The organism is Pseudoduganella albidiflava (genome assembly GCF_004322755.1).
GTDB classification, from domain to species: domain Bacteria; phylum Pseudomonadota; class Gammaproteobacteria; order Burkholderiales; family Burkholderiaceae_D; genus Rugamonas; species Rugamonas albidiflava.
In genome coordinates this window covers 2,861,891-3,323,263 of sequence record NZ_CP036401.1, presented here as the reverse complement: position 1 = coordinate 3,323,263, position 461,373 = coordinate 2,861,891, and the positions used below count along the sequence as shown (strand labels likewise).

Sequence of the window (461,373 nt, the reverse complement as noted above, 5' to 3'; positions counted from 1 at the left end):
ACCTTCGGCGGCAGCCACAACGTGGGCATCGCGCTGTATAACGGCGGCACGCTGTACCTCGACGACGGCCGCCCCACGCCCGCCGAGATCGGGCGCACGCTGGCCAACCTGAAGGAGATCGCGCCCACGGTGTACTTCAACATCCCGAAGGGCTGGGAGATGCTGACGGATGCGCTGGAAGCCGACGCCGGCCTGCGCGACACCTTCTTCTCGCGGGTAAAACTGTTCTTTTGCGCGGGGGCCGGGCTGTCGCAGGCGGCCTGGGACCGGCTCGACGCGATCGCGGTGCGCCACTGCGGCGAATCGATCCGCATCATGACCGGGCTGGGCATGACGGAAACGTCGCCATCGTGCACCTTCGGCACCGGGCCGATCGTGCGCGCCGGCTACGTGGGCGTGCCGGCGCCGGGCTGCCGGGTAAAGCTCGTGCCGGTCGGCGGCAAGCTGGAAGCGCGCTTCAAGGGGCCGCACGTGATGCCGGGCTACTGGCGCATGCCCGCGCTCACGGCCGAAGCGTTCGACGACGAAGGCTACTACTGCACGGGCGACGCGCTGCGCTTCGCCGATCCGGCGCAGCCCGACCTGGGTTTCATGTTCGACGGGCGCATCGCCGAGGATTTCAAGCTGGCCACCGGCACTTTTGTCAGCGTGGGGCCGCTGCGCGCTAAGGTGATCAGCATGGGCGCGCCGTACGTGCTCGACGTGGTGGTCACCGGCATCGACCGAAACGCCATCGGCCTGCTGGTCTTCCCGCGCATGGAACACTGCCAGGCGCTTTCCGGGCTGGGGGCCGCGGCGACGCCGGCCGAGGTGCTGGCCAGCGCGCCGGTGCGGGAGTTCTTCGGCGGGTTGCTGCGGCAGCTGAACGCCGGGTCGACGGGCTCGTCGAACGCCGTGGCGATGCTGCGGCTGCAGGAAGAGCCGCCGTCGATCGATCACCGTGAACTGACGGACAAGGGCACCGTGAACCAGGCGGCAGTCCTGGCGCGGCGTGCCGCGCAGGTGGAGGGGATGTACGAGGGTGGCGATCGAGCGACCATCCGGGCCGGACAACAAGGCAATTAAAAACATCATTGGAGGAGACACCATGAAACTTCGCATAGCATCCCGCAAGACAGCCCGCACCATCGCAGGCGCCATCGCCATCGCCTGCCTGTCGCTGGCCGGCCAGGCCCAGGCCCAGGACACCATCAAGATCGGCGTGATCGCCGCGCTGACCGGCCCGTTCGCCAACATCGGCAAGCCGTTCGAGGACGGTATCCGCACCTACCTGCACCAGTATGGAGACCAGGTGGCCGGCAAGAAGATCGAAGTGATCTACCGCGACGACGGCGGTTCCAATGCCGACCATTCGAAGCGGGCGGCGCAGGAACTGATCGCCCGCGAGAAGGTCGACTTCCTGATCGGCTTTTCGCTGACGCCCAGCGCGCTGGCTGTCGCGCCGCTGGCCACCCGCGCGAAGACCCCGATGATCGTGATGAATGCCGTCACCACCGGCATCACCGACAAGTCGCCGTACATGGTGCGCACGTCGATGACGATGCACCAGATGACGGAACCGTTCGGCACCTGGTCCGGCAAGAACCGGATCGGCAAGGCCATCGGCACGGTGTACACGCTGGTCAGCGACTACAGCACGGGCGCCGATGCCGAGGCCAAGTTCATCAAGGGCTTCAGCGAGGCGGGCGGCAAGGTGGTGGGCTCGGCGCGCGTGCCGCTGGCGAACCCCGACTATTCGCCATTCGTGCAGCGCGCCAAGGACCAGAAGCCCGATGCGCTGTTCTTCTTCGCCCCGGGCGCCGAGGATGGCACCGCGCTGCTGAAGGCCTTCACCGACAAGGGCCTGGACAAGGCCGGCATCCGGTTCCTGGGCGTGGGCGACATGACCAGCGATTCGCCGACGCTGGAAGCGCTGGGCGAGCGGGCGCTGGGCGCGGTGACGGTGCTGAACTACTCGACGGCGCTGGACAACGATGCCAACAAGGCGTTCCTGAAGGCCTACGCGGCGGCCAATCCGAAGCGGCCGGCGGCCACCTTCGTCACCGTGGCGGCCTACGACACGATGGGCATGATCGCCGAGACCGTGCGCAAGCTCAATGGCAAGGTCACCGGCGAGACGGCGATCAAGACCCTGGCCGGCATGAAATGGAACAGCCCGCGCGGGCCGATCAGCATCGATCCCGCCACCCGCGACATCGTGCAGAACATGTACATCCGCGAGGTGAAGAAGATCGACGGCAAGCTGGTCAACGCGCCCATCGGCGTGCTGGAGAACGTGCCGCCGCGCTGAACCGGCCAGCCGCTCATGGGCTGTCGCCGCGCCGGGCATGGCGATATACTGGCATGCCCGACTGACAAGGAGAATCCATGAGCGCTTACCTGGTGGTGGTCGATACGCTGGCCGATTGGGAGATCGGCTACCTGGCGGCGGAGCTGCACAGCCGCCGCTTCTTCGCCAACCCGCTGGCGGAATTCAAGTTCCACAAGGTGGGTGTGACGATGGACGAGGTGACCAGCATGGGCGGCGCGGCGCACACGCCCGACCTGGCGCTGGCCGACCTCGTGCTGGAAGAGGGCGACGTGCTGATCCTGCCGGGCGGCGAGCGCTGGGACCAGCCGGAATTGCGTCCCGTGCTGGAATTCGCCCGCGACGCGCTGGACGCGGGCCGCAACGTGGCGGCCATCTGCGGCGCCGTCGATGGCCTGGCCAGCGTCGGCGCGCTCGATGCGCGGCGCCATACCAGCAACGACCTGGGCTTCCTCAAGCAGGCGTGCCCCGACTATCGTGGCGAGAAGCTGTACCGGCAGGAGCCGGCGGTGCGCGGCGATAACCTCGTCACGGCGTCCGGCCTGGCCCCGCTGGAATTTTCCGCCGAAGTGCTCAAGATGCTGAAGGTGTGGCGGCCGGAAACCATCCGCGCCTGGTACCAGCTGCACAAGACGCGCAAGGAGCGGTGGTATCACGCGCTGGTGGCGTCGATGGGCCCGGCCCAGGCGTGATCCGGCGCGGCGGCGGCCGCAAAATTCGCAGGTGCCTTTGGCGATTTTCATAGTTGCCCCGGCGCGGCGATGGCTGGAGAATCCAGGCGGTGCGCCATGCCGGCGCGCCGCCATTTCCAGGATCGCCATGAAGCCATTGCGTGCCGCTGCCATCATCCCCGTTCTCCTCCTTGTCGCGTTTCCGCTCGTTTCGACCCCACTGTCCGCACAGGCAAGCCGCTCCGGCGCGGAGGTCGCGGCATATGCCGTCAACGGCACCACCGGGGCGCCGCTGGGCGGCTTCGGCGCCGGCGCCGTCAAGTTCGACGCGAACACCGGCACGTTCGCGGCGATGCTGCGCCCGCCCGCCGATGCCTACGATTTCGAGCGCCTGAAGCATGCCGGGTTCGCGCTGTTCACGCAGCGCGACGGCAAGGTGGCCACCGTGGGCACCTTGAAGGCCAGGCAGGTGGACGGCAAGCCGGACGACGATGCGATCTGGCCGCTGCACCGGGTGAATTTCGGGTCGACGGCCGGTATCGCCGTCCGGATGACGGCATTCGCGCCGTTCGACCGGCGCGATCCGGGCCGCATGAGCCTTCCCTACGCCTTCTATGAATTCACGCTGGTCAACGAAGGGGCGACGGCGGCGGAAGCCGCGCTGGCGCTGCGGCTCGATGTCGGCAATGCTGCCGTCCATGCCGTGCCCGGCAAGGGTTTCCGTTCCAGGGCCTGGTCCGTCTACGCCGCGGCCGAAGGCAAGCCGGCCGTCATCAGCGCCGGTGGCGAGGCGGGCTTCCTGGCGCGCGGACTGGCCAGCGACGAGGGAGCCGGCGGCGTGACCGGTACAGCGGTCAAGGTGCGGCTGGCGTCGGGGGAAACCCGGCGCGTCCGCTTCGTGCTGGCGTGGTACGAGGATTCCGATCCCGAACGGTCGTGGTACCTCGGGCAGCACCGCGATTCCTCCACCGTCGCCGATGCCGGCCTGGCGCACTTCGGCGCGCTGCGGGCGAACGCCGGGGAGCTGGTGGACCGGATGCGCGCCTCGAACCTGCCGGACTGGCTGAAGAACCAGACGCTGAACACGCTGGCCAACCTGTCCACCAATTCGATGTACAAGAAGGATGGCCGAGTCGCGTTCGCCGAAGGCCAGTGGACCTGCTTCGGCACGATGGACCAGATGTGGCACGCGCGCCAGATCATGGGCCAGCTGCTGCCGTTCTTCGCCTGGGAAGAACTGAAGTACTGGGCGCGCACGCAGATGAAGAATGGCCAGATCCACCACGACACCAACAAGATGGACGTGGGTGCCGACCGCGCGCTGCGCTCCGTGATGGTGGACTGGGACGATACCGAGCATGCCGACTACCGCGATATCGCCAGGTGGGTGGACCTGAATGCGGGGTTCATCGTTTCCGCCTACGAAACCTATGAAGCGACGGGCGACCGCGCGCAGTTCGAGGCGATCTGGCCGAACGTGAAGCGCGCGGCGCAGCGCATCCTCGACCAGGTCGAGCAGTATGGCAGCAAGCAGTACCCGTACACGTTCGACCACTCCGAGAATTCGTATGACGCCGGCGGCGATCCGAATCCGTTCAACGCCAGCCTGTCGGCCGTCGCGTACAAGCTGATGACGCGGCTGGCCACGGAGCAGGGCGAGGCCGCGCTGGCGGCGCGCTACCAGACAGCCTACGACACGGTGGTGGCATCGTTCCGCGCGCGCTACCTGAACGAGGCGGGTTTCCGGCTGGGCAAGCACAGCGAAGGATACTTCGGCGGCCAGTGGCTGGCGCTGACCATGAAGCTGGGCGAGATCTGGCCGGCCGCGGACCACGACTTCGTGCTCGCCAGGCTGAACGACTACTACCAGCCGTACTACCGGGGCCTGGGCTACGCGGACGGCACGTATGACGAATGGACGCCGTACATCGTCACCCATTACGGCGGCCTGCTGCTCAATTCACGCCGGGCCGGCGAGTGGGCGGCGCTGCAGAAGGATGCGTACCAGCGCCAGTACCTGGACCGCAACCATGTGTTCAACCACCCGCTGAACATCCTGCCGCTGGTGAAGACGCCGGTGCCGGTGGCGACGGAAATCCGCAGCAAGAAGCAGTACATCAGCCTGCCGGCCCTGTGGCGCAACTACTACGACATCGTCGGCTACCACCGCGATGCGCGCAGCAAGGCGCTGTGGCTCAAGCCGATCGTGCTGCCGGAGATGAATGGGCGGATGACGGAGGCGCTGTACGCGTCGCCGGACGGCTACGGCACCGTCAGCGTCACCACGGGCGGGCAGCATGGCCAGGACAAGGAACTGCTGTTCAAGCCCGATGCGCCGGTGGAGGTACGCACGCTGCACCTTGCCGACGACTTTGGCGACGATGTGTCGGTGACCGTGAATGGCCGCAAGCTGCCGGTCAGGCGCACCGGCAGCGGATATGCGAAGGAACTGGCGGTCGACTGGCATGGCACGGTCGACGCATCCGGCTTGAAGGTCACCGTCTCCGGCTCGCCGGGCGCGGCGCCGCCACCGCCGCCGGCGAAGTCCACCCGGCCGGCGCCGGTCGACTCGAAGAGCCTCGCCAGGATCGATCCCTACAAGCCGGTGCAGGCGTCGAAAGCCGGCAAGTCGGCGGGAACCTCCGTGGAAGTCGATACCACCGGGCGTTCCTACGTGTCGTCGATCAACAACTTCGACTGGCTGCAGTTCTCGCGGGTCGACTTCGGCGCGGGCGGTGCGACCAGCTTCACGGCGACGGTGATGGGCGCGGTGCCCGGCGCCGGCATCGAGGTCGTGCTGGACGACGTGGCCGGCGATGCGATCGGCTCGCTGGTGGTGCCGGCCGGCGCCGAAGGCAAGGCCTGGACCACGGTCTCCACGCCGGTGAAGCGCGTGACGGGCGTGCACAATGTCTTCCTGCGCTTCCACGGCAGCTCGCAGGACAGCCTGATGAACCTCGACCGGGTGAGTTTCGGCGCCGCGCCGGCCGCCGCGGGTGGTGGCGCGACAGGGCGGTAGCGCATTCCGATACCGCCGGTCGCGCCTTGCGCGGCCGTATCGCTTGCCTGTTTGTTCTCCCACAAGCCGATGTGACAATTCCCGACCGGCCGGCCTTCGGCCCATTACGGAAGGGAAGACATGAACCTCAACAGAATCATCTGGTGCGCGCTTGCCGTGCTGGCCCTGGCCGGCTGCGGCTCGATGACGGGCGAGCGCGGCATCCGCCAGGCGGGCAGCATCGTCGACTACCTGTACCCGGACGCCAAAGAGGCGCCGAGTTTGGCGCCCACCGTAACGCGGCTGCGCCTGCCGCTGCGCGTCGGCATCGCCTTCGTGCCGGGCGGTGGCCGTAACGGCGGGTTGAATGAAACGGCGCAGCGCCAGCTGCTCGATCGCGTCAAAGGCGCGTTCGCGCAGCACGATGCCATCAGCGGCATCGAGGTCATCCCGGGCACCTACCTGCGCGCGCGGGGCGGCTTCGACAATCTCGACCAGGTGGCCCGCATGTTCAATGTCGACGTGATCGCGCTGGTGTCGTACGACCAGGTGCGCTTCAACGATACCAGCCGCCTGGCCGTGCTGTACTGGACCGTGGTGGGAGCCTACGTGATCAAGGGCGACCGGTACGACGTGCAGACGATGGTGGACGCCGCCGTCTTCGACGTGCGCAGCCGCAAGCTGCTGTTCCGCGCGCCCGGGACCAGCCAGGTGAAGGGATCGTCGACGATGATGGGCTACAGCGAGAAGATCCGGGTCGCGCAGACCGATGGCTATGCGCAGGCCGTCGACCAGCTGATCCCGAACGTGCAGGCCGAGCTGGCGAACTTCAAGGAACGCGTGAAATCCGATCCGGGCATCCAGGTCGAGCACAAGCCCGGCTCGCGCGGCGCGGGCGGCACCGGATGGCCGGTGGCGCTGGTGCTGGCCGGCGTGGCGGCTTGGGCGGTGCGGCGCCGTGGCTGAACGCGTGCGGGTGACGCCGGTGCTGGCGGCATTGTGCGTGGCGGCGCATGGCCTGGGCGACCGGCTGGCCGCCGCCCTTGCCTGGGAGCGCGCCGCGATCCTGCACGGCGAGGTGTGGCGGCTGTGGACCGGTCATCTGGTGCATTACTCGCTGTCCCATGCGGCAGCGGATGCGCTGGCGCTGCTGGCGGCGGGGCTGCTGGCGGAGTCGATGCTCGGCGCGCGCCGCTTCGGCATCATCCTGGCAGCCGGCGCAGCAGGGATTTCCGCCGGCTTGCTGGCATGCGCGCCCGACTTGGCAGAGTACCGCGGGGTTTCGGGGCTGTCGATGCTGGTTGCCGCGCTGGCCGGTGTGCTGGCATGGCGCGATCGGCCGGCGCTGCGCTGGCCGGTTGCCTGCGCGGCGGCGGTGCTGGTGGCGAAAATCGCCTGGGAAGCAAGCGCGCCGGCTGCGACGGTGGCCGGCCTGCCGGCCGGGGTGGCGGTGGCGTGGCAGGCACACTGGCTGGGATTGCTGGCCGGCGCGTGCGCCGCGGCGATCGTTCCCGGCCGGACGACCGCGAACCGGATGACCGTAGGCTGAACTACACCCTGCCGAACACCAGGCTGGCGTTGACGCCGCCGAAACCGAAGCCGTTCGAGATGGCGTAGTCGGTCGACAGCGCGCGCGGCGCGCCGCTGACGATGTCGATGCCCTGCGTCGCCGGATCGGCCTGTCCCAGGTTCAGCGTGGGCGGTGCCAGCTGGTCGCGCAGGGCCAGTACGGTGAAGATGGCTTCCACGCCGCCCGCGGCGCCCAGCAGGTGGCCCGTCGCCGACTTGGTGGCCGATACGGCCGGCCCCTTGCCCGTGCCGAAGATGGCCCGGATGGCGGCCAGCTCGCTGGTGTCGCCGACCGGCGTGGACGTGGCGTGCGCATTCAGGTGCCCGATCTGCGCGGGTGCCAGGTTTGCCTGGCGGATGGCCAGTTCCATGGCCCGCCGCCCGCCGGCGCCGTCTTCTGGCGGGGAAGTCATGTGGTACGCGTCGGCGCTGGTGCCATAGCCCAGCACTTCGGCGATCGGCGTGGCGCCGCGCGCCAGCGCGTGCTCCAGTTCCTCGATGACGAGCATGCCGGCGCCTTCGCCCATGACGAAGCCATCGCGCCCGGCATCGAACGGGCGGGATGCGCGGGTGGGTTCGCCGTTGAATCCGGTCGACATGGTCCTGGCGGCGGCGAAGGCGCCGAAGCTGACGCGGTCGATGCAGGCCTCGGCGCCGCCGCACACGGCGACATCGGCTTCGCCGGCACGGATCAGGCGCAGCGCGTCGCCGATGGCCTGGGCGCTGGCGGCGCAGGCGGTGACGGGCGCGCCCAGCGGGCCGCGGAAGCCGTGGCGGATGGAGATGTGGCCGGCCGCCATGTTGGCCAGGAAGCTCGGCACGGTGAAGGGCGACAGCCGGCGCGGTCCGCGGCCATCGGTGGTGCGCACGGCATCGACGATGGCGCCGAAGCCGCCGACCCCCGAGCCGACGATGGTGGCCGTGCGTTCGCGGGCCTCGTCGCTCTCCGGGTGCCAGCCGGCCTGCGCCAGCGCTTCCTGGGCGGCGGCCAGCGCGAACACGCTGAAGCGGTCCATCTTCTTGAGGTCCTTCGCTTCCACGGCAAGGGCCGGGTCGAAACCCCATGGGCAGTCCGGCGTCAAGGCGGGCACCACGCCTGCCACGCCGGAGGCGATGCCCTCGGTGATCTCGCCGGGCAATGTCACCAGCCCTGACCGGCCATCCAGGAGCCGGCGCCATACGGCCTCGACGCCACTGCCCAATGGCGACACCAGGCCCATGCCCGTCACGACGATGCGTCTCGTATTCACATGCACTCCCTTCAACCGACGGATCGGCAACGATAAAACTCAGGAATAGACAAAAGACGCCACGCGCAGGCTGGCGCACACGCGGATTGGCATCGAATCCAGGCGTCAGTATAGGGAGGCATAGCAGGGAAGGTTGCCGTATCGCGCCAACGAATATGCAAAATGCGCCATAATCGCCGTATGCAGCACTCTCCGCCCGGCACCCTGACCGTTTCCGCGCATTTCCTGCACGGGATGCTGCACTTCGTCCGTACCCGGCACGGAGAAGACGTGGTGGCGCAGGTATTGGCCAGCGCCGCCATCCCGCATTCGCTGCTCGACCAGCCGGACGCGCGCCTGACGCGCCAGCAGTATGCGGCGCTGTATCGCACCGTGGCGGCGACGCTCGATGACGAAATGCTGGGCCTGTGGTCGCGCCCGATCCGCACCGGCACGCTGAAGTACCTGATGCTCAGCTTGCTGGATGCACCCACCGTGCTGGTTGCCCAGAACCGTTTCGTGCGCTTCTGGAACCTGCTGCTGGACGACTACCGCCTGCAGATCTCGACCAGGAACAACCTGGTGCGGCTGGCGCTCGTGCCACGAACGGCCGGGACGCCGGTGGCACCGCTGGGGCATGAGCTGATGATGAAGCTGGCGCATGGCATCGCCAGCTGGCTGCTCGGCCGGGAGATCGGCCTGCACCGGGTGGAATTCGGCTTCGCGAGGACCAGGCATGCGGAGGACTACGCCTTCCTGTATCCGGGCGAAGTGCATTGCGATGCGGACCAGACGAGCATCTACTTTGCCTACGCGGATTGCACGGAGCCGTTCCGGCGCGAGAAGCATGAGCTGTGGGCGTTCCTGAAACGCGCACCGGAAGACTGGACGTTTACGGCAATGCACCGTGCCTCCATCTCGGCCAGGACACGCGAGTATCTCGAACAGAACCTGGCACGGCCGGTGACGATCCAGGAACTGGCGCAGGCGTTGCATGTTTCCGTCCGCACGCTGAACCGCCGGTTCGCGGAGGAGGGAACCCACTTCCAGGCCGTGAAGGACGGGCTGCGGCGCGATATCGCGGTGCACCGGCTGGCCAGCTCCAACACGGGCATGGCCGCGCTGGCCTTCGACCTGGGATTTTCCGATGCGACGGGTTTTTGCCGCGCCTTCCGGCACTGGACCGGCAGCAGCCCGTCGGATTACCGAAAGGGGACGCGGCAGGGAGAGTGAGCCGATTTTTGTTACGCGACACTGCCCTTGCTGGAACGCGCGGTGAGTTTTCTCATCAATAATTCTATTGGCCCATGCTCCCGGACAGTTGCCCACGCGACTGTGAAGAAAGTTGCCGCGATCAGGAATATCGATGCAGACCACACTGTAGTAATCAATCCGGCAGATCCGTCGAGTAGACCAAAGTATTCCAATATGCTCATTCCTATCAAAATGTGAGCTATGTACAAGGTCAATGTCATCTTGCCTGCCTTTGCCATCCACCCCAAACAAGACATTCTTGCAGCAAGCCAAAGGCACCCTCCGATCAGGAAACTTGCAGTACCGACTCCCATCAGGAAATATAGTGGCCCAGGCGGCATTGGCGTTGTTGTGAACAGCCATCGGAAGGAATAGGACTCGAAATAGGGCGCGACCCGGCTGGTACCCGCCATGATGATGAGGCCAGATATTGCGAGGAAGACCTGCACATGATTTTTCTCGAGCTGCAAGCGAGCCAGGAGTAGCCCGAATATCAGGAAGGCAAACCATGGAAGTACCGGGTGGAATCCATTGAAGAGCAAATTGCGCAGGAAGCCCGACCATGTCCAAAGGTCTTCATATTCAAGTGTTGTCCAGTTCCAGGCTGTGCTGTAGTCAAATGTGAGCTGCGCCCAGAGTGAAATCACTGTGACGACAAAAATCAATACCACCAGAATCAGCGAACGTGCGTGCATGAGAGGCAGTGCCAGCAAGAAGTACACACCGTAATAGTGGAGGATATCCGCAGGAAAGATGCATAGATTCCCGCAGCCTGCGACAAACAGGAAAAGCGCACGCGGTGCAATCGATACACGCGCCTTGGCAGAGTCCATTGAACGTGTTGCCAGTGCCAGGCTAATGCCAGCCAAAACGACAAACGTTGCAGACGCTTTCCCTTCGAGGACCTTGAACAGCGTATCCAGCCAATCCTGACGGGCTGGTTGCGCATGCATTGCTAAATGAAAATTAACGAATACCATGCCGGCGAGGGCAATATAGCGGGCGACATCGATGCCGGCTAGCCGGTTGGGGTGTCGTATTGGATCATTCATGCCAATAATAAACAGCGCAGGAGTGGGCTGGAAATAACTGCAGAGCTGCTGTTTTTCTCGTTCGCTATTGCGTGACGCAATGCTTCGGCCTCTACCCCATCAAGCAGCAACTGCGCAATGGCGAGCGGCTCGGCAGCTGGCCTCAAGCTGCCAGTATCCGCTGCCCGCTCAATGGCGGAAGCGAATGTATTTAACAGGAGAACCCGATTTTCGCTGAAGGCCGAGCGTAGTACCGAAGTTCGTGCCAGTTCTGCAAGACATTCCGCGGAAAGTATCGCCCATTCAGGTTGAAGATTCAGGGCGCGATACTCCATCAAGATGCGTACGACATCTTCAATCCGCGGTGAAACGATTTCATCGAGACTCTGGAGAATCGGTGCCAGTCCCTGTCGCTCCAATTCTGCGACCTCAGCGATCAATTGCTGCTTACCCGGAAAATAGGTATATAAATTGCCTAAGCTCACACTGGCTTCTTTGGCTATATCGCGCATGCTGGTTGCATGAAATCCCTTGCGAATAAAGCAGGCGATTGCTGCTTCGATAATTTTGTCCTGTCGGGCTGGAGTCTGGGTTCTCATACGTCGATCATGAACGAACGTTCGTTCATCCGTCAACCTTCCTTCGTATCGTTAAGGTTGTTCGACGTGTTTCTACAACAACGAGTGGCTTCCGCGTATCGCCGGACACTTTCGATAGGACCATTAAGGTTCCTGCGCGCGACGGCCAAAGCAGCCCGGATCGGCCGTCGATCCTTGCCGTCGAGCTGATCATGAGGAAAATATCGACCCGGTGCTTGCGCAGGTCTCGCTCTGCCCTGGCGCGGCCCAGCAGTGCGAGCGCAACTGGGAGCCCTGCATTTTCGCCAGGCAACCGGCAGCGTGTCCTTGTCGTCCCATACGTTTGCGCCAGGATCCTGGACCAGAAAGCGCAAGGCACCGGAGTGTCCGGTTCAAGGCCGCCTAGCGGCTGCTGCGCCCGATCGACACCAATTCGACGTGGAAGGAACCGGTGCCGGGCTTTTGCCGGAATCGGAAAAGTGCGTGCGCACGTCCCCATTTTCCCGACAGCGGCAAAGGGTGCTTCAGCAGGTACTCCCCGAAGGCCACCTCTTCGAGGCTGGGGCTGGCCGACTGCGTGAGCCCGTGCGGGGACGTAACCGGCGCATCGCCACACGCGTCGCGCAATGCACGCTGCAAACCGTCCTTGCTCCACCGTTGCGAAGTCGTATCCAGCTTGCCGAGTGCCTGGCCGTATTCGCCGCTGGCAAGGTGCTCGATGAACTGGCGGGCAAACGCGAGGAATGCCTTCCCGGGACTGTACGGGGTGCCGGCGATCATGGCGATGCCGGCTTGCGGACGTTGCGCTGGCCGCTCGACGTGGTCATGGCTGACGATACGCGAGATCCGCGACAGCGATGTTCAAGCGGTACCTGCTGCGTGAAGCTTGCGCGCTTCTCACACCGCCATCGGCGCGGTGAGCGGCGGATGGTGCCGGTAGCCTTCCAGGCTGAAGTCGGACGGTTCGATCTTTTCCAGCCACTCGGGTTCGTATTTGCCGGTGCGGGCGAATTCCGGCACGCGGTCGGCGATCACGAGGCGCGGCGCGTCGTACGGTTCGCGCTTGAGCTGTTCCTGCACCATCTCCATGTGGTTCTCGTAGATGTGCGCGTCGCCGATGAAGTAGGTGAACCAGCGCGGCGTGTAGCCGGTGAGGCGCCCGACCAGGTGCAGCAGCGCGGCGCCTTCGGCGATGTTGAACGGCGTGCCCAGGCCGATGTCGTTGCTGCGCACGTACAGGCACAGCGAGATTTCCCTGGTCGTCGCGTTCGGGATGAACTGGTACAGCAGGTGGCAGGCGGGCAGGGCGACCTGGTCCAGCACGGCCGGGTTCCAGCCGTGGAACAGGATGCGGCGGCTGCCCGGGTTGTCGACGATGGTGTCCAGGCACTCGCGCAGCTGGTCGATCGCCTTGTACAGCAGGACTTTCTCGACACCGTTTTCCACCAGCGGCGCCACTTCGCTGAACCCGTTGCGGTACGCGTCTTCCCGCTGCGCCGTGTTGGCGGCATCGACCAGCTTGTAGCCGGGCCACTGGCGCCACTGCACGCCGTAGACCGGACCCAGGTCGTCGACACCCTCGCGATAGGGATTGGCCAGCCATTGCGCATTCTCGTTGGCGTTCTGGTCCCACACCTTGCAGCCCAGCGCGCGGAAGTCCGCCGCGCTGCGCGATGCACGCAGGAAGGCGCACAGTTCGCCGACCACGGACTTGAAGGCCAGCCGCTTGGTCGTCACCGCCGGGAAGCCCTGCGCCAGATCGAAGCGCATCATCGCACCCGGCACGGACAGCGTGCGGATGCCCGTGCGGTTGTCTTGCCAGGAACCCTGGGCAAGGACGGTCTCGATCAGTTGCTGGTACTGCTGCATGCGGTTCTCCGGCTGAAAACGGGCGATTCTATCAGGTCAGGGCAAGGTGAGCGGCTGATCAACGTTTTTTGCGGCCACGTTCCGGCCCTCTATTGGGGGGCTGCGCTGGCGGGTTCGCGGCTGACTTTGCGGCTGACTTTGCGGCCGACTTCGCGGCCGACTTCGCGCCGCGGCCGGCCGCCACGACGACGGCGCCTTGCGGCACGCGCTTCGGGGCCTTCGGCCGCTCCGGCGCGGCCGATCCGAAGCCGCCGGCAGGACGCGGCGTGACGGGTGCCGCGGCTGCCGGAGCGTGTTTCGTTGCCGGGTTCGAGACTGGCCTGGAGGCCGGTTTCTTCGCCGGCGTGGATGCCGGCTTCCCGGCAGCCTTGCGCCCGCCCACCGGGGTTGGCGTGCCGGTCGATGGCACGCGGTGGTCGGCCTCGAAGCCCGCGATTTCCTCGCGCGGCAGGACCTGCCGGATCACCGTTTCGATGGCGCGCAGCAGCTCGACTTCATCGGCCGCCACCAGCGAGATCGCTTCGCCGGAGGCACCGGCCCGGCCGGTGCGGCCGATGCGGTGCACGTAATCCTCCGCCACGGTGGGCAGGTCGTGGTTGACGACCAGCGGCAGGCCGAGGATGTCGAGGCCGCGGGCGGCGACGTCGGTGGCCACCAGCACCTGCACGTCGCCGGCCTTGAAGCGGGCCAGCGCCCGCAGGCGCGCGGGCTGCGGCTTGTCGCCATGGATCGCATCGGCGCGGATGCCTTCCTGCTGCAGCACGCCGACCAGCTGGTCGACGCCCTTGCGGGTCTTCGCGAACACCAGTACCTGGCCCCAGCCGCGTTCGCGCAGCAGGTGCAGGAACAGGTCCGGCTTGGATTTCTTGTCGGTGGTGATGACGAGCTGGCGCACCGTCTTCGCCGCCGCGTTGGCGGGACTGGCCTGCACGGACAGCGGATCGCGCAGCAGGCGGCCGGCCAGCGCGCGGATCGCGTCGGGGAAGGTGGCCGAGAACAGCAGGGTCTGGCGCTCGGCCGGCAGGGCCGCGAACACCGCGTCCAGGTCGGCGGCGAAACCCAGGTCCAGCATGCGGTCGGCTTCGTCCAGCACCAGCGTCTGCAACCGGGCCAGGCTCAGGGCGCCCTGGCGCTGCAGGTCGAGCAGCCGGCCCGGCGTCGCGACCAGCACATCCAGGCCCTTCCTCAGCTTGTTGACCTGCGGTTCGATCGGCACGCCGCCATAGGCCACGCCGTAGCGCAGCGGCACGTGCGCGCCATACTTGCGGAAGCTGTTGAAGACCTGTTCGGCCAGCTCGCGGGTCGGCGCCAGCACCAGGCAGCGCACGCCCAGCGGTTCCACCGCGCCTTCCAGCGTGAGGCGGTGCAGCAGCGGCAGCGCGAAGCCGGCCGTCTTGCCGGTGCCGGTCTGCGCGGCGGCCATCAGGTCGCGGCCCGCCAGCACGGCCGGAATCGCCTGCTTCTGCACCGGCGTAGGTTCGTCGTAGCCCAGTTCATCGAGGGTGCGCAGCAGCGGATCGATCAGCTTGAGGGAACGGAACGTCACAGTGCCGCCTCCAGTGCCGCGTTCCAGAGCGCCAGCGCGACGTGGACTTCCTCGTCGGGCAGGTCCAGCAGGTGGTCGCCCACGTACCACTCCGTGTAGCAGGTGCCGTCGAGCTGCCCGTGGTGCACGGCATTGTGGAGCCAGATGCCGTGTTCGCGGGCGATGTCGTTGCGGATCTCCAGCGCGCGCTCGCGCTCCACCGGCATGTGCAGGTGGAACAGGTTGGCGTGCGGCTGCAACGGATTCATGCGCAGCATCGGATAGGCGGGCAGCGCCTCGAACAGCCATTGGGTGCGGCGGAACAGCGCCGGCATCGCCGCCAGCCGCTCGTCGATCTGCATGGCCGCGGCCACCACGTACGGGGTGCGGTGGATGATGCTGCCGCCCTGGCGGCGGTACCACTCCTGCGCCCGGGCAACGAAGGCGGCGCTGCCGGCGAGCAGCGCGCCGCCGATCCCGCCGATGCCCTTGTACAGCGACACGTAGACGGTATCGAAGCCGGCCGCGACTTCCGCAGGGCTGCGGCCGAAGCCGGCGGCGGCTTCCCACAGCCGCGCGCCATCCATGTGCAGGTGCGTGTTCCGTTCCCGGCACCAGGCCTTGATGGCTTCCAGCTCTTCCCAGGCCGGCGATATCCCGCCGATCTCGCGTGCCGGCAGCTCCAGCGACACCGCGCCCAGGTGGTCGGGAATGGCGTCCAGGTCGGCCATGGTGAATGGCCGGTGCGGGCTGCCGGCCTGCAGCGCGTGGAAATGATCGAGCAGCTGGTGGTTGCCGCGCTCGTGCTTCAGGATGTGCGCGGTGGCATGCAGGGCCACCAGGCGGCTGCCGCGGTCGGCGCAGGCCAGCCGCAAGGCGGTGGCCTGGGCCATCGTGCCCGTGATGCAGAACGTGGCGGCTTCCTTGCCCAGCAGGGCGGCCACCTTGCGTTCCAGCGACTGGATCAATTCACCTTCCCCGTACACGTCGTGCGCGATGCCGTGCCGTTCGCACCATGCGGCCATCGCCGCGAAGACCTGCGCGGGTGTCTGCTGCCGGTGGCCCGGCAGGACGGTGGCGCACTGCTGGCGCAGGTCGGCCTCGCCGGCTGGCGGGTGCGCGGGTTTATTCATGATGGTGCTCGACGTGGACGTTGTGGAACTGCAGCGCCGCCAGGTTGGCATAGATGCCGCCCAGCGCCACCAGCGACTTGTGGGTGCCGGTTTCGACGATGCGGCCGTCTTCCATCACGATGATGCGGTCGGCGCGCTGCACGGTGGCCAGGCGGTGGGCGATGATGACGGTGGTGCGGCCGACCATGGCCGCCTCCAGTGCCGATTGCACCAGGCGCTCGGATTCGGCATCGAGCGCGCTGGTCGCTTCGTCGAGCAGCAGCAGCGGGGGATTCTTGAGGAGAGCGCGGGCGATGGCGATGCGTTGGCGCTGGCCGCCGGAGAGGCGCACGCCGCGCTCGCCCAGGAAGGACTTGTAGCCGTTCGGCAGCCGCTCGATGAATTCATGGGCGGCCGCCAGTTTCGCGGCATGGATCACTTCCTCGTCGCTGGCGCCGGCGCGGCCGTAGCGGATGTTTTCCATCGCGTCGGCCGAGAAGATCACGGTATCCTGCGGCACGATGCCGATCGCGCCGCGCAGGTCGTGCAGGGCCAGGTGGCGGATGTCCACGCCATCGAGGCGGATGGTGCCCTGCTGCGGATCGAAGAAGCGCAGGAACAGCTGGAACAGCGTGGTCTTGCCGGCGCCGGACGGGCCGACGATGGCCACCGTTTCGCCGGGCCGGATGTCCAGGTCCAGGTGGGCCAGCGCCGCGGACTCGGGGCGCGACGGATAGGAGAACGTGACGTCGGCCAGCGTCAGGGCCGCGCCGTTGGCCGCGCGCGGCGGCAGCGCCAGCGGCTGCGCGGGTTCGCGGATGTCGGACTGGGTCGCCAGCAGTTCGAGCAGGCGCTCGGTGGCGCCGGCCGCGCGCTGCGCCTCGCCCATCACTTCGGACAGCGCGCCGACCGCGCCGGCCACGATCGAGGCATACAGGATGAACTGGCCCAGCTCGCCGCCGGACATGGTGCCCGACAGCACCGCGTGGGCGCCCAGCCACAGCACGAACACGATGGTGCCGAACACCAGCACGATGGCCAGCATGGTCAGCAGCGCGCGGGCGCGGATGCGGCGCATCGCCGTGCCGAACGCGCCTTCCACCGCGCCGCCGAAGCGCCGCGTCTCGATGTCCTCGTGGGTGAAGGCTTGCACGGTCGGCATCGCGTTCAGGATCTCGCCGGCCACCGCCGACGCATCGGCGATGCGGTCCTGCGAATCGCGCGACAGCTTGCGCACGCGCCGGCCGAACATCACGATCGGCAGGATGGTCAGCACCAGCAGGGCGATGATGATGCCGGTCAGTTTCGGGCTGGTCACGAACAGCATGACCAGTCCGCCGATGAACAGCAGCGCGTTGCGCAGCGCCATCGAGATGCTGGTGCCGACGACTGCCTGGATCAGCGTGGTGTCCGTCGTGATGCGTGACAGGACCTCACCGGTCTGGGTGGTTTCGAAAAATGCGGGGCTCTGCCGCACCACGTGGCGATAGACGGCGCTGCGGATATCGGCCACTACCCGTTCGCCCAGCCACGACACCGTGTAGAAGCGTGCCGCCGTGGCCAGGGCCAGCACCGTGGCCACGGCGAACAGCGCGAGGAACACGGCATTCACGTGCTCGGCGCTGTGCACGCCGGCCTTGGCGCCGAAGCCCAGGTCGATCATCTGCTTGAACGCGTACGGGATCGCCAGCGTGGCGCCGGCCGCGACGACCAGCGCCACGCCGGCCATGGCGAAGCGCGCCCGGTAGGGTTTCAGGAATGGCGCCAGGCCCCGTAACGCGGCCAGGCTGCCTTTTTTCAGTTCGCGGGCTTCAGTGGGAGACACGGATTCGCGGGCGCTGCTGGTGGTGCTGTTGCTCATTCTATGACGTCGTTCTTATAGTTTCATCGGCCGGACATAGCCGGTCAGCTCGAGGTAGCCGCGGCCGGCCGGCTTGCCGGCGCGCTTCACGGTGACCGCCCCCTCCCAGTACACCGCGCCGGTCGAGCGGCGCGAATCGAGTTCCTGGTCGGGCTGCAGCGGGTCCAGCTGCCAGCGGGTGCCGCCCGTGTCGATCGTGACGGCCACCGGGTAGTCGGCGCCCGTGCGGGGCGAGCGCCAGCGGGTGCGCGGCGTAAACTTCACGTCGCCCGGGCCGAAATGCGTGATCTTACCGGATGCGTCGCGCCACGTCGCGTGGGCCCACAGTGTAGCATCGCCGCTCTCGCCAGTCCCGGCGCCCTTGCCATTGCCGGATCCTGCGCCGCCTTTGCGGCGGATGCGGAAGGCCATCAGCGAACCGCCGTCGTCCAGGTTGGCGCCGACCCAGTCCCAGCCGGCCGCCTCGGGATCGAGCACCTGGCTGGACCATTCATGGTCGAGCCAGGTCACGCCCGTCACGGCGCTGCGCTTGCCGTCCGCGCCCACGATGGTGCCGGAGGTCTTCAGGTGCGGCTTGCTGTAGTAGTAGCTGGCCTGCTCGGGGCGCGGGCCCTTCTGCGAATAGCCGCCACGGCCCTGCAGCAGCACCGGCTGGGTCGCCTCCAGTACCAGCTCCAGCGTGAAGCCTGCGGCGGGAATGCTCATCCGGTAGCGCCCGTCGGCGCCGCGCACCATGCGCCAGTCGTCCAGCCTGACGTCGGTATCGCCCTCGCTGGCGTAGGCCAGGCCGAAGCCGGCGCGGGCGCTGCGCTCGTCGTGCAGCAGCTTGCCCTGCGCCGGGTCGGACAGCGCGGCATGGCCGATGATCAGCTGTTTCGGCGCGAACTTGCTGGGGTTGGCGTCGTCGGTCTCGGTGCGGCTCCGGAAGAACGTGACCTGATAGCCGACCGATTTGCCGGCGGCCGTGGTCAGCCAGCCGGTGGCGTACCACCACTCGGTGCGGAACGACGGGTGCGCGCCGAAGTCGCGCGGGAAGGCCAGTTGCCGGCCGTCTTCCAGCGGGACCACGGCGGAGAATTGCGGGGGCTGCGCGGCGGGTGCCGCCAGCAGCGGCGCGCACAGCAGCATGACCAGGGCCCACAGGATACGCATCTACCAGTCCTCCCGCACGGCGCGGATCGGGTCGCCGGACAGCGCCTGCCGGCCGGACGCCAGCGCCGTCAGCATGCTGGCCACCAGCAGCGCGGCGGCCACGGTGCCCAGCAGCGGCCACGGGTAGTGCATTTCCATGGTCCAGTGGAACGATTGCGGATTGACGACGTGCACCAGGATCAGGCTGATCGCCCAGCCCAGCGCGAAGCCGGTGGCGATGCCCAGGCCGGTGAGCGCGCCGCCTTCGAACGCCAGGATGCCCAGGATCTGCCGGCGCGTGACGCCGATGTGGCGCAGCATGCCGAATTCGCGGGCGCGCGCCAGCGTCTGCGCCGAGAACGTAGCGGCCACGCCGAACAGGCCGATGACGATGGCGATCGCTTCCAGCAGGTAGGTGACGGCGAAGCTGCGGTCGAAGATGCGCAGCGACAGCGCGCGGATGGCCGACGGTTCCTCGATGCCCAGCGTGGCGCCGAACGGCAGCCGCTTCAGCGCCACGGTCGCGTCGGCGGCGCTGGCGCCCCGGTCGAGCCACAGCGCGGCATCGCTGGCATCGTTGTCGCCCGTGAGCCGTACGTAGTCGGCGCGTTCGATCATCACCGCCCCGGAAACGCGGGCGTAGTCGCGCCAGATCCCGGCCACGAAGAACGGCACGGCGGAACCGGCCAGCGGCAACGGCAGCGTGTCGCCCGGACGGATGCGGTACAGGTCCGCCATCGCCTCGGAGACCCACGCGCGCGGCAGGCTGCCGCCGGGCTGAGCGACTTGTTCGCCGACCAGCACCATGGCTTTCTCAGGCTGCGCCGGGTCGATGTCGCGCGCCAGCAGCGCCACGTTGGGCCGGTCCGCCGCCAGCGACACGGAGCGCAGCCGGAGGAATTCGGCGCGGGCGATGCCGGGCGCGGCGCGGATCGCTTCCTGTTCGCGCGGCGTCAGGCCCGCCGTACCGCCCGCGCTGGCGATGCGCGCATACAGGTCGGCCGGCAGCACCTGCAGGATCCAGTTGTCGACGGAGACGCGGAAGCTGGCCACCATGATCGCCATCGCCACCATCAGCGAGAAGCTGGAGAGCACGCCGCCCAGCGCGATGCCGGCCTGGCCGGAGGCGTTGGCCAAGCGCGCCAGCGTCAGCGTGGGCACGGCCGGGATGGCCCGCTGTCCCGTCGCGGCGCGGCTGGCCATGGCGGCTGTCCAGCGCTCATGCGCGAAGCGGAACGCCGCGGCGGCAATGCGCGGCATCAGCGCGATGCCACCCAGCAGCAGCAGGGCGATCGACAGGTAGCCGAACACCGGCAGGCCGGCCACCGGCGGCAGGCGGGACATCACGGCGGCCACGGCCAGGCAGGCCAGCGCGGGCCAGGGGCGGGCCAGCCGGGCCAGCGCTACTTCATCGGCACCCGATTTCAGCGCGATGGCCGGCGCGGCGCGGGCCGCTTCCCATGCCGGCGCCGCGCAGCCGAGCAGGGCGACGCCGACGCCGAGCGCGAAGTAAACCATGGCCGCCACCGGGGTGAATTGCGCTTGCGGCTGGACGCCCGCGAAGTAGCCGGCCCCCAGGTCGCCGCCGAAGAAGCGCAGCGCGGCCGCGGCGATCGCATAGCCGCCGGCGATGCCGAGCAGGGAACCGATGACGCCGAGCGTGGCGCCTTCGACCAGCACCTGCCGCAGTAACTGGCGCCGCTCGAAGCCCAGCACGCGCAGCAGCGCGAACTGGCTGCGGCGGCGCATCACCGACAGCGCCTGGGTGGAGAACACCAGGAATGCCCCCGTGAACAGCGCGACCAGTGCCAGCACGCTCAGGTTCACGCGGTAGGCGCGGCTCATGTTGCTGGTGCGGCTTTCCTGGTCGGCATCGTTCGGCTGGGCCACGCGGAAGCGGCCCGGATAGTCGCGCGCCAGTTCGCGCGCCAGCTTAACCTGGAAGGCGTTGCGGTCGATGCCGTCACGCAGTTTCAGGTCCACGCGGGACAGCTTGCCGAGGCGATCGAAACGCCACTGCGCCGCGCCGATGTCCATTACCCCCAGCCGCTGGCCCACGCGGGCGCGTTGCAGCGAGCCGGCAACGCGCAGCGTGACGGTTTCGGTGCCGGTCATGAAGGCGATACTGGTGCCGTCCCGTGCATTGAGCCATTGCTGCGCGGCGGGCGACAGGAACAGCGCGTCGCTGCCCAGCGTGTCGCCGGCCACGCCACTGGCCGGCGCGCCGACCAGGTCCGGCGTGATGAAGCCGGCACGGAACACGTCCAGCCCGAGGAGCTTCAACGGTTCCTCGCCGCCCGGCAGCGAGGCATTGATTTCCAGCACGGGCGAGGCGACCGCCACTTCCGGGCGCCCGGCCAGCCGTGGGTAGATGTCTTCGTCGAACAGCGCTTCCGTGCCGGAGACCTGCACGTCGGCCTGGCCGGACAGGCTTTGCACGGCGGCCGAGAATTCGTTGAACGCGGCGGCGTTGATCAGGTGGATGGCGAAACCCAGGGCGACACCGACCGTGATGGCGGCGATCGCCGTCAGCGCCCGCACCGGGTGCGCGCGCCATTCGCCCAGCAGCAGCCAGCGCATCAGGGTGCCCGTGGTGCCTGCCAACGCTGCCTGCCTCGCTTGCTCATTCACTTGCTCATTCACTTGCTTGTTCACTTGCTTGTTCACTTGCATGCAGCGGCGTGGCGCTCGGCGGCGCGGCGCGCGGCGATGCGGGCCGTGTCGATGGTGCGGTGGCTGGCGCGGCGCACGTCGTCCTCCGCCCATTTGCGGGCCAGCTGCAATTGCGTGCAATGCTCGCGGCGCCGCGCGGCGCGCTGGTCGTGCAGGGCATCGGCGTAGTCTTCCCGTGCTTCACGCGCGTGGCGTGCCGCTTCGAGCTGGGCCGATTGCTGTTGCAGGCGCGCCAGTTCCGCGGGTTCGGGCCGGCTCACCGGGGGATCGGGCGGCGCCATCAACGTTTGCGCGCCGCGTGCGCACGGCGCTTCGCTGTACGTGACTTTCTCGCCATGCGTGCACTTGTACATCTGCGCATGGGCGGGCAGGGCGATGGCCGACGCGAGGGCCAGTGCGCGTAACAGGAGCCTCACAGGATCTTCCCGGGATTCATGATGTTCAGCGGATCGAGCGCCGCCTTGATCGCCCGCATCAGGTTCAGCTCCACCGGCGACTTGTAGCGCGCCAGTTCGTCGCGCTTGAGGGCGCCGATGCCGTGTTCGGCCGAGATCGAACCGCCGAAGGCGGCGACCGCGTCGTGTACCACGCGGTTCACCGCGGCCTGGTTGACCAGGAAGGCTTCGTTGTCGATGCCCGGCGGCGGCGCCACGTTGAAGTGCAGGTTGCCGTCGCCCAGGTGGCCGAAGCAGACCAGCTGGCAGCCGGGAAATGCCTGCTGCAGCAGCGGTTCGGTGTGCGCGATGAAACGGGCAATGGACGATACCGGCAGCGAGATGTCGTGCTTGATGTTCTTGCCGTCCGCCGCCTGGGCCAGCGGGATGTGCTCGCGCAGGTGCCACAGGCCGCGCGACTGGGCGACCGAGGTGGCGACGACGGCGTCGAGCGCGATGCCGGCCTCGAAGGCCGCGCCCATGGCCCCTTCCAGCAGCGCCACCGCATGCGCCTCCGACTCGTTCGAGGAAATCTCCAGCAGCGCGTACTGCGGTGAGGGCGCCGCGAACGGGCGTGGCAGGGCCGGGAAATGCTTCGCCACGAGCGCCAGGCAGAACGCCGACATCAGTTCGAAACCGGTGAGGCTGGCGCCGGCACGGTCCTGCGCCAGCGACAACAGCCGCAGCGCGTGCTCCGGCGATGGCAGCGCGGCCAGCGCGGTGACCGATGCCTTCGGCGCCGGATACAGTTTCATCACGGCGCCGGTGATGATGCCGAGCGTGCCTTCGGCGCCGATGTACAGGTCGCGCAGGTCGTAGCCGGTGTTGTCCTTGCGCAGGCCGCGCAGGCCGGACCAGATCTCGCCCTGCGGCGTGACCACTTCCAGGCCCAGGCACAGTTCGCGCGTGTTCCCGTAGCGCAGCACGCCGGTGCCGCCGGCGTTGGTGGACAGGTTGCCGCCGATCGTGCAGCTGCCTTCGGCCGCCAGCGACAGGGGAAACAGGCAATCCGCGGCGGCCGCCGCTTCCTGCACGTGCTGGAGGATGACGCCGGCATCGACGGTGACGGTGCGGTTGACCGGGTCGAGGCTGCGGATCCGGTCGAGACGCGCCAGCGACAGCACGACGGCGGTGCCGCTGGCATCGGGCACGCTGCCCAGCACGAGGCCCGTGTTGCCGCCCTGCGGCACGATGGGCACGCGTTCCTCGGCGCACAGGCGCACCAGCTGGGCCACTTCGTCGACGCTGCCGGGGCGCAGCACGGCCAGCGCATTGCCCGTGAAGCGGCCGCGCCAGTCGCGCAGGTACGGCGCCATGGCGGCCGGCGTATCGAGCACGTAGTCGACGGAATCAGCGGCGCCGGCGATCGCGCGGCAGCGGTCGAGGAATGCCGTCATGGCGCTTACTTGTGGCCGTTCCGGCTGCGGGCAACCTTGTCCAGCAGTTCGCGCGCGGCCTTCTTCGCGGCCCGCTTGTACGGGTGGACATAGAGCAGCGCGCAGCAGAAGAACACGAAGACCAGCGCCGCCTCGGCCCAGCCCAGCCAGGGCATGGCCTTGTCGCTGTAGCCGCGCACCACGCCTTCGGCCAGGTAGGCCAGGATCATCATCGACGACCATTGCAGCGTGTACAGGTCGCGCTTCAATACCCCGATCAGCGGGAACAGCAGCGGCACGGCCTTCAGCGCCAGCCAGGAACCGCCGGGCTTGAGCGGCGCCAGCACGGTTTCCCACAACAGGCACAAGGCGATCAGCGCGGCCACGCTGACCAGCGCCCCCCACCACAATACCTGCTGGCGCGCGCCGTACATTACCGGCCCCGCAGCTTGACGGCCGTTTCGGCCAGCCGCTTGCCGAGCGCCACGGCGATGCGCTTTTCCTCGTCCGTGACGGGCTTGCGGCCATCCACGCCGGCCCAGTGGCTGGCGCCGTACGGCGTGCCGCCGGACGAGGTGGTCATCAGGTCCGGATGCGTGTAGGGCAGGCCGATGACCATCAGGCCGTGGTGCAGCAGCGGGATCATCATCGACAGCAGGGTGGATTCCTGGCCGCCATGCAGGCTGCCGGTGGAGGTGAACACGCAGGCCGGCTTGCCCGCCAGGCTGCCGGACAGCCATTGGCTCGAGGTGCCGTCCCAGAAGTATTTCATGGCGGAAGCCATGTTGCCGAAGCGGGTGGGCGAACCCACGGCGATGCCGGCGCATTCATCGAGGTCGGCCAGTTCCACGTAGGGCGCCCCGTCGACCGGCACCTCCGGCTCGGTGGCCTCGGTGACGGTGGACACCGCGGGCACCGTGCGCAGCCGCGCATCGCAGCCGGGCACGCTTTCGATGCCCTGCGCGATCAGCTCGGCCAGCCTGCGGGTGGCCCCATGCCGGGAATAGAACAAAACGAGGATAATCAGATTGGGCGCGTTCATCGTTGGTATTATAGAACGCTTTATCGCGTCGACAGGGACAGGAACCATTTGAAGCAACGTATCAACACCCTCTACCGTTTCGTCGTCAACCGCTGCGGCGACGGGGTGGCCGAGCTGCGCTCGCTGTCCTGGGCCGAAGTGCGCGACCTGGGCCTGTTCGCGCGGCGCCGGCTGCGCGAGGAAAGCCTGCCCCAGGTGGCCGGCGGCCTCACCTTCACCACCGTGTTCGCGCTGGTGCCGGTGCTGACGATCGCGCTGGCCATCTTCACCACCTTCCCCATGTTCATGGCGTTCCGCACGGCGCTGGAAGCGTATTTCATCCAGAGCGTGATGCCGAAGGCGATCTCGGAAACCATCCTGTCCTATCTCACCACGTTCGCGGCGCAGGCCACCGGGCTGTCGGCCATCGGGGCGGTGACGCTGGTGGCCACGTCGGCGGCGATGATGGGCATGATCGAGCGCGTGTTCAACCGCATCTGGGGCGTGAAGGCGGAGCGGCGCTGGACGCGCCGGCTGCTGGTCTACTGGGCCCTGATCACGCTGGGGCCGCTGCTGGTGGGCGTGTCGATCTCGCTGTCGACGGATGTGTTCTCGGCCACTTCCAGCCTGGTCGGCAATGTTGCCGGCGCGCTGGCGTATTCGGTACTGTCCCTGGTGCTGGCGACGGCCGGCTTCACGTTCCTGTACATGGTGGTGCCGAACAAGGCGGTGGACTGGCGCGATGCGCTGGCCGGCGGCGTGCTGGCCGGGCTGGCCTTCGAGCTGGCCAAGCGGGGCTTTGCCGTGTTCATCACGGAATTTCCCACCTATTCGAAGATCTATGGCGCGCTGGCGGCGCTGCCGCTGTTCCTGCTGTGGGTGTACCTGTCGTGGCTGATCACGCTGCTGGGCGCTCTGCTGACGGCGGCGCTGCCGGTGATCAAGTACGAGCGCTGGTGGTACGAACCGGTGCCGGGCGGCGCCTTCGTCGATGCGCTGGCCGTGCTGAAGGTGCTGCACGGCGCCAGCCGCTACGGCGATACGGCGCTGGTCTCGTCGGGCGCGATCCGGGCCCGCACGCGGCTGGGCTTCGACGAGCTGGATACCTTGCTGGACCAGATGCAGGACAAGGGCTGGGTGGGCCGCGTGCGCGTGGAACCGGCGCCGCGCGTGCAGTTCGGCAAGCGTGTCGACGATACGGGTGATCATTGGGTGTTGCTGGCCAATCCCGAGGTGCTGACGCTGGCCGAGGTCTACCGGCTGTTCGTGTTCGGCGGCATGCCCGTCAATGCCGGCGTGGCGCAGGAATCGAGCGACCCGCGCGACGTGGCGGCCCGGCGCGACGCGGCCCGGCTGGCACGCCATGTCGAGGATGCCGTGGAAGCGGGCCTCGGCCTGTCGCTGGCCGACCATTTCGGCCCGGCCGTGGACCGTGCCGCGGTGCCGCTCGTGCAGGATGGGCATGGATGACCGCCGATTGCCACGAATAGCCCGCAATGACGACTATTACGGTGCCACGCTGGATTTTTTCACGGGCATACGCTACATTGCGCCAGAAGGCATAGAATGAAAATCACCCATCACGGACAGGACGGCCACCATGAAAGTCTCAGAAATCCTTCAAGTCAAGGGTAACATCCTCTACACGATCACGCCGGACCAGCCGCTGGTGGAAGCTGCCACCACGATGGCCGAGAAGGACATCGGCTCGCTCGTCGTGATGGAGTATGGCGACCTGGTGGGCATGCTGACCTTCCGCGAAGTGCTCAAGGCGCTGCACGCGAACGAAGGGTCGGTGGGCGGCGGCACCGTGCGCAAGCACATGGACGACCATCCGATCACCGTGACGCCCGATACCGAAGTCAACGAAGTGCGCCGCATCATGCTGGAAAAGCACGCGCGCTACCTGCCGGTGATGAATGCCAAGACCTTGCTGGGCGTGATCTCGTTCTATGACGTGGCACGCGCCGTGCTGGAAGCGCAGAGCTTCGAGAACCGCATGCTGAAGGCTTACATCCGCGACTGGCCGGCCGAGCAGGACGAGACGACGAACTGAGCCGTTTGATCGCGCCCATAAAAAACGCTGCCTCGGCAGCGTTTTTTATTGCCTGCAAATTGAGTACGTCCCTATGGCCGCTCAGTTAAGCGTTGCCCGACACATTGAAAGCACATGCATTCACCCCAACAGCGAAGGACTGGGGTCAGACCCGGCGGGTCTGACCCCGGAATTTGCACTTGGGTGGACTCAACTTGATCGACCAGGGTCTGTCCCTATTTTTCGGGAATTTTTCCCGGTGCTAGGCGTTCTGCGCGGGCTGGCTGGCCAGCCAGCCGTACAGGTCCCCGGCGGCCATCGGCCGGGCGAACAGGAAGCCCTGGGCCAGCGGGCAGCCCAGCTGTTGCAGCACGCGCGCCTGCAGTTCGTCCTCGACGCCTTCCGCCACCACCGACAGGCCCAGGTTGCGGCCCAGCTGGATCACCATCTCGGCGATGCTGCTGCCGCGCGAGGCGCCGCTGATCTCGGTCACGAACGCGCGGTCGATCTTCAGCCGGTCGAGCCGCAGGCGCTGCAGGTGCGACAGCGACGAGAAGCCGGTACCGAAGTCGTCGATCGCGATGTGCACGCCGGTTTCCTTGACCTGCGCCAGCATCTCGATGAACGTGTCCGGCTCTTCCATTGCCATGGATTCGGTGATTTCCAGTTCCACATGGCGGGGCGGGGCGCCCGTGTCGGCCAGCGCATTGCGCAGCACCTGCAGGAATTGCGGATGGCGGAACTGCACCTGCGACACGTTGATCGACATCGTGAATTCGTGGTGGCCCGCCGCGCGCAGGCGGACCAGTTCGGCGCAGGCGGTGCGCAGCACCCATTCGCCGATGTCGATGATCAGCCCGGAATACTCGGCGATCGGGATGAAACGGTCGGGCGGCACGAAGCGTCCATCGGCGGCGCGCCAGCGCAGCAGCGCTTCGGCGCCCACGGCCCGGCGCGTGGCCAGGTCGATCTGCGGCTGGTAAGCCAGGAACAGCTCGTGCTTGCTGAACGCGGTGCGCAGCGCGTGCATCATGCGCACCCGTTCGCGGATCTCGACGCCCATGTTGCGCGTGAAATAGAAATGGCCGGCGCGCTGCTGCGTCTTGGCGCGCTTGAGGGCGATATCGGCATCCTTCAGCGCATCGGTGCCGCTGCCATCGTGCTCGGCCAGCCGTACCAGGCCCAGCGTGGCCGAGACTTGCACGGTCTGGCCCTCGATCTCGAACGGCTGCTGGAACAGCGCGAGGATGGCGGCCGGGTTCACCTGCGCGGCATCGCCCAGCACGCAGAAGATGTCGCCGCCGATGCGCGCGACGGTAAGCTGGCGGTCCAGGCTGTCGCGCAGGCGCGCCGCCACGGCGGCCAGCAGGCCGTCGCCGAAGGCGTGGCCCAGCGCATCGTTGGTCTCGGCGAAATGGTCCAGGTCGACCAGGCACAGCGTGGCGGCCACGCGGGCCGGACTGGCCAGCGTGGCATCGAGGATCTCGATCACGCGCGTGCGGTTCGGCAGCTTCGACAGGGTGTCGTAGAACGCCGCGTCATGCAGGTGCGACACCAGCTCGACGTTGTCGAGGCCGACGGCGACATTGGCGGCGAAGACGTCGAGCAGCTTCCGGTCCAGTTCCGGCGGAAGGCACGGCACGTCGAGCAGCGCGGCAAAGGTGCGGCATGCCTTGCCGACCAGGTGCAGCGCGACGGCGTCGTCGCCGAACACGTTGCACCGCCCGGCCAGTGCGCGGGCCAGTGCCGGCGGCATGGGCGGATCGGTATCGGGTCCCAGCACGCGGCCCTCGGTGGCCTGCCAGGCCCCGCAGGCGGCGACGACCTGGGCGGTGCCGCCTTCGCCACCCACGCACAGCAGTCCGCTGGCGGGCTGGCCCAGCAGCGCGGCGGCCTGGACCAGGGCCCCGGCGGCGAAGTCGCGCATGCCGTGCAGCGCCATCAGCGCGCTGCCGGCTTCGACAATGCGGTTCAGGCCGCGGCGGTGGTCGTCCAGGCGGCGGATCTGCTCGTACGAACGGATCGCCGCCGTCACCGTCGTGTACAGCTTGATGCGGGTGAGCTCGGACTTGGTCTTGTAGTCGTTGATGTCGAAATCGCGGATCGCGTCGATTTCCGGCGCGTAGCCGGGCTGGCCGGTACGCAGGATGATCCGCACGTCGGCCAGCTTCAGCGTTTCGCGGATGTGGCGCACCAGGTGCAGGCCGGCGTGTTCCTGCTCCATCACCACGTCGAGCAGGATGACGGCGATGTCGCGCTCGCGCGCCAGCAGTTCGCGCGCCTCGGCGGCCGAGTAGGCATGCACGAACTCGAGCGGGCGGCCGCCCATGTCGAGGTTGCCCAGCGCGAAGGTGGTGGTGGAATGCACATCCGCGTCGTCGTCGACGATCATCACCCGCCAGGCGCTGCGCGGCGCCGCGGCCGGTTGCCGGGGCGCCTCGTCCAGGAACACCAGTTCATCCTGTCCAGTGCCGATGGGTGTGCTCGTTGGGGGCATGCATCCTTCTCCAGAGGGTGTCGACCGGACCCTTTATAGCGGATTGGGCGGGATCCCGGCGCAGCGTCTACACGCAGCTTCCTGATTATAATGCCGGCCTGTAATTGCTGTGCAGAAATTGTTACATTTGTGGCGCGACGGCCGCGCTTCCCGTATGTCTGGCTCGCGGCATGCTAAAGCGGTAAAATTGCCAGTTCCTTCCGCTCTTTCAGATTGATCTCATGTCCGGCAATTCCTTTGGCAAGCTGTTCACGGTAACGACTTTTGGCGAATCACACGGACCGGCGATCGGTTGCGTCATCGATGGCTGCCCGCCGGGCCTGGCGCTCAGCGAAGCCGATATCCAGCCCGAGCTGGACCGCCGCAAGCCCGGTACCTCGCGCCACGTCACGCAGCGGCAGGAACCGGATGCGGTGCAGATCCTGTCCGGCGTGTATGAAGGCGTCACCACCGGCACCCCGATCGCACTGCTGATCCGCAACGAGGACCAGCGCAGCAAGGACTACGGCAACATCGTCGAGAGTTTCCGCCCCGGCCATGCCGACTACACGTACTGGCACAAGTATGGCGTGCGCGATCCGCGCGGTGGCGGCCGCTCGTCGGCGCGGCTGACCGCTCCCGTGGTGGGCGCGGCGGCGATCGCCAAGAAATGGCTGAAGGAGCAGTACGGTACCGAGTTCGCCGGCTGCATGCGCACGCTGGGCGAGATCGACGTGCCTTTCCAGGATTTCGCGCACGTGCCCACCAATCCGTTTTTCGCGGCCACGGCCGACGCGGCGCTGATCGCGCGGATGGAAAGCTACATGGATGAGTTGCGCAAGTCCGGCGATTCGATCGGTGCGCGCATCGACGTGGTGGCGCGCAACGTGCCGGTGGGCCTGGGCCAGCCGATCTACGACAAGCTCGATGCCGACATCGCCTATGCGATGATGGGCATCAACGCCGTGAAGGGCGTGGAAATCGGCGCCGGCTTCGCGTCGGTCGCGCAGCGCGGCTCGGAGCATGGCGACGAACTGACCCCGCAGGGCTTCGTGGGCAACCACGCCGGCGGCGTGCTGGGCGGCATTTCGACGGGCCAGGACATCACGGTATCGATCGCCATCAAGCCGACCTCGTCGATCCGCACGCCGCGCCGCTCGATCGACAAGGCCGGCAATCCGGTGATGGTGGAAACGTTCGGCCGCCACGATCCGTGCGTGGGCATCCGTGCCACGCCGATCGCCGAAGCCATGCTGGCGCTGGTGCTGATCGACCACGCGCTGATGCACCGCGCGCAGTGCGGCGACGTGCGCGTGACCACGCCGGATATCGGCCGCCAGGGCTGAGCCGCAGGGAACAATTGTCAGGACGGGCCGCCGGCAGGGCGCCGGCGCTTCCGCCAAGCCGGCGGCGCCTCAGGCGGCGCGGCTGCTCACCAGTTCGAGCTGGTGGCGGCGTTCGATGGCCTTCACCACCAGCCCCCGCAAATCGTTCAGCAGGGCGAATTCGGTGGGCGACAGCTGGATCTCCGGGAACGTCTCATCCCAGTCGCCATACAGGAAGCCGGTCGGCTGGCCATTCGCCGACAGCGGCAGGATCACGAAGCTGCGCGCTTCGGCCAGGCCGGTCTTCCACCATTGCGGCAGCTTGGCCGCGAACTTCGGGTCGCGCGCGTTCTCGATGAAGATCACGCGGTCGCTGTTCAGCGCCGCGTGGAACACGTTGGGTTCATACGCATCCTCGAACGACATCGCCGCCAGCTGTTCCTTCGGCAGCGAGCCGAAGCACATCCGCGCCGCATAGCGGTTCTCGCGGCGATTGCGCACGAACGCCACCGCACGCGAGAAATCGAGTCCCTTGTACACGGTTTCCAGCGCCGCCGAGACCATCTGGCCGGGGCTGGCGCTGTCGACCATGTCGCGCATGTCGGCCAGGCCGCTTTGCAGGATGCGGTTGCCGGCGGCGCGCTGGCGCGTCTGGGCCATGGCGCGGGCGCGGCGTTCGAGCGGTTTCGACAGCGGCGCGATCGCCAGCTCTTCGGCCGCGGTTTCGCGGGCCTGGGCGATGGCGCCGCGCACCTGCTCCAGCTCCAGCCCCAGCAGCGGTGAAAACACGGCACTGATGCGGGCCACCTCGGCGGCGCCCGCTTCGTCGTCGTTCCACAGCGAGGCGGCGCAGTGCCGCGACAGCGTGGCGATGCCGGCTACCCAGTCCGACGCCGGCAACGCGGCCGGCGTGTCATCGGCCGGCGTATCATCGGCCGGCGCATCATCGCCCGGTATTGCCACGCTGCGCATGCCAGTCACCAGGTTGCGCGGCAGGTTCCAGCGCTGGGCGGCGGCCATGCCGATTTCCTCCAGCGTGATGCCCAGCAGTTCGCGCGCCGCCGCGTCTTCGTTGCCGCTACCGCCGCGCTGCTGCAGCTTTTGCCAATGCTCGGGCAGGTAGAAGGTGACCATCATGCGGCCCAGCGTGTGCAGCATCGAGCAGACGACGGCCAGTTCCGTCTGCGGGCTGCGTACGGTGGCGGCGATCTCGCGCGCCACCAGCCCGGCCAGCACGGCCTTCTCCATTTCCACATGGGCCTGCGTGGAATCGCTGGCCCCGGACGACAGTTCCTCGACCAGTTTCAGGCCCAGCGCCAGGTGGCCGATGGCTTCCGTGCCCAGCACCAGCACGGCCTTGCTGACGGTGTTGACGTGCTGGCCGAATGCCGAATACATGCTGCTGTTGGCCAGGCGCAGCACCTTGTTGGTGAGCACGGGATCGGACAGCACCGTTTCGGTCATGGAAAACTCGCCATCTTCCTCGCCGCGCATGGCGCCGAGCACGGCACCGATGGCCTTCGCGAATGCGGGCATGTCGCCCTGGCGGCGCGTGCGTTCCCACAGCAGGGCCAGGGTCTGCTCGCCGAGGTGGCTGTTGGTTGTGCCGCCGGTCATTGCACCACCCGCGCCACGTCACCGCGCCGGATTTCCTCGAAGTGCCGTTCGGTCAGCGCCGCGAGCGCCGCGTTGGCGGCCATCGGCTTGCCGGTCAGGTAGCCCTGCACGTAGCGGCAGCCCCGTTCGCGCATGTAGGCCATCTGCTCTTCGGTTTCCACGCCTTCGGCGACCACGGAGAGCGACAGGTGGCGCGCCAGGTCCAGTACGGCGTTGCAGATCGCGCCATCCTTTTGCGAGCCGGGCAGGTCGCGGATGAAGGCGCGGTCGATCTTCAGCACCGAGATCGGGAAGCGCTTCAGGTAGGCCAGCGACGAGTAGCCGGTACCGAAATCGTCGATCGCGATCCGGGCGCGGCGTTCGGCCATCTTGCCGAGGATGGCTTCGGCGTGGCTTGGGTCGATCATCAGCGTGCCCTCGGTGATCTCGAGCACGAGCTGGTCGCCGGACAGGCCGGAATAGGAAATGGCGTCGTCTAGCACGTCTAAAAACTTGTCACTGCGAAATTGGCGGGGGCTGATATTAACAGAGATGTATAGCGGCCGTTTCGCTGCTTCCTGGAATTGCCTGAGCTGTACGCAGGCCGCCTTCAGCGCCCACGCCCCCAGCAGGTTGATCAGTCCGTTGGTCTCGGCAATGGGGATGAAGCGCGCCGGCGACACCATGCCGAGGGTGGGGTGCTTCCAGCGCATCAGCGTTTCAAAGCCTTCGATCTCGCGCGTGCCGGCATCGACGATGGGCTGGTAATGCAGCACGAATTCGCCTTCGCGCACGGCCTGGAACATGGCCGCTTCGAGCGAGATGTCTTCTTCGGTCGGGCTCGAGTGGCGCGGGCTGTACACCACGCAGCGCGCCTTGCCCGTTTCCTTGGCGCGCGACAGCGCGGCATCGGCCAGCGCGACCAGCCGCACCTCGTCCTCGGCATGCTGCGGATACACCGCCACGCCGACCGATGCGCCGATATAGATGGTGTGCGCGTCGATCTCGAACGGCGCCTGCAGCGTGGCCAGCAGGCGGCCTGTGACCAGGCGGATCTGCTGCTCGTTGAAGGTGCCGGGCAGCACGGCCACGAATTCGTCGCCGCCCACGCGCGCCAGCGTATCGCTGTCGCGCAGCGTCTTGCTCAGCCGTGCGGCGGCCATCTTGAGCACCGCGTCGCCGACCGGGTGGCCCAGCCCGTCGTTGACCTTTTTAAAACTGTCCAGCCCGATGGCAGCGACGGAGAAACCCTGGCCCGAACGGCGCGCCTGGGCAATCGTCATGCGGATGCGGTCCGACAGCAGCAGGCGGTTCGGCAAGCCGGTGAGAAGGTCGTGCGTCGCCATGTGCCGCAGGCGTTCCTCGGCGGCTTGCTGTTCCGACAGGTCGCGGCCCACCACCAGCAGCTGCGCCGATCCATCCGCGCCGGCAAAGGTGGAAAAGCGCAGGTCGAACCAGACGTCGCTGTCGGCCGGCTGCAAGCGCAGTTCAAGGCGCGCCACGCCGCTGTTCGCCAGCCCCGCCAGCGCGCCCTGCAGGGCGGCCCGATCCAGTTCGGACACGAACACCGCCAGGGCGCGGCCCACCACGGTGCGTTGCGGGCCCAGCACCGTCATGGCGCGGCGGCTGGCGAACAGCACGTTTCCCGCTGGATCGAGCCGGAACACGATATCGCCGGCTTCTTCGAGCATGGCGTCGAAAGCAAGCCGTGCGGAGTCGGGCGGTGGCGTCGTGGAACTGGAAAGCATGGCGATGCTGCGGTCTTTTCTGGTATCTCGTGCTGCGGCGGGCGATTGAACCCTGTTGGTACGCGATCCGGGCGAGACGGGCGGTCACGTTGCGTGAATGTATCACTTTACCGCAAGAATTACATGAAAGAGAGCAACATTTACCCTGCTTGAGAGAAAAACTGTTGCTCCATGGACTGAAAGAGGGGATTCGCGGGGATGGCGGTGCGGCTACCTGTGCAGCAGCTTCGTCGTGCGACTGACGTGTGACCCGCGATCGCCGGCTCGGATGAATTTTGTGCGCGCGGGCTGGCCGAGCGGATCGTGCTCGCCGTGCAGGCCGGACTGCTGCTGCGGCATGCGCTGGCATTCGTGGCGGACGCCTTCGTGGCGTCGCGGCTAGCGCGGGAGCCGGGCGGGGCGCATGGCCGGCTGCCCGCCGGCACCGATCGCGCCGCGATCGTGGAGCGCGCCCTGGCCATCGCCTGACTTGCCCTAACTGTTTTTTCGGCCGCGGCATGGACAGCGCGCATCGCGGGCTGTGATAATGCGGGACACAAACCGTCTGCACTTTAGTCAACATGAAACAAGATCCGCGCTTCCCGAACCTTTTCATTACCGATCATCCGCTGATCCAGCACAAGCTGAGCCACATGCGCGACAAGGCAACGTCGACCCGCACGTTCCGCGAGCTGCTGAAGGAAATCACGCTGCTGATGGGCTATGAAATCACTCGTGACCTGCCGCTGACGACGCGCGAGATCGAAACCCCGCTGATGACGGTCGACGCCCCCGTGATCGCCGGCAAGAAGCTGGCCGTGGTGCCGATCCTGCGTGCCGGCATCGGCATGAGCGATGGCTTGCTGAACCTGGTGCCATCGGCCCGCGTCGGGCATATCGGCGTGTTCCGCGATCCGGCAACGCACCAGCCGGTCGAGTACCTGGTGCGGTTGCCCGACCTGGTCGACCGCACGTTCATCCTGTGCGATCCGATGGTCGCCACCGGCAATTCGGCCGTCCACGCCATCGAAGTGCTGAAGAACCGCGGCGTGACGGACGACCAGATCATTTTCCTGGCGCTGGTGGCCGCGCCCGAAGGCATCACGGTGGTGCAGAAGGCGCACCCGGGCGTGAAGATCTACTGCGCGTCGCTGGACTCGCACCTGAACGACCACGCCTACATCGTGCCCGGCCTGGGCGATGCGGGCGACCGCATTTTCGGCACCAAGTAAGCGGCGCACCGACACACGTGGCCGCGCCGCTCGATCCCCAGTACCGGCAGCGCCTTCAGGCGCTGTCCGACATGTTCGCCGCCACCATTCCGGCACGCATGGGCGAGATCGCCGATGCCCTGGCCGCCGCCGGCACGGCGCCCGGCCCCCGGGAACTGGAACGGCTGCACCAGGCACTGCACACGGTAGCGGGCTCGGCCGGTTCATTCGGCTTTGCCGCGCTGGGCGAGGAAGCCCGGCGGCTGGAGCAGGCGGTGCGCGGCCAGCTGGCCGGCGAAGCGGGCTGGGCCGCACTCATCCCGCAAATCCACACCTATCTCGACCGGGTCAGCCGGGATCCCAAGTCCCCCTCTTTTCCCGCGCACGATTGATATTAATCAAACAGCCACTGCCGATATTGTCTATAGTTACACATATGCCGAACGACGCGAGGGCACTCTTGCGAGGCGGGCATTTCGAGGGTGGCTTGAAGTTGGCTTGAAGTTGGCTTGAAGTTGGCTTGAAGTTGGCTTGAAGTTGGCTTGAAGTTGGCTTGAAGTTGGCTTGAAGTTGGCTTGAAGTTGGCTTGAAGTTGGCTTGAAGTTGGCTTGAAGTTGGCTTGAAGTTGGCTTGAAGTTGGCTTGAAGTTGGCTTGAAGTTGGGCTGGAGTGGAAGGCAGCTTTGGTTCCGATCCGGTTCCCAAATCAATTGCATCCATCGATTTGTCGTCTCCCGAGCTTCAAAAGTGCAAGAATCATTGTTAGAGAGCATTTTCCATGGGCTTTTCCAGGATTTTTCCTCTCGTTCATGTGATTCTCATCACTTTTCACTCGACAATAGCGAATATTTTCGCAAAATCGTGCCTCACGACGTGCTTTTGGCGCTGTATTCGGTATAATGCGGGATCGTTTAGATTCAAGGGTAGTGCAGTTTGTCTGCCATTGCATACTTGCTTCAAACGATATCACGGGCGCAAGCTCATTTAACTGTAATAGGAATTGTAATGGCAACTGGTATCGTAAAATGGTTCAATGATTCGAAGGGTTTTGGCTTCATCACCCCTGACGAAGGCGGCGAAGATCTGTTCGCTCACTTCTCGGCGATCCAAAGCAATGGCTTCAAATCGCTGCAAGAGAACCAGCGCGTATCTTTCGATGTAACCGCTGGCCCGAAAGGCAAGCAAGCATCGAACATTCAGCCTCTGTAATACGCTGGATCTAACGACACAAAAAATCCTCGGTTTCCGGGGATTTTTTTCGCCTGTCGCTGTTGAATCGATGTCTGGAGAGTGGGCTGCTTTACGCTCCCAGGACCGGGCCGCGGCCGGATCACCTGCAATTGCCAGCCATCCGCGTTGCGCTCTCCCGTCTGCGTTCGCCAGCCGATCGGACGGCGAATTCTTCCGCTTCCCAGGCTTTAGCCCGCTGATCTGCCGAGTGCCGACGTTTGAGCGCTGGTTTTTGGCCGCGTACCTTTGGCCGAGTGCCTTGGCCGCATGCCTTTGACCGGGCACCGGTGAACGCTGGCCTTTGGCGGGCTAGCCTTTGGCCCAATATCCCGGCTGCGCGTAGGTGCGCCGCAGGAAATCGACAAACGCGCGAATCCGCAGCGGCAGGTGGCGCCGCTGGGCGAATACCGCATAGATGTTGTCGTTGCCGGGCGCCGCATATTCATCGAGGACGGTGACCAGCCGCCCCGCTTCGATGTCGACCCCCACTTCCCACATCGACCGCCAGCCCAGCCCTTTGCCCGCCAGCACCCAGTCGTGCAGCACGGCGCCGTCATTGCAGCTCATGTTGCCCGCCGTGCGAAGCGTGACGTTCTTGCTGCCGTCGCGGAACGTCCAGCCGCGCTGGCTGCCGGCGCTGCTGATCGCCATGCAGTTATGGCGCGACAGGTCTTCCAGCGTTTTCGGCACGCCATGGCGCTGCAGGTAGGAAGGGGCGCCGACGACCACCCGGCGGTTGTCCGCCAGTTTCAGGCTGACGAGGTTGGAATCCTCCAGCGTGGCGATGCGGATCGCGACATCCACGCCTTCGCCGATCAGGTCGACCACGCGGTCGTTCAGGTTCAGTGTGACGGTCACGTCGCGGTGCTCGGCCACGAACGACGGAATCAGCGGCGCTACATGGTGGCGGCCGAAACCCGCCGGTGCCGAAATGAGCAGGTGGCCGGTCGCCCGGGCACTGCGTTCCGCCGCGGCCGCTTCCGCACTCTCCAGGTCCGCCAGGATACGCTGGCAATCTTCGAGGAACGCGGCGCCTTCGTCGGTCAACGCCAGCTTGCGCGTGGTACGCTGTAGCAGCTTCACGCCGAGGCGCTGCTCCAGTGCATCGAGGCGGCGGCCGATCACGGCTGGTGCGATACCTTCGGCGCGCGCGGCGGCAGACAGACTGCCCCGCGCCACCACTTCCACGAACGTGGAGATCTGCTTGAACTGATCCATAACCTCGATTTATGACAAATTTGCACAGATGAAGTGATTATTTGTCTTGTTTAGATAAGTTTGCAGTCAATATACTTCAAGGCATCCAATTTCACCAGAGCACAAAGGAGATCGACATGAGCATCACGTTACCGGCAGGAATGGAAATCACGGGCGAGATCAAGCCCGGCTATGAAAGCGTTCTGACGCCGGAAGCGCTGGAGCTGGTGGCAAAACTGTCGCGTGCGTTCGAGCCGCGCCGCCAGGAATTGCTGGCTGCCCGCGTGGAGCGTGCGAAACGCCTCGATGCAGGCGAGCGTCCCGACTTCCTGGCTGAAACGGCACACATCCGCGCCGGTGACTGGACGATCGCGCCGATCCCGCAAGCCTTGCAGTGCCGCCGCGTGGAAATCACCGGCCCGGTCGAGCGCAAGATGGTCATCAATGCGCTCAATTCCGGCGCCGACAGCTACATGACGGACTTCGAGGATTCGAACACGCCGAACTGGGACAACCAGCTCACCGGCCAGCTGAACATGATCGATGCCGTGCGCAAGACGATCTCGCTCGAGCAGAACGGCAAGTCCTACAAGCTTAACGAAAAGACGGCAACCCTGGTCGTGCGGCCGCGCGGCTGGCACCTCGATGAAAAGCATGTGCTGGTCGACGGCAAGCGCGTCTCCGGCGGCGTGTTCGATTTCGCGCTGTTCATGTTCCATAACGCCCGCGAACAGCTGGCGCGCGGCGCCGGCCCGTATTTCTACCTGCCGAAGATGGAATCGCACCTGGAAGCGCGCCTGTGGAACGACATCTTCGTCATGACGCAGGACGAACTGGGCCTGCCGCAAGGCACGATCAAGGCCACCGTGCTGATCGAAACGATCCTGGCCGCGTTCGAGATGGACGAGATCCTGTATGAGCTGCGCGAGCACAGCGCCGGCCTCAACGCGGGCCGCTGGGACTACATCTTCAGCTGCATCAAGAAATTCAAGGTCGACAAGGACTTCTGCCTGGCCGACCGCCCGAAAGTGACGATGACGGCGCCGTTCATGCGCGCCTACGCGCTGCTGTTGCTGAAGACCTGCCACAAGCGCAATGCGCCGGCGATCGGCGGCATGTCGGCCCTGATCCCGATCAAGAACGATGCGGAGAAAAACGAAACGGCGATGGCCGGTGTGCGCAACGACAAGGCGCGGGATGCCACCGATGGCTACGACGGCGGCTGGGTCGCCCACCCGGGCCTGGTTGGCCTGGCCATGACGGAATTCACCAAGGTGCTGGGCGACGCGCCGAACCAGATCGGCAAGCAGCGCCCGGACGTCGAGGTGACGGCGGCGGACCTGCTGAACTTCCAGCCGGAGGCGCCGATCACCGAAGCGGGCCTGCGCTACAACATCAACGTGGGCATCCACTACCTGGGCAGCTGGCTGGGCGGCAATGGCTGCGTGCCGATCCATAACCTGATGGAAGATGCCGCCACGGCCGAGATCAGCCGTTCGCAGGTGTGGCAATGGATCCGTTCGCCGAAGGGCGTGCTCGACGATGGCCGCAAGGTCACGGCCGATATCGTGCGCTCGATGATCGCCGAGGAATTGCCGAAGGTGAAGGAGTCCGCACCGGACGGCACCAGCCCGAACTACGATCGTGCCGCGCAGATCTTCGAGCAGATGTCGACCTCCGAATCGTTCGCGGAGTTCCTCACGCTGCCGCTGTACGAGGAAATCTGACCGGAGACATTTGACGGCGGGGCCGGTTCAAGGCCCGCATCCGCTGGTATCGGGGCCTTTGATTCGCATCAGAGGCCCCTTTCGCATCAGGGGCCCTTTTGCATCACAGGCCCGTCTCGCATCAAAGGCTTCAATTCGCATCAGAGGCTTCCATTCGCATCAAAGGCTTCAATTCGTATCAGAAGCCTCTTTTCCTGCCACAGGGAGAGGCCTCTTTCGTGCCTAGGCCTTGCGCTCCGCCAGCGCGGGGCGGGCCAGGAATTCCTTCAGCCGCGCCTCGTCGATCCGGTGCCCGGCAATGCGCCGCAACAGCAGGTCGATGCGGTCGCCTCCCCAGAACAGCTCGCCCATGTAGCTGAACGTGGGCACGCCGAATACGCCGGCCGCCGCGGCGCGCTCCGTCGCATCGATCAGTGCCTGCTTGATCGCGGGCTCGCTCGCGGCCGCCTGCAGCGCTTCGCCGTTCAGGTCGCACTCCGCGGCCAGCGCCTTCAGCACGGCAGGGCTGGAAAGATCCAGGCCGCGCTCCCAGCATGCCTGGGACAGCATGAACGTGAAGCGGCGCCGGCTCGTCAGCGAGGTGATCGCCAGGCACATGCGCAATGCCAGCAAGGGATTGAAGGGATGGCCCGGCGGTCCGCGGAACGGCAAGCCGTGCGAATCGGCGATGCGCATCACGTCACGAAACAGGAATTCCCGCTTGGCCGGCACTTCGGCCGGGCCTTTCGTGCCATGCGCCTTCAGCAAGCCCGCGAGCAGCACGGGCTCCATCTCGAGGTGCACGCCCGCCGCTTCGATGCGGGCGATCTGTTTCGTGGCCAGCCATGCATAAGGGCTGATCGGGTCGTAGTAGAAACGGACTTTTTCCATATCTGTTCCTGTCAAAAATGGTTCTTCCATTCGCGCAGCGCCGCGAAAACGGCGAGCGGGGCGGCATTGGCCGCCACCTTTCCCGCCGCGGCGAGGCGCTGTGCGATCCGTTCGTCGCGGTAGCGCAGGAAGGGATTCGTTGCGCGCTCGACGGCAATCGTGCTCGGCACGGTGGGTACACCATGTTGCCGCTTCTTCGTCTCCGCTTCCATGCGCGCCCGCAGTGCTTCGTTACCGGGTTCGATCTCCAATGCGAACCGCAAGTTCGACAAGGTGTACTCGTGCGCGCAAAAAACCTCGGTATCCGGCGGCAGCGCCGCCAGCTTGTCCAGCGACGCCGCCATCTGCGCCGGCGTTCCCTCGAACAGGCGGCCGCATCCGCCCGCGAACAGCGTGTCGCCACAGAACAGCCAGTGCGGTCCCATGCCGGGCGCGCCATCCGCGGCGCCGGCGTAATACGCGATATGGCCATGGGTGTGCCCCGGCACATCCAGCACGGCCAGTCCCAGGCCGATACCCGGCACCGTGATCCTGTCGCCTTCGCCCAGCGGCTGCGTGACGGCGGCGATGCCGTCGTTCCGCGGACCGAACACGGGCACGTCGAACCGCTGCAATAACGCCGGCACGCCACCGATATGGTCACGATGGTGGTGGGTGAGTAGAATGGCGGTAAGCGTCAGCCCGCGATCGCGCAGCGCAGCCAGGATGGGTTCGGCATCGCCGGGATCGACGACCGCCGCGCGGCTGCCGTCATGGACCAGCCACAGGTAATTGTCGTTGAAGGCCGGCACGGGCAACACTTGCAGCGCAGCTCCCGCGGGAACTGCTGAAGCCGGCACCGAAGCTGACACTGAAGCTGACACTGAGGCCGGTGCGGAAATCGCGGCGGAAATGCGGTCGATCGAAGTCATCGGCAAGACGGCGTCATGGAACACGGCATCATGGAACACGGCATCACAGGGAACACGGGGTCATCCTCACTGGGGTACTACCAAGGGAACGCATGGATAGCGCAGCATCCGAAAAATCCATTATAGCGCTGGACAGCTGGCTTCAAACGCCGGCCGGCCGCTATGTGCGCGCCTGGGAGCAGAACCGCCTGGATGTGCTGACAGCCGATATCTTCGGCTATAACGCGCTGCAGATCGGCATGCCGCAGATCGATGCGCTGGCGGCCAGCCGCATGCCGCACAAATGGCTCGCCGACACGCTGCCCGGCCGCACCGTCGACACCGGCGGCCGGCCGGTCTCGCTGACGCTGGATCCGATCGAGCTGCCATTCCCGTCGCAGAGCCTGGACCTCGTCGTCATGCCGCACGTGCTGGAATTCGCGGCCGAGCCACACCAGGTGTTGCGCGAAGTGGAACGCGTGCTGATCCCGGAGGGCCAGCTGATCATTTGCGGCTTCAACCCGGCCAGCCTGTGGGGATTGCGGCAGATGCGGGGCAGGGTGACGGGCACCCGCTACCTGCCGCGCGGCGAGCAGATTTCCATGCCGCGCATGAAAGACTGGTTAAAATTGCTCAACATGGGCGTCAGCCACAGCCACTTCGGCTGCTATGCTCCTGCCTGCCGCACGGAACACTGGCTGGCCAGGTATGCATTCATGGACCGCGCCGGCGAGCGCTGGTGGCCGTACTTCGGCGCCGTGTATCTTGTCCAGGCGATCAAGCGGGTCAAGGGCATGCGGCTGATCGGGCCGGCGTGGAGCAAGAAGAAGGCGAAGTCGCCCGTGGCGGTACCTGCAACGAACAAACACAAGGATCATGGATAAAGTCGAGATTTTTACGGACGGCGCGTGCAAGGGTAATCCCGGCACCGGCGGCTGGGGCGCGCTGATGGTGGCGGGCGAAGCGCAAAAGGAACTGTTCGGCGGTGCGCTGAATACCACCAACAACCGGATGGAGCTGCAAGCCGTCATCGAATCGCTGAACGCATTGAAGCGGCCCTGCGAAGTCGTGCTGCATACGGACAGCCAGTATGTGCAGAAGGGCATCAGCGAGTGGATCCATGGCTGGAAGGCGCGCGGCTGGAAGACCTCGACGAAGGAACCGGTGAAAAACGCGGACCTGTGGCAGGCGCTCGATATCGCACAATCCGTCCACAAGGTCGACTGGCGCTGGGTGCGCGGCCACAACGGCCATCCGGGCAATGAACGGGCCGACATGCTGGCCAACCGCGGCGTGGACGCGGTGCGCGCAAGGTAGATGAGGAAAGAGCCCAAGGCGTTGAAAGGCGCCTGAGGCTGGGAATGGGCCGAGGGGAAAAGCCGAGGCGAGGGAAAGAGCCGATGGGGCAAGCCGGCTTCTTCGCTGTCTTTCTTGCTATACTGCACGGCTCATCCAGAACAGCACTTCGCACCATGCGCCAGATCGTCCTCGATACCGAAACCACCGGTATCAACCCCAAGCTGGGCAACCGCGTCATCGAGATCGGTTGCGTCGAGCTGGTCAACCGCAAGCTGACCGGCAATAACTTCCACCGCTACATCAATCCGGACCGCGACTCGGAAGAGGGCGCGCTCGCCGTCCACGGGCTGACAACGGAATTCCTGTCCGACAAGCCGCGGTTCCGCGAGATCGCCGAGGAGTTGCGCGAGTATATCCGCGGTGCCGAGGTGATCATCCACAATGCGCCATTCGACCTGGGGTTCCTGAACCACGAATTCCGCATGCTGAACCTGCCAGCCTTCGACGAGCATATCGGCGGCGTCATCGATACGCTGGTGCAGGCGAAGGAACTGCGGCCCGGCAAGCGCAACTCGCTCGACGCGCTGTGCGATCACTACGGCATCTCGAACGCCCACCGCAAGCTGCACGGCGCACTGCTCGATGCCGAACTGCTGGCGGACGTCTACCTGGCGATGACGCGTGGCCAGAACAGCCTGGGCATGGATATCGAAGTGGAAGAGGTGGCCACCGGCCTGCACCTCGAACAGGTGGCGCTGGCCGAGATCCTCGTCGTCCGTGCCTCGGCCGAGGAAGTGGTCGCGCACGAAGACCTGCTCAACGGGCTGGACAAGGCCGTGAAGGGGACCAGCGTGTGGCGTACCGCCGCCTGACGCGACGGGGGCAACGTGCCAGCCTTGCTCAGCAGGTGCTTGACCTGGCGCAAGGCGGCACCTATAATACTGCTTCTTCGGGAGGTTAGCTCAGGGGTAGAGCACTGCATTCACACTGCAGGGGTCGCAAGTTCGAAACTTGCACTTCCCACCAGGATTCGTTTGACCAGCTTGGATTGGTCAGCCAAGGCTTGCAACGTTGCGTTGCAGGCCTTTTTTGTTTGCGCGAATCGGGTGCGAACGTCGCTGTGTGGCCCGGTCCGCGCTCTCACGGTCGAGGCATTCGAACCTGTACAGCGCTCATGCATATTGCGTCGAGGCTGCCAGTGCGAAGGAAGCCCCGCCAACGGCGCACGGAAAGACATACCACAGCGACGCCGCGAGAACTGCGGCGAGAGCCGGCACCAGGCCTCACCATCCGGCACCGACACAAGCTTTTATCGAACAGACGGAGCGTCATCATGAACGACTTTGTTTTGCGCGGCGCAACCAGTGCCGATGCGGGTGCAATGCTGGCGCTCCTTCGTTCGGTAGCATCCGAGGGTGATAGTCTGCCATTCATGAACGATGTGGAGAGCGGCTTCATCGACAGCCAGTGGTTGGGCGCTCGGGGATGTGTGGTCGCCTGTCGGGGCGACCTGTTACTCGGTATGTACCGCTATGGCGCCAATATGCCGGGGCGCGGTTCGCATATCGCGACAGCGACGTTCCTGGTTTCCCGACATTCCAGGGGACAGGGGCTCGGACGTGCGCTGGTGAGGCACTGTATCGACTCGGCGCGAGCTTCCGGATTTCGCGCCATGCAGTTCAACCAGGTGTTGGCCACCAATACCGCCGCGCTCTCGCTCTATCGTTCACTGGGCTTTAAAAGGGTGGGCAGGATACCCGAAGCATTCGCCCACCCCAGGGACGGTTATGTCACGGCGTACGTGATGTACCTGGACTTGCGCCAGCCTCGGTGCGGGGATTGAGGCAGCTTTCAATCGTGCTGTCGCTGGCCGTACGCGCCCGCGCCGGCTCGCATCCAATGCGGCGTCATGCCGTCACAAGGTAACGACGATCTTGCCGAACTGGGCATTCGACGCCATGTACCGGTGTGCCTCCACCATTTCATCGAATGAAAATGTCCTGGCGATCACGGGGCGGAAAACGCCTGCGCTGACTCCGTCCAGGATAAACCGCTGCGCCGCCGCCAGCCGATGCGGATCCGTCAGGAGTTCATGAACTAGATAGCCGCGCAGCGTGAGACGCTTGCTGAGTACTGAAGACAGCGGAAATGGCGTTGGCTCCTTGCTGAGCCCACCGTATTCGACCAGGATACCGCCTGGCCGCATCGCCTCGGTCAGGGGAATGAAAAGCGGGCCGCCCACCGGATCGAATACGACACGCACACCGGCCGCTCCGGTGTGGGCAACGAGGGCCGCAGCCATGTCTTCATCGTCCATGGCGACTACATGCGCAGCCCCAGCCTCCAGCAGCTCTTGCTTCTTCTGCGCCGTTCGTGTGACCGCGATCGGTGTGGCACCGACATGACGAGCGATCTGGATCGCAGCGAGTCCCACGCTGCTGGATGCTGCCGTGATGACGACCTGGTCATCGGGCGTCAATTGCGCGATGTCGACCAATGCGCCATAGGCTGTCAGATACGCCATCCAGAGCGCCGCTGCGCTCGCCCATCCCAACCCGGGCGGATGCTTGATGATACGGTCGGCAGGAACATTCACGATCTCGGCGTACGTTGGCCACCGGCTCATCGATACAGGCGGCACCACGCTGACAGCGTCCCCGAGCGCAATCGATGTTACGCCGGCACCGAGCGTCGTGACGATACCCGCAGCTTCCAGGCCGAGCCCGGAGGGCAGGGCAGGCGTCTCGATGTACGTACCTTCCCGCATCAGCGCTTCGGCGCGATTGAGTCCCAGCGCCATGACGGTGATCTGTACCTCCCCTGGTGCTGGCGGGGCTACTTCTGCCTGTTCGATCCGCAATACTTCCGGGCCGCCATGCTGATGAAACTGGATAACGCGTGCCATCGTCAACTCCCAATCGTTAGTGTGGAAATCAGTCTAGAGCTGCGAGGCGTTGCGATAAACTGTCAGGTAATTTCTTCAGCAATAACCAGGAGTGGGGAATCGACCGACTAACCAGCATGGCCGTCTTTGTGCGCGTGGCCGATCTGGGCTCGTTCGCGGCCGCCGCGGACGAGCTGGCGCTGTCCGCCACGATGGTCGGCAAGCATGTGCGCTTTCTTGAAGAGCGCCTGCGCGTCCAGCTGATCCATCGAACGACGCGCCGGCACTCGCTGACCGAATTCGGCCGCGCCTACTACGAGCGTTGCAGGGCGATCCTGGCGGAGGCTGACGCCGCGGACGCGATGGCGACGGATCAAACGCATGCGCTGCATGGTCGCTTGCGGGTCACCGCGCCCGTCCATTTTGGCCGGCACTGCGTTTTGCCCGTCCTGCTCGACCTTGCGCGCCACTATCCCGGGCTAGAGCTCGATCTGTCGTTCAGCGACCGCCTGGCCGACCTGGCCGAGGACGGCTATGATCTCGCAGTCCGGACGGGAACGCTGGAACCGATCCCCGGACTTGTCTCGCGCCGTGTGGCCAGCCAGGCAATGATCGTCTGCGCGGCCCCCGGCTACCTGGAGCGCCATGGTGGTCCAGCGACGCTGAACGAACTCGATCATCACCATGTCCTGGCTTACCGGCGCAGTGGGCCAGTGCCGCCCTGGATATTTCCTGCCGGCGGCCGTGCAGTATTCGAGATCCGGCCGCCGAGCCGGATTCGCCTGGATGACCTCGATGCCATTGCGGATGCGGCGGTCGCCGAAGCAGGGCTCGCATGGCTGCCGCGCTGGCTCGTGCGGGACCGGTTGCGCGGGGGAGAGCTCGTCAACGTGTTTCCCGACGAGCCGGGCTACATGTATGACGTTCATCTGGCCTGGCAGCAGACGCCACATCTGGCACGCCGTATCCGGGTCGCTGTCGAAGCACTGGCAGCCGCTCTTCCAGAAACGATGGCGTAGCCGGGTATGGATAACGCCAAAGGAAGCCGGACTAACCAGTACGCAGTCAACAGGGACAGGACACGGAAGCCTGGTTCGACAAGCACACTACGATAAACATCGGGCAGCGGAAACAAATCTTACCCGGAAAATTGCAACTAACCGAATGACAAACGAACCGCCCACATCACAAGTCCACGACTCCCCAAGCACCAGGTCTACAAGCAAAACCTCGCATCGGCTCACGCGACATGAACCCTGCACAACGGCAGGGCAATGGTAAGATCGCCGCACCATGAACATCTCCGCCTGGGACCGCAATCCCGTCATCGCATTCGATGAATTCCTCCACAGCGCCGCGTTTGCCCAGACGGCCAAGCGCGCGGCGCCGCCGCTGTCGACCGCGTCGGCCGAGGTGTACACCTTCATGTTCGGCCGCTTCGCCAAATGGCTGCGCGCGCACGGCCGCACGATGTCCGGGTTGCAGCCGGGGGACTTGCTGGAGTTCCTGGCCACGCGCGACGCGCGCGGGCGCCCGCTGCACAGCAAGATCGCCTACCGCTACCTGCGCCTGCTCGAACGGTGCTACGAACATATCGGGCGGCTGCCCAATCCGGCCAGCGCCGCCATCGCGATGATGGCGGCCGACCGGCCGGTGCGCGATCGCGAGATGGTGGCGCTGTCGCCGGTCCAGGCGGGGCAGGTGGTGGCCACGAAACCCGAGCTGAAGTCGTGGAAGCGGCAGCGCGACCGGGCCATGCAGCTGGTGATGCTGTGCGCGGGCTTGCGCGTGGCCGAGGCGATCGGCCTGCTGACCGGGGAGGTCGCCAGTGCGCCGGAAGAAGACGGCACCCTGCGCATCACGCTGACGCCGACAGCCAAGCAGCCGACCAGCTATCCGCATGAAACGTTCCTGCAGCCGCATGCCGTGGCGGAGGTGCTCGATTGGCTGGCGACCCGCGAACGGCTTGGCATTCCGGGCAACCTGGCGTTTCCGGCCGATCCGGAAGGCGGGCGGCTGCATAAAAGCACGGTGTATCGCCAGGCGCGCAGTGCGTTGACGGAAGCGGGCGTGGCGATCCCGCACGTGGGCGGCCGCACGCTGCGCAATGGCTTTGCCGTGGTGGAGCTGAATGCCGGAACACCGGAAGAGGCGATGCGCAAGCGCCTCGGGCTGGCGCGCGCGCCGGCGCTGGATGCCTACCTCAGCGCCGCGCGCAGGCAGCGCGAAGGCAAGGGGTCGTCGTGAACGGGCATTCGCGTCGTGCACGCTTGTACCGGCAGGTCCCGCGCGACGCGTGAATCGTGCGCACCCTGCCGCGGTGTAGCATGAGCCCGCGGCGAATCGCCGCGCCTCCATCAACGCGAAGAAGGGATGCACCGTGAACCAGCGTTATCGACCGCAGCGTTATCAACCGATTACGCGCCTCGGCCTGGGCGGCACCGGGTTGGGCGACATGTACCATGCCACTACCGACGCAGCCGGCGAAGCGACCGTCGATGCCGCCTGGGATGCCGGCATCCGCTATTTCGACACCGCGCCGCATTACGGCACCGGCCTGTCGGAACTGCGCTTCGGCCAGGCATTGCGCCGGCGCGCGCGGGACGAATACACCTTGTCGACCAAGGTCGGCCGCCTGCTGGTGCCGGACGTGGCCGGCGACATCGCCAGCCCGTTCGTCTCCTCGCTGCCATTCCGGCGCGTGCTCGACTACACGGCAGACGGCGCCCGCCGTTCGGTCGAGGACAGCCTGCAGCGCCTGGCGATCGGCAGCATCGACATCGTGTACGTGCATGACCTGTCGATCGATGCCCTGGGAAACGAGTTCGAGCATTACTTCCGCATCGCCGCGGGCCCGGGCGGTGCCTTCGAGGGGCTCGTCAAGCTGCGCGAAGAAGGCCTGATCAAGGGCTGGGGGCTCGGCGTGAACACCATCGAACCATGCCTGCGGGCGCTGCGGCAATCCGATCCGGACATCTTCCTGCTGGCCGGCCGCTACACGCTGATGGAACAGACACCGCTGGAAGAGCTGTTCCCGCTGTGCGCCGAGCGGGGCGCGCACGTGGTGCAGGGCGGTCCATTCAACTCGGGTTTCCTGGCCGGCGGCGGCAACTACGACTACGGCCCGGCCAGTCCGGCGCAGCACGAGCATCGCGACCGCTTGCGCAAGGTGGCGGCCCGCCACGGCGTCGACCTCGCGGCGGCCGCGCTGCAGTTCGGCCTGGGGCATCCGGTCGTGGTGGCCACGATACCGGGGGCCAGCAGCCCGGAACACCTCCGGCGCAATGCCAGCTTGCTGGGCATTGAAATTCCCGAACAGTTTTGGCAGGAACTGCTGGCCGAAGGCCTGTTGCCGCCGGATGCGCCGGTGCCGCCCCGCACGGCACCGCAAGACACCTGACGGAACGCCGCCCGCCGGCCCGGCCGAGCGCAACCGCGCCAGGCGATGCCAATCGACGCCGACTGGTATCGCATGGCGGGGGCCACACAACCAGCGCTGCTGGTTTTTCCGATGCGGCGCGCCACCGTACAGCGTCCCGGCGCCGCGTTTCGCGCAAAAGTCGTACGCTACAGTATGCGCGAACATTCCTCCATTCCACCAGGACCACAAGAACCACCAGAACCGGCCGAACCGGCCGCGCCGCCGGCAACGTCCGCGACGCGAGCGGATGCCCCGGCTGCGCCGCGCGGTCCGGCGGACCTTCCGCCATCCGGCTTCGCCACCGGTGCCGGCCAACCTGATTTTGCCCTGCCCGATACGGCGGCATCGGCCGAAGACGCGCCGGCGGCCCGTTGGCGGCAGCGCTTGCCATGGATTTTGCTCGGCATGCTGTTTCTGGCGATCGCCGCGGCCACGCCCTCGCTGGTGCGCAAATGGCAGGCCGACCAGGCGCTGTACAAGCTTGCGCGCATGGCGCCGCTTCCAGTGCCCGCGGTGCCGCCCCCCGCGACAGGGCCGGTGCCAGCGCAGTCTGGCTTGCAGGCCGCGGGCGCCCCGCCTGCGCTGCCGGCCGGTAATCCGAACGCGGCGGGCGCGCCGGCAAACGCCGTTGCACCATCGACGGATGTTTTTCCTGTTTCAACTCCCGGCGCGCCCACCCAGGCGGTGGGAACCGGTGTAGCAACAGCAGGCCCGCCCGCCGGCGCTTCGGCTGACGTACCAGTGGCGGGGGCGAGCGCAGGCCTGCCCGGCAAGCCGGGCCAGGAACAGGCCGCGTCCATCGCTGCCGCCCAGCCCATCGTGCCCGCGCCACCGGTGCCGCCGAATGCCGACGGCAAGGCGGTCAGCCTTGCATCGGCGGGACCAGCGGCCGGCAGCGCGAGCGTCGCGGAAGCACAAGGCAAGGCAGACACGGCGAAAGACGCTGCCCCGGAACCGCGAAAGCGCAACCGGGCCTCGCGGGCGGCAAAACGCAAGGCCACACCGGAGCGCCGCGCCGTGGCGAAGAACACGGCGCGAAGTACCGGCACGTTCAGGCGCTGCCCGCCGCTCGGCACGAAAGGGGCCGTGATGTGCCGCTGGCATATCTGCAATGGCGGTGCCGGCAAGGAAGCCGCTTGCCGGCCCTACCTGGAGCGCCGGCCTTGAGTCCCGCGTCGCGACACGTCGAAGATCCACGCGAAGGAGTACGGCAGGAGGAGTACGGCCGGACTTGCCGCAGTGAGCCGGGGCACGTGGTTACCGCGGTGGCGAAGCTGCGAAGTATCGCCAGGGAGCTGCACCATCGAAAGTGCGCTTCGAGCCACCGCATCAAGCCACCGCAACGCGCCCCCGCTTCGAGGCACACTCAGCGCCGCCGCCGCGCCAGCATGGCCAGCACACCGAAGCCGCCGATCAGCATGCCATACGTCGCGGGCTCGGGCACTGCCGGGGTGAACGACAGCGAGATGTCGAGCGATGCGTCGCGCACCGCGTTGCCGGTCGCAACCAGCGTATAGATTCCCGGGCCCAGGCTGCCCAGGAAGCTCGAGTGCGCGAAGCCGCCGAGCACACCGGTGAACTCATCGCTGGCCACCACGGTCGATTGGGAATCGAGGATGTCGATGTTGACGCCCACCAGGCGGGGGCCTTGCCCGTCGGCGGTATCGATGATCCAGCCGGCCAGGCCGTTGAAGTCGGCAGCGCTATCCAGCGTAAACGTGGTGATCTGGCTCAGGGCGCCGTGTTCGCTGGTGAAAGTGTCGACAAACAGGTTATCGCCGGGTGAGAGGGGCGTGGCAACCACGGCATTCGCAGTGAGGTTGCCGTAATGGACCGATTCGGTATCGGCAAACGCGGGGCTGGCGGCGAGCGCGGCAAACGCGGTGGCTCCGGCCCATCTGGTCAGGACAGATGCGGGCATGATTCCTCCATCGAGGTAGCAGGGTTTGATAGCAGGTTTTCGGGTCCAACTGGTGCGCGCTGACTTCAGCCTAGCCCCCGTGGACCCTTTGTCAACCTTGCGACCCTTTTATTTTTTAAGGAACCTCAACCGCCCCGAGCTGTCTGGTACGACCCGGTCAATGCAGGCTGGCGCGGCGCACCAGCACGTCGATGGATTTCGCCGCCGGCACCTTGCTGTCGATCGCATGGTGCCACAGCGGAATCAGCGGATTGCATTCCGGGTAGTAGCCGGCCACGCTGCCTTCCGGGATATCGTACGGGACCACGCTCAAGCCGCGGACCAGGCGTGGCGCATCGTCGCTGACGGCGGTGACCAGGTCGACCAGGTCGCCCGCGGCCAGACCCAGCCGCGCCATGTCGGCCCCCGCCATGAACAGCACCATGCGGCTGCCGCTCACGCCGCGGAAGCGGTCTTCATTGCTGTAGATCGTCGTGTTGAACTGGCCGTCGCTGCGCACCGTGAACAGCCGCAGCGCCGCCGGGTCCCGGCTGTCGCTGTCGGGATCGACTTGAAGCGATTGCGGCACGGTGAATTCGGCCCGCTTGCTGGGGGTGTCCCACACCCGCTCGGCGGCGCCCAGCGGCTTGCGGAAGCCGCCGGGCGTCCACATCCGCGCATTGAAATCCTTGAAGATGGCGGGGTAGGTGGTCTCGATCGCATCGCGGATACGGCCGTAGTCGGCCACCCAGGCGTCCCAGTCCACCTTGGGGTTGAGCGGCAGGATCGCCTTGGCCAGGCCCGCCACGATGGCCGGCTCCGACAGCAGCGTTGCCGCGGCCGGTTCGGCCATGCCGCGCGAGCCGTGCATGCACGCGGTACTGTCTTCCACCGATACGGACTGCGGAATGCCGTGCTGGCGGTCGATTTCGATCCTGCCCAGGCAGGGCAGGATGTAGGAGGCCTTGCCGTGGATGACGTGATTGCGGTTCAGCTTGGTTGAAACCTGCACCGTCAGCGGCAGCTCGCGCCAGGCCGCTTCCATCCGCACGGTATCCGGCACGGCACGCACGAAGTTTCCGCCCAGCGCGATGAAGGCCGGTACCTTGCCCGCCAGGATCGCCTCGCAGGCTTCCACCGTGTTCATGCCCGGCTTGCGGGGCGGTTCGAAACCGTATTGCTCCTTCAGCTTGTCGAGCGGCGCCAATTCCGGCTTTTCCGTGATGCCCACCGTGCGCTGGCCCTGCACGTTCGAATGCCCGCGCACCGGGCAGATGCCGGCGCCGGGCTTGCCGATATTGCCGCGCATGAGCAGGAAGTTCACCAGCATCGTCACGTTTTGCACGCCGTGCCGGTGCTGCGTCAGCCCCATGCCATACACGCCCATCACCGCGGCGGACTTGCAGTAGACATCCGCCGCCGCTTCGAGCGCGGCGCGCGGCAGCCCGGATTCCGCCTCGATGGCGTCCCAAGCGCAGGCGCGCACGGATTGTTCGAACGCCTCGAAGCCATGCGTGTGCTCCTGCAGGAACGCCATGTCCAGCACGCGCTGGTCGCCGGCGGCATGGGCCGCGTCGTCCCGTGCCAGCACGGCCTTGCACAGGCCCATCAGCGCTGCCGTATCGCCGCCGGGCAGGAGCTGGTGGTACTGCGTGCTGATCGGCGTTTCCTGCCCTGTCAGCATCTCGAGCGGGGATTGCGGGTTCGTGAAGCTGACCAGGCCACGCTCGCGCAGCGGGTTGAAGGTGATGATTTGCACGCCACGCTTGCGGGCTTCCTGCAGCTGGTGCAGCATGCGCGGGCTGTTGACACCCACGTTCTGGCCGAAGAAGAAGATGCAGTCGGTGTGCTCGAAGTCGTTCAGTCCGACAGTGCCGACCGCCACGCCGATGGTCTTCTTCAGGCCGACGGAAGTGCTTTCGTGGCACATGTTCGAACTGTCCGGCAGGTTGTTGTTGCCGTACATGCGGGCCATCAGCTGGTACATGTACGACGCTTCCAGCGAGGCCCGTCCGGAAGAGTAGAACACCACGTGCTCGCGGTCGCACGCGCGCAGCGCCGTGCCGATCTCGGAGAACGCCGTGTCCCAGTCGATCGGGCGATACTTGTCGCTGGCGGCATCCCAGCGCAGCGGTACCGTGAGGCGGCCCTGGTCTTCCAGCGCATGGTCGCTCCAGCTCTCCAGCTCGGTGACCGTGTGGCGCTCGAAGAAATCGGCGCCGATCGCCTTGCTGGTGGTTTCCCACGCGGTGGCTTTCGCGCCGCTCTCGCAGAACTCGAACGGGTGCGGATTGGCCGGCTTGGCCCAGGCACAGCTGACGCAGGCATAGCCATCCGGCTTGTTCTGCTTGAGCAGCAGCCGGCTGTCCTTCAGCGGCACGTGCTCGTGGAACAGGATGTTGGTGACTTCCTTCAACGACCCCCAGCCGCCGGCCGGCATGTCCGCCGACTCGACCTTCAACTTTTCGCTCATGGTATCTCCTCGATGACGACCCACGGTAGCGCGGCACTGCGGGGCGGTCGGTGCGCAACCGCACAGTGATACCCGGCGTTGTATTTCCTATCACGCGCTCCTCGTGTATCCTCTCGGGATGGAACCCGACACCCAACCATCCGGAGCGGAAACGCACGACCCGGCCTCTGCCGAAGGGGCGCCCGCATCGACCAACGCCCGCAAGATCGCCTGGGCCGGTGCCGCCGTGCTGGCGGCCCTCACCGTCGCCGCGGCGGTCTGGGGCGTTCAGGCATGGCAGACCAACCGCGCCATGGAGAGTGTCGAGAATTCGCTCTCCGGCCGGGCGCTGGCGGCGCCAGGCGCACCGGCTGCGGCCGCGGCGGGGGCCACAACCGTGCCAGCGCAGGCCGAGCCGGCAGGGGAAGTGGCGGCCGTGCCGGTTGCGCCGTCGGCCGATCGCCTGCCGCCACTGGTCTTGCCTGGCCAGCCCGTGCCCGACGCCGTGCTGCGCGACCTGCCCGACTGGGTGGCCGCCGAAGTGGCACCCGGCCAGACCCCGGCGCGGACTGCGGTGCAGACGTCCGGCGCGTCCGGGGATGAATCGGCGGCGCCCGCAGTGGTGCCGGCACCAGCCAGGCCACAGCGCGAGCGCGCCGAGGCGGCACCCCGCAAGGACCGCTACGGCACCGTGTTCGCGCGTTGCCCCGGGCCCGGCGAATCGGGTGCCGTGGAATGCCGCCGTGCCGTGTGCGATGGCGCCGCGAAAAAGACGGCCGCCTGCGCGCCGTACCTGAAGTAGGGCGGTAGCCGGCCACATGGGCCGCGGCCAGGCCGCGGCTCAGCGCTTCACAGGAAGCGCTTCACAGCAAGCGCATCACAGGAAGCGGTCGAGGATTTTCTTGCTGTGCTTGTCCAGCGCGTACTGGTTCCGCACCAGGAACTGGATGCCGTGGGTGTCCGAGATGAGCAGGGCTTCGGTGCCGATGCGGCGGATGTCCTCTTCGCCGCGCAGCACGAAATCGGCCGTGCCGCGGTCGGTGTCCACGGTCCACGTGCATGGCGTGGCGAAGCTCGTCACATCGACGATGCGCCGGATCTCCGGCATGAACTCGCGCCCCGACAGTTCCTCGCGGATCAGCGCCGCGATCTCCGCCGGCAGGTCGTCCAGCGTATCGATCCACACCACTTCCTTGCCATCCGTATTCACCAGGGCCAGCCCTTCGTCGGGCGCCTGGATCGGGAAGGCGCGCACCGGCGCCACGCCTTCGTGCACGGTGCCGCCGGCGTCGATCAGGGAAAGGCGGCCGAACGGGTCGCGCCGCAGCTGGAAATCAATTGTCGTCATCGCGTTGCGCATCCTTGTCATCCAGGTCGGTATCGACGTTGCGGGCCTGTGCCTGGTACAGGCGGTAATAGGCACCTTCGTTGGCCATCAGTTCCTCGTGCGGGCCTTCCTCGACGACCTTGCCGCGGTCCATCACCACCAGCCGGTTGGCGCGCTGCAGCGTCGACAGGCGGTGCGCGATGGCGATCGTGGTGCGGCCCGCCACCAGGTTGTCCAGCGCCTTCTGGATTTCCTTTTCCGTCTCGGAGTCCACCGACGCCGTCGCCTCGTCCAGGATCAGGATGCGCGGGTCGATCAGCAGCGCGCGGGCAATCGAGATGCGCTGGCGTTCGCCGCCGGACAGGCCCTGGCCCCGTTCACCCACCATCGAGTCGTAGCCCTGCGGCAGGCGCAGGATGAAGTCGTGGGCGTGCGCGGCACGCGCGGCGGCCATGATCTCGGCGCGGCTCGCGTCCGGCTTGCCGTAGGCGATGTTCTCCGCGATCGTGCCGAAGAACAGGAACGGCTCCTGCAGCACCAGCCCGATATTGCGTCGATAGTCGGACACGGCCAGCGAGCGGATATCGACCCCGTCGAGCAGGATAGCGCCCTCGGCCACGTCGTAGAAACGGCAGATCAGGTTGACCAGCGTGGACTTGCCCGAACCGGAATGGCCCACCAGGCCGATCATCTCGCCGGCCTTGATCTCCAGGTTCACGCCCCGGTTGACGGCGCGGTTGCCATAGCGGAAGCCGACTTCGCGCAGCGTGATGTTGCCCTCCACCTTGTCCAGCTTGACCGGGTTGGCCGGTTCCGGCACGGAAGACACGTGGTCCAGGATGTCGAAGATGCGCTTGGCGGCGGACGCCGACTTCTGCGTGACCGAGACGATCCGGCTCATCGAATCGAGCCGGCTGTAGAAGCGTGTCGAATACGTGAGGAAGGCGGTCAGCACGCCCACCGTGACATGCGACTGGGAGACCTGGAAGATGCCGAACACGTAGATCACCAGCAGGCCCACCTCGGTCAGGAACGACACGGTGGGCGAGAACAGCGACCACACCTTGTTCAGCTTGTCGTTGACGGCCAGGTTGTGCTTGTTGGCGATGCGGAAGCGCTGCGCCTCGCGGGCTTCCTGGGCGAAGGCCTTCACCACGCGGATGCCGGGGATCGTATCTGCCAGCACGTTGGTCACTTCGCCCCACACGCGGTCGATCTTCTCGAAGCCCGTGCGCAGGCGGTCGCGCACCAGGTGGATCAGCCAGGCGATGAATGGCAGCGGTACCAGCGTCACCAGGGCCAGCCACGGGTCGATCGTGAACAGGATCACGCCCGTCATGATGATCATCAGGCAGTCGGAGGCGAAATCGAGCAGGTGCAGCGACAGGAACACGCAGATGCGGTCGCTCTCGCTGCCGATGCGCGCCATCAGGTCGCCGGTGCGCTTGCCGCCGAAGTACTCGAGCGACAGCCGCAGCAGGTGTTCGTAGGTGGACGTGCGCAGGTCCGCACCGATCCGCTCCGACACGAGCGCCAGCACGTAGGTCTTGCCCCAGCCGAGGATCCACGCCAGGATCGCCGAACCCAGCAACGCCGACATGTACATCGTCACCAGGCTGGTATCGACCGGCTGGCCGTTCTGGTAGGGGATCAGCACATTGTCCATCAGCGGCATGCTGATGTAGGGCGGGATCATGTGCGCCGCGGTGGACAGCAGCATCAGAGTGAAGCCGCCCGCCAGCGGCCAGCGGTACGGGTGCGCGAAGCGCCACAGCCGCAGCAGCGTCCAGGTGGACGGCGGCGTGTGCACCACCTTCGTGCAGATCGGGCATTCGTCCTGGTCCGGGTCCAGCGGTGCCTTGCAGGTGGGGCAGGCATGCTCCTCCGGGCGCGCCACGGGCTGGCCCGTCAGCGCCGCTTCCATCAGCGGGGTAAAGGCTTCGGCCAGCTTGATCGCATACAGGTTCTGGCCCAGCGTGAAGCGCCAGGCGGCCAGGCGGCCGTGTTCGTCGAACAGTTCCAGGTGGCCCACGCCGGCGTGGTCGTGGAGCTTGAGCAGCATGCCCTGGCGATAGGGCCAGGCCTGCCAGCCCTGGCCCGGCGCGCGGGACAAGATACGGCGATCCGTCAGCAGTACGATGCCCTTGGCGAAATGCAGTTTGTCATCGAGGTCAACCTCCAGCGCACTTTGCACGTTTTCCCCAGGAGCAAGCTGCATCTGCGTGTCCGAACGCCAGTGTTCCGGCAGTTCGATGCGGGCCAGCCCAGGGGGAAGATCGGTTCTTGTCATTGTCTGGATTGCTCCGAATAGCTTGCTGGGCGGCTTTGCCGTTTGGCAAGAATGTAAAATAGATGGGAAAATACCAGGATGTAACGGCTCAGGTTATCAATGCGCTGACACGATTAGCGCACCGGAGAGTGGGCCCGGTTTTTATTTATTGTATTCTTCAGGCACGATTCGGAAGAGGAAGCCGCTACCTGTGAGCACCATGGTGGCGCAGTGGGCGCAGTATACAGCAAGAGGTACTAGAGCAAAAACATGACAAAGAAGAAAGATATCGACGTTCTCCGCGTGACGCACCTGCGTGGCCCGAACATCTGGACCTACCGCCCCGTCATCGAAGCCTGGCTCGATATCGGCGAGCTTGAAAACTTCCCCTCGAACACGATTCCCGGCCTGTACGAACGACTGACCGCGCTGCTGCCGGGCATGGTGGAGCACCGCTGCGGCGTGGGCGAGCGCGGCGGCTTCTTCGAACGCCTGCGCGAAGGTACCTACGCCGGCCACATCCTCGAACACGTGGTGCTGGAACTGCAGAACCTGGCAGGCATGCGTACCGGCTTCGGCCAGACGCGCCAGACCGCCGAGGGCAGCGGCATCTACAAGATGGCGTTCCGCACCCGGCAGGAAAATGTCGGCCGCGCCGCGCTGGCCGCCGGCCGCGACCTGCTGATGGCCTGCATCGAAGACCGGCCGTATGACCTGCAGGGCGCCGTCGAGAAGCTGACCGACATGGTCGAGCGCCTGTGCCTCGGCCCGTCCACCAACAGCATCGTCGAAGCCGCGACCGACCGCGCCGTGCCGCACATCCGCCTGACCGACGGCAACCTGGTGCAACTGGGCCACGGTGCCCGCCAGCGCCGCATCTGGACCGCGGAAACCGACAATACCAGCGCCATCGCCGAAGGCATCGCCAGCGACAAGGACATGACCAAGGGCATCCTGGCTTCCTGCGGCGTGCCGGTGCCCGAAGGCGCCCTGGTCGACAGCGAGGACGAAGCCTGGGAAGAAGCCCAGGACATCGGCCTGCCCGTCGTCGTCAAGCCGTCGGACGCCAACCACGGCCGCGGCGTCACGCTGAACCTCACCAGCGAAGCGGAAGTCCGCAAGGCCTTCCACATCGCCATCGAACGGGGCGACAGCTCGTCGGTGATCGTCGAGCGCTATGTCGTCGGCGACGAGCACCGCCTGCTGGTGGTCGGCCGCAAGGTGGTGGCCGCATCGCGCGGCGAATCCGTGTGGATCACGGCCGATGGCCAGTCCACGGTCACCCAGCTGGTGAATGCGCAGATCAATTCCGACCCGCGCCGCGGGCCGAACGAGGAACATCCGCTGAATCCGGTCGAACCGGAAACCTCGCCGGAGGTGCAGCTGGTCCTGAAAGGCCAGGGCCTGGCGCACGATTCGGTGCCGGAAGCGGGCCGCAAGGTGCTCATCGCCATCAACGGCAATGTCGCCAACGACGTGACCGACCTGGTGCATCCCGCCGTCGCCGAGATGGCCGCGCTGGCCGCCCGCGCCGTGGGGCTGGACATCGCCGGCATCGACCTGGTGGCGCAGGACATCTCCCGCCCGCTGGAAGAGCAGGGCGGCGCCATCATCGAAGTCAATGCCAGCCCGGGCCTGCTGGCGCACCTGAAGCCGGCGCCGGGCGGCACCCCGCGGCCGGTGGGCGCGGCGATCGTCGAGGAGCTGTTTGCGCAGGGCGAAAATGGCCGCATCCCGATCGTCGGCGTCGCCGGCACCTGTCATACCGCGTTGATCGCCCGCCTCACGGCGTGGCAGCTGCAGGTTTCCGGCCGCTATGTCGGCGTGGCCTGCGAGGAAGGCGTGTACCTGAACGGGCGCAAGATCGCGCGCGGCCCGCTCACCGAATGGGAATCCGGCCAGCGCCTGCTGCTGAACAAGAACGTCGAATCGGCCGTGTTCGCCAACGGCAACCGCATGATCCTGACCGAAGGCCTGGCATACGACCGCTGCACGGTCGGCGTCGTGACCGACACGCGCGGCCACGACCGGCTGGGCGAATTCTATATCGACGAGCCGGAGCAGATGTACCGCGTGCTGCGCACGCAGGTCGACGTGATCCTGTCCGATGGCGTGGCGGTGCTCAATGCCGGCGACGAGCAGGTCGCGGACATGGCCCGCCTGTGCGATGGCGACGTGCTGTTCTACGCCGTCCACGAAGATGCCGCGCCGCTGGCGGCGCACCGGGCCGAAGGCGGCCGTGCCGTGTTCGGCCGCGGTGGTTCGTTCGTGATGGCGATCGGCGCCGACGAGGTGGCCGAATTGCCGGCCAGCTGCCTGCCGAACGACGCCGACGAATGCCGCGAAGCCGTGCTGGCTGCGATCGGCACCGGCTGGGCGCTCGACCTGTCGCCGGACCTGATCGCCGCCGCGCTGCGCACGTTCGAATGGAAGAACCGGGCAGCATGATCGCACCGACCGCCGCCCGCAAAGAAGAACACCACACAGGAATCAGTACATGGAAGTGATCCGCACCCGCGCGCTGCGCGGCCCGAACCTCTGGAGCCACCATACCGCCATCGAGGCGATCGTTTCGTGCACGCCGGAAGAACTGGCGGCCGACCGGCTGCCCGGCTTCGAAGTCAGGCTGCGCGCGCGCTTTCCCCGCATCGGCCAGTTCCAGCCGCACGGCCACTCCGAGGCGGTGCCGCTGGCGCACGTGCTCGAGCTGACGGCGCTGGCATTGCAGGCGGAAGCCGGGTGCCCCGTCACGTTCAGCCGCACCACCGCGACGGTCGAGGAAGGCATCTTCCAGATGGTGGTCGAGTACACCGAGGAAGAAGTGGGCCGCCTGGCCGTGGAGCTGGCCGAGAAACTGGTCAATTCCGCGCTGCAGGACACCCCGTTCGACCTGACCGCCGCACTGACCGAACTGCGCGACCTGGACGAGGACGTGCGCCTGGGCCCCAGCACGGGCGCGATCGTGTACGCCGCCGTGGCCCGCAAGATTCCCTATCGCCGCATGACGTCCGGCTCGATGGTGGCCTTCGGCTGGGGCAGCAAGCAGCGCCGCATCCAGGCCGCCGAGATCGATTCGACCAGCGCGATCGCCGAGAACATCGCGCAGGACAAGGAACTGACGAAGAAACTGCTGGACGCGGCCGGCGTGCCGGTGCCGGTCGGCCGCACCGTCGACAGCGCCGAGGAAGCGTGGACCGTGGCGCAGCAGATCGGCCTGCCCGTGGTGATCAAGCCGAAGGACGGCAACCAGGGCAAGGGCGTGACCGTCAACATCACCACCGAGGAACAGACGCATGCCGCGTTCAACACGGCACGCGAATTCCGCGACGACATCATGGTCGAGCGCTTCCTGCCCGGCCATGACTACCGGCTGCTCGTCATCGGCAACAAGCTGGTGGCGGCGGCGCGGCGCGATCCGCCGCACGTGGTCGGCGATGGCGTGCACTCGGTGCGCGAACTGGTCGACATCGTCAATGCCGACCCGCGCCGCGGCAGCGGCCATGCCACCTCGCTGACCAAGATCCGTTTCGACGACATCGCCCTGGCGCGCCTGGAACAGCAGGGCCTGGCCGCGGACTCGGTGCCGCCGCAGGGCCAGCGAGTCATCCTGCGCAACAACGCCAACCTGTCGACCGGCGGCAGCGCCACCGACGTGACGGACGACGTGCATCCGGAAGTGGCGGCACGCGCCGTGGAAGCGGCGCAGATGATCGGCCTGGATATCTGCGGCGTGGATGTCGTCGTCGATTCCGTGCTGCGCCCGATCGAGGAACAGAACGGCGGCGTGGTCGAAGTCAACGCGGCGCCCGGCCTGCGCATGCACCTGTCGCCGTCGTACGGCAAGGGCCGCCCGATCGGCGAGGCCATCGTCGGCACGCTGTTCGGCGAGGGCGAGGATGGCCGCATTCCCGTGGTGGCGGTGACCGGCACCAACGGCAAGACCACCACCGTGCGCCTGATCGCCCACCTGATCGCCTCGTCCGGCCTGCGCGTGGGCATGACCAACACGGACGGCGTGTACGTCAACGGCCGCCAGATCGACAGCGGCGACTGCTCCGGCCCGCGCAGCGCGCGCAACGTGCTGCAGCATCCGGACGTGGATGCCGCCGTGTTCGAGACGGCGCGCGGCGGCATCCTGCGCGAAGGCCTGGCCTTCGATCGCTGCAAGGTGGCCGTGGTAACCAATATCGGCGCCGGCGATCACCTCGGCCTGAACTACATCACCACCGTCGAAGACCTGGCGGTCCTGAAACGCGTGATCGTGCAGAACGTCGATGAAAACGGCTGGGCCGTGCTGAACGCCACCGATCCCATCGTGGCGGCCATGGCCAGCGCCTCGAAGGGCAAGGTCATGTTCTTCGGCGCCGACCGCTATCATCCGGTGGTGGCTACGCACGTGGCGCAGGGCCGCCGCACCGTGTTCGTCGACCGGGGCGACCTGGTGGCCAAGGAAGGCAAGTTCGAGCAGCGCATCGCGCTTGCCGACATCCCGCTCACCCGCAACGGCACCATCGGCTTCCAGGTCGAGAACGCGATGGCGGCGGTGGCGGCGGCCTGGGGCGCCGGCATCGACTGGCAATCGATCCGCCTGGGCCTGAAGACCTTCAACACCGACAGCCACAACGCGCCGGGCCGCTTCAACGTGTTCGACTACCGCGGCGCCACCGTGATCGCCGACTATGGCCACAACCCGGATGCGATGCTCGCGCTGGTGCAAGCCGTCGAATCCATCCCGGCCAGGCGCCGCTCGGTGGTGATCTCCGGCGCCGGCGACCGCCGCGACGAGGACATCAGCCAGCAGACGGAAATCCTCGGCAAGGCGTTCGACGAGGTGGTGCTGTACCAGGACCAGTGCCAGCGCGGCCGCGCCGACGGCGAAGTGATCGCGCTGCTGCGCCAGGGCCTGGCCGGCGCCACCCGCACCTCGCATGTCGACGAGATCGATGGCGAATTCGTCGCGATCGACACGGCCATGGACCGGCTGGGCGAGGGCGACCTGTGCCTGATCCTGATCGACCAGGTGGAAGACGCGCTGGCGCATATCGCCAAGCGCGTCGCCGCGGGCTGACCGCCCAGCGCGGCGGCCGGTAGCGCCTCTCAGAGAAGCTCCCCCGGTGCAAATTCAGAGGTCAGACCCGGTGGGTCTGACCCCGGCAGTTCGTCCTTGGGGTGAATGCCTGCGCTACAGACATATTAAGGTCCCACCACCCCGCCTCGCAGCCGGCTGACTATTTGCACGCCCGGCATTGACCACGCACCGCGACGCCTCTAGGATTCCGGCATCCCGACTACCAAGGTGATCCATGATCCGTCGTCCCCTGCGCCTCCTGGCGATTGCCGCGCTGCTCGCCGCGAGCCAGCCTCATTTCGTCGCGAACGCGGCACCCTCCGAAGTCCGCCTGCTGAAAGCGGCACCCGCCGCCAGTCCACTTTCCGTCACGCTGGACCGCCCCGACTGGACCTACAAGACCGGCGAGCGCGCCACCGTGCGCATCCGCCTCGATGTGACGCCGTATCCGGCCGAAGGCATCCCGGTCCGCTACCGCCTGGGGCCCGACATGCTGGAAGGCCAGGAGCGCACCATCGTGGTACCGAAGGAAGGCGTATCGCTGCCCATGCCGGCCCAGGAGCAACCCGGCTTCGTGCGCGCGCTGGTCGAGGCGAGCATAGACGGCAAGGCCGTGAAGGCCATCGCCACCGCGGCATTCAGCCCGCTCGACATCCGCCCCGTGCAAACGGAACCGGCCGACTTCGACGCGTTCTGGGTGGCGCAGAAGGAACAGCTCGCGAAGGTGGACCTGCAATGGACACTGGCGCCCGCGCCGGAGCTCTCCACCGCGGCGGTGGAAGTGTCCTATCTCCATTACCAGAACGTGGGGCAGGGTGGCCGGCCGACGCGCATCTATGGCGTGCTGGCCGTGCCCCGCGCCGAAGGCCGGTACCCGGCGGTGCTGCACGTGCCCGGCGCCGGCGTGCGCGGCTACAAGGGCGCCGTGGACCAGGCGGCAAAGGGCGCCATCACGCTGCAGATCGGCATCCACGGCATTCCCGTCAACCTGCCGGACGAACTGTATGAGCAGCTGCGCTACGGCGCGCTGGAAAGCTACAACCGCTACAACCTGGACGACCGCGATGCCTACTACTACCGCCGTGTGTACCTGGGCGCGGTGCGCGGCCTGGACTACCTGGTCCAGCACGGCAAATGGGACGGCAAGACGCTCGTCACGCAAGGCGGCAGCCAGGGTGGCCAGCTGGCCATCGTCACCGCCGCGCTCGACCCGCGGGTGACCGCCACCGTGGCCTCGTATCCCGCTTACGCCGATGTGACGGGGTACCTGAAGGGCCGCGCGGGCGGCTGGCCCGGCCTGTTCCGCAAGGACGATGCCGGCAACGTGAAAGACCAGCCCCTCGCGCCCAAGGTGATGACGACCGGCTACTATGACACCGTGAACTTCGCGAAGCGGCTGCGCGCGCCCGTGCTGTTCTACGCCGGCTACAACGACATGGTGACGCCGCCGACCTCCACGTTTGCGGTCTACAACGTGATCCCGTCGCCGCGCGAGATCGTGATCGAACCAGAGCAGGTGCACCATACGTCGGCGGCACACCAGGCCACCCAGCAGGCGTGGATCCTGGATCAGGCCGGCAAGCGGTAAGGCGAAACGGCCTGCAAACTTGGCCGCATGACTGGAGAGATTCGATGACTGCACCGTACCGTGCCATCAGCCTGCTTATCCTGGCGGTACTGGGCGGCTGCATGGAGGATGCCGGGCAGGTCGTCGAGCGGTACATGGAACAGTCCAGGCACCCGCTCGACCGCTACCTGTCGCAACTTGGCGCGGATACGGTATCACCGCTGCCGCGCTTCGACTGGCCGGCAGGCACGCTGCTGTGCCCCACGACGCCCTATCAGAGTTCGCTGCACTCCCGCACGCCTGTTGCCACGCGGGTCAATGCATTCCTGAAACGCAAGGAATTCCGCGGCGACGAAGGGCATTGGTCGGTCGTGGTCGTCGCGCCTTTGTCCAGTGGCGATGGCGCGATCGAACACCTGATCTTCAAACGGGGAAACTACGCCGTATTCACGAGCCCAGAGATGCTCGGACGGGACGGGCCGACGCTGCCGGCCGGTTTCGTGCAGCAGGAGTGCGTACCGGTGGAAACCGGCCGCGTGCTGGCCGCGCGTGGGCGCTTGTATCCGAAAATCGTTGCCTTCGGGGTAGCGGGACAGTGATCCTGCTTCCGCCAGGGCAAGTCGTCGCATTTGGACGGGAAGTGCGGTAGCCTCACGCTGAGGCTCCAGGACTGCATCAGCCCGCGAGCCTCTACTGTCCGTCGAAGGTAACGCACCGTGTTCTACGCACTTGCCGCCACCGCCGTACTGGCGATCCACTTCGCCTTCATCGCCTTCGTGCTGTTCGGCGGCCTGTTCGCCCTGCGGCGCCGCTGGATGGCGGCCGTCCACCTGCCGGCGGCGGCATGGGGATTCCTGGTCGAAGCCCTCGGTGCGGCCTGCCCGCTGACGTCGTGGGAAAACGCACTGCGCGAACGCGCCGGCATGGCCCGCTATGCGGGTGACTTCGTCGAACGCTGGCTGCTGTCCGTGATCTATCCGGATGGGCTGACCCGCAACGTGCAGTTCGTCCTGGCCGGCACGGTCATCCTGCTCAACCTGCTCATCTACGCATGGGTCTTCCTTCGGCGAAGGCCGGAACACCCCTGAAAACACTGTATGGAATACTGTACAATACTGTTCATTTACACAGTATTTCGTGATGAGCAAATTCGCGCCAATCGACCTGCAACCGTTCGACCCGCATTCGCGCGCTGCACGCGGCCATGGTGGGCTGGCCCTGCGCGATATCGACCCGGAAGCGTGGCGCGACATCCCCGAAGACGTGCTGACCGATGCCCGCACGGACAGTGAAATCGCCCGCGAGTACATCAGCCACGGCGAGCTGCGCCCGAAGTCGGTGGCCAACACGCAGAAAGAGCTGTACCGCTTTCTTACGTGGTGCCGCGAGGAAGCCGGCAAGTCGCTGCGCCAGCTGGGCGTGGCGGACCTGAACGCCTACAAGGAGTTCCTCAAGGCGCCGCCGGCGGACTGGATCTCCACGACCAAGTGGCCGCGCAGCGACGAGCGCTATCGCCCGTTCTCGGGCCCGCTGTCCGATGCCAGCCGGCGCCAGGCGATGATCGCCGTGAAAGGCTTGCTGGCATTCGCCGAGCAGACCGGCTACCTGCGCCGCGATCCGGGCGCGCTGGTAAAGAACGTGCGGACCGCAAGCGCCAGCCGCATCACGCGCTACCTCACGCAGGAAGCGATCGGCCTGGCGCTCGCCACCGTGGAAACGCGGCCGGCCGAAACGCCGGCGGCGCTGCGCCGGCGCGAGCGCGACCGCTTCCTGCTGATCGCCTACGCGCATACGGGGGCGCGCCTGAACGAGATCGTCGGCGCCGGCATGGGAGCGATCTACAGCGAAGGCAATGGCCGCTGGTGGATGGACGTGGTCGGGAAGGGCCGCAAGCCGCGCCGGCTGCCCGTGCCGGCGGACATGCTCGATGCCTTCCGGCGCTACCGCACCGCCTTCGGCCTGTTGCCGCAGACCGGGCGCACCGATACCACGCCGCTGGTGCTGTCCAGCCGCGGCAAGGGCTTGCAGCGCATTACCGACGAAGCGGCTTCCGAAGCATTGAAAGCCGTATTCACTGCGGCGGCCAGCGCGGCCGCCGCGCGCGGCGATAGCGACTCGGCGGCCCAACTGCGGCAAGCCTCCACGCACTGGCTGCGCCACAGCATGCTCACCAATCACGCCAACAATGGCGTGCAGCTGAAGACGCTGCAGGAGACGGCAGGGCATGCGAGCATCTCCACCACCGCTGCCTACCTGCACAAGACCGACAACGAGCGGCATGACGAGATCATGGCGTCCGTCGCCGGGAAGAATGTTCTTTGAATCCTGCCGATGGTCGGGCCGGGAGTTGATCATTAGTCCCGGCTAACGTGTGCCTGGCAAAAAGGTCCAAACCCTATCGGGAGGAAGTGCCTGGGCCGTGGCATCGGTCCAATTGCGAATGCAGCCGTCATCTTGCTGCCCGGACCGCGGCCATTCTCCTTGCAGAGTTTCAATTGATCACGGTACGTAGACCATATGTACAGTGACGGAACAGCCACCGTCCCCTTCACGAACGCGGACCTGAAGCACAAGGTCACTACGACCTTCTTCCTCGGTCCAGAGATCGACCAGCGTCCCAGTGATCCTTCATCCGGATACAAACCGAGGACGCCCATGATTCTTCTGGCAAAGGGATCAGCGTTGCTCCGTACTCTTCGATGTATTCGCGAATCTGCCTGGCTGTCTGTTCGGGCAATGGAGCGACGCCAGGGATCCCGGTCAAAAGGCCGTAGTCCTGGCGAACGAATGCATCGACGATGCTCTTCAGGATTGGACGCCATGCTGACGGTATCGGCCCTTCGCGCTCGGAATCTTTGATGACCTGGCCAGTCATGTCTTCGTCTTGCGGATGCGTTGGCATGGCTGGGAATCCTGTTGTGTACTTGCCGCAGTCCTGCTTCGGGTTGGTTGCTGCCGTAAAGTGCGTGTCGGCTGTCGCCCCAAAGCGGTCGTTACTGATCGTAGCTTGCTAACCAGCCATCAGTTTCTCGATGCTTCCCAAGCCCAACTGTATCGAATCGGTCTTTACCATCGCGCGGCCGCACACCAAGCCAGGCAAGAGCATCATTGATAGCGTTGTCTGAGATGTTGACACCAGCGCCTGCACCGTTTTTTGAAATCAGAACATGAGCTTGCGCGCCACTTCCGCCGAAGAATTCCGCCTCGATATAGGCACTGGGCCATTGAGAACCCAGCGTCGAGTGCAGTTTCAATATGGCCGCTGGCAACTCCTCGCTACCTTCATCCGTGAGTGGCAAAAATGGGATGCCGTAGAGCTTACGTGCCGTGCTTCCGATCGGGATGATCTCCACTCCAGCATCGAGCCGGATCACTGCCAGTCCATTGGACGGATCGGCGTTAAAAGTGCCCTGCAGAGCGACGAAGGCCTGGATTGAATAACTCATAAGAAAAAATAGAGCCTTGATATCGCAACAGAAACGCCACGACTGCTGTTGGCTGGTTGCTGCCGTCCAGGTGTACGACGGCTATCGCCCCGAAGCGGACCTTTAACTCGACTATTCCCCGCATTGTTCAATGAGGTCCTCTAGCAGTTCTTCATACTCATCGATACCTACCGTCTGGTCGTCTTCTGGTAATAAAAACATTGCGAGACCGTCAAGGTGGGCAATCAATGCTTCCGAAACTCCCTCATTTAATTTCCTCTTCGACCATTCCATGTAGCCCGGTAACTGCATGAGTGGCACATCCCTTCCACTGTCCTGTAAACGTTGAACTTGAAGGGCAATTTCTCTGTCTGTCGCCACAGTTCATCCTTCTGTATTTGAGGTGTTCGGACCAACGTCAGGTCTGCTTCTGGGCGGTTGTGGTCGGTCGATCCGCCGCCGAGCAGTCTTAGCCGATTGTACTGCAGGTTCCCCAAACCGCTGCAAGCCTAGCGGTTGCGTTCCAACGCTACGGCTGCATCCGGTTGCATAGTTCAGTTCCTATATTGTGGACGTGAACATGGAGGTGAAGAGAGACGTGTTACTCCAGGCGCAGCCGCGCCCTGGAGCAAGGGGAAGCTGGTCGGACAGAAGGCACCATTGCGCCTGGGGGAGATCTGGGCAATTCGAGTGAGGCTTGAACTGCTCGGATGCGTCCGAGATCTTGCACTGTTCAACCTAGCTATCGACAGCAAGCTTCGCGGCTGTGACTTGGTACAGCTTAAAGTTCAAGACGTCGCGCAAGGAGGTCGAGTCGGCGGATGTGCAATCGTCATGGAGCAGAAAACGAAGCAACCGGTCCAGTTCGAACTGAGCAAGGGCACTCGCCTAAGCTTGTCAAATTGGCTCCGCGAACGCGGCTTACGGGCCGGAGATTATCTGTTCCCGAGTCGCGTCCGGGACTCGCCACATCTCTCGACACGACAGTACGCGCGGATTGTCCACCGATGGATCGAGGCCATCGGCCTCGACTCAGCAGCATACGGTACGCATACGATGCGCAGGACAAAGCCAACGCTAATCTATCGGCGAACAAAAAATCTCAGGGCCGTCCAGCTGCTACTTGGCCATACGAAACTGGACAGCACCGTCCGATACTTGGGCATCGAGATGACAAATCAGCCGGTCGTAATGTCTCGCGACTGGCTGAAAGCGCCCCGAAACGGACGTTGCTTTGACTTGCTAACCTAACTAAGGAGAGATTCCTGGGTTACCAAGTACCCTACGTCTGCCAGCCTTGTAGCGTAGCTGCCAGTCTTGTGTTCGATGATTACGCCTAATTCAAACGGACGACCGCTCGTTATCATTTTCGCAAGTTCAGCGAGAGGCATGTTTTTAGCTGCCGGTGAAATCTCGCGTAAAACCTTCAAAGCGCTTGGCGCCATTCTCTCGGCTTCCCATCGAACGCTGACACGCGTAATCGAAGAGTGTGGCATGTCTTCGGTTGTAGGCGAGCAAGCACCACTGGACTCCCAGCCGCAGTCAATACACCGGTCCACAAACAGACCGCCGCGTATCGAGCGTTCGATTAAACATGAGCAAACAGGGCAACTAGTCGAGGTAGCCAATGCAGTAACCGTAGCGATGAGAATCATTGATGAACTTCCGCTTCTGGCCGAAACCAGCCCGTCGCAGCAGGATAACAGCTTGCCAGACGGAAAAATCCTCCGATTGTCACGACAGGCCGGTACCGACCCGAAGCAGACGTTCGCTGCCAGAAGGACTGGCATGCTTGCATGACGGTGTCGATTAATGTGTTAAATCATTTACACAGTATGCATACCAAGGTTTACTAACTTTAACCACATAGATCTTGAACAGCTTCAGTTGCCGGAAAGACGAGGATACTTTCGCCCGCTGAGAAACACACCCATAAAGGTTGTACGTACCAGGTAGTGATAGCTTGTGAGTAGCAGAACACTGGTAATCGCAAGAATCATCGAAAGCTTTACTGACCAGTGCAACGGCCAATGTAACATCCACGTCTGCAGCAGAAAGATGATGGGTGCGTGCATAAGATACATCCAATACGATGCATCTGCGAGATAGCGCCAACGTCCGCTAGCGACTCGAAGGTAGCGCACAGCTAATCCAATAACAGCAAACATTACGCACCATTGGGCAAACAAGTACGCACCGGCATAAACGGCGCGGTCTACGTTATTGAGTTCGACAATTCCGAGCGTTGGCTTAATACCGATAACATAAAGCGCGACGGCGGTGCCTGCCACTGCGCCTACCGCGTACAAATGCCAATCTAACGCAAGAACGCGTAAATTTTCCTGTTCCCGGTGTAGGAACCACCCAACGAGAAATGCCGCGCCGTACGCCAGCAATCCAGGGAAATTAGGCACGAGCCCGATAATTGGTGAGGGTATTCCTTGCCACTGTACCCACCAAGGAGAGAGGTATAGCGATAAGGCAATTGGCGCACCCAGCAGCAAAGGTGCAATTCGAAGCCTGAATGCGGAGTCCAGCAGGCGGCTAACAGTGGAGCGAAGCGTACCCTCCGAATCGAAACTTACTACCGTTGCTCGCGCCGCTAACACCAATACGTAGATTACCAGTAGCAGGTAAAGGAACCATAAATGCCCCCAAGGCACAAACGGGCCAATGACGGGTGGAAGCTCCATCTTCGCCGTTCCTCCCGTTCCGCTTGTGCCGAGTTTCTGAGTTACCCAGATAAAAGAAAGGAAACCGAGCGGCATGACCACAAAATAAAAGGCAATCAGTGGCAAACCAATGCGTCTCAAGCGGTTTTTTATCAGGCCTTTCGTACCCAGGCGTTGGTGAAGAAGCCGCGCAAAGAATCCAGCGATAAGAAAAAACGATGACATCCGAAAGAGATGGATGACGAAGTACAAGATTCCCAAGCCGGCATTCGTGGAGTTGTCGGACCATGGCCAATTGTATTCCCGATAACCTGGCATATAATTCATGATCGCATGCAGCAGAATGCCCCCAAGGAGTGCACAAGCACGGACTGCATCAAGGGAATGAAAGCGATTTTCGTCTATGGAATAGGTCATTTTTTCGATGAATGAAAGTTTTGTTTTTATGCCGCCTCTGACAAACCAGAGACGATTTTTTGTCGTTATGCATGCTTCAATGTCGCATCACATGATCGGGTGCCGCGAACCGGAAAGACCATAGCGATCGTTTCAACTTTAACAGGAAATGTGGCGAAGGGCTATAAGGGGATTCTATGTAGTCAATTTCCATGCGTGTTACAGAGGCATCTTTGAAACGGCATGTCTGCTTAGGGCTTGCAGAGCAGCATAGGTGCTTTTCTCTGGCCTGTTAGTTATCTGTTGATAATGACAAACGGGAAGAATGTCGGACCCGGCCCGTCAACGAAAAACCCGCACTTAGTACCGGTCAACGACGATTGGCCTTCAGCAATGCAAGCAATACAATGATCTATCTCCATTGCCGAAAATTGCTGCCAGAACTACTTTGAGCTTACTTAATACGCGACTATCTTCATTTTTATTAACGTATATGTCTGTCGGCTTCTGGCCGAAACCAGCCTGTTGCAGCAGCATAGCAGCTTGCCGATCAGCAAAATCCGCAGATTGTCACGAAGGGCAGAAAACGACCCTGAGCAGACGTTGCCGCGCTTTCTGCTGAAGCCGCTCGACGGCCCAGATTCGACCAGCCACATAAATCGCATTACCGCTTGACGTTGACGTTACGTCAGGCAATACAATGAATTTATGGCTGATCTACTTGACATCACTGAAGTCACCCGAATGACGGGGCTGACAGCTCGGGCGCTCCGATTCTATGAAGCCCGAGGGCTTTTGCAAGCCGTGCGAGATTCCTCCGGACGCCGACAGTACGGGACAGCGCAGCTCGAAGCGCTACACCGCATCATGGCAATGAAACGTGCCGGGTTAACGCTGGCGCAAATTCAATCCATGACTGCAGGCCCGCGCCCCGACCTGCATTCGATCGTGGCTGCCCAAATCCAGGTACTCGAGGCGCGCGAGCGCGAAGTTGCCGCCGCAAGAGAGTTGCTTGCATCCATTTTGTCCCGCATCGAGCGCAGCGAGCCAATCGATGTCGCGACATTCTGCTCGCTGATACGACAAGGAGAAAACGCGATGTCTCAAGTAAAACTCGATGCATTGGCTTCCCAATACATGAGCCCCGAGCAAAACCTGGCGTTCAGGGAAGCAGTGCAAGCGCTGCCGGCCGACTTCGATGCCGAAGCCCATGACAAGAAGTGGCAGGCGCTCAGTGCGCGGATCAAGGCAGCGCTTCCACTCGATCCAGCGAGCCCCGCTGCCCAGGCCTTCCTTGATGAATGGGATGAATTGGCTGCGCCCTACATCGCCGCGTGTTCGGCGGAGGCATTGAAGGGCGTCAGCAACATGCATGAGCACATCGAGGAATGGGACCGCGAAGTCGACGCGCCATTCGATGCGGAAGTGTTCAGGTTTCATCAGGCGGCGCAGAGGGCACGTGACGCCATGCACGGACCAGCGGATCGATAGGGGCGCGAAATGCGAAATACATTAAGCAGCCTTGCAGTGGGCCTGATAGCCTGGATGGCCCTCGCGGCTCTTGGTAACCTGGCACTACGCATCGGTGTGCCGGGTTACGCGCTGGTCGAACCGGCCATGCAGTTCTCGTCAATGATGCTCTGCATGCGCTTGTTGGTGGGCGTGGCCGTAACGCTGACGGCGGGAATGCTCGCGGGATACCTCGACCGATCAGGAAATGCTGGCCTTCTGCTGGGTGCATTGTTCGTGCTGTTGTTCGGCGCGAATCATGTCTACCTTTGGACCAAATTCCCTGTCTGGTTCCACCTGACTTTCCTCGCTTACCTGCTGCCCGCTACGGTAGCCGGAGCCAACGTGGGCAAGCAAATGCGCAGACAGCGACAGGCATGTCAGCAGCCTTCGCAACAAGCATAGGTCATTGTCGATCGGATAAGCTGCCTGCTCATCGAGAGCAGGTAGCAATCGTCCAATAGCAATTTCCTCAGCGGCGAACGCCGCATGCAGATCATTGGTCCGCTCTTGGCGGTTTGCTGACGTCCAGCGGAGCGCAGCTGCCGCCCCATCGCATATGCACTCACGAAGCCGTGCGGTATGCTTCCAGTCTATTTGCCCGTGCGCGGAGCCGGCACAGCGTATTCCCCGCATATCCTGGAGACAATCGCAATGTACTCGGCCATCGTTGGCAGGCCGACCTCGGCGCGACGTTCGTCCACGTCGCGCTCGTTCTCGATCGGACGTGGCACCCATCGGGTAGAGTCCAGGCAGGTGCCCTGGGTGCCATACCGCTGCGGTTCATGGACACGGTCATACAGGTAAGCATATTCTTTGCGGGTGGCTTCGCCGGAGTCGAGCAGTTTCTCGATCCGCGCCAGTACGTCGACCTGGAACGCCCGGTCCTGGTCTGCATGCTGGGCCAGCAACCAGGCAGCTCCCGCTGCGTCGCCACCGACCAGCGAGATGGTTGGCCAGCCAACCTGTGCGACGATCTCCTTGAGCCGGGCCGTATTTGCCGCATCCACGCGTCCCATTGCCTGCGGATCCATGACGCCACCCACGCCGCGTGCGCGCTGGTCTTCTGCGCGCATGCGCAGTAGTTCCTCTCGCAGGTCGGGCCGGGCCGGCGTCTCGGCACCATGAAGAGGTGCGGCCACTAACAGGAGACAAAACAATCCCGAAGCTTTCGTCATGAAAGTATCCTTCTGGCAACTAATTAGTGTAAGTCTGCCACAAGTCTCTTAAACACGACAGAAGTCGCCACGCTTTGCCAGCGGCAATACCGCTCAGCACACACGGTTGCTTCGTTGAAGACGCGGCCTGAAACCGGGCCCGGAAAGGTGCTGGGATAGTGGAGAAAAAGACACTGACGACCATGCGGATGATCGCGTTGATTCAGCGCAGTTCGGCGTAGCCGTGGTGGGCAGCGTCCCGTTCCAGTCCGGCGATCCTGGCGTAATCGCTCACGCCGCGATGGGCAAAGCCCCGTATGCGCAGGGCGCTCATCGCCTCTCGCAAGCGCGGACCCGGGTCCAGCAGCGCGCCGCGCAATTGCCGTACCAAGGAATGTGGCACGGCACTGCCGGCGATCAGCGGCAAGCCGGGCGAAGCAGCCGTAGAACCTAGCGCTGCCACGCCGGCCAGGGCGGCAGGATATTCCTGCTGAAGGTAGGCATGCGTGACGCAGTCGATCGCGGCTACGTCCGCCACACCCTCGCGCACCAGGCGCACGCTGGCGGCATGGCTGCCGGACCATTCGATGGCGCCGAAGAAGCGCCCGTCCCGGGCCAGCGGCGCCACCGCATGCCGCAGTGCGTTCATCCCGCTGTTCGAATGCCGCTCGTTCACGGCGGCGACCTTGCCGCGCGCATCCTCCAGCGTACGGATGCCGCTGCCGGCGCGTGCCACCAGCACGCTGGAATAGTCGCTGCCGGTGCAGCCGGGGACGTCGAAGCAGGGCGTGGCGAGCAGCGTGGCATGGCCGCGCAATGCCACCAGGTACGGGTAGCCACAGGCTTGCGATACCAGCAGGTCGGGCCGGCGCCAGAAGTCCAGCAGCGTGCCGGGGTCGTCGACCAGCTCGACCGCGGCGGTTACGTCGGCCTCCACCAACAGGGCTTCCAGCAGGGCATTGTATCCCTCCCGAAGCCGGGGCGAGACGTTGTACATCGGCAGGGCGGCACGCCAAGTCATGTCGGCACTCCCGGGTGGACCGGCGCGTCGACAGGGCGCAAGCCGTAACGGCGCATCAGGCCGGCGTATCCCCGCACGTGGAACCCGCCGCTGCGGGCCTGGTAGGCGGCGCGCCGCGCCCGGTACACGCGGGGCAGCAGATACCAGGGCAGCGACGGCAGGTCGTGGTGCACCAGGTGCAGGTTATTGTTCAGGAACAGCAGCCGCAGTACGGGCCCCGCTTCGTTCAGCACGATGCGCTGCTTGTGCTGCGCGGCGGGCCGGTGCTCGTAGTACGAGCGGATCATCGACAACGATTGCGCCGGATAGGCGATCGCCAGCAGGTAATACACTGGTGTCACGCCGAAGCTGCGGTCGATCCACCACAGCAGCGCGGCCAGCATGGCGGTGTGTCCGAGCCACATCGGCACGTAGCGCCAGTCGCCGCGCAGCGGCTGGCGCACCGCCTCAGCCAGCATGGTCGCGATCGAGATCGCCGGCCCGATCAGCAGGCGCCCGGCGAACGTCTTGTTGAACCAGTACAGCCGGCGCAGCGGCGCGCTCATGCTGGCCCATTCGGCCGGCGCCACGTAATAGCTTTCGGTATCGAGGGCCGGCAGCGTCAGGTGGGCATCGACGTGATGCTGCAGGTGGCTGTCCCGGTACAGGCGGTACGGATACCAGACTGCCAGCGGCGCCAGCCCGAACAGGCGGTTCACGGCGGGCCAGCGGGTCGGGTGGCCGTGGATCAGCTCGTGCTGCAGCGACAGGTACCACGCGCACCACCAGATCATCAGCACCGTGCCGAGCGGTGCACCGAGCGATTGCCAGCCCGCGAGCGTGAGCAGCCAGCCGCCGTGGATGACCGCGATCAGCAGCCAGGTCGGCCACTCGGCCAGCCACAGAGGCCGTGCGCGCTCGGCGGCAACCTGGTGCCGGTGGGCGTCATCGAGGTACTCTGCACGATTCGGACCGGCGCTCACACTGGCCTCGCGGGGCAATTGCGGATGTGCGGCGGGCGAGAACCGGGCAGGTGCTGCTTCATCATTTTTCCTTATGCGAGTTTCACATATGGCGACCTTCGCCACGAGTGGAAAAAGTATAAGGAACAGTCAAGCCAGTTGAACACGAAGATTAACGTGCGTGCTTATGCGTGTTTCGGCATTAGGGCAGCGCCAGCATCCCGCCCACGATCGCCGTGCCGGCCAGTGCGCCCGCCGCGCCGGACACCAGCGCGGCCGTGCACGGCGGCATAGCGAACAAGCGGCCGATGCCGAGTCCCGCATGCAGGCAGAAGGCCGCCACCGCCAGGAAATAGTAGGGCAAGAAGAAAGCGATGGAGGGCCATGCCTGCAAGCCCGCCGCGGCGAAGCTGATATCGGTATCGAGCCCCAGGCCCAGCCGGCCCCACAGGACGGCAGCCACATGCACGAGCAGGAAAAACAACAGATAATAGCCACTGGCCGCGGCGAGCAGTCCGGCACGGCCGGCGCTCGTGGTGCGACGCCGGGCCAGCATGGGCCCCGTCGCCAGCTGCGCCAGCACCGCAGCCAGCAGCAGCGCTTCCACCAGCGGCTGGCGGTAGATGCGCCGAAAGACGTCCATGAAGGCAAACGCGCTGGCCGCATCGATGGCCAGCAAGGCATGGTTGACGAGATGAATGCACACGAACGCGGCCAGCAAGAGGCCGGAACAGCGGTGGAGTGCCTGGAGGGCGGGGCGGTCGGGCATGGGATGGTTTCCGGTCATGGGGATGGAGGCATCGTATGACGGCGCCAGGCCCCGGTCTTGAACGATTCCGACATGCGGAGACCGGCGTGCTGCTGCCGCCTCCCGGGCACGGCACCGCGGTACGCGCGTACATCCGGCGCGACACCGGCATCGGCTCGGCCGCGCACCTGAACCGCTTCCCGGCGCAGCCGTTCTGCACCGTCACGTGGTTCCTGTCGGGCACGGTCCATAACGGCGTGTCGTCGGAGGCGCCCGCGCTCGACGCCATTGTCGTCGGTGGCCCGTTCACCCGGCCGGCGAGCACCTTCAGTGCCGGGCGCATTCACGCGTTTACCGTGGTCTTCTTCCCCGACGCCTTCGCGCGCCTGGCCGGGCTTGCACCGGCCAGCCTTGCCGACCGCCTGCTGCCCGCGCGTGACCTGCTGCCGGCGGCGTGGCACACACTCCTGGACGACATTGCCGCGGCCGGCGATGACAGCGTCCGGGTGGCCTGTATGTCGGCATTCCTCGCCGCCAACGGCGAAACCGCTTTGGCACCCCAGGTCAACTGGCTGCACCGGTTACGGGAAGCGGCAGGATTCGACCGGCTGTGCGAACGCCAGGTGGAACGCAAGGTCCGGCAAGCCACCGGCCAGTCGTTGCGGGCGCTGCGCCGCGCCGAGCGCCTGGAAACGGCACTGCTCGACGCCCGCGAAGCCGCCGCACATGGCGCGCTGCACTGGGCCACCCTGGCCGGTGCCAGTGGCTTTTCCGACCAGCCCCACCTCGGCCGCGAATGCCGCAAGCTGGCCGGAACCGCCCCGGCCGAGCTGATCGACCGGCAGGCGCGCGACGAAAGCTACTGGCTGTTCCGCTGCTGGCGGTGAGGGCCTGCCGGCAATGCCGCTGAGATAAGCCCACCCCAAGTGCAAATTCCGGGGTCAGGAGGGAGTCCTGGCATGCATGCCAGGACCGTTATGCAGGCGCGAAGCATGCTTCGCGAAACCCCTGCTTCACCCCGGCGGGGTCTGACCCCAGCCTTTCGACGTTGGGGTGAAGGCATGCACTTCAAACGTACTGCATAGCGCTTAATTTAACGGCATTAGTACCTGCCGGGCGATCCAGCCGAGTTCCGCCTGCATTGCCACCTGCAGGGCGCTTCAGCCTAATATCCGCCGCGCCAGCGCCGTCAGCTGTTCCGCCGCGTCCACGCCGCCGGCCAGTTCGGCCAGCACGTCCTTGTCGGTTTCCAGGATTTCCTCCACGTCGTCGATTCCTCCCTTGCGCAGCTGCTGTTCCAGGGCGGCGTCGAGCTTCAGCTTGGACAGCGGCGTGCGCCCGGGCTGCCGTGGCAGCACGAGCGTGATGCGCACATCCGCGCCAGGGGACAGCGTCACGGCATCCTGGCTCGTCAACACGACCTTGCCAGTGGCGTCCAGCACGCGCGGCAGCAGCTTGCCGAGTTGCTCCAGGCGGGCGGTTTCTTCGCCATCGAAGGTGGTGGCGAAGTTGCCGTTGCCGTCGGTGGCGCCGACGCTTGCCGCCTTCGCGCCGTTGGCGTCCGCCAGTTCGATGACATGGCCGGGCTGGCCATGGTTCGCGGCATCCACCAGCTGGCCGCCCAGCGACGAGCCCTTGCCGTCCGGCGGTGCCTGTGGCGACACGGCGGCGGACGAGACGGCCAGCACCTGCAGCGTGGCCATGGCACCCTCGGTCTGCGCCTTGAGCTCCAGCACCTTCGGGTGGTCGGCGCCCAGCTTGGCCTCCAGGTGCAGCGTCTCGGCCTGGTAGGCGCGTGTCAGCGCCGCCTGCGTGGTGGCGACATGGGTGACTGAGGCCACCGTATAGCGCCTGGCCAGCGGCGCCAGTTCGCGTTCGGGCAAGGCATCGGCCTCGATCGTGCCGCCCAGTTGACCGGCATGCGCCGCCAGCGCCGGCGCGGCGAACGTGCCCACGGTGGTCTGCCCCCCGGTGGCATTGCGGCAGAAGGACGGATCGAAAATGTGATTGGGCGCGTCGACGGTCTGCGGCACGTGCGGGCCGGTCCTGGGCGGGAAAGCGAAGATGCAATGGTCGGCCTGGTTCAACGCCGTCATATTGCCCCGCAACCCCAGGCTCAGCATCGACAGCGTGCGCACGGCCTCTTCGCGCAGGCGGCCGCCGGTGGCCCGCACGGTATCGCCGATCAGCACCGTATTGCAGAAGAAGGGTTCGCGCCGCATCACGGAACTGGTGTTGCTGGCATAGCTCACGTCGTCCATGCACAGGATGGCTTGCGACATCAGCGAGCGGTTGACGGTATCGAGCCGGGCGAAGTTGTCGTCATAGAGTGTTTCTCCGCCCGGCAGCGAACGTTCGGCCTGCACGCTGTAGTTGCCCGGGTTCTCCAGCTGGTCGCCCAGCAGCCGGGCGATCAGCCGGTGGATGCCGCCCAGGTTGACGATCAGCACGCAGCCGAACGCCGCGTCGATGAAGCCGAAGCGCCCCGTGAACTCGCTGCTGAAGTGGTTGTTGGCGACCGACACGGGACCGAACGCGAACGCCGTGAGGGCCCGCCCGGCCGGCTGGTCGACACGGTTGTCATGCACGCGCAATGCCGGCTTGCGGCCGCTGGAGGCGGACAGTTTTTCGCTGAGCGCGCCCGCAAAGCGCAGGTAGATGCCGCCACGCAGCCCGGCGCGGCGGTTGTCCTCGAAGCCGGCGGTGGTGGCGCCGTTGGCGGTCAGCGTATTGTCGGTGATTTCCACGTCGTTGCCCCAGCCGATGAACACGCCGCACGCCGGATCGGCCGCGCTGGCGCCATTCTCGGTGACATGATTGCCCGCGATGAACAGCGAATCGACGATCGCCAGCGAAATGCCGCCGCGGCCGATTTCCTGGGCCTGCTCCAGCATCGCATCCGTGAAGGGATTGCGCAGGTTGCGATAGAGCCGGTTATTCAGGATCACCAGGTCGCGCACCGGATGGGTGGCGCGCAGCAGCGGCGCCAGCGCGAGATTGAACAGCGCCGCATCCACCTGGGCCAGCAGGTTTTCCTTCGGCGTTCCCGCCGGCGCTGCTTCGCCGCGGGTCGCCAGCCTGGCCCCTGCGCGCAGCGCGAAGCCGATGCCGGACAATCCCATCAGCGTGACCTTGTTGGCTTCGATGGTGATCTCGTGCAGGAAGCGGGCCGGTGCCGCGCGGTCCTGCTGGCGCGGCGCGACGACGATCACGTGCAGGATGCCGTTCCGTTCTGTCACCGGGGTCACCCTGACGATGCGGAAGGATGGCGCGACGGCCAGCAGGTTCGGGCCCGGCTTCGTCGCGATGCCGAGCCGGCCGTCCGTGCCGCTCGGCGCCAGGCGGGCTTCGTCGACGGTCGGCCCCACATACACGGGGACGCCGGCCAGCGCCGTTCCGGCTTCGTCCTGCACGATGCCGCGGAACTGGCCGCGCTCGACCACATTCACTGCGACTGGGGGATCGTCGTCCGGCACCGGTTCCGGATTTGGCGGCGGCGGCGGATCGAGGTCGCCGCCCAGCACGATGCCGTCGCCGGCCCCGCCGGTGATCTCGTTTTCCAGCAGGCGCACCCGCTCGCAGCCGACCCGCAGGTGGATGCCGCCCAGCGCCCGGTAAGGCTGGCGCAGCACAAGCAGCGCGAGCACGTAGGTCCATGCCGCCTGGGCATACGCCAGCACCAGGTGCGGGTGGCGGTACAGCACCTCCGGCCTGGCGCATGGGTCGGCGGGGTCGCGCGTGGGATCGTCGTCGGGTCCGTCCGGACGATCCGGCCTGTCCGTAAACGGCAGCAGCACGAGCGTGTTGCGCTCGACGAGGCTGTCGTCCGCTTCCAGCGAGATCGTCGTCAGCCCCTCGGCGGTATCGAGCAGGTGCAGGCGGTTGTTGTCGATGTGGAGTCCGGCCGAGGCATTGGCGCGGATGCAGTGCAGCCGGCCCAGCATGCGCGTGGCGTCGATCCGCACATCGCGGCTGGCGTCGATCAGGATGTCGATACCGTCGAGGGTGAGCAGGTCGACGGTGTGCACGCGGATGCCGCTGCAGTCGACGAAATGGAAAATCGGCTGGAAGCGTGTTTCCGTGCGCGGCAGGATCGCCGTGCGGCGCGAGCAGCCGTGGATCGTGATGTCGCGGCGACCCTCCAGGCGCAGGTTGGCGCGGTGCAGGCCGGGCAGCAGGCACAGTTCGCCGCCGGCCGCGGGCAGGTGCATGGCCGCCACCTCCAGCGAATTGAAGTCGCCGAAGGTGCGCACACCGTCGCCGATCAGGAAAGTGCAGCAGGTCTTGCGGGTCAGCGCGCCGAAGCGGTGGCGGCAGTCCTCGATGACGGGCACGAAGTTGTTGCGCGGGCCGGTCCAGTTCAATTCGGCCAGCGGCACGCGGTGGTACACGATGCCGGTGGGCGGGGCGTCGTCGACCAGCACCTGCGGGTTGGCGATTTCGCCGGCGCGCACCGTGAATGTCCAGTAGTCGCCGGGCCGGTAGTTGCCGGCCGCCGGCGCGTCGAAGGCGAGACGGATACCGTCGCGCAGCTCGGCCGGGTTGGCCACGTCGGGGAAATCGGCGATATTGGCGATGCCGTTCCACAGCCGGATGAACACCGGTTCCGTGGTGGCCGGCAGGGTACCGAAGGTGGCTGGCGCGGCCAGCTCCAGGTCGTGGTCCGTGTTCAGCGTGGCCAGCGTGCCATAGACGACCTGCCAGGCGCCGATCAGTTCATCGTATTCGAGCGCTTCCAGGTAGAACTCGGTCAGCCCGGAATGCACGATCGGGGCGCGGCCCGCATCGAGGATGATGCGATCGGGATTGGTGCCCGTCTCGAACCTGCCGCGGCCCACCAGGCCGCCATTCCACTGGCTCCACTTGAAGCGGGGCGGCGTGGCGGGCGGCACGTCGGCCACTTCGATGCGATACAGGTTGTGCTCGAAGCCCGTGTAGCCGCCGCCACCCACCACCGGGCAGTCGCCGGCGATGGCGACCACCGGGGCCAGCGAAGCCGTCAGCCGGCCCTTCGATGCCGGGTCGTCCGCCAGCCGGCCGCGGATCGACAGGCAATCCTCGCCGGGTTCCAGGCGCAGCAGCCGGATGCGGAAATTCACGAACGAGCGTTCCGACGTGTCCGGCCCGCCCAGCGCCGGCTCGATCAGCCGCTGCGGATACTGGAAGCCGTGGATGGATTCTTCCGACACCTCCAGGATCACCGCATCGCGCACGCCGTCCTCGATCGACGCGGGCGTGGGCAGCGGCGTGGTCAGCGGCGGGCCGAAATAGCTGGCCAGGCGCTGCACCGGTGCCGCCGGATCGGCCGCGTCGCCGGCCAGCCGGGTCAGGATGCCGTCGGCCCACGCGTGGCCCGGCAAAAGCGATACCAGCACGTTGCCGCCGCTGACCACGGCCGACACCACGCTGAAGCCTTCCGGCTGCGTGGCCGGCACCGCGCAGATGCCGGCGCCGATGATGTCGCGTCCGGCCTGGCCGTTCCAGCCCAGTTCCAGCAGTTCACCCTCCGTCAGGTCTGCGTCGGACATCACGCGGCCTTGCTGGTGCAGCACGCCGCTGAGATTGCGCAGCACGCCATCGGCCGGTTCGTCCACGCCGCGCTCGTGCTGGTGGGGATCGAAGTTCAATACCGAGAAATCGCCTTGCATAGCATCCCCCTGTTCTGGCGCCGCTGATGTCGCCGCGCATGTGACCGCTCATGTCGTCCGGTCTTGTTACTGCCCATGTCACCGGCAATTCACGTCACCGGCAATTCATGTCACGGGCAATACCAGCGGGCGCACGCCCACCGGCATGAATTCACGCAACCTGATCTGCAGGTTGGCCCATTTGTGCGCCTCCAGCAGGAAGCCGAAGGCCCCCATCGCGTCGTCGCCCGGCCCCAGTTCGCGCACCCGCCGGTCCGTGGCGCGCGCCAGCTGGCCGTAGCCGGGATCGTTGAACCGTTCGGAAGTGAAAACGATGCGCGCGTCCGGCGCATGCACGCAGTAGTGATGCGGCGGCAGGCGGTCGGCATCGCCGGAAAACGCCGTCCACTTGATGCAGCCGTGCTGGTTGTCCAGCACTTCGAAGCGCTGGCTGAAGATGCCGCCAAGCCCGCCCACCGCCGCCACCCGCACGGCACCAAAGCACGTCAGCCCGTCGAAGTCGAGACGCGCTCCCCAGCCTGTAGTCGGGTCGGTCGCCGCGCCGATTGCCAGCACACCCGCCGGCGCATCGCCGAAGCCCAGGCCCGCGTCGACGATGCTGTCGGCAATGGTGAGCCGGTAGCGTTCGTCCACGGCGATGCTGCCGGTGCCCGAGCGCTGGATCACGATGTCGGGCGTCGGCACGAAATCGTCCTCGTCGCCCGGGTCGGTGAACCCGTAGCCATTTTCCAGCCGCAGCGCGGGCTGCATGGCGGCGCGGGTCCCATCGCGCAGTCCATGCCCGCCGGGTGCCAGAGTGCAGCCGAGGATCTCCAGCCGCGCCACGGCGGCGCGGTCGAACAGCGCGGCGCCGGCCGGGAAAGCGGCGCCCGGCGCCAGGTAGAGTCCCTCCAGGCGCACGGCCGGCGTATCGGGCGTGGCGTCGCCTGCCGCTACGGGCCGCAGCGACAGCGGCTGCGCCAGCCTCAGGATGGGGCGCTGCCCGCCAGCGGCGCGGATCGTCAGGTCGTTCGCCAGGCGCAGCGACACGGTGCCGTCGATCGCGGTGCCGGGCACCAGCGCCAAGTCGATGTCGTGCACCAGGCTGTCCGCGATCTCGATGATCACCGGCGCTGTGGCGATGTCGAGATTGTCCAGCGCCGCCTGCAGCGTGATCCCGCCGGGCACGGCGCCGACGGTGCGCAGGTCGGCCAGGACCGGCGAAGGGGCGGCGCGCCGCGGCAGCGGGTGGGCTCCCACCGGCCCCGCCGCGCCATACGTAAAACTGACGAACATGCGCGACACGGCCTGGCCGCCATCCAGCACGATCAGTTCATCGGCCTGCGTGGCGGTGTCCAACCCGACCAGCACGCGGCCGATGCGCGGGTCGACGACGATCTCGCCGCCCCGCAGCGGGCGCCGCAAGCCCGTCTCCCACGCGCACAGGTTGTCGCCCCGCACCAGCCAGCGCCATTCGGTGGCCGGCGGCACGGGCACCAGCAGCGCTTCCAGTGTCTCCGGCATGAACAGGTGCAGGCCCACGTCGGCCAGGTCGAAGCCGTCGGGTGGCGTGCCGGCGGCGTTGAAGAAATCGACGGCAACGTAGGCTTCCGGATGACCGGCCGGGGTGCCGCTGTCGAGCCGCGCCGCCAGGATCGGGCCCGGCACCGCATCGGGCGCGGTCAGCGGTGCCGCTACGCCACCCGACAGCGCCGGCCCCGGACGCGCCGTATTGAACAGCTGCACGGGCATGTCGAGCGGGTGCAGGTCGAAGCGCAGCGCGAAGCTCGCGCCGCCGGGCGGCGCCGGCGTCAGGTCGACGACCGGCTGGGCCAGCGGCCGGACCGGCGCCAGGCGGTAGGCGGCGAGGCGCCACAGGAAAATGGCGAGATTGGGCAGGTTGACGTGGCGGACATCGGCTTGCGCGGCCTTCACGTCCGCGGTGTAGGCAAAGGTGTCGAACGGCGTGCCCAGCAGGGACAGCGCGGCCGGATCGCGCAACGGCGCCGTGCCGCCACGGGGGATGTGGAAGCGGGTCAGGGCCAGGTCGGCATACGGCGGCCGGCCGCCCGCATCGGGACGCTGGTGGTTCAGGTGCTGCGACCAGCCCAGGTTTTCCCGCAACTCCACGCACCGGCAGGCCCAGCCCGTGAGGTTGGCCGCCAGCCGCTCGATGGCGCCCAGCGTGCCCTTGCGCCGGCGCAGCGCGATGGTATCGGCCACGTCCGCGCGCAGCGTGCGCGGGTCGCCCTGCAGGTGGGAAGTGCCCAGCAGGTCGGCCAGGTACGGGATCACCCAGTCGTCGCAGGTATCGATGAACAGGTCTTCGTACAGCTGCGCGATGTCGGCGTGCAGGGCGCCGAACGGGCCTTCGACGGCGGCCAGGTAGGCGCGCAGCTGGTTGGCGGGTTCCTGTTCCGCGTCGCGCGTGCGATAGATTTCCGGCAGGCGCTCATACAGGGGAACGCGCGGGTTCGAGGTGGTGCTCATGCGCATTCTCCCGCCGAAGGTTCGGCCAGCGCCGTCAAGGTCAGGTGCGATGGCGCCAGTTGCAGCAGCTCGCGCGCGCCGCACGGCAGCACCAGCCCGGCCGGGCGCGGTGCGGGCGGCAGCGGCAAGGCTTCCGGCCCGGTCGCATTGGGCGGGAAGCGGCCGAGAGCCGTCACCCTGCACCACAGCACACCTGGCACGTTCTGCAGCCTGCCCTCGATGCGGCTGGCATACTCCCGTTCGCCCAGGCGCCGCGCGCGCAAGCCGAACAGCCCCGTGCGCTCGGCCGCCGGATCGCCCGCCAGGCCCAGCGCCGCGCGCAGGGCCGCTTCGACGTCTTCCTGGCGCCAGGAAGGGTCGCGCGCATAGCCGACGTCGACGAATACGTAGCGCAGCAGCGCCTGCTGCACGACCAGCGGGAAACGGTCCGGGCCGCGGCAGCGCTGGGCGCGGGCCAGCGTCGCCCGCACGGCCGCGAACTCGCCTTCGCGGCCCGCTTCCAGCAGCACGCGCAAGATCAGCGCCGGCACGCCCACGTGCAAGTCCCAGGCCGCCGCCGCGGTGACCACGCCCGGCACGCCCAGCGTCTCCGTCTCGTAGTCGCGGATGCTGACCAGGCGCCCCAGGCTCTGCACCTTGCCCGGCGCCGCCTCGCGGGCCTTGCCGGCATCCTCTGCATCGGCGCCGCCCGAGACGATGCCGGCCAGGGTCACCTTGTCGAAGCCGGGTGGCCGTTCCGCCGTGGTGGGCTTGGTGTCCGGCTTGAGCGGGCCGCGCGCGCCGGCGCCGCTGCGGTAGCGCGCCATCACGTTGCCCAGGCCCGACGGCAGGCGAGCCCCGGCCTGGCCGTCGCCGAACTGCACAAAGCTGCGCCCTTCGGCATCCTCGCGCACGATGTAGGCCTGCTCTTGCGGGCCATGGCCGAAGAAGGCATCCACGCGGCGCCACAGCCGGCCGTCGACGTAGATCTGCAGCGCTGGCGCCCACGGCGGCACGCCGTCGGACGACAGGAAGTAGCTCAGCGGCGCCTTGGGAATCGCGAACGTCTGCCAGCTCTGGCGGCCGTCGCCATTCCCCAGCACCACATCGCCTTCCGCCTTGCCCTGCGAGGCGTCGACGAGGTTGCCGAACACGGTGACGGCGGGCGCCGTTTCGTCGAAATCGGCGTGGCGGAACGGCGCGGGCAGGCGGTCGAAGACCAGCGGCCACATCGCCGGCGGGTCGACAGCCAGCGTCGGGAACTCGCTAGCCGCGCTGGTGCAGGCCAGTTCGACGCTGCGGCCATCGCCGTGCGCCAGGAACAGCCTGCGGCCGGCCAGCAGGCGGGCCTGCGCGGCGGTTCCGTAGAAGTGCAGGGTATCGTGGGTGGGCGTGAAGCCGCCGTTTCGTCCATGCGTTACCGGTTGCAGGCGCAACGCGGGGCTGGTGACTTCATGCAGGCGGAAATCGCGCACGTCGCTGGTATAGGAATACGCGATCGTTTCGTCGACGAGCGGACGGTCCAGCGTCAGCAGCGTGCCAGGGCCGTTGACGTTGCCGAAGCCGATCGTGCGGAATTCCACCGCCGTCACACCGCGCAGCAGGCTCACGGTCACCGGCGTGCCGTCATCCCGGCTGATTCGCGTCTGGATCACCAGGCTGCCGCCGGGATGCAGGTCCGCCACTTCCACGTCGAGGGGGAACAGCTCGGGCGGCAGGTCCAGCGACGCCTCGGTATCCGTGCACTCCCACGTCAGGTGGCGCTGGTACCGGGTGTCGTATTGCGTCGCCCCGGTAATGGTGCCGCTGGCCGGCGTGGTGCCGACCGTTTTCAGCGGTGCGTTGTGGCCCAGGTGGCGGAACGTGCGGTTGATCCGGTAGGCCGCCACCGGTGCGGTCCATTGCCGCAGGATGGGCGTCTCCGCCTCGACCAGCAGGCGGCCCAGCAGCCGCGTGACCGTTTTCACCTTCACGACCTGCGCGCTGGCCTGGTTCACGGGAACGCCGCTGTTCGATGTCCATGGCGGCTCGGGCGGCAGCAACATCAACCGGTCGCCCGGCTTCAATTCGAAGGCCGCCAGGCTGGCGGAATCGGCGGCGCCGGCAACGCTGGACACTTCGAAAGCGAACGTGCCGGCGGCCAGCGTGGCCGCGTAGGCGCGCGGCCGGTACAGGTGGAAGCGGCCCAGGTGCGGCCAGGCCTCCAGCGGCGTATCGGTCTGAAAGTCGGCGGGCAGCGGCAGGTCTTCCAGCTCGACCTTGACGGGAAAGCCCGCGGCGATCGGCACGGGCTTGTCACCGCGCGCCTCGAAGGCCAGCGTGGCACGGCCACGGATGGCGGGCGACAGCCGGTAACCGGTCAGGCGCACCAGTTCGGCCACGCTGTCGCGCCATGCCGCCGTGCGCAGGTAGGCTTCGTTCGCGTAATGCTCCTGGTAGAACGTCAGGATATCGCCCAGGATCGCCGCGCCTTCCAGCAGCGCGATGGCGGGATCGTCCGCTTCGCGATGGGTCCACGCGGCCAGTTCGGGTGCCGCGTCGATGCCCCGGATCATCGCGGCCAGGAAATCGGGATAGCGGCCGATGCGGTAGTCGATGCGCGGCAGGCCGGGCCGGTTGAACGCGCGGCGCGGGAACAGCACGGGATCGAAGATCAGCGGATTGCAGGCCATCATTGCCTCCCGCCCTGGAGCTCGAAGCGGATGCTGCCCCGCTCCAGGTGGGCCGGATCGTTGGCCAGCAGCAGCACTTCGTCGAAGGCCATGTCGAGTACCTCCCGTCCCGGCAGGCCGGGCTGCGGCGCCGAGAAACGCTTCATGGTGATGCGCACGACATGGCGGATGCCGGCGATGCTCCCGATGCGGCCCTCGATGGCGCTGCGGTGCAGGGCCTGGCCGAAGGTCCACTGGTCCGGGTGGAAGAAGCCGCGGCGGCCATCCGGCGTCCAGGTGTCCGAGAATTCCTGCTCCAGCACGTCGCGGATATCCTCGCGCCAGTAGGTATCGGCCACGCACACGACCACCAGGATTTCCAGCGGCACGTAGCGGGGCGGCCGCAGTTCCAGGTCTTCGCCGATCAGCCGCACCGCCTCCAGGTGGCTGGCGATGCGCGGCGAGAGTTCGGCCCACAGCATGTCCGACACGGCGTCGCCTGCCACGGCGAAGCCGGCCGGATCGATCGCGATGCGCACCGTGCGCCAGCTCCCCGTCCACGCATAGCGGGCCACGGCCCGGGCCACGCCCGGCACTTCCTCGGCTCGGCGCACATAGTCCGCCAGGGTCACGGCGCGCAACTGGCGGGCCCGGAACGCTTCCGGCGCGTTGCGGCGAACCTGTTCCGCCGGCTCGGGATCGCTGCCATCCGTGACATCGAATGGATTCGTGACGGCCACCACCGCGCCGGTCAGTGCCCCGGTCAGCGCCCGGCTGTTGAGCAGCTGGTCCGCGCCGATATTGCCGGCATGGCCGCCGCCCACCTGCAATTCGGCGTGGACGATGGCGCCGGACGGCAGGCCACGGCCGTTGGTGCCGTTGCCGAAGCGCAGCACGCTGCGGCGCAGTTCGTCCGTTTCCACCATGTAGTGGTCGCCGTTCTCGGCCGAGTCGTCGCTGTGCACCAGGCTTTCCACTTCATCCCAGCGGTCGCGCACGCCGCCTGGGGGCTCGACTTCCACGTACAGCGTGGAACGGGCCGCCAGCTCGCCAGCCGCGCGGATCCCCGGCGGCGGCGCCAGGTACGCCAGCGGCACGTCGTCCGGCAGGCTGGCGAACGCCCAGTCCGCGCCATTGCCGAAGCGGTCCAGCCGGGAGTAGTGGCGATGCAGCACGGTGGCGCTGCCGGTGGGCAGCGTGCTGCCCGGTTCCTGGAAATGCACCTCCAGCAGGCGTCCTTCATGCGCCATCACGAGGTTGCCGTAGAAGACCGATACGTGTTCGACTGTCGTCGGCGGCGGCCCGGGGCAGAAGGTGGTGAAGCTGAAATCGAAGCGCAGCGCGTCTTCCGGGCGCCAGTGCACGCGCACCAGCCAGGTGCCCGTGACCGGATCGAACACGGATTGCGCGGCGCCGCGCGCGGCATCGGTACCCGGCAGCAGCCGCAGCAACTGGCGCCGGCCGCGCCGGTAGCCGGCCAGGTTGCCGGTCCACGGGTTCAGCACCTCGGCGACCAGCATCTCGCGCCACAGGCCGTCGCGCACCAGGTCGCGCAGCGCATCGGCGTCCGCCTGCGAGCCCAGTCCGCCCTGTGGCACGAGGTCGGCGCTGGTACTGCCGGCCGCCAGCGCCGGCTGCGCGTTGCGCCACGTGTGCAGGTGCAGCCGGTTCAGCAGAGGATCGAAGCGCTGGCGTTGCGCGGGCGGCAGGCGGCGCTGGCGCGTGGCGAAGAACACCGCGTCTTCCCGCGCCGGCTCGCTGCCGGTCCACGCCAGCAATTCCTGGTTGGCCAGCGTGAAGGGCGCCTGGCCGGCCAGGATGTCCAGCGCAAGCCAGGTGCTGGCCTGGTTCCCTTCGTGGAGGTGGTAGTCCATCAGCCGGGCATGGCGCGCCAGCGACACGCGCTTGCGCGTGGTGCCCAGGTATGCTTCGGCCATCACGCGGTCCTGGAAGTCGCTCAGTTCGTCGGCCGCCGCGGCGAACAGGCCGATCAGCACCTGGTCGTGGTCCGCCTCGCTCGTGCTGGCCCAGCCGGGTACTCGTTCCGCCATCGCCACCATCAGCGCGTGGCGGAACGAGTCGTAGTCCTTGGCCAGGTAGTCGATCGCGGGACTGGCCGCCGCCGGCCGGCCCCCCGGCAGGGGAGCGCAGTCGTTCGTAAAACAGCCGGGCCGGAACTTGAAGCCGATCGCGCTGAAGAATGAGTCGATCGCGCTGGCGTCCCACACCAGTTCCAGCGTGTAGGTGGAATAGTCGCCGACGGGCGCTACCCGTATCGCCAGCCGGGCGGCATCGATGGCGGAGGCGGCGATGACCTGTACCTGCCCGGTCGCGCTGCCGGCCACGATGCGCGTGCCGCCGCGAATCCGGAAGATTTGCCGGGCCGCCACGGGGTCGCCGCCGATGTCGGCCAGGATCGCCGCCAGGTGCAGGTCGTTGAAGAAATGCAGTTCCAGGTCCGCATGGGGCGGATCGGCGCCGGGCGGCAGCGCCACCAGGACCAGCTTCAGCCCGTTCAAGCCGCGGCTTTCCAGCACGTCGGCACGGTCGTCGACGTAATCGGGATAGAGGATGGCGGCCATGGCGCTTACCTCGAATTGCGCTGGAAGCGCACGATGCGCGCGTCGGCGCTGCCGGCCGGCAGGTAGCTCACCGTGACTTCCAGCGTGGCGCCCGCGTCGTCCCACGTGACGTCGACCAGTTGCACGGTAAGGCGGTGGCCCAGCCAGCGCGTGAGCGCGTTCGTGATGCGCGCCTTGACGACGCCGCGCAGCGTTTCGGAAGCCGGCTCGAACACCAGCCGGCGCACGCCGCCGCCGAACTCGGGCAGGAACAGCCGTTCGGCGGGACTGGTCAGCAGCAGCTGCAGCACTTCGTCGCGCACGTGGGTATCGTCGCTGGCCGGCGCCACCGTGCGCCCGTCGGTGCCGATCCGGAAAGGGAATGCCAGGTGGCGGCCATTCGACAGGGTGTGCTGTGCCATCGTCATATCCCTTTCGCCTGTTGCTGCACCTGGACCACGACGGCCGTGCCTTGCGGCGCCTGCGCGGCGTTCAGGCACAGTCCCACGCTGTTCTGCAACAGCATCGGCACGCCGCGCACGCTGGTCTGCGTGGCGCCCGTGACCCACTGGATCGTCAGGCATGGCGAATATGCCACCGGCGTGAACGGGCAGCCGACGATCGGGTGCACGTCGGTCTGCAGCAGGGCCGGCGCACCGGCGATCACCGCATCCGTGTTGCTGGTGATGAGCTGAGCCTGGCCGCCGTGCGGGCACATCACGGTGCTGGCCGTGGTGAGAATGGGGATCACGGCGGCACCCCGAACGCCATCGCGCCGTTGACCAGGCTCACGCCGGCCAGCCCCACCTTGATCAGGCCGTTGTTCAGCGAGATCTCCTTGTTCGTGATCTTCACTTCGCAGGCGCCACAGGTGATGGTCACTTCCGTGCCCGTCATCTTGATCTCGGGGCCGGAGCCGTGCGTCAGCAACAGCTCGTCGCTCTCGTCGTCCATCACCAGTTTGTGCCCGTTCTTCGACACGAAGACCCGCTTGCCGGGGCCCTGCGGGTTCGGCCGCTGGCCTTCCGCCCACCACGCGCCCGACCACAGCGGCCGGTCCAGCTGGCCCGCCTCGAACTCGATCCACACGCCGGCGCCCACTTCCGGCAGCAGCACCACGCCGTGTCCGTCGCCGGCGAAGGCGGCCACCGGCAAGGCCCAGCCGCACGGCTGGTCGCCCAGCACGGCCGGCACCGTGGCGCGGATGCAGCACTGGTTGGCGGGATCGTCGACGTCCGTGACGATGCCCCGGTATTTGCCGAAGTAGCTGCCGCCGACCCGGTCGACCAGCCGCTCGACCAGTGTTTCGGTTGGATTGCCCATCAGAAGATCCCTCCGCTCAAGGACACCGACAATTTCAGCCCTCCGCCCAGCGCCTCGGCCACCGCGGCGCCGGAAATCTCGGTCACGGAGTCCGTCTTCGCTTCCAGCTCCTGCACATACAGCGAGGGCGTGATGCGGTGGACCACCTGGGTGATCAGGTAGTCGCCGCTGTACGCCGTGGCGCCGGCATCCACGCGCACCTTGTTGTAAGGGGCCAGCACCGCCCCGTAGCAGCCGGGCACCACGTGGCTGCTCAGGCGGTACACGTAGCCGCTGCGGCGTGCCTGGGCGGTGGCGGCCGCCGCGGGATCCTCGCGCGTGTTGTCCGCCGGGTGCAGCAGGCGGCGCGGCGTGAGGTCGGCGGGCCGGGCCGGCAAGGCGCGCATCAGCCCCAGGTCGGCCGCGCTGGTCTCCAGCGTCGTGACGCCCTGGTCGCTCACCCGCAGTACCTGCGCCTGCGTGCGCTCGCCCCCCAGCGGGTCCTGCGTGATCTCCGCGTTCGACAGGTTGCGCCCCGCGCCGATCAGCACCAGCGGCGGCAGGCCGGCCGGACCGTCCGGATCGGCGCGGAAGCAGCCGATGCTGGCGCCCGGCAGCTCGCCCGGCAACACGTAGGCATGGCGGTCGTTGACCCGGCCCAGCTCCCTCAGGAACTGCAGGGCGGTGCCGCGCCGCGTGGTGGTCTGCGGCTTGCCCGTGGTGGCCTCGATGTCGACGGAACGGATGACATCGGTGAACTGGTCGAAGATGGCGGCGGCAATCTCGCTGGCGCCCTGGTTCTCGTAAGTGGGGTCGATCTTTTCATCGCGGTCGAGAAAGGCGCTGTCGTCGCGCACCACCATGGTGGCCGTGCTGCGGCCCGGCTGCGAATCGAGGTCGGCGTCCACGCTGACGAGGGGACCGTCGATCAGCGGGGCGAAACGGCCATCGCCAATGTCGATTTCCACCCGCACCCGCGAGAACGGCGTCGCGGTATCGCCCGGCCAGTGCTGCCACGTGCCTTGCGCATCGAGGCACAGGATCATGCGCAGCCGCGCTTCCCAGAAGGCGTCCATTTCCTGCGTCACCTCGATTTCCTCGATGCGCCGCAGCTGTTCCGCCGTGGCCGGCTCCTTGCCGAACCAAACCTGGAAGCGTTGCCCTGGCACGTCAGGTCTCCGGCAGGGTGATGGTGGCGCCGGGCCGCTCGACGAGCGTGCGGCTGTCGAGGGCCGTGTTGGCATCGGCCATGTGCCAGAACTGCGTGGCGTCGCCGCTGCGGGCCTGCGCGTACAGGTCCAGCCGGTCGCCGGCGTGCACCGTGTGCGGCTGGCCGCCGGCAGGCGTGAGGTGGCGCAGCTTCAGGGCCACCACCGTGGTGCCGGTCGATGTCGTCGTAGTGACCGTGCCGACCTTGGCGTAGCGTGAGTTGGGCAGGAACATGGGCTCTCCGGGCAGCGTGTGAAAGGGCGGGGTCAAAGGGGAATCAGGTCCACGGCCTGTTCCGCCGTGTTGGCCAGGTTGGCGATCGCCTGGGCTTCCTTGGCGATCGTCGAATAGGTGAGCGCGCCCTTGGCCAGGATGTCGTCGGAGCAGTCGTCCACGTCGATCACGCTGAGGGCGATGTCGACCTCGGCGCGCAACGGGTTCAGGATCGCGTCGTAGTCCAGTTCCGTGATGCTCATCGAGTCGATCGTGACGGGCAGCACGCGCGTGGGGCCCCAGATGAACAGGATGCGCGGATAGGTCTCGCGCGGGATCGGCTGGGCCGGCTCCGGCGTGTCGCCGCCGCCCAGCGCGCTGCCGATGGCGTCGATCGCGGCGCCGATCAGCCCCGCCAGCTTCGCGCTGGGCAGCACCATCTTCTCCAGCGCCGCCAGCTGCGGGCCGATGCCGAACAGGTCGGCCAGCACCTTGCCTTCGTCGAGCATGTTGGCCGCGCTGAAGTGCGCCTTGAAGGCGATGCGCTCGAAGGTCTTCTCGCCGGCCTGCGTGGTTTCGCGGCGCGTGCTGCCGGTCGGGCGCGCCGGGATCTGCAGCGTGCGGGCCAGGGATTCCGGGTTGTACTGGAAGATCACCACGTTCGGGATCGGCCCGATCAGCGATGTCCCGTACTCGATCAGGGCGCCGCGCAGCAAGGTCATGACGACTCTCCCCGCACGGTGGTGGCGATGCGCGTGGCGATCCGCCCCGCCAGCCCGCCGGCATCGGTCGACGCGGGCGCCGTGATGCGGCCGGCGTCGAGTTGCCCGGCCGGCGCGGGCGGCACCGCGCCCGCCTTCGTGGCCAGGGCCTGGGCCAGGGCCGGACCCAATGCGTGGGCCATGGCGCTGGCCGTGGCGGGTGCGATGCCCCGCAGGTCCAGTTCCAGGCGGTCGATGCGCAGGCGTGTGCGGGTGGGTGTCATCGTACGATCCTTTGCTCCGCCACCAGGGCGGCATAGGGCCCGAACTGGTCCAGGCTGTTGGCGCGGTCGAGCTTTTCATATTCCCGTTGCACGGCCAGCACCACGGCTTCCATCGTGAGGCGGCGCGGCGCGCCCTCGGCGGCGCTTTGCAGGCATGCCTGGAACACGATGGCGCGGATATGGCCGCCGGCCAGCGCGAAGCGCTTCGCCAGGAACTCGATATCGAGCGCGCTGGCGTCGACGCCGGGCGGAATGACGCTGCGCCAGATGTGCGCGCGCACCGGCGCTTCCGGCAGCGGAAACTCGACGACGAAGCGCAGCCGGCGCAGGAAGGCCTCGTCGACATCCTTCTTGCGGTTGGTGGCCAGCAGGGCCAGGCCCTTGAAGCGCTCCATCCGTTCCAGCAGGTAGCTGATCTCCAGGTTGGCGTAGCGGTCGTGCGCATCCTTCACTTCCGTGCGCCGGCCGAACAGCGCGTCGGCCTCGTCGAAGAACAGGATCACGTCGGCCGAATCGGCCGCGTCGAACAGGCGGCGCAGGTTCTTTTCCGTCTCGCCGATGTACTTGTCGACCACCTGGGACAGGTCGATCCGGTACAGGGGCAGGTCCAGCGCGGCGGCGATGGCTTCGGCCGCCATGGTCTTGCCGGTGCCGGGTGGCCCGGCGAACAGCGCCGTGAGACCGCCTTCGTTCCACGCCCGCGCCGTGCCCCATTCGTAATGCACGCGCGTCAGCGCGGCCATGGCGGCGACGATCTCGTCGATCTGCCGGGCCTGCGGCGGGGCCAGCATCAGTTCATCCCGGCTGAAGCGCGGCGTCACGGGCTGCGCTAGCGTGCCCAGGTCGAGGTCGGCGCGCGCGGCGGCCAGCATCTCGGCCTCGCCGGGTGGCGTTTCCAGCGCGGCCAGCTCGGCGCCAACCCGCGCGATGGCCGTGCGCTCGTAGCGGAAGCGGCGCGCCAGTTCCGGGAGCAGAGGGCCGGCCTGCGGCAGCGCGCGCTGCCACGCCGCCAGCCGTTCCCGATAGCCCAGCGCTGGCACCACGAGCGCCGGCATCACCTCTGCCGGACCATTGGCGCCCAGGCCACGCAGCGCGGCGCGTTCGTGGCCGCCGACGAACACCGCCAGCGGCAGGCCAGGCAACGGCAGCGGCCGGAGCGCGCCGTCGTGTCCCCCGGGGTCGGCCAGCAAGCCGGCGGGCAGGTAGACGGCATGGCCGCGCAGCCACGCCGCACTCAGGGCCTGCGCCAGCTGCTCGGGTGGCAGCGCGGGGCTCGGCTGCACCGTGCGCACGCCGGCGAGCGCCGTGCAGGCCGCCGCGACTTCCGCCAGCGGCGCACCGCGCACGCCGATGACGGGCACGATGCGCATGCCGCGGCGCGGTGCCTGCGCGCCAATGTTCGTGACCAGGGCCGCGGCGCGCGCCATCGCGGCCGCAGCCGGCGACTCGGGAAGTTCCTCCGCAGCGATGGCCTCCAGCGCCGCCGGCAACGGCGCGCCGGCAAACAGCAGTTCGCGCGCCACCAGCGGCGGCACGGACAGCGGCGCCTGCCAGTCGATCGGGCCGCCACCGGCCAGCAAGCCGTGGCGCAACAGGCTGTGGGCCGGGTCGAAGCAGCGCACCAGGGCTCCGGGATCGTCCCAGAGGCGTTGCGCAAGCGCGAAAGAGGGTGCGGTGCGCGACGGCTCGTTGAGGCAGCACGCGATCACGTGGCCTGCCGCGCTGTCCAGCACCGGCAGCAGGGCCACCGCCAGCACGAAGCATTCGACCGGTTCCAGGTCCAGTTCGCGCGCGACCCAGCCGAACGAGCCGCGCCGCGCGTGCCCGTCCAGCTGCGGTGGCGCGGCCGTGCCGATCCGGTCGCTGAGGTGCCGCGCCGTCACGTCGCCGGCGAAGAAGGCCTGCTTGTCGTGCTCGTAGCGAAGCTGGTCGAGCGCGGCGAGCGCCCGGTCGACCGGTGGCGGCAACGCGGATGCCGGAAGATCGGTGGCGGCCTGCCAATCCCGTTCGCGCCACAGCCAGCAGATTTCCCGGCGCAGCCGCAGCGTGACCTGGCCGAGCCAGTACGCGGCGAACGGCTCCTGCGCGGACAGCCCGCGCGTGAAGGTGGCTGGTTCGGCGGCAGGTTCGGGGCCGGGGCCGACCGCAACAGCGCTGGCTGGTGCGGCAGATGGCTTGGCTGCCGCCACCACTTCTGGTGCGCCAGCCGGATCGGCGGGCGGCGCGGCGTGCCGGGCGGCGGCGGGCGGTGGCAGCGTCATGGCACCACCACCAGGGGAGCGGCCTTGGCCTGCTGGTTGTTCACCCGCAGGATCACGCGATACGTGCCGGCCGGCAGCGCCGCCTGGGCGCCGGCCACGGTAAGCGTCTGCTGGTCGGCGCTGACGGTGACGGTATCGAACAGGTGGATCGACATGCCGTCGGTTTCGCGCACGATGAGCACCATCACGTCGTCCGTGGCGGTGCCCAGCAGCAGGCCCTGCAGGCGCAGGTCGCCCGCCACCAGCGCCGCGCCGGCGACCTGGGGCAGCAACCGGGCGGCCAGCAGGTTGCTGCCACGGGTGTGCGTGGCGGACAGGCGGCGGCGCACGACCAGTGGCACCTCGCCGGCCGACAGCGTGGTGCCGGACGCGATCGGCGTGCCGGGACTGCCTTCGGCCGTGACGACCAGGTGATCGCTGCGCCGCTCCACCAGTATCAGCATCACGTCGCCCAGCATGACCTCGATGTCGCCGCCCAGGTCGGTGCCGAAAACGCGGATGGTGGTCCCCGGCTCGAAGCGCGCCGGCTCGATGCGGTCGAGCCGCGCGCCCAGCGACGGCAGCACGTCGATCTGCACGCCGTCCTGGCCGATGATGGTTTCCGGCACCGTGCTGTAGTCGACGCCGACGAGCAGCGCGTTCCGCGGCAGGCTGCCCGGCACGATCATCACGGGGCGCACCTGGAACGCGACAGACAGGCGGAAGCGTTCTTCATTGCCCTGCATGAGCTTGGTCAGCAGGTCGGGACTGGATTCGTCGAAGCTCAGTTTCAGCGGCTCGGGGTTGTAGTGCAGTGCGGGATCGACGGCCGGCGGGACGGTCAGGAAACTCATCTGGTGCAGGGTCGCCATGCCGCTGCCCAGCAGTTCGTGCGCCGCGGCCGTGTCGCTGCGGCCATCGGCATCGAAGGCGGTCAGCAGGTACCTGAGCACCAGCCACAGGGGCGGCGGTTCGCCTTCGTGGAGCGGCACGTTGCGCAGGTAGGGATCGAAGACCGTCTCGAACAGGAACAGGTTGACCTTGGCGTTGGCGTCGTTCGACGCGGCGTCTTCCGGCTTGCCGACCGTGACGCCGAAGCCGGCCGCCGCCAGCCGCTCGCGCAGCAGGCGTGTCACGGCGCCGATCGCCCTGAGGGAGTCGCCGAGCGACATGTCAGATCCTGCGCAGCGAACGCCGCGCGAGCGCACTGCGCGGTGGCGTAGCGGCTGGTACCGCCGGCGGCTGCGGCAGCGCCACGGTCTGGGCGGGCGGCGCGTCGACCCTCACCTGGATCGTGCCGATCGAGATGTCCACGATATCGTCGCGGCGCGCCGGCGGCACGGCGAAGGGCTCCGCGGCGGCAGGGTGAACGGCATGGGTCATCGCCGGGCGGGCCGGTTCCGGCGCGACCGGCGCCGGGCTGGCGATGCGCTCCATCAGGGGTTCGGTGTGATGCGGCGATGCGACCGCTGCCTTGCCGCGCGCCGCGGACGCCGGCGCCACCGGAACGGCCGCGGCTGCGGGGTCGGCGGCCACCCATTGCAGGACCGCCTGCAGCGGCGTGGGCGGCGCCTTTTCGTGCGCGATGGATTCGGTAGCAGCTTCACCAGGTGCTTCAACAGGAGCTTCAACACGGGGCGCGGTACTGACCTCGGTAGCTGTCGCGGGAAGGAAGGCCTGGGGCACGGGATTGATCGCGGCAGGGCCGGCCAGCGCCGCCTGGTGCGCAGGCGCCTCTGACGGCGCGACTGGCGGCCCGTACGTCCCGGCTTGGCCAGCTTGCATGGCGGGCGCCCTGGCAAGGTCGACGATTGTGACGTTGCCTGGCTGCGCTGGCGCCGCGCCGGCGTGCGCCAGCGGCACCCGCACGCCGGTTTGCGACGGGGCTTCCTCGTCAGCCGGCGCTTCCATTTCCAGGCCGGATGGGGCCAGCGCCGCTTGCGCCGCCGGTCGCCCCGGCGCCAGGGATGCGCCGGCATCCAGGCCACTGGCCCGCAGCAACGCGCCAAAGTATCCGCTCATCGTTCTTCCTCGATCAATGCCAGGTAGTGGGCCCGGCGTGCCGGCGGGATGGCCAGCACCTCGGCTTCGGTCCAGCCATAGTGCGCGGCGCAGCGGTGCACTTCCATCAGCAGCGCCCGTTGGCGCGCCGCCAGCCGGGCCAGCGCCAGTGTTTCCAGGTCGAGCGCCACCTGGTTCGCCGCGCCGCACGCCGGACACGCGCAGGCCACGGCGAAATCGACCATCGGATCCAGCTCGGCCAGCGCGGCCGACAGCCCGGCTTCGTCTTCCGGGCCCGCCGCGCCGTCGAGCAGCAGCGTATCGAGCATGGTCCGCAGCGCCTCCGTCCGCGTTGCCGGGCGTGCCGCGCGCCAGCGGCGCAGGTCGTCCCCGGTTGGCCGCCGCAACGTGACGGTACGCCCGTCGGAGAACGCCACGCGCAGCGGCCCCGCATCCTGCGCGTCGCCCGGCAGCGAGCGCAGTGGCAGGTCGAATGCAAAGACCTCGCCGCAGCCGGAGGCCGTGCACGTCGAGTGCATCGGCATCTCGTCGCGCGCATCGGTCAGCGCCACCAGGTGCAGCAGCGCCGTGGTGCGCAGGCCGACCGGCTGGTGCCACCAGAAAGCCGGGTCGGGCCGGGCGCAGCATTGCGCCAGCACGCCGGTGACCAGGGCAGGGCGGTCCGCCTGGCTGAAATCCACGTCCAGGTCGGGCGCCATGCCGAATGGGCGCATCGGCGCAGGTGGCGATGCGGGTCCCATGGCAAGCGGCGTCAAGCCGTCAGCACCGGTTCGGTCGGTTCGCTGACATCCCGGTCGCGCTCCCATCCCTCGTTTTCGAGTTTCAATGTCTGGATGGCGATCGCGTTGGCATTCGCGTCCAGGTCCGGCATGGCCTGGAACTCGGAGACCCAGCAGCGCAGGATCTTGTAGGCCAGCACCACCTGGCCGGCCTCGTTGTACACCTCGAGGATCAGGTCCTTGCGGAAGTCCTTCAGGCTGACTTCGGCCCCGAGTCCGGCACCGCCGAGCCAGATCTTGTTGGCCCAGTTCTCGAATTCGAGGTCGTGCGTGACACCCCGCTCCAGCGTGATGGCCTCGTACTTGGACCGGCCCGGCGACTTGCGCGAGGTGGACGGGTCGCCGCCTTCGCGGTGTTCGACGACCTCGGTGGTGCGCTTGAGTGCGCCGACCTTGCTGATGCCGGCCACATACCGGCCATCCCACTTGATGCGGAACTTGAAGTTCTTGTACGGGTCGAAGCGATGCGTGTTGACGGCGAACTGGGCCATAGTCTTCTCCTTATTGCAGGTCGCCGGCGATCTGCTGGATGGTGAGCACCACGAACTCCGCCGGTTTCAGCGGCGCGAATCCGACCAGGATATTGACGATGCCGAGGTTGCGGTCCGCCTGGGTCGTGGTCTCCTTGTCGCACTTGACGAAGTAGGCTTCCTGCGGCGTCTTGCCCTGGAACGCGCCCTGGCGGAACAGGCCGTTCATGAACACGCCCACATTGAGGCGGATCTGCGCCCACAGCGGCTCGTCGTTGGGCTCGAACACCACCCACTTGGTGCCGCGGAACAGGCTTTCTTCGATATACAGGGCGAGGCGCCGGATCGGGATGTATTTCCACTCGCTGGCCAGCGTGTCGGCCCCTTCGAGCGTGCGGGCGCCCCAGGAAATGTGGCTGTAGCCGGGGAAGGTGCGCAGGCAGTTCACGCCCAGCGGATTGAGTGCGCCGTTTTGCAGGTCGGTCAGCGCATACGCCAGCGCCTGCACGTTCTCAAGCTTGGCGTCCGTACCGGCCGGGGCCTTCCATACGCCCCGTGTCGCATCCGTGCGCGCATACAGCCCGGCGATCGTGCCGCTGGCGCCGATGCTGCGCAGCCGGTTGCCGTTCGCCGGGTCGGGCACGAAGGTGCGCGGGAAGTACACGGCCGCGTCGCGGCTGCGCAGGGAGTCGTTCTCCGTCATCCAGGTCTGCATCGCGTCGAGCGTGGCGGTGGCCGGCGGTATGTCGATGAGCAGGAAGCCGCGCCGCGACGCCATGTACACGGCCGCCTGGTCATAGACGGCGCGCATGTTGGTGCCGTCCAGGTCGGCCGCATGGGGAATGCACAGGATGTTGACGAGGTCGACGTCTTCCAGCGCGTAGATGCCGGTCTTCGGCGCTTCGCTGCCGATCAGCGCCGCGTCGTCGACGGGCAAAAGTCCGTCGAGGCCATCGGCCAGCTGGTATTGCTGCACGTTGGCGATCGAGCCGATAGGGAAGCCCATGTCCTGTGCAATCGCCATTTCGATGGTGAGGGTGGAACCGGCAAGATAGTCCGGGCTGCCGCGCCCTCCCTGTACCACGAACCGGTAGGGGCTGGCGGCCGTGCCCTTGCCCAGCAGGCGCACCGTGGCGCCGGCCAGCAGCGAGCGTTCCGTCTCGGCCAGCGCCGGCAGGGCCAGGGCCCGGATCGCCGATTCGATGTAGGGCCGCAGCGCCTGGTACGTGAGGGGCGCGGCGCCCGGGTAGCTCAGCGTGGCGACCTGCGTGGCACGGGGCACGGCCGGGTCGGTGTCGTTGGCTACCGTGACCTCGAAGGTCGACGTGTTGGGCGGTATCGCGGGCGGCATCGGCAGGTCCGCGCCTTCGCTGCCGGAGACGGCCGGCCGCGGGAACGGCGCCGTGGTCGGCAGGGCGGCCAGGGCGGTGCCCGTGAGATCGAAGCGGTCGAGCTGGACGATGCGCGAGGTCTCGTTGACGGTGTCCACCGCATAGTTCGGCGCGGCCAGTTCCATCGTCAGGTTGCGGAACACTTCGTTGCGCAGCACCCGCCGCCGGCCGTTCTCGATGACCTGCTCGGTGATCGACAGGTTGAAGGTCTCGGTCGGCGCGCTGGTGTCGTAGTCGACTTCGAGGAACACGTGATTGCCCCATTCGCCGGGGGCGGTGGCGATGGCGCCGCGCAGGCGCCGGCCGGCCAGCACGCGGAACATCGCGGTGCCGAGGCTGTCCTCGACCATGGCGCGCGCTTCGATGGCGTTCTCGGCAACCGTGGTCGAGTCCAGCGTGGCCACGCGCACGACCCAGCACTCGGCGCCGCCGTTCTGGAAGAACTGCTTGATGCCGTAACTGGCTTCACTGGTGGTATGGATGCCGCCGAACTCGCGCTCGAAGTCGGCATAGCCCAGGCATTGCACCGCTTCGTTCAGCGGGCCGCGCGGGAAGCTGTCCACGAACGCGGCGATCGACGTGGCCACGCCGGTGATGGTGCGAACCCCGCTGGCCCGCTCCTCGATATAGACGCCTGGGTAAGTCAGGGCACTTGGCATGGTTGGTCCTTTCAGGGCATGCGGGAAGTAGGCGTACGGACAACGCGGGTGCACGGACAAGGTGGGCGTCCTGCTCACGCCGTGTATTGCGACACCGGCTGCAAGACCCATGCCACGGGCACCCGCCATGAGCGTTGTGCACGCGCGTGTCGCGCCCGGCACAACGGCACGCGGCGGGACTGTATCAATCCCCCTGCGGGCCGTGTCGGCGCCGCCACGGGTGTGCGTGGAACGCACACGGCTTGATCTGCCGGGCGTCCCTCCCTATACTGAATCGCACGCTGCGCACGAAGCTGGATGACTGGCTGGTTCCCCCCGAATGTGACTCCGAATGTGACTCCGAATGTGACTCCGAGTGTGACTCCGAATGTGACCTGCAAGGAGGCCGAACGATGCCCATGACCGATTCCGTCCATGGTGCCGCGCTGCTGAGCAACTTCGTCGGCGCATCGCCCGCGTTCCTGGAAGCGATCGCGCTGATCCGGCGCTTTGCCCGGTCCAGGGCCCCCATCCTGATCACCGGCGAAAGCGGCACCGGCAAGGAGCTGGCCGCGCATGCGGCGCATGCGCTGAGCGAGCGCCGCGATGGCCCCTTCATTCCCGTCAATTGCGGCGCGCTGCCCGACGCGCTGATCGAAAGCGAATTGTTCGGCCACGCCAAGGGCGCGTTCACGGATGCCAGCCGCGCGCGGCACGGGCTGGTGCGCGATTCGGAAGGTGGCACGCTGTTCCTGGACGAGATCGAGGCATTGTCGGCGCGCGGCCAGGTAATCCTGCTGCGCTTCCTGCAGGATGCTTCCTTCCGCTCGGTGGGGGAAGAACAGCGTCGCCATGGCAACGTGCGCGTGGTGGCGGCATCGAACGTGGACCTGCGCCGGCTGGTGGAACGCGGCGGCTTCCGGCCCGACCTGCTGTTCCGGCTGGACGTGCTGTCGGTGCGCATGCCGCCGCTGCGCGAACGCGTGGAAGACCTGGGCATCCTCGTCCCGCACCTGCTGGCCAAGGCGGCGCGCGGGGAGGGTGGCAAGCCGAAGGGGCTGTCCTCCGCGGCACTCGACCTGCTGTGCACGCACCCGTGGCCCGGCAACGTGCGCGAGCTGGAGCACGTGCTGCTGCGCGCCCACCTGCTCAGCAGCGGTGCCTGCATCGATGCGGACGACCTGCGCCGCTGCTGCTCGGCGTTACGCAGCGTGCCCGTGCAGGGCCTGAAAATCGACAGCAACCTGCTGCGCAACGAGAAGCTGCGCGCGGTGCGCGAAGTGGAGCGGCGCTTCGTGGAAAGCGCGCTGGCGCAAACCAACGGCAATATCAGCGAGGCGGCGCGGCTGTGCAATATGGAGCGCGCCACGCTGAGCCGGATGGCCAAGAAATACCGGAGCGGGGAGTTCTCCGCCCTCGGCGCCATCCAGGGCGCCATGGGCAGTATCCACTGAGGTGCCTGCTGAGCCACCTGTATCAGCCTCCTGTATCAGCCCCCTGTATCAGCCTCCTGTATCAGCCCCCTGTATGGGCCGTGCAATTCTCCGCCGCAACCTGGCCGGACGCGCGCAGCGCGAACGATTCGTAGCACAGCGCGTCGGCACGGCGCAGGGCAGTCGGCGCATGCTGCGCCATATCGAACCAGATGTGGAAAGGTTCGTGCAGCAGCGTGAGCCCACGCAGGCCCGGCTCATCCCAGAAGGCCTGGCAAAGCACCATCAGCCGATTGCCCGGGCACGTGAACGCCACGGTGTCCACGCAATCGCCCGCCGTGCAACCCACCAGTTTCGTCGTGGGGCCACTCCGGCACATATAGCGCAGGTAGCCGCTTTCCAGCGTTTCGCGGACGCGGCGATAGCGGCCGGCCACCTGTCGCACGAGCGGGAAATGGGCGGGGTTCGCTAGCGTCAGCCCGAGTTCTTCCTGCAGGATGGTGTCGAAAGCCGCATCCGGCGCCGCGCCACCACGGACACTGGCCAGATTTGTCGTCAGCGCGTCTTCGGCGACCTGCGCCAGCCCGATGGCTTCCGTGTCGGCCGCCTCGAGCGCCGCGACCACTTCGTCGCCGGTCAGGTCGGGATTCGTGAGCCCGGTGGCCTGGCAGGTCACGTTCTCGCGCCGCACGCGCCGCTGCACGCGCGCGACGGCCGGACCCGCGGCGGATTGCTGCACCACGTGCGCCAGTTCATGGGCCAGCAGGTGCCGGCCCTCGGGCGTGTGCGGCGCCAGCTGGCCGCTGTCGAAGACGATGTCGCGGCCGACCGTGTAGGCCAATGCATCCATCTGCCGGGCCGATTGCGCCGCCGCGCTGTCCGCATGCACGCGGACGCCTGAAAAATCATGGCCATAGCCCGATTCGAAGAAGTCGCGGGTGGGACCATCCAGTGCCTGGCCGGGCGAGCGCAACACGGCATCGACGCTGGCCGGCGTCGCGGGTTCGCCGCCGGTGACGGACCCGCCCGGAGCCGCGGCCAGCGCCGGCACGTGACCCCGGCCCGGCTTGCGCATGACTTGCTCCGCCGCCGCGTCGGCCTGCCGTTCGCCGGCATCGCCGCTGGCGCCAATGGTGAGCGCCGACCTGGCCTGGCAGCGCGGGCACGATCCGCCACAGGCGCAGGCTCCCGCGCGTTCCGGCGCCGGATCGGCGTGCTGGCCGTGATCGGGTGTTCGCCGCTGTACGCGTTCGTTCGCAGAACGGCCAGGCCGCGCGGTCGTCTTCTGTTGCAGTGCCAGCATGGCGGTCTCCTCTCAGGTCACCCACTTTGTGAAGCAAGAAGCGTGACAGTATCGTCCGGGAATGCCCTGCTCAAGCTTCCCGCGCTTTGATTACCTCGCATGCGTCCTTCGGGAAGTCGCGTGCGTTGCGCAACAGGCCATGCACGCGTTCGGCCAGCGTCCCTTGCAGGATGGCGTGCCTGGCTGCCGCCGGATCGGGGAATACGGGGTCGAAGGCCGTCAGCAACAGGTGGACTTCGCCGTGGTAAGCCGGCGTCACGGAATCGAGCAGGATACTCTCGGGAACCAGGCTGACCGGCGCGGTGGCGCAGGCCAGCAGGCGCTGCATCGCGACGATGTCGTCTACCCGGTAGACGTGCCACTGCATGCCGGCCTGTTCATGGACGATGAAATCGCCTTCCGCGCATTCGACGGCACCGGCCGGGAAGGCCATGGGCATCACAGACACTCCGCGCAGCTGACCTGCTCGATCATGTCGCTGCGCACCTTGAAGAAGGGCCGGCCGCCAGGCAGCTCGGCGGGCTGGTCGTCGTCGTCGAGCGCCCGTTCGCGGGTGGCAGGCCTGAAACTGGGCCCGGGTGCGGGGCCGTGGATGGGCCGGCGGCCGTTCTTGCTGTAGACGGCGGGCTCGCCGCCGGCGGCGTCCATGCGCCCGGCGACGATATGGAAGTCGGGCCGGGCAGCGCGCAAGACATTCCCCTGGGCGTCCTCGGGGTGCATATTGTATTCCCACAACCAGAACTTCACCTCTCCCGGCAAGCAGGTGTCTGCCGGGCTGTAAGGGGGAGTGAACCGCGCCTCCATGTCGGTGTACACAGCGGACGGCGGGGACGTGTCTTCGTAGCTGCGCAACGCCAGCCCGGCGCAGTTGTAGGTGAGCCGGTTCTTCGCGGGGTCGTAGCTGGGATACGCGCTGCACGGCGTGCGGGGCACGCGCCGGATCTGGCGCGACAGCTTGCCGCTGGCCTGCTGCACGACGTGGGTGAGTTCGTGCGCCAGCAGGCGCTGGCCCGCGCCCGACGCTGGCGCGTATTCCGACCGCCCGAAGAAGATGTCCTGGCCCAGGGTGAAGGCGCGCGCGTCGATCTGCCGGGACAGGGCGTCGGCCTGTGCGTCATGGTGCACACGCACGCCGGAGAAATCATGCCCGAAGCGGCTTTCCATGAAGCCGCGTGTCGCCGGCGGCAGGGCGCTGCCGCCCCCTTGCACGGCACGCTGCAGCGACCGTTCGTAGCCGGCCGGGACAGCCAGTGCGCCATCGGCGGCACCGACCGTCTCCTTGCGCTGCAGGCTTGCTGGACCGGCATCATCATCGCGCAGGATTTCTCTCTCCGCCGTGCCCGGAGCGGCATGGGCGCTGTCGTAGACCTCGTCGGGATCGAGCACCTTGCGGTACAGCCTGGTCTGCAGGGCAGGAGAGCCTTGCCGGATGGACGCGCCATGCTCGCCGCGCATCACGGCATCGGCCACCCGATCGGCTTCCTGCTCATGCGCATCGTTGGCGGCGCCGATCGTCAGGCTGGACTTGGCCTGGCAGCGCGGGCAGGTGCCGCCACAGGCGCAGGAAGAGGCCGAGCGCTGGCGCTGGATCGTGGGAAACGACAGTCGGGTGGAAGAGGCTGGGGATTCCATCGCCCTGGAAGCACCCGGCCGGGTCGACCGGTTCGCAAGAGTGGAAAGCGAGCTTGGCATGGCGGTTCTCCTCGTGAACGTGGCGGTTGGCTTGCCGCCAAGGCCTGCACGTGGCCATCGCATCGTGTCTTTGCCGGGTCCATAAACTCAAGCACGGGCACGACCGGCCATCAATGCAGTTTAGCATTCGCTGCCGGAAAGTCCCGGAGTTTTCCAGGCACGGCTGGCGCGGCAAACAGGGTTGAACCCGCTCGACATCCGTCTGCGGCATGCAACAGCGTCATGATGACAAACCGGCATGCCATGCTGTACATTGCGGGGGCTGTCAACTGCCGCCGCACTGGCGCCCGGCGGGCTCGCTGCTGTCCGGCCATTCAACTGAACTCTCTATGCACGCGTTATATTCAAAGGCACTGCTCAGGCTGATCCTGCTTCTCGGCGTGAGTATCCTGTTCGGGTATCTGTGCGTCATCCGCAGCTATCACCGCGTCGCCCTGTTCGAGCAGGACGATTTCTCCTGGCAGCTGCGCACCCACAGCACCAAGGACGCGACGACGAACGTGAACGCGCGAGTCGATGCCGAGCGCCTGATCATGGAATTCGTCCTGTCAGGCAGCAATCCCCATTCCTATATCTCGACCGGCCTGCTGTTCACGGACCGCAACCGCAAACCGGCATTGTTCGACTGGTCCAGGTTCGGCAAGATCAGTTTCGAGGCGCGCTGCTTCCCTGCCGGTACCATCCGGGTCGGCCTGACCACCTTCGATGACAAGTTGTCCAAACCGGAAGACTTGATGACCTATCGCCCACCGGGGGCATACATCAAGTGCAACCAGGACGGGGCCCGCGTCGAACTCGACCTGGCACATCTGACCATTCCGGATTGGTGGGTCGACATGAACAAACTCAATCAATCCGATCTGGGCTACTCGCTGGCCAAGGTTGCACAGATCGAATTCGGCACCAGCAACGCCAGCCCGGTGGGCACCCTGTCGCGTATCGAAATCGGGGGGATCGAATTGCACGAGCGGAAATACGGCTACCTGTATCTGCTGGCCGCCCTCCTCATCCTCGCGTGGACTGGTTTCGCGTTCTGGTTCGCCAAGCAATATGCGCTGGCCCTGGCCAATGACCTGCGCGCACGGATGCAGAAAGACCTGCCGCTGGTGGCGTACCAGCAACTGGCGCTGGAGCCGCACCGGGAACGGGAAAAATCCGCCATTTTGAGGTTGCTGGCGACACGCTACGCGGATCCGGAACTGGATATGGAAACCGTGGTCTCGGAAACTGGCGTCAATCGTAATAAGGTTAACGACATATTGAAGAAGGAAATGGGCTATACGTTTGTCGGCTACTTGAACAAGCTCAGGTTGACCGAGGCATCGCGCCTGCTGGTCGAAAACACCAGCGCCAGCATTGCGGAAATCGCCTATTCGGTCGGGTACAAGAACTCCTCGTATTTCAACAAGCTCTTCAAGGAAGAATACGAATGCACGCCCAAGGCATTCCGGGAGGTGTGCAAGAAGGACGCACGGGAGCCCGCTTCCTGAAGCCAGTATCCCTGAAGCCAGTTTTTCGCTGGCGGCGCCGAGCGTAGCCGGATTCCTTCTATAGTAGCCAGCGGGGTCAATAGCGGCCATTTCACCAAGCGCGCGCAACTGAATGCGCCATAGTTTCCGGAGCACCCATCTGGCAAAGAGGAATTCATGCTTCATTGTTTCCCTTCTGCCGCCCGGCCTCCTCCCTGAAATGCGCCACATGGATAGCGCGCATTTCCTCCAGCTCACCCTTAATATGCCGGGTATCGATCAAAGGCTCCTCGCCTGATGGCGAACTCCCGGAGCCCGTCCCGAACATGGGCCGCTTCGTCCCATTTCCAGCCGACGCGCCGTGCTTCGGTACGATAATCGCTTCAAGTGGCGGCGCCGCACTGCTTCTCGTTCCTGGGGCGAACGCGTCACCACGAAGCGTTTGTTCGTTCCCGATATTAAAAGAGGCCCTGCGATATGCAACTCAATTCCCGTGGTTCACCCGCTCTGCTGTTCATTTCAGGATTATTCTCGGTTTCTGTCTGCCAGGCGGCCGAGGTCGACAACTGCAAGGTCAAAGCGGCGGTCGAACAGGTAATCAAGCCGATCATGGAAAAAAACGCACTCCCTGGAATGGCGGTTGGCGTGAGCGTGGATGGCCAACGCTGCGTTTATAACTTCGGCGTCATGTCGAGGGATACGAAACAGAGCGTGACCGACGACACCCTGTTTGAAATCGGCTCGATCAGCAAGATGTTTACGGCAACGCTGGCCACCTATGCGCAAGCCGACGGCAAGCTTGCCCTGACCGACAAAGCCAGCGAGTATGTGGCCCAGCTCCGTGGAAGCGCGTTCGACAAGGTCAGCATTATGAACCTGGGTACCAATACCGCAGGCGGCTTGCCGCTTCAAGTGCCGGGCGAGGTGCAAGACGCCGATCAGCTGATGGCCTATTACCGTAACTGGAAGCCCGACCATATCGCCGGGTCGTCGCGCACGTATTCCAATCCCAGTTCCGGCCTGCTGGGCATCGTAGTGGCCGCGAGTCTGCAGATGCCGTTCGATGTGGCAATGGAAAAGCAGCTCTTCCCCGCCTTCGGGCTGACGCACACTTACCTCGGTGTGCCGGCCGACCAGATGCAGAACTATGCGCAAGGTTATACCTGGAAGGACGAGCCGGTCAGGCTCAGTGCGGGCCCCGTGGCGCTGTATGCCTATGGCGTGAAGACAACCGCGACCGACTTGCTCCGCTTCCTGGAGCACAACATGCACCCCGGGCAACTCGACGCCAAATGGCAACGCGCAGTCCGTGACACCCAGGTTCCGCATTACCAGATCGGCCCCATGACACAAGGGTTTTCGTGGGAAATGTATCCATATCCATTGAAACTCGATGTGCTGTTGGCGGGAAATTCAGAGCAAATCGTATTCAAGGCAAACGCCACTGCCAAACCGGAAATATCGCAAACGGCGCAGGTCGAGTTGCTGGTGAATAAGACCGGCTCGACTGCTGGCTTTTCCAGTTATGTGGCCTTTGTTCCAGCAAAGCGAATCGGTGTCGTCCTGCTCGCGAATAAAGCCTATCCAATGGCGGACCGGGTCACCGCGGGTTACAACATTCTTGAGCGCCTGAACAGCAGTCAGTGAACCCTCCTGTTGCCGGTCTCCAGCCATCGACATCGATGTGAGTACGCCGCCGTCGATGGCGGGCACCGGTACCGAAGTTACGCCGAGCCGTTCGCTCGGCTGTCCATGCGCGGTCTCGCGACATCGATAGTGCCGCGCTGCCTGGTCGGCACAATCCTTCTCTATTTTCCGTGACCGACGGGGCAGCGCCGATCAAGGCCTGCTTGAACCGATACGCTCGGCACTTGGTCCTCCAATAAAAGTGTGTAGCCGACCGGTCCGCCTGCTGCTTTGGCAATCCGGTGCGGTGCCGTGCGACGTGCTATTGCGCGTTCGCCGGCGCTGACTGCCAGGCTCCAAGAACCAACCAGGGACCGGCAACGGCATAACGCATTTGGTGAAGAGATTTCAAGGTGCAGATAATCGTATTGATACTGCACTTCATGCAATCGACCTGCCGCGATGGCGGCGCGGCCACTGGCGCAGAGGGAGTGGCCGGATCGAATGGCGACCCGTCCCAGCGAACAATAACAAAAATTGCACGAATGCCGGTTCCGCCCGTGCGGATTTTTTTCGCCGGGCCGTCATCGCTCGAAATGGCGTATTCCGCCCCGTATTTTTGACGCATTGATTGGGATAGACTCCGCCGAACTGCCGGGCAAGAGAGCGTGCTCTCCGTCCCGCAATCGACAGCAAAGCTGCCAATCGACAGCATTAAAAAAACGGAGCGGAGAAGACATGAGTGTAGTAAAGAGCAGTGTGATGGCGCTTGCAATGCTGGCGTTCGCGCCAGTATTTGCGGCCGTGACCATCGACATCGATCCGGCCAGGCCGGGTGCCGTCATCAACAAAAACATTTATGGCCAGTTCGCAGAACATCTGGGCACCGGAATCTATGAAGGCATGTGGGTCGGCCCTGGCTCCAGGATTCCGAATATCCGGGGCTGGCGCAGGGACGTGGTTGGTGCGCTGAAGGAATTACGCGTACCGCTGGTGCGTTGGCCGGGCGGCTGCTTTGCCGATGAATACCACTGGAAAGATGGTATCGGCCCGCGTGACAAACGCCCGGTCAAGGTCAACACCAACTGGGGCGGCGTGGAAGAAAGCAATGCGGTCGGCACCCATGAATTCTTCGATCTGGCCGAAATGCTGGGAGCCGACACCTATGTGAGCGGCAACCTGGGCACTGGCTCCCCGCAGGAAATGTCGGAATGGATCGAGTACATGACATCCGACAGCAAGTCGACCCTGGCCGAGCTGCGCCGCAAGAACGGCCGCGCCAAGCCGTTCAAGGTGGATTTTTTCGGCGTCGGTAACGAGTCATGGGGTTGCGGCGGCAATATGACGCCGGAGTACTACGTCAATCTCTACAACAACTACGAAACCTTCCTGAAGGCACCGGCGCAATACCGCCCGAAAATCGTTGCCGGCGGCGGCCACACGAACAACCGGTGGACCGACGTGCTGAGCAAGGGCCTGAAGGGCCGCACCGCCGGCATCAGCTACCACTACTACACCATCCCCACCGGGAACTGGGACGTCAAGGGTTCGGCCACCGGCTTTCCGGAGGCGCAATGGATGTCGACCCTGGTGAATGCCCTGAAAATCGACACGAGCATCAGGGAAAACGTCGCGGCGCTCGAGAAGAACGATCCGGAAAAAAAGATCGGCTTCCTGATCGACGAGTGGGGCACCTGGTACGACGTGGAGAAGGGCACCAATGCCGGCTTCCTGTTCCAGCAAAACACGCTGCGTGACGCCGTCGTCGCGGCGCTGCACTTCAACATCTTCCATGCCCATGCGGACCGGGTCACGATGACCAATATCGCGCAGATGGTCAATGTGCTGCAGGCGATGATCCTCACCGACAAGGACCAGATGCTGCTGACTCCGACCTACCATGCCTACAAGATGTATGTGCCGTTCCAGGATGCGACCTCGTTGCCGGTGACCCTGCGCGACAACGTCGAGTACCGGGTCGGCGCGGCCAGCATCCCGATGATCAGCGCCTCGGCGGCGCGCGCCAGGGACGGCAAGCTGTACCTGGCGATCGTCAACACCAACCCGAACGAGGCGTCGGACGTGGCGGTCAATGTCGCCGGACAGAACGTCTCCGGCGCAAGCGGCCAGGTGCTGACAGCGGCGGCGATGGACGCCCACAACACCTTCCAGCAAAAGGATGCGATCAAGCCCGCGCCGTTCAAGGCGAAGGCGGCCAATGGCACCTTGCGCCTGAAGATCCCGGCCAAGGCGGTGTTGGTCGTCGCGGTCGAGAGCTGACCCAACAGCCACACGCTCCTCCTGCGCACGCCGGTGCGCTGAAAAGAGGCGGATTCCATCTTGTCGGCAGCGTGGCCGGTGACATGTCATGTGAAGTCGACCCGATGAAGCAGACCCACTGAAGCAGACCCAATGGAGAGGAAGCAAAAAATCATGAGGGGACAACAAGAATGAGAGTACAGCAAACGGCTATCGGGCTGGCATGCGCCGCGCTGCTCGCCGCCTGTGGTGGTGGTGGTGGTGGTGGTGGTGGTGGCGATAGCGCCGGCGAAGGCGGGATGGCGCAATCGGTTTCCTTCCCATTCCCGGGCGGCGAGACGCTGGCCGTTCCGCCGACCATCGCGACCATCACGCTCAAGGCCACAGCCAGTTCCGGCGGGGAGATTGCATATGTGTCGAACACGCCTGGCACCTGCAGCGTGAGCGGTTCCACGCTGTCGCTGCTGAAAGCCGGCGAGTGCTCGGTGAACGCCAACCAGGCCGGCGGGAACGGCTATGCTGCGGCCACCGCGCGCCAGCTGTTCGTCATTCCCAAGCAGCCGCAGGCGATCCGCTTCCGCAATCCGGGCAAGCAGCCCCTGGATGGGACGCCAGTGCCGCTGGCCGCGGCGTCGAGCCTGGGCTTGCCGGTCGTCTTCACCTCCAGCACCCCCGCGGTGTGCTCGGTCGACGGAAGCTCCCTGCATAAGCTCGCCGATGGGCTGTGCATCGTCACCGCGACCGCCGACGGCGGCGAGATCTACGAGACGTCGAAGCTGGAAAGGACCATACCGATCGGCACCGCGGCGGCGCCCGAGCTGACGTTCTCGAGCGGTTACAAGAGTGCGACGCTGACCAACGAGAACGGGAAAGTCGAACAGGGCGGCGGCAGCAGCCTGCGCAACTGGTGGTGCGACGGCTGGTGCGACCTGCGCCTTTCGGCGGACGGCAGCACCGTCAGCAATACGTACAGCTGGCAGCAAGAGCCTCCCAGCGGCGGCTGGTGGCACACCTGGGCGCAAATCGACGTGTACGCGCCTGGGGTGGCGAGCAAGTCGACTGCCGGAAACACGGCCGAAGGCATGCGGATCGATGCCCAGGCGGAGCTCAGGTTCACCCTCGGCCTGAACCAGGAATGGTTCGATTCGACCAACAACCAGGTCAACGTCGACCTGGTCCTCGGCCACTACAACAGGAAAGCCAACAACGATCACTGCAACGTGACGCTGCGGGCGACGTTCAAGCCAGGCTCCGCGGACATGACGGACTACACGATCCGCCTCAAGGACTTCGCCGTCGTGGATGGCGGCTGCGAGCTGGCGGAGCTGGATCCCTGGGTCGAGCTGCAGGACTATCCGATCGTCCTCGTTTCGTTCGCTTCGACGGAAGGCAACGTCAATGTGCCGAGTACCACCGCGCCGGCGCCGAACTACCCGACCACGGTCAAGCTGAAAGGCAAGATCACCCTCCAGTGATGGCGGACGACGATGTACTCCGCGCCGCCCGGCGTGGTGGGCAACCAGGGCACAACAAGAATTCAACAGGATGGAGACAATGGGGACAATTGGAACAATCGGAAGGCGGCAACCCTTGCGGATGACCGCACTGGCGTTCGCGGCGGTGCAGCTTGCCATGCTGTACAGCGGCCAAGCACAGGCACAGGCCGCGCTTGAGGCGCCGTCCGCCAAGGACGAAGAAGTCACGACCGTGGTCGTCAGCGGGCAGCGCGCGGCCATGAAATCGGCTGCGAAGCTCAAGCAGAATGCCGAGGAAGTGGTCGACGGCGTCGTCGCCGAAGAGGCGGGCAAGCTGCCGGACAGATCGATCACCGAGGTGCTGCAGCGCGTTGTCGGCGTGACGATGGACCGCAACCGCTCGCGCGGCGACCCGGAACATTTCTCGGTCGAGGGTTCCGGCATTTCGGTGCGCGGCCTGACCTGGGGTTCGTCCACCCTGAACGGCCGCGAATCGTTCTCGGCCGGCTACCCGGGACGTGAATTGAGCTGGGGCGACATCCCGGCGGAACTGATGTCCGCGGTGGTCGTGCACAAGAACCCGCCGGCCGAACTGATCGAAGGGGGCGTCAGCGGACAGGTCGACTTGCGCACCGCGCTGCCTTTCGACTACAAGGGCGACAAGTTCGCAGCCTCGACGTACGTGAACCACAACGAGCTCGGCAGAAAAACTTCGCCCGCGCTCTCCGGCCTGGTCTCGCATCGATGGGAAAACAGCTTCGGCCAATGGGGCGCGCTGCTCAACCTGTCCGGCAACCAGAACAACAACCGCAACGACACGATCCAGCTGGACGCCTACTTTCCCCGCACCGACATCATCGACGGGCGGACCGTGTGGGTGCCCAAGTCAGGCTCGTGGCGTACCAACACCAGCAAGACCGACCGCGTCGGCGTGTATGGCGCGCTGCAGTGGAAGAAGGGGGGCATGGAATCCGCGCTCACCTATTTTCACTCCGGCTACAAGGAAACCGGCACCGAGAACGCGCTGTATACGGGCGTGGAGGACGCCTACAAGTCCGTGCTCGTGAACCCCCAGTTCGATGGCAACGGGGTACTGCGGTCGGCCAGGTACACGTATCCGATCGGCGGCCGCGGTGCGAACAACTTCGCCGCGGGTGGACTGGGCTTCAGCAGCAACCAGGCCTATGGCGACAAGCGCTCGCAGACCCGGGAAATCGCCTGGAACGCCAAGTGGAACATCGACCAGCGCTGGCTGGTCCAGAACGACCTGCAATGGGTCCATGCCTCGAACAAGAGCATCGGCGGCAACCTGACGCTGGCGACCTACGTGCCGAGCATGGACATCGACCTGACCGGCAAGCCTGGCCGGATCACTTTCGACGATACGGCAAAGGCGTTCCTGCGGAACCGGTCGAACTACTACCTGGATGTCGCGGTACCGAACCTGAGCAAGGCGGAAGCCGACCTGTATGCGTGGAAGACCGATGTCCGCTTCAAGTTCGACCATCCGGTCATGCGCGACATCCGCTTCGGCGTGCGCGCAACCAAGCGCACGATCGAGAACATCGAGTCGATGGGCTCGCGCTGGATGTCCGCCGCCGAGCCATGGGGCGTCAAGAATACCTCCATCGCGGGACAGCCTGCCGTCAAGTCGGACTTGCCGGGCTGGGCGTCGCGCGCCAATCTCGGTTACCTGAGCGATCCGAGGTACGGGGCCCTGGTGGAGACCACGACCTACAACTTCGATAACTTCTTCAGCGGCAAGGTGCCGGCGCCTGGCGCCCTGGTGGTGCCGACCATGGCCGCGGTCAGGGACTACGGCAACATCCACAATATCGTCAACGCGGCCAGGAAGCTGATCTGCGAGGACGCCAACGCGGCACGCTTCGCGGACCAGCAGGATTGCTCGAAGTTGTCGGATCCCGCCTTGCCGCTCGTCTTCGAGGGCAACCCGGAACGAACCAGCCGCCAATCGGAACGGACCGAAGCCGTCTATCTGTCGACGCGCTTCGGCTTCGACGACCTGCGCTTTCCGGTTGAAGGCAGCGCCGGCGTGCGCGTGGTCCATACCCGCGCGGATGCCCAGGGCTACACCATCCTCAGGGTGCCCCGCAATCCGCCGCCATCGGTGCCGAGGTTCGCACCGATCGCCCAGGAGAACAACGACGGCCGCAGCGCCGTCGACGTGCTGCCAAGCCTTAACCTGAAGATGGAATTGACCCCACAGTTGCAAACGCGCTTCGGGTTCGGGCAGACGATGTACCGTCCGGGCTTCAACCAGCTGAGGGAGTACACCGAGGTCGAGCAAAAGCTCGTCACCGTTCCCGGCACAACGATGCAGAACGTCGGCTACGAGGGCTTCAGCCATGGCAATGTCAAGCTGAAGCCGATCAAGGCGCGCAGCTATGATCTGACGCTCGAGTGGTATCCCAAGGGTGGCGGGTCGCTGACGGCCGCGCTGTTCCACAAGGACGTGCGCGACATCATCATGAATTCGGCCTATACCCGCGACTTCAACAGCATTGCCGGCAACGCGCAAACTTTCCTGATCACCGCGCCGGACAATGTCGCGGACGGCAGCGTGACGGGGCTGGAGCTCGCTGGCCAGGCCTACTTCAATGATGTGCCAGCGCTGGCGCGCGTCTTGCCGGAATGGGCGAAAGGCTTCGGCGTCGCGGCGAACTACACCTACATCAAGAGCAGGCAGACCCTGCATCATCCCTTCAACCTGAAGTACTGCCCGGCCAAGGATACGTTCAACAACAGTTCGCTGAGCTTGTACGGTTGCGACACCAATGGCTTGCCGTTCACTGAAATGCCCCTGCAGTACCTGTCGCGCAACGCCTACAACCTGACCTTCCTGTACGACAGGGGACCGCTGTCGATGCGCCTGGCCTACAGCTGGCGCGGCCGCTTCCTGCAGGGCGTGAGCGTCAATGGCACGAAGGGCGACGACGGCGCCACCAGCGCCGACCCGACCCGGGCAACGGTCGTGGATGGCAAGACGGTGTATCCGCACGATGTGGGCTGGGGCTTGCCGACCTGGCAGGAGGCTGCCGGACAGCTGGACCTCGGGTTGGACTACAGGATTACCGAGCGCGTCCAGGCCAGTTTCTCGGCAACCAACCTCACGGATACGGTCGTCAGGCAGACCCAGCAGCAGTACATCGGCAACATGGCGCGTGCCTGGTTCGAGCCTGGCCGCAGCTATCGCCTGGCGCTGCGGTACACGTACTAAGCCATGGCGCTGTCCCGACATCAACTCTATCGCCATGCAGGCGCAATGGATACTCGTTAGTCTCCTGCCGCTTTGCCGGTGGTTTCACGGGCGGCTTCGGCCGCCCCTTTTTTCGTGCCGCTGTTCTCGCAGACTCGGCAAGGTTCCTCCTGTAGTCTGATTTCCTGGTGTCAGGGCTGCACGATCATCGATGCGCGGTCGTCCACCTGGCCGTCGACCCGGTTCCTGCCGCCGGGCAGCCCTTGAGGAAGCACTCCTTAGGTTCCGATGCGCCCACCGTCATTCTTGGTAATGACAATGGTCGCCGAACGGGGGCGCTTGCCGGCACCGTAGCCCGCGTTGGCCGGCCACTGGCTCTTGTACCTGGCCGGATCGCCAATGTCGGCTCGCGCGGTGTAAAGGCCCGGGTGCATGATGTTGATGAACAGCGCCTTGCCGTCAGGGGTCTCGGTGATACCGGTGATTTCCGAGTTGGACGGACCGACTAGGAAGCGCTTGAGCGTATCCGCGGTAGGCTTCTTGCCGACGAAGGTGTCGACATTGAGCTTGCTGCCGTCGGCCTTGTCGTAAGCAAGCGTGGTCCTGGCGCCGTCGCCGACCTGGCCAGGCACCGCCGCCAGCATCATGTTGTTGGTGACGTCGGCGTAAGCGTCGTCGTCGGTCTGGATCCAGCAGATGCCGGTGCTCTTCACGAAGGCCAGCCCGTCCGGGCTCGAGTGGTCCTGGTCGGCGGTCAGGCCCGACAGGTTCACCCTGGTCGCGTCGGCGCCGCTCTCCGCTGCGAACAGGTAGACGTCCCAGGTGAAGCTGGTGGCGGACGATCCTCCCGTGCCTTCCTTGAAGCGGATGATATGGCCGTTCGGGTTGCCGTTCTGGGCGGCGGCGCCCTGCATATCGGTGTAGACGCGCGGGTTGCCCGCGTCCGGCAACAGCGCCGGCGCGGCGCCCGGGTCGACGCTGCGGTTCGAGTTGTTGGTCAGCGTGTAGTAGACTTCGCCGGTGACCGGGTGTACCGAGCACCATTCCGGCCGGTCCATGCGGGTCGCGCCGACAGCGTCCGCCGCCAGGCGGGCGTTGACCAGCACATCGGCCAGGTCGGCGAACGGGTAGGTGGTGTAGGCGGAGATCAGCGGGTTGGCGAGCGACAGTTCGATCCACTGGCCGGTGCCGTCGGCATTCACCCTGGCCACGTACAGCGTGCCTGAATCGAGGTACTTGTCCCCGGTACCGATGCGGTCGGCCGGGGTCGCGTCGCTGGCGTTCCAGACTTCCTTCGAGACGAACTTGTAGATGTATTCGTTACGCGAGTCGTCGCCCATGTAAACCGCCAGCGGCTGGCCGGCAACCGGATTGCCGAACGCCCCGCTCTCGTGCGCGAAGCGGCCCAGCGCGCTGCGCTTCCTGGCCGTCCTGGTCTTGTCGTACGGGTCGACTTCGATGAGGTAGCCCTGGCCGTTCATTTCGTTGCGGTAGTCGTCGCTGCCGTTCGCCGATGCGCCTTTCCTGCTGATGTCCCAGCGCTGGTACCGGTCGTCCGCGCCGCCTGTTTCCCAGCCGTGGCGCGATGTGGCGCCCTGCCTGCGGCCATAGCGGCGCAGCGCAACGACGCTCTTGTCGTTGCCCCGTGCGGCATCGTCAGCCGCGCCCCGCACGAAGTAGCCGGCCCAGTTTTCTTCGCCGGACAGGTAGGTGCCCCATGGTGTACGGCCGCCGCCACAGTTGCTCAGGGTACCTCGGGTGCGGGTGCCGGCCGGCGAGTATTGGGTCACCAGGAGGGCGTTGCCGCGCGCCGGACCGGAGATCTCGACGTCGGACAAGGGAGTCAGCCGGCGGTTGAAGGGCGAATCGACGATGCTGGACCAGGTGCTGCCGGTCTTCTTCACTTCGATCACGCTGATGCCGTACACCGCGACTTCCTTGTCCACTTCGGCGGCGGGACGCGGCAGGGTGGCGGTGCCGCCATCGGCATGCAGAAAATGCGAGGCAAGTCTTTCGGCGGTGGTCGCTTCATGATTCATGGCCAGCACGCCGCGCTCGGCGCCGGAGGCCGATGGGACACCGCTGGCCGTCAGGCCGAAGTATTCCATGCCGTCATGATGGTCGCCGGCGCGGTTGTCGAAATCTGTGTCGGTACCGTCGTTCTTGTAGGCTGGAGTGGCGGCGCGCAGCGGGTCGCCCAGCGCATACAGGATGGTCGCGGTATAGCTGGCCGGCACGGCGACGGTATCGGCCAGGCTTTTCGGTACCGCGGCAAACGCCAGCAGCTTTTCGGCTGGTACGGGGGCCGCCGGGGGGATTGCTACCGGGTCCGGATCGCCGGAACCGCCGCATGCGCTCAAACCCATGGTGCCCATGACGGCGCCCGCCGCCGTCGCGAAGCCGGCGCGCAGCATGCTGCGGCGAGACATGCGCGCAGCCAGCACGGCATTGAAGTGGTCGTTCGATGAGTTGTTGCAATTGTCGTCATCCGGCACGGTCGACGGACGAATCGGATCATGAGGCTTGGTCATTGTTGTCTCCTGATGGGTGTCTTTTATTGTTGGATTTCCGCCGCGATCAAAACGCGGGATTGCAGTATTGCTAACGCAGGAGACATCAGTAAAATCGTTTCGGGTGATATGTCGTATCGCAAAGGCGGATGCGTGCACGCGCCTGTTTCACGCGTGGTAGCCGTTCGGCATTGGGGGGATGGAGCAGGTAGGGATGTGGGCCGCGGCGGTGGCGAGGCTTGTGCCGCAGCCGGTGCTGCCGCCGCACAAGTGCCCGTTGAATGCTTTACTTCGCCGACGAGTACGACAGGCCGAAGCGCCCGAAGCCGGCTCCTTTCGCGAAGCCGGCTCCGGCGCCGCAATGTTATCGAGCGAATCTGATACTGGCTCTTTGAATGGTCACGGAACCTGCTGTGCCAGCGAACTGGATGCCGACCCCCAGGGCTTTGGGCATGTTAAATGCGGAACAGGTGAATTCCGTGTCCTGGTTTGGCACCAGCACCTTGTCGGCGGTCCAGCACTTGAACTGGGAAGCAGCCCAATTGGAGCGGTAGGTGTAGAACTGCAGGATAGGGTCGATTCCGCCGCGCCGATTCGAAACAAACGTCTCATCGAAACGCAGGACCACTTTCAGGGTCGCACGGTGCCAGTCGACGGGATTGGCGAACGTATAGCCGGCAGTGGCGCCCGCCTGGGTGAGGGTCAATGCCATATTCGAGGCTGAACTGGTATTCGAAGCGCCACCGCTCAAGGTCCAGCTGTTCGGGGCAGTACTCAACGCGATTGCTTTTCCAGCTCCAGCGAGAAGCCCATCGTAAATTTGCGGGTCACCCACCGCTGGCGTACCACGGTCGAATAACAGGCCGGGATTCATTCCGATCTCCCAGTAGAACGGCAACATGCCGTGTGCCAGTGCCGATTTGGCGACATGCTGCGCGTAATAGGCCCGCGAGGCGCGATGCATGGGCATGTCGGTGCAAACTGTCTCGGGACGCAATACCGCGGCAAACTCCCCCAGCACGACGGGAATCCCCTGGTCCGCGAATTTTTCCTTCATTTTTGCGAACTGCGCATCGGTATAAGCTTCTTCCTCCCGGGTCGAGTTGCGATAGGTATCGGTGGTCGAATGGTGGCCGTTACCCCAATAACAGAACACCTGGGAATAGTCGGCATCTTCCGGCTGGTTCGTGAAGCTCCAGGGGTAGTAATGGACTTCGGCCATCTGGCGGCCCGCCACGGTGTCCGACGGCATGGCGTGCCAGTCGTTGAACGCCCTGTCGATGTCGGTCAAAGGCGCCTGGATCACCAGCACGCGATGCGCGTTCCTGCCACCTGTCGAACGTACCGCGTTGACGAATGTCTGGTGAAAACTGTCGAGAACGGCGATTTCCTCGGCGGTCCTGGCTTCGGGTTCGTTGGCACTGGCGAACAAGACATGCTCGTCGAAGTCACGCAGATGCGTGGCAATCTGCTCCCAGTAGGCTTTCTGCTTGGCGTTGACGGCGACTTTGCTGGCTTCGTTGATATTCCTCTCCAGCCAGCCACCGTCCCAATGGATGTTGACGATGACGTAGAGCCCGTTATCGACTGCTTGCTGCACCACCTGTTTCACGCGGTTGAGCCAGGCGTCGTTGATCTTTCCAGTGACCTGATCGGCATACTGATCCCAGGATACGGGGATCCGGATCGCGTCAAAGCCGCTGTCCTTGACCAGTTTGAGGTAAGCCGCGGAAACCACCGGATTGCCCCAGCATGTTTCCGACGGCGTATTGCAACCCCAGGCCTCCATCGTGTTACCAATATTGGTTCCCAGCCTGATCTTCGCGGCCAACTGCACAGCGTTACTGTGCATGCCGCTTGCATTGGGGGGAATCGGGTTGGTGTTGTAGTTGGGATAGGCTGTGATTGCAAAGGATTGCGTAGTCTGTGCGCCGCAACCATTGGTGTGGACGGCGGTTGCCGTACAGCTGGCGCCTGGCGACACGAATTGCTCTCGCGAAGAACCCGCTGTTCCACAGCCGCTCCATGACCAGGACCCGCCGTTGACTGGCTGCGGTCCCAATCCTATCCTGTTTCCGATATTGATCGCCGCAGTTGCGGTCATATTCCAGGCGCCATCCGAATAAATGTAGGGCGTTACCGGCGTTGGCGTGCACGTCTGCGCCTGGACGTCCACGGCGCCTCCCGATAGAGCCATCAGAAGGGATGCAATGCTGAGAGGTTTTTCGTTCATTTCACTTATCTCCGTTGTTGGTAGGTTTGTGTACATGGAACGCCTGTCCGAAAGACAGCCATGTCTGGGACGTCTGGCTTTGGGACGTCCGGCTTCCGTTTGCCGCGCAGGTTCGGGCCTGCCTGCCCGGCGAGCCGGCGGTCACGGGGAGCCGCCGCTTCGACCTGTCCGGTAGTAGTCGAAGTCGACACGGCCGCCGGGTGTTCTGGTCGAATAAAAGAAGAGCGCGTAGCGGTAACCCATGAAATGGGGAAAGGTGTAGGCCAGGCGCGAGGGACGACCGATGGGGAGCCAGGATTTACCGTCGAGGCTATAGGAGAAGCGGGCCACTTCCGGCGCCCCGGGTATGCCGTAGATCTTGGCGCCGCCCTCGTCGAGGCCAAAGCGCGCGTCATCGGGCGCGGACTGGAATTGGGCTTCGACCTTCAGGTGAACGGTATTGCCGGCGAGGGGAATGGAAGCGATCTCCTCGGGCTGGCCGGCGTCGGCACTCACCATGACGAGCGATCTGGCGCCGCCGCGCATGGTTACGCCGGCAAAACCATACTGTTTCTGGAAAGCGGACAGGCCGGCCCAGTCGCCGTCTTTCATGCGGCTCACGTCGATGCTGGTGGTCGCGAAGCTGTCGGGCCCGAACATGCGCTGGGTGAGGGTATTCCTGGCCTCGGGCAGGCTGGCATCGACCCGGCTGGTGACAAAGCTCATGTATCCGGGGCGCCTGGTGAGCGACCAGTCGCGCGGCTCGGGATTGTGATTCCACTGCCAGGCCAGGGGCAGGGCCGGGGCGCCGGAAGGGCGGTCGAATTCGTCGGAGGCGACGATGCCGGACGCGCCGGACGCGCCTTGTCCGCCGGCGGGGATGTCGAGCAACATGGGCACCTCGCCGTCCTGGCCGAGCACGGGCCAGCCGTCCTGCCACGTCACGGGCACGAGGTAGGGGATGCGGCCAACCGCGCCGTTGTCTTTGAACAGATAGGCATACCATTTGCCCTCCGGGGTGTCGACGAGCCCGCCCTGGGCGATACCGCGGTCATCGAGCACGATGCGGCCCTCGTAGGGCCCGTCGATCGCGTCGGCGCGGTGGACGATGACGGAGCGCGCCCACCGCGTCTTCGGCGAGGCGATGTTGAACAGGTAGTAGCGGCCATCGACCTTGGAGAGCTGCGAGCCCTCGCCGCAGAGCCCGCCCTGGTCGGCACCGAACAGGGCGTTGACCTGTTCGATGATGGGCTTGTTCACGCCGCCAGGCTTGACGCCGGTGAGGTCGCGTTCGAGCTCGGTGAGCATGATCTTGTTGCACCCCCAGACCATGTACACGCGGCCGTCATCGTCGAAGAACAGGCTGTGGTCATTCATCAGGGGTTCGAAACTCGTCTCCTTCCACGGGCCGCGTTCGGGATCGCGTGTGGTGAAGACGTGGGTGCGTCCGCCGGCGGTGGGGGTGAACGTCGAGGCATGGAACACGCCGTCGTGGTAACGGATGCTGCTGGCCCACGAGCCGGCACCGTAGGCGTCCTTGCCGTTCTCGAGGCGGAAGGCTTCGCTGTCTTCGAGCGTGTCATAGGCGTAGGAGGCCATGTTCCAGTTGACCAGGTCGGCCGACTTCATGATCGGCAGGCCCGGGCTCATGTGCATCGTCGTACTGCTCATGTAGTAGGTTTTTCCGACACGGATGATGGCGATGTCCGGAACGTCGGCCCAGATGATGGGGTTATGGGCAGGCTTCAAAGGGGCCGCCGGAGGGACCCGGGACGCCATGGGGTCGCGCTGCAGGAATCGCCAGTAGTCGAACTTGAACAGTGCATCCCCGGCCGCACCGCGAAACACGAAGACGATATCGTGGACGCCGGCGGCGCCGGAGACCGGCACGGACTGCCGCGCCCATTCGCCACCGGTTCCCGAGACAGGCAGCGTGCCGATCAACTGGCCGTCGAGCTTGTCGAGACGAATTTCGATCGCCGCCCCGGTAGCCGTTCCCGCCTTGGCCGTGCTGGACAGGCTGGCCGTGAAGGTGCGCGCACCAGCCGCGCCGAAATCGACATTGCGCACCCGGATGTGGTCCCCGTCGTGGATGTCGCGCACATTCTGGCCACCCGCGCTGCTGGGCTCGATCTTGACACCGGAAGACCAGGCGATGGTCTCGGCTTCCACGCGCCTGTAGGGATCGAGGGTGGCGACCGGTGCCGGCCCTTCCTTCGTCGGCTGCACCAGCGGAATCGATCCATCCTGGTTGAACGTCAGCTCGTCGACCGCCACGGAGCGCTTGAAGCCGTCACCTCCCGGGAGCGCGGCGTTGTGATAGAAGAGGTAGGTCTTTCCCTTGAAATCGACCACGCCCGGGTGGTTGGTGAAGGCGCTTTGAGGGGCCATGACGACACCGCCGTAGGTCCACGGGCCTTCGGGTGTGGGACCGGTGGAGTAGGCGAGGTGCTCAGGGATCGGACCGCCGGCAAAGAACAGGTAGTGGAGGTTCTTGCGCTTATAGAGCCAGGGTCCCTCTTCGTACGAGGTACCGCGCAAGGCAGGTTTTGGCAGCGTAGTGCCCTGTGTGTCCGGAGGATTGCGCTCGCCCAGGGCCTTGACCGTCATCGGATGGCGAATGATGCCCTGCTCGCCGACGCTGGTGTCGTAGGAAATCATGTCCTTGTTCAGCTTTACCGACCAGAGATTGGGATTGCCCCAGGCGAGATAGGCCTGGCCCTTGTCGTCGATGTAGACCGTGGGATCGATGCTGTCATGCAGGCCGCCGGCGTGGCCGGCGATCAGCGGCTTCTTGATGGGATCGATGTAGGGACCCAGTGGATTATCGGCCACCAGCACGCCGATGCCCCGGCCATGCACGGGGGCATACATATACCATTTGCCATCCCTCTCGATCACCTGCGGCGCCCAGGCGCCGTTGTCGAACCCCTCCCAGCCCGAATTCTCCTTGGAGGCCCACGGAAAATCCCGGAGGGAGGCGACCACGCCATGCTGGGTCCAGTTCACCATGTCTGTCGTCGTGGCGAGCACCCAGTTCTTCATGTTGAAGCTGTTCTTCGCGCCGACGTCTTCGTCGTGGCTGGAAAACAGGTAGAGCGTGCCCTTGTGGACCATGGGCGCCGGATCGGCGGTGTACATCGTTTGAATGACCGGGTTGAGCGCGAACGACGTCGCGGGCAGCATGGCCAGCACGGACAAGAGAACGACAGCGGAGCGGATGGTTTTTTTCATGAAGGCCGGAGAAGGCGGAGTGAATCGGACAGGCGCATCGTGCGCAGGGCAACCGTGCTGAAAGGGATCACGAAGCCCATGCGCGGGAGGCGTTCACTTTTCCAGTGCGACGACCATCACGGCCTTGGCAGGCACCTTGATCGACAGCTTGCCGCCAGCGGCGCGCGTGCTGAACGGCGCCGGCCTGATGGCCTGCGGATGCTGGAAGGTGTTGTGCGCGTCCATCGCGGCCGCGGTAAGCACCTTGCCGGCCGCGCCCTGCAGCTTCGTGCCGGCGACGTCGACGGCGACATCGACCGCCCTGGACGGATCGGTGTTGACCAGCGCCAGGTACAGCTTGCCGTCCCTGGCACGTGCCGCCGATGCGCTCACGCCCGGAATGGTCACGGTTCCCAGGGTGTAGCTTGTGTTGTCCTTGATTGCCAGCGGCAGCGAGTCGGCATCCTGGAACGGCACATACATCTGGAAGGCGTAGTAGGTCGGGGTCAGGACCATCTTTTCCTTGTCGGTCAGGATCATCGCCTGCAGGACGTTGACCATCTGCGCGATGGTGGTCATGGGGACCCGCTCCGCATGCTGGTGGAAGATGTTGAAGTTGAGCGCCGCCACGAGCGCGTCGCGCAGTGAATTCTGCTGGAACAGCGCGCTTCGGCCGGCTGCTTCGTCATACCAGGTGCCCCATTCGTCGATCATCAGCCCGATCGTCTTCTTGGGATCGTTCCGGTCCAGCACGGCCACGTGGTCCTTGATCATCTGATCCATTTTCATGGTGTTGGCCAGGGTCGAGATCCACTCGTCTTCCTTGAAGCCGAGGTCCTTGCCCTTGACGTCCCAGTTGCCGGTCGGGACGGTGTACTGGTGGACGCTGATGCCGATCGTGCGCCCCTTCAGTTCCTTGCTCAGGACTTCGGTCCATGCGGTGTCGGAGCCGCTGGCGATCATTTTCGGCCTGGACTGCGCGGGCGCCCTAAGGAAATGCTCGTAATTGCTGTACAGGCTGGCGTAGTACTCGGGCTTCATGTTGCCGCCGCAGCCCCACAACTCATTGCCGATGCCGAAGTAGGCCACCTTGAACGGCTTTTCGCGCCCGTTCCGGGCCCGTAGCCTGGCCAGCGGCGAGCCCCCGTCCGCAGTCATGTACTCGACCCAGTCGGCCATCTCCTGCACGCTGCCGGTACCGACGTTGCCGTTCACGTAGGCCTCGGCGCCCAGCATCTCGATCAGGTCAAAAAATTCGTGCGTGCCGACGGCGTTGAACTCGTCTACGCTGCCATTGGCGTGGACGTTGCTCGGGCGCTGGTGCTGTGGCCCGATGCCGTCGCGCCAATGGTAGGTGTCGGCGAAGCAGCCGCCGGGCCAGCGCACCAGCGGCACGTGCAACGCCTTGAGCGCGCCGACGACGTCATTGCGCCAGCCCCTGGTGTTCGGGATGGTCGACTTCGGGCCGACCCACATGCCTTCGTAGACGCCGGTGCCGAGGTGCTCGGCGAACTGGCCGTAGACGTTCTTGTTGATGACCGGGCCGGGTTTGCCGGCGTCGATGCTGATGCTGACCGGGCGGGCGGCGAAAACCGGTGCCGCGATCATGGCGAGGACGACGAGACTGCACTTGACGATGTTCATACGGGGAGGGCGCTCCAGATTGTGATTGCCAGGATTGCTACAGGGCCGCCAGCGGCGCGGCGGCGTTGGCAGGAAGCGTCTCGCGCTGGCCGCCTTGGGCGCAGCGCCGGAACGATTCCCGCAGAGATGACGCAGTACGTCAGCGACAGAGTGCGCTGACCGGGTTTTCACCTTTCGCCGTAATCACGCCCAGGCGGTAGGGAATCTTGATGTAGTCGTTTACACGCACTGCGGGGTCGTTCCCCTGGAAAAGGTATTCCAGCGGCCGGCAGGGATCGATCGTCATTGTCTGGTCGGTATTGGTACGGACCAGTTCACCGTGCGAAATGCCTTCCGACCAGATGCGTTCAACGTTATCGCGGGTCGCAAAACCGTTCATGGGCGCGGAAGAGAAGGGCTCCCATTTGCCGTCCAGGCGATCGCTCTTCCAGATCCGGAAGTAGCGGCCCTGTGGCGAAATCGCTTCCACCAGCGTAATGTAGGTATCGGTCCTGGCGACCCTGTAGGTATTGCTCGCCTCGAAAACGTCTTCCTTTTTCCCGGTCATCACGGCGACGGTGTTATGGAAGCCGTTCGGGAAATTGGCCAGTTCGGTTTCGGACCGGAGCAAACGGCCATTATCGTCGGTAGCGAACATATAGCATTTACTGTCATCGCAGATTACCCAGAAGTCCAGCCAGCCAACGCCTTGCGGCGGCTTGACGATGTCGGGTTCTACTGGAAAGAACTTTTTTGGCGCGCTCCAGGACAAGGGATCGCCGATATCCTTCGAGGTTGAATACAGCGGATCGGCACCTTGATAGACGAGATACCATGTTTTCTGCGGAGCGAAATAGAATACTTGCGGCGCCGCGCGATAACCCGGCCCCATCGGGGACTTGTCGAGCGGGATAATCTTTGCGGCCGGCGCGTCCGACCATTTCTCGAAGCTTGTATACGCGAGCCCCCAACCGGCGGATCCGGCCGTTGTGAGAAACACGTGATATTTACCGTCCGCGAAAACGATCGAAGGATCTTTCACGCCGTGGATTGTCTGGACTGGATCCGGTCGAGGCGCGATGAGCGGTGGGGTCGACGTCCAGTTGAATGCCAGCCTGGCGGGCGACACCGCTGGCTCGGCCGGGCCATTGGCCAGTGCCTGCTTTCCACCCCAACTACATATTGCCATGGCAACCCAAAGGGTTGCCCCGATTCCGCATCCTGCTCGATTCATTACATTCTTCCTCTGTTTGGCGCGTCGACAAGCGACTGGGGAACCCCACAGTCTTCTTGGAGTCTGCCGGTTCCGTCTCGAAACGGAGCATAGGGCGGAACATGCGCATGCCGATAAAACAGAGTGCAGTGACTTCTGCATTCGCTGATTTTGGCAGGAAGTGTGCGAAAGGTGCTACGTCGCATGCCCGCCAGCGCGCCGCCCACCGCTCCCTCCGAAGGGCACGGTCTTCGCTCATGGTCCGCTTCGCTGCCGATGCCGAAAGAAACGTAGGGGTGGCTGCCGACACGCCTGGAACCTTGGAAAAGCGGCAATAACTCTCAAGGTCATACGATTATCCGCACACTGCAAGCATTTTCTGGAAAATCGCTACCGATGACTGCACCGTTATTCCTATGCTGGCTCGGCCTGGGAAACTTGGGTAGCCTGATCGGCCGGCGGAATAACAAAATCCTCGACACGGACTTTCCCGGTGCGCTGTTGAACGCGCAATCCGTCAGCTGCCCGGGCCCATGACCAGCGAGCGGACTGGAAAGCCGTATTTCCATTCCAATATTCCAATTCCATACTGAGATGATGCGACTATTTTCAATCACGGCGATGCTGGCGGCTTTACTGGCATGTGTGCCGGCCCCTGGCTTCGCCGAACCCCGACAACGCCTGGTTGTCCTCACCGATATAGAGGCCGACCCCGATGACAGCCAGTCACTCGTACGATTGCTGCTGTACGCAAATCAGATCGATATCGAAGGTATCGTCGCCACGACCTCGACGCATCAGAAGTCGCGTATCGCACCGGCCTCGATCCACGCGATCATCGACGCCTACGGCCGGGTACAACCCCGGTTGTTGAAGCACGAACCAGGTTTTCCGAAAGCGCAGGCGCTGAAAGCGGTGGTGCATGCCGGTTCGCCGGTCTACGGCATGCAGGGTGTTGGCGACAGCGGGGACTCGCCGGGATCGAACGCCATCATCGAGGCCCTGGAGAAAAACGATCCGCGGCCACTGTGGGTCGCGGTCTGGGGTGGTGCCAATACGCTCGCTCAAGCGCTGTATCGGATCGGCCATGACAGGACGCCGGAGCAGACCGCTCGGCTGCTAAGCAAGCTGCGCGTCTACACGATCTCCGACCAGGACGATTCCGGAATCTGGATACGCACCCGGTTTCCCGATCTGTTCTACGTTGTCAGCCCCGGCGGGTATGGCAACGGCACCTGGACTGGCATCAACGTGACCGAGCCGGGATTCGACAGCACGGAAGTGAGCAACAGCTGGATCGCCGCGCATATTCAACAGGGGCATGGCGCTCTGGGCGCGATCTATCCGGATGTCGCCTATGGCATGGAGGGCGATACGCCATCCTTCCTGTCCTTGATACCGAACGGCCTGAATGCGCCCGAGCATCCCGACTGGGGCGGCTGGGGAGGGCGCTACGAGTTGTACACGCCGGCGTTGGAAACGACCGATCCGAAAGGCTTCACCGGCAACGTACCCGTATTGCAAGAGCCCCGCGCCATCTGGACCAACGCCGTGGATAGCTACACACCGATGGTCCATAACGACTTCTTCCGCGCCGTGCGCGCCCACGACAAGGTTTCCAAAGGGTACAGGACCACCATCCTGCGCTGGCGCAAAGACTTCCAGAACGATTTCGCCGCCCGCATGGACTGGTCCACCAAGCCATACAAAGAGGCGAATCATCCCCCGGTCGTAAAGCTCGGCCATGGCGACCGGCTGACCATCAAATCGGGCGAACGTTTCACGCTGAGCGCCGCAGGCAGCTCCGACCCCGATGGGGACAGCTTGAGCTACCTGTGGTTTCACTATCCCGAAGCTGGCAGCTACAGGGAGCAGGTCAAGCTGGGCGACGCGGAAAATCTTCACACCGTCTGGGGGCAGGCGCCGGTAGTAACGAAGGCGGAGACCGCCCACTTCATCGTCAAGGTGATCGACAAGGGCAGTCCGCCGCTGACACGCTACCGGCGCATCGTTGTGACGTTCGTGCCGTCCGCCCCCTGAGCAAGCACGGAAAGAGCGGCGACCCCAGCGCCTGCTGCGGCGTTTCCTGTCGCCTGGAAGGGGCTGGTGCCTGGAACGTTTCGGGCTACGTGTGGAAGAGGGCGCCACGCCGGATGAGCCTGTGGGCGTGGGGCGCATGGTGACAGCCGGCGACGTTCTTGCGCTGTACCTGGCGCCCTTCAGAGCGTCGCGCTAACACCGAAATGCGCTGGCGATGCAGGTCTTGCCGATCTGATTCATCGCATGGGGATGAGATGCGGTGACCACGTCAGGCAAGAGAAAAGGGCGCCAATAGATCAGCTGACCTTCAAAGAGTCCCAGGCGAATGAACGAAAAGTCTTTCGTACTGGGGAAGGTCGCTTTGTATAGATGGAAAACTCGGCTGGCTGGAGAAGCACGGCTTGCTATGGGGCCGCACGAGAAAATACATTCTGTCCGAGGGAAGTCACTGCAAGGGGGATTTCGGAAACCCTGGGCATCACCGCAGGATGATCGAATTGCGAATTGCCTTGCCGACGATACTCCGGAAAGAATTCGTACTTTCACGTCGATGCCCGGTAATGGCTGTACAGCAGGCAGGATGCAAGTCAGTTTTATTAAACTCGACATTACAGTTAGTATTGTCGAGTTTAGTGTCGAGTTTTAATAATCGGCCGCGCCCTGCGCTTCGGCTGCGAGCCAAGCGGTATTTCAATTGCGGTATCAGATAGAAGTGCAGTAATCATTACACGCTTACCAAGTCAACTTATAACATCGACAGAATAGAGGATTCACGATGAACATGAAACACACTGCACAGCTCGTCGTAGGTGGCTTGCTGGCTGCCGTCGCCTGCGCCAACAGCTGGGCTCAAAAGTTCGACGGCCTGGCCAGCACCCCGCAAATGGGCTGGAACAGCTGGAACAAATTCGCGTGCGACATCGACGAGCGCCTGATCCGCGAGACCGCCGATGCCATGGTCCGGCAGGGCTTGAAGGACGCTGGCTACCAGTACGTGAACATCGACGATTGCTGGCAGGGCCAGCGCGACGCGGACGGCACTATCCAGCCCGACCCCAAGCGCTTCCCATCCGGCATGAAGGCGCTGGCGGACTATGTGCATGGCAAGGGACTCAAGCTGGGCATCTACTCGGACGCGGGTGCGACCACCTGCGGCGGCCGTCCCGGCAGCCGCGGCCACGAGTATCAGGATGCGCGAACCTACGCGAGCTGGGGCATCGATTACGTGAAGTACGACTGGTGCGACACCCCGGGCTTGAATGCCGAGGCGGCCTACACCACGATGCGCGACGCGATCGCCAAGGCGGGCCGTCCAATGCTGTTCAGCATATGCGAATGGGGCATGAGCAAGCCGTGGGAATGGGCTGGCAAGGTCGGCCATTCTTGGCGGACCACGCCCGATATCTATAACTGCTTCGACTGCCAGTTCAGCCCCGGCTTCTCGACTGGCCTGGGCGTGCTGCGCATCCTCGACAAGCACGCCGACGCAGGCCTGCGCAAGTTCGCAGGGCCCGGCCATTGGAACGATATGGACATGCTCGAAGTGGGCAACGGCATGAGCGACGATGAAGACCGCGCCCATCTGTCGATCTGGGCCATGATGGCATCGCCCCTCATCCTGGGCAACGACCTGCGTTCCATGTCCGAGGCGACCCGCCGCATCCTGACCAACCCAGGCGTGATCGCGGTGAGCCAGGACAAGCTCGGTGTGCAGGCGCTGCGCGTCCTGGCCGACGGTCCGCTGGAGCTCTATGCCAAGCCGCTCGACGGCGGAGAATGGGCACTGATGTTCCTGAACCGCTCCAACCAGCCTGCCGACGTTGACCATGACTGGAAGAAGCAAGTCCTGATCGATGACCTGAGCAAGAGGTCGGTCGATTTCAAGCAGTCCGTCTACCGCTGGTCCGACCTGTGGAGCAAGAAGACGGGCGACACCAGCACCAAACTGAAAGCGCGCCTCGCGCCGCACAGCGTGTTGATGCTTCGCCTGACTGGCCCTGCGAAACCATAGGGCGCGCGCGGGCTGGCCACCAGCGGCGCTGATGGCCAGCGGGATCTGGAACCGCCTGACGGAGACGCATTTACGTGAAAATGGGTCCCGCCAATCTCGCTCGGGAAGTCAGAAGTCAGAACACAGCCTCATGAACATGGGCACGATACCTGTCGCTGGCGTGAACTTGATGTGGACTGATAGGGCATGTAGCCGTCTGCGCATCCACACCCGCCAGGGTGCCCATAGTTCGCATTTGACATAATATAGATTATGCGAAGTTATGTGGTTGGGATCGCAGCAGCTCTTTGGCTCCTTGTAGCTGGCTCCCTGACGAAGTCTCCTGTTCCGTTTGCAGGCAACTTTGGCGGCCACGCTGGTTCGCAACCATCCAACGTTTCCCTCCGACTCGAATCGCACCAGCGCATGCATGCGTGGATCAACCGGCATGCGTAGCATCGAATTCGCCGGCACGGATGATTCCCCTGTTCGTGACAATCTTCGCGCAGTAGAACTCTTTTGCAACCAGTAACTCCCATTGAGCGGCGGCGTTTCGCTTCACATTCGGGTAGTCTCCGGGTCCACCCTTGAGGAACGGGACGATCTTGACGATGCGCTTGCAACCATCGCGGGCCTGCAGCAGTGTTTCCTGTTCAGAGATGAAGGCGTTCCATGTACCCTCAAGTTGGTATCCATCACCCTGGTAAGCGGCAAAACGCGTCTGGTCCGCGACCCGCACATATTCGACGGATGACCGCATGCGATTCTTGTCCTTGTAATAGATCCGCTCCTTCACCCAGCCACCGGAGAATTGCGTCGTGGCATGCCAGGCGAAGTCCTGGCGCGCAACTGAACCAATCAACAGCAACAGTGCATAGCCATCGGCCATCAGGTGGCGAGAAAGGCCGAGGCGGTCGGCGATTTGCTGAGGCTCCTGTTCTGTTACCTCGGCAAGTTGCGTGACAAATCCCCTCTTCGAGCAATATTCGAATAGTCGGGGCCTGGTATCTGCGGAACCATCTGCCATGTCGCTGCTCCCTTCATCAGTCTCCAACCCTCGATGTCTTGAGTGTATGCGTCGGGGCCGCGGTGTCAACAAAAGACGGTTGCTCAGTTCTCCATGCTTGGCACATCCGGCTTTCCAGCCCTGGCATGCAACGCCGTGATTACAGCCGCGGTTCAATGTCCAGCGAGGCCATCATGCAGGTCGCGGATGCGGGACAGACGCCCTGAAATTCCCGGGATGCGTGCAGCGCGGCAGGCGCGGAATCACGTTCGACGACCGTGAATCCGTGCCGTGCAAAGAAATCGGCGGCAGTCGTGGTCAGGAGGTACAGGTGCCGAACGCCGTGGTCGCGCGCCCTCACCTTGATCGCCTCCAGTAACTGCTCGCCGATGCCCTGGCCGCAGCATCCTTCAGCCACCGCTACCGATCTCAGTAATGCCACGTCGCCATAGCGTTCATAGCCACCGACGCAGCACATCGCGCCGCTGTTTTCGCCGATGACGAACTCCTCGAGGTGGTCGCGAGCGCCGTCCAGGGGCAAGCGTGCCGCCAGTAGCAGCGCTTCGATGGACGGCCAGTCCGTCGCGGTGGCCGGTCGAAACGTCAGCAACTTCTCCATGTTTTCTCCTGGTTGCGGTGTCGATATACAAGCGGGTACGGTGCCTGGAGCTGCGATGCGTGATCACGGGTGGCATTGCCCACTCGACGGCCAGACATTACGACCGCTCCCGCAGCGCCGTCAAGATAATTCGATAATGTTTGAATTGTCGAACGTGCTGATGTAAGATCCTTCAACGATTGTCGAATCATCGAATGGAGCATCAGCATGCAGACGAAGGAAGTATTGGCGGCGCTGTCGGCGCTGGCCCAGGAAAGCCGGCTGGCTGTGTTCAGGCTCCTGGTGCAGGCTGGGCCGGCAGGGCTGGCCGCGAGCAAGATCGCCGAGGAACTCGATATCGCACCGTCGTCGCTGTCGTTCCACCTGAAAGAACTCACCCATGCGGGGCTGTTGACCTCCCGGCACGAAGGCCGTTTCGTGATCTATTCGGCGGATATGCCAACGATGAACAGCCTCATCGGCTTCCTGACCGAGAACTGCTGCGGCGGCATTCCTTGCGGCCCTCGCAATGACAAGGCGAGATCATGCTGACGCTGATCCCGCTATGCCAGCGCTGCGCTCGGCCGCCACGCTATTGACCGCCCTCCCCGTTTTCTCGACTCCCCGACCACAACGATAAACGTACTGTTTAGGATGGACCCGTGCTGATCGCGTTCCTGATCTTCCTCGTTACACTCATCTTCGTCATTTGGCAGCCGCGCGGCCTCGGCATCGGCTGGAGCGCAGCGGTCGGCGCACTGGTCGCCCTGCTCGCTGGCGTCATCCATATCGCCGACATTCCGGTGGTGTGGCACATCGTCTGGAACGCGACCGGCGCCTTCGTTGCGGTCATCATCATCAGCCTGCTGCTGGACAAGGCCGGCTTCTTCGAGTGGGCCGCGCTGCACGTGGCGCGCTGGGGCAAAGGCAATGGCAAGCGCCTGTTCGCCATGCTTATCCTGCTCGGCGCGGCTGTCGCCGCGGTGTTCGCCAACGATGGCGCGGCCCTGATCCTGACGCCGATCGTGATCGCCATGCTGCATGCGCTGCGCTTCAACGCCCGCTCCACGCTGGCCTTCGTGATGGCCGCGGGCTTCATCGCCGACACGGCCAGCCTGCCACTTGTGGTGTCGAACCTTGTCAACATCGTCTCCGCCGACTATTTCGATATCGGCTTCGCCCGCTACGCGGCGGTGATGGTGCCGGTGAATCTTGTCTCGGTGGCCGCGACACTGGGCCTGTTGTTGCTGTTCTTCCGGAAGGACATCCCCGCCGACTACGACCTGGCGCAGCTGAAGCGCCCCGACGAAGCCATCCACGACCGCGCCACGTTCGTCACCGGCTGGTGGGTGCTGGGCTTGCTGCTGATCGGCTTCTTCTGGCTCGAATCGCTGGGCGTGCCGATCAGTGCCGTCGCGGCTGCGGGCGCCCTGCTCCTGCTGGTCGTCGCGGCGCGTGGCCACAAGATCTCCACACGTGAAGTCCTGCGTGGCGCGCCCTGGCAAGTGGTCGTCTTCTCGCTCGGCATGTACCTCGTCGTCTACGGGCTGCGCAATGCCGGGCTGACCGGCTACCTGACCGCGCTGCTGAACCGCTGCGCCGAGTACGGCGTGTGGGGTGCGGCGCTGGGCACCGGCTTCATCACGGCGATCCTGTCGTCCATCATGAACAACATGCCCACCGTGCTGATCGGGGCCCTGTCGATCGATGCCACCAGCACCCAGGGTGTGGTGCGCGAAGCGATGGTGTATGCCAACGTGATCGGCAGCGACCTGGGGCCGAAGATCACGCCGATCGGCAGCCTGGCCACCCTGTTGTGGCTCCACGTGCTCGATAGCAAAGGCATCCACATTTCGTGGGGCTACTACTTCCGCGTCGGTATCGTGCTGACCTTGCCGGTACTGCTGATCACCCTGGCCGCACTGGCCGTTCGCTTAGCCTGAGGAGACATCATGAGCGTCACCATCTATCACAACCCCGCCTGCGGCACGTCCCGCAACACACTGGCCCTGATCCGCAATGCGGGCATCGAGCCGGAAGTCATCGAGTACGTTCAACATCCGCCGAACCGTGCGACGCTGGTCGAACTGATCGACCAGGCGGGGCTGACCGTGCGCGAAGCCATCCGCGAGAAAGGCACGCCCTATCTCGAGCTGGGCCTGGATGACCCGGCCGTGAGCGACGAGCAGCTGATCGACGCCATGCTCGCCCATCCGATCCTGATCAACCGTCCATTCGTCGTCACGCCCGCCGGCGTGCGGCTGTGCCGCCCCTCGGAACTGGTGCTCGATATCCTTGCCGAGCCCCAGCGCGGCGCGTTTGCCAAGGAAGACGGCGAAGCTGTCATCGACGAAAAAGGCCAGCGTGTTCACCATGGATAAGATCTCGAACCTGCCCAACATTCGCGCCGACCAGCTGGACATTCCGGCGCTGCCGAAGCTCGATCCCGTCGGCGAAATGGACCACCCGCCGCGCTTCCTGCTGCTGTACGGGTCGCTGCGCGAGCGTTCATTCAGCCGCTTCCTGATCGAAGAGGCGGCGCGCATCCTCGAGCATTTCGGTGGCGAAGTCAGGATCTTCGATCCCACCGAGCTGCCGATGGCCGGCAGCGTGTCCGAGAATCACCCGAAGGTCGTCGAGTTGCGCGAGCTGTCGCTGTGGTCCGAAGGGCATGTGTGGTGCAGCCCCGAGCGGCACGGCGCCATCACGGCCGTGATGAAGAACCAGATCGACTGGATCCCGCTGGAACAGGGGGCGGTCCGCCCCAGCCAGGGCCGCACGCTGGCGGTCATGCAGGTCTGCGGTGGTTCGCAGTCGTTCAACGTGGTCAATACGCTGCGCCTGCTGGGCCGCTGGATGCGCATGTTCACGATCCCGAACCAGTCGTCGGTGCCGATGGCGTACAAGGAATTCGATGACGATGGCCGCATGCGCCCTTCCGCGTACTACGACCGGATGGTCGATGTGATGGAAGAGCTGTTCAAGTTCACGCTGCTGATGCGGGGCCGCACCGATTACCTGACGGATCGCTACAGCGAACGCAGCGAGCGCGCGATGAAGGCGATCGACAGGCAGTTGCAGAAGATCTGATGGCTGGACAGCGGTGATGCGGGCACGCATACACTCGTGTGCCGGATACAGTGGCCACGAAGACATCGCGGCCAGATAAAGTGTCCAGAGAAAAAAAGGGCGGCCGTGGCCGCCCTTCTCTTTTACTCGATTACCTGGTGCCTGTTAAAAACAGCAAGCCAGCATCTTCAGGCAGCACTCGATACTGCCGCAGCAGCCATTCGCCGCGGCGAAGGCAGCGGTGGAAGCAGCCAGCAAGCCGGCTGCGATCGTGATCTTGACGAGTTTCGATTTCATGATGGATTTTCCTGTGAGTTGAGAACATGGGGTAGAGAGAACGCCATGCCTCAATCAGGTGGCACCCAGATCGTCCGGTAAGGCGACGGCAAGTCACCGCCGGGAGCGGAAGGCTGGACAGCGCCTGCCGAGATGACCGCCCAGCTGGCAAGGGCCGGCGGCGGTGCAATCGCTGGCGCGCCGGGGGCGCAGCCCATGGCGATACAGTCGACCGGACAATGCTGATCCGGACAACAGTCGTGCGGCGGAGGCGGTCCGGCGACGGCACTCGCGCACAGGCAGATGGTCAGGATCAGCAGCAGAATCGCTTTCATGGCGTCATTCTAGCGACTTTTCCGCGGCCCTCGTGGATTCTCCGGCAGGCGCGGATCCTTGACAGGGCTCGATACGCGCCGCGCGGAATCATGACGCCCAGGTCAGCGCGTCGCAGCCGCCGCGGCAGCCCGCGCCTTGTGCAGTTTCCGGTAGCTGTCGAGCAGCCGCTCGTGACGGTCGAGGCCTTCCAGCTTCATGCTGGTCGGCGTCAGGCCATGGAACCGCACCGTGCCGTCCACCGATCCCAGCACCGCGTCCATGCGCGCGTCGCCAAACATCCGGCGGAAATTGACGACGTAATCATCCAGTTCCAGGTCTTCGTTCAACACCACTTCGAGCACGACGTTCATGGCCTGGTAGAACAGCCGGCGCTCCGCCGTGTTGTCGTTGTATTGCAGGAAGGCGCCCACCAGCTCGTGCGCCTCCTCGTACTCTTTCAGGGCGAGGTTGATCAGCAGCTTGAGCTCCTGGATCGTCAGCTGGCCCCAGTCGGTGTTCTCGTCGAAGTCGATGCCGATCAGCGTGGCGATGTCCGTGTAGTCGTCCAGCTCGCTCTCTTCCAGGCGCTCGAGCAGGGCTTCCAGCGCGGCATCGTCCAGCGAATGCAGGTTCAGGATATCGGCGCGGAACTGCAGCGCGACGTTCGTGTTATCCCACACCAGATCGTCGACCGGATAGATTTCCGAATAGCCAGGCACCAGGATCCGGCATGCGGTGGCACCGAGGTGGTCGTACACCGCCGTATAGACTTCCTTGCCCATGTCGGCCAGGATGCCGAACAGTGCTTCGGCTTCCTCGGCATTCGAGTTGTCGCCGTGGCCGGAGAAATCCCACTCGACGAAGTCGTAGTCGGCCTTGGCGCTGAAGAAGCGCCACGACACGATGCCGCTGGAATCGATGAAGTGTTCGACGAAGTTGTTCGGCTCCGTCACCGCGTTGCTGGCGAACGTGGGTTGCGGCAGATCGTTCAAGCCCTCGAAGCTGCGCCCTTGCAGCAATTCGGTGAGACTGCGCTCCAGTGCCACCTGCAGGCTCGGATGCGCGCCGAACGAGGCGAACACGCCGCCCGTGCGGGGATTCATCAGCGTGACGCACATGACCGGGTACTTTCCGCCCAGCGACGCATCCTTCACCAGCACCGGGAAACCCTGCTCTTCCAGGCCCTTGATGCCAGCGACGATGCCCGGATACTTCGCCAGCACGTCGGCCGGGACGTCGGGCAAGGCGATTTCGCCTTCGATGATCTCTCGCTTGACCGCCCTTTCGAAAATCTCGGACAGGCATTGCACCTGCGCTTCGACCAGCGTGTTCCCGGCGCTCATGCCGTTGCTGACGAACAGGTTTTCAATCAGGTTGGACGGGAAGTACACCGTCTCGCCATCGGAGCGCCGCACATACGGCAGCGAGCAGATGCCGCGCTCCACGTTGCCGGAGTTGGTGTCGACCAGGTGCGAGCCGCGCAATTCGCCATCCGGATCGTAGATATCCAGGCAGTATTCATCGAGGATCTCGGCCGGCAGCTTGTCGCCGCGGCGCGGCTTGAACCAGCGCTCTTCCGGATAGTGCACGAAGGGTGCGTTGGCGATATCCTCGCCCCAGAACACGCCGGCGTAGAAGTGGTTGCAGCTCAGTCGCTCGATGTACTCGCCCAGCGCCGATGCCAGCGCGCTTTCCTTGGTCGAGCCCTTGCCGTTGGTGAAGCACATCGGCGAGTGCGCATCGCGGATATGCAGCGACCAGACATTGGGCACGATATTGCGCCACGAGGCGATCTCGATCTTGATCCCCAGCCGGGCCAGCACGCCGGACATGTTGGCGATGGTCTGTTCCAGCGGCAGGTCCTTGCCGGGAATGTAAGTGGTGGTCGCCGTATCCGGATTCACCGTCAGCAAGGCCTGCGCATCGGCGTCCAGGTTCTCCACTTCCTCGATGATGAACTCGGGGCCGGCCTGCACCACTTTCTTGACAGTGCAGCGGTCGATCGAGCGCAGGATCCCTTCGCGGTCCTTGGCGGAGATGTCCGCCGGCAGTTCCACCTGGATCTTGAAAATCTGCTGGTAGCGGTTTTCCGGGTCGACGATATTGTTCTGCGACAGACGGATATTCTCGGTCGGGATATTGCGAGTCGAGCAATACAGCTTCACGAAATAGGCCGCGCACAAGGCCGACGAGGCCAGGAAGTAATCGAACGGACCAGGCGCCGAGCCATCGCCCTTGTAGCGGATCGGCTGGTCGGCAATGACCGTGAAATCGTCGAACTTGGCTTCCAGGCGAAGCTTGTCGAGAAAGTTGACCTTGATTTCCATGGGAGTGTTCCAGTAGTGCTCGAATCGAGTGAGGCCGCCATTATCCGTTGTTTCCGGCGAATGGCATAGGCTGTCGGTTCTGCGGGCACCGGTGTCCGGTCGCTGCCCTGTCATGGGTGCGGTGAGTGCCCCTGCTCTCTTGCAAGCGGTACGACGGTTGCTGGTCGCCCTCCGTTTTGTAGACTGGGTGCGTGATCAGTCGTTGGCTTTGTAACCAGCCGTGTGGAAATACCTTTCGGTTAGTTGCAAATTTATCTGGAAAGACAGCTCGTGGGTGCGCGGTGCCGGCCCGGATATGACTGCGTGGGAACCGTATTTTACTTTCTTTCAATATTGCCTGGCTAGCTTCCGTTCGCACCCTCATTTGCAGCCCGGATCCGACCAGGGCTGGCATGCGTCGCACCGCCCTGCTTCCTGCACGCCCTCACAGCTCGGCCATTGATGCGCGGCCCTGTTCGTAGTACCTTCCGGCAGCGTTTGTCGGGCTTTCGCCAGACCGCATTCAGGCGGAGATTGCCATTACTGAAAAGAACCTTCCCCTGGCGGTGGCCGCCCTTCTGTCTCACGGCACCGATCATTCGCGCGCGCCGGGCATCGACCTGCTGCGCGCAGCGGCCATTGTCGCGGTCATGCTTTATCACATCACCAGTCACGGCATCGCCCTGCCGGCGCTCGTGGAACATGGCTGGATGGGCGTGGACCTGTTCTTTGTCCTCAGTGGTTACCTGATCGGCTGGCAGCTGTGGCGCCAGTATGCGCAGGGTGGCACGCCGGACTGGCGGAAGTTCATGGCAGGGCGCGCGCTGCGGATCCTGCCCGCCTATTACGCTGTGCTTGCGCTCTATGTGCTGTTGCCGGGATGGCGCGAAGGCGGCGACCTGCAGCCGCCGTGGAAATTCGTCACCTTCACATTGAACCTGCTCCCCGACTGGGAACAGGGCACGGCCTATTCCCATGCATGGTCGCTGTGCGTGGAAGAACACTTCTATCTGCTGTTCCCCGCCGTTGCCTGGCTGCTGGCGCGCCGGCCGGGCACCCTCCCCGCCGTCGCCACCGCGGTTGGCCTCATCGGCGGCGGGATGCTGCTCAGGGCGTGGCTCTGGCGGCATGGCGTCGCACCGCACCTCGATGCCGGCGACACTGGCACCGCCATGCGCCAGTACGTGGCGACGATCTACAATCCGACCTGGTCGCGCCTCGACGGCCTGCTGATGGGCGTGCTCCTGGCGGCGGTGCGTGCCTTCCGGCCGGGCTGGTGGTCATGGCTGATGCGGCGCGCCTGGTTGTCCCTCGCGATCGGTGCGGCGCTCCTGGCCTGCGGCACGCGCATCGCCCCCATGAGCGCCGCGGGCGCCGTCGTGCTGTTCCCGCTGGTGGCGCTCGGCTGCACCTGCCTGCTGGCCGGCGCAGCGAGTCCGGCCACGTGGATCGGCCGTCGCGCGCTGCCCGGGGTCGCATCGCTCGCCATGCTGGCCTTCAGCCTGTACCTGACGCACAAGCAGGTCTATGGCTGGCTCGATGCCGCGTTACCGGGACTGGGCCGCCAGGCGCCCGTGCTTGCGCTGCTGGTCTACGCTGCCGCATCGGTCGCGGTGGCCGCCCTGCTGTACCTCGCCATCGAACGGCCGTTCCTGCGACTGCGCGATCGCTGGCTGTCCGGGAAAGCGGAATCGGCTGCCGCCGTCATTTCGTCTGTGGCGCCTGCCGGGGCCGCGGCATCCCCAGGCCCCTCGTCCGCCCCTCGTGCGACGACATCCGACTCTTAACAGGAACTTAACCACCGCTTAACTGAGCCGCGACGCCTGGTCCGCTACCGTGCGGAATGGCGCGCGCCGCGTACAACATCCCCGTTGTAGGCCGGCAGCGCGCACCACCGACCCAGGCACATCGATCACATGACCCAGGCAAGCTCCCGTTCTTCTCTCTCCGCATCCGACCCGACGCGCTGGTGGCAGCGCACCGGCCCCTACCTGAACCTGTTCTGCCTGCTCACGGCGGGCCTGGCCTTGCTGTCGCTGTCGCGGCTCGCGCTCGTTGCCTGGCAGCGCGACCGCGTGGCGGCCGCGGGCATCCTCGGCGACATGTTCGTGCAGGGTATCCGGGCCGACCTGATCGTGCTCGGCTACCTGACGATCATCCCGCTGGCACTGGCGCCCCTGCTGGCACACCGCCGCACGGCCAAACTGTGGGCCGGGCTGACCGCCTGGTGGGCCACCGCGGCGCTGGTGTTCATCGGCTTCATGGAGCTGGCGACCCCGCAGTTCATCGTCCAGTACGACATGCGGCCGAACCGGCTGTTCATCGAATACCTCGGCTACCCGGCCGAAGTGTTCGGCACGCTGTGGCATGGCTACCGGCCGGCGCTGGTCGGTACCGTCGCCGCGACCGTGCTGCTGGCCGTGCTGGCGCACCGGATGCTGGCCGCCGCGTCGCGCCGCATGGTGCTGTGGCCGGCCCGCCGCCTGCTGCTGACGTGGCCGCTGCTGTTGCTGGTGGTCGCACTGCAGATCCGTTCGACCACGGCGCACCGTCCCGCCAACCCGGCCATGTTCGCGCTGAGCGGCGATGCGCTGGTCAATTCGCTGGTCATCAGCTCGGCCTGGTCCGTGCTGGACGCCATTGGCGCGATGCGCAAGGAAGCCCGGTCGTCGGAAATCTACGGCACGTTGGCGCGTGACAAAGTGCTGGCGGGAGTCCGGTCGGCCCCTTGGCTGGGCGATTACCGTTTCCCGTCCGCCGAACTGCCCACGCTGCACCACCAGCAGGCGGCATACCGGCGCGACAAGCCGCTGAACCTGGTGATCGTGCTGGAGGAAAGCCTGGGCGCCACCTTCGTGCAATCGCTGGGCGGCCTGCCGGTGACGCCGGAGCTGGAAAAACTGAAGGAACAGGGCTGGTGGTTCGAGCAGCTGTATGCCACCGGCACCCGCTCGGTGCGCGGCATCGAGGCGGTGGTGGCCGGTTATGCGCCCACGCCGGCGCGCAGCGTGGTCAAGCTGTCGCTGGCACAGCGCAATTTCTATACGCTGGCCCAGGGGCTGGGCCGGCAGGGTTACCAGACCGAGTTCGTGTACGGCGGCGAAGCGCATTTCGACAATATGCGCAGCTTCTTCACCGGCAACGGCTTCCAGAACGTGGTCGACCGGCGCGCCATGCATCCCCGCTTCGAAGGCAGCTGGGGCGCCTCGGACGAAGACCTGTTCGACACCGCGCTGGCGCGGCTGAAGACCCTGCACGCGCAAGGCAAGCCGTTCTTCAGCCTGGTTTTCACGTCGTCGAACCATGAACCGTTCGAGTTCCCCGATGGGAAGATCGCGCTGCACGACCCGGTCAAGCAGCATGTCAACAACGCGGTCAAGTACGCCGACTTCGCCCTCGGCAAATTCATCGCGGCCGCCAGGCGGCAGGACTACTGGAAGGATACGGTGTTCCTGATCGTGGCCGACCATGACAATCGCGTGTATGGCGACAGCCTCGTGCCGATCAACAAGTTCCACATCCCGGGCCTGATCCTGGGCGCCGACGTGCAGCCGCGGCATATCCGCACGCTGGCCAGCCAGATCGACCTGGCGCCGACGCTGCTGTCGCTGATGGGCGTGTCCAGCGACCATCCGATGATCGGCCGCGACCTGGCGCGCGACAGCGAGACCCCGGGACGCGCGATGCTCCAGTTCGACAACTACTTCGCCTGGCTGGAGGGCGACTCCGCCACCATCCTGCGGCCGCAGCAGGCACCGCTGGCCGGGCGCTACGATCCCGCCAGCGGCGCGCTGGCGCTCGATGCGAAGCCGCCGGCCGCGGCACTGGTCGAACGGGCGATGGCGCACGTGATGCTGCCGTCGCTGCTCTATCGGGAGCAGCGCTACCGGGTGCCCGAGTAGCCGGCCAGCCAGTGCCTTCTGCCGGCATCGTGCCCGGCGAGGGTGCCGGCGCCGGCCGGGCTTGCGCTAGTTTGCTCTGTCGGGCTGTCCGTCCCGCGGGCTGGACGTGAGCCGGGCGTGCCGGAAGGTCAGCACCACGGTTTCCATCATCGCTTCCTCGCGCCGGGGACCGGTGGCCACATACGCCACGGTCACGTCTTCCACCTCGATCTCGTAGCACTTGACCAGGCTGCCTTCCGGCGCGGCGCGCAGGAAGTCGAAACGGGCGCGCGCCACGCTGGCGGCCGTCACGCACAGGCGGGCCAGCACGGGCGACGCGGCATCCTCCGGCTTGACGAACCGGATCTCGGACAGGCCTTCCGGGCTGCCCGCGCCGTGCAGCGACCAGCTCACCGAATCGCAGGCAATCCACCCCTCATACCCGCTGTCGGTCGAGCCGCCCGCGACGCCATCGATCCGCAAGTAAGAGTGCATCGGCATCCACGCCTCCCAAGGTAATAAATCCTAATGATGATCAGTAAATTCCTACGTGACGTGATCATATCGTCAATCCGAAAGTAAATATCAAAAAATAATCCGGCGGTTACAAAGACCGTCGCGGCGAAGCTGCCGGCGATTGATCACCAAGTTGATTGGTCCGTCCGGTTACCACAAGTGGTCTTGCCACATGGCGCGATTGGACCTACCATCGGCTTAGCCGACGCCAACAATCAACTCTCTCCAGAAGGGTGATGGCGCCGTTCCACACAATCTATGGAGACACTTCGATGAGCGAAAACAATGCCGGTCCGTTCGATCGCCGCACCGTGCTGAAGGCCGCGGGCGCGGCCGGGATCATGATGGCCACCAGCGCCTTTGCCGCGACCCCGCGCAAGCGCTACGCGGTGGTGGGCGTCGGCTCGCGCGCCCGCATGTTCACGGGCGCCATCACCGGCAAATACCGCGACGGCAACGAGATCGTGGCGATCTGCGACAGCAACCCGGGCCGCGCCGCGCTGGCCGTGCGGACCGTCACGGCCACCGGCGCCAGCCAGCCGAAGGCCTACAAGGCCGCCGATTTCGACCAGATGATCCGGGAAACCAGGCCCCAGTACGTGATCGTCACCACGCCGGACGCCAAGCATGACGAGTACATCGTGCGCGCGCTCGAAGCGGGTTGCGACGTGATCACCGAGAAGCCGATGACGACGACGGCGGAAAAGGCCCAGCGCATCCTCGACGCCGTGAAGCGCACCGGCCGCCACATCCGCGTGACGTTCAACTACCGCTATACGCCGCCCCGTTCGCAGGTGAAGGATATCCTGATGAGCGGCGAGATCGGCGACGTGATGTCGGTCGATTTCACCTGGCTGCTCAATACCGTGCACGGCGCCGACTACTTCCGCCGCTGGCACAGCAAGAAGGCGATGTCGGGCGGGCTGATGATCCACAAGTCGACCCACCATTTCGACCTGGTGAACTGGTGGCTGGGCGCGCAGCCGGAGCTGGTGCACGCCTTCGGCTCGCGCCAGTTCTACACGCCCGCGACCGCGAAGCGGATGGGCCTGGCCGGCGCGCATGAACGGTGCCTGACCTGCCCGGAAAAGCAGAAGTGCACGTTCTACTTCGACCTGGCGGCCGATCCGGGCCTGAAGGCGCTGTACCTGGACAATGAAAAGCATGACGGCTACTACCGCGACCAGTGCGTATGGCGCCCGGAAATCGATATCGAAGACACGATGAATGTGATGGTCCGCTACGACAGCGGCGCGCAGCTGAACTATGCCTTGTCCGCCTACGATGCGTGGGAGGGATACCACGTGGCCTTCAACGGCACCAAGGGCCGGCTGGAGCACCGGATCGTCGAGCAGGTGGGCGCCGCCGGCGCCAGTGAAGTGCAAAGCCGCAGCGACCAGGTGCAGATCCGCGTGATCCCGCTGCGCGGCGCGCCGCGCGACATCGAGCCCTGGACGGGTACGGGTGGCCACGGCGGCGGCGATGCGGTGATGCTGGAAGAGATTTTCGGCACTGCGCCGGCCGACAAGTACAAGCGGCTGGCCGACGAACGCTCGGGGGCTTACTCGATCCTGATCGGCGTGGCCGCCAACCAGTGCTTTGAAACGGGCCAGTCGGTGAAGATCACCGACCTGGTCACCGGCCTCAATCCGCCGGACCGCGCGCCGATGCCGACGCGCGAAACGCCGGTGCCGATGCCGCTGCGGCGCAAGATCCCGTAGGGAGAAGGCGAAAGACGGTGTCTTTCGCCGCTGCGATTAGCGCAGATTGACCGCGTTGATCTTTCCGGCCCGGCCGCCGATGTACAGGACGCCGCGGTCGGAGATCGACAACGAACCACCGGCCGGATACGACCAGACGGTTTTGTGCGTGGCGAGATCGATCGCTTGCGTGAGCAATTGCTCGCTGACGAAGACCAGGTTTTCCGTGACGATCACCCGGGCCTGCATACTGCCGTGCATGCCGATGCCCTTTCTCCAGAGTAGCTTGCCCGACGCAAGGTCACGTGCTTCCAGGCTGCTGCCGTTCACCGCGTAGACGATGCCCTTTGCAACGGCGGGAGCGCCCACGAACTCGCCCTCGATCACCCACGCCCGGGTTCGCGTGGCGAGGTCGAACCCGACCAGGCGGTCGCTGCTGACGACGACGGCCGACCCCGGCCCCGCAAGTGCCACGCTGCCGATCCGTCCCCCCTGTGTCACGAAGCCCGTATCGGCGATGGAATAGGCGGTGATGCCATCGTTCCTGCCGACTACCTGTAAAACGGAGTCCACATACATGTAGACATAGGAACCGTCGATTGCCGGCGTCCAGTCCCAGGACTCCTCGACACGGTCGATCTGCCACGTGGTGCCCAGCGTGGCGGCGTCGACCCGGGTCGTCCCGTTCCCGCTGGCGCTGCCGACGAACACACTGTCGCCGTGCAGTACGGGAGCGTAGGTTTCATTGAACCCATTGACCCAGGTCTCAGCCAGCAGTTGGCCACTGGCCTGGTCGTACACCTGAAGCTTGTACGCACCCGCTTTGACGACAACATAGACCTTGCCATCCGCCGCGGCCGGCGGTGACATCTTTTCGATCCCGTTGAATTCCTTTCGCCAGACCGTCTCGCCGGTTTGTTCGCTGAAAGCCCTCAAGGAGAATACGGGCCAGTTGCCGGAACTCCGTTCGGCGATGAATGCCCGGCCATTGTCGACCGCTACTGGATTGTTGTGAGCGATGTCGCCCGTTTCCGGATACCCCCAGCGCCTGGAGAAGCGCGCCGGGTCGAAGCTGGCCGGCGCGTAGCCGCTGTGCGCGGCGTTTCCTTGATACGTCGTCCATGCGGGGACCCCGGGTACCTGTTCCAGCGCGGTCAGGTTGGTGGCCTTCATGACGGTCACACTCAAGGGGATGTACCACGGCGAGCCTGGAAGCGGCACCTTGCACACCTGTGGATCGTCCTCGCAGACACGCACCTCGAGACGCGTCGCGTGCGTCCCGACGGGGAGGGTCGGTTCGGTACTCAAGACCGCTTCGTACTGGAGGGGCACGAACTGCTGGATCTTGACTTCCTTTGCGACGACACCCTTGCTGTCGACGATCGCCACATTGAAGGGTTTCTCGAAGATACGGGTGGCCGTCGCAATCATGCGGAACCTGAATGGTTCTCCTTCGAACACGGTGATATCCGCGGCAGGCGGATTGAATGTGAGCCAGGACTGGTCTGCCTGACTGCCGCCGGAAGCACCGCCCGTCCCGGTCGCTGTGCCCGTGGCCGGATTCGACCCGCCGGCGGAAGACCCGCCGCCGCCACACGCCGACAGCGCCACAGCGCAAGCGGCGATGGCAAGGCCATTGGTAAATCTGTTCATGAATATCCCTGAATGGTTTCTCTGCTGGGCGCAGATTGTCTTGAAAACCGGGGATATTAACGTTCGGCTATCGTAATTGCAAATAGACAATTACCTCGGAGCGCACTGGCCACGGCGACCGGCTGACAGCGCCGCTGAGCACCTGTGCCCTCCTGCTACCACTGGAGGCCGCGGACACCGCAAGATGTCCGCGGCCGGGGAATTACCGCAGGTTGATCGCGACCACTTTGCCCTTCTGGCCGGCGATGTACAGCACGCCGCGGTTCGAGATGGACAGGTCACCGCCGAACGGGTACTCCCACACCTTGCGCTGGGTGGCCAGGTCGATCGCCACGGTCCGTTCCGCCGAGCCGACGAACACCAGGTTGTCGGTCACGACCAGCTGCGTGTAGGGGCCGGTGCCGAGCGACTCGGAGGTCCACTGCAGCGCGCCGGTGGCGGCCGCATGGGCTTCCACCACCGTGCCACGCGCGTTCAGCACATACACAACGTCCTTGGCGAAGGCCGGCATGCCGACGGCGGTGCCGTTCGCCTTCCAGGCGATCTTGCGGCCGGCCAGGTCGAAGCCGAGAAGGCGCCCGCCGTTGACGGCGTATGCCATGCCGCTGCCGGACAAGGCCAGCGTGGTGCCGTCATAGCCGCTCCACTGGTTGTCCGGATCGGCGATGGTGAATGCCGTGCTGCCGTCGGCCGTGGCCAGCGCATACAAGGTGCCGTTGACATAGGTGTAGGCATGGCTGGCATCGACTGCCGGCGTCCAGCCGTCGTACTGCGGCAGGCCGGCGAACCAGGCCTTTTCAAACGTCGTGGTGCTGAACTTCGTCATCCCGCCGTAGTAGCCGCTGTTGGTATAGACCGCGTCGCCATATACGGTCGGCGCGAGGTACCGTTCCCATTGCGAATCCATGCTGGTCTTGCTGAGCAGCTTGCCGGTTTCCTGGTCGAACACCCAGAAGAACGTGTCGCCGTGGCCGGACGTGGCCAGGTACACCTTGCCGTGCGCGGCGGCGGGCGGGTTGACCCGGTGGACGGCGCCGAAGTCCATGCGCCACAGTTCCTTGCCGGTGTCTTCGCTGACCGCCACCAGGATCGACGACGCGGCGAAGCGGCCGCTGAACACGGCAAAGGTACGGCCGTTGTCATGCGTGACCGGCACATTCTCGCCGCTCGTGTTCGACACGGGCAGGACCCAGCGGCGCGTGAACTTGCTTGCGTCGAAGGTGGCCGGCACGTAGCCAGTGTGGGATGCGTTGCCCTGGTAGGTTCCCCAGTTCGCCACGTTCGGCAGGTAGCTCAACGGCGTCGGGTTCGTATCGGGCTGGACATCGACTTTCACCGGGATCAGCCACGGCGAGCCGGACAGCGGCGACTTGCACACCTTCGGATCGTCCTCGCAAAGGCGCAGCTCCAGCGTGGCTGTACGCACGCCCACCGGCAACACGGTCGACGTCTGCAGGTCGGCACGGTATTCCAGATCCGACAGCGTGGTGATTTTCACGTCGGTGGAAAACACGCCGGTTGCATCGATGATGCCGATATTGACGGGCTTGGCGAAGGTCTTGCTCGACTTCGCAGTGATCGAGACCGTCGCCGCTTCACCGACGAATGTGGTGACGTCGACGCTGGACGGGGTCAGCGTCAGCCACGACTGGTCGGGCTTGACGACCGGTGGTGTCGTCGGTGTTGTCGGGGTCGTGGACGTGCCGCCGCCCCCGCCTCCTCCGCCGCAAGCGGCCAGCGCCAGCGCACACGTGGTTCCGCCCACGAACCTGGAAAATGTATTCATGACTACCCTTGTTGATCTACGTGCCGAGCGTATCGGGCACGTTCATTGTTAGAACTACAAGTGTATCATGTCAGAATGAAAGATTTCCAGGGGTTAAGCTTGCCTTGGCTGGCTAGAACGGTCCTCAGCCTTCACCTTGTTGCGCATCCGCATCGATCCGGGTGATCAGCACGGTGGCGATGCGGCGCTCGCGCACTTCCGCCACTTCCAGCCGCAGGTCGTCCAGCACCAGCACCTGCCCGACGTGCGGCAAGGTGGCGAAGCGTTCCAGCATGAAGCCGGCCAGCGACGTGTAGTCGTCCGTGGCCACGCCCAGCGCATCCGAATCGAGCACCTGCTGCAGGTAATGCAGGTCGGCGCCGCCATCCACGCGCCAGCGCCCGTCGCCGAACGGCTGCACCACCGGCTGTTCGTCCTCGTCGGGGAATTCGCCGGCGATCGCTTCGAGGATGTCGATCGGCGTGACCAGGCCCTGGATCGTGCCGTACTCGTCGGCGATCAGCACCAGCTGCCCATGCGAGCGTTTCAGCGTTTCCATCACCTGCAGCACGCCGGCCGCATCCGGCATCACGATCGGCGGCCGGATGCTGCGCGCCGGATCGATGTGGCCGCCGTCCATCAGGTCGGCGATCACATCCTTGGCGCGTGCCACGCCGACGATATTGTCGAGCTGGCCGCGGCCGGCCGGATAGAAGCTGTGCGGCGCGTCGAGCAGCTGGGCGCGGATCGAGGCCGGGTCGTCGTCGAGGTCGACCCAGGAAATGTCCGAGCGCGGGGTCATGATGGAGCGCACCGGCCGCTGCGACAGGCTCAGCACGCCGCTGACCATGTGGCGCTCGGCCGATTCAAAGGTGGGCTGTTCGCTTTCCTTCCCGGCGGCCGCCGGTGCCTCGGCGCCGCCGTCGTCGGTCTTCTCGCCCATCATGCGCAGCACGGCGTTGGCGGTCCGTTCGCGCAGCGGCACGTGTTCCTGCTGCCGGGCGAAGTTGCGCCGCGCCAGCTGGTTCAGCGCCTCGATCGCCACCGAGAAGCCGATCGCCACGTACAGGTAGCCCTTGGGAATGTGGAAGCCGAAGCCCTCGGCGATCAGCGACAGGCCGATCATCAGGAGGAAGGACAGGCACAGCACCACCACGGTCGGGTGGGCGTTGACGAAGCGGGTCAGCGGCTTGGAGGCGAACATCATCACCGCCATCGACACGATCACGGCGGCGATCATCACGGCCAGTTCGTCGACCATGCCGACCGCCGTGATCACGGAATCGAGCGAGAACACGGCATCGAGCACGATGATCTGGCCCACCACCGCGGCGAAGCTGGCGTAGGCAACCGGGCCGCTGTTCACCTGCGCCTGCCCTTCGACCCGCTCGTGCAGTTCCATCGTGGCCTTGGCCAGCAGGAAGATGCCGCCCAACAGCAGGATCAGGTCGCGGCCCGAAAAATCCATGGTGCCGATGTGGAACAGCGGCTCGGTGAGCGTGACGATCCAGGAAATCACGCTCAGCAGCCCGAGGCGCATCAGCAGCGCCAGCGACAGCCCCAGCAGCCGCGCCTTGTCGCGCTGGTGCGGCGGCACTTTCTCGGCAACGATCGCAATGAAGATCAGGTTGTCGATGCCGAGCACGATCTCCAAGACGATCAGCGTCAGCAACCCAATCCAGATATTGGGGTCGGCCAGCCATTCCATGTGGGTATCCCAGGGGCTATGATGAAAGAATTGTACGGGAATCGCCAGGATGGGCGAGCCCGGCAGCCTGCCGGTGCCGGCACGCCAACCCCGCCCGCCGGTGACAGTCCCGGTGCGGAAAGCTATAATCTGCCCCTTCGCCCAGGTTTGTTCCCCTCCACCCAGGATTTTCCATGTCTCTCCTCGCCCACGAACTCGAACTGCTGTCGCCCGCCAAAACCGCCGAGATCGGCCGTGAAGCCATCCTGCATGGCGCCGACGCCGTGTATATCGGCGGCCCGGCTTTCGGCGCGCGCCACAACGCGAGCAATCCGCTGGAGGACATCGCCGCGCTGACCACCTTCGCGCACCGCTACCGCTCGCGCATCTTCGTGACGATGAACACGATCATGCACGACAGCGAGCTGGAGCTGGCGCGCAAGCAGATCTGGCAACTGTACGAAGCGGGCGTGGACGCGCTGATCATCCAGGACATGGGCCTGCTGGAACTCGATCTGCCGCCGATCCAGCTGCACGCCAGCACGCAGTGCGACATCCGCACCGTCGAGCGGGCGAAATTCCTCGGTAACGTGGGCTTTTCGCAACTGGTGCTGGCGCGCGAGCTGACGATCGAGCAGATCAGGAAGATCCGTGCCGAGGTCGATACCCCGCTCGAATACTTCATCCACGGCGCGCTGTGCGTGGCGTTTTCCGGCCAGTGCTATATCTCCCATGCGGACACCGGGCGCAGCGCCAACCGGGGCGACTGCTCGCAGGCGTGCCGGCTGCCGTACACGCTGTCCGACGGCCAGGGCCGCGTGGTGGCCTACGACAAGCACCTGCTGTCGATGAAGGACAATGACCAGAGCCGCAACCTGGAGGCGCTGGTCGATGCCGGCATCCGCTCGTTCAAGATCGAGGGGCGCTACAAGGACATGGGCTATGTGAAGAACATCACGGCCCACTACCGCCTGCTGCTGGACGAGATCCTGGAACGCCGCACCGAGTTCGTCCGCGCGTCGAGCGGCCGCACCCAGGTGCTGTTCACGCCGGACGTGGACAAGAACTTCCACCGCGGCCATACCGATTACTTCGCCGGCGGCCGCCAGGACGATATCGGCGCCTTCGATTCGCCGAAATACCTGGGCGTGAAGCTGGGTACCGTGACCCGGCTGGGCGGTGACCATTTCGACTTGCTGACCGATGCGCCGATGGCCAACGGCGATGGCCTGAACTTCATGGTCAAGCGCGCGTCCGCCGGGGTGCAGGCCAACACGGTGGAAAAGCTGGGAGAGAACGAGGAAGGCCAGCGCTGGCGCGTATTCCCCAACGAGCCGATGGCTACCCTCGCCGGCCTGAAGGTCGGCACCGAGGTCCACCGCAACCGCGACCACCAGTGGGAAGCCGCGCTGGCGAAGAAATCGTCGGAACGCAAGGTCAGCGTCCACCTGGTGCTGTCCGAGCGTGCGGATGGGTTGACCTTGTCGGTCACCGACGAAGACGGCATCGCCAGCTCGACCTCCGCAGCGCTGGCATTGCAGCCTGCCCAGCAGGCGGCGCAGGCCGAAGCGGCGCTGCGCACCAGCCTGGGCAAGCTGGGCAACACGATGTTCGAAGCCGGCAGTGTCGAGCTGAAGCTGTCGCAGCCGTGGTTCGTGCCGTCCGGCGCGATCAATGCGCTGCGCCGCGACGCCATCGCCGCCCATGAAGCGGCCCGGCTCGCCGCGTGGGAACGCCCGCCGCGCAAGGCGCCGGCCGAACCGCCGGCGGTCTACCCGGACACGCAGCTCACGTACCTGGCCAATGTCTACAACGAGAAGGCCCGCGCGTTCTATCACAAGCATGGCGTGCAGATGATCGCCGCCGCCTACGAGGCGCACGAGGAAGCGGGCGAAGTGCCGCTGATGATCACCAAGCACTGCCTGCGCTTCTCGTTCAACCTGTGCCCGAAACAGGCCAAGGGCGTGCAAGGCGTGCAGGGGCAGGTCAAGGCCGAGCCGATGACGCTGGTGTCCGGCAGCGAGACCTATACGCTGCGCTTCGACTGCAAGCCGTGCGAGATGCACGTGGTCGGCGCGATGAAGCCGGGCATCCTGAACTCGCCGCCGCCGTCGGCCGTGCCGTACAGCCCGATGGTGTTCCACAAGCAGCGCCCGCGCGCTTGATCCGCGACGCCCGTCCAGGCGATGGCGCCGCCATCGCCGCCATCTACAACCCGTACATTACCGGCACGACCATCAGCTTCGAGGAAGATGCCGTGACGGCGGACGACATGCGGGGCCGTATCGCCGCCGTGCAGGATGGCGGCTTGCCGTGGCTGGTGCTGGAGGGTGCCGATGGCGCGATCGCCGGCTATGCGTACGCGACGAAGTGGCGCGTACGTCACGCCTACCGCTATTCGGTGGAGACGTCGGTCTACCTGGCGCAGGGCAGCGAGATGAAGGGGTATGGCACGGCCTTGTGCCAGGCCCTGCTCGAACGGCTGCGCGCCCACGGTTGCCACCTGGCGATCGCCGGCATCGCGCTGCCGAACCAGGCCAGCGTGGCGCTGCATGAAAAGCTGGGATACAAAAAAGTCGCCCACTTCGGTGAAGTGGGCTTCAAGTTCGGCCGGTGGCTGGACGTGGGGTACTGGGAACTGCGGCTGGCGTAAACAGCTTTACCGTTTCTTCCTTTTACCGCTTCGTGCCCGCCTGCTTCGCCACCGTTTGCTTGCCTGCCGCCTGCGGCGCCGCGGCCTGGTAGAGCGGGGTCACCTTCGGCAGCATCGCCGTCAGGTCGGCGATCCGCGTGTCGTGCGACGGATGGGTCGACGTGAACTCGGCCGGCTCGCTGTCATTCGTCTTCCTGTCTCCCGCCTTCCTGTCGCCTGCTTTCATGCTCAGCGCCTGCATCTTGCGCCACACGGCCACCGACGCTTCCGGGCGGTAGCCGGCGCGCGCGGCCAGTTCCAGGCCCATCGCGTCGGCTTCCGATTCGTTCTGGCGCGAGTTCGGCAGCGTGTACAGGTAATGCGCCACCGTGTTCGCCGCCTCGATCTGCGCCTGGCTGTTCGGCGCCGCCATCAGCGCCGTGGTGCTCAGCGCGTTTTGCGCGTAGGCGCGCGAGACGCGCTCGCGGCCATGCTCGCGCAGCGCATGGGCAATCTCGTGGCCCATGATGATGGCGATCTCGTCGTCGGTAAGCTTCAGCGTGCGGACCAGGCCCGTGTAGAAGGTGATCTTGCCGCGCGGCGCGCAGGTGGCGTTGATCACGGGCGCGTCGATCAGCGCCAGCTGCCAGTTCCACTTCGCCGCGTCGTCGCGGAACGATGTCACGTGTGCCTGCAGGCGGTCGGCGATCTTCTTCAGCCGCGCATACTCGGCGCCTTTCGTGACGAGCTTGCCCTTGGTTTGGGCATCGCGGTTCTGCTGCGTGTAGTTCACCAGCGCCATCTGCTCCACTTTCTCGGCCGATACCAGCATCAGCTGCTGCCGCTGGACGCCGACCGTGCCCGGCTTCGTCGTCGACGCGCAAGCCGTCAGTACGGAAACGGCAGCGCAAATCACCATCGTCTGCATCTTCATGGGGAAACTCCCTGTCATGTGGGGCTCCCACTGTCATGGATTGCTCGCAGGCAGTCAATTTCCAATCACCAAGTGTTTTACCGCCATCAAACATGCATCGAATTCACTGAAAGAGCGCGCCATGCTTGCGCTCTCGCTATAATTGCCGCGCTATTAACAATCTGGGGAAAATGGCATGAAATACGCACTGGTGGGAGCCATGCTGATGCTTGCACAGGCGGGGGCGCACGCCAATCCGTTCGGCGTCATCGAATCGCAGCCGCGCGGCGAGCTGTGGGTGAATCCCGGCTTTTACTCGTACCACTTCGACCGCGGCGAAGGGCTGGACGATACGAACCCGGGCATCGGCGCCGAATACCGCTTTTCCACGGTGGCGTCGGCCACGGCGGGACGTTTCCGCAACAGCGACCGGGCCATCTCCAACTATGCCGGCATCTATTACCAGCCCTTCTCGCTGGGGCCGTTCCGGCTGGGGGCCGTGGTCGGCGCGTTCGACGGCTATCCGAAGCACCGCGACGGCGGCTGGTTCCCGGCGCTGATTCCCGTCGTCAGCGTGGAGTACCAACGGGTGGGGGTGAACTTTGCTATCGTACCGTCGTACAAGGATCGCCTGCACGGCGCATTGACCATCCAGCTGAAGTTCAAGCTCAAGGATTGACACCCTCTTCCCCCAAAGTGGCAGACGACCGCGGCGCGGGGTGCCACGATGGGATGATGTGAAACGAATGCCAATATGAACCATATCGCCCCCCAGGAACAACAGGCGCTGCCGGTCGAGGGCGAGCAGGATGGCTTGCCGGCCGAACTGGTGCGCCTGGCCGGCTACCTGTGCGGCACGACCGTGCCGCCGCAGGCCCTGGCCGATGAAAGCGCCCTGCTGGCATACGCGCCGGCAGCGATGGACGCCGGGCAGCGCCAGGCTTTGGCTGACTTGGCGGCTACCGCGGCGGCCTGCCGTGAACTGAAGCGCAAGCTGGCGCGCGCCGAGAGCTTCCTGTCCGGCTTTGCCGAGCATTCCCCTTCCCCGCTGTGGATCAAGGATCGCCATGGCAGCTACGTGATGGGCAACGCCGCCCTGCACGGCTTCTTCGGCGTGCCCACCGTGGTCGGCATGGACGACAGCCACTTCTGGCCGGAAGACATCCGGCACAGCCTGGAAGAACAGGACCGCGCCGTGCTGGAAAACGGCGAAACCATCAAGACGATGGAAACCTCGCACGACGGTACCCGCCACTGGCTGGTGCACAAGTTCCCCATCGACGTGGGGGGCGAGCCCTTCCTCGGCGGCTCGGCGATCGACATGACCACCGAGGTGGAAAAGGAACGCGCGCTGATCCGGCACGACAATTTCTATGTGCTGCTGTCGCGCCTGTCCGCCATCATTACCCGCGCCAAGACGCTGGACGCGCTGTGCATGGATACCTGCCGCTTCGCCTGCCACCAGCCGGGCCTGGAAATCGTCGACATCCGCCGCGTCGACGATGCCAGCGGCGCCCTGGAACTGTTCACATCCGCCGCCCGCGACGGCACCGAGCACCGCTGGCACGAGCGGGACGGCGCATCCCCGGCCGAGGTGGTGGCGGACTGGTTCCCGCCCGAACTGGCCGCCGCGGCGGCGGCGAGCGGCCGGCTGCAGGTGTCGAACCACCTGCCCGGCGCCGGCCACCGCGTGGCCTCGTCGATGGCGATCCCCCTGTTCGTCAACAGCAAGTGCTGGGGCGTGATCTCGTTCTACTCGCACCGGCCAGCCTTCTTCGACCATTTCTACCGCGAACGGGCGGGCGAACTGGGCAATGAACTGAGCTTCGGCATCGAGCGCCTGGTCAACGCGCAGGAACTGTTCCGGCTGGCCCGCACCAATGCACTGTCCGGCCTGCCCAGCCGCCTGCACTTCGACGAGGAAATCGCCGGGCTGGCCGCCGTCAATGCCAGCGGCACGGTCCTGCTCATCAACATCAACCGCTTCGACGAGATCAGCTCCGCCTATGGCAACACGGCAGCGATCGGCCTGATGCGGCAGGTGGCGCAGCGCCTGCGGGAAAAAGTAGCGGACCGGATGGCGCTGTCCCACGTGGGCATCGGCCGCTTCGCGCTGTTCTATCCGGACGACGAGGAACGCTCGCCGCGCAAGTACGCGCGCGACACGATCATTCCGCTGCTGGAGGGTTCCTACCAGGTCGACCAGCACAAGATCTGGTGCACCGTGAACGTGGGCGCGGCCATGCTGCCGGAGGACGGCACCAGCGCCGACGAACTGCTGGTCAAGGCCTGGGATGCGCTGGCCGGCTCGCGCGCGCAGGAAGAGCAGATCGGCTTCTACGACCGCGACGCCGACCATGCGCTGGCACGCCAGATCAGCATGGAGGCGGAATTGCGCGAGGCGGTCGAGCGCGGCGAATTCGTCAACTTCTACCAGCCGAAGATCGACCTGAAGACCGGCAAGCTGGCCGGTGCCGAAGCGCTGGTGCGCTGGCGCCACCCGCAGCGCGGCCTGATCCAGCCCACCGAGTTCGTGCCCGTGCTGGAACGCAGCGGCCTGGTCACGCAGGTGGGCCGCAACGTGATGCAGCAGGCGATGGAAGACTGGCGCGGATGGCACGACGCCGGGCTGAAGCCGCCGCAGATCGCCGTCAATGTGGCGCCGGCGCAGTTCCGGTGCGATTCGCTGTTCGACGACATCGAACGGGCGCTCAATACCGCCGAGGCGGAGCTGAAGCCATTGTCGATCGAGGTCACGGAAAGCGGCCTGGTGGCCGACCAGCGCCGCGTGGTGGATATCCTCAACCGCGTGCGCGAACTGCACGTACCGGTGGCGATCGACGACTTCGGCACCGGCTACTCGTCGCTGGCCTATCTCGTCACGCTGCCGGTGGACGTGCTCAAGATCGACCGCTCGTTCGTGGTCAAGATGACGCAGGATGCCAACTACATGGGCATGGTGCAGACCATCGTGCAACTGGCGCACACGCTGGAGCTGAAGGTGGTCGCCGAGGGCATCGAAACGGAAGAGGAAGCGAAGTTCCTGAAACTGCTGCGTTGCGAGCAGGGCCAGGGCTACCTGTACGGGCGGCCATTGCCGGCCGAGGAGTTCGCCAGGCTGCTGGGGAAGTGAATGCCGGGCGAGCGCCCGGCATGTCTGTCAATGCATCAGGTAGGTAAGCAAGGTCAGTGCATTTGGTCGGTACGTAAGGTTGGTACTTAAGGTTAGTACGTAAGGTCAGTGGGTGACCCGGGGGCCGTCCGGACCGTCCTGGATCGTGCCGCGCCATGCGCCGGTCTCCTTGCCGCGCGATTCGATCAGTTCCTTGAAGCGCTTCAGGTTCTTGCGCGCTTCCAGCCCGACCGCGCCGATCAGGTCGCCGGCCGATTCCACCGCATCGGTCGGCGTATAGCTCATCTCCAGCACGATCTTGGTGCGCGAAGCGCCTTGCGGCTCGAAGCGCACCACGCCGCTGTTCGGCGTGCCGGTGGTGCTGCGCCAGGCGATGCGCTTGTCGGGGATCTGTTCGACGATCTCGGCATCCCATTCGATCGGCTTGCCCAGCACGTCGGCCTTCCAGTGCAGTCGCTTGTCGTCCAGCTGGCGGATCTCATGCACGCTGTTCATGAATTTCGGGAACTCCTCGAACTGCGTCCACTGGTCGTAGGCCGTGCGCACCGGCACGTCGACGGTGATTTCCTCGCGCGCCGTCGAGCCGCCCTGGGCATTGCCCTTGCTCTTCAGGTACTTGGCGAGATAGGCGCTGCCCGCGGCGACGACCGCGAGGGTAAGTAGTCGTTTCATCGTTTCTCCTTGGCTTGGTGATGGGTTGGATGTCGCGAATAGGTTGGATGTCGCGAATAGGTTGGATATCACAAATGCTGGCCAATCAGGCGCCTTGGGCCAGCACCAGTGGCCCGACCTTCAATCCTAGCCCCGTCCGGGATCGCAGCCTATTGGGTGTATTCCGATCCGGATGTAGGTCCATGCTGGCAAGGCGTGAAATTTCTTGTGCCCCTCGGCAGCATCGGTGGCGGCACCCGCCAGGTTCATGCGGGCCCGGCCGGGTGCGGGGGCATAACGTCGCGCAGCAGAGCGCCGCGATGACAACCCGGGCTTGCCCCGGGTCTTGCCGCGTTTCTACCCAGCTCTTCGTCAGGCCCTGATCTTCGTCGTCGCGATCTGCTCGAGGATATGCTTCGGCACGCCGGCGTAGTGCTTGAACTCCATCGTGTACGTGGCGCGGCCCTGCGTCAGCGAGCGCAGGGTCGTGGAATAGCCGAACATCTCGGCCAGCGGCACCAGTGCGCGCACCAGCTTGCCGCCGCCGCCGGGGATCTCGTCCATACCCTGCACCATGCCGCGCCGCGTCGTCAGGTCGCCCATCACGTTGCCCATGAATTCCTCGGGCGTCTCGACCTCGACATCCATGATCGGTTCGAGCAGTTGCGGGTCGGCGCGGCGCATGCCGTCCTTGAACGCCATCGAGCCGGCCATCCGGAACGCATTCTCGTTCGAGTCCACGTCGTGGTAGGAGCCGAAGGTCAGCGTCGCGCGCACGTCCACCACCGGATAGCCGGCCAGCACGCCCGAGCGCAGCGTTTCGGTGATGCCCTTGTCGACCGCCGGAATGAATTCGCGCGGCACCACGCCGCCCTTGATCGCATCGACGAATTCATAGCCCTTGCCCGGTTCGAGCGGTTCCAGCTTCAGCACCACGTGGCCATACTGGCCCTTGCCGCCGGACTGCTTGATGAACTTGCCCTCGACATCGGCCACGGCCTTCTGGATGGTTTCCCGGTAGGCTACCTGCGGCTTGCCCACCGAGGCCTCGACGCCGAATTCGCGCCTCATCCGGTCGACCAGGATTTCCAGGTGCAGCTCGCCCATGCCGGCCATGATGGTCTGGCCCGATTCCTCGTCGGTATGCACGCGGAACGACGGGTCTTCCTGCGCCAGGCGGGACAGGGCAATGCCCATCTTTTCCTGGTCCGCCTTGGTCTTCGGCTCCACCGCCTGCGAAATCACCGGTTCCGGGAACACCATCTTTTCCAGCACGATCACGTGGTCGGGATTGGACAGCGTGTCGCCGGTGGTCACGCCCTTCAGGCCGACGGCCGCGGCGATGTCGCCGGCAAACACTTCCTTGATTTCCTTGCGCTCGTTGGCATGCATCTGCAGGATGCGGCCGAGCCGCTCGCGCTGCCCCTTGGTCGGGTTGTACACGGTGTCGCCCGAGTTCACCACGCCGGAATACACGCGGAAGAACGCCAGCTGGCCGACGAAGGGGTCGGTCATGATCTTGAATGCCAGCGCGGCGAACGGATCCGAGTCGCTCGGATGGCGTTCGATCTCGTTGTCGTCCTCGTCGTGGCCTGCGATCGCCGGCACATCGAGCGGCGACGGCAGGTATTCGACCACCGCATCCAGCATCGCCTGCACGCCCTTGTTCTTGAACGCGCTGCCGGCCAGCATCGGCACGATCTCGCCGCGCACCGTGCGGGCCCGCAGCGCCGTCTTGATCTCCGCTTCGGACAGCGTGTCGCCGTTCAGGTATTTCTCGGTCAGTTCCGGTGTCGCTTCGGCGGCCGCTTCCACCAGCTTGTCGTGCCACTTCTGCGCCAGCTCCCGCAGGTCGGCCGGGATGTCCTCGTAGGTGAACTTCACGCCCTGGCTGGCATCGTCCCAGATGATCGCGCGCATTTTCACGAGGTCGATCACGCCCTGGTAGTGGTCCTCGGCGCCGACCGGGATCTGGATCGGCACGGCGTTGCCCTTCAGGCGGTCGCGGATCTGCTGCTGCACGCGGAAGAAATCGGCGCCCACGCGGTCCATCTTGTTGACGAAGGCGATGCGCGGCACCTTGTACTTGTTCGCCTGGCGCCACACGGTCTCCGACTGCGGCTGCACGCCGCCCACGGCGTCGTACACCATCACGGCGCCATCGAGCACGCGCATCGAGCGTTCCACTTCGATCGTGAAATCGACGTGGCCCGGCGTGTCGATGATGTTGATGCGGTGTTCCGGGAAGTTGCCGGCCATGCCGCGCCAGAAGGCGGTGGTGGCCGCCGACGTGATGGTGATGCCGCGTTCCTGTTCCTGCTCCATCCAGTCCATGGTGGCCGCGCCGTTGTGCACCTCGCCGATCTTGTGGTTGACACCCGTGTAGAACAGGATGCGCTCGGTGGTGGTGGTCTTGCCGGCGTCGATGTGGGCGCTGATGCCGATATTCCGGTAGCGCTCGATGGGGGTCTTGCGGCTCATGGCATTCTCCTTGGAGGGCGCGACCGCGTGATCGCGCTCAAAAATTGTAGCAGCATCGGGTCGGCGAAGCTGGCGGCCCGTTTCTTTTTTTCAAGCCCAGCCGTGCGACCGACGGTTGCCATTCTGCATATACTCGCGCGATGCCCAAAAACAAGATCATGACAATGAAAAAACATTTTGCCCCCTGCCTTTCGGCCATGCTGGCCCTCTCCCCTTGCGTCGCCGGCGCACAGAACGCGCCGGCAGCGATCGATCCGGCCCTGGGCCGCTGCTCGATGATGTCCGATCCGACCGAGCGCCTCGGTTGCTACGATGCGCTGGTCAACCGGCCAAAGGATCCGCCGCCGGCGGCCGCCGCCAATCCGGACCAGCAGCAAGGCGCCTTCCCCGGGGGGCAGGTGGCGAAGACGGCCGAACCGGACGCACCGGCGGCCGAAAAGCCGGTGGTGTCGGTGCAGGTCCCCCTGTGGGAGCTGGACCAGGACAGCAAGCGCGGCGTCTTCAATTTCCGGCCGCACCGCGACACGTACCTGCTGCTGGCGAACTACAGCAACAGCACCAACAACGCCCCCTTCAACGAGGTCACGCCGGGCGGCATCGATGCCAAGCACGTGGAACTGGCGTACCAGCTGTCGTTCAAGATGAAGATGCTGGAATCGATCGCCGGCTCGCCGGTCGATCTGTGGTTCGGCTACACGCAGCAAAGCTTCTGGCAGGCCTACAACCGCGATGAATCGAGCCCGTTCCGCGAAACCAACTACCAGCCGGAAGTCATGGCGATCGCACCGATCGGCAAGCGGCTGGGCGGCTTCGACTTCCGCTACGCGGGGCTGGGCTTCGTGCACCAGTCGAATGGCCAGACGGCGACGCTGTCGCGCAGCTGGAACCGCGCCTACGCGGAACTGGGCGGCGAGTACGGCAAGCTGGCCGTGACGGCGCGGATCTGGAAGCGGCTGGACAATTCGCGCTCGGATAACGACAACCTCGACATCACGGATTTCATGGGCCACGGCGACGTGCGCTTCGTCTACCGCGACGGTGGCAACGAATACTCACTGATGGCGCGGCGCAACCTGCATACCGACCACGGCGCGCTGCAGCTGGGCTGGGCGATGCCGCTGCGCTCGAACCTGAAGGGCTACGTGCAGTTCTTCTCCGGCTATGGCCAGAGCCTGATCGACTACAACTATTCGCAGATGTCGCTGGGCGCCGGCTTCCTGGTCGGGTTCTGAGGCCGCGCGGCAGCGCATCCCGAGCAGAGCCTACCAGCACAGCCTAGAGGCACAGCCGCACCGAGTTGCACAGCAGGGTGATGACGTCCACGCCCAGCACGGGCGACTGGAAAAGCCGGTGCTCGCCGGGCAGTATCCGCCGGGTGAGCGGTTCAGCCAGTGCCAGGCCGTTCTCGCTGTTGGTCAGCATCACCAGGCCATCTCCCGTGCCGAGCGAGGCAATTGCGAAGGCGCGGTAACCGGGATTGTTACCCCATTGCCAGATATACGCATCGTCCCGGCCACGCTCGATGCCCCAGCCGAGGCCCCAGTCGAGTTCCAGGTCGGCATCGGCGGGAACGGGCGACGCGGTGACCTGCTGCATCGCCTCGCCGTCGTCCAGCAGCGCGGCAAGGAATCGCCCGTAGTCCGCAGCGCTGGTGTGCAGGGAGAACGCCGCATTGGCTTCCCGCAGCTGCAGTGTCTTTCTGGGAGCGCCGTTCGCCTTGGTGCCGCCCAGCAGGACGGGCGCGAGGCGGTCGTCGAACACGTAGGCGCTGTGGCGCATGGCCAGCGGCTCGAACAGCCGCGCGGCCATGAACCGGTCGAGCCGCTGGCCGGCGATGGCTTCCACTGCACGCTGCAACAGCACGTAGCCTTCGCCGGAGTATTGCCAACGCGTGCCGGGCGCCGCATCGAACCGCAATGGCCCGGAAGCCCAGTTCGGCATTCCGGACGTGTGGTTCAGCACCATCCGGCCGGTGACCGCCTGCAGCCGGGGATCGGTGACCACTTCGGCAGGCTCCGGCTTCAACGGCTCATGCCGGTGCCGGTAGCCTTGCGGCAGATAGCCTGCCAGTGGCGCATCAAGATCCAGTTTTCCTTCCCGCGCCAGTTGCAGGACCGCATAGGCAAACAAGGGCTTGCTGAGGGAAGCCGCCTGGAACACGCTGCCCGCGCCGGGCGCCGGCGCCGCCGGGCAACCCGCCGCGGCATGGACCGTCTCCAGCTTGCGCTGCCGGATGACGGCCACTGCGACGCCACACACGTTGTGTTGTTTCGCCAGGATCGCCAGCGCTTCGGGCATTTCCAGCGCCGTGACATCCGTTGGCGGGGCGGATGCACAGCCGGACAGCAGAACGGTGATTGCCGCCGCCGGGAGCAGCGATGCCAGGGTGCGTGCGTACGCGCCGCGGTTCACGCACCTCACCGGCGGCCGCCGCCCAGCACGCGCGCCGGCAGCATCACCACCGCGCGCAGCAGCTCGAAGATGGCCTCGACACCGATGCCGATCAGCCGGAACGGCAGCAACAGCAGCCACAGAACGGGATACAGCAGCAGCGCCAGCAGGGCGAGCGGCCAGCAGAGCAGCAACAGTACCAACCACAGGATAAAGCCCAGCATGGCGTCCTCGCGACGGTTATCGAAACACCATGGTGCCAGCCGCGGCGGCGCCGCTCAACGGCGGCGCGACGAAAGGCAGGATCGGCCGACCGGACGTTGAAAAAGCGGGATGAATCGCGGAGCCTGGGCGGCTGGTGCCTCAGGCGTAGGCGACGACCTGCGGCTGCAGCGCGGCCTGGTACAGCAGGCGGGCCGTGAGGCGGGCCTGCAGGGACGGGATCGAGCCGCCGGCGCGGTAGGCAAAACCCACCTGCAGCACGTCGCCGGCCTTGACCGCGACGGGCTGTTCCAGCGGCAGCGACATGAAGTGATTCAGCCAGTCGATCGTGGTGGCGCGCTCCTGGACGACGGACAGGATGGTCTTGGTGATGAAGCGGATGGCACTGACGGTGCCGTCGCGGTCGATGACGAACTTGCCTTCCCAGCTGTAGCTGGTGTCGTTCGCCTGGGTAAAATCGATCACCGAGTACACGGCCGGCTGGGCCATCTCCACCGTGCCGGGCTGCGCGGCGCCGGGCTGCTGGAATTGCACGATCGGCGCGTGGAAGCCTTCGAAGTCGTATTCCTGCTGCATCGGCTGGGCCGCCATCAGCACCGCCTCGGGCAGGAACACGGGCAGCGGGCCGCCGAACTTCTGCAGGTAGCGGCGCTTGAAGTTCTCGATGAGTTCCACCTGCTTTTCACGCAGCATGGCCACGTGCAGCATCTCGCAGATGACGACATCGACCGGCTCGGGCGGCAGGTATTCGAAGGCATCGGCATGGATCACCTCCACCTTGCCGGCGCAGCGGTTCAGGGCGAGGAAGCGGCGTGCTTCCTGCACCATGTCGGGATTGAAGTCGATGCAATACACCTTGTCGGCCCGCTGCGCCGCGAAGAACGACAGCGCCCCGGTACCGCCGCCCAGCTCCAGCACCTTCATGCCGGGTTGCACCACGTGGGCGATCGCGGCACGGAAATTGTGCATGCGGTTGGTGTCCATCAGCATGTTGTGATGGTAGTGGACGGGGATGAACTGGCCCAGGTAGCAGCTTTCAAGCTCGCGTTCCGACAGCATGGCATTTCCTTCTCGTGGCGACAGCGACATTATGTGCAACGAGCGGCCCCGGCAAAGCGCGGAGGTTGGCGGGAAAAATGGCTTAATTCGGCGGGTTTGATTGGCCGAGCTTGAGCCGGCGGGCTCGGATTGGATGACTGGTGCGCCGGGCAGCGCGGGTCAGCGCGACATGACCTGCTCGGCCTGGTGCTGGCGGATCGCCTTGGCGATCCACGGCTTGTCGGCCCGTTCGGCGAATTCGGCGGCATCGCTGCGGAAGCCGGCGTCGCGCAGGCTGGCGTCGGCGCCTTCCTTCAGCAGCAGCTTGACGGCGTCTTCCTGCCCTTCGCGCGCGGCCAGCATCAGCGGCGTGACCTTGGTCGGCGATTCGGCGTCGATGTAGGCGTGACGGTCCAGCAGCAGGCGCATGATGTCGAGCGCGCCGGCCGCGGCGGCGTAGTGCAGCGCCGTCCAGCCGGGGCGGTTGACCTGGGCGCCCTTGGCCAGCAGGGCCTTCACGGCCGGCATGTTGTTCTTGAACGCGGCCATCATCAGCGCGGTATTGCCGTTGCCGGCCTGCGCTTCGAGGTCGATCTTCGGTTGCGCCAGCAGCAGCGCAAAGACATCCATCGCATCGTTGCGCAGCGCGACGATCATGCCGGTCTCGCCCCGCTCGGGGTCGCGCACATTGGGATCGAGGCCGCGCGCCAGCAGCGGCTTGATGCGGCCGGCGTCGTTGACCTGCGCGGCGCGGAAGAAGGACACGGCATCGTCGGCGGTGGCCGGCGTGGGTGAAAACACAGAAGCGACGGCCACCGTGGCCACGCCGAGGCGCAGCGCGATCCGGTTGCGCAGCCGGGCGCGCAGTTTGCGCAGCCGCTTGGCGAGGCCCCGCAGCGAGATCCGCATCAGGCCTCCGCCGCCGCGAACAGCTTGAAGAAGTTGGCGCTGGTGGCGGCCGCCACTTCGTCGACCGTGACGCCTTTCAGCTTCGCGATGAACTCGGCCACGTGGGCCACGTAGCCCGGTTCGTTCGTCTTGCCGCGGTACGGCACCGGCGCCAGGTACGGCGAATCCGTCTCGATCAGCATCCTGTCCAGCGGCACTTCGAGCGCCACGGCCTGCAAGTCCCTGGCGCTCTTGAACGTGACGATGCCCGAGAACGAGATATAGAAGCCCATCGCCATCGATGCGCGGGCCACGTCGAGCGATTCGGTAAAGCAGTGCATCACGCCGGCCACGCCGCCCTGGTCGGTGCCGGCGCCCTCCTCGGCCATGATGCGGATGGTGTCTTCGCTGGCCGACCGGGTGTGGATGATCAGCGGCTTATGCGCTGCGCGGGAGGCGCGGATATGCGTGCGGAAGCGTTCGCGCTGCCATTCGAGGTCGCCCTCCAGCCGGTAATAATCGAGGCCGGTTTCGCCGATCGCGACGATCTTCGGGTGCCTGGCCAGTTCGACGAGCTGGTCGACGGTGGGTTCCGGCGTGTCCTCGTAATCGGGATGCACGCCGACGGACGCGTAGAAATTAGGGAACTGCTCGGCCAGCGCGAGCACGCGGGGAAAGTCCGGCAAGTCGACGGACACGCACAGCGCATGCGTCACCTTGTTCTCCGCCATTTTCGCGCGGATTTCCGGCATCCGGGCTGCCAGCTCCGGGAAGTCGATGTGGCAGTGTGAATCGATGAACATGGGTCGATTGTAGCCGATCCACGAAAACCGGTGACAGGCTCCGTTTTCCAGGAAATGTTGCAAATTAACTGGAGCCTGTCACCGGTTTTCCGCTCCAGAGTCGCCGAGTGAAAAGAAATGTTTCACCGAAAATGGGGACGTACCCTATTTTCCTGGCAATGTTTCCCGAAAAATGGGGTCCGTCCCCATTTTTTCGGGTCCGTCGCGATTTTCCTGGTGCCTATCTTCTTCCTTACAAGTCAGGCGACGCGCTTGCCCAGGATGATCAGGTCGCGTTCGACGCCGTCCAGGTTGGCGACGCGGGGGAAGTGGGCCCATTCCTCGAAGCCGAACTTGCGGAACAGCGCCAGGCTGGCGCCGTTGTGCCCGAAGATGAAGCCGAGCACGGTATGGACCTTCACTTGCGGCGCGAAGGCGATCGCTTCGCTCAGGGCGTACTTGCCGATGCCCTTGCCGCGCCAAGCTTCGTGGATGTAGATCGACACCTCGGCCGTGCCGGAATAGGCCGGGCGGCCGTAGAAATTCGAGTACGAAATCCAGCCGAGGATCTCCGGGTGCGCCGAAGTGTCGCCGGCGCGTTCGATGACCCATAGCGGGCGGCGCCCGGGCTGGTGTTCATGGAACCAGTTCAGGCGCGACTCGACGGAGACCGCTTCGGTATCGGCGGTGACCTCGCGCGACGCGATGGTGCTGTTGTAGATGGCGACGATGGCGGGCAGGTCGTCGAGGGTGGCGAGACGGTGTTGGAAAGACATGTGGCGAAAGACCCGGAGGCCGGCGGTTACAGTGTATGGGTGGCGCGCGAAGAGCGCAGGGCCGCGCCGAGGATTTCCTCGATGCGCGCGCGGGTGCGCTGGCCCGCTTCGTCGTCCGGGAAATGGACGCCGATGCCCTGCGCCTTGTTGTTGTTGGCACCCGCCGGCGTGATCCACACGACCTTGCCGGCGATCGGGTACTTGTTCTGGTCATCCATCAGCGACAGGATCAGGTAGATCTCGTCGCCGATGCGGTAGCTGCGCGTGGTGGGCACGAAGATGCCGCCGTTCTTCAGGAAGGGCATGTAGGCCGCGTACAGGGCCGCCTTTTCCTTGATGGCCAGCGACAGCACGGCCGGCCGGGTGGGCGGCCCGGCATTGCCGGCGGCATTCGGATCGGGAGGTATGGTACTCATCGGCACTTGTCCATCATCGGCATCAGTCCATCGTCACTCATGCATCGTCATTCAGGCATCGTCACTCATGCATCGTCACTCTTGCATCGTCAGCGGCAGCACGACGTATAGTCGAGCAGCAGGTCTTCCAGGAACAGCTTCGGCGACAGCGGATGGTCCGACGTGGCGCGCCGCTCGGCCGTGCTCTTGATCGCCGCCAGCAGGCCGGACACCGGCACCCGGTCCGCCAGCCCCTTCAGCTCGCGCTGGTAGCGGGGATAGTAGCGGATCCGGCCGGACAGCTTCAGCGAGAACAGGTCGTACAGCCAGCGCTGCTGCCACGCCACTACGGACGTCAGCGGCACCTTCTGCATCTTGTCGGCCGTGCGCAGCGCATTCTCGACCGAGGGGTGGGCCAGGTACTGCAGCAGCGTGTCCATGTCCTCGCGGCTGCCGGTTTCCGCCTGGGCCAGCGCGGCCAGCGGCGCGCCGCCCTGCTCGCTCAGCCAGCCATCGGCCTGCGCCACGCCCTGCGATTCCAGCCAGGCCAGCGCCTCGGCGTGCGGCGGCATCGACAGCGCGAACTTGCGGCAGCGCGACAGGATGGTCGGCAGCAGGCGGTCCAGGCTGTTCGACGACAGCAGGAACACGGTACCCGGCGGCGGTTCTTCCAGCGTCTTCAGCAGCGCATTCGAGGCCGGCATGTTCAGCGCCTCGGCCGGATACAGCACCACCACGCGCAAGCCTTGCCGGTGCGTGGAGATGTTCATGAAATCGGCCAGCGAGCGCACCTGCTCGATCTTGATTTCCTTGGAAGGCGCCTTGCTCTTCTTCTTTTCCTCGCCCTCCTCGCCCTCGCCGGCGCCGTCGTCCTCCAGCGCTTCGGGGCGGATGCGCCGGAAATCCGGGTGGCTTTGCTGGACGAACCAGCCGCACGACGCGCACGCATTGCACGGGTGCCCGTCCGCGCGCACGTCCTCGCACAGCAGCGACTGGGCGAAATGCTCGATGAAGTCGGCCTTGCCGATGCCGGCCGGGCCGTGGAACAGCACCGCGTGGGGCAGGCGCTGGCGCACCTGCTGCAAGGTCTGCCACGCATCGCGTTGCCACGGATAGATCGCGGAAGTCGTTTCCATGGTCACTCCAGTGCGGCGACGATGGCCGCCAGCTGCACGCGGATCGCATCGATCGGCTGGGTGGAATCGATCACCCGGAAGCGCCGCGGTTCCTGCGCGGCGCGGCGCAGGTACTCGTTGCGCGCGGCCAGGAAGAAGTCGGCCTTTTCCTGCTCGAACCTGTCGAGCTGGCGGGTGGCGTCGAGCCGGGCCCGCGCCACCTCGAGCGGTACGTCGAACAGGATCGTCAGGTCCGGCCACAGTTCCGGGTGCACCCAGTTGGCCAGCGTGTCCAGCTTGACGAGTTCCAGCCCCCGGCCGCCGCCCTGGTAGGCGAAGCTGGCGTCGGTGAAGCGGTCGGAAATGACCCAGGCGCCGCGTGCCAGCGCCGGCTCGATCACCTGGGCGATGTGCTCGCGGCGGCTGGCGAAGACCAGCAGCGCTTCCGTTTCCAGGTGCATGGCTTCGTGCAGCACGAGTTCGCGCAGCTTCTCGCCCAGCGGCGTGCCGCCCGGTTCGCGGGAACTGACCAGCTCCACGCCACGGGCGCGGATCAGCTCACCCACGTACTGGATGTGCGTGGATTTGCCGGCGCCGTCGATCCCCTCGAACGTGATGAACTTGCCGCGTGCCGCCGGGGTACCCTGGCTCATCGACTCCCTGCTCATAAACTTCCCACTCATTGCCTGCGCTGGTACTGGTTGACCGCCCGGTTGTGATCGGTCAGGTTATCGGAAAAATGGCTCGTGCCGTTGCCGCGGGCGACGAAATACAAAGCCGTCGTCTTTGCCGGCGCCAGCGCGGCACCCAGCGATTGCACGCCCGGCAGCGCGATCGGCGTCGGCGGCAGGCCGTTGCGCGTGTAGGTATTGTACGGGGTGTCCGTTTCCAGGTCCTTCTTGCGGATATTGCCGTCGAATTTCTCGCCCAGGCCGTAGATCACGGTAGGGTCGGTCTGCAGCATCATGCCCAGCTTCAGGCGGTTGACGAAGACCGCGGCGATCATCGCCCGCTCGGCCTTTTGACCGGTTTCCTTTTCCACGATCGAGGCCATCGTCAGCGCCTGGTACTTGTCCGCATACGGGAGATCGGCGGCGCGCTGCGCCCATGCGGCATCGAGGTGCTGCAGCAGCGCCGTGTGGGCCTGCTTGTAGATCTGCAGTTCCGACGAGCCCTTGGCGAACAGGTAGGTGTCGGGGAAGAACAGCCCTTCCGGCTGCTTGTACTGGGAACCGAGTTTTTCCATCAGCTGGGTGTCCGACAGGCCCACGGTGTCATGTTTCAGACCCTTGTGGGCGGCGATCGCCTGGCGCATCTGGCGGAATGTCCAGCCCTCGATGATCGTCAGCGATTCCTGGGCGAACTCGCCGCGCACCAGCTGGTCGATCAGCCGCAGCGGCGTGGTGCCCGGCTTCAGTTCGTAGGAACCGGCCTTCAGCTTGCCGCTCTTGCCGGTGAAGCGCGCCAGCAGGTTGAACAGGAGCGGCTGGATCGGCACGCCCGCTTCGGCGATCTGCTGGCCGGCGGCGTGGGCGCCGCTGCCCTTGTTGATGGTGAACGGGATATTGTCTCCCTCGCCAACGATCGGCTGCTCCGACCACCAGGCGAAGCCGCCCGCCGCGGCCGCCGCGACCAGCACGCCGAGCGCCAGCGTTTTTGTTATGAATGCCATGTCGTATGCTCCCCGCGCGGGGCCGCGCGACCCGTTTTGGGGGTGGCCGGCGCGTTTGGCGCGGGATCTTTATAATGAGCCCGTAATCATAATGCCTTCGCAGGCAACTGAGTGGGCCTTCGTGGGCAATATCTAGCCAAAGTATCTAAAAATATGAACAACTGGAATCAACTCCTTGCAGCTCCCGCCGAAGCGCCCACGCGCACCGCGCTGGCCGCCGGCTTCGTGGCCCCGGTCACCGACCTGGGCCTGATCGCCTTCAGCGGCGACGATACGGCCGCGTTCCTCCACTCGCAGCTGACCAACGATGTCGAGCACCTGGGCGCCGGCGAAGTGCGCCTGGCCGGCTATTGCTCGCCGAAGGGACGTCTGCTGGCCAGCTTCCTGATGTGGAAGGACGAGCAGTCCGTCTACCTGCAACTGGCGCGCGACATCCAGCCGGCGATCCAGAAGCGGCTGCAGATGTTCGTGCTGCGCGCCAAGACCAAGCCGGTGGACGTGACGGAACAGCGCGTGGCGCTGGGCCTGGGCGGCGCGCTGGCGGAAGCGGTGCTGCAAACCTGGTTCGACGCCCTGCCCGCTGCGCCGTACACGAAGCTGGACCATCCACTGGGCACGCTGCTGCGCGTGGCCGATGCGTTCGGCGCGCCCCGCTACCTGTGGCTGACCACGCCGGAAACGGCCACCACCGTGGCGCCGGAACTGGCCGACCGGCTGGTCGTCGGCGGCAACGCGGCGTGGCGCCTGTCGGATATCCATGCCGGCGTGCCGCTCATCGCCGCCGCCACGCAGGAACAGTTCGTGCCGCAGATGATCAACTTCGAGCTGCTGGGCGGCGTGAACTTCAAGAAGGGCTGCTACCCGGGCCAGGAAATCGTCGCGCGCAGCCAGTACCTGGGCAAGCTGAAACGCCGCACGGCGCTGGTGACGATCGACGATGCCACGGTCGGTCCCGGCACGGAAGTCTTCACGCCAGCCGATCCCGGCCAGCCTTGCGGCATGGTCGTCAACGCGGCGCCCAACGGCGGCGGCGGCGTCGATGCGCTGGTCGAGATGAAGCTCGATGCGCTGGAAGCGGGCGACGTGCGCGCCCGCGCCGCGGATGGCCCCGCGCTGGCGTTCCAGCCGCTGCCCTACGTGCTGGACAAGCTGGAAGTGTGACGGGCCGGTGCTGATGGACCTGTATGTCTATTACCGCGTTGCCACGGGCGACGCGGAAGCACTGATGCCGCGCGTGCGTGCGCTGCAGGCGCAACTGGCAGCCGCCCATGGCGTGGCGCCGCAACTGAAACGCCGGCCGGACAGCCCGGACGGCGTGCAGACGTGGATGGAAGTCTACCCCGCCACCACGCCTGGTTTCACGGCAGCGTTGACGCAAGCCGTCGCCGCTGCCGGCCTGGACACGCTGATCGCGGGTCCCCGACATACTGAACTCTTCATGGATATCCCCTCATGTGCCTGATCGTTTTCGCCTGGCGCGTGGTACCCGGCGTGCCGCTGATCGCCGCCGCCAACCGCGACGAATACTATGACCGCGCCAGCGCCGCGGCCGGGCCGTGGGAAGAAAACCCGCAAGTCATCGCCGGCCGCGACCTCAAGGCCGGTGGCAGCTGGATGGGCGTGACGCGCCCGGATGGCCCGGACTGCCAGTGGGCGGCCAACGTCTCGCCGCTGCGCGCGCGCTGCCAGGACGGCGGCTTCGCACCGGTCGACAGCGATGGCAAGGCGCCGTCGCGCTTTGCCGCCATCACCAACATCCGGGCGCCGCAGGACCACGACCCGCAGGCGCCGTCGCGCGGCATGCTGGTGTCGAACTTCCTGTCCGCGACGATGAGCGCGCGCGACTATGTCGAGCAGATCCGCCCCGGTGCCGGCGCGTACAACGGCTTCAACCTGGTGTTGTGCGATGGCGAGGAACTGGTGTGGTTCTCCAACCGCGGCGACGCGGACCCGCGCAACGGGCAACCGCTGGGCCCCGGGGTGTATGGCCTGTCCAACGCGCTGCTCGACTCGCCGTGGCCGAAGGTCCTCAAGACCAAGGCGCAATTCGCCAGCCTGCTGTGCCTGGGCGCGCCGGAAGAAGCCTATTTCGAGATGCTGGCCGACACCGCCCGCGCACCCGACCAGCGCTTGCCGGACACCGGCGTTCCGCTGGAGCGCGAGCGGCAACTGTCGGCCGTCAAGATCGAATCGCCCGACTACGGCACCCGCACCTCGACCCTCGTCAAGCTGTATGCCGAAGCCCCGGCCGTGCTGCACGAGCAGGTGTTCCGCTGACCGAAAACCGGTCACAGGCTCCGATTATGAAAACCGGTGACAGGCTCCGATTACGTTCGAAAGGTTCCAAAAACCGGTGACAGGCTCCGATTATGTTCGAAAGCCTCTCGAAGGCCTCTCGAAAGCTTGTAGAAATCGGAGCCTGTGAACTGAACCCTAAAAGTTGGACACCAACTTTTGGGGTTTTTCATGGCGAAGTATGGTGTGCAGTTCAAGCAAGAGGTGGTCGATCGATATCGAGCCGGGCCATTGGGATGCGTTCGTCTTGGCAACGAAATGGGCGTAGATCCTAGTCTGGTCTATTTATGGATCAGGCTATACGACGCTCATGGTGTGGCGGGACTGGAGAAGAAGCAACATAGGCACAGCGCTGAGGGCAAGCTATCGATATTGCAGTACATGTGGAAGCATGAGTTGTCATGTTTCGAGACGGCCGTGATTTTCAACGTGCGCCATACCGGCAGCATCGGCCAGTGGGAGCGCTGTTATCATAGCGGCGGTATAGATGCGCTCAGTCCCCGACCGCGCCAGAGACCGAAGAAAATGCCCACATCCCAGCCGCCCGCGCCGCAAACGCCTCTCGATGAAGAGGCCAAGACCCTTGAAGAGCTTCTCAAAGAAGTGAACTACTTGCGGATGGAGAACGCCTACCTAAAAAAGCTGGGGGCCTTGGTTCAGGAACAGAAGCAGCAGCGTGCGATAGCGCGCAAAAAGCGAAAGTAATCACTGAACTGAGGCAGCGTTTCCCTTTGGATGGCTTGCTGGAAGTAGCAGGCCTGGCGCGCAGCACTTACTACTATCAGCAGCAAGTGGCCAAGCTAGGCGATCGTGACGAGGCCTTAAAAAATCGTGTTCAGGGCGTCTTCGACGGCAACCACGGGCGCTATGGCTATCGCCGTGTGGCCGCTGAGATCCGCAAGGACGGGCATAAAGTTAACCACAAACGTGTACAGCGTTTGATGAGCGAGCTCGGCTTGAAATCGCTGGTGCGGCCGAAGAAGTATCGTTCTTACAAAGGCGAAGTGGGCGAAGCTGCAGATAACCTCTTGGACCGCGATTTTGAAGCTGCGGCCATGCACGAGAAGTGGGTAACTGATGTCACGGAGTTCAATGTCGCTGGCAAAAAACTGTATCTCTCGCCGGTGATGGATCTGTGCAACGGCGAGATCATCGCCTTCGAGACGAACACCCGGCCAGTGCTGAGCTTGGTTACCAACATGGTTAAAAAAGCTCTGCGAAAGCTCGGCAAAGACGACAAGCCAATCCTTCACTCGGACCAGGGATGGCACTATCGGAAGCCCGCTTACCGGAAGGCGCTGGAGGATAAAAATGTCGTGCAGAGCATGTCTCGCAAAGGAAATTGCCTCGACAACGCTGCCATGGAGAGCTTCTTCGCCGTACTCAAGACTGAGTACTTCCATCTGCAGAAATTTGCCAGTATTGAGGAGCTGAAGAAAGGCCTGGTGAAGTACATCCGCTACTACAATCACAAGCGCATCAAGCTTAGGTTGAACGGGCTGAGTCCCGTGCAGTACAGAACTCAGCTACAAGCAGCATAGCTAACAAACCGTCCAACTTCTTGGGGTCACTTCACTGTCACCGGTTTTTGCAAGCTTTCAGATGTCGGTAAACACCTGCTCGGCGGGCAGCCGCGATTTGGGCAGCTTGGCGTTGAAGTCTTCGCCGCTGCTGTAGCCCAGCGAGACGATCACGGTGCCGGTGAAGCCCTTGTCGCGCAGGCCCAGTTCCTTGTCCAGCACTTCGGCATTGAAGCCTTCCATCGGCGTGGCGCCCACGTCGAGCAGCGCGGCGGCCTGCAGCAGCGTGCCCAGCGCGAGGTAGGTCTGCTTTTCGTACCAGAACGGGACGTCCTTCTGCGTGAACCGGTGCAGGTTGGTGTACGACATGCGGCCGGCATGCTGCGCCGACTTCGCCGCGTCGTTGACGAAGCGCCCGTCCCTGGCTTCCTGTTCCAGCACGGCGGCCAGCTGCGCCTCGTCCGGCGCCACCTTGGTGGCCAGCACGATGACGTGGGAGGCGTCGCGGATCTTCGCCGCGTTGTACTGGAAGCCCGCCTCGGCGGCCCTGGCGATGCGTTCCTTGCCTTCCGGCGTGGCGGCGACGACGAAATGCCACGGTTGCGAATTGACCGACGACGGCGCGAGGCGCAGCACCTCGCGCAGCTGGTCGATGATTTCCGCCGGAACCTTGCGTTCACGGTCATACGATTTCACGGTGTAGCGCTGGCGCGCCTTGGCAACGATATCCATTCGGGACTTTCCTGTTGAAGAATAAAAAACGGGCGCCATGGTACCGCGTCGCGCGCGCTGGCGGCAACGCGGCACCGGCATGTTCAGAAACCGGCCAGCACCAGCTTGCCGCGCGCCTTGCCGCTCTCGATGATGGCGTGGGCGCGGCGCAGGTTCGGCGCATCGATCTTGCCGATGTGTTCGCCAACGGTGGTGCGCAGCTCGCCGCTGTCGACCAGCGCGGCCACGCGGTCGAGGATGTCGCGCTGGCGCGCCATGTCCGCCGTTTCAAACATCGAACGGGTAAACATCAGTTCCCAGTGCAGCGAGATGCTCTTGCGCTTGAGCGGCATGGCATCGAGCGTGTCCGGATCGTCGATCAGCGCGAACTGGCCTTGCGGCGCGAGGATGTCGACGATGTCGGCGTAGTGCTGGTCGGTGTGCGTCAGGCTGATGACGATATCGGCATACTTGAAGCCCAGTGCCTGCAATTGCGCCTGCATCGGCCGCGCATGGTCGATCACGTGGTGCGCGCCCAGTTCGGTGACCCAGCCGGCGGTCTCCGGCCGGGAGGCGGTGCCGATCACGGTCAGCCCGGTCAGTTTCCTGGCCAGTTGCGTCAAGATCGAACCGACGCCGCCCGCGGCACCGATGACCAGCAGCGACCGCTCGGCACCGCCGCCCTCCGGCACGTTCAGCCGGTCGAACAGCAACTCCCACGCCGTGAGCGACGTCAGCGGCAATGCCGCGGCATCGGCAAAGCCCAGCGTTGCCGGCTTGTGCCCGGCAATCCGCTCGTCGACCAGGTGCAGTTCGCTGTACGAGCCGGGCCGCGTCAGCGAACCGGCGTAATACACCTCGTCGCCCGGCCGGAACGCGGTGACGTCGCTGCCCACCGCTTCGACGACGCCGGCCACGTCCCAGCCCAGCACCCGGGGCTGCGCGACGGCCGCACCGCGGCGCACCTTGGTGTCGACCGGATTGACCGACACCGCGTGCACCCGCACCAGCAGGTCGCGCGGACCGGGCACGGGATCCGGCAGAACCATCTCGACCAGCGACTCCGGGTCCTCGATCGGCAAGCCATGGCGGGTATAAACGATTGCTTTCATGTGCTGGTACTCCAGTTGAGTTGACGGGGACCATCATATGGCGGGAGTGGCAACGCAAAAAGCCATATAATCGGGTAGCACTTTCTCTCGCCGAATGAAAATCGCATGGCCATCCGCTTCGAAGATCTCTCGCTGTTTGTCCGCACCGCCGCCTGCGGCAGCTTCACCAAGGCCGCGCGCGAAGCGAACCTGCTGCCGGGCCAGGTCAGCGCCGCCATCATGCGGCTCGAGCGCGACCTCGATGTCCGCCTGTTCGCCCGCTCCACGCGCAGCCTGCGCCTGACCGACGAGGGCGAACGCTACCTGCCCTATGCCAGGGAGGTGATCGACCTGCTGCACAGCGGCCGCGACGAGCTGCACCGCGGCACCGACACCCTGGCCGGCACCCTGCAGATCACCGCGCCATCGGATTTCGGCCGCAACGTGCTGCTGCCGTGGCTGACGGCGTTTCGCCGCCGGCATCCGAAGCTGGAGCTGCGCGTGCAGTTTTCCGACCAGGTGACGGACGTGTTCCGCGACCCGGTCGACATCGCGCTCCGCTACGGCACCGTGCAGGATGCCAGCTTCGTGGCGCTGCCTGTCGCACCGGACAACCGGCGCGTGCTGGTGGCCGCGCCGGGCTATCTCGAGCAATGCGGCACGCCGCAAACGCTGGACGAGCTGCCGCGGCATTCCTGCCTGCTGTGGCACATGGGCGGCCGCCTCTATGACAAATGGGGCTTCCCGCTGGACAAGGGCCGCCGTACCGTGCAGGTCAAGGGCCCGCTGGCCAGCGACGATGCCGACGTGGTGCGCCGCTGGGCCATCGCCGGCGAGGGCATCGCCTACAAGTCGTGGCTCGACGTAAGCGCCGACGTGCAGGCCGGCCGGCTGGCCGTGGTGCTGCCCGGGCAGCCGGGCGAGACGGCGCCACTGCAGCTGATCTGCCCGCACCGGCGCCAGTTCTCACCGGCCGTGCGGCAATTGCATGCGCTGCTGGCGGAGCGCTGCGGAGAAATCGCCACGTTGCCGCCGCTGGGCACGCGCGGCTAGACCCGGCGCGGCGGCAGCGACAGCCCGGCCGGCGCGGCATCCCAGCGGCGGCTGCGGTGCTCCACCGCCTCGGGGTCCACCTCGAGCACGACACGTTCGATCTCCCGGGCCAGGTCCACGCCCGGTTCGCCCGCCAGCTCGCGGGCGATGGCCAGCGCCTTGGCCAGCCCGTAGCCGTATTTTTCCACCAGCAAGCCCGCCAGTTCGCGCGTTTCGGCGCCTCGCGCCACGTCCTTCAGCCGGTTGGCGGCATAGCGCCGCAGTTCGGCCAGCAGCCGTTCCTCCAGTTCATCCATCGATGCGCCTCCTCGCCTGTCACCCTTCTGTCTTGCCACCATCGGCTGGCCACCATCTTGGCAGCGTGGCGGCAGCTTCAGCGCACGGAAGGCGGCATCGGTTTGTATCCCGGCGTATCCGGCGCGGCCGGCGATACCTGCGCATGCAGGTGGCGCCGCCACGGACATTTCCCGGATACGTGGCGGCGGTGTAATGGCCTGGTCGATGCCGCAGGTGCGGAATCGCCACGACAAGCCGGACATGCACCGCGACACCGGCAGCGCGCCACCATTCATAAAAGGAGAACACCATGGACCAGGCAGTCAACCAGCGACGCCGCAACTTCCTGAACACCGCCGCCCTCGGCATCGCCGCCAGCCAGGCCGGCCTGATCGGCGGCGTGGCCGCCGCGCCGCCCGCCGCATCGTCCGGCGCGAGCGGCATTTCCCCTGCCTCCAGCAGGTTCACCACGATCCGCCAGGTCCGCGCCGGCGTACTTGATATCGGCTATGTCGATGCCGGTCCCGCGGATGGCCGTCCCGTGGTGCTGTTCCACGGCTGGCCGTACGACATCCATGCCTTCATCGACGTAGCGCCGATCCTCGCGGCCGCCGGCTATCGCGTCATCATCCCGCACCTGCGCGGCTATGGCACCACGCGCTTCCTTGCCGCGGACACGCCGCGCAACGGGCAGCAGGCCAGCTTCACCGCCGATGCGCTGGCATTCATGGATGCGCTGAAGATCGACCGGGCGATCGTGGCCGGCTTCGACTGGGGCGCGCGCATCGCCACCACGCTGGCTGCCCTGTGGCCGCAACGCTTCCACGCACTGGTGTCCGTCAGCGGCTACCTGATCGGCAGCCAGGAAGCCAACCGCAAGCCGCTGGCGCCACAGGCCGAGCTGCAATGGTGGTACCAGTATTACTTCGCCACGCCGCGCGGCGAGCTGGGGTACCGGGAAAACACCCATGCGTTTGCCCGGCTGATCTGGGCGCTGGCTTCGCCGCAGTGGAAGTTCGATGACGCGACATTCGCGCGTTCAGCGGCATCGCTCGACAACCCGGACCATGTGGCGATCTCCGTCAGCAACTACCGCTGGCGGCTCGGGCTCGCGCCTGGCGAACGCCGCTACGACAATCTGGAGCGCCAGCTGGCCGCGTTCCCCGACGTGACAGTGCCGACCATCACGATGGAAGGCGACGCGAACGGCGCGCCACATCCCGACCCGAAGGCCTATGCGAGAAAATTCACCGGCAAGTACCAGCATCGCCACCTGGCCGGCGGCATCGGCCACAACCTGCCGCAGGAAGCGCCACGCGCTTTCGCCCAGGCGATCCTGGATGTGGGCAAGCTGGTGTGACGCTCAGAACGCGCGCCGCATCGCCACGTGGGCTATTCCAGCTTCGTGGAACTCGTCGCCCACCTGTTCGAAGCCATGCGCGCGGTAGAACGATGCCGCATGGGTTTGCGCGGACAGCTCCACCTCGGGGTGGCCGCGTTCGCGGGCATGCGCCATCAGGCCGCGCAGCAGCGCGCTGCCGATGCCGGTGCCGCGCGCGTCCTTCATGACGGCCATGCGGCCGATATGGCCGTCCGGCAGCAGGCGGCCGGTGCCGACCGGGGTGCCGGCCGCGTCGTACGCGACGGCGTGCAGGCAGACGGCATCCTTCTCATCCATTTCCAGTTCGGCGGGAACGTTCTGTTCCTGCACGAAGACGGCGATGCGGATCACCTGCGCATCGGCGCTGAGCGTGGCCCAGTCGCCGTAACGGATTTCATGGGAGTTCATGCTCACCTCGTTCACATCAGTTTCACCAGTTGTTTGCCGAAATTGCGGCCCTTGAGCAGGCCGATGAAGGCTTGCGGCGCCGACGCCAGGCCTTGCGCCACGCTTTCACGGTACTTGAGCTGCCCGGTGGCCACCAGTGCGCCCAGCTCGGCCAGCCCGGCCGGCCAGCAATCGAGGTGCTCGGTGACGATGAAGCCGCTCAGCGTGATGCGGTTGGCCAGCAGCAGGCGCACATTGCGCATCGGGATGTCCGCGCCGTCGTAGCCGGCGATCATGCCGCACAGGGCGACGCGGGCGAACGGGTTGGTGCGTGCCAGCGCCGCGTCGAACACTTCGCCGCCCACGTTCTCGAAGATGCCGTCGATGCCGTCCGGCGCCGCGGCCTTCAGGTCGGCGCGCAGGTTGCCGGCGCGGTAATCGACGCAGGCATCGAAACCCAGTTCATCGACGACGTAGCCGCACTTTTCCGGCCCGCCGGCGATGCCGACCACGCGGCAGCCGCGCAGCTTCGCCAGCTGGCCGACGGCGCTGCCCACCGCGCCGCTGGCCGCCGAGACGCAGACGGTCTGGCCAGGCGCTGTCTCCAGGATGCGGTTCAGGCCATACCACGCCGTCATGCCCGGCATGCCGACCGCGCCGAGGTAGGCGGACAGCGGCACCGCGGCCGTGTCCAGCTTGCGCAAGCCGGTGCCGTCCGACACGGCCAGTTCGGCCCAGCCGCCCATCGCGGCGACGAAGTCCCCTTCGGCGAACGACGGGTGGCGCGACGCGACCACTTCGCCGACGGTGCCGCCGATCATGGTCTCGCCCAGCGGCTGTGGCGCGGCGTAGCTGCGGGCGTCGTTCATGCGGCCCCGCATGTAGGGATCCAGCGACAGGTAGTGATTGCGGACCAGCAGTTGCCCGGCCGCGAGTTCGGGGACCGGCACGGTCTCGAGCCGGAAGTGTTCCGGCGTCACTTCACCCTGCGGACGGGCCGCCAGTACGATCCTTTGATACGTTATCATCTGCTTCCTGAACCTTTGTTTCGTCTGAATTCGTTGTCTTCAGACGGCGGAAACGCCGCCGTCGATGGCCAGTACCTGGCCGGTGATGTGCCGCCCCGCCGCGGAGGCGAACAGCACGACGGCGCCCTTCAGGTCGTCGTCGCCGCCCAGCCGGCCCAGCGGGGCCTCGGCGGCCAGCCGCCCGCCCATCTCGTCGAGCAGGCCGCGCGTCATCTTCGACGGGAAAAAGCCCGGCGCGATGGCGTTGACGTTGATGCCGTAGGCGCCCCACTCGCCCGCCAGCGTGCGCGTGAAGTTCACGATCGCCCCCTTGGATGTGTTGTAGGCCAGCGTTTTCATCGTACCGGGCGGGTTGCCGGCCAGGCCGGCGATCGAGGCGACATTGATGATGCTGCCCGCGCGGCGCGGGATCATCGAACGGCGGCCGATGGCTTGCGTGAGCAGGAACACGCCGCGCACGTTCAGGTTCATCACGCGGTCCCACGCCTCGGGCGGCGTGTCCTCGGCTGGCGCGGCCCAGCTGGCGCCCGCGTTGTTGACGAGGATGTCGACGTGGCCGAGCCGGTCCAGCGCCGCCAATGCCAGGGCGTCCGCCGCGGCCGGATCGGCCAGGTCGGCCACCACGGCGTGCGCCACGATGCCCTGGGCCGCCAGCGTGGCCAGTGCTTCGTCGAGCCCGGCCTGCCGGCGCGAGGCGATCGCCACGGTGGCGCCCTGTTCGCCCAGCGCCATCGCCATCTGCAAGCCCAGCCCGCGCGAGCCGCCCGTGACCAGGGCGGTCTTGCCGTGCAGGCTGAAGAGCTCGCGCACGGCGGTCACGTCACACCTCGTAATCCATGCACTGGCGCGCTTCGCGCACGGCGCCGATGAACGGTTTCAGCGCCACGTGCTGCGGATGGTCCAGGTAGGCGTCCAGCGCGGTTTTGTCGGCAAACTCGGAGTACAGCACCACGTCGTACGTCGCTTCCAGGCCCGGCTGGGCCAAGACCACCTCGAAGGTACCCATGCCCGGCACCAGGCCGATGCATGCGTCCAGCAACTGCTTCATCTTGCGCGCGTTGGTGGCGCGGTCGGCGCCTTCCGCCTCGTCCTTCAGCTTCCACATCACGATGTGCTTGATCATTCCTGCATCCTTGTCGTTTGCTTAAGTCTATAAGCGCGGGAGGATACCACACCGCTTGCGCAGGTCCCATCCCCTGCGCGCGACCAGACGATGCAGGCGGCGGCTCCGGGCAGGCATTGCCGACTCCGGAAGATGCGGGTCGCGGCGCCAATTGGGTACCATGCTGTAAGGTTCGCGTAAGTTTCATGAAAGAATCGCGTAAGTTTCGGCGCCCACACTGGGCTGGCCAAAATAACCGGGACTTACCCGGACGGCACAACCGATAAACTGGAGACTACTATCATGGCTAGCACATCTGGCACCGCGGATCCGCGGAACCTTGGGGGCAAGGGCAAGTCGACGGCGATGACCAAGGAGGAGAAGAAAGTCATCTTTGCTTCCTCGCTCGGCACCGTATTCGAGTGGTATGACTTTTACCTGTACGGTTCGCTCGCATCGATCATCGCCAAGCAATTCTTCATCGGCGATCCCACCACCACCTTCATCTTCGCGCTGCTGGCCTTTGCCGCCGGTTTCATCGTCCGCCCGTTCGGTGCCGTCGTGTTCGGCCGCCTGGGCGACATGATCGGCCGCAAGTACACGTTCCTGATCACGATCCTGCTGATGGGCATGTCCACGTTCATCGTCGGCCTGCTGCCGGGCCATGCATCGATCGGCATCGCCGCGCCGATCATCCTCGTCACGCTGCGCATCCTGCAAGGGCTGGCGCTGGGCGGCGAGTACGGCGGCGCCGCCACCTACGTGGCCGAGCACGCGCCGGAGGGCAAGCGCGGCCTGTTCACGTCGTGGATCCAGACCACCGCCACGATGGGCCTGTTCCTGTCGCTGCTGGTGATCCTGGCCACCCGCACGGCCGTCGGCGAGGAAGAATTCCAGGCCTGGGGCTGGCGCATTCCATTCCTGGTCTCCGTGCTGCTGCTGGGTATTTCGGTGTGGATCCGGATGGCCATGCAGGAGTCCCCCGCTTTTGCCAAGATGAAAGCGGAAGGCAAGACCTCGAAGGCGCCGCTGTCGGAAGCGTTCGGCCAGTGGAAGAACCTCAAGATCGTCATCCTGGCGCTGGTGGGCCTGACGATGGGCCAGGCCGTGGTGTGGTACACGGGGCAGTTCTACGCGCTGTTCTTCATGGAAAAGACGCTGATGATCGAATCGGCCACGGCCAATATCCTGATCGCGGTGGCGCTGCTGCTGGCCACGCCGTTCTTCGTGATCTTCGGCGTGCTGTCGGACCGCATCGGCCGGAAGTGGATCATCATGGGCGGCTGCCTGATCGCCGCGCTGACGTACTTCCCGATCTTCAAGGCGCTGACGCACTACGGCAATCCGCAACTGGAAACCGCGCAGACCAACGCGCCGGTGGTGGTGGTGGCCGATCCGGCCTCCTGCCACTTCCTGTTCAACCCGACCGGCACGAAGAAATTCCCGTCGTCTTGCGATATCGCGACGAGCGTGCTGTCGGCTTCCTCGGTGAACTACACGCGCCAGGATGCACCGGCCGGCACGGTCGCCATGATCAAGGTGGGCGACAAGGAACTGACGTCGTTCAACGCCGCCATGACCGCGGATAACCTGAACTTCGATGCGGCCAGCAAGGCGCGGGAAACCGCCTTCAAGGCGCAGGTCACCACCGCGATCCGCGAGGCCGGCTACCCGGCCAAGGCCGATCCCGAGCGGATCAACAAGCCGATGATGGTGCTGCTGCTGTTCATCCTCGTGCTGTACGTGACGATGGTGTACGGCCCGATCGCCGCGATGCTGGTAGAGATGTTCCCGACCAAGATCCGGTACACGTCGATGTCCCTGCCCTACCACATCGGCAACGGCTGGTTCGGCGGCCTGCTGCCCACCACGGTGTTCGCGCTGGTGGCGTTCAAGGGCGACATCTACTACGGCCTGTGGTACCCGATCGTGGTGGCCCTCGTCACGTTCGTGATCGGCGCGCTGTTCGTGCGTGAAACCAAGGACCGCGACATCTACGCCGCCGACGCCGACTGATTCCAGGCGCCTCGACCGCGACGCAAGGCTACCTTCGGGTGGCCTTTTTACTGACGCGCTGGTCGCAAGACAACACCGGGACAAGCCAACCCAGATGCAAATTCCGGGGTCAGACCCGCCGGGTCTGACCCCAGCCCTTCGCTGTTGGGGTGAATGCATGCACTCCCAATGTGTCGGATAGCGCTTAACTTAATAACATGAGCGACAGTCCCCGATTTTTTGGCCACAGCTGTGACCCGGCCGCTACAATGGGTTTCCGTGAACTCGACAATCAAAGCCCATGACTGAACCCTCCTTCACGATCCGCCCCTTCACGGCCGCCGAGTGGCCGGCGTGGCGGGCGCTCCGCCTGCGGGCGCTGGCCGATTCGCCGGATGCGTTCGCGGCGACATTGGCCGATGCGCAGGCGCGCGCGGACGAGACGTGGCAGGCCTTGCTGGCGCAGACAGTGGCGTCGGCGCGGCACCTGCCGCTGCTGGCCGAGGTGGGCAAGCAGCCGGCCGGGCTGGCGTGGGTGAATATCGAGGGTGATACGGCCACGCTGTACCAGGTGTGGGTGGCGCCGGAGCACCGCGGGCGCGGCATTGCACAGGCGCTGCTGGCGCGGGCGATCGGCTGGGCACGCGAACGGGGCGCCGCGGCGGTGGCGCTCGAGGTCACCACGGGCGATACGCCGGCGGTGCGCCTGTACAAGCGGATGGGTTTCAACGAAACGGGAGCGCCCGTCCCGATGGCGAACCGGGATGGACTGCAGGAGCAAGCCATGCGCCTGCTCCTGGTCTGAAGCGGGTCAGGCCACCAGCTCGCGCAGCGCGGCAACCAGCTTGTCGCACTCGGCGTCGGTGCCGATCGAGATGCGCAGGAATTGCTCGATGCGGGGTTGCCGGAAATGGCGCACCAGGATGGCCCGCTCGCGCAGCGCGGTGAGCAACGCCATCGCGTCATGGCGCGGATGCCGTGCAAACACGAAATTTGTGTGCGATGGCACGACATCGAACCCAAGCGCCCGCAGGTCGCCCGTCAGGCGCTCACGGGTCGCGATGATGGCGGCGCGCGTCTGCTCGAAATAGGCCGTATCCTCGACGGCGGCCACGGCGCCGGCCAGGGCGATCTGGCTGAGCGGATAGCAGTTGAAACTGTTTTTCACCCGCTCCAGCCCCGCGACCAGGTCGGCGTGGCCCAGCGCGAAGCCGACCCGCAGGCCGGCCAGCGAGCGCGATTTCGAGAACGTCTGCACCACCAGCAAGTTGTCGTAGCGGTCGATCAGCGTGGCCGCGCTTTCGGCGCCGAAGTCCACGTAGGCTTCGTCGACCACCACCACCCGGTCCGGATGCATGGCCAGCAGCCGTTCGATATCGGCCAGCGGCAGCGCATGGCCGGTCGGCGCATTCGGGTTCGCCAGGATGACGGCGCCGCAAGGCTGGTCGTAGTCCGCCACGTCGATCTCGAAGCGCTCGTTCAACGGCACGGTGCGCTGGGCGATGCCATACAGCTTGCAGTAGGTCGGATAGAAGCTGTAGCTGATGTCCGGCGACAGCAGCGGCAACTCGTGCTTGAGCAGCCCCTGGAATACATGGGCCAGCACTTCGTCGGAGCTGTTGCCGATGAAGACCTGCTCGCGCCGCAGCCCGTGGCTGGCCGCCAGCGCATCCTTCAGCGCCGTGCCGTTCACGTCGGGATAAGTGCGCAAGCCATCGCCGGCCGCTTCCCGTATGGCGGCCAGCGCCAGCGGCGAAGGGCCATACGGGTTTTCGTTGGCATTGAGTTTGACCAGGCCAGGCATGTGCACCTGTTCACCCGGCGTATACGGGGTCAGTCGACGGACGACGTCACTCCAGAACCGGCTCATTCACGTCCTTTCAGATTTCGACATGCTCAGCCCGCGGCATCGCCGACGATGCGCAGCGAATAATCGGTGGCCCTGACATCCTTGGTGAGCGCGCCGATCGAGATGCGGTGCACGCCCGTCTCGGCGATTGCGCGGACCGTGTCGAAGTTCACGCCGCCGGACGCTTCCAGCAAGGCGCGGCCGCGGTTGACCTGCACCGCTTCGCGCATCATGGCGAGATCGAAGTTATCCAGCAGGATCGAGGTGGCGCCGGCGGTGAGCGCCTCTTCCAGCTCGACGAGATTTTCCACTTCGACCTGGATCGACACGTTGCCGCCCGCGTTCTTCGCGGCCACCAGCGCGGCGGTGATGCCGCCCGCCGCCGCGATATGGTTTTCCTTGATCAGGATGCCGTCGTACAGGGCCAGGCGCTGGTTCTGGCCGCCGCCGACGCGCACCGCGTATTTCTGCGCCAGGCGCAGGCCCGGCAGGGTCTTGCGGGTATCGAGGATGGCGGCGTGCGTGCCGGCGATCGCATCGACATAGCGGCGCGTGGCCGTGGCGACACCCGACAGCAGTTGCAGGAAGTTCAGCGCCGACCGCTCGGCGGTGAGGAGCGCGCGCGATGGGCCGACCAGCGTGCAGACCGGGGAATCGGCCTTCATCGACTCACCCTCGGCGTAATGCCACTCGATGCCGATCGCCGAATCCAGCGCATGCATGATGCCTTCGAACCAGGGGGCGCCGCACAGCACGGCATCCTCGCGGACGATCACGCGGGCCACGGCGCGGCTGGCCTCGGGGACCAGCTTGCCGGTCAGGTCGCCGGTGCCCACATCTTCCAGCAGCGCGGCCAGCAGGTTGCCCTCGAAGGCGCGGGTCAGCGCCGCGTCGAACGGCGCGAAACGATTTACCAATGTGCTCATAATGAAATACTCATGCAGGTCCGATTCCCGAAAACAGTTTGGCTTCTTGTGCGAGGTCGGCGCCCGGCGCCACCCTGGCCTTCTTCGCCGCGGCAAAATCGAGCATGCGGTTGATCGATACCTTGGCCTGCTCGCCCACGGCCGGATCGACGTGAATTTCGTTGGACAGGTTTTCCAGCACGTCGGCCAGGTTGCGCAAGCCGTTCATGGCCATCCACGGGCAGTGCGCGCAGCTCTTGCACGTGGCGCTGTTGCCGGCGGTCGGCGCTTCGATGAAGGTCTTGGTGGGCGCGGCCAGGCGCATCTTGTGCAGGATGCCGTTGTCGGTGGCGACGATGAACTTGGTAGCCGGCAGGCTGACGGCGGCCGCGATCAGCTGCGACGTGGACCCGATCACGTCGGCCTGGTCGACCACGTTGGCTGGCGATTCCGGGTGCACCAGCACTTTCGCGTCCGGATGCTCGGCCTTCAGCAAGTTCAGTTCGACGCCCTTGAACTCGTCGTGCACCAGGCAGGAACCCTGCCACAGCAGCATGTCCGCGCCGGTCTGCTTCTGGATGTACGAACCCAGGTGTTTATCCGGCGCCCACAGGATCTTCTTGCCCTGCTCGTGCAGGTGCTGGACGATGTCCAGCCCGATCGACGAGGTCACCATCCAGTCGGCGCGCGCTTTCACGGCGGCGCTGGTATTGGCATACACGACCACGGTGCGGTCCGGATGCTGGTCGCAGAACGCGGCGAATTCGTCCGGATCGCAGCCCAGGTCCAGCGAGCAGGTCGCGTCCAGGTCCGGCATCAGGATGGTTTTTTCAGGCGACAGGATCTTCGCCGTCTCGCCCATGAATTTCACGCCGGCCACCACCAGCGTCTGCGCCGGATGGTCGCGGCCGAAGCGCGCCATTTCCAGCGAATCGGACACGCAACCGCCGGTCTCCTCGGCCAGGTCCTGCAGGTCGGCATCGACGTAGTAGTGGGCCACCAGCACGGCATTGCGCTCGCGCAGCAGCGTGCGGATGCGCTCCTTCAGCAGGATCTTCTCGTCCGCCGGCACGGGTGCCGGCGTGCGCGCCCACGCATGGGCCACGCAGCTGCCGCCCTGTTCGTTCTGCTCCAGCAGCGGCTTTTCGTATTCGACGGTCTTTACAGGAATAGCTACGGTATTCATCACTAGAGTGTCTCGCAAATTATCCTCAACAGTTCGGGGCCTCGAGAAAGCGTAATGAGCGGCGTCATACCTGGTTGAGGAACGGAACCGTACTTTAGTACGGTGAGTACCGGAGACCAGCGTATGGCGTCGCGCAATAGCTTTATCGAGGTCCCCTCAGCTGATGCCTTGGCTGGTCAGGTATTCTTCGTAGTTGCCGCGGAAGTCGACCACTTCGTTTTCCTTGATCTCGATGACGCGGTTGGCCAGCGACGACACGAATTCACGGTCGTGCGACACGAAAATCAGGGTGCCGGCGTACTTGTCGAGCGCGATGTTCAGCGATTCGATCGATTCCATGTCCATGTGGTTGGTCGGCTCATCGAGCAGCAGCACGTTGTGGCGGCCCAGCATCAGCTTGCCGTACATCATGCGGCCCTTTTCCCCGCCGGACAGCACGCGCACGGATTTCTTCACTTCGTCGCCGCCGAACAGCAGGCGGCCGAGGATGGAGCGCACGGCCTGGTCGTCATCGCCCTCTTTCGTCCAGCGGCCCATCCAGTCGGTCAGGTTGGCGTCGGTGGCGAATTCCTCGGTCGGATCCTGCGGCATGTAGCCGACATTGGCGTTCTCGGCCCATTTCACGAAACCGGTGTCGGGCTGCAGGCTGGCCAGTTCGCCGGCGATACAGCGCAGCATCGTGGTCTTGCCGGCGCCGTTCGCGCCGATGATGGCGATGCGCTCGCCCGCCTCGACCATGATCGAGAAGTTCTTGAACAGGGTCTTGTCGTAGGTTTTCGAGATGTTCTCGACTTCCACGGCCAGGCGGTGCAGCTTCTTCTCGCCCTCGAAACGCACGAACGGATAGGCGCGCGAGGAAGGCTTGATATCTTCCACCTTGATCTTGTCGATCATCTTGGCGCGCGACGTGGCCTGGCGCGCCTTCGACTTGTTGGCCGAGAAGCGGCGCACGAAGTCCTGCAGTTCGGCGACCTTTTCCTTGGCCTTGGCGTTGTTGGCCAGCTGCTGGTTGCGCGCCTGCGTGGAAGCGAGCATGTAGTCGTCGTAGTTGCCCGGGTAGATCTTCAGCGTGCCGTAATCCATGTCGGCCACGTGCGTGCACACCTGGTTCAGGAAGTGGCGATCGTGCGAGATGATGATCATCGTCGAGTTGCGCTGGTTCAGCACATCCTCGAGCCAGCGGATGGTGTTGATGTCCAGGTTGTTGGTCGGTTCGTCGAGCAGCAGGATATCCGGGTTCGAGAACAGCGCCTGCGCCAGCAGCACGCGCAGCTTCCAGCCCGGCGCCACGGCGCTCATCGGCCCCTGGTGCAGCTCGATCTCGACACCGGCGCCCAGCAGCAGTTCGCCGGCGCGCGCTTCGGCCGTGTAGCCGTCGTATTCGGCGACCTTGCCTTCCAGGTCGGCGGCCTTCATGTAGTCGTCGTCGGTGGCTTCCGGATTGGCATAGATCGCGTCGCGTTCCTGCATCGCGGCCCACATCTCGGTGTGGCCCATCATGACCACGTCCAGCACGCGCATTTCCTCGTACGCGAACTGGTCCTGGCGCAGCTTGCCCAGGCGTTCATTCACATCGAGCATGACGTTGCCGGCCGACGGCTCCAGGTCGCCGCCGAGGATCTTCATGAAGGTGGACTTGCCGCAGCCGTTGGCGCCGATCAGGCCGTAGCGGTTGCCGTCGCCGAACTTGACGGAGATATTCTCGAACAGCGGCTTGGCGCCGAATTGCATGGTGATGTTTGCGGTGGATAGCACTGATGAGCCCTTGCGTAGATGTATTTCGATGAACCGCGCATTTTATCATTTCCATTGCCGGCCTGGCACGGGGCAGGCGGCGCCGGCTGTCACAGGTACGGCTGGGCCAGCGTCGGGTAGTCGCCGACGGTGAGATCGAAGCCCTCGGCATCCGATGTCAGGCGCGCCAGGCCGCCGTACGGCAGCGTGCAGTGGTGCTTCACATGCCCGAACGGCAGCCCGGTGAGCACGGGGATCGGCAGCGTTGCGCGCAGGTAGGCCAGCATGGCGTCGAAGTCGTAGCCGTTGTCGAAGGGCGCCAGCCGGTAACCGGAAAAATCGCCCAGCACCAGCGCACGCTGGCCATCCAGCGCGCCCGCGTACAGCAGCTGCAGCACCATCCGCTCGACGCGGTACGGATGCTCGTTGATGTCTTCGATGAACACGATGCCGCCCGCGATGGGCGCGAAATATGGCGTGCCGAGCAGGTGGTTCAGCATGGCCAGGTTGCCGCCCCACAGGCGACCTTCGACATCGACGGCCGGGTTGCCGGTGGCGCTGCCGCGCACGGCGTGGGTGGGGCCGCGCAGGCATGCGCTGAACTGGTCCAGCGTGTACGCCACCGGTTCGTCACGGATGAGATCGGCGCACACCATCGGGCCGGCGAAGCTCTTTCGGCCGGTGGCGGCCATCAGGCCCATGTGGAATGCCGTGAAATCGCTGTAGCCGACGAACAGCTTGCCACTGTCGGCCATGGCGCGGAAATCGATACGGGGCAGGATGCGCGAGAGCCCGTACGAGCCGCGCAGCGCCATGACCACCTGCACGTCCGGATCGCGGGCAGCCGCTTCCAGCTGCCCCAGCCGGCCGGCATCGGTGCCGCCGAAGCGCTGATACTTGTCCGCCGGCTGGTAATAGTTATGGACGGTGCAGCCCTGCTGCTCGAGCCGGGCAATGCCGCGCGCCAGCGCGTCATCGTCCAGCGCACTGCCGCTCGGGGCGACGATGGCGATAGCGATTTGGTTCAAGATGGATCCCGCGAATAAGAGGCGGGGCCATCTTACTCGCCGGTGCCGCCCCCAGCAAGACGCGCGTCGACGATCGCCGCCCGCTCGGCCTCATTCTGGCTTGCCACCCGCGCGGCGCGGGCTGCGGCGCGGCGGCTGGCAAAGAAGGCCTTCAGCAGGTTGCCGCATTCCTCGTCGAGGACTCCGCCGACGGCCGCCGTATGGTGGTTCAGCTGTTCCGACGCGAACAGGTCGACGACGGAACCGGCCGCGCCGGTCTTCGGGTCGCGCGCGCCATACACCACCTTCGCCAGCCGCGCATGCATCATCGCGCCGGAACACATCACGCAGGGCTCCAGCGTCACGTACAGTTCGCAGCCGGGCAGCCGGTAGTTGCCCAGGACCCGGGCGGCGGCGCGCATGGCGACGATTTCCGCGTGCGCGGTGGGATCATGGCCGGTGATCGGCTGGTTGAAGCCGCGCGCGATGACGACGCCGTCCTTGACGACGACCGCGCCGACCGGGACTTCGCCCAGGTCCCAGGCGCGCTGCGCCTCGGCCAGCGCTTCGCGCATGAACGATTGCCCGCCGCTGTCGGCGGTGCAGCCGTCGCCCGCCCCTGCCTCAGGCATCGGTGATCTCGGCCCAGCAGTTCGGGGTCTCGTGCAGCACCAGCTTGTGCAGCTTCAGGCCGGTGCCGTAGCGGTCCTTGTAGGCCGCCTTCAGGATGCCGAAGGCCACGGCGGCCAGGTTTTCCACGGTGGGGATGCGGTCGATGACGACGGTCTTGTGGCCCGGCAGCGACGCCAGGAATTCCTTCACGGCGCTATCCTTCTCGTAGACCAGGAAAGCATGGTCCCAGACGTCGACCAGGTGCTCCTTGGCCAGCGCCTTGACGTCGGAAAAGTCCATGATCATGCCGTTGTCGGAATTGCCTTCGGCCGCGATCACTTCGCCGGTCAGCGTGATCTCCAGCGTGTAGCGGTGCCCGTGCAGGTTGCGGCACTGGCTCTTGTGGTCGGGAATGCGGTGGCCGGCATCGAATTCCAGCTTGCGGGTAATGGTCAACATGGGAGGAGCAGTTCAGGGAATGTTCAGGAGTTTGTGGGTCTGCAGCGACAGCTTCCATTTCGGATGCCGCTTGCATGTTTCGATCGCCAGCGTGGTGTTGAAGGCCGCCAGCGGGCCATCCATCGGCTGCACGAAGAAGTTGTCGAAGTCCAGGTGCTCGTAGTCGCGCAAGTCCTGGTTGGCTTGCGGGATCACCACCTTCAGTTCGTTGCCTTTCGCAACGACGAGCTGCGCGCCCACTTTAGGGCTGACGCAGACCCAGTCGATGCCGGGCGGGACGGCAACCGTGCCGTTGGTTTCGATGGCGATCGTGAAGCCGGCCGCATGCATGGCATCGATCAGCGGCCCATCGAGTTGCAGCAGCGGTTCGCCGCCGGTAAAGACGACGTACTTGCTGGCGGGATAGGTGTCCGGCCACAGGCTGTCGATCACCTCGGCCAGTGCCTGCGGCGTGGCGAACTTGCCGCCCCGCTCGCCGTCCGTGCCGACGAAGTCCGTGTCGCAGAACTGGCAGGTGGCGCTGGCGCGGTCGCTTTCGCGGCCGGTCCACAAGTTGCAGCCGGCAAAGCGGCAAAACACCGCCGGGCGTCCGGCGTGGGCGCCCTCGCCCTGCAGCGTATAGAAAATCTCTTTGATACTGTAAGTCACGATGAATCCTGGTGGACCGGCCGGGCCGGCCGGATTGGCGGGGCTTGGCCGGATGGCGAACCCTCGATTATATGCCAAAGCGCGGCGGCCGGCGGTGGTGGCCATTGATAGTTACCTGCAAGTAACGTCAGCTGTGCGGGGTACAGCGGCCGGGGCCGGGCCGCTGACGGCTGGTGATGCGATAGTGGCAGCAGGGTCGCCTGGCGGGGACTAGCCGGGGCCGGTATTCCGCCCGCTTTTCGACCGGGTCTCGTCTTCGGCCATTCCGCCCAGCCCGCTTACCGCACATTTGTTCCCAATCAAACGTCGGCCCGATACCGCAATGCACAATCAAGATTCAGCACAACAAATGCTGAAATAACGGAGCAATAAGATAACGCCGTCCAACGCGATCGACTATCCGGGCCCGCCAATGATGAACTCGCAGAAAATAAGTAACGCGCAAAGAGTGCACCACCTGATCGATGGATCCCGCTCCGGCCAGCCCGACGGCGATGCGTTCAGGCTGCTCGAGCTGCTGGCCATTCCCGCATTCGTGCTCGATGCGCGCGGCCGGGCCGTCGCGTGGAACCGTGCATGCGAGCGGCTGACCGGCGTACCGGCCAGCGACGTGCTCGGCACCACCGATACGTGGCGCTGTTTCCACCGTACTCCGCATCCGACACTGGCCGACCTGGTGGTCCAGCAGCGCACCCACGAGGCGCCGGCGCTGTACGACGCCCATGCCCAGCCCTGCGAGGAACCGGGCCACCTGAGCGCCGAAGGGTGGTGCGACATGCCGCGCGGCGGCCGGCGCCGCTACCTGGCGGTCGACGTCAGCCCCATTTGCAACGAGCTCGGCGGCCTGGCCGCCGTGGTGCAGACGCTGCGCGACATGACCGAGGAAAAACAGGCCCAGATTGCGCTCGAACAGCTGGCCACGCGCGACGCGCTGACCGGGCTGGCGAACCGCCGCTGCTTCGACGATACGCTGCATGCCGAGTGGCAGCGCGCGCTGCGCCAGCAGCAGCCGCTGTCGCTGCTGATGGTCGACGTGGACAATTTCAAGCAGTACAACGATGCGTATGGCCACGTGGGCGGCGACGACTGCCTGCGGCGGGTTGCCGGCGCGGTGGCCAAGGAAATGCGCGCGAACGACCTGGTGGCGCGCTACGGCGGGGAGGAATTCGCCGTGATCCTGCCGAACCAGTCGCTGAAGGGCGCCGCCATCGTGGCCGAGCGCATGCGCTGCCGCGTCGAGCAACTGCACCTGCCGAACCTGGGGGCAGCCGGGCAATGCGTCACCATCAGCATCGGCGCCGCGACGGCGCTGCCGGCGCCCGAGTACGAGCCGGTGCAATTGCTGGCCGAGGCCGACGCGGCGTTGTACCGCGCCAAGCACATGGGCAGAAACCGCATCAGCCTGCCACTGGAAATGGCGTCGGCGCACTGAGCAGGCGCTGAATGGAGGAACCGGCGCCCTGGTCTGGCGCAGGATGAAGGAACCGGCGCCCGGGTCTGGCGCCGGACTGGGAAATCGGCTGCGCTCCGGCCGATCAGCCGCCGAATGGCAGGTAGTCCACGCCGTCGCTGATGCCGCCGGCCAGCGTGGCACGGAATTCGGTCGATTCCGAGAACCCCGTCAGGATGTCGCCGCGGGGCACGCCGCCCTCCAGTGCGCCCAGCCAGAAATTGAAGCCCTCCTGGTCGAATTGACGGTCGAGCACGTTCGCGTACAGCTGCGTCAGGTAGCCTGCGTTGTCGAGCGCGCCATAGCGCTGCAGGAACTCCGGGCTGTTGGCGAAATGCTCGGCGATACCGGACAACTGCGCGCCGCCATCCATGGCCTTGAGCCAGAAGCCGATGCCCGATTCGTCCGGCGTGCGGTCGAACGCGGCGGCGTACAGCCGGTAGAGCTGGCCGGCGGTGCCGCCGACGTCCAGGGCAATGTTCCCGTCGGCAAATTGCAGGCGTTCCACGTTGACCAGCACATCGGTGACGCCGGATGTCTTCGCGGTGACGCTGTAGCCTTCGGCAACGGCGTTCACGTCATACGTGCCGCGTGCACCGCCGAACAGCACCGTGTCGAGCCCCGCGGCGCCATCGATGCGCACGGCGGTCGACACGGCGGTGATGGTGTCGTTGCCGGCGGTGCCCACCTGGCTCGTCGTCGCGCTGAACGCGTCGATGCCCAGCGTGCGGTCGGCAAAACGCAGGCTTTCGATGCCGGACAGCAGATCGGTGCCCTCGCCCGTCACGGTCAGCGTGTTGCCGTCGCGGACCACGGTGTAGCTGGCGAAGCTCTTGGCGAACACCACCGTGTCCTGCCCGCCCGCGCCGGTGATGGTGTCGCTGCCCGCGCCCAGGTGGAACGTGTCGGCCGCGGCGCCACCGGTCAGCCGGTTGCCGGCGCCGTTCGCGTAGAACGTTGTCCCGCCGGCCCCGCCGATCGCGTTTTCGATCGTCACGCCATAGGCGATGGAGACATTGTTCAAGCCCCGCGCGGTTTCGCTGAAGGCGCCCGCGTTCAGGTTGATCACGGTGGCTCCCGTGCAGGCGGAGAAGTCGAGCGTGTCGGTTCCGCCGGCATCCCACAGGCACATCGGCGCCGTGCCGCTGCTGAAATCGTACTCGTCGTTCCCGCTGTGATAGCGCGTGTTCGCGCCATACAGGTACTGGATCGCCTGGATGTCGTACATCATCAGCGTGGTCTGGAACTTGTGGTTGATCGCGTAGCCGGTCGGATCGTTGTATGACATCAGCGTGTAATCGCCGTTGTCGGTAGCAGCCGGCAGGAACGGGCCGTCGACATCGGAGCCGGTCGCGTTGTAGTCGCCCGGATGCTTCAGGCCCAGCATGTGGCCGATCTCGTGCATCACGACCGACGGTCCGTAGCTGCCCACCGAAAAATCGGAATTGTACGAGAGCTTGTTGTTCAGGTACATCTGTACCGAGGGGATGCCGATCCCCGGCAGGTAGGCATAGGCGCTGGTACTGGTGCCCTGCGTATTCGTGCCGAATTGCAGCTGCGCCGTCGACGACGCTACCTCGACAAACGAAATATTGGCCACCGATGCCCACTCGCCCAGTGCCTCGCGCACGGCTGACTGTTGCACCGATGACATCGCCTTGAAGCCGGTCCGGTCATCCGCCGAAGCGTCGATGGGCGCGCGCGTCAGGAAGCTGTAGGTCAGCGTCACAGGCGTGTCCGCCGTCCTGTTCCAGCTGCTGTAAACGAGTGCGTCGATGGCGTTGCTGCCAGAGGTGAGGCTCATGGTCGCTCCAGGGCTTGAAAAGTTCGATGCGAATGGTAGCATGATTAGGGAATGCCTTGCGGCAACATCGTGCTGATGGGTGTCACCCCCAGGTCCGCCCGTTGTCGGCGACAGACAGGATGCTCGAACCATCCATTCAAGCACAAGGGGCGCCGAAGCGCCCCTTGTGCTGTCAACCAACGTTGTCAATCAGCTTGACAAATCAACATTGTCAGTCGACTTCTTGTCGACCTCCGCATCATTTCTGCACGTATTCCAGGCAACCGTGCCAGTCCGCTTGCTTACCGCGCTGCGCCGCTGGACGACGGGCTCGCTGCCGTGACCGGGGCGGCCTGCATGCCCAGGGTGCGCGACAGGAAACCCCAGCGATCGGCCACTTCCTCGATCTGCTTCGAGGTCGGCTTGCCGGCGCCGTGGCCGGCCTTGGTTTCGATACGGATCAGCACCGGTGCCGGCCCGCCCTGGGCCGCCTGCGCGGCGGCGGCGAACTTGAAGCTGTGCGCCGGCACGACGCGGTCATCGTGGTCGGCCGTGGTGACCATCGTGGCCGGGTAGCAGGTGCCGGCTTTCAGGTTATGCAGCGGCGAGTACTTGACCAGCGCCTTGAACTCTTCCGGGTTGTCGGACGAACCATAGTCGGACGTCCATGCCCAGCCGATCGTGAATTTATGGAAACGCAGCATGTCCATGACGCCCACCGCTGGGAGTGCCGCGCCGAACAGGTCCGGCCGCTGCGTCATCGCCGCGCCCACCAGCAGGCCGCCGTTGCTGCCGCCGCCGATCGCCAGCTTGGCCGGCGACGTCACCTTGTTGGCCACCAGCCATTCGGCCGCGCCGATGAAATCGTCGAACACGTTCTGCTTGCGCAGCTTGGTGCCGGCCTGGTGCCATTCCTCGCCGTACTCGCCGCCGCCGCGCAGGTTGGCCATCACGTAGACCCCGCCCATTTCCACCCATGCCAGGTTGGCCACCGAGAACGCCGGCGTCAGCGGCACGTTGAAGCCGCCGTAGCCGTACAGGTAGGTCGGGTTGCTGCCGTCGCGCTTGATGCCCTTCCTGGCGACGATGAACATCGGCACGCGCGTGCCATCCTTGCTGGTGAAGAATTCCTGGCGCGTTTCATACGCGTCCGGGTCGAAATCCACCTTCGGCTGGCGATACACGCTGCTCTTGCCCGCTTTCAGGTCGTAGCGGTAGATCGTGGTCGGCGTGGTGAAGCTGGTGTACGCGTAGAACGTTTCCGTGTCGCCGCGCTTGCCCGCGAAGCCGCCGGCCGAGCCGATGCCGGGCAGCGCCACGTCGTGCAGCGGCTTGCCCTTCAGGTCGAAGACCTTGACGGCGCTGTAGGCGTCGGCGAGGTATTCGGCGACCAGCTGGCCATTGACGATGTTGGCGCCTTTCAGGGTCTGTTTTGCTTCCGGCACGATCTCCGTCCACTTGCCGTTGCGCACGTCGATCGCGGCAATGCGCGACTTCGGTGCGTTCTTGTCGGTGACGAAGTAGAACAGCGGGCCGTCGTTGTCGATGAAGGCATACGACGCGTCGAACGCCTCGAGCAGGCCGGCGACCTTGCCGTCCTTCTGCTTCAGGTCCTTGATGAACACGCGGTTCTTCGGATCGGTGCCCTGGGTGGCGTTGATGACGAGGTAGCGGCCGTCATCGGTGACTTCGGCCTGGAAGCCCCATTCCTTCTGGTCCGGGCGGTCATACACGAGGATGTCGCGCTCCTGCGGCGTGCCAAGCTTGTGGAAGTACAGTTTCTGGAAGTAGTTCACGCCAGCCAGCTTGGCGCCTTCGGCCGGCTCGTCGTAGCGGCTGTAGTAGAAGCCGGAACCGTCGTGCGCCCAGGCCGTGCTGGAGAACTTCACCCACTTGATATGGTCTTGCGTGTCCTTGCCGGTATCGATGTCGCGCACGCGGATCTCGTTCCAGTCCGAGCCGGACGCCGCGGTGCTGTAGGCCAGGTACTTGCCCTGCGGGCTGATGGCGATGCCGGCCAGCGCCACGGTGCCGTCGCTGGCCAGCGTGTTCGGATCGAGCAGCACGCGCGGCTGTTCATCCAGCGTTTTCACCGTATAAAGCACGGCCTGGTTCTGGAGTCCGTCGTTGCGGCTGTAGAAGTAGCGTCCGCCTTCCTTGAACGGCACCGAATAGCGCTCGAAGTTCCACAGTTGCGTGAGGCGCTGGCGGATCGCCGCGCGCTCGGGGATCTGGCCGAGGAAGGCTTGCGTCAGCCGGTTCTGCTCGTCGACCCAGGCGCGGGTCTCGGCGCTGTTGGCATCTTCCAGCCAGCGATAGGGGTCGGCGACCGTGGTGCCGTGGTAATCGTCGCGCTGGTCGACTTTCTTGGTGACCGGGTAGGTCAGCGGGCGTTGCTGGCTGGTGCCGGGCGCACAGGCCTGGGCCAGCGCATGGCCGGTGGTGCCGGCGAGCAGCGCCGCAGCGGCGGTAGCGGCGGCAGCGAGGGTAGCGCGTTTCAGATGCATGAATATCCTTGTGATGTGGAAGTCCGCGTCCGCGTGGCGGACTTTTCGATCATATCGCCAACCATGGCGAATATGAAAGGTTCTGCCGCCGCGTACGGCGCAGTTTATTCGGCCGTTTCATCAGCCCGTCACAATTTATTCATACCATTCCGGCGACTTGTTTAAGTGAACCCATGTGAAATCCGCTTCCGCCACCCTGCCTGCCAACGTCAGCTACCTGCGCGCGCCTGCCGGCGATCCAGCCTGCGCGCACCTGCTCGACATCCTCGCGCGGCGTCGGCTGACCGCGCTGTTCCAGCCGTTGATCCGCACGCAGACGGGCGAGATCATCGGCTACGAAGGCTTGATCCGGGGTCCCTCGGACAGCCCGCTGCACGCGCCGATGAAGCTGTTCGCGGCGGCGCGCGAGCACGGTCTGGCGCTGGAAGTGGAATACCTGTGCCGCCGCGTCGTGCTGGAACGCTTTGCCGAACTGGCGCTGCCCGGCAAGCTGTTCCTCAACGTGAGCCCCGAATGCCTGCTGCCGCGGCGTGGCGGCGAGGGCGAAACCCTCGGCTGCATCCGCCAGCTGGGCCTGCAACCGGACCGCGTGATCATCGAACTGACGGAAAACCAGCCCACCTACGACTATGAACGGATGCGCGAGGCAGTCTTGCACTATCGTGCGCGCGGCTTTGAAATCGCCATCGACGACCTGGGCGAAGGCTTTTCCAGCCTGCGGCTGTGGTCGGAGCTGCGGCCCGAGTACGTCAAGATCGACATGCATTTCATCCAGGGTATCAACCAGGATCCGGTGAAGCTGCAGTTCGTACGCTCCATCCAGGAAATCGCGGAAGAGTCGCAGACCCTGGTGATCGCCGAGGGCATCGAGCAAGGCGCCGAACTGATGGTGCTGCGCGATCTCGGGGTCGCCTTCGCACAAGGCTACCACCTGGGCCGCCCGCAGGCCGAGCCGGTCCGCGCGATGCCCGCCGAGGTGCTCGGCGCGCTGGCGCGCGGCGGCGTGGCCGTGTATCCGCAGCGTGGAGTGGAGAAAACCGCCGTGAGCATCGTGAAGCTGCTGCACCATGTTGACGCCGTGTCGACGGCGGTGACGAACAACGAGGTGTACCAGCGCTTCGAAGCCGATCCCGCGCTGATGATCATCCCCGTGGTGGACGACGGCGTGCCGCTCGGCCTGATCTCGCGCTTCGTGATGATCGACCATTTCGCCCGCCCCTACGAACGCGAACTGTATGGCAGGAAGTCGTGCCGGCAATTCATGGATGCCAGGCCGCTGGTGGCCGACAAGGGCACCAGCCTGCAAGACCTGTCCTGCCGGATGGCCGCCTCGGCGGCCCACCACCTGTTCAACGGTTTCATCATCACCGACGGCGGCCGCTACCTCGGCATGGGTACCGGCCACGACCTGATGCGCGAGATCACGCAGCTGCAGATTCATGCGGCGCGCTACGCGAACCCGCTGACCGGCTTGCCGGGCAACGTGCCCATCAACGAGCATATCGACCGGCTGCTGCATAGCGGCACGCGCTTCTGGGCATGCTACTGCGACCTCGATCACTTCAAGCCGTTCAACGACGTGTACGGTTACCGGCGCGGCGACGACGTGATCGGCCTGCTGGGCCACATTCTCGCGCGCCACAGCGACCCGGACCGAGATTTCGTCGGCCACATCGGCGGCGATGATTTCATGATCCTGTTCCAGAGCGAGGATTGGGAGGCGCGCTGCCGCGCGATGCTGGCCGAGTTCGGCGCCAGCGGAGCGGAGTTCTACAGCGCGGAAGACCGCGAACGGGGCGGCTACCTGGGCGAGGACCGGCAGGGCCGGAAGGTATTCCATCCGCTGATGAGCCTGTCGATCGGCGCGATCCGGGTGGAACCGCGGCAATTCCATTCGCACCACCAGATCGCCACCAGCGCGGCGGAAGCCAAGAAGCAGGCCAAGAAAATCCACGGCAACAGCCTGTTCCTCGACCGGCGGCAGTCAGTGGCGCACTGAGCCGCCGCTGGCTGCATGCCGGCACGACGCCTTCGCTGCGCCGGGCCGGCGCGGCGATGGGCCAGAGGGTCAGGCGCGGTGGGCGTCGCGCCAGCGCCGCGTCATCATTTCCGCCGAGCCGATTTCCTCGCGCGTCAGCCGGCATTCGATCAGCTTGCGATTGTTGCACGCGGTTTCATCGCCCGCCTCGGCCGCCAGCGAAATCCACATGTACGACAGCACCGGATCACGGTCGACACCGCGGCCGCCGGCGTACATGCCGCCCAGGTTGTACTGCGCCAGCGGATGGCCCTGCTCGGCGGCCCTGCGGTACCAGGCCACCGCCTCGGCATCGTCGCGTGGCACGCCGTGGCCGTTCGCGTACATGACACCGAGGTTGTTCTGCGCGCTTGCGTCGCCCTGCTCGGCGGCGTGGCGGTACCAGGCCACGGCGCGGACTTCATCCTTGGCCACGCCGTGGCCGTTCGCATAGATGACGCCGACATTGAACTGGGCATTCGCCGCGCCCTGCTCGGCCGCCTTGCGGTACCAGGCCAGCGCTTCTGCCGGATCGCGCGCCACGCCGCGGCCCTGCGCGTACATGCCGCCCAGGTTGTACTGGGCCAGCGCATGCCCGGCGCTGGCGGCACGGCAGTACCAGTCGAAGGCCAGCGCTTCATCCTTGCGGGCGCCATGGCCGTTCGACAGCATCACGCCCAGGTTGAATTGCGCATCGACATCGCCCTGCTCGGCGGCGCGGCGCAGCCATGAGCAGGCCCGCTCCAGGTCCACCGCCACGCCGCGCCCTTCCGCGTACGCGACGCCCAGGTGGCGCTGCGCGGCGGCCATGCCCTGCGCAGCGGCCTGCCGGTACCAGGCCACCGCCTGGGTATCGCTCTGCAGCACGCCATGGCCGCGCCGGTACATCAGGCCCAGGTTCAGCTGCGCCGTCGCATCTCCCTGCAATGCCGCCTTGCGGAACCACGCCAGCGCCAGCTGGAAATTGCGCTTCGTGCCGAGACCTTGCGCATAGGCTTCGCCGAGCAGCGCCTGGGCGCTGGCCACGCCCTGCCCTGCCGCGCGGCAAAACCAGGTCAGTGCCGTCTCATCGCTGCGCGGCACGCCCCGGCCCTTGCGGTACATCAATCCGAGATTCTGCTGTGCCGAGGCATCTCCCTGACGCGCGGCCATGCGGAACCAGAACACGGCTTCGGTATCGTCCGGCCGGGTGCCCACGCCGTTGTAGTACATGGCGCCCAGGTGGTTCTGGGCGAAGGCGATACCCTGCAATGCCGACAGGCGCATCCAGACGAAGGCGGCATCGTCATCGCGCCGGACGCCCTTGCCGCGCTTGTACATCAGCGCGAGGTTGAACTGCGCGTACGCGTCGCCCTTGCCGGAAGCTTCGCGAAACCACGCGTGTACGTCCGCATCCTTGTTCGGGTAGCGGTCGTCCTTGTTCGGGTAACGGTCGTTCATGCCTGCTCCCCCATCGTGCGCGTTGGTTTGTTGCATAAAGCTTAATAAACCATTGCGCATACCTTTTGAGAAGGCTCAATCGGCGGACCGGTTGGTCGTGGTCGGCGACGCGGTGGGAAAGGTTGATGCGGCGCGACGCGCCGCCCGGCGCGGCACGCTAGACGGCGCCGGGCTGCCCGGTCACTGCGCTGTGGCGGACTGCTTGCGGAGGAACGCGGCGACCTTGGCGGCGGCCAGCTTGTTGACCGACATCAGCAGTGCCGGTTCGACGGCGGCGATGCCATAGCTTGACGCAAGATGGCGGCCGATGTGCAGCAGCACTTCGGCGGCCACTTCCGCGTCGGCCTCGGCCCGGTGGGCGGTACCGCGGAACGGAATGCCGAGCTGGCTGCCCAGGTTGCCGAGCTTGTAGCTGTACAGCTGCGGATAAACGCGGCGCGACAGTTTCAGCGAGCATACCGTACCGGCATGCATGGGAGCCATGCCCAGGCGGGTGCTTTCGGCGCGCAGGAACTTTTCGTCGAAGCTGGCGTTGTGCGCCGCCAGCGCATCGGCGCCGATGAAGTCAAGCAGGCGCGGCACCACCTCGTGCGCGGGCGGCGCCGTGTCGACCATCTGCTGGGTGATGCCGGTCAGGCTGGTGATGAAGGACGGCACCCGCACGCCGCAATTGACCAGCGATACATAGCGCTCGACGATCACGCCATCGGCGATGCGCAGCGCCGCCACTTCGGTGATGCGGTCGCCCATGTCCGGCGACAGCCCGGTGGTCTCGAAGTCCAGCATCACGATCGGTTTCGTCAACATGGGGGTTCCTTAGCCGAATTGCCGGACGGCGTCCAGCGCCAGGCCGGCGCCGATGCTGCCGAACCGGTCGCCCTCGACACGGCGGGCAGCGGGCACCGCCGCCCCGATCCGTTCGCGCAATGCCGCCACGCCCGACGAACCGCCCGTGAAGAATACCGTGTCGACCTGCTCGCTGCGCACGCCGGCATCGGCCAGCAACCGGTCGACGCTGCCGCCCACCGTGTCGACCAGCGCACCGATCGCCGCGACGAAGCATTCCCGCTCCACGTCCAGCGCCAGCGGGGGCGCCAGCCGGTCCAGCTCGAGCCGCACCGAAGCCTGGTCCGACAATCCGATCTTGGTTTCCTCGACGCGCATGGCCAGCCAGTGGCCGGCGCGGTCCTCGATCAGGTTTTGCAGGCGCCGCAGCTTTTCCGGCTCGCGCGCGTCGCGCACCAGTTCGCCCAACTGGGCCGACATCTTCCTCGTGTAGGCCTGGTTGATGGTGTGCCACGTCGCCAGGTTGAAGTAATAGCTGGACGGTACCGCACTGCCGTTTTTCAATTCGCTGCCGTAGCCCAGTTGCGGCATCACGGCGGCCAGGCTCAGGTACTTGTCGAAGTCGGTACCGCCGATGTGCACGCCCGCATTGGCGAGGATGTCGTCGCGGCGGTCGATCCTGGCCATCCGCGAGGGTGCCAGGCGAACCAGCGAGAAATCGGACGTACCGCCGCCGATGTCGGCGATCAGCACCAGTTCCTCGCGGTCGATCTGGGACTCGTAGTCGAACGCGGCGGCGATCGGTTCGTACTGGAATGCCAGGTCGCGGAAACCCGCCGCGCGGGCGATGTCGGCCAGCGTGTCCTCGGCCAGCCGGTCGGCGGCCGGATCGTCGTCGACGAAATGCACGGGCCGCCCGAGCACCGCGGCGTCGAAGCGGCGGCCCGCGGCGTGTTCGCCACGGTGCTTCAATTCGCGGATGAACTGGCCGAGCAGCTCGCGGAACGACAGCGCACGACCCGCCACTTCGGTCTGGCCATCCATCAGCGGCGTGCCCAGCAGGCTCTTGAGCGAGCGCATCAGGCGCCCCTCATAGCCGGCCAGATAGTCGGCCAGCGCGGCGCGGCCGAACGTGACCTCGTCGTCGTCGGCATTGAAGAACACCACCGACGGCAGCGTGACCTTGCCGTCTTCGAGCGGCAACATCACCGGCCGGCCCGGTTGTACCCACCCGACCGTGGAGTTGGACGTGCCGAAGTCGACACCGCACGCTGTTGCCATCGCTACCTCATCTGAAAGGGGCAAAATTTTACCAGAGTTGGATTGACCTGTATCAAATCCCGCACCGCCCAGATAGTTACGCTAGGAAATTCGACAAAACAGGAGACCGAGATGGAAGGCTACAGCAGAGCTACGCGACGGGTGCGGGACAAGGTGGGCGAGGATGTGAGAACAGCTGGGCCATCGGGTATCGGCCATGCGGCACCGGGGCGTGGACGGGCGCTGGAACGGCTGCGCAGCGGCTGGCGCCGCCGCGCGGGCGCGACTGGCGCGCTGCTGGCTGTCATCGCCGTGACGCTGGTCATCACCGGTTGAAGGACGCGCAGCGTCCACGGAAGTTGCGTCACGGTAATCGATTTCCTTGAGGTAATTGTTGCCATACGGTAAGTGCATGCGGTATCCTCAACTGAAACGGTGCCGACACGGGCCAACACCAGACGATGAGAAAAACAAAGACACCACTTCCGGCGGACAGCGTGGCCGCCACCAGGACGGCAGAGTACAAGGCCGCGGTCGTGCGTGAAAACCGGCGCGTCACGTCCTACGACGTGGCGCTCCTGGCTGGCGTGTCGCAATCGGCCGTGTCGCGTTGCTTCAAGCCGGGCGCCAGCGTCTCGCCGACGACCTACGCGCGCGTGATGAAGGCGGCCGCCGGACTCGACTACATTCCCAACGCGGCAGCCCGCAGCCTGATCACACGGCGCTCGAACATGGTGGCCGTCGTCATGTGCCACGTCGCCAACCTGTATTACCCGGAGGCGCTTGCCGAACTGTCCCAGCAACTGGCCCGCCGGGGCAAGCGGGTCCTGCTGTTCACGGTCCAGCACGAAGACGAGGTCGAGCACATCCTGGGCGACATCTGGCAGTACCAGGTCGATGGCGCGATCATCGCCGCCACCCTCAGCGATGAACAGGTGCAGGAGTTCGAGCGGCGCGGGTTGCCGCTGGTGGTCTTCAACCGCAACCTGCGCGGGCGCACCGTCAACAGCGTGCTGTGCGACCAGTACGAGGCCGGGCGCATGCTGGCCACGCGGCTGGCCGCCGCGGGGCACCGCCAGTTCGGCATCATGGCCGGACCCGACGGGTCGGCGGTTGCCGCCGAGCGCCGCGCCGGCGCCTGCGACCGGCTGCTGGAACTGGGCCTGCCGCCACCCGTGCTGGTCACAGGCCAGTTCGACTATGCCAGCGGCGCGCGCGGCCTGCGCGAGCTCATCGAACGGCTCGGGCATCCGCCGGATGCCGTCATCTGCGGCAATGACGTGATGGCGCTCGGCTGCCTCGATCTGGCGCGCCACGAACTGGGTATTGACGTGCCAGGTACCATGTCCGTCGCCGGGTTCGACGCCGTCGAACCGACCGGCTGGCTGAGCTGCAACCTGACCACGCTGCGCCAGCCGATGCACAATATGGCGCTGGCCGCGGCCGACCTGCTGACCTCGATGATCGAATCGCACGGCAGCCACCTGGCCGAGAAGCGCACCTTCGCGCCGCAACTGGTGCCCGGCGCGACAGCCCGGCTGGCACCGCTGGCAGGCGCGTCACTGGCCGCCTGATCCAGTCACCATGGCCATGACGACAAGCATGGTGGACGTTTCGCAATAGTCGTTGCGTTAGGAAACGCACGTTTCCGGTCTGCGAAACAGCCTACAGTGCATCCATGAGATCGCTTTCGTGGAGTACTCGCCATGGCTTACATGCTGGCCGCCGCCGCGGCCGCCCTTTTCGTCCAGCCGGTCTGTTCATGGGACCGGCCCGGTGTCGACCGCTATCGCGGTTCGCCGGCCGCCGCGCTGGCCAACTATCGCGACATCTCCCCTGCCGACCGCGCCACGCTGGCGCGCAGGATCGCTGCCGGGATTCCGGACGATACCGTGCAGATCAGCCGCACCGCGATTGCCGGGCATTACCAGTATGAAAGCCGTATCGCCGACATGCATTTCGGCACCGGGCGGATGTGCCGCACGGTCACGCGGGCCAAATGGCGCCCGGCGCACCGCGAGGCGGCCGCGGTGTACTGCGTGGGCGATACCTGCGTGCTGGTTCCTGAAGTATGCGGCAACGTCAGCCGCGTTCGCAGGATCGTGACGTCGGGTTCGGGCGGGCCCGGGGCGACCGGCGGAGCGCCACGCCTTCCCGCCGCGCCGCCCGCCGCCGCACAGCCCCCGCTGGCCCTGGCGCCGCCGCCCGACTATCCGCCCGTTCCGGCAGCCGGCGACGAACTGCCGCCATGGGTGGTGCCGGGCGCGCTGCCGCCGCCGGTGCCCGGCCTGGAGTACCCGGGGCCCGGGCGCGAGGTTTCCGGGCCGCTGCCGTTGTCGCCGGTACCCGAACCGTCGACCTGGGCGATGCTGGCGGGCGGCCTGGCCGTGCTGGCCGCGCGGACCTGGCGCCGCCGCGGCCGGGCACACTAGTCCGGATGGGCACTACGCTGCGGCTGCAGCCGGCGGGAGTGGAGCGCCGGCCTGCGATGGCCCTGCAGGGGACCGCCGCCGATGCCTAGGCGCCGGCCCAGAATACCAGCACGGCCAGCACGCGGGCACGCCACGTCAACGTCAGCGCCACTGCCAGGGCGGCGGCGGCGATCGCCATCAGCCACACGAGTACCGCGATGGAGGCGGAATCGGCGACCAGGCACAGCACCAGTGCGATGGCCAGTGCCACCGCACCGAGCCAGCGCAGCTGGCGGGCCATCGCGGCGGGTCGCGGCGCCTTGCCTCTCACCTGCTCCCAATGCGTGTCCAGCGACAGCGCGAACCACCCCATGCCGGCCATGCAGGCGGCCAGTGCCGCCAGCAACATCAGGGCATCACGCATGGCCAGCCTCCAGCGTGGCGGCTTTTGCCGGTGCGACCAGGGTGGCGCGCCGTTGCAACCGGCGTGCCGCCAGCAGTGCGAGGCCGGCACCGGCCAGCATGAACAGGTCGGCACCCGCCACCGGCCAGTAACTCGTGGCAACGGTACGCAGCAAGTGGTCGCCCGTGGTGACCCAGTTCAGTACCGGCGCCACGATGCCCAGCACGCCGATCGCCAGGCACTGTTCGCGCCATGCCGGCGCCAGGCGGCCTGCGGCCACCGGCGCGGTACGCCACACGGCGTGCGCCATCGCCAGCGCCCAGACACCCCAGAATGCATACTTTTCCATGGCGCCGCGCCACGGCCAGCCGGCCGGCATCGCATCCGGCAACAAGCGGTTGGCGATCAGCATGCCGAGTGCCGCGATCAGCATGCCGGTGACGGTAGTGACCGCCAGCGCATCGACCACGCGCGCGCCGGCGCTGCCCTGCCGGGCGTGCTGACGCTTGCGCTTTTCCACGAAGAACAGGAAGCCGGTTGCGATGCAGGCGCAGCCAGCCAGCCCACCCAGCACATACAGCCAGCGCAGCAGCCAGTGGCGGAAGTGCTGCAGGTGCAGGCCGGTGAGGAATTCGTTGACGCGCGCCACCAGCGTCGGCGGCGGATCCTCGCGCAGCAGTTCGCCCGTGGACGCCTTGAAATGGATGCCCTCCCCGGTCAGCGCGATGCGGTCGGTACCGGAACGGTAGATCGATACATAGCCATTGGCGTCGCCGGGGAACTGCACGGCGAGGAAGCCGACATCGCCCGCCATGCCTTTCGCGGCCCAGCGGCGGCGCGCTTCGGCGACCATCGGATCCACCGGGGCTATTGGCGCGGCAACGCCGGCGCGGGCGTACGGCAACCCGGTTTCGCGGGCTTCGACCTGCTCGTGCTTGTCGTGCAGCGCCGCGAGCTGGGTATGGGTGACCGGAAAATAGATGCCGGCGAAGATCACCAGGCCGGTAAAAGCAAAGAAGAAATGGAATGGCAGCGCCACTACGCCGGTCAGGTTGTGCAGGTCCAGCATGCTGCGCTGGGTGCTCTTGTTGGGCCGGAACGTGAACAGTTCGCGGAACAGCTTGCGGTGCATGATCACGCCGGTGACGAGGGCGACCAGCATCATCAGCGCGGCGAAGCCGACGATCCAGTAGCCCAGGTTTTTCCAGTCGAACGTCAGGCTGTAGTGCAGCGGATAGAAGAAGCCGCTGCCGATCTTCAGCCGGTCATCCGGCAGCGCGGTACCGGTACGGGGATCGACCGTGCGCAGCGCGAAGATGGCGGTGTCCTTTTCCCTGGCATTGGGCACCTCGTAGCCGACGAACAGGGCCAGCACGGGATCGCGGTGCGTGGTGTACGCGCCCATGCGCGTCACGGTGTCGAAGCGCTCGGGCAGCGGACCGTCGACCTGGCCGCGCATCGCCGCGCGGGCATCCTCGAGCGGCTGCATGTCCTCGAACACGGGGCGCAGCAGCTTGTCGAACGACGGCATCGGCTGCGGCTCGAAGCGCGTGGCCGGGATCGCCCAGCGGTCGATTTCCCGGTCGAACACCGAGAGCGCGCCAAAGAAGAACACGACCATCAGCACGAAGCCCAGGAACAGGCCGAACCAGGTATGCAGCCAGGCCATCGCCAGGCGGAAATTCGGGAACATGGTCAACCTCCGGTCAGACGATCTGTTGTTGCAGCAGGGACGCGGCGCCGGCCAGCAAGGCGCCACCGCCGGCCAGCACCAGCCACACCCGCGACACGCTGCGGGCCACGAAGGTCAGCAGGAACGCCACCAGGAATACCAGCAAGCCGACGATATAGGACAGGTGCTCTGCATCGTGGAATTCCATGCCCGCGGCGTACAGCAGCGCCGTGCCGAAGGCAATCACGCCCCACGTGAAGGCGTAGCCGCCAAGGACGGCGGCAGCCGTGCGGGAAACGATGTGAAGCGGCGATGATGTCAGGGCGGCCATGGCGGTGTGCGGTAGGTTGATCGATGTTCCTCCCCCATGCGCGCGCCGCTGGCGGGATGGGGGGTGGAACTAGAATGAGAACTATTCGCATTCTAGCAGCGGTTATCGCCGATACCAACTATTCCAGTGCCAATTTTTACGGGAAACGGCGTGACGACGCGGCACGCTGGATAAATGAAAAAAGCGCGCTGCCGGCCGGAGCCGCGCAGCGCGCTTTCTGGTTTGGTCCTGCGCGACCGCCCTTGCGGGCGGCCCACGCAGCGATCTCTCGCCGCTTACAGCTTCCAGCGCAGGGTCAGGCCGATCACGCGGTCGTAGCGACGCACGTCACGCGGATTGCTGGCGATGCCGTGGTAGTCGTTGTACGTCCGGTCGGTCAGGTTTTCCACGTCCAGCGTGATGCCCATGTGCTCGTTGAACTTGTACGACAGCGATGCATCCACGGTTTCGATCGGATCGACGATCAGGTCGATCGGCCCGATCGGGGCGGCGATCGCGCGGTAGTTGAACGTGTCGACGTAACGGCTGCGGTAGTTGTAGGCCAGGCGCGCGGACCATGGGCCACGCTCGTACAGGCCGACCACGTTGAAGGCGTTCTTCGACATGCCCTGGAACGGCGCTTCCTTGCCGGCGTCCAGGAAGTGACCCTTCATGTACGTGTAGTTCGCTTCCAGGCCGAAGCCGCCCAGCCAGCCCGGCAGGAAGTCGTAGAACTGGCGGTAGCCGATTTCGACGCCTTCCAGCTGGCCTTCGTTGACGTTGCGCGGACGGTCCATGCGGTACTGCTTGCCGTCGAACGTTTCCATCGCGAGAGAGCGGATGATGTAGTTCTCGAACTTGTGCTTGAACACCGTGGCGGTCAGGCTGCCGGTCGGCGCGAAGTACCATTCCAGCGCCACGTCGGCGTTCTTGCCCGTGACCGGCTTCAGGTCCGGGTTGCCGCCGTTGCCGCCGTAGATGCCCAGGCCGTCCGGGGTCGCGCCCAGCGAAATGCCGGGGTTGAAGTCGCCGAAGGCCGGGCGCTGGATCGTCTTGCCGGCGTTGACGCGGCCGATCAGCGTATCGGTCAGGTTGGCTTTCAGCGTCAGGTTCGGCAGCACGTCGGTATCCGACGACTTCTTGTTCACGGCCACCGGCTGGTTGTCCACGTTCGAGAAACCGTTCACGTCCAGCTTGGTCTTGACGACACGCACGCCCACCGTGCCTTCGACCGGTACCGGGCCGGCGTTGAAGCCGAAGCGGGTCTTGCCGTACAGCGCACTGGTGTCCTCGTTATTGGTGTACAGCGAGTACGGATCCGGCGCGGTGCGGCCATCGCGACCGTACAGCTTGCGCATGGCGTCGATATTGGCGTGCTGGTAGTCGCCGCAGACGGTCAGCCACTGGTTCATGCCGTAGTCGTTGGAGAACCGCTGCGACGGGCAGGTCAGCCCCGGCAGCGAGCTGACGGCCGGCAGGCCCGGCACGGCCGGCAGGAAGTTCAGGCTTTCATGCTGGTAACGGGCGCTGCGCTTGGCGATCCGCACACCGGCGCTGAACTCGCGGAAGAAGCTTTCCTCGCCGTTGTTGTAGGTCGCGTCCGCGCGCCAGTCCTTCGACTGGCCGCCCGAGGCCTGCCAGTTGTCGATGAGGTTGTGCAGCGTGTAGTTGTTCGGGTCCAGCATGTTGTAGCCGGGATAGTCGAAGCGCGCGCCGCCATTGACATAGGTCTGGCCGACGATCGTGGTCGGATGGGCCAGCATCTCCATGATCGGCATGTCCTGCTTCCAGCGCGCGGTGGTGCGGACGAACTCGGTCGACACGCGCAGGTCCGGCGTGACGGTCCACTTGGCGCCGATCGCAGCCTGGTGGGTTTCCGAATCGTCGCGCGGCGTCTGGTTCGAGCTCAGTGCAAACGGGTTGCCGGACGACGTGACCGTGTCGACCTGGTTGGTACCCGGGAACAGCGTGTACTGGGTGGTCGGCCCCCAGCCCAGGTTACCGAGGAAGAACTGGTTTTCACGGTCGTGGTCGATGCGGGTCGACCAGCCTTCCGCCAACAGCTCCACATTGCGCGCCGGCTTGAACTGGAAAGCCCAGTTGGCGGAATAACGCTCGCGCATGCCGTAGTTGCTGGAATGCCCGAGGTCGACCGGACCGGTAACCGCGGCATTGGGCTTGCTTGTGTTGTTGGTGACCGTATTGTCCGGCGGCGAGTTCCAGGTCACTTCATCGAAATAGTGGCCCTTCTGGTACGACACGCCGAACAGCGCGCCGAATTCGCCCAGGTCGTTCTTCCAGCGGTTCGAGATCATGCCGGACACCTGCGGATCGGTGGTGTCGGCCTTGTCGCGACGTTCGCCGCGGCCGCTCAGGCTGGCGGAGAAGCCCTTGAAGTCGAACGGGCGCGCGGTGCGTACGTCGATCACGCCGGCGGTACCGCCTTCGACCATTTCAGCGCCCTGCGTCTTGTAGACGTCGACGCGCTGCAGCATCGTGGTCGGGATGTCCGCCAGGTGCAGGTTGCGGTTGGTGGACGTGTAGACTTCGCGGCCGTTCAGCAGCGTCGTCAGGCCTGGCAGGCCGCGAATGATCACGTCGGCCGCTTCGCCGCCCGAGCGGCGGATTTGCACGCCGGTGACGCGGCCGAGGATTTCAGCCACGTTCTTGTCCGGGAACTTGCCGGCTTCTTCCGCGACGATCGAATCGATCACTTCATCGGAGTTCCGCTTGATCGTCTGCGCGCTTTGCGCGGCGCGGCGCACGCCGGTGACGACGACCGAGACCGGTGCCGAAGTCGCCTGCGCTTCCGCGACGGCCTGGGCGTTCTGGGCCCAGACCGATGCACTACTGAGAATGCCGGCACCCGCCAGGACGGCGACCGACAGCTTCATTTTCATCTGTTGCGATGGGGGAGTGTGACCGAACGAAATCGTTGTCATCGAAGATCTCCTGATCGTTATAGTTTTTGTCAAAGACGTGTGCTACCACTGTCAACTTGATGCTGCGGGCCAATGGTAGTGACCGCACCAAGCTCGATCCAATGACTTTTTTGGGGTTTTTGATGCCGAATTTGATATGTCAGCGGCGATCAGCAGATTTTACTTAGGCAATTTATATTTCTTTCAATCAGCTCAAAGGCGCGGCAGGGCCGCTTGGGTACTGATTTGAAAGGATTTAATTTGGTCGACGGACGATCAATTTCATCCGCCGCTTGATCGCGAAACGCTCATTTCGGTGATCAGTGCACCCATCAGCCGCGACCGACCAGGCACGAGTGCGAGACTGATTTGTACCAAAGCTGCAACAGGGAGAACGTACGAGGCGTTAGCGTGACGCACCTGCGCGGCGCGCACGATGCCAAACGGATCAGCCGGGGGAACTGATCGATGCCCGCGCTGATCGGCCATACCGGCACGCGGCGCCGCCCGTCAGCGCCCGCGTGCGTGCCGAAGCAGTACTGCCAATGCCGTGGCTTCCCCGCGGCGCGGCCAGCCCATGCTCAGCCAGCTGGCTGGCGCTTGCGGGGCGCGGCTGGACCAGCCCGGCCGGCAGCATGATGCAAAGCCGTCTCCAGCGCGGCGGCGCGTCCGGCAGCGGCCGCCGCTTCCGCCTGCGCCACCGCCAGTTCGCGGCGCACGGCGGCCAGCGCCTGGAGCGCGTCGTCCCGCGCTGCTGCCGCGGCGGTGGCACTGCCATCCAGCATGCCGATGCGCTGGTGCAGTCCTGCAAGCTGCGACACCACATCGCGCAGCTCGGCACGCTGGCTTTCCAGCGCGGCCGCGCCGGCGTCGCGCTCGGTTTCAAGTGCCTTTTGCAGCCTGAGTACGGCCGCATGCTCACGCTCGCGCTCCTCGACTGCCTGGCGATGGGCGGCGACGGCAGCATCGCGCTCGGCCTGCAGCTGCACACGCAGTTTGTCGAGCGACGCCGCATGGTCGCGCTCCACCGTCCTGAACCAGGCATGCTGTTCATTCAGTTCCTTGCGCGCATCCTCCACGCGCTGGCGCAGCTTTGCGTTGATCGCTTCGCCGGCGGCCAGCTGGTGGCGCAGCGCGGCAAGCTCCTTGCGCGCCGCGCCGGAGACTTCCCGCTCGGCCGCCAGCTCCGCCGCGAGGCCCGCAATGCGCACCGCCGCGGCCTCCTCTGCCCTGGCGGCATCGGCGATGCGGGCTTCCGCTTCGGCACGCAGCGCCGCCAGCGCCTCGCCGGCAGCCTCCTGGGCCTGCTTCCACAGGGCGGACAGCAACTCGCCAGCACCGCTGCGCAAGCTTTCAGGCAAGTCCGGGCCATCGATCGTGACCCGGCTGCGCTCCCGCAACTGGCTCCAGAACTTCGCCAGCGCTTCCGCCGGCGCCGACATGCTGCCTTTGCGAACCAGCTGGTAAAGCCGGTTGGCCGTCGGCGTCATGCCATACCGGAAAAACATCACGGCGCACACTTCACGGTACAGCTCCTGGGTGTTGGAATAGCGTGTCCGCAGCACATCCACATCGTTCAACAGCTGCGCTTCCGCAGTCAAAACCGGTTCCATGCCCCCCTCCAGTAAATAATACAACGTATTATGTAGTATATCGTAGTCGTTCCCCTTCACCGAAGAACAGGAATCTCAATGGCGGTGTCGGGCTCACAAGAAAGGCGCAGGAGGTACGCCGGCTAGCGATCCGTCAGTAAGACGCGAAAAGTGATCATTTGATACATTATCGCGGTGGGTATGACGTCCAGTGTTGCATTCTGGCACATTACTGTTGCTTTTCAGAACAGCTATCATCACCGACTTTCTTTACATCAATTTCCAGGAGCGCGCCACATGGTCCGACCGTGCCCGATTCCGCATGCCCTGGCGCTAGCGTGTGTGACGCTGGGCCACGCGCCGGTTCGGGCGCAGGAGGTGCCGGTCGCTGAAGTGGTGGTCACGGCGACGCGGACCGCAAAAACGGTCGACAGGATCCCCGGCGCGGTGACGGTGGTGTCCCAGCGCGACCTGGAAACGCAATACCTGCTGGCGGACGATCCCTCGGCCGCGCTGGCCACCTACATACCGGGATATTCGCCGAGCCGGCAAAAGATTTCCTCCACGGGAGAATCGCTGCGCGGGCGCACACCGCTGATCCTGCTCGATGGCGTTCCGCAGTCCAATCCGCTGCGCGCCGGCATGCGCGAGGGTTTTTTCGCCGATACGGCGATCATCGAACGGATCGAAGTGATCGCCGGCGCCTCGGCCATGCAGGGTATGGGCGCCACCGGCGGCATCATCAACTACATCACGAAGACGCCGCGCCAACCGGGGACCACGGTCGCCGTGCACGCCAGGGCGGCCACGGGATTCCGCCATGACAACCTGGACTGGAAAACCGGGCTGTCGGTGTCGCACAAGTCCGGCGCCTTCGATCTGTTCGGCTACGCGAGCGTGCAACGGCGCGGCATGGCCTACGACGGCAGCGGCCGCCGGATCGGCATCGATGCGCTGCAAGGCGATACCCTCGATGCGGGCGGGCACGACGTGTTCCTCAAGCTGGGCCGCGATATCGGCGAACAGCGCCTGCAGCTGACGATCAACCGCTTCATTTTCCGCGGCGAGCTCGATTACCGCACGGTGCCTGCCGATTTCGGCCGCGGCATCCCCACGTCCTCGGTGCCGGGGCGCCCGCCAGGCAATCCGGCCCGCAACGATGTGCGCACCGCCAGCCTGGATTACCGCCATGCTTCGCTGCTCGGTGGCGCCCTGGCGGTACAGGTGTTCAGCCAGGATTTCACGGCACTGTACGGCGGCAGCAACACGATCACGTTCCAGGATGCCCGCCTGGCACCGGTCGGCATGCTGTTCGACCAATCCGAAATCAACGCCGACAAGCATGGCGCCAGGATCACGTGGGTGCGGCAGGACCTGCCCGTGCCGGGACTGGAAGCCACGCTGGGCTTCGATTACCTGCGCGACCGCAGTGGCCAGCGCATGGCGCTGACGAACCGCACCTGGGTGCCGACCCTCGACTTCACGTCGACCGCGCCGTTCGTGCAACTGGAGTACGAAGCCGGCCCGGTCACGGTGCGCGGCGGCGTGCGCCGCGAATCCGCCCGGCTAGACGTCGACCCCTACACCACGCTGTGGTCGTACGGCGGGGTGGCGGTGGGCGGCGGCAAACGCTCGTTCGACAAGGCCGTCAAGAACATCGGCGCCGTGTGGCGCTTCGCCCCCGCATGGTCGGCGTTCGTGTCGTCCTCCGAAGGCTTCGGCTTGCCGGACGTGGGTATTGTCCTGCGCGGCGTGAACCGCCCCGGCCAGTCGGTCGACACCCTGTTCGAACTGCAGCCGGTCATCACCCGCAGCAAGGAAATCGGCATCAACTGGCGTGGCGCGCGGGGCAGCGCCGGCGCATCGTTCTACGACTCGCGCTCGGAACTGGGCACCGTGCTGCGGATCAACGCCGAAGGCCTCGGTGTGCTGGACCGCGTGCCGACCACCGTGCGCGGCTGGGAAGTCTCCACCGAGTTGCGGGCCACCGCCACGCTGTCGGCGTTCGCCACGTATGCCCGGACCATGGGCAAGACCGCGGCAAGCGCCGGGGCGCCGATGGACCTGGCACTGGGCGCCCGCGCGCAGGGCCCGGACAAGCTGGTGCTCGGTGCCAACTGGCAGCCGCTGCCGGGCACGCGCCTGCGGCTGCAGGCGACCCGCTTGGCCGATCGTGACATCAACATCGGCCGGATGGCCGGCCCCATCAGCCTGGAAGAGCATTTCCGCGGCTACACGCTGGCCGATATGGCGGCCACGTGGGACACGCGCTGGGGCCGCTTCGGCCTCGGCATCGACAACCTGACGGACCGGCAGTACATCGGCTACTACCCGCAATCGGTGTACCTGAAGGATCCGCTGTCCTACTTTGCCGGCCGTAGCCGCACGTATTCGGCAAGTTATACGCGCAGCTTCTGATTCACTTGCGCAGCAAAGTTCCCCAAAATCGTTTGCGATTTATCAAAACTATTGCATCTGGCTGAGCCGGGGGCTTAATCGATCGGGGTGACAGGTCCATAATCGGCGCGTGTGTCCGACATGTATCCCACGCTGGAGCCCGGTCATGAACATCCTTTCATCAGCGCTGTGGGGGCGGCTGCGCCGCCCCTCCCCCTGCGGTCCGCTTCTGCCGGCGCGCGTGCCCGCCGCGGAGCAACTGCGCGACCTGCTGCGGGCCGGCGCGCCGATGGCCGGCCGTGACCTGTCCGGTGCCGACCTGCGCGGCATGGTGCTCGACGGAGCGGATCTTTCCGGCGCGGTGCTGGAACGGACCGACCTGCGCGGCGCGAGCCTGCGCGGCACCCTGTTGCGCCATGCCTTGCTGACCGGCGTGCTGCTCGATGACGCGGATTGTTCGGGTGCGCGCTTCGACGGCGCCTGCCTCGATGGCAGCCGCGCCGAACATGCGCGGCTATGGGGCACCTCGCTGCGGGGCGTGCGGGCCAACGATGCATGCTGGCCCGGTGCCGACCTGAGCGATGCGCTGCTCGACGAGTTTGTCGCCGTGGGCATCACGCTGAACCACGCCGTACTGGACCGCAGCCGGGCGACATCGATGGTCTTGCTCGATGCCCACGCCGAGGCCAGCCGCTGGCGCGCCGTGCGCTGGGACAAGGTGCTGGCACTGCGCGCGCAGCTGCCCCGTGCCGACTTCCGCCAGGCCCGCCTGCGCGGCTGCGCGCTCAGTGGCGCCGACCTGGCGGGCAGCAACTGGCAACACGCCGAGCTCGACGGGCTGCAGGCCGCCGCAGGCACCGACTGGCATGGCGCGCTGCTGCGCGGCGCACGCGCTGTCGACTGCAACTTCCACGGCGCCCGGCTGGCCGGTGCCGATCTGTCGGGCGGCCGCTTCGTGCGCGCCGATTTCGGCACCTGCGACCTGGCTGGCAGCGTGCTCGACAATGCGCATTTCCCCTTCTGCAGCCTGATCGGCGCGCGCATGCAACATGCGCGCGCACACGGTGCCGACTTTGCCCGCAGCATCTGCCGGCGCGGCGATTTCACCGGCGCGGCCACCGACGGCGCGCGCTTCGCGTGGCCCGGCATGGGCGGCGACCTGGCTCTGGTGAGCAGGCTGGCGGCCAGCGTGCCGTGAGACCTTGCCGGTGTGCCGGTCCGCCGCTTCGTCATTTCGTCATTTCGTCATTTCGTCATTTCGTCATTGCGCAGCGCCTTGCCTGAAACCGGCGGTCCGGAACCGGCGATCCCGCCCGACCGGATGTCACGTGCCCCGTGCTAGCCCGGGTCGCGCAGATCGGCCAGCGGCAACGTGCCGAACCGCGCATCGAGGAGGTAGTCGACCAGTTGCGCGCCGGCGACGAGGGGATCGGCCAGTGCGCCATCCCGCTTGAGCGCCATGAAACGCCCGATCGCGGGGAAATCGCGCTCTGGCGTGCCACGGATCTCTTCCTGCATCGCCGTGTCGATGACGCCGGGCGCGACGCTGGCAATTGCCAGGCCGGGAATGGCGTCGAGGGCGACGGCGCGGGCATGCATGTCCAGCGCCGCCTTGGTGGCGCAATACGTGCTCCAGCCGCTGTAGGGTGCCCTGCCCGCGCCGCTGGAGACATGCGCCACGCGGCGGTCGGCGCAGCCGTTGCTTGCAGCCACGAAGGCGTCCGTCAGCACCAGGGCCGCGGTCACGTTCACCGACACGGCCAGCGCCAGCCGCGCCGCGCCCTGCGTGCCCGGCGCGCCGACGGGTTGCACGACGCCGGCGTTGTTCACCAGCAGTGCGCTGTCCGTGCCGTGGAGGAACGCGGCCAGTTCGCCGCCTGCGAGCCAGGCCTGCAATGCGGCCGCGTCGGCCAGGTCGAGCGCGACCTGGTGCATCGCGGGCAGCGCCTGGTTACCGTGCCGGGCAATGCCCATGACTTGCGCGCCACGCGCCAGCAGCGCGCGCGCGACGCCCTCCCCCAGCCCCCGGCTGTGTCCCGTAACGATGGCTTTCATGCTTCCTCCCAGACGAGCGAAAGCGCCATTGTAACGGTGCGCTCAGGCGGGGCCGAGGCGGCGCGTGTCGTAGGTCAGCGTGGCGCAATCGAGTGTGATGCGCGAACCGTGGCTGCCACCGAGGAACTGATGGACCACGCGCAGGCCGTATGCCGCCATGGCGCGTTCGAAGGCAATCACGTTGCGCTCGCCGACCCGCATCGGGGACGGCAGGCGTTCGAAGAGGCTGGCGCCGCCTGCCGCGACGACTTCGAGTTCCGCATAGTCGGCGGGCCGCGCGCCCAGGCTGCGCAGCAGCGCCGGCACGGCATTGCTGACATAGCGGACGTCGACGCCCGTGTCACCGGCGGGCGCATCCCCCAGCAGGCAGTGCGCCAGCGCGCAGCGCTTCTTGCGGCGCCAGATGATGCTGATGCCGACACAGGAACCCAGCAGCGCCGTCAGGACCATGTCGCCGCTGCCGACCGCGAACGCGCCCGCCCACACATGCCGGGTATCGGCCTGCGGGGGACGTGGTGCGGAGCCGGTCGTTGCCGGACGCGGGACGGTGATGGCCATGCGAACCCAATCGTGAAGTGGTCGGAAAAATGCGCGTGCCGGACATTGATTGGGTCGGCACGTAATGATGCACTGAGGAAACTCAACTGTAAAGGATTTTCACCGTCGCCGCAGGCGCATTTTCAATCGTGCAGCGACTTGGCACGTGTATTGCATAAACTTCCACATTCGCGGGAGGAAAACCATCGTGCAGTTCTACAATGAAATGACAGCGCCGGACGGCGTGCGGCCCCACTACCGGGAATTCGACAACTGGCTGGCCCAGCAGACACCTGAAGCGCTGGAACGCAAGCGGATCGAGGCGGACCTGACGTTCCGCCGCGTCGGCATCACCTTTGCCGTCTACGGCGACGACGCGGGCACCGAACGGCTGATTCCGTTCGACGCGATTCCCCGCATCATTCCCGCGGCCGAGTGGGCCCACTTGCAGCGCGGACTGGTACAGCGCGTACAGGCGCTGAACATGTTCATCCACGACATCTATCACGACCAGCACATCATCCGCGCTGGCGTGGTGCCCGCCGAACAGATCTACCGCAACGCGCAATACCGGCCCGAAATGCAGGGCATCAGCGTGGTATCCGACATCTATGCCCACATCGCCGGCGTCGACATCGTGCGTGCCGGCGAAGGCGAGTTCTACGTGCTGGAGGATAACCTGCGGGTGCCCTCCGGTGTGTCGTACATGCTGGAAGACCGGAAGATGATGATGCGGCTGTATCCGGAACTGTTTGCCCGGCACCGGGTGGCGCCCGTGGATCATTATCCCGATCTTCTGCTGGACAACCTGCGCTCGGTGGCCCCGGTCGGCGCATCCGACCCGACCGTGGTGGTAATGACCCCCGGCATGTACAACTCGGCCTATTTCGAGCATGCCTTCCTGGCCCAGCAGATGGGGGTCGAACTGGTCGAAGGAAAGGATTTGTTCGTCAACGACAACGCCGTGTACATGCGCACCACGCGCGGCCCGCGCCGGGTCGACGTGATCTACCGCCGGCTGGACGACGACTTCCTCGACCCGCTGGCGTTCCGCGCCGATTCGTCGCTGGGCGTGCCGGGGCTGCTGTCGGTGTACCGGGCCGGGCGCGTCACGCTGGCCAACGCCATCGGCACCGGCGTGGCGGACGACAAGTCGATCTATCCCTACGTGCCGGAGATGATCCGGTTCTACCTGTCCGAACAGCCGGTGCTGAACAACGTGCCCACTTACCAGTGCAGGAAGAGCGAGGACCTGCGCTATACCCTGGCCAACCTGCCCGACCTGGTGGTGAAGGAAGTGCATGGCGCCGGCGGCTACGGCATGCTGGTCGGACCCGCCTCGACCAAGGCGCAGATCGAGGAGTTCCGCGCCCGCCTGCTGGCCCGGCCGGAAGGCTACATCGCCCAGCCGACGCTGGCCCTGTCGAATTGCCCCACCTTCGTGGCCTCGGGCGTGGCGCCGCGCCACGTCGACCTGCGCCCGTTCGTCCTGTCCGGCAAGACCACCTCGATCGTGCCCGGCGGCCTGACCCGCGTGGCGCTGAAGGAAGGATCGCTGGTCGTCAACTCCTCGCAGGGTGGCGGCACGAAGGACACCTGGGTGCTGGAAAACTGAACATTAAGGGGACACAAGATGCTGAGCCGCACCGCCGACCATCTGTACTGGATGGCCCGCTATACCGAGCGCGCCGAAAATACGGCCCGCATGCTGGACGTGAACGTGCAGACCGCGCTGCTGCCGCAGTCGGAAGCGGATGCGCAGCAGGCCTGGCGCGCCATGCTGGGCATTTCGGAACTGCAGCACGCCTATGACAGCCGCCATGGGGCGCTGGTGCCGCGCGACGTGATCGACTTCATGGTGCGCGACCCGTTGAATCCATCGTCCATCGCGGCCTGCCTGAACGGCGCCCGCGAGAACGCCCGCGCGGTGCGCGGCACGCTGACGACGGAAGTGTGGGAAGTGCAGAACCAGACCTGGCTGGACCTGCAGTTCAAGTTGCGCGACCGCCTGCACGAACGCGATCCGCTGCAGTTCTTCGAATGGGTCAAGTACCGCTCGCACCTGTCGCGCGGCGTGACGATCGGCACCATGCTGCAGGACGAAGCCGTGCACTTCATCCGCCTCGGCACGTTTCTCGAGCGGGCCGACAATACGGCGCGCATCCTGGACGTCAAGTACCACGGCGACGGCGACGAGCGCGGCCGGCGCGATTTCTATTATTGGGCGGCGCTGCTGCGCTCCGTTTCCGGATTCGAGATCTACCGCAAGATGTACCGCGATGTGATCACGCCCGAACGGGTGGCCGAGATGCTGATGCTGCGCGCGGACATGCCCCGTTCGCTGCTGGCCTGCATGGAAGCGCTCGTCAACAACCTGCGCGAGGTACGCAACGCGACCTCCGGTGAAACGGAACGCCTGGCCGGGCAGCTGCACGCGGAGCTGCGCTTTGCCCGCATCGAAGACCTGCTGCGCGCCGGTCTGCACGACTACCTGACCCAATTCCTGCGCCGTATCTATGAGCTGGGGAACCGCGTGAGCCGCGACTTCCTGGTCCCCCTGGCCGCCTGAGGAGATGCCATGCAACTGTCGATCCGCCACCAAACCCGGTACACGTACACCGAACCGCTGGCCTACACGATCCAGCAACTGCACCTGACGCCGCGCATCGAGCCGCAGCAGCACGCGCTGCACTGGAAGCTGCTGGCGCCCGGCCACCTGAACGCCTACACGGATGCCTATGGCAACCTGTCGCACATGCTGACGCTCGACCAGGCCCACGGCGCGCTGTCGATCGTGGCCCAGGGCGTGGTGGAAACCAGCGTGCCGTGGCAGGGCCGCATCGCCGCCAACGATTCCCTGTCGCCGCTGATCTACACGGTGCCGACCCGGCTCACCGCGCCGACGCCGGGCATCCTGGAACTGGCGGCGGCATGCCTGCCCGATGGCCGCGCCCGCACCCGCCACCTGATGAAGCTGGCCGAGCACATCTTTGGTGCGGTACGGTATCAAAGCGGTGCGACCGAAGTGACGACGCCGGCCAGCACCGCGCTGCAGCTGGGCCGCGGCGTTTGCCAGGACCACGCGCACATCTTCCTGGCGTGCTGCCACGCGCACGGGATTCCGGCGCGCTACGTCTCCGGCTATATCGATCCGGAAGATACCGGCCATGCCGCCAGCCATGCGTGGGTGGATGCGTGGGCCAGCGATCCCGGCTACGATGGCTGGATCAGCATCGACGTGACCCACTCGCGGCTGATGACGGACGCGTATTGCCGCATCGCCGTCGGCCGCGACTACGAAGCCGCCGCACCGGTGCGCGGCGTGCGGCATGGCGGCGGTGGCGAGGTGCTCGACGTGGACGTCCGGATCGTCCAGCAGTAATCCTGGCGGCCCGGCACGGCTGGCCCATCAACGAAACGTGGAAGCGTAATCCCATGACTTATTGTGTTGCCATGCGGCTCGACGCCGGGCTGGTCTTCCTCGCCGATTCACGCACCAATGCCGGGGTCGACCAGATCGGCACGTTCCGCAAGATGAACGTGTTTGAAAATCCGGGCGACCGGACCATGGTGCTGATGACGGCGGGCAATCTGTCGATCTCGCAGTCGGTGCTGCAACTGCTGCACGATCACGTGGGCCTCAACGGCTTTACCATCTGGACCGCGCCGAACATGTACGAGGCGACCCGCATCGTCGGCGAGGCGGTGCGCGCGATCCACCAGCGCGAAGCGCAGGCGCTGGCGCAGTTCAATATCGAATTCAATGTGTCGATCATTTTCGGCGGGCAGATCCGCGGCGAAGCATGCCGGCTGTTCCAGGTCTACTCGGCCGGCAATTTCATCGAGGCGCGTGACGAGAACACCTATCTCCAGATCGGCGAGGCGAAGTACGGCAAACCCATCATCGACCGCGTGGTCACGCCCCGGTCGTCGCTCGACGACGCCGTGAAGTGCGCGCTGATCTCGATGGACTCGACGCTGCGCTCGAACATCTCCGTGGGCCTGCCGCTGGACCTGCTGGCCTACCAGGCCGACAGCCTGGCCGTGACACGCTTCGTCACGATCGATGAAAAGAACGCCTATTTCCAGATGCTGCGCGGCACCTGGGGCGAGCAGCTGCGCCGCGTGTTCGAAGGCATCGACGCACCCCAGTGGCAAGCCATGCCCGGCGCGGACGATCAACCGGTGCGCATGCCGTTGCCGGAAGCGGTGGCGCCGGTGGCGGCACCGCCGATGCTGCAATCGCTGGCCCAGCAGCACGGCGATCCCCGGCAGTAGGCGGCTGGACTTGTCGGCCGTTCGCACTATGCTGAAGGAAGCGCGGACCAGCCGGCGGGAGGACTATGCGGGAACCTACGCAGGAATCGATGCAAGGATCGATGCATGCGCCCGGAGACGAGCGTGGCAATGGACCGGGGAGCGAATCCGGGAACGCATCCGGCCACGGTCCGGGACAGCGGCGTGACGAACACCCCCGGCCGGATGCGGCGTCATCGGACGCCGAGCGCGGCGCCTTTCTGGCCATTGTGCGCGCCAAGCGGCTGGCCGTTCGCCAGGCGGGCGAAGGTTTGCACCGCCGCGACAATGCGCTGACGCTGCTGAGCGTGATCGCCAGCGCCGTGGCAACGGTGCTGACGGCTGCGCCGGCCCTGGGTGGGCCCGAACTCACCCGTGCGCTGGGGTCCGCGGGGCCGGACACGCCGAGCTGGCGCATCCTGTGCGGCGTGGCCAGCATCTGTTCGCTGCTGGCGGCCGTTGCGGCCAATCTTCACAGGCAGCAGGAAGTCACGGCACGCCTGGCACGCTGCCAGACTGGCGCCGCCAGGCTGGAGACCCTGGAATTGCAGGTAACGTTCCAGCGCGCCCCGCTGGCCGACGCGACCGCCGAGTATGGCCGCATCATCGCCGAACTGCCGCCTCTGCCGGAGCCCTAGGGAACGATGTCCACCAGGCGCCGGCCTAGCGACCCGGCCGCCGATCCTGCACGCGTTCCTGCCGGCGCAGGCTGTGCCATATGCCCAGCAATACCGGCAAGCCGAGGGCGACGCCGGAAACAGCGTCCCACAAGCCATCTCCCAGCAGTGCGGCGACCAGGCCGACCGCGGTCAGGATGCCCAGCAGGATCGGCATGCCCCACAGGCGCAGGAATTCCGGGCTCATCGCGCTTCTCCGCGGGCCAGTGCCGGCACGCCAGCCACCTCGGCCGCCGAGCCGTCCTCTTCGGTGGCGCGCACCGGAACGGGCACGCCCCGCTTCACCCACAGGTACAGGCCACTGCCGAGGACAATGATCGTCAGCACGTCCAGCACCGCCCAGAGGAACTGCAATACCGGGCCACCGTAGTCGCCGAAGTGCAGGGGCTGCGAGACGAGCAGCGCGGTCAGATACCACGGCAAGTCGCGGCTGTCCGTGATTTCCGTGGTCTGGGCGTCGATCAGCACGGGCTTGTACAGGCGCGATGTGAGCGGTTCGTCGCCATGCATGAATACGCCATAGTGGTGTTCGCTCGTGTACGGCGTGCCGGGGAAGGCGATGAAGCCCACCTTCATGCCCGGCTCCAGGGCCTGGGCCCGCTCCACCGACGCCGCGAGCGATCCGAACTCCCTGATCGGCGCGGCATTCTTGTAGGGTGCGACCATGTCGGCCATTTCCGTCGACTGCCAGTACTTCAGCATCAGGTCGGCCCACGTATTGATCATGCCGGTACCACCGACCACGAACAGCCACGTCAGGGTAACGATGCCCAGCAGGTTGTGCAGGTCCAGCCATTTGGTACGGTTGGTGCGGGTACGGCGGACGGTGCCGAACTCCAGCTTGCGCATGAAGGGCGCGTACAGCACCACGCCCGAGACGATCGCCACCAGCAACAGGAACCCCATCAACCCGAGGAACAGCTTGCCCCACAAGCCCGCATACAGGTCGACATGGAGGTGGAACATGACGGACATGAAACTGCCTTCGAACTGCGGCGTGGGCAGCACTTCGGCGGTGCGCGCATCGACCGCGGTGGCCTTGTAGTTTTCATCGGTGCCATGGTCGCCCAGCGTCAGGTGCCACAGGTTCGGCTCATCCGCCTCCTGGAACGCGTACATCATCTTCTTGCCGGGATAGGCTGCCATGCCGGCGGCAACGATCGCATCCATGCTGGCCTTCGGCGTGTTGGCCGGCATGGGTTTCGCCTCGACCTCGGTACCGAGCAGGTGGCCGATCTCGTGGTGATAAATCAGCGGCAGCCCGGTGATGCAAAGCAGCAGCATGAAGACGGTGCAGACCAGGCTGCTCCATTTGTGGATCCAGGCCCAACGGCGGACGGCGACAGGGGTCATGACGGTATGCGGAACTTGGTGAAGAGGGGGATGATAATGCAAACCGTTCTCATTTACAAAACAAATCCGGTGGCGAGAGCCGGCGCGCGGCGGGCGCACGTCGCCAGCATTGAATTGCCAGCACCGAATCGCCAGCACGGAAGCGCCAGCATCGCGGCCCTGGCGTACAGGCGCGGCACGCTTGACTTCCGACTGGACTTGCAATGCGGGCTGTGGTGAGATACGACCTACCGCAGCCCGGAGCAAGCTCTCATGGATGTGATCACCACCGCAATGACCGCCGCGATCGCCGATGGGGGCATGGATGCCGCGTACACGATGCTGAAATCGCGCCTGGCGGGCAAGTCGCCCCGGGTCGATGAAGCGATCGCCGATCTGGAACAGGATCCTGGCTCGCTGTCGCGCCAGTTCGCCGTTTCCGATGCGCTGGCCGCCGCGGGGCTTGCAGGCGACCGTTATCTGCGGGCGGCGGCGCGCAACCTGGTCGATGAAGTGGACCGGCGCCGTGCACTGCGTCCGTCCGCCGCGGTGGACCGGCAAGGCGTGGTGCTGCAAGTGTTCTTTGCCACCGACCGGCAGCCGACCGGCGACCGGCACCCGGCACGCCAGTTCGGCGCCGCACGTGGCGAACTCAGCTATGGTAGCTGCGAGGTCGGCATCGGGCACGACACCCTGCCCGACCGACCGGCACTGCCGACACAGCTGCGGCGCCACGCGCGGCCCGATCCGGACGGCCACGCGGTGCTGCTGCGTGCGGAGGTGACGGCGCCTCAGCCATTCTTCCCCGCCGTGGCCGATGCCGTCGCCAGGGCGGGCGGCAGCGCCCTGCTGTTCGTGCACGGTTACCGCGTGAGCTTCGAAGATGCCGCGCGCCGTACCGCGCAGATCGCCAGCGACCTGCATTTTGCCGGCGTGCCGGTGTTCTACAGCTGGCCCTCGCAAGGCCGGCTGTCCGGTTATGCCGTCGACGAGTCGAATGTGGAATGGACGCTGCCGCATCTGGCGGCCTTCCTGACCGGGCTGGTCGAGCAAACCAGGGTCGACCAGGTATACCTGCTGGGCCACGGGATGGGCGCCCGGGCGTTGGCGCGCGTGGTGGCTGCGCTCACGCGTGACCGTCCCGACCTGGCACCGCGGCTGCGCGAGATCATCCTGGCGGCACCCGACCTCGAGGCGGCGGTGTTCCGCGGTGAACTGGCGCCGGCGCTGGCGGCGGTCGGCAGCCGGATAACGCTGTATGCCTCATCCGGCGACGAGACGCTGCAGGTGGCGCAGCGCACGCGGCCCTACCCGCGTGCCGGCGACAGTGGCGACGCACTGGTGATGGCGCCGGGCGTGGAGACGATCGACGCCAGCGATGTCGATACCAGTCTCATCCGCGCTTCGCACGATACCGGGCGCCGCTCGGCGCTGGCGGACATGCAGCAGCTGATCGCCGGGCAACTGCCGCCTTCGCAACGCGCCGGTCTTCGGGCGGTGGATGTTCCCGCAGGGCGCTACTGGACATTCAACGAACGGGAGGTTTCATGACGGCCTATGCAAGTGCCTCGGACGACGCGATCTTTTGCGTGGACGAGCTGGTCGACCAGATGGGCGGAGACGCGCGCGCCATGGCCAAGGTGGTGCGCCGCGTGCGCGCCTGCATCGGCAACGGCATCGATCCGCTGAACCTGGCGGGCGAGGCGGTCCAACAGGCGCGCTTCATGGAAGCGCGCCGTGTCCTGCACAACCTTCGGCACGATGTCAGCGAGCTCGGCGCCAGCCGCTTCGTGGGCGCCTGCCTGGCATTGGAACTGGCCCTGGCCGAAGGCAGGGTAATCGAGATTCCCCTGCTGTTCACCGCCGCGGAAAGCGAACTGCGGCTCGTGATGGACCATGCAGGCACGTGGCTCGACCAGCACGCCGGCCGCGCTGCGCAACGCGAGTAAGCAAGACTGGCGGGCGCCACCAGCACTGAAGCCTCTGCTGCGCGCAGCGTGGCTAGATGTGCCGATCGTTATGCAGACTGGGCTGTACTAACGTCTCGTTACAATTGTTACCCACTTCCCCGTGGCGCCTGCGCCTTTCCGTAAAATCAACATGCTAAGATCGACAGCGTTCCGGACCCATCTGTCGCGGTGGGCCGGACGCCGGGTAGCGCCAGCCTGGCCGGTACGCCTGTTCCGTGCGTGCTTTGCTGCGCCCCGACTCAACAGTAATCGGTATGATTGGCGACTTTCGACCGCGCGGCAGAGGTTGCAACATGGATGTTGCAACATGGATGTTGCAGCTTGGATGCTGCAGCATAGCGGCGCTGATGCGCTCCGCCAGGCCGTTTCCGCAGTGCAAGCGCGATGCAGACGCAGTGCAGACTTGCGTAGTGCAGACTTGATAAGGCAATAAGAACAATATGGAATCATTCAACAAGTCCGGCGCTTTGATCTCGTCGGTGCTGGTCATGGTGGGCGCGCTGATCGCCTGCCAGGCGAAGGAAGGCGCGGTGCCGCCGGCATCTGTCATCGAGGCGGTGGCGCAGCGCCTGAGCGCGCATGGCGGTGCCGCGGCCGAGCGAAGGCTGCGCGAGTGGGCCGAACAAGGTTCCGTCGTGGCCAAGCGTGAACTGGGCATGCTTTACCAAAACAAGACACCGCGCCGCGGCGAAGCGATGCGGCTGTTCGAGGAAGCGGCCCGTGCCGGCGATGCCGAGTCGGCGTTCCAGCTGGCTGAAATGTACCACCGTGCCGGCGATGGTGGCGATCGCCAGGCCGACAAGGCCTGGCCACTGTATGCGCAAGCGGCCGAGCACCGGCATCCGAAGGCGGTGTTGCGCCTGGCCTCGCTGGCGCAAGGTGGCAGCGAGGAAGCTGCCCGCTGGCTTGCCGCGACCGGCACCCCGAAATAGCGCAGCGTGCGGCATGGATAGCCGCACGCTGCCAGGTATCGTCGCGTTGGCGAATTACGCTAGCTGACTGCCGCAGGCTCCCGGTGCGTTGTCAAACGCTGTATCCCGGCCTCACGCGGCACGGCGAATTAACGCTTTTAACATCACTTAACTTGCCTTCTCCGCATTGCAGTTTCATTATGAATGCATGAGAAGCAACAGCGATCTGCTGTTGCGGAACAGGAGAACGACCATGCAAGCCAACCAGCCATCCGTCCACATCATGCACGCCGATGCCGTCATGACGGCCGGCCTCCATGCCCTGCTCGCCGAGCATGGCGCATTCCACCTGACGCTGCAGGACCGGCAACCGCACGGCCAGGCCCATGCGCGCGTGATCATTGCCGATTACGATAGCGGTATCATGCTGGCCAGGCAGTTGTCGCCGGACCGTTCCAGCGCCGCGCCCCGTGTCTTGATCGTGACCCAGCTCGACAAGGAATGGCAGGTGCGCACGGCCATGGACAGCGGTGTGCATGGCTACCTCCTGCAGGGCTGCTCGGCGGAGGAACTGGTGCGGGCCGTACAACAGCTGGGCCAGGGCATGCGCTATCTCGCCGAGGCGGTCACGCGCTGTGTCGCAGACAGCCTGAGCCGGGAATCGCTGACCGGCCGGGAAACGGATGTGCTGTTACTGCTGGCCCGTGGCTGCTGCAACAAGTCGATCGCGCGCGAACTCGGCATTGGCGTGGGAACCGTCAAGACCCACGTCAAGGGCTTGATGAGCAAGCTCGACGCTACTGCGCGCACCCACGCGGTGGTCGTGGCCGCGCAGCGCGGCTTGATCGGCAGCGGGACCCGCCTGCCCGCCCCTTTGCCGGGCCGCCAGCCGCGCCCCGCTGCGGCGATGCAATAAGTATGTTGAAGATGGCAGGCTTCGTTGACAGGGATCAACGAGCTTGCCCGGCGATTTCCTACGCTGGCATTTCAGCCTGCAATGGAGACCGTCATGCCGAATCGCTCGTCCAGCCGCCGTTTTCGTACCACATCCATCCTGAAGGCGCTCAGCGCCCTTCCCTTGCTGCTGGCGCTTGGCGCCTGCAGCCGCCCGCCGCCCGCGGAGGTGCTGCTGGCCGATGCCCGCCGTTTCAGCGCCCAGGGCGATCCGAAAGCCGCGATCATCCAGCTCAAGAATATCGTTCAACAGCAACCCGACCACGTGACGGCGCGGCTGATGCTGGGCCAGATGTACCTCGATACCGGCGACATGGCTTCGGCGGAAAAGGAGCTGCGGCGTGCCCGGGAACTGGGCGCGCAGGCGGACCTGGTTCAGCCCGGGCTAGGCAAGGCGCTCCTGTCGCAAAGCCAGTTCCAGCGGCTGCTTGACGAATTCCCCGCACAGGGAGCGAGTGCCGAGGCGCTGGCCCTGCGCGGGCAGGCCCTGCTCTACCTGGGCCGGCCCGACGAAGCCCACCCCATGTTCGAGCGTGCCTTGCAGCTGAAACCGGGGCTGTCGGATGCCACCCTTGGCCTGGCGAAGCTGGCGCTCATCGGCGCCCAGCCGGATAAGGCCGGGCAATTGCTGGAGCAGGCCATTGCCCAGAATCCCGACAATGTCGATGCGCTGCGGCTGAAGGGGGACCTGCAACTTGCCGCCCACGATCCGGCGGCAGCGCGCAAGAGCTATGAGCGCATCCTCGACATCAAGCCGAACAATGTGCAAGCGCGGCTCGATCTGGCCAACCTCGCGATCCAGCAAGACCGCCTGGATGACGCCCGCCAGCAGATCAAGCTGGCCCGGAAGGCACAGCCGAAGAACCTGATGATCTCCTATTCGCAGGCCTTGCTGGATTTTAGCGAGAAGCGCTACAAGTCCGCACTGGAGCAGGTGCAGCAAGTGCTTCGCGTGGCACCCGAGCATATGCCCAGCGTGCTCCTGGCTGGCGCGGTATCGGTGCTGACGGGCTCCGATACCCGCGCCGAGCAATACCTGACCCAGTTCCTGCAAGCCAATCCGGAGCACCCCTATGCGACGAAACTGCTGGCCACCGTAACGCTGCGCAGCGGCAAGCGGGACGACGCACTCAACATCATGCGCGCCGCACTGAAGGGCACCCCGAACGACGCCGATCTGCTGGCCCTGGCTGGCGAGGCGGAGATGCAGGCGCATAATTTCGCGCAATCCGCCGCCTATTTCGAGAAAGCCAGCGAGTTGAAGCCGGAGCGAAGCGAATTGCGCCTTGGCCATGGCTTCAGCCGGCTGCAGATGGGCGACAGTCCCAAAGCCATCGCCGAACTGGAACGCGCGGCGCAAGGGGGCGGCGGTGCGGAGCGTGCAGGAACGCTGCTGGTGCTGAGCCATATGCGCGACAAGCAGCTCGACAAGGCGCTGAGCGTGGTGGACGCCATGATCGCCAAGGGCGACAGCGCCATGCTGCAAAACCTGCGCGCCGGCGTGGTGCTGGGTAGCGGGGACATCGGTGGCGCACGCGCCGGTTTCATGAAGGCGCTCGCGCTCGACCCGGTGTACCTGCCCGCGCTCGACAACCTGGCCAATCTCGACATCGTGGCGAAAAAGCCCGAGGATGCTCGCCAGCGCTATGAAGCGGCGCTGGCACGCGACAAGAAGAACGCCGCGTTGATGACATCTCTTGCGAACCTGGAGGCACGCGTCGGCAAGCCTGCCGATGCGGGGCGCTGGCTGGAGCAGGCCGCCAAGGAAAATCCCGATGACAGGGCGGCAGCCCGGCAACTGGCAAGCTTTTACCTGCAAACGGGAGAAAAGCGCAAGGCATTGACGCTCGCTCAGAAAATGCAGGCTACCGATACCGCTGATCCGGAGGCGCTGGCACTCCTTGCGCAGGCCCAGGAACTCAACCGGCAAAATGACGCCGCCCTGGAAAGCTGGCATCGTCTCGCGGCCCTGCAACCGGCATCGGCGGCCGTGCAGCTGCGCATTGCCGCCATGGACTTGTCGGCCAAACGCCACGACCAGGCGCTGCAGGCGGCCCGCAAGGCTGTCAAGGCCGATCCCGACAGCGCCGAGGCGCTGGTGCTCCAGCATGCTCTGCTGCTAGACAAGAAGGCGTTCAGCGAAGCACTCGCGGCGGCACAGTCGCTGCAGGCCCGCCATCCGGACTGGCCGCTGGGCTTCAAGCTTGAAGGAGACGTGCTGATGGCTCGCCAGAAGCCCGGCGAAGCGGTGCAACGCTACCAGCATGCGTTGCAGGTCGCCCCGTCGGGGATTCTTGTCATCGCACTGCACGGGGCCCTGGTCGGCGCGGGCAAACCACAAGAGGCCGCGGCACAACTGAGGCAGTGGCTGGACAAGCAGCCAGCCGACCTGCAGGCCCGGACCTACTATGCCAGCACGCTGATGAGCGAAGGCGACCACAAGGCCGCAAGCAAGCAGTACGAGCAGATCTTGCGCAGCGTGCCCGATAACGCTGCGATGCTGAACGAGTATGCGTGGTCGCTACTGCAATTGAAGGATGACCGTGCTCTTGGCAATGCCGAGAAGGCCCATCGTATTGCGCCGAAAAGCCCGGCCATCGCCGACACGCTGGCGGCAATCTTGCTCGACAAGGGCGACACGGCCCGTGCCGTCCCGTTGCTGAAAGCCGCAACGGAACAGGCCCCGGCCGAGAACGACATCCGCTTGCGTTTTGCCCAGGCGCTGTTCCTGTCCGGCGACCGCAAGGGGGCCAGGTCCCAGTGCGAACGATTGCTGGCGGTACGCGACTTCAAGCGCCAGGCCGAGGTGCGCGCGCTGATGGCGAAGCTGTGACGCGGAGGGCACGGCACAGTCCGCATTTGGCAATGCGGTGGAAGCAGCGGCACTCGGGCGCATGCAATTTTCGTGCTGCATGATCTGCTGCCTCATTCGCGCGGGGGCATCCGTGCTGAATACCGGCCTGGAGCGATGACATTGGCCGGATCGAGCGCAGCCTTGATCCGGCCGATCATGCGCCAATAGGCATCGTCGCCGTTGTCCAGATCGGCCATCGATTGCAAGCCGACGCGGTAAGGAATGTAACCCGCGGACATCATCGTTTCAAAGACCTGGCGATAACACCGGCGTGCCCGCTCCACCTCCGCCGGATCTTCGGCATCGTAAGCAACCGTCAGCACGCCGCCCAGTGCGCGCTCGTTGATCATGCTGAACGTCACAAACAGATCAAAGCCGTGCGTGCGGAAGATGGGCTCGGCCAGCGCATGGACGCGCAGCAGATCCGCGCCACGCATCGGCAACACGGGCGATACCCACAGCATGCCGCAGTTGTCCAGTGCCGGGTTGGCATTCGCGGGGAAGCCGGCCGGAAGACCGCCCCGCCGGCGCCAGTAGGCCCCTGCCAGGAACCGGCCATTCGGGATGCCGCGGTTCATGTCGAACAGCGAGCGGCCCAGCGCGACCTTGGCCGCCAGGCGCTTTCCGGCGCCAGTGTTCCCCAGCATGCGCGCGGCGGTGGCGGCCAGATCGAGCTTGCGCTCGTCGAGAAACTGGATGTGGGCCCTGGTTGGCGCGAGCGCCCTGCGCACGGCACGGCGTGCGGCGGCGACCTGGTCATTGCTGCCGTACAGCGCGCCGGACACCGTCCAGGCACCCACCCCCGCCCCTGCGCGCAGTTTCAGGCGCACGTCTTCCGGTAACGGTACCTTGCCACCGGTCAGTTCGCGCGGAAACGTCGTGCCCCCGGAAATCACGCGCAGGTCGTTGCCGATGTGCAGGATACTGCGCAAGGTACCGTCGAGCCGCAAGGGCCGTAACGCATCGATGATGGGTGCGATGTCGTCATGCTCCCGCACCATGCACAGGAAATGGTTGAGCGCCTCGGTCTTCGGCATCAGCCACAGGCCGAGGCTCGTCACGATGCCCATGTTCGACTGGGTGAACAGTCCATCGACGTACGGTCCGACGCCATATGGGTAGACACGATGGTTGATCGACGCGGCGTAATGGCCGAACCCGGTGCGCACGACATCCCCATCGGCCAGCACCAGTTCCATGCTGGCGACATTCTGGAAGCGGTTGCCGTAAGGCGAGTGGCCGAAGCCGCGTTCGAGGATGTTGCCCATCAGGCTCGTGTCGGGGCCGGCGCCGGTGCAATCCATCCACAGCGGCAAGTCGTGTTCCAGCAGGTATCGCGACAACTGCTGCTGCGTGACACCGGGTTCGATCACCACATACGCCAGGGTCGCATCGGCCTCCAGGATGCGGTTCATTCCCGACAGGTCGACGACGGCATGGCCGTCGCTAAGCGCGCAGGCGTCGCCGTAACCCCAGTTGCGGCCGGCGCTGATCGGGTACAGCGGGATACGATGACGGGTGGCCGTACGCACCAGCTGCGTTACCTCGGCGGTACTGTGCGGCTGCAGGATCGCGAGCGGCCATGTGCTCCACGAAGACGTGCTGGCCGCAAAGCGCGCCAGCGTGGCCGGGTCCTGCAGCACGCGGTCGGGACCCAGCAAGCGGCGCCAGCCGAGCAGCGCTTCTTCGGCGGCGGCCATCTCAGTCGCGTCCCTGTTTCAGGCGGGTGGTGATACCAGGTTCGTCACGCAGCGGGAAAAAGTAAGGGTAGAACGACCGCTCACCCAGCGCCTGTTCCATCTGCCCGGCGAACGTGCGGATCTGTTCACCCATGTAATCCAGCTCGAGGCGCAACAGTACGGCGGGCGCGCCGACGCGGGTACACGGCCGCTCGCCGCCAAAGTCGCGAAAGCCCAGCATGCGCTTGTAGAACATGACATGGCGTGGATTCACTTCGATCACGTAATCCGTGTAGTGGTGGATATTGTGGGCATAGATATAGGAGATATGGATCAGTGACGCGAAGACACGCTTCGTCACATCCTTGTCGATGGCCAGGCGGGACGGTTCGCAGAGGAGCCGCCCCTCGAGCCGCAGCTCATCGAGCTTGTCGCGAAAGTTTTCATCGGCGGGCAAGCCGATTTCCGGTGCGTCGAGGCACAGTGACATGGTGCCCACGGTGGCTCCCCCCGTTTCGGCATAGAGCGTGATACGGTTCGGCGCGTGTTCGCTGTCGGCATCGACATCGTAGCCGCGCCAACCATACATCTTGCGTAGCAACAACCCCGCTGCCTCCCTGCCGCCAGCCGTGCTGGCCATCCTGATGTGGAAAACCTGCATGTCGATCGGATGGGTATGCGCCACCCCCGCTTCCTGCTCGCGGATTACCAGGTCACGCAATTTCGCGGCAGCTTCGAAGGATATGATGGTGTCGTCGTGTTGCACGTCTGCTCCTGTGGTCGTGTGGTCTATGTACTTCAGACCGCTGTTCGGGCAGCGAGTTCCATAACCGTCGGACTTTTTTGCAAACCTGGGCCGGGGTCGCCCGGGACTTTTGTAAGCCTTTGATTCTTCATACCCAACCGCAAGTGGCATGAATGCTGCTGAGTAGTGTCCCGTCGGCACAGATTCTCTGGCCGTAACCACTATCAAGGAGTAGTACGCCATGAACATCATCAGGAAAGGTTTTCTGGCCACGGCCGCCGCCGCCACGCTCGCATTCGGTGCCGTCGGCAGCGCCCAGGCGCACGCCTTTGCAGATTCGATTCTGAACGTTTCCAACCTGCGGTTCCTGAACTCCGCCGGCGCCCAGTTCACCGCAGCCGACTTCACGACCTTGGTTGTGGATAACACAAGTAGCGCCACCGCAACGTTCAACGCACTGACCCTGAATGCTGCCACTGGCCCGATCTGCGCGGGGACGTGCCCGGGCGGCGTGAATGGACCACTCCCGGGAACGGGGCGTTTCACGCCATTCCCCGCCGCCACCCTGGCGACTCTGCCCAACGCAACGTTCGGGTTCGGGGATACGTCACTGACGGGTTCGGCCCTTGAACCGGGCGGCGCGAACGCCAGCACCCGCGCCACCGCTTCAGTTTCGGCAAGCCCGAACACCACGGCTGGTACCGCCAACACGGGTACCACGAGTTCGTTCGTGTTTTCCCTGGGCGCTGCCGATTCGATGACCGTGGCGTTCGATGCGGATGCGCATACCGTGGCCCAGGTGCCGATCGGCACCTCGCCTGAGTCGGTGGCTGCGGCGCGGCTGTCCTGGAGCATCCGCATCATCAACCTGGACGACGCCAATCCCCTCACCAGTACCGTCCTGTCCTACTCGCCGAATCAGATCAATGGCGATTCGAATGTCAGCCGCACGCATGCTTTCGCTGGCACGACGGCATACGACTTCGCCGGTTTCCTGTCGGCGACCAGCGCCCTGCTGACTGCCGGCACGAATTACCAGCTGACGATCCAGCACTCCACGTTTGCCGACGCCCGGCAGGAGGAAATTCCGGAACCGGCAACGCTGGCCATCGTTGCTGCCGGCCTGCTCAGCATGTCCCTGGTCAGCCGCCGTCGCAAGTCCTGAGCCGGCGTTCCTCGCGGTCACTCATGCGTACCCCCGGTAACACCGGCGGTACGCATTTTTTGATGGGACGCAAGAGCTCAGCAGGTACGAACTTGCGCCCCTGAGCCCAACCATATAATCGATCGGAATAGGTTCACTCGGAGACCGGTTATGGAAGAAATCATCGCCCAGCTACAGTCCGGGTTGAAGGGAATCTGGAAATACCGCTGGAGCGCGGTACTGGTTGCCTGGCTGGTGGCGACCGGTGGCTGGATCAAGGTTTACCTGCTGCCCGACGACTACCAGACCACGGCCCGGGTTTTCGTCGATACGCAAAGCATCCTCAAACCGCTGCTGTCGGGCATGACCTCCATGCCGAATGTCACCCAGCAGGTGGCGATCATGAGCCGCACCCTTCTCAGCCGGCCGAACGTGGAACGCGTGATTCGCATGGTCGACCTCGATATCAAGGCCGCCACGCCGCGCGAGCATGAAAAACAGGTCGAGGACCTCATGCAGAAGATCCGTATCGGCGGCACCAGCACTTATGACATTTACACGATCAGCTACAGCAACAGCGATCCACGCCTGGTACGCGACGTCGTGCAATCCTTGCTCACGATCTTCGTCGAAGGTGGCTTGAAAGGCAAGAAAGGGGAATCGGAAAAGGCCGTGCAATTCATCGATGACCAGATCCGTGCCTATGAAGACAAACTCCTCACCGCGGAGAACTCGGTCAAGGAGTTCAAAATGAAGAACAACGCGCTACTGCCGCGACAGGGTATCGACTATGGATCGCAGGTGCTGATCTCGACCGACGCGCTCAACAACGCGAAACTTGAACTGGTCGAAGCCGAGCAGGGCCGCAATGCGATCAATTCGCAGATCGTGGGAGACGAGCCCATTCTCGGTACCGACCTGACACCGGCGTCGATCGACAATCCGGAGATCGACGGTCGTATTTCAGCCTTGGCAAAGTCGCTCGACGCATTGTTACTGCAGTACACCGAGGCACACCCGGACATCATTTCCACGCGGCGGCTCATCGCGCTGCTCGAAGAGCGCAAGCTACAGGAGGCCAAAACCCGCGCCGCCCCGTCCGATCCAGGCAAGGGCTACAGTCCGATGCTCCAGCAATTGAAGGTTGCATTGGCCGAGGCGGATGCGCGGGTGGCGTCGATTCGCGCCCGCGTTACCGAACTTGAACAGCGGCACAATGCCCTTGTCGAACAGAGCCTGGCGGTGCCGGAAGTGGAATCGCAGCTGGCACAGCTGAACCGCGATTATCAGATCAACAAGGACAACTACGAGAAACTGATCGAGCGGCGGGAAGCCGCCAAGCTCTCGGGCGACCTGACCACCACGACCGACATGTTGAGCTTCAAGATCATCGACCCACCGACGGTTCCGCTGCGCCCAATCGGGCCCAACAGAACATTGCTCTACAGCGTGGTATTCGGCGTAGCCGTGCTCGCGGGGGCAGCGGTGGCACTGCTGATCAGCCAGGTGCGCCCCACCTACCTGAGCCCCGCCCATCTGCGTGAAGCAACAGGCCTGCGCGTGCTGGGTGCGGTGGCAATGAACTGGACGGAGCCGGAGCGCAAGAAGCGGCGCCGCGGGCAAATCGGTTTCGGCGCCGGCGTAGCCTGCCTGTTCATGTCCTACGGCGGCGTGATGGCGCTGTCAATGCTTCAGTCATAGCCGGAGACGACAATGATCCCGAATACCAGTGTGCCGCGCACGGAACCTTCCCTTGTCACTCCCGACAGCCGCTTCGCCGATATCAATCTTTCACGTCTGCATCTGCTCGGAATGATCACGGACCAAGGCGGGAGAAGCGCTGTCGCGGAGGATTTTCGTCTCATCAAGCGACCGTTGTTGCGCAGTGCACGCGGCACCGATGGTCCATCGATACATCATGGCAACTTGATCATCGTCACGAGCGCGCTGCCCGGCGAGGGTAAAACGTTCTGTGCCATCAACTTGGCGATGAGCATGGCCATGGAGCGCGACACCACGGTATTGCTCGTGGATGCCGACGTCGCCCGCCCTGCCATGCTCAACGTGCTGGGCCTCGATGCGCGGCCCGGCTTGATGGACGTGCTGCTCGACGAAGACCTGGATCTGTCGGAAGTCATCCTCAGAACCAACGTTCCCGCACTCAGCTTGCTGCCGGCCGGTCGTCGCAATAAACACGCGACCGAGCTGCTCGCCAGCCGTAATATGTCGCGCCTGCTCGACGACATCGCCAGCCGGTATCCCGACCGTATCGTCATTTTCGACTCGCCGCCGCTTCTGCTCACATCCGAAGCAGGCGTCCTGGCATCACAGATGGGCCAGGTCGTCATGGTCGTGGAAGCGGAACGCACCACGCACAGTTCGGTACGCGAGGCCTTGCGCCAGGTTGAAGCATGCGACCACGTGAATCTCATCTACAACAAGACCCAGGCGTTTTCGTGCAGCGACCAGTACGCCTATTACGACCGGGGATGATCATGTTTCCAGTAACGTCCATGCTCTTCATCGGCGCGACCTTGTTGCTGTGTGCGTACACGCTGCACAAAGTGCGGCTGGTTCACCTGATGCTCCACGATGTCCGCGACCAGTCACACCACGAAAGCGCCAGCCTGTTTCGCCAGCTCGAAGCTCTGCAGGGTTTGTACACGGATCTGGGCCTGTCCCGCAGCCTGCCCAATACGCGGGGTTGGGCGGCGTCACCTGACTTTCTCCTCGAATTGACTCGGCACGCGCTGGCGGAAGCGCCGAACGTCATCGTCGAGTGCAGCAGTGGCACCTCGACGCTCGTGCTTGCACGTTGTGCGCAGCTCAGCGGCAAAGGCAGAGTATTCAGCCTGGAACACGATCCAGCGTATGCACGCGAGACGCGCCGGCAGCTCGAACGGCACGGCTTGTCGGCCTGGGCGCAGGTTATCGACGCGCCGTTGACGTCCCGGGAGTTTGCCGGTGCGTCGTGGCCCTGGTATGCGACCGATGGCTTGCCGCCGGGCGCGGAGATTGACATGCTGGTCATCGATGGGCCGCCGCAGGCGACGCGTTCGCTGGCCCGCTATCCGGCCGGCCCGGCATTGTTCGGTTGCCTGTCGCCAGGCGCAGCGGTTTTCCTCGACGACGCGCGGCGAAGTGATGAACAACAAATCCTGCGCCGCTGGGCCGAGGAGTATCCCGAAGTCGAACAGCGCCAGCTGCCATGCGAAAAAGGTGCTGCTGTGCTGCGCTATCGACCACGCGCATAGGTTCGCCTCGCTCGCGGAAGCACGCCTGTGCAGCCACTTTTGCGCACCCAAGTCCGTCGATTGCCTCTGCTGTGAAATGCGGCTCGCCGATGTATCAGGCTCGAAGAAATTAGTTCACGCCCATTGCTCCTATCGGGCCGCGCAACCGGGACCATTTCTCGCGCGCCATTCGGCAACGCGTCAACCAGCGAAACGTCTCGCAAAAGTGCTGATGAGAGAGGGTGCACTGCGCGGTCGCGTAGCTTTGAATCAAGGCGCGGCATCTACGTCAGGCATCACGCCTCGAGCACGACAAGGCCGTATCTGCGTGAAGAGTTCACCTCACACGACCGTTCCATGTCAGCGGCCGGGGAAACAGCGACGTTGCCGATCGGGAATCGCAAGCGACGCTGCGCCGCCAATGCGGCGTGACCGCGTCGGGTCAGGAAGAGGTTCCTTCCGGCTCTTCGGCCTGCCGCACCAACTCGGTTTGCTCGCCGTATGAGGGCATAGTTTGCTGGTCGGCAGCGTCGGGCTTGTCCGCCCGCAGGCTTGAAAGAAGCTCGACGTAGCTGTCCGCAATCCCTGCGGCAACGCGCTGCCACGTGTACTGTTCGACCAGCGCCCGCACCGCTTCACGTTCCGGCGGCCGGTCGATGAAATCGCGGATCGCCGCGCGCTGAGCGGTCGCATCGTGCCAGTGCGCCTTCCGCAGCGCGAACGCGCTTTCTCGCAGGTCGAGCGCGTTTTCGTCGGTCATGACCACCGGGGTCCCGGCAGCCAGCGATTCGAGTACCGCCAGCGGAAATACCTCGCCATGGCTCGGCAGTGCCACGACCGATGCCGCATGGTAGGCGCTGGCCAGCAGGGGGTCGTTGTGCTCCAGTGCCCCCAGCCAGCGTACCCACGGCGACCGCAACACGGTGTCCAGATAGACTTGATCCTGTCGGGCCACGCGCCCTATGAGCACGACCGGCAGGTTCATGTTGGCCAGGGCCTGGACCAGGCCAAGCTGGTTCTTGTAGGGATTGATCGAACCGACCATCAGTACGAAGGGGCCGGTGATTCCCGTGCGGTGGCGAAACAGCTCTGGCCGTGATGTGAAGAAGTGCTTGTTGATGCCATTGGGGTATACGCGGATCTTCACGGGGTCGACGAGAAAACCCGAGACGATTGCTTCCCGCTCCGCTTCGCCGAGAGCGATCACAAGTTTCGCCAGCTGTAATGCGCGTTTCGTCTGGGCATAACTGGTCTGGACGTTCCAGGCTGTCAACCGGCCAGCCAGCCGGTCCGCCACGCGAGCGCGGAACCCGGAAGCCCGGTCCCATCCTGGCGAGAGCAAGGGAGACAGCACAACCGGCACACCCATCTCGCTGGCCGCTTCCACCACCCGATAATTGCCATTAATGGCAGAGAAGACGTGAATCAGATCAAACGTGTCGAGTCGTTCGCGATTCGGGTCGACCAGCTGCGCCTGCAGGGGCCGCGATGCCACCGGGCCGATCCTGTTCAGGGCAGCAATGGTTTCTCGGACCTGGACCTGAAGTCCGCCGTCACGCTGGAACAACATCGGATATGACAAAATGCCCACGCGCATGGCTTACCCCTTCTTACACTGCATTACGACGCCGAACGCTGCGCCACGCAAATTCCAGCTCTCCCGCCAGGGGATGCCGGAACGCCAGTACACCGACGAGCCATAGCACCGTCGCAGCCGAGGACGCTACTGCGAGTTGCGCGGGGCCCGGCTGCATCATTGCCAGCGCGGCCACCGGTGCCACTGCCGTGAGCGCCGCCAGCGCGGCACTTCGACTGACGGCGCGACAGAGCGCCGCAGCGTTAATCCCGGCAAGCCTCGACAGGTAACGCCATGTGAGCCAGCAACGAAAAATAGCTCCCCCGACGATCGCCAGCGCCACCCAATGCAGGCCGAACAAAGCCGCAGGCAGCACTAGCAATACGCGGACCATTACCGAAACCGTATCGAGCCAGGCCTGGTCACGCACATGTCCGGTGGCGATGAACAGATACCGCGCCATGATGAACATGCTATAGAGCGCTGACGAGCAACACATGATTCGTATCAACGGCGCAGCTGCATCCCATTGCTCCCCGTACACAAGATTGACAACGGGCAGTGCCAGCACGCCCAGCAGTACAAAGAAAGGCCAGGCAATGCCGGTCATGCAGCTGACAGTGAGCAGATACGTGGCACGCAGGTCGCGTCCATCCCTGGCCTGCCCGGCGAACAGCGGCAGAAGCACTGGCGATACCGCACTCGTAACCGCCTGGCTGAATAAGTTGAGCAAGGCCTGTGCCTTGCCGAATGTGGCCACCGCTTCAGCGCCCAGCAACTTTCCCATGACCAAATCCGGCGCCGCGACACCGGCTTCATCGGCCATATTGCCTCCTGTTGCATAGAAACTGAAGCCGAGAACCGCGCGCGCGCCGCGCAGCCGCGGCAGCCACGGCAGTTCTGCCGGGCGCAACGGCAGACTGACCATGAGTGCCGCCAGTGCGGCGGCCACAGTGCCCCATGCAAGGCTGAGGCAGCCGAATCCCAGTGCGGCAAGCCAGACGGTGCTGACCAGCTGCACTACGCTGTGCGTGGTGTTGATGAGGTAGATCGCGGAGACGCGCAATTGCCGGCGCAAAAAGGACAATGTCAGGGCCGTAAACGGAACGAGCAGAAAATTCACGGCCAGCAGTCGCATGACCTCCCTCAGCCGGGGTTGGGCGTAGAAATCCGCCATCACGCCGCTGAGCACTGCGATCAGTACCGCAAGTGTCCACGCCGAGCCGACGGCCACGCCCAGCGCGGCGCGCAACTGTTCCTGCGACAGCGTCTTCGCGGCAACCACATACTGGCCGACCCCGAAATCACGCACCACCTGTGCCAGGCCGACTAGCACGGCACCAATCGAAAAGATGCCGATCTCGGCGGGCGGCAGCATTCGCGCGATGATCATCGTGCCAACCACACCGACCAGCAGCAGCGTATATCGTTCGCCGAAGGACACGAGGAACGTGCGTCGGGCAGAGGCCATGCTACAGCAGCCCATCATAGAACTGATGCACCAGCGCCTGGACCCGGGGCGTGCTGAAACGGCGAATCGCATCTGCCCTGCCCTGTTCCCCCATGCGTGCACGCAGGTCCGGATCGGCGAGCAGCCTGGCCACTGTCTGCTCCACGACGCGATTGTCCTCGAGCGGCACGAGTACGCCGCCGGCGCAGCCGGAAAGGACATCGGTATTGCCGGGAACGGCGCTGGCAACAGCCGGGACACCGCATGCCATCGCTTCGATGGTCGCAATGCCGAAGCCCTCGCGCCGGCTGAGAAGCAGGTGGACATCCAGCGCCGGCATGATCTCCTCGATGCGGGCGTGGTAGCCGGTGAAGATCACGAAGCGTTCCACCCCGAGCGCGCTGGCCACCTTGCGCACTTCGTCCTCCAGCGGACCGGTACCCGCCAACACCAGATACAGTGCCGGGAAATCTCCGCGCAGGGCATGCAGCAGCGCCACCAGTGCCTCTGGACGCTTTTGCGGCGACAAACGTGCGACGGAACCCATTACCAAGGCATCCGCGGGCAAACCCCAGCGCTGCCGGGCAGCCGCGCGCAACGCGGGCGATGGGCAAAAGCGCTCGGTATCCACGCAGTTCGGGATCACGGCAAGGCGGATGTCGCTCCGCAGATATGGCCGGTACAGGGCAAGAAAATGCTGCAAGGCCGATTCAGTGGCGCCATAGATGCCGCGCACAGCCGCGAATGCTTCACGCAGGAGGGGGTGATGCCAGCGGCCGAATTCGCAGTGGGGAAACGTATTGTGCACGCTGATCACCGCCGGCAGGCCGCAGCGGCCGGCAAGCCACAGCGCCGTGGCGCCATAGGTGTTCCAGCAAAATGCCACGTGTACCAGGTCCGCCCGAAAACGGCGCATGGCTCGCACGCTGCCGAACAGCGCACGGAACTTGTTGGTGCGTCGCCATCGCCATTGTTCGAGCACCGGTGGCGGTGCAAAGCGCATCACCGGCAACCGGCGCTCGCGCAAGTCGGCAGCCCAGCTGCCGCTGCGGGGAAACGGCCGGATGGCCAACATGCCCTCGAATCCAGCGGCGCGCAGGAATTGCGCCTCCTGCGCCATGCGGAGCTCCATGCCACCGAGTTCGCCGGAATAACTGGTAATCAAGACCCTGCCCCGGCTCGCCGGCGGGCTGCCGCGCCACGCTTCGTGGGCATAGCCCCGCAGGTAAGCCAGTTCCCAGCGGCGCAAGAATGCGCTGTCGGCGTCGCGCCGCATCCACGCGGTCGCGAGGCCGAGCAATTCAGCCACATACCGGCTGAACATCCAGCGGGGAACGCCCAACCATTCCGGGAAGCGCCCCGGGCATTCCTGCCGAAACTTGCCACGGCCGAAGCGCCTGGCCCGCTCGAGCACCCACGCATGGGTCATCTGGTCAGGACGTATGTAATGCGCCACCCGTGCTGCGCGGCAGAACCAGGCGCGGTGGCCAGCATCGCCGAGCCGGCGTGTCAGCTGTGTTTCGCTGCCCATCGCGTAGGCGCCCGCGGCAGGCCCGACCGATTCATCGAACAGCAGGCCGCCATCGAACAGATGCCGGCGGATCGCCATGTTGGCGCCCCAGACGAGACCCGGGAAAACCGGCCCCTCCGGCGTTTCCGGGGGGGTGATGCCGAACGTCAGGCCGAGCGGCACCAGCCGTTCGATCCACGCCGGGGCGGCCTCGCCCCAGTCGGCAGCAATGGCGCCCGCAAAAATATCGAACGCGCGTTGCGCGCACGCGGCGGCTGCCAGCTGCACAAGCCAGTCCGCGGCGGGCGTTGCGTCGTCGTCGGTAAACACGAACAGGCCGTCGTTATCGGCCTCTTCCAGTGCCAGCACGATGGCCGCGTTCAATGCGACGTTCTTGCCGCGCCGTGGCTCGAAAACATAGTGGATGGGCAGCCGGTCGGCATAGTGCTCGATCAGCATGCGCGTGCCATCGGTACTGCCATTGTCCGCGATGACGATGCGCCACCCGCCGGGCGGTACGATCAGCCTGCAATAAGCGTCGAGCACCTTTGGCAGCGTGGCGGCGCCGTTGAAGGTTGCCATGAGAACGGTCAACAAGGGCGCTCCTCCTGCGACATATGATGGACTGCCGGGCTGGACCAGTGTACTGGCGGGCCTGATCACTTCGTTGAGCCCCGTCAAGAAGGAAGCCATGCGCGACATTTTCGTTACCTTGCTGGTCCTCGCTGGTCTGCCCTTCGCCTTGCAACGCCCCGTCATCGGCGGCCTGATGTGGGTCTGGATCAGCGTCATGAATCCTCACACCCAGGGTTGGGGTTTCGCCACCACATTCCCCTTCGCGCAGTTGATCGCCGGCGTGACCATCCTCAGCCTGCTCAAGTCGCGCGAAAAAAACACGCTGCCGATGACGCCGGTTACCGTCACGTTGATCGCGTTCGTCATCTGGATGAACATCACGACGCTGTTTGCCATCATTCCCAATGCGGCCTGGGGACAATGGAACAAGGTGATGAAGATCATGCTGATGACCTTTGCCGTGATGATGGTCATCCGCAAGCGCGAACATGTCCGCCACCTGGTCTGGGTACTGGTGATATCGCTGGGGTACTACGGGGTGAAGGGCGGGATCTTTACGGTGCGAAGCGGCGGCAACCAGCGGGTCTGGGGTCCGCTGGGCACCTTCATCGGTGACAACAACGCGCTGGCTCTGTCACTGATCATGACGATCCCGTTGATGTATTACCTGATGCAGGAACTGCCGAAGCGCTGGATGCGCCAGCTGATGCTGATCTCGATGGGCTTGTGCGCGCTGGCCGCACTGGGCAGCTACTCGCGCGGCGGCGTGCTCGCCATCGTGGCGATGCTGGTCTTCATGTGGAAGAAGAGCCGGCACAAGGTAGTCGGCGCCGCCCTGCTGGTACTGCTTGCTCCGCTCGCGGTTTTGTTCATGCCCGAGCAGTGGAGCGCGCGGATGGACACGATCGCCGAGTACCAATCCGACGGTTCCGCCATGGGCCGCATCAATGCGTGGCACATGGCATTCAATCTGGCCCGCGACCGCTTCTTTGGTGGCGGCTTCTCGATGTACGAACCGGTGACGTTCGCCATGTACGCACCGGATCCGTCCGGGGTGCACGCCGCGCACAGCATCTACTTCCAGGTGTTGGGCGAGCATGGATTCATCGGGCTTGCCTTGTACCTGATGCTGGGAATCATGACCTGGCGTTACGCTGCCTGGATCGTGCGGCACGCCGGCGGCCACGCGGACCTGCAGTGGGCCACATCGCTGGCGGCGATGATGCAGGCAAGCCTGATCGGATTCGCCGTCGGTGGCGCCTTCCTCAGCTTGCTGTATTGGGATGTGCCGTACTACATGATGGTCGCGATCATGGCAACCCGCACGCTGGTGCAGCAGCGTCTGGCCGCGTCGCCGGCGCCCGTGTCCCCGATTCGCCACCGCGGCGCACCAGTCGGCTCTACCGTTGAGTCGCCACAAGGGAGGAGCGCCAGGCCGGAGGTTAAATGAAGCGATGAACAATCGCCTCCTTAAATCCGTTGCCGAACTGGGCTGGCTAAACGCCCTGATCTATGGCGTGGCGCGGCTGTCGCGCCGGACCCCCATCCGACTCCACCGCTACTACTTTGTCGCACAGCGCGTGGCCACCAATCCCGCCCGCGGCGGCTGGGGACGGGCGATCCAGGTCCGTCCACTGTCGGTGCTGGGCGATGTCCCATGGGGCTATCCGCGCCCGCTCGATGTCGTCGCCGAGCGTTTCCGCCAGGGCGGTCACAGCCTGGCAGCGTGGCGCGGCGACGAACTGGCAGGCTTCCTGTGGTACCAGTTCGGCGCGTACCGGGAGGATGAAGTGCGCGTCCGCTACTGTCTCGCTTCGCCCCACTCCGCCTGGGACTATGACGTATTCGTGCAACCGCACCTGCGGCTCGGCCCGACCTTCTCCAAGCTGTGGGAGGAAGCCCACTTGCGCTTGCATGCCCGCGGTGTACGCTGGACTTGCAGCAGGATCTCAGCCTTCAACCCGGATTCGCTCCGTTCGCACGCACGCCTGGGAACGGTGCGTCTCGGCAGTGCGACCTTCCTGGCGATCGGCCGCTGGCAGTGCATGCTTGCCACCCAGGCGCCATACATCCACTTCTCGTTCAATGCCGCATCCATTCCGCAGTTGCGGTTCAACACCGATGCGCTGGAACACGCGCCCAGGAGAGAGTCCCTATGCCATCCCGGCCAACCCTGATCGTTTCGCTCGTGCTGTTGAGCGGCGTCGCGCAAGCCGCCACCGATTGCCCCGCGTTCAACAACTCCGTCAGTGGCGGCGACTACACCAGCTCCGAAGACCGCCCAAAGCTCAACGTCGTCGAGCAGTTTCACTTTACGCCACAGGTCGAGCGCCTGGAACGTGGCCAGTCCGGCTATCTGGCCGATGATATCGCCTATACGCTCGATCACTTCGCCAACCATCATCGGGCGCTGACGTCGCTGGCCCGCCTGGCGCTGCGTGAAAAGTCGCCACGCCCAAAGGGCATGAAATACACCGTCGATTGCTACTTCGACCGCGCGATCCGGTATCGGCCCAGCGATTCGCGCGTTCGTGCAATCTTCGGCGGCTACCTGCTGGTACTTGGCCAGGAAGAGGCAGCGTTGGTTCAGCTCGAAGAAGCGGCCAGGCTGGAACCCGGCAATGCCACGAACCAGTACAACCTCGGGCTTCTGCATGTGCGCCGGAAGAACTTCGACAAGGCACGCGAAGCGGCGAAACAGGCGTATGCGCTGGGCATGCCGCTGCCGGGCCTGAAGAACAAGCTGGTGGCCGCCGGCCAGTGGAAAGATTGACCGTGGCCCCCACTGTGCAGCCGTGGGCGGTTCGCTGGTGCGCGTATTCCGTCAACGAACGCGCGGTGGATGCACTGCTTCGGCAACCGCCGGCAAAGGGCTGCTGGCCGGCATCCGCGCGCGCCACACTGTGCACCGATGGTTCGCGGACGATCTTGTGCGGGCCTACCCGCTGTTCGCCCTGGCTTCTCATAGAAGAACGCCAGTAGCCCTCGTATGACTCGACGGCCGCCAGAGGCCCGGGCGCCGGATGCACGCGCCCGGCAACCTCAATCGTCTCTTCGGCGCCTACTTGATCCCGTGGTGAGCCAGCAGGTCATACAGTGTCGGACGGCTGATGCCGAGCATTTCCGCCGCCTTGGCGATGTTTCCACCCGAGCGTGCGAGCGCCTTCACCATCACCCTGTATTCGGCGGCGTCGCGCGCCGTGCGCAGGTCGATGTTTTCGTCGGTGATCGGAGCTTCCGGCAAGCCCAGGTCGGCCGTTGTAAGCTGGGATCCCTCGGCCATGATCACGGCGCGCCGGATGCAGTTTTCCATTTCACGCACGTTGCCCGGCCAGCTGTACGCTTCGATGGCGATGAGCGCGTCCGGGCTGAAGTGCATCGTGGCACGGCCTTCGGTGGCACAGAACCGGTTCTTGAAGTGCTGGGCCAGCAGCACGGTATCGCCCACCCGATCGCGCAGCGAAGGAATGACGAGCACGATCTCACTCAGGCGATAGAACAGGTCTTCGCGAAAGCTGCCCTCGTTCACGAGTGCCTTCAGGTTGCGATGGGTCGCGCACACGATGCGCACATCGACGGGAATCTCGTTCCGGCCACCGACTCGCTCGATCACGCGCTCCTGCAGGAAGCGCAACAGCTTGGCCTGCAGTGCCATCGCCATGTCGCCGATCTCGTCGAGGAAGAAGGTTCCGCCCTGCGCCAGCTCGATCTTGCCTGGCGTCTGCCGGACAGCGCCCGTGAACGCGCCCTTCTCATACCCGAACAGTTCACTTTCCAGCAGGTGTTCGGGAATGGCGGCGCAGTTGATCGCCACGAAGCGTTTGTCGTTGCGTCCCGACGTACGGTGCAAGCCCCGCGCGATCAACTCCTTGCCGCTGCCGGACGCTCCCAACAGCAAGACTGTCGCGGAGGACGGCGCCACCTTCTCCACGCTGCGGCAAACTTTCAGCATTCCCGGATCGCGGCTGATGATGCCGGCCAGCGGCGAATCGCTCTCGATCTGCAGCATGCGGCGATGGTCCTGCTGCACCGCGTGAAGAAAGAACGCGCGCTCGATCACCAGGCGAAGCAGATCGGCATCGAGCGGTTTCTGGTGAAAGTCATACGCACCCATCGAGATCGCCTTCAGCACATTCGTGCGATCCCGGTTGCCCGACAATACGACGACCTTCGTGTCGGGCGCGCTCGCGATGATTTGCTGCAGCAAGGCCAGCCCTTCGGTGGCACCATCCGCGTCCGGCGGCAAGCCCAGGTCCATTGTCACCACTGGCGGCTGGTGGCGGCGCAGCAGCGCCAGCGCCGATTCCCGGTCTCCTGCAGCGACGACATCATATTCGTCGAGGCTCCAGCGCAGTTGCCTTTGCAGCCCCGCATCGTCTTCCACCACCAGCAGCTTGCGCTTTGGCATTTCCCTCTCCCATCCAGTACATTGGGCCACGTCAGGCCATTGCCGGCAAAGCTTGCCGCGCGGGTTGCAGCGGCAGCACGATCCGGAACGTGCTGCCACTCCCGGGGCGGCTGTGCACGTCGAGCCGCCCGCCCAGTTCGCGGACATACTCGCGGCTCTCGTACACGCCGATCCCCATGCCGGCGGGCTTGGTCGTCTCGAAGGGCCGGAACAGCCGTTCACGCAGGAACGCTTCGCTCATGCCGCTTCCGGTGTCGCTCACGTCGATGACGGCGCACGCGCCCTCGCGCCGCAAGCTCACCGAAACACGGCCATCCGGGGGAGTGGCTTCGACCGCGTTCTGCAGCAGGTGCGCAACGGTGCGTTCCAGCCGCTGGCCGTCCACCAGGGCAAGCAGCGTGGCGTCGGCGATGTCGAGCACGGGGCATGGCTGCGCGCTCGCATAGCCGGCGACGGCACGCCGCAGCACATCGGCCAGGGCGTGCGGCGCGCGTTCGGCGGCATGGTCGCCGCGCGACAGCCGTTGCAGCATCGCCGTCATTTTCTGCACCGAGTGGGCCAGCGTTGCCAGCATGTCCTCCTGGAAGGCCGGATTGGCCTTGTGGCGCTGCGCATTCGCCAGCAGTAGCGAATGCTGGGACAGCAGGTTCTTCAGGTCATGGACAACGAATGTGGTCATCCGGTTGAACGACTCGAATTGCCGCGCCACGGACAAGCGGTCGGCCACCTCGGCGTGCGCCAGGCAGCTCGCAGCCTGGCTGCCCGCCAGCCGCAGCAGATCGAACACTTCCCAGTTCAGCGCGACGGGGGTGCGCGGGCCGGCCAATGCGATGAAGCCGAACAGCTGGCCGTGCAGCAGCAGCGGCACCAGCAGCCAAAGGCCGGGAATGCCTTGCAGCCAGGCCGGATAAGACGCTTCGGCGTCTCGCGGTGGATGACCGGTCGCAACGATCCACTGGCGTTCTTCCAGCAGCCGGCAGAACGCGCTGCCGGCTGGCTCCGTCGCATGCTGGGGCGCCAGGTTCCAGCTCGCGGCAGGTTCGAAGGCACTGTCGCGACGGATCCATAGAGCGCCGGCGGAACTCTCCACGAGCGCAGCGACAGCCTGGATTGCCCCTTCCCCGGGGACTGGACCGCCTTCCGACAATGCCTGCGTAAACCTGCGCCACTCATCGCGGTAATCGAAATGGGCCTGGTAAAAATGCTTGCTGATGAAGACGCGCAAGCGCGCCCGCGCCGCGCCGGAGAACAGCACCCCCGCCAGCAGCAGGCCGGCGCCGCACAGGCAGATCAGCTGCATGACCGGCCCCCATGCGCCGCCAACGCTGCGCAGGTACCAGCCGCCAGCGGCCATCGCCAGCAGATAGACGGCGCAACCGACCAGCGCCGCCGAACGCAACATGAACTTGCGGGACAGGGCCAATCCCAGCTTCCAGCCCGGATTGCGCGCGGCGGTGATCGCCAGCAGCGGCACGCACAATGCGTCCACCAGGCCACGCGCCGCCCAGATATGGGGCTCGACGCGGCGGAACAGCAGTGCATCGCTGTACAGGTAGAAGTCGTACACGAACAGCGTTCCCAGTCCCAGGCAGGCGAACTTGATACCCCACCGTTCGCGCGCGGGCGTGCTGCGATACAGCTGTTCGACGAGCAGGATGCCAACGACGGCCAGCAGCAGGCTGGCGGCGATCGTCGCGATGAGCGCGGGAGCGGCCGGCTGACGCGGCGCCTCGTCGGCCAGCACGCTCGCCACCGGCGCCAGCTCGCCCGTCGCCAGCTGCGCCATGCACAACAGCAGCACTACCGCCAGCAGGCGCTTGGCCGGCAAGCCCGAAGGGGCCAGCAACAACAGGAGAAAGACCAGCCACGCCGCTGTCCGCAGCGTTTCAAGCACGCGTGCCGCCTGCGCGACATCGAACCCCAGCACCATGTATCCGTGCAGCGCGGTTGCCGCCGACCACGCCGCGGTCGACGCACACGCGGCAAGCAGCAGCCGATGCTGACCCGCTACCCGTCGGCCTAGCAGCAGCAAGGAAAACACCGCGAACGCCGCGGCGCCAACGCCATGGCTGGCCGAAGCAACCAGCTGCGCCCCCTCCATCACCGCGCGCCTTTACCCGTCAGCACGACCTGCACCGTATCGATCAGGATCAGCAGATCGAGAAACAGGCTGTTGTTCTTGACGTAGTACAGGTCGTACTGCAGCTTGCGAACGGCATCCTCGACGGACGCGCCGTACTGGTAGCGGACCTGCGCCAGCCCCGTGATGCCCGGCTTGATACTGTGGCGTACATCGTAATAGGCGATCTCGCGCCCCAGTTGCTCGACGAAGAAGGCGCGCTCCGGGCGCGGGCCCACGAAACTCATCTCGCCGCGGAACACGTTGAACATCTGCGGCAGTTCGTCGATGCGCAGCTTGCGCAGCCAGTGGCCGACGCGGGTCACGCGCGGATCGCCGGCGCTGGCCCAGCGGGGCTTGCCGTCGTGTTCCGCATCCGTGCCCATGCTGCGAAACTTGAGTACCTGGAACACGCGGCCATTCTTGCCCACCCTGTCCTGCCGAAAGATCACGGGGCCGCCATCCTCGACCACGATGCACAGGGCCGCCGCCAGCATCACCGGCAATGCCGCGACGCAGATCGCGGCACTGGCCACCAGGTCGAACGAGCGCTTGACCAACGCGCGCATGAAACTCTGGTCGAAACCGCCGCCATGAATCAGGTAGCTGGGCTGCAGCGAATCGACGCGGATCTGGCTGGCTTCGCGCTCGAAGAACGCGGCCGCATCGGTCACCCGCACGCCGCCCAGCGCGCAATCGAGCAGCTCGCGTACCGGATAGGCACCGTTGCGGCGATCGCCGACGGAGATCACCAGCTCGTTCGCGCCGTGCCGCCGCGCCAGCGTCAGCAACGATTCACCCGGCTTCAACACCTTGGCGACCGGCACGCAGCGCTCTTCGTCCGGCATCGGCACGCAGCCGACGACTTCGAAGCGCCGCGGCCCGTCGCGCATGGCCGCCAGCTCGAGGCACTCGCGGGCGAGCGCGCCGGCACCGATCAGGATCAGGCGCTCCACCAGGATATCGGACTGCGCCGAGGTGAACAGCAGCAACCTCGTCATCAGCACGCAAGCGCCGCCCAGCACGAAGGCCAGGCTCGCCGCGTGGCCCAGGTCCACGGCGGGCATGACCTCCATCAAAGCGGACATCAGCACGAAGCCGACCAGGAAGGCCGGTGGAATGCGCGCCATCGCGCCGCGCAAATCCTCGCGCAACTGCTGCTGGTAGAGTCCCAGCGCGCTCATGGCGAACACGTTCACGAGCGCGAACAGCATGCCGGTCATGGAGGCGTCGGCGGTGCCGCGCGGCGAGCCGCTCCACAGCAGCGCGGTCGCACTGGCGGCTGCGTGCAGGATGAACATTTCAAACAGCAGCAGGATGAAACCGGTGCGCGAGACATAATGATTGAAGATCCGGATCACGGTAGGAAGCTCCCTCGCCCGTCCGGTGGGCGCAACCGCCATCACGCTGCGGATGGCTCAGCCATGATGCCGGACCCTTGCTGGACGGGCGTTGAGACCGCGCAAAACAAGCCCGGGCATGACGCGTGTTTGCAAATGGTCTATAGTCATGTTCTTTTTCGCGAAAAATACCTTCCTCACCATGAAATTTGACGTAGCCATCGTCGGCAGCGGGCTGGCCGGCCTGTCGGTTGCCCTGCACCTGGCCGAAACGCGCCGGGTTGCCATCATTTCCAAGCGCGAGCTGCTGGATGGGGCCAGCAACTGGGCCCAGGGCGGCATCGCCGCCGTCCTCGATTCGGGCGACAGCCATGCCGAACATATCGAAGACACCCTGGTCGCCGGCGCCGGCCTGTGCGACGAAGGCGCCACCCGGTACATCGTCGAACATGGCCGCGAAGCGATCGAATGGCTGATCGCGCAGGGCGTGCCGTTCACCCGCGACACCACGGCGGAACTGGGCTTCCACCTGACGCGCGAGGGTGGCCACAGCCAGCGCCGCATCATTCACGCGGCCGACGCCACCGGCCACGCAGTGCAGGTCACGCTGGAAGAGAAGGTTCGCGCCCATCCGAACATCATCCTGTTCGAGCACCATTGCGCGATCGACCTGATCACCTCCGACAAGCTGGGTCCCCGTCCGGCCAACCGCAATGCGCAGCCGAAGTGCCACGGCCTGTACGTGCAGGATGTCCGCAACGGCGAAGTCCACACGGTGGCCGCCGAACACACGGTGATGTGCACGGGCGGTGCCGGCAAGGTCTATCTCTACACGACCAATCCCGACACGGCGAGCGGCGACGGCATCGCGATGGCCTGGCGCGCCGGCTGCCGCGTCGCCAACATGGAGTTCATCCAGTTCCACCCCACCTGCCTGTACCACCCGTATGCGAAATCGTTCCTGATCACGGAAGCCATGCGCGGCGAAGGCGGCCTGCTGAAGCTGCCGCCCGAAGCGGGAGCGGCCGCCGGCCAGCGCTTCATGCTGGCCCACGATCCGCGTGCCGAACTGGCGCCGCGCGACGTGGTGGCGCGCGCCATCGACTTCGAGATCAAGAAGCGCGGCCTGGACTACGTGCACCTGGACATCAGCCACAAGCCGGCCGACTTCCTGATCGAGCACTTCCCCACCATTTACGCGCGCTGCCTGGAACTGGGCATCGACATCACGAAGGAGCCGATCCCGGTGGTGCCGGCAGCCCACTACACCTGCGGCGGCGTGGTCACCGACATGCTGGGCCGCACCGACCTCCCCGGCCTGTACGCCGTCGGCGAGACCGCCTGCACCGGCCTGCACGGCGCCAACCGCCTGGCCAGCAATTCGCTGCTCGAATGCGTCGTCATCGGCCGTGCCTGCGCGCAGGACATCCTGTCGAAGGAAAAGAATGGCACGCCCTACCTGCCGGATTGGGATGAAAGCCGCGTCACCGATGCGGACGAGGAAGTCGTCATCGCCCACAACTGGGATGAACTGCGCCGCTCGATGTGGAACTACGTGGGCATCGTCCGCACCACCAAGCGCCTGGAACGCGCGCAGCACCGCATTTCCCTGCTGAAGGAAGAGATCGACGAGTACTACCGCAACTTCCGCATCACGGCCGACTTGCTGGAGTTGCGCAACCTGGTCGACGTGGCCGCGCTGATCGTCAACAGCGCGCTGCAGCGCCGCGAGAGCCGTGGCCTGCACTTCTCGCGCGACTATCCGGAAACGCTGCCGAAGGCCCTGCCGACCATCCTGACGCCCAACCGCCGCTGACGGAAAGCCGATGACTGCCACGCTGCGCATCGCAACACCGGAGGACATCCCCGCGCTGGAATCGCTGATCGCCCGGTCGGGTATCGGGCTCAGCAAGGGGTTCTACACGGATGCCCAGGCGCAGGCCGTGACACGCCACGTGTTCGGCGTCGACACCCAGCTGATACGGGACGGCACGTATTTCGTCATCGAGCGTGATGGCGTGCCGCTGGCCTGCGGCGGCTGGAGCAAGCGTGCCACCCTGTTCGGTGCCGACCGGATGAAATCCGGCGTCGATCCGCTGCTCGATCCGGCCACGCAGCCCGGCCGCATCCGCGCGTTCTTCGTCGACCCCGCCGCGGCCCGCCAGGGTCTGGGCACCCTGCTGATACGCCACTGCGAAGCCGAAGCGGCCCGCGCCGGGTTCACGGCGCTGGAGATGGCGGCCACCCTGCCTGGCGTGCCGCTGTACCGTTCCGCTGGCTACCAGGCAGTGGAAGAATTCGAGCTCGACCTGCCCGGCGGCGTCATGGTACCGCTGGCGCGGATGCGCAAGCAGATCGGCTGAAAGAACCGCGTCAGCGGTCGTTGAACCCCCTGCCCTCGGCCGCCAGCCGCACCAGCAGCGGCGCCGGCCGCCACGCTTCGCCATGGGCGCCCGCGGCAAAGCGCTCGATCGCCGCCAGCACGTTCGGCAAGCCCACCGTATCGGCATGGAACATCGGGCCGCCTCGGTACAGCGGGAAACCGTAACCCGTCAGATAGACCATGTCGATGTCCGATGCGCGCAGGGCGATCCCTTCTTCCAGTATCAGCGCCCCTTCGTTAACCAGCGCGTACACCAGCCGCTCGACGATTTCCTCGTCGCCGATACGGCGCGGTGCGATACCGGCTTGCCGGGCATGATCGACGATCAGCGCGTCGACCTGCGCGCTCGGGTGCGGCGTCCGGTCGCCGGGGCGGTAGTCATACCAGCCGGCGCCGGTCTTCTGGCCGAACCGTCCCAGTTCGCACAGCAGGTCGGCCACCTTCGAATACGTCATGCCGGGCCGCTCGGCGGCGCGCCGCTTGCGGATCGCCCAGCCGATATCGTTGCCCGCCAGGTCACTCATCCGGAACGGCCCCATCGCCAAGCCGAACCGCTCCAGCGCGCCGTCCACCTGGGCGGGCGTGCAGCCTTCCTCCAGCAGGAAGCCGGCCTGCCGGATGTATTGCTCGATCATCCGGTTGCCGATGAAGCCATCGCACACGCCCGACACCACGCCCGTCTTCTTCAGCCGCTTCGCCAGCGCCAGCACCGTCGCAAGCACGTCGTTGCCGGTCGCGCGGCCACGCACGATCTCCAGCAGCTTCATTACGTGCGCGGGGCTGAAGAAGTGAGTCCCGATCACATCCTGCGGCCGCCGCGTGACGGCGGCGATCCGGTCCACGTCCAGCGTCGACGTATTGGTGGCCAGGATCGCCCCCGGCTTCATCACATCGTCCAGTTGCCGGAACACCGCTTCCTTGACGGCCATGTCTTCGAACACCGCTTCGATGACGATGTCCGCTCCCGCAATCTCCGCGCTTTGCACCGTACCGGTGATCAGGGCCATGCGCCGCGCCAGCTGTTCCGGCGTGAGCTTGCCCTTGCCGACCGCACCGTCGTAGTGAGCGCGGATCGCCGTCAATCCCTTGTCCAGTGCCTCGGGCGACGACTCGAGCAGCATGACGGGAATGCCGGCGTTGGCAAAGGCCATGGCGATGCCGCTGCCCATCGTGCCGGCGCCGATCACGGCCGCCTGCTCGACGGGCCGCCGCGGCGTATCGGCCGGCACGCCCGGCACTTTCGCCGCCTCGCGCTCCGCGAAGAACGCATGGCGCAATGCGCGCGATTCGGGCGTGCCGATCAGGTGCATGAAGCGTTCGCGCTCGAATGCCAGGCCTTGTTCGAACGGCATCGAGACCGCCGCCGCGATGGTCTCGACACATTCGAGCGGCGCCGGGAACGGTCCGGCCGCCGCCGCAACGCGCGCGCGCGCGGCCTGCAGGAACGCCGCAGCATCGGCATGCGCCGCCTGCCGGTCGCGCACCTTCGGCAGCGGCCGCACCGGCGCGATTTTCTCCGCGAACGCCACTGCCGCCGCCACCAGGTCCGTACCGGGCGCGAACACTTCGTCGAACAGCGCGGGCAGCCTTTCGGACAGCACCGGATTGCCCGACACGATCATCTCCAGCGCCGGCTCGAGCCCGATCGCGCGCGGCAGGCGCTGGGTGCCGCCCGCTCCCGGCAGCAGGCCCAGCTTCACTTCCGGCAGGGCCACCTGCGCGCCCGGCAGCGCCACGCGGTAGTGGCAGCCCAGCGACAGCTCCAGGCCGCCGCCCATGCACACGCTGTGGATCGCCGCCACCACCGGCTTCGCCGATTCCTCGGCGGTACGGATCAGCGTGTGCAGCGTCGGTTCCGTCAGGGCCTTCGGGGAATTGAACTCGCGGATATCGGCGCCGCCGGAAAACGCCTTGCCGGCGCCGGTAATGACGATGGCCGTCACGGCCGGGTCGTCCTGGGCGCGGCGGATACCGTCGACGGCGGCGGTGCGCGTCACCAGGCCAAGCCCGTTCACGGGCGGGTTGTTCAACGTGATGACGGCCACGGTGCCGTGCAGGGCGTAATCCGCACTCATGTCTCGGGTCCTCTTCTGTGGATGGGTCCGCGAACTATACCCGCAAACGTCCGACCGTGCTATTTGCCGGTGCCGCGTCCGCCCCTTTTTACGGGCTGGGGTAAAATCCGCTCAAGTGACCCACCAGAACCCACTTTGCCAGTCAGGAACCGCCATCGCTGCCTTTACCCTCCCCCTGGAAAACTCGTTTGCGTCGCTTCCGCCCGAGTTTTATACGCGGCTCATGCCGACGCCGCTCCCGGCCCCCTACCCGGTCGCCATCAGCGGCAGCGCCGCGCGACTGATCGGCCTCGATCCCGCCGCGCTCGATGCCGATGCGATCGACGTCCTTGTCGGCAACCGCGTGCCCGACCGCGCCGAACCCCTGTCGGCCGTGTATTCCGGCCACCAGTTCGGCGTCTGGGCGGGCCAGCTCGGCGACGGCCGTGCGATCCTGCTCGGCGACGTGTCCACCGATACCGGCCCGGTCGAGCTGCAGCTGAAGGGCGCCGGCCTGACACCGTATTCGCGGATGGGCGACGGCCGCGCCGTGCTGCGCTCGTCGATCCGCGAATTCCTGTGTTCCGAGGCGATGCATGCGCTGGGCATCCCCACCACGCGCGCCTTGTCCGTGATCGGCTCGGACCAGGGCATCGTCCGCGAGACGATCGAAACGGCCGCCGTGGTGGTGCGCATGGCGCCCACCTTCGTGCGTTTCGGTTCGTTCGAACACTGGTTCTACCGCAATGACGAAGCCCGGCTGCGCATCCTGGCGGACTACGTGATCGACCGTTTCTATCCCGCCTTGCGCGACGAGGAAAATCCCTATGCGGCCCTGCTCGAGGAAGTCACGCGCCGCACCGCGCGCCTGATCGCGCAGTGGCAATCGGTCGGCTTCATGCACGGCGTGATGAACACCGACAATATGTCGATCCTCGGCCAGACGCTGGACTACGGCCCGTTCGGCTTCATGGAAGCGTTCAACGCACAGCACATCTGCAACCATACCGACCAGGGCGGCCGCTACTCGTATGCGATGCAGCCGCAGATCGGCCACTGGAACTGCTATGCGCTGGCGCAGGCACTGGTTCCGCTGATCGGTTCGGTCGAACAGACCCAGGAAGCGCTGGACGTCTACCAGGGCGTGTTCGGCGCCACGGTCGACGACCTGCTGCATGCCAAGCTGGGCCTCAAGGAAAGCCGCGAGGCCGACCGCGCGCTGCTGGACGAGATGTTCGGCCTGCTGCAGGCGAACCACGCCGACTTCACGCTGTTCTTCCGCCGGCTGGGCAGCCTGCGCGCCGGCTCGGCCGAGGGCGACGAACCGCTGCGGGACCTGTTCATCGATCGCCCGGCATTCGATGCGTGGGCCGTCAAGTACCGCGAGCGGCTGCGTGCCGAGAACAGCGTCGACGCCGCGCGCCAGGCGGCCATGAATGCCGTCAATCCCAAATACGTGCTGCGCAATTACCTGGCCCAGGTGGCGATCGACAAGGCGCAGCACAAGGATTTCTCCGAAGTGCAGCGCCTGCTCGCCGTGCTGGAGCGCCCGTTCGACGAACAGCCGGAGCACGAAAGCTATGCGGCCCTGCCACCGGACTGGGCCGCCGGCCTGGAAGTCAGCTGTTCATCCTGACCCTGTTCATTCCCAAGCTGTACACCGCGACACTGTACACACCGACGCTGTACACACCAAATTATCGACATACTGGAAATCATGAGCGATCAAACAAAGAAAGTGGTGAAATCGGACGCCGAATGGCGCGCCGAACTGGATCCGATGCAATACCAGGTGACCCGCCACGCCGCCACCGAACGGGCTTTTACCGGCAAATACTGGGATCACCACGAGCCGGGCATATATACCTGCGTCTGCTGCAATACGCCGCTGTTCCGCTCGGATGCGAAATTCGAATCCGGCTGCGGCTGGCCCAGTTATTTCGAAGCCATCGATCCTGAAAATGTGATCGAGAAAGTCGACCGTTCCCATGGTATGCTGCGCACCGAAATCATTTGCGCCGTCTGCGATGCGCACCTGGGCCATGTATTCCCGGACGGTCCGCCGCCCACCGGCCTGCGTTACTGCATCAATTCCGCGGCGCTCCGTTTTACTCCGGACGCTTAATCACCATGATGAAATTCCTGTTTGATATCTTCCCCTTGCTGGTTTTCTTCGGCAGTTATAAATGGGCCGGCAGCAACGAGGAGGCAGCGCAAAGCCTGATCAATGGCAACCTGTCGGGCATTATCTCCGGCGGTGCGATCACGGCCAGCCAGGCGCCGATCATCCTGGCCACCATCACCGGTATCGTCGCCACCGCATTGCAGATCGCTTATTTGCTGCTGCGCGGCCGCAAGGTGGATGGCGCGCTGTGGGTATCGATGGTCGTGTTCGTATTCTTCGGCGGCCTGACGATCTATTTCCACGATGATAATTTCATCAAGTGGAAGCCCACCATTATTTACTGGAGCTTTGCGATCGCCATGGTGGTTGCCTCCCGTTTCTTCGCCAAGAACCTGATCCGCATGGCAATGGAAAAGCAGATCGCCCTGCCAGAGGAAGTGTGGCAGCGCCTGAATATGGCCTGGATCGCGTTCTGGATCGTGCTGGGCTTCCTGAACCTGTTCGTCGCCTTCGTGCTGTTCAAATCCGATACCGGTGCCTGGGTGAGCTTCAAGGCATTCGGCGTTACCGGCCTGATGCTGGCGTTCTTCGTGGCGCAAGGCTTTTACCTGTCCAAGCACATCAAGGATGAAGCATGAACGATCCACGCCTCGAAAAGATCCGCGACCGCCTGCTGGCCAATCTCGGCCCTGCTGAAATCGCGCTCGAAGATGAATCCGCGCTGCATGCCGGCCATGCCGGCGCGGCGTCCGGCGGCGGTCATTACCGCTTAAGGATAACGTCAGCGAAATTCGCTGGCCTGAACCTCGTCACGCGTCATCGACTGGTGTATGATGCCGTGCACGATATGATGCATAAAGAGATTCATGCATTGGCCATTACTGCAGTGGCACCGTCGGAAATTTGAATGTGCGGTTTGGTAGGAATGAATTGCTCTTTGCGTTAAGTCCCTTCTCCTCCCGCGATTGACAAGAACTTTTCCCCGTAGGAAATAATAATGACTTTCAAGCCAGCATTCCGTATTCTGGTTGCATCGATCGCCGTTGCTTCGGCTCCCGCTATTGCACAGAACATCGCCGTGGTCAACGGCAAGGGTATCCCCACCGCGCGCGCCGATGCGATCGTCAAGCAGGTAGTGGCCCAGGGCCAGCAGCAGGATTCGCCCCAGCTGCGCGACATGGTCAAGAAAGACCTGATCAGCCGCGAAGTACTGATGCAGGAAGCTGAAAAGCAGGGTTACGCGAAGAGCGCCGACGTGAAACAGCAGATGGAAAATGCGCGCCAGGCCCTCGTCGTCCAGGCGATGGTGGCCGACTACGTCAAGAAAAACCCGGTCAAGGATACCGATGTGAAGGCCGAGTACGACCGCTTCGTCAAGGAAACGGGCGACAAGGAATACCACGTGCGCCACATCCTGGTCGACACCGAAGCAGCCGCCAACGACATCATCGCCAAGCTGAAGGGCGGCGCCAAGTTCGAGGACCTGGCCAAGCAGTCGAAGGATACCGGCAGCGCCAATAACGGCGGCGACTTGGACTGGGCAACGCCGTCCGCGTTCCCGGAAGTGTTCTCGAAGGCATTCGTCGGCCTGCAAAAAGGCCAGGTGACGGAAAAGCCGGTCCAGACGCCGAACGGTTTCCACGTGATCAAGGTCGACGATGTCCGCCAGGCCAAGCTGCCGACGCTCGACGAAGTCAAGCCGCAGATCGAGGAAGCGCTCACCCAGCGCAAGCTGCAGGCTTACCAGGAAGAGCTGGTCAAGAAGGCCAAGATCCAGTAAATTGCTCCGGCGCCCGTTGGCGGCGCCTGCACCCGTTTGAGTTTGAATTGGCCCCCGAGCGCGGGGGCAGACTCCAGTTTTTTTATAGGACGTGACATGATTTTGAAGCCAGCCCGCCTGTTGACAGCACTGATCGCCATCGCCGCCGTACCCGCGTTCGCCCAGAACGTGGCCACCGTGAACGGCAAGGCGATCCCGGCCTCCCGCCTGGACGCCGTGGTCAAGCAGGTCACCGCGCAGAGCAAGCAGCCGGACAGCCCGCAGCTGCGCGACGCGATCAAGAAGGACCTGATCGCCCGCGAAGTGATGGTGCAGGAAGCGGACAAGCAAGGCTACAGCAACAAGCCTGACGTCAAGCAGGCCCTGGAAAATACCCGCCAGAGCATCGTCATCAATGCCATGCTGGCCGACTACGTGAAGAAGAATCCGGTCAAGGATGCCGAAGTCAAGGCCGAGTACGACAAGGCCAAGGCCGCCAACGGCGACAAGGAATATCACGCCCGCCACATCCTGGTCGCGACCGAGAAGGAAGCCACCGACATCATCGCCAAGCTGAAGGGCGGCGCCAAGTTCGAAGAGCTGGCCAAGCAGTCGAAAGACACCGGCTCGGCAGCCAACGGCGGCGACCTGGACTGGGCAAGCCCGGCCAACTTCGTCAAGCCGTTCTCCGACGCGATGGTCGCCCTGAAGGATGGCCAGATCACCGAGAAGCCCGTGCAGTCGCAATACGGCTACCACGTGATCAAGCTGGAAGGTTCGCGCGCCGCCAAGTTCCCGCCGCTGGAAGAAGTCAAAGGCCAGATCGAGCAGGGCCTCACCCAGCGCAAGATCGCGACCTACCGCGACGAACTGGTCAAGAAGGCCAAGATCCAGTAAGCCTGCTGTTCCCCAGAAAAAGCGCTCCGTGGAGCGCTTTTTTTTCATTGCGCGGCCGGTACTGGCAGCGTCGGAAAACCCGGCCCCGAGGCACTGTCACGCACATGCGCGCCACGCGCGAGCAACCCGGCAAATCCCGCCGCGTCGATATTCGACCCGCACACCACCAACGCGACTTTCTTGTCCGCCAGCCGGGCCCGCAGCGGGCCGAACAACGCCGCCGTCGCCACCGCCGCCGCCGGTTCGGCCACCAGCTTGGCATCGCGGAACAGGTCGAGCATGGCACGGCAGATCTCATCGTCCGTCACGCGCACCACCTCGTCCACGAAACGCTGGCACACCGCCATGCTGTAGGGCAGCGTACGCGGCGCGCCAAGGCTGTCCGCCACGGTGTCGACACGCTCCAGGCACTCGGTGCGCCCCGACCGGAAGCTGCGGAACATCGCGTCGGCACCGTAGGGTTCCACGCCGTACACCGCGCAGCCAGGATTGACCTGCTTCACGGCGGCCGCGATGCCGGCACACAGGCCGCCGCCGCCGATCGGCACCACCACCGCGTCCAGGTCCGGTACCTGGGCCATCAGCTCGAGGCCGACCGTCGCCGTGCCCAGCGCCGTCAGCGGCCCCTCGTAGGGATGCAGCATGCTGCGCCCTTCCTCGCGCGCGATGTCGCTGCCACGCTCGAACGCCTGGTGAACATCCGGCATCAGGATCACCTCGGCCCCCAGGTCGCGGCAGGCGGCGATGCGCGCGCCGCTGGCATGGCGCGGCATCACCACGGTGGCGCTGCAGCCGGCGAGCCGCGCCGTATAGGCCACGGCGACGGCGTGGTTGCCGGCACTGACGGCGACCACGCCCCGCGCGCGCCCGGCCTCGTCCAGCGCGTCGATACAGTTCAGCGCGCCGCGCAGCTTGAACGTGCCGGTCTTCTGGAACAGTTCCAGCTTCAGCCAGACTTCACCCTGCCCGGCAACGTAGTCGTCGATAACGCCGGTCTGCCAGCGCCACACGGGCGTGTGCAGGATACGGCCGCCCAGGCGATCGGCGCAGGCACGGATTTGCGGCAACGTCGGGTAGGGCTGGGATGAAAGGTCTGAAACGGGGGATTGGGTGTGCATCGGTCTTCTCCATGAATTCGAACGGCGGAATGCGACCTGGGTCGCGCGGCATGGCGGGGCGCCGAGCACCGGCAGCGCCGCAGCTCAGCGACCCGTGCTAATTCGAATAATGGAAGCGGAGGAAAGGGAGGAGAACGACTGGCACGCGCGTGCAAACCCCGATGACCAGACGGCCATGCAATCGGGGGAACGCGATGATGAACGCGTGGACGGGTGCGATGTCATTCGGGCAATCATGCCTGATAACGTGGCCATTGGCAAGTTGTGGCTGGCACATGGTACAGCCGCACCGCGGGCCGCGGCGCCCGCAATGCGCCGTGTCGCCAGTGCGCCGCAGTACCGTGCCTAGGAATTCAGGTACGCCGTACCCGGCTGCCCATCGCCGATCCGCGTGCGCAGCGTGCGCTCCATCTGCGCCACCTCCTCTTCGACCCAGCTGCGAAAACGCACCACCTTCGGCAACACTGCCTTGCGCGGCGCGTGCACCCAGTAATAGCCGCCCGGGTAGGAAACGCTGGCGCCCCGCATCAGGCGCAACACGCCCCGGTCGATGTCGTCGCAGACGAGCGAATACGGCACCAGCGCGATGCCATGGCCGACGATGGCCGCTTGCGCCGTCACCGCCAGGTTGGTGAACCCTCGCGAGAAATCAAAGCGCCCTTCCGTTACGCCGTGCGAGCGCAGCAACCTGATCCAGTCATCGGTGGATTCGTCGAACAGCAGCGGGAAGCGCGTCAGGTCGGCCAGGGTGAGATCTTCTCCGGCAGGCGCCACCAGCGCCGGACTGTACACGGCGACCAGCCGGTCGTGGTACAGCGCGGCGGGATGGTCGGTAATGGTGCCATGGCGGATCGCCAGGTCCACTTCCTCGTGTTCGACATCGACCAGGCGCTCGCATGAGTCGAGGCGGATGTCGAGTTCGGGATGGCGCAGCGTGAAGCGGCCCAGCCGGGGTGCCAGGAACTTGATCGCGAAGGTGTGGGTGGTCGACACGCGCACCACGTTCTCCTCGTCGCCACCGCGCAATGCCTCGACCCTGGTGCGCAGCTCGCGTAGCATCTTCGCCACCGTCACGGCGAGCTCCTGCCCTTTCGGCGTCAGCGTGATGTGGCGCGGGTGGCGCACGAACAGCGCGAAGCCCACCGCTTCCTCGAGCTGCTTCACCTGCAGGCTGATGGCCGCCGGCGTCTTGTGCAGTTCCTGCGCCGCCAGCGTGAAACTGCCCCAGCGCGCGGCACAGTCGAAATCGATCAGTCCGGAAAGACTGCGCAGCGTCTTGTTCGATGTCCCTGCCTGCATAAGTTTTCCTTGACCTTCCCCACAAGATTACTCGTTTGTCCATGCGCTGCGCCACGCCGACAATATACCGCACCAATACCGATACATGAGAGGGGAAGAACATGCTGCAACCGATCCGCCAGCGGGCCGATGGCCCGCCATGCCAGGCCCGGCAGGATGCGCGTCCATGGCGAACCGAGTACCTGCGTGCGCTGCTGCGCCTGTTCGCGGAACTGGCGTGCCGGCTGCGCTGAGCTGTCCTGGCTGTTTCGCGGCACGAAAAAAAGCCGGGCATCGCCCGGCTTCATCGCTGGCCGGACGAAGGGGCTCAGCCGCCGATCACGCCGCAGGCGATGCGCGCACCGCCACCGCCCAGTGGCGCGGGCTGGTCGGCATAATTGTCGCCGCCGGCGTGGATCATCAGCGCACGGCCTTTCACGTCCGCCAGCGTCTTCAGCTGCGGCGCCTGCACGGGCGTCCTGGCCGATCCGTCGGCCGCCACTTCGAGGCGCGGCAAGTCGCCGGCGTGGCCGGCTTTCTCGGCGTTGCCCGGGCCGTGGTGCGCCTTCGTATCATGCGGGTCCAGGTGGCCGCCCGCCGCGCCCGCCGGCACCTTCTTGCCATCCGTCTCGGCCGGCGAGCAATCGCCCTTGGCATGGACATGGAAGCCGCGCGCGCCCGGCGGCAGGCCGGCCAGCGAAGGCGTGAACGTGAGGCCGCCGGCCGTCTCCGAGATCGTCACGGTGCCCAGTGCCTTGCCGGTGCCGGACGCATCGACCGCGTGGATCGGTACCGTGACGTCGGCTGCCTGCGCGTGGGCGGCAACCGCGAACGCGGCCAGGGCAAGGGTTTGTCGGATCGTGGTCTTCATTTTCTACTCCCAGGGTGTGAATGCCGCACTGTCGCGGTCGGTTGAACGTTGCAATCCTAGCACTGTTGCCACGCGACAGTACACACCGCAGGCGTAAAAAAGCCGGGCAAGCCCGGCTTTTCAGGCGGCGCCGGCCGTTCAGCCGGCGCACTTCAGCCCACGCATCCCTGCCGACGCATCTTAGCCGATCTATCTCAGCCAACGTATTTGCGCGCATTGCGGAACATCCGCATCCACGGCGAATCCTCGTTCCATCCATCCGGCGCCCACGAATGCTGCACGGTGCGGAACACCCGCTCGGCGTGCGGCATCAGCACCGTGAAGCGGCCGTCCGGCGTAGTGACCGACGTGATGCCGCGCGGCGAACCGTTCGGATTGAACGGATAGGCTTCGGTGGCATTGCCGCGGTTGTCCACGTAGCGCATCGCGGCGATCGCCTCGTCGAGCTTGCCGGTCTGGCTGAAGTCCGCATAACCCTCGCCGTGCGCGATGGCGATCGGCGTCTGCGTGCCGGCCATGCCCTGGAAGAAGATCGACGGCGAGTCCAGCACTTCGACCAGCGCGAAACGGGCTTCGAACTTTTCCGACTTGTTGGTCGTGAACTTCGGCCACGCCTGGGCGCCCGGGATAATCGACTTCAGGTTGCTCATCATCTGGCAGCCGTTGCAGATGCCCAGGCCGAAGGTATCCGTGCGGGCAAAGAATTGCGCGAACTGGTCCGACAGCGCGGGGTTGAACAGGATCGACTTGGCCCAGCCTTCGCCGGCGCCCAGCACGTCGCCATACGAGAAGCCGCCGACGGCGATCACGCCCTGGAAATCGGCCAGCTTCACGCGTCCGGCGATCAGGTCGCTCATGTGCACGTCGATCGCGGCGAAGCCTGCCTGGTGCATCACCCACGCCGTTTCGATATGCGAGTTGACGCCCTGCTCGCGCAGGATGGCGACACGGGGCCGCACACCCGTGGCCAGGAACGGCGCCGCCACGTTGTCGTTCAGGTCGAAGGTGATCTTCGGCGTCATGCCGGGATCCGTCTCGTCCAGCAGGCGGTCGTATTCCTGGTCCGCCGTGGCCGGGTTTTCACGCATGCGCGAGATACGCCAGCTGGTTTCGCTCCACAGGCGGTGCAGCTCGGCGCGCGGCTTGGCATAGACCAGCTTTGCGTCGCGCGTGAATTCGATCACGCCGCGGTCGTTCAGCTTGCCGATGATATGGCTGCACGCGCCCAGGTTGAACGAGCGCAGCACGTCCATCACGGCCGACTTCTCCTCGGCGCGCACCTGGATCACGGCGCCCAGCTCTTCGCTGAACAGCGCGCGCAGGGTCAGTTCGTTGCGGCGCTCGCCCACCTGGCTGGCCCAGTTCTTGGCGTCGCCCCAGTCGGCCGCATGCTCGCCTTCCAGGGTCAGCATGTCGAGGTTGATCGACAGGCCGGCACGGCCGGCAAAGGCCATCTCCACCAACGTGGCGTACAGGCCGCCGTCCGACCGGTCGTGGTAAGCCAGCAGCTTGCCATCCCGGTTCAATTGCTGGATCGCGGCGAAGAAGGCCTTCAGGTCTTCCGCGCTGTCGACGTCCGGCACCTCATTGCCCAGCTGACCCAGCACCTGCGACAGGATCGATGCGCCCATGCGGTTCTTGCCGCGGCCCAGGTCGATGACGATGATCGCCGTGTCGCCCAGGTCGGTGCGCAGCTGCGGCGTCAGCGACTTGCGCACGTCGTACACGGGCGCGAAGCCCGACACGATCAGCGACACCGGCGACACCACGGCCTTCTGCTCGCCGTTGTCCGTCCAGGTGGTACGCATCGACAGCGAATCCTTGCCGACCGGGATCGAGATGCCCAGCGCCGGGCACAGGTCCATGCCGACCGCCTTCACGGTATCGAACAGCGCGGCATCCTGCCCCGGCTGGCCGCAGGCGGCCATCCAGTTCGCCGACAGCTTGATCGACGCGATATCCTCGATCGGCGCCGCCGCCAGGTTCGTGATCGTCTCGCCCACCGCCATGCGGCCCGATGCCGGCGCGCCGATCACGGCCAGCGGCGTGCGCTCGCCCATCGCCATCGCCTCGCCCAGGTAGCCTTCGTACGACAGCGTGGTCACCGCGCAATCGCCCACCGGCACCTGCCACGGCCCGACCATCTGGTCGCGCACGGACATGCCGCCCACGCTGCGGTCGCCAATGGTGATCAGGAAGCTCTTGTCGCCCACGGTCGGCTGCAGCAGCACGCGCTGCGCCGCTTCTTCCAGCGCCACGCCGGTCAGGTCGATCGCCGGGAACGCGCGCTCGACATGCTGCACGTCGCGGTGCATCTTCGGCGGTTTACCCAGCAACACGTCCATCGGCATGTCCACCGGATCGGTACCGGTTTCCGGGTCGATCAGTTTCAGCTGGCGTTCCTCGGTGGCCGTGCCGACCACGGCGAACGGGCAGCGCTCGCGTTCGCACAGCGCGCGGAAGGTCGCCAGGTCGTCCGGCGCGATCGCCAGCACGTAGCGTTCCTGCGATTCGTTGGACCAGATTTCCTTCGGCGCCATGCCGGATTCTTCCAGCGGCACCTTGCGCAAATCGAAGATCGCGCCGCGCTTGGCGTCATTGGTGATTTCCGGGAAGGCGTTGGACAGGCCGCCCGCACCCACGTCGTGGATCGAGATGATCGGGTTGCGTTCGCCCATCTGCCAGCAGCCGTTGATTACTTCCTGGGCGCGGCGTTCCATTTCCGGATTGCCGCGCTGGACGGAATCGAAATCCAGGTCGGCCGTGTTGGTACCGGTCGCCATCGAGGAGGCGGCCGAGCCGCCCATGCCGATGCGCATGCCCGGGCCGCCCAGCTGCACCAGCAGGCTGCCGACCGGGATATCGTTCTTGTGCGTGTGCTGCGCCGAGATGTTGCCGATGCCGCCGGCGATCATGATCGGCTTGTGGTAGCCATACACGGCATGGCCGACGTTCTGTTCATAGGTGCGGAAGTAGCCGCCCAGCACCGGCCGGCCGAATTCGTTCGAGAACGCGGCGCCGCCCAGCGGGCCGTCGATCATGATCTGCAGCGGCGAGGCGATGCGCTCCGGCTTGCCGTACGCCGCCGCGGTGGCGCCCTCTTTCGCGGTGACCGCACTGGTCACGTCTTGCGCGTTCTCCCAAGGCCGCACGGCGTCCGGCAGCATCAGGTTCGACACGGTGAAGCCGGCCAGGCCCGCCTTCGGCTTGGCGCCGCGGCCCGTCGCGCCCTCGTCGCGGATCTCGCCGCCGGCGCCCGTGGAGGCGCCCGGGAACGGAGAGATCGCGGTCGGGTGGTTGTGCGTCTCCACCTTCATCAGCGTGTGGATCAGTTCCGTGGACGCGCCGTACTCATGGCCTTCGCCGCGCGGGTAGAAGCGCGTCACAGTGGCGCCTTCCATGATCGACGAATTGTCCGAATACGCGACGATCGTGCCTTTCGGCTGCTTCTCGTGCGTGTTCTTGATCATCTTGAAGAGCGAGCGGTCCTGCGCCACGCCGTCGATGGTCCAGTCGGCGTTGAAGATCTTGTGGCGGCAGTGTTCCGAGTTGGCCTGCGCGAACATCATCAGTTCCACGTCGGTCGGATTGCGCTTCGCCGCCGTGAACGCATCGTTCAGGTAGTCGATCTCGTCGTCCGACATCGCCAGGCCCAGTTCCGCATTGGCGCGCACCAGCGCGTCGCGGCCATGGCCCAGCACGTCCACGGTTTCCAGCGCCTTCCCTTCCAGGCTGCCGAACAGGCCGGCCGCCTGGCTGGCGTCGCGCAGCACGGATTCCGTCATGCGGTCGTGCAGCAGCGCGGCCACGGCCTGCGCCTGCTCGGCATTCAGGCCCTTGGCGGCGCCCAGGCTGGTGCCCAGGATGCCGCCCTTGAGCACCACCCGATACGCCACGCCACGCTCGACGCGGTGGATGTGCGTCATGCCGCAGTTGTGCACGATGTCCGTGGCCTTCGATGCCCACGGCGAAATCGTGCCGAAACGGGGGATCACCACGAACGACTCGACGGCGCCGTCGCTGACGTCAGCCTGGGCCGGTTCGCCGTAGGTCAGCAAGCCGTCCAGGCGTGCGCGATCCTCGGCGGAGAGCTCGGCCTGGGTATCGACAAAGTGGACGTACCGGGCCTGGACCGCGGATACGGCGGGCAGCACGGCTTGCAGTTGGGTGAGAAGACGCTGGCTACGGAATGCGGACAGGGCGTTGGAGCCCGGGAGTATCAACATGGTTGGGAGCGAGTCGGTGCAGCGGGGCTGCGGATTAAGAAGAAAGTAGGCACGGCAATGGAAACCACGGGCTCTCGAAGTGCGCCAGCGCTGAATGGGCTGGTTGATTTGCCGGCATTATACCTCTTTCAACGGGTAACTTACAGGGTAGCCGGGAGGGTTGCCGAGTCAGGCCCGGCAGCAATCGTATCCAGCGAGAAATAGAACCCGCCGCACGTGGCGCGCTTGCTCCGCGATTACACCGCGATTACTCCGCAGTTACTCCGCATTTATTCGTAGCGCAGCGCCTCGATGGGATCCAGCCGCGCCGCCTGCCGCGCCGGCATCACGCCGAACACGATGCCGACGCCACCTGAAAACATCAGCGACAACGCCACCGCCCACCATGGCACCACGGCCGGCGGGAAATCCGGGATCAGGCCGGCGATCACGGCCCCCAGCACGTAGCCCAGCACCAGCCCGATCAGGCCGCCCAGCGTCGCCAGGATGACCGCCTCGACGAGGAACTGGGCCATGATGTCGCGGCTGCGCGCGCCGAGCGCCTTGCAGATGCCGATCTCCCGGGTGCGCTCCTTCACCGACACGAGCATGATGTTCATGATGCCGATGCCGCCCACCAGCAGCGCCACGCCGACCACCCCGCCCATCACCAGCGTCACCATCGTGCTGATCTTCTCGAAGGTCTGCGCCAGCTGTTCGGCCGACTCGATCTCGAAATCGTTGGGCTGGCCCGGCCGCAGGCGGTGCGCCGTGCGCATCACGCCGGTCAGCTGGCTGATCGTCGCGTCCAGGTCCGCCAGCTCGCTGACGGCGACCGTGATCGACAGGTTGGGCCGGCGGTTGTTGCCGAGGATGCTGCGGCCCGTGTTGAATGGAATGATCAGCTGGTTATCCTGCGACATGCCGAACACGGCGCCCTGCTTTTCCTGCACGCCGACGATCTTGAACCACTCGCCGCCGTAGTGGATGAACTTGCCCACCGGGTCGGCCGGCAGGTGCAGCTCGGCGATCAGGTCTTCGCCGATGACGGCCACGCGCCGCGCCCGCGCGTCATCCGGTTCGCTGATGAAACGCCCCAGCCGCGTATAGCGCCCGTTCACGTCCTGGTAGCTGGGCGAGGTGGCCAGCACCCTTGCCGTGGTCGAGGCACTCATGTAGCGCACTTCCGAAAAGCCGGGCGAGAACACCGGGCTCACGTAACGGATGCCCTCGCCGCGCACGCGCACCTGCTCCACGTCTTCCAGGCGCAGGTAGTTGATCTTGCCGCGCATCTGGTCCTTCATCTCGTTGTGCGCGCGGATCGTCAGGCTGGTACCGCCCAGTCCGGAGAACTGGTCGGAAACGCTTTTCGACAGGCCCTGGATCAGCGAGATCACCGTGATCACGGAAGCCACGCCGATGATGATGCCCAGCGCCGTGAGGAAACTGCGCAGCCGGTGCGCCCGGATCGACGCCAGTGCCGACCGCACGCTTTCCCGCAGCAGCATCATGCCGGCCCCGCCACGCCGTTGCCGGCATTGGGATGGTTGCCGGCATAGACGCCGTTGCCGGTGTTGCCGCCATCGCCCGTGTCGGACACGATCCGCCCATCCTGCAGCCGCACCACGCGCCGGCATTGCGCCGCGATGTCCGGTTCGTGCGTCACCATCACCACCGTCTGTCCCGCCTCGTGCACTTCGTGGATCAGCGCGAGGATATCGCGCGTGGTGGCCGAGTCCAGGTTGCCGGTCGGTTCGTCCGCCAGCAGCAGCGCCGGCGAGCCGACCAGCGCGCGGGCGATCGCCACGCGCTGCCGCTGGCCGCCGGACAGTTCGTTCGGCCGGTGGTGCATGCGTGACTCCAGCCCTACCCGTTCCAGCGACCGCGCCGCCAGCTCGCGGCGGGCCGCCGGGGCGATGCCACGGTACACCAGCGGCTGCGCCACGTTGTCCAGCGCCGTCATGCGCGGCAGCAGGTGGAAGCTCTGGAAGATGAAGCCTATCTCGCGGTTGCGCACGCGGGCCAGCGCATCGTCATCCATTTGCGCCACGTCGCTGCCGTTGAGCTGGAATTCGCCGCTGCTGGGCCGGTCCAGGCAGCCGATGATGCTCATCATCGTCGACTTGCCCGAGCCCGAGGCGCCGATGAACGCCACCAGCTCGTTGCGTTCGATCGCCAGGTCGATATCGCGCAGCGCGTGCACGGTCTGGTCGCCCATCCGGTACTGCTTGCACAGCCCCTTCAGGCGGATCACCGCGCGCTCCCCGCAGCCGCCGGCTTTGCTGCCGTGACGGGCGTGTTCCCGGCCGCCGCCGGGCTGGCCGGCGCGGGAATGACGGAATCGCCGTCGTTCAGCTCGCGCAATACCCTGGCCGGGCCGATCGCCACCGTGTCGCCCACGGCGAGGCCCTTCAATACTTCCTGGCTGGTGTCGTCCGACATGCCGACCTGCACGGCCTTCCGGACCGCCCGGCCATTCTCCACAGCGAACACGTGGTAAGTGCCCTGGGTTCCACTACGCGCGCCCTTTGCTTCATTGCCCTTTGGGTCACCGCCCTGTCCATCATTGAGCAGTGCCTGCAGCGGAATGGCCGGCCGCTTCACGGTGGCGCCGGCGGCGATTTCCACGCGGGACGTCATGCCCGAGCGCAGCGCGGGCCGGGTTTCGTCGAGCCGCAGCTTGACCACGTAGCTCCGGCCCTGGGCGGTGGCGCCCGGCTGGGCGGCGCGCGGCGCCATCGCGATCTGCTCGACCTTGCCGCCGATCGGCTGTTCCGGATAAGCCGCCGGGAATACCTGGGCCGGCTGGCCCACCGCTACCTGGGCGATATCGGCTTCATCGACATTGACTTCGGCGATGATGGCGCCCATGTCGGCGATCGTCATCAGCGACGAGCCGGCGATCCCCGTCGTGCTGGCCACCGCCGTCTCGCCCACCTTGATCGGCAATGCGGTCACGGTACCGTCGATCGGCGCCCTCACCTCGGTCTTGGCCAGCCGTTCGCGCGCCTGCGACAGCAGCGCGTCGGCCTGGCTCAGCGCCTCGCGGCTGGCGCGCAATTCCACCTGGGCCAGCTCGGCCTGGTGCACCGCGTCGTCGTGCCTGGAGATATCGATGAACTTCGCCTGGTACAGCCGCTGCGCGCGGTCCAGCGACCGCTTCTGGTTGGCCAGGTTGATCTGCGCGCGCTCGATGGCGATCGACGCGCTGCGCCGGTTCGCTTCCTGCTGGGCCACCTCGGCAAGGTATACGGTGGGATCGAGCCGCAACAGGGGCTGGCCCTTGCGCACGCTGTCGCCCTCGCTGACCAGCACGGCGGCCACCTTGCCGATCACTTCGGCCGACAACTGGACTTCCTGCCGGAACACCAGCTGCCCGGTCGCCAGGACCGTGGCGCGGATTTCACGGGGCACCACTTTCGTCAGCTCGACTTCGCGGCCCGCCGGCGGGGCCATGAACCGGATGGCCACCGGCACGGCCAGGCAAACCGCGATCACTGCCGTCACTATCCATTTACGCTGCATGGTGCCTCAGGAGAAAAGAACGATCCATGCCGCCCACACGCCGTAGATCACGGCATAGGGCAACACCGCGGTCACGGCCGCGGCGCGCGCGCCGCAACCGGTCCAGACACGCAGGCCGATGGTGGCCAGTACGATGCTCCACACCGTGGTGAAATCCAGCCCGGCGGCCAGGCCATGCCATGGATTGGCCTCGTCCATGCGCAGCAGCGAGGCCAGCGATGCGAGGTTCAGGTCTTCCAGCGTCACGCGGCCGTCCGACACGGCGATCTGCAGCGCCATCAGCGGCAACAGCAGCAGCTTCGGTACATTCACCCAGCTGACGAAAGCAAACCACTGGCGCAGGCGGACGTCGGCATCCAGCGCCTTGCCGGCCACCAGGAAATAGCAGGCCTGCACAGCATAGGCGGCCAGCGTGCCGAACACCAGCCCGAGCTGCAGGGTGATCATCATCGGTGTCGGCGCGATGGTCGTTTCCAGCGCAGCCTGTCCCTGCGGCGCCAGGCCCGGAACACCGGCCGTCATCTGCTGGCGCTGCCAGGCGAAATCCGCCGTGGCCACCCACCAGTACGCCACCGCCGATTGCAGGACGAGGAAGGCCAGCAGCGGCAGCCACGCGCTGTGGCGAGTCTTCAAGCCGGCGAAGACTGCGCCGGGCTCATACAGGATGCGGCCGAGATCGGCAACACCGGGATTCATGCTCCTGCTGGGACTCATGCTCCTCCTTGTCGACATTGGGGCCGGCCATGCCGGCGCGTCATTGTAGCGGCGCACCCGTGCCGCCATTCTCTCGAAAACTCACGGCGGTCCAGTCGCTCATGCCGATGAGCGGCAGTCCTTGACACGCGCGCACCGGAGATCTTAAAGTGATATCACTTTAATATAACCGAATATCCACAGGGAGAACAGCATGGCTGCACAGTTTCGGCAGGAAGCCTGCCAGGAAACGCGCTTCACCTCGATCAACGGCTACCTGGCGGCCGCCGGCGGCGTGCTGCTCGTGATCGCCGGGGCACTCGCGCTGCGGGGCTTCCTGCTGCTGCCCGGTATCGTGCTGATCGTGGTCGGCGTCTTCCTCGCCGCGGGCCTGTACATGCTGCAGCCGAACGAGACCGCGATCCTCACGCTGTTCGGCAGATACGTGGGGACCGACCGCAGCGAAGGACTGCGCTGGGCGTTTCCCCTGTACCGCAAGCGCAAGCTGACGGTACGCGCGCGCAACCTGAACGTGGCCACGCTGAAGGTCAACGACAAGCGCGGCAATCCGATCGAGATCGGCGCCGCCGTGGTCTGGCGCGTGCGGGACACGGCGCAGGCCGTGTTCGAGGTGGACGATTTCGAGCGCTACGTGTCGATCCAGGCCGAGGCGGCGCTGCGCCACCTGGCATCGCAATATGCGTATGACGAGGCGGACGACCTGGCGGCGGGCGAAACCACGCTGCGGGCCGGCGCCAACGAAGTGGCGCTGGCACTGCGCGCCGAGCTGCAGGCGCGTTTCGAGGCGGCGGGCGTGGAAACCGTGGATGCCAAGCTCACGCACCTTGCCTATGCGGCGGAGATCGCCCAGGTCATGCTGCGCCGCCAGCAGGCCGAGGCCATCATCAGCGCGCGCGCCAAGATCGTGCACGGCGCCGTGACCATGGTGGATGCGGCGCTGAAGGCGCTGGCCGAGCGCGACATCGTCGAACTCGACCCGGAGCGCAAGGCGGCGATGGTCAGCAACCTGCTGGTGGTGCTGTGCTCGGACCAGAACGCGCAGCCGATCATCAATGCGGGCACGCTGTATAACTGACCAACCCGCTGACCAACCCGCTGACCAACCCGCTGACCGACCCGCTGACCGACCCGCTGGCCGGGCCGAATAAACAAGCCGAACCACGGCGCCAGCCTGGCTGAGCCACATCCATGCCCTGAAAGACCAAAGCAGAAACCATGGCAAGTCCCGGTAAAAAAGCCTTTCCGTTGCGGATCGACCCGGCATTGTGGGCCGAGCTGCAACGCCTGGCCGCGAACGACCTGCGCAGCGTGAATGCGGAAATCGAATTCCTGCTGCGCGAAGCACTGGCACGCCGGGGCATCAAGGTGCAGCCGCCGGCGCGCGGCGCGGACGACGCGGGCGACGGGGGCGACCCGCCCTGAGCGTTACTCCGGCGTGCCGTAACCGCCGCCGCCCGGCGTTTCAATGACGAACACGTCGCCCGGCATCATCAGCGTCTTGCCGATGTGGCCCAGTACCTCGACGCCGCCATCGGCGCGCTCCACGCTGTTCCTGCCGGTCGCGCCGGGCGCGCCGCCGGCCATGCCGAACGGTGCGTGGACACGGTTGTTCGACAGGATCGCCGCCGTCATCGGTTCCAGGAAGCGCACGCGGCGCACCGCGCCATTGCCGCCGTGCCAGCGCCCCGCGCCGCCGGAGCCATGCCGGATCGCGTAGCTGTCCAGGCGCACCGGGAAGCGGAACTCCAGGATCTCCGGGTCCGTCAGGCGCGAGTTGGTCATGTTGGTCTGCACCACATCGGTGCCGTGGAAGCCCTTGCCAGCGCCCGAACCGCCGCTGATCGTCTCGTAGTACTGGTGGCGGCTGCCGCCGAACGTGAAATTGTTCATCGTGCCCTGCGCGGCCGCCATCACGCCCAGCGCGCCATACAGCGCGTTCGTGATGCAGGTCGACGTTTCGACATTGCCGGAGACGACCGACGCCGGATATTGGGGGTTGAGCATCGAACCGGGCGGAATGATCACGCGCAGCGGTTTCAGGCAGCCGGCGTTCAGCGGGATATCGTCGTCCACCAGGGTGCGGAACACGTACAGCACGGCCGCCATGCACACGGCCGACGGAGCGTTGAAGTTGTTCTCGAGCTGGGGCGAGGTGCCCGTGAAATCGATCGTGGCGCTGCGCGCCGCCGCGTCGACCGTCACACTCACGCGGATGCGCGCGCCGTTGTCCAGGTCCACCGTGAAGGCGCCATCGCGCAGCGCGCCGATCACGCGCCGCACCGCTTCCTCCGCGTTGTCCTGCACGTGGCCCATGTAGGCGCGCACCACGTCCAGGCCGAAATGGGCCACCATCCGGTGCAGCTCCTCGACGCCTTTCTGGTTGGCCGCGACCTGCGCGCGCAGGTCGGCCAGGTTCTGGTCCGGGTTGCGGGCCGGATGGAGCCCGCCCGCCAGCAGCGCGCGCGTCTCGGCTTCGCGCAGCACGCCCGCGGCGACCAGCTTGAAGTTATCGATGAGCACGCCCTCCTCGTCGATGGTGCGCGAGTCCGGCGGCATCGAGCCCGGCGTGGTGCCGCCGATATCGGCGTGGTGGCCGCGCGACCCCACGTAGAACAGGATCCCGGTGCCGGCCTCGTCGAAGACCGGCGTGATGACCGTGACATCGGGCAGGTGCGTGCCGCCGTTGTACGGATCGTTCAGCATGTACACGTCGCCGGGGCGCATCGCGCCGGCGTTGGCATGCATGACGCGCTTGATGCTCTCGCCCATCGAGCCCAGGTGCACCGGCATGTGCGGCGCGTTGGCGATCAGGTTGCCGTCGCCATCGAAGATCGCGCAGGAAAAGTCCAGGCGTTCCTTGATGTTCACCGAGTGCGCCGTGTTCTGCAACCGCAACCCCATCTGCTCGGCGATCGACATGAACAGGTTGTTGAAGATTTCCAGCATCACCGGATCGGCCGTGGTGCCGATCGCCCGGCGCGCCGGCAGCGCCTCGACGCGCGTGAGCACCAGGTGATCCTGCGGCGTCACCTGCGCCTGCCAGCCCGCCTCGACGACGGTGGTGGCATTGGCCTCCGCGATGATGGCCGGGCCGCGCAGCACGTCGCCGATGCGCAGGTCGGCGCGGTGGTACAAGCCGGTATCGCGCCAGGCGCCGGCGCTGTACATCGGCACCTGCCGATGGGCCCGCGCCGCCCCGTCGCGCGGCGCCTGCTCCGGCACCACCTCCGCCGGCGCATCGGACCGGCCGATCGCTTCGACCGATACCGCCTCGACGACCAGTGCGCGGTCCGGCATCAGGAATGAAAAGCGCTTCCTGTACGCCTGGGTGAACTGCTCGCGCATGGCCGCCTCGTCGCCGTGCAGCACGACCAGTGCCGAGTCGGTGCCTTCATAGCGCAGGTGCACGCGCCGCACCAGGACAATGCGGTCCACGTCGACGCCCTGCCGACGCAGCTCGCCGCACGCGTCGTCGGCCAGTACCTCCAGCGTGGCGGCCAGCGCAGGCAGCATGCCGCCTTCCAGCCGGGCCTCGACGGCGCGCTCGCGCATCGCCACCTGGTCCGCCAGCCCCATGCCATAGGCCGACAGCACGCCGGCCAGCGAGTGGATGAACACGGTCTTCATGCCCAGCGCATCGGCTACCAGGCAGGCATGCTGGCCGCCGGCGCCGCCGAAACTGGTCAGCGCGTAGTCGGTGACGTCGTGGCCGCGCTGCACGGAGATCTGCTTGATCGCGTTCGCCATGTTGCCCACCGCGATCTCGATGAATCCGGCCGCCACCTGTTCCGGGGTGGTCGCCGTGCCGCGCGCACTGGCGATCTCGTTCGCCAGTGCGGCAAAACGGGTGCGCACCGTGGCCGCATCGAGCGGCTGGTCGCCGTCCGGCCCGAACACATGGGGGAATTCTTCCGGCTGGATCTTGCCCAGCATGACGTTGCAGTCGGTCACCGCCAGCGGCCCGCCGCGCCGGTAGCTGGCGGGGCCGGGATCGGCGCCGGCGCTGTCCGGGCCCACCCGCAGGCGGCTGCCGTCGAAATGCAGGATCGAGCCGCCGCCGGCCGCCACCGTGTGGATGCTCATCATCGGCGCGCGCATGCGCACGCCGGCCACCTGGGTCTCGAACACGCGTTCGAACTCGCCGGCGTAATGGGATACGTCGGTGGAAGTACCCCCCATGTCGAAGCCGATCACCTTGTCGAAACCGGCCAGCCGGCTGGCCCGCACCATGCCGACGATGCCGCCGGCGGGGCCGGACAGGATGCTGTCCTTGCCCTGGAACGCCAGCGCATCGGCCAGGCCGCCGTTCGACTGCATGAATTGCAGGTTCACGCCGGCCAGTTCGGCGGCCACTCCGTCGACATAGCGGCGCAGCACGGGCGACAGGTAGGCGTCGACCACGGTGGTGTCGCCACGCGCCACCAGCTTCATCAGCGGACTGGCCTGGTGCGACACCGAGACTTGCTTGTAGCCCAGCTCCGCGGCAATGCGGGCCACGGCGGCTTCGTGCTGCGTGAAGCGGTAGCCATGCATGAAGACGATCGCCAGCGCGCGATAACCCTGGTCGAACGCCGCGCCCAGCGCGGCACGTGCCGCCGCTTCGTCGAGCGGTGCCACCACCTCGCCATGGGCGCCCATGCGTTCATCGATCTCGATCACATGCCCGTACAGCAGTTCGGGCAGCACGATATGGCGGTCGAACAGGCGTGGCCGGTTCTGGTAGGCGATGCGCAGCGCGTCGCCGAAGCCCCGCGTGATGGCCAGCACGGTCGGCTCGCCCTTGCGCTCGAGCAGCGCATTGGTGGCCACCGTCGTGCCCATCTTGACGGCACCGACCAGCCCGGATGGCACGGCCTCGTCCGCGGCAAGGCCCAGCAGGTGGCGGATGCCGGCCAGCGCCGCATCCCGGTAGCGTTCCGGGTTTTCCGACAGCAGCTTGTGGGTGGCCAGCGTGCCATCCGGCCGCCGCGCGACGATGTCCGTGAAGGTGCCGCCCCGATCGATCCAGAATTGCCAGTCCATGCCCGCTCCCGCCATTGCCGCACCCCGCGCGCGAAAAACGCTATTCTATCGGCTTCTTTCCAGTGCGAGGCGGCCATGAATCCCCTGTACACCGTTGCCCAGATCCGCGAGGTCGAACGCCTGGCCGCGGCCGGCCAGCCCGAAGGCATGCTGATGGAACGTGCCGGCCGGGCCGCCGCCGCCATGGCGCTCGACCTGCTGCCGTTCGCCACGCCGCTGGCGCAGGTGCTGGTGCTGGCGGGACCCGGCAACAATGGCGGCGACGCGTTCGAGGTCGCAGCGCACCTGGCCAACAGCGGCGCGCACGTCTCGATCATCCACGTCCCGCCCGGCGGCGCCACGGCGCCCGAGCGGGACCGGGCATTCGAACGGGCCCGCGCCAGCCCGGCGCACTTCGTCGACCTCGCGCCCGAGGCGATCGCCGCCGGCGCGTGGAACCTGGTGGTGGACGGCCTGTTCGGCATCGGCCTGCAGCGGCCGCTCGATCGCATGCCGGGCAGCCTGGTCGACGCCGTCAACGCGCTGGCCTGCCCCGTGCTCGCGCTGGACGTGCCGAGCGGGCTCGACGCGGATACCGGCTGCGTGGTCGGCCCACATGGCCGCGCGGTGAACGCCACCCATACCGTCACCTTCATCGGCGACAAGCCGGGCCTGCATACCTGCGATGGCCGCGACCATGCCGGCGACATCATGGTGGCGGACCTGGCCCTCGCGCCGGCCCTGTTTCCGCCCGCGGCGATGCACCTGAACGATCCGGCATTCTTCGCACGGCAGGCGCGCACGCGGCGGCACAACAGCCATAAAGGCAGCTACGGCAATGTATTCGTGCTGGGCGGCGCGCCGGGCATGGCGGGTGCGCCCGTGCTGGCCGGCCGCGCGGCGCTGCACGCGGGCGCGGGGCGGGTCTACCTGTGCTTCGCGGGCGAGCCGCTGGTGGTGGACGCGGGCCAGCCGGAACTGATGTGCCGCGCCGCGCGCGACGTGGACTATACCGCCGGCGTGACGGTGGCCGGGCCGGGCCTCGGCGGCGATGCCGAAGCGGCGCGGCTGCTGGCCAGCGCCGTGGCGTCGCACCAGCCGCTGCTGCTCGACGCCGATGCGCTGAACCTGCTGGCCGCCGATCCCTCGCTGCTTGCCGCCGTGGCGCAACGGGGCGCGGCCACGCTGGCGACGCCGCATCCGCTGGAAGCGGCGCGCCTGCTCGATACGCCGGTCGGCACCGTGCAGGCGGACCGCCTGGCGGCGGCGCGCACGCTGGCCGGGAAGCTCAATGCCTGCGTGGTGCTGAAAGGCTCCGGCACGGTGATCGCGGCACCGGATGGCCGGCTCGTGATCAACCAGACCGGCAATGCGGGCCTGGCCACGGCGGGCACCGGCGATGTGCTGGCGGGGCTGGCCGGCGCGCTGCTCGCACAGGGCTGGCCCGGGTGGGAAGCGGCACTGGCGGCTGTCTGGCTGCACGGCATCGCGGCGGACATGCTGGTGGCCGAAGGCGCCGGCCCGATCGGCCTGACGGCGGGTGAACTGATCCCGACCGTCCGCGTGGCGCTGAACCGCCTGGTCGCCCAGCAGCGCGACCAGGCAGAGACACCGCACTCGCGCTGATTACACCAGTCGCCCGGCGGCGATCGTGATCGTGCGCCCGCAGCGGGCCGCCATGGCCGGGTCGTGCGTGACCAGCACCAGCGTGGAACCGTGCTCGCGATTGAGTTCGAACATCAGCGCGATCACGGCTTCGCCGGTGGCCGCATCGAGGCTGCCGGTGGGCTCGTCGGCCAGCAGCAGCGGCGGCTGCGTGACGAAGGCGCGCGCCAGCGCCACGCGCTGCTGCTCGCCGCCGGACAGGTACTTCGGATAGTGCCTGAGCCGGCTGGACAGCCCCACGCGCCCCAGCATCGCCTCGGCCTTGGGCCGCGCATCGCCATCGCCGGCAAGTTCCAGCGGCAGCATCACGTTTTCCACCGCCGTCAGGTGCGGCAACAGCTGGAACGACTGGAACACGAACCCCAGCTTGGCCTTACGCAGCGCGGCGCGGCCATCCTCGTCGAGCGCGAAGATATCGGTGCCGTCGATCAGCACCTTGCCGCCGCTCGGCGTATCGAGACCGGCCAGCAAGCCGAGGAGCGTGGACTTGCCCGATCCGGATGCGCCCACGATTGCCAGCGTCTGTCCCTTTTGCACGGTAAAATCCACTCTGTGCAAAATGGTCAGCTCGCCGCTTGCATCGGCCACGCGCTTGGTCAGGCCCGTTACCGCGATCGCGGCGGCGCCGGCGGAAGCATGCGTGGCATGCGCCCCGTTTGCATCCGAGGCAGGCGAGTCTGGAATGAAGTTGCTGGTCGCGTGAGGAAAATCTGGCATGGTCGAAGGTCTGCTTGGCAAAGGTATGCTTGGGTTAGTCAGGAACATCCTGGTGAAGAACATCTTGGTAAGTAAAATCGGTTCGCGGTTCTGCGTGTGCCTCAGCGCCATGCTGCTGCTGTGGGGCAGCCCGGCGAGCGCCTATTCTGCCCCAAAAACGCTGCTCGTGGTGGGCGACAGCCTGTCGGCCGAGTACGGCCTGGCGCGCGGCACCGGCTGGGTGGCGCTGCTCGAGCGCAAGCTGCAGGCGCAGAAGCTCGATATCCGCATCGTCAACGCCAGTGTCAGCGGCGAGACCACCAGCGGCGGCCGCACCCGGCTGCCGGCGCTCCTGAAGAAGCACCGGCCCGACTACGTGGTGCTCGAACTGGGTGCCAACGACGGCTTGCGCGGCTTGCCGGTGCCGTCCGCCGACAGCAACCTGCGGGCCATGGTGAAGCAGGCACGTGACGCCGGCGCACGCGTGCTGCTGGTGGGCATCCGCATCCCGCCGAACTATGGCCGCGATTATTCGGAGAAATTCTTCGCCATGTACCAGGCCATCAGCCGCGATGAGAAGGTGGGCCTGGCGCCCTTCATGCTCGACGGCGTGGCCGAGAAGATGGACCTGTTCCAGGCCGACCGCATTCACCCGCTGGCCAGCGCCCATCCGATCATCCTGAACAACATCTGGCCGCACCTGCAGCCCATCCTAAGGACGAAATGAAGTATCCCGAAATCCTCCCCATCGGCGACGTGCTGGCGCGGCTCGACCAGTTCGACACGATCATCGACGCGCGCACGCCGGCCGAATTCGCGCTCGACCACCTGCCGAACGCGATCAACTGCCCGGTGCTCGACGACGAGCAGCGCATCGTGGTGGGCACGCTGTACAAGCAGGCCGGCCCGTTCGAGGCCAAGAAGGTGGGCGCACCGATGGTGGCGGCCAATATCGCCCATCACATCGACACGCTGTGGCACGACAAGCCGCGCGAGTGGACCCCGCTGGTCTACTGCTGGCGCGGCGGCAACCGCAGCGGTTCGATGGCGCACATCCTGGCGAAGATCGGCTGGCCCGTGGTGCAGCTCGAGGGCGGCTACAAGGCGTTCCGCAACCGCGTGAACGCGGAGCTGGAACAGGCGCCGGAACTGGACTTCCGCGTGATCTGCGGCACCACCGGCAGCGGCAAGACGCGGCTGCTGGACACGCTGGAGGCGGTCGGCGCCCAGGTCCTGGACCTGGAGCAGCTGGCCGTTCACCGCGGTTCTGTACTGGGCAACATGCCCTGCCAGCCGCAACCCACGCAAAAGGCGTTCGAGACGTCGATCTGGGACCGGCTGCGCCGCTTCGACCCCGCCCTGCCCGTGTTCGTGGAATCGGAAAGCAAGAAGGTGGGCGCGCTGCGCGTGCCCGCCGCCCTGATGGAACGGATGCGCGCTTCGCCGTGCATCGCGCTGGAAGTGGCGCGCGAGCACCGCGTGCAGCTGCTGATCGAGGATTACCAGCACTTCGCCTGCAACGCGCCGGCGCTGAACACGCAGCTGTCCTACCTGACCGACCTGCACGGCAAGGAACGGATCACCAAGTGGCAGCAGATGGCCCTCGACGGGCGCATGCCGGAACTGGTCGACGAACTGCTGGTCGATCACTACGACCCGGCCTACACGCGCTCGATCCACCGCAATTTCACCCAATTCGAGCGCGCCCGCGCGATCGCGCTGCCGGACGTTTCGCCGGCGTCGTTCCTGGCCGCGGCACGCGCGCTGCACGAAGGCTGAAGGGCGCCACGCGCACCCGGCAGCCGCGCCGGGATACGGGATTGCAGGCATGTGCACCACCCAACAAGAAAGCCACCTCGCGGTGGCTTTTTTGTTGGGTGGGCAGTACCTGGCGGATTACTGGGCGCCGTCCGCCTTCGTCTCGGTCACCGGACGCAGGATCTTGACCTTGGCCTTTTCCTTCAGCACTTCGACGTAGTTCAGCATGTCCTGCTGGGCGACGATGTTGCCGATCTGTTCGCGGGCCGAGGCCAGGCGCGCTTCATCGGCGGCGGCCGGCTGGTGCACCTTGCTGATGCGGTAGATGCCATAGCCCATGCCCGGCAATTCCACGCCCACATAGGCCGGCAGCTTCGAGGTATCGGCTTTCAGCACGGCGCGGGCGACAGCCGGCGGCATGCCTTCGGCCTTGGCCCGCGACACGGCCTGCACCGGGCTGAAGCCGGTCGCGTCGTCGGCTTTCTTCAGCGCGGCCAGCTTGGCTTCGCCGGCGGCCCGGGCGGCCTTCATCGCTTCCTCGGCCGTGACGCGCTGGCGGATCTCGGCGGCCACGTCGGCCAGCGGCTTTTGCGACGCCGGCTTGAACTCGACGATGCGGCCCGACACCAGCGTGCTCGGCGCCACTTCCACCGCTTCGGTATTGCGCTTGTTCTTCACGGCGTCGTCGGCGAACAGCGCGGTCAGGAACTTGGCGTTGTTGTACGGTGCCGGCGCGGCGCCCGCCGCCGGGGTGCGCGTGACATTCTCGGCGCTCTCGATCTTCAGGCCCAGCTTGTCCGCCACGGGCTTCAGGCTGTCGGCCTGCTCATACACCGTATTGGTGAAGGTCTCCACCACTTCCGAGTACTTCTTGCCGGCCTTCTGCTTGCGCAGGTCGGCGGCGATCTCGGTCTTCACCTCGTCCATCGGCTTGACCACGGCGGGCTTCAGCGACGTCACGGTGATCACGTGGTAACCGAACTCGGATTCGACGACGTTGCTGATCTCGCCCTGCTTCAGCGCGAAGATCGACTGTTCCACGGAAGGCACCAGCGAGCCCTTCTCGATCACGCCCAGGTCGCCGCCCTGCTCGGCCGAACCCGGATCTTCCGATTTGGCCTTGGCCACTTGCGCGAAGCTGCCCGGGGCCTTCTTCAGGTCCGCCAGGATGGCTTCGGCCGTGGCCTTGGCCGCGGCCTTGTCGGCCGCCTTGGCATCCTTGTTGACGGCCACCAGGATATGGCTGGCGCGGCGCTCTTCGGGCGCCGTGTAGCGGGCCTGGTTGGCCTTGTAGAACGCGGCCACTTCGTCGTCGCTCACGCTGACCTGGCCTTCGATGGCTTTCGCATCGAGCACCACGTATTCGATGCGGGCCTGCTCGGGCAGCGCGTACAGCTTGGCGTTCTTGTCGTAGTACGCCTTGACCATCTCGTCGGTGACTTTCACGTTGGCCACGAACTGCTGCAGCGGCATCGCCAGTTCCTGCACGTCGCGTTCCTGTTCGGTCAGGTCGGTGACCAGCTTGGTGACGGTGCGCGGCGCGAAGGCGGTGGCCTGGATGCCGCTGACCAGCTGCTGCACGGCCATGTCGTGGCGCATCGTCTGCTCGAAGCCTTCCGGCGTCAGGCCGCTGTTATTGGCCAGCATCGCGCGGTAGCGCTCGATGTCGACCTTGCCTTCTGGCGTGATCATGCCGGGGATATCCTGGATGCTGTCGAGGATCGCCTTCTGCAGCGCCGCGTTGCTGACCGTCAGGTGGCCGCGCGCGACTTCGGACGAGACCGCGCGCTGCGCGATCAGGTTGTCCAGCACGCTCTGGCGGAATTCCGGAGTATCGAACATCTTCTGGTTGAACTGCTCGCCGAAGCGCTGGCGGTACTGGTCCAGCTGGCGGCGCAGCGCGTTATCGAACTCCTGCTGGGTCACCGGCTTGCCGTCGACCTTGGCGAGCGTGGTCGCGCTGTCGCCCATGCTGTCGTAGCCCTGCACGCCGACGAATACGAACGATGGAACGATCACGATCGCCAGCAAAATCTGCATCAGTTTCTGATGCGTACGTATGAATTCAAACATGGCAAATTTATCAGGTTATGCATTACAAAAAAAAGGCGAACGTTAGCGTTCGCCCCTTTCGCTGCTCACGCGATTATAGGGGCGGTGTTCCGATGTAGCAAGGTGAGCATTTGAAAAAACGGCAAGGTTGGGTGGGGGGTTCGGGGCATGGGATGGGGCGGAGTGTCGGAGCGGAGCGTGGGGAGCGGAGCGGTGGATCTGAGCGTGGGAAGCGCAGCGTGGGAAGCGCAGCGTCGGAAAGCGGAGCGTGGGCTCGGTGCGTGCGATGGAGCAGCGTAGCGAGGTGGAAGCAGCGGAGCGAGGTGGAAGCAGCGGAGCGAGGTTGAAGAAGCGGAGCGAGGTGAAAGCGTGAGCAAGCGCGGAGCTTGCAGGGCTGCGCCTTCGCGAAGCAGAGCTTCGCGCGGAGAATGGGGACGGGACTCGCCGACATCCTGCCGGCCGCGGATTCGCTGGTAAGCGAATCCCTTCGAGTGCCCGCCGTGCTTCCCGCAGGGGAAGCACTCCGCTGCGCTGCGAATAAAAAAAGCCCGCGTGCGCGGGCTTTTTTGTATTCTGGCGGAGCGGACGGGACTCGAACCCGCGACCCCCGGCGTGACAGGCCGGTATTCTAACCAACTGAACTACCGCTCCCGGTAGGTCCCCACTGGTGGAGACGATGACGCGACTTCATGGTATCGGCATTTCTGGCGGAGCGGACGGGGCTCGAACCCGCGACCCCCGGCGTGACAGGCCGGTATTCTAACCAACTGAACTACCGCTCCAGCAAATGCACAATACCGAGTAAAACAATTTACACCGTTACTTCAACCATGCCGGCAATTTCTGGTGGGCGCTGAGAGGCTCGAACTCCCGACCTAATCCTTGTAAGGGATCCGCTCTACCAACTGAGCTAAGCGCCCATGCCGATGGCTGCAACTTCCGGCGACCGGTGAACAGCTGGGCTGCCCACCGAAGGCCATTAGTTTACTGCATCTTTCAGCGCTTTACCAGCCTTAAATTTCGGTACTTTCGCTGCGTCGATCGTGATCTCTTCCTTCGTGCGCGGGTTGCGGCCGGTGCGGGCAGCGCGCTCGCTCACCATGAAGGTGCCGAAGCCGACCAGGGTCACGCTGTCGTTCTTGGCCAGAGTAGTGGTTACGCCATCGATCATTGCGTCCAGGGCGCGCGCCGCGGCCGCCTTGGAGATATCAGCGGAAGTGGCGATATGGTCGATCAGTTCAGTCTTGTTCACAGCTTGTTCCCCGTCACAAAGGTTTAAATCGTTTATACCGTTTATTTCGTTTTCGCGAAAGCCCACGGTATTTTCCAGGCAGAGAAAAATCTCAGGCCGTATTAAACAAGCGGGGCTTGCCCTGTGTCAAGGCGTCAATATGTAAAAAACGGCCTCTGAAATGAAAAACGGGCACAACAGGTGCCCGTTTTCCCCGAGAAGGCGCCCGAAGGCGCCCCAAGGGCCCATTCCTCACACAGCCGAGAGCAACGTCAGTGCTTGACCACTTCCGTCTGGCCGTCCGGCTTTTGCGCAGCGGCCGCCACCGGTTCCACCGCCGGCACCTCGGCCAGCGGCTCCGGCTGGCGCTCCAGCGCCACTTCCAGCACCTTGTCGATCCAGCGCACCGGCACGATCTCGAGCTTGTTCTTGACGTTGTCCGGGATCTCGGCCAGGTCCTTCACGTTCTGCTCGGGGATCAGCACCGTCTTGATGCCGCCGCGATGCGCCGCCAGCAGCTTCTCCTTCAGGCCGCCGATCGGCAGCACTTCGCCGCGCAGCGTGATCTCGCCCGTCATCGCCACGTCCGCACGGACAGGAATGCCCGTGAACACCGACACCATTGCCGTTGTCATCGCGATACCCGCCGACGGACCATCCTTCGGCGTCGCGCCTTCCGGCACGTGGATGTGGATGTCCTGCTTCTCGAACACCTCCGGCTTGATGCCCAGCCGCTGTGCCCGGCTGCGCACCACGGTGCGGGCCGCCTCGATCGACTCCTTCATCACGTCGCCCAGGGTACCGGTGCGGATGACCGCGCCCTTGCCCGGCATGGTGACCGATTCGATCGTCAGCAGGTCACCACCGACTTCGGTCCACGCCAGACCGACCACCTGGCCAACCTGGTTTTCCTTCTCGGCCACGCCGAAATCGTAGCGGCGCACGCCCAGGAACTTGTCCAGGTTCTTCGGCGTGACGGCGACCTTCTTCTCGGTCTTCTTCAGCAGCAGCAGCTTGACCACCTTGCGGCAGATCTTCGACACTTCGCGTTCCAGCGAACGCACGCCGGCTTCGCGGGTGTAGTAGCGGATCACGTCGCGGATGGCGGCTTCGCTGACGGTCACCTCGCCTTCCTTCAGGCCGTTGTTCTTGATCTGCTTCGGCAGCAGGTAGCGCAGCGCGATGCTGGTCTTCTCATCCTCGGTGTAGCCCGACAGGCGGATCACTTCCATCCGGTCCAGCAGCGCCGGCGGGATGTTGTACGAGTTCGACGTGGCCACGAACATCACGTCGGACAGGTCGAAGTCCACCTCGATGTAGTGGTCCGAGAACGTGTGGTTCTGTTCCGGGTCCAGCACTTCGAGCAGGGCCGACGACGGATCGCCGCGGAAGTCCGCGCCCATCTTGTCGATCTCGTCCAGCAGGAACAGCGGATTGCGCACGCCGACCTTCGACAGCGACTGCAGCACCTTGCCCGGCATCGAGCCGATGTAGGTACGGCGGTGGCCGCGGATCTCGGCTTCGTCGCGCACGCCGCCCAGTGCCATCCGCACGTACTTGCGGTTGGTGGCGCGGGCGATCGACTGGCCCAGCGACGTCTTGCCGACGCCCGGAGGACCGACGAAGCACAGGATCGGCGCCTTCAGCTTGTCCACGCGCTGCTGCACCGCGAGGTATTCCAGGATGCGTTCCTTGACCTTCTCGAGGCCATAGTGGTCCGTTTCCAGCACTTTCTCGGCGTTCGCCAGGTCGCTGTTCACCTTGGACTTCTTCTTCCATGGCAGCGACACCAGCGTATCGATGTAGTTGCGCACGACGGTGGCTTCGGCGGACATCGGCGACATCAGCTTCAGCTTCTTCAGCTCGGCATTGGCCTTGTCCAGCGCCTCCTTCGGCATCTTGGCGGCCAGCACCTTCTTTTCCAGCTCGTCGAAATCGGCACCATCCTCGCCCTCGCCGAGTTCCTTCTGGATCGCTTTCACCTGTTCGTTGAGGTAGTACTCGCGCTGCGACTTTTCCATCTGGCGCTTGACGCGGCCACGGATGCGCTTCTCGACCTGCAGGATGTCCAGCTCGCCTTCCAGCTGGCCGAGCAGGTGCTCGAGCCGCTTGGCGACGTTGAAGATCTCCAGGATGACCTGCTTCTGTTCCAGTTTCAGCGGCAGGTGCGCCGCAACCGTGTCGGCCAGGCGGCCGGCATCGTCGATGCCCGACAGCGAAGCCAGGATCTCGGGCGGGATCTTCTTGTTCAGTTTGACGTACTGGTCGAACTGCTGCACGATCGCGCGGCGCATTGCCTCGATCTCGGAATCGTCGCCGATTTCCGAATCCAGGGGCTGCAGCTCGGCCACGAAGTGCGTGGGGGTATCGGTAATCTTGCGGATGCGTGCGCGCTGGGCGCCTTCGACGAGCACCTTCACGGTGCCGTCCGGCAGCTTCAGCATTTGCAGGATGTTGGCGACGCAGCCGATTTCATAAATGTCGGTAGGAGAAGGTTCGTCCTTGGCGGCAGCCTTTTGTGCGGCAAGCATGATGCTCTTGCCCTGCTCCATTGCCGCTTCCAGCGCCTTGATCGATTTTGGACGCCCCACGAACAGGGGTATCACCATATGCGGGAAAACGACGACATCCCGTAAAGGCAACAACGGCAGTTGGGTCTGCTCAGTTAATTTGGAAGTTGTCATGGCGTACCTTATGTAAAAGCATGTTTATGATGTAGGCACTCGCAGCCGAATCACAAGACCCGCCGCCGGAATAATTCTTCTCAACACATAATCTTTGTTGAAAACATTGGCAGCGCTGCTCTAAAAGACAGCAGCAACAAATAAAAAAAGCCACGCGCGACGAGCGCCGCGAGTGGCTTTCCGAATGAAGCCTGCTTCTCTTATTGGTTTCGATTGTACTGCGTTGCTCTACGGATGCAAAACGCTTTTTTTGACCGGTGTGCAGAGTGCAATTGCACGCACCGGTCAATTTTCGCCGGATGCTTTCGGCGATTCCTGATAAATCAACAACGGCTTTGCACCCTGGGTAATGGTGTTTTCGTCGATAACCACTTTCGTGACATTCTGCTGATTCGGCAGGTCATACATGATATCGAGCAGCGCATGTTCCAGGATCGAACGCAGGCCGCGGGCGCCGGTCTTGCGCGCCAGCGCCTTGCGGGCGATGGCATGCAGCGCGGCGGGGCGGATTTCCAGTTCCGCGCCTTCCATTTCCAGCAGCTTGCTGTACTGCTTGATCAACGCGTTCTTCGGCTCGACGAGGATCTGGATCAGCGCCTCTTCCGTCAGCTCGGCCAGCGTGGCCACCACCGGCAGGCGGCCCACCAGCTCGGGAATCAGGCCGAACTTGATCAGGTCTTCCGGTTCCGCCTCGAGCAGGATATCGCTGTTCGAGCGCTGTTCCTTGCTCTTCACGGTGGCCGAGAAGCCGATGCCGCTCTTCTCCGACCGGTTCGAGATGATCTTCGCCAGGCCGTCGAACGCGCCGCCGCAGATGAACATGATGTTCGTCGTGTCGATCTGCACGAAGTCCTGGTTAGGATGCTTGCGGCCACCCTGCGGCGGCACGGAAGCCATGGTGCCTTCGATCAGCTTCAGCAGGGCTTGCTGCACGCCTTCGCCCGACACGTCGCGGGTAATCGACGGATTGTCGGACTTGCGCGAAATCTTGTCGATCTCGTCGATGTAGACGATGCCCCGCTGGGCTTTCTCGACATCGTAGTTGCAGCTCTGCAGCAGCTTCTGGATGATGTTCTCGACGTCTTCGCCCACGTAGCCCGCTTCGGTCAGCGTGGTGGCGTCGGCGATCACGAACGGCACGTTCAGCATGCGGGCCAGCGTTTGCGCCAGCAGGGTCTTGCCGGAGCCGGTGGGGCCCACGAGCAGGATGTTGCTCTTCGCCAGTTCGACGTCGTCTTTCTTGCCCAGGTGCTTCAGGCGTTTGTAGTGGTTGTACACGGCCACCGACAGGATGCGCTTGGCCGTCTGCTGGCCGATCACATACTGGTTCAGCAGCTCGGCGATCTCGTGGGGCGTCGGCAAGTCCGACTTGGCGCCCGTAACGGATTCGATGCTGGACGTCTCGTCGCGGATGATGTCATTGCACAAATCAATGCACTCGTCGCAGATGAAGACGGAGGGCCCGGCGATCAGCTTCTTGACCTCGTGCTGGCTCTTGCCGCAGAAGGAGCAGTACAGAAGTTTTTCGCCGCTGGAAGATTTTTTGTCGGACATGGGACGTTTTCTTTAGTTACAAGAATAGGTGCTGCACGGGTTGCTGAACTGCCGCTGGAAGTGTTGCCGGATGTATCGGGGGTAATCCATTGAGCCTATTGCCAAGCGGTCATTGCGAAATACGTTACGAGATATGTCACCTAGTGTATTAACGTCACCGGGTGCATGAAAGACTACATTACCAGGTACATTACAGGTAACGCCACATAACACACTGCACATAACAAGCTGAACATACTCACTGCGCATACTCACTGCGCATCACGCACTGAGCATACTCACTACGCATCACACTAAGCAAACTCACCGCGCGTAACACTGCACGCATAACACTGTATGCATAACACTGTACTCAGCGCGCTGCGTGATGCTGCATGACACTAGCGCAAGGAACCACCAAACCCCATCAACTTGCTTGCTGCATACCTCGGCAGAACTTCACGCGACCTGCAGGCAGAGCGTGTGATCGGGCAAGAAGTCCTGCACACAACCACATGCTACCCGAAATAAAAATAAAACGCCCGGAACGGTGTGGCGTCCGGGCGTAATTTTCGCGTTTTCACTGCGATGCGCTGGCCACCGCTTGTGATGCATCAAGCGCGGGTCGTCAACACCTTATCGATCAGGCCATACTCGGCAGCCTCGTCACCGGACATGAAGCGGTCGCGGTCCGTATCCTTGGCGATCTGGTCGATGGTCTGGCCCGTGCGCTCGGCCAGGATGCTGTTCAGGCGATGGCGCAGGTACAGGATTTCCTTGGCCTGGATTTCGATATCCGATGCCTGGCCCTGCGAACCACCGGACGGCTGGTGGATCATGATGCGCGAGTTCGGCAGCGAGAAACGCTTGCCTTTCGCGCCGGCGGCCAGCAGGAACGCGCCCATCGAGGCGGCCATGCCCGTGCACAGCGTCGAGACGTCCGGCTTGATGAACTGCATCGTGTCGAAAATCGCCAGGCCGGCCGAAACCGAACCACCGGGCGAATTGATGTACAGCGAGATATCCTTGTCGGGATTTTCGCTTTCCAGGAACAGCAGCTGGGCCACGATCAGGTTGGCCATCTGGTCGTTGACCGGGCCGACCATGAAGATCACGCGCTCCTTCAGGAGGCGCGAGTAGATGTCATACGAGCGCTCGCCGCGGCCGCTCTGTTCGATGACCATCGGCACCAGGCCGAGCATTTCCGTGTCCAGTGCCGGATTGCGGTTCATTCCGATCATTCCTTTTCCTTGTGAAGCGCACCGGCCGGCTGCAGTATGCATTTTCACGCAACCGTCAGCCGGCCGGCGCCGGATGTTTGTACGACAGGGGGACTTAGCCCTGCGCTGCGCTTCCCATCAATTCGTCGAACGGCACTTCCTTCGCCGACGTCTTGGACAGGCCCAGGACATAAGTGACGACGTTTTCTTCCAATACAAGAGCTTCCACTTCGGCCAGGCGGCGGCGATCGCTGTAGTAGTACTTCAGCACTTCGCGCGGATCTTCGTAGCTCTGCGCGAAATCTTCGATCTGCGCCTTCACCTGCTCGGGCGTGGCTTGCAGTTCGTTGTCGCCGACCAGCTTCGACAGGATCAGGCCCAGGCGCACGCGGCGCTCGGCCTTGTCCTTGAACAGCTCCGGAGGGAATGGTACATCTTTTACGTTCATGCCGCGGGCAGCCATGTCCTGGCGGGTCATCTCGGCCAGGCGCTCGGTGTCCTGGTCGATCAGCGCCTGGGGTACGTCCAGCGTGGCGGTCTTCACCAGCGCATCCATCACGGCTTCCTTGTTGCGCGCCTTGACGCGGCCGTTCACTTCGCGTTCCAGGTTGACCTTGATGTCCTCGCGCATCTTGGCCAGGTCGCCATCGGCCACGCCCAGCGATTTCGCGAACTCGGCATCGACTTCCGGCAGGTGCGCCCATTCCAGCTTCTTCAGCGTGATGGTGAACTCGGCGGTCTTGCCGGCCACGTCCTTGCCGTGGTAATCCTCCGGGAAGGCCAGCGGGAAGGTCTTCGCCTCGCCCACTTTCAGGCCCACGGTGGCGGCTTCGAATTCCGGCAGCATGCGGCCTTCGCCCAGCACGAACACGTAGTCTTCGGCCTTGCCGCCGGCGAATTCCTCGCCGTCGATCTTGCCGACGAAGTCCACGGTCACGCGGTCGCCGTTGGCGGCAACGGCTTCGCCGCCGTCGCCATGCTCGCCTGCCTCACCCTTGGTGTGGAAGTGCACGCGCTGCTTGCGCAGGATGTCGATGGTCTTGTCGATCTCGACGTCGGTCACGGACGATTTCACGGTCTCGATCTCGACCTGGGACAGGTCGCCGATCTCCACTTCCGGATAGATCTCGAAGGTGGCGTCGAACGCCAGCTGGCCTTCCGGCGAACCTTCTTTCGGTTCGATCTTCGGGAAACCGGCAACGCGCAGGTTGTTCTCGTTGGCGGCGTCGTTGAACGCGCGGCCGACCTTGTCGTTCAGGACTTCGGTCTCGATCTGGTAGCCATACTGGGCCGCGACCATCTTCATCGGCACCTTGCCCGGACGGAAGCCGGGAGCGCGCGCGGACTTGGCCTGCACCTTCAGGCGCTTTTCCACTTCGGAGCGGACGTCCGACAGCGGGAAGGAAATCGTGAGTCGGCGTTCGAGTTTGCCCAAGTTTTCGACAGCAGTTGCCATGTAAAAATCGTCCAAAAAATTGTGAATACTGTTGGTGCGAGGAGGGGGACTCGAACCCCCACACCATTGCTGGCGTCAGGACCTAAACCTGGTGCGTCTACCAATTTCGCCATCCTCGCGCTATGGGAAACCTCGAAAAACGCCCCGCACGGATAACCGCTGTGCGGCGCTTTTCGGGATCTCCAGCTTTCCCATCGCTACGTCGTGTGCTACGTCGTATAACTACTTTGCATAAAAGCAAAGGGCGACCATTAAGTGAAAACGGGTCGCCCTACCCTGCAAATCACAGGGGCTTTCAACTTCAACACGGCATTTTACTGGTTTTTCCCAAAAATGGGGATGATTTTTGACCTTTAGCCAACTGATCAATTAATAAGCCGGCTGCCTCGTCAATACCCTCCCCGCCCATCCGTGATTCAACGCCGCCTATCGCCTCAGCGCACCGGCTTTTTCACGCGGAACCATGCCGCATACAGCGCCGGCAGGAACAGCAGCGTCAATGCCGTGGCCAGCACCAGGCCGCCCATGATCGCCACCGCCATCGGCCCCCAGAATACCGAGCGGGATAATGGAATCATCGCCAGCGCCGCGGCGGCGGCGGTCAGCAGGATCGGCCGGCAGCGCCGCACCGCCGATTCCACGATGGCGTCCCACGGCGCCGCGCCGGCCTTGATGTCCTGTTCGATCTGGTCGACCAGGATCACCGAGTTCCGGATGATCATGCCGAACAGCGCGATGATGCCCAGGTTGGCCACGAAGCCCAGCGGGCGGCCCAGCAACAGCAGCGCGAACGCGGCGCCAGCCACGCCCAGCGGCCCCGTCAGGAACACCAGCAGGGACCGGGAGAAACTGTGCAGCTGCAGCATCAGCAGCGTGAAGATGAGGAACAGCGCCAGCGGCAGGTTGGCCGCGATCGACTGCTCGGCCTCGCCGCTATCGGCGGCGGCGCCCTTCTCCTCGATCTTGTAGCCGGCCGGCAGGCGCGCGCGCAGGTCGGCCAGGGCCGGGTCGATCTGGCCCGACACCGTCGGCCCCTGGATACCTTCCACCACGTCAGCCTGCACGGTGATCGCCCATTCGCGGCCCAGCCGCCAGACCACGCCCGGCTCCCACACGAATTCCACGCGGGCCAGCTGCGAGATCGGCACCGAGCGGCCGCTGGCCGTCGGCACATTGGTATTGTTCAGTACTTCGATGGTCTGCCGCTCGGCCAGCGGCTGGCGCACCTGGATGTCGATCAGCCGGATGCCTTCGCGGAACTGCCCCACCACCGTGCCGGACAGGATCGTGTTCGCCACCCGCATCACGGTCTGCGTGGTGACGCCGAGCGCGCGCATGCGGTCCTGGTCCAGGTCCAGCCGCAGCACCTTCACCGATTCGTTCCAGTTGTCGTTGGTGCCCACCGCGTTCGGATTGGCGCGCACGATATCCTTCACCTGGTCGGCGATGGCGCGCACCTTGTCCACCTCGGTACCGGTAACGCGGAACTGCACCGGGTACGGCACTGGCGGCCCGTTCGGCAGCAGCTTCACGCGGCCGCGCACTTCCGGGAAGTCCTCATGGAACACCTGCGTGATCTTGCGGTGCAGTTCCGCGCGCGCCTGCAGGTCCTTCGGCAAGACCACGATCTGCGACACGTTCGACTGCGGGAAGATCTGGTCCAGCGGCAGGTAGAAGCGCGGGCTGCCGGTACCGACATAGCTGGTCACCGACACCACGCCCGGCTGCTTCCGGATGAACTCCTCGAATTTCTTCACCTGTGCCTCGTTGGCGGCGAACGCGGTGCCTTCCGGCGACCACATTTCCACCATCAGTTCGGGCCGCGACGAATCCGGGAAGAACTGCTTCTCGATGAAGTTGAAGCCGTAGATCCCCAGCGCGAAAATCACCAGGGTGGCCGCGATGGTGGTCTTGCGCCACTCCACGCACCAGGTCACCACGCGCCGGAAGCGCTGGAAGCCCGGCGAATCGAACACGTCGTGCCCATGCTCGCCCGGCGCGTGCGGCTGCACCTTCAGCAACAGGTAGCCGATGTACGGCGTGAACACCACGGCGATCACCCACGACATGATCAGCGCGATGGCATTCACCGAGAACAGCGAGAAGGTGTATTCGCCGGCCGTCGATTGCGCCAGCCCGATCGGCAGGAAACCGGCCACCGTGATCAGCGTGCCGGTCAGCATCGGCAGCGCGGTAGACGTATAGGCGTAGGTCGCCGCTTCCAGCCGCGACAGGCCCTCCTCCATCTTTCGCACCATCATCTCGACGGCGATGATGGCATCGTCCACCAGCAGGCCCAGCGCGATGATCAGCGCGCCCAGCGAGATCTTGTGCAGGTCGATACTCAGCATGCGCATGAACAGGAACGTCACGGCCAGCACCAGCGGAATGGTCAGCGCCACCACCAGGCCGGGCCGCACGTCCAGCCGCAGCTTCGGCTTGGTGTGCAGGCCAAGGGCCACGAAGCTGACCGCCAGCACGATCAGCACGGCCTCGATCAGCGTGTGGACGAATTCGCCCACGGACGCCGTCACGGCCTGCGGCTGGTCCGACACGCGCGCCAGCTCGATGCCCACCGGCAGCTTGCCCTTCAGGTCGCCCACGGTCTGTTCCAGCGCCTTGCCCATCTCGATGATGTTGCCGCCCTTTTCCATCGACACGCCCAGGCCGATCACTTCCTTGCCGTTGAAACGCATCTTGTCGCGTGGCGGATCCTGGTAGCCGCGCTTGATCGTGGCGAAGTCGCCGAGCCGGAACGTGGTGCCGTTGGCGCGCAGTTCCAGGCTTTCCAGGTCTTTTACAGTGGTAAGCGCGCCGGTCACGCGCACCTGCAGGTTGTCGGTCGGCGTCACCAGCGTGCCGGTCGCCTCGATGGTGTTCTGCGTGGCGATCTGGGAAACGATCTGCTCGAACGGAATGCCCAGCTGGGCGAACTTCTGGTGCGAGAACTCGATGTCGATCTTTTCATCCTGTACGCCGAACAGCTCGACCTTCGACACCTTCGACACGCGCAGCAGCTGCTGGCGCACGAAGTCGGCGTAATCCTTCATCTCGGCGTAGGTAAAACCGTCGCCGGACAGCGCGAAGATCGAACCGTACGTATCGCCAAATTCATCGTTGAAGGTGGGCCCGATCACGCCCTGCGGCAGCGTGCCGGCGATATCGCCGACCTTCTTGCGCACCTGGTACCAGGCGTTGCCGGTTTCCTTCGGCGGCGTCGATTCGCGCAGGCTCAGCATGATCAGCGTCTGCCCCGGCTTGGAATAACTGCTGATCTCGTCGATGTACGGCGTTTCCTGCAGCTTCTTTTCCAGCTTGTCGGTGACCTGGTTGGCCATCTGCAGCGCGGTGGCGCCCGGCCAGAACGCCTGCACCACCATGATCCGGAAGGTGAACGGCGGGTCTTCGTCCTGGCCCAGGTTCTGGTAGCTGAGCATGCCGCCGATCAGCATCACGGCGATCAGGTAGCGCGTCAGCGGAATGTGCTCGAGGGCCCACCGCGACAGGTTGAAACCTCTCATCGCGCCCCCTCGGCGGCAGGCGCGGCGCCCTTCGGCACCGGCGCGCGCGGCACGTCCGCGCCGAGAATGCGCACCTTCTGGCCCGGCTTGAGCAGGTGCACGCCGGCCGTGACGACCGTCTGGCCGGTGCTCACGCCGCTGCCCAGCACCAGCTCGTTGCCATCGGCGGCCACCACGGTGACGGGCACCAGCTTCACGGCGCCGTTCTCGACCACCCAGACGGACGTGGCATTGCGTTCGTGGAACAGCGCGGACAGCGGCACCTTGATCTTCGGCTGCCCCTTCGACGCGAACTGCACCACCGCCGTCATGCCCAGCTTGGCCTGCGTGAGCGTCGGCGGCAGCGTCACCTTGAAGGCGTACGTGCGCGTGGCGGGATCGGCCACCGGCGACACTTCGCGGATCTTCGCCGGCACCGCCTGGCCGGGCGCGGCCCACAGGCGCACATGCACGTCGCTCATCTGGCGCAGCGCATCGACGCGGTCTTCCGGCACGCCGAACACCACTTCCTTGTCATCCGTGCGGGCCACCGTCACCACGGGCGTTCCGGCGGCGACCACCTGGCCGGCCTCCGCCGCCACCTGCGTGACCACGCCATCCATGTCCGCCACCAGGTTCGCGTAACCCGTCTGGTTCGACTGCTCGCGGTAGCCGGCGCGTGCCGCGTCCACCTGCGCCTCGGCCGCGCGCAGCGCCGATTCCTTTTCATCCAGTACCGCTTGGGCCACGAAGTTCTGCGCGCGCAGTTCGCGATAGCGCTTCACGTCCGCCGCCGCCAGGTCGCGGGTGGTTTCCGCGGCGCGCAGCGTGGCCAGCGATTGCGCCTGGCCCAGCCGCAGATCCTGCGGGTCGAGCTGCATCAGCGCCTGGCCCTTGCGCACGCTGGTGCCCACGTCGACCTTGCGCGAAACGATCTTGCCCGGCACGCGGAACGCCAGTTGCGACTGGTAGCGGGCGCGTACCTCGCCGGAGAATTCCGCGTTCACGTCCACGTCGGAACTCTGCAGCACGATGGCGCGCACCGGCCGCACATCGGCGGCTTTTTCCGGCGCTTCCGAGCAGGCGGCCAGCAGCACGGCGACCGCCGCGATCAGGTAGGGCTTCAGGACTTGCACGGGACTTTCCTTCACTCTTAAAGATGGCGCTGCAAAGTTGCGCTGCAACGCCGGGCTGCAATCAAGCCTGCACTCATGGCCGTACGCAGGGCCATCAACGAAGCCGGCGATCCGGCAGCACGCCGGGCCGCAGCCTGGCCGCCAGCCCAGCCGCCGCCGCCCGGTCACCGGGCGCGACAATCCGGCTGCGATTGCGGCGGGCACGCTTAGCCACTATCATGGCGGGCTGAATTGATGACTTTCCGTACATTAATTTACAAAATGAGATGAAAATTATAGTCGTGGCGACTGACTTTGAAAATGACTTTCGCGTCAGTTAGCCGCGCCCACACCCATGGCAGTCGACCATTATGAAAACTTTCCCGTCGCGTCGCTGCTGCTGCCGCGCCGGCTCGTCCCTGCCGTGCAGGCCATTTATGCATTCGCCCGCGGCGCCGACGACGTCGCCGACGAGGGCGATGCGACGCCCGCGCAGCGCCTCGCCGCGCTGGCCGAGTACGAGGCGGCGCTGGTGCATATCGAACTGGGCACACCGCCGCCCGGCCCGGTATTCGAGCGCCTGGCGGCCGCGATCGCCGCGCACGACCTGCCCTTCAAGCCTTTCCACGACCTGCTCTCCGCGTTCCGGCAGGACGTGACGGTCACCCGTTACCAGTCCTACGACGAACTGCTGGACTACTGCCGCCGCTCGGCCAACCCGGTCGGCGTGCTGATGCTGCACCTGTACGGCGCCGCGACGCCGGACAACGTGCGCGATTCCGATGCGATCTGCACGGCGCTCCAGCTGATCAACTTCTGGCAGGACGTGGCGGTCGACCAGCACAAGGAACGCATCTACATCCCGATGGACGACCTGGCCCGCTTCGCCATCTCGCCGGCCCACCTGGACGACCCGGCCGCGCACGGCAAGTGGCGCGCGCTGATGCGCTTCGAGGTCGAGCGCACCCGCGCCCTGATGCTGGCCGGCGCGCCGCTGGCGTGGCGGCTGCCGGGCCGCATCGGCCTGGAACTTCGGCTGGTGGTACATGGCGGCCTGCGCATCCTGGAAGCGATCGAGCAGGTGGATTACGACGTGTTCCGGCGCCGCCCGGTGCTGCGCCGCGCCGACTGGCTGAAAGTTTTCTGGCGCGCGCTGCGTCCCTTGCCGCTAGAATAGCGCCTTCAATCGCGCAATATTGCCAAATAATTACATGTCTCCCGACGATTACTGCCAGCAGAAAGCCGCCGCCAGCGGCTCGAGTTTCTATTACAGCTTCCTGTTCCTGCCGCCCGAACGGCGCCGCGCGATCACGGCGCTGTATGCGTTCTGCCGCGAAGTCGATGACACGGTCGACGAATGCAGCGACGAATCGCTGGCCCGCATCAAGCTGGCCTGGTGGCGCACCGAGATGGCCGCCATGTACGAGGGCAAGCCCAGCCACCCGGTCACCAAGGCCCTGCAGCCGCACGTGGCGCCGTACGGCCTGCAGCAGGAACACATGCAGGCCATCATCGACGGCATGGAAATGGACTTGAACCAGACCCGCTACCTCGACTACGCGGGCCTGTCGAAATACTGCTGGCACGTGGCCGGGGTGGTCGGCATCCTGTCGGCCAGCATCTTCGGCGCCACGCGCCCGGAAACGCTGCGCTACGCCGAGAAACTGGGCCACGCCTTCCAGCTGACGAACATCATCCGCGACGTGGGCGAGGATGCCCGCAAGGGCCGGATCTACCTGCCGATCAACGAACTTCAGCAGTTCGGCGTGACGGCGGCGGACCTGCTGAACGCCCGCCACACGGACAATTTCACGAAGCTGATGGCCTTCCAGGCCGAGCGCGCCCAGCGTTCGTACGAAGAAGCTTTCGCCCTGCTGCCCAAGGAAGACCGCCGCGCCCAGCGCCCGGGCCTGATCATGGCGGCCATCTACCGCACCGTGCTCGACGAGATCGAGCGCGACGGCTACCACGTGCTCACGCAGCGCATTTCGCTGACGCCGATCCGCAAACTGTGGCTGGCCTGGAAGACCTACGTCCGCGGATGACGATGGCGCGCCCATGCTGAACGTCGCCGTGGTGGGCGGCGGGTGGTCCGGCTGCGCGGCCGCCGTCGAACTGGTGCGCCGCGGCGCCGCCGTCACGCTGTTCGAGGCCGCGCGCACGCTGGGCGGCCGCGCCCGCCGCATCGACGTGGCCGGCCGTACCCTCGACAATGGCCAGCATATCCTGCTGGGCGCCTATGCCAGTTCGCTGAAACTGATGCGCACCGTCGGCATCGACCGCGGCCGCGCTGTGCTGTCCGTGCCGCTGCAAATGCGCTACCCGCCGGGCGGCATGCAATTCGTCGCGCCGCGGCTGCCCGCGCCGCTGCACCTGGCGTTCGCGCTGCTGGGCGCCAAGGGACTCGACCGCGAAGACAAGCTGGCGATGGCGCGTTTCTCCACGGCGGCCCGCTGGATGGGCTGGAGCCTCGACAATGACTGCCCTGTCGCGGAGCTGCTGGAGCGCTTCGACCAGACGCCCCGCCTCGTCGACCTCATGTGGCGGCCGCTGTGCCTGGCCGCCCTGAACACACCGCTGGAAAGCGCGTCCGCGAAGGTCTTCCTGGCCGTGCTGCGCGACAGCCTGGGCGCGCGCCGCCAGGCATCGGACATGCTGCTGCCGCGCCACGACCTGTCGGCCCTGTTCCCGGATGCCGCCGCGCAGTGGTTGCAGCAACGTGGCGCTATCGTTCGGTTAGGTGCAAAAGTCTCGCAACTCCAGGAGAACAACGGCCGCTGGCTGCTCGATGGCGAAGCCTTCGACAAGGTCGTGCTGGCCGCGTCGCCCGTGGCCACCGCCGCGCTGCTGGCGCCGCTGCCGGCGGCCGCGCCGCTGGTCGAGCAACTGGCGGCGTTCACCTATGAGCCGATCACCACCTGCTACCTCCAGTACGGCGCCGGCGTGCGCCTGCCGCAGCCGTTCTTCGCGCTGGAAGACGCACCGGCCACCGGGCACTGGGGCCAGTTCGTGTTCGACCGCGGCCAGCTCGATCCGGCCCAGGCCGGGCTGCTGGCGGTGGTCGTCAGCGCCTCGGGCGAAGCCGCCGCCCTGCCCCAGCAGGAACTGGCGCAGGCCATCGCCGCCCAGGTGGCGCAGGCCTTCGGGCGGCCGGAGCTCGGCAGTCCGGCCTGGCTGAAGGTCGTCACCGAGAAACGCGCCACCTATGCCTGCACGGCCGGGCTGGTACGCCCCGCCAACGCCACGCCGCTGGACGGCCTGGTGCTGGCCGGGGACTACACGGCGGGCGAATATCCGGCAACGCTGGAAATGGCGGTGCGCAGCGGCCTGGCCGCCGCCGCGCTGCTGCACTGACATCGTGCGCCCTGCCCCCGCCCTGTCCAGTGCAATGCTGTCCGCTGCAACGCTGTCCGCTGCAATGCTGTCCCGCGCCGCCCTGTCCCCCCATCATGCCGCCTGGTCGCCCTTTCCTGCAGCCTGTCGCAGCCTGCTGGCATGTTCCTTGCCATCTCCATACAGTGGCAACATCGGAGGATTGGATATGCGACTGACTTTGACAACGCTTGCCGTTCTGGCCATCGTGCTGCTAAGCGCAGCGGCGATCGTCCAGATCGACGCCCACGGCCATCCCGTGGCGCTGCAACTGGCACTGAACTAGGAACGACCCGATGGGCAAGCAGGATTATCTCGACGCGCTGAGGAAAGCCATGACGGGCTTGCCGCCCGAAACGGCGGCCCGCACGCTGGCCTACTACGAGCAGCGCTTCATCGACGGGCTGGTGGCGGGGCGCAGCGAGGCCGAAATCGCGGCCGAGCTGGATGACCCGCGAAAGATCGCGATGACCCTGCGCGCCAACGTGCACCTGGAGGCGTTCGAGCAAAAGCGCACGCCCGCCGGCTTCGGCCGGATGCTGGCGTCGTTCGCCGGACTGGCCGTGTTCAACCTGTTCATGGTGGTGCCGGCGGCGGTGTTCGCCGCGCTGCTGCTCGCCGTGTATGCCTGTTCGTTCGCGTTCTACATGAGCGGTATCGCGGTGGCCGCCAGCGGCCTGGCCGGTGCCAACGAAATGATCCTGGCCGGCCCGCTGCGCCATGTCGTCGAAGACCGTACCGCGCGCGATCGCCTGCAGACCCGGGTATCGATCGGCGAGCGCGGCATCCAGGTCGACCAGCTGCGCCCGCCGGAACTGGAGCACGAGCTCGACGAGGAAGCCAGCCGCTCCGGCCGCCTGCTGGACAATGCCGAAGCCATGGCCGATGGCAGCGTACGCATCTCGATCGATCCGGAAGGCGCCTCGCGCGCCACGCAGACACTGATCGGCTTCGGCCTGGTGGTGGGCGGCATCGCGCTGTTCCTGCTGTCGCTGGTGGTCACGCGCTACAGCGCCATCGGGCTGCGCCGCTACGTGCAGATGAACCACGCCTTGCTGCGGGGCCGGTGATGCGTATCCGAACCCTCGTCAAGGTTGGCCTGTCGCTGTTCGTGCTGGCATTGGGACTGATCGGCGTGTCGTATACGATGCTGCGCGCCCAGGGCGTGGCCAATCCGTCGACCACGGCCGGCCGCGTCACCCGCACCGACGTGCGCGAGATCGGCCACGGCATCACGGCCATCGACCTGCACGGGCCGATCGACCTGACGCTGCGCCAGGGCAGCACGCCCTCGCTGAAAGTGCGCGGAGAACAGCGCCTGCTCGGCAATGTCGCCACCTCGCAGGAAAACGGCACCCTGCACATCGCCACCACCGGCATGCTGTTCCACCACAAGCGCCCGTTGCAGGTGGAAGCCGTGCTGCCCTCGCTGCAGTCGGTGGACATCCGCGGCAGCGGCGACAGCACGATCACCGGCTTCTCGGGCGAACGGCTGACGATCACCCTGAACGGCTCGGGCAACCTGGCGTTCTCGGGCCGTTACCGGCATGTGAACGCCGCCGTGCACGGCACCGGCGGCCTGGACCTCAAATCGGGCAGCGGCGAAGCTGTGCGGCTGGCGCTGTTCGGCTCCGGTTCGATCAGCGCCTCGGGCAGCTGCGCCGAACTGAATGCCGAACTGACCGGCTCGGGCACCATCGATGCGCAGCACATGGCATCGAATACCGTGGCGGTCGAAGTCAAGGGCTCCGGTACCACCGAGGTGTTCGCCCGGGAGTCGGCCGCGGTCGCCGTGGCCGGCAGCGGCGATGTGACCGTCTACGGCAATCCGGACCAGCGCAGCGTGAGCCGGAACGGCTCTGGGGAAGTGAGCTTCGAGTGATATACGGCACCGGATGTTGTTCCCCCTTGTGCCAGGCCGCTGCTTCGCGAGCGGTGATCAGGTCCGCCTTCCTGGCAAGTGAAGTTCCATATAAATCAGCAAACGATGGCAACCCTTGCCCGATCGGTCGAGACGAGGGAAGCCAGGTTGTCCAAGCCTTCGCTAATTTTTGAACTGAAATTTGGATTTGGCCTACGCGCATCGACTGCCGCCTTCCAGCCACGATCATTGGGTGTGGCCGAGCAGGCGCCGATCTTTGACGGTTAATTCCCCCGGTACTCACGAAGTGGCAGGCATGGGATTCCGAAATCTATGTGATAGTGTTCGTCGTGCCGAATCCAAGGCCGAGCCTTCATGAACGGCAAGATATCGGCCAGCTCTGCGCCGCGCCGGCTGCTACGAAAAAGCTTTTCCATCAAGGGCGGATCGAAGATAACCCGCTCGATGGTAACGTTGTGCCGACGAGCTGCGACTGAAAGCTGGTATAAATGCTCGACCATCGCATCGAAGTCTATGCGAATGCCCGGCAGGCGGCCCTGATCGTCGAATTCCAGGCCATAGCCGAACCTGTTCAATGGCGACGATGGAAGCGGTACCGACTGGTTTGCCTGGTCCAACACGGGCACCATGAAGTCAACAGATGTGCCATTCTGGTGGGTACGATGCGGCCTTATCCTGCCGCCATGGACGAAGCCGGTTTCACCGTAGACGTATGTCTTGTTGGGAACCGTTTTTCCTAGTTCGGCATACGCATCCAGCACAATCTGCCGTACCACGCTATGCAGATAGGTCCGCCCCATTTCGACGCCGCTCGGGCTATAGGCGCCGAAGTTTTCGCCCCGTAGCGGCAGCTGCACGCCGCCGTTCAAGCGCCCTTTAGCAATAGTCCCGAAGCAGGTGCTCGCGCGCACCGTACTCGGCCCCAGGGCGAACACGACAAGTAGAAACGACGCCAAAGCCCAAGCTCGAAGCCCTACTCGGGTTGCGGCAACCATCAATCGGTCGGCAAGGCCGACAGAACGAAGCTCTCGCCAGTGCATATGAAATAGCATGCCGAGCCGCTTGCTGTTTTCAGCTGGGAAAGGTGCCATCGATTCGCCTGACAGGCAGGTGTTGTCCGCCAAGGTTCGCAGCTTCATCGATTTCTACCGGCTGCATCTCGATGAACGGTGCCCGATACGGCGGGCGGGCGTGCCGGCGGGCCTGGGAGCCACTTGACGTCATTACCCCACTGTTGCACGGCGTTTTCCCTGTAACGTGCACCCACACTCCGTTTTGCACCCCGTCACCGCCACCGGAACTCCACCGACAGTCACCGTTTTGTGGGCGGTAACGATCCGGTTGATTCCATGAGACCGCCCGCCGGGATATGTGCGCGGGCACGAGACCTTGTCGCCCAACCGGGCGATTGGCATCCCATCAATGTCGTGCGTCGGCGAACCGCTGATTACTTTTCCGCCATGGTCGGTCGAATCACCGACCGTGATGATTTCCAGAGACATCACACACCTCCATTATTTCGTGATCGAGTCAAGACTGCCTATGCCATCACTAAGCGGGTTCGTGTGAATATTTGGCACAGTCCAAGTCATTCAGGGCGATACTTCATCGGCGGTTGCGGTACGCCGGGTTCGACAGCAGCCGGTCCTTTTCCAGCGAGGCGTGCTCGTCGCTGATCGAACCGCCGGGGTTCTCAAAGCCGTGATAGCCAATCCCGGCACTGACCTCATGACCGTCGGCGTGTTCGCCTGAATCGATGACGTAGCGATTGCCGTTTGCCAGCTCCAGTTCGTAGTTCGCCAGCGTATCCAGGTCATGTTCGAAGACCATATTCCCATCGTCACGGAACTTCCCTTCCTCAACGACGGCGCCATCCTTGTACAGCTTATAGGGCATGCCAGCGCTCGGCCGGCCTCCCGCGGCCGCATGGCTACCGAGGTGGAAAGCCCCCTTTCCCTGCAATGTCCCGGTAGGGAATACAGCCTCATTCATCGCCATGTTTTTCGGATCGATCAGGCTATGCCTCGCCGCATGCACGACGAAATTCCCGATCGTGCCCTGCTCAATGCCCCCAGCGTTGAACCTGGCATAACTTCCACCGCCATTGATCACTAACTCTTGCTTGGCACTGAGAGTGATTCTTTCGGCAGTATGGGTAATATCGAGTTTAGCCAGCAGATTGATGCTGTTCGACAGGGCTTTGACATCTATATCGCCCGCGGCCGCGATCATGCGGATTCCCGCCTTGTGCACGAACATCCGGATCGCCTGCCGCACGCTGGCAAACATGCTTCCGCCGGCAGCGAAAGCGAGATCCTGACCGGTCGTCACGGCAGTATGATTTTCGCTGGCCACATGCGTACTGCCCGCAGTCGTTGTTTCGATACCCGCAGGACTTGCCAGGACCAGATGAGGAGCTGCCAATTCAGGGAAACCTGCGCGGCCGCGGCCATCCCCGCTGATGTCGTCGTTCTGGTTTTTGATGGCGGCAGCTGCCTGCGCCTGCTCGTTTCCTGACTGTGCGCTACATTGCTCGGCGAGCCTTGCCAGATCGGCATGGCGCTGGTGCGCTGCGTTAAGCCTGAACACAGTTTCGCTCATCGCTTTAGCCTCGCCAGTCGCATTCGGACGAGGCTCGGTGGTAAGCAGCAGGCCCCGGTTCGCACGTGCCACGCCCCAGGCATTCGTCGCCAGCTCCCAGCCTTCGCCACGGGCATCCAGACGCCCGTCCGAAGTCTCGATACGATGTATGCTACCGAGCGAGAGCTGACTACTTTGGTGGTCGCTCCTGAGCTGTGCCTGCATTTTCCCGTTGGTGTCGTCGAGGACCAGGTGATTGCTGCCCCCATTGTCATTGCCAAATTCCCGGCTGCGCAAGCCTGCCAACGCCCGTTGCGCCGGAAGATGCCAAGGGGGCATATTGTCCCGGTTATACACCACACCAACGATAATTGGCCGGTCGATGTTCCCATCCAGGAACTGGATTACCACCTCCTGTCCAATCCGCGGCAGGCACATCTGGCCGAAGTACTTGCCGGCCATTGGCATCATCACCCTGATTCACGGTGAGCTGCCCTGGTCGAATTGCCCCAGCCGGTCCCAGTGGAACTGCACTTTCACGCGGCCAAGCTCGTCCGTGTGGACGACTTCTCCCGGGGGGCCGACGACGATAGCGGTTTGCACGCCCGGATTGGCACATGGTTCGCTGTTATGTCCACGGCCAGGTCGCCAACGGATATCGCGGCGGATACAAGTCAGCGTATTGCTGTACTCCGATTTGCCGTGCGGGCCGGCGGGATAATTATTGGTTGCCGTATGCGTCACGGACACAATCAAATAGTCTCGCTCGCCTTTGCCAGGCTTGCGCTCTTCGCCGTGGGCAGGCGACCTTGCTGCCGCGCTGAAGTGCCCTGCAAGCTTGAATGTCCGGCCTGGCTGTGCGACACGATCGTTCCCACCAGCTTCGAAACTCTGCGTCGTGCGGTCGCGCTCCTCCATCCGACGCTGCGCAAACGCCTCACCGTCCTGTGCATCCGCAAAACCATACGCACCGGCGTTCTCATACAGTTCGTGACCAGCCACATCACCCTGCTCGTTCAATGAATAGCCGGTGACCCGTACGGCGCGCGGACTTTTGTAATTAAAGCTGGCCAGCGTCGTCGTACCCGAGCCCAGGTTTCGGACCGGCTGCCATTCGCGAAGGCCATCCGCCTCATCGGAGCCGGCACTGCCGCGAAAGTGAATCTGTCCATCCGTACCGTCGAGGCGTATCGCATCGATCGCCCGGGCTTGCATCGAATCGTCCGCGAGAATCAGGGTGTGACCATCCGCCCTGTGCTCGTACCAGTAATACAGCCCAGCGTCCTCCCAACGGCGATGCAGGTGGTTGTAGTCGGTTTCATTATGCTGATTTGCGCAAGTCAGTTTCTTGCCTCGGTAATCGAGGCTCAGACGCGTTGTCCAGTCGTGTTGACGATAATGCGCGAAAGTTGTCTCGGTCAGTTCCACAACGCTTCGGTGATGGAACGAGACGTTATCCTTGCGTAGCCGTGCGAAGGCCAGCCATGGCTCCAGCACCATCCGGTAATATGCAAAACCGCCGTCCGCGCGGACGAATGCGAACGTAGCGACATACCCGTTCATGTAACGCAGGCTACCGTCTTCCCGGACGAGCGTGATGGTCACCATCCGCCCCATCATGCTCTTCAACGGTATGCCTGCGTCATCGGCCAGGACCTCGGCCTCGATCCGGAAGTCTCGTGACAGTTCCTCGTGCATTTTTACAGCGTTGACGAGCATTGTGGAGTTCGCCGGGCCATCCTCATGCGGGAAGTTCATCCGCAGTAGCCGGTCCCGCTGTGCTCCTGGACCGAACACCGACAACGCGGCCAATCCGACGTCGAGTAAATCCTTGTTCATCCACATCTCCCTATGTCACGTAATGCGGTGCTTCGCTTTTCCTGCTTTCGACTTCCTCGATTGCCAGGCCATACGCGATTCAATATGCAGGCGGAGCATCAGTGTCCGGCTCCAGCGCGTCGGTAACGTCATCCCATGAGGGAAGTTTTGCAGGTGGCAATGGCAGCACCTCGCTGAGCCGCGTGAGTTTGAGATCCGGGTTGATCTCAAGAGCCCCGGCAATATCTTCATATCGGCGGCTACGTTCTGCATCCGCCTTGATCCCCAATCGATCAAACGCAGGTTTGTAGTCCTCGCCCAGATAAGACCAGAATCCGTCAGCGTATAGTCGCCACAAAGCCAATGCCGAGGCTCGATTTCCATACTCGGTACCGTCTTGGAAATATCGGATTGCCTGATTGAAGTCCTCTGTGATTGCTACCTGATATATTGCCAACTCGTGAGCAGCCTCGCCGTGCCTTTGTCGATACGCACACAGCAACATATTTTCCTTGTCTTTTAATTTCCGTGCGTCGCCGTACGCACTTGCCAATGCCATCTGCGCTTCCGGACTGCCGAGAGTGGCGGCTTTCAAATAATATGCCCACGCAAGCTTATTGGATGGGTGAGCGCCGCCGTAACCATATTGATGTGCCACGCCTAAATCATAAAGCGCCCACGGTTGCCCTAATGATGCAGCACTGCGCAGGATGGCAACCGCCTTTACCGGATCTGGCTCAAGAACGCGATTTGTGTCAAGTACGCCGAGACCTTGCAGATAGAACTTTGCCATCAACGCACGCGCTCCCCAGTCCCCCATGTCGGCAGCGGTTTGAACACCACTTAGTATCTGTATGGCCTCGTCTCGGGTTAACTGCCACTCAATCTTGCTGCGCCAGATTTTCCTCGACTTCATGTAAATTCGATACGCCGCAGAATCACGGTGCTTCGGCATATGACGTCGCCATGAATCACATTCAGGTGCCGGGTCGGAAAGCCTGAACTCTTCCATTTCGGACGGCATGGTGCCCAAAGTAAGCTTCCCTGAGAAATTTACGATTTGCGTTACACCTATTAGGGCAAGACCTAAGCAAGTGACTGAGCGAATTGAAAGTTTCATGATATCCTGTAAATCAACGAAGAGCTTACCTTACGATCGGCCATGAAATTGCACCAGTTTAGCGAGCAAGGGCTACCGTCCTGCCTTGCTTCGCGTGTTTGTCGCTCTGCTGCACCTTCTGGCTCTTGAAGCTTCTCTATAACCTTAAATAAATTGGGACGACTTTTTGTTTATTGGCAATCTATATTGACACATGAATAACAAACAAATCTGCCTCGTTATTCAGGATATTTTCGACTGCCCATCACTATCCAAAATCCTATGTCCGCAAATTTAACAATGGATACTGTTCATGCTGTGCTCGCCTCTGATTTACTCGGTTGCTATATTTTTGTTTTTATCATAAAATTCAAAACCGAACAGTCGCACCGATTATTAGATTTGCATATTAGGGCCCAACTCATTAAGCGCTGATCAATAGGTAGGCGACTGGTCCGTAACCGGAGCCAGAGCATCCCCAATTCCGCTCCACGGCGGCAATTTGGCCGGCGGAAGTGGCAACACTTCCTTCAGTCGCCCAAACCTTAGATCGGGTTTATTTCTAGGGCTTGAGCAATCTCGTGATATCTATCACTTCGCTCGCGGTCCACTTGGATACCTAGGACTTCAAGCTCAGGTTTGGTTTTAATACCCATGTGAGGCCAGAATTCTTCGGAGAAAAGCCGACCAAGAGTCAATGCTGAATCCCTGTCCCCAAATTCAACGCCATTCTGGAAGAATAGTATGGCAGCATTGAAATCGCCGACTACTGCGCGACGATTTCCTCCAAGCAGCGATGCGGCCGGGCCAAATCGCTGGGTGAAGGCACACATACGCATTGTCTCCTGCTTTTCGATCTGTCTAGAAGCTCCATATGCTTCTGCCAAAGCCAATTGCGCCTCGGGACTTCCGCGTTCTGCAGCTTTGGCATAGTAGGCCCATGCTATACGCCCATCTTGTGGGACTCCACCATAACCATGCTGATAGGCGACGCCTAGATCGTACAAAGCCCACGGCTGCTGCAATTCAGCTCCTGTACGAACTATCTCGATCGCCTTTTCCGGAATCGGTGCCAATACTTGATTCGACTCAAGCACGCCTAACCCCTGCAGATAAAACCGCGCCAAGAGGGCGCGCGCTCCCCAGTCTCCCCGCTCGGCAGCGTCGCGAACACCATTTAATATCTGAGTAGCCTCTTCGCGAGTAAGCGCCCATTCCGCCTTACTACGCCAAAGTTTACGCGCTTTTATATATATTTCGTGAGCGATTGGGTCGCGTAATTTAGGCATGTTCTGCTTCCAAGCTGCGCAAGCCGGCGGAGTATCCAAAATATTAAATTCACTGATTCCTCTAGGAATTTCGCCCACGTAGCCCCTCCGATAACTATCGTATGCCAGAATGAGAAGAACAGTCAGCAAACCGAATGCGAGAGGGAAACTGATGAATTTCCATTTTATAGAGTTCATATTAGATAAAAATGATATTTCAGCCTTGGAAGCATTGCGTTGATCAAAACCAACTATATAAGGATCTGACTACCAAAAAGAGACGTCGATGTTTCTGTAGTCTCTTCGGCCAACATATCCCGCATCGAGTAACTATTTATACGCATACATCCCCTTATGTCACGAAGAGAAACGTGTGACTATTTTTATCTGTTTCGGCTTCGCCAACCTTTCCTACTAGGAAACCATATATCTAATAGATTGGCGGCCCCTCCCTTTCCACCTCCAGCGCGTCGACAACTCCGTTCCAAGGAGGGAGTTTTGTTGGCGGTAGCGGCAGCACTTCATTTAGCCTAGTCAGCTTGAGATCGGGATTAATCTCGAGAGCTGCGGCGATTTCCTCATACCGACGACTACGCTCAGCATCCGCCTTGATACCTAACTTCTCGAATGCAGGCTTGTATTTCTCGCCCATATATGACCAGAAGCCGTCGGCGTATAATCTTCTCAAAGCCGCTGCCGAATCGTGATTTCCATATTCAACGCCGTTCTGAAAATATTTAATTGCTTGCAGATAGTCTGCCGCAATAACGCTATGATACATTGCAAACGCCTGAGCAGCCTCGCCGTGGCGTTGTCGATAAGCGCACTGCAACATCTTTTCTTCTTTATCGAACGCTCTAACCGCGCTATATGCGTTTGCCAGTACCATTTGTGCTTCGGGACTCCCTAGCTTGGCAGCTCTCAGGAAATGCGCCCACGCCAAGGTTTCGGAAGGGCGCACACCTCCATAACCATATTGGTGTGCGACGCCGAGATCGTATATTGCCCACGGTTGGCCCAGCGCTGCGGCGCTCCGTAGGATTGCGATCGCCTTGTCTGGAGCCGGTGCGAGAACGCGATTGGTGTCGAGCACTCCAAGCCCTCGCAAGTAGAACTTGGACATAAGAGCCTGAGCTCCCCAATCCCCCATTTCAGCAGCATTGCGTACTCCGTTCAACACAATTGTTAATTCGCCACGAGACAACTGCCACCCAATCTTGCTGCGCCATAGTTTTCTGGCCTCCATATATATTCGATATGCCCTCGGATCTCGATATTTCGGCATATGGCGCCTCCATGAATCGCATTCAGGTGAGGGATCGGTGACTTTGAATTCCACCATTTCAGATGGCATAGTTTCCATAGCAAGCTCCTTGCGAAAGTGGGAAATTTGTGTCCCGCCCATCAGTGCAACGAATAAGCATGTGACAGGAATAATAGAGTGCTTCATGTTGCTGCCATGGTTAAATCAACGAACTGCTTGGCTCGCGATCAACGTAAAATGGAACAATCTGAGAAAGCATAGATTGCCCCTTATCCCTCAATACGTGATTGGCATTCTGCAGCAGTTTCCAATCCTGAAATTTGTCTTTCATATCGCCAAAACATGCCGGCCCAGGGTTTCCAGTACTTTGTTGGAAGAGCTTAGTTTTAAGATCGTACGCAACAGTTGCGGCATTGCAGAGCACGTTCAATTCGCTGTCCAAAGCCATACTCCTCAAGTTCAAGTTGGTAGAGCCAGCAGTGAATGCAGCATCGCCCGCGCTGTTCGGCTTCGCCAATCTCGTACTGGCTCGCAGGTACCTTGGCAGCCAACATACCCAAGTTGCGTCCTGAGGACGAGAATCGCCCGTCAAAGGCCTAAAAAACGACAAAGTCAGCCGTTACATAGTGATCAAATGCGCTTTCTCGGCATCGCCTGAGGCCAACGCACCCAGCCATCGCCCGGGTGCTCTAAAACCGATTTATTCAGCGCTTCCCTAGATCAAACACCGACAATTTAGCCAATCCGGCTTCGATAAAATCTCTATCATCCATATCTCTCACAGTTAGGAGGCGCGCCACGCCGCCTTTGCAAACTTATTCCGGCTATCATGACCACGATCAACAGCCGCGAATCTTCTCAATAGGTCGGCGGCCCTTCTCTTTCCGGCTCCAGCGCGTCGGCAACGCCGTTCCAGGGAGGGAGCTTCGCCGGAGGCAGTGGCAGCACCTCATTCAATCGGGTAAGCTTGAGGTCGGGATTAATCTCGAGAGCTGCGGCGATTTCCTCGTACCGACAACTACGCTCGGCATCCGCCTTGATACCTAACTGCTCAAATGCGGGCCTGTATTTCTCGCCCATATATGACCAGTAGCCGTCAGCGTACAATATAGCTAATGCTGTAGCCGAATCCCGATGACCATATTCCGTGCCAGCCTGAAATAATTGAATTGCTTTCAAGTAGTCTCCTGCAACGGCCCTTTGATATGTAGCGAGTGCATAGGCAGCATCGCCGTGCCGTTGTCGATACGCGCATTCCAACATTTTTTCTTCTTTCACGAACTCTCTAGCCTCACCATAGGCGCTTGCTAGTACCATTTGCGCCTCGGGGCTTCCTAGCTCGGCAGCTTTCAAAAAATGCGCCCAAGCCAAAATGTCAGATTGGTGCACACCTCCATACCCATATTGGTGCGCGATGCCGAGATCATATATTGCCCATGGCTGTCCCAGTGTTGCAGCGCTCTGCAGGATTGATATCGCCTTTTCGGGAGCGGGGGCGAGAACGCGGTTGCTGTCGAGCACTCCAAGCCCTCGCAAGTAAAACCTCACCATCAACGCCCGCGCTCCCCAATCCCCCATTTCGGCGGCAGTCCGTACGTCGTTTAGTACTGTTGTTAGTTCGCCATGGGACAATTGCCATCCAATCTTGCTACGCCATAGCTTTCGGGCTTCCATATATATTCGGTATGCCCTTGGATCCCGATGCTTCGGCATATGACGCCTCCACGAGTCACATTCAGGGGGCCGATCAGAAATTTTAAATTCCATCATTCCAGACGGCATAGTTTCCAACGTAAGCTCCTCGTAAAATTTCGCAATATGGGTTACGCTCATTAACGCAACTAATAGGCACATGACAGGCAAAATAGGAAATTTCACAATATCCGCACCTTAAATCAATGATGAGCTAAATTTTCGGTCAACATAAAATGGCATTAGTTGACTGACCAGATTCTCACCCCTGTTCTTCTTGGCCAGATTATCATCTCGCAGCGACTTCCATGCATTATACGCTGCAGACATGTCTCCAAAACATCCCGGCCCAGCTTTTCCAGCGCATTGCTGGAAAAGCTTCATTCTCAGATCGTACGCCACAACAGCTGCATTGCTGAGCAAATTCAATTCGCTATCAACCGCCATGCTCCTTAGGTTCAGATTTGTAGAACCAGCGGTAAATGCAGCATCGTCGACAATCGCCACTTTCGTATGTATATATATTTCCTCATAATCACTCGGCAATAACTTTCCGCTAGCCGCCGAGCAAGTCCACATTGAACTCATGACTACGTTGATGCCAGATTCGATCATTTCTTCTTCCGATACTGGGGGCCTTGTGCCTCCACGCTCAGCTACTTTGACAGCTTCTTGATGTAACCGTGGCATCGTTTTGATCTGCCCTATCCCTCCAGCAACCTCATGCGTAGGTCCATCCATACCTGCCCTTTCCGGTGTCGAGGTAACTAAAAACACGTATACCGGTTTCGTATACCCTGCTTCGCGTAGGTTGTGCACACACGTACGCAGATGCGCCGCCCAAGCTGCATACTGAATGTATTGATTCTGAATAAATATATAATGCGTCATTTGCCGGGTAAGATTCGCATAGCACTCCTTGGCAGCCTTCTCGCCGTGCAGCGGCTGAGTTCGTACTAACTGAACCGTATGCTCTTGTCCCTGTCGAGGAAACTCTGAAATTCCAATCTTGTTTCGCCGTGCGATAAACCCTGGATCCATTTGCATATCCGACATATCGCGAATCGCTCTTACTATCTTGTAGACTAGCCGGAGCGGGCCCAGGAACCATAAGAGATCGAGAAATGCCGAACCCGGTGGCTCGGATTCATGCCAGCCCTGACAAAAATTGTGGTTCAGGTCGTGCAAAACGGGGCCGCGTACCCTGCACGATACGTCCTGATATGGCTTTACTATGCGCGAGTGTCTGTCGATGTAATCCTGCACGGCGCGTTCTTTCTGTCGCATAAGATGCGGTGGCGGTGAGTAGCCAGGCGATGCTCCCTCAAATGAAGGACCTTCTTTCCACGCGCGCTTCAATAATTCAGCTTGGGGCATATCGAACACACGTTCCCGCCGTATATCGCCGAATATGTGCTCCGCGGTATCCCAGTATTCGGTCGTTGAATTATGGCCCATCACGTACCCTACCGCGGACTTAGGGCGCTCAAAATCAATCAGAATCATTTTCTGATGGTGTGCGGCATATAAGACAGCGACCGTCCCAGTAAACCCCAGATTCTTGGGCGGCACTTCTCCCTCCATTGAACGTCCGAGGAGATCGGATTTAACGTGCCGCACATGGAGACAAATATTCTCGAATTCTCGATTGACCACCTTGGCATACCATTCCGCGCTATAATTTTGGTGGCCCTCTGAATAATAGCCAACGCCACCATTGGCACCTATTGTCGGCAGCGAAGGGCCATAGTACCCAGGAGTATTGTTCATTATTTTTTGAGATACGAAGTCGTCATGCCAGATGAGCAGGCGAACCTTCACTGGATTCTTCTTGCGTGTCGCAATTTCGATCAGGAGATCCCCGTAGCGTTGACCGGATTGTGCTGTTTCCTTACGTACCAGAATCATCCCAGGGTCGAATCCCCAGGTAATGATGTCCACGCTGTCGACCGCATTTTTAAGGTCTTCGGCGATGCGCTTGAAAACTTCCTCCCCACAAATCAGCGGTTCCACTGAACAGCCATGTCGAGGGTAATAAACCGGCTTGGGCAAGCGAACAAACCAAGGTTGTGCCAAACACTGATTCGGTGCCGCATTTCTACGATACGACAATCGTTGTTTGTAGAGCTTTGCGTTGTCATCCATCGCGGATTTCATCGGATTCTCCTCGTTTCAATATGTCGTCGGTGATTGCTGATCAATTCCGTAAGCACGCGACAGGAACGCATTGGCCTGCATTTTCCTGGCGAGCAGCGGTCTGGCACTCAACCAGCCTGTCGGCACGCACCAAAGTCGGCGCGATGAAAACCACCTTGCGCAACGTCGACTGCGGTCCATAGGGCTGCATCCGAAAATGACCGTTTCTCCAATGTGGCGCTACGTCCCCGCGGCCAGCCTGGAGAAGCGACGGCAGGGCCACCGGGCCGAACACGATACGGTCATATAACTCCGCAGCCAGGCGGCGAAGCCTGGCAGCCTTCTTTGGACCGACAGCACGCAGTCGCGCCATCGCAGCGCCAAGAGGCGCTTGTTCCAGACGTCGCGCATTGGCCATCGACCAGTACAAGAAAACCTTGCCGCAAACCTGGGCAATGGCCAGTTGTTGGGAATGAACTGTTTCGGACAGGCCAGGCTCGAGATGCACGTCTCTCAGCACATCCAGCACACTGTCGTTTTCGTTTTCGATCACGATGCTCGTGGTTGCGCCCCCCTGCGTCCGACCATCGCCGTATTCGAATATCGACAGGATCGTGATTGCCCGCCTGCCGTCATTCACCGCTTCGAATACATAGGCGCCGGTAACGCGCTGATCGATGTCCTCGGCAAGCGTCACCACTGGCTGCAGTTCGGTACCGAAGCGAATGAAACAGGCGGGAAAGGGAGGTCGAAGCTGGCTCACCGGAATATCGGCGCCAGGGTCCGACGAGGCCAGCAACTGTTTCACGGTTGGCGTCAGCTCGAACAGTGCATGGGGCCGCAGCCAATACATGCTCGCTGCGGTTGCAAGTGCCGCCATTCCCTTGAGACATCTCTCCAGGTTTGCAGGGGCCGCGTAGCCGGCCGTCCTGCAGCGATGGAACAGCATCTTGAAAACGGCTTCGTTCTCGCTGAATGATGATGATGTGTCGATCGTCCGCATCGCCAACGAACTGTCGAAAACTGACGCATGAATGGCTGGCCATTCTTTCCAGGCACTGGAGAGCCTGGTGTTGCGTGCGTGAACCGGGGGCGGATGCGTGCTATGCCGGGAAAACGTTTCGTCGCTCGCATTGCACAGTGCCAACGTGGCAGCGTCGAATTCCGCATCGCCCTTCGGGCGGTATGCGCCGCCATGGTTTGGCGGCGCGCCAGTATCCTTTACACATCGATGCAAATCCTGGCGTGTCATGCCACTCTCCCTGCATGAAGTCATATGGACCATCAGCGTCTCGCCACCGATGGCTTCAACGCGTATCCGGTTTCCGTTCGCGCCACCCGGCCCGCTTCGCCATCGAGATGAGCGTCCCAACCCAGCCGGCTTGTCTCGGCCCCCCTCCGGCTTGTCAACACCACGCGTCGCGAGGCCGATGGCTTCAGGTGCAAACGCACCTCGAACGTCAGGGCAGGCAGGCCGAACAGTGCCAGCATGCTTTCGAGTGCCGCCGCGCCGGGCGTGCCAGGCAGGAAGCGTTCGAAATCAGGCCGGTCGACAGGTCCGATATGGATGTCCACCTGCTGGTCGCGTCGCCAGAGCCGGTTTCCCAGCATCGCGCCATTTCCCAGCCTGGCGCCTGAGCACTCACGGCTGCCGAGCCGGCTGCGCTTGTGGTCGGGAATGTGATCCCAGTTCCCCACGAACGGCTCCAGGGCGATCGGCACGGCGAAGTAGTCGCTCAACACGTTCGCCACCGCGTTCGCCGAAACCGGCCGAGTGCGCAGCAACCCGGCGTAATACGCCATCACTTCATCGGGAACGCCGTTGAGCTCACCCTGTACACCGCCTGCCACGCCGTTACGGATGCCCGCCAATGCCAGCATCAACGGCAGGCGCGTGTCGGTACCATCGGTGTCGATCGTCTGCTCCAGCCGGAACTTGCCCAAGGCGCGGACGAACAAGGTGGTGAGCCGCTGCGTGAACAGGTCGACGAACGCACGGGCGCTATCGTCGTCGCCCCAGCGCAGGGACGCGGCGATCCGTTCCGTCACGGTAAGCGGCAGGCCTCCCTGCGTGCCGAGCAACCCGACGAATGCCGGGGTCAACGTAAAGCGCACCGCGCCGCCAGTACGCAGCCCGTCCAGGATTCGGGCAGCGGAATCGAGCGCTCCCGGCCCGGCTTCCAACGCCTCGATCTCACTGGGCGGAAAAGTCATCGCCAGGCTGTTACGAAACTGCAGCACGGCTCCTTCGCCAGCCAAGCCGTTTTTTCTAAGCCAGCGCAGCAGCAGTCGCACTGCCTGCGCGAACTGGAAGCGGTGCGGCTCGGCCAGCAGCCGGTCGATCACACTGGCTTCACAAAGCCGTTCCGAGGTTTGCATCGGACCAACTCCTTTCCGGTTTGTTTAGAGAGCACGACGAGTTCGATGAAGCTGTTGACCTGCACATACAGGCCCAGGAAATGGTCGATCACTTCGATGAACAAATGCATGCTGGTGCCGGCAAAGGCTCCTTCATCGAGCGTCAGCCGTACTTCCAGACCGTGGACAAGCGACGACCCGTATTTGTGCCGCAGCCACGTAACGGTTTCGGCTTGGTCGAGCGCCACGATGCCGTCAATCTGTCGCCGGGAGATCGGCGATTGCGGCAGGTCGTACAGGGCCAGCATCTCGCGCAATGCCGGCAGGCCGTCCCGCGACAGCGCATGGTGATTGAGCGTGAGGTGGGAAATGAGCCGCCAGTGCCGCGCCGGTTCCGACCCGAACCGGTAGGGCGGCGTTGGCTTGCGCACGTAGCGGATCTTCGCGCTGTCGGCATCGCGCGGCGGAAACAACTCTCCGCTGCTGCCCAACGATGCGGGCAGATCCCGATTCGTGCATGTCAGCTTGATCGACAGGCTTGTCTTCCGCACCGCCATCGGATCGAAGTCGGCATCGACCAGCGTGATCCGTTTTTCATGGCCGGGGCTGGCGGCCGCCACGGCGCCATCCGTCCGCGCCACCCAGTAGTGCTGGTTGCCCTCGACCCTTTCGCCGTGCCGCAATGCGTAGAATGGCCGGAACTCGGTGATGGATTCGTCCGTGCCGGTGCCACGTATCATGCGGACCGAGTCGATTGAGTAAACCTCGAAGTCCGATGCTCGCGACGCATCCGCAACGACGCCATAATCAGCTGAAAAGTGTGTCAATGCGACGGGCACGCCGGACCGTTCGAACAGGTTGACGGCCGGACTGCAGCCCAGCAGCAGGTTCCCGGCGGACAGGCTGGCCAGCATTCGCGCAGTGTCCGAATCCCATCGGAGATCGCCGATTGCCAGATGCAGCGTGAACCTGCCCGCGCCAATCGGCACGTGGCGTGCGATCTCGGCGAGATCGATATCGAAGAAGTTGAACTTTTCGGGGAACGCGAAGAATTCGGTGAGTCCACGGTAGGCAGGATGCGACCGCGCCCCAAAGGGAATCAGCGCATCCTCTTCCGCAAAACCCACTTGCGCGAATGGAATCACGGACAACGGCTGCCAGGGCCCTTCTTCTACCTCGATATGGGCGCAGCGCGCACGCAAGAAGAGTGCGTCGCGCAGGCATGCGCAAAACGAAGGCTCGCCGTCGATGAATACACGTATGCGGCCTAGCTGGGCCACCCCTTCGCCTTGTAGCGTGATGCTGATCGCGGAAGTCGCCCCGGGTGGCAGCTCCGATCCGCTGGAGGGACGGACTGCGTTGTCGAAACGCGCCTGGATCACCGCTACGGGGGCGAGCGTGATGTCGTAGGCCGTGCGGAACTGACAGCGAACGCCGCTCAGCACTTCAGAATGCAATTCGGTTCCGCGTGCCAGCGTCAACACGGGTTGCGTCCCCGCAGCGCGCACGGCCGGATGGGTGGCTTGCACGATCGTGCAAGAAGGGAAAGGCAGCAGGTAGTGCGGGAACAGCGACTCCAGCAACCCCTCGGTGAATTCAGGGTAACCATCGTCCTGGCGCTTCGCCACGCGTGCGGCGATCAGCGCCACGGACTCGATCAGCTGCTCCACATGTGGGTCGGGGCAGATATCGGCACCCAGTTGAAGCTTTCCCCCAATCTTTGGATACCGTTCGCTGAACTCGCGGCACAGCCGGCGCAATGACACCAGTTCACGTTCGAAGTAAGGCAGCAAACTATCCATTCGATCCTCTCCGCAACATCTTGCCGGAAGGCTAGTATCGACAAATTGCCTGATGCCAACTTGAGCTTGCGCAAGCCATACCACTATGAGGCGCGTACGTGACAGGCATCGCAGATTTGAGAAGCGTCAAATGATTTTCTGAAGAGAAATCCATACTGCCCGTTCACATTTCCTGGGGAAAAACATGAGCTTGCCATCCAAGATTCTCTGGTCCGAAGGTCTCGCACTCGATGCGCAACACCTCCAGCAACTGGACCGCTATCATGAAGGTCGTCTGAAGCACATCGTGAATGCACTTAACCCGAATGCATGGGGTGTGCAAACTGCGCGATGGGGGATAGAAGATGTCGAGCGAGGAAAACTGCGCGCTGAATCCCTCACGCTCGTCTTCAAGGACGGCGAAATCTATCAGGCGCCTTACTCGGATCCGTTACCGCTCACCGTCGACCTGGCCGAATTGCCGGCCGACGTATCCAGCTTTGTGTATTACGCAGCGCTGCCCGCTCTGAATTCACGCGGTGGCAATGTGGCGCGGGCGGATGTACCTGGAGCCGCCGTCCCCCACAGCACCGCAAGATTTGCCCAACTTGAATTGCCGACCCTGGATCTCTTCACGGATGCCCTCGTCAGCAAAGTCCGCTACCTGAAAAAGTCGCTGCGCCTGCTGCCGGAGCATGAGGTCAGCGAAGCGTACGAGTGCATTCCCGTCGTGAAAATCCGCCGCAAGGCCGACGGCGCCTTCGAGATCGATCCGCGCTTCATTCCCCCCGCGCTCTCCATCGAAGGAGCACCTGCCTTGCAGAATCTGATGAGCAGCCTTCTCGCGAAGATGAGTGCGAAAGCCGATGCGCTATATGGCATGCAGCACCAGCCCAACGGCAGCGCCGTGAAGGCGCACGTGGGTGACGTTTCGTCGTTCTGGATGCTCAGCACCATCACGACTGCAAGCACCGGACTCAGTCATGGCACTTGCTCGGCACATACACATCCCGCGGAGCTGTTCGGCATGCTGCTGGCACTGGCGGGTGGACTGATGGCATTTTCGCGCAAATTCTCCATCGCCGATCTGCCCAGGTACCAGCACGAGATGCCGACGGAATCGTTCCGCATACTGGCCGACATCATCTGGGAACTGCTGGATACCGTCGTTTCATCGAAATATGTGCCGATCGCATTGACACGCAAGAGCGAAACCAGCCCATACCATATTGCCCAGCTGGACCCCACCGTTGTCGACGCACAGGGCCGCCTGTACCTCGCCGTGAATGCGAACATGCCCGCGCTGAACCTCGTGGCGGAAGTGCCCCGGCAAGTGAAAATCGGTTCCCCATACGAGGCGGAGCAGCTGGTCCGCAGCGCGCTGTCCGGCGTACCGCTGGTGCACATGCCACAAGTACCGATGGAAGTCCCGGTCCGGCCAAACACCTATTATTTTTCGATCGAAAATCGGGGCGAGCGATACGAATCGATCATGAAAGCACAGGCGCTGGCAGTATACGCGCCAACCACCTTGCAGGACTTGAAACTTGAGTTGTTCACCTTGACAAAGTAATCGCGCCGGATGGCGTCAAGCGCCGCGACGTCCAAGCCAGGCTGCCACATCGCGGCCCACGGCCACGCCAGCGGCGAGACACGCCGTCAACAGATAGCCGCCGGTCGGGGCCTCCCAATCGACCATCTCGCCGGCCACGAACACGCCCGGCAAGGCGCGCACCATGGTGCCCTCCAGCGCCTCGAACGCCACGCCGCCGGCACTGCTGATGGCTTCGTCGATCGGGCGCGGCGCGCGCAGCGTCAGCGGCAAGGCTTTCAAGGCACGGGCCAGCGCCACGGGATCGGCGAACTGCTCCTTGCCCAGGCATTCGTGCAGCAGCCCCGCCTTCACACCCTTGATGCCCAGCCGCCCCTGCAGGTGGCTGGACATCGAGCGCGAGCCGCGCGGCCGCGCCACTTCGGCCAGCACGCGGTCGGCCGGCAAATCCGGCAGCAAGTCCAGCTCGACGACAGCGCTGCCGTGCAATGTCATCTGGTCGCGCACGGGCGCCGACAACGCATAGATGAGGCTACCCTCGACGCCCGTCGCCGTGACGACGAACTGGCCCTGCTTGCGGACGGGCTGCCCGTTCCCGTCCGTCCATGACGCGGCGACCGTGGTGAGCGGCTGGCCGGCATACCGTTCCGAGAACAGCGGGCTCCAGTCCACGTCGAAACCGCAATTGGAGGGCCGCAGCGGCGCCACCTCGATGCCGCGCGCGGCCAGCAGCGGCAGCCATGCGCCATCGGAGCCCAGCCGCGCCCAGCTGGCGCCGCCCAGGGCAAGCACCGTGGCATCGGCCCGCGCGAGCAATTCTCCGGCGGGCGTATCGAAGCGGAGCGCGTGATCCGCCCATCCGGTCCAGCGATGGCGCTGGTGGAAATGCACGCCCGCCTCGCGCAGGCGGTGCAGCCATGCGCGCAGCAGCGGCGCGGCCTTCATCTCGGTCGGGAACACGCGGCCGGAGGTGCCGACGAAGGTGTCGATGCCCAGGCCGTGCACCCAGTCGCGCACGGCATCGGGGCCGAACGCGTCCAGCATCGGCCGCAGCGCCGCGGCGCGGGCGCCATAGCGCGTCACGAATCGTTCGTAGGGTTCGGCGTGGGTGATGTTCATGCCGCCGCGGCCGGCCAGCAGGAACTTGCGGCCGACGGACGGCATCGCGTCGTACAGGTGGACGTCGAACGCGCCGGTGCGCGACAGCGTTTCGGCGGCCATCAGGCCGGCCGGTCCGCCGCCGACGATCGCCACGCGCGGGCGGGAAGTGTCGGGGGATGCAGGGGTCATCATGAGGAGCGAGATTGTAGTGCAAAACGCGCCCCGCCCCGGCATACTGGTGGCCTCGCAAGGAAAATCACCGCTGGAGACGCCATGGGCCCGCTTTTCTGGATCAAACGCTACCTGCTCGCGGCCGTGCCGCTGTTCGCCTTCCTGGCGGCGGTGGAATGGGCCAAGGGCACCACGGCGCCGGCGGACATCGCCAGCGCCGCCATCTGGGCCGCGGTGGCCGCCGCGATCTTCACGGGCGCCGCGTGGAACCGCTACCGCAAGGCGCTGGCCTGCGCGGCATGCGACGCGGTGCCGCCGAAGCCCGCCGCGGCGCAGGCACCACGCCGGAAGAAGAAATAGACGAGAAGGAAGCGAGGGGTAGAACGCGTAGCGGCAGGCCGCTGGTATATACTCAGCCGCCCGTTACCGGCGGGAAGAACGCCACCTCGGCGTTCTCGCTCAGCGCTTCGGCGCCGTCGCACATGCGCTGGTTGCATGCCATGCGCAACGCGCGCCCTTCGCCCAGCGCCTCGGCCCACACGCCGCCCCGGGCGACCAGCAGGTCGCGCAACGCGCCCACCGTGCCGACATCGGCCGGCACCTCGATGGTCTCGCCGCCGCTGCCCAGCTTTTCACGGACACTGGCAAAAAACTTCAGGTTGATTCGCATATCAGTACAGCAGTTCGGTAAAGGGAATGAAGCGCACGGTGTCGCCGGCGCTGATCGGCTGGTCGGCCGGGTTGTCGATCAGGCCATCGCCCCACACGGTGGAGGTCAGCACGCCCGAGCCCTGGTTGGGGAACAGGTCCAGGCCGCCGTGGGCATTGATGCGCGCGCGCAGGAACTCGTTGCGGCGGTCGCCTTTCCAGTCGAAGTCCGCGCGCAGCGGGAACACGCGCGGCTCGCTGCCCGCGTTCACGCCCTGCAGCTTCAGCAGGAATGGCCGCACGAACAGCAGGAACGTCACGAAGCTCGAAACCGGATTGCCCGGCAAGCCGATGAAGAAGGCATCGGCCACTTCGCCGAACGCCAGCGGCTTGCCCGGCTTGATGGCGATCTGCCACATGGCCAGCTTGCCTTCCGCTTCCACGGCCGGCTTCACATGGTCTTCCTCGCCGACCGACACCCCGCCGGACGTGATGATCAGGTCGCTGCCCGCGGCGGCCTGGCGCAGCACGGCGCGGGTGGCGTCCAGGCTGTCCGGCACGATGCCGAAATCGGTCACGTCGCAGCCCAGGTTTTCCAGCAGCGCGCGCAAGGTGAACCGGTTCGAGTTGTAGATGCCGCCCGGCGCCAGCGGCTCGCCAGGCATGGTCAGCTCGTCGCCGGTGAAGAACACGGCCACGCGCACGCGGCGCAACAGCGGCAGGCTGGCCAGCCCGATCGAGGCGGCCAGTCCCAGTTCCTGGCTGCGCATCCGCGTACCGGCCGGCAGGATCACGCTGCCGTTGCGGATATCCTCGCCCGCGCGGCGGACCCATTCGCCGGACTTGGGCGCATGGCGAATCGTGACGGTGTCGCCCTGCGCCTCGCACTGCTCCTGCATCACCACCGCATCGGCCCCTTCCGGGATGAATGCGCCGGTGAAGATGCGGGCGGCCGTGCCGGGCTGCAGCGGCTCGCCCACATGGCCGGCGGGAATGCGCTGCGAGATGGGTAAAGTGATCGGCAGCGTGGCGGAGCCGCCCGCGCAGTCGGCGGCGCGCACCGCATAGCCATCCATCTGCGTGTTGTCGCGCGCCGGCACGTCGAGGCTCGACACGCAGTCGGCGCCCAGCACGCGGTCGTTGGCCTCCAGCGTGGGCACCGTCTCGATCTCCGCCACGGGGCGGCAGGCCGCCAGCAGGAAGTCCAGCGCCTGCTGGCGCGACAGCATCGGCTTGCGCGCGCCCGTCATGTCACAGGGCCGTGCCGGCGGCGTCGACGTTGGCGGCGATGTATGCCTTCATCTTGTCGACGTCGGGCGGCATCACCGTGTACTTTTGCGGCAGCGACTCGATATCCTCGAAGCCGGCCGGACGCTCGGCATCCTCACCCAGCGCTTCCAGGATCGTTTCGTTGAATTTCGCCGCCAGCGCGGTTTCCAGCACGATCATCGGCACGCCCGGTTCCAGGTGCTCCCTGGCCACCTTGATGCCGTCCGCGGTATGGGTATCGATGACGATGCCGTAGTCGTCGGCCACGTCGCGGATCGTCTGCAGGCGGTCCGCATGGGTCGACTTGCCGGACTTGAAGCCGTACTGCGCGACCTTGGAGAATTCGTCGCCGTCGCTGCCCGGCCCGCCGGAAAGATCGAAGCCGCCATCGCTTTCCACCTTCGTGAACAGCGCCTTGACGCGCGCCGGATCGCGGCCCACCAGGTCGTAGACGAAGCGCTCGAAGTTCGAGGCCTTGCTGATGTCCATCGACGGGCTGCTGGTGTGGTACGTCTCGGCCGACTTGCGCACGCGGTAGATCCCGGTCCTGAAAAATTCGTCGAGCACGTCGTTCTCGTTGGTGGCCACCACCAGCTTGTCGATCGGCAGGCCCATCATGCGGGCGATGTGGCCCGCGCAGATATTGCCGAAGTTCCCCGACGGGACCGTGAACGACACTTTCTGGTCGTTCGACGTGGTCGCGGCCAGGTAGCCGCGGAAGTAGTAGACCACCTGCGCGACCACGCGGGCCCAGTTGATCGAGTTGACGGTGCCGATCTTGTAGCGCGCCTTGAACTCCAGGTCGTTCGACACGGCCTTGACCATGTCCTGGCAATCGTCGAACACGCCCTCGACGGCGATATTCAGGATGTTCGGGTCCTGCAGGCTGAACATCTGCGCCGTCTGGAATGCGCTCATCTTCTTGTGCGGCGACAGCATGAACACGCGGATGCCGCGCTTGCCGCGCATCGCGTATTCGGCGGCGCTGCCGGTGTCGCCCGAGGTGGCGCCGAAGATGTTCAGCTGCGCATCCTGTTTGGCCAGCGCATACTCGAACAGGTTGCCGAGCAATTGCATCGCCATGTCCTTGAAGGCCAGCGTGGGCCCGTTGGACAGTGCCTGCAGCACCAGCTTCTTGCCGTCGGCTTCTTCCAGCACGCGCAGCGGCGTGATGTCCGCCGCGTTCTCGCCCTCGCGCGCATTGCGGTACACGTCGGCCGTATAGGTCTTCTGCGCCAGCGCCTTCAGGTCCGCTTCCGGAATGTCGGTGGCGAACTTGGAGAGGATCGCAAAGGCGAGATCGGCATACGGCAGCTTGCGCCACGCATCGAGCTCGGCACCGGTTACTTGCGGGTATTCGCTGGGCAGGTACAGGCCGCCATCGGGCGCGAGGCCACCCAACAGGATGTCTGAAAAACGTGCAGGAGATGGCTGGGAAGACACTTCGGCGGCCGACACGTCGGCGCGGGTGGACACATATTGCATGGTTCTGAAATCCGGTTGGGCGCAATTATAGGAACTCCCATACCGGCATGCCAGCTGCAGGCATATCGATATGGGGACTCCAATTATAGTGCGGCCGCAGTTTCTTTGCGAAATTTGCCAGCTTTTCGAATTTTATGCTGTTGCAATGGCCAGAAAAATCAGCAGGCCGCGTGATTCACCGTCACCACGTGCACGGCCAGGCCGCCCAGCGAGGTTTCCTTGTACTTCGCGCCCATGTCCGCGCCGGTCTGCCGCATCGTCTCGATCACCTCGTCGAGGCTGACGAAGTGGGTACCGTCGCCCTTCAGCGCTAGCGACGCAGCGGTGATGGCCTTCACGGCGCCCATGCCGTTGCGCTCGATGCAGGGGATCTGCACCAGGCCGCCGATCGGATCGCAGGTCATGCCCAGGTGGTGCTCGATGCCGATTTCGGCGGCGTTCTCGATCTGCGCGTTGGAGCCGCCCAGCGCGGCCACCAGGCCGGCGGCGGCCATCGCGCAAGCGACGCCCACTTCCCCCTGGCAGCCGATTTCCGCGCCGGAGATCGAGGCATTGCGCTTGCACAGCATGCCGATCGCCGCGGCGCTCAGCAGGAATTCGCGCACGCCGCGCACCGGGTCGAGCGGCTTGCAATCCTCGGCGTAGTATTTCAGCACGGCGGGAATGATGCCGGCCGCGCCATTGGTGGGCGCCGTCACCACGCGGCCGCCGGCGGCGTTTTCCTCGTTGACGGCCATCGCGTACAGCGACACGCCGTTCAGCGCATCGTGCGGCAGTTCGTTGGCGCGGTCGGCGCCCTGCGCCTGCTGCCACAGCTTGGCGGCGCGGCGCTTCACGTTCAGGCCACCCGGCAGCTGGCCGGAGGTTTCCAGCCCGCGCGCGATGCACGAGCGCATCACCTGCCAGATCCGGTCCAGGCCCGCGTCGAGCTGTTCGGCCGGCATGCGCGCCAGTTCGTTCGCGCGCAGCATCTGCGGAATGGTCAGCGCCGTGCGCGCGCCATGCGCCAGCAGGTCCGCCATCGTGTCGAACGGATAGGGCACCGCCGGCTCGCCCGCCGGGTTTTCTCCCGACTTATTGCCAGGCGCGGCGCCCTCGCCTTCGGCGCGGATGAAGCCCCCGCCAACCGAGTAATACACCTTGCTGGTATCGCCGCCGGCGCGGTGCAGCGTGAAGCGCATGCCATTCGGGTGTTCCGGCAGGTTCTCGGTCTTGTGGAAGACCAGGTGGCGGGCGCGCACGAAGGGCACCGTCTTCACGCCCAGCAGGGTCAGTTCGCCGCTCAGCTGCGCCTCCGCCAGCATCTCGTCGACCCGGCCAGGATCGACGTCCTGCGGCGTTTCACCCATCAGGCCCAGGATCACGGCCGTATCGGTGCCGTGGCCCACGCCGGTCAGCGCCAGCGAGCCGTACAGCTCGGCCGTCACGCCGGTCACGTCCTCCAGCGGCCCATGGTCCAGCAGGAAGCGGCGCGCGGCCACCATCGGCCCCACCGTGTGCGAACTGGAGGGGCCGATGCCGATCTTGAACAGATCGAATACGCTCATGTCCATCCTTGTCTCTCTTTATAGTAATAGTGAAGATGGCGTGGCGGGCCTCAGGCGGCCTGGCTGACTTTCACGTCGATGTTCGCCAGCATGTCGCGCACGATCTCGTCGACGCCGATGCGGGCCTGCCAGCCCCAATCGGCCCGCGCCGCGCTGTCGTCCAGGCTGCGCGGCCACGTGTCGGCGATCTGCTGGCGGCTGTCCGGCTTGTAGGAGACCGCGAAACGCGGCACCCGGGCCTTGATCGCGGCGGCCAGCTGCTCCGGCGAGAACGACACGCCGGCCACGTTGTACGACGAGCGGATCTTCACCTGCTCCGCCGGCGCGTCCATCAGTTCGAGCGTGGCGCGGATCGCATCGGCCATGTAGATCATCGGCAGCGTGGTGTCCGGGCCGAGGAAGCACTCGTAGCGCTCGCCCCGCAGCGCCGCGTGGAAGATCGCGATCGCATAGTCGGTGGTGCCGCCGCCCGGCGGCGACTTGTAGCTGATGATGCCGGGGTAGCGGATGCTGCGCACGTCCACCCCGTATTTCAGGTGGTAGTACTCGCACAGGCGCTCGCCGGCCAGCTTGCTGATGCCGTAGATCGACGTCGGATCCATCACCGCCATCTGCGGCGTGGCGTCCTGCGGCGTGTTCGGGCCGAACGCCGCGATCGAAGAAGGCCAGAACACCTTCAGGGGCTTGCCGATCTCGCCCCGTTCACGGGCAATCTCGAGGATGTTCAGCAAGCCATCCATATTGAGTTTCCACGCCTTCAGCGGCGCCTGCTCGCCGGTGGCGGACAGCATCGCGGCCAGCTGGTAGACCTGCGTGATGTCCTGCGACGAGACCAGCTGCGCCAGCGCTTCTTCGTCGAGCACGTTCAGCACCTGGTATTGCGCGGCGCCGTACACGTTGTTCGGCGAGATATCGGTGGCAAACACATTGTCCGCGCCATGCTTCAGCGACAACGCTTCCACCAGTTCGCTGCCGATTTGCCCGTTGGCGCCGATGACGAGTATCCGTTCCATTATTGATCCTTCAGAATGCCGAGTTCCTTGCCGGCCTGCGCGAACGCGGCCAGTACCTTGTCGAGCTGCTCGCGGGTGTGCGCCGCGGAGAGCTGCACGCGCACGCGCGCCTGGCCCATCGGCACCACCGGATAGAAGAAGCCGGACAGCAGCACGCCCAGTTCATACATGCGTGCCGCGAATTTCTGCGCCACCGGCGCCTCGAACAGCATCACCGGCACCACGGGGTGGGTGCCCGGCTTGATGGTGAAGCCGATGCGCTCGATCTCGCTGCGGAAGTACGCCGTGTTCTCGTGCAGCCGGTCGCGCAGTTCCGTCGATGCCGAGATCTTTTCCAGCACGGCCAGCGAAGCGCCGGCGATCGACGGTGCCAGTGTGTTCGAGAACAGGTACGGGCGCGATTTCTGGCGCAGCGTCTCGATCACCTCCTTGCGGCCGGACGTGAAGCCGCCCATCGCGCCGCCCAGCGCCTTGCCCAGCGTGCCGGTGATGATGTCGATCTTGCCCAGCACGCCATGGTGCTCGTGCGTGCCGCGGCCGGTCTTGCCCATGAAGCCCGAGGCGTGGCATTCGTCGATCATCACCAGCGCGCCGTACTGTTCGGCCAGCGCGACGATCCGGTCCAGCTGGGCGATCGTGCCATCCATCGAGAACACCCCATCGGTCACGATGATCTTATGGCGCTTGCCGGCGGCCGCCTGCAGCTGGGCTTCCAGGTCGGCCATGTCGTTGTGGGCATAGCGGTAGCGCGCCGCCTTGCACAGCCGGATGCCGTCGATGATCGAGGCATGGTTCAGCGCATCGGAGATGATCGCGTCGTTCTCGTCGAACAGGGGCTCGAACACGCCGCCGTTGGCGTCGAACGCGGCGGCATACAGGATCGTGTCCTCGGTGCCGAGGAAGGCGGAAATCGCCTGTTCCAGCTGCTTGTGCACCGTTTGCGTGCCGCAGATGAAGCGCACCGACGACAGGCCGTAGCCATACCGTTCGGTGGCGTCGATCGACGCCTTCGCCACCCATTCCTCGCCGGACAAGCCCAGGTAATTGTTGGCGCACATGTTGATCAGCGTCCGTCCATCGTCGCCCGTCACTTCCGCGCCCTGGCGCGAAGCCAGCACGCGCTCGGGCTTGTACAGGCCCTGTTCGCGCAGCTGCTCCAGGTTGTGCCGCAGGCCGGCGTAGAAATTCGCTTGTGTGCTCATGGTTTTCCTCGGGTTGGGTTCGCGCGGTCTTGCGGGCGGCGGCCGGTTGCTTGACCGGCACGTTCGCCCTGTTGTACCGTGCATCGCGGAGAACAGGGTATCGAACTTCGCCCCGATTCCTGTATTTTCTCCGGTTTTCATTATGTTGAACTTTTGTTCGATATACTGAATCCTACATAAGCTTATTGAACTTTGCAACCGCCAATGATGAAATCACCCGCCCCACCCGCCGCCAACGCTCCGCCCGAGGTGGGCGCCGCCCTGCAACGCCTGCGCCTGGCGCGCGGCCTGACGCTGGAAGACCTGTCGCGCATCGCCGGCGTGTCGAAATCGATGCTGTCGCAGATCGAGCGCGAAAAGGCCAATCCCACCATCGCCATCACGTGGCGCCTGGCCAATGCGCTGGGCGTGGCGATCGGCGAACTGCTGGCAGACGAGCAGCGCCCGGTCGACACGATCCGCGTCGTGGACGCGCACGAAACGCCGACCCTGCCCGGCAATCACGCCGGCTATGTGCTGCGCATCCTCGGGCCGATGGAACTTGCCGGCAAGTACGAATGGTATGAACTGACCCTGGCGCCGGGCGGCGAACTGGTCTCGCAGCCGCACGACCCCGGCACCACCGAGCACGTCACACTGCTGCACGGCGCCATCGAGATCGAGGTGGGGGCGCACAAGAAGAAGGTCAAGCTGGGCGGTACCGCGCGCTATCCCGCGGACCAGCAGCATGCGCTGCGCAACATCGGCAAGGTGGAGGCGAAGGCGCTGCTCGTCGTCATTCACCGCTAGTCATCCACCGCCAGTCATCCACCGCTGAGCCGTGGCGCCGCTTCCTGCCGTGCTCTGCGTTTCTGCGGCGCCCCCTACAATGCGTTCCTGTCCATGACATTTACCAATAATGAACATCGTTTGCATCGCCTGGGGTTCGCTGCTGTGGAAGCCTGGCCCATTGAAGCTGGCGTCCGGCTGGCACCCGGGCGGCCCCCTGCTTCCCCTGGAATTCGCCCGCGACAGCGATGACAGCGACGAACTGGCGCTGGTGCTGTGCGCCGGCGCGCCGGCCGTGCCCACTTACTGGGCCTACGTGGACGCCCCCGACCTGGCCGCCGCGCGCGCCATGCTGGCCGCGCGCGAGAAGATCGCCCCCGGCCATCCGGAATTCATCGGCAGCATTCCCGCCGTCGGGGGCGCGCCTGTCCAGCACGAAATCGCCGCCTGGCTGGGCGCCCGGCGCATCGATGCCGCGATCTGGACGGCCCTGCCGCCCAAATTCGCCGGCAGCGGCGGGCGCATGCCGTCCGCCACGGAAGTGGTCGCGTTCCTGGCCAGCCTCGCAGGCGAAACGCGGCAGGCCGCCGAGTTCTACCTGCGCCGCACCCCGCCCCACATCGATACGCCTTACCGCCGCGTGATCGCGCGCAGCCTGGGCTGGCATCCATTGCGCGAAGCCGGCGTCACGCGCATGTACTGACACCGCACGGCCGTTCTTTCCGGCCGGACATCGTTCCTGATAACATTGGCAGGATAGCCAGCCATCTCCTCGCCAATGCCGCCCATGCCACCAGACCACACCGCCAGTACCGATCAACCTGCCCTGCCCCTGGCGGTCGCGTTCACCGCCGATGCGACCACCGGCTACGCGGCCATGCAGAACGACGTGCCGGTGGTGCGTGCCATCGCGCTCACCAATGCCGGCACGGCCGCGCTGACGAATCTCGACGTGGCGATCGTGTGCCACCCCGCCTTCGCCACCGGCCCGGTGTACCGCTTCGAGCACCTCGCTGCGGGCGAAACCCGCACCATCGCACCGGTCGACCTGAAACCGGAGCATGCCTGGCTGAGCGGCCTGGACGAAGCCGAACGCGCCAGCGTGACGCTGACCGCGCGGGCCGATGGCCATGCGCCCCTGGAAGCACGCCATGACATCACGGTGCTCGCCTACGACCAGTGGGCCGGCACGCGGCTGCTGCCGGAGTTGCTGGCGGCCTTCTGCATGCCCAACTCGCGCGTGGTCGACCACCTGCTCGCCGCCGGCGCCACGCTGCTGCGCGAGGCGCCCGGCAGTGCTTCCCTGCACGGCTACCAGTCGCGCAACCGCGAGAAAGTGTGGCAGCAGGTCTCGGCCCTGTACGGCGCGGTGCTGGCGCAGGACCTGCACTACGCCAATCCGCCGGCATCGTTCGGTACCGACGGCCAGAAGATCCGTACGCCCGAACGCATCCTCGAAACCAAGGTTGCCACCTGCCTGGACCTGGCCATGCTGTTCGCCGCCTGCCTGGAACAGGCCGGCCTGCACCCGGTCGTGCTGCTGAAGGAGGGCCACGCCTGGGTCGGCGTGTGGCTGGTCGATACCTGCTTCCCCACCGCGCTGGTGGACGATGCGCAGTCGGTGCGCAAGCGCGTGCGCTCCGGTGAACTGATGGTGTTCGAGACCACCGGTGTCGCCGACGGCCGGCGCCAGCCGCTGCGCCTGGCCTGCGTGGCCGGCGAAGAGCACCTGGCTGACGACGCCGCGTTTGCCTGCGCGATCGACATCCGCCGTGCGCGCACGCTGCACATCCGCCCCCTGCCTTCGCGCACCGCGCCCGCCGCGGCCGAACCCGTGGTCGAACAGGATACGCTGGCGATCGAGCCGATGCCGCCGCTGCCGCCGCTCGACCCGGCGCTGCTGCCGGCCGCCGAGGCGCCGGCCGATACGCCGGAAGGCCGCCTGGCACGCTGGAAAAGCCGGCTGCTCGACCTCACGCTGCGCAACCGCCTGCTGAACTTCAAGCCGGCGAAGACCACGCTGCGGGTGATCTGCCCAGACCCTGGCGCGCTCGAGGACACGCTGGCCGACGGCACGGAGTTCCGCCTGCGCGCGGCGCCCGTGCTGATGGGCGGCACGGACCCGCGCGACGCCGCCAGTTTCACGGCCCGGGCCGGCGCCACGCCGCTCGATGCGCTGGCCGCCGAAGCGCTGGGCCGCAACGAGATCCTGGTCGACGTGCCGGCGGGGCTGGACGATGCCGCGCTCGAAGCCCGCCTGCTGGAAATCTACCGCGCTGCCGGCACCAGCCTCGAGGAAGGCGGCGCCAACACGCTGTTCCTCGTGTTCGGCTTGCTGGAATGGCGCGAGGAAGCGGATGCCGAGGCCTCCCACCAGGCGCCCATCCTGCTGGTGCCCGTCACGCTCACCCGCCAGTCGGTGCGCAGCGGCTTCCGGCTGGCGCGCCACGATGACGAAGCCCTGGTCAACCCGACCCTGGTGCAGAAGCTGGCGCAGGATTTCCAGCTCAAGCTGCCGGCTTTCGACGTGCTGCCCGCCGACGACAAGGGCATCGACGTGGCCGGCATCCTGCAAGCGTTCCGGCTGCACGTGGCCGAACTGAAAGGGTGGGAAGTGCACGCGCAAGTCCACCTGGGCATCTTCTCGTTCACCAAGTACCTCATGTGGAAGGACTTGCAGGACCGCCACCGGCAATTGCAGGAAAATCCCGTGGTCGCCCAGCTGGTCGAGCATCCGGGCGAGGCGTTCGCGCCGGCCGCCCTGGGGTTCGAGCCCCGCACGCTCGATGCCAGCCACCGTCCCGAAGACCTGTTCGCGCCGCTGCTGGCCGACTCTTCGCAGTTGCGGGCGATCTGCGTGGCCGGCAGCGGCACCAGCCTCGTCATCGAAGGGCCACCCGGCACGGGCAAGAGCCAGACCATCACGAACCTGATCGCCCACCTGCTGGCGGCCGGCAAGTCGGTGCTGTTCGTGTCGGAAAAGATGGCCGCGCTGGAGGTGGTACAGCGCCGCCTGAACGCGGTCGGCCTGGGACCGTTCAGCCTGGAGCTGCACTCGTCGAAGGCGAAGAAGGCCGACGTGATCCGCCAGCTGGGCGTCGCGCTCGACGCGGCCGGCACCCGCAGCGTCAGGGAATGGGAGCTGGAGGCGGCGCGCCTGGCCGCGCTGCGCGGCGAACTGAACGACGTCGCCGTGGCGCTGCACCGCCTGCACCCGAACGACCTCACGATATACGACGCCATCGGCACATGCATCGACCATGCCGGCGAACGCCCCGCACAGTTTTCCTGGCCCGACCCGGACGCCCATACCCGCAGCGAACTCGAAGCATGGCGCGAGACCAGCCGGCAGATCGGCGCGCTGGCCAGCCAGTTGCCGACGCTGGCCGGCCATGCATTGGGCCGCATCGGCACGGCGGCGTGGTCGCCGTCGTGGGAACAGGATCTGCTCGACAGTGCCAACGCGCTGGCTGCGCGCAACACGGCCCTCGGCGGCGCCAGCACCGGGCCGCTGCGCTTGCTGGGTGCCGCGCCGGAAGGCCTGTCGCTGGCCGACTTCGCCGCGCTGGACCGCCTGGCCGAGGCATTGCTGCAGGCGCCTCGGGTGCCGGCCGGCGTGGCGCGGGTGGCGCACGACACGGCGGCCCGCGCGCGGCTGGCGGTGCTGCGCGAACACGGCGTGGCCCGCAACCGCGCCTGGGAAGCGCTGGCGGGCACGTATGCCGACGATGCCACGCAGCTGTCCGGTTCGGAACTGCGGCGTGAATGGGCGGCCGCCCAGTCGGCCTGGTGGCCGAAAAGCTGGTTTGCCCGGCGCGTCCTGCTGAAGCGCCTGCAGGGCTACCGGCGCGACGGGCAGGCGCCGGCGCCCGCCGACATGCCGGCCCTGCTCGACGCGCTGGGCAAGGTCAACGAACAGGATGCCGCGCTGGCCAGCCTGTCGGGCGAGGCCGGCACGCTGCTGCAAGGCGACTTCGCCGGCCACCGCACCGACTGGGAAGCGGTGGCGCGCGCCGAACGCTGGGCCAGGGAGTTCGCCGATGCCGTCGTCCGCCTCGCCGGCGGCGACGCGGAACTGGCCGCCGCCCTGCGCGCCAACGTTCTGCCCTATGTCACCGAGAACCGTGCGCTGCTGGCCGCCGACGCGCCGCTCGGCGCCGGCCTGGCCGCCTACCGCGATGCCTGGCGCGAGTTTTCCACGCAGTTGCGCAATACCTCGAACCTGGGCGGCTGCGGCGACAACCTGGGCCTCGACACCGCCGCCGAGGGCGCGTTGGCGCGCATCGCGGCGATCCTCGAAGGCTGGCAGCAGCATGCGCGGCAGCTGCGGCCGTGGTGCCTGTGGCAAGGCGTGCGCGCCCGCGCCATCGCGGGCGGTCTGCAAGGCATCGTCGCCGCGCTGGAATCGGGCTCGGTGGCGCTGGACCGGGTGCCGGAGCATTTCGAATACAGCTACCGGAACTGGTGGGTGCGCAAGGCGATCGACCGCGAGCCCGTGCTGTGCGCCTTTTCCAGTGCCGACCATGAACGCAAGATCCGTGAATTCCGCCAGGCCGACGAGCGCTTCCAGCAGCTCACGCAGCAATACGTGGTCGCCGCGCTGGCGGCGCGCGTTCCCGCCAGCGCCGCCGCGGCAGCGCTGGCGCCCGGCTCCGATTCCGAGCTGGGCCGGCTGCGCCGCGAACTGCAGAAGCAGCGCCGGCACATGCCGATCCGCCAGCTGATCGCCGGGCTGCCGACGCTGCTGCCGCGGCTGAAACCTTGCCTGCTGATGTCGCCGCTGTCGGTCGCCCAGTACCTCGACGCCGCCCATGCGCAGTTCGACGTCGTCATCTTCGACGAAGCGTCGCAGATTCCCGTGTGGGACGCGGTGGGCGCCATCGCCCGCGGCAGGCAGCTGGTCTGCGTGGGCGATCCGAAGCAGTTGCCGCCCACCAGCTTCTTCAGCCGTGGCGATGACGGCGAAGGCCCGGCCGACAGCGAAGTGCAGGACCTGGAAAGCATCCTCGACGAATGCCTCGGCATCGGCCTGCCGGAACTGACGCTGAACTGGCACTACCGCAGCCGCCACGAAAGCCTGATCGCCTTCAGCAATGCCGCCTACTACGGCAACGAGCTGGTCACCTTCCCCTCGCCCGTCACCGCGGACACCGCGGTGCGCTTCCAGCACGTGCCGGGCGTCTACGACCGGGGCGGCAGCAAGACCAACCGGGCCGAGGCCGAGGCCATCGTGGCGGCCATCGAGCAGCATTACCTGGACGCGGCGCGCCGCCGGCACACGCTGGGTGTGGTCACCTTCAACAGCGCCCAGCAGCAGCTGATCGAACGGCTGCTCGAGGCGCGCCGCCGCGCCAACCCGGCGCTGGACACCGCCATCGCCCAGCCGGACCAGGAAGCGCTGTTCATCAAGAACCTGGAAAACGTGCAGGGCGACGAGCGCGACATCATCCTGTTCTCCATTACCTACGGGCCGGATGCCCAGGGCAAGGTAAGCCTGAATTTCGGCCCGCTCAACCTGGAGGGCGGCCAGCGCCGGCTGAACGTGGCGATTTCCCGCGCGCGGCAGGCGGTCATCATCTACAGCACGCTGCTGCCGGAACAGATCGACCCGGCGCGGGTGCGCGCCGCGGGGGTCCTCGACCTGCGCAATTACCTGGAATTCGCCATCCGCGGGCCTGCTGCGCTGGCTGCGCGGCATTCTTCCCCTGCGCTGGCTGCGCGGCATTCTTCCCCTGCGCTGGCTGCGCGGCATTCTTCCCCTGCGCTGGCCGCGCGGCCGGGCGATACCGCGACAGGTGCGAACACGGCCCCGGGCACGCCGGCGAGCGGCGGCTTCGAACGCCAGGTGGCCGCCGCCCTGCGCGCACACGGCTGGACCGTGCACCAGCGGGTCGGCGTGTCGGCCTACCGCGTCGACCTGGGCGTGGTGGACCCGGGCGCGCCGGGCCGCTACCTGCTGGGCATCGAATGCGACGGCCCCTCCTACCATTCCGGCGCCACCGCGCGCGATTGCGACCGCCTGCGCCAGCATGTGCTGGAGAGCCTGGGCTGGAACCTGGCCAGGGTCTGGTCCACCGACTGGTGGCTCGATCCGGAGCCACCGCTGACGGCCCTGCTGGCCAAGCTCGACGGGCTGATGCAGCGGCGCGAAGCGCCGGTGGCCGACGATGCCGCTCCCGCCGCGCCGGCAGCGGCGGAGCAGCCAGCATCGCCCGCGGCGGAAGATGGCGACGAGTCATCCGCCACGGTGCAGGCGCAGGCCACGCCGGGCGCTGCCCTGTACCTGCCGGTGACGCTGCCGAAAGGCGATCCGGAACGGTTCTACGAGCCGGCCGCCGCCGCCGAGCTGCGCCACCAGCTGCACCGCATCATCCATGAGGAGGGGCCGGTGGCGCAGGCGGCATTGTTCCGCCGGATCATTCGTGCGTGGGGACTGGCACGCACCGGCTCGCGCATCGAGAAGCACCTGGCGGCACTGCTGCCGGCGGGGGTGCGGACCACCGGCGAGGATGGCGTGTTCTACTGGCCGGAGCAGCTGGACCCGGCCACGTGGGAGGGCTACCGGCTGCCCGGCGCGGAACCGGAGTCGAAGCGCGCCATCGATGAAATCTGCCTGGAAGAACTGGGCAATATCGCCCTGTACGTGCTGGCCCAGCAGGGCGGCACCACCCAGGCGGGCCTGGTGCGCGCCGTGTCCCGGCTGCTGGGCATGGCGCGTACCGGCGCCGAGGCGGAAGCACGCATCGGCCGGGCGCTGGCCCATGGGCGCCTGGCCGGCCTGGTCGCCGTCAACGATGGCGTGGTGTCCGCACGGGGCGACGCCTCCATGGATACGGGCCCGGCCTGACTTCGATTCCGGCGCGCGGCCGGTCCGTCAGTCGAACGGGTTGGCGACCTTCTTCACCGCCGGCGGCGGCAGCGTCGCCGGCAAGTCCTTCTGGCCTTCCAGTTTCGCCAGCGCCGCGCCGAGCAGCTGGTGCAGCGCGCGCGCATGCTCGAGGCCCTTGCGGTCCAGCGTAAGGTCGATGTCGCCATCGATGGTGATCCGGTCGAGACGGTTCTCGATGGTCAGGCCGCCGATCGTCAGCACGTCGGCTTCGTTCGCGTAGGGCACGAATTTCTTGCTCATCCTGGGTTATCCTTTCTATCCTTTGCGCTTGCCGGGCTTCGGCAGCTTCAGCATCACGGCCTTCTGCCGCGCCGTCAGCGACGGTATCAGATCAATGCCGATCCTGCTTTCCAGTTGGGCGATCGTCATGGTCTGCGGCCTGGCGTCGGCCTCGTTGGCCACGAACCAGGCGCCGCCGGCCCCCTGGCGCGGGCTGTACACCACCTTGTACAGGTGGCTCGGCACCAGCACATTGCCCACCTTGCGCAAGTCGCTGCCCAGGAAGGCGGGCCCGGTGATCACGTACAGGTCGCCCTCCTTCTTGACCATCTTGCGCACGGCGCTTTCGATGCCGGCCCACACGTGGCGGTTATTGTCGGCATCCTGCGGCACCATGTTGGCCAGCGTGAAGCTCTGGTACTGGCTGGTCTCGTCCGGCATGTTGCCGCTGGGCGCCATGTGCCCCCGGTCGAAGCCGCTGCGCGCATAGTCGGCCAGTTCGGCGCGCTGCGCCTTCGGCAGCCGGCTCTCGGCGTGGAAGGCGTTATCGCGCGACATGTCCTCGGCCGCCGCGATGCGCCGCGGCGTCAGGTGCTCGGCCGACCACAGCGGCGTGCGCGTGACACCGCTGTGCATCACGCCGAACACGTTGTAGCACAGCGGGCGGGTGGCGCGCGCCAGCTTTTCATTGAGGATGCGCGGCGCCTGGCCTTCCAGGTAATGCTGGGGGCAGGCTTCGGCGGCGAAGACGGTTGGGCAGAGCAGGACCGCCGCGACAGCGGCGGCGTAAAGCGGGCGGATGAACATCGGGTGGCGGCGATCAGGGAGAATGCGAGAGGCGCATTCTAACGGACCGCCAATTGCCGCAGCAAGCGCACGGGGCCGCCGAACAGCCCCGTGCCGGCCTCGATGCGCTGCTTACCGCTGCGTCAATGCAGCCGGTCGAGCGCCTCCAGCACACCCTTGCGGTTCTTGTGCTTCACCTCGTAGGTACGCACCTTGCGGCGCTGCGCGGCCGTGAGCTCGGCCAGCGCGCCCTTCACCTGGGGCACCGTCAGGTGCTCGTAGTTGGCGATCGGCACGCTGCGGTCGGGCGACGCGCCGGCCCGGTCCTTGGCCTTGGCGCCCTCCGTTTCGCCGAACTGCTTGCGCTGCTTGTTGACGATGCGCGCCGCCACTTCCTCCTCGCGGCCCTTGTAGCGCCCTTCCTTCTCGAACTGCTTTTCAAGCTTCTGGTATTCCTGTTCCCGTTTCGGGCTGGCACCTCGCGGCATGATGTCCTCCATGGTCGATGTTTGTTCCATGGTAGCGAAAGCGCCGCCGGCCGGGCGCACGCGTATCAGAACTGCCCGATCCAGCCGGCCAGCGCCTGCGGCGTGGGCGCAAGAATATTAAAACTGCTCGATCCAGCCGGCCAGCGCCTGCGGCGTGGGCGCATGAATATTAAAACTGCTCGATCCAGCCGGCCAGCGCCTGCGGCGTGGGCGCGGCATCGATTGGCGCTAGCCGGACGCGGACGCCGTCCGGCCCGCCGGATACCTGCAGCGTCTGGCCGTGCCGGCCCAGCCACAGCAGCACCGCCAGCCAGGCCGCGTGCGTGCTCGACACCGCGCTGGCGGTGGGCGTCTCGAGGAATTCGGTCAGGCGCGCGGTGTGCACGATGACGCCGCCGTCGGCGGTGCGCTGGAAGCCATCGTCGAAGACCTCCGCCAGCAAGCCGAATACGTCGCCCGGCACGCCGCCGCCGCCGGCCAGCGCATCGAGCCTGGCCCGCACCAGGCACCCGAACGCGGCGCCGCGGAAGGCTTCGGAACTGATCAGGTCCGAGTAATCCATCATCAGCCAGTCCGGTTCCGGCGGGGTCAGCCCGGCGCACAACGCCGCGGACAGGTAGGCATCGACCGGCACCGCGGCGGCATCGGCGGCCACCCCGGCGCACAGGGCGTACAGCGTGCCGATGCGGTTGGCCACCGCCTGCTTCTGGCGGATCAGCAGTTTTTCACGCAGCAGCTGGGCATGCTCGCGCCGCAGCCGCGCCAGCTCGACCGCCTGGCGCATTTCCATGCGCAGCGCGGCGATGTCCCAGGGTTTCTGGATATAGCGGTGGATCTGCCCCTGGTTGACGGCTTCGACAGTGTGCGCCATTTCCGAGTAGGCCGTGGTCAAAATGCGCACGATGTGCGGGTAGCGGTCCCACGCATAGAACAGCAGTTCGTTGCCGTACGCGCCGGGCATGCGCTGGTCGGACACCAGCACGGCGATGGACTCGGCATGCTGGTCCAGCATGCGCTTGCCTTCCTCGACGGATCCCGCCGTGTACACGGTGGCTTGCGCGGCCAGCGCGCGCTGGAAATACTTCAGGGCCGTCGGCTCGTCGTCGACGTACAGGATGGCTGGCAGTGATTTGGCGGCGTCGCTCATGCTTGTTCCTTTGGCGATCCGGGGAAGTTCATCGTGACGGTCATTCCCCGGCTTATTCTTGTAATGGGTTGCTTCTCTTGTTGCTGGCCTGGCTGCTGGCCCGGTTGTTGTCCCGATTGTTGTCCCGATTGTTGTCCCGGTTGTTGTCCCGATTGCTGGTCCCGTTCCCCGTCCCGCCCGCCGTCCGGCGCAAGCGTCCCCGGCTGGACACGCAGGTGCCCGCCGAACGACCGCATCACGCGGTTGCAGAAAATCAGGTCCCAGCCGTCGCCGTCCACGCCGTGCATCGGCACCGGGTCGAGCTGCAGCCGGTGCACGATATCGGGGGCGGCGCAGGCACCATTATGCTCGACGGCGATGGTGGACCGTGCGCCGGCGCCGACCGTCACGCGCAGCCACGGCCCGGGCTGGCCGCGCAGCGCGCGCAAGCCATTGTCGAGCAACGCGGACAAGACCAGCGCCACGCAGTTCGGCGCCGCGCGGATCGCGAAGTCGTGCGGCACGTCGACCGTGACGGCGGCCCGCTCGCCGTCACTCATCGGGTACGAGTCCAGCATCGCTGTCACCATCCGGTGGGCGCTGCCGCCAGCCAGCCTGGCCGCCGGTGCCAGCGCCGCGCGCTTGACGGAATCGACCAGGGCATCGAGCACTGCCCGGCAATAGCGCGCATTATCGTCGATGTGGGCCACGGCATTGCCGACCTGGGCGCGCACCGGCAGCCGGTCGAACGCCCCGCCCGGCTCTTCCCGGGTGTCGCTGACCCGCTGCGCCAGCGCGCGCGCAAAGCCGGCGATCGTCGCCAGCGGCGCGCCCAGTTCATGCGACAGGAACGCGACCGTCTCTTCCACCGCCAGCAGGCCGTGGTCGCGCGCGGCGCGGTCGCGGGCCCGGCGGATGGCTTCCGCGCTGGCCTGGCGCAACACTTCACGGAAGGCGTCCTGGCGCACCGGCTTTTCCAGCACGCGGAACACGTCGCCGCCATTCACCGTTTCCAGCAGCACTTCCTTGTCCGCATAGGCGGTGACCAGGATGCGCACCAGGCCCGGCCAGGTCCGCTCGACCTCGCGCAGCAGCACGCTGCCGGCCTTGCCCGGCATGCGGTAGTCGGTGATCAGCACATCGACTTCGTGGTCGGCCAGCACTGCCAGCGCCGCATCCACGCCGGGCGCGGTCAGCACCCGGTATTCATTGCCGAAGGCACGGCCGAAATACTTGCGGGCCATGTCCTCGTCGTCCACGTACAGCACGGTCGGCGTGCCGCCTTCCACGACCTGTTCCATCAACGCTCCCCGCCTGCCCGTGGCAGGTCGAATGTAAATCTGGTCCATTCTCCCGGCGTGCTCTCCGCCGTCAGGCGCCCGCCGTGCCGTTCGATCACGCTGTAGCAGATCGACAGCCCGAGCCCCAGGCCCTGGCCCACCTCGCGGGTGGTGAAGAACGGCTCGAACACGCGGCTCAGGTGTTCCGGCTCGATGCCGGGCCCGTTGTCGCGCACCGTGATGCGCAGCCGCGCACCGTCGTCGCAGGCGCCGATGACGATCTCCGGCGCCGCCGTGCCACCCTTGCGCAGCGCCAGCGCGGCATTGCCGAGCAGGTTGATCAGCACGCCGACGATGGCCGCTTCGTCGCCCTGCACCAGGGTAGCCACGGCGATCTCGCGCCGGATCGCGATCCCCTTGGTTTCATGGCCGACCAGCCGCACGGCCGCGTCGACCGCCCGCTCCAGCACGAACGCGTCGCTGCCGGTATGTTCCTTGCGGTAGGCGAACGTCTTCAGGTCCGACACGATGTACTGCACCCGCTGCATGCCCTGCCTGGCATCGTCGAGGCATTCGAGCAGCATCGGGCTGCCTTGCGCCACCGGGTCTTCCAGCGCCACGTCGATCGCCATCAGGCAGAAGTTGACCGGGTTGTTCACTTCGTGGAGCAGGCCGGCCGACAGCGTGCCCAGGGCCGCCATCTTTTCCTGCTGCAGCATCTGCCCCTTGATCTCGGCGAGGCTGCGGTTGGTGTGTTCCAGCTCGTCGTTCTTCTGTGCCAATTCTTCCTTCAGCTCGAACAGCTGGCGCCGCCCCCGCTCGTTGTAGAAGGTGTACACCGTGCTGGCGGCCACCGAGAACAGGATGATCGTCGCGTGGAAAAGGAACTGCGCATGGTCGGTCACCCCCTCCGGCCGGGTGGTACAGGCGATCCAGTAGGCCAGCAGCGTCAGCACGCCGTAGGCCATCGTGTACATGAAGCCGACCGGGAACAGCGTGCCGACCGCGAAGATGGTCAGGATGATGCCGGCGTAGAACAGCGATGCCTCGCCCTGCGTGGCGTGGATCATCCACGCGATCATCGCCTGGGGGAAGGTCAGCCAGACGAACGTCACGGCGTGCACGTGGCGCTTGCCGAAGGCCGTGTACAGCACGCCGAGGCCGGCTAGCACGCCGATGCTGGTGATGAAGCGCGCCACGGCGAAGCGCCCCATCATCTCCGGATACACGGCGAAGTCGAGCACGAAGCCCAGCAGCACCAGCACGATCACGGTGACCGCGCAGGCGCGGCTCTGCATCAGGTGGAAACCGGCCAGCTCCTTCGCGTAGCTGCCGCGCATCGGTCTCGCGGCGGCGGCCATCAGGGCTGGACCGTGGTTTCGGCAAACACGTTCACCCCGGTCGGATCCGTGTACAGGTGTGTTTCGCCGCGCCGCGCCGGCAGGATCGCCTCCATCCGGGCCTCGTCGCGGTAGACCAGGTACCACTCGAGGATATGCTCCATGCTGAAGCGCTCCGGGTTGGCACTGTGCACGTTGGTGACCAGCATCCGGCCGCCGGGCCGCGTGCGCGCGGCGAAGTGGCTGGTGAGCCGGGCGCAGACCTTGTCCGACAGGTAGTCGAACAGGCCGGCGCAATACACCGCGTCGAATTCGGCACCGCCGTCCACCGGCTGGCGGCGCTTGAGCAGCTGCTGCACCGAATCCTGCACATAGTCGATGCGGGTGCGGCGGCCGGTGGCACGCTGCACGGCGTCCAGACGCTCGCGCGTCCAGTCCAGCGTTTCGGCGGAAAAATCCATCAGCTCGAACGACAGCAGCTCGGGCTGGTCGAACTTTTCCAGGAAGCGGGCGATTTCCTCGGCCGGGCCGCAACCCACGTTGAGCACGCGGAACGGCCGCCCCGCGGCGCGCGCGCCCTGCGCCAGGCCGATCAGGTACTGCACGAGGATATCGATGCGGTGCCGGTGGGCGGTGGCCACGGCGGTTTGCAGGAATGCCGTGTTCACCACCTGGAAGTAGGTGTTCGGCCCCTCGCGCGGGTTGCCGAGGATCTGGTTGACCATCTGGTAGTCGCCCGCGTAGCCGAGCGGCTTGGTCACCGTGCGGAACACGAACGGCGCGCGCAGGATCAGCGGATGCAGGGCGCCCTGGGCAAACGCGCGGTGCGCCGGCGCCAGCGCCTCGTCGACCAGCGACGCCTCGTGATTGAGCTGGTCGAAACAGGCCTTCATCTTGCCCATCAGCGGCAATGCCAGTTCCTGGAAGTACTCGTCGGGCAGTTTCGCCGCGGGCCCCGCGCCGGACGTGACGTCCGACAGGTCCACCTGTTCCAGCCAGCGCGCCGCGTTGGCCAGGAACGCCCGCGTTTCATTCACGATGATCTGGTAGTCGCGCCGGATGCGGAAGCGCTCGCCCCACTCCTCGACGAAGGCCTGCGCCTTGCGGCCCAGCACCCCGGGCGCCAGCGCCACCTCGCTCAGTTCGCGCCACTCGTCGACCAGGCTGGCCGACACCACGGCTGTCAGGCCCGTGTTGACGATGCTGTTCACCACCGCCTTGCCGACGTAGACGGCGCGCTCGCCCATCCGCACCGTCAGTTCGCCCAGCACTTCGCTGACCTGGATGATCGACCACGGGTTGTACACTTCCATCACGAGCGAGCGGCGCTGCAGGTTGACGATGGTGGCGCGCACCGCCTCGCCCTGGGTATTGTAGAAACTGACGAGCGGATCGATGTGCGTTGGTGAATACACGAGTGGGCTTTTGCTTGCAATAGTAATGTCGAGTGTACATGGATGTAGATGAGCCTGCAATGAAGGCCACTCGGCCGCCAGGGGACGCCAGCGCGGCAGTACGCTGTCCTGGACGGTACGGTACCGTACAGATCGCCGGGCGCGGCGGATGCGACATTGGCGCTACTGGAGGAGACACCATGACGCAGGTACGCACTGACCAGGCGCCCGGCAAGCTGGACCGGGAAGCCTTCCACCGCAAGTTCACGCAATCGTTCTACGATCCCCGCTTCGATCCGCTGCGCGACGACATCGCCAGGCTGGAGGAAATCGCCTGGCGCAACTACTGCGACAGCCGCAAGGCGCCGGTTACCGTGAAGGCCGGCCCGGGCTTCGCCGACCCGGACTACGACCTGGCCAAGGAGTGGAAGGAAGCCAGCGACAGGCTGGCCGCCGCGGAGCGGCGCCAGAAGGATCCGGCTACGCCGTCGCGCGTGCTGGTGATCTGCGGCGCCTCGCGCAACGACGGCACCTGCCCGGGCGAAATGTCGAAGAGCTACCGCATGGTGCAATGGGCGCGCACCGCGCTGGAGACAGAAGGCATCGAGGTCGACGTGCTCGACCTGTCGCTGGTCACTTCCACGTACAGTCACCACATCCACCCGTGCAAGGGCTGCGTATCGACGGCGATGCCGCTGTGCCACTGGCCCTGCAGTTGCTACCCGAACCACAGCCTGAACCAGGTCAACGACTGGATGAACGAGATCTACGAACGCTGGGTGCTGGCCCACGGCGTGCTGATCGTCGCCCCCACCTACTGGTACCAGTCGCCTTCGCCCCTGAAATCGATGATCGACCGGCTGGTGTGCGCCGATGGCGGCAACCCCGATCCGACCAGCACGCACGGCAAGGATGCGGAACAGGCCAAGGAACTGGAATTGCGCGGCTGGGATTACCCTAAGCACCTGGCCGGGCGGGCCTATGGCGTGGTGGTGCATGGCGACGTGGCGGGCGTGGAAAGCCAGCGCCGCAACCTGGCCGACTGGCTCGACTGGATGGGCCTGATCGGCGCCGGCCAGCAGGCCGTGTTCGACCGGTACATCGGCTATTACGAGTCATACGCGGAAAGCCACGATACGCTGGACCGGGATGCGCCGCTGCAGGAGGAAGTGCGCAACAGCGCCCGCGCCGTGGCGGAGGCGGTGCGGCAGATCCGGGCCGGCAAGCTGGTGCCGCCGGATGCGCGGCTGCGCAAGCCGCGGCCGAAGTGATGGCGAGGGACCGGCGGTCGACTGCTCACCGTCGTGTGCATCACGGACGATAATACGGGGCGCGGCGGCTTTCACGGCGCGCGCAAAGCCGCTTCCGATTCCTCCAGTCTCGACACCAGCCATGCAAAAACCGACCTACCAGGCTCTCCTGCGAATCCCTTCCGAAGAACATCCGCGGATCCTTTATGCCAGCGGTTCCCCCGCTCCGCAGGGCAATCCCCGCTTCTACAAGTACCTGTGGCAGGTGTTCAGCCTGCAATCGCCATGGGAAGGCGGCGAGTTCTTCGCCCATGCGCCGGTACTCTGCAATGCCGATGTCGAGAAGGAAGTACAGCGGCTCGTGGACCTGAACCTGTCCTGCCTGGTGTATGGATTCCGCCGTCCGCGCAGGGATCCCGCCAACCCGTGGGATTTGACCAGCCCCAGGTGGCAAGGGGTCCGGTTCGCCGTGTCGTGGGACGAGGATACCGATCCTGTCGTCATGGGCGGTCACAGGTAGCGGCGCTCGGCGGGCTTCCGGACCGGGCCGCGGCGACCTGCCGCTCGAACAGGTCCACTACTCGTTCCGCCCGTTCCAGCAAGGTGCGTTCGCCGCGCCGGTGCGCGAACGCGGCGGCCGCGGCGCGGAAGCGGCCATCGTCCAGCAGCGAGCGCACGGCCGCGCGCCAGTCGCCATCGGGCTTGACCCGCGCGCCATTGATGCCGCCGCCCCAGCTCTCGACCCGCCGCGCCAGCAGGAACTGCTCCAGGTGCATCGGCAGCAGCAGCACGGGAACGCCGGCCAGCAGGGATTGCACCACCGTCGCGTCGCCCGCATGGCACACGCACAGCGCCGCGCCGTGCAGCGCCGCCTCGATGGCGACCGGTTGCGATGAATACGCGATCGCGGGGGACGCCAGCGGCGCCGGCCGGCCGCCCGCCACCTCGGGCAGGTAGCACAGCACCCGGCACCCTTCGTCCACCAGCGCCTGCAGCACGGCGCCATGGGCCGGATGGTCGTGTTTCAGATAGGCAAATACGCGCGGGCCCGTGCCGGGCGGCCAGGCCGGTACGGCGCCGCCGAGCGGCATCGTCACCGGCCCGATCCACTCGCCCTCGGCCGCGGTGCGGCCATAGTGGTCGAATTCCGGCCACGTGCACAGCAGCGGCGCATCGCCCAGCAGCAGCCGCGCGGCATGCAGCAGTTCCGGCGCGCCGTGCATCTCCAGCACGGCATTGACCACGTTGAGCAGGTGCGCCTCGGCGCGCACCAGGCGCTGCGGCGCCACGCCTTCCCAGTCGCGCAGGCAGGGCAAGGCGCGGTCCGCGGGCGGACTGTAGAAACCGATCCCGACGGACGCCGTCGGGATGTGCAGCGTGCGCGCGGCCAGCAGCGCGGTGGGCGCATAGTCGGCCACCACGAGGTCCGGGCGCAGCATGTCGAACAGGGCGCGCCAGCCGGCCGTCAATCCGGCCAGGCCGGGTACTTCCAGGTAGCCGGCGGCCAGCAGGATCTCCGCCAGGCTGGCATGGTTGGGCGGCATGCCCTCGGTGCGGTGCAGCCAGACGGGGGCCTGGAAGCGGGGTACCGGCAGCTCGGCCAGCACGCGCTGGGTATATCCCAGGTCGCGCAGCGACAGGCTGACGCGGTGGCCGCGCGCGAGCAGCACGCGGGCCAGCGTCTTCAGCCGGCCGGCATGCCCCAGTCCGCCACCGATTTCCCAGGCAAGGTGGATGTGTGCCATGAGTTTCACTCCCAGGCGCCCGTCCGGGCGATGCCGATGCCGCCGGTCGGCGGTGCCACCGCGTGGCGCAACCATTATACGAGAGCGCTCGATGAGTGGAAGTCTCATTGCTGTAATCCCTCTCTTACACGGGCACGGGATGCTAGCCGCTACTCAGCGCAGCAGTGCCAACGCATACTCGTTATACAGATGACAACGCTTTACTCCCAGCATTGCATCCCAACGACCGCGAAGCTCCCGCTTCCGCCTGAATAAAGAGACAAGAATGCCTACTACCGCCCTCGCCCAACTTCCCGCAACCGGCATCGACACCAGCGACGCCAGGGCCGTTTACCACGCGCTGTACGACGGTGCCGACCCCGCCCTGGCGGCCGACTACCTCGAAGCCCGGCTGGCCGAGGCGGCGGCGCTGCCCTGCGACCTGCCCGCCACGCTGGACGAAATGGCGCAATGGATCACGCGCCACACGGATGCCGTCGGCACCGAGTACCGCGCCTACCTGGCGGCACGCAAGAACGGCGCGCCGCGCCGCTTCTTCAAGACACGCTCGCAAGCCCTGTACTTCCTGAAAGCCGTGGCGCCCACCAAGCTGGTGGATGGCGCCTGGCTGTACGGCGTGCTCGAGCGCTGGCAAGACCCGGATTACCAGGCCCTGATCCGCATCTACCTGGAAGAGCTGGGCAATGGCGTGCCGGACAAGAACCACGTGACGATCTACCGCAAGCTGCTCGAACAGCACGGCTGCGAACACTGGCAGGATCTGCCGGAACGGCATTTCGTGCAGGGCGCGATCCAGCTCGCGCTGGCCGCCGGCGCCGACGACTTCCTGCCCGAACTGGTCGGCTACAACCTGGGCTACGAGCAGCTGCCGCTGCACCTGCTGATCACGTCGTACGAATTGAACGAGCTGGGCATCGATCCGTACTACTTCACGCTGCATGTCACCGTGGACAACGCCGATACCGGCCACGCCCACACGGCACTGGAAGGCCTGAAGCGCCTGGTGCCGCGGGTGGGCGACAGCGCCGCGTTCCTGCGGCGCGTGGCGGCCGGCTTCCGCCTGAACGACCTGGGTGTCGGCACCGTCGAGGCGATCGCCGCGTTCGACCTGGAGCGGGAAACCGTCGCCATGCTGGCCGCCAAGGCGGTGGTCGGCAAGAACATGCATTCGGATTACTGCCGCGTTGCCGGGCGTACCATCAACGACTGGCTGGCCGAGCCGGCGCAGATCCCGCAATTCCTGGAAAAGCTCGAACAGCAAGGCTGGATCCGCCGCGGCGAGCCCGCCGAAAACAGCCGCTTCTGGAAGCTGATCCACGGCGAACGGGCCGAGATGTTCGGCGTGTTCAGCGCCTACGAGCAGCAGCTGCTGGAAGACTGGATCGTCACCCCGCGCGAGGGGGGCGAGCCGGTCATCGCCCGGGTACCGAGCCACCGCGCGCTGCGCCGCAGCCTCGACACGCTGGAATCGGCGCCGGCCCGCAACACCGCGCCGCGCGGCGTGATCCGGCATACCTTCCCGGCCGACGAGCATGCCTGGCAGACCATCGGCTGCGAATTGCGCCTGCTCGAGGCCCAGCTGGCCGCCACGGCCAGCAAGGACGAAGCGATGGCGCTGCTGATCGGCCTGATGGCGCCGAACCAGCACCATACTTCCGCCGGCCTGATGGCCACGCGGGTGTTCGCCCGCCTGCTGCAGTGACACGGCCGCGCCGCCGGCAGCGACAGCACAAGATCACACCACAAGCATAACGACACGAGGGGAACCGATGATGAATGTCACTGCCAGCGGGGGCTTGCCCGACCTGGGTGCCGCCGCCACGGCGGCGCCGGCCGACCGCTCCACCCATGAAGCCGCCCCGCTCGCCCCGCGTGCCGGGGTGTTGCCCGATGCGCCGGCCCTGCTCGAACTGGGCCGCGCGCTGCAAGCCGCCGGCTACCGTTTCACCACGGTTACCCCGGCCACCCACAGCAGGGTGAAGGGTCGCAGCGACCATGTCTGGGCACGCGACCTGGCCGACATCTTCGGCTGGAGCCGGCCGTTCCGCGCCGAGGCGCTGCCGGCCGAGATGCTGGCGCTGATGGTCCGTGCCGGCATCGCGCAGCCGCACCGCGACGGCTGGCGCTCCACGCTGCGCGCGTCCACCCTCGATGGCGTGCTGTACTTCCATTCCGCCTATCCGACCAGCGAGGCCGACGCGGTGTTCTTCGGCCCCGATACGTACCGCTTCGCGCGGGCGCTGCGCGCCGAACTGGCCGTGATCGCCGCCACCGGCCGCCCGGTGCGGCGCGCCGCCGACGTGGGCGCGGGCGGCGGGCCGGGCGCGCTGACGATCGCGCGCCGCTGCGCCAATGCCGAGGTGCTGGCGCTGGACATCAACGACCGGGCGATGCACCTGTGCCGCGTGAACGCGCAGCTGGCCGGGCTGCCGAACGTCGCCGTCCAGCGCAGCAACCTGCTGTCCGACGTGCCGGGAGACTTCGACCTGATCGTCTCGAATCCGCCCTACCTGCTGGACAAGTCCGAGCGCGCCTACCGCCACGGCGGCGGCGAACTGGGCGCCGGGCTGTCGCTGGCGCTGACGAAGCAGGCGATTACCCGCCTGGCGCCGGGCGGCAGCCTGCTGCTGTACACGGGCGTGGCGATGCTCCACAACGATGACCCGTTCCTGCGCCGCATCGAACCGCTGCTGGCCCAGGCCGGCATGAGCTGGCACTACGAGGAAATCGATCCCGACGTGTTCGGCGAAGAACTCGATACCCCGGCCTACGCCGAGGCGGACCGCATCGCGGCTGTCTGGCTGAAGGCTTCCAAACCCCTGCACTGAAAGACATCATGACCAAACAACTCCAGGCAACCGTCGTCACCCACGGTGGCGCGGGGGGCAGCCGCGACCAGGATGACGGCTGCGTGTTCGCCGCCCGCGCGGGCCTCGACCGCCTCGCCGGCGGCGGCGGCGCGCTCGACGCCGCCGTCGCCGCCGTGGTGGCGCTGGAAGACGACGGCCGCTATAACGCCGGCAGCGGCTCGGTGCTGTGCCTCGATGGCCATACCGTCGAGATGGACGCCGCCGTGATGGATTCCCAAGGCGCGCTGGGCGCCGTGGCGTGCCTGCAGCGCGCGAAGAACCCCGTGCTGGTGGCGCAGGCCGTGGCACGCACGCCGCACTGGCTGCTGGCCGGCGAAGGCGCCGAGCGTTTCGCGCGTACCGCCGGCTTCGCGATTCACCACGAGATCAGCGAACGCCAGCGCGCCAAGCACGCACGGCTGATGGCGACGCTGGGCGGCCAAGAGCCGGCCACGCCGGGCATCGCCAACCGCGCCTTCAAGGATTACTGGAACTACGACACGCCGCCGGCGTTCACCCCGTGCGACACGGTGGGCGCCGTGGTACGCGACGGCGCCGGCAATTTCGCCGTGGCCTGCTCCACCGGCGGCTCGGCGCCGTCGCTGCTGGGCCGGGTCGGCGATACGCCGATCATCGGCAGCGGCTTCTACGCCGGCGCCGACGGCGCGGTGGCCATCACCGGCATCGGCGAGCACATCGTGCGCCACCTGCTGGCCTACACCGTGTATGGCTGGATCGCCGGCGGCATGGCCATCGGCGAAGCGGTGCGGCGCGGCGTCGGCCTGCTGCCGCAAGAGATCGACGTGGGCATCATCGCCGTCGACCGTACCGGCGCGGCCATGCACAGCAACCGCGAGATGCCCTGCGCGGAGGAGCGCGCATGAAGGAGCAAACGCGTGGGCAGGCAGGTGATTCAATCGGTGGGCAAGCGGGTGGGCAAATGAGTGCGCAAGCGAACAAGCAAGAGAGTCAGCAAGTGAGTGAGCAGGCGAACGGGCATTTCGACCGCAGCCAGCACGGCCACCTCGTCATCGTCGGCGGCCATGAGGACCGGGAAAACAGCAAGGATATCCTGTCGCGCTTCGTACAGCTTAGCGGCGGCACGCAGGGCACGATCGCCGTCATCACGGCGGCCAGCCGCGTGCCCGACGAGATGTGGCGGCGTTATGACAAGGTGTTCCGCGAAATCGGCGTGCGCGACGTGATCCGCGTCGACCTGCCCGACCGCGCCACCGCCAACGATGCCGGGCTGGCGGCGCGCGTGCGCAAGTGCGAAGGCATCTGGATGACCGGCGGCGACCAGAAGCGCCTGCTGGCCATGATCGGCGGCACGCTGCTCGACGAAGCCATGCACGGCGCGCTGAAGGAATCGGGGGCCTGCATCGGCGGCACCAGCGCCGGCGCGTCCGCCATGTGCGGCCACATGCTGGCCGACGGCAAGGCCGACCTGCTGCCGGAAAAGGGTTCGGTCAGCCTGGGCGCCGGCCTCGGATTCGTGCAGCGCGTCGTCATCGACCAGCATTTCAGCGAACGCCACCGGCTGGCGCGCCTGCTCACCATCGTGGCGCAGAATCCCTACCTGCTGGGCATCGGCATCGACGAGGACACCGCGCTGGTGGTCGAGCGGGGCGTCGGCATCGAAGTGATCGGTGCCGGCAGCGTGACCGTGGTCGACGGGCGCACGATGATCTCGAACGTCGCCGACATTCCCGCCGGTGGCACGCCGCAGCTGATCGACGTGCGCCTGCACCTGCTGCCGACCGGCAGCAGCTTCGCGCTGCCCGAAGAAATCCACCACCCGCACCAGCTGCCGCCGGGCGCCACCCGCGACACGCCGGCCGCCCTGAACGACTTCGTCCGCAACGTCACCAAGAGGAATCCCCTGTCATGAAGATCCTGGACCAGCGCGTGCTGCGCGGCCCCAACCTGTACGCGGCGCGGCCGTGCCTCTTGACGATCCTGGACCTGGGCGACCTGCACGAGGTGCCGTCGACGGCGATTCCCGGCTTTACCGACGCGCTGCTGGCCTTGATGCCCAGCCTGATGGCGCACCGCTGCTCGCCCGGCCACTACGGCGGTTTCGCCGAGCGGCTGCGCGACGGTACCTACATGGGCCACATCATCGAACATGTCACGCTCGAGCTGCAATGCCTGGCCGGCACGCCGGCGGGCTTCGGCCGCACGCGCCGCATGCGCGGCCAGCCCGGCGTGTTCCGCGTGGTGTGCGCCTACAAGATCGAGGCGGTGGCGCAGGAAGCGTTCGACCTGGCCATGGCCCTGGTGGGCGCGCTGGCCGCCGGCCAGCCGTTCGACCTGGATGCGCCGCTGGCCGCGCTGCGCCAGACGGCCGAGCGCCACGCCATCGGCACCAGCACGAAGGCGATCCTGCAGGCGGCGCGCCGGCGCCGCATTCCGTACTTCCGCGTCGCCGAAACGGGCAACCTGTTCCAGCTGGGCTGGGGCAGCCGGCAGAAGCGGCTGCAGGCCACCATGACGGGCGACGCCGGCAACATCGCCTGCCGCATCGCCAGCGACAAGCAGCTGACCAAGACGCTGCTGAAGGAAGCCGGCGTGCCGGTACCGGGCGGCAGCGTGGTGGCCAGCCCCGACGAAGCGATGCGCGCTGCGCGCCGGCTGCGCGGCACGGTGACCGTGAAACCGCTCGACGCCAACCAGGGCAAGGGGGTAACCACGCAATGCACCACGCCGGAAGAAGTGGCCGCGGCCTTCGAGGCGGCCCGCAAGTTCTCGCGCAGCGTGATCGTCGAGCGCTTCATCGAAGGCCATGACTACCGCGTGCTCGTCACCGGCGACGTGGTCGCGGCGGCATCGCTGCGGCGCCCGCCCTGCGTGACCGGCGATGGCCACCGCACGGTCCGCGAACTGGTCGCCATCGAGAACGGTAATCCGGCGCGGGGCAAGGGGCATGCCAATATCCTGACGCAGATCCCGCTCGACGATCATGCGCTGCAAGCACTGCGGAAACAGGGCTACGGCTTCGACAGCGTGCCGCCAGTGGGCGTGCCCGTCACGCTGCGCGGCAACGCCAACCTGTCCACCGGCGGCACCGCCGAGGATGTGACGGACCTGCTGCCCGACGACACGCGCGCCGCCTGCGTGCGCGCGGCCCAAAAAATCGGGCTGGACGTGGCCGGCATCGACCTGGTGTGCCGCGATATTTCCAGGCCGCTGGCCGAACAGGGCGGCGCCATCATCGAGGTGAACGCCGCGCCTGGCATCCGGATGCACCAGTACCCGGCCGCCGGCACGCCGCGCGACGCCGGCGACGCGATCGTCGAAGCGATGTACGGCGGCGACAATGGCCGCATCCCCGTGATCGCCATTACCGGCACCAACGGAAAGACCACCACCACGCTGATGGCGGCCCACTGCGTGCGCATGGCCGGCCTGCGCACCGGTGCGACGACCACGGAAGGCGTGTACATCGATGGCCGCCGCATCGTCAGCGGCGATTGCAGCGGCTACTGGTCGGCGCGCACCGTGCTGACCGACCCGACGGTCGATTTCGCCGTGCTGGAAACGGCGCGCGGCGGCATCCTCAAGCGCGGCCTGGCGTTCGACCGGTGCGACGTGGCCGTGGTGCTGAACATCAGTGCCGACCACCTGGGCCTGGAGGGCGTCAATACCGTGGAAGACCTGGCGCGCGTAAAAGGCGTGGTGGCCAGCGCCGCGTCGCGCTGCGTGGTCCTCAATGCCGAGGACCGCCACTGCGTGCGCATGGCCAGCCGCCTCGCGGACCGGGTCGAGATCCTGTTCTTCGCGCTCGATCCGGACAATCCGGTGCTGCTGAAGCACCTGCACCACGGCGGCCGCGGCGCCTACCTGCACGACGGCCGGCTGGTGATCGCCGACGGAACGCGCCACCAGGTGCTGCTGCGCGCGGAAGACATGCCGTCCACGCTGGGCGGCCACGCGCGCTACAACATCGCCAACGGCCTGGCCGCCGCCGCCGCCCTGCTCGCCTCGGGATTCACGCCGGAGCGCATCGCCGCCGGCCTGGCCAGCTTCGTCTCCGATGGCCGCAACAATCCGCTGCGCAGCAATGTGTTCGACGTGCGCGGCGTGACCGTGGTGGTCGACTACGCGCACAATCCGGCAGCGTACGCCGCGCTGTCGTGCATGGCGCGCGGCCTGTCGAAGGGCCGCGCGGTGGGCGTCATCACCGCGCCGGGCGACCGCCGCGACCAGGACCTGGAAGCGGTCGGGGAAACCTGCGCACGGGGCTTCGACGAGATCGTGGTCTACGAATCGAACAACCGGGGCCGCGGCCGCGGCGAGTGCGCGCGGCTGATGCTGGCCGGCGCCGCCGCCAGCGCCAGGGCCCCGGAAGCGGTCCACAGCCGGCTGGACGGGCACGAGGCGCTGCGCCACGGCCTGTCGCTGTGCCAGCCCGGCGATGTGATGGTATTCGCCTGCGGCTCGTCGCTGAACGAGGTCGTCGAGGCGCTGCGGGAAAGCGATCCGGCCAGCGCGCAGAAGATCGCCGAGCAGGCCGCGCTGGCCGGGGCTTGAGCGACGCAGGCCAGCGCTTGCGCATTGAAAGCGCATGCATACACCCCAACGGCGAAGGGCTGGGGTCAGGGGGGAGTGCTGGCATGCATGCCAGCACCGTTACGCAGGCGCGAAGCATGCTTCGCGAAACCCCTGCTCCACCCCGCCGGGGCGTAGTCGGGGTTTCAAGGAGCATCGCTCCTTGCCGACGTAGCGATACTGGCTTACAAGCCAGTGTTCCGCCCTGACCCCGGAACTTGCCCTTGGGGTGAGCTGAAACTAACGGCATTCGTGCCAGGCACCCGTCTGCATCAAGGTCCGCAACGCTCGCCCCCCCTACCCCGCCAGCCCCATCCGCAGCAGCCACGGCGTCACCCCCGTCCACCGCTTGAACGAGCGCCGGAAGTTGGCAGCGTCGTGGAAGCCCAGGTAGCGCGCCACGGCCTCGTTGTCGGCGCCCTGCGCGTGGAACATCCACAGCGCCACGTGCGTGCGCACCTGATCGAGCTCGGCCTGGAAATGCGTGCCGTGCCGCGCCAGCTGCCGCTTCAGGGTGGCCGGGCTGACGCCGAAATCGGCGGCCGCCCGTTCCAGCGCCGGCGCGGCGCGCACCCGCTCCAGCAGGTAGTCGTACAGCGTGGCCAGCAGCCCGGCCGGCCGTTCCGGCTCGCCCTCGGCGGCGCGCAGCGCCAGCCCGGCGGCCATCGCGCTGCCGCGCGGCCATGGCCGGTCCAGCCAGCCGTCCTCGATCAGCATCGCGTCGAACTGGCAATCGAAGCGCAGCGCGCTGCCCAGGTGCACGTGGTGCTGTTCCACATGGCGGGGTGCGCCGCGGTTGAAACAGAAGCGCCACGGCAGGCGTTCGCCGCCCAGCCAGCGGCACAGCGCCACCACGGCCGTCATGTGCATTTCCACCAGTGCCGGCCGCAAGCCCGGCGCGCCATGGCTGTCGACCCAGTACAGCGCCGCCATGCCATCCCAGGTTTCCAGGCGGGGCCGCAGCAGCGGCGTCAGGCGCGCATGCCAGCGGCACAGGATCGCCAGTGCCTCGCGCAGGCTGGGTGCCTGCACCAGCGCGTTGCTGGGTGCGCCGTCGTGCCCCGGCAGCAGTTGCTGGCCCAGCATGAAGCTGGTATCCGGGCTGTCCAGCAGGCGCAGCGCATTGCCCAGCAGTTGCAGGTACTGGGCCGGCGCCACCAGCGTGCCCGGCACCTCGGCCCCTTCCAGGCCGGTACCGCGCAGCAGCATGGCGTCATCGATGTCGCGCGACCGGGCATATGCCAGCACCAGGGCCGGCTGCTGCTGCGCGGGAATCGACGGCTCGGCGGCGCCGCGCCACGCGCTCATGCGCCCTCCTTCATGTGCAGACGTTCAGGTGCAGCCTTCATGCGCCCGCCTTCACGCATCCACCTGGCGGCACAGGTCGGCGAGCACCATGTCCGGCGTGCGGCCGGCGCTGGCGCCGGCCGGCGCGCAGCTGTGGCGCAAGGTCAGCGGCACCGCCACGCTGCCGGCATGGTGGCGCATCATCGCCACCATCACGCACAGGTGGCGCGCGGCGTCGCGCGCTGCCGCCTCCGACAGGCCCGGCATCAGCACCGCGAACCGGTCGCCCGCATAGCGGCACAGCAGGTCGTCGTTGCGCAGGTTCAGCAGCAGCATGTGGCTGACGGCCTGCAGCACCCGGTCGCCCTCGGCCTGGCCATGCTCGCGGTTGATGCGGTGGAAGCCGTCGATATCGAGCAGCACCAGGGCGCCGCCGCCGCGCTGCCGTTCCAGGTGGGCGCGCAGGTAGCGGGCGTCGGCCAGCTGGGTCACGCGGTCGAAGGCGCGGTGGTCGCGGAACAGCCGCTCGCGTTTCTTCAGGTGTTCGGTCAGGCTGGCCTGCTCCTGGCGCCAGAACACCATGCCTGCGGTAAGGATCACCATGCCGAGCGGGACCAGCGCTTCCAGCGCGTTGTCCCACAGCGCCGACTTGTCGACGGCGAAGATCTCGTCCATGCAGTCGGCCCACGAACCCAGCGCGATGGCGGCGAAACCGGCCGCCAGCAGGCGCGTCACCTGGCCGTCGGGCCGCGCGCCGAGCACGACCAGGCACCACGCGGCGGCCACCAGCGCCGTGCCGCCCTCGCTGGCGATGTCGAACCATTTCCAGGCGCCGGGCGGCATGGCCATGCCGGCTCCGGCAAACAGCAGGGCGACGAGGATGCCGGCCAGGCCGGCGGCGATGAATGCGGGGCGTTGGAGCGTGTTCATGACCGGCCAGCCTAGCTTCGGCTTGTGACCGCGTGATGACAGTGTGACCACGGCCGGCTGCGGCGTTGCGGCGCCGCCCGGGGTGCGATCGGCTCACCGCCGGCAGGTATTTTTCTCGCGTACAGGTATCCCGCCGGGCGCAGCCATGGAGGCTGCCGGGTCAATTCGGCTCAATCACCGCCCCGGCGTGCGGCCGGGCCGCCGGCTGTCACGGATCGGTCACATGGGCTGCCTAGAATCCGCCCCACTTCAACCACCACCCTACACACCATGCGATATTTCGCCATCCCCGCCCTGGGCCTGCTGGCCGCCGCGGGAGCCCATGCCGCCGGCGACCCGACGGTCGTCATCGCCGGCCAGCGCGTCAGCCTCGCCAACGCCATCGCCGCGCAGGAAAAGGCCGACAACATCGTCAGCGTCGTGTCCAGCGACGGCATCGGCGGGCTGCCCGACAAGAATGCCGCCGAGGCGCTGGCGCGGCTGCCCGGCGTGGCCGTGCAGCGCGACCAGGGCGAAGGCCGCTACGTCACCGTGCGCGGCCTGGGCCCGGACCTGAACGCCGTCACCATCAATGGCGCGCTGGTGCCTTCGCCGGAAGCGGGCACGCGCGCCGTGGCGCTCGACGTGCTCCCCGCGGGCCTGATCCGCACGCTGGAAGTGTCGAAGACGCTGACGCCGGACCAGGATGCCAATTCGCTGGGCGGCACCGTGGAAGTGAAAACGCTGTCCGCCTTCGACCTGCCCGGCGCGCTGCTGACGGTGGGCGCCGGCGCGAGCCACGACACCAATACCGGCCAGAACAGCCCGAACGCCAACCTGCTGTGGGCCCAGCGCTTCGCTGGCGGCAAGCTGGGCGTGGCGGCCGGCCTGTCCGGCGAGCGGCGCAAGTTCGGCTCGGACAACGTGGAGACCGGCGGTGCCTGGAGCGGCGACCGGCTGGAAGGCTTCGAACTGCGCGAGTACCTGCCGGTGCGCGAACGCTACGCCGCCGCGCTGAACCTCGACTGGCGGCCCGACGCCGCGTCCAGCTATGCACTGCGCGGTTTCGTCAGCCGTTTCTCCGACGACGAGGTGCGCGACCGGCTCACCGTGGGCAACCTGGAGAACGACGACCTGGCCGAGGGCGAGACCGGCGAGGCGCGCGTGGAGCGCCGCCTGCGCCAGCGCAAGTACACCCAGGAGATCCGCTCGCTGACGGCCAGCGCGGATCGCCGCCTCGCCGGCTGGCGCCTGCATGCCGAAGCGTCGGCCAGCCGCGCCACCGACGACGCGCCCGAGTCGGTCAACGATGCGCGCTTCCGCGGCAGTTTCGATGGGATCGGGTTTACCAACACGATGGCGCCACGCCTGGTCGCGCCGGCCGCCGTGTTCGATCCCGCCAGCTACAACCTGAATGCGATCACGCTGCAGCAGAGCTACGCCGAGGACCGGGCCAGGGCGCTGCGCCTGGACCTGACCCGCGAGCTCGACGACGGCCTGGCCATCAAGTTCGGCGCCAAGGCCAGCCGGCGCGACAAGGACAACGACACCAACCAGTGGACCTACGACAGCAGCAGCGCCACCAGCGCGAACTTCTGGGGCCCCGGCACGCGTTCGATGAGCGGCTTTGTCGGCAAGCACCAGCTGGACTATGCGTTCGGCCCGATCGGCACGGCGCTGGACCCGGCGGCGATCCGCGCCCGTGTCGCCGGCTTGCCGCGCGCCGGCGCGCAACAGGCCGCCGAATCGGCGCTGGACGATTTCTCGGTCAGCGAGGACATCGACGCCGCCTACGTGCAAGGCACGCTGGCACGCGGCGCCTGGTCGCTGCTGGCCGGCGTGCGCGCCGAGCGCACGCGCTTCAAGGCGCTGGGCCGGCAGATCGCCATCACCGAGGACGAGGAAGGCGAAGAAACCCAGGCGATCACGCCGCGCCGCGCCGGCCGCTCGTACACCGACTGGCTGCCGACGCTGCAGGCCCGCTACGACATCGACCGCGCCACCAGCATGCGCGCCGCGTGGAGCAACTCGGTGGTGCGGGCCAACTTCAGCCAGCTCGCCCCCGGCGTCAGCCTGGACAGCGCGACCGAGGCCACCATCGGCAATCCCGACCTGGCGCCGCTGAAGTCGCGCAACCTGGACCTGGGCATCGAACGCGTGCTGGGCAATGACGGTACCATGTCCGCCTACGTATTCCACAAGGACATCAGGAACTTTACCTATGCGACCAACCTGGCCGGCAGCGGCCAGTGGGCGGACTATACGACCGCCACGTCCTACGCCAACGGTGACAGCGCCAGGGTGAAAGGCATCGAACTGGCGTGGCAGCAGCCGCTGCGCATGCTGCCGGCACCGTTCAACGGCCTGCTGGTGGGAATGAATGCCGCATTCACCCGGTCGCGCGCCGCGATCGACAGCTTCGACGAGGATGCCGGCACCCGTACCGGCCGTACCATCCGCATGCCTGGCCAGTCGAACCGCATGGCCAATGCGATGATCGGCTACGAGCACGGTCCGCTCAGCACGCGGCTGGCCGTCAACTACAAGTCGCCGTACCTGCTGGAGCTGGGCGAGAACGTGCTCGACGCCGGCGCCGACCGGATCGTCGACGCGCAGACGCAACTGGACTTCTCGCTGGCCTGGCAGCTCGGCCGGCGCTGGCAGCTCACGTTCGAGGCCAGCAACCTGAATAACGAGAAATACTATGTGTACCAGGGCGTTAAGCAGCATAACGTCCAGTACGAACAATATGGCCGAACCTACAAGGTCGGCCTGAAAGCGAGCCTGTTCTGATGAAGCATGTCGTCATACTGTCGCTGCTGGCCACCACGCTGGCAGCCCACGCCCAGGCCGTGCCACCCGCCGTGGCGAAGGCGCGCGACCTTGCCGCGCTGCCGCAAGGCTGGCTGGCGCTGGACAAGAACGCCCTGCGGCTGGTCGATGCGGCCGGTACGGAGCGCGCCAGCCTGCCGGTGCGCGGCCGCCAGGTCGATGTGCGCAGCGCCGGCGGCGTGTCGCTGGCCATCGTCATCGATGCCAACGCGGAGCGCGTCATCCCCGTGCGCGCCGATGGCCGCGCCGGCACGCTGGCCGCGCAGCCCCCACTCCCGGAAACCGGCTTCGGCATCGAAGCGGCCTGCCTGTACCGGGATGCCCAGCAGCTGACCTATGCTTTCCTGGCCGGCAAGGATGGCCAGGCCGAGCAATGGCTGCTGGATGGGGATGCGCCGCGCCGCGTACGCCGGCTGGCATTGCCGCCGCATGTTCAGGCCTGCCGCGTCGACGATGCCACCGGCACCCTGTACGTGGCCGAGGAAGGCATGGGCGTGTGGGCGTACCGTGCCGACGCCGAGGGTGCGCCGGCCCGGCGTGCCGTGGGCCTGGCGCCCCCGTTCGGCAAGCTGGCCGACGGCGCGCAGGCGCTGGCCGTGGTGCCGGGCGGCGTGGTGGCCGCCGATGGCAAGGGCAGGCTGCACGCCTGGCGCCGCGCCGGCAATGGCTGGACCACGGCCGCCGTGGCCGGCCAGGGCATGGAAGGCCTTGCCATCGATGCCGCCGGGCGCCTGCTGGCCCGCGACGACACCGCATGGCGCAGCGTCCCGCTGGCAGTGAAACCGGTGGCGCCGGCCGCGCCACTGCCGGTGGTGATGCCGCGCGCGCAGACGGAACCGGTGGCGCGCGCCGGCGACGCGGCCGACGATCCGGCCATCTGGCGGCATCCGGCCGATCCGGCCGCGTCGCGCGTGCTGGGCACCAACAAGAAACAGGGCCTGCTGGTCTATGACCTGCAGGGACGCCAGCGCCAGCTGCTGGAAACGGGCCGGCTGAACAACGTCGACGTGCGGCAGGACGTGGCCTTCGGCGCCGAGCGCTTCGACCTGGCGCTTGCCACCCAGCGCGACGACAACCTGATGGTGCTGTTCACCATCGCCGCGGACGGCACCGTGGCCGAGGCGGCGCGCCTGCCGACGGAACTGGACGAGATCTATGGTGCCTGTGTGTACCGGCCGGCCGGCGGCGGCCTCGATGCCTTCGTCAACGACAAGGATGGCCGCTACCTGCACTACCGGATCGCCCGCGCGGACGGCAAGTTCACGGCGCGGGTGGTGCGGCGCTTCCGCACCGCCAGCCAGCCGGAGGGCTGCGTGGCCGACGAAGCCAGCGGCCAGCTGTTCGTCGGCGAGGAACGGCGCGGCCTGTGGGTGACCAGCGCCGACGCGGCGCGCGATGCCCGGCTGGCGATGGTGCTGCCGGCCGGCGGCCTGCTGCAGGCGGACGTCGAGGGTATCGGCATCTACCGGTCGGCTGCGCGCAGCTACGTGGTCGTGTCCAGCCAGGGCAACGACAGCTACGTGGTGCTCGACGCGGCCGCGCCATACCGGGTACGCGGCGCCTTCCGGATCGGCGTCAACGTCGCGGACGGCATCGACGGCGCATCGGAAACGGATGGCCTGGAAGTCACGTCGGCCGACCTGGGCGGCCCGTACGGGCGTGGCATGCTGGTGGTGCAGGACGGCTACAAGCGCATGCCGGACGGGCCGCAGAACTTCAAGCTGGTGGCGTGGGACGATATCGCCCGGGCCCTCGGCCTGGATTGACAGCGCGTGAAAAAGGTTTAGACTTCAGCCATTCAGACAAGCCACCCCAAGTGCAGAATCCGGGGTCAGACCCGTCGGGTCTGACCCCAGCAGTTCGTCCTTGGGGTAGCGTCAGGCGCTAACAGGATGCCAAAACAAGTGGCATCGCGTCCTGCAGGTATTCGTAACCGGAGCACTCCCCCCCAAATGACCATCTGAGCCTTCGCACCGCGGTGTCGACCCAAGTGTCGGCACCAACCTTCCGCGCCGTCGTCACGGCCGGACCGTTTATGCGCTCGAAGAGGTTCACGCATGGCTCATTCCAACGCCGCCCCACCGGCGGCCGCATCATCATCTGCTTCATCATCAGCATCGTTATCAGCATCGTCACCGGCAAAGTCACCGGCACATTCGCCGGCAACATCGTTCATCGAACTGCACGGCGTCACCATGCGCCTGCCCGATGGCCGCACGCTGTTCGATGATCTGACCTTCACATTCGGCGACCGGCGCACCGGCCTCGTCGGCCGCAACGGCATCGGCAAGAGCGTGCTGGCACGCGTGCTGGCCGGCCAGCTGGCGCCGGACCGGGGCCGCGCCACCGCACGCGGCAAGCTGTATTACCTGCCCCAGCACATCGACGCCGATGCCGGCTCCACCGTTGCCGATGTCGCCAGCCTCGGGCCCCTGTTCGCCGCGCAAGAGCGCCTGGCCGCCGGGCACGGCACGCCGGAAGACCTGTCCCTGCTGGATGGCCGGTGGCGCGTGGCCGACGAGTTCGCCGCCGCGCTGGCCGGCGCGGGCCTGCCGGGCCTGCGCGCCACCACGCCAGCAGCCGCCCTGTCCGGTGGCCAGCTGGCCCGCGCCGCCCTGGCCGGCGCCTTCCTGTCCGGCTGCGACGTGCTGGTGCTCGACGAACCCACCAACCACCTCGACCGGGAAGGCCGCGCCTGGCTGCGGGAGCGGATCGACGCGTGGCCCGGCAGCCTGGTCGCCATCAGCCACGACCGCGCCCTGCTCGACACGATGACGACCATCGTCGCGCTCGACGAACGGGGCCTGCACGCGCATGGCGGCAATTTCACGCAGTACCAGGCCTGGTGCGACGCCGAAGCGGCGGCGGCGCAGGCCGCCCTGCACCATGCGCGCGCCGTGCGTCAGGCCACGGCGCGTCAACTGCGCGAGGAGCACGACGCCCGGCAGCAGCGCAACGCCCGCGCCAGCCGCGCCGCCCGGCACGAGAACCAGGCCGCCATCCTGCTCGGCCGCCGAAAGGCCACCGCCCAGGCCACGGCGGGCCGCCAGGCGCGGCAGGCGGACGTGCTGCGTGCCCGGCTCGACGATGCGGTGCGTACCGCGGCGGCGGGCATCGGCGAGGGACCATTGCCGGCCCTGCTGCTCGATGCCGCCACCGTTCCGGCAGGCCGCACCGTGATCGCCTGCGAAGGCGCGGTGGCACCGTGGCCGGCCGGCGCCGCGCCGCTCGACCTGATGCTGGCCGGTCCGGTGCGGCTGGCCATCGCCGGCCCGAACGGCTGCGGCAAGAGCACGCTGCTGAAGATGCTGGCGGGCGACATCCTGCCGCGTGCCGGCTTATGCTCGGCCCGCGTACCGTCCGCCTGGCTGGACCAGCATGCGCAGCGCCTGCTGCCGCCGGCGTCCACGGTGCTGGAGCGCCTGCGGCAACTGGACAGCGCACTGCCGGAAGCCGCATTGCGCAGCCGGCTGGCATTGCTGGGCCTCGATGCGGCACGGCTGGACACGCCCGCCGGCGCCCTGTCGGGCGGCGAGCGCATCAAGGCGGCGCTGGCTTGCGCCCTGTGGCAGCGGGACGGCGCGCGCCTGTTGCTGCTCGACGAGCCCGGCAACCACCTCGACCTGCCGTCGCTGCGGGCGCTGGAACAGGCCCTGTCGGCCTGGCCCGGTGCGCTCGCCATCGTTTCCCACGATGACCGGCTGCTCGACGCGCTGCGACTGACGCACGTCCTGCGCTGGAGCCCGGCGGGCTGGCGGCTCGAGACCTGCACGTGAGTCGTGAACGCGCTGCAAAATCGGTTGCAGGCAAGTTGCAAAGAAGTTGCAAAGAAGTTGCAAATAAGTCGCATAGAACGCCGCAGGACGGGCTGCAAACAGGGCAACGGCGGGGTGCCAGCGCGCCGGACCCGACTGGACCAATGTCGTCCGCGTCGCAGCCACGCCGCACCGGCATGCAAGATCGTAGTCACCCACAAAATTGCCAGGGAATTATATGATTGCAACACTTATTACTATATGCCTTTGCAAATGGCTTCCGCATCGGAAGCGGGTGGTATGCTTCGGCCGATAACACAACAATTGGGGAGAACGCGCCGTGTCCATTGCTGAAAGACTGTTCAAACTGAAGGAAGCCGGCACGGATGTGCGCACGGAAGTCGTGGCCGGTATCACGACCTTCCTGACGATGGCCTACATCATCTTCGTGAATCCGGCGATCCTGGCCGATGCCGGCGTGCCGAAGGATGCCGTGTTCGTCGCCACCTGTCTCGCGGCCGCGCTCGGCACGCTGATCATGGGGCTGTACGCCAACTATCCGATCGGCATGGCGCCCGGCATGGGCTTGAACGCCTACTTCGCCTACGCGGTCGTGCTCGGCATGGGCGTGCCATGGCAGACGGCGCTGGGTGCCGTGTTCATTTCGGGCTGCCTGTTCCTGATCATCTCGATCTTCGGCTTGCGGGAAATGATCGTCAAGGGCATTCCCAGTTCCCTGCGCACGGCCATCACGGTCGGCCTGGGGCTGTTCCTCGGCCTGATCGCGCTGAAGAGCGCCGGCATCGTCACCGCGAACGCGGCCACCATGGTCACCGTCGGCGACCTGCACAAGGCGCCGGCGCTGCTGGCCATCGTCGGCTTCCTGCTGATCGTCGCGCTGGACCGGCTGCGCGTGAAGGGCGCCATCCTGATCGGCATCGTCATCGTCACCGTGCTGTCGTTCTTCTTCGGCGGCAACACCTTCAACGGCATCTTCTCGGCCCCGCCTTCGCTCGCCCCCACCTTCGCCAAGCTCGATATCGCCGGCGCGTTCGGCACCGGCATCCTCAACGTCGTGCTGGTGTTCTTCCTCGTCGAGCTGTTCGACGCGACGGGCACGCTGATGGGCGTGGCGGCCCGTGCCGGCCTGCTGGTCGAGGGCAAGATGGAACGGCTGAACAAGGCGCTGATGGCCGACAGTACCGCCATCGTGGTGGGCGCGGTGATGGGCACGTCCAGCACCACCGCCTACGTGGAAAGCGCGGCCGGCGTGCAGGCGGGCGGCCGTACCGGGCTGACCGCCGTGGTCGTCGCCCTGCTGTTCCTGGCGGCGTTGTTCATTTCGCCGCTGGCCGGTGTCGTGCCCGCGTACGCCACCGCGCCCGCCCTGCTGTTCGTTTCCTGCCTGATGCTGCGCGACCTGGCCGACATCGAATGGAACGAAAGCACCGAAAGCATCCCGGCCGCCGTTACCGCGCTGCTGATTCCCTTCACCTACTCGATCGCCCACGGCATCGCGTTCGGCTTCATCACCTACGCCGCGCTGAAACTGCTGACCGGCAGGATCCGCGAAGTGAAGGCCGTGGTCTGGGTGATCGCCCTCGTCTTCCTCTTCAAGTACACCTGGCTGGGCGCGTGATCGCCGCATGAGGTGCACATGAAGGGCACATGAGGCGCACATGAGCGGGAGCTGGCATTGCGAATAATTGCTTTCATGGTGTCAGCTCTTGACCATGTCCCATGCGGGACTCCTCCTACACGAATTTAACCGCCGGTTAGCCTTCCCTCATAGCAGCGGCGGAATGCCCCGGATAGTAACCGGAAGTTACGAACTGATGAGTCGAAAACGCCTGTTATTGCCGCGCGGAATTGACTTGTAGGGACTTCAATACTTGATAGGATTGCCACTCGAAGCCATCGAAAAGGGAACCTGTCACATGTACCGCCACGCGTCCTGCCCTGCACCACAGCCATACGGCAACGGCCCAGCGCCAGCGCCGCACGGCGCCCGGTGCATCCGGGACCGCGCAGCGCGCTTCAGCGGCATACCGCGGATCCAATCGCGCCTTTCTCCTTCGGCTGTGCCGGCCCCAGGCGCGCCGGCCGGCTTCGCGCTCCCGGGCTTGCTCCGCGCGGCTTCGCTCCCCGCGGTTCTGCTCTCTTCCACGGCGCGCCCACCTGCGAATCCCCTTACAGCCAGTGCGGTGGCGGAGTACCCGATGCGGTACCGTTCGCCGCGCCGGCCTTGTGCCGCATCGGCACGGCCGCTGCCGCGGGACGGCGCCGTCGATCAGGGCAATGCCAGGGCCAGCGGTGCCATCTTCGCGACGGCACCGCGTCACCCCGGCACTGCAGTTCCCGCTGCCCACACGCCGATCATCTTCATGCCCAACAACGGCCACATAACTAAAAGAGGATCCCATGAGTGACTTCGAATATCCGCGACCGCAACTGGTTCGCGACAACTGGCAAAACCTGAACGGGACCTGGCAGTTCGCCTATGACGACGAGCGGCGTTTCTGCCGCCCCGACCAGGGCATCGAGTGGACGCACGAGATCCAGGTGCCCTATGCGCCCGAGACGAAGCTCTCCGGCATCCACGACATGGGTTTCCACACGATCGCATGGTACCGGCTGGAATTCGACATGCAGGGCCGCGGCGAGCGCACCATCCTGCACTTCGGTGCGGTGGACTACGAAGCCAAGGTCTGGGTCAACGACCGGCTCGTCACGACCCACCTGGGCGGCCATACATCGTTCCACGTCGATATCACCGATGCGCTGGTCGAAGGCCAGCGGCAGGTGATCGTGCTGCGCGCGGAAGACGATCCGCACGACCTGGCCAAGCCGCGCGGAAAGCAGGACTGGCAGCTGGAACCGCACTCGATCTGGTATCCGCGCACCACCGGCATCTGGCAGACCGTCTGGCTCGAGCAGGTGCCTGCCACCTACCTGAAAGGCATCAGGTGGACGCCCCATTTCGACGGCTTCGAGATCGGTTGCGACATCCAGGCGGCCGGCGACCGGCGCGAAAAGCTCACCGTGGAAGTCAAGCTGTGGCACGGCGAAGTGCTGCTGGCCGACGACGAATACAAGCTGATGGGCCAGGAAGCACACCGCAAGATCGCCATTTCCGACCCCGGCATCGACGATTCGCGCAACGACCTGCTGTGGAGCCCGGAACGCCCGACCCTGCTCGACGTGGAGCTCACCCTGCGGTGCGACGGCGAAGAGCTGGAAACGGTACGATCCTATACAGCACTGCGTTCAGTGGCGATCAACCGGGACCGCTTCATGTTGAATGGAAGGCCCTACCCGCTGCGCCTGGTGCTGGACCAGGGTTACTGGCCGGACAGCGGCATCACGGCGCCGAACGACGCGGCATTGAAGCGCGACGTCGAACTGGCCAAGCTGATGGGCTTCAACGGCGTGCGCAAGCACCAGAAGATCGAGGATCCGCGCTACCTGTACTGGGCGGACAAGCTGGGCCTGATGGTGTGGGAGGAAATGCCTTCCGCGTACTCGTTCAGTCCGAAGTCGATGACGCGCCTGATCAAGGAATGGCAGGAAGCGATCGAACGCGACTACAGCCACCCGTGCGTGATCGTGTGGGTGCCGTTCAACGAGTCGTGGGGCGTGCCGAATTTGACGTCGATGCAGGCACATCGGAACGCCGTGGAAGCGCTGTATCACATGACGCGGATGATGGATTCCACGCGGCCCGTGATCGGCAACGATGGCTGGGAAGCGTCGGCCACCGACATCCTCGGCATTCACGATTACGACAGCGATCCGCAGCGCATCAAGGCGCGCTACGAAGTCAGCGATCCGGCCCGCACGCTGTTCGACCAGCGCCGTCCGGGCGGCCGCATCCTGACGCTGGACGGCTTCCCGCACCGCGGCCAGCCGATCGTGCTGACGGAATTCGGCGGCATCGCCTTCGACACGAAGGCCCCGGACATCGACACGTGGGGCTATTCGCGGGCCAACACGGCCGAGTCGTTCTACGAGCACTACACCGCCCTGCTGAAGGTGGTGAACGAGACGCAGATGTTTTCCGGCTTCTGCTATACGCAGTTCGCCGATACGTACCAGGAAGCAAACGGGCTGCTGAACGCGGACCGCACGCCGAAGATTCCGTTCGAGAAGATCAGCGCGGCTACCCGCAGCGTCCAGCTCGTCGCGCAGGATCCGCCCGCGCCAGCGTGACCGGCGCCGGGTCCGAAGCGGACCCGAGACAGCATTCCTGCCCGGTCTCCCCAGACCGGGCGAACAGCAGCATCACAATTCACGACTCACAATTAACGACCCGTTACGGGCAAGGGAGAAACCATGTCGACCATTATCGTGTTCTGCCACCTGCGTTGGGACTTTGTCTTTCAGCGCCCACAGCACCTGCTGACCCGCCTGGCCAAACATTACAAGATCGTGCTGGTGGAAGAGCCCATTCATCACGACGGCGAAAGCTTCATGAAGACCTGGCAGCCGGCGCCGAACATCACCGTCTGCCAGCCGCACACGCCGGTGCAGCAGCATGGCTTCCATGACGACCAGATTCCCCTGGTGCAGCCGATGGTCGCCAAGCTGGTGCCGGAAGGCGAGGATCCGATCGTCTGGTTCTACACGCCGATGGCGCTGCCGCTGCTGCCGCAACTGCACGCGAGCCTGGTGGTGTACGACTGCATGGATGAACTGTCCGCCTTCAAGAACCCGCCGCGCCAGCTGCTGCAGCGCGAAACCGCCCTGCTCAATATCGCCGACCTGGTGTTCACCGGCGGCCCGAGCCTGTACGAAGCCAAGAAGAACCGCCATTCGAACGCCCACTGCTTCTCCAGCTCGGTCGATGCGCAGCACTTCGCCCACGCGCTGGACCGTGCGGCCAGCCATCCCGACCAGGCCCACATCCCCCATCCGCGCCTGGGCTTCTATGGCGTGATCGACGAGCGCTTCGATACCGAGCTGACCGCCAAGATCGCCGACGCCAATCCCGACTGGCAGATCGTGCTGGTGGGCCCGGTGGTCAAGATCGACCCGGCGCACCTGCCGCAGCGCCCCAATATCCACTACATGGGCCAGCGCGGCTACGATGACCTGCCGAAGTTCCTGGCCGGCTGGGATGTCTGCCTGATGCCGTTCGCGATCAACGAGGCCACCAAGTTCATCAGCCCGACCAAGGTGCTGGAATACATGGCCGCCGAACTGCCGATCGTGTCCACCCCGATCCGCGACGTCGAACAGCCGTATTCGCACGTGGTGGCGATCGGCCACACGGCCGAGGAATTCGTCGCCCACGTGGAAGCGGCGCTGGCCCAGACGGCCGAGCAGACCGCCGAGATGGAGCGCAAGATGCGCGAAGTCGTGGCCAAGACGTCCTGGGAAAACACGGCGGCGCGCATGCGCGACCTGATCGAGAACACCACGCCGGCGCGCAAGTTCGCCCGCCTGACGGCGCCGGAGATGTCGTACGGCGAAGCACCGCACAATGCGCCGAACGTCAACCCGCTGCGCACCACGGCCACCTCGTCCACCAAGGTCGGCTCGCTGATCGGCGGGGTCGGTACCTACCAGGTAGCGCCGGCGATCGCCGCCGCGGCGGGCGCGCAGCCTGCCGCGAAAGCGGAGTAACGGTAGGCTGAGTCACGGAAAAAGGGAGCCTGGCGGCTCCCTTTTTTTTCGTCTCGGCGTGGGCAGTGGGGTTCCGGGCGGTACCCAACGGTCAGGGTCAACGAAAGCCATCATTTGCATGCCACTGTTGCATGCGCTTACCCCAAGAACGAAATTCTGGGGTCAGACCCGACGGGTCTGACCCCGGCCCTTCGCTGTAGGGGTGACTGCATGCGCTGTCAATGTGTCGGGTCACGCTTGACCAACGGCATCAATTCTTCGATGCTTCGCGGCTTCAGGGTGTGCCCTTGAGCCTGCATTCGGGCTCAATGCCGGTGCCGGAACCGCCACGGCAGCGCGTTATGGATGGCGGTCGCGGCGATCGCCGCCTGGCCGGTCGCCACGCTGATCTGGTTCAGGCCCAGCACCACGTCGCCAACCGCGTACAGCCCCGGCACCGTGGTGCGCCCATGGTCGTCGACGATCAGCTTCTCGCATTCGCCGCAGCGGGCGCCGAGCGCTTGCGCCAGGCCGGAGCGGGCCTTCTCCCCCAGCATCGGATAGAACACGTCGAAGCGGTGGTCGGCGCCGTCTTCGGTGTGGAGCACCGGTTCCATCGCCTCCGTCAGCGTCACGCCCTTCAGCGGCGCGTCCACATAGCGCACGCCGGCAACGCGCAGCTTCTCCGCCTCCTCCGCCGACAGCGGTGTCTCGGGGTCCCGTTCGAACAGGGTTACGTCGCACGAGAAAGTGCGCATGAACAGCGCATGCCCGGTGCGGTTGTGGGGCTGGGAGGCGACGGCGACGCGCTTGTCGAGGATGTCGTAGCCGTCGCACACCGGGCACAGTCGCACCGCGCCGGCGGCCACGGCATCGGGCCAGCCCTCGACGGGCAGGCCGGCATCGGCGACACCGGTCGCCAGCACCACCACGGGCGTGTGGATTTCACCGCCTTCGTGGCTGGCCACGAACACGTCATCGACCTTCTTCAGCGCGGTGATCTCGATATCGTCCACCGCACCACCATAACACTCGAGCTGCTCGCGCAGACGGCCGAGCAGCTCGCGGCCCGGCACGCCGCCGGGAAAGCCGGGATAGTTGTGGCTCACGGGGATCAGCGACAGGCGGCTGTTGCCCTTGTCCGCGACGATCACGTCGCGGCGGAAACGCCGCAGGTAGACGGCGGCCGTCAGGCCGCCGGGTCCGCCGCCGATCACCAGTACTTCGCAAACACGGACATCACTCACCGGACACCTTTTTATCGGGTGCCACCGCCCGTCGTGCTGGTACCGGTGGTACCTGTAGTACCAGTGGTACCGGAAGTCCCCGTTGCCGTGCCCGACGCGCCGGTACCCGTGCCGCTGGTGCCGGTGGTCGTGCCGCTGGTCCCCGTGGTCATGCCACCGGTACCGCTGGTGCCCGTCGTAGTGCCGCTCGCGCCGACGCCCGTGCCGCTGGTGCCCGTCGCGACGCCGCTGCCAGTGCCTCCGCTGCCGGTGGCGCCGCTGCCGGTGACACCGGTAGCGGAGGCGCCGGACGTGGTGCCGCCGGCACGGGAACCCGCCGCGCCGCGTGTCGTGGTCGAGCGGTTGGTGCCGGCCGGCGTCACGCTGTTATAAGTGCCGCCTGACGCGGCCGGCGTGCCGGTCGGGTTCACGGTACCGGTGGCGTTCATCGTGCCGGTCGGATTCACGGTGCCGGCCGGGTTCATCGTGCCGGTCGTGCCGGGCGCGCTGGTCATGCTCGACGGGCCGATGGTGGTGGTGGAAGAGCCGGTCTGCCCCTGCGACAGGGTGGCGCCGCTGGTGGTGTTGCCGACCGTGCCCAGCGGCGTGGTTACGCCCGGCGTGCCGACCACGCCGGTAGCCGAAGGCATCGCACCGTTGACGGGGGCCGGCGCCGGCGCCGGTGCACGTGTCGGGGCACGGTTCACGGGCGCGGCGACGGTGCCACGGTTGACGCCGGTATTCACGCTGCTGCCCGTGTTCACGCTGCTGTTTATGCCAGTGTTGACCTGGCCGCCCGTCGCCGGCGTGGTGACGGTCTGCGCCGTCGCGGCGGAAGCGGCCAGCACGGCCGCCAGCATGACGGCGTTGCGTTTCGCATGCATATTCATGGCTTGCTCCTTTCGGTTCATGGTGCGCCGATTCTGTCACGGCGCGCCGCGCGCGGCCGTAGGAGCACGCCGCATGGGCCAGTCGGAAGCTTGCCCGACACCGCCTGCCCGACGTTCACCGCCCGGCCATCAGGCGGCGGAGACCGGCGCACGCGGAGCCCTGCCGGGTGCGCCGCGCTTGCTCTTGTCCTCCGCGCTCTTCGCCCCCGCGTTGCGCCTTCCCTTGCGCGGCGTCGACTTGACCTGGGCCGGCTTGACCTGCTCGGCGGCCCGGGCCAGCCGCTCCTGCAGCAGTGCCAGCACGGCGGCTTCCTCGGGCTGCAGCGTGTGCAGGTCGCTGGTGAATTCCGCCTCGGCACGGGCACGCAGCGCGGCCAGCTCGGCGCCGTCCATATACGCTTCCACCACGGCCGGGTGCACATAGCACTTGCGGCACACCGACGGCGTGTTGCCGAGCTTCTTTGCCACCGATTCGATGGCCCGCACCACGTTCTTCTTGGCCTGGGTCTCGGAATCGAATTTCTCGAATGCCTGCAGCGCCAGCGCGGCCAGCACGGTGCCGGACCATGTGCGGAAATCCTTGGCCGTGTAGTCTTCGCCGGTGATGCCGCGCAGATAGTCGTTGACGTCGGAAGAGTCGATCGCATGCGTGGTGCCGTCGTCGTCGACGTACTGGAACAGTTCCTGGCCCGGCAGGTCGCGCATCCGCTCGATGATGCGCGCCAGGCGGCGGTCGGCCACTTTCACGTCGTGGAACACGCCGCTCTTGCCGCGGAAGCGGAATTCCACCTCGCGGCCATCGACCCGCACGTGGCGGTTGCGCAGCGTCGTCAAGCCGAACGACTTGTTCTCCCGCGCATATTCCTCGTTCCCGATGCGCATCATCGTATGCTCCAGCAGGTAGACGATGGTGGCCAGCACTTTCTCGCGCGGCAGTCCCGGCAGCTTCAGCGCCGCGTCGACGGCCTGGCGGATGCCGGGCAGCGCCTGGCCGAAGGCGATCATGCGCTCGTACTTCACGTCGTCGCGCACGCTGCGCCAGCGCGCGTGGTAGCGGTACTGCTTGCGGCCGCGCGCATCCCGGCCGGTGGCCTGCAGGTGGCCGTTGGCCTGCGGGCAGATCCACACGTCGGTCCAGGCAGGCGGAATCGCCAGTGCCTTGATGCGCGCCAGCGTGGCCTCGTCGTCGACCGCGCTGCCATCCGCGGCGACATAGCGGAATCCGCCGGGGGTGGCGCTGCGGGACAGGCCCGGCTTGCCATCGGTGACATAGCGCAGCCCCGCCGCGCGCGCCGCCAGCGGGGGATCGGTGACCAGTTCGTCGGGTTTCATCGGCACTCCTCAAGGTGAAGCGAGTGTGCCAGCCAGCGGCGGGCCGTTCCGTACGGTAGGCAACATCCATGGCATTATTACAATGCCGGGTTGGGCAAGGCGCCGTTAGCTGGGTTACAATGCGGGTCCACCGTTTTACGAGCGGCAGACAGCCAATGACTCCACGTTCTGTACTCATCCTCGCGATGGCCTTCGGGCATGGCGCAGCGTTCGGCGCCGACACGATCGAAGAACGCACCTGGAATACCTCCGCCGAACTCGGCGCCATCACCACCTCCGGCAATACCACCGGTACTTCCGTGACCGGCAAGATCGATGCGCGCCAGGAGCTGGAAGACTGGAGCAACCAGTACATCCTGTCGGGCTTCTTCAAGGAAGACCAGACCCAGACCAACGACGGCAACAAGAGGTATGTGCGCTCGGCCGAGCGCTTCGCCCTGTCCGCCCGCGCTGCCTACAAGCTGATGGAAGAAGGCGAGCGGCTGTTCGTGCTGGGTTCCCACGTGGACGACCGCTTCGGCGCCTACTCGCGCTACTCGTCGTTGTCGGTCGGCCGCGCCAAGCGGCTGCTGAAGTCGGACGACAAGATCGTCGAGGTGGAATTGGGCCCGGGCTATTTCTCCGGCGTGCGCGCCACCGGCGAGGAAGAGGATGGCGTCACCGTCCGCGGCGCCGCCAACATGCGCTGGCAGATCAGCGATGCGGCACTGTTCACGCAGACCCTGGCCGTCGAGCGGGGCACGTCGAACACCCATTCGGTGGCGGAAACGGCCTTGTCGACCAAGATCAACGGCACCATGCAGATGAAGGCCGCCTTCAGCGCGCGCAACGATTCCAACGTGCCGGTCGAGAAGAAGAACACCGATACGCAGACGTCGCTGACGCTGGTGTATTCATTCTGACTCCTTCGTTCTGACTCCTTCGTTCTGACTCCTTCGTTCTGACCGGTTCGTTCTGACCTGTTCGCCCGGCGCCGCTCAGGCACAAGCGCCGAATACCAGCAGCGGCATCGCGCCCCACGCGATGGCCGCCAGCGCCAGGATCGCCCCGCCCAGCCGGGCCATGTGCATCAGGCTGCGCGGCGGTTCGCTGCCGCGCCAGGCCTGCCACGCCAGCCAGCCGGCAGCGCCCAGCGCAAGGACCGTAACGCCCAGCAGCACAGCCCATGGCGCCATGTTCCCGTGCCCCGGCCGGCAAGCGCCTGCCGCGTACAAATAGCAAAAGAAGAAATGCGCGGCCCACAGCACCAGCGGCGCCGTGCCCCGCCACAGCTTGTTCCAGAATCCGTCGCGCGTGGTCACCTGTTCACCCCATCATTCGCGGCCAGATATGCACGGCGGCGCCGATCGCGGCCCCCTGCAGCACCGTGTAGTACCAGATCAATGCCGTGTTATCGAGCGAGCCGCGGCTGTGCGGCGTCAGGTGCCGGCGCAGGGAACGGGCGATCACGTACAGGCCGGTGATCACGCACAGCAGCACGTGCAGACCCTGGTAGGCCACCATCGCCGCCACCGCCGCGCTCCACGCATGGCTGGTCGGATCGAGGCCGCTGCCGAGCTGCCCCGCCAGGTCCAGGCCGAAGCCCGCCACGACAAGCACGATCGCCGCGCCGAACAGCCAGCACAGGCCCCCCTGCCGCGCCGCCAGTGGCCGGCGCCGCGCCAGCGCGACCAGCGCGGCGCCGGCCACCAGCAAGCCGAACGACAGCGCGCCGCTCCACCTGCCGGGCAGCCGGGCGCCGGGCGGCGGGCACACGTCCAGCCGCATCGACACGTGCACATAGGTGAACAGGAACGACAGGAATACGCCGGCATCGACCACCAGCATGATGATCGTGGCCCACCATGAATGGCTGGCGGTGCCGGCCGCGCCGACCGGCAGCACGACAGCGGCGCCCGACGCATCCTCGCCCACCTTCGCCTCGCGGCAAGGTGCCGGGCGGTCCTGTTCCCACTGCCAGGCCAGCAGCGTGACGATGGCGACCACACCGCAGATCCAGGCCACCATCGTCTGTTCCGCGGTGAGCAGCAGGAAGAAGCCGGCCGTGCCCGCGGCGGACAGGAACGGCGTCCAGCCATCGGTCGGCAGCACCAGCAGGTAGCGCAGCTTCGCGCCGACGGGCGTGGTGACAATCGTTTCACGCTTGCCCGTGACCGTGCCGGGCAGCCAGTGCGCACCCTCCTCCACCTCGCGCATCATGTCCGGACTGCTCCACAGCGGATCGGTGGAATCGACTTGCGGGATGCTGCGCGTGGCATACGATTCGGACGGCAGCCATTCCAGCGTGCCGGCATTCCACGGGTTGCCGGGATCGGTTTCCGGCTTCATCAGCGCCCGCGCCATGCCGCCGAAGAACAGCAATACGCCGGCGGCGAACACGAAGGCGCCCACGGTGGACAGCATGTTCAGCGTTTCCCAGCCCAGGCCCGACGGATACGTGTAGACGCGCCGCGGCATGCCCAGCAGGCCGCTGATGTGCATCGGGAAGAAGGCCAGGTTGAAGCCGCCGAACATCAGGCCGAACGACCAGCGCGCCACCCGCGCCGGCACCGCGTGCCCGTTGACCAGCGGCAGCCAGTAGCACAGCGCGGCGAACAGCGGAAACACCATGCCGCCGATCAGCACGTAGTGGAAATGGGCGACGATGAAGTAGCTGTCGTGCACCTGCCAGTCGTACGGCACCACGGCCACCATCACGCCCGTCAGCCCGCCCAGCACGAAGATGAACAGGAAGCCGAGGATGAACAGCGCTGGCGGCGACATCGCCAGCCGGCCGCGCCGCGCCGTGCCGTTCCACAGGGTGCCGATCCAGGCGAAGACCTGGATCGCGGTGGGCACCGCCACGGCCATGCTGGCGGCCGAGGCGAAGCCCGCCTCGAGGTGTCCCAGCCCGGTGGTGAACATGTGGTGGGCCCACAGCCCGAAGCTGAAGAAGCCCACCGCCACCATCGCCACGATGACGGCGCGGCGCCCGACCAGCGCACTGCCGGCGATCGTCGGGATCATCGTCGACACCATCCCCGCCGCCGGCAGGAAGATGATGTACACCTCCGGGTGGCCGAAGAACCAGAACAGGTGCTGCCACAGGATCGGGTCGCCGCCCCGCTCGGCGATAAAGAATGGCCAGTCCCAGGCCCGCTCCAGCTCCAGCAGCGCCGTGCCGGCGATCACGGCCGGGAAGGCGAACACGATCATCACCCCCACCACCAGCATGGCCCACGCATACACGGGCATGCGGACCAGCGTCATGCCGGGCGCCCGCGTGAACAGGATACCGATGATCAGTTCGATGGCGCCGGCGATCGCCGAGATTTCGATGAAGCCGATGCCCAGCAGCCAGAAGTCGGCGTTCAGGCCGGGCGAGTAGGCCTTTCCCGTCAGCGGCGGGTACATGAACCACCCGCCATCCGGCGCCAGGCCGACGAACAGCGTGCAGAAGAAGCCCAGCCCGCCGAACGCGTAGGCCCAGTAGGCATAGGCGGACAGCCGGGGAAACGGCAGGTCGCGCGCGCCCAGCATTCCCGGCAGCAGGTACACGGCCACCGCCTCCACCACGGGAATGGCGAACAGGAACATCATCACGGTGCCGTGCATCGTGAAGACCTGGTTGTAGGTGCCCGGGCCCAGCAGGCCGTTTTCCGGCACGGCCAGCTGCATGCGAATCAGCAGGCCGAGCACCCCGGCCAGCAGGAAGAACAGCAGCGAGGTGCCGATGTACAGCAGGCCGATGGTGGTGTTGTTGACGGAACTGAGCAGGCGCCAGCCGCGCGGCGTGCGCCACACGTCTTCGAGCCGCTCCAGCTCGCCGGGCGGGCGCGGCACCGGATTGGGCAGCCGGCGCGTCACTTCAGCGACTCCAGCCAGGCCGCCAGCGCGCGCAGCTCGTCGCCTTCCAGGCCGCTGACGGCCGGCATCCGCACGCCCGGCTTGTGCGATTGCGGATCGGCGATCCAGCCGGCCAGCGTGCCCTGGTGGGTGGGCAGCGTGCCGGCCGCCAGGTACAGGCGGCTGCCCACGTGCGTCAGGTCCGGTCCGGTGGTGACGCGCGTGGTCGCCACCGCAAGTGCATCATCGGCGGCGCCGTCGGTCACGCCGCGGACCACATGGCAGGCGGCGCAGCGGCGTTCCAGGAATGCTTGCCGCCCGCGCGCCAGTTGCGCGGTTGCTGGCGCCGGAGCCGGCCGCGCCTGGCCCGCCAGCCACGCATCGAATTCAGCCTGCGGCTGCGCCACCACGTGCAGCGCCATCTTGGCATGCTGCGTGCCGCAGAACTCCGCACACTGGCCGCGCCAGGTGCCGGGGCGGTCCGCCTGCAGCATCAGGCCGTGCACGCGGCCGGGCACCATGTCGACCTTGCCGGCCAGCGCCGGCACCCAGAACGAGTGGATCACGTCGCTCGTGGTCAGCGCCAGGTAGACCGGCCGGCCGGCCGGGATGCGGATTTCGTTGGCCAGCACGATGTCCCGGCCCGTGGCGGGATCGGTATAGCGCACCTCCCACCACCACATCTTCGCCGTGACCGCCACCCGCAGCCCGTTCAGCGACGACGGCCGCGACAGGCTTGCCGTGCTGGCCAGGCTCCACGCCAGCAATGCGGTCAGGATGACGAGCGGCAGCAGCAGGCCGCCGCCGACGATCCATGCATGCGTTGCCACCGTGCCGCGCGCGCGCAGCGCGCGCACCACCAGGTACATCACGCCCGCCAGAATCACGCAGGCGCCGACCGTCATCGTCCAGCCCAGCTGGTCGATCAGCGCGGCATCCGGCCCGGCCGGAGCGAGCGCGGACTGCCGCGGCGCCGGCACCAGCGGCGCTTGTGCCGCCGTGGAGGGTGCTGTCATGCGGGTGCTCTCATGCCGGTGCACTCATGCGACGCCCTCATTGCAGCGTGTAGAGGTAGGCCGCCATGTGGCGCGCATCCTCGGGCGACACGCCCAGGTTCGGCATCAGCGTACCCGGCTTCACGCCGGGCGGATCGACGATCCACCGCACCAGCGGCTCGGGCTGGTTCGGCAGGCGCCCGGCCACGTAGCTCTGGCGGCCGAAGGTGTCCAGCGGCGGGCCGGCCGTGCTGCGCGCCGCCTCGACACCGGGTATCGAATGGCAGGCGCCGCACTGGAACTGCATCAGCAGCTGCTTGCCACGCGCCACGTCGCCGCCGGGCACGCGCTGCACGGGCGGCTTGTCGTCGCCGCAACCGGCCAGCAAGCCGGCCAGCGCGACCGCCAGCGCGACGGCGGGCAGGACGGTGGTGATGGGCCGGCTGGGTGTTTCGCGCACGTACTGTTCCTGCAGAAAACGGGGGAATCCATATAATAAAGCAAACACATCTTTGACTTTATTCAACGGTGCGCACCCACCGGGACACTTTTTCCCGCACCTTTTTATTGGACTTACTCCTGTTACCCATCGATGGCATCCAACCGACTCCGCCTGATCGTCAAGACCGCGCTGGCCACCACCGTGGCGCTGGGCGCGGCCGCCGCGCTGGGCGGCTGGATCGTGCTGGAGAGCGGCTGGTACAACGTGGCGGCCACGCAGCAGCACTTCCAGCCCATGCACACGCTGCTGGAAAAGGGCATGCGCGAATCGGTGCGTTTCCACTCCCGCAACGTGGCCACGCCGCCCCTGGCGGACGGTGCCCGCGTCGTCCGCGGCGCGCACCTGTATCACCAGCATTGCGTGCAGTGCCATGGCGCGCCCGGTGTCGCCCAGAGCCCGGTCGGCAAGAGCATGCAGCCGGTACCCGGGCCGCTGGTCGATGCGGCGCGGCGCTGGCAGCCGCGCGAGCTGTACTGGATCACGCGGCACGGCATCCGCATGGCCGGCATGCCGGCCTGGGAATTCCACCTGCGCGACGAGGAACTGTGGGACCTGGTGGCCTTCCTCCGCCAATTCCCGTTCCAGACGCGCGACAGCTACCGCGCATTGGTCGACAATGCCGCCGTGCCTGCCCCGGCCTCCGTCAGCGGCGCCGCCTCCGACCCCGTGCCCGCCTATCCCGATGTGGAGCGCGGCCGAATGGCCCTTACCCAGTATGCCTGCCAGGCGTGCCACTCGATCCCCGGCGTGACCGGCCCGGACACGTTCGTCGGCCCGCCGCTGGCCGGGCTGTCACAGCGCAAGTACGTGGCCGGCGTGCTGCCCAACACCGCCGACAACCTGGCGCGCTGGATCCGCGTGCCGCATGAAATCGACCCGCAGACCACCATGCCCACGCTCGGCGTGACCGCGCGCGATGCCCGCGACATGGCGGCCTATCTACTCAGCGAGGACTAGACATGGAGCGCCACGAGGAACCCGATACCGGCAAGCCCGCGGAGCACCGCTTCACGCGCCGCGTCGCGCTCGTCAACGGCATCACGCTGATGGCGGTCCTGGTGCTGGCCGCCATCTGGTTCGCCTACGACGCGCTGCTGCTGGTCTTCGCCTGCATCCTGTTCGCGATCCTGTTGTACGAACTGGCCGGCATCGTGCACCGGCGCCTGCACCTGGGACGCAATGCCGCGCTGGCGCTGGTCGTCCTTGCGCTACTGCTGATCTTCGGCATCGGCGGCTGGCTGATGGCGCCGCAGATCGGCGAACAGGCCGACCGGCTGGGCGCCGCCGTGCCCGAGGCGCTGCAGCGCTTCCGCGCCGCGATGGAACAACATCCGCTGTTGAAGCGCCTGATGGCCAGCGTGCCCTCGCCCGAACAGATGCAGAAGCAGCTCGCGCAGCTGGTGCCCAACGCGGGCCTGTTCTTCTCCGGCCTGCTGGGCGCGGCCGGCAATGCCGTCATCATCCTGTTCGTGGGGATCTACTTTGCGGCCCAGCCGCACATCTACCTGAACGGGCTGGTCACGCTGGTCCCGCCGCGCAAGCGCCAGCGGGCCCGCGAGGTGCTCGATGAACTGGGCCGCACGCTGTCGCGCTGGCTGCTGGGCAAGGCCGCCTCGATGCTGCTGGTGACGATCCTGTCGGCCACCGGCCTGGCGCTGCTGGACGTGCCGCTGGCGCTGATCCTGGGGCTCATCGCCGGCCTGCTCGACTTCATCCCCTACCTGGGGCCGCTGATGGCGGGCGTGCCGGCCATGCTGATCGCCTTCTCCGACAGCCCCCAGCAGGCGCTGTACGTGGTGCTGCTGTTCGGCGCGATCCAGCTGGCGGAGGGCTACCTGCTGTCGCCGCTCATCGAAAAGCGCACCGTGTCGCTGCCACCGGCGCTGACGATCGTCATGCAGCTGCTGTTCGGCGCCCTGTTCGGCATGGCCGGCGTGGCGCTGGCCACGCCGCTGACCGCCGTGCTGGCGGTGCTGGTGACGATGCTGTACGTGCAGGATGTGCTGAAGGATCCGGTGCGGACGCCGTCGGAGCGGCATGATGATTGATGGCGTGGACAGGACCGGTGTCGAGCCTTTGTATGCGTCGCCCACCTTCGGACTGGGCGGCTCCCGCCTGCGGGGCAGCGCTAATCGGGATCATCGCGGGCTGAACCGATCATTGCAATGGCACCAATGAACCTTCTGGCGATCGCGCGGACGTCATTCGCGGTGTCCATAACGCCTGAGTATCCTTCGAGGACCACCGAGTCAGTTCCGCCGTCCAGATTCCTGGTCAGCCATTTCGGTTAGCGAACGCCGTGCCATCATTGGGTCACCCATTTCAATCAATCTGGCTTCACTGCCCGCCTCTTTCCCGCCTAACCCGGCCATTCGCGCCTGCAAGCTGGGAAAATTCGCATTGTCCTCTAGCTGGCAACCGACTGATCGCAGGCAGTGCACGTTTCGGCGCATCAGCCTGGAGTGCCGTCCGGCTATTGGCTAAGATGAAAGTTTTCATCCACCACACTGGCATTACGTGTTCAACTCTCGCTTTGATTCTCTCCCGGCTTCGCCGCTCGATAGTTGCAACGATCCTGCCCTTGCTCCCGTTCCGCCAGCACTACGGGTGATTGGAAGAGAGAAGACAGCAACAAGGAATTCGCATGCGCAGCCAGCAGAGCGAACCACTCGATGCTGCTTGCCGCGAGCGCATCGCACGCATTTTTCCGCACAATTTGGTACTCGAACCGGGAGACAGGTATGTCAGGCTGCAAAAGGTTGGTCGCTGGCGTTGTATTGGGCGCTCTGTTGTCGTCTTCCGCCCTTGCGGCGGAAGACACCGTGCTGAGCGCTTCGGATCGCGCCGTGATCGTGCGGACACTGGCAGCGAAATTGAACGCGAATTACATCGAGCCCGCAGTGGCCGACAGGGTAAGCCGCGCAATCGCCAGGAAAAATGCCGAAGGGGGTTATGGGTCCACAGCCAGCGCCCAGGCGTTCAGCGAAGCGCTGGCGAAAGACCTGCGCGACTTGAGCGGCGACCTGCATTTCGGTGCCAGGGTGGACGAACGTTTCCGTGAGCGCGGCACCGACGCGGACGTGCCCAGCCGTGCCGAGATGGACGAAGCGCGTGCGCAGACTTTGCAAGGCGGTTATGAGATCCAGAAGGTTGAACGCCTTCCCGGCAACGTGGGATACATCGAGCTGCGCGGCTTCGGCGCCCCTGAGTTCGTCGGCCCGGCGTACACGGCAGCGATGTCGCTCATGATGGGAACCGATGCACTGATCCTCGATCTGCGCCGTAATGGCGGCGGGTTCGCAGCCAGCGTGGCGTATCTGATGAGCCATTTCTTTCCACCTGGCGACGTACGTCATCTGAACGACATGTATTACCGCCCTGAAAACGCGACAACGCAGTTCTGGACGGTTCGGTCGGTCGCGCCGCGTTATGACAAGCCTGTGTATGTATTGACCTCGGCGCGCACGGGGTCCGCCGGGGAAGAATGCGCCTATGACTTCCAGACGCAGCAACGCGGGACGCTGGTTGGCGAAACGACCGCCGGTGCCGCGAATCCCCCGTGCCCGTTCAGCGTCGGGCACGGAATCGTGGTCGGGATCCCGGCCGGGAGGTCCATCAACCCCATCACCAAGACCAGCTGGGAAGGGGTCGGGGTAAAACCCGACATCGCCGTGCCCGCGGCGCAGGCGCTCCAAGCGGCGCATGTCGCCATCTTGCGCAACCTCGTTTCCTCTGCAAAGGACGACAAGGAACGCACGAAACTGCAGGGTGTCCTCGCGATGGTGGAGAAAGGCGAAACCGAGACGCCGGTCTATACGCTGAGGGGGAAGCGTTAGCCGGCGCCGCTATCGCATGCCTGTCAGGCGGAACCGGCAGCCAGGCGCCGCCGGCGAACCGCACCACCAATGATGCCAAGGCCGGCAATCAGCGTGGCCCAGGAGGCGGGTTCAGGAACTGTGGAAACGACGACATTGTCGATCGCGAATTCCGGAAATTCCTCGCTCCCTGTGATCGTCAACGACGAAATGTCGACGAAATTTTCAACAATAAAGGTTGAAAATGTTTCAGCTGGCCCGGCGTCCACGAAAATCGTGGTCGTGAAGATGCCATCAGCTCCCGTCGCCGTCAACGTCAGCGCTAACGGCTTATCGTTGCCAGTAAAAGTCTTGGCAACATCCAGCGATGTCAACGAGAACACGCCATTGCTGGCGAGATCGATGGTGACACTGCTCTCGTTGAAAGAATAAAAGGCAGTCGTGCCATTCGAAGCGCACGCCGGATTACACTGGCCCAGATGATCGGCAGGATCATCGATAATATAAAATCCGAATACACTGATTGGCGAGTAAGTTATCCTGAACCCATCCTCGACAAAGCTGTACGGCGAGTAACCGTAACCGCCGGCCTGAGCCTCGAAGTCAATTGTCTCCGCCATCGCGGACGTCGCGAGAATGGTGGCTGCCATAGCCAGCAAAACTTTTCGAATCATTGTTCATCCCATCTGAAATGACCGGCGACGCTCACGCCAATTCGATGTCCAGGCGCAAAGCATCCACCGTGAATACGGTTCGGGGTCTTGAATGCTTGGAAAATCAACGACTGCTGCAATGACGCGCTCTCGCACGCCGGCGGGATTGGCAGTGGCTGGGATTACGCCATTGCTTGGCTTTCGAGAATGATAATAGTTATGTTTTTCCGAAAGGGTCAAGGCTTTTCGGACAGATTTCCGTCGCGCTGGGAATAAAGTTTGCTCGCACCGCGAAGCGAGACAGGCACCATCGCGTGCGCAGGCGAGGGACACAGCAGCAGATCCCGCGCGGACCACCCCAAGCTTCAACCCCCGGCCCCTCTTGACGGCGCTAGTTCCCTGAAAAGGCAGACCGATTTCGGAAGGTCTTCGTCCAGCTAACGCCGCCAAGAAATTGTGAGAACACTTCCGGATCGTTAGCCAGAGATCGTTATTAAAATCTTCCGATTACTACTACTCGCAGATGTCGCCCCTCGAAGTCGTTCGCATGGCCTGCCAGCAGCGTCAATCTGCGAGACATCTCCATCGTCCCTCTCCTCGCATTCGAAGAGCCTCGGCAACTTTATGGCCTGACACAATTTTTAAGTTATTTTGGATGGCTGATGCAAACGATTGCTTGTGTGACCACTCGACCATAACCATCACGACCACACCCGATTTGAGAACAAATTGCCATTGCGTTTCTATTTGACTGGCAAAGTCATCGAATGAACGCACGTAAAAAACCTCACAAATGTCACTCCATTCCACTTTGGCCCTACCTCCGATCCCCAAATAGCAAAAGCCATTCGAATCAAAGTCGAGCGACATGTAATTGACTGGTTCGCGCAAATCTAAATATAGGAGCAAGGTGACGAATGCGAGAAAGGCCATCCACAATGTAGACTCAACAGCGGGGAAGATCTTTCCAGCGACAAACACTGCGAGCGTTAGTCCGCCGATCAGAAACATCCGATAGGGCTCTCTGATTTTTCGGAATCGACTCAACATAATTAAGTTGGAAAAGTTTTAGGCAAAGATTTGCGACTGTCTGCTTCTGGCCGAAGCTGCCGATCGAGTGCCCCGTAATTGATGTGGAAACTACAACGGCCCTAGCCCAAGAAACCTAGTGCGCCAGCTGCTTCTGCGTCTGGTACAACCGCGCATAGAAGCCGCCCTGCGCCAGCAGCGCCTCGTGCGTGCCCATCTCGGCAACCGCCCCACCGTTCATGACGACGATCCGGTCGGCGTTCTCGATGGTCGACAGCCGGTGCGCGATGACGACCGTGGTGCGGCCTTCCATCAGCCGTTCCAGCGCGGCCTGCACCTGGCGTTCCGATTCGGTGTCGAGCGCGCTGGTGGCTTCGTCCAGGATCAGGATCGGCGCGTCCTTGTACAGTGCGCGGGCGATGGCCAGGCGCTGGCGCTGGCCGCCGGACAGGCGCAGGCCGTTCTCGCCGACCTGGGTGGCGTAGCCCTGCGGCTGGCGCACGATGAATTCATGGGCATACGCCGCCTTGGCCGCGGCCTCGATGCGTGCCGGGTCCGGTGCCGGGTCGCCGTAGGCGATGTTGGCGGCCAGCGTGTCGTTGAACAGCACCACGTCCTGGCTGACCAGCGCGATCTGCGCGCGCAGGTCGGCCAGCCGGTAGTCGCGCAGGTCCACCCCATCGAGCATGATGCGCCCGCCGCTCACATCGTAGAAGCGCGGCAGCAGGCTGGCCAGCGTGGTCTTGCCGCTGCCGGAACCGCCCACCAGCGCGACGGTCTCGCCGGCCGGGATATCGAGCGACACATCGGCCAGGGCCGGCGCCGTATCGGCATCGACGCCGCCGTAGTGGAAGCTGACCGAGGCCAGTTCGATGTGCCCGGCAACGCGCGCCACGCCGTGGGTGCCGTCGTCCATCTCGATGGGCGAGTCGATCACGCCGAACACGGACTTCGCCGCGGCCAGCCCGCGCTGCAGCGGTTCGTTGATCTTGGTGAGGTTCTTGATCGGCGACTGCATGGCCAGCAGCGCCGCCATGAACGTGACGAAATCGCCCGCCGACAGCGCATTGGCCTGCGCGCGCAGCATGGCGAAATAAATGACGGACGACAGCGTGGCGCCGATCATCAGCATGATGATCCCCGAGTTCATGGCGGCGGTGGCGGCGTGCTTCACGGCCAGCTGGCGATTCAGCTTCACCACCTCGTCGAAGCGGCGCTGCTCGTACTGCTGGCCGCCGAAGATCTTGACCACCTTCTGGCCGCCGATGCTTTCGTCCAGCACCCGGGTCAGCTCGCCCATCGCGTGCTGCGAACTCTCGGACAGGCGGCGCATGCGCTTGCCGGCGAACGTCACCACGGCCGCCACGAGCGGCAGCAGCGTCAGGCAGAACACCGCCAGCTGCCAGTCGTACACGAACATCGTGACCAGGTAGCCGATGGTGGCCACGGAATCGCGCACCGCCACGTTGATCACGTTCAGGCCCGCCTGCGACACCTGGTTCGCATCGAAGGTCACCCGCGACAGCGTGGTCCCCGTCGACGACTGGTCGAAATAGCCGTTCGGCAGGCGCAGGATGCGGGCGAACATCTGTTCGCGCAGGTCGGCCTGGACCCGGTTGCTGAGCCATGCGGCGCCGTAGTCGCCGCCGAAGCTGCTCACCATGCGCAGGCAGGCCAGCGCCATGATGATGGCCGGTATCGTCCACAGCGCAGCCTCGCCGGGAGTCACCGGCATCAGCCGGTCGATCCAGCCCCGCACCTCGGCAAGCACGCCGCCGGCGGCCATCGCGCCGTGCATCGTGCCCTGGGTGGCATTCTGCGCGCCGAGCGCGTCGACCACGTTCTGCAATTGGCCGATCAGCAGCACGTCGGTCAGCGAGGCGACACCCACCGCGAGCACGGTAGCAACGAGGGCACCGGAATACGGCGTGAATTGCCGCAGCAGGCGTAAATACAGTTGGCGGTTCGACACGTGACGGCTGGCAGAGGATAAAGGCAGCATTGTAACCGCGATCGATGCCCGGATGAAATTCGGCAAGTCCGCCCGCCGCAGCGACATTATTTACGTTCTCGCACGATGCATGGCAATAGCAACAAGTCAAGCGCGCGCTGCATCCCCCATCCGTGGAATGCCGGACACGGCTGGAACCCGCATGAATCCTGGGCTTGCACATATGCAAGTCAGCGTCCGTTGCAAATAACATACGAATCAAAAAAACATCTCAAATTGTAAGCATCTGTATAAAAACTCGTCAGTTCCTCGTCTTATACTCGAATTGCAATTTGCAAAACATTTTGCATCCTCTTCCACAAAGTCAATGAAAGTGAATCAATGAAAACCTTCCTCACTCTCTTTGCATCAGCGGCGCTGACACTATCGGCAGCCGCGCATGCGGAAACGCCCACGTCTCTGACCGAAGGGTTCGACGATGTCGACTCGTTGAGCGGCTGGGTGCTGGACGCCGGTACGACCGGCTGGTTCCAGGGCAATGAGCTGCTCGGTTCCCAGGCTGGCGCCGCCGGTTCGCATATCGGCGCCAATTTCAACAGCGCCGATCTCGAGACCGACCTTATCGACAGCTGGCTGATCTCGCCGGAGTTCTCGTTCGCGGGCGGCACGCGCCTGACGTTCTACACCCGCGACAGCGCAGAGGAAGGCTACAGCGATACGCTGGACGTGCTGTTCAGCGCAGGCAGCGGCACCGCCACCTCGGGCTTCACCACGTCGCTGTTCTCGATCACCGGCGAAGCCTATCCGGACGGCTGGACCCGCTACACCTATGATTTCACCGGCACCGGCACGGGCCGCATCGGCTTCCACTACACGGGCGACTATGAAACGGCCAGCTATATCGGCATCGACAGCGTGGCGATCGCCGCCGTGCCGGAACCGTCGACGTGGATGATGCTGGGCCTGGGCCTGGGCGCGGTCGGCTTCGCCGCGCGCCGCAGCCGCCGCGCCGCCGCCGGTGCCGGCCTGGCGCTGGCCGCGCTGGGCATGTCGCAGGGCGCCATGGCGCACGACACTGTGCAAGCGAACGCGCAAGTCAATGCGCAAGCAAATGCGAAAGACAAGGGCATGGTCATCGTGCGCGATGCCGAGACTGGCGAACTGCGCGCCCCTACCCCGGAAGAGTACCGGGCGCTGGTTCCCACCGCGGCGGCTGCGCACGAGCGCAAGACCGCACGCGGCATCGTGCAGGAACCGCAGGTGCAGGTGACGAAGAACGGCACCCGCAAGGTCAACGTGGCCGACCGGGCCATGTATTCCGTCCTCACCCGCAATGCCGATGGCACGCTCACCGAAACTTGCGTGACCGGCGAAGCCGCCGCCAATGCACTGGTCAACAACACGCGCACCGCGCAAGCCAAGGAACAACGCTATGAAGCGCAATAATCGCACGCAAGTGAAGCACGTCGCCGCCGCTGTCGCCCTGGCTTTCGGAACGCTCGGTGCCGCGCAGGCCGCCCAGATCGTCATCGTCAATGCCAATGGCCCCGGCGTGGGCTTCAACGACCCGGCACCGGCGCAACCGGTCGGCGGCAATGCCGGCACCACGCTGGGCGAACAGCGCCTGATCGCGTTTACGTACGCGGCCAACCTGTGGGGCGCCAAGCTGGAAAGCACCGTGCCGATCCGCATCGAGGCCAGCTTCGAGCCGCTGAACTGCACGGCCAACAGCGCCACGCTGGGCTCGGCAGGCACCCAGGAAATCTTCGACGTCTTCCCCAACACGCCGATCCCGAACACGTGGTTCCCGGGCGCGCTGGCCAACAAACTGTCCGGCGAAGACCAGAGCCCCACGGTGCCCGACATCCGCGCCCGCTTCAACTCGCGCCTGGGCCTGGCGGAGGACTGCCTGCCCGGCACGCCGTTCTACCTGGGCCTGGATGGCAACAAGGGCTCGGGCACCGACTTCGTCGCGGTGCTGCTGCATGAAATGGGCCACGGCCTGGGCTTCCAGAGCTTCACCGACGAGGAGACCGGCCAGTACTACTTCGGCACGCCGGCGGTGTGGGACCACTTCATGACGGATAACCGCACCAACCGCAAGTGGACCGAACTCACCCCGGCGGAACGCGTGGCCAACGCCATCAGCGGCGACGGCATGTCGTGGGATGGCCCGAACGTGAACGCCGCCGTGCCGAACGTGCTGGGCCCGCGCGGCGTGGTCACGATCGGCGGCCCGGCGGCCGGTGCGGCAGCCGGCGAGAAGCCGTTCGGCGAAGCCAGCTTCGGCCCGCGCATCACCGATGCCAACCTCAGCGGACAGATCATGCCGGTCGTGGAAGACCGCGCCACCAACACCGGCCTGGCCTGCGAACCGCTGACCGGCGCCAACGCCAAGGCCGTGAAGGGCAATATCGCCCTGGTCGACCGCGGCACGTGCACCTTCGTGGTCAAGGCCGCCAACGTGCAGGCTGCCGGCGCGACGGCGATGATCGTGGCCGACAACGCACCGGGCGACCCGGCAGGCATGAGCGGCAGCGATCCGGCCGTCACCATCCCGGCCGTGCGCATCTCGCAGGCCGACGGCCTGGCCCTGAAGGCGGCACTGGCGAAACGCGGCCGCACCGCGTCGGGCGTCACCGTCCTGCTGGGCTCGGATCCGACCCAGCTGGCCGGTACCGACAAGCAGAAGCGCATCCTGATGTTCACGCCGACCACGTTCCAGCCGGGTTCCTCGGTGTCGCACTACACCACGGCCGCTTCGCCGAACCAGCTGATGGAGCCGTCGATCAACGGCGACCTGACGCATGAGCTGGAGCCGCCGAAGGACCTGTCGCTGCCGCTGCTGAAGGATATCGGCTGGTAAGCACCCGACGGTAGTCTTCCGCAAGGATCAGAAAGGCCGGGCATTGCCCTAATGCCGTTCAGTTAAACGCCGCCGGCGCATCGAAAGCGCATGCATTCACCCCAACAGCGAAGGGCTGGGGTCAGACCCGCCGGGTCTGACCCCGGAACTTGCACTTGGGGTGGGCTTATCTGAACAGCATTACGGGCATTGCCCGGCCTTTTTCTTTACTCCTGCTATTTTCTCCTGCTATTTTCTCCTGCTGTTTGCCCCTGCTGTTTGCCCATGCTCGCCCGGCAGACACACAGCGCCGCTACTCCGGTTGCGGCAGCCTCGCCAGCGCCTGCCGCAGCACGCCATGGGCGATCGCCACCTCGGGCGCATCGTGCAACAGGGCCTGGTAGCGCTTGCGGAAGTCGTCGTCGATCGCCGGGCGCGGACCGACCAGGCCTTCGAAGGCCGTGCGGTACTGGGCCGCCTCGCCCGCCTCGATGGCTTCCTCGTCGTCGAGCCGTTCGTCCAGTTCCGCCATCAGGCCGGACAGCTTCAGCAGCCAGGCAAAATGGGGGTGGTTGGTCACCAGCTGCAGGTGCTCCAGCACGCCGCCAACGGCGCCGAAGTACTGGGTCTCGACGTCCAGCAATGCCTTGTGCACGCCGCGCGCGCCGCGTGCCAGGCTGCGCAGGTCGATGCGCAGCGCTTGATCGGTCATGGTTCATCCTCCTGGTGTGGTGAGGGGGCCATCATAGCCGGTCGGTACGGACGCTGCAGGATACCTGGCCCGGCAATGGCAAGGCCGCGCGGCAGCCGCAGCGTCAGCCCGCCGGCAGCAGGTTCGCGCACGGCGCTCCCGCCTGCCAGCAAGCCAGGTTGCCGTAGGTGATCGCGGCGATCTCGCGCAGCGCCTCGATCGTGAAGAAGCCCTGGTGCCCCGTGACCAGCACATTCGGGAACGAGGTCAGGCGTCCAAACACGTCGTCGGCGATGATCTCCGAAGAATGGTCGCGGAAGAACAGTGCGCTTTCCTGCTCGTAGACGTCGATCGCCAGCGCACCGAGACGGTGCGACTTCAGCGCCTCGATCACGGCGGCCGTGTCGACCAGCGCGCCGCGCGACGTGTTGACCAGCATGGCGCCCTCCTTCATCCGGCCCAGCGTGGCGTGGCCGATCAGGTGGCGCGTGGCCTCGGTCAGCGGGCAATGCAGCGACACGATGTCCGATTGCGCCAGCAGGTCGTCCAGCGGAACCATGCTGCCCAGTTCCTCGAACGCGGCGGACGGAAACGGATCGTGGCCCAGCACCCGGCAGCCGAAGCCGCGCAGGATGCGCGCCGTCGCCAGGCCGATCTTGCCGGTGCCGACGATGCCGGCCGTCTTGCCGTGCAGCGTGAAGCCGAGCAGGCCGTCCAGCGCGAAATTGCCTTCGCGGACCCGGTTGAAGGCCCGGTGCGTGTGGCGGTTCAGCGTGAGGATCATCGCCAGCGCATGTTCCGCCACCGCTTCCGGCGAATAGGCGGGCACCCGCGCGGCAAACATGCCCAGGCGCGCCAGCGCCGCCAGGTCCACGTTGTTGAAGCCGGCGCAGCGCAGCAGGATCGCGCGCACGCCCAGCGCGTGCAGGCGCTCCAGCACGGCGGCGTCGAGGATGTCGTTGACGAACACGCACACGGCATCGCACCCCTGGGCCAGCACGGCGGTGCCGGTATCGAGCGCGGTATCGAGATAGTCGATCGCCACGGCGGCGGGGCGCGCTTCTTCGAAGAAGCGGCGGTCGTATGGCTGGGCACTGAACATCGCCAGCCGGATGGTGTGCGGATCGGTCATCGCTCGAAGCTCTCGCGGGGATGCGGCAGCGCCGCGGAAGCCCCAGTATGGCATCAGTCCCGGCGCCTCGCGCGTGTTATGACCTCAACTCCCATGCCGCCAACTCCCATGCCGGTAACTAACAGGCCGGCAACTAGCAGGCCGGCAACTCCATGCCGGCTGCATCCACCCCGCGGGATTTCACCTGCCGGCGTACCACTGCGCGAACTGCGCCGGTTCCAGCGCCCGCGCATACAGCCAGCCCTGGGCTTCGTCGCAGCCGGCCGCGCGCACCAGCGCGGCCGCCCCTGCCGTCTCGACACCCTCGGCCACCACCCGGTAGCCCAGGTCGTGCGACAGCGACGCCATGGCGCCGACCAGGGCGCGCTTGCGCTCGTCGCCTTCGATGCCGCGCACGAAGCCCTGGTCGATCTTCACCACATGGGCAGGAATGCTCTGCAGGTAGGACAGGCTGCTGTAGCCGGTGCCGAAGTCGTCGATGGCGATGCGCACGCCCACCGCATGCAGCGCGGCGAGCGTGCTTTCCGCCGCCGCCTGGTTGCCCATCGCCGCGCTTTCCGTGATCTCCAGTTCCAGCCGCTCCGGCGCCACGCCATGGGTGCGCAGCTGCGCGGCGATCATCTGCGCGAAATCGGCTTCCAGCAGGTTCGGCGCCGCAACGTTGACGGACAGCGTCAGCGGCATGCCGGCATCGTGCCAGGAGCGCAGCTGGCGCAGCGCCGCGTCGACCACCCAGGCGGTGGCCGGCCGGGCCATCGAGGTCTGCTCGACGATCGGCATGAATTCGCCTGGGGAGACGGCGCCCAGCACCGGGTGGTTCCAGCGCAGCAGCGCTTCTGCGCCCAGGCAGGCGCCGGTGGCGAGGTCGATGCGCGGCTGGTAGACCAGGCGCAGCTGGTCGCCCGCCTCGATCGCATTGCCGAACTCGGTCAGCAGCGTGAAGCGGCGCTGGTAGGCGGCATCCTGGGAGGACGAGTACACGGCCACCTGCACACCGGTGGCATACGCGTCATGCACGGCGCCCTGCGCGGTACGCAGCACGTCCAGCGCATCCGTGCCGCCCACGGCGAACGGCGCGATGCCCACCGCGGGCGTGGTCACGAAGCGCGACGTCGACCAGGCGCCGCGGCCCTGCAGCCAGCGCTCCAGCCGCACGCGGCATTCGTCGAGCGACAGTTCGGGCGCCACCACCACGATGAACTGCGTGGCTGCGACATGGTACATCTTGCCGGCGGCGCCGAACTCGGCACGGAAGGAGCGCACCGCCTCGGTCACCAGCCCGTCGACATAGGACGGCCCCATCACACGCCCCGCGTTGGCCAGCTGCTCCGGGTTCGCCAAGTGCACCAGCATGGCAAGCCGCGCCTCCCCCGCCGGACGGTCCCTGTCCAGGTCGCCCATGTCATCGAGGTACTGGTTCCGGTTCGGCAAGCCGCTGATCGGGTCGATCCGGCCCATCGCGTGCTGCAGCTCGATCTGCGCCATCACCATCGCCGCCAGGTCCGACAGCGCATCGCGCTCCGCCTCCGTGATCTGGCGCGGCGCCGTGCCCAGCACGCACATGGCGCCCAACGCATGGCCGTCGCGCGTGGTCAGCGGCGCGCCCGCATAGAAGCGCACGCCGCTGCGGGCCAGCGGGCTGTCGCAGAAATGCGGGTCCTCGAGCAGGTCGGGGATGACCAGGAAGCCGTCCGTCTCGGCCACGGTGGCGCACGGCGCCTTCTCGCGCGGGATCGACCAGTGCTCGACGCCCACCCGCGACTTGAACCACTGGCGGTCGCTGTCGGTCAGCGACACGGCGGCAATCGGCAGGCCGAACATCCGCGCGGCCATGCGCGTGATACGGTCGAATGCTTCGGAGGGAGGCGTATCGAGGAGGTCGAGTTTGCGCAGCGCATCCAGGCGCGCCGCTTCGGTGTGGCAAGTCATATCGGCAAGTCAGCATCGTGCGCCGGGGGGCGCGTGGTGAAATGGCGATGCGTGGCTTGGGCACCGGGGAAGCCTGCGCAGGCATGGATCAAGTTGGCGCAAAGCAACTAACATTGTACAGGCTTTCGGGCACGCGTGCGGGAAGCCGCAAGCGTGCGGCAACGGCGACCGGCCGGAACCCCTTTCGATGTTGCGCGAATACGTCGGCGCCCTGCCCCGGCTTCAACCCGGAATTACTTGACGCGCTGCTTCTCCAGCTTGCGTGCGAGCGTGCGCCGGTGCATGCCCAGGCGGCGCGCGGCCTCGGAAATATTGAACTCGGTCTCCGCCAGCACCGCATGGATGTGCTCCCACTCCAGCGTTTTGACCGACGTGGCGCGCCCCGTCAGCTCCACCTCCGCGCTGCCGGCCACGTGCGCGAAAGCGGCTTCGATATCGTCCGTATTGGACGGCTTGGCCAGGTACTGCGCAGCGCCCAGCTTGACCGCCTCGACGGCCGTATTGATGCTGGCATAGCCGGTCAGCACCACGATCAGCATGTCCGGGTCGTGCTGGTGCAGCATCTGCACGCAGGCCAGGCCGGACGAGTTGCCCTTCAGCTTCAGGTCCACCACGGCATAGCCGGGCGCGTGATCGGCCAGCAGCGCGGCGGCTTCGTCCACGTTCGCGGCATGCAGCACGTGGTAGCCGCGCCGCTCGAACGAGCGGCCCAGCGTACGGGCAAAGGCTTCGTCGTCCTCGACGATCAGCAGGCAGCGTTGTTCTTCGGTCATGGCGATGGAATCAGTGGAATGCACGGGCGGCTTCAGGTTCGGGATTCAGGTTCGGGCTTCAGGTTCGGGCTTCAGGTTCAAGCTTCAGATTCGGGCTTCAAGCTCGGGGGCCGGATTCGGCGAAGCCGGGCGGCATGCCTTCGAGGGCGATGGAAGACAGCGGCAGGCGGATCACCACCTCGGCGCCGCCCGCCTCGCGGTTGCGGGCGCCGACGGTGCCACCCAGCGTGCGCGCCACGTTCACGACCAGGAACAGGCCGAGGCCGCTGCCCGGCCTGCCCTTGGTGGAATTATACGGCTTGCCGATCTGCGCCAGCACGGCCGGGTCGAAGCCGGGGCCGGCGTCCAGCACGCGCAGGATCAGGTGGCCGTCCTCGCGCGTGGCTTGCAGTTCCACGCGGGCCGGCGACGCCTCGAGCGCATTGTCGAGCACGTTGCAGATCATCTGCTTGAGGGTTTCATCGAACACCACCGGCAAGTCGTCGACGATGCGATTGAAATAAAAGAAGTGCTGGACCGGCCGGGTGCTGCGCCATTCCTGCGCCAGCTCGTCCAGGAAGGTGGCCAGCGTGGTCTTGGTGGACGACTCGCCGCGCGTTTCGCCGGCCGACAGCAGGATGCCGGACACGATGGCCTTGCAGCGCTTGAGCTGCGCCTGCATCTCGCCGATCTCCTCGAGCAGTTCGGGATTGCGGGCGAACTCGGGCATGCGCTTCCAGTCGCCCAGGATCACCGACAGCGTGGCCAGCGGCGTGCCCAGCTCGTGCGCGGCGCCACTGGCCAGCAGGCCCATCCGAACGACATGTTCTTCCTCGGCGGCGCGCTGGCGCAGGTCGGCCAGCTGGGCATCGCCGGCGCGCAGGTTGGCCGTGATGCGGGTGATGAAGAACACCAGCAGCGCCGCGTTGAGCATGAAGCAGATCAGCATGCCCTGCACGTACAGCGACAGCACGCCGCCCGCGTGCTCGACATCGAGCGGCAGCGGCAGGTGGTTGCGCGACAGGCCGGCCAGGCAGGCCGCCGTGATCAGTACGAAGGTCCAGGCATAGGCCGGCGCGAGCAGCACGGCGGAAAGGATCACCTGCAGCAGGTACAGGAAGGCGAAGGGATTGGTGGCGCCGCCGGCCAGGTACAGCTGCGAGGTGAGGATGGCCACGTCCACCAGCAGCGCCATGAACAGCTCGGTATTGCGCACGTAGCGCACTTCGTGCCAGCGCAGGTGGCTGGCCACGTTGAAGGCGATCAGGCAGGCCAGCACCTGCAGCATCGGCACCAGCGGCAGCACGATACCGTACAGGTAGGTGGCGGCGGTGATGGTGGCCACCTGGCCGACCACGGCGATCCAGCGCAGCTGGATAAGCTGCATCATGTTCTTGTGGCCGGCCGCGTATTCCACGCCCGCCGCGGCCACCTGCGCGCGGCGGCCGTCCTGCTTGCGCCGCTCGCCCGTCTCCCGGCGTTCGGCCTGCTTCTGTTCGGCCTGCTTCTGCTCAGCCAGTTTCTTCATCCGTTTCCCTCGTCCGGCGCCGGTCGTAGCGCAGCACGAGATAATAGCCGCCCGCGACCATCGCGGCCAGCCCGAACCAGGTCAGCGCGTAGACCAGGTGGTTGTTCGGAAAGGCGATGACGGTCAGGCCGCCGGTCGGTTTCTCGCTGGCGTCGCGCGGATATTCCTGCCCGCGCGGCGCATCCACGAAGAAAGGCGCCGCCTGCGGCATGCCCCTGGCCTGGGCGATCGGGCCGATGTCGCGGGTGTACCAGCGGTCGTTGGCCGGGTCGTTTTCGCGCAGGATGCGGCCTTTGGGTTCGGGCAAGCGCAACAGGCCGGTAATCTCGACGTCGGAAGCAACCCCAGAAGCAAGCCCTGGGGTCAGGGAGGAGTGCGGGCGTGCAAGCCCGCACCGCTCCGCAGGCGAAGAGCAGTGCTCTTCGAAACCCCTGCTCCGCCCCGTCGGGTCTGACCCCTGCTTTTGCTTTTGGGGTGAAAGCCCGCGAACCTGCGCGCAGACATCCCTCGAAGCCTTCGGCGGCGGCGGCAGCTTCAGGTCGCCCGACCGCATCGGCACGAAGCCGCGGTTGACGAAGACGATGCCCTCTTCCGTGCACAGCGGCGTCATCAGCCAGAAGCCGATGCCCAGCGCCGTGGTGGTCTGCACGCGCGTGGTGTACTCGTACAGGAAGGTACCGCGAATGGCCACGCGCAGGTATTCGTGCGTGTCGGCGGCCACGCGCGGCCACTCGGCGGCACGCGGCGCGGGAACCGGCTCGGCATGCACGCGCGCATCGACGCGGGCGATCAGGTCCTGCTTCCACAGCAGGCGCTTGACCTGCCAGCTGCCGAGAGAAACAAAGGCGCAAAAGAAAAACGCCGCGGCGGCGGCGAGGGCGATGCGGGTTCCCCTGGAGGGACCCGCTGCCCGCGCTGCGCGCTGCGGCGTCGACGCTGCGCCACGTGGTGGCGCGTCGGTCATGGCATGTCGTGCGCCTGCTGCGGCGTCATCACATGGGGCATGTTCGGCATCATGTTCTTGTTCATGTGGTACATGACCCACAGCGAACCGGCCAGCGTGATGACGACGATGATGATCGTGAAGATCAGGGCCAGCATGTTCCAGCCGCCTTCCGACTTCGCGTTCATGTGCAGGAAGTACACCATGTGCACCACCATCTGCACGGCGGCGAAGCCGAGGATCACGAAGCCGGTGGTGGCCGGATCGCTGATCACGTTGTTCATCACCAGCCAGAACGGGATCGCCGTCAGGATCACGGACAGCACGAAGCCGATCACGTAATCCTTCATCGAGCCGTGCACGGCGGAGCCGTCGTGGTGGTCGTCGTGATGATCGTGGCCGTGGCCGTCGTGACCATGACCGTGGTGTTGATTGTGGTCGCTCATGGCAGCACTCCCATCAGGTAGACAAAGGTAAACACGCCGATCCAGATCACGTCCAGGAAGTGCCAGAACAGCGACAGGCAATTAAGGCGGCGCAGGTTTTCCGGGATCAGGCCGTGCTTGTTGATCTGGAACATCAGCGTGACCAGCCAGATCGCGCCGAACGTCACGTGCAGGCCGTGGGTACCGACCAGCGCGAAGAACGCCGTCAGGAAGCCGCTGCGCTGCGGGCCCGCGCCCAGGTGGATCAGGTGGTGGAATTCATAGATTTCCACCGCCAGGAACAGCAGGCCGAAGATGCCCGTGATGCCCAGCCACAGCAGGGTGCCGGCCTTGTTCCTGACCTTGGCCTGCAGCATCGCGAAGCCGTACGTGATCGACGAGAACAGCAGGAAGGCCGTGTTCAGGGCGATCAGCTTCAGGTCGAACAGTTCGGCGCCGCCCGGGCCGCCGGCGAAGTTGCGACCCAATACCGCATAGGTCGCGAACAGGCAGGCGAAGATCAGGCAGTCGCTCATCAGGTAGATCCAGAAACCCAGCATGGTGCCGTTTTCCGGATGGTGCTCGCGCACCAGGTAGCGCGAGCTCGGGTCGGCGCTAGCCGCGCCGGCGGAGGTTACGTAAGTATCAGACATGGCTTCCCAGCAAAGCGGTATGGCGTTCTTCGGTACGGGTGACTTCTTCCGCCGAAATGTAGTAGTCGCGCTTGTAGTTGAACGTGTGGACGATGATCGCCACCATCATGGCGATGAAGGCGGCGCCGACCAGCAGCCAGATGTGCCAGATGATGCCGAAACCAACCGCCGCCGACAGCGCCGCGATGATGAAGCCCGCACCGGTGTTGGCCGGCATGTGGATCTTCACGAAGTCCTTCAGCGGACGCTGGTAGCCGTTCTTCTTCATGTCGGCCCAGCTGTCGTTGTCATGCACGACCGGGGTGAACGCGAAGTTGTAGTCCGGCGGCGGCGACGAGGTCGACCACTCCAGCGTACGGCCTTCCCATGGATCGCCCGTCACGTCGCGCAGCTGCTTGCGGCGCAGGAACGACACGAAGAACTGCATCAGCATCGCGCCGATACCGCCGGCGATCATCAGCACGCCGATGAAGGCGACCACGAAGTACGGCTGCATGGCCGGATCTTCCAGCATGTTCAGGCGGCGCGTCACGCCCATGAAGCCCAGTGCGTACACCGGCATCCAGGCGACGTAGAAGCCGACCACCCACAGCCAGAACGAGACCTTGCCCCAGAACACGTCGAGCTTGTAGCCGAACGCTTTCGGGAACCAGTAGTTGATGCCCGCGAACAGGCCGAACAGCACGCCGCCGATGATCACGTTGTGGAAGTGGGCGATCAGGAACAGCGAGTTGTGCAGCACGAAGTCGGCCGGCGGGATCGCCAGCATCACGCCGGTCATACCGCCGATCGTGAAGGTGACCATGAAGGCCACGGTCCACATCATCGGCAGTTCGAAGCGGATGCGGCCGCGGTACATCGTGAACAGCCAGTTGAACAGCTTCGCGCCGGTCGGGATCGAGATGATCATCGTGGTGATGCCGAAGAAGGCGTTCACCGACGCGCCGGAACCCATCGTGAAGAAGTGGTGCAGCCACACGAGGTAGGACAGGATCATGATCACGCAGGTCGCGTACACCATCGAGGTGTAGCCGAACAGGCGCTTCGAGCAGAACGTGGAGACCACTTCCGAGAAGATGCCGAAGCATGGCAGGATCAGGATGTACACCTCCGGGTGGCCCCAGATCCAGATCAGGTTCACGTACATCATGGCGTTGCCGCCCATTTCGTTCGTGAAGAAGTGCGTGCCCAGCAGGCGGTCCATGCCCAGCATCGCCAGCACGGCGGTCAGCACCGGGAAGGCGGCCACGATCAGGATGTTGGTGCACAGCGCGGTCCAGGTGAACACCGGCATCTTCATCAGGTCCATGCCCGGTGCGCGCATCTTGACGATGGTGACGATCAGGTTCACGCCGGACAGCAGCGTGCCGACCCCGGCGATCTGCAGGGACCAGATGTAGTAGTCGACCCCCACGTCGGGCGAGGCGAGGATGCCGGACAGCGGCGGATAGGCCAGCCAGCCGGTACGGGCGAATTCACCCACGAACAGGGAAGCCATCACCAGCGCGGCGCCCATCGCGGTCATCCAGAACGAGAAGTTGTTCAGGAACGGGAAGGCCACGTCGCGCGCGCCGATCTGCAGCGGCACCACGTAGTTCATCAGGCCCGTCACCAGCGGCATCGCCACGAAGAAGATCATGATCACGCCGTGGGCGGTGAAGACCTGGTCGTAGTGGTGCGGCGGCAGGAAGCCGGCATTGTCGCCGAAGGCGATGGCCTGCTGGGCGCGCATCATCAGCGCGTCCGCGAAGCCGCGCAGCAGCATGACCAGGCCCAGGATCATGTACATGATCCCGATCTTCTTGTGGTCGATGCTGGTGAACCAGTTACGCCACAGGTTGCCCCAGACGCGGTAGTACGTCATCGCGCCCAGCAGTGCTCCGCCACCCAGGACGACGGCAGCGAAGGTGACCAGCAGGATCGGCTCGTGGAACGGGATCGCTTCCCAGCTCAGCCTGCCGAAAATCGGATCGTTTTCAGTTGGATACGCTTGCATTGTTGCTCTTCATGGATAGTTGGGTCTTGTCCGCGGGCGTCGTGCAGATTTCCGCGTCGGCTTGCGCCAGCTTGGCAACCTCGCTGGCACCCCGCCGGCGCGCTTCCTGGTGGGCCTTGTGCCTGGCGTTGCGGTTCGCATCGTCATGCATCTGCTGTGCCATGCAGGGCGTGCCCGGCTCGACGCACAGGTTCAGGATCGCGTCGTACAGCGTCTTGTCGACGGTGGCCCAGCGGCGCACGGGATCCTTCTCGCTCGGTTTGGCCAGCTGCATGTAGTCGGCGCGTTCCAGCGAACCGCCTTCGGCCTTCACCTTCGCCACGTAGGCGTCGAAGTCGGCGTGGTTCATCGCGTGGTACTTGAAGCGCATGTGCGTGAAGCCGGCGCCGCTGTAGTTCGACGAGAAACCGTCGTACGTGCCGGCCTTGTTCATCACCGCGTTCAGCTGCGTTTCCATGGCCGGCATCGTGTAGATCATGCCCGCCATCGCCGGGATGTAGAACGCGTTCATGACGCTCGACGCGGTCATGCGGAACTTGACCGGACGGTCGATCGGCGTTGCCAGTTCATTCACGGTGGCGATGCCCTGCTCCGGGTAGATGAACAGCCACTTCCAGTCCAGCGCCACCACCTGCACTTCGAGGGGACGCACGTCGGCCGGCAGCGGACGATTCTCGTCGAGGCGCTGCAGCGGGCGGTACGGGTCCAGCAGGTGGGTGCTGATCCAGGTGATCAGGCCCAGTACGATGATCAGCAGCAGGGGCACGCCCCAGATCACGAGCTCCAGCTTGGTGGAGTGATCCCAGTCCGGATCGTACTTCGCGGACGTGTTGCTTTGACGATAACGCCAGGCGAACCAGAGCGTCAATGCAATGACAGGAACGACGATCAGGCACATCAGGAGGAACGATACGATCACCAGATGAGCCTGCTGCGCCGCGATATCACCGGACGGATTCAACACCACCGTATTGCAGCCGGTGAGCCACAAGAGGGGGAGAAGACCCAGTCCACTGCGAACAATGGATGATTTCATTAAGTTATGTGCGCTACAGAGGATTGAGAACATGCTACTGTACCGTTACAGGCATGCGAATTGGAATTGGACACTTTGTCTCACCCCCGGGCGGAACACGCGAATATCGCTCCGGCACGAGTCGTAAAGCGCCAGTTGCAGGCTCGAGTTGCAAGCACGAGTTCCAGGCACGTTCTGTACATTGCTTTTTCGGGCGCCGGAAATCCGGCGAAGTTATCATCGGTGCTTTCATGGATGCTTTATCGACTAGTCATCATTGCCCGGCCGGCATTGCTCGTTTTGCTTGTCGTGCCTGTTTTGCCTGTACTGCTGCTCCTGGTTCACTACAGGTATTACATGCATTCCCTGCATTGCTTCAATCGCCACTTGCGGTGATCATTGGTTGTCCGTGGAATCGCGCTTGACACTTCGCTCGACATTTCACCTGAAACTTCACATATGTAATACGGCGCACAGTCGAGGCAGGCACAGTCGAGGTAAGGTTTCATCGTGTGTGATTCAGTTCTGATTCAGTTCGCATAGAACTTGTGTACAAACCATGAGAGACGAATATGGCAACGACTACCTATGACGGAAGCAACATCCCGGCGGATTATCAGCCAAGTCCCACCAGCAGCGGCGCACGCAACATTAATGCTCGCGATGGCGAAATACACCCAGGCGAGATCGCCGTCGGCGTGGTGATCGGGCGGGCATCCGAATATTTCGACTTTTTCGTCTATGCGATCGCCTCGGTGCTCGTATTCCCTTCCCTGTTCTTCCCGTTCGACGACCGGCTGACCGCCACCCTGTATTCCTTCGTCATCTTCTCGTTCGCCTTCATCGCGCGGCCGTTCGGCACCGTATTCTTCATGTGGATCCAGCGCCGCTTCTCGCGTGAAGGCAAGCTGACGGGCGCCCTCTTCCTGCTCGGCATTTCCACCGTCGGCATCGCCTTCCTGCCCTCGTTCGCCGATGCCGGCACCACGGCGATCGTGCTGCTGGCCCTGTTCCGTATCGGCCAGGGCCTGGCCCAGGGCGGTTCGTGGGACGGCCTGCCGTCGCTGCTGGCGCTGAACGCGCCGCAGAACAAGCGCGGCTGGTATGCGATGCTGGGCCAGCTGGGCGCACCGGCCGGCTTCATGGTCGCCGCCGGTATCTTCGCCTACATGATCGCCAGCGTGTCGACGCTGGACTTCCTCGACTGGGGCTGGCGCTTCCCGTTCTTCGTGGCCTTCGCGATCAACGTCGTCGCGCTGTTCGCCCGCCTGCGCCTGGTCTCCACGCCCGAGTACTCCCGCCTGCTCGACGAGCGCGAGCTGGAACCCGTCAGCCTGGGCGAACTGTCGCACACCCAGGGCCGCAACGTGATCATCGGCGCCCTGGCCGCACTGGCCAGCTATGCGCTGTTCCACCTGGTGACGGTATTCCCGCTGTCGTGGGTGCAGCTGTATTCGACCCGCGCGGTGGACAGCTTCCTGTGGCTGCAGTTCTGGGGCGCCGGCGTGGCCCTGCTGGGCACCATCGCCTCCGGCATGATCGCCGACCGCTTCGGCCGCCGCACCACGCTGGGCACGCTGGCCGCGCTGATCGCCGTGTTCTCCGGCTTCGTGCCCACGCTGATGCAGGGTGGCGAGTCGGGCCAGAACATCTTCATCATCGTCGGCTTTGCCCTGCTGGGCCTGTCGTACGGCCAGGCCGCCGGCGCCGTGACCGCCAACTTCGCACCGCGCCACCGCTATACCGGCGCCGCCCTCACGTCGGACCTCGCCTGGCTGGTCGGCGCCGCATTCGCACCGCTGGTCGCGCTGGGCCTGTCGGCACACTACGGCCTCGGCTATGTCAGCCTGTACCTGCTGTCCGGCGCTGTCGCGTCGCTGGCTGCGCTGTCGGTGAACCGGGCGCTGGAAATCAGGGATTGATGCTGGCTTTGCCGCAAAAAAAACCGGGGACTTGTTCCCCGGTTTTTTTTGGCGCAGCTTTTCTTGTCGACCACGTGAAAAACCGGAGCGGCCGAGGTAAAATGAACAATAATTGCCAAATTGCTACTATTATTTTGCAAGCGACGGCAGTTACCAGGGCAGCCTTCTCCCGGCCCATTAACCCACTACGCGAGGATCAATGAAACTGCAAACCTGCAAGGCCGCCCTGCTCGGTGCTGGCTTGGCGCTGTGCATGGCCAGTGCGCATGCCGCCAATGGCGTCTCGTTCCAGGCCGGCATCGAGCGCGTGTCGTTCGGTGTCATCGACCTGACGCCGCAAGACGGCGTCGCGGCTTCCTACTCGTCCAGCCTGCTGGCCAGCAGCTATCGCGGACGGATCGATACGCGATACAGCGACCGCAAATTCGAGGATTCCACATCCGGCCAGGGCCCCGTCACCCACGCGCTGGATGTCGGCCCCTTGCACGCTGCCGCGACGGCAGGCGGAGGCATCGGCGAAATCAGCATCGAAGGCTTCGCCGCTCCTCTGGACGGCTACTCGGGCATCGCGGAAGCCTTCGCGTGGCAGCGCTACGCGGTCACGCTGGGCGCCGGGAGCGCCCTCACGGTGACGGGCTACGCCTACCTCGACCTTGCTTACTCGGGCAATGGCGTGACCACCAAGAACACGAACGGCTCGGCCTCGGTCTATGTCGGTGACGAATGGCAGGACATGTCGACGTTGACCATCCTGTCCGGCACAGCGCCCGGTTACAGCGAAGCCGAGAATCTGTGGCTTTCCCTGGCCAATTCCGGCACCGACGACATGACCATCTGGGTCGAGTTCAGGGTCAGCGCGCAGTCGCTGGTCAGTGCGCTGCCGGTCCCCGAGCCGGCCACGTACGCTATGCTGGGCCTCGGCCTGCTCACCATCGGCGCCGTCGCACGCCGCCGCGCCACGCGCGCCTGACCCATCGAAAGGATCGACATGAAGAAACAACAGTGGCTTTCGATGCTGCTTCTTCCGGCGGCGGCCGCATGCTTGCACACCGGCGCACTCGCCGCGAGCGGCTTCACGCAGACCCTGGAATTCAGGAATCTGCAGTTCGGCGTCATCGACCTGGCCCCGGAGGACGGCGTTGCCGCCGGCTTCACCCTCGACAGTGCCACCGCCCTGCACGGCCTCTCGCTCTCCAGCGCCGCGATCCCATCCGGATCGCAGTTTGTCAGCGAAGTGGCCCAGGGCACCGGGCCGTCGGGATTCGACATTTCGCTCCTGCCCGGGCGAGTCACGACCGCCACCACCGGCATCCCGGGCAGCCTGGCGTTGACCACGGCAGTAAGCCGGGGAACCGGCGACGAAGTCTTCGCCGGCGCGCTGGTCGACCAGACTTACACGCTGACGCTGGCCGCCGGCTCGGCCTTGACGTTCAGTGGCGAACTGTTCCGCAGTGGACTGCTGGGCAACCCGGCCGACACCGGTTTTTACACGAGCTGGACCACCAACATCTCGCTCACGTCCGGAAACACCTCGAATCGCTACTTCATGGGAAAGGATAACGCCGCCCTGGATGACTCGGAAAGCGAAACCTTCTGGTACGCCATCTCGAACACGACGGATGCGGCCAGATCGGTCTCGCTCAGGATCCTCGCCGTGAACGAGACGACCGGCTATGCGTGGGCGCCGTCCGCCGTCCCCGAGCCTGCTACCTGGGGAATGCTGCTAGGCGGACTGGGGCTGGTCGCGCTTGCCGCGCGCCGCCGGGTCTGATCTGCTTCGCCCGCGCAAACGCGTGCGTGCGCGACTTGCCGCTCCGGCGGCTTCCGCGCCGGGATTCGATCGATTCCGCCTCCATCGGCGGTCCGATGAAAAAAGCCTGAAACCTCGGTTTCCGGCTTTTTTCATTCATGCTTCGGCGCCATGGTACCGGCGCCTTGTCACGATTATTGATCCGATTACTTTTTCTGACGGGACTTGCGCGCTGCGCCCAGCAGCAGCAAGCCGGCACCCAGCATCGCGTACGTGGCCGGTTCCGGCACAGGCGAGATCTGCGTCACGGTCTTCACCGTATAGTCGGTAAATGTCCGCGTGTAGTACTCGCCCGGCATCTGATAACCGAAATCCACCTGCTCGATGCCGTACGACGTATCGTAGCTGGTACTTTCGCCGACCCACCACGCCTCGCTGCCGGGTGCAGCGGAGTACCACACATTGCTTGCCTTCAGTTCCAGTCCGCTTGCCTCGCTGTATGAGAAAGACGCGAGATTGCACTCGTCCGTTGCGGTGGCCGGAGGACACGCCGCATAGTTGTAGTCGTCATGCTCGAACGTCAGCGACGTCAATTCGCCCAGCGCGAGGATGCCGTCCGAATTGCCGTCAGTGCCCGCGAACCGGCCCGTGAAGGTCAGTTCAGGGTCGTCCCAACCCGACCCGCCGCCGGGAAACACGTAAAAACCCTTCCACGTGAATTCCCATTCGGTGAGAGCGGGCGCGGCAGCTTGCGCCAGGCTTCCCATTGCGGCGAGCACGGCGCCGCAAACCATTTTCTTGATCATTGATTCTTCCTTGTCGATTGAATTCACTGCCCCGTATCGAGGCCATGGACAGTATATTTTTATTATTGATTTTCTGATAATCAGTCGGAAGAAATGGTGTTAATCGTGCGCAACACTAGTGAACTGCAAGCCGCATCCCCTGGTCACCCCTTCCGCGTGCAGCAGGTCGCCAGCCTGGCCAGCTGCACAGGAGACAGATTCGGAGCGGGAACCGATGGAATCCGTCTCCACCGGCGGTTCAATAAAAAAAGCCGAAAACCCGTGTTTCCGGCTTTCTCGCCGTCATGCCCGAGCGCCGTCGTGTCGGCGCCCTGTCACGATTTTTTTTGTCCCATCACTTCTGCAGCCGGGCCCGGCGAGTGCCGGCCAGCAGCAGCAAGCCGGCACCCAGCATCGCGTACGTGGCCGGTTCCGGCACCGGCGAGATCTGCGTGACGGTCTTCACGGTGTAATCGGTGAAGGCCATCGAGTACTCTTCGCCCGGCCACTGGTAACCATAGCTTCGCTCGTAGACGCCGAACTGGGTATCGTAGGTCGTGCTGTGGGCGGTCCACCATGCGTCTTCGCCCGGCACGCCCGAATAACTGGTGTGTCCAGCCGAAAACTCCAGGCCGCCGGCCGCGCTGTACGAGAACGACCACAGGCCGCAGGTGAACGTCGGCGACTCCGCCGGGCACGCGGCGTAGTCGTGGGATCCACGGTCCAGCGTCAGCGACGTGACTTCGGACTTCACCAGGATGCCATCCCCGTCCGCATCGATGCCGGCGAACTTTCCGGTGACGGTCAGTTCCGGATCGTCATAGCTCCCTTCCCACTCCTGGAAGACGCTGAAGCCCTTCCACGAAAATTCCCATTCCGTGAGAGCGGGCGTGGCAGCCTGCGCCAGCGTTCCAATTGCGGCGAGCACGGCGCCGCAAACCAGTTTCTTGATCATCTGTTCTTCCTTTTGGATTGAGTTCATTGCCTCGCTCGAGGCCATGGCCAGTATATTTTTGTTATTGTTTCCTGTTAATGAACTGGACGAACGGTGTTAATCGTGCGCAACACTAGCGAACTGCAAGGATCAGACGCGGACAGCAGGGGGCATGCAAGGGTGCGCGTGGATGCGCGACTCACCCCTCCGCGTGCAGCAGCTCGCCGGCCTGCTCCACCGGCACCGGGCGGCTGCACAGGAAGCCCTGGATCTCGTCGCAGCCCTGCTGCGTCAGGTACCCCAGCTGGTCGCGCGTTTCGACACCCTCGGCGATGATGCGGCAGCCCAGGCTGTGCCCCAGCGTGATCATCGAGCGCACGATGGCAGCGCCGGGCGCGTCGTGCAGCATGTCGCGCACGAAACTGCGGTCGATCTTCAGGTAATCGAGCGGGAAGCGGCGCAGGTACGACAGGCTCGAATAGCCGGTGCCGAAATCGTCGATGGACAGCCGCACGCCGCTGTCCTTCAGCAGGCGCATGGCGGTGATGACGGCTTCGATATTCTGCATCATCAGCGATTCCGTCAGCTCCAGCTCCAGGTACTCCGGCGCCAGCCCGCTGCTCGCCAGCGCATCGCGCACTTCCTGCACGAAGCCGGCCTGCCGGAACTGGCGTGCCGAGACGTTGACGGCGACCGGTACCCGCGGCAGGCCGGCATCCTGCCAGCTCTTCGCTTGCCGGCACGCTTCGTACAGCACCCACTCGCCGATCTCCACGATGCGCCCGGTTTCCTCGGCCACGCCGATGAAGCGGTCCGGCTGCACCAGGCCCAGTTCCGGCTGGCGCCAGCGCAGCAGCGCTTCCAGGCCGGCCACGCGGCCGGTGCCGCAATCGATGCGCGGCTGGAAGTACAGCACGAACTCATGGCGCGTCAGCGCATTGCGCAAGTGCCCTTCGATCAGCGTGCGCTCGGTGACGCGGGCATTCATTTCGCTGGTGTAGAACTGCAGCTGGTTGCGGCCGCCGTCCTTGGCGCGGTACAGCGCGATGTCGGCATGCTTGAACAATGACGGCGCGGTGTCGCCGTCCCGGGGGTACACCGAGACGCCCATGCTGCACGTCAGCGCCAGGTCGTGCGCACCCAGGCGCATCGGCACGCTGACCGCATCGAGCACGGCCTGCACGGTGCGCGGCGACAGCGTGCCGTCGCTCTGCCCCGGCTGGTCCGGCAGCAGCAGGATGAACTCGTCGCCGCCCAGCCGCGCCACCGTATCCGAATCGCGCAGTGCCCGGCGCAGGCGCCCCGCCACTGTCTGCAGCAGGCTGTCGCCGACGGCGTGGCCCAGCGTGTCGTTGATCAGCTTGAAGTTGTCCAGGTCCAGTACCACCACCCACAGCTGGTGGTTGTAGCGTGCCGCGTAGGCGATCGCCTGTTCCAGGCGGTCGTGGAACAGGGTACGGTTCGGCAGCCCGGTCAGCGCATCGTGGGTGGACTGGTGCTCCAGCTCGTGCTGGTAAGTCTTCGACGCCGTGATGTCGTTGATCACTCCGACCCAGTGGGTGGTGACGCCATGCATGTCCAGCACCGGCGCCACGTGCAGCTGGTTCCAAAACAGCGTGCCGTCCTTGCGGTAATTGCGCAGTTCGACCGTTACCTCGCGCCCCGCGCGCAGCGCCTCGCGCAGCGCCAGCATGCCTTCCTGCTCGCGGTCGTCGCCCTGCAGGAAGCGGCAATCCCGGCCGATCACCTCGGCGATGTCATAACCGGAAATGCGCGCGAACGCGGGGTTGGCGTAGTCGATCACGTCGTCGCTGCCGGCGCGGCGCGTGATCAGGATCGCGTTCACGCTGGCATCGATGGCGCGGCTTTGCAGGCGCAGCTTGGCGCCCGCCTCCCGGCTGGCCGTGATGTCCTCGATGGTGCCGAGCAGGCCGGCGATCTCGCCATGCCGGCCGTGCAGCGGCAGCTTGTTGACCAGCTGCCAGCGCTGGCGGCCGTCGGCGGCCGTCAGCGTCTGCTCGCGGCCGCGCACCGGCCGGCCCGTCTCGATCACGGCGCGGTCTTCCGCTTCCTGGGCCGCGCCATGCCGGTCGGGCAAATCGTGGTCGCGCTTGCCCACCACGCTGGCCGGGTCGTCCAGGCCCAGCGCGCGCGCGAACAGCCGGTTGCAGCCCACGTAGCGCAGGTCGAGGTCTTTCCAGAACACCTGCAGGGGCATGGTGTCGATCAGGCGCCGGTACAGCTGTTCGGACTTGTACAGCGCCCGCTCGGTGGCCACCTGCTGTGTCACGTCGAGCGCGAACACGAGGCGCGCGCGGCGCCCCTCGTAGATCAGCGCGTGCGACGAGATGCGCACCAGGATCGGCCGGCCGTCGCGCTTCAGGTGCGTCCACACCCCCGACGACTGGGGCAGCGAATGCGGCGCGGCGGCCAGGTCGGCCGCCAGCCGCGCCTGCTCCGAAGGCGGCCGGATGTCGCGGATCGTCATGTGCAGGAAGTCCGTTTCACCATAGCCGTAGTGGCGGCAGGCCGCGGCGTTGACGCGCAGGAAGCGCAGCGTCACCAGGTCGTAGATCCACATCGGCTGCGGATGGTCCTGGAACAGGTCGTCGAAGCGCGTCAGCGGGCGCCTGGCGCGCCAGCCCCGCCCCTGCATCGGAAGCGTGCTGCGCGTTGAGGCACGGTGCTGGAATCTCATCATCGGCTCCCGGAGGGTATTGCGGGAACTATAACCTGTAGCGTTCGCTTTGTGCGCAGTCCGCCGACATTCGGCTGAGGGCTATTCCTACGCTAGCCGCCGGCATCCTCGCCTAAGATGAGGTGTTGCCGGAACTTCAAGGAGAAGAAGATGTTTTCACTGAACAAGCTTAGCCCGACGATTACCGACATGATCCGCTTCGACCATTCGCACACCCTGGTGACCTTCCACCAGTACACGACGACGCAGAAGCCGAAAGTGAAGAAGGCGCTGGCAGAGACGATCTGCACCGCCCTGGAAATCCACGCCACGCTGGAAGAAGAGATCTTCTACCCGGTGATGCGCCAACTGGAAGGCACCGATCCCACCATGCTGAAGGCCGAGCCGGAACACAACGAGATGCGCCGCCTGATCACGCAGTTGCGCGCGACCCGGCCGACCGATGCCAGGCATGATGAACTGGTGCACGAACTGATGCGCGACGTGATGCACCACGTGGCCGACGAGGAAACCGTGCTGCTGCCGGACGCCGAGCGCAAGCTGAGCCGCGATCGCCTCAGCGAGCTGGGTGCCGAAATGACCCGCCGCCGCATGCAGCTGGTGGCGCCGCAAGCCGGCAAGCTGGCCAAGGACCATGCCATCGGCTTCTCGGGCAGCACCGCCGCCGTGGTGCTGGGCGTGGCCGGAGCGGCCTTCGCCGCTTTGAAACTATTGCCCCGCAAGCCGACGCACGCCTGACCGGCGTTCGCCTGACCGACGTTCGCCTGATCTGACCCCAGCCTGCGCCTGATCTCCGGCGTTCAGCGCGCGCCCACCACCTGCGCCCCGGCATCGGCCGGCAGGCGCAGGCTGTCGATCACGCCGGCCAATGCCAGGCCGCCCATCGCCACCAGCGCCAGGCGGAACACGGCCGGATCGGCCGCCGCCCAGCCGGCCAGTCCGCCCATCTCCAGCAGCAGCGCCGCCCCGGCGATCCCCAGCCCCGTCGTCACCTGCGCCACCACGGAAAACAGGGTGGACGCCCCGCTCATCTGCGCCGCCGGCACGTTGGCGAACGCCAGCGTGTTCAGCGCGGTGAACTGCATCGAACGGAACATCCCGCAGAAAAACAGCACGCCGCCGATCACGGCCAGCGGCGTCTCCGGCCGCAGCAGCGCGCAAGCGGGAAAGCTGGCTGCCAGCAGCGCGCCATTCCACACCAGCACCCGCCGCAGGCCGAAGCGGCGCATTGCCCAGCCCGTCGCCGGTTTCATCGCGAGGTTGCCGGCGAACAGCGCCAGCAGCAGCATGCCGGCCACGGGGCCGGACAGGCCGAACGACACCTGGAACATCAGCGGCAACAGGAACGGCGCGTTGCCGATGGCGATGCGCGCCAGCGAACCGCCGCGGACCGTGGCGGCGAAGGTGGCGATGCGCAACGGCCGCAAGTCGATCAGCGGCGCGCTGGCGCGGCCGAAGTGCCGCGCGCACCACCACAGCAGCAGGCAACCAGCCACCAGCGCCAGCCCGGCTCCCGTCCAGCGCCCCTGCGCCGGCAGCTCCGCGCCCACCATCAGCAGCGTGCAGGCCAGCGCGCTGGCTGCAAAGCCGGGCAGGTCGAACGGGCGCGGCTCCGTTCCGGCTCCGGGGATCACTACGAAAGCCGCGGCGAACAGCAGCACCCCGAGCGGAACATTGACGAGGAAGATCCATTGCCAGCCCCAATGCGCCGTGATGAAGCCGCCCAGTGCCGGGCCGATCACGGGCGCCGCCAGCCCGGGCCAGGTGATGGTGGCGATGGCCCGCACCAGCCCCGCCTTGGGCGTGGCGCGCAGCACCACCAGCCGGCCGACCGGCACCATCAGCGCGCCGCCCATGCCTTGCAGGATGCGTGCCGCGGTGAACGCGGCCAGTGAACCGGACAGCGCGCACAGCACGGAAGCGGCCGTGAACACGGCGATGGCGGCACCGAACACGCGGCGCGGCCCGTAGCGGTCGGCCAGCCAGCCGCTGGCGGGAATGCACGCGGCCAGCGCCACCAGGTAAGCGGACAGGCCCACCGACAGGCGGCCGGGCTGCGTGCCGAAGGTGTGCGCCATCTGCGGCAGCGACGTGGTGATCGCTGTCGCATCCAGGTTCTCCATGAAGAAGGCGGCAGCGACGAGCCAGGGAACGGCGCGGGCGCGCCGCTCGGCGATGCGGTCGGACATGCGGCTGGCTTGGTTGTGGCAGGAAAACATCACTATAGCCGAAGCCCGCCGCCCCGGGGGTCGCCGGCTCCCGCCGCCGCCGCGCACTACCGAAGATGGACTACGGCTTGACGATGATGGCTTCCAGATAGCCAGCCGGAGCGACCAGCGAGGCGCCGCCGGAGATGTCGGCTTCGCGCGCCAGCGCCTCCAGGTCACGTTTCAGGCCGGCCTGCCCGTGGGCGTCCAGCGCGGCGAACGCTTTCAGCACGGGGCCATAGTAATCGCGGAATACCTGCATCATGTGCGCCGCCGAGCGGTAGCGGAAATTGAAATCGCGCCGCGTGCAGCGCATCGCCACATCGCCGAAGATCTCGCGCAGGTGGCTTTCGGTACCCCACAGCGGCGGCCCGGCCACGCCGGCCGGCGGCGGCACGTAGCCACCCACCACCTTGAACATCCTGCCGATGAAACCGTCCGGCGTCCAGCTGGCCACGCCGATGCGCCCGCCAGGGCGGGTCACGCGCAGCATCTCGGCCGCCGTGCGCCGATGGTCGGGCGCGAACATGGAGCCGAAGGTGGACAGCACGCAATCGAATTCGCCATCGTCGAACGGCAGCGCTTCCGCGTCGGCCACCTGGAATGCCACGTCGAGGCCTTCGGCACGGGCACGGTCGCGCCCCTTGTCGAGCAGCGCCGGCACGTAGTCGGTGGACGTGACGCGGGCGAAGCGGCGCGCCGCCGCCAGCGTGGCGTTGCCATTGCCGGCGGCAACGTCGAGCACGCGCTCGTCGGCGCGCACGTCGGCGGCCTCGGCCAGCAGCTCGCCGACGATCTGCAGCGTGGTGCCGACGATCGCGAAGTCGCCACTGGCCCAGGTGGCCTGCTGGCGTGCCTTGATGGCGGTGAAATCGGGGGTGGGCGGTGGCGTCACGGCGTTGGCGGCGGCGGATAGGTCGGCCAGGTCGGTCATTCTGTTCTCCTTCAGCTTGTCATGGTGGATGCCGCGCGGGCGGTCCCCGCGTGGCCTTGCCATTATTGCCAGCCTGCGCTGCTTGACGCTTGTCCGGCCGTCGTTCATGCTTGACCAAACGTCCGCAATCCGACCATCACCGCGGGGAGGTGCGCTCATGGCCACCGGCTCCACCAGCTCCACCGGCTCCACCAGCTTCACCAGCGCCACCAGCGTCACCGGCTTCAACCGCTCTGCCAGCTCTGCCGGCAACACGAGCGCTGCCGGCGCCTCCGACACGCTGTCCGATGTGCTGCGCACCGTGCGCCTGCGCGGCGCCGTGTTCTACGCCGTGAACGTGGGGCCGGAATGGGCGGTTGAGGCGCCCGCCTCGGCCGAGGTCGCAGCCATGGTGGTCCCCGGCGCCGGCCGCGTGATCGAATACCACGTGCTGATCGAGGGTACCGCCTGGGCTTCGCTGCCCGGCCAGCCGCCGGTGCGGCTGGCGCCGGGCGATGTCGTCATGTTCCCGCAGGGCGATGCCCACGTAATGGCCAGCGCGCCCGGCGTGCCGCCGCTGCCGTTTTCGATGGACTGGATGCGCGCCACCCACGAGCTGCCGAAACCGCTGCCATTGGCGATCCACGGCAATGACCTGGCCTGGGGCGACGCGGCGCGCCGCACCGATGGCCGCAGCGACATCGTGTGCGGCTTCCTCGGCTGCGACCACGGCCCGTTCAACCCGCTGCTGGAAGCGCTGCCGCGGCTGCTGCATGTGCCGGCCGACGGCGATGGCGCGTGGCTGCGCCAGGCGATGCTGCAGGCGGCCTGCGGCGTGTGCGGTCCGGGCGGCGGCCCCGGCGGCGGCGCGCTGGCCGAGCGCATCAGCGAAACCATGTTCATCGACGCGGTGCGCCGCCACGCCAGCCGCCTGCCCGACCACGCCACCGGCTGGCTGGCCGGCCTGCGCGACCGGCAGGTGGGCCGCGCGCTGGCGCTGATCCATGCCGATCCCGGCCACCCGTGGAACGTGGCCCAGCTGGCCGCGGCGGCGGCGCTGTCGCGCTCGGCCTTCTGCGAGCGCTTCGCGCGCCTGCTGGGCGTGTCCCCGGCGCGCTACCTGGCACGCTGGCGCATGGAACTGGCCGCCACGCTGCTGCGCCAGGGCCAGGCGCCGGTGGCCAGCATCGCCTTCCAGGTCGGCTACGAGTCCGAGGCCGCGTTCACGCGCGCCTTCGCGCGCCTGGTCGGCATGCCGCCATCCCGCTGGCGCGCCACGCAGCTCCAGTGAGCCGGGCAATACCGGCCCATCGTCTTTTCCCTTGCGTTGCCTGATGCTATAGAATCGTGCTCTTTGAACACGACCGGCGGGGACCATGGCAGCACACATCGATAACGGCGGAGGGCTGAAACGCGGGCTGAAAAGCCGCCACATCCAGCTTATCGCGCTGGGCGGGGCGATCGGCACCGGGCTGTTCCTCGGCATCGCGCAAACCATCCGCATGGCCGGCCCGTCGGTGCTGCTCGGCTATGCGATCGCCGGCGTGGTCGCCTTCCTGATCATGCGCCAGCTGGGCGAGATGGTGGTCGACGAACCCGTCGCCGGCTCGTTCAGCTTCTTCGCCGACAAATACTGCGGTCCGCTGGCGGGCTTCCTGTCGGGCTGGAACTACTGGGTGCTGTACGTGCTGGTCAGCATGGCCGAACTGTCGGCCGTGGGCATCTACGTGCAGTACTGGTGGCCGGAAATCCCCACCTGGGTATCGGCACTGGCGTTCTTCGTCGTCATCAACGCCATCAGCCTCACCAACGTGAAGGCGTTCGGCGAGATGGAGTTCTGGTTCGCCATCATCAAGGTGCTGGCGATCGTGGGCATGATCGGCTTCGGCCTGTGGCTGCTGGCCTCGGGCGGTGCCGGGCCGGAAGCGACGGTCGCCAACCTGTGGCAGCACGGCGGCTTCTTCCCCAACGGCGTGACCGGGCTGGTGATGGCGATCGCCGTCATCATGTTTTCGTTCGGCGGGCTGGAACTGGTGGGCATCACCGCCGCGGAGGCGGACGACCCGTCGCGCACCATCCCGAAGGCCACCAACCAGGCCATCTACCGCATCCTGATCTTCTACATCGGTGCGCTGGGCGTGCTGCTGTCGCTGTACCCGTGGCAAAAGGTGGTCGAAGGCGGATCGCCGTTCGTGCTGATCTTCCAGGCACTCGACGCCAAGGCCGTGGCGCATGCGCTGAACCTGGTCGTGCTGACGGCCGCCCTGTCGGTCTACAACAGCTGCGTGTACTGCAACAGCCGCATGCTGTACGGCCTGGCGCTGCAGGGCAATGCGCCCCGCTCGCTGCTGAAGGTGAACAAGCGTGGCGTGCCGCTGGCCGCGCTGGGCGTGTCGGCCATCGCCACGGCCGTGTGCGTCAGCGTCAACTACTTCATGCCGGGCAAGGCCTTCGAGCTGCTGATGGGCCTGGTCGTGTCGGCGCTCATCATCAACTGGGGCATGATCAGCTGGATCCACCTGCGCTTCCGCGCCGCCAAGCGCGCCCAGGGGCTGAAGACGGGCTTCCCGAGCCCGCTGGTACCGCTGGCCAACTGGCTGTGCCTGGCGTTCCTGGGCGGCGTGCTGGTGGTGATGTACCTGACGCCGGGCTTGCGCATGTCCGTCTACATGATCCCTGTCTGGCTGCTGGCGCTGTGCGTGGGCTACTGGAGCAAGCAGAGGAAGCAGGCGCTGGCGGCATAGCCGGCGCCTGCGTGGTCGCGCCGGCCCGTCACTGCGCTGGGCCGCCCTGCCCGCATGCTTTGCCGGTCACCGCGCCGGCACGTCGGAGACGGACTCGTCGGCCAGCACGCTGCGGTTGCGGCCGGCCCGCTTGGCGCGGTACAGCGCCATGTCGGCGGCGTGCAGCATGCCCTGAACGGTATCGTTCTCGGCGGGAATCCGCGCACACAGCCCGATGCTGGCGGTAACATGGGGCGCGGCCGAAGCGGCCGCGTGCGGGATGCCGAGCGCACCGATGCGCCGGCACAGCCAGTCGCCATAACGGGCCAGCGCGGCCGGCGTGGTATTCGGCAGCAGCACCACGAATTCCTCGCCGCCGTAGCGGGCGGCCAGTTCGCCGGGGCGGCGCGCGCCGTCCTGCAGCGTTTCCGCCACTTCCCGCAGGCACGCGTCGCCACGCTGGTGCCCGTAGCGGTCATTGAACAGCTTGAAATCATCGACATCGACCAGCACCAGGCCCAATGGCAGCTGGTGGCGCCGGTGCCGGGCGAACTCGGTGGCCACCTGGCGGTCGAAATAGCGGCGGTTGTACAGGCCAGTCAAGCCATCCTGGTTGGCCAGGTCGCCCAGCACCGCCAGCGCCGCCTGCAACCGCAGGTGGGTGCGCACGCGGGCTTGCACCACGGCCGCGTTCAGCGGTTTCGGGATGAAATCGACGGCGCCCGCGTCCAGGCAGGCGATTTCCGCTTCCGGCGATGACTGCGCCGTGACGAAGATCACCGCGCTGCTGCGCAGGTCCGGGTCGCGGCGGAGCTGTTCGTTGACGGCGAAGCCATCCATCCCCTGCATCTCCACGTCCAGCAGGATCAGTTGCGGCCGCTGCAGGCGCGCCAGCTCGAGCCCGGCGGCCCCGCTGGTGGCGAACAGCACGCGGCCCTGCTCGCGCACCATGGCCGACAGCAGGCGGATGGTGTCGACGTTGTCATCGATGATGAGGATCGTGTTCTCCGGAAGCGCCGCCGTCATTGGCCCTCCTTCATGGCCGCGGGCAGCAGGGCCAGCACGCGGTCGAAGTCCAGCGCGGCCATCGCCGCCGCGATGGCCGCCAGGCCGTCGCTGTCGAGCTGTTCGGCCAGCGCGCCGCGCAGGGTTTCATACACGGTGGACGCATCCAGGTCGCGCTCGCGCAGCAGCGTGATCCAGCGCCGCACGTCCTCCGGCGCGGGGGCCGGCACCTCGGCCTGCCGGTGGCCGGCCAGCCAGTCGCGGGCGGACGCCGTGGTGCCGCCCAGTTCGCGCCCGGCGCCCTCGAACAGCCGGGCCGCGTCGTCCTGCCGCCCTTCGCGCAGCGCCGCTTCCAGCTCGACGGTGATGGCGGCGAAGGTGCGCGCACCCAGGCTGCCGACGGAGCCGCGCAGCGCATGGAGGATGCGCGCGGCGGCGCCGCCGTCGCCGTCCTCCCAGCATTCGCGCGCCCGCGCCAGCTCGGCGGGCGCCTCGCGCGCCATGCGGGCCACCAGCGCGACCAGCGACTGCATCTGCGCCGGATTGCGGGCCGACAGCGCGGCCAGGCGCTCGACATCGAAGCGCTGCGCCGGCGGCGTTTCCGCCGGCGCGGCGGGCCGGGCCTGCCGCAAGTGTTCCTGGATTCGCATCATCATCTGCTCCACGTCGATCGGTTTCGGAATGAAGTCGTTCATGCCCGCCGCCAGGCATTGTTCACGCTCGGCCGCGGTGACCCCGGCACTCATGGCCAGGATCGGCAATTGCAGGCCGAGCCGGGTGCGCAGGATGCGCGTCGCGGTGTAGCCATCCATCACGGGCATCTGCACATCCATCAGCACGATATCGAAATCGCAGCGGCTCTCGCCGCGCCGGGCCGCGAACAGGTCGACCGCCTGCTGGCCGTCGCCCACCGCCGTCACCAGCGCACCGGCCGGCTCCAGGATACCCTTGGCAACCAGCTGGTTGAGCGCATTATCCTCCACCAGCAGCACGCGCACGCCTGCCAGTTCGGTGGCACGCTCCGGCGCCGCCGGGGCATCCGCCGGCAACACGCGCGGGGCAGCCGACACCACGCCGGCCAGCGCGGAACGCAGGCTTTGCGCGGTGACCGGGCGCACCAGCGGCACCGTATCCGGCACCGGATTGCCCTGCACACCACCGGTCAGCTGCATGAACGCCACCGTCCGGCCGGGCCAGCGCGCGGCCAGTTCGCGGCGCAGCTGCGCCACCACCGCCGCGTCGCCATCGACCAGCACGGCATCGACGGGCAGGTCGGCCGCGGCCACCGCCTGCGCGGCCGACTCGGCCCAGCCAGCCGTCCAGCCCAGCGTTTCGATGGCGCGCGCCAGGCTGGCGCGGCTGGCGCGGCGCGGTTCCACCACCAGCAGGCGCAGCGGCGCGGTGGCGCCGGGCTGCATAGCATCCTCGAGACCCGGGTGCGCGGCCGGCGGCGGCGCGCAGGCCAGCGGCAGCGTCACCGAAAACTCGCTGCCCTCGCCCGCCACGCTGGACAGCTGGATACGCCCGCCCATCAATTCGGTCAGCTGGCGGGCGATCGTCAGGCCGAGACCGGTGCCGCCGAAGCGGCGCGAAATGCCGGCGTCGGCCTGTTCGAACGGCGTGAACAGGCGCGCCTGCTGCTCAGGGTCGATGCCGATGCCGGTATCGCGCACGGCGAAGCGCACGGTCGCCGTATTGCCGTGCTGGGCCAGCCGGCTGGCGGTAAACACCACCTGCCCCTGCGCGGTGAACTTGAGGGCATTGCCGACCAGGTTCAGCAGCACCTGCTGCAGGCGCATCGCATCGCCGATGAACATGGCCGGCAAGTCCGGCTCCACGTCCACCACCAGTTCCAGCGGCTTGCCGCTGGCCCGCATGGCGGTGGCCGCCGCCTCGACGATCTCGCCCAGCGCGAACGGCAGCGCGGCGATGTCGACGCGGCCCGCCTCGATCTTGGAGAAATCGAGCACATCGTCGACCACGCCCACCAGCGTCTTGCCGCACGACTGGATCATGCCCACGTATTCGCGCTGCTGCGGCGCCAGCCCGGAATGCTCGAGCAGGTGCGCCAGCCCCAGCACCGCGTTCAGGGGCGTGCGGATTTCATGGCTGACATTGGCCACGAACTCGCTCTTGGCCCGGCTGGCCGCCTGCGCCAGGCGCTCGTTGCGGGCCTGCGCCAGCTCGGCCATCTTGCGGTCGGTAATGTCCATCGCCATCACGTGGAAGCCCTGCACCGTGCCGTCGGCGCCGATGCTGGGGATGTAGTCGGCCATGAAATAGGTGGGCCAGCCGGGCACCTCGAACGCTGTTTCGAAATGCACCGCCTGGCCGGACAGCACGGTGCGCACGTGGCCGCGCAGGCTGTCGTACACCTGCGGGCCGACCAGGTCGCCGAGCCGCTTGCCGATCATGCGCGCCGGGTCCACGCCCAGCAGCGTCTCGAAGCGGCGGTTGGCGAAGCGGTACACTTCGTCGCGGTCGAGATAGGCGATCAGGGCCGGGCTGTTGTCGGCGATGGTGCGCAGGAACTCTTCGCTGTCGGCCAGTTCGCGCTCGATGCGCCGGCGCTCGGAGATATCGTCCAGGAAGGCGCCGAACGAGCGGCTGCCGCCCACCTCGATCAGCCCGATCGTCATCGCCACGGGGAACTCGCTGCCGTCACGGCGCAGCGCCATCAGTTCGATGCGCTTGCCCAGCACGCGGCTGTCGCCGCCGGCCAGAAAGCGCGCCAGGCCGGCCGTATGGGCCGCGCGCATGGCCGGCGGCACCACCAGGTCGTGCAGCGGCTGGCCGCGCACTTCCTCGCGCGACCAGCCGAACAGCTGTTCGGCGCGCGGGTTCCAGTCGGTGACGCGGCCGGCGCTGTCCATGCCGATGAAGGCGTCGTGCGCGGTTTCCAGGATGGCGCGGATGCGCGCCTCGTTCTGGCGCACCGCTTCCAGCGATTGCGCCACGTCGCGGGTACGCTGCGCCACGCGTTCCTCCAGCTCGGCGTTCACCTCGGTCAGCTGGCGCTCCTTCTCCTTGAGCCGGGTCAGGCTGGTATTGACGGCGCCGGTCAGCGCCGCCAGTTCCTGGAAACTGCCGCGCGGCACCGCGATCGCGTGGCTGCTGCCCTCCTCGATCGCCACGGCCAGCGCGGCGGCGTTCTGCAGCGGGCGCGTGATGCGGCGCGAGACCCGCCAGCCGATCAGCGAGGAGGCCAGCGCCACGGCCAGGCCGACCAGCGCGACCCGTGCCTGCAGGCTGCGCACTTCGGCATAGGCGGCGCGGGTATCCTGCCGGGTCAGCACGATCCAGCCCAGGCCCGGGTAGCCGCCGTGGCCGCGCGTGACGGCGCCGCCCACCAGGTAGTCGCGGCCGTCGGCCCAGCGCTCCACCGCATGCTGTTGCCGGCCGGCCCGCGCCGCCGCGAGCACCGCCGGACCCACCACGGTACCCGTCACCGCGCGCGGCCCGGCCAGCACCGTGCCGTCGCTGCCGACGATCAGAGTTTCACCGTCGCTGCCGCCGGCCGCGTCGATCTGCAGGCGCATCGCCTCGGCCCAGCGCCAGTTCAGGTGCGCGCCCAGCACGCCCTGCACACGTCCGTCCGGGCCGGCGACGGGGAAGGCCACGTCGACGAAGCGCGGCGGTCCGCCCTCTTCGCGCGGCAACAGCCTGGCCAGCAGTTTCGCGTCATGCACGTCGTGCACGTGGCGGCCCGCCAGCGCGCCGGAAAACCATGGGCGTTTCGCCACGTCGGCGCCTTCCAGCAAGCCGCCGGTGGCGGCCAGCACCTTGCCGTCCAGGTCCGTCAACCCGATCCACGCATACAGCGGATAGCTCTGCTGCAGGCTCTCGGCCACGCGGCGCCGTTCGGCGGCAGGCAGGCGCTCGTCCGAGAATTCGCGGCGCGCCGCCAGCATCCGCACTTCGCGGTAGCGTTCGTACATCGTGCTGTCGAGCTGCTGCGCGGCATAGCGTGCCCGCTCGGCCAGCGCGCCGGCAATTGACTGCTTCAGCGCATTGCTGGCGAGGTGGCCCAGCAGGACCACCAGCACGGAAGTCGACAGCAGCACGGACAGCGCCAGCCACAGGGCCAGCCAGCTGCCCAGGCGGCGGCGCGGGAACAGCCGCGCCAGGAGGGAACAATGGGTAGAAGATGGCGTGGACGGACGCACGCTCCCCGGGTGACGAGACATCGGAACTTCCTGATCGAATGATGCGGTAAAAACTCAGGAACCGGGGGCGGGGGTTCGCGGAAGGATCGCTCCCTTATGTTTGCGAAGGGAGCGAGGCGCAACCGTCAGTGTACTCCAGGAAAGGCGCCGGGCGGCACGGCGCGGGTCCGGATCGCCGCGAATACCGGAATAGTGTTGCCATAAAGCATCACTCAGCCGCAGCGGCGGCGGCGCGCCGCGCGGCGATGCACCGGCTCAGGCGGCGCGCAGGCTCATGTCCGGCACGTCGTTCTGGGAAAACGCCACGCGGAACTTGCTGCGGCGGTCGCCCATCAGGATGCGCAGGTCGCCGATCGGAATGTCGGACACTTCATGCATGCGGATCAGCAGGGAGGCGCCGATCGCCAGGCGGTAGTGGCGGATCTTGCTGATCACGGGCGGCGCCACGTCCAGCATGCGTGACAGGGCCGCGTCGTTCTTCAGGTCGAGCCGGTCGATCAGGTGATCGAGCAGCCGGTTCGGGTCGTACGTCAGCAGCACGTCCTCGTGCGCATCGGCACGCATGCCATTGTGGTTGTCCAGGTTGTTGGTTGCGCTGGCAGCGCTGCGAAGGGTCGTCATGATGTTCTCCAGATTTTGCGGTTCACAGCCCGGGTGGGGCCTGTCGGCCGGCACGAACGCGATAGCCCCTGGGTGGGTGCGTCGATATCGTGACCGGTGGTCGTGAGATGCGCCAGGAGCGGCGTCCCCGCGGAGATGCGGAAGGGAACTCGGTCCGCGCGGCTGAGGTTGGGGGCGGCGGACGGTTACCATATTGCACGAAAAATTCTTTAAAGGCAATCAACAAAACACACTGTAGTTTTTTCGCAATGTTCCAGCACAGCGCGGCAACGAGCCGGCGCCCCGAAACGCGACGACAGAAAATACATGAGCCAGCTTGACTTGCGGTTTGCAACAGCGGATGCTATCCCGGTGACAGCAGTGGAGATCGGCATGACTCTGGAGAGACGGGTAAGCGGACAGGGCAACCTTGGCGGCAAGCCGCATGACCGGCGCAGCAACCCTGCGCTGGCGGCGGTGGTCGACCAGGCGATCCGCTACGACGCCGAACGCGGTGCCGCGCTGGCTTGGGCCTACCTGGCCCAGCATGGCCTGCCGCCGGAAACCATCCTCCGCGTGCTGGCCGCCCCGGTCACCGGCCAGCGCCCGCGCCGCGACGCATCCAGCACGCTGGACGGCGCCACCTTCCACGCCTGACGGGCGGGCCCCGCGCCCGCCGGCCGCACTGCGCCGGCCCCCCTTCTTCGCCCCCTTCTCCGGCCCGACTTGTTTCCGGCGCAGCCGCTACAATGAGGCATGTCCGCGTCGCTTCCACCGCCCACTACGCCGTCCCCGGTCCCGGCCAGTACGCCAGCCCCGGCTGCCGCCGCATCTCCCGATGAAGGAGGCCGCCTGGCATTGCTGCATGCGCTGGACTTGCTCGACTCGGCGCCCGAACCCGTGTTCGACCGGGTCACGCGGGTGGCCAGCCGCCTGCTGGCCGCACCCGTCACGCTGTTCTCGCTGGTCGACCGGGACCGCCAGTGGTTCAAGTCCCGGGTCGGCCTGGATGTGCCGGAAACGCCCCGCAATGTCTCGTTCTGCACCCATGCCATCGAACAGCACGAACCGCTGGTGGTCAACGATGCGCTGGAAGATTCCCGCTTTGCCGACAACCCGCTGGTGCGGGGCGGGATGAAGATCCGCTTCTATGCCGGGGTGCCGATCCGTTCGATGAAAGGCCATGCCATCGGCACGCTGTGCGCGATTGACACGCGGCCGCGCCAGTTGGCCCCCGGCGAGCTGGCCGCCTTGCAGGACCTGGCCGGCATCGTCGCCGATGAGGTGCACCGGCGCGAACAGCTGGTGCTGGCGCGCGGGCAGCTGGAGGCCGTGGACGCGGCCATGCGCAGCACCGAAGCCCGGCTGCGCTCGATCTTCGAGCTGGCCAGCTTCGGCATCGCCCTGATCGATGCGAAAAGCGGCAACTGGCTGACCGTCAATGCGGCGGCCTGCGCGATCCTCGGCTACACCGAAGAGCAATTCCGCCGGCTCACGTTCCGGCAGATCACCCATCCCGACGACGTGCCCGGCGACATGGCGCTGGTGCGCGATCTGCTGGCCGGCAAGATTACCCAGTACGAGCGGCAGAAACGCTACCTCCGCCACGACGGCAGCGCCGTCTGGGTGCACACCAACGTCAGCCTGAAGACCGACGACGGGGGCCGGCCCGAGTACTTCATCGTGGCGGTCATCGATATCGATGCGCGCAAGGCCGCCGAGCAAGAGCTGGCGCTACTGCACGCCCAGCTGGAAGCCCGGGTCGACGACCGCACCCGCGCGCTGGTCGAGGCCAACCGCCACCTGACCGAAGCGATCGGCCGCCAGCAGCAGGCTGAAGCGGCGCTGCGCGCCCACGAGGCGGAACTGTCGAACATCCTGGAGTTCGCCAACGATGCCTATATCGGCCTGGATGACAGCGGCCGCGTGATCGCCTGGAACCGCCAGGCCGAGCGCACCTTCGGCTGGACCGCCGCGGAAGCGGGCGGCAGGTCGCTGGAACAGCTGATCATTCCCGCCGACCTGCGCGACCGCCACGCGCAAGGGCTGGCGCGCTACAGCGCCACCGGCACCGGGCCGGTGGTCGGCAAGCGGCTCGAGTTGCCGGCCCGGCGCAAGGATGGCAGCACGCTGACGGTGGAAATCCGTATTCACGCCACGGAGATCGACGGGCGGCGCACGTTTTCCGCTTTCCTGCATGACATCTCCGACCGCAAGCAGGCCGAGGCGCAGCGCGAGTACGACCTGCGCCACGATCCGCTGACGGGCTTGCTGAACCGGCGCGCGCTGGAAGAATTGCTGCCACAGGCGAAGGCCCGTTCGCAGCGGCACGGCATCGGCTTCGCCGTGCTGTTCATCGACCTCGATGGCTTCAAGGCCGTCAACGACCGGCTCGGCCACGATGCCGGCGACGCGCTGCTGTGCGAGGTGGGGCGCCGCCTGCGGGGTTCGGTGCGCCAGAACGACAGCGTGGTGCGGCTGGCCGGCGATGAATTCGTCGTCGTGCTCGAAGGGCAGCCCTACACGCTGGCCGAGGCGCGCATGGTGGCGGCGAAGCTGATTGCCGCGCTGGCGGAGCCGGTCGGGGTGGCCCGCGGCGGATCGATGGAAACGGTGCAGGTGGGCGCCAGTATCGGCATCGCCATGCATGGCGCCGGCGACGCGGCGGAACCCGCCGAGCTGCTGCGCGAAGCGGACCGCCAGATGTACCTGGCGAAGGAAGCGGGCCGGGGCGGCATCCGCCCCGTTGAAGGGTAAGCCGGCAGGCGCGCCGGCATGGTGATCAGCGGCTGGGTCAGTGGCTGCCGTGCATGGCCTGCGCCGCGGTGGCGCGGGCGGCGAAGTAGCAGGCGCCGGCGCAGCGTTCCAGGCCGGAGCGGTCCAGCACCACCACCATGCCGCGGCGGCACTGGATCAGGCCGTCGGCAGCCAGCTTGCCGGCGGCGGCGGTGATGCTTTCGCGGCGCACGCCCAGCAGGTTGGCGATCAGTTCCTGGGTGACCTTCAGTTCATTCGATGGGGAGCGGTCCAGGCGCTCCAGCAGCCAGCGGCACAGCTTTTGTTCGATACTGCTGTGGCGGCTGCTCACGACGTTCTGCGCCAGTTGCGCGAACAGGCAGCTGGTGTAGCGCATCAGCTGCTGGGCCAGCATGCCGCCCTCGGCGAAGTGGGCGCGCAGCGCATCGGTGCGCAGGCGGTAGCCGTAGCCGGCGGCCTGCACCACCGCCGTGTTGCTGGCGCGTTCGCCCTTGTACATCGCCACGCCGGCCACGCCTTCGCGCCCCACCACCGCGATCTCGGTGGTGATGCCATCCTCGTTCACATATTGCAGCGACACGATGGCCGTGGTCGGGAAGTAGCTGTATTCGATCTTCTCGCCGAAATCGTACAGATGTTTACCGGCTGGCATCGCCACCAGTTCCAGGCCCGGGAGCAGGCGCTCCAGTTCATCCATCGGCAGCGCACGCAGCAGTTCGTTCTGCTGCACCCCCGTCACGCTGATGCCCTGCGGCGCCAGCTTGCCGCGCGGCGCTTTCGGCGCGGTGGCGGCCAGGTTGATCATCGAGCCCGGGAGGGAGGAGGTGTCGGTGTGCGCGGTCTTAAACATTGTCGTTGTCCTTGTCGATGGTCTTCGGAGTTCAGCCCGAGATCTGTTTCGTTGTCATTTCCTCCACTTTATGGTTGAGCCATGTTTTTGAGAGTCGGACTACTGTAGGACGCCGTGTAGTATTCGGACATCAGCCGGTGTAATCTCAGTCCTACGTGAACTGGCGCACATTCAAACAGGGCTGAAACCCGGAAAATGCAGTTCATCGGCACCACGCCACTTACCGACTGATGAAAGCGCCCATGAACAGCATCTTCAAAGTTTCCTACGCCCTGCAACGCCAACAACGCGCGGTCGAACGCACGCTCTACGCGCGCTCGGCCGAGGAAAGCATGCTGGCATCGAAGTGGGTCGACGCGTGGCACCGGCTGGTGCAGGCGCGGCTGGACAAGATGGCTGAAAGCAGCCGCTATATCGACAGCCGCGGCCGTTTCCTGCACTGAGGCTTTCCTGACACGGGTCCCCGGCAGCGCGCCGGGGATGCGATTCTTTCCCGTTACTTTCTCCGCACATTCCCCCGCACTTTCCCCGCATTCTTTCCGCTTTACCCCCGCCCTTCCCTCGCTTCGCCCTGCACGGCCGCCCTGCTTGATCGGCCTTTCTCCACTGCTTTTCGCCACTCCCCGAGCCGGCTTTTCCGCCGCTCTCGTTGACGTATACGTTAACTGATTTTCATCATTGTCCCCGTGTGCTAGTATGCGGCGGCGAGCCCGCCCGGGCTTGCCGTTGTGCAAACAGCGACAGACCGCTGCGGGCCTACCCGGCAACGCGCGGCGCCGGAGACAATCTCAACAAAATTGGAGAAGCAGTGAGCATTTTCAGAACCAAAAATCTTGACGATATGGTCGCGGCCAGTCGTAAGCCCGGCGGGTTGAAGAAAGTCCTGGGCCCGTTCGACCTCGTCCTGATGGGCATCGGCGCCATTGTCGGCACCGGCATCTTCGTGCTGACCGGTACCGGCGCCCTGACGGCCGGCCCCGCGCTCACGCTTTCCTTCGTCATCGCCGCCCTCGCCTGCGGCTTCGCCGCGCTGTGCTACGCGGAATTCGCCTCCACCGTGCCGGTCGCCGGCTCGATCTATACCTACAGCTATGCCACGCTGGGCGAACTGGTCGCCTGGATGATCGGCTGGGACCTCATGCTGGAATACGGCCTGGCCGCATCGGCTGTCGCGGTCGGCTGGTCCGGCTACCTGCAATCGCTGCTGGCCGGCTTCGGCGTGCAGCTGCCGACGGCCCTGACCGGCGCGCCGGGCGCGGTGCCCGGCGTGGCCACCTACTTCAATCTGCCGGCCTTCCTCATCATGATCGTGCTGGCCGGCATGCTGTCGCTGGGCATCCGCGAATCGGCACGCATGAACAACGTCATGGTGGCCATCAAGGTCGGCGTCGTGCTGCTGTTCATCGCCGTCGGCGTGGGCCACGTGAAACCCGACAACTGGCAGCCGTTCATGCCGTACGGACACACCGGCGTGCTGTCCGCCGCCGCCCTGGTGTTCTTCGCCTTCATCGGTTTCGATGCCGTCACGTCGGCCGCCGAGGAAGTCAAGCGCCCCGAGCGCGACCTGCCGATCGGCATCATCGGCTCGCTGGCCGTCTGCACGATCCTGTACGTGGTGGTCTCGGCGATCATGACGGGCATCGTGCCGTTCAGGCAGTTCGAGGGGATCGACCACCCGGTCTCGCTGGCGCTGAAATACGCCGGTGAAAACTGGGTCGCCGGCTTCGTCGACCTGGGCGCCATCCTCGGCATGACCACCGTGATCCTGGTGATGTCGTACGGCCAGACGCGCATCATCTTCGCCATGTCGCGCGACGGCCTGCTGCCCAAGCGCCTGTCGTCGATCCACCCGAAGCACGGCACGCCATTCCTCGCCACCTGGATCGTCGGCATCGTGTTCGGCCTGCTGGCCGCGCTGGTGCCGCTGAACGTGCTGGCCGAACTGATCAACATCGGCACGCTGGCCGCGTTCTCGCTGGTCTCGATCGCCGTGATCATCCTGCGCAAGCAGCGCCCGGACCTGCACCGCGCGTTCCGCTGCCCCGGCGTGCCGGTGATTCCGATGCTGGCCGTGGCGTTCTGCGTCACGCTGATGGCCTACCTGTCGTGGCACACCTGGCTTGCCTTCGGCATCTGGCTGGTCATCGGCCTGGCCATCTACTTCGGCTACTCGCGCCACCATTCGGTGCTGGGCAAGCAGCAGTGAACAGGGAATGAAGAGGCAGTGATGTGAAAAGGGGCGCCGCATGGCGCCCCTTCTTTATTGCGCGTGCCTGGTGTCGGACACCCCCAGGGCGTTCGACACCGGTTTGCCGCAATGACTTCCTGCCGACTCCTGGCAACAACCGGTGTCCCACACCACGAACCCGGTGTCCGACACCAACACCGCGCGGCCGCGGTGTCTTCTCCGATCACAGCGCGATCAGAACGCCACGCGCACGCCCACGTTGACGCGCCGACCCACGTCTTCCAGCATCAGGAACTGGCTTTCGTTGCTGGCGTATTCATGCGCCTGCTGGTTCGACAGGTTGATCGCATCGGCATAGATGGCGATCGTGTCGGTGATGTTGTAGCGCAGGCTGGCGTCGGTCTGGCCATACGCGGCGCGGTTGCGCGGCTGGGCGCTGCCGCCGCCGCAATTGATCGAGAAGTGGTTGCGCCAGTTGTAGCTGACCCGTGCCTGGAAGCTGCCGTTCTCGTAGAACACCGAACCGTTGTACGACTGCTTCGACAGGCCGGGGTAGCCGCACACCAGCGCCGCGGCATCGCCGTCACGCTCGGCGGAAGCATCCACGTACGTGTAGTTGGCCGACACGCCGAAGCCGCGCAGCCACGGGATCGCCTCGTCGAACGCGAACTGGCCGGCGATCTCGGCACCCTTGATCTTGCCCTTCTGCCCGTTGCGCACGCGGCTGTCGTGCACCACCTCGTCATATTGCGGGATGCGCATGTCGACCAGGCGCGTTTCCAGGAAGTCCGATACCTTCTTGTAGAACACCGCCGCGCTGACATAGTTCGTCTTCGACAGGTACCATTCATACGACAGGTCGAGGTTCTTCGACTGCATCGGGTTCAGGTAGGGATTGCCGCCGCCGGTCTGCACGTCGCCGAAGCGCCCGCCGTACCAGTTGTCGACACCCATCTGCGACAGTGTCGGCCGGGTTTCCGTCTTCGACGCGGCCAGGCGCAGCAGCATGTCCTTCGTCACGTCGAACTTCACGTTGGCCGACGGCAGGTAGCTGTTGTAGCTGTTGTCCACGCTCTTGGCCACGCGCGGGCCCCAGTTCAGGATGTACGTCGTGTCGTTGGTGCTCTTCACGGCGGAAATCAGCTCGCGGGAGAAGCCGGTCGAGCGGGACTTCACGTGCACCACGCGCAGGCCGGCGTTGGCGGACCAGCGCTCGCCTTCCCACTTGGTGTCGAGGAAGATGCTGGAGACTTTTTCCCGGACACCCCACTGCGACGCCGGCGCGTCATAGTTGATGCCCATCGGGCCGTTCGGGTACCGCGTCTTGTCGCCGTACAGGGCCGGGTCGTTCGACTGGCCCAGCAGCGAAGGCTGGTTCAGGTAAGCCATGTATTCGTTCGGATCGAAGCGCAGGAAGGCCTTCGGTACCTGCCCGCCGCCGCCGAAGAAGTCGTCCATCGGCGTGACCGTAAACAGCGACGCCGGCAACGCCACATGGTAGCCGCTGAACGCATTCCAGGAATCGGCCTCGAACTCGTGGCGCCCCACTTCGCGCTGCGAATACGACACGCCCGTATCGATGCCCTTGAACGTGCCTTCCTCGCGGTTCCACGACAGGTTCAGGCGCCCTTCGTGCAGCTTGTCGGAATTGGACACTTCGCCGTTCGACACGGCGTGGGCCCGCACCGCGGTGGGATCGGCGATGTTGTCGCCGAAGATCACGGTAGGCCGCGCGCCGAACGTCAGCACGTCGCCATTCCTGGGCAGCATGCCGGCCACCACCCACTGGTCAGGCGATTGCGACGTCGTGCGCGAAGTGGAGACATCGCCTTCCAGCTTCCAGTCCGGCGACAGCTGCCACTTCGAGTTCAGGCCGAAGGCCTTGGTTTCCGACAGCCGGTCGCCGCCCTTGACGATCATGTCGTTCGAATTGCCTTCGGTGAGCGGACTTCCTTCACCCACCAGGCCCGGGTTGTTCGCGTAGAAATCCGACCCCGGTCGCTGGAACGACGTCACCTGGTCGTTGTCGTCGTACTGCACGCCAACCTGCACCGGGTTGTTCCAGTCGCTGAACGCGATCACCTTGTTGCGCTGGTCGAGGCGCGAATACAGCGCATCGGCCGACAGCTTCCAGTCGCGCGACGGGTTGTACTGCACGGTCAGGTTGCCGACCGTACGCTTGCGGCTTTCGTCTTCGACCTGGAAGCCGAAGCTCTGCGGCATGTACAGCTTCCTCGTCGTCACGTCGGCCATCGTCAGGCCGCGCGAGTTCAGGTCGCCGTTGATGATCGTCACGTCGCGGTAGTGCCAGTCGTCCGTCACGGCCTTGTTCTGCTTGGAGGCACGGTCCGTGTACGACACCGAAGCCGTCACGCCGAAGGTGCGCGCTTCGTTGGCGAACGTATACATGCCGGCCAGGTTCGGCGTGTGTTCCTTGGAGTTGTCGTCGTAGGAGTGCGAGACGTTGATCACCGACGAATGCCCGGTCTTGCCGGACAGGGGGCGCGCCGTCTGCACGTCCACCGTCGAGCCGATGCCGCCTTCGGGCAGGAACGGCTGCGAGGTCTTGTACACCAGCACCTTGGAAATCAGGTCGGAGGACAGCAGGTCGAACGAGAATTCGCGGCCGCCCGTATCGCTGGTCAGCGTGCGGCCATTGACCAGCACGTTGTTGAACTCCGGCCCCAGGCCGCGCACCGAGATATAGCGGCCCTCGCCGTTGTTGCGCTGGATTTGCACGCCGGTCACGCGCTGCAGCGATTCGGCGATGTTCGTGTCGGGGAACTTGCCGGCATCCTCCGCCGACACGGCATCGACCACGCCATCCTGCATCCGCTTGGTGTTCAGCGAGGAACTGAGGGAGGCGCGGATGCCGCTGACCACGACCGTTGCGGCGTTTTCCGCCGGTGCCGTGGCGCTGGTGCTGCCGGCGGCATCCTGCGCGAACGCGGCCATGGGAACCAGCAGTTCGGCGATCAGTGCCGCCAGGACGGTCTTGCGCATGCGATGGTTTTGCATTGTTTTGGGTCTCCTGTTGTTCGTTATATGCGCCGGCCGGATCGAGCCGGTTGCGGGTAACGTTGCCATATACGCCTGTAGCGTATGTGGCAACGTTACCATGGCCGATGGTACATGGCGTGGTTGCGCCGCCAACTATGACTTTTTACACAAGAGGTATGCCGTTTCGAGATAGCTGGGAAAAGCCGTGGAAACAAGCGTCCATGCGCCCTTGCGCAGGGTGTGGCCGAGGCCGCGAGGGGAAGCGGCGGAGCCGAATACGTTACAAAAAAACAACAGCCGCCCCACCGCCGAGGCGGCGGCGGGAGGCATGGCGGCCGGAATCAGGCGTCCCGGAAGGTGTCACTGAAAGTGTCCCAAACTTCGCGCGGCACCGACAGGCGGCGGAAGGTGCGCTCTTCCACCGGCAAGTCCTTGCACTTGCGGCCGCCCGGCTGTGCCTTGCCGTCGTCGGACAGCACGTGCAGCGTGCCTTGCGCGTCGAAGAACAGCGATTCCGGATGCAGGCCGGCCAGCCCCGGCACATCGATCTCCACCGGCTGGTCGCCCGCGCGGCCGGACCAGCGGTACAGCGCATAGTCGTCGCCGGCCGCCGGGGGGCCGGCGGCGATGTAATAGGCGTCGTCGAGCCATTCGATGGCGCGGATACCGTGGCCCTGCAGGTCCAGCATGATCGGCGCCCCCAGTGTGGCGCGGCCGCCCTCGAGCAGCGGCGCCGGGTCAGCCAGCGGCACGATCAGCGCGTACCCATGCGGCACGGGGTTGCGGAAACCGACCAGCAGGCCGCCGCCCGGCGTGGCCGCCAGGCCCTCGATGCACAGGCCGCCCGGGTCCTTGGGCGCCTTGCGCGCCGCCTTCTCCAGGTCCAGGTGGGCCAGCAGCGGATGCTCCACCAGGTCGTCCAGCAGCCTCCGGTAGGGTTTGCCGGCGGGCTTGCCTTGCGGGTCGGTGGCGAACAGCTGGCGCCGCGTCGCGCTGGACCTGCCCTTCCGGTCGCAGCCGTGCGAGGTGATCCACCAGACCTTGCCCGCCAGTTCGGCCGCCCCCTCGATATCGGCCTCGCCGCCGTCCGGGGTGTCGAGCAGCTCAGTGAGGTCGCATTCGCGCACCGGCGGGCCGGCATCGTAGCGATAGACGTGCAGCACGTTCGATTCGTCGTCCGCCGCGATGAACTCATCGTCGCCCAGCGGCACCGCCGCGGACGCATCGCAGATGCGGTAGTGGATGAAGTGGGTGTGGCTTGCGGGCTTTGTCATCGCGTTTTCTCCATTCGTTTGCGTTCAGGTGCCAGGCCCGTGTGCGGTTTCTGCAAACGGAACATGGCCGGTCGGGCACAGTATGCCCGCCAGCCATGCGTTACGGCAGCGAATTACGACAACGCGGCGGGAAAGCCGCTGGAAAACGCGCTAAAAAAGCAGTCGGGATTACTGCTCGGCGGGCGCGGCACCCGGCTTGAAGTGCGTCGGGCTGATGCGGAACTTGCGGCGGCGGTCGCCCATCAGGTAACGCAGGTCGCGGATCGACAGCTCGCTCACCTCATGCATGCGGATCAGCAGCGAAGCGCCCACCGGCAGCTTCAGGTGCCGGATCTTGCTGATCACGGGCGGCGCCACTTCGAGCGCGCGGGCTAGCGCCGCATCGTTCTTCAGGTGCATGATGTCGATCAGGCCATCGAGCAGGCGGTTCGGGTTGTAGGTCAGCGCTTCCTCTTCGGACATCACGTGGGACAGCACTTGCGGTGAATCGGGTTTCATCAGGGGCTCCAGAACGGATCATCGGCGTGCCTGGTCGGTCGTGGACGGCGCGCCTTGGTCGCACACTTGCGACAGGCAATTGGACAATGGTTGTGCTCGGGGCTTCGGAACAGCTTCCATATTGCATCATTTTTTGCCTCCGAGCAATCATGTGCCGGCATTTCCACCATTCTGTGTCGCATCGGTGCGAATGCCGGAGCCCGGCACCGCGAGACTGCGCTCCCGTATCGGCCGCTACCCTTCCTTGCCGTCGAGCCGCGCGGCACACAACCTGGGCCGGTACGCCAGCACGAACAGGCCGAACGCCACTGTCCATGCCATGCCGGCCACCACCAGTGCCGGCTCGCGCCAGGCCGCCGCCAGGTCCAGCGATCCCGTCACGCGGGCCAGTGCGGCCAGCTGGATCGCCGCGAACATGACGACTTCGGCGCTGCCCGCCTTCAGCGGCCGGCCAGTGTGGCCCAGCGACGTGCGGCACATCATGCCGATGACCAGCCCGCCCATCGAGCCTACTGCCAGCGCGTGGAAGGCAGCGCTGGTGCCAGCCAGGCCCAGCGCGGCGGCGCCCAGCAGCAGGAAGCCGGCGCCGATCCACGCGTAGGACAGGTGCAGCACCCACAGGAGCGGCACGCGCAGGGTGCGCTGCGGCTGCCATCCCGCCAGGCGCACCAGCGTCAGCACGCCGGCGGCGCCGGCCAGTGCCGCCATCGCGCCGGGTGCCAGCGCGGCCAGCCCGGCAACCCAGCCCACCGATGCCGCCACCGTGCACGCCAGTCCGGCACGATCGAGCCAGGGGCGCACCGCCGGCGTGCTGCCGGGCGCGCCATTGCGGGTAAACATCGGCAACACGCGCACGCCGATCACCGCCTCCATCAGCACGATGATGAACAGCGCCGCCTGCAATGGCAGCATCGGTGACCAGGAAGCCAGGCCCAGTACCGCCGCATGCCAGCACAGGTTGGCCACCGCGAGCAGCACCAACAGCAGCACCATGAAATAGTTGCGGCGGTTGGCGGCGCGGCGCAGCACGCGCCACAGCGGCAGCGTGGCCACCGGAAGGAACAGGCTGTCCACCAGTGCCGCCCAGGTCCTGGCCGTATCGCCCGCGTCGACGAGCATGGCAAGGCGGCCCGCCACCCACAGCGCCGCCAGCAGCGCCAGCGCGCCATGCCGCGGCGTCCACAGGTTGGTCCAGTTGCGGCCGGCCGTGTACAGGAAGCCGATGACGACGGCCACGGCCATGCCGAACACCATCTCGTGCAGGTGCCACAGCAGGGTCAGCGCGCCGGCGCGTGGCAGCAGGCCATGGTAGGCAGCCAGCCAGGCCGGGATGGCCAGCGCGGCAAACCCCGCGGCCAGCAGGTAGAACGGCCGGAAGCCCAGCGCCCACAGGGGCCGGCGGGTCCAGCCGGCGGCGGCGGGTGCATCCGGTTCTTCGATGGTCAGCAATGCCACGATATGCTCCTTGTGCGTGATCGTTGGTGCCGATTGTGCGGCCTTGCCGGTGGCGGGCCAACGCGCGCGCGCCAAAACATAACCTGGATTAAGTTATTCATGAACCGACGCAGCCCGCGGTGGACGGCAGTGCGCCGGGCCGCTTACGCTGGAAGCCTGTCAATTAAGGAGAACCCCATGGCAACCACCGAACTGATGCTGCACACCGCCCCGGACAGCACCACCACCGATACCATCGCCTCGGCCATCACGGCAGCCCTCGGCAATGCCCGCGGCGTGCTGGCCGTGCGGCTGGCCACCGCCACCGGCGTGGTCAGCATCGACTACGACGGCGAGGCCACGTCACCCGGCCGGCTGCAGGCCGCGCTGCGCACCCAGGGCGTGCCCGCCACCCTGGCGGCCGGGACCCCTGCGGGCGGCTGCTGCGGCGGATGCTGCTCGTAGGACGGATGTCCCGGCCCGGAACCGGGCAGGCGCTAGCGCACGCCCGCGGCGTGCGCATGGCGCTGTTCGACCGCGAACACGGCGGCCTGCACGCGGCTCGACAGGTTCAGCTTCTTCAGCACGTTCTGCACGTGGATCTTGACCGTGCTTTCCGACAGGTCGAGGGCGCGGGCGATCATCTTGTTGCTTTCGCCACGAGCCAGGAACTCCAGGATTTCGCGCTCGCGCGGGGTCAGCCGGTCCAGTTCCGAGGCCGGTCCGGGCTCGCGCGTGCCGGCCTGGAGCTGGGCCACCAGCTTGCCCGTCATCGCCTCGGCCACCACGGTTTCGCCGGCCGCCGCGCGGCGCACCGCACGCACCAGGTAATCGGTATCGATATTCTTCAGCAGGTAGCCGGCCGCGCCGGCCCGCAGCGCTGCCGACAGGTCCAGCGCATCCTCGGACACCGTCAGCATCACCACCGCGCTGTCCGGGCAATCCTGCAGCAGCAGCTGCAGCGTCTCCAGGCCGGACATGCCCGGCATGTTCAGGTCCAGCAGCACGACCTGCGGTTTCAGCTGCTTGGCGCGCTTGATGCCCTCGATGCCGTCGGCCGCCTCGCCCACCACGTCGAACTCGGGATGCCGCTGCAGCAGCGAGCGGATGCCGCTGCGGAACAGGGTATGGTCGTCGACCAGCAGCACGCTGATCGGCTGGTCGGCCGCTTGCTCGTATTGCATGTATTCTCCTTGTAACGGTCAGCCAGTCAGGCCGCCAGGCGCCGCTCGCGCGGCAGGTGCAGCGTGACCGTGGTGCCCGCGCCGGGCGCCGAACGCACGTCCAGCGTGGCGCCGACGCGCTGCGCGCGCTCGCGCATGATGTGGATGCCCACGTGACTGTCGCCCTTGCGCTCCAGGTCGGCCATATCGAAGCCGCCGCCATCGTCGGCGATCGCCAGCGTGAAATCGTCGCGGTCGCGCAGCACCACCTGGACATGGCCTGCGCCGGCATGCTTGCGCACGTTCGACAGCGCTTCCTGCACGATGAACAGCAACTGCAGCTGGTGTTCGCGCGGGAATGGCGCGCCATCCGGATCGGCGTCCAGCGTGGCGGCGATGCCGGCCTGCCGCTCGAACTTGCCGAGCGCCGATTGCAGTGTGGCAAGCAGGCTTTCCTCGGCCAGCCGGGTGCGGAAGTTGAGCAGCAGTTCGCGCACGTCCTCGTAGCTTTCCTGCACTCCGGCGCGCAGCAGCGGCACGATGCCGGACACGTCGCCGTACTGCTGGCGGCGGACCGAGTCTTCCAGCATCTGCACTTGCAGGTTCAGGAAATTGAGGCCCTGGGCGATGCTGTCGTGCAGGCCCTGGGCCACCAGGTTGCGTTCTTCCGAGATCGCCATCTCGCGTTCGCGCGCACCCAGCCGCAGGTTTTCGATCGCCGTGCCCAGCAGCTGGCCCAGCGTCTCCAGCAGCGACTTGTCGGCGGACCCCAGTTCGCGGTGCCTGCGGAAATGCAGGTTGAACATGCCCAGGTACTGGCCCTGTGCGTACAGGTGGAACACCGAGACCGTGGCGAAACCTTCGCGGTGGCATTGCAGCTGCACGTCGCGGTCGATGCGGCGCATGTCGTGCACCACCATGATCTTCTTTTCCACCGCCTCGCCGCACAGGCACTCACCCACCTTCATGCAGCGCTCCGCCTCCACTAGCGGCGCCGGCAGGCCGCGGTGGACCATCATGTGCAGGTTGCCCTTCTCCGGATCGAGCACGCGCACCGAGCCGCCATCGGCGCCGAAATAGTCGGTCAGCCGCTGCAGGAAGCCGTCGCACATGGCTTCGGCGCGCTGCGGCTTCTGCAGGAACGCGGCACTGTCGTAGAGCAGCGCCAGCTCGCGGTTCTGCGCGGCCAGCGCGGCGGTCTTCGAATCGACCAGCTGTTCCAGGTTGGCGTACACGCCCTGCAACCGGTCGGCCATCTGGTTGAAGCCGTACGCCAGCTGGCCGAATTCGTCGCGCCGGTCGACCGGCAGGCGCACCGCGAAATCACGTTCGCGCATGCGCGCCATGCCCGCCTCCAGCGACGCCACCGGCGCGATGATCAGGTTGAACAGCAGGTAAACGATGCAGACCGTCCCGCCGACGGCGAACGCCAGCAGCATGAGCTGCGACCCGCGCAGCCAGAACGTGCGGTTCTCGCTGTCTCGCTCGATCGCCTCGACCAGCCCGGACACGTCGCGCACGAAGCTGTCGGCCTGCGCCTGGAATGCCCGGGCCTGCGGCGAGGCGATGGCCGGTTGCGCCAGCAGCGCCGCCGCCGCGGGCCGCAGGTCACTGTGCCAGCGGCCTGCCACGTGCTCGAAACCACGCCGGATGATTGCGGATGGCGGCAGGAACAGCGGGCGCTGCGGGTCGCCGACGCGCAATGTTTCCAGCACTGCATCGATGCGCACGAGCTGGCTCGCGCCATCGGCGCGCGCGGCATCGCGCCGCGCCGGGTCGGCCGTGCCGGCCACGGCCAGTTCCAGCCGCAGGCTGTGCATGCGCAGGCTGCCGGTCACGTTGATCGCCGCGCCGCTGCCTTCGAGCTGCCAGGAAAGGTAGAGCGTCGCGCCGATCACCGTCAGCGCCACCATCAGGAAAGCCAGCAGGCTCCCGACCACTTTTGTCGACAGCCTGTTCCAGGCTGCATGCGCGGGCGCGCCCACCATGTCAGCGATGCGCATGCCGGCGCCCCCCGCCAGGTGGCGCACCAGGGAGGCTATCAGGTTCCTGCATTGGCATTGTCCGGTCCATGTTCGTCCTTTCATGCCACGCAGTATACCGCCGGGATGCCCGCCCATGCGCTCAGCCGCCGGTCTGCGACATGAAGCGGACGATCTTTTCCGGCTGTCGGGTGAAATCGTGCTCGCGCGGCTTCAGCTCGATCGCGGCGCGGATGGCCCGTTCCAGGTCGGCGTCGCTGCCGCCATTGCGCAGCAGCGGGCGCAGTTCGACCTTCTCTTCCTGGCCCAGGCAGAGGTACAGGGTGCCATCGACGGACAGCCGCACCCGGTTGCAGGTGGCACAGAAATGCTGTGACATCGGCGTGATGAAGCCGATCCCCGCCTGCCCGTCCGGCGTGCCGTAGTAGCGCGCCGGTCCGCCGCCCAGCTCGCGCGCCTGCGGTACCAGCCCGAAGCGCTCCACCAGCCGGTCGCGCACCGGGCCCAGGTCGAGCCAGCCCGCGGCGCGCCCGGTCTCGCCCATCGGCATCGCCTCGATCAGCCGCAGCAGGAAGCCGCGTTCGATGCAGAACGCGGCCATGGCCTCGATCTCGTGCCCGTTGACGCCGGCCATCGCCACCATGTTGATCTTGATCGGCGCGAAGCCCGCATCGCGTGCCGCTTCCAGGCCCTGGAGGACGTCGGGCAGGCAGTCGCGCCCCGTGATGCCGGCCACGCAGGCACGGTCCAGCGAATCGAGGCTTACATTGAGCCGCGCCACGCCGGCCGCCTTCAGCGCCGCCGCATGGCGTGCCAGCCGAGTGCCGTTGGTCGACAGCGACAGGTCCTGCAAGCCTGGCAGCGCCGCCAGCCGGGCGGCCAGTTCGGGCAGCCGGCCGCGCGTCAGCGGTTCGCCGCCCGTCAGGCGCACGCGGCGCGTGCCCATGCGTGCAAAGGCCCGCACCACGCGCACGATCTCGTCGAACGTGAGCCAGTCGGGCGGATCTTCGAAGCCCGTGAAATCGTTCGGCAGGCAGTACGTGCAGCGCAGGTCGCAGCGGTCGGTGACCGACACGCGCAGATAATCGATGGTTCGGCCGAAGCGGTCGGTCAGCATCGGCGGCCCCTTGATGGTTGATGATGGCATTGTAGCAAGCGCGCCGGCTGGCGGTCAGTGGCACGAAGGTGGAGCGGGACTAGTTCTTTGTGACTAGTTCGCTCCCGCGGCGATGCGGATCGATGCCGGCGCCGCCGTCACTGCACCAGTGGACTGCTCGCTCCCTCCAGCTCCACTCCCTCGATCTTCGCGCGCCCGGCAAGCAGGCGCAGGTACTGATGCAGCGCGCGCTGCCAGGCCTGCCGGCGCAGCGTGTCGGCCACGTGACCGTGCACGGCGTCGAACGGCAGCAGCGTGCCGTCGAGCCTTCGCAGCACCTGCACGATGTGCAGCCCGAAGCGGGTCTCGACCAGGCGGCCAGCCAGTTCGCCAGGCGCCAGCCGGAACAGCACGGCCTCGAACTCGGGCACGCAGTCGCCGCGTCCCAGCTGCCCGAGGCTGCCCTCGACCGCGCCGGACGGGCAATTCGAGTAGCGCCGCGCCAGCTCGCCAAAGCGTTCCGGCGACTGGCGCAGTGCGTCGAGGATCAGCGTGGCCGTTTCGCGCAGCAGTTCGAGCGGTGCCGCCGGCGTCACCTGGAACAGGATGTGGCGCGCCTCGACCCGTTCGCCCCGCGTGAAGGCGGCACGGTGCGCGTCGTAGTAGCGGCGGCACGCCGGTTCGTCCACCTCCGGCACCTGCACCTCGCAGGCGAACAGCGTTTCGATGCGCTCGTCGTCCGTCGAATCTCCGGCGACGATGCCCAGCCGGTCCGCCTCGTCCAGCAGCACGCGCCGCAGCACGACTTCGTGCACGGCCTGCTGCAATGGATTGGCGGCCGCCCCGTGGTGCGCCAGTTCGGCGCCTATTTCGGCGTCGGTGATGTCGACGCCATTGACTGCGATACCCATGATCGGATTCCTTTGAATTGGTCGGGTCAGCGGCTGCGCACCAGCTGGAACGCGCGGCCCAGGTAGCCCACGGCGCCGAAGCCGCTCCACACGTGCACCAGCCGGGTGAACGGGAAGATGACGAACAGCGACATGCCCATGAACAGGTGCAGCTTGAACACCAGCGGCGCCTCGGTGATCAATGCCGCCGCATCGGCCCGGAACGTCACGATGTGCTGGGCCCAGCCCATCAGCAGCACCATCATGTGGCCATCCATGTGCGAGGCGGACGACACGATCGACGACAGTCCCAGCAGCAGCGTGGCCAGGATCCACAGCAGCACGATCTTGTCCTTGAACGTGGTGACGTGGCGCAGCCGGTCGCTCTGGAAGCGGCGCACCAGCAGGAGCACGAGGCCAACCAGGGCGAAGGTGCCCATCACGCCGCCGGCCACCATGGCGAAAAGCTGCTTGGCGCCGTGCGGCACGCCCAGCGCATCCCACACGGCCACGGGCGTCAGCAGGCCCGCGGCGTGGCCGAAGAACAGCCCGATCACGCCGATGTGGAACAGCGGGCTGGCCAGGCGCAGCGGTCCGCGGTGCAGCACCTGGCTCGATTCCGAGCGCCAGCTGTACTGTTCGCGGTCGAAACGGATCAGGCTTCCCAGCAGGAAGATCGCCAGCGCGATATAGGGATAGATCCCGAACAGGAATTGGTGTACGTAGTTCATCACGGCTCCTTCAGGCTTGCGGCACGGCGTGCGGCGCCGGCTTCTTCGGGTGGAAATTGATCGGCTGTACGCCGCCGGGCAGGCCGGCACGCGCATTGGCGCTGTTCAGCAGCGGCTCCGCGCCATCGGCGCCGGGGCCGAAGGTCTCCAGCGCCTCGTCCATGTCGCGTACCGGGGGCTCGGTCAGCGGCCTGGGCGCCACCGGACTGACCTCCACCAGCAGCACGAGTGCCACGCCGTACGGACTGCCCGATGCCGACAGTTTGCTGCCCAGGTGGGCCAGCACGTCGACCGCATCGCCCAGCAGGCGCGCCGCATCCTGGTCGGGCAGCTGGCCGAGGAACTCCAGGAACAGCGGCACGTAGTCCGGCAGCTCGTCACACGCCATGTCCAGGCCATGCCGGCGATATTCCTCGATCAGGTCCACCATGGCCTGGCCGCGGTCGCGCGATTCGCCGTGCACATGCTCGAACAGGTGCAGCGAATGGCCGGGATTGCGGTCGAAGGTGGCCACGTAGTCCTGCTGCAGCTCGATCAGCGGCGTGGTGCCCAGCCATGCCAGCAGGGGCTGCAGCCGCTCGCGCCAGGCCGGGCGCTGCGCCAGCACGGCCTCGATCTCGCGCAGCGCGCCGACCAGCTCCGCTTCCGGGTATTGCAGCAGCAGCGACAGCATCTGGTAATGACGGTTCATGGCCTATACTCCTTCCGGTTCTTTTTTCCTGCGTGACTTCGGCATCGACATGAAGATCGTCGAGCCCTGTTTTTTCTTGCCGAACAGGCTCACGTCCGACACGCCATCCGAACAGCCGTTGCCGAAGCTGAAGCCGCAACTGCCCTTCTCGTTGAAGCTGTCCTCGACCATTTCCTTGTGGCTGGACGGGATCACGAAGCGGTCTTCATAGTTGGCGATGGCCATGATGTGGTACATGTCCTCCACCGTCGCCCTGTCCAGCCCCACCTGCCGCAGCGCCTCGACGTTCTCCACCCCGTCGACGCTCTTGCCGCGCATGTAGGCGCGCATCGCCAGCATCCGGTCCAGCGCCTTCAGCACCGGCACCTGGTCGCCGGCCGTCAGCAGGTTGGCCAGGTATTGCACGGGAATGCGCAGGCTGGCCGTGTCGGGCAGCACGCCATTGGTGCCCAGCTTGCCCGATTCGGCGGCGGCCTGGATCGGCGACAGCGGCGGGATGTACCACACCATCGGCAGCGTGCGGTATTCCGGGTGCAACGGGAAGGCGATCTTCCACTCCATGGCCATCTTGTAGACCGGCGAGCGCACCGCCGCGTCCAGCCACGCGTCGGGGATGCCCTGGCGGCGCGCCTCGGCGATCACCGCCGGGTCGTGCGGGTCGAGGAACAGGCCAAGCTGCGACTGGTACAGGTCGCGCTCGTCGGCCACCGACGCCGCGGATTCGATCTTGTCGGCGTCATACAGCATCACGCCCAGGTAGCGGATGCGGCCCACGCACGTTTCCGAGCAGACGGTCGGCTGGCCGGCCTCGATGCGGGGGAAGCAGAACGTGCACTTCTCCGCCTTGCCGGAACTCCAGTTGTAGTAGATCTTCTTGTAAGGGCAACCGGAGATGCACATCCGCCAGCCGCGGCACTTGTCCTGGTCGATCAGCACGATGCCATCGTCTTCGCGCTTGTACACGGACCCCGACGGGCAGGACGCCACGCAGGTCGGATTCAGGCAATGCTCGCACAGGCGCGGCAGGTACATCATGAAGGTATTCTCGAAGGTGCCGTACATCTCCTTCTGCATGTTGTCGAACAGCTTGTCCTTGCTGCGCTGGGCGAATTCGCCGCCGAGATCGTCCTCCCAGTTCGGGCCCCACTCGATCTTGTCCATTTTCTTGCCCGTCAGGACCGACACGGGGCGTGCCGTGGGCGGCGTTTCCGACAGCGGCGCGTTCTGCAGCCGCTCGTAGTCGTACGTGAACGGTTCGTAGTACTCGTCGATCGGCGGCAGGTTCGGGTTGGCGAAGATGTTGGCCAGGATCTTCAGCCGTCCGCCCTGGCGCGGCTCGATCGTGCCCGCGGCCGTGCGGCGCCAGCCGCCCTGCCACTTGTCCTGGTTTTCCCATTCCTTCGGGTAGCCGATGCCGGGCTTGGTTTCCACGTTGTTGAACCATGCGTACTCGACACCGTCGCGGCTGGTCCACACATTCTTGCAGGTGACCGAGCAGGTGTGGCAGCCGATGCACTTGTCCAGGTTCAGCACCATGCCGATTTGTGCCCTGATTTTCATTTGTTTGCTCCTTGTTTTGCCTGCTTTTGCCGGCTTATGCCTGCGCGGGGGCGCGTTCGTCCAGCGGACGTTCCATCCAGTCGACCTTGTTCATCTTGCGCACCACCACGAATTCGTCGCGGTTCGAGCCCACCGTGCCGTAGTAATTGAAGCCCCACGACAGCTGGGCATAGCCGCCGATCATGTGCGTCGGCTTGGTCACCGCCCGGGTCACCGAGTTGTGGATGCCGCCCCGCTTGCCGGACATTTCCGCGCCCGGCACGTTGACGATCTTTTCCTGCGCGTGATACATCAGCGTCATCCCCACCGGTACCCGCTGGCTGACGATGGCGCGGGCAGTCAGGGTGCCGTTCACGTTGAAGACCTCGATCCAGTCGTTGTCGACGATGCCGGCCGCCTTCGCGTCGATTTCCGACAGCCACACATGGGGGCCGCCACGCGACAGGGTCAGCATCCGCAGGTTGTCCGAGTACGTCGAGTGGATCCCCCATTTCTGGTGCGGCGTGATGAAATTCAGCGCGATCTCCTTGTTTCCGTTCGGGCTCGCCCCCATCGCCGCGCCGGTGGTACGGGTATCGATCGCCGGCTTGTACACGCAGAAACCTTCACCGAAGTCGCGCATCCAGCGGTGATCCTGGTAGAACTGCTGCCGGCCGGTCAGCGTGCGCCAGGGGATCAGCTCATGCACGTTGGTGTAGCAGGCGTTGTAGCTCACTTCTTCCGATTCCAGGCCCGACCAGGTGGGCGAGGAAATGATCTTGCGGGGCTGCGCCTGCACGTCGCGGAAGCGGATGCTGTCGTGCTCGCGCGGCAGGGCCAGGTGCGTATGGTCGCGGCCCGTGATCTTCGACAGCGCTTCCCAGGCCTTCACCGCCACGTGGCCATTGGTTTCCGGCGCCAGCGACAGGATCATCTCGGCCGCGTCGATGGCGGTGTTGAGCCGCGGCTGGCCGTGCGACACGCCTTCTTCCAGCACCGTGCGGTTGATACCGCGCAGCACGTCCACTTCGTGCCCCGTCTTCCAGCCGATGCCCTTGCCGCCGTTGCCGATCTTTTCCAGCAACGGGCCGATGGACGTGAATTTCTTGTACACCTGGCGGAAGTCGCGCTCGATGACGGTCATGTTCGGCATCGTCTTGCCGGGCACCGGCTCGCATTCGCCGGCACGCCAGTCCTTCGGATCGAACGGCTGCCCCAGTTCACCCGGCGTGTCGTGCATCAGCGGGGTGAGAACGATATCCTTGCGGGTACCCAGGTACGCGCCGCCGATCTCGGAAAACTTCTTCGCAATACCCTTGTAGATTTCCCAGTCCGACTTCGACTGCCACAGCGGCTGCACGGCTTCGGACAGCGGGTGGATGAACGGATGCATGTCCGACGTGTTCAGGTCGTCCTTCTCGTACCAGGTGGCGGTGGGCAGCACGATGTCGCCGTACAGGCAGGTGGTCGACATGCGGAAGTCCAGCACCACCAGCAGGTCCAGCTTGCCCTCCACGGCTGGCCGTACCTTCACGTCGCGCGGCTTGATGCAGTCGTCCTCGTCGCTCATCAGCGCGTTCTGCGTGCCGAGCAGGTATTTCAGGAAGTACTCGTGGCCCTTGCCCGAACTGCCCAGGATGTTCGAGCGCCACACGAACATGTTGCGCGGGAAGTTCGCCGGATTGTCCGGGTCGTCGCACGACATCTGCAGCTTGCCTTCCTTCAGCTGGCGTACCGCGAAGGCGGCGGGATCCTCGCCGGCCGCCGTGGCGGCGTCGACCACGTCGAGCGGATTGGTCTGCAGCTGCGGCGCCGATGGCAGCCAGCCCATGCGCTCGGCCTTGGCGTTCAGGTCCAGCAGCGACATCGGCGCCACCTCCGGGCCGGCCGTCGGCGATGCGATATCGCTGGTGTGCAGCTTTTCATGGCGCCACTGGCTGGTGTGGGCGTAGAAGAACGAGGTGCCGTTCATCTGGCGCATCGGCCGGTTCCAGTCCTGCGCGAAAGCAAGAGGCGTCCAGCCGGTTTGCGGGCGCAGCTTTTCCTGGCCCACGTAGTGCGCCCAGCCGCCGCCGGACTGCCCGATGCAGCCGCACATCATCAGCATGTTGATGATGCCGCGGTACGTCATGTCCATGTGGTACCAGTGGTTCAGCGCCGCGCCGACGATCACCATGCTCTTGCCGCGCGTCTTGTCGGCATTCTCGGCGAACTGGCGCGCCACGGTGATCACGTCGGCGCGCTTCACGCCGGTATGCTTTTCCTGCCACGCCGGCGTGTAGGGCACGTCGTCATCGTAGGAGGTGGCCACGTTGCCGCCGCCCAGGCCGCGGTCGATGCCGTAGTTGGCCAGCGACAGGTCGAACACGGTAGCCACCAGCGCCGTCGTGCCGTCCGCCAGCGCCACGCGCTTCACGGGCACGTTGCGGGTGATCAGGTCCTGCGCATCGCGCCCGCCGAAGTAGGCGAAGCCGACCGGCCGCACGTCGTCGCGCGCGTCGATCAGCGACAGCAGCGGATCGACCGGGGCGCGGCTGCCGCCCTCCTTCATTTCCAGGTTCCACTTGCCGTCCTCGCCCCAGCGGAAGCCGATCGAGCCGGACGGCGCGACGATCCGGCCGGATGCCTCGTCGATGACGAGCGTCTTCCATTCCGGGTTGTTGGTTTCATCCAGGTTGCCGGCCAGGTGCGACGCGCGCAGGAAATAGTCGGGGATCAGGGTTCCCTCGTGTTCCTTCAGCAGCACCAGCATCGGGAAATCCGTGTACTGCTTGGCATAGCCGCGGAAGTAGGCGGACTGGCCCGCCGCATGGAACTCCTTGAGGATCACGTGGCCCATCGCCATCGCCAGCGCGGCATCGGTGCCCTGGCGCGGCGCCAGCCAGATGTCGCCGAACTTGGCCATTTCGCCGAAATCGGACGACACGGCCACCGTCTTGGTGCCCTTGTAGCGCACTTCGGTATAGAAATGGGCATCGGGGGTGCGCGTCATCGGCACGTTCGAGCCCCACACCATCAGGTACGTGGAGTTGTACCAGTCAGCCGATTCCGGCACGTCGGTCTGTTCGCCCCACACCTGCGGGCTGGCCGGCGGCAGGTCGCAATACCAGTCGTAGAACGACAGCGCCACGCCGCCGATCAGCGACAGGTAGCGCGTGCCTGCCGCATAGCTGACCATCGACATCGCCGGGATTGGCGAAAAGCCGACGATGCGGTCGGGGCCATACTTCTTGATCGTCAGCGCATTGGCGGCGGCGATCATCTCGTTGCACTCGTCCCAGCTGGCGCGCACGAAGCCGCCCAGGCCGCGCACCGACTTGTAGCGCTTCGCCCGTTCCCGGTCCTGGCTCACGTATTCCCATGCCGCCACCGGGCCCATCGTCTTGCGCGCCTCGCGCCACATGTCCATCAGCCGGCCGCGGATCATCGGGTACTTCACGCGCTGGGCCGAATACACGTACCAGGAATAGCTGGCGCCGCGCGGGCAGCCGCGCGGTTCATGGTTGGGCAGGTCGGGACGGGTGCGCGGGTAGTCGGTCTGCTGGGTTTCCCAGGTGATCAGGCCATTCTTCACGTATACCTTCCAGCTGCACGAGCCGGTACAGTTCACGCCGTGCGTCGAGCGCACAATCTTGTCGTGCTGCCAGCGCTGGCGGTAAGCGTTTTCCCAGGTGCGGTCCTCATGCACGACGACGCCGTGGCCATCGGAGAACGTGGACTTGGGCTTGCTGAAGAATTTCAGCCGATCCAGAAAGTGACTCATGCTGCCTCCTTGATTCCGCTCCGCGCGACATGCGTGGAGTTGTCATTGAGGCCAGTGTAGCGAGCGGGGCGCCGCGTGAATATCGGCAGGAAGTGCCGTGGAGGAACTCGGAAGGACTAGGCATATAGGCCGTTGTGACTAGCAGGCCCGCCCGCATCGAAGGAAAAAAAGGCACGCCGGGTGGGCGTGCCTGTGAAACAGCACATCGGCCGCCGCCCCTGGAGCTGGGTGCGGCCGGCGTGCCGGGGCGCGGGGCGCCGGAAGCCGGTGAGCTAGCCGGCGCAAGTCTTGAGGCGGTCGACGTCGGGGATCGTGATCCGGCGTCCCTTGAAGGCGATCAGGTGGCGGGCCGACAGGTCGGCCATGATGCGCGAAAAATGCTCGGGCGTGAGGTTCAGGCGCGAGGCCAGCACCGCCTTGGTGGCCGGCAGCGTGAGTTCCTCGCTGCCCCCGTCCGCGCAATCCTTCAGCAGGTAGCCGACCACCCGCTGGGTGCCGGAGCGGAGCGAATATGATTCCAGGTCGCACATCAGGCTGTGCATGCGCATGCTCACGCCGGCCAGCATGGCGCAGGCGAAGTCCGGGTCGCCCTGCAGCTCGCGGAAGATGACCGGCTTGGCCACGTGCAGCAGCATGGTGTCTTCCATCGCCTGCGCGGTCACGATGTACGGCTTGCTCATGAACATCAGGGCCTCCCCGAAGCTCTGTCCGGGCCCGACGAGCTCTACCACCTTCTCGGCGCCCTGCGCGGACGTGAATGACAGCTTGATCTGGCCGAACACCACGATATGGAAGCCCACGCACGGTTCGCCGCGCTGGAACACCAGTTCGCCGCGCTCGACCTGCAGCCTGGTGGTGCCCAGCGCGATGCGGTCCAGTTCATCGGCGCGCAGCCGCGCGAACAGCGGCACGTTGGCCAGGAAGGACTGCACCCTGATGCGGCTCTTGTCCATGCTCCGTGCTCCGCACCCGTTCAGCATGGCATCGGGGCGTTGCGGCGCGCATACCACCACCACGTGATGGCGATGCAGCTGGCGTAGAACGCGATGAAGCAGTACAGCGCGGCATCGGGACGGCCGGTCAGCGCGATCGACGTGCCGTAGCTTTTCGGGATGAAGAAGGCGCCGTAGGCGGCGAACGCTGATGTGAAGCCCAGCACGGCGGCACTTTCCTTGTTGGCGTTGACGATCGCGGCGTCCTGCTCTGCCCTCGATTTGCCGGCCGCGGCGCGCTGGTGCTGGGTCATGAAGATCACCGGGATCATGCGGAACGTCGAGGCATTGCCGATGCCGGTGCCGGCGAACAGCAGCATGAACATCCAGAAGAACAGCGTGAAATTGCCCGGGTTGCCCGCCTGCGGCAGGAAAGCCAGCACGCCGAATACCGCCAGGATCATGCCGGCGAAGGTCCACAGGGTAACGCGCGCTCCGCCCAGCTTGTCGGCCATGATGCCGCCGCCGACGCGGGCGAATGCGCCGACCAGGGGGCCGAGGAAGGCGTAGCGCAGCGGATCCACTTCCGGGAACAGTGTCTTGATCAGCAGCGGGAATGCGGCTGAATAGCCGATGAACGAGCCGAACGTGCCCGTGTACAGCCAGCACATCAGCCAGTTGTGCCGGCGCGTGAAGATCACGGCCTGCTCGGCGAAGGATGCCTTCGCCGAGGCCAGGTCATTCATGCCGAACCATGCAGCCAGGGTCGAGGCGATGATGAACGGCACCCAGATGAAGCCGGCGTTCTGCAGCCACAGCGCGTCGCCATGGCCGGGCTGCACGGGCGACTGCGGCGCGCCGCCCAGCGTGCCGAACACACCCGCCGTGATCACCAGCGGGACCACGAACTGCACCGCCGAGACGCCCAGGTTTCCCAGGCCCGCATTCATGCCCAGTGCGTAGCCCTTCTGCGCCTTCGGATAGAAGAAGCTGATGTTGGCCATCGACGAGGCGAAGTTGCCGCCACCAAAGCCGCACAGCAGCGCCAGCACCAGCATCGTCGGGTAGCCGGTGGCGGGATCCTGCACGGCGAAACCGATGCCCATGGCAGGCACCAGCAGCGACGCGGTCGACAGCGCCGTCCACTTGCGCCCGCCGAACACGGGCACCATGAAGGAATAGAAGATGCGCAACGTGGCGCCGGACAGGCCAGGTACCGCCGCCAGCCAGAACAGCTGGTTGGTGCTGTAGGTGAATCCGACGACCGGGAGGTTGACCACGACCACGCTCCACACCATCCACACCGCGAACGCCAGCGCAAGCGCCGGGATCGAGATCCACAGGTTGCGGTTCGCCGTACTGCGGCCGCTACGTTGCCAGAACGCGGGAGCTTCCGGCTCCCAGGTGCTGATCAGGTATTTGCTCATGGTGATACTCCTTTGCTTCGATCGATGAGTAGGAATTGCGGCGAGCGCTTCAACGCGCGGCGACGGCCACGGGCATCCGCGCCAGCGCGGCGCCAGCAGGGCGGAACGAGAAGTGCATCCACACCAGCGACACGCACACGGTGCCGTACAGCAGCATGAAGGCGGACGAGCGCACGCCGGTGAGGTCGAGCAGCGCACCGAACATGATCGGCAGCACGAAGCCGCCGAGGCCACCGGCCAGGCCGACCACGCCGGAGACGGCGCCGATGTTGTCGGGGAATTCGTCGCCGATGAACTTGAACACCGAAGCCTTGCCGATGGCCATCGCGGTACCGGCCACGAACAGCAGTGCGGTAAACACAGAGGGCGACAGCGCCAGATCGACCATCAGCGCACCGTCGACGGTCTTCACCTGCATGCTGGTTGGCGGATACGACAGCAGGAAGAAGCACACCCAGCACACCCACATCACCCACCACGTCACCTTGTAGGCGCCGTACTTGTCGGACACCCAGCCGCCGAGGGCGCGGAGCACGCCACCGGGCAGCGAGAAGCAGGCGGCCAGCAAGGCGGCCAGGCCCAGGTCGAAACCGTATTCGGCAACGTAGTACTTGGTCATCCACAGCGCCAGGCCCACGTAGCCGCCGAACACCACCGAGTAGTACTGGCAGTAGCGCCACACGCGGCGGTCCTTCAGGACCTCCAGCTGGCCGGAGAACGAAGCGGTCGACACGACGTTGTGGGCGGGATCGGTGGCCGAGAACACCCAGAACAGCAGCGCGGTCACCAGCAGCGCAGCGGCATACACGCCGGGCAGCGCCTGCCAGCCCCAGGTCGCGATGATGCCGGGCGCGACGAACTTGGTCAGCGCCGAGCCGGAATTGCCGGCGCCGAAGATGCCCATGGCCAGACCCTTGCGCTCCTTCGGGAACCAGCGTGCGACGTAGGGCGTGCCCACCGAGAACGAGCCGCCGGCCAGCCCGAGCAGCAGGCCCAGCGCAAGGAACTGCCAGTACTGCGTGGCACGGCCGATCAGCGCCACGGGAATCACGGTCGCCAGCATCACGCCGAAGAACACGATGCGGCCACCGAAGCGGTCGGTCCAGATCCCCAGGGGTACCCGCACCAGCGCGCCGGACAGTACAGGCATCGCCGCCAGCAGGCCGAACTGGGTTTCGTTCAGTCCCAGCATCTTCTTGATGGGGATGCCCAGCACCGCGAACATCATCCACACGGCAAAACACACCGTGAACGAAAAAGTGCTGGCGACCAGCACCCGGTTGGCTTTTCCTGCATTGTTGTTCATGTTTTCTCCGACGCTCTGCGCGATGCCACCAGCGTACGCGGCCAGCCGCCCCGCGCCAATTGGCCGAACTGCGTGAGGGGCTGGCGCAAAGAGGTAGGCGGAACTGGCCGGAAGGACTAGTTCCGGGGTCCGGGCGCTACCGGAATACCACGTTGATCACGGATTGGCGGCCGGCCTGCAGGGGTCCGTCGCCGCCCGATGTTGGCATCGAGCCGGCCTGCTGCCTTCGGCCAGGGGGCTCCCGCAGCGCCAGCGCTCTCCCGGCACCGGCCAATCGCTAGGCGGCTGCCCCGCATGCAGGCAGCAAGGCCGGCAACGCCACTGTCCCCCCATGCGCCACGTCGGCCAATGTCGCTCCATCGAGTTCCGCAAGCCACGCCCGGGCAGCCCGCGCCAGGACCCCCTGCAGCGTGCAGGTACCGGCCTCGGGGCAGGCTGCGGCGGCACCGGCAAAGCAAGGGACCATCCGTAAATCCGGCTCGGTGGCCCGCACCACGGCGCCGATGCGGATCGCCTCGGCCGGCACCCCCAGCGCGATGCCGCCCTGCCGCCCGCGCACGGTGCGCAGCATGCCTGCGCGCCCCAGGCGCTGGACCACCTTGGTGAGATGGTTTTTTGGAATTCCGTGATATGCGGCGATCTCGGCGATCGTCACCAGCCGGCGCGGCCGCGCGGCGAGGTAGATCAGGGTGCGCAGCGCGTAGTCGGTGCAGCTCGTCAGTCGCATGGCAAATCCTCCGGCCGGCACATGCCGGCGAACCGACCGATTATTCAACGGGTCCGCCGCCGGCGTTCATAACCTGGATTAAGAAAAGCGGGTTCGGCGGTGCATTGCCGGCCAGGCCTCCCTACAATCGCCACATGTTTCGCTGATGGCCGCCGGCATCCCGCCGGGCGCAGGACCAGCGACAACCCCAGGAGCCGCCATGTCCCACCACTGTTCGCACCCCGCCGTCCACGACGCGCCGCACGATGCCAGCCAGCCCGACAGCGGGCACGCAGTCCACCCGTTCGATGCGCGCGGCGTGGCGAGGCGCTTCCGCCATGCCGCCATCTTCGGCGCGCTCGACGCCCTGACACCCGGCGAGATCATGCGCTTCTACAACGACCACGACCCGCTGCCCCTGCTGCGCCAGATAGGCCAGTATTACGGCCCGCGCGTCAGGGCCCGCTACGTGTCCCGGACACCCGGCGAGATCGTCATCGACTTCCTCGCCACCGGGGAATAGCGGGGACACATCATGGACTACCTCGCGCTGCGCCATGTGCACATCGCCTGCGTGACGGCCAGCGGCACGCTGTTCCTGTTGCGTGGCATCTGGATGCTGGCCATGCCGGACATGCTGCGCCGGCGATGGGTGCGTACCCTGCCGCACCTGGTCGATACCGGCCTGCTGGCCAGCGCGATCGGCCTGGCAACGCTGAGCGGGCAGTACCCGTTCGCGCAGCCGTGGCTGACCGCCAAGGTGCTCGCGCTGTGCGCCTACATCGTGCTGGGCGCCATCGCGCTCAGGTATGGCCGCACCGTGCGCGTGCGGATCGCCGCACTGGCAGCCGCGCTGGCGCTCTTCGGCTACATCGTGACGGTCGCCGCCACCCGGCAGCCCATGCCATTCTGACGCGCAGAGCGCAACCCAACCCGGATCATCGCTTCCCCTGGCAGGAACGACCGACCATCATCAAGGAGCAGGAGTGACCCCGACCACCGAACCGAAACCGCTGCACACCATCGTCAAGCGCGACGGCAGCATGCAGGCATTCGACGCCGCCAAGATCCTCTCGGCCCTGCGGCGCGCCGGCACCGCCAGCGGCGAGTACGGCGAGGAAGCCGCGCAGCGCCTGGCCTACAATACCGTACGCCGGCTCCAGGCTGCCCGCGAAGCCCCGCTCTCCGTCGAGGAGGTGCAGGACCATGTCGAGAGCGTGCTCTACGACGCAGGCTACCGCCACACGCTGCGGCGCTACGTGATCTACCGCGAGCAGCACCGCACGCTGCGCCAGACGCGCCGTTCGCTGGTCGACGTGGAAACCTCGATCGAGGAGTACCTCCGGCGACAGGACTGGCGCGTGAACGCCAACGCCAACCAGGGCTATTCGCTGGGTGGCCTGATCCTGAACGTATCGGGCAAGATGATCGCCAACTACTGGCTGAACCACGTGTATCCGCCCGAAGTGGGCCAGGCCCACCGTGACGCCGACCTGCATATCCACGACCTGGACATGCTGGCTGGCTATTGCGCCGGCTGGTCGCTGCGCACGCTGCTGGCGGAGGGCCTGAACGGCGTGCCCGGCAAGGTGGAGTCCGCACCGCCGCGGCACCTGTCCAGCGCATGCGGGCAGATCGTCAATTTCCTCGGCACGCTGCAGAACGAATGGGCCGGCGCACAGGCGTTCAGTTCCTTCGACACCTATCTGGCGCCATACGTGCGCAAGGATGCGTTGCCATACGAGGCCGTGCGCCAGGCCATCCAGGAGCTGGTCTACAACCTGAACGTGCCGTCGCGCTGGGGCACGCAGACGCCGTTCACGAACCTGACGTTCGACTGGACCTGTCCCGAAGACCTGCGCGAACAGGTACCGGTGATTGCCGGCGCCGAGCAGCCCTTCACGTATGGCGACCTGCAGCCGGAAATGGACATGGTCAACCGCGCCTACATCGAGGTCATGATGGCGGGCGACGCCAGGGGCCGCGCCTTCACGTTCCCGATCCCGACCTACAACATCACGGCCGATTTCGCATGGGACAGCCCGAACGCCGACCTGCTGTTCGGCATGACGGCGCGCTATGGCCTGCCCTACTTCCAGAACTTCATCAATTCGGAACTGCAGCCGAACATGATCCGCTCGATGTGCTGCCGGCTGCAGCTGGACCTGCGCGAGCTGCTGAAACGGGGCAACGGCCTGTTCGGCTCGGCCGAGCAGACCGGTTCGCTGGGCGTGGTCACCATCAACTGTGCCCGCCTCGGCCACCTGCATCCGGACGACGAAGCGGCCCTGCTGGCCGCGCTGGACCGCCTGCTGGAGCTGGGCCGCCAGAGCCTGGAGATCAAGCGCAAGGTAATCCAGCGCCACATGGACAACGGCCTGTTCCCGTACACGAAACGCTACCTCGGCACGCTGCGCAACCATTTTTCCACGCTGGGCGTGAATGGCGTGAACGAGATGATCCGCAACTATTCCGGCGACCGCTACGACATCACCGACCCGCGCGGCCACGCGCTGGCACTGCGGCTGCTCGACCATGTGCGCGCGCGCATGCTGGAGTTCCAGGAACAGACGGGCCACATGTACAACCTGGAGGCGACGCCGGCCGAGGGCACGACATACCGCTTCGCCCGCGAAGACCGCAAGCGCTTTCCCTGCATCCTGCAGGCCGGTACCGCCGACATGCCGTACTACACCAATTCCTCGCAGCTGCCGGTGGGCTTCACGGACGATCCGTTCGAGGCGCTGGAACGGCAGGATGCATTGCAGCGCAAGTACACGGGCGGCACCGTGCTGCACCTGTACATGACGGAAGCCGTATCCAGCGCGCAAGCCTGCCGTGAACTGGTCAAGCGCGCGCTGACCCGCTTCGGCCTGCCCTACATCACCGTCACGCCCACGTTCTCGATCTGCCCGAAGCACGGCTACCTGTCGGGCCACCACCCGTTTTGCCCGAAATGCGACGCTGACCTGCTCGAACGGCGGCAGCGCGCTTCCACTTGCCAACCACTGAAGGAGTCAGCATGAACCCCGTTATTCCAGCCGAACTGCCCACTGCACTGCGCGCCGACGACCCGGAACGCCAGCCCTGTGAAATCTGGACACGCGTGATGGGCTACCACCGCCCCGTCGCGTCGTTCAACACCGGCAAGCAGGGCGAGTTCCACGAGCGGCTGTACTTCCGCGAGGCTGCCGCGGCGCCCCCGCAGGCGGCAGGCTGATGGCGGGCCGCCCGCTGAACGTGGGTGGCTTCACGCCGTTCACCGCCACCGACTACCCCGGCCACCTGGCCGCGGTGGTATTCGTGCAGGGCTGCGCCTGGCGCTGCGGGTATTGCCACAATCCCCACCTGCAGGTCCGCCCGCCGCGCAGCCCGCTGGACTGGCGCGACCTCCTGGCGATCCTGGAACGGCGCCGCGGCCTGCTGGACGCCGTGGTGTTCAGCGGCGGCGAACCGACCACCGACGCGGCGCTGCCGGAAGCGATGCGGCAGGTGCGCGCGCTCGGCTTCAAGGTCGGGCTGCATACGGCGTGCCTGTATCCCGAACGGCTGCATGCCATCCTGCACCTGGTCGACTGGGTAGGCTTCGACGTGAAGGCACCGTTCGCCGACTATGAAACGGTGACGGGTGTGCCGGGCAGCGGCGTTCCCGCCCGTGCCTGCGTTGCCGGGATCATCGCGTCCGGTGTCGCCAGCGAGTGCCGCACCACCGTGCATCCAGCCCTGCTGCCGCCAACCGCTTTGCTCGCCATGGCCGATGAGCTTTCGGCGCTGGGGGTACGCCACTGGGTCATCCAGCAATTTCGCGCGCAGGGTTGCGCCGATGCCGGATTGACCAGCGCGGCGGCGTATCCCCCGGATGCACTGATGGCCGCATTGCGCGGCCGGTTCGGCAAGGTCCTGTTGCGCCACGCGTGATCGATGCTAGCGCGGCGCCTGTCGCTGCCGGTCCTGTTCCCGCAGCCAGCGCAGCACCGCCAGCGGATGGGGTGGCGGCAGGTCGATGTCGAGCCCGTCCAGGGTGTTTTTTACTAGCAGCCCCAGTTCGGTATCGCCTTGCATGGACAGGCGGCGGCCGAAGAACAGCGTGTCTGGATCAGCCTCGCGGCGCAGCAGCGCCATCATGTCGGCCGCACCGGCGGCAATTTCCAGGTCGGGCTGTCCCGCCACGGATCCTGGTACGAATCGCTTGCCATTCCAGCTCACGTCGAAGGCAACGCCGGCGTCCCGGACGCTAATGCGCAGGCTGCGGCCGGAGAGCCGTTCAAGTACATCGTCCGGCAGCCGGCACCGCAGTGCGACGTTCAGGCCGGCGGCGAACAGCGCCGAGCCGGGCCACGGCGGCAAGCGGCTGCCGAAGGCGCCCACGAAGGCCGGCAGGCCGCCGGGCTGGCCCGCCGGCGATGCCGCGCCGTCGGCAGCATGGTCCAGGCCCCTCATGCCGCGCTCCCTGCCTGCCACTCGAGGCCCGGCCTGCCGTGCCAGTAGCCGTCGCATGCGGGCCCGGGCAGCAGCGGCAGCAGCGAACGCGATGCGGCTTCGGGTGTGGCGCGGCCGCGGCGCAGGTCGTCGAACAGCGCCACGACCTCCATCGCATGGCGCGACTGGGGGCTGATGCGCAGCACGTCGGCGCCGGCCGTGCGCAGCGCTTCGAACTCGGCGGCCAGGTTGCACACGGAGGCGGACTGCGTCTGGATGCCGTTCAGCACGAGAAACGGCTTGCCGTCGCGCGTGGTCATGTCCAGGCCGTCCGGATGCTCGATGCAGCTGAAACGGCAGTCATCCTTTGGCAGGTTGCGCTGGCGCGCCGTGAAGCAGCGCGCCGAGAAGGCCAGCGGCATGCGGCCCAGCGCGAACACTTCCGTCTCCATGCCTTCCGGACGCGTGCTCTGCAGTTCCTCCAGCCCGGCTTGCCCCATCTCCAGTGGCATGACCCAGCGCCGCGCGCCCAGGCCATGCAGCAACAGCAGCGTGGCGGCGTTGTAGATGTTCAGGTGCGGGCCGGCCACGAAGGGGCGGCCGTGCAGCAGGCCGACGGCCCCCATGTCGTTGGCCTCCACGGCGAAAGCCTCCTGTGCTGCCAGCCGGCGCAGCGCTGCCACGTCGGAACCGGACTCGATCAGCGCCATGCTGGACAACACGACCTCCTTGCCGGCGTCGCGCAACCGGCCGGCGACCTGCAGCCAGTCCGCCGCGCGCAGCTCGTGCCGGCGCGAACACACCGCTTCGCCCAGGTAGACAACATCTGCCGGACCGGCGGCTACCGCCTCGTAGAAGTCCATCACGGTGGCGCGCGGCCAGTAGTACAGAAGCGGCCCGATTGCTAGCTTCATCATCATCATTTCTCCCGTCATTTCCAGGCGCGGTGATACGCGCCCAGCGTGTGCTGCCGGCCCTCGGCCACGGCATCGAGTTGCGCCATCCATGCCGGCTTCGCGGAAAAGCGCCCGGCGCGGGCGCTGTCGATCGCCTCGCGCCACACCCGCGTCACCTGCGCCACATAGGCGGGGCTGCGCTGGCGGCCTTCGATCTTCATCGCCGCCACGCCCATCGCCATCAGCGTTGGCAACAGCTCCAGTGTATTCAGGCTGGCCGGCTCCTCGATGGCGTAGTAGGTTTCGCCGGCCACCTCGAAACGCCCCTTGCACAGGGTGGGATAGCTGGCATGTTCGCCAGGGCCGTAGCGGTCGATGAGAACGCCGTTCAGGCGTGCCTCCAGCCCCTCGGGCCGCTGCTGCCAGCGCACCGCGCCGGCCGGCGAACAGACGCCATGCGTGTTGGGCGATTCGCCGGCGGCGTAGGACGACAGCGCGCAGCGTCCTTCGACCATCACGCACAGGCTGCCGAACCCGAAGACCTCGATCTCGACGGCCGTATTGGAGACCACCTGCTCGACCTGGGCCAGCGACAGCACGCGCGGCAGTACAGCCCGGGCGATGCCGAACTCGCGCCGGTAGAACTCGATGGCTTCCACGTTCGTCGCCGAGCCCTGCACGGACAGGTGCAGCCGCAGGCCCGGGTGGAATTCGGCGGCGTAGCGCATCAGGCCCGGGTCGGCCAGGATCACCGCGTCCACCCCGGCCGAGGCGGCGCGGTCGATGGCGCCCCTCCACAGCGCTTCGCCGCCAGGTTGCGGATAGGTATTGAGCGCGAGCAGGACCTTGCGCCGCCGTGCATGCGCATAGGCGATGCCGGCGGCGATCGCCTTGTCGTCGAAATTGAGGCCGGCGAAGTTGCGGGCATTGGTGGCGTCGCGAAAACCCAGGTACACGCAGTCTGCGCCATTGTCCACGGCGCCTTTCAGGGCCGGCAAGCTGCCGGCGGGACAGACCAGTTCGAAGGGACTTTCCAGTTGAGTCATCCAGTGTCTTTCGATGTTTGCGTGCCGGCACTGTACCGCCAGGCCAAGGCTCGAATCCTTAACCGGGATCAAGGAATTGGCCGATACCCCGGTGGGACAATGGCTGCAGGTCACCACGAGAGAAGAGAAAAGCACCATGGACACCATCCATCAGTACCTTGCCAGCGACCACCGCGCCTGCGACGAACAATACGGCTGGGCCGAATCGCGCGTCGCGTGCGCCGACTGGGAAAACGCCACGAAAGCCTTCGCCACGTTCGCGTGGCACCTGGCGCAGCACATGAACCAGGAAGAGCGCATCCTGTTCCCCGCCATCGACCGGGCCAGCGGCTCTGCCCCCGGCGCAACCGCCGTGATGCGAAGCGAGCACGAGCACATGCGCTCGCTGATCCAGTCGATGGCAGCCGCCATCGAGGCCCGCGACGGCGGCACCTTCTTCGACCTGGCCGACGGCCTGCGCATGCTGACGCACCAGCACAACCTGAAGGAAGAAGGCGTGCTGTATCCGATGGCCGAACGCCTGCTGGGCGCCAGCGCCATGGCCGTGCTGGCGCGCATGCGCGCGGTGGCCGCTCCTGCCGGGGAGGCGGCATGAGCGGCGCCTCGTGCCCGCGGGCCGCCGCCTAGGAGGGACCCATGCAACGTGCGCTATCGTTCGACCACCTTCCGCCGCTTGCCCTGCCGATGCGGTTCCTGATGTCCGTTCCCCTGTTCGCGGCGCTGGCCGCGGGCCTGCTGGCGTGGCATGGCGAAGCCGCGCTCGTCACGCGCTGGTCGCCGCTGACACTGGCACTCACGCACCTGCTCACCCTGGGCTGCCTGTCGATGGCGATGATCGGCGCGCTGCTGCAGATCCTGCCCGTAATGGCGGGCATCGCCGTACCGGGGGGCTCGCGCACGGCGAACACGATGCACGGTGCACTGTGCGCGGGCACGCTGCTGCTGGCCGCCGCCTTCCTCGTCGGCCATGCGCTGCTGTTCGCCGGCGCGCTGGCATGCCTCGGGGTGGCGTTCTTTCTGCTGCTCGGCTGCTGCACCATCGGCCTGTGGCAACAGTTCCCCGGCGGCGCCGACGCGTCGCTGGCGGCGATCCGGCTGGCGCTGGGCGCGCTCGTTGTCACGGTCGTCCTGGGATTGTGGATGGGCGCGGCTCTGGCCTGGCCCCGCGCACTGCCCCCTCCCCTCTCGCTTCCGCTGCTGGCCGACCTGCACGCAGCCTGGGGCTTGCTGGGCTGGGTGGCCCTGCTGATCGTCGGCGTGGCATTCCAGGTGGTGCCGATGTTCCTGGTCACCGAACCGTATCCCCGCTGGATCAGTGGCGGCTACACTACCATGCTGTTCCTGCTGCTGGTGGCGTCGTCGCTGTCGGCCGGCATCGCCGGACCGTTCCGGCATGCGGCGCTGTTGCTGCTGGGCGCAGGCTACGTGGCGTTCGCGTGGGTGACGCTGCGCCTGCTGGCCCGCCGGAAGCGTCCGCGGGCCGATGCCGCCACGCTGTTCTGGCGCACCGCCATGCTGGCCTTGCCGGCGGCCCTCGCCCGCGGCCTGCTGCCGGCCGATCCCGCGCTCGATGTCGCGTGCGGCGTGCTGCTGGTGGTGGGATTTGCGCTGTCCACCATCAACGGCATGACCTACAAGATCGTGCCGTTCCTGTCCTGGTATCACCTGCGCCATGCCCACGGCATGGGCCTCTCCGGCGGTGCGCCTGCCAGCGTGCCGCCGGTGCACCGCATGCTGCCGGATGGCGCGGCGCGCGGCCAGTACCTGCTGCACGCCGCCGCGCTGTTGGCGCTGGTGGCGGCCTGCGCCTGGCCCGCCCAGCTGGCGCGGCCGGCCGGCGCGCTGCTGTGCGTATCGTGCCTGGCATGGTTCGCCAACCTGGCCGCTGCCCTGCGCGCCGGCCGTGTCCCGCCGGCGGCGCGCGGCGCAGTCCTCGATACGGCGGGAGCGGGCCGATGACGACCCTGCGCCTCAGGAAGCCGGCCTTCGAGCCGCTGCCCGGCGGCCGCATCGCCGTGTTCGTGACCCCGGACGGCCACCGGCTGCACCGGCTGTGCGACGACGCGCCCTCCCCGTTGCGCCAGCCGGCACCGGCAGTACGCCGCGATCCGATGGTGGCTGCGCTGTTCGGGCCCGTGGGGAACCGCGAGCGCGTGCCGGACTGAGCGCGGGTGCGCCCGGCTGTTCTCATCGGTTGCCTTACGTGAACTGGCGCACGGTACGGCCGTGCCCGGCGCATTACGATGGAACCATTCCATCACGTCATGCAGCAAGTCACTACCGAAGGAGAGACAAGATGTACAAAGTCCGCCGTGCTTACTCCCGCACCGATATCGAAACGGAACTGATCATCAACCGTGCCCTGCTGCTGCAGCAGTCCACCGGCCTGAAGGATGCGCACATGTTCCTGACCCGCAAGCGCATCAAGCCTTCCGTCATCAAGCGCGTGCTGGCCATGCCGGGCGAACGGCGCGATTTTTCGTAATTGCAAGTGCGGCGTCACCGGGCTGGTGTCGGACACCGGTAGTTGGGTGTCGGACACCGGTTTTCGCCCGCAGACACCGCGACGTTCATGCATGAACCGGTCGGTCCGCAGCAGCGGTCCGACACCATGAAGCCGGTGTCCGACACCAAAGCCACCAGCTGCATCAGCCGCCAGCAACCCCACCGGAACTCACTTCACACCGGCGCCGCCTGCGCCGAATCGCTCGGCCCCGCCGTCACGGGCCGCCCGTCTTCCCAGCGCAGCCGGTCGATGCACATGCGCCGCCCGGCGCGGTCAGGGCCCCAGGCGTGATACACGATCCACGTTTCATTCCCGCCCGGTGACGCCACGAACGAGTTGTGTCCCGGCCCGATCAGCCGGCCGGGCAAGGTACTCATCAGCAGTGCCCGCCCACCCTCGTCCGGCCGCCGGTACGGGCCGAGCGGATGGTCCGCCACCACCCAGCTGACGCCGTAGTTTTCCTTTTCCCACGCGCCGCCACTGTAGAAGCAGAAATACCGGCCATCGTGCTTCAGCACGGCCGCGCCCTCCACCGTGTGCCAGTCGTAGACATTGCCGTACATCGTGCGCTGCTTCAGGAACAGGTGCCAGTCCTCGTGCGGCCGGTGCACCATGCGCGGCTTGCCTTCCAGCGTACACATGTCGAGCATCCGGTCCACCACGATGCCAGTGCCCACCCGGTGGTCGTCCTCCAGTTCGAGGAAGTCGACGCAGTAGTACAGGTACCACTGGCCGTCGTCGTCCTTGAACGGGTGGGCGTCGATCGAGAATGGCTGGTCGGGTACCAGCACCACGCCCGCGTCGACGAAGGGCCCGGCCGGATCGGCGCTGGTGGCCACGCGCAACTGGTGGTCGCGCCCCTCGATGCCCTGCGCCGAGTAGTACATGTAGAACGTGCCGTCGTGCCAGGCCACTTCGGGCGCCCAGAAATCGTGGCCGCCCGGCGGCACCAGCGCATGGCCGAGCGGTTCCCAGTTCACCAGGTCCGGCGAGCGCAGCACGGGGAATGCGCGCCCGTCCGCGCTGCCCGGCGCCGTGCCGTAGGCGTAAAAGAAGCCGCCGTGCCGCAGCACGAACGGGTCGGCGAAGGTGGCCGGATAAACCGGGTTGACGTACTCGGACATGCGGGTTCCCTCGTGTCTTTCAGCGTGCCTCACAGCTTGAAGCGCAGGCCCACGCCATAGGTGGTGGGCGTGTAGCGGATGTCGCGCGGGCGCACCGGATCGCCCACGTAGCTTTCGTACTTCTCCTTCGTCAGGTTGATCGCGTCGAACTGCAGCGAGACGTTCTTCGTCAGCTCGTACGACAGCGACAGGTCGACATAGGTCGACGCCTTGACGACGCGGTCCTGCAGGAAGCGCGGCTCGGCGATCTGCTCCACGTAGTCGCCACGGCGCGTGGCGGCAAGGCGCCCGGTCAGGCCGTGGCCTTCGTAGAGCAGCGCCAGGTTGTGGCTTTTCTTGGCCACGTCGATCAGGCGGCCCTTCGTCAGCACATCGGAATTGACGTCGAGCCGCGTTTCATTGTCGGCGTCGATCCACGTGAAGTTGTACTGGGCGCCGAAGCCGCTCCAGAAGCCCGGCAGGAAATCAAAGAACTTCTGGGTGCCGAATTCAAAGCCCTTCAGCGTGCCCTGGCCGGAATTCTGCGGCCGCGTTACGCGGTAGCGCTGGCCGTCGATGATCTCGTCCTGCGTGTAGTCCTGCAGGTAGCCGGTGAAGTCGCGGTGGAACAGCGCCAGCTGCGCGTAGCCATTGCCCTGGAAATAGTATTCCAGCGTCGCATCGAGGTTGGTCGACTTGGTCGGCGCCAGCGCGGCATTGCCGGCGCTGCCCGTGCCGGGCGCGTTGACGGTGGGCGGAATCAGCGACAGGGCGGGATTCAGGCGCAGGAAGTCCGGTCGCGTCAGCGTCTTGCCCACCGAGAAGTGCGACTGCAGGTCTTCACGCCAGCCGACCAGCGCGGAAAGGTTGGGCAGATAATTGTTTTCCGACGTGGACAGGTCGATCGGCGTGATCACGTTGCCGACCCGGCTGGTGCCTTCCAGCTTGCGCTTGACATGGACGACGCGCACGCCGGCATCGCCGCTCACATCGAGGCCGCCCACGGTGGTCTGCCAGCGCGCGCTGAGATAGGCCGCGGTGCTGCGTTCGCGCTGCTCGAACTGGCGGTTCGGGTCGTCCGGCACGCGGCCGGCCGGGAAACCATACGCGGCGCGCACCTGGTCGGTCTGGTCGAGCAGGAAGTCGCGCGACGGCACGTAGTACTGGCCACCCAGCCGGTCCACGCCGGGGCTCAGGGTCTCGAATCCCGGGCCGAACACATCGCCCGGGCTCCTGGGCGTGGCGCGCTTGTCGATGTCGCGCGCCGCTTCGGCGGAGTGATAGCTGGTGGAGCGCGACGACAGGCGCAGGCCCACGTTGACGGCGCGCAGGAAGCCCTCGCTCAACTTGTACGTCGCATCGGTGCGCCACTGCGTCTGCTTGCCGAGCGACTCTTCCCAGTTCTGCACCAAGCCGCGCAGCACGAATTCGTTGGGATCGCGCAGCGGCGTGGCGCTGGTCGGCGTCGTCACCGACGCGTAGCCGCCGTGGCCATCCGCGCCATACGTGTAGACACCCACGGTGGCGTTCGGGATCTGCTGGTCGACGATCACGCGGTCCTGGATGAATTTCGAGTGGGTAAAGGCCAGGCCCGTGGTGACATCCCATGGGCCGTCGCGGAAGCGCAGGGTCGAGTTCAGGTAATGCGTGTTGGTGCGTTCCTGGACGCCCCACGCGCTGGTGGCCATGTACGGATCCCAGTCATATGGCGTGGGGCCGTACTGCGCCGGCGGCGCGTTGGCCGACAGGATCGGGCAGATCTGGCCTTGCGGCGTATCGCAGCCCCGCTCGCCCAGCACCACGCTGTTCAGGCGCGGCGCCCAGCCGACGATGCCGAGGATGTAGTCGACCTGGCTGCGCGCGCGGTAGCCGGTGCCCAGGTACTGGGTGGTGAAGTCCAGCTTGGGATTGATCTTCCACTGGAAAGCGCCGTGCCCGGAAAAGCGCTCGCGGACGCCGCCGTTGTAGATGCCGCCCACTTGCGGCAGGTTGCCTAGCGTGTCGCCGGCCTTCAGGGGTGCCAGTGGCTGGTCGTCGTTCAGGCGCACCGCGGTGCCGTCGGGGCTGACGGAGAAGATGCGGTCCGGGCGGTCCACCCACTGCACCGGGTAGCCCCAGTGTTCCTTGTTGTAGGCGGCGTCGAACAGGAAACCCATCTCGCCGACATCGGTCTTCCAGCGGTTGCTGTACAACACGCCGCCCCCCGGGCTGTTGCGCGTTTCCGCGGCTTCGCTGCCATTGATCTTCTGGCGGCGGTTTTCCAGGTAGCCGGTGACCGTCTGGCCCTTGTAGTCGAATGGCGCGCGCAGGCGGATGTTGACGGCGCCGGCGATGCCGCCTTCCGGCTGGTTCGCCGTGGCGGACTTGTACACGTCCATGCCCGCGATCGATTGCACCGGCAAGTCCTGGTACGACAGCCGGCGGCCGCGTCCCGTGAAGATGTCGTTGCCGTCCAGCGAGGTGACGACGTCCGGCAGGCCGCGGATCGTCACGGTCGACGTCTCGCCCCGGTCGCGGCCCACCTGCACGCCGGCGATGCGTTGCAGCGCATCGCCCGCCGCGCGGTCCGGGAACTTGCCGATATCGTCGGCATTGATCGAATCGACGACCTGCGTCGCATCGCGCTTGATCTGCTCGGCCGAACGGATGCTGCGGCGGATGCCGGTGACTTCGACGGTGGCGATCGGGCCGCCCTGCACGGCGGCACCGGCGCCGGTATCCTGCGCGGGGGCCGGTTGGCCGGAAGTATACTCCGCGGCGACCGGCTGGCCGGACGCATCCTGGGGCGGCTGGGGCGCGGGCAGCGGCACTGCCTGGGCGCTGTTCTGCTGGTTGTTTTGCTGGCTGTTTTGCTGGTTGCGCTGCTGGTTGTCCTGTGCGCCGGCCTGCTGCGCGGCCACCGATCCCGCCGCCAGCACGCACATGGCGGCGGCAACGGCGCGGCGCATCCGGCTCATTTTCATCTGGCTCATGTTCATCCGGCTCGTGCTTGTCCGGATCTGGTCCATCCGGCGAAACTCACTCAAGGAATTCATCGCTGTCTCCGGTCTGTGATGTGGCCAGGCTGATGGGGCTCCGCCTGGGGAAGCTTCCCGATCATAGACACAGACTTAATTCGATGCCAACGCGCTTCGCCGTTCGGTTGCGCCGATGCGACGCTTATCCCTTCAGGCCCGTGGCGGCCAGCAGGCCCTGCGTGACACGGCGCTGGAACACGATATACGCCAGCGCCACCGGGAAGGCGCCGAGCAGCGCGGCGGCCATCAGCTGGGCGTAGCGCACGCCGAACGCGTCGTAGGTCTGCGTCAGCCCGAGGGGAATCGTCATCATGTCGTTGGACGTGACGATGATGAACGGCCACAGGAAGTTGTTCCACGCGGCGATGAAGGTGACGATCGCCATGGCCCACACGATATTGCCGGACATCGGCAGGTACACGCTCCACAGCACGCGCAGCGGCGAAGCGCCGTCGAGCAGCGCGGCATCGCGAAAGTCGTGCGGCACGGCGTCGAAGAACTGGCGGAACACATAGATCACCATCGGCGACACCACCTGCGGCAGCACGATCCCGGCATAGGTATTGATCATCCCCAGGCCGTTCATGGTGCGGAACAGCGGCACCAGGAGAGCCTCGAACGGCAGCAGCAGCGCCAGCATCGACAGCAGGAACAGCGCGTTGCGGCCGCGGAAGCGCAGCTGCGAGAAGGCGAAGGCGGCCATCAGGCTGATCGCCATCGTCACCACCGTCACGGCCAGCGCCACCAGCGCGCTGTTGAACAGCCAGCGGGGCACGTTGCCGGCGCCCAGCGTCCTGGTGAACGCTTCCACGGTCCAGCGCTGCGGCAGCAGGTGCAGCGTCGGCAGGATGGTCTCGTATTCCGGCCGCAGCGACGTCGACAGCGCCCACAGCAGCGGCGCCACCCATAGCATCGCCAGGCCCAGCGCGGAGGCGATGGCGATCACGGTCCAGTGCAGCGGCGTCGTCTTCATGCAAGCCCCGTCATTTTCGTTTCTTCAGCAGCAGCGCCTGCAGCAGGCCCAGCGCCACCACGATGAACATGAAGGCCATCGCCACTGCCGCCGCGTAGCCCGCGTCGCTTTGCGTGAAGGCCGTTTCATACATGTAGTGCAGCGTCACGCGGGTGGTATTGAACGGCCCGCCCGTGGTCATGATGTAGGTCTGGCCGAACACTTTCAGCGAGGCGATCAGCTGCAGCACCAGCGCGGTGATCGTCACCGGCATCAGGGCGGGCCACGTGATGTGGCGGAACACGGCGAAGCCGCGCGCGCCATCCAGCGCGGCCGCTTCGTACTGCTCGCGGGGGATATTGCGCAAGCCGGCGATGAACATCAGCATGTTGAAGCCGACCGTCCACCAGATGGTGGCGATGGCCACCACCGGCATGGCCCAGCGCACGTCGGAAAACCAGGCGCGCTGCATGCCGAGCAGGTGGTTCACGATGCCCGACGACGGCTGCAGCATCCAGTCCGCGATCAGCGTCATCACGGAGATGGGCAGCACGTACGGCAGGAAGAAGGCGCCCTGCAGCCAGGCGCTCGCGCCGGCGTGGCGCGCCGCGAAATGGTCGACCAGCAGCGCCATCACCAGGCCCAGCGCGGTCAGCGGAATCACCGTCAGCAGCGAAAAATAAAAGGTATTGCCCAGCGACGACCAGAACGAGGGATCCTGGATGAGCGTGGCGTAGTTGGCCAGGCCGACGAACTCGCTGGTGCGCGTCAGGCTGCTCTCGGTCAGCGACAGGTACAGCGTTTGCAGCGCGGGCAGCAGGAAGAACAGGATGAACGCCGCCATGAACGGCAACAGCAGCAGCGTGGCGGACAGCGTTTCGGCGCGGCGACCCCTCATCGGCATGTTTCCTTTCGCTGGTGGCTAGTAGCGCGGCGGGCGCTTCTTCAGCAGCCGCTGGGCCTCGCTTTCGAAACGCCGCAGCGCATCGGCCGGTGTCAGCTGGCCGGCCAGCGGTGCCGGCAGGAACTTCGAGGCGATCGCTTCCAGCGGCCCCGCCGCGCCCATGTACCAGCCGGGCGGATCGTAGACGACGCTGGCCGCGGCCGCCGCGTATTCCGCATTCGGCATCAGTGCGCGCGCCGCCGCCGATTCGGCCACGGGGCGGTAGGCCGGGATGTGCCCGCCCTCGGCCCAGCCGAACGAATGTGTGCTGACATAGGCGATGAACTTCAGCACCGCGCGGGTCTTCTCGGGCGTCATCGGCCGGCCCTCGTTGGCGGGGATCGCGAAGCCATGCGAATCGGCCCAGGTGCTGGCATTGCCATACAGTTGCGGCAACGGCGCGATGCCGTAGCGGAAGCGGATGGTGCCGGCCTTCGTGCCGCGCACCAGTTCCGGCACTTCCCACACGCCGTTGATCATGAAGCCGGCATTCCCGGCCATGAACTGGCTGGTCGATGCCGGGTAATCCTGGCCCGCCGTGGCGTAGCCGGCCTGGAACCAGTGCGCGATCGCGGCCAGCGTGGTCTCGCCTGCCGCGCCATAGGCGAACTGCCCGTTCGCCACCACCGGCAGCCCCTGCTGCGCCAGCAGCGACAGCCACAGGCGCCAGATCGCATACGTGCTTTGCGCCGCTTCCATCGCCAGGCCCGCCTTGCCGGTCTTTTCCTTCACGGCGCGCAACGCCTCGGTCATGGCGGGCATGCCGGTGATGGTCTTCAGCCGGCCGCTGGCGTCCAGCAGGCCGGCCTGGCCCGCCAGGTCCTTGTTGTAGTACAGGACCAGCGGATGCATGTCCAGCGGCACGGCATAAGCGCGCCCCGCGTATTGCGAACGGGCCCACTGGCGCGGCAGGAAGTCGGCGCCGCGCAGGCCCGCCGCCGCCAGTTCGGCATCGGTGACGGGGCGCAGTACGCCGCCGCCCGCCAGGTTCGGCAGCCGCGACAGGTGGATCGTTGCCAGGTCCGGGCCGGCGCCCGCCACGGTCGCGGTGATCAGCTTGGTATAGAACGGTTCGCCCCACTTCAGCGTGGTGCTTTCCACCCGCACCTCGCCCTGCGAGGCATTGAAGCCATCGACCAGCGCGCGCAGCCGCGCACCGTCGCCGCCGGACACCAGCGTCCACATCTGCACCACCTGCACGTCGGCGCGTGCCGCGGAGCCGCACAGGAGCAGCAGTGCCAGCGCCGCGGTGGCCCATCGGCCAGCTCGCATGTCGTGTCTCCCCCTCGTTTCGTTCGAGGTCTGGTTGTTGTCGTGGTTATCGCAACCGCGCGGCTACTGCCTTCACGCCGCCTCGCTGGGCAGGCGGAAGCCCGGTTCCGGTGCCGCCATGCCGGGCTGGTCTTCCGGTCCGGCCGACGCATGGGTGGTTTCCGGCGTGGCCGGCACCGCCGCCGCCTGCCCGCCCATCGGGGCCGGCTCGGGCGCCCGCTTGCCGCGCCACAGTTCGCTGTGGCCCAGCGGGTCCGTGTACCAGTCGTGCAGCCGCGCATCCGGGCCGCGCGTGGCTTCGGCCAGCGCCGCGATCGGCGCCTTCGGCACGCGCTGTTCCGTCAGCAAGCCATTCTTTTCATGGAAGGTATCGGTCAGCTGGGTATAGCAGAAGCCGGACAGCGGCCGGCAGCGATGGATCGCCGCCATCAGGTTGCGGTAGCGTTCCAGCAGTTCCTCGCCATCGCGCGCCACCGAGTAGCCCCAGCCTTTCGGATCGGCCTCGTCCATGCAGGCGATGCCGCCGAACTCGGACAGGAACAGCGGCTTGCCGATGCCGTCGAAGCCGTCGATCACGAGCCGGCGCCGCGCCGGGCGCACGTGCTCGAACGTGTACTTCAAGCCTTCGCGGGTGCCGTAGCGGGCCACCAGTTCTTCCGGGTCGGCGTGGTAGTCGTGGATGTTGACGAAGTCGCCGCACGGCATCTCCCAGCCGTCGTTGCCGACCACCGGGCGGGTGCCGTCCAGCGCCCGTGTCATGTGGTACATGGCGCGCACGAAGTCGACCTGCCGGTGGTCATGCATCAGTTCCGGCACGCCCCACGATTCGTTGGTGGGCACCCAGGCCACGATGCACGGATGGGAAATGTCGCGTTCGACCAGCTCCTTCCATTCCTCCATCACCCCATGCACGGTCTCGCTGGAGAAGCCGTACGCCGACGGCATCTCGGCCCACACGCACAGGCCCATCACGTCGCACCAGTACAGCCAGCGGGGGTCTTCCGATTTCTGGTGCTTGCGCACGCCGTTGAAGCCGAGCCGCTTGATCAGCACCACGTCCTGGCGCAGCTGCTCGGCCGACGCGACCATCAGGCTTTCCGGCCAGTAGCCCTGGTCCAGCACCATGCGCAGGTAGTACGGCCGGCTGTTGAGGAGGAAGCGGTCGCCGTCCACGGAGACCGTGCGCAGCGCCGTGTAGCTGATCACGTGGTCGAGCACCAGGCCGTCCGCCGCATGCAGGGTGATCTCGGCGTCGATCAGCTGCGGGCTTTCCGGGCTCCACATCCAGTGCGCGCGGGCGTCGTCGATGCCGGGATCGGGCAGCTGGAACAGCCGCGACAGGCGGGTGCCCGTCAACATGCAGCGGTCCGAGACCAGCACCTTGTCGCCCAGCCGCAGTACCACGTTCACAGTGTGACCCGGGCCGGGATGCGCCACGTCGGCGTCGAGGCGGATCTGCCACGTGAACACGTCCGCTGTCCAGCGCACCTTCGACACATGCGAGTGCGCTACCTTCTCCATCCACACGGTGCGCCAGATGCCGGTAGTGCGCGGGTACCAGATCGAGTGGGGCTCCAGCTCCCAGTCCATCTTGCCGCGCACCTTGTGCATGTCCAGCGGATCGTCTTCGGCCTGCACGACGATCTCCATGCAGCGCCCGTCGAGGTAGCGCGTGACGTCGATCGAGAACGGGCCATGGCCGCCCTTGTGCTGGACAGCGAACTGGCCGTTGATCCACACGCGCGCACGGTGATTGACGGCGCCGAAATGCAGCTTCAGGCGTTCATCCGGCGACGGCAGCAGGTTGTCGTCCAGCCCCACCACCCGCCGGTACCAGACGCGCCGGCGGAAGCCGCGGTCGTGCACGCCGCTGGCCGCCGCCTCGGGCGGGAACGGCACGATGATCGTGCGATCGAACGGCACGTCGGCCGGTTCGTAGTGCACGGCATCGTCGTCCAGCATCGCCTGCCACGGTCCGTCCAGGTTCAGCCATTGGGGGCGCCGCAATTGCGGCCGGGGGTGGTCCACGATCTCATTCTCCTTCAGCGGGGCTCTCATCACGTTTGTCCTTATGATAAGTCGTTTATGTCCTGCACAGCGTCACGGTTGAGTTCCCGTGGCGCGCGCTTCCGCTGCGCCGGCCGCTGAGTGGGGCGGATACAACGCGCTGACGGCCAGCGGCCCGAACGTCACGGCCCGGCCGCCGGCGCCCATCGCCACCAGGCCGATGCGCGCGCCCGTGCCGAGGCGGTGCGTCCACGTGCCGCCGCCGACCCAGTCGCGGCCATCCTGGCTGGACCAGGCGGTCCACCGTTCCAGCGCGCCGGGGCCTGTGCCTTCGCGGCGCACGTCCAGCCGCAGCCAAGTCCAGGCCGCCTGCGCGGAAGGCGTGCCGGCCACCGTATTGCCATAGCGGGGGTGGTGCGCCGGCACCGGTTTCTGCTCCTTGCCGAATTCCACCTGGTGCAGGCCGGCGTTGGCCAGCACCGACAGCTTCACGTAGTTGTCGTCGTCCTTCAGCGCCACGATGCCTGCCTGCACGTGGGGCGTGCAGCACTCGTCCGGCGCATCGAGGCGGACGCGGGTCTCGATGCGCAGGTCGCCGGGCGGCAGCGCCCGCGCCAGTAGCGGTGCCGTGTTGGTGTCCACGTACAGGTCGCCCGCCTGGGTGTGCCCGGCCAGGCCTTCGGGCGTGGCGCGCCAGCTGCCGGGCTGGCGTATCCAGCGCCACGGCGCGGCCGGCGCCTTCGTGAAATCCTCGCGCCACAGCAGGCGCAGGCCGGCACCGGTGCCGCCGAACGCCGGTGCCGGGCGCGCCCCGCCCGCACTGGTGGCCGGTGCCGGCAAGTCCCGGTCCGACGGTCCCCTGCCCTCGGCGACCACCGGCCAGCCGCCTGCCCAGTCGATCCGGTCGAGCAGCGCGGGGCGCCGCGTCAGGCCGGGCGCGAACAGCGGATCGCCGGCATCGACGGCGTGGTAGATCGTCCACCACTGCCCGGCCCCATCCTGCAGCACGGAGTTGTGCCCGGCGCCGATCCAGCGGTTGCCGCTCTGCGCCAGCACGGGCGTGCCGCCGGCGCGCGGTGCCGCCATGTCGTTGCCGTGCCGGTCGAGGAACGGGCCGAGCGGACTGGTGGCGCGGCCGACATGCAGCGAGTACCCCGTCAGCGGCCCGGCGCAGCAGTCGGTGGCCGACGCGAACAGGTAATACCAGCCATCGTGGCGCACCACCTCGGCGCCTTCGTAGCGGCCGGACGTGCCGACACGGCGCGCTTCGCCTTCCACCGACAGGCCGTCCGCCGCCAGGCGCTGGACGAACAGGCCGCCGCCATAGCTGCCGTAGTACAGCCAGCGCGCGCCCGTGTCGTCGACCACCACGTCGGGGTCGAAGGTCCAGTCGAACTTGCAGCCGGGCGCCGCGCGGCGCGGCCCGACCACCGGCTTGCCGCTGGCCTGCCATGGCCCGGCTGGCGAGGCGCTGCTGGCGACACCGATCGAGCTGTCGCTGTCGCAGCCCGCCTCGGGGCTGTGCGCGTCGTCCGTATCGGTGATCGTGTAGTACAGCCAGTAGCGGCCATCGTGGTATTGCGGCTCGGGTGCCCACAGCCACGAGCGCGCGGTGGCCGGCGCCGGCCGGTCGGTGAAGGAATCGGCTACCCAGTCCCAGTGCACCAGGTCCGTCGAGCGGTACACGGGAAGCAGGCGGAAGCGGTAACCGTCCCCTTCCCTTTCATTGCGGCTGACCGGGTCGGTCGTGCAGTACAGGTACCAGGTGGGTTGCGCCGCCTGCGGATCGCGCAGCACCGCCGGGTCGGCGCAGTTCTGCGCGAACTCGCCGCTGGCCAGCCTGACCGGCAGCGGGTTGCGATAGGTGGGGCTTGCTTGCGCTTGCACCTGGGCGTGCGCCGCGGCCGCGGTCTGGAGCACCGCCGCCAGGAGAAACAGGCATGACCGCACTGGCTGCTCCTTGTTGCGAAAAGGCGGACGTTAGCATGGCTGGCGGTGGTGTGGTGCACGGGTGGCGGCACGCCGCGGCGGTGCGAAACCGTTCGCCCTGTCGGCCCGGGCGGTGGATCCGTTGGTTCAGGCGAGGTCGATCGCTTTACTTCATCTTTCGGTTAGTTGCAAATTTTGAGTCGAAAGAAGGCGCACTGTGCGCCTTCTGGAATGTCCGCGCCGACCAGCAATGCGCGGATCGTGGGACCGGTTACGAAGCCTGGCCGCCGCGGCGACGGGATCCGAGCAGGAGACCTGCCAGGCCCAGGCCCATCATCGCGTACGTCGACGGCTCCGGGACCGGGGACACCGCTCCCAGGTCCTGGAACTTGACGTTGTCGACCAGATAATTGGAGTCGTAGCCGAAGTCGTTCGTCGCATCGCCCCACGTGATGCCGCCCGACAGCGTGCCGAAGACCGGATCCATCAACGTCCTGCTGAGGACCGCGCTGGCCGTGCCGGACGCGATGTCGGCAAACGAGGCATCGATATACAGGTCCAGCTTGCCGCCGTTGTAGCGGAACGCATAGTCATGGAAGATGTTGGTATCGAGTGTGTGCGAAGCGCCCTGCAGGTCGCCCCACGCGACGACATCGTTGCCGATCATGAAGGTATTCGCCCTGGAAGCGGGCGTCAGCAGCACGTTGAACGGATTGAACGTCAGCGCCGCGTCCATCAGGTTGTAGCTCGACGACACGACCAGCAGCCGGATCGAAGCAATGTAGTCGGTGGCGCCGGTGGCGTACTGGAAGTACTGGAACTGGCTGGTGCGAGGCGTGTCGTTCGCCGTCATGAACTGCGTTATTCCCTCACTCGGGAGTTGCGTGCCGCGGCCGCCCGCGGACCATCCCTGCGCGGCCGGGCTGCCGTTGCCGTCATAAAGCGTTTCGATGGGGCCGGCGGCTGACGCAGCGGTCGTCATGCCGATCGACAGGGCCAGGGCGGTAATGAGCGAGCGCGGGAAATCCATGGTATCCGTAGGTGAGTTGGTGAATTGGTCTTATTGCAATAAGATAATCAATCTTACAAGCAGGACACATCCGAGTCAAGCGATGACCAGTTGGGCTATCCGGCCCGCCCAGCTTCCCGCATGTCGTAACAACGTCAGATGCAGGGGTCTTCGACGAGCTTCCCGTCCACCAGGTGCCGCGGACAACCGCCCGGCATCGGCAGCGTCGGCGCACACACGCCGGGCCTCGCGCCCGGCCGTGCCGATGGCTCTTCCACGGGAACGCAGTCGCCCTGGCATTCACTGTCGTCGGCGCAGGCCTTGCCCCGGTCGCTGGTCTTCACGGCGCAGAAATGGAACGGCCCCAACGGGTACAGCATCCACTCGCCTCCCCTGGCGGCGCATTGTTCCCTGGTTTTCGGCGGTTCGGGCTTGACAGGTTTGACCGGCGCGCCGGACGAACTGGCGACCACGAATGAAGCAACGAATACAGGAATACAACCCCGTAGTAGACGCACACTGCGCATGGCCCGCTCTCCGATCGATATCCGCCTTGCATGGAAGACCGTGGCCCGCACCCGGCGCGAACCCAGCCGCGGTCGTGGCGGACCACGAGCCCGGATTGCGGACGTTTCCGCAGGTCCGGGCTGTACAGCAAGACTACCTTATCAGAGCGCGATGGCGCCCTGAAGGTTAGCGAACGCCTGAAAGGGACGAAGGCCGGTTAGACTAGGCCAGGAAAACCAGCCCCCCACCCACCCACTCTCCCCTGTCATGTCACTCCATCAACTCGTATACCTGAGTCAATCCACCGGCAAACCGGGCAAGGACGAACTGGCCGC

At 65.8% G+C, this 461,373-nt stretch carries 376 protein-coding genes, 5 tRNA genes and 1 pseudogene (2 of these 382 only partly in view); 153 read left to right on the top strand and 229 right to left on the bottom strand.

Features of this window, described 5'->3' with window-relative positions; genetic code table 11:
- The 6 genes from EYF70_RS13780 to rrtA form a co-directional block, all read left to right on the top strand.
- Positions 1-1,065 carry the 3' portion of a feruloyl-CoA synthase gene (locus EYF70_RS13780; RefSeq protein WP_131145920.1) on the top strand. It extends 795 nt beyond the left edge of the window, so 1,065 of the gene's 1,860 nt are visible here — the last part of the coding sequence; its start codon lies off the left edge, out of view; the stop codon is at positions 1,063-1,065.
- Positions 1,066-1,087: 22 nt separating this feature from the next.
- On the top strand, positions 1,088-2,290 hold the full coding sequence (locus EYF70_RS13775) for an ABC transporter substrate-binding protein (protein WP_131145919.1): 1,203 nt from the start codon (positions 1,088-1,090) through the stop codon (positions 2,288-2,290).
- Positions 2,291-2,367: 77 nt separating this feature from the next.
- Entirely contained in the window at positions 2,368-3,000 is a 633-nt protein-coding gene (locus EYF70_RS13770; RefSeq protein ID WP_131145918.1) for a DJ-1/PfpI family protein, read from the top strand.
- A 127-nt stretch (positions 3,001-3,127) separates the two neighbouring features.
- A complete protein-coding gene (locus EYF70_RS13765) occupies positions 3,128-5,998 on the top strand; it encodes a carbohydrate-binding protein (RefSeq protein WP_131145917.1) in 2,871 nt (956 codons plus the stop codon).
- A 120-nt stretch (positions 5,999-6,118) separates the two neighbouring features.
- A complete protein-coding gene (gene rhlP, locus EYF70_RS13760; RefSeq protein WP_131145916.1) occupies positions 6,119-6,943 on the top strand; it encodes a rhombotarget lipoprotein in 825 nt (274 codons plus the stop codon).
- A complete protein-coding gene (gene rrtA / locus EYF70_RS13755) occupies positions 6,936-7,526 on the top strand; it encodes a rhombosortase (RefSeq protein ID WP_165497664.1) in 591 nt (196 codons plus the stop codon). Before rhlP ends, rrtA begins: the two co-directional genes overlap by 8 nt.
- A 1-nt stretch (position 7,527) precedes the next feature.
- On the opposite strand, the gene fabF is transcribed toward rrtA, so the two are convergent.
- Positions 7,528-8,766 carry a beta-ketoacyl-ACP synthase II gene (gene fabF, locus EYF70_RS13750; protein ID WP_229420911.1) on the bottom strand — a complete coding sequence of 413 codons (1,239 nt, stop codon included), beginning with the start codon at positions 8,764-8,766 and terminating at the stop codon, positions 7,528-7,530.
- A gap of 210 nt (positions 8,767-8,976) precedes the next feature.
- Between fabF and EYF70_RS13745 the strand changes: the two genes are divergently transcribed.
- Positions 8,977-10,008 (top strand): AraC family transcriptional regulator, encoded by a 1,032-nt coding sequence (locus EYF70_RS13745; RefSeq protein WP_229420854.1) that lies wholly within the window; start codon positions 8,977-8,979, stop codon positions 10,006-10,008.
- Positions 10,009-10,019: 11 nt separating this feature from the next.
- Here the strand turns inward: EYF70_RS13745 and EYF70_RS13740 are convergent, their stop codons facing one another.
- The 13 genes from EYF70_RS13740 to wrbA form a co-directional block, all read right to left on the bottom strand.
- A complete protein-coding gene (locus EYF70_RS13740; protein WP_131145913.1) occupies positions 10,020-11,081 on the bottom strand; it encodes a DUF418 domain-containing protein in 1,062 nt (353 codons plus the stop codon).
- Positions 11,078-11,659: a TetR/AcrR family transcriptional regulator gene (locus EYF70_RS13735; RefSeq protein ID WP_131145912.1), complete on the bottom strand. Its 582-nt coding sequence runs from the start codon at positions 11,657-11,659 to the stop codon at positions 11,078-11,080. Before EYF70_RS13735 ends, EYF70_RS13740 begins: the two co-directional genes overlap by 4 nt.
- Before the next feature lie 381 nt (positions 11,660-12,040).
- Positions 12,041-12,418, bottom strand: a complete 378-nt coding sequence (locus EYF70_RS13730; RefSeq protein ID WP_131145911.1) for a hypothetical protein — start codon at positions 12,416-12,418, stop codon at positions 12,041-12,043.
- A 117-nt stretch (positions 12,419-12,535) separates the two neighbouring features.
- Positions 12,536-13,507, bottom strand: coding sequence for a thymidylate synthase (locus EYF70_RS13725; protein WP_131145910.1), 972 nt, complete (start codon positions 13,505-13,507; stop codon positions 12,536-12,538).
- A 58-nt stretch (positions 13,508-13,565) separates the two neighbouring features.
- Positions 13,566-15,053, bottom strand: coding sequence for a DEAD/DEAH box helicase (locus EYF70_RS13720; RefSeq protein ID WP_131145909.1), 1,488 nt, complete (start codon positions 15,051-15,053; stop codon positions 13,566-13,568).
- Positions 15,050-16,165: a threonine aldolase family protein gene (locus EYF70_RS13715; protein ID WP_131145908.1), complete on the bottom strand. Its 1,116-nt coding sequence runs from the start codon at positions 16,163-16,165 to the stop codon at positions 15,050-15,052. Before EYF70_RS13715 ends, EYF70_RS13720 begins: the two co-directional genes overlap by 4 nt.
- Positions 16,158-18,005 (bottom strand): ABC transporter transmembrane domain-containing protein, encoded by a 1,848-nt coding sequence (locus EYF70_RS13710; RefSeq protein WP_131145907.1) that lies wholly within the window; start codon positions 18,003-18,005, stop codon positions 16,158-16,160. Before EYF70_RS13710 ends, EYF70_RS13715 begins: the two co-directional genes overlap by 8 nt.
- Before the next feature lie 15 nt (positions 18,006-18,020).
- The gene (locus EYF70_RS13705) at positions 18,021-19,157 is read right to left on the bottom strand and encodes a lipocalin-like domain-containing protein (protein WP_131145906.1); all 1,137 of its coding nucleotides are present in this window, start codon (positions 19,155-19,157) and stop codon (positions 18,021-18,023) included.
- A complete protein-coding gene (locus EYF70_RS13700) occupies positions 19,158-21,716 on the bottom strand; it encodes an ABC transporter permease (protein WP_131149085.1) in 2,559 nt (852 codons plus the stop codon).
- An 83-nt stretch (positions 21,717-21,799) separates the two neighbouring features.
- Entirely contained in the window at positions 21,800-22,225 is a 426-nt protein-coding gene (locus tag EYF70_RS13695) for a DUF4124 domain-containing protein (RefSeq protein WP_131145905.1), read from the bottom strand.
- Complete coding sequence (locus EYF70_RS13690; RefSeq protein WP_131145904.1) at positions 22,222-23,640, bottom strand: FAD-binding oxidoreductase; 1,419 nt, start codon at positions 23,638-23,640, stop codon at positions 22,222-22,224. The genes EYF70_RS13695 and EYF70_RS13690 overlap by 4 nt, the downstream gene beginning before the upstream one ends.
- 5 nt (positions 23,641-23,645) lie before the next feature.
- Positions 23,646-24,053 (bottom strand): DUF2069 domain-containing protein, encoded by a 408-nt coding sequence (locus EYF70_RS13685; protein ID WP_131145903.1) that lies wholly within the window; start codon positions 24,051-24,053, stop codon positions 23,646-23,648.
- Complete coding sequence (gene wrbA, locus EYF70_RS13680) at positions 24,053-24,661, bottom strand: NAD(P)H:quinone oxidoreductase (protein ID WP_131145902.1); 609 nt, start codon at positions 24,659-24,661, stop codon at positions 24,053-24,055. Before wrbA ends, EYF70_RS13685 begins: the two co-directional genes overlap by 1 nt.
- A 48-nt stretch (positions 24,662-24,709) precedes the next feature.
- On the opposite strand from wrbA, the gene EYF70_RS13675 reads away from it, so the two are divergent.
- A complete protein-coding gene (locus EYF70_RS13675) occupies positions 24,710-26,110 on the top strand; it encodes a YihY family inner membrane protein (RefSeq protein WP_229420853.1) in 1,401 nt (466 codons plus the stop codon).
- A 130-nt stretch (positions 26,111-26,240) separates the two neighbouring features.
- Positions 26,241-26,696, top strand: coding sequence for a CBS domain-containing protein (locus EYF70_RS13670; RefSeq protein WP_131145900.1), 456 nt, complete (start codon positions 26,241-26,243; stop codon positions 26,694-26,696).
- Between the two features lie 241 nt (positions 26,697-26,937).
- Here the strand turns inward: EYF70_RS13670 and EYF70_RS13665 are convergent, their stop codons facing one another.
- A complete protein-coding gene (locus EYF70_RS13665; RefSeq protein ID WP_131145899.1) occupies positions 26,938-29,172 on the bottom strand; it encodes an EAL domain-containing response regulator in 2,235 nt (744 codons plus the stop codon).
- Positions 29,173-29,393: 221 nt separating this feature from the next.
- Here EYF70_RS13665 and aroC point away from each other — a divergent pair, with 221 nt between their 5' ends.
- A complete protein-coding gene (gene aroC / locus EYF70_RS13660) occupies positions 29,394-30,497 on the top strand; it encodes a chorismate synthase (RefSeq protein WP_131145898.1) in 1,104 nt (367 codons plus the stop codon).
- Between the two features lie 69 nt (positions 30,498-30,566).
- Here aroC and EYF70_RS13655 read toward each other — a convergent pair whose 3' ends face one another.
- The gene (locus tag EYF70_RS13655; protein WP_229420852.1) at positions 30,567-32,093 is read right to left on the bottom strand and encodes an HDOD domain-containing protein; all 1,527 of its coding nucleotides are present in this window, start codon (positions 32,091-32,093) and stop codon (positions 30,567-30,569) included.
- Positions 32,090-33,820 carry a putative bifunctional diguanylate cyclase/phosphodiesterase gene (locus tag EYF70_RS13650; RefSeq protein ID WP_131145897.1) on the bottom strand — a complete coding sequence of 577 codons (1,731 nt, stop codon included), beginning with the start codon at positions 33,818-33,820 and terminating at the stop codon, positions 32,090-32,092. The genes EYF70_RS13655 and EYF70_RS13650 overlap by 4 nt, the downstream gene beginning before the upstream one ends.
- A gap of 312 nt (positions 33,821-34,132) precedes the next feature.
- On the opposite strand from EYF70_RS13650, the gene EYF70_RS13645 reads away from it, so the two are divergent.
- The 3 genes from EYF70_RS13645 to EYF70_RS13635 all read left to right on the top strand — a co-directional run bounded on the left by EYF70_RS13645 (position 34,133) and on the right by EYF70_RS13635 (position 35,402).
- A complete protein-coding gene (locus EYF70_RS13645; protein WP_307722143.1) occupies positions 34,133-34,288 on the top strand; it encodes a hypothetical protein in 156 nt (51 codons plus the stop codon).
- Between the two features lie 92 nt (positions 34,289-34,380).
- Positions 34,381-35,031 (top strand): uracil phosphoribosyltransferase, encoded by a 651-nt coding sequence (gene upp / locus EYF70_RS13640; protein ID WP_131145896.1) that lies wholly within the window; start codon positions 34,381-34,383, stop codon positions 35,029-35,031.
- Positions 35,032-35,048: 17 nt separating this feature from the next.
- Positions 35,049-35,402 (top strand): Hpt domain-containing protein, encoded by a 354-nt coding sequence (locus EYF70_RS13635; RefSeq protein WP_131145895.1) that lies wholly within the window; start codon positions 35,049-35,051, stop codon positions 35,400-35,402.
- Positions 35,403-35,404: 2 nt separating this feature from the next.
- On the opposite strand, the gene EYF70_RS13630 is transcribed toward EYF70_RS13635, so the two are convergent.
- A complete protein-coding gene (locus EYF70_RS13630; RefSeq protein WP_131145894.1) occupies positions 35,405-35,728 on the bottom strand; it encodes a hypothetical protein in 324 nt (107 codons plus the stop codon).
- Between the two features lie 285 nt (positions 35,729-36,013).
- On the opposite strand from EYF70_RS13630, the gene EYF70_RS13625 reads away from it, so the two are divergent.
- Positions 36,014-36,217, top strand: coding sequence for a cold-shock protein (locus tag EYF70_RS13625; protein ID WP_131145893.1), 204 nt, complete (start codon positions 36,014-36,016; stop codon positions 36,215-36,217).
- A 330-nt stretch (positions 36,218-36,547) separates the two neighbouring features.
- Here the strand turns inward: EYF70_RS13625 and EYF70_RS13620 are convergent, their stop codons facing one another.
- Positions 36,548-37,456 carry a LysR family transcriptional regulator gene (locus EYF70_RS13620; RefSeq protein ID WP_131145892.1) on the bottom strand — a complete coding sequence of 303 codons (909 nt, stop codon included), beginning with the start codon at positions 37,454-37,456 and terminating at the stop codon, positions 36,548-36,550.
- A gap of 116 nt (positions 37,457-37,572) precedes the next feature.
- On the opposite strand from EYF70_RS13620, the gene aceB reads away from it, so the two are divergent.
- Complete coding sequence (aceB, locus tag EYF70_RS13615; RefSeq protein WP_131145891.1) at positions 37,573-39,162, top strand: malate synthase A; 1,590 nt, start codon at positions 37,573-37,575, stop codon at positions 39,160-39,162.
- 222 nt (positions 39,163-39,384) lie between these two features.
- Here aceB and EYF70_RS13610 read toward each other — a convergent pair whose 3' ends face one another.
- The gene (locus EYF70_RS13610; RefSeq protein ID WP_165497663.1) at positions 39,385-40,032 is read right to left on the bottom strand and encodes a 2-hydroxychromene-2-carboxylate isomerase; all 648 of its coding nucleotides are present in this window, start codon (positions 40,030-40,032) and stop codon (positions 39,385-39,387) included.
- Positions 40,033-40,043: 11 nt separating this feature from the next.
- On the bottom strand, positions 40,044-40,943 hold the full coding sequence (gene gloB, locus EYF70_RS13605; protein WP_131145889.1) for a hydroxyacylglutathione hydrolase: 900 nt from the start codon (positions 40,941-40,943) through the stop codon (positions 40,044-40,046).
- A gap of 92 nt (positions 40,944-41,035) precedes the next feature.
- On the opposite strand from gloB, the gene EYF70_RS13600 reads away from it, so the two are divergent.
- The 5 genes from EYF70_RS13600 (at position 41,036) to EYF70_RS13580 (ending at position 44,064) form a co-directional block, all read left to right on the top strand.
- The gene (locus tag EYF70_RS13600) at positions 41,036-41,806 is read left to right on the top strand and encodes a class I SAM-dependent methyltransferase (protein ID WP_131145888.1); all 771 of its coding nucleotides are present in this window, start codon (positions 41,036-41,038) and stop codon (positions 41,804-41,806) included.
- Positions 41,799-42,239: a ribonuclease HI gene (gene rnhA, locus EYF70_RS13595; protein ID WP_131145887.1), complete on the top strand. Its 441-nt coding sequence runs from the start codon at positions 41,799-41,801 to the stop codon at positions 42,237-42,239. Before EYF70_RS13600 ends, rnhA begins: the two co-directional genes overlap by 8 nt.
- A 155-nt stretch (positions 42,240-42,394) precedes the next feature.
- The gene (gene dnaQ, locus EYF70_RS13590) at positions 42,395-43,093 is read left to right on the top strand and encodes a DNA polymerase III subunit epsilon (RefSeq protein ID WP_131145886.1); all 699 of its coding nucleotides are present in this window, start codon (positions 42,395-42,397) and stop codon (positions 43,091-43,093) included.
- Between the two features lie 79 nt (positions 43,094-43,172).
- Positions 43,173-43,247: transfer RNA gene (locus EYF70_RS13585), tRNA-Val, on the top strand.
- A gap of 307 nt (positions 43,248-43,554) precedes the next feature.
- Positions 43,555-44,064: a GNAT family N-acetyltransferase gene (locus EYF70_RS13580; RefSeq protein WP_165497662.1), complete on the top strand. Its 510-nt coding sequence runs from the start codon at positions 43,555-43,557 to the stop codon at positions 44,062-44,064.
- A gap of 72 nt (positions 44,065-44,136) precedes the next feature.
- On the opposite strand, the gene EYF70_RS13575 is transcribed toward EYF70_RS13580, so the two are convergent.
- Positions 44,137-45,126 carry a zinc-dependent alcohol dehydrogenase family protein gene (locus EYF70_RS13575; RefSeq protein ID WP_131145884.1) on the bottom strand — a complete coding sequence of 330 codons (990 nt, stop codon included), beginning with the start codon at positions 45,124-45,126 and terminating at the stop codon, positions 44,137-44,139.
- 116 nt (positions 45,127-45,242) lie between these two features.
- Here EYF70_RS13575 and EYF70_RS13570 point away from each other — a divergent pair, with 116 nt between their 5' ends.
- The 4 genes from EYF70_RS13570 (at position 45,243) to EYF70_RS13555 (ending at position 49,693) form a co-directional block, all read left to right on the top strand.
- Positions 45,243-46,124: a LysR family transcriptional regulator gene (locus tag EYF70_RS13570; RefSeq protein WP_229420851.1), complete on the top strand. Its 882-nt coding sequence runs from the start codon at positions 45,243-45,245 to the stop codon at positions 46,122-46,124.
- Between the two features lie 274 nt (positions 46,125-46,398).
- Positions 46,399-47,352, top strand: coding sequence for a site-specific integrase (locus EYF70_RS13565; RefSeq protein ID WP_131145882.1), 954 nt, complete (start codon positions 46,399-46,401; stop codon positions 47,350-47,352).
- Between the two features lie 133 nt (positions 47,353-47,485).
- Positions 47,486-48,505 (top strand): aldo/keto reductase, encoded by a 1,020-nt coding sequence (locus tag EYF70_RS13560; RefSeq protein ID WP_131145881.1) that lies wholly within the window; start codon positions 47,486-47,488, stop codon positions 48,503-48,505.
- A gap of 45 nt (positions 48,506-48,550) precedes the next feature.
- Positions 48,551-49,693, top strand: coding sequence for a hypothetical protein (locus tag EYF70_RS13555; protein ID WP_131145880.1), 1,143 nt, complete (start codon positions 48,551-48,553; stop codon positions 49,691-49,693).
- Positions 49,694-49,892: 199 nt separating this feature from the next.
- Here EYF70_RS13555 and EYF70_RS13550 read toward each other — a convergent pair whose 3' ends face one another.
- Together EYF70_RS13550 and EYF70_RS13545 are read right to left on the bottom strand one after the other, a co-directional pair.
- On the bottom strand, positions 49,893-50,447 hold the full coding sequence (locus tag EYF70_RS13550; protein ID WP_131145879.1) for an FxDxF family PEP-CTERM protein: 555 nt from the start codon (positions 50,445-50,447) through the stop codon (positions 49,893-49,895).
- A gap of 157 nt (positions 50,448-50,604) precedes the next feature.
- Positions 50,605-52,899 carry an FdhF/YdeP family oxidoreductase gene (locus EYF70_RS13545; protein WP_229420850.1) on the bottom strand — a complete coding sequence of 765 codons (2,295 nt, stop codon included), beginning with the start codon at positions 52,897-52,899 and terminating at the stop codon, positions 50,605-50,607.
- Between the two features lie 118 nt (positions 52,900-53,017).
- On the opposite strand from EYF70_RS13545, the gene EYF70_RS13540 reads away from it, so the two are divergent.
- On the top strand, positions 53,018-53,680 hold the full coding sequence (locus tag EYF70_RS13540) for a hypothetical protein (RefSeq protein ID WP_131145878.1): 663 nt from the start codon (positions 53,018-53,020) through the stop codon (positions 53,678-53,680).
- A gap of 75 nt (positions 53,681-53,755) precedes the next feature.
- Here EYF70_RS13540 and EYF70_RS13535 read toward each other — a convergent pair whose 3' ends face one another.
- The gene (locus EYF70_RS13535; RefSeq protein WP_131145877.1) at positions 53,756-54,226 is read right to left on the bottom strand and encodes a cyanophycin metabolism-associated DUF1854 family protein; all 471 of its coding nucleotides are present in this window, start codon (positions 54,224-54,226) and stop codon (positions 53,756-53,758) included.
- Positions 54,213-56,495, bottom strand: coding sequence for a cyanophycin metabolism-associated ABC transporter (locus EYF70_RS13530; protein ID WP_131145876.1), 2,283 nt, complete (start codon positions 56,493-56,495; stop codon positions 54,213-54,215). The genes EYF70_RS13535 and EYF70_RS13530 overlap by 14 nt, the downstream gene beginning before the upstream one ends.
- Before the next feature lie 249 nt (positions 56,496-56,744).
- On the opposite strand from EYF70_RS13530, the gene EYF70_RS13525 reads away from it, so the two are divergent.
- The 6 genes from EYF70_RS13525 to EYF70_RS13500 all read left to right on the top strand — a co-directional run bounded on the left by EYF70_RS13525 (position 56,745) and on the right by EYF70_RS13500 (position 65,431).
- Entirely contained in the window at positions 56,745-58,922 is a 2,178-nt protein-coding gene (locus tag EYF70_RS13525) for a cyanophycin synthetase (RefSeq protein WP_131145875.1), read from the top strand.
- A gap of 49 nt (positions 58,923-58,971) precedes the next feature.
- Positions 58,972-61,542 carry a cyanophycin synthetase gene (gene cphA, locus EYF70_RS13520; protein WP_131145874.1) on the top strand — a complete coding sequence of 857 codons (2,571 nt, stop codon included), beginning with the start codon at positions 58,972-58,974 and terminating at the stop codon, positions 61,540-61,542.
- Between the two features lie 235 nt (positions 61,543-61,777).
- Positions 61,778-63,130, top strand: coding sequence for an acetylxylan esterase (locus tag EYF70_RS13515; RefSeq protein ID WP_131145873.1), 1,353 nt, complete (start codon positions 61,778-61,780; stop codon positions 63,128-63,130).
- Positions 63,131-63,174: 44 nt separating this feature from the next.
- Positions 63,175-63,708, top strand: a complete 534-nt coding sequence (locus EYF70_RS13510) for a hypothetical protein (protein WP_131145872.1) — start codon at positions 63,175-63,177, stop codon at positions 63,706-63,708.
- Positions 63,709-63,825: 117 nt separating this feature from the next.
- Entirely contained in the window at positions 63,826-64,197 is a 372-nt protein-coding gene (locus EYF70_RS13505) for a DUF2784 domain-containing protein (protein ID WP_131145871.1), read from the top strand.
- Positions 64,198-64,249: 52 nt separating this feature from the next.
- Entirely contained in the window at positions 64,250-65,431 is a 1,182-nt protein-coding gene (locus EYF70_RS13500) for a tyrosine-type recombinase/integrase (RefSeq protein WP_131145870.1), read from the top strand.
- 177 nt (positions 65,432-65,608) lie between these two features.
- On the opposite strand, the gene EYF70_RS32050 is transcribed toward EYF70_RS13500, so the two are convergent.
- The 4 genes from EYF70_RS32050 to EYF70_RS13485 form a co-directional block, all read right to left on the bottom strand.
- Positions 65,609-65,680 carry a hypothetical protein gene (locus EYF70_RS32050; protein WP_443094100.1) on the bottom strand — a complete coding sequence of 24 codons (72 nt, stop codon included), beginning with the start codon at positions 65,678-65,680 and terminating at the stop codon, positions 65,609-65,611.
- A gap of 7 nt (positions 65,681-65,687) precedes the next feature.
- On the bottom strand, positions 65,688-66,011 hold the full coding sequence (locus EYF70_RS13495; RefSeq protein WP_218943780.1) for a DUF7668 domain-containing protein: 324 nt from the start codon (positions 66,009-66,011) through the stop codon (positions 65,688-65,690).
- 91 nt (positions 66,012-66,102) lie between these two features.
- The gene (locus EYF70_RS13490; RefSeq protein ID WP_131145869.1) at positions 66,103-66,555 is read right to left on the bottom strand and encodes a hypothetical protein; all 453 of its coding nucleotides are present in this window, start codon (positions 66,553-66,555) and stop codon (positions 66,103-66,105) included.
- A gap of 111 nt (positions 66,556-66,666) precedes the next feature.
- Positions 66,667-66,915, bottom strand: a complete 249-nt coding sequence (locus tag EYF70_RS13485; protein WP_131145868.1) for a hypothetical protein — start codon at positions 66,913-66,915, stop codon at positions 66,667-66,669.
- 258 nt (positions 66,916-67,173) lie between these two features.
- Between EYF70_RS13485 and EYF70_RS13480 the strand changes: the two genes are divergently transcribed.
- Complete coding sequence (locus EYF70_RS13480) at positions 67,174-67,785, top strand: tyrosine-type recombinase/integrase (RefSeq protein WP_229420910.1); 612 nt, start codon at positions 67,174-67,176, stop codon at positions 67,783-67,785.
- Positions 67,786-67,923: 138 nt separating this feature from the next.
- Entirely contained in the window at positions 67,924-68,334 is a 411-nt protein-coding gene (locus EYF70_RS13475; RefSeq protein ID WP_131145867.1) for a hypothetical protein, read from the top strand.
- 83 nt (positions 68,335-68,417) lie between these two features.
- On the opposite strand, the gene EYF70_RS13470 is transcribed toward EYF70_RS13475, so the two are convergent.
- Entirely contained in the window at positions 68,418-69,623 is a 1,206-nt protein-coding gene (locus EYF70_RS13470) for an acyltransferase family protein (RefSeq protein ID WP_131145866.1), read from the bottom strand.
- Positions 69,624-70,310: 687 nt separating this feature from the next.
- Between EYF70_RS13470 and EYF70_RS32005 the strand changes: the two are divergent.
- The 3 genes and pseudogenes from EYF70_RS32005 to EYF70_RS13460 all read left to right on the top strand — a co-directional run.
- Positions 70,311-70,457: pseudogene (locus EYF70_RS32005) on the top strand (MerR family transcriptional regulator); the annotation flags it as partial.
- Positions 70,458-70,469: 12 nt separating this feature from the next.
- Positions 70,470-71,093, top strand: coding sequence for a TipAS antibiotic-recognition domain-containing protein (locus EYF70_RS13465; RefSeq protein ID WP_229420849.1), 624 nt, complete (start codon positions 70,470-70,472; stop codon positions 71,091-71,093).
- A 9-nt stretch (positions 71,094-71,102) separates the two neighbouring features.
- Positions 71,103-71,516, top strand: coding sequence for a hypothetical protein (locus tag EYF70_RS13460; RefSeq protein WP_131145864.1), 414 nt, complete (start codon positions 71,103-71,105; stop codon positions 71,514-71,516).
- A 188-nt stretch (positions 71,517-71,704) separates the two neighbouring features.
- Here the strand turns inward: EYF70_RS13460 and EYF70_RS13455 are convergent, their stop codons facing one another.
- The 4 genes from EYF70_RS13455 to EYF70_RS13440 all read right to left on the bottom strand — a co-directional run bounded on the left by EYF70_RS13455 (position 71,705) and on the right by EYF70_RS13440 (position 74,999).
- Positions 71,705-72,289 carry a DUF6624 domain-containing protein gene (locus tag EYF70_RS13455; protein ID WP_131145863.1) on the bottom strand — a complete coding sequence of 195 codons (585 nt, stop codon included), beginning with the start codon at positions 72,287-72,289 and terminating at the stop codon, positions 71,705-71,707.
- A gap of 202 nt (positions 72,290-72,491) precedes the next feature.
- A complete protein-coding gene (locus EYF70_RS13450) occupies positions 72,492-73,289 on the bottom strand; it encodes a phosphate/phosphite/phosphonate ABC transporter substrate-binding protein (protein WP_131145862.1) in 798 nt (265 codons plus the stop codon).
- On the bottom strand, positions 73,286-74,251 hold the full coding sequence (locus EYF70_RS13445) for a fatty acid desaturase (RefSeq protein WP_131145861.1): 966 nt from the start codon (positions 74,249-74,251) through the stop codon (positions 73,286-73,288). Before EYF70_RS13445 ends, EYF70_RS13450 begins: the two co-directional genes overlap by 4 nt.
- Before the next feature lie 181 nt (positions 74,252-74,432).
- Entirely contained in the window at positions 74,433-74,999 is a 567-nt protein-coding gene (locus tag EYF70_RS13440) for a hypothetical protein (RefSeq protein ID WP_131145860.1), read from the bottom strand.
- Between the two features lie 86 nt (positions 75,000-75,085).
- Here EYF70_RS13440 and EYF70_RS13435 point away from each other — a divergent pair, with 86 nt between their 5' ends.
- On the top strand, positions 75,086-75,865 hold the full coding sequence (locus tag EYF70_RS13435; protein WP_165497661.1) for a helix-turn-helix domain-containing protein: 780 nt from the start codon (positions 75,086-75,088) through the stop codon (positions 75,863-75,865).
- Between the two features lie 273 nt (positions 75,866-76,138).
- Here EYF70_RS13435 and EYF70_RS13430 read toward each other — a convergent pair whose 3' ends face one another.
- The 17 genes from EYF70_RS13430 to EYF70_RS13350 form a co-directional block, all read right to left on the bottom strand.
- Positions 76,139-80,626: a hypothetical protein gene (locus EYF70_RS13430; protein WP_131145858.1), complete on the bottom strand. Its 4,488-nt coding sequence runs from the start codon at positions 80,624-80,626 to the stop codon at positions 76,139-76,141.
- Positions 80,627-80,731: 105 nt separating this feature from the next.
- Positions 80,732-83,095 carry a phage tail protein gene (locus tag EYF70_RS13425; protein ID WP_131145857.1) on the bottom strand — a complete coding sequence of 788 codons (2,364 nt, stop codon included), beginning with the start codon at positions 83,093-83,095 and terminating at the stop codon, positions 80,732-80,734.
- Entirely contained in the window at positions 83,092-85,749 is a 2,658-nt protein-coding gene (locus EYF70_RS13420) for a baseplate J/gp47 family protein (protein WP_131145856.1), read from the bottom strand. The genes EYF70_RS13425 and EYF70_RS13420 overlap by 4 nt, the downstream gene beginning before the upstream one ends.
- On the bottom strand, positions 85,746-88,307 hold the full coding sequence (locus EYF70_RS13415) for a baseplate J/gp47 family protein (protein WP_131145855.1): 2,562 nt from the start codon (positions 88,305-88,307) through the stop codon (positions 85,746-85,748). The genes EYF70_RS13420 and EYF70_RS13415 overlap by 4 nt, the downstream gene beginning before the upstream one ends.
- Positions 88,308-88,312: 5 nt before the next feature.
- The gene (locus tag EYF70_RS13410) at positions 88,313-88,708 is read right to left on the bottom strand and encodes a GPW/gp25 family protein (protein ID WP_130189617.1); all 396 of its coding nucleotides are present in this window, start codon (positions 88,706-88,708) and stop codon (positions 88,313-88,315) included.
- A 2-nt stretch (positions 88,709-88,710) separates the two neighbouring features.
- On the bottom strand, positions 88,711-89,037 hold the full coding sequence (locus EYF70_RS13405; RefSeq protein WP_131145854.1) for a hypothetical protein: 327 nt from the start codon (positions 89,035-89,037) through the stop codon (positions 88,711-88,713).
- The gene (locus EYF70_RS13400; RefSeq protein WP_131145853.1) at positions 89,034-89,609 is read right to left on the bottom strand and encodes a phage baseplate assembly protein V; all 576 of its coding nucleotides are present in this window, start codon (positions 89,607-89,609) and stop codon (positions 89,034-89,036) included. The genes EYF70_RS13405 and EYF70_RS13400 overlap by 4 nt, the downstream gene beginning before the upstream one ends.
- On the bottom strand, positions 89,609-90,757 hold the full coding sequence (locus tag EYF70_RS13395; RefSeq protein ID WP_131145852.1) for a hypothetical protein: 1,149 nt from the start codon (positions 90,755-90,757) through the stop codon (positions 89,609-89,611). The genes EYF70_RS13400 and EYF70_RS13395 overlap by 1 nt, the downstream gene beginning before the upstream one ends.
- Position 90,758: 1 nt before the next feature.
- Positions 90,759-91,031, bottom strand: a complete 273-nt coding sequence (locus EYF70_RS13390) for a hypothetical protein (protein WP_131145851.1) — start codon at positions 91,029-91,031, stop codon at positions 90,759-90,761.
- 32 nt (positions 91,032-91,063) lie between these two features.
- Positions 91,064-91,732: a hypothetical protein gene (locus EYF70_RS13385; RefSeq protein WP_130189612.1), complete on the bottom strand. Its 669-nt coding sequence runs from the start codon at positions 91,730-91,732 to the stop codon at positions 91,064-91,066.
- Positions 91,729-91,995, bottom strand: coding sequence for a hypothetical protein (locus EYF70_RS13380; protein WP_131145850.1), 267 nt, complete (start codon positions 91,993-91,995; stop codon positions 91,729-91,731). The genes EYF70_RS13385 and EYF70_RS13380 overlap by 4 nt, the downstream gene beginning before the upstream one ends.
- Positions 91,992-94,256, bottom strand: coding sequence for an ATP-binding protein (locus EYF70_RS13375; RefSeq protein ID WP_131145849.1), 2,265 nt, complete (start codon positions 94,254-94,256; stop codon positions 91,992-91,994). Before EYF70_RS13375 ends, EYF70_RS13380 begins: the two co-directional genes overlap by 4 nt.
- Positions 94,253-95,407, bottom strand: a complete 1,155-nt coding sequence (locus tag EYF70_RS13370) for a Pvc16 family protein (RefSeq protein ID WP_131145848.1) — start codon at positions 95,405-95,407, stop codon at positions 94,253-94,255. Before EYF70_RS13370 ends, EYF70_RS13375 begins: the two co-directional genes overlap by 4 nt.
- 1 nt (position 95,408) lies before the next feature.
- Positions 95,409-96,257, bottom strand: a complete 849-nt coding sequence (locus EYF70_RS13365; RefSeq protein ID WP_131145847.1) for a hypothetical protein — start codon at positions 96,255-96,257, stop codon at positions 95,409-95,411.
- Complete coding sequence (locus tag EYF70_RS13360; protein ID WP_131145846.1) at positions 96,254-96,997, bottom strand: hypothetical protein; 744 nt, start codon at positions 96,995-96,997, stop codon at positions 96,254-96,256. Before EYF70_RS13360 ends, EYF70_RS13365 begins: the two co-directional genes overlap by 4 nt.
- A gap of 11 nt (positions 96,998-97,008) precedes the next feature.
- The gene (locus EYF70_RS13355) at positions 97,009-97,527 is read right to left on the bottom strand and encodes a phage tail protein (RefSeq protein WP_131145845.1); all 519 of its coding nucleotides are present in this window, start codon (positions 97,525-97,527) and stop codon (positions 97,009-97,011) included.
- A 10-nt stretch (positions 97,528-97,537) separates the two neighbouring features.
- The gene (locus tag EYF70_RS13350) at positions 97,538-99,556 is read right to left on the bottom strand and encodes a phage tail sheath C-terminal domain-containing protein (protein WP_131145844.1); all 2,019 of its coding nucleotides are present in this window, start codon (positions 99,554-99,556) and stop codon (positions 97,538-97,540) included.
- A gap of 398 nt (positions 99,557-99,954) precedes the next feature.
- Between EYF70_RS13350 and EYF70_RS13345 the strand changes: the two genes are divergently transcribed.
- Entirely contained in the window at positions 99,955-100,989 is a 1,035-nt protein-coding gene (locus EYF70_RS13345) for a sigma 54-interacting transcriptional regulator (RefSeq protein ID WP_165497660.1), read from the top strand.
- Between the two features lie 61 nt (positions 100,990-101,050).
- On the opposite strand, the gene EYF70_RS13340 is transcribed toward EYF70_RS13345, so the two are convergent.
- The 3 genes from EYF70_RS13340 to EYF70_RS13330 all read right to left on the bottom strand — a co-directional run bounded on the left by EYF70_RS13340 (position 101,051) and on the right by EYF70_RS13330 (position 103,903).
- Positions 101,051-102,271 (bottom strand): eCIS core domain-containing M35 family metalloendopeptidase, encoded by a 1,221-nt coding sequence (locus EYF70_RS13340; RefSeq protein WP_131145842.1) that lies wholly within the window; start codon positions 102,269-102,271, stop codon positions 101,051-101,053.
- A 70-nt stretch (positions 102,272-102,341) separates the two neighbouring features.
- On the bottom strand, positions 102,342-102,710 hold the full coding sequence (locus tag EYF70_RS13335) for a hypothetical protein (protein WP_131145841.1): 369 nt from the start codon (positions 102,708-102,710) through the stop codon (positions 102,342-102,344).
- A complete protein-coding gene (locus EYF70_RS13330; protein WP_165497659.1) occupies positions 102,710-103,903 on the bottom strand; it encodes an eCIS core domain-containing protein in 1,194 nt (397 codons plus the stop codon). The genes EYF70_RS13335 and EYF70_RS13330 overlap by 1 nt, the downstream gene beginning before the upstream one ends.
- Before the next feature lie 269 nt (positions 103,904-104,172).
- Here EYF70_RS13330 and EYF70_RS13325 point away from each other — a divergent pair, with 269 nt between their 5' ends.
- Positions 104,173-105,453 (top strand): helix-turn-helix domain-containing protein, encoded by a 1,281-nt coding sequence (locus tag EYF70_RS13325; protein WP_131145839.1) that lies wholly within the window; start codon positions 104,173-104,175, stop codon positions 105,451-105,453.
- 456 nt (positions 105,454-105,909) lie between these two features.
- Positions 105,910-107,079 (top strand): class C beta-lactamase, encoded by a 1,170-nt coding sequence (ampC, locus tag EYF70_RS13320; protein ID WP_131145838.1) that lies wholly within the window; start codon positions 105,910-105,912, stop codon positions 107,077-107,079.
- A 301-nt stretch (positions 107,080-107,380) separates the two neighbouring features.
- On the opposite strand, the gene EYF70_RS13315 is transcribed toward ampC, so the two are convergent.
- A complete protein-coding gene (locus EYF70_RS13315) occupies positions 107,381-107,686 on the bottom strand; it encodes a hypothetical protein (protein ID WP_131145837.1) in 306 nt (101 codons plus the stop codon).
- 110 nt (positions 107,687-107,796) lie between these two features.
- Here EYF70_RS13315 and EYF70_RS13310 point away from each other — a divergent pair, with 110 nt between their 5' ends.
- The 3 genes from EYF70_RS13310 to EYF70_RS13300 all read left to right on the top strand — a co-directional run bounded on the left by EYF70_RS13310 (position 107,797) and on the right by EYF70_RS13300 (position 114,030).
- A complete protein-coding gene (locus EYF70_RS13310) occupies positions 107,797-109,338 on the top strand; it encodes an alpha-N-arabinofuranosidase (RefSeq protein WP_131145836.1) in 1,542 nt (513 codons plus the stop codon).
- Between the two features lie 170 nt (positions 109,339-109,508).
- A complete protein-coding gene (locus EYF70_RS13305) occupies positions 109,509-110,792 on the top strand; it encodes a hypothetical protein (RefSeq protein WP_131145835.1) in 1,284 nt (427 codons plus the stop codon).
- 121 nt (positions 110,793-110,913) lie between these two features.
- Complete coding sequence (locus tag EYF70_RS13300) at positions 110,914-114,030, top strand: TonB-dependent receptor (protein ID WP_229420909.1); 3,117 nt, start codon at positions 110,914-110,916, stop codon at positions 114,028-114,030.
- A 257-nt stretch (positions 114,031-114,287) separates the two neighbouring features.
- Here the strand turns inward: EYF70_RS13300 and EYF70_RS13295 are convergent, their stop codons facing one another.
- The 5 genes from EYF70_RS13295 to EYF70_RS13270 all read right to left on the bottom strand — a co-directional run bounded on the left by EYF70_RS13295 (position 114,288) and on the right by EYF70_RS13270 (position 124,801).
- The gene (locus tag EYF70_RS13295; RefSeq protein ID WP_131145833.1) at positions 114,288-116,540 is read right to left on the bottom strand and encodes a PhoX family protein; all 2,253 of its coding nucleotides are present in this window, start codon (positions 116,538-116,540) and stop codon (positions 114,288-114,290) included.
- A gap of 343 nt (positions 116,541-116,883) precedes the next feature.
- Positions 116,884-118,752, bottom strand: a complete 1,869-nt coding sequence (locus tag EYF70_RS13290; protein WP_165497657.1) for a cellulase family glycosylhydrolase — start codon at positions 118,750-118,752, stop codon at positions 116,884-116,886.
- Between the two features lie 141 nt (positions 118,753-118,893).
- Complete coding sequence (locus EYF70_RS31360) at positions 118,894-121,965, bottom strand: family 43 glycosylhydrolase (RefSeq protein WP_218943779.1); 3,072 nt, start codon at positions 121,963-121,965, stop codon at positions 118,894-118,896.
- A 93-nt stretch (positions 121,966-122,058) separates the two neighbouring features.
- Positions 122,059-123,588, bottom strand: a complete 1,530-nt coding sequence (locus EYF70_RS13275) for an alpha-N-arabinofuranosidase (protein ID WP_131145831.1) — start codon at positions 123,586-123,588, stop codon at positions 122,059-122,061.
- 139 nt (positions 123,589-123,727) lie between these two features.
- Entirely contained in the window at positions 123,728-124,801 is a 1,074-nt protein-coding gene (locus EYF70_RS13270; protein WP_218943778.1) for a glycoside hydrolase family 62 protein, read from the bottom strand.
- Between the two features lie 573 nt (positions 124,802-125,374).
- Here EYF70_RS13270 and EYF70_RS13265 point away from each other — a divergent pair.
- Together EYF70_RS13265 and EYF70_RS13260 are read left to right on the top strand one after the other, a co-directional pair.
- Complete coding sequence (locus tag EYF70_RS13265) at positions 125,375-126,820, top strand: nucleoside hydrolase-like domain-containing protein (RefSeq protein ID WP_131145830.1); 1,446 nt, start codon at positions 125,375-125,377, stop codon at positions 126,818-126,820.
- 775 nt (positions 126,821-127,595) lie between these two features.
- Positions 127,596-128,831, top strand: a complete 1,236-nt coding sequence (locus EYF70_RS13260) for a glycoside hydrolase family 27 protein (RefSeq protein ID WP_131145829.1) — start codon at positions 127,596-127,598, stop codon at positions 128,829-128,831.
- Between the two features lie 418 nt (positions 128,832-129,249).
- Here the strand turns inward: EYF70_RS13260 and EYF70_RS13255 are convergent, their stop codons facing one another.
- On the bottom strand, positions 129,250-129,837 hold the full coding sequence (locus EYF70_RS13255) for a hypothetical protein (RefSeq protein WP_131145828.1): 588 nt from the start codon (positions 129,835-129,837) through the stop codon (positions 129,250-129,252).
- A 139-nt stretch (positions 129,838-129,976) separates the two neighbouring features.
- Entirely contained in the window at positions 129,977-130,435 is a 459-nt protein-coding gene (arsN2, locus tag EYF70_RS13250) for an arsenic resistance N-acetyltransferase ArsN2 (protein ID WP_131145827.1), read from the bottom strand.
- A gap of 207 nt (positions 130,436-130,642) precedes the next feature.
- Between arsN2 and EYF70_RS13245 the strand changes: the two genes are divergently transcribed.
- The 4 genes from EYF70_RS13245 to arsH all read left to right on the top strand — a co-directional run bounded on the left by EYF70_RS13245 (position 130,643) and on the right by arsH (position 133,504).
- Complete coding sequence (locus EYF70_RS13245) at positions 130,643-130,966, top strand: ArsR/SmtB family transcription factor (RefSeq protein WP_131145826.1); 324 nt, start codon at positions 130,643-130,645, stop codon at positions 130,964-130,966.
- Between the two features lie 110 nt (positions 130,967-131,076).
- Entirely contained in the window at positions 131,077-132,357 is a 1,281-nt protein-coding gene (locus EYF70_RS13240; protein WP_131145825.1) for an arsenic transporter, read from the top strand.
- 9 nt (positions 132,358-132,366) lie between these two features.
- Entirely contained in the window at positions 132,367-132,795 is a 429-nt protein-coding gene (gene arsC / locus EYF70_RS13235) for an arsenate reductase (glutaredoxin) (protein WP_131145824.1), read from the top strand.
- Positions 132,788-133,504, top strand: coding sequence for an arsenical resistance protein ArsH (gene arsH, locus EYF70_RS13230; protein ID WP_131149079.1), 717 nt, complete (start codon positions 132,788-132,790; stop codon positions 133,502-133,504). The genes arsC and arsH overlap by 8 nt, the downstream gene beginning before the upstream one ends.
- Before the next feature lie 144 nt (positions 133,505-133,648).
- Here the strand turns inward: arsH and EYF70_RS31840 are convergent, their stop codons facing one another.
- The 3 genes from EYF70_RS31840 to EYF70_RS13220 form a co-directional block, all read right to left on the bottom strand.
- Complete coding sequence (locus EYF70_RS31840) at positions 133,649-133,780, bottom strand: hypothetical protein (protein WP_259772427.1); 132 nt, start codon at positions 133,778-133,780, stop codon at positions 133,649-133,651.
- Positions 133,781-133,830: 50 nt separating this feature from the next.
- On the bottom strand, positions 133,831-134,094 hold the full coding sequence (locus tag EYF70_RS13225) for a hypothetical protein (protein WP_131145823.1): 264 nt from the start codon (positions 134,092-134,094) through the stop codon (positions 133,831-133,833).
- A 102-nt stretch (positions 134,095-134,196) separates the two neighbouring features.
- Complete coding sequence (locus EYF70_RS13220; protein WP_131145822.1) at positions 134,197-136,401, bottom strand: OsmC domain/YcaO domain-containing protein; 2,205 nt, start codon at positions 136,399-136,401, stop codon at positions 134,197-134,199.
- Positions 136,402-136,946: 545 nt separating this feature from the next.
- Here EYF70_RS13220 and EYF70_RS13215 point away from each other — a divergent pair.
- Together EYF70_RS13215 and EYF70_RS13210 are read left to right on the top strand one after the other, a co-directional pair.
- Complete coding sequence (locus EYF70_RS13215; protein ID WP_131145821.1) at positions 136,947-138,167, top strand: acyltransferase family protein; 1,221 nt, start codon at positions 136,947-136,949, stop codon at positions 138,165-138,167.
- Positions 138,168-138,296: 129 nt separating this feature from the next.
- Positions 138,297-140,282: an LTA synthase family protein gene (locus EYF70_RS13210; protein WP_131145820.1), complete on the top strand. Its 1,986-nt coding sequence runs from the start codon at positions 138,297-138,299 to the stop codon at positions 140,280-140,282.
- 66 nt (positions 140,283-140,348) lie between these two features.
- Here EYF70_RS13210 and EYF70_RS13205 read toward each other — a convergent pair whose 3' ends face one another.
- Positions 140,349-140,756 carry a type VI secretion system tube protein Hcp gene (locus EYF70_RS13205; protein ID WP_165497656.1) on the bottom strand — a complete coding sequence of 136 codons (408 nt, stop codon included), beginning with the start codon at positions 140,754-140,756 and terminating at the stop codon, positions 140,349-140,351.
- A gap of 293 nt (positions 140,757-141,049) precedes the next feature.
- Here EYF70_RS13205 and EYF70_RS13200 point away from each other — a divergent pair, with 293 nt between their 5' ends.
- Positions 141,050-142,498, top strand: coding sequence for a Gfo/Idh/MocA family protein (locus tag EYF70_RS13200; RefSeq protein ID WP_131145818.1), 1,449 nt, complete (start codon positions 141,050-141,052; stop codon positions 142,496-142,498).
- Positions 142,499-142,534: 36 nt separating this feature from the next.
- Here the strand turns inward: EYF70_RS13200 and EYF70_RS13195 are convergent, their stop codons facing one another.
- The 3 genes from EYF70_RS13195 to EYF70_RS13185 form a co-directional block, all read right to left on the bottom strand.
- Positions 142,535-143,650, bottom strand: coding sequence for an outer membrane protein assembly factor BamB family protein (locus EYF70_RS13195; RefSeq protein ID WP_371861738.1), 1,116 nt, complete (start codon positions 143,648-143,650; stop codon positions 142,535-142,537).
- 682 nt (positions 143,651-144,332) lie between these two features.
- Positions 144,333-145,916, bottom strand: coding sequence for an outer membrane protein assembly factor BamB family protein (locus EYF70_RS13190; protein WP_131145816.1), 1,584 nt, complete (start codon positions 145,914-145,916; stop codon positions 144,333-144,335).
- 124 nt (positions 145,917-146,040) lie between these two features.
- Positions 146,041-147,603 (bottom strand): TerC family protein, encoded by a 1,563-nt coding sequence (locus EYF70_RS13185; protein ID WP_131145815.1) that lies wholly within the window; start codon positions 147,601-147,603, stop codon positions 146,041-146,043.
- Between the two features lie 173 nt (positions 147,604-147,776).
- On the opposite strand from EYF70_RS13185, the gene EYF70_RS13180 reads away from it, so the two are divergent.
- Positions 147,777-149,747, top strand: coding sequence for a peptidase U32 family protein (locus EYF70_RS13180; protein WP_131145814.1), 1,971 nt, complete (start codon positions 147,777-147,779; stop codon positions 149,745-149,747).
- Positions 149,744-150,235: an arsinothricin resistance N-acetyltransferase ArsN1 family B gene (locus EYF70_RS13175; RefSeq protein WP_131145813.1), complete on the top strand. Its 492-nt coding sequence runs from the start codon at positions 149,744-149,746 to the stop codon at positions 150,233-150,235. The genes EYF70_RS13180 and EYF70_RS13175 overlap by 4 nt, the downstream gene beginning before the upstream one ends.
- A gap of 22 nt (positions 150,236-150,257) precedes the next feature.
- Here EYF70_RS13175 and EYF70_RS13170 read toward each other — a convergent pair whose 3' ends face one another.
- Positions 150,258-151,148, bottom strand: coding sequence for a M48 family metallopeptidase (locus tag EYF70_RS13170; protein ID WP_218943776.1), 891 nt, complete (start codon positions 151,146-151,148; stop codon positions 150,258-150,260).
- A 175-nt stretch (positions 151,149-151,323) separates the two neighbouring features.
- Between EYF70_RS13170 and EYF70_RS13165 the strand changes: the two genes are divergently transcribed.
- Both EYF70_RS13165 and EYF70_RS13160 read left to right on the top strand, forming a co-directional pair.
- The gene (locus EYF70_RS13165) at positions 151,324-151,806 is read left to right on the top strand and encodes a hypothetical protein (protein ID WP_131145812.1); all 483 of its coding nucleotides are present in this window, start codon (positions 151,324-151,326) and stop codon (positions 151,804-151,806) included.
- A gap of 75 nt (positions 151,807-151,881) precedes the next feature.
- The gene (locus EYF70_RS13160) at positions 151,882-154,260 is read left to right on the top strand and encodes a putative bifunctional diguanylate cyclase/phosphodiesterase (protein WP_131145811.1); all 2,379 of its coding nucleotides are present in this window, start codon (positions 151,882-151,884) and stop codon (positions 154,258-154,260) included.
- A gap of 105 nt (positions 154,261-154,365) precedes the next feature.
- Here the strand turns inward: EYF70_RS13160 and EYF70_RS13155 are convergent, their stop codons facing one another.
- Both EYF70_RS13155 and fusA read right to left on the bottom strand, forming a co-directional pair.
- The gene (locus tag EYF70_RS13155) at positions 154,366-154,932 is read right to left on the bottom strand and encodes an SRPBCC family protein (RefSeq protein ID WP_131145810.1); all 567 of its coding nucleotides are present in this window, start codon (positions 154,930-154,932) and stop codon (positions 154,366-154,368) included.
- A gap of 351 nt (positions 154,933-155,283) precedes the next feature.
- Complete coding sequence (gene fusA / locus EYF70_RS13150; RefSeq protein WP_131145809.1) at positions 155,284-157,392, bottom strand: elongation factor G; 2,109 nt, start codon at positions 157,390-157,392, stop codon at positions 155,284-155,286.
- A gap of 164 nt (positions 157,393-157,556) precedes the next feature.
- On the opposite strand from fusA, the gene EYF70_RS13145 reads away from it, so the two are divergent.
- A complete protein-coding gene (locus EYF70_RS13145; protein ID WP_131145808.1) occupies positions 157,557-158,624 on the top strand; it encodes a phospholipase A in 1,068 nt (355 codons plus the stop codon).
- Positions 158,625-158,667: 43 nt separating this feature from the next.
- On the opposite strand, the gene EYF70_RS13140 is transcribed toward EYF70_RS13145, so the two are convergent.
- From EYF70_RS13140 to mltG, 10 genes are all read right to left on the bottom strand, one after another.
- Positions 158,668-159,804, bottom strand: coding sequence for a serine hydrolase domain-containing protein (locus EYF70_RS13140; RefSeq protein ID WP_131145807.1), 1,137 nt, complete (start codon positions 159,802-159,804; stop codon positions 158,668-158,670).
- A gap of 5 nt (positions 159,805-159,809) precedes the next feature.
- On the bottom strand, positions 159,810-160,007 hold the full coding sequence (locus EYF70_RS13135) for a hypothetical protein (protein WP_131145806.1): 198 nt from the start codon (positions 160,005-160,007) through the stop codon (positions 159,810-159,812).
- Positions 160,008-160,146: 139 nt separating this feature from the next.
- The gene (locus EYF70_RS13130; protein WP_131145805.1) at positions 160,147-161,064 is read right to left on the bottom strand and encodes a class I SAM-dependent methyltransferase; all 918 of its coding nucleotides are present in this window, start codon (positions 161,062-161,064) and stop codon (positions 160,147-160,149) included.
- Between the two features lie 159 nt (positions 161,065-161,223).
- Entirely contained in the window at positions 161,224-161,952 is a 729-nt protein-coding gene (locus EYF70_RS13125; protein WP_131145804.1) for an ankyrin repeat domain-containing protein, read from the bottom strand.
- On the bottom strand, positions 161,952-162,734 hold the full coding sequence (locus EYF70_RS13120) for a TatD family hydrolase (protein ID WP_131145803.1): 783 nt from the start codon (positions 162,732-162,734) through the stop codon (positions 161,952-161,954). The genes EYF70_RS13125 and EYF70_RS13120 overlap by 1 nt, the downstream gene beginning before the upstream one ends.
- Before the next feature lie 239 nt (positions 162,735-162,973).
- Entirely contained in the window at positions 162,974-163,489 is a 516-nt protein-coding gene (locus tag EYF70_RS13115) for a GNAT family N-acetyltransferase (RefSeq protein WP_131145802.1), read from the bottom strand.
- Between the two features lie 26 nt (positions 163,490-163,515).
- A complete protein-coding gene (locus EYF70_RS13110) occupies positions 163,516-163,905 on the bottom strand; it encodes a PilZ domain-containing protein (protein ID WP_131145801.1) in 390 nt (129 codons plus the stop codon).
- Positions 163,906-163,994: 89 nt separating this feature from the next.
- Complete coding sequence (locus tag EYF70_RS13105; protein ID WP_131145800.1) at positions 163,995-165,020, bottom strand: DNA polymerase III subunit delta'; 1,026 nt, start codon at positions 165,018-165,020, stop codon at positions 163,995-163,997.
- Positions 165,021-165,022: 2 nt separating this feature from the next.
- Complete coding sequence (gene tmk / locus EYF70_RS13100; protein WP_131145799.1) at positions 165,023-165,652, bottom strand: dTMP kinase; 630 nt, start codon at positions 165,650-165,652, stop codon at positions 165,023-165,025.
- Between the two features lie 26 nt (positions 165,653-165,678).
- Positions 165,679-166,671, bottom strand: coding sequence for an endolytic transglycosylase MltG (mltG, locus tag EYF70_RS13095; protein WP_131145798.1), 993 nt, complete (start codon positions 166,669-166,671; stop codon positions 165,679-165,681).
- Between the two features lie 153 nt (positions 166,672-166,824).
- On the opposite strand from mltG, the gene ygfZ reads away from it, so the two are divergent.
- From ygfZ to EYF70_RS13075, 4 genes are all read left to right on the top strand, one after another.
- Positions 166,825-167,832: a CAF17-like 4Fe-4S cluster assembly/insertion protein YgfZ gene (ygfZ, locus tag EYF70_RS13090; protein ID WP_131145797.1), complete on the top strand. Its 1,008-nt coding sequence runs from the start codon at positions 166,825-166,827 to the stop codon at positions 167,830-167,832.
- Between the two features lie 13 nt (positions 167,833-167,845).
- Complete coding sequence (locus EYF70_RS13085) at positions 167,846-168,133, top strand: DUF4936 family protein (protein WP_131145796.1); 288 nt, start codon at positions 167,846-167,848, stop codon at positions 168,131-168,133.
- Positions 168,124-168,948, top strand: a complete 825-nt coding sequence (locus EYF70_RS13080; protein ID WP_131145795.1) for an NRDE family protein — start codon at positions 168,124-168,126, stop codon at positions 168,946-168,948. The genes EYF70_RS13085 and EYF70_RS13080 overlap by 10 nt, the downstream gene beginning before the upstream one ends.
- A gap of 189 nt (positions 168,949-169,137) precedes the next feature.
- A protein-coding gene (locus EYF70_RS13075; protein WP_131145794.1) for an IS3 family transposase occupies positions 169,138-170,507 on the top strand; the annotation gives its coding sequence in 2 pieces (ribosomal slippage) (positions 169,138-169,621 and positions 169,621-170,507; 1,371 coding nt in all).
- 57 nt (positions 170,508-170,564) lie between these two features.
- Here EYF70_RS13075 and nfsB read toward each other — a convergent pair.
- Complete coding sequence (gene nfsB / locus EYF70_RS13070; protein ID WP_131145793.1) at positions 170,565-171,218, bottom strand: oxygen-insensitive NAD(P)H nitroreductase; 654 nt, start codon at positions 171,216-171,218, stop codon at positions 170,565-170,567.
- Between the two features lie 83 nt (positions 171,219-171,301).
- The gene (locus tag EYF70_RS13065; protein ID WP_131145792.1) at positions 171,302-172,309 is read right to left on the bottom strand and encodes a zinc-binding alcohol dehydrogenase family protein; all 1,008 of its coding nucleotides are present in this window, start codon (positions 172,307-172,309) and stop codon (positions 171,302-171,304) included.
- 105 nt (positions 172,310-172,414) lie between these two features.
- Between EYF70_RS13065 and EYF70_RS13060 the strand changes: the two genes are divergently transcribed.
- Complete coding sequence (locus EYF70_RS13060; protein WP_131145791.1) at positions 172,415-173,341, top strand: LysR family transcriptional regulator; 927 nt, start codon at positions 172,415-172,417, stop codon at positions 173,339-173,341.
- Here the strand turns inward: EYF70_RS13060 and EYF70_RS13055 are convergent.
- Positions 173,338-173,637 carry a hypothetical protein gene (locus tag EYF70_RS13055; protein WP_131145790.1) on the bottom strand — a complete coding sequence of 100 codons (300 nt, stop codon included), beginning with the start codon at positions 173,635-173,637 and terminating at the stop codon, positions 173,338-173,340. The two genes, EYF70_RS13060 and EYF70_RS13055, sit on opposite strands and share 4 nt — an antisense overlap.
- Positions 173,638-173,927: 290 nt before the next feature.
- Here EYF70_RS13055 and EYF70_RS13050 point away from each other — a divergent pair, with 290 nt between their 5' ends.
- Positions 173,928-174,977, top strand: coding sequence for an alpha/beta fold hydrolase (locus EYF70_RS13050; protein ID WP_131145789.1), 1,050 nt, complete (start codon positions 173,928-173,930; stop codon positions 174,975-174,977).
- Positions 174,978-174,980: 3 nt separating this feature from the next.
- Here EYF70_RS13050 and EYF70_RS13045 read toward each other — a convergent pair whose 3' ends face one another.
- The 4 genes from EYF70_RS13045 to EYF70_RS13030 are packed head-to-tail and all read right to left on the bottom strand — an operon-like array spanning position 174,981 to position 177,536.
- The gene (locus EYF70_RS13045) at positions 174,981-175,406 is read right to left on the bottom strand and encodes a GNAT family N-acetyltransferase (protein ID WP_131145788.1); all 426 of its coding nucleotides are present in this window, start codon (positions 175,404-175,406) and stop codon (positions 174,981-174,983) included.
- 11 nt (positions 175,407-175,417) lie between these two features.
- On the bottom strand, positions 175,418-176,413 hold the full coding sequence (locus EYF70_RS13040) for an NADP-dependent oxidoreductase (RefSeq protein WP_131145787.1): 996 nt from the start codon (positions 176,411-176,413) through the stop codon (positions 175,418-175,420).
- Positions 176,414-176,452: 39 nt separating this feature from the next.
- The gene (locus tag EYF70_RS13035; RefSeq protein ID WP_131145786.1) at positions 176,453-177,232 is read right to left on the bottom strand and encodes an SDR family oxidoreductase; all 780 of its coding nucleotides are present in this window, start codon (positions 177,230-177,232) and stop codon (positions 176,453-176,455) included.
- A 1-nt stretch (position 177,233) separates the two neighbouring features.
- Complete coding sequence (locus EYF70_RS13030) at positions 177,234-177,536, bottom strand: Dabb family protein (protein WP_131145785.1); 303 nt, start codon at positions 177,534-177,536, stop codon at positions 177,234-177,236.
- Between the two features lie 282 nt (positions 177,537-177,818).
- Here EYF70_RS13030 and EYF70_RS13025 point away from each other — a divergent pair, with 282 nt between their 5' ends.
- Both EYF70_RS13025 and EYF70_RS13020 read left to right on the top strand, forming a co-directional pair.
- On the top strand, positions 177,819-179,531 hold the full coding sequence (locus tag EYF70_RS13025) for an MFS transporter (RefSeq protein WP_131145784.1): 1,713 nt from the start codon (positions 177,819-177,821) through the stop codon (positions 179,529-179,531).
- 280 nt (positions 179,532-179,811) lie between these two features.
- The gene (locus EYF70_RS13020) at positions 179,812-180,315 is read left to right on the top strand and encodes a GNAT family N-acetyltransferase (protein WP_131145783.1); all 504 of its coding nucleotides are present in this window, start codon (positions 179,812-179,814) and stop codon (positions 180,313-180,315) included.
- Positions 180,316-180,321: 6 nt separating this feature from the next.
- Here the strand turns inward: EYF70_RS13020 and hisC are convergent, their stop codons facing one another.
- The 8 genes from hisC to queE all read right to left on the bottom strand — a co-directional run bounded on the left by hisC (position 180,322) and on the right by queE (position 187,910).
- Positions 180,322-181,380, bottom strand: a complete 1,059-nt coding sequence (gene hisC, locus EYF70_RS13015) for a histidinol-phosphate transaminase (protein WP_131145782.1) — start codon at positions 181,378-181,380, stop codon at positions 180,322-180,324.
- A 26-nt stretch (positions 181,381-181,406) separates the two neighbouring features.
- Complete coding sequence (gene nadC / locus EYF70_RS13010) at positions 181,407-182,285, bottom strand: carboxylating nicotinate-nucleotide diphosphorylase (RefSeq protein WP_131145781.1); 879 nt, start codon at positions 182,283-182,285, stop codon at positions 181,407-181,409.
- 10 nt (positions 182,286-182,295) lie between these two features.
- Positions 182,296-183,450, bottom strand: coding sequence for a quinolinate synthase NadA (gene nadA / locus EYF70_RS13005; RefSeq protein ID WP_131145780.1), 1,155 nt, complete (start codon positions 183,448-183,450; stop codon positions 182,296-182,298).
- 156 nt (positions 183,451-183,606) lie between these two features.
- A complete protein-coding gene (locus EYF70_RS13000; protein ID WP_131145779.1) occupies positions 183,607-185,205 on the bottom strand; it encodes an ABC-F family ATPase in 1,599 nt (532 codons plus the stop codon).
- Positions 185,206-185,294: 89 nt separating this feature from the next.
- On the bottom strand, positions 185,295-186,212 hold the full coding sequence (ldcA, locus tag EYF70_RS12995; RefSeq protein ID WP_229420847.1) for a muramoyltetrapeptide carboxypeptidase: 918 nt from the start codon (positions 186,210-186,212) through the stop codon (positions 185,295-185,297).
- Positions 186,213-186,244: 32 nt separating this feature from the next.
- On the bottom strand, positions 186,245-186,823 hold the full coding sequence (tadA, locus tag EYF70_RS12990) for a tRNA adenosine(34) deaminase TadA (protein ID WP_165497655.1): 579 nt from the start codon (positions 186,821-186,823) through the stop codon (positions 186,245-186,247).
- Positions 186,816-187,262, bottom strand: a complete 447-nt coding sequence (gene queD, locus EYF70_RS12985) for a 6-carboxytetrahydropterin synthase QueD (protein ID WP_131145777.1) — start codon at positions 187,260-187,262, stop codon at positions 186,816-186,818. The genes tadA and queD overlap by 8 nt, the downstream gene beginning before the upstream one ends.
- A 12-nt stretch (positions 187,263-187,274) precedes the next feature.
- Positions 187,275-187,910, bottom strand: coding sequence for a 7-carboxy-7-deazaguanine synthase (gene queE, locus EYF70_RS12980; protein ID WP_131145776.1), 636 nt, complete (start codon positions 187,908-187,910; stop codon positions 187,275-187,277).
- A 448-nt stretch (positions 187,911-188,358) separates the two neighbouring features.
- On the opposite strand from queE, the gene EYF70_RS12975 reads away from it, so the two are divergent.
- Positions 188,359-189,342 carry a sensor domain-containing diguanylate cyclase gene (locus EYF70_RS12975; protein ID WP_229420846.1) on the top strand — a complete coding sequence of 328 codons (984 nt, stop codon included), beginning with the start codon at positions 188,359-188,361 and terminating at the stop codon, positions 189,340-189,342.
- 103 nt (positions 189,343-189,445) lie between these two features.
- Here the strand turns inward: EYF70_RS12975 and EYF70_RS12970 are convergent, their stop codons facing one another.
- Positions 189,446-191,164, bottom strand: a complete 1,719-nt coding sequence (locus tag EYF70_RS12970; protein ID WP_131145774.1) for a DUF4214 domain-containing protein — start codon at positions 191,162-191,164, stop codon at positions 189,446-189,448.
- Positions 191,165-191,445: 281 nt separating this feature from the next.
- The gene (locus EYF70_RS12965) at positions 191,446-193,650 is read right to left on the bottom strand and encodes a prolyl oligopeptidase family serine peptidase (protein WP_131145773.1); all 2,205 of its coding nucleotides are present in this window, start codon (positions 193,648-193,650) and stop codon (positions 191,446-191,448) included.
- 175 nt (positions 193,651-193,825) lie between these two features.
- On the opposite strand from EYF70_RS12965, the gene EYF70_RS12960 reads away from it, so the two are divergent.
- Positions 193,826-195,649 carry a GGDEF domain-containing protein gene (locus EYF70_RS12960; RefSeq protein ID WP_131145772.1) on the top strand — a complete coding sequence of 608 codons (1,824 nt, stop codon included), beginning with the start codon at positions 193,826-193,828 and terminating at the stop codon, positions 195,647-195,649.
- A 69-nt stretch (positions 195,650-195,718) separates the two neighbouring features.
- Here EYF70_RS12960 and EYF70_RS12955 read toward each other — a convergent pair whose 3' ends face one another.
- The 3 genes from EYF70_RS12955 to EYF70_RS12945 all read right to left on the bottom strand — a co-directional run bounded on the left by EYF70_RS12955 (position 195,719) and on the right by EYF70_RS12945 (position 199,174).
- Complete coding sequence (locus EYF70_RS12955) at positions 195,719-197,107, bottom strand: tetratricopeptide repeat protein (RefSeq protein ID WP_131145771.1); 1,389 nt, start codon at positions 197,105-197,107, stop codon at positions 195,719-195,721.
- 180 nt (positions 197,108-197,287) lie between these two features.
- The gene (locus EYF70_RS12950; RefSeq protein WP_131145770.1) at positions 197,288-197,914 is read right to left on the bottom strand and encodes a 3'-5' exonuclease; all 627 of its coding nucleotides are present in this window, start codon (positions 197,912-197,914) and stop codon (positions 197,288-197,290) included.
- 9 nt (positions 197,915-197,923) lie between these two features.
- Complete coding sequence (locus tag EYF70_RS12945; RefSeq protein WP_131145769.1) at positions 197,924-199,174, bottom strand: Hsp70 family protein; 1,251 nt, start codon at positions 199,172-199,174, stop codon at positions 197,924-197,926.
- A gap of 165 nt (positions 199,175-199,339) precedes the next feature.
- On the opposite strand from EYF70_RS12945, the gene EYF70_RS31075 reads away from it, so the two are divergent.
- The 3 genes from EYF70_RS31075 to EYF70_RS12935 all read left to right on the top strand — a co-directional run bounded on the left by EYF70_RS31075 (position 199,340) and on the right by EYF70_RS12935 (position 201,585).
- Positions 199,340-199,489, top strand: coding sequence for a hypothetical protein (locus EYF70_RS31075; RefSeq protein WP_165497654.1), 150 nt, complete (start codon positions 199,340-199,342; stop codon positions 199,487-199,489).
- A 161-nt stretch (positions 199,490-199,650) separates the two neighbouring features.
- Positions 199,651-200,727 (top strand): LacI family DNA-binding transcriptional regulator, encoded by a 1,077-nt coding sequence (locus EYF70_RS12940; RefSeq protein WP_229420845.1) that lies wholly within the window; start codon positions 199,651-199,653, stop codon positions 200,725-200,727.
- A gap of 132 nt (positions 200,728-200,859) precedes the next feature.
- The gene (locus EYF70_RS12935) at positions 200,860-201,585 is read left to right on the top strand and encodes an MHFG family PEP-CTERM protein (RefSeq protein WP_131145767.1); all 726 of its coding nucleotides are present in this window, start codon (positions 200,860-200,862) and stop codon (positions 201,583-201,585) included.
- 85 nt (positions 201,586-201,670) lie between these two features.
- Here the strand turns inward: EYF70_RS12935 and EYF70_RS12930 are convergent, their stop codons facing one another.
- The 5 genes from EYF70_RS12930 to EYF70_RS12910 all read right to left on the bottom strand — a co-directional run bounded on the left by EYF70_RS12930 (position 201,671) and on the right by EYF70_RS12910 (position 208,483).
- Positions 201,671-201,988: a DUF3325 family protein gene (locus EYF70_RS12930; RefSeq protein ID WP_131145766.1), complete on the bottom strand. Its 318-nt coding sequence runs from the start codon at positions 201,986-201,988 to the stop codon at positions 201,671-201,673.
- The gene (locus EYF70_RS12925; RefSeq protein ID WP_131145765.1) at positions 201,981-203,660 is read right to left on the bottom strand and encodes a PepSY-associated TM helix domain-containing protein; all 1,680 of its coding nucleotides are present in this window, start codon (positions 203,658-203,660) and stop codon (positions 201,981-201,983) included. Before EYF70_RS12925 ends, EYF70_RS12930 begins: the two co-directional genes overlap by 8 nt.
- A 13-nt stretch (positions 203,661-203,673) precedes the next feature.
- The gene (locus tag EYF70_RS12920; RefSeq protein WP_131145764.1) at positions 203,674-203,970 is read right to left on the bottom strand and encodes an iron uptake protein; all 297 of its coding nucleotides are present in this window, start codon (positions 203,968-203,970) and stop codon (positions 203,674-203,676) included.
- Positions 203,971-204,245: 275 nt separating this feature from the next.
- The gene (locus EYF70_RS12915; protein WP_229420844.1) at positions 204,246-206,891 is read right to left on the bottom strand and encodes a TonB-dependent receptor; all 2,646 of its coding nucleotides are present in this window, start codon (positions 206,889-206,891) and stop codon (positions 204,246-204,248) included.
- Positions 206,892-207,451: 560 nt separating this feature from the next.
- The gene (locus EYF70_RS12910) at positions 207,452-208,483 is read right to left on the bottom strand and encodes a DNA-binding protein (RefSeq protein ID WP_131145763.1); all 1,032 of its coding nucleotides are present in this window, start codon (positions 208,481-208,483) and stop codon (positions 207,452-207,454) included.
- Between the two features lie 276 nt (positions 208,484-208,759).
- Here EYF70_RS12910 and EYF70_RS12905 point away from each other — a divergent pair, with 276 nt between their 5' ends.
- On the top strand, positions 208,760-210,880 hold the full coding sequence (locus EYF70_RS12905; protein WP_131145762.1) for a TonB-dependent receptor: 2,121 nt from the start codon (positions 208,760-208,762) through the stop codon (positions 210,878-210,880).
- A 145-nt stretch (positions 210,881-211,025) separates the two neighbouring features.
- Positions 211,026-212,057 carry a pentapeptide repeat-containing protein gene (locus EYF70_RS12900; protein ID WP_131145761.1) on the top strand — a complete coding sequence of 344 codons (1,032 nt, stop codon included), beginning with the start codon at positions 211,026-211,028 and terminating at the stop codon, positions 212,055-212,057.
- A gap of 140 nt (positions 212,058-212,197) precedes the next feature.
- Here the strand turns inward: EYF70_RS12900 and EYF70_RS12895 are convergent, their stop codons facing one another.
- Both EYF70_RS12895 and EYF70_RS12890 read right to left on the bottom strand, forming a co-directional pair.
- Positions 212,198-212,914 (bottom strand): SDR family NAD(P)-dependent oxidoreductase, encoded by a 717-nt coding sequence (locus EYF70_RS12895; RefSeq protein ID WP_131145760.1) that lies wholly within the window; start codon positions 212,912-212,914, stop codon positions 212,198-212,200.
- Between the two features lie 42 nt (positions 212,915-212,956).
- Positions 212,957-213,472, bottom strand: coding sequence for a chemotaxis protein CheD (locus EYF70_RS12890; protein WP_131145759.1), 516 nt, complete (start codon positions 213,470-213,472; stop codon positions 212,957-212,959).
- A gap of 205 nt (positions 213,473-213,677) precedes the next feature.
- Between EYF70_RS12890 and EYF70_RS12885 the strand changes: the two genes are divergently transcribed.
- From EYF70_RS12885 to EYF70_RS12865, 5 genes are all read left to right on the top strand, one after another.
- Positions 213,678-215,066, top strand: coding sequence for a circularly permuted type 2 ATP-grasp protein (locus EYF70_RS12885; protein ID WP_371861737.1), 1,389 nt, complete (start codon positions 213,678-213,680; stop codon positions 215,064-215,066).
- 18 nt (positions 215,067-215,084) lie between these two features.
- A complete protein-coding gene (locus tag EYF70_RS12880) occupies positions 215,085-216,020 on the top strand; it encodes an alpha-E domain-containing protein (protein ID WP_131145758.1) in 936 nt (311 codons plus the stop codon).
- Positions 216,021-216,029: 9 nt separating this feature from the next.
- The gene (locus EYF70_RS12875) at positions 216,030-216,833 is read left to right on the top strand and encodes a transglutaminase family protein (RefSeq protein WP_131145757.1); all 804 of its coding nucleotides are present in this window, start codon (positions 216,030-216,032) and stop codon (positions 216,831-216,833) included.
- 53 nt (positions 216,834-216,886) lie between these two features.
- A complete protein-coding gene (locus EYF70_RS12870) occupies positions 216,887-217,729 on the top strand; it encodes a proteasome-type protease (RefSeq protein ID WP_131145756.1) in 843 nt (280 codons plus the stop codon).
- 101 nt (positions 217,730-217,830) lie between these two features.
- Positions 217,831-218,385, top strand: a complete 555-nt coding sequence (locus EYF70_RS12865) for a hypothetical protein (protein ID WP_131145755.1) — start codon at positions 217,831-217,833, stop codon at positions 218,383-218,385.
- A gap of 25 nt (positions 218,386-218,410) precedes the next feature.
- On the opposite strand, the gene EYF70_RS12860 is transcribed toward EYF70_RS12865, so the two are convergent.
- On the bottom strand, positions 218,411-218,611 hold the full coding sequence (locus tag EYF70_RS12860; RefSeq protein WP_131145754.1) for a hypothetical protein: 201 nt from the start codon (positions 218,609-218,611) through the stop codon (positions 218,411-218,413).
- Positions 218,608-219,777, bottom strand: a complete 1,170-nt coding sequence (locus EYF70_RS12855; RefSeq protein WP_131145753.1) for a PepSY-associated TM helix domain-containing protein — start codon at positions 219,775-219,777, stop codon at positions 218,608-218,610. The genes EYF70_RS12860 and EYF70_RS12855 overlap by 4 nt, the downstream gene beginning before the upstream one ends.
- A 252-nt stretch (positions 219,778-220,029) precedes the next feature.
- Between EYF70_RS12855 and EYF70_RS12850 the strand changes: the two genes are divergently transcribed.
- The 5 genes from EYF70_RS12850 (at position 220,030) to prsT (ending at position 226,424) form a co-directional block, all read left to right on the top strand.
- Entirely contained in the window at positions 220,030-221,307 is a 1,278-nt protein-coding gene (locus EYF70_RS12850) for an alpha/beta hydrolase (protein WP_131145752.1), read from the top strand.
- Entirely contained in the window at positions 221,304-221,705 is a 402-nt protein-coding gene (locus EYF70_RS12845; RefSeq protein WP_131145751.1) for an Hpt domain-containing protein, read from the top strand. The genes EYF70_RS12850 and EYF70_RS12845 overlap by 4 nt, the downstream gene beginning before the upstream one ends.
- 461 nt (positions 221,706-222,166) lie before the next feature.
- Positions 222,167-222,658, top strand: a complete 492-nt coding sequence (locus EYF70_RS31245; protein WP_174800401.1) for an SEL1-like repeat protein — start codon at positions 222,167-222,169, stop codon at positions 222,656-222,658.
- 232 nt (positions 222,659-222,890) lie between these two features.
- On the top strand, positions 222,891-223,553 hold the full coding sequence (locus EYF70_RS12835; protein WP_229420843.1) for a LuxR C-terminal-related transcriptional regulator: 663 nt from the start codon (positions 222,891-222,893) through the stop codon (positions 223,551-223,553).
- Between the two features lie 93 nt (positions 223,554-223,646).
- A complete protein-coding gene (gene prsT, locus EYF70_RS12830; RefSeq protein ID WP_165497653.1) occupies positions 223,647-226,424 on the top strand; it encodes an XrtA/PEP-CTERM system TPR-repeat protein PrsT in 2,778 nt (925 codons plus the stop codon).
- Between the two features lie 92 nt (positions 226,425-226,516).
- Here prsT and EYF70_RS12825 read toward each other — a convergent pair whose 3' ends face one another.
- A complete protein-coding gene (locus EYF70_RS12825; protein WP_131145749.1) occupies positions 226,517-228,145 on the bottom strand; it encodes an FAD-binding oxidoreductase in 1,629 nt (542 codons plus the stop codon).
- 1 nt (position 228,146) lies between these two features.
- Positions 228,147-228,890, bottom strand: a complete 744-nt coding sequence (locus tag EYF70_RS12820) for an N-acyl amino acid synthase FeeM domain-containing protein (protein WP_131145748.1) — start codon at positions 228,888-228,890, stop codon at positions 228,147-228,149.
- A 220-nt stretch (positions 228,891-229,110) separates the two neighbouring features.
- Between EYF70_RS12820 and EYF70_RS12815 the strand changes: the two genes are divergently transcribed.
- The 4 genes from EYF70_RS12815 (at position 229,111) to EYF70_RS12800 (ending at position 233,267) form a co-directional block, all read left to right on the top strand.
- Positions 229,111-230,034 carry an EDSAP-1 family PEP-CTERM protein gene (locus EYF70_RS12815; protein WP_131145747.1) on the top strand — a complete coding sequence of 308 codons (924 nt, stop codon included), beginning with the start codon at positions 229,111-229,113 and terminating at the stop codon, positions 230,032-230,034.
- A 150-nt stretch (positions 230,035-230,184) separates the two neighbouring features.
- Positions 230,185-231,714, top strand: coding sequence for an XrtA system polysaccharide chain length determinant (locus EYF70_RS12810; protein WP_131145746.1), 1,530 nt, complete (start codon positions 230,185-230,187; stop codon positions 231,712-231,714).
- Between the two features lie 12 nt (positions 231,715-231,726).
- On the top strand, positions 231,727-232,506 hold the full coding sequence (locus EYF70_RS12805; RefSeq protein ID WP_131145745.1) for an XrtA-associated tyrosine autokinase: 780 nt from the start codon (positions 231,727-231,729) through the stop codon (positions 232,504-232,506).
- Positions 232,507-232,526: 20 nt separating this feature from the next.
- A complete protein-coding gene (locus EYF70_RS12800; protein WP_229420842.1) occupies positions 232,527-233,267 on the top strand; it encodes a class I SAM-dependent methyltransferase in 741 nt (246 codons plus the stop codon).
- Positions 233,268-233,688: 421 nt separating this feature from the next.
- Here the strand turns inward: EYF70_RS12800 and EYF70_RS12795 are convergent, their stop codons facing one another.
- From EYF70_RS12795 to EYF70_RS12785, 3 genes are read right to left on the bottom strand one after another with little or no spacing between them, the layout of a single operon-like run.
- The gene (locus tag EYF70_RS12795; protein WP_131145744.1) at positions 233,689-234,843 is read right to left on the bottom strand and encodes a glycosyltransferase; all 1,155 of its coding nucleotides are present in this window, start codon (positions 234,841-234,843) and stop codon (positions 233,689-233,691) included.
- A 13-nt stretch (positions 234,844-234,856) separates the two neighbouring features.
- Positions 234,857-236,293 carry an oligosaccharide flippase family protein gene (locus EYF70_RS12790; RefSeq protein ID WP_131145743.1) on the bottom strand — a complete coding sequence of 479 codons (1,437 nt, stop codon included), beginning with the start codon at positions 236,291-236,293 and terminating at the stop codon, positions 234,857-234,859.
- A gap of 1 nt (position 236,294) precedes the next feature.
- On the bottom strand, positions 236,295-238,379 hold the full coding sequence (locus EYF70_RS12785; RefSeq protein ID WP_229420841.1) for a glycosyltransferase: 2,085 nt from the start codon (positions 238,377-238,379) through the stop codon (positions 236,295-236,297).
- On the opposite strand from EYF70_RS12785, the gene EYF70_RS12780 reads away from it, so the two are divergent.
- From EYF70_RS12780 to EYF70_RS12770, 3 genes are read left to right on the top strand one after another with little or no spacing between them, the layout of a single operon-like run.
- On the top strand, positions 238,363-239,808 hold the full coding sequence (locus EYF70_RS12780) for a putative O-glycosylation ligase, exosortase A system-associated (protein WP_229420840.1): 1,446 nt from the start codon (positions 238,363-238,365) through the stop codon (positions 239,806-239,808). The genes EYF70_RS12785 and EYF70_RS12780 overlap by 17 nt on opposite strands.
- Before the next feature lie 4 nt (positions 239,809-239,812).
- Complete coding sequence (locus EYF70_RS12775; protein WP_131145742.1) at positions 239,813-240,535, top strand: GNAT family N-acetyltransferase; 723 nt, start codon at positions 239,813-239,815, stop codon at positions 240,533-240,535.
- A complete protein-coding gene (locus EYF70_RS12770) occupies positions 240,514-241,131 on the top strand; it encodes an ABC transporter permease (RefSeq protein WP_131145741.1) in 618 nt (205 codons plus the stop codon). Before EYF70_RS12775 ends, EYF70_RS12770 begins: the two co-directional genes overlap by 22 nt.
- Positions 241,132-241,419: 288 nt before the next feature.
- Here the strand turns inward: EYF70_RS12770 and prsR are convergent, their stop codons facing one another.
- Genes prsR through EYF70_RS12755 form a run of 3 tightly spaced genes read right to left on the bottom strand, consistent with a single transcriptional unit; the run spans position 241,420 to position 246,246 of the window.
- Positions 241,420-242,766, bottom strand: coding sequence for a PEP-CTERM-box response regulator transcription factor (prsR, locus tag EYF70_RS12765; RefSeq protein ID WP_131149070.1), 1,347 nt, complete (start codon positions 242,764-242,766; stop codon positions 241,420-241,422).
- Positions 242,767-242,797: 31 nt separating this feature from the next.
- Positions 242,798-244,867 carry an XrtA/PEP-CTERM system histidine kinase PrsK gene (gene prsK, locus EYF70_RS12760; protein ID WP_131145740.1) on the bottom strand — a complete coding sequence of 690 codons (2,070 nt, stop codon included), beginning with the start codon at positions 244,865-244,867 and terminating at the stop codon, positions 242,798-242,800.
- Positions 244,867-246,246, bottom strand: a complete 1,380-nt coding sequence (locus EYF70_RS12755) for a TIGR03013 family XrtA/PEP-CTERM system glycosyltransferase (RefSeq protein WP_131145739.1) — start codon at positions 246,244-246,246, stop codon at positions 244,867-244,869. Before EYF70_RS12755 ends, prsK begins: the two co-directional genes overlap by 1 nt.
- A gap of 181 nt (positions 246,247-246,427) precedes the next feature.
- Here EYF70_RS12755 and nadB point away from each other — a divergent pair, with 181 nt between their 5' ends.
- Positions 246,428-248,041, top strand: a complete 1,614-nt coding sequence (gene nadB, locus EYF70_RS12750; protein WP_131145738.1) for an L-aspartate oxidase — start codon at positions 246,428-246,430, stop codon at positions 248,039-248,041.
- Positions 248,042-248,051: 10 nt separating this feature from the next.
- Complete coding sequence (locus tag EYF70_RS12745; RefSeq protein ID WP_131145737.1) at positions 248,052-248,588, top strand: GNAT family N-acetyltransferase; 537 nt, start codon at positions 248,052-248,054, stop codon at positions 248,586-248,588.
- Positions 248,589-248,598: 10 nt separating this feature from the next.
- Here EYF70_RS12745 and EYF70_RS12740 read toward each other — a convergent pair whose 3' ends face one another.
- Positions 248,599-250,683 (bottom strand): 3-hydroxyacyl-CoA dehydrogenase NAD-binding domain-containing protein, encoded by a 2,085-nt coding sequence (locus EYF70_RS12740; protein ID WP_131145736.1) that lies wholly within the window; start codon positions 250,681-250,683, stop codon positions 248,599-248,601.
- Between the two features lie 223 nt (positions 250,684-250,906).
- On the opposite strand from EYF70_RS12740, the gene EYF70_RS12735 reads away from it, so the two are divergent.
- The 6 genes from EYF70_RS12735 to EYF70_RS12710 all read left to right on the top strand — a co-directional run bounded on the left by EYF70_RS12735 (position 250,907) and on the right by EYF70_RS12710 (position 255,443).
- Complete coding sequence (locus EYF70_RS12735; RefSeq protein ID WP_229420839.1) at positions 250,907-252,298, top strand: protein adenylyltransferase SelO; 1,392 nt, start codon at positions 250,907-250,909, stop codon at positions 252,296-252,298.
- Positions 252,299-252,379: 81 nt separating this feature from the next.
- On the top strand, positions 252,380-252,787 hold the full coding sequence (gene msrB / locus EYF70_RS12730; RefSeq protein ID WP_131145734.1) for a peptide-methionine (R)-S-oxide reductase MsrB: 408 nt from the start codon (positions 252,380-252,382) through the stop codon (positions 252,785-252,787).
- Between the two features lie 8 nt (positions 252,788-252,795).
- Positions 252,796-253,425 (top strand): septation protein A, encoded by a 630-nt coding sequence (locus tag EYF70_RS12725; RefSeq protein WP_131149069.1) that lies wholly within the window; start codon positions 252,796-252,798, stop codon positions 253,423-253,425.
- On the top strand, positions 253,422-253,694 hold the full coding sequence (locus EYF70_RS12720; RefSeq protein ID WP_131145733.1) for a BolA family protein: 273 nt from the start codon (positions 253,422-253,424) through the stop codon (positions 253,692-253,694). Before EYF70_RS12725 ends, EYF70_RS12720 begins: the two co-directional genes overlap by 4 nt.
- Positions 253,695-253,784: 90 nt before the next feature.
- Complete coding sequence (locus EYF70_RS12715; protein WP_131145732.1) at positions 253,785-254,567, top strand: peptidylprolyl isomerase; 783 nt, start codon at positions 253,785-253,787, stop codon at positions 254,565-254,567.
- 96 nt (positions 254,568-254,663) lie between these two features.
- The gene (locus EYF70_RS12710) at positions 254,664-255,443 is read left to right on the top strand and encodes a peptidylprolyl isomerase (RefSeq protein WP_131145731.1); all 780 of its coding nucleotides are present in this window, start codon (positions 254,664-254,666) and stop codon (positions 255,441-255,443) included.
- A gap of 44 nt (positions 255,444-255,487) precedes the next feature.
- Here EYF70_RS12710 and EYF70_RS12705 read toward each other — a convergent pair whose 3' ends face one another.
- Both EYF70_RS12705 and EYF70_RS12700 read right to left on the bottom strand, forming a co-directional pair.
- Entirely contained in the window at positions 255,488-256,561 is a 1,074-nt protein-coding gene (locus EYF70_RS12705; RefSeq protein WP_131145730.1) for a threonine ammonia-lyase, read from the bottom strand.
- A gap of 345 nt (positions 256,562-256,906) precedes the next feature.
- Complete coding sequence (locus EYF70_RS12700; RefSeq protein ID WP_131145729.1) at positions 256,907-257,860, bottom strand: LysR substrate-binding domain-containing protein; 954 nt, start codon at positions 257,858-257,860, stop codon at positions 256,907-256,909.
- A 101-nt stretch (positions 257,861-257,961) separates the two neighbouring features.
- On the opposite strand from EYF70_RS12700, the gene EYF70_RS31835 reads away from it, so the two are divergent.
- Positions 257,962-258,093 carry a hypothetical protein gene (locus tag EYF70_RS31835; protein ID WP_259772424.1) on the top strand — a complete coding sequence of 44 codons (132 nt, stop codon included), beginning with the start codon at positions 257,962-257,964 and terminating at the stop codon, positions 258,091-258,093.
- A gap of 74 nt (positions 258,094-258,167) precedes the next feature.
- On the opposite strand, the gene sodC is transcribed toward EYF70_RS31835, so the two are convergent.
- The 6 genes from sodC to EYF70_RS12670 all read right to left on the bottom strand — a co-directional run bounded on the left by sodC (position 258,168) and on the right by EYF70_RS12670 (position 267,154).
- On the bottom strand, positions 258,168-258,710 hold the full coding sequence (sodC, locus tag EYF70_RS12695; RefSeq protein ID WP_131145728.1) for a superoxide dismutase family protein: 543 nt from the start codon (positions 258,708-258,710) through the stop codon (positions 258,168-258,170).
- Positions 258,711-258,904: 194 nt separating this feature from the next.
- Complete coding sequence (gene purL / locus EYF70_RS12690; RefSeq protein ID WP_131145727.1) at positions 258,905-262,936, bottom strand: phosphoribosylformylglycinamidine synthase; 4,032 nt, start codon at positions 262,934-262,936, stop codon at positions 258,905-258,907.
- Positions 262,937-263,205: 269 nt separating this feature from the next.
- Positions 263,206-264,426: an ABC transporter permease gene (locus EYF70_RS12685; protein WP_165497652.1), complete on the bottom strand. Its 1,221-nt coding sequence runs from the start codon at positions 264,424-264,426 to the stop codon at positions 263,206-263,208.
- Entirely contained in the window at positions 264,423-265,169 is a 747-nt protein-coding gene (locus EYF70_RS12680) for an ABC transporter ATP-binding protein (protein ID WP_165497651.1), read from the bottom strand. Before EYF70_RS12680 ends, EYF70_RS12685 begins: the two co-directional genes overlap by 4 nt.
- A complete protein-coding gene (locus EYF70_RS12675) occupies positions 265,166-266,422 on the bottom strand; it encodes an efflux RND transporter periplasmic adaptor subunit (RefSeq protein ID WP_165497650.1) in 1,257 nt (418 codons plus the stop codon). Before EYF70_RS12675 ends, EYF70_RS12680 begins: the two co-directional genes overlap by 4 nt.
- A 24-nt stretch (positions 266,423-266,446) precedes the next feature.
- On the bottom strand, positions 266,447-267,154 hold the full coding sequence (locus EYF70_RS12670; protein WP_165497649.1) for a YIP1 family protein: 708 nt from the start codon (positions 267,152-267,154) through the stop codon (positions 266,447-266,449).
- 193 nt (positions 267,155-267,347) lie between these two features.
- Here EYF70_RS12670 and EYF70_RS12665 point away from each other — a divergent pair, with 193 nt between their 5' ends.
- Together EYF70_RS12665 and EYF70_RS12660 are read left to right on the top strand one after the other, a co-directional pair.
- Positions 267,348-268,229, top strand: a complete 882-nt coding sequence (locus EYF70_RS12665) for an SPFH domain-containing protein (protein WP_131145723.1) — start codon at positions 267,348-267,350, stop codon at positions 268,227-268,229.
- Between the two features lie 140 nt (positions 268,230-268,369).
- Positions 268,370-268,576, top strand: a complete 207-nt coding sequence (locus tag EYF70_RS12660; RefSeq protein ID WP_131145722.1) for a type II toxin-antitoxin system antitoxin — start codon at positions 268,370-268,372, stop codon at positions 268,574-268,576.
- Between the two features lie 3 nt (positions 268,577-268,579).
- On the opposite strand, the gene EYF70_RS12655 is transcribed toward EYF70_RS12660, so the two are convergent.
- Positions 268,580-272,176, bottom strand: coding sequence for a hydantoinase B/oxoprolinase family protein (locus EYF70_RS12655; protein ID WP_131145721.1), 3,597 nt, complete (start codon positions 272,174-272,176; stop codon positions 268,580-268,582).
- 75 nt (positions 272,177-272,251) lie between these two features.
- On the opposite strand from EYF70_RS12655, the gene EYF70_RS12650 reads away from it, so the two are divergent.
- Positions 272,252-273,781 carry an NAD(P)H-hydrate dehydratase gene (locus EYF70_RS12650; RefSeq protein WP_131145720.1) on the top strand — a complete coding sequence of 510 codons (1,530 nt, stop codon included), beginning with the start codon at positions 272,252-272,254 and terminating at the stop codon, positions 273,779-273,781.
- On the opposite strand, the gene EYF70_RS12645 is transcribed toward EYF70_RS12650, so the two are convergent.
- The gene (locus EYF70_RS12645; RefSeq protein WP_371861736.1) at positions 273,782-274,504 is read right to left on the bottom strand and encodes an ABC transporter ATP-binding protein; all 723 of its coding nucleotides are present in this window, start codon (positions 274,502-274,504) and stop codon (positions 273,782-273,784) included.
- Positions 274,505-274,646: 142 nt separating this feature from the next.
- On the opposite strand from EYF70_RS12645, the gene EYF70_RS12640 reads away from it, so the two are divergent.
- Both EYF70_RS12640 and mnmH read left to right on the top strand, forming a co-directional pair.
- Positions 274,647-275,243 (top strand): arylesterase, encoded by a 597-nt coding sequence (locus tag EYF70_RS12640; protein ID WP_131149067.1) that lies wholly within the window; start codon positions 274,647-274,649, stop codon positions 275,241-275,243.
- A complete protein-coding gene (gene mnmH / locus EYF70_RS12635; protein ID WP_131145718.1) occupies positions 275,240-276,295 on the top strand; it encodes a tRNA 2-selenouridine(34) synthase MnmH in 1,056 nt (351 codons plus the stop codon). Before EYF70_RS12640 ends, mnmH begins: the two co-directional genes overlap by 4 nt.
- Before the next feature lie 117 nt (positions 276,296-276,412).
- Here the strand turns inward: mnmH and EYF70_RS12630 are convergent, their stop codons facing one another.
- The 12 genes from EYF70_RS12630 to EYF70_RS12575 form a co-directional block, all read right to left on the bottom strand.
- Positions 276,413-278,314 carry a SurA N-terminal domain-containing protein gene (locus tag EYF70_RS12630; protein WP_229420838.1) on the bottom strand — a complete coding sequence of 634 codons (1,902 nt, stop codon included), beginning with the start codon at positions 278,312-278,314 and terminating at the stop codon, positions 276,413-276,415.
- A 586-nt stretch (positions 278,315-278,900) separates the two neighbouring features.
- Positions 278,901-278,977 (bottom strand) — tRNA-Asp (locus tag EYF70_RS12625).
- 54 nt (positions 278,978-279,031) lie between these two features.
- Positions 279,032-279,108 (bottom strand) — tRNA-Asp (locus EYF70_RS12620).
- A 62-nt stretch (positions 279,109-279,170) separates the two neighbouring features.
- Positions 279,171-279,246, bottom strand: a tRNA-Val gene (locus EYF70_RS12615).
- A gap of 59 nt (positions 279,247-279,305) precedes the next feature.
- Positions 279,306-279,578 carry an HU family DNA-binding protein gene (locus tag EYF70_RS12610; RefSeq protein WP_107142294.1) on the bottom strand — a complete coding sequence of 91 codons (273 nt, stop codon included), beginning with the start codon at positions 279,576-279,578 and terminating at the stop codon, positions 279,306-279,308.
- A gap of 251 nt (positions 279,579-279,829) precedes the next feature.
- Positions 279,830-282,241, bottom strand: a complete 2,412-nt coding sequence (lon, locus tag EYF70_RS12605) for an endopeptidase La (RefSeq protein WP_131145716.1) — start codon at positions 282,239-282,241, stop codon at positions 279,830-279,832.
- A 285-nt stretch (positions 282,242-282,526) separates the two neighbouring features.
- Entirely contained in the window at positions 282,527-283,795 is a 1,269-nt protein-coding gene (gene clpX / locus EYF70_RS12600; protein ID WP_131145715.1) for an ATP-dependent Clp protease ATP-binding subunit ClpX, read from the bottom strand.
- 593 nt (positions 283,796-284,388) lie between these two features.
- On the bottom strand, positions 284,389-285,006 hold the full coding sequence (gene clpP, locus EYF70_RS12595; protein WP_371861255.1) for an ATP-dependent Clp endopeptidase proteolytic subunit ClpP: 618 nt from the start codon (positions 285,004-285,006) through the stop codon (positions 284,389-284,391).
- A 103-nt stretch (positions 285,007-285,109) separates the two neighbouring features.
- Positions 285,110-286,450, bottom strand: a complete 1,341-nt coding sequence (tig, locus tag EYF70_RS12590) for a trigger factor (protein WP_131145714.1) — start codon at positions 286,448-286,450, stop codon at positions 285,110-285,112.
- A 32-nt stretch (positions 286,451-286,482) separates the two neighbouring features.
- Positions 286,483-286,569: transfer RNA gene (locus EYF70_RS12585), tRNA-Leu, on the bottom strand.
- Positions 286,570-286,884: 315 nt separating this feature from the next.
- A complete protein-coding gene (locus tag EYF70_RS12580) occupies positions 286,885-289,971 on the bottom strand; it encodes an efflux RND transporter permease subunit (protein ID WP_131145713.1) in 3,087 nt (1,028 codons plus the stop codon).
- Positions 289,968-291,086 (bottom strand): efflux RND transporter periplasmic adaptor subunit, encoded by a 1,119-nt coding sequence (locus tag EYF70_RS12575; RefSeq protein ID WP_229420837.1) that lies wholly within the window; start codon positions 291,084-291,086, stop codon positions 289,968-289,970. The genes EYF70_RS12580 and EYF70_RS12575 overlap by 4 nt, the downstream gene beginning before the upstream one ends.
- A 334-nt stretch (positions 291,087-291,420) precedes the next feature.
- Here EYF70_RS12575 and hpnC point away from each other — a divergent pair, with 334 nt between their 5' ends.
- The 5 genes from hpnC to EYF70_RS12550 all read left to right on the top strand — a co-directional run bounded on the left by hpnC (position 291,421) and on the right by EYF70_RS12550 (position 296,319).
- Positions 291,421-292,242, top strand: coding sequence for a squalene synthase HpnC (hpnC, locus tag EYF70_RS12570; protein WP_131145712.1), 822 nt, complete (start codon positions 291,421-291,423; stop codon positions 292,240-292,242).
- A gap of 34 nt (positions 292,243-292,276) precedes the next feature.
- Positions 292,277-293,110: a presqualene diphosphate synthase HpnD gene (hpnD, locus tag EYF70_RS12565; protein WP_131145711.1), complete on the top strand. Its 834-nt coding sequence runs from the start codon at positions 292,277-292,279 to the stop codon at positions 293,108-293,110.
- 13 nt (positions 293,111-293,123) lie between these two features.
- A complete protein-coding gene (hpnE, locus tag EYF70_RS12560; protein ID WP_131145710.1) occupies positions 293,124-294,419 on the top strand; it encodes a hydroxysqualene dehydroxylase HpnE in 1,296 nt (431 codons plus the stop codon).
- A gap of 314 nt (positions 294,420-294,733) precedes the next feature.
- Positions 294,734-295,507 carry a DUF1700 domain-containing protein gene (locus EYF70_RS12555; protein WP_131145709.1) on the top strand — a complete coding sequence of 258 codons (774 nt, stop codon included), beginning with the start codon at positions 294,734-294,736 and terminating at the stop codon, positions 295,505-295,507.
- Positions 295,507-296,319, top strand: coding sequence for a GIN domain-containing protein (locus EYF70_RS12550; protein ID WP_307722139.1), 813 nt, complete (start codon positions 295,507-295,509; stop codon positions 296,317-296,319). Before EYF70_RS12555 ends, EYF70_RS12550 begins: the two co-directional genes overlap by 1 nt.
- A 263-nt stretch (positions 296,320-296,582) precedes the next feature.
- On the opposite strand, the gene EYF70_RS12545 is transcribed toward EYF70_RS12550, so the two are convergent.
- The 12 genes from EYF70_RS12545 to tssF all read right to left on the bottom strand — a co-directional run bounded on the left by EYF70_RS12545 (position 296,583) and on the right by tssF (position 312,336).
- Entirely contained in the window at positions 296,583-297,458 is an 876-nt protein-coding gene (locus EYF70_RS12545) for a penicillin-insensitive murein endopeptidase (protein ID WP_229420836.1), read from the bottom strand.
- 84 nt (positions 297,459-297,542) lie between these two features.
- Positions 297,543-297,821, bottom strand: a complete 279-nt coding sequence (locus EYF70_RS12540) for a PAAR domain-containing protein (RefSeq protein ID WP_131145708.1) — start codon at positions 297,819-297,821, stop codon at positions 297,543-297,545.
- Positions 297,822-297,924: 103 nt separating this feature from the next.
- On the bottom strand, positions 297,925-299,370 hold the full coding sequence (locus EYF70_RS12535; RefSeq protein WP_131145707.1) for a DUF2345 domain-containing protein: 1,446 nt from the start codon (positions 299,368-299,370) through the stop codon (positions 297,925-297,927).
- A gap of 9 nt (positions 299,371-299,379) precedes the next feature.
- A complete protein-coding gene (locus EYF70_RS12530) occupies positions 299,380-300,738 on the bottom strand; it encodes a type VI secretion system Vgr family protein (RefSeq protein ID WP_165497648.1) in 1,359 nt (452 codons plus the stop codon).
- A 79-nt stretch (positions 300,739-300,817) separates the two neighbouring features.
- Positions 300,818-301,837 carry an SEL1-like repeat protein gene (locus EYF70_RS12525; RefSeq protein WP_131145705.1) on the bottom strand — a complete coding sequence of 340 codons (1,020 nt, stop codon included), beginning with the start codon at positions 301,835-301,837 and terminating at the stop codon, positions 300,818-300,820.
- 524 nt (positions 301,838-302,361) lie between these two features.
- On the bottom strand, positions 302,362-303,183 hold the full coding sequence (locus EYF70_RS12520; protein ID WP_165497647.1) for a tetratricopeptide repeat protein: 822 nt from the start codon (positions 303,181-303,183) through the stop codon (positions 302,362-302,364).
- Between the two features lie 331 nt (positions 303,184-303,514).
- Positions 303,515-304,534 carry a tetratricopeptide repeat protein gene (locus tag EYF70_RS12515; RefSeq protein WP_131145703.1) on the bottom strand — a complete coding sequence of 340 codons (1,020 nt, stop codon included), beginning with the start codon at positions 304,532-304,534 and terminating at the stop codon, positions 303,515-303,517.
- Positions 304,535-305,206: 672 nt separating this feature from the next.
- Entirely contained in the window at positions 305,207-306,022 is an 816-nt protein-coding gene (locus EYF70_RS12510) for a tetratricopeptide repeat protein (RefSeq protein WP_131145702.1), read from the bottom strand.
- A gap of 216 nt (positions 306,023-306,238) precedes the next feature.
- Positions 306,239-308,197 carry a phospholipase D-like domain-containing protein gene (locus tag EYF70_RS12505; protein WP_229420835.1) on the bottom strand — a complete coding sequence of 653 codons (1,959 nt, stop codon included), beginning with the start codon at positions 308,195-308,197 and terminating at the stop codon, positions 306,239-306,241.
- A 40-nt stretch (positions 308,198-308,237) separates the two neighbouring features.
- Entirely contained in the window at positions 308,238-309,428 is a 1,191-nt protein-coding gene (locus EYF70_RS12500) for an AcrVA2 family anti-CRISPR protein (RefSeq protein WP_131145701.1), read from the bottom strand.
- Between the two features lie 32 nt (positions 309,429-309,460).
- The gene (gene tssG / locus EYF70_RS12495) at positions 309,461-310,555 is read right to left on the bottom strand and encodes a type VI secretion system baseplate subunit TssG (protein ID WP_131145700.1); all 1,095 of its coding nucleotides are present in this window, start codon (positions 310,553-310,555) and stop codon (positions 309,461-309,463) included.
- The gene (gene tssF / locus EYF70_RS12490; protein WP_131145699.1) at positions 310,519-312,336 is read right to left on the bottom strand and encodes a type VI secretion system baseplate subunit TssF; all 1,818 of its coding nucleotides are present in this window, start codon (positions 312,334-312,336) and stop codon (positions 310,519-310,521) included. The genes tssG and tssF overlap by 37 nt, the downstream gene beginning before the upstream one ends.
- Before the next feature lie 184 nt (positions 312,337-312,520).
- Between tssF and tssK the strand changes: the two genes are divergently transcribed.
- Positions 312,521-313,888: a type VI secretion system baseplate subunit TssK gene (gene tssK, locus EYF70_RS12485; protein WP_131145698.1), complete on the top strand. Its 1,368-nt coding sequence runs from the start codon at positions 312,521-312,523 to the stop codon at positions 313,886-313,888.
- A gap of 15 nt (positions 313,889-313,903) precedes the next feature.
- On the opposite strand, the gene EYF70_RS12480 is transcribed toward tssK, so the two are convergent.
- A complete protein-coding gene (locus EYF70_RS12480; RefSeq protein ID WP_131149062.1) occupies positions 313,904-315,157 on the bottom strand; it encodes a TIGR03862 family flavoprotein in 1,254 nt (417 codons plus the stop codon).
- An 84-nt stretch (positions 315,158-315,241) separates the two neighbouring features.
- On the opposite strand from EYF70_RS12480, the gene EYF70_RS12475 reads away from it, so the two are divergent.
- Positions 315,242-315,499, top strand: a complete 258-nt coding sequence (locus EYF70_RS12475) for a hypothetical protein (RefSeq protein ID WP_131145697.1) — start codon at positions 315,242-315,244, stop codon at positions 315,497-315,499.
- Positions 315,500-315,551: 52 nt separating this feature from the next.
- Here EYF70_RS12475 and moaD read toward each other — a convergent pair whose 3' ends face one another.
- The 6 genes from moaD to kbl all read right to left on the bottom strand — a co-directional run bounded on the left by moaD (position 315,552) and on the right by kbl (position 322,303).
- A complete protein-coding gene (gene moaD, locus EYF70_RS12470) occupies positions 315,552-315,809 on the bottom strand; it encodes a molybdopterin converting factor subunit 1 (protein WP_131145696.1) in 258 nt (85 codons plus the stop codon).
- Position 315,810: 1 nt separating this feature from the next.
- A complete protein-coding gene (locus EYF70_RS12465) occupies positions 315,811-317,037 on the bottom strand; it encodes a molybdopterin molybdotransferase MoeA (protein WP_131145695.1) in 1,227 nt (408 codons plus the stop codon).
- A gap of 1 nt (position 317,038) precedes the next feature.
- Positions 317,039-318,541 carry a threonine synthase gene (gene thrC, locus EYF70_RS12460; RefSeq protein ID WP_131145694.1) on the bottom strand — a complete coding sequence of 501 codons (1,503 nt, stop codon included), beginning with the start codon at positions 318,539-318,541 and terminating at the stop codon, positions 317,039-317,041.
- A gap of 158 nt (positions 318,542-318,699) precedes the next feature.
- Positions 318,700-320,094: an L-serine ammonia-lyase gene (locus EYF70_RS12455; protein ID WP_131145693.1), complete on the bottom strand. Its 1,395-nt coding sequence runs from the start codon at positions 320,092-320,094 to the stop codon at positions 318,700-318,702.
- Positions 320,095-320,138: 44 nt separating this feature from the next.
- Positions 320,139-321,101 carry an NAD-dependent epimerase/dehydratase family protein gene (locus EYF70_RS12450; protein WP_131145692.1) on the bottom strand — a complete coding sequence of 321 codons (963 nt, stop codon included), beginning with the start codon at positions 321,099-321,101 and terminating at the stop codon, positions 320,139-320,141.
- Positions 321,101-322,303 carry a glycine C-acetyltransferase gene (kbl, locus tag EYF70_RS12445; RefSeq protein ID WP_131145691.1) on the bottom strand — a complete coding sequence of 401 codons (1,203 nt, stop codon included), beginning with the start codon at positions 322,301-322,303 and terminating at the stop codon, positions 321,101-321,103. Before kbl ends, EYF70_RS12450 begins: the two co-directional genes overlap by 1 nt.
- A gap of 207 nt (positions 322,304-322,510) precedes the next feature.
- Here kbl and EYF70_RS12440 point away from each other — a divergent pair, with 207 nt between their 5' ends.
- From EYF70_RS12440 to proA, 3 genes are all read left to right on the top strand, one after another.
- Positions 322,511-323,092, top strand: coding sequence for a helix-turn-helix domain-containing protein (locus tag EYF70_RS12440; protein WP_131149061.1), 582 nt, complete (start codon positions 322,511-322,513; stop codon positions 323,090-323,092).
- A 109-nt stretch (positions 323,093-323,201) separates the two neighbouring features.
- A complete protein-coding gene (locus tag EYF70_RS12435) occupies positions 323,202-323,774 on the top strand; it encodes a hypothetical protein (protein ID WP_131145690.1) in 573 nt (190 codons plus the stop codon).
- Between the two features lie 84 nt (positions 323,775-323,858).
- Positions 323,859-329,918 (top strand): anti-phage protein ProA, encoded by a 6,060-nt coding sequence (gene proA, locus EYF70_RS12430; protein WP_131145689.1) that lies wholly within the window; start codon positions 323,859-323,861, stop codon positions 329,916-329,918.
- A gap of 27 nt (positions 329,919-329,945) precedes the next feature.
- On the opposite strand, the gene EYF70_RS12425 is transcribed toward proA, so the two are convergent.
- The 7 genes from EYF70_RS12425 to EYF70_RS12395 form a co-directional block, all read right to left on the bottom strand.
- Positions 329,946-330,200: a hypothetical protein gene (locus EYF70_RS12425; RefSeq protein WP_131145688.1), complete on the bottom strand. Its 255-nt coding sequence runs from the start codon at positions 330,198-330,200 to the stop codon at positions 329,946-329,948.
- Between the two features lie 15 nt (positions 330,201-330,215).
- A complete protein-coding gene (locus tag EYF70_RS12420) occupies positions 330,216-330,986 on the bottom strand; it encodes a DNA/RNA non-specific endonuclease (protein WP_131145687.1) in 771 nt (256 codons plus the stop codon).
- Between the two features lie 122 nt (positions 330,987-331,108).
- The gene (locus tag EYF70_RS12415) at positions 331,109-331,453 is read right to left on the bottom strand and encodes a hypothetical protein (protein WP_131145686.1); all 345 of its coding nucleotides are present in this window, start codon (positions 331,451-331,453) and stop codon (positions 331,109-331,111) included.
- 169 nt (positions 331,454-331,622) lie between these two features.
- Positions 331,623-332,600, bottom strand: a complete 978-nt coding sequence (locus EYF70_RS12410) for a response regulator (protein WP_131145685.1) — start codon at positions 332,598-332,600, stop codon at positions 331,623-331,625.
- Positions 332,597-333,880 carry a hybrid sensor histidine kinase/response regulator gene (locus EYF70_RS12405; RefSeq protein ID WP_165497646.1) on the bottom strand — a complete coding sequence of 428 codons (1,284 nt, stop codon included), beginning with the start codon at positions 333,878-333,880 and terminating at the stop codon, positions 332,597-332,599. The genes EYF70_RS12410 and EYF70_RS12405 overlap by 4 nt, the downstream gene beginning before the upstream one ends.
- The gene (locus EYF70_RS12400) at positions 333,880-335,199 is read right to left on the bottom strand and encodes a sensor histidine kinase (protein WP_229420833.1); all 1,320 of its coding nucleotides are present in this window, start codon (positions 335,197-335,199) and stop codon (positions 333,880-333,882) included. The genes EYF70_RS12405 and EYF70_RS12400 overlap by 1 nt, the downstream gene beginning before the upstream one ends.
- Before the next feature lie 20 nt (positions 335,200-335,219).
- Positions 335,220-336,614, bottom strand: coding sequence for a class I SAM-dependent methyltransferase (locus EYF70_RS12395; protein WP_131145682.1), 1,395 nt, complete (start codon positions 336,612-336,614; stop codon positions 335,220-335,222).
- 179 nt (positions 336,615-336,793) lie between these two features.
- On the opposite strand from EYF70_RS12395, the gene EYF70_RS12390 reads away from it, so the two are divergent.
- Together EYF70_RS12390 and EYF70_RS12385 are read left to right on the top strand one after the other, a co-directional pair.
- Positions 336,794-337,864, top strand: a complete 1,071-nt coding sequence (locus EYF70_RS12390; RefSeq protein WP_131145681.1) for a flavodoxin family protein — start codon at positions 336,794-336,796, stop codon at positions 337,862-337,864.
- 121 nt (positions 337,865-337,985) lie between these two features.
- Positions 337,986-338,363 carry a hypothetical protein gene (locus EYF70_RS12385; protein ID WP_131145680.1) on the top strand — a complete coding sequence of 126 codons (378 nt, stop codon included), beginning with the start codon at positions 337,986-337,988 and terminating at the stop codon, positions 338,361-338,363.
- On the opposite strand, the gene EYF70_RS12380 is transcribed toward EYF70_RS12385, so the two are convergent.
- Positions 338,344-339,588, bottom strand: coding sequence for a glycosyltransferase (locus EYF70_RS12380; RefSeq protein ID WP_131145679.1), 1,245 nt, complete (start codon positions 339,586-339,588; stop codon positions 338,344-338,346). The genes EYF70_RS12385 and EYF70_RS12380 overlap by 20 nt on opposite strands.
- A 265-nt stretch (positions 339,589-339,853) precedes the next feature.
- Between EYF70_RS12380 and EYF70_RS12375 the strand changes: the two genes are divergently transcribed.
- The 5 genes from EYF70_RS12375 (at position 339,854) to cphA (EYF70_RS12355) (ending at position 346,970) form a co-directional block, all read left to right on the top strand.
- Entirely contained in the window at positions 339,854-341,290 is a 1,437-nt protein-coding gene (locus EYF70_RS12375) for an iron-containing redox enzyme family protein (protein WP_131145678.1), read from the top strand.
- Positions 341,291-341,357: 67 nt separating this feature from the next.
- A complete protein-coding gene (locus EYF70_RS12370) occupies positions 341,358-342,416 on the top strand; it encodes a methyltransferase (RefSeq protein WP_229420832.1) in 1,059 nt (352 codons plus the stop codon).
- A gap of 8 nt (positions 342,417-342,424) precedes the next feature.
- A complete protein-coding gene (locus EYF70_RS12365; protein WP_131145677.1) occupies positions 342,425-343,321 on the top strand; it encodes an isoaspartyl peptidase/L-asparaginase in 897 nt (298 codons plus the stop codon).
- Positions 343,322-343,413: 92 nt separating this feature from the next.
- Entirely contained in the window at positions 343,414-344,328 is a 915-nt protein-coding gene (locus tag EYF70_RS12360) for a cyanophycinase (RefSeq protein WP_229420831.1), read from the top strand.
- On the top strand, positions 344,325-346,970 hold the full coding sequence (cphA, locus tag EYF70_RS12355) for a cyanophycin synthetase (RefSeq protein ID WP_131145675.1): 2,646 nt from the start codon (positions 344,325-344,327) through the stop codon (positions 346,968-346,970). Before EYF70_RS12360 ends, cphA (EYF70_RS12355) begins: the two co-directional genes overlap by 4 nt.
- A gap of 315 nt (positions 346,971-347,285) precedes the next feature.
- Here the strand turns inward: cphA (EYF70_RS12355) and EYF70_RS12350 are convergent, their stop codons facing one another.
- Positions 347,286-348,296 carry an AraC family transcriptional regulator gene (locus EYF70_RS12350; RefSeq protein WP_131145674.1) on the bottom strand — a complete coding sequence of 337 codons (1,011 nt, stop codon included), beginning with the start codon at positions 348,294-348,296 and terminating at the stop codon, positions 347,286-347,288.
- Between the two features lie 51 nt (positions 348,297-348,347).
- Entirely contained in the window at positions 348,348-349,205 is an 858-nt protein-coding gene (locus EYF70_RS12345) for a GGDEF domain-containing protein (RefSeq protein WP_131145673.1), read from the bottom strand.
- 270 nt (positions 349,206-349,475) lie between these two features.
- Here EYF70_RS12345 and EYF70_RS12340 point away from each other — a divergent pair, with 270 nt between their 5' ends.
- From EYF70_RS12340 to EYF70_RS12315, 6 genes are all read left to right on the top strand, one after another.
- Positions 349,476-351,977: a TonB-dependent receptor gene (locus EYF70_RS12340; protein ID WP_131145672.1), complete on the top strand. Its 2,502-nt coding sequence runs from the start codon at positions 349,476-349,478 to the stop codon at positions 351,975-351,977.
- Positions 351,977-353,782: a phytase gene (locus tag EYF70_RS12335; protein WP_131145671.1), complete on the top strand. Its 1,806-nt coding sequence runs from the start codon at positions 351,977-351,979 to the stop codon at positions 353,780-353,782. Before EYF70_RS12340 ends, EYF70_RS12335 begins: the two co-directional genes overlap by 1 nt.
- A 429-nt stretch (positions 353,783-354,211) precedes the next feature.
- On the top strand, positions 354,212-355,792 hold the full coding sequence (locus tag EYF70_RS12330; RefSeq protein ID WP_229420830.1) for an ABC-F family ATP-binding cassette domain-containing protein: 1,581 nt from the start codon (positions 354,212-354,214) through the stop codon (positions 355,790-355,792).
- Between the two features lie 325 nt (positions 355,793-356,117).
- On the top strand, positions 356,118-357,410 hold the full coding sequence (locus EYF70_RS12325; protein WP_371861735.1) for an NCS2 family permease: 1,293 nt from the start codon (positions 356,118-356,120) through the stop codon (positions 357,408-357,410).
- A gap of 782 nt (positions 357,411-358,192) precedes the next feature.
- A complete protein-coding gene (locus EYF70_RS12320; RefSeq protein ID WP_131145668.1) occupies positions 358,193-359,980 on the top strand; it encodes a glycoside hydrolase family 2 protein in 1,788 nt (595 codons plus the stop codon).
- 123 nt (positions 359,981-360,103) lie between these two features.
- A complete protein-coding gene (locus EYF70_RS12315) occupies positions 360,104-361,396 on the top strand; it encodes a glycosyltransferase (RefSeq protein ID WP_131145667.1) in 1,293 nt (430 codons plus the stop codon).
- 305 nt (positions 361,397-361,701) lie between these two features.
- On the opposite strand, the gene EYF70_RS12310 is transcribed toward EYF70_RS12315, so the two are convergent.
- The 3 genes from EYF70_RS12310 to EYF70_RS12300 form a co-directional block, all read right to left on the bottom strand.
- On the bottom strand, positions 361,702-362,622 hold the full coding sequence (locus EYF70_RS12310) for an NAD(P)/FAD-dependent oxidoreductase (protein WP_229420829.1): 921 nt from the start codon (positions 362,620-362,622) through the stop codon (positions 361,702-361,704).
- A gap of 11 nt (positions 362,623-362,633) precedes the next feature.
- A complete protein-coding gene (locus EYF70_RS31070) occupies positions 362,634-363,491 on the bottom strand; it encodes a hypothetical protein (RefSeq protein WP_165497645.1) in 858 nt (285 codons plus the stop codon).
- A gap of 129 nt (positions 363,492-363,620) precedes the next feature.
- Positions 363,621-364,823, bottom strand: a complete 1,203-nt coding sequence (locus EYF70_RS12300; protein ID WP_131145665.1) for a DNA topoisomerase IB — start codon at positions 364,821-364,823, stop codon at positions 363,621-363,623.
- 155 nt (positions 364,824-364,978) lie between these two features.
- On the opposite strand from EYF70_RS12300, the gene EYF70_RS12295 reads away from it, so the two are divergent.
- On the top strand, positions 364,979-365,725 hold the full coding sequence (locus tag EYF70_RS12295; protein ID WP_131145664.1) for a DUF481 domain-containing protein: 747 nt from the start codon (positions 364,979-364,981) through the stop codon (positions 365,723-365,725).
- Positions 365,726-365,800: 75 nt separating this feature from the next.
- On the opposite strand, the gene EYF70_RS12290 is transcribed toward EYF70_RS12295, so the two are convergent.
- The 4 genes from EYF70_RS12290 to EYF70_RS12275 are packed head-to-tail and all read right to left on the bottom strand — an operon-like array spanning position 365,801 to position 370,103.
- Positions 365,801-366,124: a hypothetical protein gene (locus EYF70_RS12290; RefSeq protein ID WP_131145663.1), complete on the bottom strand. Its 324-nt coding sequence runs from the start codon at positions 366,122-366,124 to the stop codon at positions 365,801-365,803.
- A gap of 4 nt (positions 366,125-366,128) precedes the next feature.
- The gene (locus EYF70_RS12285) at positions 366,129-368,669 is read right to left on the bottom strand and encodes a cbb3-type cytochrome c oxidase subunit I (protein ID WP_131145662.1); all 2,541 of its coding nucleotides are present in this window, start codon (positions 368,667-368,669) and stop codon (positions 366,129-366,131) included.
- Positions 368,666-369,664: a cytochrome c oxidase subunit II gene (gene coxB / locus EYF70_RS12280; protein ID WP_131145661.1), complete on the bottom strand. Its 999-nt coding sequence runs from the start codon at positions 369,662-369,664 to the stop codon at positions 368,666-368,668. Before coxB ends, EYF70_RS12285 begins: the two co-directional genes overlap by 4 nt.
- Before the next feature lie 37 nt (positions 369,665-369,701).
- Positions 369,702-370,103 (bottom strand): c-type cytochrome, encoded by a 402-nt coding sequence (locus tag EYF70_RS12275; protein WP_229420828.1) that lies wholly within the window; start codon positions 370,101-370,103, stop codon positions 369,702-369,704.
- 132 nt (positions 370,104-370,235) lie between these two features.
- On the opposite strand from EYF70_RS12275, the gene EYF70_RS12270 reads away from it, so the two are divergent.
- The 3 genes from EYF70_RS12270 to EYF70_RS12260 all read left to right on the top strand — a co-directional run bounded on the left by EYF70_RS12270 (position 370,236) and on the right by EYF70_RS12260 (position 373,981).
- Positions 370,236-371,102 (top strand): c-type cytochrome, encoded by an 867-nt coding sequence (locus EYF70_RS12270; RefSeq protein WP_131145660.1) that lies wholly within the window; start codon positions 370,236-370,238, stop codon positions 371,100-371,102.
- A gap of 2 nt (positions 371,103-371,104) precedes the next feature.
- Positions 371,105-372,193, top strand: a complete 1,089-nt coding sequence (locus EYF70_RS12265; protein WP_131145659.1) for an AI-2E family transporter — start codon at positions 371,105-371,107, stop codon at positions 372,191-372,193.
- A 729-nt stretch (positions 372,194-372,922) separates the two neighbouring features.
- On the top strand, positions 372,923-373,981 hold the full coding sequence (locus EYF70_RS12260; RefSeq protein WP_165497644.1) for a S41 family peptidase: 1,059 nt from the start codon (positions 372,923-372,925) through the stop codon (positions 373,979-373,981).
- A gap of 23 nt (positions 373,982-374,004) precedes the next feature.
- On the opposite strand, the gene EYF70_RS12255 is transcribed toward EYF70_RS12260, so the two are convergent.
- From EYF70_RS12255 to msbA, 3 genes are all read right to left on the bottom strand, one after another.
- Positions 374,005-374,634 carry a PEPxxWA-CTERM sorting domain-containing protein gene (locus EYF70_RS12255; RefSeq protein ID WP_131145657.1) on the bottom strand — a complete coding sequence of 210 codons (630 nt, stop codon included), beginning with the start codon at positions 374,632-374,634 and terminating at the stop codon, positions 374,005-374,007.
- Positions 374,635-375,177: 543 nt separating this feature from the next.
- Complete coding sequence (locus tag EYF70_RS12250) at positions 375,178-375,624, bottom strand: hypothetical protein (RefSeq protein ID WP_131145656.1); 447 nt, start codon at positions 375,622-375,624, stop codon at positions 375,178-375,180.
- Positions 375,625-375,778: 154 nt separating this feature from the next.
- Positions 375,779-377,614 (bottom strand): lipid A export permease/ATP-binding protein MsbA, encoded by a 1,836-nt coding sequence (gene msbA, locus EYF70_RS12245; protein ID WP_131145655.1) that lies wholly within the window; start codon positions 377,612-377,614, stop codon positions 375,779-375,781.
- A gap of 360 nt (positions 377,615-377,974) precedes the next feature.
- On the opposite strand from msbA, the gene EYF70_RS12240 reads away from it, so the two are divergent.
- Complete coding sequence (locus EYF70_RS12240) at positions 377,975-379,039, top strand: choice-of-anchor J family PEP-CTERM protein (protein ID WP_131145654.1); 1,065 nt, start codon at positions 377,975-377,977, stop codon at positions 379,037-379,039.
- Positions 379,026-380,459 (top strand): PA domain-containing protein, encoded by a 1,434-nt coding sequence (locus EYF70_RS12235; protein ID WP_131145653.1) that lies wholly within the window; start codon positions 379,026-379,028, stop codon positions 380,457-380,459. Before EYF70_RS12240 ends, EYF70_RS12235 begins: the two co-directional genes overlap by 14 nt.
- 292 nt (positions 380,460-380,751) lie before the next feature.
- Here the strand turns inward: EYF70_RS12235 and EYF70_RS12230 are convergent, their stop codons facing one another.
- From EYF70_RS12230 to cyoA, 10 genes are all read right to left on the bottom strand, one after another.
- Positions 380,752-381,150 carry a hypothetical protein gene (locus EYF70_RS12230; protein WP_131145652.1) on the bottom strand — a complete coding sequence of 133 codons (399 nt, stop codon included), beginning with the start codon at positions 381,148-381,150 and terminating at the stop codon, positions 380,752-380,754.
- Positions 381,151-381,253: 103 nt separating this feature from the next.
- The gene (locus EYF70_RS12225) at positions 381,254-382,243 is read right to left on the bottom strand and encodes a 2-hydroxyacid dehydrogenase (protein ID WP_131149058.1); all 990 of its coding nucleotides are present in this window, start codon (positions 382,241-382,243) and stop codon (positions 381,254-381,256) included.
- 198 nt (positions 382,244-382,441) lie between these two features.
- The gene (locus tag EYF70_RS12220; protein WP_131145651.1) at positions 382,442-384,190 is read right to left on the bottom strand and encodes an EAL domain-containing protein; all 1,749 of its coding nucleotides are present in this window, start codon (positions 384,188-384,190) and stop codon (positions 382,442-382,444) included.
- A gap of 233 nt (positions 384,191-384,423) precedes the next feature.
- The gene (locus tag EYF70_RS12215; RefSeq protein ID WP_131149057.1) at positions 384,424-384,963 is read right to left on the bottom strand and encodes a response regulator transcription factor; all 540 of its coding nucleotides are present in this window, start codon (positions 384,961-384,963) and stop codon (positions 384,424-384,426) included.
- Between the two features lie 97 nt (positions 384,964-385,060).
- Entirely contained in the window at positions 385,061-386,470 is a 1,410-nt protein-coding gene (locus tag EYF70_RS12210) for an ATP-binding protein (RefSeq protein WP_131145650.1), read from the bottom strand.
- Positions 386,454-387,434 (bottom strand): SURF1 family protein, encoded by a 981-nt coding sequence (locus tag EYF70_RS12205; RefSeq protein ID WP_131145649.1) that lies wholly within the window; start codon positions 387,432-387,434, stop codon positions 386,454-386,456. The genes EYF70_RS12210 and EYF70_RS12205 overlap by 17 nt, the downstream gene beginning before the upstream one ends.
- The gene (gene cyoD, locus EYF70_RS12200; protein WP_131145648.1) at positions 387,431-387,859 is read right to left on the bottom strand and encodes a cytochrome o ubiquinol oxidase subunit IV; all 429 of its coding nucleotides are present in this window, start codon (positions 387,857-387,859) and stop codon (positions 387,431-387,433) included. The genes EYF70_RS12205 and cyoD overlap by 4 nt, the downstream gene beginning before the upstream one ends.
- On the bottom strand, positions 387,856-388,491 hold the full coding sequence (gene cyoC / locus EYF70_RS12195; RefSeq protein ID WP_131145647.1) for a cytochrome o ubiquinol oxidase subunit III: 636 nt from the start codon (positions 388,489-388,491) through the stop codon (positions 387,856-387,858). Before cyoC ends, cyoD begins: the two co-directional genes overlap by 4 nt.
- Positions 388,484-390,487 carry a cytochrome o ubiquinol oxidase subunit I gene (cyoB, locus tag EYF70_RS12190; RefSeq protein WP_131145646.1) on the bottom strand — a complete coding sequence of 668 codons (2,004 nt, stop codon included), beginning with the start codon at positions 390,485-390,487 and terminating at the stop codon, positions 388,484-388,486. Before cyoB ends, cyoC begins: the two co-directional genes overlap by 8 nt.
- Positions 390,468-391,523 (bottom strand): ubiquinol oxidase subunit II, encoded by a 1,056-nt coding sequence (gene cyoA / locus EYF70_RS12185; protein WP_131145645.1) that lies wholly within the window; start codon positions 391,521-391,523, stop codon positions 390,468-390,470. The genes cyoB and cyoA overlap by 20 nt, the downstream gene beginning before the upstream one ends.
- A 551-nt stretch (positions 391,524-392,074) precedes the next feature.
- Between cyoA and EYF70_RS12180 the strand changes: the two genes are divergently transcribed.
- From EYF70_RS12180 to EYF70_RS31620, 3 genes are all read left to right on the top strand, one after another.
- Positions 392,075-393,424: an MFS transporter gene (locus EYF70_RS12180; protein ID WP_131145644.1), complete on the top strand. Its 1,350-nt coding sequence runs from the start codon at positions 392,075-392,077 to the stop codon at positions 393,422-393,424.
- 253 nt (positions 393,425-393,677) lie between these two features.
- The gene (locus EYF70_RS12175) at positions 393,678-394,394 is read left to right on the top strand and encodes a PEP-CTERM sorting domain-containing protein (protein ID WP_165497643.1); all 717 of its coding nucleotides are present in this window, start codon (positions 393,678-393,680) and stop codon (positions 394,392-394,394) included.
- Positions 394,395-394,412: 18 nt separating this feature from the next.
- Positions 394,413-395,195 (top strand): PEPxxWA-CTERM sorting domain-containing protein, encoded by a 783-nt coding sequence (locus EYF70_RS31620; protein WP_131145642.1) that lies wholly within the window; start codon positions 394,413-394,415, stop codon positions 395,193-395,195.
- Positions 395,196-395,380: 185 nt separating this feature from the next.
- On the opposite strand, the gene EYF70_RS12165 is transcribed toward EYF70_RS31620, so the two are convergent.
- From EYF70_RS12165 to EYF70_RS12155, 3 genes are all read right to left on the bottom strand, one after another.
- On the bottom strand, positions 395,381-396,007 hold the full coding sequence (locus tag EYF70_RS12165) for a PEP-CTERM sorting domain-containing protein (protein ID WP_218943775.1): 627 nt from the start codon (positions 396,005-396,007) through the stop codon (positions 395,381-395,383).
- 307 nt (positions 396,008-396,314) lie between these two features.
- The gene (locus EYF70_RS12160) at positions 396,315-396,941 is read right to left on the bottom strand and encodes a PEP-CTERM sorting domain-containing protein (RefSeq protein ID WP_165497642.1); all 627 of its coding nucleotides are present in this window, start codon (positions 396,939-396,941) and stop codon (positions 396,315-396,317) included.
- Between the two features lie 151 nt (positions 396,942-397,092).
- The gene (locus EYF70_RS12155) at positions 397,093-399,594 is read right to left on the bottom strand and encodes a sensor domain-containing protein (RefSeq protein WP_131145640.1); all 2,502 of its coding nucleotides are present in this window, start codon (positions 399,592-399,594) and stop codon (positions 397,093-397,095) included.
- 147 nt (positions 399,595-399,741) lie between these two features.
- Here EYF70_RS12155 and EYF70_RS12150 point away from each other — a divergent pair, with 147 nt between their 5' ends.
- A complete protein-coding gene (locus EYF70_RS12150; protein WP_131145639.1) occupies positions 399,742-400,329 on the top strand; it encodes a hemerythrin domain-containing protein in 588 nt (195 codons plus the stop codon).
- A 62-nt stretch (positions 400,330-400,391) separates the two neighbouring features.
- Here the strand turns inward: EYF70_RS12150 and EYF70_RS12145 are convergent, their stop codons facing one another.
- Positions 400,392-401,780 carry an MFS transporter gene (locus tag EYF70_RS12145; protein WP_131145638.1) on the bottom strand — a complete coding sequence of 463 codons (1,389 nt, stop codon included), beginning with the start codon at positions 401,778-401,780 and terminating at the stop codon, positions 400,392-400,394.
- A 100-nt stretch (positions 401,781-401,880) separates the two neighbouring features.
- The gene (locus EYF70_RS12140) at positions 401,881-402,732 is read right to left on the bottom strand and encodes a class I SAM-dependent methyltransferase (RefSeq protein WP_131145637.1); all 852 of its coding nucleotides are present in this window, start codon (positions 402,730-402,732) and stop codon (positions 401,881-401,883) included.
- Positions 402,733-402,889: 157 nt separating this feature from the next.
- Between EYF70_RS12140 and EYF70_RS12135 the strand changes: the two genes are divergently transcribed.
- Complete coding sequence (locus EYF70_RS12135; protein ID WP_131145636.1) at positions 402,890-404,002, top strand: AraC family transcriptional regulator; 1,113 nt, start codon at positions 402,890-402,892, stop codon at positions 404,000-404,002.
- A gap of 85 nt (positions 404,003-404,087) precedes the next feature.
- Positions 404,088-405,455, top strand: a complete 1,368-nt coding sequence (locus tag EYF70_RS12130; protein ID WP_131145635.1) for an amino acid permease — start codon at positions 404,088-404,090, stop codon at positions 405,453-405,455.
- Positions 405,456-405,521: 66 nt separating this feature from the next.
- On the opposite strand, the gene EYF70_RS12125 is transcribed toward EYF70_RS12130, so the two are convergent.
- The 3 genes from EYF70_RS12125 to EYF70_RS12115 form a co-directional block, all read right to left on the bottom strand.
- Positions 405,522-406,460: a diguanylate cyclase domain-containing protein gene (locus tag EYF70_RS12125; protein WP_131145634.1), complete on the bottom strand. Its 939-nt coding sequence runs from the start codon at positions 406,458-406,460 to the stop codon at positions 405,522-405,524.
- A complete protein-coding gene (locus tag EYF70_RS12120; protein WP_131145633.1) occupies positions 406,457-410,626 on the bottom strand; it encodes a PAS domain S-box protein in 4,170 nt (1,389 codons plus the stop codon). Before EYF70_RS12120 ends, EYF70_RS12125 begins: the two co-directional genes overlap by 4 nt.
- A gap of 234 nt (positions 410,627-410,860) precedes the next feature.
- Positions 410,861-411,169 (bottom strand): hypothetical protein, encoded by a 309-nt coding sequence (locus EYF70_RS12115; protein WP_131149055.1) that lies wholly within the window; start codon positions 411,167-411,169, stop codon positions 410,861-410,863.
- A gap of 429 nt (positions 411,170-411,598) precedes the next feature.
- Here EYF70_RS12115 and EYF70_RS12110 point away from each other — a divergent pair, with 429 nt between their 5' ends.
- Both EYF70_RS12110 and EYF70_RS12105 read left to right on the top strand, forming a co-directional pair.
- The gene (locus EYF70_RS12110) at positions 411,599-411,862 is read left to right on the top strand and encodes a hypothetical protein (RefSeq protein ID WP_131145632.1); all 264 of its coding nucleotides are present in this window, start codon (positions 411,599-411,601) and stop codon (positions 411,860-411,862) included.
- A gap of 99 nt (positions 411,863-411,961) precedes the next feature.
- Complete coding sequence (locus tag EYF70_RS12105) at positions 411,962-413,962, top strand: bifunctional diguanylate cyclase/phosphodiesterase (RefSeq protein ID WP_131145631.1); 2,001 nt, start codon at positions 411,962-411,964, stop codon at positions 413,960-413,962.
- A 37-nt stretch (positions 413,963-413,999) separates the two neighbouring features.
- Here EYF70_RS12105 and EYF70_RS12100 read toward each other — a convergent pair whose 3' ends face one another.
- Complete coding sequence (locus EYF70_RS12100; RefSeq protein ID WP_131149054.1) at positions 414,000-414,767, bottom strand: Crp/Fnr family transcriptional regulator; 768 nt, start codon at positions 414,765-414,767, stop codon at positions 414,000-414,002.
- Between the two features lie 287 nt (positions 414,768-415,054).
- Here EYF70_RS12100 and EYF70_RS12095 point away from each other — a divergent pair, with 287 nt between their 5' ends.
- The gene (locus EYF70_RS12095; protein WP_131145630.1) at positions 415,055-415,255 is read left to right on the top strand and encodes a hypothetical protein; all 201 of its coding nucleotides are present in this window, start codon (positions 415,055-415,057) and stop codon (positions 415,253-415,255) included.
- 365 nt (positions 415,256-415,620) lie between these two features.
- Entirely contained in the window at positions 415,621-417,018 is a 1,398-nt protein-coding gene (gene bcaP / locus EYF70_RS12090) for a branched-chain amino acid transporter BcaP (protein ID WP_131145629.1), read from the top strand.
- Between the two features lie 216 nt (positions 417,019-417,234).
- Here bcaP and EYF70_RS12085 read toward each other — a convergent pair whose 3' ends face one another.
- The 4 genes from EYF70_RS12085 to EYF70_RS12070 all read right to left on the bottom strand — a co-directional run bounded on the left by EYF70_RS12085 (position 417,235) and on the right by EYF70_RS12070 (position 423,227).
- Entirely contained in the window at positions 417,235-420,018 is a 2,784-nt protein-coding gene (locus EYF70_RS12085; RefSeq protein WP_131145628.1) for a TonB-dependent receptor, read from the bottom strand.
- Between the two features lie 323 nt (positions 420,019-420,341).
- A complete protein-coding gene (locus EYF70_RS12080; protein ID WP_131145627.1) occupies positions 420,342-421,274 on the bottom strand; it encodes a DUF3616 domain-containing protein in 933 nt (310 codons plus the stop codon).
- 168 nt (positions 421,275-421,442) lie between these two features.
- On the bottom strand, positions 421,443-421,772 hold the full coding sequence (locus EYF70_RS12075; RefSeq protein WP_229420827.1) for a hypothetical protein: 330 nt from the start codon (positions 421,770-421,772) through the stop codon (positions 421,443-421,445).
- A 234-nt stretch (positions 421,773-422,006) separates the two neighbouring features.
- Positions 422,007-423,227 (bottom strand): NnrS family protein, encoded by a 1,221-nt coding sequence (locus tag EYF70_RS12070; protein WP_131145626.1) that lies wholly within the window; start codon positions 423,225-423,227, stop codon positions 422,007-422,009.
- Between the two features lie 177 nt (positions 423,228-423,404).
- Here EYF70_RS12070 and EYF70_RS12065 point away from each other — a divergent pair, with 177 nt between their 5' ends.
- Positions 423,405-423,671, top strand: a complete 267-nt coding sequence (locus tag EYF70_RS12065) for a heavy-metal-associated domain-containing protein (RefSeq protein WP_131145625.1) — start codon at positions 423,405-423,407, stop codon at positions 423,669-423,671.
- 32 nt (positions 423,672-423,703) lie between these two features.
- Here the strand turns inward: EYF70_RS12065 and EYF70_RS12060 are convergent, their stop codons facing one another.
- The 12 genes from EYF70_RS12060 to EYF70_RS12005 form a co-directional block, all read right to left on the bottom strand.
- Entirely contained in the window at positions 423,704-424,390 is a 687-nt protein-coding gene (locus tag EYF70_RS12060; protein WP_131145624.1) for a response regulator, read from the bottom strand.
- 26 nt (positions 424,391-424,416) lie between these two features.
- The gene (locus EYF70_RS12055) at positions 424,417-426,372 is read right to left on the bottom strand and encodes a type IV pili methyl-accepting chemotaxis transducer N-terminal domain-containing protein (protein WP_229420826.1); all 1,956 of its coding nucleotides are present in this window, start codon (positions 426,370-426,372) and stop codon (positions 424,417-424,419) included.
- Positions 426,373-426,493: 121 nt separating this feature from the next.
- Positions 426,494-427,468 (bottom strand): GTP 3',8-cyclase MoaA, encoded by a 975-nt coding sequence (gene moaA, locus EYF70_RS12050; protein ID WP_131145623.1) that lies wholly within the window; start codon positions 427,466-427,468, stop codon positions 426,494-426,496.
- Between the two features lie 137 nt (positions 427,469-427,605).
- Positions 427,606-428,358 carry a peptidylprolyl isomerase gene (locus tag EYF70_RS12045; protein ID WP_131145622.1) on the bottom strand — a complete coding sequence of 251 codons (753 nt, stop codon included), beginning with the start codon at positions 428,356-428,358 and terminating at the stop codon, positions 427,606-427,608.
- A gap of 26 nt (positions 428,359-428,384) precedes the next feature.
- Positions 428,385-429,068 carry a respiratory nitrate reductase subunit gamma gene (gene narI, locus EYF70_RS12040; protein ID WP_131145621.1) on the bottom strand — a complete coding sequence of 228 codons (684 nt, stop codon included), beginning with the start codon at positions 429,066-429,068 and terminating at the stop codon, positions 428,385-428,387.
- A 10-nt stretch (positions 429,069-429,078) separates the two neighbouring features.
- The gene (gene narJ, locus EYF70_RS12035; RefSeq protein ID WP_131145620.1) at positions 429,079-429,759 is read right to left on the bottom strand and encodes a nitrate reductase molybdenum cofactor assembly chaperone; all 681 of its coding nucleotides are present in this window, start codon (positions 429,757-429,759) and stop codon (positions 429,079-429,081) included.
- A 3-nt stretch (positions 429,760-429,762) separates the two neighbouring features.
- A complete protein-coding gene (narH, locus tag EYF70_RS12030; RefSeq protein WP_131145619.1) occupies positions 429,763-431,319 on the bottom strand; it encodes a nitrate reductase subunit beta in 1,557 nt (518 codons plus the stop codon).
- 34 nt (positions 431,320-431,353) lie between these two features.
- Positions 431,354-435,061 (bottom strand): nitrate reductase subunit alpha, encoded by a 3,708-nt coding sequence (locus EYF70_RS12025; RefSeq protein ID WP_131145618.1) that lies wholly within the window; start codon positions 435,059-435,061, stop codon positions 431,354-431,356.
- A 272-nt stretch (positions 435,062-435,333) separates the two neighbouring features.
- Positions 435,334-436,014: a Crp/Fnr family transcriptional regulator gene (locus EYF70_RS12020; RefSeq protein WP_131145617.1), complete on the bottom strand. Its 681-nt coding sequence runs from the start codon at positions 436,012-436,014 to the stop codon at positions 435,334-435,336.
- Positions 436,015-436,034: 20 nt separating this feature from the next.
- A complete protein-coding gene (locus tag EYF70_RS12015; protein WP_131145616.1) occupies positions 436,035-437,420 on the bottom strand; it encodes a NarK family nitrate/nitrite MFS transporter in 1,386 nt (461 codons plus the stop codon).
- A 49-nt stretch (positions 437,421-437,469) separates the two neighbouring features.
- Positions 437,470-438,726 carry an MFS transporter gene (locus EYF70_RS12010; RefSeq protein ID WP_131145615.1) on the bottom strand — a complete coding sequence of 419 codons (1,257 nt, stop codon included), beginning with the start codon at positions 438,724-438,726 and terminating at the stop codon, positions 437,470-437,472.
- Between the two features lie 277 nt (positions 438,727-439,003).
- On the bottom strand, positions 439,004-439,453 hold the full coding sequence (locus EYF70_RS12005; protein ID WP_131145614.1) for an RrF2 family transcriptional regulator: 450 nt from the start codon (positions 439,451-439,453) through the stop codon (positions 439,004-439,006).
- A 199-nt stretch (positions 439,454-439,652) separates the two neighbouring features.
- Here EYF70_RS12005 and EYF70_RS12000 point away from each other — a divergent pair, with 199 nt between their 5' ends.
- From EYF70_RS12000 to EYF70_RS11980, 5 genes are all read left to right on the top strand, one after another.
- On the top strand, positions 439,653-439,955 hold the full coding sequence (locus EYF70_RS12000) for a DUF2249 domain-containing protein (RefSeq protein ID WP_131145613.1): 303 nt from the start codon (positions 439,653-439,655) through the stop codon (positions 439,953-439,955).
- 12 nt (positions 439,956-439,967) lie between these two features.
- Positions 439,968-440,345: a SirB2 family protein gene (locus EYF70_RS11995; RefSeq protein ID WP_131145612.1), complete on the top strand. Its 378-nt coding sequence runs from the start codon at positions 439,968-439,970 to the stop codon at positions 440,343-440,345.
- A 130-nt stretch (positions 440,346-440,475) separates the two neighbouring features.
- Entirely contained in the window at positions 440,476-442,458 is a 1,983-nt protein-coding gene (locus EYF70_RS11990) for a ribonucleoside triphosphate reductase (RefSeq protein WP_229420906.1), read from the top strand.
- Positions 442,455-442,652: an anaerobic ribonucleoside-triphosphate reductase gene (gene nrdD / locus EYF70_RS11985; protein ID WP_131145610.1), complete on the top strand. Its 198-nt coding sequence runs from the start codon at positions 442,455-442,457 to the stop codon at positions 442,650-442,652. Before EYF70_RS11990 ends, nrdD begins: the two co-directional genes overlap by 4 nt.
- The gene (locus EYF70_RS11980; protein WP_131145609.1) at positions 442,652-443,350 is read left to right on the top strand and encodes an anaerobic ribonucleoside-triphosphate reductase activating protein; all 699 of its coding nucleotides are present in this window, start codon (positions 442,652-442,654) and stop codon (positions 443,348-443,350) included. Before nrdD ends, EYF70_RS11980 begins: the two co-directional genes overlap by 1 nt.
- Before the next feature lie 6 nt (positions 443,351-443,356).
- On the opposite strand, the gene ubiT is transcribed toward EYF70_RS11980, so the two are convergent.
- Genes ubiT through ubiU form a run of 3 tightly spaced genes read right to left on the bottom strand, consistent with a single transcriptional unit; the run spans position 443,357 to position 445,793 of the window.
- Positions 443,357-443,872 (bottom strand): ubiquinone anaerobic biosynthesis accessory factor UbiT, encoded by a 516-nt coding sequence (gene ubiT, locus EYF70_RS11975; RefSeq protein WP_131145608.1) that lies wholly within the window; start codon positions 443,870-443,872, stop codon positions 443,357-443,359.
- On the bottom strand, positions 443,869-444,765 hold the full coding sequence (locus tag EYF70_RS11970; protein WP_131149051.1) for a U32 family peptidase: 897 nt from the start codon (positions 444,763-444,765) through the stop codon (positions 443,869-443,871). The genes ubiT and EYF70_RS11970 overlap by 4 nt, the downstream gene beginning before the upstream one ends.
- Before the next feature lie 17 nt (positions 444,766-444,782).
- Positions 444,783-445,793 carry a ubiquinone anaerobic biosynthesis protein UbiU gene (ubiU, locus tag EYF70_RS11965; protein ID WP_131145607.1) on the bottom strand — a complete coding sequence of 337 codons (1,011 nt, stop codon included), beginning with the start codon at positions 445,791-445,793 and terminating at the stop codon, positions 444,783-444,785.
- Between the two features lie 136 nt (positions 445,794-445,929).
- Here ubiU and EYF70_RS11960 point away from each other — a divergent pair, with 136 nt between their 5' ends.
- From EYF70_RS11960 to EYF70_RS11945, 4 genes are all read left to right on the top strand, one after another.
- Complete coding sequence (locus tag EYF70_RS11960) at positions 445,930-446,388, top strand: hemerythrin domain-containing protein (RefSeq protein ID WP_131145606.1); 459 nt, start codon at positions 445,930-445,932, stop codon at positions 446,386-446,388.
- A gap of 41 nt (positions 446,389-446,429) precedes the next feature.
- On the top strand, positions 446,430-447,752 hold the full coding sequence (locus tag EYF70_RS11955) for a permease (RefSeq protein ID WP_131145605.1): 1,323 nt from the start codon (positions 446,430-446,432) through the stop codon (positions 447,750-447,752).
- Entirely contained in the window at positions 447,749-447,958 is a 210-nt protein-coding gene (locus EYF70_RS11950) for a hypothetical protein (protein ID WP_131145604.1), read from the top strand. Before EYF70_RS11955 ends, EYF70_RS11950 begins: the two co-directional genes overlap by 4 nt.
- Positions 447,959-448,089: 131 nt before the next feature.
- Positions 448,090-448,278 (top strand): hypothetical protein, encoded by a 189-nt coding sequence (locus EYF70_RS11945; protein WP_130189244.1) that lies wholly within the window; start codon positions 448,090-448,092, stop codon positions 448,276-448,278.
- Between the two features lie 194 nt (positions 448,279-448,472).
- Here the strand turns inward: EYF70_RS11945 and EYF70_RS11940 are convergent, their stop codons facing one another.
- From EYF70_RS11940 to EYF70_RS11900, 9 genes are all read right to left on the bottom strand, one after another.
- Positions 448,473-449,423 carry a glycoside hydrolase family 43 protein gene (locus EYF70_RS11940; protein ID WP_131145603.1) on the bottom strand — a complete coding sequence of 317 codons (951 nt, stop codon included), beginning with the start codon at positions 449,421-449,423 and terminating at the stop codon, positions 448,473-448,475.
- A gap of 29 nt (positions 449,424-449,452) precedes the next feature.
- Entirely contained in the window at positions 449,453-452,374 is a 2,922-nt protein-coding gene (locus EYF70_RS11935) for a TonB-dependent receptor (RefSeq protein WP_165497641.1), read from the bottom strand.
- Between the two features lie 187 nt (positions 452,375-452,561).
- A complete protein-coding gene (locus EYF70_RS11930; RefSeq protein ID WP_131145601.1) occupies positions 452,562-453,392 on the bottom strand; it encodes a carbohydrate ABC transporter permease in 831 nt (276 codons plus the stop codon).
- A gap of 10 nt (positions 453,393-453,402) precedes the next feature.
- Positions 453,403-454,269, bottom strand: a complete 867-nt coding sequence (locus EYF70_RS11925; RefSeq protein WP_229420825.1) for a carbohydrate ABC transporter permease — start codon at positions 454,267-454,269, stop codon at positions 453,403-453,405.
- A gap of 24 nt (positions 454,270-454,293) precedes the next feature.
- Positions 454,294-455,586: an extracellular solute-binding protein gene (locus EYF70_RS11920; protein ID WP_131145599.1), complete on the bottom strand. Its 1,293-nt coding sequence runs from the start codon at positions 455,584-455,586 to the stop codon at positions 454,294-454,296.
- 72 nt (positions 455,587-455,658) lie between these two features.
- Entirely contained in the window at positions 455,659-457,644 is a 1,986-nt protein-coding gene (locus tag EYF70_RS11915) for a glycoside hydrolase family 2 protein (protein WP_131145598.1), read from the bottom strand.
- Between the two features lie 42 nt (positions 457,645-457,686).
- Positions 457,687-459,543 (bottom strand): glycoside hydrolase family 43 protein, encoded by a 1,857-nt coding sequence (locus tag EYF70_RS11910; RefSeq protein ID WP_131145597.1) that lies wholly within the window; start codon positions 459,541-459,543, stop codon positions 457,687-457,689.
- Between the two features lie 250 nt (positions 459,544-459,793).
- Entirely contained in the window at positions 459,794-460,552 is a 759-nt protein-coding gene (locus tag EYF70_RS31615; RefSeq protein ID WP_229420824.1) for a PEP-CTERM sorting domain-containing protein, read from the bottom strand.
- A gap of 134 nt (positions 460,553-460,686) precedes the next feature.
- Complete coding sequence (locus EYF70_RS11900; RefSeq protein ID WP_131145596.1) at positions 460,687-460,911, bottom strand: hypothetical protein; 225 nt, start codon at positions 460,909-460,911, stop codon at positions 460,687-460,689.
- A gap of 394 nt (positions 460,912-461,305) precedes the next feature.
- On the opposite strand from EYF70_RS11900, the gene EYF70_RS11895 reads away from it, so the two are divergent.
- Positions 461,306-461,373 carry the beginning of a BLUF domain-containing protein gene (locus EYF70_RS11895; RefSeq protein WP_131145595.1) on the top strand. It continues 346 nt past the right edge of the window, so only the first 68 of its 414 coding nucleotides appear in the window; the start codon lies at positions 461,306-461,308; its stop codon lies off the right edge, out of view.

What these genes read in the sequence shown, in the direction of transcription:
- EYF70_RS13775 (WP_131145919.1), top strand. Translation starts at nt 1,088, where the DNA reads ATGAAACTTCGCATAGCATCCCGCAAGACAGCCCGCACCATCGCAGGC.
- EYF70_RS13770 (WP_131145918.1), top strand. Translation starts at nt 2,368, where the DNA reads ATGAGCGCTTACCTGGTGGTGGTCGATACGCTGGCCGATTGGGAGATC.
- EYF70_RS13765 (WP_131145917.1), top strand. Translation starts at nt 3,128, where the DNA reads ATGAAGCCATTGCGTGCCGCTGCCATCATCCCCGTTCTCCTCCTTGTC.
- rhlP (WP_131145916.1), top strand. Translation starts at nt 6,119, where the DNA reads ATGAACCTCAACAGAATCATCTGGTGCGCGCTTGCCGTGCTGGCCCTG.
- fabF (WP_229420911.1), bottom strand. Translation starts at nt 8,766, where the DNA reads ATGGGCCTGGTGTCGCCATTGGGCAGTGGCGTCGAGGCCGTATGGCGC.
- EYF70_RS13745 (WP_229420854.1), top strand. Translation starts at nt 8,977, where the DNA reads ATGCAGCACTCTCCGCCCGGCACCCTGACCGTTTCCGCGCATTTCCTG.
- EYF70_RS13740 (WP_131145913.1), bottom strand. Translation starts at nt 11,081, where the DNA reads ATGAATGATCCAATACGACACCCCAACCGGCTAGCCGGCATCGATGTC.
- EYF70_RS13735 (WP_131145912.1), bottom strand. Translation starts at nt 11,659, where the DNA reads ATGAGAACCCAGACTCCAGCCCGACAGGACAAAATTATCGAAGCAGCA.
- EYF70_RS13730 (WP_131145911.1), bottom strand. Translation starts at nt 12,418, where the DNA reads ATGATCGCCGGCACCCCGTACAGTCCCGGGAAGGCATTCCTCGCGTTT.
- EYF70_RS13725 (WP_131145910.1), bottom strand. Translation starts at nt 13,507, where the DNA reads ATGCAGCAGTACCAGCAACTGATCGAGACCGTCCTTGCCCAGGGTTCC.
- EYF70_RS13715 (WP_131145908.1), bottom strand. Translation starts at nt 16,165, where the DNA reads ATGAATAAACCCGCGCACCCGCCAGCCGGCGAGGCCGACCTGCGCCAG.
- EYF70_RS13710 (WP_131145907.1), bottom strand. Translation starts at nt 18,005, where the DNA reads ATGAGCAACAGCACCACCAGCAGCGCCCGCGAATCCGTGTCTCCCACT.
- EYF70_RS13705 (WP_131145906.1), bottom strand. Translation starts at nt 19,157, where the DNA reads ATGCGTATCCTGTGGGCCCTGGTCATGCTGCTGTGCGCGCCGCTGCTG.
- EYF70_RS13700 (WP_131149085.1), bottom strand. Translation starts at nt 21,716, where the DNA reads ATGCGCTGGCTGCTGCTGGGCGAATGGCGCGCGCACCCGGTGCGGGCG.
- EYF70_RS13690 (WP_131145904.1), bottom strand. Translation starts at nt 23,640, where the DNA reads ATGACGGCATTCCTCGACCGCTGCCGCGCGATCGCCGGCGCCGCTGAT.
- EYF70_RS13685 (WP_131145903.1), bottom strand. Translation starts at nt 24,053, where the DNA reads ATGTACGGCGCGCGCCAGCAGGTATTGTGGTGGGGGGCGCTGGTCAGC.
- wrbA (WP_131145902.1), bottom strand. Translation starts at nt 24,661, where the DNA reads ATGAACGCGCCCAATCTGATTATCCTCGTTTTGTTCTATTCCCGGCAT.
- EYF70_RS13670 (WP_131145900.1), top strand. Translation starts at nt 26,241, where the DNA reads ATGAAAGTCTCAGAAATCCTTCAAGTCAAGGGTAACATCCTCTACACG.
- EYF70_RS13665 (WP_131145899.1), bottom strand. Translation starts at nt 29,172, where the DNA reads ATGCCCCCAACGAGCACACCCATCGGCACTGGACAGGATGAACTGGTG.
- aroC (WP_131145898.1), top strand. Translation starts at nt 29,394, where the DNA reads ATGTCCGGCAATTCCTTTGGCAAGCTGTTCACGGTAACGACTTTTGGC.
- EYF70_RS13655 (WP_229420852.1), bottom strand. Translation starts at nt 32,093, where the DNA reads ATGACCGGCGGCACAACCAACAGCCACCTCGGCGAGCAGACCCTGGCC.
- EYF70_RS13650 (WP_131145897.1), bottom strand. Translation starts at nt 33,820, where the DNA reads ATGCTTTCCAGTTCCACGACGCCACCGCCCGACTCCGCACGGCTTGCT.
- upp (WP_131145896.1), top strand. Translation starts at nt 34,381, where the DNA reads ATGAAACAAGATCCGCGCTTCCCGAACCTTTTCATTACCGATCATCCG.
- EYF70_RS13630 (WP_131145894.1), bottom strand. Translation starts at nt 35,728, where the DNA reads ATGGATGCAATTGATTTGGGAACCGGATCGGAACCAAAGCTGCCTTCC.
- EYF70_RS13625 (WP_131145893.1), top strand. Translation starts at nt 36,014, where the DNA reads ATGGCAACTGGTATCGTAAAATGGTTCAATGATTCGAAGGGTTTTGGC.
- EYF70_RS13620 (WP_131145892.1), bottom strand. Translation starts at nt 37,456, where the DNA reads ATGGATCAGTTCAAGCAGATCTCCACGTTCGTGGAAGTGGTGGCGCGG.
- aceB (WP_131145891.1), top strand. Translation starts at nt 37,573, where the DNA reads ATGAGCATCACGTTACCGGCAGGAATGGAAATCACGGGCGAGATCAAG.
- EYF70_RS13610 (WP_165497663.1), bottom strand. Translation starts at nt 40,032, where the DNA reads ATGGAAAAAGTCCGTTTCTACTACGACCCGATCAGCCCTTATGCATGG.
- gloB (WP_131145889.1), bottom strand. Translation starts at nt 40,943, where the DNA reads ATGACTTCGATCGACCGCATTTCCGCCGCGATTTCCGCACCGGCCTCA.
- EYF70_RS13600 (WP_131145888.1), top strand. Translation starts at nt 41,036, where the DNA reads ATGGATAGCGCAGCATCCGAAAAATCCATTATAGCGCTGGACAGCTGG.
- rnhA (WP_131145887.1), top strand. Translation starts at nt 41,799, where the DNA reads ATGGATAAAGTCGAGATTTTTACGGACGGCGCGTGCAAGGGTAATCCC.
- dnaQ (WP_131145886.1), top strand. Translation starts at nt 42,395, where the DNA reads ATGCGCCAGATCGTCCTCGATACCGAAACCACCGGTATCAACCCCAAG.
- EYF70_RS13580 (WP_165497662.1), top strand. Translation starts at nt 43,555, where the DNA reads ATGAACGACTTTGTTTTGCGCGGCGCAACCAGTGCCGATGCGGGTGCA.
- EYF70_RS13575 (WP_131145884.1), bottom strand. Translation starts at nt 45,126, where the DNA reads ATGGCACGCGTTATCCAGTTTCATCAGCATGGCGGCCCGGAAGTATTG.
- EYF70_RS13570 (WP_229420851.1), top strand. Translation starts at nt 45,243, where the DNA reads ATGGCCGTCTTTGTGCGCGTGGCCGATCTGGGCTCGTTCGCGGCCGCC.
- EYF70_RS13565 (WP_131145882.1), top strand. Translation starts at nt 46,399, where the DNA reads ATGAACATCTCCGCCTGGGACCGCAATCCCGTCATCGCATTCGATGAA.
- EYF70_RS13555 (WP_131145880.1), top strand. Translation starts at nt 48,551, where the DNA reads ATGCCAATCGACGCCGACTGGTATCGCATGGCGGGGGCCACACAACCA.
- EYF70_RS13550 (WP_131145879.1), bottom strand. Translation starts at nt 50,447, where the DNA reads ATGCCCGCATCTGTCCTGACCAGATGGGCCGGAGCCACCGCGTTTGCC.
- EYF70_RS13545 (WP_229420850.1), bottom strand. Translation starts at nt 52,899, where the DNA reads ATGAGCGAAAAGTTGAAGGTCGAGTCGGCGGACATGCCGGCCGGCGGC.
- EYF70_RS13540 (WP_131145878.1), top strand. Translation starts at nt 53,018, where the DNA reads ATGGAACCCGACACCCAACCATCCGGAGCGGAAACGCACGACCCGGCC.
- EYF70_RS13535 (WP_131145877.1), bottom strand. Translation starts at nt 54,226, where the DNA reads ATGACGACAATTGATTTCCAGCTGCGGCGCGACCCGTTCGGCCGCCTT.
- EYF70_RS13530 (WP_131145876.1), bottom strand. Translation starts at nt 56,495, where the DNA reads ATGACAAGAACCGATCTTCCCCCTGGGCTGGCCCGCATCGAACTGCCG.
- EYF70_RS13525 (WP_131145875.1), top strand. Translation starts at nt 56,745, where the DNA reads ATGACAAAGAAGAAAGATATCGACGTTCTCCGCGTGACGCACCTGCGT.
- cphA (WP_131145874.1), top strand. Translation starts at nt 58,972, where the DNA reads ATGGAAGTGATCCGCACCCGCGCGCTGCGCGGCCCGAACCTCTGGAGC.
- EYF70_RS13515 (WP_131145873.1), top strand. Translation starts at nt 61,778, where the DNA reads ATGATCCGTCGTCCCCTGCGCCTCCTGGCGATTGCCGCGCTGCTCGCC.
- EYF70_RS13510 (WP_131145872.1), top strand. Translation starts at nt 63,175, where the DNA reads ATGACTGCACCGTACCGTGCCATCAGCCTGCTTATCCTGGCGGTACTG.
- EYF70_RS13500 (WP_131145870.1), top strand. Translation starts at nt 64,250, where the DNA reads ATGAGCAAATTCGCGCCAATCGACCTGCAACCGTTCGACCCGCATTCG.
- EYF70_RS13495 (WP_218943780.1), bottom strand. Translation starts at nt 66,011, where the DNA reads ATGCCAACGCATCCGCAAGACGAAGACATGACTGGCCAGGTCATCAAA.
- EYF70_RS13490 (WP_131145869.1), bottom strand. Translation starts at nt 66,555, where the DNA reads ATGAGTTATTCAATCCAGGCCTTCGTCGCTCTGCAGGGCACTTTTAAC.
- EYF70_RS13475 (WP_131145867.1), top strand. Translation starts at nt 67,924, where the DNA reads ATGTTTTTAGCTGCCGGTGAAATCTCGCGTAAAACCTTCAAAGCGCTT.
- EYF70_RS13470 (WP_131145866.1), bottom strand. Translation starts at nt 69,623, where the DNA reads ATGACCTATTCCATAGACGAAAATCGCTTTCATTCCCTTGATGCAGTC.
- EYF70_RS13465 (WP_229420849.1), top strand. Translation starts at nt 70,470, where the DNA reads ATGGCAATGAAACGTGCCGGGTTAACGCTGGCGCAAATTCAATCCATG.
- EYF70_RS13460 (WP_131145864.1), top strand. Translation starts at nt 71,103, where the DNA reads ATGCGAAATACATTAAGCAGCCTTGCAGTGGGCCTGATAGCCTGGATG.
- EYF70_RS13455 (WP_131145863.1), bottom strand. Translation starts at nt 72,289, where the DNA reads ATGACGAAAGCTTCGGGATTGTTTTGTCTCCTGTTAGTGGCCGCACCT.
- EYF70_RS13450 (WP_131145862.1), bottom strand. Translation starts at nt 73,289, where the DNA reads ATGACTTGGCGTGCCGCCCTGCCGATGTACAACGTCTCGCCCCGGCTT.
- EYF70_RS13440 (WP_131145860.1), bottom strand. Translation starts at nt 74,999, where the DNA reads ATGCCCGACCGCCCCGCCCTCCAGGCACTCCACCGCTGTTCCGGCCTC.
- EYF70_RS13430 (WP_131145858.1), bottom strand. Translation starts at nt 80,626, where the DNA reads ATGCAAGGCGATTTCTCGGTATTGAACTTCGATCCCCACCAGCACGAG.
- EYF70_RS13425 (WP_131145857.1), bottom strand. Translation starts at nt 83,095, where the DNA reads ATGAGCACCACCTCGAACCCGCGCGTTCCCCTGTATGAGCGCCTGCCG.
- EYF70_RS13420 (WP_131145856.1), bottom strand. Translation starts at nt 85,749, where the DNA reads ATGATGGCCTGCAATCCGCTGATCTTCGATCCCGTGCTGTTCCCGCGC.
- EYF70_RS13415 (WP_131145855.1), bottom strand. Translation starts at nt 88,307, where the DNA reads ATGGCCGCCATCCTCTATCCCGATTACGTCGACGACCGTGCCGACGTG.
- EYF70_RS13410 (WP_130189617.1), bottom strand. Translation starts at nt 88,708, where the DNA reads ATGGCACAGCACACCCTGTCGAATGGCCGCCACCTGGCATTCCCTTTC.
- EYF70_RS13400 (WP_131145853.1), bottom strand. Translation starts at nt 89,609, where the DNA reads ATGGGCAATCCAACCGAAACACTGGTCGAGCGGCTGGTCGACCGGGTC.
- EYF70_RS13390 (WP_131145851.1), bottom strand. Translation starts at nt 91,031, where the DNA reads ATGTTCCTGCCCAACTCACGCTACGCCAAGGTCGGCACGGTCACTACG.
- EYF70_RS13385 (WP_130189612.1), bottom strand. Translation starts at nt 91,732, where the DNA reads ATGACCTTGCTGCGCGGCGCCCTGATCGAGTACGGGACATCGCTGATC.
- EYF70_RS13380 (WP_131145850.1), bottom strand. Translation starts at nt 91,995, where the DNA reads ATGACACCCACCCGCACACGCCTGCGCATCGACCGCCTGGAACTGGAC.
- EYF70_RS13375 (WP_131145849.1), bottom strand. Translation starts at nt 94,256, where the DNA reads ATGACGCTGCCACCGCCCGCCGCCGCCCGGCACGCCGCGCCGCCCGCC.
- EYF70_RS13370 (WP_131145848.1), bottom strand. Translation starts at nt 95,407, where the DNA reads ATGTCGCTCGGCGACTCCCTCAGGGCGATCGGCGCCGTGACACGCCTG.
- EYF70_RS13365 (WP_131145847.1), bottom strand. Translation starts at nt 96,257, where the DNA reads ATGAGCGGATACTTTGGCGCGTTGCTGCGGGCCAGTGGCCTGGATGCC.
- EYF70_RS13360 (WP_131145846.1), bottom strand. Translation starts at nt 96,997, where the DNA reads ATGGGACCCGCATCGCCACCTGCGCCGATGCGCCCATTCGGCATGGCG.
- EYF70_RS13355 (WP_131145845.1), bottom strand. Translation starts at nt 97,527, where the DNA reads ATGGCCCAGTTCGCCGTCAACACGCATCGCTTCGACCCGTACAAGAAC.
- EYF70_RS13350 (WP_131145844.1), bottom strand. Translation starts at nt 99,556, where the DNA reads ATGCCAAGTGCCCTGACTTACCCAGGCGTCTATATCGAGGAGCGGGCC.
- EYF70_RS13345 (WP_165497660.1), top strand. Translation starts at nt 99,955, where the DNA reads ATGACCGATTCCGTCCATGGTGCCGCGCTGCTGAGCAACTTCGTCGGC.
- EYF70_RS13340 (WP_131145842.1), bottom strand. Translation starts at nt 102,271, where the DNA reads ATGCTGGCACTGCAACAGAAGACGACCGCGCGGCCTGGCCGTTCTGCG.
- EYF70_RS13335 (WP_131145841.1), bottom strand. Translation starts at nt 102,710, where the DNA reads ATGCCCATGGCCTTCCCGGCCGGTGCCGTCGAATGCGCGGAAGGCGAT.
- EYF70_RS13330 (WP_165497659.1), bottom strand. Translation starts at nt 103,903, where the DNA reads ATGGAATCCCCAGCCTCTTCCACCCGACTGTCGTTTCCCACGATCCAG.
- EYF70_RS13325 (WP_131145839.1), top strand. Translation starts at nt 104,173, where the DNA reads ATGCAACAGCGTCATGATGACAAACCGGCATGCCATGCTGTACATTGC.
- ampC (WP_131145838.1), top strand. Translation starts at nt 105,910, where the DNA reads ATGCAACTCAATTCCCGTGGTTCACCCGCTCTGCTGTTCATTTCAGGA.
- EYF70_RS13315 (WP_131145837.1), bottom strand. Translation starts at nt 107,686, where the DNA reads ATGCGTCAAAAATACGGGGCGGAATACGCCATTTCGAGCGATGACGGC.
- EYF70_RS13310 (WP_131145836.1), top strand. Translation starts at nt 107,797, where the DNA reads ATGAGTGTAGTAAAGAGCAGTGTGATGGCGCTTGCAATGCTGGCGTTC.
- EYF70_RS13305 (WP_131145835.1), top strand. Translation starts at nt 109,509, where the DNA reads ATGAGAGTACAGCAAACGGCTATCGGGCTGGCATGCGCCGCGCTGCTC.
- EYF70_RS13300 (WP_229420909.1), top strand. Translation starts at nt 110,914, where the DNA reads ATGACCGCACTGGCGTTCGCGGCGGTGCAGCTTGCCATGCTGTACAGC.
- EYF70_RS13295 (WP_131145833.1), bottom strand. Translation starts at nt 116,540, where the DNA reads ATGACCAAGCCTCATGATCCGATTCGTCCGTCGACCGTGCCGGATGAC.
- EYF70_RS13290 (WP_165497657.1), bottom strand. Translation starts at nt 118,752, where the DNA reads ATGAACGAAAAACCTCTCAGCATTGCATCCCTTCTGATGGCTCTATCG.
- EYF70_RS31360 (WP_218943779.1), bottom strand. Translation starts at nt 121,965, where the DNA reads ATGAAAAAAACCATCCGCTCCGCTGTCGTTCTCTTGTCCGTGCTGGCC.
- EYF70_RS13275 (WP_131145831.1), bottom strand. Translation starts at nt 123,588, where the DNA reads ATGAACATCGTCAAGTGCAGTCTCGTCGTCCTCGCCATGATCGCGGCA.
- EYF70_RS13270 (WP_218943778.1), bottom strand. Translation starts at nt 124,801, where the DNA reads ATGAATCGAGCAGGATGCGGAATCGGGGCAACCCTTTGGGTTGCCATG.
- EYF70_RS13265 (WP_131145830.1), top strand. Translation starts at nt 125,375, where the DNA reads ATGATGCGACTATTTTCAATCACGGCGATGCTGGCGGCTTTACTGGCA.
- EYF70_RS13260 (WP_131145829.1), top strand. Translation starts at nt 127,596, where the DNA reads ATGAACATGAAACACACTGCACAGCTCGTCGTAGGTGGCTTGCTGGCT.
- EYF70_RS13255 (WP_131145828.1), bottom strand. Translation starts at nt 129,837, where the DNA reads ATGGCAGATGGTTCCGCAGATACCAGGCCCCGACTATTCGAATATTGC.
- arsN2 (WP_131145827.1), bottom strand. Translation starts at nt 130,435, where the DNA reads ATGGAGAAGTTGCTGACGTTTCGACCGGCCACCGCGACGGACTGGCCG.
- EYF70_RS13245 (WP_131145826.1), top strand. Translation starts at nt 130,643, where the DNA reads ATGCAGACGAAGGAAGTATTGGCGGCGCTGTCGGCGCTGGCCCAGGAA.
- arsC (WP_131145824.1), top strand. Translation starts at nt 132,367, where the DNA reads ATGAGCGTCACCATCTATCACAACCCCGCCTGCGGCACGTCCCGCAAC.
- arsH (WP_131149079.1), top strand. Translation starts at nt 132,788, where the DNA reads ATGGATAAGATCTCGAACCTGCCCAACATTCGCGCCGACCAGCTGGAC.
- EYF70_RS31840 (WP_259772427.1), bottom strand. Translation starts at nt 133,780, where the DNA reads ATGAAATCGAAACTCGTCAAGATCACGATCGCAGCCGGCTTGCTGGCT.
- EYF70_RS13225 (WP_131145823.1), bottom strand. Translation starts at nt 134,094, where the DNA reads ATGAAAGCGATTCTGCTGCTGATCCTGACCATCTGCCTGTGCGCGAGT.
- EYF70_RS13220 (WP_131145822.1), bottom strand. Translation starts at nt 136,401, where the DNA reads ATGGAAATCAAGGTCAACTTTCTCGACAAGCTTCGCCTGGAAGCCAAG.
- EYF70_RS13210 (WP_131145820.1), top strand. Translation starts at nt 138,297, where the DNA reads ATGACCCAGGCAAGCTCCCGTTCTTCTCTCTCCGCATCCGACCCGACG.
- EYF70_RS13205 (WP_165497656.1), bottom strand. Translation starts at nt 140,756, where the DNA reads ATGCACTCTTACTTGCGGATCGATGGCGTCGCGGGCGGCTCGACCGAC.
- EYF70_RS13200 (WP_131145818.1), top strand. Translation starts at nt 141,050, where the DNA reads ATGAGCGAAAACAATGCCGGTCCGTTCGATCGCCGCACCGTGCTGAAG.
- EYF70_RS13195 (WP_371861738.1), bottom strand. Translation starts at nt 143,650, where the DNA reads ATGAAGGCCACCAACCTGACCGCGCTGGAACAGGTACCCGGGGTCCCC.
- EYF70_RS13190 (WP_131145816.1), bottom strand. Translation starts at nt 145,916, where the DNA reads ATGAATACATTTTCCAGGTTCGTGGGCGGAACCACGTGTGCGCTGGCG.
- EYF70_RS13185 (WP_131145815.1), bottom strand. Translation starts at nt 147,603, where the DNA reads ATGGAATGGCTGGCCGACCCCAATATCTGGATTGGGTTGCTGACGCTG.
- EYF70_RS13180 (WP_131145814.1), top strand. Translation starts at nt 147,777, where the DNA reads ATGTCTCTCCTCGCCCACGAACTCGAACTGCTGTCGCCCGCCAAAACC.
- EYF70_RS13170 (WP_218943776.1), bottom strand. Translation starts at nt 151,148, where the DNA reads ATGAAGATGCAGACGATGGTGATTTGCGCTGCCGTTTCCGTACTGACG.
- EYF70_RS13165 (WP_131145812.1), top strand. Translation starts at nt 151,324, where the DNA reads ATGAAATACGCACTGGTGGGAGCCATGCTGATGCTTGCACAGGCGGGG.
- EYF70_RS13160 (WP_131145811.1), top strand. Translation starts at nt 151,882, where the DNA reads ATGAACCATATCGCCCCCCAGGAACAACAGGCGCTGCCGGTCGAGGGC.
- EYF70_RS13155 (WP_131145810.1), bottom strand. Translation starts at nt 154,932, where the DNA reads ATGAAACGACTACTTACCCTCGCGGTCGTCGCCGCGGGCAGCGCCTAT.
- fusA (WP_131145809.1), bottom strand. Translation starts at nt 157,392, where the DNA reads ATGAGCCGCAAGACCCCCATCGAGCGCTACCGGAATATCGGCATCAGC.
- EYF70_RS13145 (WP_131145808.1), top strand. Translation starts at nt 157,557, where the DNA reads ATGAAAAAACATTTTGCCCCCTGCCTTTCGGCCATGCTGGCCCTCTCC.
- EYF70_RS13135 (WP_131145806.1), bottom strand. Translation starts at nt 160,007, where the DNA reads ATGCTGGGCTTTATCCTGTGGTTGGTACTGTTGCTGCTCTGCTGGCCG.
- EYF70_RS13130 (WP_131145805.1), bottom strand. Translation starts at nt 161,064, where the DNA reads ATGCTGTCGGAACGCGAGCTTGAAAGCTGCTACCTGGGCCAGTTCATC.
- EYF70_RS13125 (WP_131145804.1), bottom strand. Translation starts at nt 161,952, where the DNA reads ATGCGGATCTCGCTGCGGGGCCTCGCCAAGCGGCTGCGCAAACTGCGC.
- EYF70_RS13120 (WP_131145803.1), bottom strand. Translation starts at nt 162,734, where the DNA reads ATGTTCATCGATTCACACTGCCACATCGACTTCCCGGAGCTGGCAGCC.
- EYF70_RS13115 (WP_131145802.1), bottom strand. Translation starts at nt 163,489, where the DNA reads ATGTCTTTCCAACACCGTCTCGCCACCCTCGACGACCTGCCCGCCATC.
- EYF70_RS13110 (WP_131145801.1), bottom strand. Translation starts at nt 163,905, where the DNA reads ATGAGTACCATACCTCCCGATCCGAATGCCGCCGGCAATGCCGGGCCG.
- EYF70_RS13105 (WP_131145800.1), bottom strand. Translation starts at nt 165,020, where the DNA reads ATGGAAACGACTTCCGCGATCTATCCGTGGCAACGCGATGCGTGGCAG.
- tmk (WP_131145799.1), bottom strand. Translation starts at nt 165,652, where the DNA reads ATGAGCCAGGGTACCCCGGCGGCACGCGGCAAGTTCATCACGTTCGAG.
- mltG (WP_131145798.1), bottom strand. Translation starts at nt 166,671, where the DNA reads ATGGCATTCATAACAAAAACGCTGGCGCTCGGCGTGCTGGTCGCGGCG.
- ygfZ (WP_131145797.1), top strand. Translation starts at nt 166,825, where the DNA reads ATGAACAACTGGAATCAACTCCTTGCAGCTCCCGCCGAAGCGCCCACG.
- EYF70_RS13085 (WP_131145796.1), top strand. Translation starts at nt 167,846, where the DNA reads ATGGACCTGTATGTCTATTACCGCGTTGCCACGGGCGACGCGGAAGCA.
- EYF70_RS13080 (WP_131145795.1), top strand. Translation starts at nt 168,124, where the DNA reads ATGTGCCTGATCGTTTTCGCCTGGCGCGTGGTACCCGGCGTGCCGCTG.
- nfsB (WP_131145793.1), bottom strand. Translation starts at nt 171,218, where the DNA reads ATGGATATCGTTGCCAAGGCGCGCCAGCGCTACACCGTGAAATCGTAT.
- EYF70_RS13065 (WP_131145792.1), bottom strand. Translation starts at nt 172,309, where the DNA reads ATGAAAGCAATCGTTTATACCCGCCATGGCTTGCCGATCGAGGACCCG.
- EYF70_RS13060 (WP_131145791.1), top strand. Translation starts at nt 172,415, where the DNA reads ATGGCCATCCGCTTCGAAGATCTCTCGCTGTTTGTCCGCACCGCCGCC.
- EYF70_RS13055 (WP_131145790.1), bottom strand. Translation starts at nt 173,637, where the DNA reads ATGGATGAACTGGAGGAACGGCTGCTGGCCGAACTGCGGCGCTATGCC.
- EYF70_RS13050 (WP_131145789.1), top strand. Translation starts at nt 173,928, where the DNA reads ATGGACCAGGCAGTCAACCAGCGACGCCGCAACTTCCTGAACACCGCC.
- EYF70_RS13045 (WP_131145788.1), bottom strand. Translation starts at nt 175,406, where the DNA reads ATGAACTCCCATGAAATCCGTTACGGCGACTGGGCCACGCTCAGCGCC.
- EYF70_RS13040 (WP_131145787.1), bottom strand. Translation starts at nt 176,413, where the DNA reads ATGATAACGTATCAAAGGATCGTACTGGCGGCCCGTCCGCAGGGTGAA.
- EYF70_RS13030 (WP_131145785.1), bottom strand. Translation starts at nt 177,536, where the DNA reads ATGATCAAGCACATCGTGATGTGGAAGCTGAAGGACGAGGCGGAAGGC.
- EYF70_RS13025 (WP_131145784.1), top strand. Translation starts at nt 177,819, where the DNA reads ATGGCTAGCACATCTGGCACCGCGGATCCGCGGAACCTTGGGGGCAAG.
- EYF70_RS13020 (WP_131145783.1), top strand. Translation starts at nt 179,812, where the DNA reads ATGACTGAACCCTCCTTCACGATCCGCCCCTTCACGGCCGCCGAGTGG.
- hisC (WP_131145782.1), bottom strand. Translation starts at nt 181,380, where the DNA reads ATGAGCCGGTTCTGGAGTGACGTCGTCCGTCGACTGACCCCGTATACG.
- nadC (WP_131145781.1), bottom strand. Translation starts at nt 182,285, where the DNA reads ATGAGCACATTGGTAAATCGTTTCGCGCCGTTCGACGCGGCGCTGACC.
- nadA (WP_131145780.1), bottom strand. Translation starts at nt 183,450, where the DNA reads ATGAATACCGTAGCTATTCCTGTAAAGACCGTCGAATACGAAAAGCCG.
- tadA (WP_165497655.1), bottom strand. Translation starts at nt 186,823, where the DNA reads ATGCCTGAGGCAGGGGCGGGCGACGGCTGCACCGCCGACAGCGGCGGG.
- queD (WP_131145777.1), bottom strand. Translation starts at nt 187,262, where the DNA reads ATGTTGACCATTACCCGCAAGCTGGAATTCGATGCCGGCCACCGCATT.
- EYF70_RS12970 (WP_131145774.1), bottom strand. Translation starts at nt 191,164, where the DNA reads ATGAGCCTCACCTCTGGCAGCAACGCCATCGACGCACTCGTTTACAGC.
- EYF70_RS12965 (WP_131145773.1), bottom strand. Translation starts at nt 193,650, where the DNA reads ATGCATCTGAAACGCGCTACCCTCGCTGCCGCCGCTACCGCCGCTGCG.
- EYF70_RS12955 (WP_131145771.1), bottom strand. Translation starts at nt 197,107, where the DNA reads ATGAACGACCGTTACCCGAACAAGGACGACCGCTACCCGAACAAGGAT.
- EYF70_RS12950 (WP_131145770.1), bottom strand. Translation starts at nt 197,914, where the DNA reads ATGTTGACGAAACCGATCGTGATGCTGGACTTCGAGACCACCGGGCTG.
- EYF70_RS12945 (WP_131145769.1), bottom strand. Translation starts at nt 199,174, where the DNA reads ATGGCAACAGCGTGCGGTGTCGACTTCGGCACGTCCAACTCCACGGTC.
- EYF70_RS12935 (WP_131145767.1), top strand. Translation starts at nt 200,860, where the DNA reads ATGGCTTACATGCTGGCCGCCGCCGCGGCCGCCCTTTTCGTCCAGCCG.
- EYF70_RS12930 (WP_131145766.1), bottom strand. Translation starts at nt 201,988, where the DNA reads ATGCGTGATGCCCTGATGTTGCTGGCGGCACTGGCCGCCTGCATGGCC.
- EYF70_RS12925 (WP_131145765.1), bottom strand. Translation starts at nt 203,660, where the DNA reads ATGTTCCCGAATTTCCGCCTGGCGATGGCCTGGCTGCATACCTGGTTC.
- EYF70_RS12920 (WP_131145764.1), bottom strand. Translation starts at nt 203,970, where the DNA reads ATGGCCGCCCTGACATCATCGCCGCTTCACATCGTTTCCCGCACGGCT.
- EYF70_RS12915 (WP_229420844.1), bottom strand. Translation starts at nt 206,891, where the DNA reads ATGACAACGATTTCGTTCGGTCACACTCCCCCATCGCAACAGATGAAA.
- EYF70_RS12910 (WP_131145763.1), bottom strand. Translation starts at nt 208,483, where the DNA reads ATGGAACCGGTTTTGACTGCGGAAGCGCAGCTGTTGAACGATGTGGAT.
- EYF70_RS12905 (WP_131145762.1), top strand. Translation starts at nt 208,760, where the DNA reads ATGGTCCGACCGTGCCCGATTCCGCATGCCCTGGCGCTAGCGTGTGTG.
- EYF70_RS12900 (WP_131145761.1), top strand. Translation starts at nt 211,026, where the DNA reads ATGAACATCCTTTCATCAGCGCTGTGGGGGCGGCTGCGCCGCCCCTCC.
- EYF70_RS12895 (WP_131145760.1), bottom strand. Translation starts at nt 212,914, where the DNA reads ATGAAAGCCATCGTTACGGGACACAGCCGGGGGCTGGGGGAGGGCGTC.
- EYF70_RS12890 (WP_131145759.1), bottom strand. Translation starts at nt 213,472, where the DNA reads ATGGCCATCACCGTCCCGCGTCCGGCAACGACCGGCTCCGCACCACGT.
- EYF70_RS12885 (WP_371861737.1), top strand. Translation starts at nt 213,678, where the DNA reads ATGACAGCGCCGGACGGCGTGCGGCCCCACTACCGGGAATTCGACAAC.
- EYF70_RS12880 (WP_131145758.1), top strand. Translation starts at nt 215,085, where the DNA reads ATGCTGAGCCGCACCGCCGACCATCTGTACTGGATGGCCCGCTATACC.
- EYF70_RS12875 (WP_131145757.1), top strand. Translation starts at nt 216,030, where the DNA reads ATGCAACTGTCGATCCGCCACCAAACCCGGTACACGTACACCGAACCG.
- EYF70_RS12870 (WP_131145756.1), top strand. Translation starts at nt 216,887, where the DNA reads ATGACTTATTGTGTTGCCATGCGGCTCGACGCCGGGCTGGTCTTCCTC.
- EYF70_RS12865 (WP_131145755.1), top strand. Translation starts at nt 217,831, where the DNA reads ATGCATGCGCCCGGAGACGAGCGTGGCAATGGACCGGGGAGCGAATCC.
- EYF70_RS12860 (WP_131145754.1), bottom strand. Translation starts at nt 218,611, where the DNA reads ATGAGCCCGGAATTCCTGCGCCTGTGGGGCATGCCGATCCTGCTGGGC.
- EYF70_RS12855 (WP_131145753.1), bottom strand. Translation starts at nt 219,777, where the DNA reads ATGACCCCTGTCGCCGTCCGCCGTTGGGCCTGGATCCACAAATGGAGC.
- EYF70_RS12850 (WP_131145752.1), top strand. Translation starts at nt 220,030, where the DNA reads ATGGATGTGATCACCACCGCAATGACCGCCGCGATCGCCGATGGGGGC.
- EYF70_RS12845 (WP_131145751.1), top strand. Translation starts at nt 221,304, where the DNA reads ATGACGGCCTATGCAAGTGCCTCGGACGACGCGATCTTTTGCGTGGAC.
- EYF70_RS31245 (WP_174800401.1), top strand. Translation starts at nt 222,167, where the DNA reads ATGGAATCATTCAACAAGTCCGGCGCTTTGATCTCGTCGGTGCTGGTC.
- EYF70_RS12835 (WP_229420843.1), top strand. Translation starts at nt 222,891, where the DNA reads ATGCAAGCCAACCAGCCATCCGTCCACATCATGCACGCCGATGCCGTC.
- prsT (WP_165497653.1), top strand. Translation starts at nt 223,647, where the DNA reads ATGCCGAATCGCTCGTCCAGCCGCCGTTTTCGTACCACATCCATCCTG.
- EYF70_RS12825 (WP_131145749.1), bottom strand. Translation starts at nt 228,145, where the DNA reads ATGGCCGCCGCCGAAGAAGCGCTGCTCGGCTGGCGCCGCTTGCTGGGT.
- EYF70_RS12815 (WP_131145747.1), top strand. Translation starts at nt 229,111, where the DNA reads ATGAACATCATCAGGAAAGGTTTTCTGGCCACGGCCGCCGCCGCCACG.
- EYF70_RS12810 (WP_131145746.1), top strand. Translation starts at nt 230,185, where the DNA reads ATGGAAGAAATCATCGCCCAGCTACAGTCCGGGTTGAAGGGAATCTGG.
- EYF70_RS12805 (WP_131145745.1), top strand. Translation starts at nt 231,727, where the DNA reads ATGATCCCGAATACCAGTGTGCCGCGCACGGAACCTTCCCTTGTCACT.
- EYF70_RS12800 (WP_229420842.1), top strand. Translation starts at nt 232,527, where the DNA reads ATGCTCTTCATCGGCGCGACCTTGTTGCTGTGTGCGTACACGCTGCAC.
- EYF70_RS12795 (WP_131145744.1), bottom strand. Translation starts at nt 234,843, where the DNA reads ATGCGCGTGGGCATTTTGTCATATCCGATGTTGTTCCAGCGTGACGGC.
- EYF70_RS12790 (WP_131145743.1), bottom strand. Translation starts at nt 236,293, where the DNA reads ATGGCCTCTGCCCGACGCACGTTCCTCGTGTCCTTCGGCGAACGATAT.
- EYF70_RS12780 (WP_229420840.1), top strand. Translation starts at nt 238,363, where the DNA reads ATGAGAACGGTCAACAAGGGCGCTCCTCCTGCGACATATGATGGACTG.
- EYF70_RS12775 (WP_131145742.1), top strand. Translation starts at nt 239,813, where the DNA reads ATGAACAATCGCCTCCTTAAATCCGTTGCCGAACTGGGCTGGCTAAAC.
- EYF70_RS12770 (WP_131145741.1), top strand. Translation starts at nt 240,514, where the DNA reads ATGCCATCCCGGCCAACCCTGATCGTTTCGCTCGTGCTGTTGAGCGGC.
- prsR (WP_131149070.1), bottom strand. Translation starts at nt 242,766, where the DNA reads ATGCCAAAGCGCAAGCTGCTGGTGGTGGAAGACGATGCGGGGCTGCAA.
- prsK (WP_131145740.1), bottom strand. Translation starts at nt 244,867, where the DNA reads ATGGAGGGGGCGCAGCTGGTTGCTTCGGCCAGCCATGGCGTTGGCGCC.
- nadB (WP_131145738.1), top strand. Translation starts at nt 246,428, where the DNA reads ATGAAATTTGACGTAGCCATCGTCGGCAGCGGGCTGGCCGGCCTGTCG.
- EYF70_RS12745 (WP_131145737.1), top strand. Translation starts at nt 248,052, where the DNA reads ATGACTGCCACGCTGCGCATCGCAACACCGGAGGACATCCCCGCGCTG.
- EYF70_RS12740 (WP_131145736.1), bottom strand. Translation starts at nt 250,683, where the DNA reads ATGAGTGCGGATTACGCCCTGCACGGCACCGTGGCCGTCATCACGTTG.
- EYF70_RS12735 (WP_229420839.1), top strand. Translation starts at nt 250,907, where the DNA reads ATGCCGACGCCGCTCCCGGCCCCCTACCCGGTCGCCATCAGCGGCAGC.
- msrB (WP_131145734.1), top strand. Translation starts at nt 252,380, where the DNA reads ATGAGCGATCAAACAAAGAAAGTGGTGAAATCGGACGCCGAATGGCGC.
- EYF70_RS12725 (WP_131149069.1), top strand. Translation starts at nt 252,796, where the DNA reads ATGAAATTCCTGTTTGATATCTTCCCCTTGCTGGTTTTCTTCGGCAGT.
- EYF70_RS12720 (WP_131145733.1), top strand. Translation starts at nt 253,422, where the DNA reads ATGAACGATCCACGCCTCGAAAAGATCCGCGACCGCCTGCTGGCCAAT.
- EYF70_RS12715 (WP_131145732.1), top strand. Translation starts at nt 253,785, where the DNA reads ATGACTTTCAAGCCAGCATTCCGTATTCTGGTTGCATCGATCGCCGTT.
- EYF70_RS12710 (WP_131145731.1), top strand. Translation starts at nt 254,664, where the DNA reads ATGATTTTGAAGCCAGCCCGCCTGTTGACAGCACTGATCGCCATCGCC.
- EYF70_RS12705 (WP_131145730.1), bottom strand. Translation starts at nt 256,561, where the DNA reads ATGCACACCCAATCCCCCGTTTCAGACCTTTCATCCCAGCCCTACCCG.
- EYF70_RS12700 (WP_131145729.1), bottom strand. Translation starts at nt 257,860, where the DNA reads ATGCAGGCAGGGACATCGAACAAGACGCTGCGCAGTCTTTCCGGACTG.
- EYF70_RS31835 (WP_259772424.1), top strand. Translation starts at nt 257,962, where the DNA reads ATGCTGCAACCGATCCGCCAGCGGGCCGATGGCCCGCCATGCCAGGCC.
- sodC (WP_131145728.1), bottom strand. Translation starts at nt 258,710, where the DNA reads ATGAAGACCACGATCCGACAAACCCTTGCCCTGGCCGCGTTCGCGGTT.
- purL (WP_131145727.1), bottom strand. Translation starts at nt 262,936, where the DNA reads ATGTTGATACTCCCGGGCTCCAACGCCCTGTCCGCATTCCGTAGCCAG.
- EYF70_RS12685 (WP_165497652.1), bottom strand. Translation starts at nt 264,426, where the DNA reads ATGATGCTGCTGCGGGAAAGCGTGCGGTCGGCACTGGCGTCGATCCGG.
- EYF70_RS12670 (WP_165497649.1), bottom strand. Translation starts at nt 267,154, where the DNA reads ATGAGTCCCAGCAGGAGCATGAATCCCGGTGTTGCCGATCTCGGCCGC.
- EYF70_RS12665 (WP_131145723.1), top strand. Translation starts at nt 267,348, where the DNA reads ATGGCTGCACAGTTTCGGCAGGAAGCCTGCCAGGAAACGCGCTTCACC.
- EYF70_RS12660 (WP_131145722.1), top strand. Translation starts at nt 268,370, where the DNA reads ATGGCAAGTCCCGGTAAAAAAGCCTTTCCGTTGCGGATCGACCCGGCA.
- EYF70_RS12655 (WP_131145721.1), bottom strand. Translation starts at nt 272,176, where the DNA reads ATGGACTGGCAATTCTGGATCGATCGGGGCGGCACCTTCACGGACATC.
- EYF70_RS12650 (WP_131145720.1), top strand. Translation starts at nt 272,252, where the DNA reads ATGAATCCCCTGTACACCGTTGCCCAGATCCGCGAGGTCGAACGCCTG.
- EYF70_RS12640 (WP_131149067.1), top strand. Translation starts at nt 274,647, where the DNA reads ATGCTGCTGCTGTGGGGCAGCCCGGCGAGCGCCTATTCTGCCCCAAAA.
- mnmH (WP_131145718.1), top strand. Translation starts at nt 275,240, where the DNA reads ATGAAGTATCCCGAAATCCTCCCCATCGGCGACGTGCTGGCGCGGCTC.
- EYF70_RS12630 (WP_229420838.1), bottom strand. Translation starts at nt 278,314, where the DNA reads ATGCAGATTTTGCTGGCGATCGTGATCGTTCCATCGTTCGTATTCGTC.
- lon (WP_131145716.1), bottom strand. Translation starts at nt 282,241, where the DNA reads ATGACAACTTCCAAATTAACTGAGCAGACCCAACTGCCGTTGTTGCCT.
- clpX (WP_131145715.1), bottom strand. Translation starts at nt 283,795, where the DNA reads ATGTCCGACAAAAAATCTTCCAGCGGCGAAAAACTTCTGTACTGCTCC.
- clpP (WP_371861255.1), bottom strand. Translation starts at nt 285,006, where the DNA reads ATGAACCGCAATCCGGCACTGGACACGGAAATGCTCGGCCTGGTGCCG.
- tig (WP_131145714.1), bottom strand. Translation starts at nt 286,450, where the DNA reads ATGGCAACTGCTGTCGAAAACTTGGGCAAACTCGAACGCCGACTCACG.
- EYF70_RS12580 (WP_131145713.1), bottom strand. Translation starts at nt 289,971, where the DNA reads ATGAGAGGTTTCAACCTGTCGCGGTGGGCCCTCGAGCACATTCCGCTG.
- hpnC (WP_131145712.1), top strand. Translation starts at nt 291,421, where the DNA reads ATGGCAGTCGACCATTATGAAAACTTTCCCGTCGCGTCGCTGCTGCTG.
- hpnD (WP_131145711.1), top strand. Translation starts at nt 292,277, where the DNA reads ATGTCTCCCGACGATTACTGCCAGCAGAAAGCCGCCGCCAGCGGCTCG.
- hpnE (WP_131145710.1), top strand. Translation starts at nt 293,124, where the DNA reads ATGCTGAACGTCGCCGTGGTGGGCGGCGGGTGGTCCGGCTGCGCGGCC.
- EYF70_RS12555 (WP_131145709.1), top strand. Translation starts at nt 294,734, where the DNA reads ATGGGCAAGCAGGATTATCTCGACGCGCTGAGGAAAGCCATGACGGGC.
- EYF70_RS12550 (WP_307722139.1), top strand. Translation starts at nt 295,507, where the DNA reads ATGCGTATCCGAACCCTCGTCAAGGTTGGCCTGTCGCTGTTCGTGCTG.
- EYF70_RS12545 (WP_229420836.1), bottom strand. Translation starts at nt 297,458, where the DNA reads ATGAAGCTGCGAACCTTGGCGGACAACACCTGCCTGTCAGGCGAATCG.
- EYF70_RS12540 (WP_131145708.1), bottom strand. Translation starts at nt 297,821, where the DNA reads ATGTCTCTGGAAATCATCACGGTCGGTGATTCGACCGACCATGGCGGA.
- EYF70_RS12535 (WP_131145707.1), bottom strand. Translation starts at nt 299,370, where the DNA reads ATGATGCCAATGGCCGGCAAGTACTTCGGCCAGATGTGCCTGCCGCGG.
- EYF70_RS12530 (WP_165497648.1), bottom strand. Translation starts at nt 300,738, where the DNA reads ATGAACAAGGATTTACTCGACGTCGGATTGGCCGCGTTGTCGGTGTTC.
- EYF70_RS12525 (WP_131145705.1), bottom strand. Translation starts at nt 301,837, where the DNA reads ATGAAACTTTCAATTCGCTCAGTCACTTGCTTAGGTCTTGCCCTAATA.
- EYF70_RS12515 (WP_131145703.1), bottom strand. Translation starts at nt 304,534, where the DNA reads ATGAAGCACTCTATTATTCCTGTCACATGCTTATTCGTTGCACTGATG.
- EYF70_RS12510 (WP_131145702.1), bottom strand. Translation starts at nt 306,022, where the DNA reads ATGGAAGCCCGAAAGCTATGGCGTAGCAAGATTGGATGGCAATTGTCC.
- EYF70_RS12505 (WP_229420835.1), bottom strand. Translation starts at nt 308,197, where the DNA reads ATGAAATCCGCGATGGATGACAACGCAAAGCTCTACAAACAACGATTG.
- EYF70_RS12500 (WP_131145701.1), bottom strand. Translation starts at nt 309,428, where the DNA reads ATGACACGCCAGGATTTGCATCGATGTGTAAAGGATACTGGCGCGCCG.
- tssG (WP_131145700.1), bottom strand. Translation starts at nt 310,555, where the DNA reads ATGCAAACCTCGGAACGGCTTTGTGAAGCCAGTGTGATCGACCGGCTG.
- tssF (WP_131145699.1), bottom strand. Translation starts at nt 312,336, where the DNA reads ATGGATAGTTTGCTGCCTTACTTCGAACGTGAACTGGTGTCATTGCGC.
- tssK (WP_131145698.1), top strand. Translation starts at nt 312,521, where the DNA reads ATGAGCTTGCCATCCAAGATTCTCTGGTCCGAAGGTCTCGCACTCGAT.
- EYF70_RS12480 (WP_131149062.1), bottom strand. Translation starts at nt 315,157, where the DNA reads ATGACCCCTGCATCCCCCGACACTTCCCGCCCGCGCGTGGCGATCGTC.
- EYF70_RS12475 (WP_131145697.1), top strand. Translation starts at nt 315,242, where the DNA reads ATGGGCCCGCTTTTCTGGATCAAACGCTACCTGCTCGCGGCCGTGCCG.
- moaD (WP_131145696.1), bottom strand. Translation starts at nt 315,809, where the DNA reads ATGCGAATCAACCTGAAGTTTTTTGCCAGTGTCCGTGAAAAGCTGGGC.
- EYF70_RS12465 (WP_131145695.1), bottom strand. Translation starts at nt 317,037, where the DNA reads ATGACGGGCGCGCGCAAGCCGATGCTGTCGCGCCAGCAGGCGCTGGAC.
- thrC (WP_131145694.1), bottom strand. Translation starts at nt 318,541, where the DNA reads ATGCAATATGTGTCCACCCGCGCCGACGTGTCGGCCGCCGAAGTGTCT.
- EYF70_RS12455 (WP_131145693.1), bottom strand. Translation starts at nt 320,094, where the DNA reads ATGGACATGAGCGTATTCGATCTGTTCAAGATCGGCATCGGCCCCTCC.
- EYF70_RS12450 (WP_131145692.1), bottom strand. Translation starts at nt 321,101, where the DNA reads ATGGAACGGATACTCGTCATCGGCGCCAACGGGCAAATCGGCAGCGAA.
- kbl (WP_131145691.1), bottom strand. Translation starts at nt 322,303, where the DNA reads ATGAGCACACAAGCGAATTTCTACGCCGGCCTGCGGCACAACCTGGAG.
- EYF70_RS12440 (WP_131149061.1), top strand. Translation starts at nt 322,511, where the DNA reads ATGAAATCACCCGCCCCACCCGCCGCCAACGCTCCGCCCGAGGTGGGC.
- EYF70_RS12435 (WP_131145690.1), top strand. Translation starts at nt 323,202, where the DNA reads ATGAACATCGTTTGCATCGCCTGGGGTTCGCTGCTGTGGAAGCCTGGC.
- proA (WP_131145689.1), top strand. Translation starts at nt 323,859, where the DNA reads ATGCCACCAGACCACACCGCCAGTACCGATCAACCTGCCCTGCCCCTG.
- EYF70_RS12425 (WP_131145688.1), bottom strand. Translation starts at nt 330,200, where the DNA reads ATGAGCAAGAAATTCGTGCCCTACGCGAACGAAGCCGACGTGCTGACG.
- EYF70_RS12420 (WP_131145687.1), bottom strand. Translation starts at nt 330,986, where the DNA reads ATGTTCATCCGCCCGCTTTACGCCGCCGCTGTCGCGGCGGTCCTGCTC.
- EYF70_RS12415 (WP_131145686.1), bottom strand. Translation starts at nt 331,453, where the DNA reads ATGCCGCGAGGTGCCAGCCCGAAACGGGAACAGGAATACCAGAAGCTT.
- EYF70_RS12410 (WP_131145685.1), bottom strand. Translation starts at nt 332,600, where the DNA reads ATGAGCGACGCCGCCAAATCACTGCCAGCCATCCTGTACGTCGACGAC.
- EYF70_RS12405 (WP_165497646.1), bottom strand. Translation starts at nt 333,880, where the DNA reads ATGGAACAGGTCGTGGAAGGCGGCACGCCGACCGTGCTGTACGTGGAC.
- EYF70_RS12400 (WP_229420833.1), bottom strand. Translation starts at nt 335,199, where the DNA reads ATGCGCGGCAGCTACGCGAAGGAGCTGGCCGGTTTCCACCTGATGCAG.
- EYF70_RS12390 (WP_131145681.1), top strand. Translation starts at nt 336,794, where the DNA reads ATGACGCAGGTACGCACTGACCAGGCGCCCGGCAAGCTGGACCGGGAA.
- EYF70_RS12385 (WP_131145680.1), top strand. Translation starts at nt 337,986, where the DNA reads ATGCAAAAACCGACCTACCAGGCTCTCCTGCGAATCCCTTCCGAAGAA.
- EYF70_RS12380 (WP_131145679.1), bottom strand. Translation starts at nt 339,588, where the DNA reads ATGGCACACATCCACCTTGCCTGGGAAATCGGTGGCGGACTGGGGCAT.
- EYF70_RS12375 (WP_131145678.1), top strand. Translation starts at nt 339,854, where the DNA reads ATGCCTACTACCGCCCTCGCCCAACTTCCCGCAACCGGCATCGACACC.
- EYF70_RS12370 (WP_229420832.1), top strand. Translation starts at nt 341,358, where the DNA reads ATGATGAATGTCACTGCCAGCGGGGGCTTGCCCGACCTGGGTGCCGCC.
- EYF70_RS12365 (WP_131145677.1), top strand. Translation starts at nt 342,425, where the DNA reads ATGACCAAACAACTCCAGGCAACCGTCGTCACCCACGGTGGCGCGGGG.
- cphA (WP_131145675.1), top strand. Translation starts at nt 344,325, where the DNA reads ATGAAGATCCTGGACCAGCGCGTGCTGCGCGGCCCCAACCTGTACGCG.
- EYF70_RS12350 (WP_131145674.1), bottom strand. Translation starts at nt 348,296, where the DNA reads ATGAGCGCGTGGCGCGGCGCCGCCGAGCCGTCGATTCCCGCGCAGCAG.
- EYF70_RS12345 (WP_131145673.1), bottom strand. Translation starts at nt 349,205, where the DNA reads ATGAACACGCTCCAACGCCCCGCATTCATCGCCGCCGGCCTGGCCGGC.
- EYF70_RS12340 (WP_131145672.1), top strand. Translation starts at nt 349,476, where the DNA reads ATGCGATATTTCGCCATCCCCGCCCTGGGCCTGCTGGCCGCCGCGGGA.
- EYF70_RS12335 (WP_131145671.1), top strand. Translation starts at nt 351,977, where the DNA reads ATGAAGCATGTCGTCATACTGTCGCTGCTGGCCACCACGCTGGCAGCC.
- EYF70_RS12330 (WP_229420830.1), top strand. Translation starts at nt 354,212, where the DNA reads ATGCGCCTGCCCGATGGCCGCACGCTGTTCGATGATCTGACCTTCACA.
- EYF70_RS12320 (WP_131145668.1), top strand. Translation starts at nt 358,193, where the DNA reads ATGAGTGACTTCGAATATCCGCGACCGCAACTGGTTCGCGACAACTGG.
- EYF70_RS12315 (WP_131145667.1), top strand. Translation starts at nt 360,104, where the DNA reads ATGTCGACCATTATCGTGTTCTGCCACCTGCGTTGGGACTTTGTCTTT.
- EYF70_RS31070 (WP_165497645.1), bottom strand. Translation starts at nt 363,491, where the DNA reads ATGAATATGCATGCGAAACGCAACGCCGTCATGCTGGCGGCCGTGCTG.
- EYF70_RS12300 (WP_131145665.1), bottom strand. Translation starts at nt 364,823, where the DNA reads ATGAAACCCGACGAACTGGTCACCGATCCCCCGCTGGCGGCGCGCGCG.
- EYF70_RS12295 (WP_131145664.1), top strand. Translation starts at nt 364,979, where the DNA reads ATGACTCCACGTTCTGTACTCATCCTCGCGATGGCCTTCGGGCATGGC.
- coxB (WP_131145661.1), bottom strand. Translation starts at nt 369,664, where the DNA reads ATGACAGCACCCTCCACGGCGGCACAAGCGCCGCTGGTGCCGGCGCCG.
- EYF70_RS12270 (WP_131145660.1), top strand. Translation starts at nt 370,236, where the DNA reads ATGGCATCCAACCGACTCCGCCTGATCGTCAAGACCGCGCTGGCCACC.
- EYF70_RS12265 (WP_131145659.1), top strand. Translation starts at nt 371,105, where the DNA reads ATGGAGCGCCACGAGGAACCCGATACCGGCAAGCCCGCGGAGCACCGC.
- EYF70_RS12255 (WP_131145657.1), bottom strand. Translation starts at nt 374,634, where the DNA reads ATGATTCGAAAAGTTTTGCTGGCTATGGCAGCCACCATTCTCGCGACG.
- EYF70_RS12250 (WP_131145656.1), bottom strand. Translation starts at nt 375,624, where the DNA reads ATGTTTCTGATCGGCGGACTAACGCTCGCAGTGTTTGTCGCTGGAAAG.
- EYF70_RS12240 (WP_131145654.1), top strand. Translation starts at nt 377,975, where the DNA reads ATGAAAACCTTCCTCACTCTCTTTGCATCAGCGGCGCTGACACTATCG.
- EYF70_RS12235 (WP_131145653.1), top strand. Translation starts at nt 379,026, where the DNA reads ATGAAGCGCAATAATCGCACGCAAGTGAAGCACGTCGCCGCCGCTGTC.
- EYF70_RS12230 (WP_131145652.1), bottom strand. Translation starts at nt 381,150, where the DNA reads ATGACCGATCAAGCGCTGCGCATCGACCTGCGCAGCCTGGCACGCGGC.
- EYF70_RS12220 (WP_131145651.1), bottom strand. Translation starts at nt 384,190, where the DNA reads ATGACTTGCCACACCGAAGCGGCGCGCCTGGATGCGCTGCGCAAACTC.
- EYF70_RS12215 (WP_131149057.1), bottom strand. Translation starts at nt 384,963, where the DNA reads ATGACCGAAGAACAACGCTGCCTGCTGATCGTCGAGGACGACGAAGCC.
- EYF70_RS12210 (WP_131145650.1), bottom strand. Translation starts at nt 386,470, where the DNA reads ATGAAGAAACTGGCTGAGCAGAAGCAGGCCGAACAGAAGCAGGCCGAA.
- EYF70_RS12205 (WP_131145649.1), bottom strand. Translation starts at nt 387,434, where the DNA reads ATGACCGACGCGCCACCACGTGGCGCAGCGTCGACGCCGCAGCGCGCA.
- cyoD (WP_131145648.1), bottom strand. Translation starts at nt 387,859, where the DNA reads ATGAGCGACCACAATCAACACCACGGTCATGGTCACGACGGCCACGGC.
- cyoC (WP_131145647.1), bottom strand. Translation starts at nt 388,491, where the DNA reads ATGTCTGATACTTACGTAACCTCCGCCGGCGCGGCTAGCGCCGACCCG.
- cyoB (WP_131145646.1), bottom strand. Translation starts at nt 390,487, where the DNA reads ATGCAAGCGTATCCAACTGAAAACGATCCGATTTTCGGCAGGCTGAGC.
- cyoA (WP_131145645.1), bottom strand. Translation starts at nt 391,523, where the DNA reads ATGAAATCATCCATTGTTCGCAGTGGACTGGGTCTTCTCCCCCTCTTG.
- EYF70_RS12180 (WP_131145644.1), top strand. Translation starts at nt 392,075, where the DNA reads ATGGCAACGACTACCTATGACGGAAGCAACATCCCGGCGGATTATCAG.
- EYF70_RS12175 (WP_165497643.1), top strand. Translation starts at nt 393,678, where the DNA reads ATGGCCAGTGCGCATGCCGCCAATGGCGTCTCGTTCCAGGCCGGCATC.
- EYF70_RS31620 (WP_131145642.1), top strand. Translation starts at nt 394,413, where the DNA reads ATGAAGAAACAACAGTGGCTTTCGATGCTGCTTCTTCCGGCGGCGGCC.
- EYF70_RS12160 (WP_165497642.1), bottom strand. Translation starts at nt 396,941, where the DNA reads ATGAACTCAATCCAAAAGGAAGAACAGATGATCAAGAAACTGGTTTGC.
- EYF70_RS12155 (WP_131145640.1), bottom strand. Translation starts at nt 399,594, where the DNA reads ATGATGAGATTCCAGCACCGTGCCTCAACGCGCAGCACGCTTCCGATG.
- EYF70_RS12150 (WP_131145639.1), top strand. Translation starts at nt 399,742, where the DNA reads ATGTTTTCACTGAACAAGCTTAGCCCGACGATTACCGACATGATCCGC.
- EYF70_RS12145 (WP_131145638.1), bottom strand. Translation starts at nt 401,780, where the DNA reads ATGTCCGACCGCATCGCCGAGCGGCGCGCCCGCGCCGTTCCCTGGCTC.
- EYF70_RS12140 (WP_131145637.1), bottom strand. Translation starts at nt 402,732, where the DNA reads ATGACCGACCTGGCCGACCTATCCGCCGCCGCCAACGCCGTGACGCCA.
- EYF70_RS12135 (WP_131145636.1), top strand. Translation starts at nt 402,890, where the DNA reads ATGGCCACCGGCTCCACCAGCTCCACCGGCTCCACCAGCTTCACCAGC.
- EYF70_RS12130 (WP_131145635.1), top strand. Translation starts at nt 404,088, where the DNA reads ATGGCAGCACACATCGATAACGGCGGAGGGCTGAAACGCGGGCTGAAA.
- EYF70_RS12125 (WP_131145634.1), bottom strand. Translation starts at nt 406,460, where the DNA reads ATGACGGCGGCGCTTCCGGAGAACACGATCCTCATCATCGATGACAAC.
- EYF70_RS12120 (WP_131145633.1), bottom strand. Translation starts at nt 410,626, where the DNA reads ATGTCTCGTCACCCGGGGAGCGTGCGTCCGTCCACGCCATCTTCTACC.
- EYF70_RS12115 (WP_131149055.1), bottom strand. Translation starts at nt 411,169, where the DNA reads ATGCGTGCCGATGCGCACGAGGACGTGCTGCTGACGTACGACCCGAAC.
- EYF70_RS12110 (WP_131145632.1), top strand. Translation starts at nt 411,599, where the DNA reads ATGACTCTGGAGAGACGGGTAAGCGGACAGGGCAACCTTGGCGGCAAG.
- EYF70_RS12105 (WP_131145631.1), top strand. Translation starts at nt 411,962, where the DNA reads ATGTCCGCGTCGCTTCCACCGCCCACTACGCCGTCCCCGGTCCCGGCC.
- EYF70_RS12100 (WP_131149054.1), bottom strand. Translation starts at nt 414,767, where the DNA reads ATGATCAACCTGGCCGCCACCGCGCCGAAAGCGCCGCGCGGCAAGCTG.
- EYF70_RS12095 (WP_131145630.1), top strand. Translation starts at nt 415,055, where the DNA reads ATGAACAGCATCTTCAAAGTTTCCTACGCCCTGCAACGCCAACAACGC.
- EYF70_RS12085 (WP_131145628.1), bottom strand. Translation starts at nt 420,018, where the DNA reads ATGCAAAACCATCGCATGCGCAAGACCGTCCTGGCGGCACTGATCGCC.
- EYF70_RS12080 (WP_131145627.1), bottom strand. Translation starts at nt 421,274, where the DNA reads ATGACAAAGCCCGCAAGCCACACCCACTTCATCCACTACCGCATCTGC.
- EYF70_RS12075 (WP_229420827.1), bottom strand. Translation starts at nt 421,772, where the DNA reads ATGAAACCCGATTCACCGCAAGTGCTGTCCCACGTGATGTCCGAAGAG.
- EYF70_RS12065 (WP_131145625.1), top strand. Translation starts at nt 423,405, where the DNA reads ATGGCAACCACCGAACTGATGCTGCACACCGCCCCGGACAGCACCACC.
- EYF70_RS12060 (WP_131145624.1), bottom strand. Translation starts at nt 424,390, where the DNA reads ATGCAATACGAGCAAGCGGCCGACCAGCCGATCAGCGTGCTGCTGGTC.
- EYF70_RS12055 (WP_229420826.1), bottom strand. Translation starts at nt 426,372, where the DNA reads ATGCGCATCGCTGACATGGTGGGCGCGCCCGCGCATGCAGCCTGGAAC.
- moaA (WP_131145623.1), bottom strand. Translation starts at nt 427,468, where the DNA reads ATGCTGACCGACCGCTTCGGCCGAACCATCGATTATCTGCGCGTGTCG.
- EYF70_RS12045 (WP_131145622.1), bottom strand. Translation starts at nt 428,358, where the DNA reads ATGGGTATCGCAGTCAATGGCGTCGACATCACCGACGCCGAAATAGGC.
- narI (WP_131145621.1), bottom strand. Translation starts at nt 429,068, where the DNA reads ATGAACTACGTACACCAATTCCTGTTCGGGATCTATCCCTATATCGCG.
- narJ (WP_131145620.1), bottom strand. Translation starts at nt 429,759, where the DNA reads ATGAACCGTCATTACCAGATGCTGTCGCTGCTGCTGCAATACCCGGAA.
- narH (WP_131145619.1), bottom strand. Translation starts at nt 431,319, where the DNA reads ATGAAAATCAGGGCACAAATCGGCATGGTGCTGAACCTGGACAAGTGC.
- EYF70_RS12025 (WP_131145618.1), bottom strand. Translation starts at nt 435,061, where the DNA reads ATGAGTCACTTTCTGGATCGGCTGAAATTCTTCAGCAAGCCCAAGTCC.
- EYF70_RS12020 (WP_131145617.1), bottom strand. Translation starts at nt 436,014, where the DNA reads ATGGACAAGAGCCGCATCAGGGTGCAGTCCTTCCTGGCCAACGTGCCG.
- EYF70_RS12015 (WP_131145616.1), bottom strand. Translation starts at nt 437,420, where the DNA reads ATGAGCAAATACCTGATCAGCACCTGGGAGCCGGAAGCTCCCGCGTTC.
- EYF70_RS12010 (WP_131145615.1), bottom strand. Translation starts at nt 438,726, where the DNA reads ATGAACAACAATGCAGGAAAAGCCAACCGGGTGCTGGTCGCCAGCACT.
- EYF70_RS12005 (WP_131145614.1), bottom strand. Translation starts at nt 439,453, where the DNA reads ATGCGACTGACGAGCTGCACCGACTACGCGCTGCGCACCCTGATCTAC.
- EYF70_RS12000 (WP_131145613.1), top strand. Translation starts at nt 439,653, where the DNA reads ATGTCCCACCACTGTTCGCACCCCGCCGTCCACGACGCGCCGCACGAT.
- EYF70_RS11995 (WP_131145612.1), top strand. Translation starts at nt 439,968, where the DNA reads ATGGACTACCTCGCGCTGCGCCATGTGCACATCGCCTGCGTGACGGCC.
- EYF70_RS11990 (WP_229420906.1), top strand. Translation starts at nt 440,476, where the DNA reads ATGCAGGCATTCGACGCCGCCAAGATCCTCTCGGCCCTGCGGCGCGCC.
- nrdD (WP_131145610.1), top strand. Translation starts at nt 442,455, where the DNA reads ATGAACCCCGTTATTCCAGCCGAACTGCCCACTGCACTGCGCGCCGAC.
- EYF70_RS11980 (WP_131145609.1), top strand. Translation starts at nt 442,652, where the DNA reads ATGGCGGGCCGCCCGCTGAACGTGGGTGGCTTCACGCCGTTCACCGCC.
- ubiT (WP_131145608.1), bottom strand. Translation starts at nt 443,872, where the DNA reads ATGAGGGGCCTGGACCATGCTGCCGACGGCGCGGCATCGCCGGCGGGC.
- EYF70_RS11970 (WP_131149051.1), bottom strand. Translation starts at nt 444,765, where the DNA reads ATGAAGCTAGCAATCGGGCCGCTTCTGTACTACTGGCCGCGCGCCACC.
- ubiU (WP_131145607.1), bottom strand. Translation starts at nt 445,793, where the DNA reads ATGACTCAACTGGAAAGTCCCTTCGAACTGGTCTGTCCCGCCGGCAGC.
- EYF70_RS11960 (WP_131145606.1), top strand. Translation starts at nt 445,930, where the DNA reads ATGGACACCATCCATCAGTACCTTGCCAGCGACCACCGCGCCTGCGAC.
- EYF70_RS11955 (WP_131145605.1), top strand. Translation starts at nt 446,430, where the DNA reads ATGCAACGTGCGCTATCGTTCGACCACCTTCCGCCGCTTGCCCTGCCG.
- EYF70_RS11950 (WP_131145604.1), top strand. Translation starts at nt 447,749, where the DNA reads ATGACGACCCTGCGCCTCAGGAAGCCGGCCTTCGAGCCGCTGCCCGGC.
- EYF70_RS11945 (WP_130189244.1), top strand. Translation starts at nt 448,090, where the DNA reads ATGTACAAAGTCCGCCGTGCTTACTCCCGCACCGATATCGAAACGGAA.
- EYF70_RS11940 (WP_131145603.1), bottom strand. Translation starts at nt 449,423, where the DNA reads ATGTCCGAGTACGTCAACCCGGTTTATCCGGCCACCTTCGCCGACCCG.
- EYF70_RS11935 (WP_165497641.1), bottom strand. Translation starts at nt 452,374, where the DNA reads ATGAGCCAGATGAAAATGAGCCGGATGCGCCGCGCCGTTGCCGCCGCC.
- EYF70_RS11930 (WP_131145601.1), bottom strand. Translation starts at nt 453,392, where the DNA reads ATGAAGACGACGCCGCTGCACTGGACCGTGATCGCCATCGCCTCCGCG.
- EYF70_RS11925 (WP_229420825.1), bottom strand. Translation starts at nt 454,269, where the DNA reads ATGAGGGGTCGCCGCGCCGAAACGCTGTCCGCCACGCTGCTGCTGTTG.
- EYF70_RS11920 (WP_131145599.1), bottom strand. Translation starts at nt 455,586, where the DNA reads ATGCGAGCTGGCCGATGGGCCACCGCGGCGCTGGCACTGCTGCTCCTG.
- EYF70_RS11915 (WP_131145598.1), bottom strand. Translation starts at nt 457,644, where the DNA reads ATGAGAGCCCCGCTGAAGGAGAATGAGATCGTGGACCACCCCCGGCCG.
- EYF70_RS31615 (WP_229420824.1), bottom strand. Translation starts at nt 460,552, where the DNA reads ATGGATTTCCCGCGCTCGCTCATTACCGCCCTGGCCCTGTCGATCGGC.
- EYF70_RS11900 (WP_131145596.1), bottom strand. Translation starts at nt 460,911, where the DNA reads ATGCTGTACCCGTTGGGGCCGTTCCATTTCTGCGCCGTGAAGACCAGC.